General features: G+C 43.0%; 360 protein-coding genes, 7 tRNA genes and 4 pseudogenes (2 of these 371 only partly in view). 186 read left to right on the forward strand and 185 right to left on the reverse strand.

What is annotated here, in order from left to right:
• The 3 genes from ACGHVY_RS05060 to ACGHVY_RS05070 all read right to left on the reverse strand — a co-directional run.
• Positions 1-3,348, reverse strand: partial view of a hypothetical protein gene (locus ACGHVY_RS05060; RefSeq protein WP_390597571.1) — the 5' portion only. It extends 594 nt beyond the left edge of the window; the window shows 3,348 of its 3,942 coding nt (coding positions 1-3,348); it begins with the start codon at positions 3,346-3,348; the stop codon falls past the left edge of the window.
• 80 nt (positions 3,349-3,428) lie between these two features.
• A complete protein-coding gene (locus ACGHVY_RS05065; protein ID WP_336617131.1) occupies positions 3,429-3,845 on the reverse strand; it encodes a hypothetical protein in 417 nt (138 codons plus the stop codon).
• A 6-nt stretch (positions 3,846-3,851) separates the two neighbouring features.
• Positions 3,852-8,693, reverse strand: coding sequence for a tape measure protein (locus ACGHVY_RS05070; RefSeq protein WP_390597573.1), 4,842 nt, complete (start codon positions 8,691-8,693; stop codon positions 3,852-3,854).
• A gap of 413 nt (positions 8,694-9,106) precedes the next feature.
• Between ACGHVY_RS05070 and ACGHVY_RS05075 the strand changes: the two genes are divergently transcribed.
• Entirely contained in the window at positions 9,107-9,958 is an 852-nt protein-coding gene (locus ACGHVY_RS05075) for a hypothetical protein (RefSeq protein ID WP_390597575.1), read from the forward strand.
• A 279-nt stretch (positions 9,959-10,237) separates the two neighbouring features.
• Here ACGHVY_RS05075 and ACGHVY_RS05080 read toward each other — a convergent pair whose 3' ends face one another.
• The 28 genes from ACGHVY_RS05080 to ACGHVY_RS05215 all read right to left on the reverse strand — a co-directional run bounded on the left by ACGHVY_RS05080 (position 10,238) and on the right by ACGHVY_RS05215 (position 24,417).
• Positions 10,238-10,624 carry a hypothetical protein gene (locus tag ACGHVY_RS05080; protein ID WP_390597576.1) on the reverse strand — a complete coding sequence of 129 codons (387 nt, stop codon included), beginning with the start codon at positions 10,622-10,624 and terminating at the stop codon, positions 10,238-10,240.
• Between the two features lie 77 nt (positions 10,625-10,701).
• Positions 10,702-11,262 carry a hypothetical protein gene (locus ACGHVY_RS05085; protein ID WP_195662509.1) on the reverse strand — a complete coding sequence of 187 codons (561 nt, stop codon included), beginning with the start codon at positions 11,260-11,262 and terminating at the stop codon, positions 10,702-10,704.
• A gap of 2 nt (positions 11,263-11,264) precedes the next feature.
• Positions 11,265-11,660 carry a hypothetical protein gene (locus ACGHVY_RS05090; protein ID WP_390597578.1) on the reverse strand — a complete coding sequence of 132 codons (396 nt, stop codon included), beginning with the start codon at positions 11,658-11,660 and terminating at the stop codon, positions 11,265-11,267.
• Complete coding sequence (locus ACGHVY_RS05095; RefSeq protein ID WP_390597580.1) at positions 11,657-11,956, reverse strand: hypothetical protein; 300 nt, start codon at positions 11,954-11,956, stop codon at positions 11,657-11,659. The genes ACGHVY_RS05090 and ACGHVY_RS05095 overlap by 4 nt, the downstream gene beginning before the upstream one ends.
• On the reverse strand, positions 11,947-12,270 hold the full coding sequence (locus ACGHVY_RS05100; protein ID WP_390597582.1) for a hypothetical protein: 324 nt from the start codon (positions 12,268-12,270) through the stop codon (positions 11,947-11,949). The genes ACGHVY_RS05095 and ACGHVY_RS05100 overlap by 10 nt, the downstream gene beginning before the upstream one ends.
• On the reverse strand, positions 12,267-12,581 hold the full coding sequence (locus ACGHVY_RS05105; RefSeq protein WP_390597584.1) for a DUF6706 family protein: 315 nt from the start codon (positions 12,579-12,581) through the stop codon (positions 12,267-12,269). Before ACGHVY_RS05105 ends, ACGHVY_RS05100 begins: the two co-directional genes overlap by 4 nt.
• 1 nt (position 12,582) lies before the next feature.
• Complete coding sequence (locus ACGHVY_RS05110) at positions 12,583-12,942, reverse strand: hypothetical protein (protein WP_390597586.1); 360 nt, start codon at positions 12,940-12,942, stop codon at positions 12,583-12,585.
• 53 nt (positions 12,943-12,995) lie between these two features.
• The gene (locus ACGHVY_RS05115; RefSeq protein ID WP_390597588.1) at positions 12,996-13,331 is read right to left on the reverse strand and encodes a hypothetical protein; all 336 of its coding nucleotides are present in this window, start codon (positions 13,329-13,331) and stop codon (positions 12,996-12,998) included.
• A gap of 10 nt (positions 13,332-13,341) precedes the next feature.
• A complete protein-coding gene (locus ACGHVY_RS05120; protein WP_390597590.1) occupies positions 13,342-14,463 on the reverse strand; it encodes a hypothetical protein in 1,122 nt (373 codons plus the stop codon).
• Between the two features lie 11 nt (positions 14,464-14,474).
• The gene (locus ACGHVY_RS05125) at positions 14,475-15,062 is read right to left on the reverse strand and encodes a head fiber protein (protein ID WP_390597592.1); all 588 of its coding nucleotides are present in this window, start codon (positions 15,060-15,062) and stop codon (positions 14,475-14,477) included.
• A gap of 2 nt (positions 15,063-15,064) precedes the next feature.
• Positions 15,065-15,709, reverse strand: a complete 645-nt coding sequence (locus ACGHVY_RS05130) for a hypothetical protein (protein WP_390597594.1) — start codon at positions 15,707-15,709, stop codon at positions 15,065-15,067.
• A 174-nt stretch (positions 15,710-15,883) separates the two neighbouring features.
• Positions 15,884-16,225, reverse strand: coding sequence for a type II toxin-antitoxin system HicB family antitoxin (locus ACGHVY_RS05135; protein ID WP_390597596.1), 342 nt, complete (start codon positions 16,223-16,225; stop codon positions 15,884-15,886).
• Between the two features lie 11 nt (positions 16,226-16,236).
• Positions 16,237-16,497: a type II toxin-antitoxin system HicA family toxin gene (locus ACGHVY_RS05140; protein ID WP_390597598.1), complete on the reverse strand. Its 261-nt coding sequence runs from the start codon at positions 16,495-16,497 to the stop codon at positions 16,237-16,239.
• A 161-nt stretch (positions 16,498-16,658) separates the two neighbouring features.
• A complete protein-coding gene (locus ACGHVY_RS05145) occupies positions 16,659-18,152 on the reverse strand; it encodes a phage portal protein (protein ID WP_390597600.1) in 1,494 nt (497 codons plus the stop codon).
• Positions 18,153-18,163: 11 nt separating this feature from the next.
• A complete protein-coding gene (locus ACGHVY_RS05150) occupies positions 18,164-19,432 on the reverse strand; it encodes a PBSX family phage terminase large subunit (RefSeq protein ID WP_390597602.1) in 1,269 nt (422 codons plus the stop codon).
• Positions 19,429-19,944: a hypothetical protein gene (locus ACGHVY_RS05155; protein WP_390597604.1), complete on the reverse strand. Its 516-nt coding sequence runs from the start codon at positions 19,942-19,944 to the stop codon at positions 19,429-19,431. Before ACGHVY_RS05155 ends, ACGHVY_RS05150 begins: the two co-directional genes overlap by 4 nt.
• Position 19,945: 1 nt before the next feature.
• Positions 19,946-20,686, reverse strand: a complete 741-nt coding sequence (locus tag ACGHVY_RS05160) for a ParB N-terminal domain-containing protein (protein WP_390597605.1) — start codon at positions 20,684-20,686, stop codon at positions 19,946-19,948.
• Between the two features lie 448 nt (positions 20,687-21,134).
• Positions 21,135-21,347 (reverse strand): hypothetical protein, encoded by a 213-nt coding sequence (locus ACGHVY_RS05165; protein ID WP_390597607.1) that lies wholly within the window; start codon positions 21,345-21,347, stop codon positions 21,135-21,137.
• A gap of 39 nt (positions 21,348-21,386) precedes the next feature.
• Positions 21,387-22,061, reverse strand: a complete 675-nt coding sequence (locus ACGHVY_RS05170) for a phosphoadenosine phosphosulfate reductase family protein (protein ID WP_390597609.1) — start codon at positions 22,059-22,061, stop codon at positions 21,387-21,389.
• 2 nt (positions 22,062-22,063) lie between these two features.
• A complete protein-coding gene (locus ACGHVY_RS05175) occupies positions 22,064-22,192 on the reverse strand; it encodes a hypothetical protein (RefSeq protein WP_255421080.1) in 129 nt (42 codons plus the stop codon).
• A 72-nt stretch (positions 22,193-22,264) separates the two neighbouring features.
• Entirely contained in the window at positions 22,265-22,654 is a 390-nt protein-coding gene (locus ACGHVY_RS05180) for an ASCH domain-containing protein (protein ID WP_175629666.1), read from the reverse strand.
• A 31-nt stretch (positions 22,655-22,685) separates the two neighbouring features.
• Positions 22,686-22,758 (reverse strand) — tRNA-Val (locus tag ACGHVY_RS05185).
• 81 nt (positions 22,759-22,839) lie between these two features.
• Positions 22,840-23,046 carry a DUF3873 family protein gene (locus ACGHVY_RS05190; RefSeq protein WP_175629665.1) on the reverse strand — a complete coding sequence of 69 codons (207 nt, stop codon included), beginning with the start codon at positions 23,044-23,046 and terminating at the stop codon, positions 22,840-22,842.
• Positions 23,047-23,095: 49 nt separating this feature from the next.
• Positions 23,096-23,389, reverse strand: coding sequence for a hypothetical protein (locus ACGHVY_RS05195; RefSeq protein WP_390597611.1), 294 nt, complete (start codon positions 23,387-23,389; stop codon positions 23,096-23,098).
• Positions 23,390-23,550: 161 nt separating this feature from the next.
• A complete protein-coding gene (locus ACGHVY_RS05200) occupies positions 23,551-23,760 on the reverse strand; it encodes a hypothetical protein (protein WP_390597613.1) in 210 nt (69 codons plus the stop codon).
• Positions 23,761-23,770: 10 nt separating this feature from the next.
• On the reverse strand, positions 23,771-23,953 hold the full coding sequence (locus ACGHVY_RS05205) for a hypothetical protein (protein WP_390597614.1): 183 nt from the start codon (positions 23,951-23,953) through the stop codon (positions 23,771-23,773).
• A 41-nt stretch (positions 23,954-23,994) separates the two neighbouring features.
• Positions 23,995-24,195: a hypothetical protein gene (locus ACGHVY_RS05210; RefSeq protein WP_390597616.1), complete on the reverse strand. Its 201-nt coding sequence runs from the start codon at positions 24,193-24,195 to the stop codon at positions 23,995-23,997.
• A 45-nt stretch (positions 24,196-24,240) separates the two neighbouring features.
• Entirely contained in the window at positions 24,241-24,417 is a 177-nt protein-coding gene (locus ACGHVY_RS05215; protein ID WP_007759483.1) for a hypothetical protein, read from the reverse strand.
• A gap of 170 nt (positions 24,418-24,587) precedes the next feature.
• On the opposite strand from ACGHVY_RS05215, the gene ACGHVY_RS05220 reads away from it, so the two are divergent.
• Positions 24,588-24,836 (forward strand): helix-turn-helix domain-containing protein, encoded by a 249-nt coding sequence (locus ACGHVY_RS05220; RefSeq protein WP_390597618.1) that lies wholly within the window; start codon positions 24,588-24,590, stop codon positions 24,834-24,836.
• Between the two features lie 86 nt (positions 24,837-24,922).
• Positions 24,923-25,483, forward strand: coding sequence for a hypothetical protein (locus ACGHVY_RS05225; RefSeq protein WP_390597620.1), 561 nt, complete (start codon positions 24,923-24,925; stop codon positions 25,481-25,483).
• A 23-nt stretch (positions 25,484-25,506) separates the two neighbouring features.
• Here the strand turns inward: ACGHVY_RS05225 and ACGHVY_RS05230 are convergent, their stop codons facing one another.
• From ACGHVY_RS05230 to ACGHVY_RS05360, 27 genes are all read right to left on the reverse strand, one after another.
• Positions 25,507-25,944, reverse strand: coding sequence for a hypothetical protein (locus ACGHVY_RS05230; protein WP_336617110.1), 438 nt, complete (start codon positions 25,942-25,944; stop codon positions 25,507-25,509).
• Positions 25,945-26,071: 127 nt separating this feature from the next.
• Positions 26,072-26,788 carry a DNA methyltransferase gene (locus ACGHVY_RS05235; RefSeq protein WP_390597623.1) on the reverse strand — a complete coding sequence of 239 codons (717 nt, stop codon included), beginning with the start codon at positions 26,786-26,788 and terminating at the stop codon, positions 26,072-26,074.
• A 263-nt stretch (positions 26,789-27,051) separates the two neighbouring features.
• Positions 27,052-27,609 carry an ASCH domain-containing protein gene (locus ACGHVY_RS05240; RefSeq protein WP_390597625.1) on the reverse strand — a complete coding sequence of 186 codons (558 nt, stop codon included), beginning with the start codon at positions 27,607-27,609 and terminating at the stop codon, positions 27,052-27,054.
• 291 nt (positions 27,610-27,900) lie between these two features.
• The gene (locus tag ACGHVY_RS05245; protein ID WP_390597627.1) at positions 27,901-28,248 is read right to left on the reverse strand and encodes a hypothetical protein; all 348 of its coding nucleotides are present in this window, start codon (positions 28,246-28,248) and stop codon (positions 27,901-27,903) included.
• A 276-nt stretch (positions 28,249-28,524) separates the two neighbouring features.
• A complete protein-coding gene (locus ACGHVY_RS05250) occupies positions 28,525-28,920 on the reverse strand; it encodes a hypothetical protein (RefSeq protein ID WP_195422970.1) in 396 nt (131 codons plus the stop codon).
• A gap of 348 nt (positions 28,921-29,268) precedes the next feature.
• Positions 29,269-29,673, reverse strand: coding sequence for a hypothetical protein (locus tag ACGHVY_RS05255; protein WP_390597629.1), 405 nt, complete (start codon positions 29,671-29,673; stop codon positions 29,269-29,271).
• A gap of 4 nt (positions 29,674-29,677) precedes the next feature.
• A complete protein-coding gene (locus ACGHVY_RS05260) occupies positions 29,678-29,860 on the reverse strand; it encodes a hypothetical protein (RefSeq protein ID WP_390597631.1) in 183 nt (60 codons plus the stop codon).
• Entirely contained in the window at positions 29,857-30,438 is a 582-nt protein-coding gene (locus ACGHVY_RS05265) for a hypothetical protein (protein WP_390597633.1), read from the reverse strand. The genes ACGHVY_RS05260 and ACGHVY_RS05265 overlap by 4 nt, the downstream gene beginning before the upstream one ends.
• The gene (locus ACGHVY_RS05270) at positions 30,426-31,274 is read right to left on the reverse strand and encodes a hypothetical protein (RefSeq protein ID WP_390597635.1); all 849 of its coding nucleotides are present in this window, start codon (positions 31,272-31,274) and stop codon (positions 30,426-30,428) included. The genes ACGHVY_RS05265 and ACGHVY_RS05270 overlap by 13 nt, the downstream gene beginning before the upstream one ends.
• A 2-nt stretch (positions 31,275-31,276) precedes the next feature.
• A complete protein-coding gene (locus tag ACGHVY_RS05275) occupies positions 31,277-32,449 on the reverse strand; it encodes a DEAD/DEAH box helicase (protein WP_390597637.1) in 1,173 nt (390 codons plus the stop codon).
• Entirely contained in the window at positions 32,446-32,925 is a 480-nt protein-coding gene (locus ACGHVY_RS05280) for a recombination protein NinG (RefSeq protein ID WP_390597638.1), read from the reverse strand. Before ACGHVY_RS05280 ends, ACGHVY_RS05275 begins: the two co-directional genes overlap by 4 nt.
• Before the next feature lies 1 nt (position 32,926).
• Positions 32,927-33,250 (reverse strand): hypothetical protein, encoded by a 324-nt coding sequence (locus ACGHVY_RS05285; RefSeq protein ID WP_390597640.1) that lies wholly within the window; start codon positions 33,248-33,250, stop codon positions 32,927-32,929.
• A 114-nt stretch (positions 33,251-33,364) separates the two neighbouring features.
• Positions 33,365-33,438: transfer RNA gene (locus tag ACGHVY_RS05290), tRNA-OTHER, on the reverse strand.
• Between the two features lie 48 nt (positions 33,439-33,486).
• Positions 33,487-34,224 carry a hypothetical protein gene (locus ACGHVY_RS05295; RefSeq protein ID WP_390597642.1) on the reverse strand — a complete coding sequence of 246 codons (738 nt, stop codon included), beginning with the start codon at positions 34,222-34,224 and terminating at the stop codon, positions 33,487-33,489.
• Positions 34,221-34,652 carry a hypothetical protein gene (locus ACGHVY_RS05300; RefSeq protein WP_390597643.1) on the reverse strand — a complete coding sequence of 144 codons (432 nt, stop codon included), beginning with the start codon at positions 34,650-34,652 and terminating at the stop codon, positions 34,221-34,223. Before ACGHVY_RS05300 ends, ACGHVY_RS05295 begins: the two co-directional genes overlap by 4 nt.
• Before the next feature lie 12 nt (positions 34,653-34,664).
• Positions 34,665-35,102 (reverse strand): hypothetical protein, encoded by a 438-nt coding sequence (locus ACGHVY_RS05305; protein ID WP_390597645.1) that lies wholly within the window; start codon positions 35,100-35,102, stop codon positions 34,665-34,667.
• A 3-nt stretch (positions 35,103-35,105) separates the two neighbouring features.
• On the reverse strand, positions 35,106-35,555 hold the full coding sequence (locus ACGHVY_RS05310; RefSeq protein WP_390597647.1) for a DUF3127 domain-containing protein: 450 nt from the start codon (positions 35,553-35,555) through the stop codon (positions 35,106-35,108).
• Complete coding sequence (locus ACGHVY_RS05315; RefSeq protein WP_175629648.1) at positions 35,555-36,319, reverse strand: HNH endonuclease; 765 nt, start codon at positions 36,317-36,319, stop codon at positions 35,555-35,557. Before ACGHVY_RS05315 ends, ACGHVY_RS05310 begins: the two co-directional genes overlap by 1 nt.
• On the reverse strand, positions 36,300-37,235 hold the full coding sequence (locus ACGHVY_RS05320) for an ATP-binding protein (protein ID WP_390597649.1): 936 nt from the start codon (positions 37,233-37,235) through the stop codon (positions 36,300-36,302). The genes ACGHVY_RS05315 and ACGHVY_RS05320 overlap by 20 nt, the downstream gene beginning before the upstream one ends.
• Positions 37,236-37,258: 23 nt before the next feature.
• A complete protein-coding gene (locus tag ACGHVY_RS05325; protein ID WP_175629646.1) occupies positions 37,259-37,486 on the reverse strand; it encodes a hypothetical protein in 228 nt (75 codons plus the stop codon).
• Positions 37,483-37,845, reverse strand: coding sequence for a DNA-binding response regulator (locus ACGHVY_RS05330; RefSeq protein WP_195662464.1), 363 nt, complete (start codon positions 37,843-37,845; stop codon positions 37,483-37,485). The genes ACGHVY_RS05325 and ACGHVY_RS05330 overlap by 4 nt, the downstream gene beginning before the upstream one ends.
• 19 nt (positions 37,846-37,864) lie before the next feature.
• Positions 37,865-38,086 carry a hypothetical protein gene (locus tag ACGHVY_RS05335; protein WP_195662463.1) on the reverse strand — a complete coding sequence of 74 codons (222 nt, stop codon included), beginning with the start codon at positions 38,084-38,086 and terminating at the stop codon, positions 37,865-37,867.
• A gap of 24 nt (positions 38,087-38,110) precedes the next feature.
• A tRNA-OTHER gene (locus tag ACGHVY_RS05340) sits at positions 38,111-38,195 on the reverse strand.
• A gap of 156 nt (positions 38,196-38,351) precedes the next feature.
• A complete protein-coding gene (locus ACGHVY_RS05345) occupies positions 38,352-38,510 on the reverse strand; it encodes a hypothetical protein (protein ID WP_175629644.1) in 159 nt (52 codons plus the stop codon).
• A 209-nt stretch (positions 38,511-38,719) separates the two neighbouring features.
• Positions 38,720-38,914, reverse strand: coding sequence for a hypothetical protein (locus ACGHVY_RS05350; RefSeq protein WP_175629643.1), 195 nt, complete (start codon positions 38,912-38,914; stop codon positions 38,720-38,722).
• A gap of 319 nt (positions 38,915-39,233) precedes the next feature.
• Positions 39,234-39,479 (reverse strand): hypothetical protein, encoded by a 246-nt coding sequence (locus tag ACGHVY_RS05355; protein ID WP_390597652.1) that lies wholly within the window; start codon positions 39,477-39,479, stop codon positions 39,234-39,236.
• 2 nt (positions 39,480-39,481) lie between these two features.
• Complete coding sequence (locus tag ACGHVY_RS05360; RefSeq protein WP_390597654.1) at positions 39,482-39,814, reverse strand: SH3 beta-barrel fold-containing protein; 333 nt, start codon at positions 39,812-39,814, stop codon at positions 39,482-39,484.
• Positions 39,815-39,983: 169 nt separating this feature from the next.
• Here ACGHVY_RS05360 and ACGHVY_RS05365 point away from each other — a divergent pair, with 169 nt between their 5' ends.
• From ACGHVY_RS05365 to ACGHVY_RS05380, 4 genes are all read left to right on the forward strand, one after another.
• Positions 39,984-40,655 (forward strand): helix-turn-helix domain-containing protein, encoded by a 672-nt coding sequence (locus tag ACGHVY_RS05365; RefSeq protein WP_390597656.1) that lies wholly within the window; start codon positions 39,984-39,986, stop codon positions 40,653-40,655.
• 1 nt (position 40,656) lies between these two features.
• Positions 40,657-42,135, forward strand: a complete 1,479-nt coding sequence (locus ACGHVY_RS05370) for a type I restriction endonuclease subunit R (protein ID WP_390597657.1) — start codon at positions 40,657-40,659, stop codon at positions 42,133-42,135.
• Positions 42,132-42,626 (forward strand): hypothetical protein, encoded by a 495-nt coding sequence (locus ACGHVY_RS05375; RefSeq protein ID WP_175629638.1) that lies wholly within the window; start codon positions 42,132-42,134, stop codon positions 42,624-42,626. The genes ACGHVY_RS05370 and ACGHVY_RS05375 overlap by 4 nt, the downstream gene beginning before the upstream one ends.
• A 63-nt stretch (positions 42,627-42,689) precedes the next feature.
• Positions 42,690-43,034, forward strand: a complete 345-nt coding sequence (locus ACGHVY_RS05380; protein ID WP_390597659.1) for a hypothetical protein — start codon at positions 42,690-42,692, stop codon at positions 43,032-43,034.
• Between the two features lie 416 nt (positions 43,035-43,450).
• Here ACGHVY_RS05380 and ACGHVY_RS05385 read toward each other — a convergent pair whose 3' ends face one another.
• Positions 43,451-44,659, reverse strand: coding sequence for an ROK family transcriptional regulator (locus ACGHVY_RS05385; RefSeq protein WP_390597661.1), 1,209 nt, complete (start codon positions 44,657-44,659; stop codon positions 43,451-43,453).
• A 239-nt stretch (positions 44,660-44,898) separates the two neighbouring features.
• Between ACGHVY_RS05385 and ACGHVY_RS05390 the strand changes: the two genes are divergently transcribed.
• From ACGHVY_RS05390 to ACGHVY_RS05435, 10 genes are all read left to right on the forward strand, one after another.
• Positions 44,899-45,345, forward strand: a complete 447-nt coding sequence (locus ACGHVY_RS05390; protein ID WP_308745509.1) for a YhcH/YjgK/YiaL family protein — start codon at positions 44,899-44,901, stop codon at positions 45,343-45,345.
• Positions 45,346-45,558: 213 nt separating this feature from the next.
• Positions 45,559-46,800, forward strand: coding sequence for an MFS transporter (locus tag ACGHVY_RS05395; protein WP_390597663.1), 1,242 nt, complete (start codon positions 45,559-45,561; stop codon positions 46,798-46,800).
• Between the two features lie 31 nt (positions 46,801-46,831).
• Positions 46,832-47,749 (forward strand): dihydrodipicolinate synthase family protein, encoded by a 918-nt coding sequence (locus ACGHVY_RS05400; RefSeq protein WP_308745520.1) that lies wholly within the window; start codon positions 46,832-46,834, stop codon positions 47,747-47,749.
• An 11-nt stretch (positions 47,750-47,760) separates the two neighbouring features.
• Positions 47,761-48,936, forward strand: coding sequence for an AGE family epimerase/isomerase (locus tag ACGHVY_RS05405; RefSeq protein ID WP_308745507.1), 1,176 nt, complete (start codon positions 47,761-47,763; stop codon positions 48,934-48,936).
• 36 nt (positions 48,937-48,972) lie between these two features.
• Positions 48,973-50,136 (forward strand): exo-alpha-sialidase, encoded by a 1,164-nt coding sequence (locus ACGHVY_RS05410; RefSeq protein ID WP_390597665.1) that lies wholly within the window; start codon positions 48,973-48,975, stop codon positions 50,134-50,136.
• A gap of 122 nt (positions 50,137-50,258) precedes the next feature.
• Positions 50,259-51,419 carry a sialidase family protein gene (locus ACGHVY_RS05415; protein WP_390597667.1) on the forward strand — a complete coding sequence of 387 codons (1,161 nt, stop codon included), beginning with the start codon at positions 50,259-50,261 and terminating at the stop codon, positions 51,417-51,419.
• A gap of 10 nt (positions 51,420-51,429) precedes the next feature.
• A complete protein-coding gene (locus ACGHVY_RS05420; protein ID WP_390597669.1) occupies positions 51,430-54,696 on the forward strand; it encodes a SusC/RagA family TonB-linked outer membrane protein in 3,267 nt (1,088 codons plus the stop codon).
• Positions 54,697-54,718: 22 nt separating this feature from the next.
• On the forward strand, positions 54,719-56,269 hold the full coding sequence (locus ACGHVY_RS05425) for a RagB/SusD family nutrient uptake outer membrane protein (RefSeq protein ID WP_308745503.1): 1,551 nt from the start codon (positions 54,719-54,721) through the stop codon (positions 56,267-56,269).
• 48 nt (positions 56,270-56,317) lie between these two features.
• The gene (locus tag ACGHVY_RS05430; protein WP_390597670.1) at positions 56,318-58,417 is read left to right on the forward strand and encodes a fimbrillin family protein; all 2,100 of its coding nucleotides are present in this window, start codon (positions 56,318-56,320) and stop codon (positions 58,415-58,417) included.
• A 109-nt stretch (positions 58,418-58,526) separates the two neighbouring features.
• Positions 58,527-59,774, forward strand: coding sequence for an alpha/beta hydrolase family protein (locus ACGHVY_RS05435; RefSeq protein WP_374047397.1), 1,248 nt, complete (start codon positions 58,527-58,529; stop codon positions 59,772-59,774).
• 548 nt (positions 59,775-60,322) lie between these two features.
• On the opposite strand, the gene nanU is transcribed toward ACGHVY_RS05435, so the two are convergent.
• Complete coding sequence (nanU, locus tag ACGHVY_RS05440; protein WP_308745501.1) at positions 60,323-61,840, reverse strand: SusD family outer membrane lipoprotein NanU; 1,518 nt, start codon at positions 61,838-61,840, stop codon at positions 60,323-60,325.
• A 22-nt stretch (positions 61,841-61,862) separates the two neighbouring features.
• A complete protein-coding gene (locus ACGHVY_RS05445; protein ID WP_308745500.1) occupies positions 61,863-65,138 on the reverse strand; it encodes a TonB-dependent receptor in 3,276 nt (1,091 codons plus the stop codon).
• 426 nt (positions 65,139-65,564) lie between these two features.
• Between ACGHVY_RS05445 and ACGHVY_RS05450 the strand changes: the two genes are divergently transcribed.
• The 12 genes from ACGHVY_RS05450 (at position 65,565) to ACGHVY_RS05505 (ending at position 90,934) form a co-directional block, all read left to right on the forward strand.
• Entirely contained in the window at positions 65,565-68,891 is a 3,327-nt protein-coding gene (locus ACGHVY_RS05450) for a SusC/RagA family TonB-linked outer membrane protein (RefSeq protein ID WP_390597673.1), read from the forward strand.
• Between the two features lie 19 nt (positions 68,892-68,910).
• On the forward strand, positions 68,911-70,482 hold the full coding sequence (locus ACGHVY_RS05455) for a RagB/SusD family nutrient uptake outer membrane protein (RefSeq protein WP_390597675.1): 1,572 nt from the start codon (positions 68,911-68,913) through the stop codon (positions 70,480-70,482).
• 487 nt (positions 70,483-70,969) lie between these two features.
• Positions 70,970-72,610: a BNR-repeat neuraminidase N-terminal domain-containing protein gene (locus ACGHVY_RS05460; RefSeq protein ID WP_390597677.1), complete on the forward strand. Its 1,641-nt coding sequence runs from the start codon at positions 70,970-70,972 to the stop codon at positions 72,608-72,610.
• A gap of 23 nt (positions 72,611-72,633) precedes the next feature.
• On the forward strand, positions 72,634-74,652 hold the full coding sequence (locus ACGHVY_RS05465) for a family 20 glycosylhydrolase (RefSeq protein ID WP_390597679.1): 2,019 nt from the start codon (positions 72,634-72,636) through the stop codon (positions 74,650-74,652).
• Positions 74,653-74,778: 126 nt separating this feature from the next.
• Positions 74,779-75,444, forward strand: a complete 666-nt coding sequence (locus ACGHVY_RS05470; protein ID WP_390597681.1) for an SGNH/GDSL hydrolase family protein — start codon at positions 74,779-74,781, stop codon at positions 75,442-75,444.
• 76 nt (positions 75,445-75,520) lie between these two features.
• Positions 75,521-78,676: a cyclically-permuted mutarotase family protein gene (locus ACGHVY_RS05475; protein WP_390597683.1), complete on the forward strand. Its 3,156-nt coding sequence runs from the start codon at positions 75,521-75,523 to the stop codon at positions 78,674-78,676.
• 60 nt (positions 78,677-78,736) lie between these two features.
• A complete protein-coding gene (locus ACGHVY_RS05480) occupies positions 78,737-81,385 on the forward strand; it encodes a glycosyl hydrolase 2 galactose-binding domain-containing protein (protein ID WP_390597685.1) in 2,649 nt (882 codons plus the stop codon).
• A 36-nt stretch (positions 81,386-81,421) separates the two neighbouring features.
• The gene (locus ACGHVY_RS05485) at positions 81,422-83,746 is read left to right on the forward strand and encodes a family 20 glycosylhydrolase (RefSeq protein ID WP_390597687.1); all 2,325 of its coding nucleotides are present in this window, start codon (positions 81,422-81,424) and stop codon (positions 83,744-83,746) included.
• Complete coding sequence (locus tag ACGHVY_RS05490; protein ID WP_390597689.1) at positions 83,746-85,818, forward strand: family 20 glycosylhydrolase; 2,073 nt, start codon at positions 83,746-83,748, stop codon at positions 85,816-85,818. Before ACGHVY_RS05485 ends, ACGHVY_RS05490 begins: the two co-directional genes overlap by 1 nt.
• A gap of 122 nt (positions 85,819-85,940) precedes the next feature.
• A complete protein-coding gene (locus ACGHVY_RS05495) occupies positions 85,941-88,688 on the forward strand; it encodes a SusC/RagA family TonB-linked outer membrane protein (RefSeq protein ID WP_390597691.1) in 2,748 nt (915 codons plus the stop codon).
• A gap of 14 nt (positions 88,689-88,702) precedes the next feature.
• Positions 88,703-90,445 carry a RagB/SusD family nutrient uptake outer membrane protein gene (locus tag ACGHVY_RS05500; protein WP_390597693.1) on the forward strand — a complete coding sequence of 581 codons (1,743 nt, stop codon included), beginning with the start codon at positions 88,703-88,705 and terminating at the stop codon, positions 90,443-90,445.
• Positions 90,446-90,541: 96 nt separating this feature from the next.
• On the forward strand, positions 90,542-90,934 hold the full coding sequence (locus tag ACGHVY_RS05505; RefSeq protein WP_308744865.1) for an antitoxin HicB: 393 nt from the start codon (positions 90,542-90,544) through the stop codon (positions 90,932-90,934).
• 84 nt (positions 90,935-91,018) lie between these two features.
• On the opposite strand, the gene ACGHVY_RS05510 is transcribed toward ACGHVY_RS05505, so the two are convergent.
• The 5 genes from ACGHVY_RS05510 to ACGHVY_RS05530 all read right to left on the reverse strand — a co-directional run bounded on the left by ACGHVY_RS05510 (position 91,019) and on the right by ACGHVY_RS05530 (position 94,725).
• Positions 91,019-91,291: a Txe/YoeB family addiction module toxin gene (locus ACGHVY_RS05510; RefSeq protein ID WP_167964482.1), complete on the reverse strand. Its 273-nt coding sequence runs from the start codon at positions 91,289-91,291 to the stop codon at positions 91,019-91,021.
• Entirely contained in the window at positions 91,282-91,542 is a 261-nt protein-coding gene (locus tag ACGHVY_RS05515; RefSeq protein ID WP_022139717.1) for a type II toxin-antitoxin system Phd/YefM family antitoxin, read from the reverse strand. Before ACGHVY_RS05515 ends, ACGHVY_RS05510 begins: the two co-directional genes overlap by 10 nt.
• Positions 91,543-91,651: 109 nt before the next feature.
• Positions 91,652-92,791, reverse strand: coding sequence for a DNA alkylation repair protein (locus ACGHVY_RS05520; protein ID WP_390597696.1), 1,140 nt, complete (start codon positions 92,789-92,791; stop codon positions 91,652-91,654).
• 135 nt (positions 92,792-92,926) lie between these two features.
• Entirely contained in the window at positions 92,927-94,114 is a 1,188-nt protein-coding gene (gene dnaJ, locus ACGHVY_RS05525) for a molecular chaperone DnaJ (RefSeq protein WP_308744863.1), read from the reverse strand.
• Between the two features lie 26 nt (positions 94,115-94,140).
• The gene (locus ACGHVY_RS05530; RefSeq protein WP_308744862.1) at positions 94,141-94,725 is read right to left on the reverse strand and encodes a nucleotide exchange factor GrpE; all 585 of its coding nucleotides are present in this window, start codon (positions 94,723-94,725) and stop codon (positions 94,141-94,143) included.
• Between the two features lie 294 nt (positions 94,726-95,019).
• Between ACGHVY_RS05530 and ACGHVY_RS05535 the strand changes: the two genes are divergently transcribed.
• A complete protein-coding gene (locus ACGHVY_RS05535) occupies positions 95,020-96,639 on the forward strand; it encodes an ABC-F family ATP-binding cassette domain-containing protein (protein ID WP_175629614.1) in 1,620 nt (539 codons plus the stop codon).
• A 212-nt stretch (positions 96,640-96,851) separates the two neighbouring features.
• Here the strand turns inward: ACGHVY_RS05535 and ACGHVY_RS05540 are convergent, their stop codons facing one another.
• From ACGHVY_RS05540 to ACGHVY_RS05555, 4 genes are all read right to left on the reverse strand, one after another.
• The gene (locus ACGHVY_RS05540; RefSeq protein ID WP_390597698.1) at positions 96,852-98,606 is read right to left on the reverse strand and encodes an AAA family ATPase; all 1,755 of its coding nucleotides are present in this window, start codon (positions 98,604-98,606) and stop codon (positions 96,852-96,854) included.
• 135 nt (positions 98,607-98,741) lie between these two features.
• The gene (locus tag ACGHVY_RS05545) at positions 98,742-100,949 is read right to left on the reverse strand and encodes a VapE domain-containing protein (RefSeq protein WP_390597700.1); all 2,208 of its coding nucleotides are present in this window, start codon (positions 100,947-100,949) and stop codon (positions 98,742-98,744) included.
• Between the two features lie 208 nt (positions 100,950-101,157).
• A complete protein-coding gene (locus ACGHVY_RS05550) occupies positions 101,158-101,499 on the reverse strand; it encodes a hypothetical protein (RefSeq protein WP_390597702.1) in 342 nt (113 codons plus the stop codon).
• A gap of 464 nt (positions 101,500-101,963) precedes the next feature.
• Positions 101,964-102,209: a DUF4248 domain-containing protein gene (locus tag ACGHVY_RS05555; protein WP_308744859.1), complete on the reverse strand. Its 246-nt coding sequence runs from the start codon at positions 102,207-102,209 to the stop codon at positions 101,964-101,966.
• A gap of 304 nt (positions 102,210-102,513) precedes the next feature.
• On the opposite strand from ACGHVY_RS05555, the gene ACGHVY_RS05560 reads away from it, so the two are divergent.
• The 7 genes from ACGHVY_RS05560 (at position 102,514) to ACGHVY_RS05590 (ending at position 112,933) form a co-directional block, all read left to right on the forward strand.
• A complete protein-coding gene (locus ACGHVY_RS05560; RefSeq protein WP_308744858.1) occupies positions 102,514-103,032 on the forward strand; it encodes an HU family DNA-binding protein in 519 nt (172 codons plus the stop codon).
• A gap of 43 nt (positions 103,033-103,075) precedes the next feature.
• Entirely contained in the window at positions 103,076-103,528 is a 453-nt protein-coding gene (locus tag ACGHVY_RS05565; RefSeq protein ID WP_390599651.1) for an N-acetylmuramoyl-L-alanine amidase, read from the forward strand.
• Positions 103,529-103,638: 110 nt separating this feature from the next.
• Positions 103,639-103,734 carry a smalltalk protein gene (locus ACGHVY_RS05570; protein ID WP_308744871.1) on the forward strand — a complete coding sequence of 32 codons (96 nt, stop codon included), beginning with the start codon at positions 103,639-103,641 and terminating at the stop codon, positions 103,732-103,734.
• A gap of 116 nt (positions 103,735-103,850) precedes the next feature.
• A complete protein-coding gene (locus ACGHVY_RS05575; protein ID WP_390597704.1) occupies positions 103,851-106,964 on the forward strand; it encodes a hypothetical protein in 3,114 nt (1,037 codons plus the stop codon).
• Positions 106,961-110,872 (forward strand): DUF6443 domain-containing protein, encoded by a 3,912-nt coding sequence (locus tag ACGHVY_RS05580; RefSeq protein WP_390597706.1) that lies wholly within the window; start codon positions 106,961-106,963, stop codon positions 110,870-110,872. The genes ACGHVY_RS05575 and ACGHVY_RS05580 overlap by 4 nt, the downstream gene beginning before the upstream one ends.
• The gene (locus ACGHVY_RS05585) at positions 110,832-111,401 is read left to right on the forward strand and encodes a hypothetical protein (RefSeq protein ID WP_390597708.1); all 570 of its coding nucleotides are present in this window, start codon (positions 110,832-110,834) and stop codon (positions 111,399-111,401) included. Before ACGHVY_RS05580 ends, ACGHVY_RS05585 begins: the two co-directional genes overlap by 41 nt.
• 182 nt (positions 111,402-111,583) lie before the next feature.
• Complete coding sequence (locus ACGHVY_RS05590) at positions 111,584-112,933, forward strand: ATP-binding protein (protein ID WP_390597710.1); 1,350 nt, start codon at positions 111,584-111,586, stop codon at positions 112,931-112,933.
• Between the two features lie 64 nt (positions 112,934-112,997).
• Here the strand turns inward: ACGHVY_RS05590 and ACGHVY_RS05595 are convergent, their stop codons facing one another.
• On the reverse strand, positions 112,998-114,047 hold the full coding sequence (locus ACGHVY_RS05595) for a leucine-rich repeat domain-containing protein (RefSeq protein ID WP_195407077.1): 1,050 nt from the start codon (positions 114,045-114,047) through the stop codon (positions 112,998-113,000).
• 103 nt (positions 114,048-114,150) lie between these two features.
• On the opposite strand from ACGHVY_RS05595, the gene ACGHVY_RS05600 reads away from it, so the two are divergent.
• Complete coding sequence (locus ACGHVY_RS05600) at positions 114,151-115,047, forward strand: CPBP family intramembrane glutamic endopeptidase (RefSeq protein ID WP_390597713.1); 897 nt, start codon at positions 114,151-114,153, stop codon at positions 115,045-115,047.
• Here ACGHVY_RS05600 and ACGHVY_RS05605 read toward each other — a convergent pair.
• Entirely contained in the window at positions 115,019-117,151 is a 2,133-nt protein-coding gene (locus tag ACGHVY_RS05605; protein ID WP_390597715.1) for a Tex family protein, read from the reverse strand. The two genes, ACGHVY_RS05600 and ACGHVY_RS05605, sit on opposite strands and share 29 nt — an antisense overlap.
• Before the next feature lie 117 nt (positions 117,152-117,268).
• Between ACGHVY_RS05605 and ACGHVY_RS05610 the strand changes: the two genes are divergently transcribed.
• From ACGHVY_RS05610 to ACGHVY_RS05620, 3 genes are all read left to right on the forward strand, one after another.
• On the forward strand, positions 117,269-119,197 hold the full coding sequence (locus ACGHVY_RS05610) for a HAMP domain-containing sensor histidine kinase (RefSeq protein WP_308744849.1): 1,929 nt from the start codon (positions 117,269-117,271) through the stop codon (positions 119,195-119,197).
• Positions 119,194-120,939: a bifunctional metallophosphatase/5'-nucleotidase gene (locus tag ACGHVY_RS05615; RefSeq protein ID WP_390597717.1), complete on the forward strand. Its 1,746-nt coding sequence runs from the start codon at positions 119,194-119,196 to the stop codon at positions 120,937-120,939. The genes ACGHVY_RS05610 and ACGHVY_RS05615 overlap by 4 nt, the downstream gene beginning before the upstream one ends.
• 89 nt (positions 120,940-121,028) lie before the next feature.
• Positions 121,029-121,931 carry a helix-turn-helix domain-containing protein gene (locus ACGHVY_RS05620; protein ID WP_390597719.1) on the forward strand — a complete coding sequence of 301 codons (903 nt, stop codon included), beginning with the start codon at positions 121,029-121,031 and terminating at the stop codon, positions 121,929-121,931.
• A gap of 34 nt (positions 121,932-121,965) precedes the next feature.
• Here ACGHVY_RS05620 and ACGHVY_RS05625 read toward each other — a convergent pair whose 3' ends face one another.
• Positions 121,966-122,550 carry a cyclic nucleotide-binding domain-containing protein gene (locus tag ACGHVY_RS05625; RefSeq protein WP_308744846.1) on the reverse strand — a complete coding sequence of 195 codons (585 nt, stop codon included), beginning with the start codon at positions 122,548-122,550 and terminating at the stop codon, positions 121,966-121,968.
• A gap of 15 nt (positions 122,551-122,565) precedes the next feature.
• Between ACGHVY_RS05625 and ACGHVY_RS05630 the strand changes: the two genes are divergently transcribed.
• A complete protein-coding gene (locus ACGHVY_RS05630) occupies positions 122,566-123,390 on the forward strand; it encodes a DUF3845 domain-containing protein (RefSeq protein WP_390597722.1) in 825 nt (274 codons plus the stop codon).
• 130 nt (positions 123,391-123,520) lie between these two features.
• Here the strand turns inward: ACGHVY_RS05630 and ACGHVY_RS05635 are convergent.
• The 4 genes from ACGHVY_RS05635 to ACGHVY_RS05650 form a co-directional block, all read right to left on the reverse strand.
• Positions 123,521-123,592, reverse strand: a tRNA-Glu gene (locus ACGHVY_RS05635).
• A gap of 66 nt (positions 123,593-123,658) precedes the next feature.
• Positions 123,659-123,745 (reverse strand) — tRNA-Ser (locus tag ACGHVY_RS05640).
• 431 nt (positions 123,746-124,176) lie between these two features.
• A complete protein-coding gene (locus tag ACGHVY_RS05645; RefSeq protein WP_390597724.1) occupies positions 124,177-125,604 on the reverse strand; it encodes a VWA domain-containing protein in 1,428 nt (475 codons plus the stop codon).
• The gene (locus ACGHVY_RS05650) at positions 125,573-127,153 is read right to left on the reverse strand and encodes an AAA family ATPase (RefSeq protein ID WP_390597726.1); all 1,581 of its coding nucleotides are present in this window, start codon (positions 127,151-127,153) and stop codon (positions 125,573-125,575) included. The genes ACGHVY_RS05645 and ACGHVY_RS05650 overlap by 32 nt, the downstream gene beginning before the upstream one ends.
• A 199-nt stretch (positions 127,154-127,352) precedes the next feature.
• Between ACGHVY_RS05650 and ACGHVY_RS05655 the strand changes: the two genes are divergently transcribed.
• From ACGHVY_RS05655 to ACGHVY_RS05665, 3 genes are all read left to right on the forward strand, one after another.
• A complete protein-coding gene (locus ACGHVY_RS05655) occupies positions 127,353-127,799 on the forward strand; it encodes a hypothetical protein (RefSeq protein WP_308746444.1) in 447 nt (148 codons plus the stop codon).
• A 242-nt stretch (positions 127,800-128,041) separates the two neighbouring features.
• Complete coding sequence (locus tag ACGHVY_RS05660) at positions 128,042-129,706, forward strand: putative transporter (RefSeq protein ID WP_390597728.1); 1,665 nt, start codon at positions 128,042-128,044, stop codon at positions 129,704-129,706.
• A gap of 137 nt (positions 129,707-129,843) precedes the next feature.
• On the forward strand, positions 129,844-131,838 hold the full coding sequence (locus ACGHVY_RS05665) for a fructose-1,6-bisphosphatase (protein WP_390597730.1): 1,995 nt from the start codon (positions 129,844-129,846) through the stop codon (positions 131,836-131,838).
• A 60-nt stretch (positions 131,839-131,898) separates the two neighbouring features.
• On the opposite strand, the gene ACGHVY_RS05670 is transcribed toward ACGHVY_RS05665, so the two are convergent.
• The 6 genes from ACGHVY_RS05670 to ACGHVY_RS05695 all read right to left on the reverse strand — a co-directional run bounded on the left by ACGHVY_RS05670 (position 131,899) and on the right by ACGHVY_RS05695 (position 138,948).
• Positions 131,899-132,342, reverse strand: a complete 444-nt coding sequence (locus ACGHVY_RS05670; RefSeq protein WP_390597731.1) for a GNAT family N-acetyltransferase — start codon at positions 132,340-132,342, stop codon at positions 131,899-131,901.
• Between the two features lie 24 nt (positions 132,343-132,366).
• On the reverse strand, positions 132,367-133,515 hold the full coding sequence (locus ACGHVY_RS05675; protein WP_390597733.1) for an LA_2272 family surface repeat-containing protein: 1,149 nt from the start codon (positions 133,513-133,515) through the stop codon (positions 132,367-132,369).
• A gap of 56 nt (positions 133,516-133,571) precedes the next feature.
• Positions 133,572-135,230, reverse strand: coding sequence for an AMP-binding protein (locus ACGHVY_RS05680; RefSeq protein WP_390597735.1), 1,659 nt, complete (start codon positions 135,228-135,230; stop codon positions 133,572-133,574).
• 296 nt (positions 135,231-135,526) lie between these two features.
• Complete coding sequence (locus ACGHVY_RS05685; RefSeq protein ID WP_390597737.1) at positions 135,527-136,597, reverse strand: GDP-L-fucose synthase family protein; 1,071 nt, start codon at positions 136,595-136,597, stop codon at positions 135,527-135,529.
• A gap of 18 nt (positions 136,598-136,615) precedes the next feature.
• Positions 136,616-137,686 carry a GDP-mannose 4,6-dehydratase gene (gmd, locus tag ACGHVY_RS05690; RefSeq protein WP_308746451.1) on the reverse strand — a complete coding sequence of 357 codons (1,071 nt, stop codon included), beginning with the start codon at positions 137,684-137,686 and terminating at the stop codon, positions 136,616-136,618.
• Positions 137,687-137,769: 83 nt separating this feature from the next.
• The gene (locus tag ACGHVY_RS05695) at positions 137,770-138,948 is read right to left on the reverse strand and encodes a dicarboxylate/amino acid:cation symporter (protein ID WP_390597739.1); all 1,179 of its coding nucleotides are present in this window, start codon (positions 138,946-138,948) and stop codon (positions 137,770-137,772) included.
• A gap of 109 nt (positions 138,949-139,057) precedes the next feature.
• Here ACGHVY_RS05695 and gnd point away from each other — a divergent pair, with 109 nt between their 5' ends.
• The 3 genes from gnd to pgl are packed head-to-tail and all read left to right on the forward strand — an operon-like array spanning position 139,058 to position 142,803.
• Complete coding sequence (gene gnd / locus ACGHVY_RS05700) at positions 139,058-140,533, forward strand: decarboxylating NADP(+)-dependent phosphogluconate dehydrogenase (RefSeq protein WP_390597741.1); 1,476 nt, start codon at positions 139,058-139,060, stop codon at positions 140,531-140,533.
• A gap of 54 nt (positions 140,534-140,587) precedes the next feature.
• Positions 140,588-142,084: a glucose-6-phosphate dehydrogenase gene (gene zwf / locus ACGHVY_RS05705; RefSeq protein ID WP_390597743.1), complete on the forward strand. Its 1,497-nt coding sequence runs from the start codon at positions 140,588-140,590 to the stop codon at positions 142,082-142,084.
• The gene (pgl, locus tag ACGHVY_RS05710; RefSeq protein ID WP_390597745.1) at positions 142,081-142,803 is read left to right on the forward strand and encodes a 6-phosphogluconolactonase; all 723 of its coding nucleotides are present in this window, start codon (positions 142,081-142,083) and stop codon (positions 142,801-142,803) included. The genes zwf and pgl overlap by 4 nt, the downstream gene beginning before the upstream one ends.
• 28 nt (positions 142,804-142,831) lie before the next feature.
• On the opposite strand, the gene ACGHVY_RS05715 is transcribed toward pgl, so the two are convergent.
• A complete protein-coding gene (locus tag ACGHVY_RS05715) occupies positions 142,832-143,044 on the reverse strand; it encodes a hypothetical protein (RefSeq protein WP_308746456.1) in 213 nt (70 codons plus the stop codon).
• Between the two features lie 256 nt (positions 143,045-143,300).
• Between ACGHVY_RS05715 and ACGHVY_RS05720 the strand changes: the two genes are divergently transcribed.
• The 9 genes from ACGHVY_RS05720 (at position 143,301) to cydB (ending at position 153,152) form a co-directional block, all read left to right on the forward strand.
• Positions 143,301-144,698, forward strand: coding sequence for a TolC family protein (locus ACGHVY_RS05720; RefSeq protein WP_390597747.1), 1,398 nt, complete (start codon positions 143,301-143,303; stop codon positions 144,696-144,698).
• 26 nt (positions 144,699-144,724) lie between these two features.
• Complete coding sequence (locus ACGHVY_RS05725) at positions 144,725-145,957, forward strand: efflux RND transporter periplasmic adaptor subunit (RefSeq protein WP_308746458.1); 1,233 nt, start codon at positions 144,725-144,727, stop codon at positions 145,955-145,957.
• A 5-nt stretch (positions 145,958-145,962) separates the two neighbouring features.
• Positions 145,963-146,706: an ABC transporter ATP-binding protein gene (locus ACGHVY_RS05730; RefSeq protein WP_308746459.1), complete on the forward strand. Its 744-nt coding sequence runs from the start codon at positions 145,963-145,965 to the stop codon at positions 146,704-146,706.
• An 85-nt stretch (positions 146,707-146,791) separates the two neighbouring features.
• Entirely contained in the window at positions 146,792-148,012 is a 1,221-nt protein-coding gene (locus ACGHVY_RS05735; protein ID WP_308746460.1) for an ABC transporter permease, read from the forward strand.
• Between the two features lie 18 nt (positions 148,013-148,030).
• Positions 148,031-149,092, forward strand: a complete 1,062-nt coding sequence (locus ACGHVY_RS05740) for a sensor histidine kinase (RefSeq protein ID WP_390597750.1) — start codon at positions 148,031-148,033, stop codon at positions 149,090-149,092.
• A 41-nt stretch (positions 149,093-149,133) separates the two neighbouring features.
• Positions 149,134-149,832 carry a LytTR family DNA-binding domain-containing protein gene (locus ACGHVY_RS05745; protein ID WP_308746462.1) on the forward strand — a complete coding sequence of 233 codons (699 nt, stop codon included), beginning with the start codon at positions 149,134-149,136 and terminating at the stop codon, positions 149,830-149,832.
• Between the two features lie 343 nt (positions 149,833-150,175).
• Positions 150,176-150,412 (forward strand): DUF4492 domain-containing protein, encoded by a 237-nt coding sequence (locus ACGHVY_RS05750; protein WP_390597752.1) that lies wholly within the window; start codon positions 150,176-150,178, stop codon positions 150,410-150,412.
• A gap of 20 nt (positions 150,413-150,432) precedes the next feature.
• Positions 150,433-151,998 carry a cytochrome ubiquinol oxidase subunit I gene (locus tag ACGHVY_RS05755; RefSeq protein WP_390597753.1) on the forward strand — a complete coding sequence of 522 codons (1,566 nt, stop codon included), beginning with the start codon at positions 150,433-150,435 and terminating at the stop codon, positions 151,996-151,998.
• An 11-nt stretch (positions 151,999-152,009) separates the two neighbouring features.
• Positions 152,010-153,152: a cytochrome d ubiquinol oxidase subunit II gene (cydB, locus tag ACGHVY_RS05760; protein WP_308746465.1), complete on the forward strand. Its 1,143-nt coding sequence runs from the start codon at positions 152,010-152,012 to the stop codon at positions 153,150-153,152.
• Between the two features lie 108 nt (positions 153,153-153,260).
• Here the strand turns inward: cydB and ACGHVY_RS05765 are convergent, their stop codons facing one another.
• The 4 genes from ACGHVY_RS05765 to ACGHVY_RS05780 form a co-directional block, all read right to left on the reverse strand.
• Positions 153,261-154,217, reverse strand: a complete 957-nt coding sequence (locus ACGHVY_RS05765) for a D-2-hydroxyacid dehydrogenase (protein WP_390597755.1) — start codon at positions 154,215-154,217, stop codon at positions 153,261-153,263.
• Between the two features lie 130 nt (positions 154,218-154,347).
• A complete protein-coding gene (locus ACGHVY_RS05770; protein ID WP_390597757.1) occupies positions 154,348-155,619 on the reverse strand; it encodes a replication-associated recombination protein A in 1,272 nt (423 codons plus the stop codon).
• 5 nt (positions 155,620-155,624) lie between these two features.
• Positions 155,625-158,201 carry a DUF5686 family protein gene (locus tag ACGHVY_RS05775; protein WP_308744924.1) on the reverse strand — a complete coding sequence of 859 codons (2,577 nt, stop codon included), beginning with the start codon at positions 158,199-158,201 and terminating at the stop codon, positions 155,625-155,627.
• A 357-nt stretch (positions 158,202-158,558) separates the two neighbouring features.
• Entirely contained in the window at positions 158,559-159,644 is a 1,086-nt protein-coding gene (locus ACGHVY_RS05780; protein ID WP_308744925.1) for a UDP-N-acetyl glucosamine 2-epimerase, read from the reverse strand.
• Positions 159,645-159,736: 92 nt separating this feature from the next.
• On the opposite strand from ACGHVY_RS05780, the gene ACGHVY_RS05785 reads away from it, so the two are divergent.
• Complete coding sequence (locus ACGHVY_RS05785) at positions 159,737-160,363, forward strand: trimeric intracellular cation channel family protein (protein WP_308744926.1); 627 nt, start codon at positions 159,737-159,739, stop codon at positions 160,361-160,363.
• 7 nt (positions 160,364-160,370) lie between these two features.
• On the opposite strand, the gene ACGHVY_RS05790 is transcribed toward ACGHVY_RS05785, so the two are convergent.
• The 3 genes from ACGHVY_RS05790 to ACGHVY_RS05800 all read right to left on the reverse strand — a co-directional run bounded on the left by ACGHVY_RS05790 (position 160,371) and on the right by ACGHVY_RS05800 (position 162,559).
• Positions 160,371-160,865 (reverse strand): DUF4251 domain-containing protein, encoded by a 495-nt coding sequence (locus tag ACGHVY_RS05790; protein WP_308744927.1) that lies wholly within the window; start codon positions 160,863-160,865, stop codon positions 160,371-160,373.
• A 129-nt stretch (positions 160,866-160,994) separates the two neighbouring features.
• On the reverse strand, positions 160,995-161,957 hold the full coding sequence (locus ACGHVY_RS05795; protein WP_390597760.1) for a M48 family metallopeptidase: 963 nt from the start codon (positions 161,955-161,957) through the stop codon (positions 160,995-160,997).
• Between the two features lie 41 nt (positions 161,958-161,998).
• Positions 161,999-162,559 carry a LemA family protein gene (locus ACGHVY_RS05800; RefSeq protein WP_308744929.1) on the reverse strand — a complete coding sequence of 187 codons (561 nt, stop codon included), beginning with the start codon at positions 162,557-162,559 and terminating at the stop codon, positions 161,999-162,001.
• Positions 162,560-162,799: 240 nt separating this feature from the next.
• On the opposite strand from ACGHVY_RS05800, the gene ACGHVY_RS05805 reads away from it, so the two are divergent.
• The gene (locus ACGHVY_RS05805; RefSeq protein ID WP_308744930.1) at positions 162,800-163,303 is read left to right on the forward strand and encodes an RNA polymerase sigma factor; all 504 of its coding nucleotides are present in this window, start codon (positions 162,800-162,802) and stop codon (positions 163,301-163,303) included.
• Between the two features lie 119 nt (positions 163,304-163,422).
• Here the strand turns inward: ACGHVY_RS05805 and mtgA are convergent, their stop codons facing one another.
• The 3 genes from mtgA to ACGHVY_RS05820 form a co-directional block, all read right to left on the reverse strand.
• Positions 163,423-164,166 (reverse strand): monofunctional biosynthetic peptidoglycan transglycosylase, encoded by a 744-nt coding sequence (mtgA, locus tag ACGHVY_RS05810; protein ID WP_390597762.1) that lies wholly within the window; start codon positions 164,164-164,166, stop codon positions 163,423-163,425.
• Complete coding sequence (locus ACGHVY_RS05815; protein ID WP_308744932.1) at positions 164,144-164,860, reverse strand: OmpA family protein; 717 nt, start codon at positions 164,858-164,860, stop codon at positions 164,144-164,146. Before ACGHVY_RS05815 ends, mtgA begins: the two co-directional genes overlap by 23 nt.
• 167 nt (positions 164,861-165,027) lie before the next feature.
• The gene (locus tag ACGHVY_RS05820; protein ID WP_390597763.1) at positions 165,028-166,380 is read right to left on the reverse strand and encodes an MATE family efflux transporter; all 1,353 of its coding nucleotides are present in this window, start codon (positions 166,378-166,380) and stop codon (positions 165,028-165,030) included.
• A gap of 91 nt (positions 166,381-166,471) precedes the next feature.
• Between ACGHVY_RS05820 and ACGHVY_RS05825 the strand changes: the two genes are divergently transcribed.
• Together ACGHVY_RS05825 and ACGHVY_RS05830 are read left to right on the forward strand one after the other, a co-directional pair.
• Positions 166,472-167,857 carry a GDSL-type esterase/lipase family protein gene (locus tag ACGHVY_RS05825; RefSeq protein WP_390597765.1) on the forward strand — a complete coding sequence of 462 codons (1,386 nt, stop codon included), beginning with the start codon at positions 166,472-166,474 and terminating at the stop codon, positions 167,855-167,857.
• Between the two features lie 194 nt (positions 167,858-168,051).
• Positions 168,052-169,533: an ATP-binding protein gene (locus ACGHVY_RS05830; protein WP_390597767.1), complete on the forward strand. Its 1,482-nt coding sequence runs from the start codon at positions 168,052-168,054 to the stop codon at positions 169,531-169,533.
• A 326-nt stretch (positions 169,534-169,859) separates the two neighbouring features.
• Here ACGHVY_RS05830 and ACGHVY_RS05835 read toward each other — a convergent pair.
• Positions 169,860-170,156, reverse strand: a pseudogene (locus ACGHVY_RS05835) (helix-turn-helix domain-containing protein).
• A gap of 7 nt (positions 170,157-170,163) precedes the next feature.
• Positions 170,164-170,352: a helix-turn-helix domain-containing protein gene (locus ACGHVY_RS05840; RefSeq protein ID WP_154029881.1), complete on the reverse strand. Its 189-nt coding sequence runs from the start codon at positions 170,350-170,352 to the stop codon at positions 170,164-170,166.
• Between the two features lie 368 nt (positions 170,353-170,720).
• Between ACGHVY_RS05840 and ACGHVY_RS05845 the strand changes: the two genes are divergently transcribed.
• The 6 genes from ACGHVY_RS05845 (at position 170,721) to ACGHVY_RS05870 (ending at position 177,380) form a co-directional block, all read left to right on the forward strand.
• A complete protein-coding gene (locus ACGHVY_RS05845) occupies positions 170,721-171,908 on the forward strand; it encodes an ATP/GTP-binding protein (protein WP_390597769.1) in 1,188 nt (395 codons plus the stop codon).
• 9 nt (positions 171,909-171,917) lie between these two features.
• The gene (locus tag ACGHVY_RS05850; protein ID WP_390597771.1) at positions 171,918-172,544 is read left to right on the forward strand and encodes an RloB family protein; all 627 of its coding nucleotides are present in this window, start codon (positions 171,918-171,920) and stop codon (positions 172,542-172,544) included.
• Between the two features lie 207 nt (positions 172,545-172,751).
• A complete protein-coding gene (locus ACGHVY_RS05855) occupies positions 172,752-174,566 on the forward strand; it encodes a P-loop NTPase fold protein (RefSeq protein WP_390597773.1) in 1,815 nt (604 codons plus the stop codon).
• A 3-nt stretch (positions 174,567-174,569) separates the two neighbouring features.
• Positions 174,570-175,313 carry a hypothetical protein gene (locus ACGHVY_RS05860; RefSeq protein WP_390597775.1) on the forward strand — a complete coding sequence of 248 codons (744 nt, stop codon included), beginning with the start codon at positions 174,570-174,572 and terminating at the stop codon, positions 175,311-175,313.
• Positions 175,304-176,695: a Qat anti-phage system QueC-like protein QatC gene (qatC, locus tag ACGHVY_RS05865; protein WP_390597777.1), complete on the forward strand. Its 1,392-nt coding sequence runs from the start codon at positions 175,304-175,306 to the stop codon at positions 176,693-176,695. Before ACGHVY_RS05860 ends, qatC begins: the two co-directional genes overlap by 10 nt.
• On the forward strand, positions 176,670-177,380 hold the full coding sequence (locus tag ACGHVY_RS05870) for a TatD family hydrolase (RefSeq protein ID WP_390597779.1): 711 nt from the start codon (positions 176,670-176,672) through the stop codon (positions 177,378-177,380). Before qatC ends, ACGHVY_RS05870 begins: the two co-directional genes overlap by 26 nt.
• 266 nt (positions 177,381-177,646) lie before the next feature.
• On the opposite strand, the gene tnpC is transcribed toward ACGHVY_RS05870, so the two are convergent.
• From tnpC to ACGHVY_RS05895, 5 genes are all read right to left on the reverse strand, one after another.
• Positions 177,647-179,236: an IS66 family transposase gene (gene tnpC / locus ACGHVY_RS05875; protein ID WP_195473342.1), complete on the reverse strand. Its 1,590-nt coding sequence runs from the start codon at positions 179,234-179,236 to the stop codon at positions 177,647-177,649.
• A gap of 73 nt (positions 179,237-179,309) precedes the next feature.
• Positions 179,310-179,678, reverse strand: coding sequence for an IS66 family insertion sequence element accessory protein TnpB (gene tnpB, locus ACGHVY_RS05880; RefSeq protein ID WP_167511782.1), 369 nt, complete (start codon positions 179,676-179,678; stop codon positions 179,310-179,312).
• Entirely contained in the window at positions 179,662-179,994 is a 333-nt protein-coding gene (tnpA, locus tag ACGHVY_RS05885) for an IS66 family insertion sequence element accessory protein TnpA (RefSeq protein WP_390597428.1), read from the reverse strand. Before tnpA ends, tnpB begins: the two co-directional genes overlap by 17 nt.
• 286 nt (positions 179,995-180,280) lie before the next feature.
• Positions 180,281-181,048 (reverse strand): DUF3732 domain-containing protein, encoded by a 768-nt coding sequence (locus tag ACGHVY_RS05890; protein WP_390597781.1) that lies wholly within the window; start codon positions 181,046-181,048, stop codon positions 180,281-180,283.
• A gap of 660 nt (positions 181,049-181,708) precedes the next feature.
• Positions 181,709-182,263 (reverse strand): hypothetical protein, encoded by a 555-nt coding sequence (locus tag ACGHVY_RS05895; RefSeq protein ID WP_390597783.1) that lies wholly within the window; start codon positions 182,261-182,263, stop codon positions 181,709-181,711.
• A 409-nt stretch (positions 182,264-182,672) separates the two neighbouring features.
• Between ACGHVY_RS05895 and ACGHVY_RS05900 the strand changes: the two genes are divergently transcribed.
• Complete coding sequence (locus ACGHVY_RS05900) at positions 182,673-183,143, forward strand: Panacea domain-containing protein (RefSeq protein WP_390597785.1); 471 nt, start codon at positions 182,673-182,675, stop codon at positions 183,141-183,143.
• A 2-nt stretch (positions 183,144-183,145) separates the two neighbouring features.
• Positions 183,146-183,532, forward strand: a complete 387-nt coding sequence (locus ACGHVY_RS05905; protein WP_390597786.1) for a hypothetical protein — start codon at positions 183,146-183,148, stop codon at positions 183,530-183,532.
• Here ACGHVY_RS05905 and ACGHVY_RS05910 read toward each other — a convergent pair whose 3' ends face one another.
• From ACGHVY_RS05910 to ACGHVY_RS05990, 17 genes are all read right to left on the reverse strand, one after another.
• Positions 183,533-183,691: a hypothetical protein gene (locus ACGHVY_RS05910; protein WP_390597788.1), complete on the reverse strand. Its 159-nt coding sequence runs from the start codon at positions 183,689-183,691 to the stop codon at positions 183,533-183,535.
• A 5-nt stretch (positions 183,692-183,696) separates the two neighbouring features.
• Entirely contained in the window at positions 183,697-184,611 is a 915-nt protein-coding gene (locus ACGHVY_RS05915) for an IS1595 family transposase (RefSeq protein ID WP_390597790.1), read from the reverse strand.
• A gap of 182 nt (positions 184,612-184,793) precedes the next feature.
• Entirely contained in the window at positions 184,794-185,660 is an 867-nt protein-coding gene (locus ACGHVY_RS05920) for an AAA family ATPase (protein WP_390597792.1), read from the reverse strand.
• A gap of 1 nt (position 185,661) precedes the next feature.
• On the reverse strand, positions 185,662-186,156 hold the full coding sequence (locus ACGHVY_RS05925; protein WP_390597793.1) for a three component ABC system middle component: 495 nt from the start codon (positions 186,154-186,156) through the stop codon (positions 185,662-185,664).
• Positions 186,157-186,159: 3 nt separating this feature from the next.
• Complete coding sequence (locus ACGHVY_RS05930) at positions 186,160-187,347, reverse strand: ABC-three component system protein (protein ID WP_390597795.1); 1,188 nt, start codon at positions 187,345-187,347, stop codon at positions 186,160-186,162.
• A gap of 608 nt (positions 187,348-187,955) precedes the next feature.
• On the reverse strand, positions 187,956-191,918 hold the full coding sequence (locus tag ACGHVY_RS05935) for a two-component regulator propeller domain-containing protein (RefSeq protein WP_390597797.1): 3,963 nt from the start codon (positions 191,916-191,918) through the stop codon (positions 187,956-187,958).
• Between the two features lie 174 nt (positions 191,919-192,092).
• Complete coding sequence (locus tag ACGHVY_RS05940; protein WP_390597799.1) at positions 192,093-194,600, reverse strand: family 20 glycosylhydrolase; 2,508 nt, start codon at positions 194,598-194,600, stop codon at positions 192,093-192,095.
• A gap of 137 nt (positions 194,601-194,737) precedes the next feature.
• Entirely contained in the window at positions 194,738-196,849 is a 2,112-nt protein-coding gene (locus ACGHVY_RS05945) for a fimbrillin family protein (protein ID WP_135999803.1), read from the reverse strand.
• Positions 196,850-196,874: 25 nt separating this feature from the next.
• Positions 196,875-197,762, reverse strand: a complete 888-nt coding sequence (locus ACGHVY_RS05950) for a fimbrillin family protein (RefSeq protein ID WP_390597801.1) — start codon at positions 197,760-197,762, stop codon at positions 196,875-196,877.
• A 144-nt stretch (positions 197,763-197,906) separates the two neighbouring features.
• Positions 197,907-199,571, reverse strand: a complete 1,665-nt coding sequence (locus ACGHVY_RS05955; RefSeq protein ID WP_390597803.1) for a BACON domain-containing protein — start codon at positions 199,569-199,571, stop codon at positions 197,907-197,909.
• 30 nt (positions 199,572-199,601) lie between these two features.
• Entirely contained in the window at positions 199,602-200,762 is a 1,161-nt protein-coding gene (locus ACGHVY_RS05960; RefSeq protein WP_120467848.1) for a glycerophosphodiester phosphodiesterase family protein, read from the reverse strand.
• A gap of 11 nt (positions 200,763-200,773) precedes the next feature.
• A complete protein-coding gene (locus tag ACGHVY_RS05965) occupies positions 200,774-202,555 on the reverse strand; it encodes a RagB/SusD family nutrient uptake outer membrane protein (RefSeq protein ID WP_390597805.1) in 1,782 nt (593 codons plus the stop codon).
• Positions 202,556-202,568: 13 nt separating this feature from the next.
• Complete coding sequence (locus ACGHVY_RS05970) at positions 202,569-205,793, reverse strand: SusC/RagA family TonB-linked outer membrane protein (RefSeq protein WP_390597807.1); 3,225 nt, start codon at positions 205,791-205,793, stop codon at positions 202,569-202,571.
• 179 nt (positions 205,794-205,972) lie between these two features.
• Positions 205,973-206,917, reverse strand: coding sequence for a FecR family protein (locus ACGHVY_RS05975; RefSeq protein WP_065539527.1), 945 nt, complete (start codon positions 206,915-206,917; stop codon positions 205,973-205,975).
• A gap of 179 nt (positions 206,918-207,096) precedes the next feature.
• Positions 207,097-207,645: an RNA polymerase sigma-70 factor gene (locus tag ACGHVY_RS05980; RefSeq protein ID WP_065539526.1), complete on the reverse strand. Its 549-nt coding sequence runs from the start codon at positions 207,643-207,645 to the stop codon at positions 207,097-207,099.
• 229 nt (positions 207,646-207,874) lie between these two features.
• A complete protein-coding gene (locus tag ACGHVY_RS05985; RefSeq protein WP_390597809.1) occupies positions 207,875-210,721 on the reverse strand; it encodes an alpha-galactosidase in 2,847 nt (948 codons plus the stop codon).
• A 30-nt stretch (positions 210,722-210,751) separates the two neighbouring features.
• Positions 210,752-212,560, reverse strand: coding sequence for a glycoside hydrolase family 2 protein (locus ACGHVY_RS05990; RefSeq protein WP_390599652.1), 1,809 nt, complete (start codon positions 212,558-212,560; stop codon positions 210,752-210,754).
• Positions 212,561-212,819: 259 nt separating this feature from the next.
• On the opposite strand from ACGHVY_RS05990, the gene ACGHVY_RS05995 reads away from it, so the two are divergent.
• Positions 212,820-213,920, forward strand: coding sequence for a glycoside hydrolase family 43 protein (locus ACGHVY_RS05995; protein ID WP_390597811.1), 1,101 nt, complete (start codon positions 212,820-212,822; stop codon positions 213,918-213,920).
• 262 nt (positions 213,921-214,182) lie between these two features.
• Here the strand turns inward: ACGHVY_RS05995 and ACGHVY_RS06000 are convergent, their stop codons facing one another.
• Genes ACGHVY_RS06000 through ACGHVY_RS06015 form a run of 4 tightly spaced genes read right to left on the reverse strand, consistent with a single transcriptional unit; the run spans position 214,183 to position 221,354 of the window.
• The gene (locus tag ACGHVY_RS06000; protein ID WP_390597812.1) at positions 214,183-216,483 is read right to left on the reverse strand and encodes a glycoside hydrolase family 3 protein; all 2,301 of its coding nucleotides are present in this window, start codon (positions 216,481-216,483) and stop codon (positions 214,183-214,185) included.
• A gap of 16 nt (positions 216,484-216,499) precedes the next feature.
• Positions 216,500-218,023, reverse strand: a complete 1,524-nt coding sequence (locus ACGHVY_RS06005) for an alpha/beta hydrolase fold domain-containing protein (RefSeq protein WP_390597814.1) — start codon at positions 218,021-218,023, stop codon at positions 216,500-216,502.
• A 33-nt stretch (positions 218,024-218,056) separates the two neighbouring features.
• Positions 218,057-220,117 carry a glycoside hydrolase family 97 catalytic domain-containing protein gene (locus ACGHVY_RS06010; protein ID WP_390597816.1) on the reverse strand — a complete coding sequence of 687 codons (2,061 nt, stop codon included), beginning with the start codon at positions 220,115-220,117 and terminating at the stop codon, positions 218,057-218,059.
• A gap of 13 nt (positions 220,118-220,130) precedes the next feature.
• A complete protein-coding gene (locus tag ACGHVY_RS06015; RefSeq protein ID WP_390597818.1) occupies positions 220,131-221,354 on the reverse strand; it encodes a glycoside hydrolase family 99-like domain-containing protein in 1,224 nt (407 codons plus the stop codon).
• A gap of 270 nt (positions 221,355-221,624) precedes the next feature.
• Between ACGHVY_RS06015 and ACGHVY_RS06020 the strand changes: the two genes are divergently transcribed.
• The 13 genes from ACGHVY_RS06020 to ACGHVY_RS06080 all read left to right on the forward strand — a co-directional run bounded on the left by ACGHVY_RS06020 (position 221,625) and on the right by ACGHVY_RS06080 (position 240,816).
• Positions 221,625-223,580, forward strand: a complete 1,956-nt coding sequence (locus ACGHVY_RS06020; RefSeq protein WP_390597820.1) for a glycoside hydrolase family 97 protein — start codon at positions 221,625-221,627, stop codon at positions 223,578-223,580.
• A 112-nt stretch (positions 223,581-223,692) separates the two neighbouring features.
• Complete coding sequence (locus tag ACGHVY_RS06025) at positions 223,693-226,881, forward strand: TonB-dependent receptor (RefSeq protein WP_175628381.1); 3,189 nt, start codon at positions 223,693-223,695, stop codon at positions 226,879-226,881.
• A gap of 30 nt (positions 226,882-226,911) precedes the next feature.
• The gene (locus ACGHVY_RS06030; protein ID WP_175628382.1) at positions 226,912-228,912 is read left to right on the forward strand and encodes a RagB/SusD family nutrient uptake outer membrane protein; all 2,001 of its coding nucleotides are present in this window, start codon (positions 226,912-226,914) and stop codon (positions 228,910-228,912) included.
• An 18-nt stretch (positions 228,913-228,930) separates the two neighbouring features.
• Positions 228,931-230,355, forward strand: coding sequence for a DUF1735 domain-containing protein (locus ACGHVY_RS06035; RefSeq protein WP_390597822.1), 1,425 nt, complete (start codon positions 228,931-228,933; stop codon positions 230,353-230,355).
• 147 nt (positions 230,356-230,502) lie between these two features.
• Entirely contained in the window at positions 230,503-231,336 is an 834-nt protein-coding gene (locus ACGHVY_RS06040; RefSeq protein ID WP_303875810.1) for a fimbrillin family protein, read from the forward strand.
• A gap of 39 nt (positions 231,337-231,375) precedes the next feature.
• Entirely contained in the window at positions 231,376-232,812 is a 1,437-nt protein-coding gene (locus ACGHVY_RS06045; protein ID WP_390597824.1) for a fimbrillin family protein, read from the forward strand.
• Between the two features lie 135 nt (positions 232,813-232,947).
• Positions 232,948-233,790, forward strand: coding sequence for an SGNH/GDSL hydrolase family protein (locus ACGHVY_RS06050; RefSeq protein WP_390597825.1), 843 nt, complete (start codon positions 232,948-232,950; stop codon positions 233,788-233,790).
• A 465-nt stretch (positions 233,791-234,255) separates the two neighbouring features.
• Positions 234,256-236,265: a transglutaminase domain-containing protein gene (locus tag ACGHVY_RS06055; protein ID WP_390597827.1), complete on the forward strand. Its 2,010-nt coding sequence runs from the start codon at positions 234,256-234,258 to the stop codon at positions 236,263-236,265.
• Positions 236,256-238,076, forward strand: a complete 1,821-nt coding sequence (locus ACGHVY_RS06060; RefSeq protein ID WP_390597829.1) for a glutaminase domain-containing protein — start codon at positions 236,256-236,258, stop codon at positions 238,074-238,076. The genes ACGHVY_RS06055 and ACGHVY_RS06060 overlap by 10 nt, the downstream gene beginning before the upstream one ends.
• Positions 238,077-238,236: 160 nt before the next feature.
• Complete coding sequence (locus ACGHVY_RS06065) at positions 238,237-238,785, forward strand: hypothetical protein (RefSeq protein ID WP_390597831.1); 549 nt, start codon at positions 238,237-238,239, stop codon at positions 238,783-238,785.
• A 1-nt stretch (position 238,786) separates the two neighbouring features.
• Entirely contained in the window at positions 238,787-239,071 is a 285-nt protein-coding gene (locus ACGHVY_RS06070) for a hypothetical protein (protein ID WP_390597833.1), read from the forward strand.
• Between the two features lie 109 nt (positions 239,072-239,180).
• On the forward strand, positions 239,181-240,275 hold the full coding sequence (locus tag ACGHVY_RS06075; protein WP_390597835.1) for a 6-bladed beta-propeller: 1,095 nt from the start codon (positions 239,181-239,183) through the stop codon (positions 240,273-240,275).
• A gap of 31 nt (positions 240,276-240,306) precedes the next feature.
• Positions 240,307-240,816, forward strand: coding sequence for a 6-bladed beta-propeller (locus ACGHVY_RS06080; protein ID WP_390597836.1), 510 nt, complete (start codon positions 240,307-240,309; stop codon positions 240,814-240,816).
• On the opposite strand, the gene ACGHVY_RS06085 is transcribed toward ACGHVY_RS06080, so the two are convergent.
• Positions 240,813-241,976 (reverse strand): IS4 family transposase, encoded by a 1,164-nt coding sequence (locus ACGHVY_RS06085; RefSeq protein ID WP_002561845.1) that lies wholly within the window; start codon positions 241,974-241,976, stop codon positions 240,813-240,815. The two genes, ACGHVY_RS06080 and ACGHVY_RS06085, sit on opposite strands and share 4 nt — an antisense overlap.
• Positions 241,977-242,147: 171 nt before the next feature.
• On the opposite strand from ACGHVY_RS06085, the gene ACGHVY_RS06090 reads away from it, so the two are divergent.
• From ACGHVY_RS06090 to ACGHVY_RS06170, 17 genes and pseudogenes are all read left to right on the forward strand, one after another.
• Entirely contained in the window at positions 242,148-242,732 is a 585-nt protein-coding gene (locus tag ACGHVY_RS06090; RefSeq protein ID WP_390597838.1) for a hypothetical protein, read from the forward strand.
• 5 nt (positions 242,733-242,737) lie between these two features.
• Positions 242,738-244,390: an O-antigen ligase family protein gene (locus ACGHVY_RS06095; RefSeq protein WP_390597839.1), complete on the forward strand. Its 1,653-nt coding sequence runs from the start codon at positions 242,738-242,740 to the stop codon at positions 244,388-244,390.
• Between the two features lie 25 nt (positions 244,391-244,415).
• Positions 244,416-245,300: a signal peptidase I gene (gene lepB, locus ACGHVY_RS06100; protein WP_390597841.1), complete on the forward strand. Its 885-nt coding sequence runs from the start codon at positions 244,416-244,418 to the stop codon at positions 245,298-245,300.
• A 691-nt stretch (positions 245,301-245,991) separates the two neighbouring features.
• Positions 245,992-247,083 (forward strand): efflux RND transporter periplasmic adaptor subunit, encoded by a 1,092-nt coding sequence (locus ACGHVY_RS06105; RefSeq protein ID WP_390597843.1) that lies wholly within the window; start codon positions 245,992-245,994, stop codon positions 247,081-247,083.
• 91 nt (positions 247,084-247,174) lie between these two features.
• A complete protein-coding gene (locus tag ACGHVY_RS06110; protein ID WP_390597844.1) occupies positions 247,175-250,261 on the forward strand; it encodes an efflux RND transporter permease subunit in 3,087 nt (1,028 codons plus the stop codon).
• Positions 250,262-250,429: 168 nt separating this feature from the next.
• On the forward strand, positions 250,430-251,944 hold the full coding sequence (locus tag ACGHVY_RS06115) for a TolC family protein (RefSeq protein ID WP_390597847.1): 1,515 nt from the start codon (positions 250,430-250,432) through the stop codon (positions 251,942-251,944).
• A 136-nt stretch (positions 251,945-252,080) separates the two neighbouring features.
• On the forward strand, positions 252,081-255,323 hold the full coding sequence (locus tag ACGHVY_RS06120; protein WP_390599653.1) for an efflux RND transporter permease subunit: 3,243 nt from the start codon (positions 252,081-252,083) through the stop codon (positions 255,321-255,323).
• 283 nt (positions 255,324-255,606) lie between these two features.
• Positions 255,607-257,838: a glycoside hydrolase family 3 C-terminal domain-containing protein gene (locus ACGHVY_RS06125; protein WP_390599654.1), complete on the forward strand. Its 2,232-nt coding sequence runs from the start codon at positions 255,607-255,609 to the stop codon at positions 257,836-257,838.
• A 365-nt stretch (positions 257,839-258,203) separates the two neighbouring features.
• Positions 258,204-260,599, forward strand: a pseudogene (locus tag ACGHVY_RS06130) (ATP-binding protein).
• Positions 260,596-261,903 carry a sigma-54-dependent transcriptional regulator gene (locus ACGHVY_RS06135; protein WP_390597849.1) on the forward strand — a complete coding sequence of 436 codons (1,308 nt, stop codon included), beginning with the start codon at positions 260,596-260,598 and terminating at the stop codon, positions 261,901-261,903. Before ACGHVY_RS06130 ends, ACGHVY_RS06135 begins: the two are co-directional and overlap by 4 nt.
• A 95-nt stretch (positions 261,904-261,998) precedes the next feature.
• Entirely contained in the window at positions 261,999-262,394 is a 396-nt protein-coding gene (locus ACGHVY_RS06140) for a hypothetical protein (protein ID WP_390597851.1), read from the forward strand.
• 228 nt (positions 262,395-262,622) lie between these two features.
• Positions 262,623-263,249 (forward strand): RteC domain-containing protein, encoded by a 627-nt coding sequence (locus tag ACGHVY_RS06145; protein ID WP_390597853.1) that lies wholly within the window; start codon positions 262,623-262,625, stop codon positions 263,247-263,249.
• Between the two features lie 242 nt (positions 263,250-263,491).
• A complete protein-coding gene (locus ACGHVY_RS06150; RefSeq protein WP_249222556.1) occupies positions 263,492-263,836 on the forward strand; it encodes a hypothetical protein in 345 nt (114 codons plus the stop codon).
• Between the two features lie 89 nt (positions 263,837-263,925).
• Positions 263,926-265,047 carry a conjugal transfer protein MobB gene (mobB, locus tag ACGHVY_RS06155; protein ID WP_390597854.1) on the forward strand — a complete coding sequence of 374 codons (1,122 nt, stop codon included), beginning with the start codon at positions 263,926-263,928 and terminating at the stop codon, positions 265,045-265,047.
• Between the two features lie 33 nt (positions 265,048-265,080).
• Positions 265,081-267,093: pseudogene (mobC, locus tag ACGHVY_RS06160) on the forward strand (conjugal transfer protein MobC).
• Between the two features lie 38 nt (positions 267,094-267,131).
• Positions 267,132-267,878, forward strand: a pseudogene (locus tag ACGHVY_RS06165) (DNA adenine methylase).
• Positions 267,879-268,040: a hypothetical protein gene (locus ACGHVY_RS06170; protein WP_162832120.1), complete on the forward strand. Its 162-nt coding sequence runs from the start codon at positions 267,879-267,881 to the stop codon at positions 268,038-268,040.
• A 113-nt stretch (positions 268,041-268,153) separates the two neighbouring features.
• Here ACGHVY_RS06170 and ACGHVY_RS06175 read toward each other — a convergent pair whose 3' ends face one another.
• From ACGHVY_RS06175 to ACGHVY_RS06195, 5 genes are all read right to left on the reverse strand, one after another.
• Positions 268,154-268,879 carry a toprim domain-containing protein gene (locus ACGHVY_RS06175; RefSeq protein ID WP_008777107.1) on the reverse strand — a complete coding sequence of 242 codons (726 nt, stop codon included), beginning with the start codon at positions 268,877-268,879 and terminating at the stop codon, positions 268,154-268,156.
• 148 nt (positions 268,880-269,027) lie between these two features.
• Positions 269,028-270,836: a reverse transcriptase domain-containing protein gene (locus tag ACGHVY_RS06180; protein ID WP_390597856.1), complete on the reverse strand. Its 1,809-nt coding sequence runs from the start codon at positions 270,834-270,836 to the stop codon at positions 269,028-269,030.
• 571 nt (positions 270,837-271,407) lie between these two features.
• On the reverse strand, positions 271,408-271,566 hold the full coding sequence (locus ACGHVY_RS06185; protein WP_008777106.1) for a hypothetical protein: 159 nt from the start codon (positions 271,564-271,566) through the stop codon (positions 271,408-271,410).
• Between the two features lie 16 nt (positions 271,567-271,582).
• Positions 271,583-271,942: a M23 family metallopeptidase gene (locus tag ACGHVY_RS06190; RefSeq protein WP_287816410.1), complete on the reverse strand. Its 360-nt coding sequence runs from the start codon at positions 271,940-271,942 to the stop codon at positions 271,583-271,585.
• Between the two features lie 117 nt (positions 271,943-272,059).
• A complete protein-coding gene (locus ACGHVY_RS06195) occupies positions 272,060-272,191 on the reverse strand; it encodes a hypothetical protein (RefSeq protein WP_262887391.1) in 132 nt (43 codons plus the stop codon).
• A gap of 74 nt (positions 272,192-272,265) precedes the next feature.
• On the opposite strand from ACGHVY_RS06195, the gene ACGHVY_RS06200 reads away from it, so the two are divergent.
• The 10 genes from ACGHVY_RS06200 to ACGHVY_RS06245 all read left to right on the forward strand — a co-directional run bounded on the left by ACGHVY_RS06200 (position 272,266) and on the right by ACGHVY_RS06245 (position 284,539).
• Positions 272,266-273,408 (forward strand): DUF4099 domain-containing protein, encoded by a 1,143-nt coding sequence (locus ACGHVY_RS06200; protein WP_347020537.1) that lies wholly within the window; start codon positions 272,266-272,268, stop codon positions 273,406-273,408.
• A 4-nt stretch (positions 273,409-273,412) separates the two neighbouring features.
• Complete coding sequence (locus ACGHVY_RS06205) at positions 273,413-274,837, forward strand: DUF6047 family protein (RefSeq protein ID WP_390597859.1); 1,425 nt, start codon at positions 273,413-273,415, stop codon at positions 274,835-274,837.
• Between the two features lie 4 nt (positions 274,838-274,841).
• Positions 274,842-275,657, forward strand: coding sequence for a DUF6047 family protein (locus ACGHVY_RS06210; RefSeq protein WP_390597861.1), 816 nt, complete (start codon positions 274,842-274,844; stop codon positions 275,655-275,657).
• A gap of 4 nt (positions 275,658-275,661) precedes the next feature.
• Entirely contained in the window at positions 275,662-277,125 is a 1,464-nt protein-coding gene (locus ACGHVY_RS06215) for a DUF6047 family protein (RefSeq protein WP_390597863.1), read from the forward strand.
• A gap of 11 nt (positions 277,126-277,136) precedes the next feature.
• On the forward strand, positions 277,137-277,355 hold the full coding sequence (locus tag ACGHVY_RS06220) for a hypothetical protein (protein ID WP_390597865.1): 219 nt from the start codon (positions 277,137-277,139) through the stop codon (positions 277,353-277,355).
• 116 nt (positions 277,356-277,471) lie between these two features.
• Positions 277,472-278,566 carry a DUF6047 family protein gene (locus ACGHVY_RS06225; RefSeq protein WP_390597867.1) on the forward strand — a complete coding sequence of 365 codons (1,095 nt, stop codon included), beginning with the start codon at positions 277,472-277,474 and terminating at the stop codon, positions 278,564-278,566.
• Between the two features lie 21 nt (positions 278,567-278,587).
• Positions 278,588-280,354, forward strand: coding sequence for a DUF6047 family protein (locus ACGHVY_RS06230; protein ID WP_250701626.1), 1,767 nt, complete (start codon positions 278,588-278,590; stop codon positions 280,352-280,354).
• A gap of 11 nt (positions 280,355-280,365) precedes the next feature.
• Positions 280,366-281,571 (forward strand): DUF6047 family protein, encoded by a 1,206-nt coding sequence (locus ACGHVY_RS06235; protein ID WP_390597869.1) that lies wholly within the window; start codon positions 280,366-280,368, stop codon positions 281,569-281,571.
• Positions 281,571-282,440, forward strand: a complete 870-nt coding sequence (locus ACGHVY_RS06240) for a hypothetical protein (RefSeq protein ID WP_390597870.1) — start codon at positions 281,571-281,573, stop codon at positions 282,438-282,440. The genes ACGHVY_RS06235 and ACGHVY_RS06240 overlap by 1 nt, the downstream gene beginning before the upstream one ends.
• Positions 282,441-282,649: 209 nt before the next feature.
• A complete protein-coding gene (locus tag ACGHVY_RS06245) occupies positions 282,650-284,539 on the forward strand; it encodes a DNA topoisomerase (RefSeq protein WP_390597872.1) in 1,890 nt (629 codons plus the stop codon).
• Positions 284,540-284,696: 157 nt separating this feature from the next.
• Here the strand turns inward: ACGHVY_RS06245 and ACGHVY_RS06250 are convergent, their stop codons facing one another.
• Both ACGHVY_RS06250 and ACGHVY_RS06255 read right to left on the reverse strand, forming a co-directional pair.
• The gene (locus ACGHVY_RS06250; protein ID WP_390597874.1) at positions 284,697-285,917 is read right to left on the reverse strand and encodes a site-specific integrase; all 1,221 of its coding nucleotides are present in this window, start codon (positions 285,915-285,917) and stop codon (positions 284,697-284,699) included.
• Positions 285,918-286,158: 241 nt separating this feature from the next.
• Positions 286,159-286,231: transfer RNA gene (locus ACGHVY_RS06255), tRNA-Lys, on the reverse strand.
• A 121-nt stretch (positions 286,232-286,352) separates the two neighbouring features.
• On the opposite strand from ACGHVY_RS06255, the gene ettA reads away from it, so the two are divergent.
• From ettA to ACGHVY_RS06275, 4 genes are all read left to right on the forward strand, one after another.
• Positions 286,353-288,044, forward strand: coding sequence for an energy-dependent translational throttle protein EttA (ettA, locus tag ACGHVY_RS06260; RefSeq protein ID WP_303875390.1), 1,692 nt, complete (start codon positions 286,353-286,355; stop codon positions 288,042-288,044).
• Positions 288,045-288,268: 224 nt separating this feature from the next.
• Complete coding sequence (locus ACGHVY_RS06265) at positions 288,269-290,968, forward strand: TonB-dependent receptor (protein ID WP_390597876.1); 2,700 nt, start codon at positions 288,269-288,271, stop codon at positions 290,966-290,968.
• A gap of 13 nt (positions 290,969-290,981) precedes the next feature.
• Positions 290,982-293,576 carry a choice-of-anchor J domain-containing protein gene (locus tag ACGHVY_RS06270; RefSeq protein WP_390597878.1) on the forward strand — a complete coding sequence of 865 codons (2,595 nt, stop codon included), beginning with the start codon at positions 290,982-290,984 and terminating at the stop codon, positions 293,574-293,576.
• Between the two features lie 252 nt (positions 293,577-293,828).
• The gene (locus ACGHVY_RS06275) at positions 293,829-297,125 is read left to right on the forward strand and encodes a TonB-dependent receptor domain-containing protein (protein WP_390597879.1); all 3,297 of its coding nucleotides are present in this window, start codon (positions 293,829-293,831) and stop codon (positions 297,123-297,125) included.
• A gap of 130 nt (positions 297,126-297,255) precedes the next feature.
• Here ACGHVY_RS06275 and ACGHVY_RS06280 read toward each other — a convergent pair whose 3' ends face one another.
• From ACGHVY_RS06280 to ACGHVY_RS06325, 10 genes are all read right to left on the reverse strand, one after another.
• A complete protein-coding gene (locus ACGHVY_RS06280; RefSeq protein WP_390597881.1) occupies positions 297,256-298,356 on the reverse strand; it encodes an endonuclease/exonuclease/phosphatase family protein in 1,101 nt (366 codons plus the stop codon).
• Positions 298,357-298,478: 122 nt separating this feature from the next.
• Positions 298,479-301,199, reverse strand: coding sequence for an ATP-binding protein (locus ACGHVY_RS06285; protein ID WP_390597883.1), 2,721 nt, complete (start codon positions 301,197-301,199; stop codon positions 298,479-298,481).
• Positions 301,200-301,229: 30 nt separating this feature from the next.
• A complete protein-coding gene (locus ACGHVY_RS06290; protein WP_390597884.1) occupies positions 301,230-302,444 on the reverse strand; it encodes a glycosyltransferase family 2 protein in 1,215 nt (404 codons plus the stop codon).
• A 14-nt stretch (positions 302,445-302,458) separates the two neighbouring features.
• Complete coding sequence (locus ACGHVY_RS06295; RefSeq protein WP_390597886.1) at positions 302,459-303,235, reverse strand: class I SAM-dependent methyltransferase; 777 nt, start codon at positions 303,233-303,235, stop codon at positions 302,459-302,461.
• A 16-nt stretch (positions 303,236-303,251) separates the two neighbouring features.
• Positions 303,252-304,121, reverse strand: coding sequence for a glycosyltransferase family 2 protein (locus tag ACGHVY_RS06300; protein ID WP_308744952.1), 870 nt, complete (start codon positions 304,119-304,121; stop codon positions 303,252-303,254).
• Positions 304,122-304,155: 34 nt separating this feature from the next.
• Positions 304,156-305,304: a glycosyltransferase family 4 protein gene (locus tag ACGHVY_RS06305; RefSeq protein WP_308744953.1), complete on the reverse strand. Its 1,149-nt coding sequence runs from the start codon at positions 305,302-305,304 to the stop codon at positions 304,156-304,158.
• Positions 305,305-305,346: 42 nt separating this feature from the next.
• Entirely contained in the window at positions 305,347-306,468 is a 1,122-nt protein-coding gene (locus ACGHVY_RS06310; RefSeq protein ID WP_390597888.1) for a glycosyltransferase family 1 protein, read from the reverse strand.
• A gap of 27 nt (positions 306,469-306,495) precedes the next feature.
• Positions 306,496-307,962, reverse strand: a complete 1,467-nt coding sequence (locus ACGHVY_RS06315; protein WP_390597889.1) for a lipopolysaccharide biosynthesis protein — start codon at positions 307,960-307,962, stop codon at positions 306,496-306,498.
• Complete coding sequence (locus tag ACGHVY_RS06320) at positions 307,955-309,070, reverse strand: glycosyltransferase family 1 protein (protein ID WP_390597891.1); 1,116 nt, start codon at positions 309,068-309,070, stop codon at positions 307,955-307,957. Before ACGHVY_RS06320 ends, ACGHVY_RS06315 begins: the two co-directional genes overlap by 8 nt.
• A 61-nt stretch (positions 309,071-309,131) precedes the next feature.
• Positions 309,132-309,647, reverse strand: coding sequence for a hypothetical protein (locus tag ACGHVY_RS06325; RefSeq protein WP_308744958.1), 516 nt, complete (start codon positions 309,645-309,647; stop codon positions 309,132-309,134).
• Between the two features lie 174 nt (positions 309,648-309,821).
• Here ACGHVY_RS06325 and ACGHVY_RS06330 point away from each other — a divergent pair, with 174 nt between their 5' ends.
• Positions 309,822-310,826, forward strand: coding sequence for a Lin1244/Lin1753 domain-containing protein (locus ACGHVY_RS06330; protein ID WP_390597893.1), 1,005 nt, complete (start codon positions 309,822-309,824; stop codon positions 310,824-310,826).
• 238 nt (positions 310,827-311,064) lie between these two features.
• Positions 311,065-312,861: a bifunctional DNA primase/helicase gene (locus tag ACGHVY_RS06335; protein ID WP_390597895.1), complete on the forward strand. Its 1,797-nt coding sequence runs from the start codon at positions 311,065-311,067 to the stop codon at positions 312,859-312,861.
• 47 nt (positions 312,862-312,908) lie between these two features.
• Here ACGHVY_RS06335 and ACGHVY_RS06340 read toward each other — a convergent pair whose 3' ends face one another.
• On the reverse strand, positions 312,909-313,166 hold the full coding sequence (locus ACGHVY_RS06340; RefSeq protein WP_308744961.1) for a DUF4248 domain-containing protein: 258 nt from the start codon (positions 313,164-313,166) through the stop codon (positions 312,909-312,911).
• A gap of 226 nt (positions 313,167-313,392) precedes the next feature.
• Here ACGHVY_RS06340 and ACGHVY_RS06345 point away from each other — a divergent pair, with 226 nt between their 5' ends.
• The 3 genes from ACGHVY_RS06345 to ACGHVY_RS06355 all read left to right on the forward strand — a co-directional run bounded on the left by ACGHVY_RS06345 (position 313,393) and on the right by ACGHVY_RS06355 (position 315,653).
• Positions 313,393-314,265: an Rpn family recombination-promoting nuclease/putative transposase gene (locus ACGHVY_RS06345; protein WP_390597897.1), complete on the forward strand. Its 873-nt coding sequence runs from the start codon at positions 313,393-313,395 to the stop codon at positions 314,263-314,265.
• A gap of 225 nt (positions 314,266-314,490) precedes the next feature.
• Positions 314,491-315,021 carry a DNA-binding protein gene (locus ACGHVY_RS06350; protein WP_308744963.1) on the forward strand — a complete coding sequence of 177 codons (531 nt, stop codon included), beginning with the start codon at positions 314,491-314,493 and terminating at the stop codon, positions 315,019-315,021.
• A gap of 182 nt (positions 315,022-315,203) precedes the next feature.
• Entirely contained in the window at positions 315,204-315,653 is a 450-nt protein-coding gene (locus ACGHVY_RS06355; protein ID WP_390597899.1) for an N-acetylmuramoyl-L-alanine amidase, read from the forward strand.
• Between the two features lie 153 nt (positions 315,654-315,806).
• On the opposite strand, the gene ACGHVY_RS06360 is transcribed toward ACGHVY_RS06355, so the two are convergent.
• The 7 genes from ACGHVY_RS06360 to ACGHVY_RS06390 all read right to left on the reverse strand — a co-directional run bounded on the left by ACGHVY_RS06360 (position 315,807) and on the right by ACGHVY_RS06390 (position 324,824).
• Positions 315,807-316,925: a glycosyltransferase family 4 protein gene (locus ACGHVY_RS06360; protein WP_390597901.1), complete on the reverse strand. Its 1,119-nt coding sequence runs from the start codon at positions 316,923-316,925 to the stop codon at positions 315,807-315,809.
• 32 nt (positions 316,926-316,957) lie between these two features.
• Positions 316,958-318,145, reverse strand: coding sequence for a glycosyltransferase (locus tag ACGHVY_RS06365; RefSeq protein WP_390597902.1), 1,188 nt, complete (start codon positions 318,143-318,145; stop codon positions 316,958-316,960).
• A gap of 12 nt (positions 318,146-318,157) precedes the next feature.
• Positions 318,158-319,075, reverse strand: a complete 918-nt coding sequence (locus ACGHVY_RS06370) for a glycosyltransferase family 2 protein (RefSeq protein ID WP_390597904.1) — start codon at positions 319,073-319,075, stop codon at positions 318,158-318,160.
• Positions 319,072-320,361 carry an O-antigen ligase family protein gene (locus ACGHVY_RS06375; RefSeq protein ID WP_390597905.1) on the reverse strand — a complete coding sequence of 430 codons (1,290 nt, stop codon included), beginning with the start codon at positions 320,359-320,361 and terminating at the stop codon, positions 319,072-319,074. Before ACGHVY_RS06375 ends, ACGHVY_RS06370 begins: the two co-directional genes overlap by 4 nt.
• On the reverse strand, positions 320,351-322,576 hold the full coding sequence (locus ACGHVY_RS06380; protein WP_390597907.1) for a GumC family protein: 2,226 nt from the start codon (positions 322,574-322,576) through the stop codon (positions 320,351-320,353). Before ACGHVY_RS06380 ends, ACGHVY_RS06375 begins: the two co-directional genes overlap by 11 nt.
• An 11-nt stretch (positions 322,577-322,587) precedes the next feature.
• The gene (locus ACGHVY_RS06385) at positions 322,588-323,334 is read right to left on the reverse strand and encodes a TolC family protein (protein ID WP_390597909.1); all 747 of its coding nucleotides are present in this window, start codon (positions 323,332-323,334) and stop codon (positions 322,588-322,590) included.
• Between the two features lie 218 nt (positions 323,335-323,552).
• Positions 323,553-324,824, reverse strand: a complete 1,272-nt coding sequence (locus ACGHVY_RS06390; RefSeq protein WP_308744971.1) for a BamA/TamA family outer membrane protein — start codon at positions 324,822-324,824, stop codon at positions 323,553-323,555.
• Positions 324,825-324,976: 152 nt separating this feature from the next.
• On the opposite strand from ACGHVY_RS06390, the gene ACGHVY_RS06395 reads away from it, so the two are divergent.
• From ACGHVY_RS06395 to ACGHVY_RS06470, 16 genes are all read left to right on the forward strand, one after another.
• Positions 324,977-326,377, forward strand: coding sequence for a C1 family peptidase (locus ACGHVY_RS06395; RefSeq protein ID WP_390597912.1), 1,401 nt, complete (start codon positions 324,977-324,979; stop codon positions 326,375-326,377).
• A gap of 172 nt (positions 326,378-326,549) precedes the next feature.
• Positions 326,550-327,899 (forward strand): Na(+)-translocating NADH-quinone reductase subunit A, encoded by a 1,350-nt coding sequence (locus ACGHVY_RS06400; RefSeq protein ID WP_308744972.1) that lies wholly within the window; start codon positions 326,550-326,552, stop codon positions 327,897-327,899.
• Positions 327,900-327,952: 53 nt separating this feature from the next.
• Positions 327,953-329,125 carry an NADH:ubiquinone reductase (Na(+)-transporting) subunit B gene (locus ACGHVY_RS06405; protein WP_390597913.1) on the forward strand — a complete coding sequence of 391 codons (1,173 nt, stop codon included), beginning with the start codon at positions 327,953-327,955 and terminating at the stop codon, positions 329,123-329,125.
• Between the two features lie 13 nt (positions 329,126-329,138).
• The gene (locus ACGHVY_RS06410) at positions 329,139-329,813 is read left to right on the forward strand and encodes a Na(+)-translocating NADH-quinone reductase subunit C (RefSeq protein ID WP_308744974.1); all 675 of its coding nucleotides are present in this window, start codon (positions 329,139-329,141) and stop codon (positions 329,811-329,813) included.
• A 19-nt stretch (positions 329,814-329,832) separates the two neighbouring features.
• Complete coding sequence (locus ACGHVY_RS06415; protein ID WP_308744975.1) at positions 329,833-330,474, forward strand: NADH:ubiquinone reductase (Na(+)-transporting) subunit D; 642 nt, start codon at positions 329,833-329,835, stop codon at positions 330,472-330,474.
• A gap of 42 nt (positions 330,475-330,516) precedes the next feature.
• Positions 330,517-331,143 carry an NADH:ubiquinone reductase (Na(+)-transporting) subunit E gene (nqrE, locus tag ACGHVY_RS06420; protein WP_308744976.1) on the forward strand — a complete coding sequence of 209 codons (627 nt, stop codon included), beginning with the start codon at positions 330,517-330,519 and terminating at the stop codon, positions 331,141-331,143.
• 18 nt (positions 331,144-331,161) lie between these two features.
• Entirely contained in the window at positions 331,162-332,436 is a 1,275-nt protein-coding gene (gene nqrF, locus ACGHVY_RS06425; RefSeq protein WP_390597914.1) for an NADH:ubiquinone reductase (Na(+)-transporting) subunit F, read from the forward strand.
• 257 nt (positions 332,437-332,693) lie between these two features.
• Positions 332,694-332,873 (forward strand): hypothetical protein, encoded by a 180-nt coding sequence (locus ACGHVY_RS06430; protein ID WP_291595343.1) that lies wholly within the window; start codon positions 332,694-332,696, stop codon positions 332,871-332,873.
• A 45-nt stretch (positions 332,874-332,918) separates the two neighbouring features.
• The gene (locus tag ACGHVY_RS06435) at positions 332,919-334,253 is read left to right on the forward strand and encodes a DEAD/DEAH box helicase (protein WP_308747360.1); all 1,335 of its coding nucleotides are present in this window, start codon (positions 332,919-332,921) and stop codon (positions 334,251-334,253) included.
• 262 nt (positions 334,254-334,515) lie between these two features.
• Positions 334,516-335,583, forward strand: a complete 1,068-nt coding sequence (gene serC / locus ACGHVY_RS06440) for a 3-phosphoserine/phosphohydroxythreonine transaminase (protein WP_390597915.1) — start codon at positions 334,516-334,518, stop codon at positions 335,581-335,583.
• Positions 335,584-335,593: 10 nt separating this feature from the next.
• On the forward strand, positions 335,594-336,514 hold the full coding sequence (locus ACGHVY_RS06445; RefSeq protein ID WP_308747358.1) for an NAD(P)-dependent oxidoreductase: 921 nt from the start codon (positions 335,594-335,596) through the stop codon (positions 336,512-336,514).
• 85 nt (positions 336,515-336,599) lie between these two features.
• A complete protein-coding gene (locus ACGHVY_RS06450) occupies positions 336,600-337,847 on the forward strand; it encodes a DUF1015 domain-containing protein (protein ID WP_390597918.1) in 1,248 nt (415 codons plus the stop codon).
• Positions 337,848-338,086: 239 nt separating this feature from the next.
• On the forward strand, positions 338,087-338,701 hold the full coding sequence (locus tag ACGHVY_RS06455) for an IMPACT family protein (RefSeq protein ID WP_390597920.1): 615 nt from the start codon (positions 338,087-338,089) through the stop codon (positions 338,699-338,701).
• 49 nt (positions 338,702-338,750) lie between these two features.
• Entirely contained in the window at positions 338,751-339,620 is an 870-nt protein-coding gene (locus tag ACGHVY_RS06460) for a C39 family peptidase (RefSeq protein WP_390597922.1), read from the forward strand.
• A gap of 52 nt (positions 339,621-339,672) precedes the next feature.
• Positions 339,673-340,758, forward strand: coding sequence for an HpaII family restriction endonuclease (locus tag ACGHVY_RS06465; RefSeq protein WP_390597924.1), 1,086 nt, complete (start codon positions 339,673-339,675; stop codon positions 340,756-340,758).
• Positions 340,759-340,823: 65 nt separating this feature from the next.
• A complete protein-coding gene (locus ACGHVY_RS06470) occupies positions 340,824-341,393 on the forward strand; it encodes a nitroreductase family protein (protein WP_390597926.1) in 570 nt (189 codons plus the stop codon).
• Between the two features lie 196 nt (positions 341,394-341,589).
• On the opposite strand, the gene gcvP is transcribed toward ACGHVY_RS06470, so the two are convergent.
• From gcvP to ACGHVY_RS06495, 5 genes are all read right to left on the reverse strand, one after another.
• Positions 341,590-344,439, reverse strand: coding sequence for an aminomethyl-transferring glycine dehydrogenase (gcvP, locus tag ACGHVY_RS06475; protein WP_390597928.1), 2,850 nt, complete (start codon positions 344,437-344,439; stop codon positions 341,590-341,592).
• A 23-nt stretch (positions 344,440-344,462) separates the two neighbouring features.
• Complete coding sequence (locus tag ACGHVY_RS06480; protein ID WP_044655322.1) at positions 344,463-345,101, reverse strand: MBL fold metallo-hydrolase; 639 nt, start codon at positions 345,099-345,101, stop codon at positions 344,463-344,465.
• A gap of 44 nt (positions 345,102-345,145) precedes the next feature.
• Entirely contained in the window at positions 345,146-345,766 is a 621-nt protein-coding gene (rsmG, locus tag ACGHVY_RS06485; protein WP_390599655.1) for a 16S rRNA (guanine(527)-N(7))-methyltransferase RsmG, read from the reverse strand.
• A gap of 111 nt (positions 345,767-345,877) precedes the next feature.
• Positions 345,878-346,729 (reverse strand): DUF3298 domain-containing protein, encoded by an 852-nt coding sequence (locus tag ACGHVY_RS06490; RefSeq protein ID WP_390597930.1) that lies wholly within the window; start codon positions 346,727-346,729, stop codon positions 345,878-345,880.
• Between the two features lie 187 nt (positions 346,730-346,916).
• Positions 346,917-347,150 carry a YecH family metal-binding protein gene (locus ACGHVY_RS06495; RefSeq protein ID WP_308747257.1) on the reverse strand — a complete coding sequence of 78 codons (234 nt, stop codon included), beginning with the start codon at positions 347,148-347,150 and terminating at the stop codon, positions 346,917-346,919.
• 135 nt (positions 347,151-347,285) lie between these two features.
• Here ACGHVY_RS06495 and ACGHVY_RS06500 point away from each other — a divergent pair, with 135 nt between their 5' ends.
• The 4 genes from ACGHVY_RS06500 to ACGHVY_RS06515 all read left to right on the forward strand — a co-directional run bounded on the left by ACGHVY_RS06500 (position 347,286) and on the right by ACGHVY_RS06515 (position 352,716).
• Positions 347,286-347,684, forward strand: a complete 399-nt coding sequence (locus tag ACGHVY_RS06500; protein WP_308747256.1) for a hypothetical protein — start codon at positions 347,286-347,288, stop codon at positions 347,682-347,684.
• Positions 347,685-347,816: 132 nt separating this feature from the next.
• Positions 347,817-350,039, forward strand: coding sequence for a TonB-dependent receptor domain-containing protein (locus tag ACGHVY_RS06505; RefSeq protein ID WP_390597932.1), 2,223 nt, complete (start codon positions 347,817-347,819; stop codon positions 350,037-350,039).
• Between the two features lie 35 nt (positions 350,040-350,074).
• Positions 350,075-350,398, forward strand: coding sequence for a heavy-metal-associated domain-containing protein (locus ACGHVY_RS06510; RefSeq protein ID WP_390597934.1), 324 nt, complete (start codon positions 350,075-350,077; stop codon positions 350,396-350,398).
• Positions 350,399-350,499: 101 nt separating this feature from the next.
• A complete protein-coding gene (locus tag ACGHVY_RS06515; RefSeq protein ID WP_390597935.1) occupies positions 350,500-352,716 on the forward strand; it encodes a heavy metal translocating P-type ATPase in 2,217 nt (738 codons plus the stop codon).
• 126 nt (positions 352,717-352,842) lie between these two features.
• Here ACGHVY_RS06515 and ACGHVY_RS06520 read toward each other — a convergent pair whose 3' ends face one another.
• Positions 352,843-353,682, reverse strand: coding sequence for a helix-turn-helix domain-containing protein (locus ACGHVY_RS06520; RefSeq protein WP_308747252.1), 840 nt, complete (start codon positions 353,680-353,682; stop codon positions 352,843-352,845).
• Between the two features lie 66 nt (positions 353,683-353,748).
• On the opposite strand from ACGHVY_RS06520, the gene lipB reads away from it, so the two are divergent.
• Positions 353,749-354,432, forward strand: a complete 684-nt coding sequence (lipB, locus tag ACGHVY_RS06525; protein ID WP_308743844.1) for a lipoyl(octanoyl) transferase LipB — start codon at positions 353,749-353,751, stop codon at positions 354,430-354,432.
• On the opposite strand, the gene ACGHVY_RS06530 is transcribed toward lipB, so the two are convergent.
• From ACGHVY_RS06530 to ACGHVY_RS06560, 7 genes are all read right to left on the reverse strand, one after another.
• The gene (locus tag ACGHVY_RS06530; protein ID WP_390597937.1) at positions 354,389-355,354 is read right to left on the reverse strand and encodes a PorV/PorQ family protein; all 966 of its coding nucleotides are present in this window, start codon (positions 355,352-355,354) and stop codon (positions 354,389-354,391) included. The genes lipB and ACGHVY_RS06530 overlap by 44 nt on opposite strands.
• Positions 355,355-355,356: 2 nt before the next feature.
• Complete coding sequence (locus ACGHVY_RS06535) at positions 355,357-356,097, reverse strand: DUF1460 domain-containing protein (protein WP_308743848.1); 741 nt, start codon at positions 356,095-356,097, stop codon at positions 355,357-355,359.
• Positions 356,098-356,144: 47 nt separating this feature from the next.
• Complete coding sequence (locus ACGHVY_RS06540; RefSeq protein ID WP_390597939.1) at positions 356,145-358,133, reverse strand: OPT family oligopeptide transporter; 1,989 nt, start codon at positions 358,131-358,133, stop codon at positions 356,145-356,147.
• Positions 358,134-358,237: 104 nt separating this feature from the next.
• Positions 358,238-358,633, reverse strand: coding sequence for a DUF1573 domain-containing protein (locus ACGHVY_RS06545; protein WP_308743841.1), 396 nt, complete (start codon positions 358,631-358,633; stop codon positions 358,238-358,240).
• 99 nt (positions 358,634-358,732) lie between these two features.
• A complete protein-coding gene (locus ACGHVY_RS06550) occupies positions 358,733-359,338 on the reverse strand; it encodes a DUF4923 family protein (RefSeq protein ID WP_374047347.1) in 606 nt (201 codons plus the stop codon).
• Positions 359,338-359,940 (reverse strand): ribosome biogenesis GTP-binding protein YihA/YsxC, encoded by a 603-nt coding sequence (gene yihA, locus ACGHVY_RS06555; RefSeq protein ID WP_308743839.1) that lies wholly within the window; start codon positions 359,938-359,940, stop codon positions 359,338-359,340. The genes ACGHVY_RS06550 and yihA overlap by 1 nt, the downstream gene beginning before the upstream one ends.
• 58 nt (positions 359,941-359,998) lie before the next feature.
• Positions 359,999-361,453: a sodium:solute symporter gene (locus ACGHVY_RS06560; protein WP_390597942.1), complete on the reverse strand. Its 1,455-nt coding sequence runs from the start codon at positions 361,451-361,453 to the stop codon at positions 359,999-360,001.
• 90 nt (positions 361,454-361,543) lie between these two features.
• Between ACGHVY_RS06560 and recR the strand changes: the two genes are divergently transcribed.
• From recR to ACGHVY_RS06575, 3 genes are read left to right on the forward strand one after another with little or no spacing between them, the layout of a single operon-like run.
• Positions 361,544-362,161: a recombination mediator RecR gene (gene recR / locus ACGHVY_RS06565; RefSeq protein WP_308743837.1), complete on the forward strand. Its 618-nt coding sequence runs from the start codon at positions 361,544-361,546 to the stop codon at positions 362,159-362,161.
• Between the two features lie 31 nt (positions 362,162-362,192).
• Positions 362,193-362,651, forward strand: a complete 459-nt coding sequence (locus tag ACGHVY_RS06570; RefSeq protein WP_308743836.1) for a hypothetical protein — start codon at positions 362,193-362,195, stop codon at positions 362,649-362,651.
• Positions 362,648-363,190, forward strand: coding sequence for a GNAT family N-acetyltransferase (locus ACGHVY_RS06575; RefSeq protein WP_308743835.1), 543 nt, complete (start codon positions 362,648-362,650; stop codon positions 363,188-363,190). Before ACGHVY_RS06570 ends, ACGHVY_RS06575 begins: the two co-directional genes overlap by 4 nt.
• A gap of 4 nt (positions 363,191-363,194) precedes the next feature.
• Here ACGHVY_RS06575 and ACGHVY_RS06580 read toward each other — a convergent pair whose 3' ends face one another.
• Positions 363,195-363,785 carry a YqgE/AlgH family protein gene (locus ACGHVY_RS06580; protein WP_308743834.1) on the reverse strand — a complete coding sequence of 197 codons (591 nt, stop codon included), beginning with the start codon at positions 363,783-363,785 and terminating at the stop codon, positions 363,195-363,197.
• A 94-nt stretch (positions 363,786-363,879) separates the two neighbouring features.
• A complete protein-coding gene (locus tag ACGHVY_RS06585; protein WP_308743833.1) occupies positions 363,880-365,196 on the reverse strand; it encodes a pyridoxal phosphate-dependent aminotransferase in 1,317 nt (438 codons plus the stop codon).
• Between the two features lie 156 nt (positions 365,197-365,352).
• Between ACGHVY_RS06585 and ACGHVY_RS06590 the strand changes: the two genes are divergently transcribed.
• Positions 365,353-365,426, forward strand: a tRNA-Asp gene (locus ACGHVY_RS06590).
• A 155-nt stretch (positions 365,427-365,581) separates the two neighbouring features.
• Here ACGHVY_RS06590 and ACGHVY_RS06595 read toward each other — a convergent pair.
• From ACGHVY_RS06595 to ACGHVY_RS06610, 4 genes are all read right to left on the reverse strand, one after another.
• Entirely contained in the window at positions 365,582-366,589 is a 1,008-nt protein-coding gene (locus ACGHVY_RS06595) for a beta-ketoacyl-ACP synthase III (RefSeq protein ID WP_390597945.1), read from the reverse strand.
• Between the two features lie 350 nt (positions 366,590-366,939).
• Positions 366,940-367,398 (reverse strand): N-acetylmuramoyl-L-alanine amidase, encoded by a 459-nt coding sequence (locus tag ACGHVY_RS06600; RefSeq protein ID WP_390597947.1) that lies wholly within the window; start codon positions 367,396-367,398, stop codon positions 366,940-366,942.
• A gap of 13 nt (positions 367,399-367,411) precedes the next feature.
• Positions 367,412-367,513 (reverse strand): smalltalk protein, encoded by a 102-nt coding sequence (locus ACGHVY_RS06605; RefSeq protein WP_308743830.1) that lies wholly within the window; start codon positions 367,511-367,513, stop codon positions 367,412-367,414.
• A gap of 40 nt (positions 367,514-367,553) precedes the next feature.
• Entirely contained in the window at positions 367,554-368,039 is a 486-nt protein-coding gene (locus ACGHVY_RS06610) for an HU family DNA-binding protein (protein ID WP_308743829.1), read from the reverse strand.
• Between the two features lie 217 nt (positions 368,040-368,256).
• On the opposite strand from ACGHVY_RS06610, the gene ACGHVY_RS06615 reads away from it, so the two are divergent.
• Positions 368,257-368,520 (forward strand): DUF4248 domain-containing protein, encoded by a 264-nt coding sequence (locus tag ACGHVY_RS06615; protein WP_308743828.1) that lies wholly within the window; start codon positions 368,257-368,259, stop codon positions 368,518-368,520.
• Positions 368,521-368,718: 198 nt separating this feature from the next.
• Here the strand turns inward: ACGHVY_RS06615 and dnaB are convergent, their stop codons facing one another.
• On the reverse strand, positions 368,719-370,098 hold the full coding sequence (gene dnaB / locus ACGHVY_RS06620; protein ID WP_308743827.1) for a replicative DNA helicase: 1,380 nt from the start codon (positions 370,096-370,098) through the stop codon (positions 368,719-368,721).
• Positions 370,099-370,106: 8 nt separating this feature from the next.
• On the reverse strand, positions 370,107-370,724 hold the full coding sequence (locus tag ACGHVY_RS06625) for a hypothetical protein (RefSeq protein WP_308743826.1): 618 nt from the start codon (positions 370,722-370,724) through the stop codon (positions 370,107-370,109).
• A gap of 331 nt (positions 370,725-371,055) precedes the next feature.
• Between ACGHVY_RS06625 and ACGHVY_RS06630 the strand changes: the two genes are divergently transcribed.
• The 7 genes from ACGHVY_RS06630 (at position 371,056) to ACGHVY_RS06660 (ending at position 377,573) form a co-directional block, all read left to right on the forward strand.
• Complete coding sequence (locus tag ACGHVY_RS06630; RefSeq protein WP_002561845.1) at positions 371,056-372,219, forward strand: IS4 family transposase; 1,164 nt, start codon at positions 371,056-371,058, stop codon at positions 372,217-372,219.
• Positions 372,220-372,514: 295 nt separating this feature from the next.
• Positions 372,515-372,931 carry a hypothetical protein gene (locus ACGHVY_RS06635; RefSeq protein WP_308743825.1) on the forward strand — a complete coding sequence of 139 codons (417 nt, stop codon included), beginning with the start codon at positions 372,515-372,517 and terminating at the stop codon, positions 372,929-372,931.
• A gap of 105 nt (positions 372,932-373,036) precedes the next feature.
• Positions 373,037-373,444: a hypothetical protein gene (locus tag ACGHVY_RS06640; RefSeq protein ID WP_390597951.1), complete on the forward strand. Its 408-nt coding sequence runs from the start codon at positions 373,037-373,039 to the stop codon at positions 373,442-373,444.
• 3 nt (positions 373,445-373,447) lie between these two features.
• Complete coding sequence (locus ACGHVY_RS06645) at positions 373,448-374,752, forward strand: DUF3440 domain-containing protein (protein WP_390597953.1); 1,305 nt, start codon at positions 373,448-373,450, stop codon at positions 374,750-374,752.
• The gene (locus ACGHVY_RS06650) at positions 374,749-375,291 is read left to right on the forward strand and encodes a ParB/RepB/Spo0J family partition protein (protein ID WP_308743822.1); all 543 of its coding nucleotides are present in this window, start codon (positions 374,749-374,751) and stop codon (positions 375,289-375,291) included. Before ACGHVY_RS06645 ends, ACGHVY_RS06650 begins: the two co-directional genes overlap by 4 nt.
• 188 nt (positions 375,292-375,479) lie before the next feature.
• Positions 375,480-376,409 (forward strand): SDR family oxidoreductase, encoded by a 930-nt coding sequence (locus ACGHVY_RS06655; RefSeq protein ID WP_308743821.1) that lies wholly within the window; start codon positions 375,480-375,482, stop codon positions 376,407-376,409.
• Positions 376,410-376,439: 30 nt separating this feature from the next.
• On the forward strand, positions 376,440-377,573 hold the full coding sequence (locus tag ACGHVY_RS06660) for a hybrid sensor histidine kinase/response regulator (RefSeq protein WP_308743820.1): 1,134 nt from the start codon (positions 376,440-376,442) through the stop codon (positions 377,571-377,573).
• A gap of 157 nt (positions 377,574-377,730) precedes the next feature.
• On the opposite strand, the gene ACGHVY_RS06665 is transcribed toward ACGHVY_RS06660, so the two are convergent.
• Genes ACGHVY_RS06665 through ACGHVY_RS06675 form a run of 3 tightly spaced genes read right to left on the reverse strand, consistent with a single transcriptional unit; the run spans position 377,731 to position 384,434 of the window.
• A complete protein-coding gene (locus ACGHVY_RS06665; RefSeq protein ID WP_390597956.1) occupies positions 377,731-380,598 on the reverse strand; it encodes a PD-(D/E)XK nuclease family protein in 2,868 nt (955 codons plus the stop codon).
• Between the two features lie 34 nt (positions 380,599-380,632).
• Positions 380,633-383,803 (reverse strand): UvrD-helicase domain-containing protein, encoded by a 3,171-nt coding sequence (locus tag ACGHVY_RS06670; protein WP_390597958.1) that lies wholly within the window; start codon positions 383,801-383,803, stop codon positions 380,633-380,635.
• 19 nt (positions 383,804-383,822) lie between these two features.
• Positions 383,823-384,434: an RNA polymerase sigma-70 factor gene (locus tag ACGHVY_RS06675; protein WP_390597960.1), complete on the reverse strand. Its 612-nt coding sequence runs from the start codon at positions 384,432-384,434 to the stop codon at positions 383,823-383,825.
• A 161-nt stretch (positions 384,435-384,595) separates the two neighbouring features.
• Between ACGHVY_RS06675 and ACGHVY_RS06680 the strand changes: the two genes are divergently transcribed.
• Positions 384,596-385,591, forward strand: a complete 996-nt coding sequence (locus ACGHVY_RS06680; RefSeq protein ID WP_390597962.1) for a FecR family protein — start codon at positions 384,596-384,598, stop codon at positions 385,589-385,591.
• Positions 385,592-385,787: 196 nt separating this feature from the next.
• Here ACGHVY_RS06680 and ACGHVY_RS06685 read toward each other — a convergent pair whose 3' ends face one another.
• Genes ACGHVY_RS06685 through ACGHVY_RS06700 form a run of 4 tightly spaced genes read right to left on the reverse strand, consistent with a single transcriptional unit; the run spans position 385,788 to position 393,099 of the window.
• Positions 385,788-386,975: a BT_3987 domain-containing protein gene (locus tag ACGHVY_RS06685; protein ID WP_390597964.1), complete on the reverse strand. Its 1,188-nt coding sequence runs from the start codon at positions 386,973-386,975 to the stop codon at positions 385,788-385,790.
• A gap of 21 nt (positions 386,976-386,996) precedes the next feature.
• A complete protein-coding gene (locus ACGHVY_RS06690; RefSeq protein ID WP_390597966.1) occupies positions 386,997-388,094 on the reverse strand; it encodes an endo-beta-N-acetylglucosaminidase family protein in 1,098 nt (365 codons plus the stop codon).
• A 46-nt stretch (positions 388,095-388,140) separates the two neighbouring features.
• Positions 388,141-389,778: a SusD/RagB family nutrient-binding outer membrane lipoprotein gene (locus tag ACGHVY_RS06695; RefSeq protein ID WP_308743813.1), complete on the reverse strand. Its 1,638-nt coding sequence runs from the start codon at positions 389,776-389,778 to the stop codon at positions 388,141-388,143.
• An 18-nt stretch (positions 389,779-389,796) separates the two neighbouring features.
• Positions 389,797-393,099: a SusC/RagA family TonB-linked outer membrane protein gene (locus tag ACGHVY_RS06700; RefSeq protein ID WP_390597969.1), complete on the reverse strand. Its 3,303-nt coding sequence runs from the start codon at positions 393,097-393,099 to the stop codon at positions 389,797-389,799.
• A 375-nt stretch (positions 393,100-393,474) separates the two neighbouring features.
• Here ACGHVY_RS06700 and ACGHVY_RS06705 point away from each other — a divergent pair, with 375 nt between their 5' ends.
• The 6 genes from ACGHVY_RS06705 to ACGHVY_RS06730 all read left to right on the forward strand — a co-directional run bounded on the left by ACGHVY_RS06705 (position 393,475) and on the right by ACGHVY_RS06730 (position 402,725).
• On the forward strand, positions 393,475-394,710 hold the full coding sequence (locus ACGHVY_RS06705; protein ID WP_390597971.1) for a phage integrase SAM-like domain-containing protein: 1,236 nt from the start codon (positions 393,475-393,477) through the stop codon (positions 394,708-394,710).
• Between the two features lie 281 nt (positions 394,711-394,991).
• Entirely contained in the window at positions 394,992-397,829 is a 2,838-nt protein-coding gene (locus tag ACGHVY_RS06710) for a SusC/RagA family TonB-linked outer membrane protein (RefSeq protein ID WP_407936195.1), read from the forward strand.
• Positions 397,830-397,850: 21 nt separating this feature from the next.
• Positions 397,851-399,410 carry a SusD/RagB family nutrient-binding outer membrane lipoprotein gene (locus ACGHVY_RS06715; RefSeq protein WP_390597973.1) on the forward strand — a complete coding sequence of 520 codons (1,560 nt, stop codon included), beginning with the start codon at positions 397,851-397,853 and terminating at the stop codon, positions 399,408-399,410.
• 31 nt (positions 399,411-399,441) lie between these two features.
• A complete protein-coding gene (locus ACGHVY_RS06720; RefSeq protein WP_390597975.1) occupies positions 399,442-400,521 on the forward strand; it encodes a glycoside hydrolase family 18 in 1,080 nt (359 codons plus the stop codon).
• Positions 400,522-400,537: 16 nt separating this feature from the next.
• Entirely contained in the window at positions 400,538-401,593 is a 1,056-nt protein-coding gene (locus ACGHVY_RS06725) for a BT_3987 domain-containing protein (protein WP_390597977.1), read from the forward strand.
• A 202-nt stretch (positions 401,594-401,795) separates the two neighbouring features.
• Positions 401,796-402,725, forward strand: a complete 930-nt coding sequence (locus ACGHVY_RS06730; protein WP_390597979.1) for a BT_3987 domain-containing protein — start codon at positions 401,796-401,798, stop codon at positions 402,723-402,725.
• A 308-nt stretch (positions 402,726-403,033) separates the two neighbouring features.
• Here the strand turns inward: ACGHVY_RS06730 and ACGHVY_RS06735 are convergent, their stop codons facing one another.
• Positions 403,034-403,588: a hypothetical protein gene (locus tag ACGHVY_RS06735; protein WP_390597783.1), complete on the reverse strand. Its 555-nt coding sequence runs from the start codon at positions 403,586-403,588 to the stop codon at positions 403,034-403,036.
• 409 nt (positions 403,589-403,997) lie between these two features.
• Here ACGHVY_RS06735 and ACGHVY_RS06740 point away from each other — a divergent pair, with 409 nt between their 5' ends.
• Both ACGHVY_RS06740 and ACGHVY_RS06745 read left to right on the forward strand, forming a co-directional pair.
• Positions 403,998-404,468, forward strand: coding sequence for a Panacea domain-containing protein (locus tag ACGHVY_RS06740; RefSeq protein WP_390597785.1), 471 nt, complete (start codon positions 403,998-404,000; stop codon positions 404,466-404,468).
• Positions 404,469-404,470: 2 nt separating this feature from the next.
• Entirely contained in the window at positions 404,471-404,857 is a 387-nt protein-coding gene (locus ACGHVY_RS06745; protein WP_390597786.1) for a hypothetical protein, read from the forward strand.
• Here ACGHVY_RS06745 and ACGHVY_RS06750 read toward each other — a convergent pair whose 3' ends face one another.
• Positions 404,858-405,016 (reverse strand): hypothetical protein, encoded by a 159-nt coding sequence (locus ACGHVY_RS06750; RefSeq protein WP_390597788.1) that lies wholly within the window; start codon positions 405,014-405,016, stop codon positions 404,858-404,860. It abuts the gene before it with no gap.
• 5 nt (positions 405,017-405,021) lie between these two features.
• Positions 405,022-405,936 (reverse strand): IS1595 family transposase, encoded by a 915-nt coding sequence (locus ACGHVY_RS06755; RefSeq protein ID WP_390597790.1) that lies wholly within the window; start codon positions 405,934-405,936, stop codon positions 405,022-405,024.
• A 522-nt stretch (positions 405,937-406,458) separates the two neighbouring features.
• Between ACGHVY_RS06755 and ACGHVY_RS06760 the strand changes: the two genes are divergently transcribed.
• The 19 genes from ACGHVY_RS06760 to ACGHVY_RS06850 all read left to right on the forward strand — a co-directional run bounded on the left by ACGHVY_RS06760 (position 406,459) and on the right by ACGHVY_RS06850 (position 442,347).
• The gene (locus ACGHVY_RS06760) at positions 406,459-409,239 is read left to right on the forward strand and encodes a SusC/RagA family TonB-linked outer membrane protein (RefSeq protein ID WP_390599657.1); all 2,781 of its coding nucleotides are present in this window, start codon (positions 406,459-406,461) and stop codon (positions 409,237-409,239) included.
• Between the two features lie 17 nt (positions 409,240-409,256).
• Entirely contained in the window at positions 409,257-410,807 is a 1,551-nt protein-coding gene (locus ACGHVY_RS06765; RefSeq protein WP_390597981.1) for a SusD/RagB family nutrient-binding outer membrane lipoprotein, read from the forward strand.
• Between the two features lie 28 nt (positions 410,808-410,835).
• A complete protein-coding gene (locus ACGHVY_RS06770) occupies positions 410,836-411,969 on the forward strand; it encodes a glycoside hydrolase family 18 (protein WP_390597983.1) in 1,134 nt (377 codons plus the stop codon).
• Positions 411,970-411,978: 9 nt separating this feature from the next.
• Positions 411,979-413,169 (forward strand): BT_3987 domain-containing protein, encoded by a 1,191-nt coding sequence (locus ACGHVY_RS06775; protein ID WP_390597985.1) that lies wholly within the window; start codon positions 411,979-411,981, stop codon positions 413,167-413,169.
• 23 nt (positions 413,170-413,192) lie between these two features.
• Positions 413,193-414,140 carry a DUF4999 domain-containing protein gene (locus ACGHVY_RS06780; RefSeq protein ID WP_390597986.1) on the forward strand — a complete coding sequence of 316 codons (948 nt, stop codon included), beginning with the start codon at positions 413,193-413,195 and terminating at the stop codon, positions 414,138-414,140.
• Positions 414,141-414,494: 354 nt separating this feature from the next.
• Complete coding sequence (locus ACGHVY_RS06785) at positions 414,495-416,612, forward strand: DUF4838 domain-containing protein (RefSeq protein WP_390597988.1); 2,118 nt, start codon at positions 414,495-414,497, stop codon at positions 416,610-416,612.
• A 97-nt stretch (positions 416,613-416,709) separates the two neighbouring features.
• Positions 416,710-418,041, forward strand: coding sequence for an MFS transporter (locus tag ACGHVY_RS06790; protein WP_308743806.1), 1,332 nt, complete (start codon positions 416,710-416,712; stop codon positions 418,039-418,041).
• 17 nt (positions 418,042-418,058) lie between these two features.
• Positions 418,059-419,027, forward strand: coding sequence for a 1,4-beta-mannosyl-N-acetylglucosamine phosphorylase (locus ACGHVY_RS06795; RefSeq protein WP_308743805.1), 969 nt, complete (start codon positions 418,059-418,061; stop codon positions 419,025-419,027).
• 7 nt (positions 419,028-419,034) lie between these two features.
• Positions 419,035-421,299: a GH92 family glycosyl hydrolase gene (locus ACGHVY_RS06800; RefSeq protein WP_308743804.1), complete on the forward strand. Its 2,265-nt coding sequence runs from the start codon at positions 419,035-419,037 to the stop codon at positions 421,297-421,299.
• Positions 421,300-421,599: 300 nt separating this feature from the next.
• The gene (locus ACGHVY_RS06805; protein WP_390597990.1) at positions 421,600-422,487 is read left to right on the forward strand and encodes a sugar phosphate isomerase/epimerase family protein; all 888 of its coding nucleotides are present in this window, start codon (positions 421,600-421,602) and stop codon (positions 422,485-422,487) included.
• A gap of 894 nt (positions 422,488-423,381) precedes the next feature.
• Positions 423,382-426,822, forward strand: a complete 3,441-nt coding sequence (locus ACGHVY_RS06810; protein ID WP_390597992.1) for a SusC/RagA family TonB-linked outer membrane protein — start codon at positions 423,382-423,384, stop codon at positions 426,820-426,822.
• 23 nt (positions 426,823-426,845) lie between these two features.
• The gene (locus ACGHVY_RS06815) at positions 426,846-428,813 is read left to right on the forward strand and encodes a RagB/SusD family nutrient uptake outer membrane protein (RefSeq protein ID WP_390597994.1); all 1,968 of its coding nucleotides are present in this window, start codon (positions 426,846-426,848) and stop codon (positions 428,811-428,813) included.
• 281 nt (positions 428,814-429,094) lie between these two features.
• Positions 429,095-430,834 carry a thrombospondin type 3 repeat-containing protein gene (locus tag ACGHVY_RS06820; protein ID WP_308743797.1) on the forward strand — a complete coding sequence of 580 codons (1,740 nt, stop codon included), beginning with the start codon at positions 429,095-429,097 and terminating at the stop codon, positions 430,832-430,834.
• Between the two features lie 10 nt (positions 430,835-430,844).
• The gene (locus ACGHVY_RS06825) at positions 430,845-431,513 is read left to right on the forward strand and encodes a DUF3826 domain-containing protein (protein WP_308743796.1); all 669 of its coding nucleotides are present in this window, start codon (positions 430,845-430,847) and stop codon (positions 431,511-431,513) included.
• Between the two features lie 179 nt (positions 431,514-431,692).
• Entirely contained in the window at positions 431,693-432,622 is a 930-nt protein-coding gene (locus ACGHVY_RS06830) for a glycoside hydrolase family 43 protein (protein ID WP_308743795.1), read from the forward strand.
• A gap of 20 nt (positions 432,623-432,642) precedes the next feature.
• Entirely contained in the window at positions 432,643-435,963 is a 3,321-nt protein-coding gene (locus tag ACGHVY_RS06835) for an MGH1-like glycoside hydrolase domain-containing protein (RefSeq protein ID WP_390597996.1), read from the forward strand.
• A 120-nt stretch (positions 435,964-436,083) separates the two neighbouring features.
• Positions 436,084-438,933 carry a glycoside hydrolase family 78 protein gene (locus tag ACGHVY_RS06840; protein ID WP_390597998.1) on the forward strand — a complete coding sequence of 950 codons (2,850 nt, stop codon included), beginning with the start codon at positions 436,084-436,086 and terminating at the stop codon, positions 438,931-438,933.
• A gap of 85 nt (positions 438,934-439,018) precedes the next feature.
• Positions 439,019-440,356 (forward strand): glycoside hydrolase family 28 protein, encoded by a 1,338-nt coding sequence (locus ACGHVY_RS06845; RefSeq protein WP_308743792.1) that lies wholly within the window; start codon positions 439,019-439,021, stop codon positions 440,354-440,356.
• 23 nt (positions 440,357-440,379) lie between these two features.
• A complete protein-coding gene (locus ACGHVY_RS06850) occupies positions 440,380-442,347 on the forward strand; it encodes a DUF3826 domain-containing protein (protein WP_390598000.1) in 1,968 nt (655 codons plus the stop codon).
• 306 nt (positions 442,348-442,653) lie between these two features.
• Here the strand turns inward: ACGHVY_RS06850 and ACGHVY_RS06855 are convergent, their stop codons facing one another.
• From ACGHVY_RS06855 to ACGHVY_RS06875, 5 genes are all read right to left on the reverse strand, one after another.
• Positions 442,654-442,800 carry a hypothetical protein gene (locus tag ACGHVY_RS06855; RefSeq protein WP_308743849.1) on the reverse strand — a complete coding sequence of 49 codons (147 nt, stop codon included), beginning with the start codon at positions 442,798-442,800 and terminating at the stop codon, positions 442,654-442,656.
• A 180-nt stretch (positions 442,801-442,980) separates the two neighbouring features.
• Positions 442,981-446,847, reverse strand: a complete 3,867-nt coding sequence (locus tag ACGHVY_RS06860; protein WP_390598001.1) for a family 78 glycoside hydrolase catalytic domain — start codon at positions 446,845-446,847, stop codon at positions 442,981-442,983.
• A gap of 5 nt (positions 446,848-446,852) precedes the next feature.
• Positions 446,853-448,310 carry a glycoside hydrolase family 140 protein gene (locus ACGHVY_RS06865; protein ID WP_390598003.1) on the reverse strand — a complete coding sequence of 486 codons (1,458 nt, stop codon included), beginning with the start codon at positions 448,308-448,310 and terminating at the stop codon, positions 446,853-446,855.
• 138 nt (positions 448,311-448,448) lie between these two features.
• The gene (locus tag ACGHVY_RS06870; protein ID WP_390598005.1) at positions 448,449-449,654 is read right to left on the reverse strand and encodes a glycoside hydrolase family 105 protein; all 1,206 of its coding nucleotides are present in this window, start codon (positions 449,652-449,654) and stop codon (positions 448,449-448,451) included.
• A gap of 13 nt (positions 449,655-449,667) precedes the next feature.
• Entirely contained in the window at positions 449,668-452,136 is a 2,469-nt protein-coding gene (locus ACGHVY_RS06875) for a glycosyl hydrolase family 95 catalytic domain-containing protein (RefSeq protein WP_390598007.1), read from the reverse strand.
• Between the two features lie 295 nt (positions 452,137-452,431).
• Here ACGHVY_RS06875 and ACGHVY_RS06880 point away from each other — a divergent pair, with 295 nt between their 5' ends.
• The 3 genes from ACGHVY_RS06880 (at position 452,432) to ACGHVY_RS06890 (ending at position 456,729) form a co-directional block, all read left to right on the forward strand.
• Positions 452,432-453,160, forward strand: a complete 729-nt coding sequence (locus ACGHVY_RS06880; RefSeq protein ID WP_390598008.1) for a nitroreductase family protein — start codon at positions 452,432-452,434, stop codon at positions 453,158-453,160.
• Positions 453,161-453,645: 485 nt separating this feature from the next.
• Entirely contained in the window at positions 453,646-455,403 is a 1,758-nt protein-coding gene (locus ACGHVY_RS06885; RefSeq protein ID WP_390598009.1) for a helix-turn-helix domain-containing protein, read from the forward strand.
• A 105-nt stretch (positions 455,404-455,508) separates the two neighbouring features.
• The gene (locus ACGHVY_RS06890; RefSeq protein ID WP_390598010.1) at positions 455,509-456,729 is read left to right on the forward strand and encodes a phage integrase SAM-like domain-containing protein; all 1,221 of its coding nucleotides are present in this window, start codon (positions 455,509-455,511) and stop codon (positions 456,727-456,729) included.
• Between the two features lie 185 nt (positions 456,730-456,914).
• Here ACGHVY_RS06890 and ACGHVY_RS06895 read toward each other — a convergent pair whose 3' ends face one another.
• Positions 456,915-457,817 (reverse strand): helix-turn-helix transcriptional regulator, encoded by a 903-nt coding sequence (locus tag ACGHVY_RS06895; protein ID WP_390598012.1) that lies wholly within the window; start codon positions 457,815-457,817, stop codon positions 456,915-456,917.
• A gap of 266 nt (positions 457,818-458,083) precedes the next feature.
• Between ACGHVY_RS06895 and ACGHVY_RS06900 the strand changes: the two genes are divergently transcribed.
• The 3 genes in view from ACGHVY_RS06900 to ACGHVY_RS06910 are tightly spaced (at most 47 nt apart) and all read left to right on the forward strand, a layout consistent with a single transcriptional unit that may run on beyond the window.
• The gene (locus ACGHVY_RS06900) at positions 458,084-458,677 is read left to right on the forward strand and encodes a DUF3575 domain-containing protein (RefSeq protein WP_390598014.1); all 594 of its coding nucleotides are present in this window, start codon (positions 458,084-458,086) and stop codon (positions 458,675-458,677) included.
• Positions 458,678-458,684: 7 nt separating this feature from the next.
• Positions 458,685-459,830 carry a hypothetical protein gene (locus ACGHVY_RS06905; protein WP_390598016.1) on the forward strand — a complete coding sequence of 382 codons (1,146 nt, stop codon included), beginning with the start codon at positions 458,685-458,687 and terminating at the stop codon, positions 459,828-459,830.
• 47 nt (positions 459,831-459,877) lie between these two features.
• A protein-coding gene (locus ACGHVY_RS06910; RefSeq protein ID WP_390598017.1) for an Mfa1 family fimbria major subunit crosses the window boundary here: on the forward strand, positions 459,878-461,373 show its 5' portion. It continues 214 nt past the right edge of the window; only the first 1,496 of its 1,710 coding nucleotides appear in the window; its start codon is at positions 459,878-459,880; its stop codon lies off the right edge, out of view.

Here is a 461,373-nt window from a genome sequence, read left to right on the forward strand (position 1 = left end):
ATTTATAGTAAAATTATCGGTTGAAACGTCTATTTCGGCACCGTGTATTTTCAAACCTGTTATAGGGTCAAACTGAATAAACGATTTTTTATCCCGTGTGCCTGTATAGCTACGTCCGTACGTTTTTGAATAGAACTGCTGCGTCTCCTGGTCAAATCCTTCTTCCTTTACCGCCTTGCCATCCAGCGAATAAGAATCAATTCCTTGCAACATCTGTATGGTAGGAGCCGTAAGTCCGTAAGCAGATAGAAGTATTGCATTCTGGCGTGCCGGGTCAGTACGATGCCCCAATTGGATTATCTTGTCTCCAACCTGCGGGATATCGCTGCCTTCCGCACAGTCATCTACAGATAAGTCTATATAATTGTCTCCTATAGCAACAACATATCTCCAATAATAGCGGTTAGAGACACCAGTATAAACCCCTTCCTTGATATTGAACTGTCTGCACTGCGCAAGGTCACCGACTACAAACTGGTTAATGATGGCTTTTTCTCCATCATCAGCCGTGAAATAGCAACGATAGACACCATTTTCAACTTTCGGGACAAACAACGCCTTTCCGTCTACATCGTAAAGACAGGCGTTCTCAGAATCATAAGCTGGAACAGCCGAACTGTCTTCAACCTTAGTACATTCAATACTGGCTAGTGTAAGAAGTATCTCACCGCCTACCGACTGAAGTTCCTTGATTGTAAGAGATTCGAAGACCGCTTTCAGGCGGACGTAGATTTCGTCAAACTCTGCATACGAGCGTCCGGTTTTTGGGTCACGTTTGACCAAGAATCCTGTACCAAGCGTACCGCTTATGAAGTTCTGGGATTCAATCTTGTCGGTTATGACACCACCAAGAAGCTTGATAAGATAATCCATTGTTTCTTCTTGTGTCTTATTCAGGAAGGTAGCAAGGGATTTTTGTGATGAGAACACGTTACGGTCAGACGGTAGCGTCTTATCATTTACCCCTATCACATAGATACTTGCCCCACCGCCACCGACTACGGAACCGGAGTAAGTTTGTCCCTTGTAGGTGAGAGAATCAAGTTTACTTTCTATCTCTCCGATACGGGAATATGAAGCAGTTTCACCTACTGTATAGATGGGATGGTCGTAAGGAATATCCAGTGGCCATTCAAAACCGATGATACGGGATTGCCGTCCTTCGGGGAAAAACGCTTTGTTAATCAGGTTGACTTTAGCTCCTACCTCATAGGTACGAATATTGCCATTATTGTAAATGAAATCCGCGTCCATCTCACAATCATAGGTGGATGGGTCTATCATGGATTTCTTTACGTATTCCTTTGCCTTCTTTAATAGTCCCTGCTCTGCGTCCGGTAACATCTGCTCAGAGATGAATGCCGTATCGAAGCCGTAAAGGACATATGTGTCTTCGGGGACCTCTTCACCGTCTTCCATATGTGTGGCTTGTGGGAATAGCACATCATCAGGAAGTGCACGCCCGTAGTCCTCATTTCGGACGATTTCAAAGGTTGTACCGGTGTTATCGCTCTCTTTGAGATTAAGGGCGAAATCCAGTCCGGCAAGCTTTCCGGTTTGGAAAATTAGGTGTAACTCTTCCAGAAGAAAGTCTTTCGTAAAGTTCTTCAGTCCGTTATCCTTGAAGGTATAGATAGGATACTTGTTTCCGGTTGGTTGCTTTGTCTCTTCGTCTATTTCTTCCTTTTCTTCATGTGAGATACTGGATACAGAGCCGATATACTTGGGATATTCATCCTCAAATATAACTATCTCTTCAATTGCCTCCTCTTCCGGCATTTGCACGTTGTCGGGGTTGTCGTAACGTTCATCTCCTATGTCGATACGTTCACCGGTTGGGCTGTATCTATAAGCGTCCACATAAGGAACACCTTCCGGGAGCATAAGACGTTTTTGGACAACACCGTTCAAGGTGAGTTCTTTATCGTCCTTGCTGAAATAGTTGTCGGGAACTTTGCCTTTGATGATGTTGTTAATCGTATATTGGTCACCCAAAGAAGCTGTTACACCTTCGGGTAGTCGGATAACGTTCGAATTGCCCCCTGTGAGTAAATCCGGGTTATAGCCAGCATCAAATGTCCGTCCGGCATTGGAGCCGGAAAGGAACGTTACAGAAGTATTTGCTCCTACATTATCACAATGTAATAAAAGAGTACCATTGTTTTCAACATATATTCCACCATTGTTGGAATATTCCATTTTTATAGAAAGTCGACAGCTTTGAACATCATTTTCTAGAACAAAAGCCATGTCTTTCAGTTTAAGTACCGGCCAACTATCTATAGCTTTCATTACTACCTCGCCCAATTTTATCTCTTCACTTTTATCAAACGAATTATACTCTAATGTGAAAATAGCTTTTATATTAGAATTAGCGTGGGGCGTAGTTTGATAGTAGACATTTATGGAAGCACCGTTGGCTTTGAATGAATAGTTTCCCGCTTTTAAACTATCAGCGACATCTACAGTATATTTTCTTGGATATTCTGGGTAATACATATCCGTATGCTTTATGCTAACATTAATATCCGCTCCTTTTATTTGAGAACTGATGGGAAAGTACTCATTCTTTAAGATTCTTTCCGTATCGGATATATCCCGTCCTTTGACCTTTTTCACGTCAAATATCAAACTCTTCCGGTAGCTGGCAGGGATGTTACGGGTGGAACCGAAAGCGTAGACGCGGGTCGCATATGTGGTCTGGCTGTCGCTTCTTTGCATGGCATTGACATTCACGTTCTCCGTGTCCGTTAAATCGCCAGCTTTGAAGTCTACTGGGGAGCTGTATTCACAACGCCCGAAATGAATAGTCTTGTTCTCTATCCACCATTCACACTCCCAAGTCTCCGCCATCTGTGTGAGTGCGTCTATTAGGTTCACATTGTCGTAAGAAACGAGCTTGGAAGTGTTTTCTACTGTACTGTCAATCTCGTATGTAAACTCTTCTTCTCTGAACTTGTATCCGAGTGCTTTCAGGTTGTCAAGAAAGACTTTCAAGTGTGTGTCAATGGTGGCGGTAAGATTCCATCCTGCTTCACGTCCGGTTGTCTCCGGTGTGTAAAAGAACTTTTTATTCTTCCATTTCCAGTAGTAGGCATCAAGGCGGAGTTCGTAGTCATATGCACCTGTAGTCGTATTGTAGGTGGGCTTATACAGGTCTACTAACTCGAACATGCCGAGTTCGTTGTCTATATAGTCACCCAGTTTGAAATACACCGGTTCAACAGAAGAGAACCTCAGTGTGATATAGTCCTCCTTCATCAATAGAAAGTGTCTTTTCGAACCCTCATTGATTGGTGTCGAGAAGCGGAGATTGCCGGATATGTCTTTGATGTCTACTGATTCCATGACACCAAAGTTCGGAGATAAAAAAAAGAGTGCCCAATTTTGAGCACTCGCATATACAACAATTACCCTATTGTTGGAATTTAGGTTCTTAAACTAGGGTTTGGTTCACAAAACTTCATTGAGCATTTACCAAAGGTTCTGTCTAAACTTTGTGCATAGGTAATACTTTTACCTAAATAAATCAAGTGATAGATATCATTGTTGATAGCCGGAATCTGAATATCAATTACACCTTTGTATAGTTCTTCAAAAAAGGCTATTTTCTTTGTCTGATAATCAGATTGGGAATTGCCCTCTATGGTGAAAGCTAAAGTGATTTCTCTCTCATCCAATTTGGGGGTGGTGGCTATTATCCGTTTTCCATGTTCCAAACGAGATTTATTTTCAATGAATTCTTTCATAGGAACTGATGCTCCAAGCGAATTAAGAAAATTATCTCCCATTCTGACTCCCCATACTTGAAAAGCATCTCTGCCATTTATTAATAAATCTGCCATAACTAACTATTTTGTTGATAATCCTTTGGTATTGTTTTTAACTTCTGAAATATCCTTCTGTATTTGTTGGATTGGTTTTATTATTGCTCCGGTATTCTCGGAGATTTGAACCAGTTCGAGATATGAACTTGCTATCAAATCACGTGTGTCATCAGCAATATTTCTCGTTTCCGTATTTATGGAAATAAGTGTATCCGTTTTCATCGTTAGAATATTTAATGATTGGGATTGAGTTACACTTTGATTCTTTATCTCTTCTCCAGCTATTTGCAAAGCTGTGAAACGTCCGTTAAGTTCGTCTATTGAATCTTGCGAAGCAGCGGCAAAACCTTTCTTTGAAGCTTCTTGGGAAGAGGAAGAAGAGCTCCCTGTGTATCCGGTAATTTCCGAAATTTTATCCCTTTCATTCATTGCTTTTTGAACCATCGAATCGTAATCTTTCCTTGCATCTTCTATCTGCTGTTTGGTTAGTTTTCCACCTTGTTCCTTCATCAACTCTGCAATTCCATTGTACCATTCTTTCAATTCATCATCAAACAACTCTCCCATAGAGAAATTGAGTAAAGCACGCTGCATATATTCTGAAAAATCCTCTGAAAAGCTTTTAGCATCTTTGTCCATATCCATCAAGGAATCCAAGAAACTATCGCGCAGACTATCAAAAGAAACCTGCATGAGTGATTCGTTTATCTTCTCGGTAAGTTCATCCAATTTGCCGGCTTGGTCGGCATATGCCTCCAATTTCTCCAAGACACGACCGCCATATCCACCCTTTCCTTCATTTTTGATTTGTTCGTATATGTCAGCATTGCTAAGTAACATTTTCATTTGTTCAGGGCTTAACCCCCATAAGGAACCGGTACCGGAGAAAGTCTTATCCACATTTTCACGAGCCCAACGGAGTTGTTCGTCAGTCCATTCCATATAATGTTGCCAGCTCTTATGGGAACCATGATACCTTGCTTGTTCACGTGCAATGTTAAGAGTATTACCAATCTGTTCTTTTTGATATTTATACGCCTGCTCATATGCTGATATGGATTTAGAGCCTGCCGCCTTGTCCATTACTTCAGTAAGCCTATCAATGGACTTTCCTAAGATTTCATTTCGGTCTGTTAGCTTATCAATAGCTTCCTGTACTTCTTTGGCATTACTACCGCTAATCTTATTCATTAGAGAATCCCAACCACCAAAGGAGATTGAATTTAATATATTACCTACACCATCTCGTATGGATTTACCTAGTGTCACAAATAAGTCCCCTGACAAAACATCACTTAGAATTCCGCTAACAGCGTTGAATACGGCATCAAGTAATCCTCCGACAACATCGCTTAATCCATCTTTGAATACATCAATGATAGCTACTATCCAACCAATAATAGGAACATCTTTTAAGTTCTTTGTTACTTCGCCAATAGCCCCTTTCATAGCTGAACCGGCTTGTAACAACCCCTGATAAGCACTACTTATTCCACCGGATGCAAGTTTAGACAACCCCTCAACAACATTGTTCATATTGGTTCTGAGATTTGTAGCAGTATTAGTTAAATTCTGCTGACTTTCGTTGGCAATATCCGTCTGCGTCCGGACGTTTGCAGATGCTGTGTCTGCATTTTGTTGCGCAATGTCAAGTGCATCTTTGGCGGCTCGTTTTTCTTCTTCTGTACCATTCTTTAAAGCCTTTTCATAATCTTCCTGCGCTTTAATAAGTTTATCTTGGGCTGTTTTTTCATCTTCAATAGCGATAAGACGGTCTTGTTCAGCCATTTGGTATGTTTTTATGTCCTGACCAAGTTTCTTGAAATTCAAACCACCGGCTCCACCCAAGGATTTTTCCATTTGGTTTATGGCATCAATCAGTGCTTTTTGGCTTGCTTGGTCGGAGTTTTTGAACTTGTCGGTACGGACATATTTTTTTGCTTCTTCCAAAGCGGGTTTCACCATATCATTAAACATTCCGCCAAACTCACCAAATACAGTAACCCAATCAATGTTTGCCTTTATTGCTTCTGTCTCCTTGTTTTGTATGGCAACATCCCGTTGTTTCTCTAGTAATTTAACTTGGGCACTATTTACCCCGCTCTCTTCTTGTACTTTTTTTATCTTTTCTGCATATTCTTGGGCTATCGCAAGCTTCTGTTGTTGGAATGTACCATATTCTTTCAGATAATCATTTAAAGCCTGCTGTTCAGCTTTAAGTTGCTCTTTAGTTACATCGGCAATATCTTTTTCCTTTCTATTTTCAGCATTAGTATAACGGGTTGAAATCTCATTAGCTTGTTCTTGTGTCAGTTTACCACCTTGCCTTTCACTCAAATCTTTTTCTTGCTTTTTGATAGCATCAAGTTCTTTTTGATAATCTAGGTCAATCTGTTTCAGCTTTTTCTCTGTGTTTTCCTTCATAAGGTCTACTTCTGCCTGTTGGTTTTGGCGACGGAGAGACAGAAGTTCTTCGGATGTCTTTTGTTGTTCTTTTTTTTGCTTTTTAGCAGCTTTTTCTTGTTTAGATAAAGCATTGCCAGTGATTCCTCCTAAGTTTTTGTATGCTTTTTCGGCAGTTTCTTCCCGTTTCTTAGCTTCTTCATATTGCTTTGAGGTAAACTTAGATTTGTCCTTCTCTATTTCAGATAGTTTCTTTTTGGCATCTTCCCAGTCCTTCTTAGCTTTTTCGTAATCTTTTTTGTAGGTGGTAGAAGGTTTCTTTTCTGCCAATGCACTATTTATTGAAGAAACAATGCCCTCCAAGTCTCCACCTTTTACCATCATTCCATTTATGGCAAAACCGTTGCGTTTGGAAACTGATGATTGAGCAAGTTTCAATTCTGCTTCAAGTTTTTCTTTGGAATAGTTTTTAAGGTTAGCTTTGTAAGAAGCTATGTTATCTTCTAATACATCTTTCTGATACTTTTTCAAAAGCTCAGAATTTTTCTCCATCTGCTCACGCACCTGTACATAGGACTGTTTGCCGGAAAACATTTTCCATATCTCCCTGTCAGCATCAGACATATTTTTTCGTAAATCAGGATTGTCAAACAATTGCAAATATCTCTGTTGGTTGGTAACTGTTTGCTTTAGAGCGTTATAATTTTCTTTTTTACTTTGAACGGAACGTCTTGAATCTTCCTCGTTTATTTGTTGCTTTAGCTTTAAAATACCTTCTAACTTCAGTTTATCAGTATCGTATTTTTCAAAAATTTTCGGGTATTCTTTACGTAGTTCTTCTAAAGATTTTTGCCGGGTAAGAGTGGCCAAACTCTCATCCCGTGCCGCTATTAGAAGTTCTTCTATTTTCTGTTTGTGTTCTTGCTCCCTCTTTGAAGCAGCTTCTTTTATATCATTGTATTCCTTTTGTGCACGTGCGGCAGCGGTTGTACTATCAGACATCGTCCACATTGCTACACTCAACCCAACAACTACCGTAGCTAATGCCACATAAGGATTAGTTAGCATTGCTGCATTTAAGGCTAATTGTGCTTTTCGTGCTAATACACGGGCGTTGGTAAGTCCTATTTCCACGAGAGTGTGTTTACTTTCTGCAGCGGTAACCAACATTACAGCAGTACGGTAAGTTCCATAAGTAGCAATCAATCCAACCAACACTTTACCCACTGTCTCATAATTCTCAATCAGTGAAGTTGTTATCCGAATGCCATTTATGATTGTTCCTTCCGATTTCTGCCCCAACTCATTAAAGACAGTATCCATCGTATCCTGCATCATAGAAAGTTGTCCATTAATAGTTTTTGAAGCATTCTCGGACATCTGATAGAACTTACCACCTGCCGAAGTTGCATCTATGAATGCCTGCTGAACCATTTCAGTCGAAATAGCTCCCTTAGACATTTCATCTTTAAGTGTGGCAATGGATTTTCCAGTCTTGTCCGCTATGATTTGCAGTGGGTTGAATCCGGCATTAATCATCTGATTCAAATCCTGTCCCATTAACTTACCTGCAGCAGACATCTGTGAAAAAGCAAGTGTAAGGGAATTGAATCTTTGTGTATTCCCCATAGATACATCACCGATAGCGGAAAGAAAACGTGGTACTTTCTCGGCTTCGATATTGAAACCTAACATCATTTGTGCTGCTTGGGTGACATCGGAGAACTCTAGTGGAGAAACCTTAGCATATTCGCGAACTTGCGCCATTAGTGTATCGGCTCTCTGTTTGTTTCCTAATAGGGTTTGAATAGCTGTGTCAGCAGCTTGAAACTCTCCACGAATACGAATTATTTCAGAGCCTAATGCTTTCAGCACACCAACACCACCAATAACCGCCAACGCCTTCTTCCAAGAAATTGCAATGCCATTGTTTTTTTCTACAACTTCTTTGGCATTATCGTTGTAAAGGGTGTATTCATCACGGAGTTTTTTCACAGAAAGACGCGCTTCGGCTTGTTGTTGAGTAAGATTGAACAATACATCTTTTTCTTCTGCAATGATATTCTTCATTCGATGTATAGAATCAAGCGCACCTTGATTCTTACCGCCATTCATAGTTATTTTCCGGTACTTTTCCTGTAAAGCCCTTAAATCTTGTTCAAAGCCTTTAATAGTATTCTTTTGAGAAATAATCTTCTCTGTGAATCCGTTAACAGACTGAGAGGCATCAAAGATTTTCTTCTTAAATCCCATTTCCATTTCGGCGCCGGCTTTAGCAGCATTAGTCACCAACTCATCTAATTTTTGATTAGATGCAGCAAGCTGAGTATTTAGAGCCTTGAAAGCTGCAGGGGACTGAGTAGCGTCTATGTTCTTCAACTCGTTCTTTAGTTTTACAATTTCTTCACGGAGTTTGATAACCTTATCAAAATCTGCACCGACACGAAAGTAAAGCTTTGCCATTTTATTATAGGTTTTAATTATTTACTATTCGAATTTAGGGTATATCCAAATGTTATTAGAATTTTCTTTTGTCGAATTTGCAACAATAAACATAAGATTGGATATTTCTTGTTGTTCTTGGTAATTTTGCGACATATACAAGATTTACAGGTACTTTTTATCTGCGAAAAATCTGTAATCGGTCAGTTGTGAAAAAATAGTAATAAAAGTAGAAACTGGTACTTTATTGGGCTATTTACAAGACTACAAAAGCACGATAATGGAAGAATTGTAGTGAAATAATTGGAAATCACAAACCTTCTTAATACTTTTGCTTAAAGTAATAGGAACAGGCCGAAAAAAAGTCCTTGTCTATTAATGCAAGGCAAATGCTAAGAAGCTAACAACGAATTTTGAATCATCAAATAATTACTATGGAAACTACATTAAATGTCTCAGATATTATATCCATAATCAACATGGTGATATCTATAGGAATAATAAAAGTATTAAGAGAGAAAGAATCTTTTTTTAAAAGCCAAATTGACAGCCTTAAAGATATACATAGCATATCCGAAGAAATATCAAAAAAACAAATTGCTGAATTGAAAGAAAGTAAACTACAACTTGAGAAAAAGTTAGTAGAATCTAATGTAAACTCTTATTCTTATATAAATAGTATAAAGAGTGAGATAGATAAAAATATCTTGATAGAAATAAAAAAATTATTCAAAGATTATGAAAGATTGAAGCAAAATCTATCACAGCCTCCAATGAATGATGTTGAACTTCATTTATCAATGGCCAAAGCCTTTTCAGCAAATGAAGAATGGCTAAAAGCAGCTAAGCAATTTGAATATGTAACAAAAAACAATAATAACTGGGAGCTATTTTTTTCTCAAGGAATAGCATTTGCTAATTCAAGAAATAAGAAATATTATTTAAAGGCAATTGAATCATATAGTTTAGCTATAACATATATTCCCGAAAATAAAAATACTAATTTAAAGGCTAGAATCTATATATATAAAGGAAGCCTATTAAAGCGTTTACATAGATTAGATGAAGCTAGGAATGATATTGAATTAGGACTCTTTTTCGCGAATGAAGATTACGAAGTGTCAGATGGATTATACAATTTAGCATGTATATATGCTATGCAACAAAATAGTAATAAATTTTATGAGATTATTACAAAACTAGAAGAAATAGAGGATAACCAAACATTAAACCGCCTAAAGTATAGACTTAAAGAGTATGCTCCACATTTTAGTGATAAGATTTAGACTCCCTTAAGTTCAATCATGGGTAAAAAACAAGGTAGCCTGTTTAAGAATAACTAAAGCCGGATTTTTCCGGCTTTGCCCCTTTTTATTTCTTTTTTCTACGATTTGCTAATTCTTTGCCACTAATTTTCTTTACCTTTTGACCGCCATACACCGTGTGTAATTTATCCCGTTGCATCATCAACAGATTTCTATAAGGGATAACCTCAAACACTTCTGTATAACTTAAACGAAGGGTATCAATCAAATGGGCTATTTGCCCAAAGAACGTTGTGTTTCCTACTGTTTCGGTTTTGCTGCCAGCATCGACACGTTCTTCATCAAGCTGACACACTGAAAAGCCGATATATCCATCATAGAGAAACACATCTCCAAAGCGACTTTGATTTCATCAAAGGTTCCGTTTTCCAAAGCCTTAGCCATATTCTCATTACCGCAAATAAAACAGGAGATGCCTTTCAGCATATCATCGGTGGCTCGGGGAAGTTCCTTGATAGCTTCCATGATGTTGTCACCTGCCATACCAATATTGGAAAAATAACGAATAGCACTACATATAACCTTGATAGTGGGCGGCTTGATTGTATAAACAACTCCACCTATTTCGACATTCTTAAAATCAAGCCCTAAAAGGGCATCAGAAACTATTTTTGCTGCTTGATTCATGATTCTAAATTGAAACAAGGGTGAAGCGAATACCACCACCTCACCCTTGTTGTTTACAATCGTTTTACCTCAAAATATTACGCTACTGGCACCAATGCTTTGATAGCTTCCTCTTCGTAATTGTATTCAGAAGAAACACCTTCGATTCCTGGTTCCTGAACCATTCCACGTACTGCAATGGCAATAGCCTTATCCGTATTAGCTTCACGGGAAATGATACGGCATTTGGGGAAGATAAACCAGACATCATCATCAGTCAGACAAAATAAAGCCTTATTAACGATAACTTTGTCTAAGGCACGTTTCCAACCGACATCTGTAGAATCTGCCTGGACGATATCACCACCCATAAAAGCTTTTTTTGTTTTCCAGTCATATTGCCCGATAGAGAAAGAAGGGGAGACTTCACCTGGTACGTCATCGTAACGGTAATTCTTTCCTGTTAGCTGATTCTTATATCCAGTGACGGAGGCTTCCGTTTCTTCGATCTGCCACGTTTCCCCATGTACATTCAACACTTCGTTCTTAGCTTTAATAGCGGCTTGAATCAAAGTCTTTGCGATTTCTGGGGTAATGTCTGCCGTTACCTTATCAGTGTCGGCAAACAAGATTCTTTTAATTCCTACTGCTGAAATCATAATTATCGTTTTACATTCAATACTTCAAATAAAATTCTTACATTCACATAATGACACTTCAAAGCTGTGTCCGCTTCTGTACCGATTGAATCGATAGAGTAACGATAGCGGGTACTATCATAGGTGTTAACTACATCATTAAACAGTTTGTTGGCTTTTCTTTCGAGTTCATTCAGTCGAATGGTATTTGCTTCTCCTTCTTTTAAGTCAGGTACACAAAGATTCACTTCTACGAAAGACTTCTTCCAATATTTGTCCGTCTGTTGCTTCTTGACGTGAATGACAATCCTTTCAGACTTCAATTTCCCCGTAAGTGTTTCACCATCGGGTACAGTATCTATTCTGAAAGCCTTGCAATCTCGGTAGAGAATGTTTCCTATGTCGGTAGTTACTATCATCGTTCAAATCTATCTTTCAATCTTTTTTCAGTCCTTACAGCAGCACTACCTGCAACTTCATATCCTTTAGATTCAACAAATGAGGCATATTCAGCTTCATTTTTCAGTGTCAAGCCCGATTTATCAACTTCGTAACCATTGGATGCTCTCAAATGCCCTGTACGGTCTTGATAGCTTCCTGTCCTCTTGGCATCTTCTACGAAAGCCTTGCCTTCTGTTTCCATGCCTGCAAGAACTTCGGAGTCTCCTTCATCGAAGAAATCATCAACATCGGAGAAATCGAAATCTACATCCATAATTCCGAGTAGTTAAAATAGCTCGTACTCTTCACCATATAAACCTCGCCTTGACTTCTTACGTTATCGCCATCCATACAACGAACTTCATCTCCTGCCTTGATAGCGGTTCTCTTCTCGCATACCACATGATAGTTCGGGCGATATACTTCGCCATTGTCTGACTTAAACTCTTTGGTAGTGTTATCGTCACAACGGCACTTGCATACCTCCTGCCAGCTTTCACCACCGGTTCCTGGGATGGGTCTACCGAACTCATCCTTATCCATCGGGATGATAACCTTTGCTTGCAATATGTGTGGAGAGAATATCATAAGAAAGTCACTTTGGGTTTGTTACTCAACTCGTCTTTCAAACCGTACTGCTTGCAGAGAAAAGAATAGTAGTCTTTGATACCTTGTATATTCCAAGACATAGAGAAACCACTTTCACTGATTGATGTAGCACGGAGTAGGAGAGAAGGGATGAACTTCGCAATTGCAACGAAGACACGTCCACGGCAATCCTCGTTCATCTCATCCTCTCCGTTTACATCTGCGTTCAGACACATATCAAAAAGGTCGGCTTTCGATAAATTAATGCCGAAAGACTGAAACTTCTGTGATATGTATTCATTTACCGTCATTTTAATATGGTGTAATCAGTCTGCTATATGCAGTATAAGAGTAATGCGTACAATACTTCGATTTGTAGATATATCGGAACGGACACTTAGGAACTGAAATTTGTTTTCCTTGCATTGCCGTAATAGTTGTTGGTTGCTTTACCGGACTATCTGCAATCATAAAGATTGGTTGCGGAACTGACATTACAATGTAATCGGCCGGAACAGCTTCAAAAGTGATACACTGGATATCCGGCAGAGCAACATTAACGGATGGGGCTACGTATTTACACTCGAAAGGTTCAACACTCGATGCCTGTACGTTCAAGGAGACTAAAGACATCATTAAAAAGCCACACATGGCAAAAATAAAATTCTTCATTTCTTTTTTGAATTATAAGTTACACAATGGAAGGGTAGGAGTACTACCCTTTTTTACTTAATATCTAATATTTCTTTAAGTTTGGTAGTTGACTCTTCGTCCAACTCGGCAATCTTGGCTAAAAGAGTCTCTTCTTTCATGTTCCCGGTCGCTTGGACACTGATAGACTTCAAAGCGTCAACCAAAGCCTTTTTCTCAAATTCCTTTTCAAAGAGGGATATTTTGAGTTCCCTCTTTTCTTCAGGAACTTTCACTTCAACCCGTTCGCCAAGTCTGCGGTTTTCCATATCCAATACACGGGATTCCTCACTGACTTCAATCACTTCCCCCGGATTATAATATTGTCCGGTGAATTTGTCGCGGAAAACAGATATAACCTTTACTTTCATATTCTCCTCCTTATGCTGACTGGATTGATGCAATTTCGCTCAAGTCAAAATTGGTAATCAAATCCGGGTTGGTAATTTGTGGAATCCATTCTGCTGTATATTCCATATAACGGCCGTTCTTGTCACGGTAGTTGGATATAAGCATCTGTCCCTCTGATGGAACATAAGTACGTCCTGATACCGGGTCTGTCGCTTCATACGGGGTATGATGGCGCATATAACCGACCTCGTCACTGTTGAGCAAGGTGATGCGGTTGTCCGCATAAATCTGTACGTTCTTTCCTGTCTGGTCTTTCACGTAATCCTCTTTGATTTCGATACGTGGCAGACCGATACCGGTGAATACTTCAGAAGCCAACGAAGAAGAAATCAAGCCAGTACTCAATTTCATTTCGTTAGTGCCGAGAATCATCTTGTACTGTTCGCCAAATTCAGAAGAGCCAAGTACATTCTTGTTGAAGGTTGTACGTGTCATAATCATCTTGGCATAAGCACCAAAGTCTGGAGCTAGTGAATGCAGTTTTTCTCTCAGATAAGAGATAAACATATTCTTTCCATCAACAATTATATCTCCGGCTGTAGGCTTAACAAAGTTGAACGGAAGGGAAATCTCCAACAGTTTGTTGTCGGTTTGACCGGAAGTGATAGCAGCATCCTTATTGTAAACGGTGGCTTCACCAGTCATCAGTAATGCACCGACAATAATATCCATACGCTTGTGAGCTGCAAGGGTAATCTGACGGTAGTCGTCTGCCAGGAAGTTTACGATTTCTTCCAGTGCCGTATTTTGGTCTGCTGGTTTAGCCTGATTGAACTTGTCAATCAAATCCTGCAATTCAGACAGACGGTCAATAGACATTTGATATGCATCGCCCAGATAGGCTATTTCACCATATCCAGAACCGATATTTCTACGTTCACGGATGGGCTTTTCACCGAAACGTGAGTTGATAGAACCGGCCATCACTCCAGTTACAGAGCCGATGTAGTCTTTGAATAGACGGGTAGTTACTCTGCGGAAAGTAAGATACTGCTGCCAATAGATTGTATCTTTACGCGTTTGGTTCACACGTCTGATGATAGCGGACATAATGTTCGCATCATCGAATAATGTTTGAATCGTTAAAAACATATCCTACCTCCTTACTCGTTAAATTCAAACCATCCCTTCATATTGGCTTTATCGTTCTCGGAGAACGGCATAACCAATTTTGAAGGCTCAATCTCTGCGGCTGTACGGAGCAGCGCAACTAACACGATACCATCTTCCACCTTTGTTCTTTCATACAACGCGGAGTTTGAAACATACTTTTGTTTCAGCCCGTCGACTGCGGTTGCTTGGAAGAGAACTGCATCTTTGGCGATATTCTCACCAAAAGCAGCCTTGATAGTCAAGACATCGTAATCTTTATTAGCCTTGTCGATGGCTGTCACTTCCGCGCCTTTAGTACCATTACCAATGAACATTCCCACATAAGCCAAAGAGTTCTTGGCAATTTTGATACTTGTACCAGAAGTGTATGCTTCGATAACTCTCACATTGATAACCGCATAAGCAAACTTGTTTTTCAAGTCTGCATAAATTGGTGTAAATCCGGGAAGGAAACTTCCCACTACAAGGTTCTGCGTGTCGAGCTTGAATGGGCCACGTCTACGGATGCCTGTCTGGACATCGTAGCGTTCCTCTTGCTCAACAGGCGGAACCAAGTCATACTTAAATCCTGCTGACATAATTAATTCTTGTTTTGTTCAACAATAGTTTTCGTTCCCTCGTCAATCATCTTAGCGATAGATTCAGATTCTTTCTCAATCTTCTCTTCCGCTGATTCGGGAGGTGTAACACCTTTGAAGCCGTCATTTGCGAACTCTTGCTTCAAGTCCTTGAAATAAGCATCCAAATCCTCATCGTCCTTGATGGCGCACCTCTTGGCGTAGTTTTCGGGAATACCATACTCCTTTGCTTTGGCAAGAATCTGCTCCTGACGGGTAGCTTGCAGCTTTTCTTGCTTCAAGGTGGAAACCTCCGTCAAAAGGCTCTTGTTGGAATCAATCAGAGCCTGCGCCCATGCAGGCACATCGTCTTTATTTTCTTCCGTTTTGATGGTTGTGGTAGTAGTGGTAGTTTCGACTGGCTTACCGTCTTTAAGGTTATGCTTCTTCTCGTAGTTAGTAACTGCCGTTTTTGAAGCATCCCCGGCACGGAAGTCACCGTAGGAATTAAGCACGTCCGAAAAGCTGATACCCTCTACGATGGAGTTTACTTTTGTCTCGTCCGTTACACCCTCTGCCTTTTTAGTGGCGATTCGGGTTAAGATAGCAGTGTCCACCCCAGTGAATTTTTGTTGCAGTCCTGCTAAGATAAGTTCTTGAATATTCATACCGTATGAATTAAATTGTTATTTAAAATTCGTGGTATAAAAGTAAGGAGGATAAAAGAGGAGAGAAAATAATTGAATGGATGAAAAACAACAATTGGGTTATTGTTGGAAAATGGTATAAAAAAGGCGTGAAACCGAATGGAATCACGCCTAAATAAGTTTCCAAGAGACTGATTAGTGTGTTAATTGCAATTGCTTCTCCAAAGCCTGTTTTATATATCCATTGATAGTTGTTCCAGCTTCTTGTGCTAGCATAGCAATCTTACTATGAATCTCTGGTGAGATACGAATATTCAATGTTCCGCTATATGGTTTGCGAGGTTCTACACCATCGGCCAAGCATCCAGCAAGATAATTTTCAATTCCGGCCTCAAAATCAGCACGGAGTTCATCAATGGTACTGCCTTCATAAAGAATCAAATCCTTACTCATTCCAAGCACCTTTCCAAAAAGGCAGTTATCAGCTTTGCTGTATTCTACTGAACCTTTATATCCTTTATATTCCAAGTAGTCCATATTCAATTCTTTTATTTAATTAAACCATTACTTTTCAAATGCTGATATATTGTTTTCATCATCCAAGCTTTCATTATGCTGCCTGGATGTGGTTTGTGAATATCAATATATTGTCCCGTCTGTTCATTCTTGAATCTTATACGAGAGCCGGATGTTGCACCTTTGTTGTGTTCACTGTATCCAAAAACAGACAGCAACTTTAAAGTTTCTTCATAAGTGAAGTCTTTAGGCAGTTTACAAAAACGGTTTATCAGTTTTTCTTTAGTACCCATATTAGTTCGTTCTTTCTGCAAATGTAACTAATTTTAGTTACAAAACAAAATAAATAGAGAAAAGTTTCAATCAAACAAAAAAATAGCGGCAATTCTATCGAATCACCGCTAAATGTTCTGTTTTTCTTGTATTGGTATTATAATCCTCGTAATTTTTTTGGCTACAAAGCATTTTTCTGTCCTGTTTTTTCTATTTGATTATTTTTTGCCGCCTGTTCTTCCTTGATTTCTTTAAGTTCTTCTTCCACTCGATCGGCATTCCCGGCAAACATAATTCCCTCACGTGTTGACCAAATGCCACCACTGACAGCAGAAACGGCAGTATTTACCTTGTCGTTCAAATCATCAATCATATATGGAACCAGTTCTGTTTCTATGTCGATGGTCTGTGATGCCTTGCTAAACTCGGTTGGATTGATAGAGCCTAAAGCGGAGACAATGAAATTTACTCTTCGTTGTAAGAACTCACCGATAACCTCACCGTGATTTTCTACCGCCATGTGTGCACCCATAAACATGAAACGGAAAGCGGTGCCTGATGCTTTGCCAACACCTTTTAATGTTTCAAAGGATATTCTTGGAGTGTTTGACATATCATAAGCCATGTTAGTAAGTGTTTCAGCTTCAAATTTAACCGTATCAGGGACTTGGTTCCATGTCAGATACTGGGCATCCGCACCTTCGCCTGTGAGTTTTACCATTCTATCCTTAACCTTACCCATGAACCCTTCCACATCACCAATCAACTTTAATAAAGGGAAGAAATGATAGTCTATACAATCGGCATAATTGGATAAAAGTTTCTCCAACCGGACGCGGAAGGTCTTTATCTTCTTGCAATAAGGTTCAGGACGGTAGGCATAGAGAACCGGCAGTTTGGGGAATCCGTGAACGAAAGAAGTCCTTTCCTCATACCCTTTAGATAAATCCCACTGATAGACTGCTTTATCCGTGATAGTCATAAAACAAGTTACCTCCGAATCATCCATGAGCTTTTTCTTGTACTCACGGGAGAAAGCAATCATCTTACCTTCATCGTTGAAGAACGGATATAGCTTATCGCCTCTGAATGGAGACCATAACACGCTTTTCAGTTTCTTGGTAGGTTTAACCTTGCCACCAAATGTGGTCTTAACTTTCTTCCAGAACTTCGCCCAGAATGAATCATCATCGGTAACATACCAATACTCGGCTACTTCCTGTTCGGAAAGCCAAGCACGGACAATCTTCTTGTTCTGGTATTTGATTTTATTGGACTTGAATACAGCCTTGACAGCATCCAACAGTTTTTTTTCATCATCATCGGTTGGAGTGCAATCCATTGAAGGTTCGGTGCTGACAGTAAAAGCCGTTTGAATGTTCACTATATCTTGTTCCAAAGGAATAGATATACGGTTTACCGGTTCGGTCTTGTATTGTGCTTCAATCTCGTAGGTCTTGCCAGTCTTTTCATCGAAAACTTTTTCCGCTTCCTTTTCAAGAACCTTTCTGTTCGGGTACTTTTCTTTATCCACTATAATTTCATGGCGTTCCGGATTCCAGTCGTCCCAAAGTTTACAACGGTCGGGAAGCTCGGTTTTTCTACCTTTCTTTAAGTAGCTTATTTTCTGCCCGATGTCAGGCAATGCTAATATTTCTTCAAGCGTTAATGACATAATCTATATTTTTAGTGTGTGAATATTCCAGTTAAGTCTTTTGGCTTCAAAATACGTCCTAAAATATGCCCTAATATATAATATCTAATAGGGTCGATACAGTGATTCCAAGCGTCTATCGGCTCATTGATATAATGACCGTCCTTGTCTTTATCCCAAACATATTTACGGAGTTCCTCAATGATATGGTATGAACGTTCAGTAACGAATAGTTCCATCTCATGTATTTTATCAATGCCGGCTTTGATTGAACCGGGGAACTTATCTACTGGGTAGATATTTACACCTCGGTTCTTTATCTCTTGAATCAAACGAGGGTCGGCACTATCTCCGTAGACTTTCAGCCCCCACGGCTTCAATTTTTCGGCAATGGCATTTGTGAGCATTCCAGTTTCATAGAATAACTCATCAACATACAATCGGTTATCTACGATGCCACAACGAATACCTGTTGACGGGTCGTTGGTATAACCCCAGTCGGAAGCAAGAGCTACTTTCTTAGCATAAGCCGGGAACTCTTTCACGATGCCCCATTTCTTGAACACAGCACCTTCCGCAACATCAGCCCAACGACCGATAACCACATGAGCATACTTTTCGGGGTTATTCAACTTCATGTCCTCTACCTCTTTTAGGAACTCAGGAGAAAGATTTTCCAAGTTGTCAAAGTAGGTTGTATGGATATGTAGCACGTTCGGATGAGTGGAGATTTGAACTTGTACACCGTTAATCTCTACGAGTTTATGGGTATTTTCAATGTATTTTTTGTAGATGAAGTGATTAGAGTCACAAGGGTTCATTATGATGATAATCCGGTTCTGGATACCCTTCTTACGGATGGAGAGCATTATTTTATCGAACTCTTCTTCATTCGTCCACTCTTCCGCTTCATCGCAGACGAAAGTAGTGATACCTTGGATAGATTTTAGTTTCGCTGTTTGGTTTCCTGATGAAGTTTTGATACCTCGGAACATGATACGGCTCTTAGTCATTTTGTTGACTATATCCGTCTTAGTAGTTTTAAAGTATTTGGTCGTTCCGTCCAAGTCTATCTTCTCCATCATTTCGGGGATGATAGATATGCCGGCAGAAACCATCGTATAACGGGTGTAAAGAATCTGATGAACTATCTTCTCTACTGGAGTCATTTCAAAAGTCAATCGCTCAATGAAAGTGGAAGCATTGAAAGACTTCCCGCTACCACGCCCACCGGTGATAAGAATTATAAATTTTTCCTTATCCTCGTATAATGGATGGTAAATTTCTTGAGGTACTATCATTTCAGCTTGTCTTTAATCCAAGAATCAATGTTGATACCGTGGTCAATATCAGTAGGGATATCTGCATCTTCATCCTGCTTGCGTTCAACCTTTCTCCAATCTTTATCGTAATGGTATAGCCAAGTCATTTGAGCACTCAAATTGGGAGCTAGCTCACCTTCTACAACTTGCACTTCTTCTTCGCCTGTCAGATTGCCATCTCTATCCCGTAACTTCCGAACTGTGGTATTTTTAGTTTTTATGCCACCAAGAGCCATTGCAAGAAATTTGGCGCGCACAAGGGAATTTATCGCACAACGCGCACGTGAGAGGACATCACTTAATTCACTGTATGCACTTTTCTTTTCGCTAAATTTTTGTGGCGATAATCCAATAGCATGGGCAATCTCCTTATCTGTGAATCCCTTTTTGGCATATGATTCCACGAGAGAAAGAAAGTCCTCGTTTGTATAGTCAAACTTGGGCTTTCTTCCTCCTTTTCTTTTCTTTTTTTGAGATTCACTGTTACTCATGTCAATCTATCCTTTCAATTTGTTCATCGAACACTTCTCCCTTTATGAACTTCATATCCGGGTCATACCCGAACCTCTCACAGAAAGCTGCTTTAGCTTCATAGGTATCAAAGGAAAGCATCACGTAGGCATCCATATCTTGAGCCTGTTTCTGTGCATTCTCTTTTACCTGTTGCTTGACCTCTTTCATGTGGGCAATCTTTTCGGCACGTTCCAACTGTTTAGCGGCTTTATCAGCTTCTTTCTGCTCGGCAACTGGTGCCATCATATCAGACAGAGCGTCCGCAATGGAGTTTTCTTCTTCGGTCTGTAATAGGTAGTCAACTCCAATCATGTTCAAGTCAGCATCGGTCAGACCGGCATCTTTCCAATCAATGTCGGGAACAATCCTTGCAAGAGCATCGAAATTCCATGTTCCCTGAGCATTCGGGTTATTCATCAGAATATTGAGTTCCTTTTCCTGCTTTTCGTCCACGTCTATGACATCAACACGAATACGGTAGTCATTATCTGGAAACTTCTGTAATTCGTCCATAACGGTTAAACGTTGATGTCCGCTGACTACTGTAAGACCTGTACGCTTATTAACGACAATTCCACCAACCAATCCGAATTTTTTGATACCACGTTTCAATGTCTTACGTGATTCATCGGATAGTTTTCGAGGATTATAATCAGCGAAGTGAATGGCAGAACGATTAAGTTCTACCGATTCACTCTTTATGTATTTACTTAGTTCCATATTAACCATTGTTTAATCCTTGCGCACGTCTTTGCGATATTTGACGGCGAGCCAATTTATTCATGGTGCTATTGTAAGCATCTACAATCCGCAAATTTCTACTGGTAAATCTTGTACCGTATCTATTTTCGGCTTCACGTTGCAATCTTCCTGCTTGCAGACGTATCTGTTCAACTGTTTTGTTTCTTTTTCTGACTCAAGAACTCCTTTCCCTATCCATTACTTAACCCACGCGAAGAACTTAGCATATTGTTTCTAGCACGAATAATACGATTATAATTTCTCATAAAGTTGCTATTTCCCTGATTTTGCAAATTTGCACGAATCATGTTGGCTGCTCTGTTTCCAACAGCATACTGCCTTCCGGCTTCACTGGTATTGGGAAACATTGTAGTATTATATCTAGCAGTTCTTTTAGATATTCTTTTGACTCAATACCTCCTTTTATTTATCCGTTACTCAATCCAAGACTATTACGTCCTTGACGGGCGGCTCTTGAATACTGTTGGTATACGCTTCCGTTTCTTGTATAATTCAAACGGCTAAGGTTACGATACATGGCACCGCCAATACTGTTAATCCTTGCTTGTCTTGTAGGATTACCATCTGCTGCACGGCTCAAACGGTTTGTCTGTACTCCAATATCAGCAGCGCTTTTCATTCTACCTTTTCTTCTGTTTTTGACTCAGTTGTTCTCCTATCAATCTTGTTTATTATGGTGTTCCCAAATCACTCTTTCAGCCATTGGAAACACTTTGTAAATTCTCTGTAAGTCCTGTGGGTAATTTTTTTCCATCCAAAGCATACAATCAAGATTAAAACCAACTCCAGAACTGGCTTTTAGTGAGTATCTCACTGGTTCTGGAAGATTATGTTGTCTCATGTAAGCGAGAATGTCTTTCTGATTCCAATCAGCCAAAGGGTAAACCATGCCGTTATTCTCATATCCATTTTCTTCATAACCCTTCAGCATAAGTCTGCGATTCATACCATCGGCTTTCTTCATGCCTAAGAAGGTATAATAGACATCGTATTTGAGCTGCATAGCTTTTACTACATCTGTCAACTTCAACAGTTTAACTTTTGGATTAGGGACACAATACAATCCGCCACGGAGAATGTATGTAAGGTTCCAGTGTGGCACTTGAATGAACACTATCTTAGGATATTTGGCTTTAGTCCAGTTTATCCAACGGTTTATGTGTTCCAAGTCCTTGACAAAGTACATAAACACACAAACAATCCGGTCAAACTTCGGATAGATTAAATCAAGCAGAACAAGCGAGTCTTTACCGAGTGATAAAAACAGTAAAGCCTCATTCGATTTTACCCGAATGAGGTCTATATACCGGTTCGCTTGCTCTACCTTATTCATGGTTAACCTCCGGACATACCCAATGACACACGTAAATCAGCATAACGTTGTCTACGTGAACCTAACTGTGTGGCACTAGCCGTACCTCTACGGTTGGCAACCAATCTACCGCCTGCACCTGCTCCATTCATGTTTCTGCGCGGTCCGGCTACTCTGTTAATTCTTCTTGCGACTCAGCAAATCAAATTTTAGGTTTAAACAATTCAATCTATATGTTTCTCTAGTATTTCGCCTAAAGTATAATCCATTTGAGCGGCAAGATATTCTTCACCCTTATAGGTGTAAACAACATCGTTACCTTCATCATCTGTGAGAATTGATGCTTCTGCGCCTTTCACCTCAACTATAATATACGGACGTTTACCCCTATATTCACCAGTTAGCAGTTTTATGGCATCGTACTGGATAGGTTTTAATTCTATCTCACCCTCTTCAGGTAATTCTTCATCAGCCTTATATTCTTTACCACCACATAAGTAGGTTATGTACTTTTTTGCATTGGTAGGTCTAATTTCGCGGTATTCATGAGTTTTTTTACCTGCTAAAATTTCATCGAAATACTTTTGCTTAATACTAAGCGTTAGAATGTTCATAATCGTGTCTTTTAAATTAATAATTAAGTAGTTGCGGGTAACGGATTCGAACCGCTGACCTTCACCAAGTCAAAGTGACGAGCTGCCCACTGCTCTAACCCGCGATAGTACTTCAAAGATACTATGTAAACCAAAGATAATGAAAAATCTTCAACCTATAAAACCAACAATAGGTGAAATGTTGGTTATTTCTTGCTCTGTAACCATTTATCACGCTTTTCTCTACACGCCTCTAAGGTAGGCGCACAACAAGAAAACAACTCACTACTTTCAGTACGAAAGTCGTATTGGTACATCTTTACTCTTTTGCCTTTCAGTTTGGTGTTATAGGTAGTGTAATTCTCTTTACCTGGTTGGCATACGCTGCAACCGTTTTTGTTTATTGAGTTCATAACTAATATATATATTTAAAATTTTACATTCAATCTTTCTTCTCTTATATTAAAAATCACAAGCGTGCGTATATTGTTTTTTTAGGCTCTCTAAGGCTTTTTCTGTAACTAGATATGCGTAGCGCTCATTGCTGCCAATACGCTTGATAGAACGTGTTTCTTTGAGAACGACAGGATTGTTGAAGATGACTTCATACTTGTTGCCGCAACTCGTTATCAGAAAATCAACGCTACGTTTATATTCGTCCAGTTCTGTTGCTTTGTATTCACCTTTAGGGATGAAATTGGGATTGGGTACTAAGTAACCTTCTGCTACTAATACGCTAGAGTTATATACTTTCATAATCGTGTATGCTAATAAAAAAACATCTTACAGTGGTTATCGTACAATCTTGACCTCAACGGGCTAGGGTTGGCGAGCCAAGCAAAATGAAAACTTAGGCTGATTTCACACATTACGTTCTTATGGTGAATCCATTGTTCTTTTGTCATAATCGTGTATTATTAAAGGTTCATATATAAACAAGTCAGATCACATTCTTCATCGTAGTCGTATTCAAGCGATACAGGTGCAAAGTATTGTTGTATCTTCTTTGCTGCTGTTTCATTCTTACCCTCAAAAGAGAAAGTAAAAGAGCGCTTGCCTCTGACTGTTATTTCAACCGGCACGCCGGCTACTTTAGTCATATTACTTTCAAGTTCTTGCTTTGTCATAATCGTATATTTAAGCGTTAATACCAATTGCATTTCTCATAAAGTCACTCGCTTGCTCTACTGACATATCCAACTTCTTTTGAATCAGAAGAAGCATACAGCTTACTTGCTCTTTTGTATTTAAGTTGCCTTGTACAAATTCTGACATGATGAACTTTTCTATTGTTCTTTGTTTAATTACTGATACTGCCATAATCGTGTGTATTGTGGTAGCCCGAAGGCTACCGGTTAAACTTAGAACTTCTCAATTTTGAGATTATCATTGATAATAAATCTACGACCGCACTCGCAAATAATATGGGTTTCTGTAATTCTTTTGATTACCCTTACTACATCTTCATGTATTATACATGGTGTATCATCTGCATAGTGACCGTTAGCTAAATCACCTGACACTCTGTATCTCAAACCAACTTCTATCTCTTTTGTATTCATAATCTTTTATATTGTGCAGGGCGAAAGCCCTGCTGGTTTATACTATTATTTAATACCGCAAAGTTTTGAAACTTTCAGTAACTCTTTATCGCTCATAAATATGAGGTCGAAGAAAACACCTTCATCAAAAGGTTTGTTTTGTAATATAGCTGCTGATTTCATTTCACTCATAATTTGAGCTATCAAACTACCTTTTACCTTATCACTCATTTTTGTTGCCATAATCATATATCTTTTAATTGTTATTACTTCGTTTTTGATGATGCAAATGTAAATGATATATTTGACATTGTAAATAAAATAAGAAATAAAATTCTTTCTTTTAACTTTATTTTGTAAATGATATGTTTGACACTGTCATAATAAACGTATCTTTGCAAAAAAATAATAGTATGAATAGAATAGAATTACTTATTAAAGAAAAAGGGTATAATATGACATCTTTTGCCGGAAAGATGAATACTACAAGGCAGAACTTATACGCCATATTAAAAAGCCCATCCTACCCAACGCTTGAAAAAGTAGCAGAAGCTTTGGACGTTCCTATGTGGCAGCTCTTTGCATCACCAGAAGAAGTAAAAGATGATGCTAATACCATAACCTGCCCCCACTGCGGAGGTAAAATACATTTCGATAAATAACTGAGTATGCCAGATTATGAAAACATACAAAGAAAAGAGTACTGCAAATCATAATAACGTAGTTTCATATTTAGATTGGCAGAACAATGGAAGACATCAATAAAACATTTACAATTCAATGGGTAGGGCCATTTAAAAATCTCGAAGAAATAAAAGAGTATGAAAAAGATGAAAATACGGCTGATAAAAGTCTGTTCAGCTTCTACTTTTTTAGTGGTCATAAATATAATCAACAGAAAAATAAGATTTTTAGATATTTTGGCATACACAAGAGAGTTGACAAAATAACCAAAAGGCTAAATGTAAGACATTCGCACTTCTCCGAGTTTAACAATGATGATGATTTGAATATTTGGATTGGAACATTTGCTTGTTCAAATGATCAAGAAGACGAACGCAATATTGAAGATGTTGAAACTCTATTCATTTCAACTTACAATGAATATCTTACGGAAAATATAGTCAAATCTAAAAATCCTCCTTCACAATCTATATGTGTGATAAATCGTTGGTATGATAAAAATGATTACGAATGGATTTACCGGAAAAAAGATACAGCATTCATAGATGATGTTATTGTTTATGAAAAAGAATATAAAAAGGTATTCACATCTAAACTTAAATGTAGAAATGTGTATAATGAATAGCCGGAGCACTAAACTCCGGCTCACTAATTGATTAGCCCTTTGGTTTTTAAGCGATTAATAATCTCAGTGTAAAGATACTCTATATCTTTCTTGAAGTACTTATCGTTTTGAGATAGAAAAGCAACAGTTTCAATATTGTTGGAAATGAATGTGACATCGTGTAATCCGATAGCTTTTGCAATCGCATCCCTCAATCCCTTTGGAGAGTGGTATCCGGCTAGTGTCTTGGGAGAATATAAGAAAAGTATAACGAACACAAATTTCTTTCTCTGATGGGGACTTTCTGGCATCGGTGCGAAATCCTGTTCAGAAAGAATCTCCTTGAACATCTCATAAATGACTGGGATGAGTGATTTATCCGTCAAGGTGGGAGTTGACATATTCTGTTCTATTCTTGAAAGTTCCTCTTTTCTTTTTTTTACAGATTTTATTTGCTCAATAATTGAAAAATCATTCATCATAACACGATTATTTAAAAAGTAAATAGTATATTTGCATCATAATCGTGTAAGATTTGGGGGAGAATTAAGCTTGGTCGTGCTCGCTGGTTCTCCCCTTTCTATTTTAAAGGATAATTTTTTATGAATATTAAATACCAAACAGGCTTGTTTGTATTAGAGTTCCTTTTTCCGTTTTTATTTCACCGAAACATTCTTGTCGGAATCTTTTTTCCTGTGATTTAAAATACTCCACGTCTATCTCGGTAGCATAGAAATCAAATCCCATTTTGAACGCAACAATCCGGTTACTGCCACTTCCCAAATGAGTATCGAGTACTTTATCTCCTGGGTTGGCATATTTCTTGTAAATCCAGTGATACAATGCTTTGGGTTTTTGTGTCGGATGGATTTTTGTTTCTTTGTTGGCACCGCCAGTATTGGATAACCGGATCATTGCTGCAGGTTTGTCAAAAGAAGTCCATGCCAGTTCGAACTGGGAAAAATTTTCCCACGGTTGCATTTTGTCCCAAAAAATAATTCCACGGGTCGGGGGTAACCGGAAATAATTTCCACCCCATATAATTTGATTTTTGCTTACCCTGAACAATTCCTGAAAGTATTCATCAGTAGGCGGGGTGAAATCCCAATCGCAAGACATTGTATTCAATGCCCTGTTTTTCAACTTCCCAGCACCTTGGTTTAATCTTCCTTTTTTCAACCGTTGTGCAACACTCTCACCATTATACCCACCATGTTTACGCTTCATGTTGCTTCCCATTGTCATGTTGGGAGCGTTAATTCCGTATGGCGGGTCAACAATAGCCAAGTCGAAGAAGTTGTCAGAAATACGTTTTATGTACTCCATACAGTCCATATTATAAACTTCACTTATTGGCATTATTTGATTCCTTTCTAATTTGTTTTATGTTGCTCACCTTATAAATTAGGTGAGCAAAAAGTTTATTGTTTTCTTATGTGGTTACTTTCTTGAAAAACGTCCTATCAGGTTCTTCTGAAAACTCATATATTTGTCCGACACGGAATAACTGTTTTGGTATGAGTGATTGCTTATCTAATGCGTAGCACTCCTTGATACAGATATATTTCATTTTTTTTGATGATTTGAATTTACTTGTACCAACGTCCACCACAATATTTACATACGAAATATTTTCCCATACTCATCACCTGAACTTTTTCATCAACACATATACGACACATGCAAACATTGTGGTCGCCATCTGACACGGGTTCCTGAATTTTATCGTATTCCCAAAAAGATAGTTTACCTTTAGCTGGTATTGGTTCTGGAAATAATATGGGATTAGCTAATATCCAGTTATAAATAGGATTTTCATAATAGCCTTTACTAGCATCTGTTTTCTCTGCCCATTTAGAAGGATGATTGATTGAGCATCCAATTATTTCCACACTTCCAATGATAGCAGAATTGACAATGCCCTCTGCACATATTATTTTTCGTTGAAATTCAACAGGCAGACTATCCCATTGAGTTTTTGTAAATACACTAGTGGGATTTCTCATTTCTACAGGTTTTCCACTTGCATGGATTAACACTCTATGCCCTATGTATTTCTCTGGACACGCCCAAGTACGGTTCTCGATGTTTTTAAAACCGTGGACTATCAAAGAGGCCCACGGTTGTTTTATTGTTATTGCTTTCACTTCTTAATTTATTAGAATTATTTAGTTACTATTGTTCTATCACTCCTTACTACTTTCATCTTAGGCTTCTTAAACTGTTTGTCGCACGATGTATAAGGAAGCCAATACGACCTATCTTCATATAAATATTGATCTATTGGAACTAAATGAAACAATTCATTGTCAAAATCAACACCAATCAGCATACACTCTATATCAACTTCAGGATGCTTTTGGTGGTAAATGATAATTTCACTGTGTCGATATGCGTAATGGATGAATTGGTTGCGAGTCATAATTTATTCCTTGCTATCATGTTTTAAATTCTTCCAATACTTTCTTCGCTATCTCATAATGAGACAACTGCCAATCAGAACAGACGTCATCCGCTTCATCATCGTAATGATTGGCGTATACGTATGAATCCAAGTCTTCGCGAAAAGATTCACCGTCTAAACCTTCATCATCACAATCATCGTACATTCTCAATTTACGAGCTACTTCCTTACATTCTTGATGTGTGATGAAGTCGTACTTAGTCCCATCATAGACATTTTTCTGACGAATATACTTTTGTCCTATATGTATCTTGCAGGCGCAAAATTCGCATATATGCTCTTTCTTTGCTGTTGGGTAAGTTTCTTTTAGTATTGTTGACATATTAATTCTTCTTTATACATCGGTTAATAACTCGGATTAATCACATCTATATCGCACTCATGGCATAAATTGCAAACCTTTGTTTTATCTTTAAGGCACATGCTCTTAGCCTTTTCCGGATAATTCCAGTTGATGGAGCTGCGAATAATTGCTTTAATATGATCTAATTCCAAGCTCTCCGGACAATGTTCATTGAGAAAGTCTAAATCTTCTTTGATTAGTTTCTCGTACGCTTCCCTACTTATCTTAATGCTCATTTCTGTTATAATTTGAAGGTTAACGATTGACTAAATCGAAACGAGGAAGCCTTTCAACCACTTTAGAATACAGTTCCTCGACAGGAATGATTTTACGTCCGCTTCCATCTTGTCTATGGCACGCATCTTTTAATATTTGGTCTGAAATAAAGCCCAATTGATTAGCTCTAAGAACTGCAATCATTTTAGAAGTATTCCTATAACAGATGTCATTCCATAACACATATATATCTGTTCCATAGATTTCCAGTGTATCTAAAGCAAGGATTTTCCCAAGTCCTCCCATAAAGTCATCAGGGTCGACCTGTTCACCACATTTAATAATCTCAATGAGAGCTGTTATAGCTCCCGGATTACCTTCACACATTTTGATTACTGCTGACTTTGCATCATCAGCCAAAGTTATTTTGCTCATATTTAAATTGTTATTCGTTAAACTTTTCCTCTTAGCAGTTTTAGGGCTGCTAGTGGATTTTTGTTAGATAACTGTACGATTGCTTTAAATCGTTCGTCTTTTGCTGAATAGTATCGACACATACGATTATTTGCCATGTCTACTCGACCGCTCCCATATATCCAGATCATGCCTTTGTATAACCGGACATTGTTCATTATCTTTTTTGCTTGTCTTAGTCTCATATTTACTCTTTCTTGTTCTTTTAATTAATATTATCCATTAGGTAGTCTGCTATCGCATAGACTACCAGGTAAAATAAGATGTTCACTCCTAGGAGAAGGAGGATGTTTAGGAGTATTCTCATAACTAATCCAGCTTCTCATCACCTTCGAAAATATGCGCGAACACACTCTTTTCATCAGATAGTGTTAAGTCAAGTTGTGAAGGGTGACGTTTGATATAATTATAGAATGCGAACATCTTTTTGTCATCATCTCCGCACCGGTCTACCAATAGACGGATGAAAGCTAGGAGACAATCGGAGTCATTACCGAAGTTCTCTTGTGTTGAGAACTGTGTCTTATCCACGTCTTGTTTCAATTTACGGATGGCGGCTATCGCAGTATTGAAATTACGTTTCGCATCGTGGCGCAGCTCATAGCCTTGCTTTCCCATTTCACTTCTCAAATCATAGAGAAGAGTTTCTACGACATCTGTCAACACGTATGCTAGGTTGAGGGTCGTATTAAGATTTGTTGTTCCTACTAACATGATTTTACTTATTTCTTATTTGGATAAATCCACGTTTTTCTGTCTCTTTAAGGAGTTCCATGTCTTCTTCCTTGATATTACAAGGTGTTTCTCTGTTGACACTCATATAAGATGATATGCCGAACTTCTTTCGTATCTTTTCTATGACTTTCCATTCTTTGGTAGTCCAGCATATTGTAACATTCATTTTCTTAAGCTTTTTCCTATGAATTTCACTCGTGTAGTAATGGAAACTAATCTATCCATAGTACGTTCCCCGTACTTTTGGGAGATTTCATCAAGCGATAGATTAGTGGTTATTATCAGGAGTTTTCCCCGCTTTTCCGCTTCGTCAACAATTTCACAGAATGCAAGTCTTTTTTCTCCGAATTTCACGCTAAGATTCTCTGTACCGACATCATCAATGTAGATGATATGTTTTGTCTTCACTGCGTCTATATCAGCGTTCATCTGTTGTGCATCATAACATGCTACAATCTTCCGGCAATAGTGATTGAGAAGCAAAGGGATAATTTTCCAGCATATAAGTGATTTTCCCCGCCCACAATTGCCGTGGCATAAAAGCCCACGTCCGTTATTTCCGGAAAGCCATGTGGCTATTTCCTCGTATTCCGGCAACCATTCGGCATTTCCCGTGAAATAATTCAACCCTCGCCAAAGGACATTCTTTGCATCTGGTATCGCTATATTCACAAGATTAGGGATAGGGTTAAATCCGGTCTTTCTGAGACTGTCGATTGTTTTCTTGAAATCTATTTGTTCCATCTTTCCTCCCATTTTCTTTCCTGTGGCGAATCGTATTTGTCAGGAGAGTTATCTTTGAGAACCACACCAATGTCAGTAGTTGGCTTGGTGGACATTCTTTCTCGGTTTGCCCATGTTACTAACCTTTTAGGAAGCTCCCAGGTCTTTTCAAGTTCATAGCGCATCTTAGTCTCTGATTTGTTCAGTTCAGACCAATAATCAAAGAAGGAGCGAATCATTTCCTTTTGATACTTGCCGACAAAAGGTACAAGAGATTGATAAAAAGACTCTTTTCGAGAGAGAGTAGCGGCTTTAGCCGCGTCTTTCTTATCTCCGTTAGGAGATTCTTTAGTATTATCTTCTTTATCTTTCTTCTTATTATCGCCCTTAGCTTGCCCCATTTTTTCAACAACTGCCCTTAACTCTGCCCTTAGCTCGCCCAAAGCAATGTTTAATTCGCTGATTTCTTTATTGTTATCTATGACCCTGTCTACGTCCTTGGGTATGCCCTTGTATGGGTTGTATTCATCATAGTTGCATAAAGTTATCACAGTCATGCCTTGTTTGTTACAAGTCGTTATCATACCTTTTCTTTTAAGTTTTGAAAGGAAATAGCGCACTTTCTTTTCAGACCATTGCCAACGCTTCATCAAAAACGATATAGATGCTGGATATTGACCTCTTGTATAAGAGATTTCCCGACCTCCGATGAGTTCGCTGTACGCCTTGTCGGTTGCCTCAAATCGTGCTGACTGAATTAAGTCAAGCCACGCTTCGCACTCCGAAAACTCACGGGCTACCTTCCACATTTCATTCGAGAAAAACCTGCGGCTTAGCCTCAAAAATCCTTCGTCCATAGTTAGAATCTCACGTTAGTTAATTGTCTTCCTTTGGAACAAACTACCCATTTACCATTACCGCTATCAAACAACCGTAAATCAGAGACTTCGCCAAAACGTTTGATGTTACCACAGAGGTCTACGACCCAGCCACATTCTTTGGAAGGGTGGGGGCGAATAGCCCGACCGACTATCTGATACCACATAGCAAGTGACATTGTAGGACGTGCCATAACAACAGTGTCAAGTTCCGGGTAGTCAAAACCTGTAGTCAATACCCCGACATTTGCCACTACCGGAATTTCACCGGACTTAAACGCTTCGAGTATTCTTTCACGCTCACCTTTCGGAGTATCACCGGAAACAATAGCGCAACCAGGTATAGACCAAGTTAAACGTTCGGCTTCTTTCAAGAACCGTGTAAACACTAAAATACCTTTCCGTTTTCCTCCCATTTTCGGATTCATCAGCCTTTGGACAATATGAACTAGATAACCATAGAAGTCTATCCGTTCATATTCTCTCTGAACTGATTTGTCCGTATAGTCGGCACCAGTGGTATTTACTTTCAAATTGAGTTCGTTCCATCCGATAGGATTCATAGGGTAATAGTTCAGTTTAGCCAAATATCCCATATCAAGCAAAGTAGATACCTGTACATGGTAAATGACCTCTGAAAAAACATGCGGCTTTGTCCGGGTGATGAATTTCAGCATAGAACCGAAATCACGACTGGAACTTAAACGGTATGGCGTAGCTGTCAGTCCGAGTACCTTACATTTCACTGCCTCAAAGAAATCCTTATACATTCCTTCTTTAGGGTTCACAAGATGACATTCATCCACGATGATATTTTTGAAGTGCGTAAAGAGTTCGGGATGGTTCTTTACACTTCCGATGGTAGCAAATGTTATTCGGTTTATCTCCTTTGAGTTGAAAGAAGCTGAATAGATTGAGCAGTCAAGTACACCGTAAGAACAAAGCTTCTTGAAATTTTGTTCCAAAATCTCTTTTGAAGGCTGGAACACTAAAGTATGTCCATCAAGCCTTGCCGCTATATCCGCTATGATAAGCGACTTTCCGCTGCCCGTAGGCAAAACCATGATGGCGTTAGTTTTCTTTGCCTTGTTGTTGAAAAAAGAAACGGCTGAATCAGATGCTTTCTGTTGGTAATCACGCAATACATAACTCATAACCCTTTCTCCTTTCGTAATTTATTATTAAGTGCTTTGTAATACTTGATAAGCTGCTCATAATCAAAATCAGACTTCTTAGAAGTATCGGCAGCTTTCACTTTCAGCAAGTCGAATTTCTGTTGACCGATTTTAGTAATTAGATTCACCCGATAATCTTCCAAATGGTCAGCTTTGAACCTGTTGCAGTGACGGCACTCAGCATGGCAGTTATTTTCATCGAAACGTGTAGCCAAATGCGTGCGACTGAAATAGTGGCCGCAATCAGCTTGTTCGAACGGTTTTATCTGTCCGCATGAGATACATTTGAAATAACCGTTTGGCATACAATCACGAAGCCGGATAAAAAGAGAAAACTCTTTGTCGAGCTTAGCTTTCAAATCCGGCTTCTTCTTTACTGTTACCCCTGCTTTATCAAACAGAGGTAGAGGCTTGTCTTTCTTCTTAGCCTTTGTTCGCTTTATATAGTACGGCATCTTACCTATATTTTACAGTATCATTTTCAATCCAAACCTCAGAAGCATTTCGTCTTTGCATTACGCTATCATGGTAAACTTTATGCTCTTTGGATATTTTCGCCAATTCGTATTTAGTTTTATTTAATTCACGTTCTAAGCTCAACACCTTTTGAAAATCCGATTCACCGTTACCTTTCATAAATGATGTCATTTCCATATCTCGCATTACATCCAAATGGTCAATAAAATCACTTGCAACCTTTTCAATTATATCGGTTGATACAGAAATACCATATTCTTGAAATATGTCTGCCATAGCTTCGATGTCTATATCTCTAACCATAATTATTTATCTTTAAAACGTTTCACATACAACTAAAGCCCCGAAGCGCATTCTCCGGGGCAAAACAACCATTATTCACTAACCCTTGCCATTTATGTGTGGCTCACATTTATGAGGGGCGTGGAAGAATCGAACTTCCCTCCTCTACAATGCTGCGCATCACATTAGTCACACCAGCCAAACGCCCCATATTTTCCTGCCCCATTTTCACAGACGGAGCAGGCAGGTTAACTAAGTTACACTTCGATGATTACAATATCAGGTGCAATCTGTCTGATAGCATCCAACTGTTCATCAATCACCTTGTTTTTGTATTCCTCTATGGCTTCATTTGCGCCAGCGGACACAAGGGAAAGGGAAACATCTCTACCATCCACATCAGCGTAAATCTCAACCTCAATTTCTTCATTGACAAAACCTTTGAAAAGAGGAATGTTCAGTTTGAACGATTTCGGCAAATTAGAATCAACCACTTGCGAGTAGTTATCTACCTTACTGCCATTTTCCTCCTTACTGCGTTCGATGTCTTGGTTTACTTTTGCCTTGAAGTTCTTTAAAGTAGAAACAAGCATCATATTTTGCGATTTATCGGTAAAGAAAGCACGGTGCATCTTGATAAACTTAGATAGCTTGATGGGTTCCCATTTCTTTTCGGTATTGATGCCGAACTCCATCATTTCTTTGGAGGTTTTCAGTTCACCTCTGATGTCCGATTGGTAATAGTTCGTTTCGTCAACCGTCAATGCTATCCCCATCACATCACGGTTTACAATGATGTTCGACGCTTTCTGGTTGATTAATTCAATGCGCTTTTCCAGCCATCTAAAAGGAGTGTCGATAATCCCACTTATCACAACCCTTTCAGGTTCTTTTATTTCCAAAAGTTCTGGTGCTTCACCCTCTCTCAATACTACTTCAATAGGCGTACCATTATAATCTTTCGGTACAACCACGTTTAATTTGTTTTCGCTCATGATTCTGTTCCTGTTTTACGATTAATATTAAAAATAGTTCTTTGCATTTCCTGCGGCATTATAGGACGGGAATAAACCAGCTCACCAAGCTTGTTGTAATACCCAGCCATCTTTTCTTCATGATAGAGAATTTTCACACACTCTTCATTTTCAACATATTCAGAGCCTTTCTTTATATTTTCAAGAAGTTCTTGTTTTCTTTCATTTAAAGGCTTTAATTCAGCCTTAAATGCTTCCATAGCTTCTTTTTTCTCTATCTCAATATCATTAATCTGAATTGAGGTTTCAGCAAGATATTCTTTCTTTTGCGCTAATTCATCCGGTGTAAAACGGTGAGTATAGCCAATTTCTTCTACAGCATCGGCATTGTCTTGTAAGAACTGCCATCTATTCTTTTCGGGGATTTCTTGACCTAAAAATTTGTCCATAAAATAAAATGATTAAATAAATTCTTGATTTCTTTGTATTTCCTGCTGGGCGTATATCAGCATTTGATGTTCATTCGCAGCCGGCAGATAGATACCTGCCACTGATGCGCTCCAATTACGAAAGCGGTCAATCGAAAGTGTCATTTCACCTGTTGTCAGTTCGGCAGAACTGCGTAAGTAAGTTACTTCTTGACCTTTCTTATTGGTTATCTTACGTTCAAATAAATCACGGTTGCAAGTTCTCTTATAGAAGTCTATTTTTGCTTCATCAAGGCTGCAACCGTATTCACTACCGAAATACCCTAAAAGAAGGTGTAAGTAGCTGTTCTGAGCAAGCGTGCGGTTAGGGAGTTTCTTTTTCACTTCCACCACCGCACGTTCACTAAACAATTTGTTTACATACTCTTTAAACTTGGGTATTTGATATTCATTCTTCAAGTCGAATAGCATACACTAAAAAGGCAAATCGTCCTTTGCATTACCATTTGCATCAACCGGAGGCGGAAAATCCTGCGGCTGATGATAAGTCGGCTGTGGTGCCAGTTGTTGCACTGGTGCACTCTGTGGGGATTGTGATACACCGCTACGTCCTTCTATTTTGTAGCACCGAATAGATGCCATGCGTTTAAGCTCTCCATCCTGATTCGTCCAAGAACGTCCCTGTAAGACAAATGATACGGTAACGACATCACCCTGATTAAAGCGGTCAAGTTCTGTACACTTGTCACCCGAAAACTCTAAGGGAATAACATTCTCATACTCGCTACGCTCTCCCGTATAAGGGTCGTAAGTGGTAGCATCTAAAATAAATTCCCGTTTTGTAAATGAGGAACCACCGTTTTTGGATGCTATTTGAACGGTTTGCCCGATTTCGATTATCCGTCCGGTTATTTGATTTGCCATTAATTTTCTCCTCCAAATATCTTTTTATCAGTGATTAAACTTCTGTTCTCTTCCAAGAATCTGATAAACTCTTCACAATGATTAGTGAGAATAGGAATATCACGTTCGGGGTTGAAAACGTATGTCTCTGTATAAGTATCTACCACATAACCGCCCTTGTTGAACTCTACGATGTTGTATTCAAACGTCCGTACATCCGATCCATTCTGCATAAGAGCGTATGGATAAACCAGATGTTGGTGATGGTCTTTGAACTTTCCTACAGTATAACTGCCAGTTGTCTTGATGTCATGAACACTGGTAGGCATCAATTCATCAATTACTCCATAAACCAAAGCATTTCCGTATGCGGTGGGCAGAATGGCTTCTACACGCTGTTGGGTCAATGCGCCTTTGAAGTAACCGGCAAACTCACGGCAAAGAGAAATAGGGAAAACAAATGTACGGTTGTTATAAACAACTGTATAACAAGTATTTTCTGTATTCCTTTCTACATCCATCCCGTTTGGTTTTCGATTTTCGATTAGAGCATCTACCAATTCATTAAAGGCTGTGCCCTTGTCAGCCGCTTCACTATCAAAAGGCTTTCGATTGATACGGTCTATCAGTTCTTGAAACTGCAATTCGTGAAATTCTTCGGGAGTATGGGGAGGATTTTCGCTCCATCCCCAATACTTTTCCCAAATTACATCACTATTCAGATATCCCCAATAGGCATCCAATAATGTTGCATATATACAGTAATTAAGCTGCTGGTTTTTCATAAGTCTTTGTCTCTTTATTGGGAACAAGTCCTAATGCTTTTGCTTTATTATTAATAAGCACTTTTGCCGCAACCACCGAACTACCTATATGTTGAAATTCACCAAGCCTTGATAACAAGTCATTGATGGATTCTGCGTCTGTCACCAGCTCAACCTGCTCTTTGATTTCCTCCATCACCTTATCGTATTTCTCCTGTGCTTCTTTCTTGGCGGCGAGCATCCCAAGGTAAGAGTTAATAATCTTCGAGGCGATAAAGTCGTTCTTGGCAGTTGGATTACCGTTCCTGTCAAGGATAGTCGGCACTTCCATTACTGAAGGAAGATTGCAGGTATTCTTTCCGTCATTCCTTGATGTCGGATCGAAAGTGATAGTACGTCTTTGAACGCCTCTTTCGCTTTTCATTTCAAGATAACCGAGCAAATCCAATTCGGTAACGATGGAGTTGTAGGATTTTTCACGTAAGGCAGGAATGAACACCGTATCATCACCTTCTTTTCTTGTGTCACGATGGGCAACGAAAATGATGTGCTTGTTCAGACTTGAGAGTGTTCTTGTCATCCAAGAAAATTCAGCATTGATACCACTCCAATCCCGGATAGACGGTTGGCGGTTACCACATTTATAAGTAATGATGAAATCCATCATCTTACCGATGGTATCAACTACGATTGTCTGATAAGCTGACAAATCTTCCTGCAAGACCTGTTGAACATCACTCCAAGAAGTGACCTGTACTGTGTCTATGTTTTCCAAATGTGCCATATTCATACGTTTCACCCCGTTATCGAAATCCAATAACAAAGGTTTCGGAGCACTCAGTGCTACCGTACTCTTTCCCATACCGGCTTGACCGTAAATCATCATCTTTACTGTGGTAGGGATTACTAATTCATTACTTTTTTTGATAAGACTCATAATCGTAAAATTTAAAGGGTTAATTATATTCTTTGTTCTTTAGAATCGATGGCATAAAGAAATACATCACAGGCGTTTACATCATAAGGAGACATCTTTGTCGGACCTGTCTTTGTTGCTCGTATCTTCTTTTCGGCTATTAATTTCTCAAGACGATACCGTCCGCCAACAAATCCTGCAGCTTGTGACTTGTTTAAAGGTATTCTGTTGCCAATCCGGTAGAGGGTGTTTAATTTCGTTTCCGCATTCATTCTGACCTCCTTATCCTGTCAACGGTTTCTATTTTCGTTCTTCTGGCTCTTTTCATATCGTTCTGTTCGTGGTAGAGCGATAATCCGAAAACACATAGAAGGAAGCAAGCAAAAGCAGAACGTATAGCCGGTGAAAAATCAAACGTATATTCAACACCTGATAAACGTTCATAAAACTTTTTGCATAGCTGCCTGCCATTTTTTACATTAAGGATTTGAAAAGCTTTCTGCAGTTGGTTGTTTATTGTACTGAATGCCCTGCATTTGGCTTCTGCAATCTCTTCCTTTTCCATACCGGAAATAAACATCTGTGCTGTTACTTCACACTCAGGTGTCAGTTCGGTTAGTACTCTTTTCATAATCGCGTAAGATTAGATACTATTCCTGCATATTATTGATAATATACATTGAACCGGTGTACTTGTTTTTAGAGATTGTATATGCCGGCTTGCCGCCTGGAATAACAATACCTTTATCTCTTAATTCTTTGCTAATTACATGGGCTTGCTGTCTGTAGCCTGTAACATCAACTTCTGATAGCGGGATAATTTTCTGTTTGCCCGGCTTTACTTTTAAAATCGTTTCTCTGATTGTTGCCATAAGATTAAAAATTAAATTTATGATTGGTGGGTGGTAGAGGAATCGAACCTCCCTCAATTATGATAATTGGTTGCGCAACACAAAGCTCTAACCGATGAGCTAACCACCCATATAAGAAAGGTGCACTATCTTCACAGACGGCACACCTAGTACAAACACAAAATAAAACACGACAAAAACTACTATATTTTTCAGAATCCGCCCGGCTGGTTTCCCTTACTCACAGTACTGGTTTATTGCAGGAACCTTATGCCGGATTATCGGTCTACCTTTTTGCGGATTTCTGTTTGGATTTTAGTTGTTTCAATTCTTCAATCATCCTTTCAAGGCGATTGTATTCTTCTCTTCCGGCATCGTAATCAAGTACGATACAGTCACGGCAAAACTCTAACCGCTTAATTTGTAGTTCTAATGTTTCATTCATTTCTTTATTTGTTATGAAGTGTTTTAAAGGTTATTCACGTAATTCTGTGTAGGCGATTCTAACAAAAGCAAAACAACCAACACATATAATACCCATGATAATAATAGAGATCGTTTTTATTGGGCTGTAGGTTGTGATTGCCCCATAAAACATAATTATAGCGCATAAGGTTAAAAGTATGGATAAAATCAACTGGATTATTTTCATAATCAATCCTCCTTTTCTACTTTAAAACCCTTATCTTCGAGATAACTAATTATGGTATCTTCACTGACTTGGTTTAGAACCTCTGTTTCATCCATTTCAGAAACAAGACTGGATACATCAAAATAATCCACACAGTCGGATGCGCTTACAAGTGATAATAAACTATCAGCACCCACTTTTGAATAATAATGTGACATAATCGTATGATTTAGAAATTTGCGCCCGCCATACCTTCTACGGATTGTACCCAGAATCGAGACTGGACGGGCAATATATCGTTGAATTTCTACTGAAAGAAAATTTAAAAGTCATACTTACAACTTGAATCTTTCGTTTAGAACCTTGTGAACGTGTCGGTGGTTACTGCCTGTAGCCGATTAACTTCGCTGTCTGCTATGTGCCCGAAGGCTTGCCATTATGCGCACGGACGAAAAATCCGTTATATATTGCGCCCGCCATACCTTCTACGGATTGTACCCGGTATCGAGACCGGACGGGCATTGTATAATCGTGTATTTATGCGTATCTGCTTAGACCTTGAATCAGACAGAGGGCATCATAATCCATGTCGTTATCTTCACCTGTATCTGGCCCTGAAAGGATGGCTTCATAGGTATCAATTTCTTCTTCGATAACTTCTATGAAGTCAGCTTTGCAATCTACATTGTAAACTCTGCGGGCTGTTTCTTCATCCATATTCTGAACATTGTCCAGGTCTCTGTATAAGGCGTTCAAGCCTTGTTCAATCTCGTAACGTGTCATAATCATGCAATTTTTAAAAGGTTAGCTTTCTTGAAACATCTGAACTCACCGCGTTCTGTATCGAAATAGGTTTGAACTGTATCGTTCTTTGCTCTTTTGTCATTACCGGTCACTGCCGGCATGTATTTTTCGCAAAGCGTGCCGTAAGCTTCTCTCATTGTGCCATCTACTTTCTGAAAGTAGAACTTCACAATCTTGCTTTTCATTTGAGCTTTCAACTTCATATTTGCCCATGCGCATTTCAGTGCTTCGCTCATAGAAAAACCGTTTCTCTTTACAAAAGACCATGCTAAACTCATGACCTCTTTCATCTGATTTTTTAAATTCGTGCTCATAATCGTGTATTTTAATATGTTTATACTATTGCGTAAAAGATTTTAAATTCGTTTCTTTGCAAAAGTGATTAGGTTATCACTGTTTGATGATGCAAATATACTATGTTATCGCAATATATCGCTATTTATCGCAATAAAATATCGCTATATTGACAATATTTAACAATATATGAATAGACTAAATATTGCAAAACTGCGTAAGTCTCTGAAAATGAATCAAGAGACGTTTAGAAAGGAAGTAGGTATTTCTCAATCGTATCTGTCTGAACTTGAGACTGGAAAGAAAAGTCTTACAGAAGAACTATATAATAGCATAGTTGAAAGATTTGGACAGAATATTATTATACCTTTTGTGGAATTTGATTGCGATAATATCGCTTTGGATACACCGCATTTGGATTGCAATAACAAAAATGCTATCCCTTTATTTGAGTTGGAAGCTGCTTCTTGCGGAATGCCTTCAGGGTTTGAAATAGCGATAGAAGCTAATAAATGCGATAGATACATTATACCCGATTTAGCTGGGTGTGATTTTACTATGAGAACACGTGGGCGTAGTATGATAAATAGAAAATATCCAGAAAGAAGTATTCCTGAACGTTCTATTGTAGGATGCAGAATTTGGAAAAGTAGATCTCATGTAAGGTGGGGGGAAGTGTATGCTTTGGCAACCCCAGATGGAGTGGTTATAAAAAAAGTAATGCCTTCAGAAAAGGAAGGATATATAAAATGTGTATCTTTTAATGAAGAAGAGGGTTTTATACCATATGATCTTCCTGCCAGTGAAATTCAAGACTGGGCAATAGTAGTAGGAGTGGTCAATGTAATGAACTGGGTATAAGATGAAGTTCAATCAATATATATGGAATCTATATAAGAACTCCCCGGAAGGAGAAACTGTCATATCCAGCTTTTCAGACAGAAAGGAATGGATAGACGAGGAGCAACTTTTAGAACGTTATAACCCAAGTATCAAAGACAATTTCAACAAGGAAATTATATGCAAAATACTGGAAGATTTTTGGTGCTATAAAGTTTCCGATTTTGAAGGTATAGAATATCCGTCACTTGATGAAGCTGGTAATATATATGAAGATATTATCTCTACAGGATTACGGATAGAAAATGAAGAAGTATTGAAGATAGGAGATTTCGACTTGATGCTTGAATACATTCCATTTCTATCAATGGAGTTAAATTGCCTGCTTGGTGAATATTTCTTTCCATATTTGTACATTGACAGATTCTATGAACTCAAAAGGTTAGCCGACTATTTCGAGATAGAATTGCCATCTATTCCCAAAAAGCCAGATTACAAAAGCAGATGTATGTATTACTGGGAGTTATGTAAGGTATTCTATCTGTTCAGGACGAAAAACAACCTGACACCCGATGAATTGAGTGCATTCATGTACGATTATGCACCAAATCTCCTACACACGGAGAAAAAGAGTGAAATCCCCCAACCATCACAAGCATGGTTCATTGGTGGATTGATAAGAGGATATGGCGAGCAATGGACTACCGGATTTTGGCAGTCAAATCAAGAAACGAAGAAGGGAGACATTCTGATTCATTACGAAACAGCACCAATTAGTGCAATTACCTGTTTATGGATAGCCCAAGTAGATGGAGTTATTGACCCATTTACACATTATTACAGCAACACTTATGTAAGTAACAGAATAGACATTCCTCATATTACACTAAAAGAGCTTCGGGAAGATGAATACTTCTCCGGGCACCCACTCATAAGAAAGAACTTTCAAGGAGTAAACGGATGGGCAGTTAATAGTGAGGATTATTTGGAGCTATTGCGTATCATAAAAACAAAAGGGTTTGATATAGAGACTTTACCAAAGCTGTATGCTCCAACCTTACCCAAAGATGTAATTGTAGAGTACGAGCATGATGTAGAACAACAATTGTTGGAACCCTTACTTAATTCTATGGGGTGGTACGAAAACAAAGACTTCATCCGGCAGTTACCAATCCAAGCGGGGAGAGGTCATAGGGTATTTCCTGATTATGCACTCCATTATGATAACAAGCCCAATGAGGAAAGGGCAAAAGTTCTGATTGAAGCCAAGCTGCACATGAAGAACAACCAGGCGATAGAGGATGCTTTCTTGCAAGCTAAATCTTATGCTCAGTTGTTGGAGTCATCTGTTATTGTTTTGTGTGACAAATATTATCTATTTGTATATGAAAAGCAGCAGTCTTTTGATCGGAATAGTTATAAAAGATATACATGGTTGGATATGGAAAATCCTGACATTTTCAACGAATTAAAGAACAAACTAAATATTAAAGCACAATGAAGAAGATTTTATTTTTAATGATGGTTGCATTTTTGTGTATGCCATCTAAAGCCCAGAAGCAAAGTGATGTAGTTATAAAAGCTGGTACAATAGTGTCTTTAGAAGCGATTAATAATGTAAAAGCATCTCAAGTCCATGAAGGGCAAACCATCGACTTTAAAGTTTCAAGAGATATTATTATTGACAAGAAAATAGCTATTCCAGCAGGTACAATAGCAAAAGGAACGGTTTATGAGGCGAAAAGATCCGCATGGTTCGGAACAAAAGGGCGTTTAGGGATTAAGGTTCGATATATGACCTTGCCTTCTGGAGATGTTGTCAATTTTGCTTCTTCTGAAGTTTATATTACTGGTAAAAACCGTACTCCTTTATCGGTAGTTATATTCTGTTGTACTTGCATTCCTCTTCCTTGTGGGTCTAAGGCGGAAATGAAAATAGGATATGAATTTGATGCAACTGTTGCAAATAACACAACTGTATCCATTGAATAAATATTATGAAACGATGGAACATATCAATTTTCTTGATGATTTAAAACAAACTAAATAAGCGTTATGAAAAAGATTTTATTTTTAATGGCAATACTGCCAATGATGTTATTAGCAGCATGTTCATCAGATGATGATGGCAAAGAAACTTATACAATAAAAAATCTAACTGGTGTAAATTGGCATGATGTAGATGTATGTATTATGAGTTCTGGAGATGATGATGCGGAACTGCTAGAAATGATTGATACCAAAGATGTTGCCGTAGGCGAAACATGTACAATATCTACTGAGCATTCTTATTTCTATATAAGTGCAAAAAATAATAGAGGTAAATTGTTTATGAGCAAAGTTAAGTATTTATCGAAAGATACTTCAGTATCCTCTTATGATATATTAGTAAATCTATAGTAGATATGTGTTCTGTTAATTATTTCAAAACTCAATATTAACATCTCAGTTCTATCTTAAAAACAGCAATTGTATAGTAGATTGTTTTTTGAAAAGGTAAGAAAAGAGCATTTAATAAATTAGTAATCAGTATAATAATAGAGCCGTTGTACGGGACTTCGTAACGCGTAGGTCGCCAGTTCAAGTCTGGCTAGCGGCTCTCAAATAAAACGCTGATTATTAAGTTAATAATCAGCGTTTTATTTTTTACAGAATTCTTTTAGTATGACTAGGAATGTCTCTTTGTTTGGATTTTATGTGAAATATAAAAATACATCTATGTTAAGTCGTATTATTGTTTTAGTTGTTGCCGGGGTTGCCGTAGTCTACATTGTTCGTTTTATAGATAACTTTCTCTCCCGGCGCTGAAGATAGAGTCAACTCTCGAACATTCTGCTGCGTGCCAGCATGCAAGCCCCTACAATACCAGCTTTGTCCTTCAACTTGGAAGTCATGATGGCTGAATCTTTATTGACCAAATTTAGAGAATACTTGCGCACTGCTGTTTTGATGGGTTGGGTGATATAATCACCGGTTAATGACAGAGTTCCGCCTATGATAACCAGTTCGGGATTAAAGATATTTATTAATCCTGCGATCTGTTTCCCAAGTTTCTGTCCAATCTCTTCTACTATCTCAATGCAGAGTAAGTCCTCTTTATTCACGGCAGCGATAATTTCATCAAGAGTTAATGCATTGTTTTTTGATAAAATTCTGTTTGATAAAATAGAACTCTCTCCGTTTTGAATACGTTCGATTAATATTCGATGAAGGGCAGAACCGGACGCTTCGGTTTCCAGGCATCCTTTTTTTCCGCAATGGCAAATTATTTCGTTGTCGAAGACATTTGTATGTCCAAATTCTCCGGAAAAGCCTGATTTTCCGGTATATATTTTCCCATCAATAATAATGCCGATACCTAACCCCCAACTAACATTTACAAAGATAATATCTTTTTCTCCTTTTACGCATCCCTTCATGTATTCTCCATAGGTCATAGCGCGTGTATCATTATCTATTGTTACCCGAAATCCAATTTTTTCAGTTAGCACCTCTGCTAAGGGTCTTTCTTCAAAATTAAATAGACTGAAACTATACCCGGATTCAGGATTTACCCTACCGGAAACATTTATATTGATATTTAATATTTTATCATTGTCAACATCTGCATTCTTTATAAATTGGAGAATAAGTCTGCATAGCTCATCAAGTGCTTCTGAAGTGTTTTCTGATTTAAAAGGGATATTCATTTTTAATTCTACCATATCACCTTTGAAATTGATTAAACCTATATTAATCGCAAATTTCTTGATGTCTACCCCAATGAAGTATCCGGATTCGGGGTTAAGCCCGTATAAGCTGGGATAACGTCCACCACTTGTCTCCAGTTTGCCATAATCATTAATATAGCCTTCTTCACACATTTCGCTAATGAATTTTGTGACAGTTGGGACGCTAAGATCTAGTTCTTTTGCTAAATCTGTAATAGTAGAACTACCACTATATATATAATGCGTAATAATCTTCTTCTTGAGAAGAGCGTTTTTGGTTCCTGCTTCTATTTCTTTCAGTAAATGTTGTTTCATCTTAGTTCTTCTTTATTCTTTTCCACAAAGATAATAAATTTATTTATTAATAGGTGTTTGATGAATTTGAATTTGTTGTAATGCCCGTTTCTGTATTCTTCTTTGGCACAAATGACTAATGCAAAATATCAGGTTTTGTAAATTGATATAATAAATAATTTTATTAATATAAACGTGTATATTAAATATTAGTCCTATATTTGTGCAGATATTGTTTAACTATAAATAAAAGGAGAAATATGATTGTATCTAATCTGCAAAATAGTCAGCGCATTGAAGGGCTCCACCCTATGTTTGGACGTTTATTTGACTATGTGAAAACGCATGATTTACTTCACGCGGAATTGGGGCGTATTGAGATTGATGGTGAGCGTCTATTTATTAATAATGTAAATCCAGAGTGTGTAGCTCCTGATAAGCAGGTTTTAGAGTTGCATCACGATTACATTGATGTGCATATTCTGTTAGAGGGCGCAGAAACGATTGGCTGGAAAGCTTTAGAGGATTTGGAAAATGAGGTTAAGGCATATTCTAAAGAGGAAGAATGTGCTTTATATTCGGATCGTCCTACTACTTATGTTAATCTGCTACCGGGACAATTTGTGATTGTATATCCGGAGGATCCTCATGCGCCGGTTATCGGTCATGGTAAAATTCGTAAATTAATAGCTAAAGTAAAGCTTTGATTTACTATTGGTTTGCTTTTCGATGCAAAAAAAGGTGGCGTTATTTATTGTAGTAGCGCTGCCTTTTTTAGTCGTATAGACTATTGTTGTGTATTGCTTATTAATTAATTACCGTGATATAATAAAATATTTAATTAAATATTTGGATAATAATAAAAATGTCTATATGTTTGCAATGATTTAATACGAGTGAAACATAAAAATTTACTTTATATGAAAAACAAGAATATTTATCCCTGGGTGGTAGTTGGTTTATTGTGGATAGTGGCGCTTCTTAATTATATGGATCGCCAGATGCTTTCTACTATGCAAGAAGCTATGAAAGTTGATATTGTGGAGTTGAATAAAGCAGAGGCTTTTGGAGCTTTGATGGCTATTTTTTTGTGGATATATGGTTTTATGAGTCCCGTTGCCGGAATAATAGCAGATAGGGTAAATCGTAAATGGTTGGTGGTTGGCAGTCTTTTTGTTTGGTCTGCTGTTACTTTCTTGATGGGGTATGCTCAAGATTTTCACGAACTTTATTGGTTACGTGCTATAATGGGAATCAGTGAAGCGTTGTATATTCCGTCGGCTTTGTCGTTGATTGCTGACTGGCATGAGGGGAAATCACGTTCTTTAGCGGTAGGAGTACATATGACGGGATTGTATGTAGGCCAGGCTATCGGTGGTTTTGGGGCTACGGCTGCTGCAGTTTTTTCATGGCAGAGCACTTTTCATTGGTTTGGTATTGTTGGTATTGCCTATTCTTTGGTACTTATATTATTTTTGAAAGAAAATCCTATTCATAATATTGCTGTTAAGGAAATAGACAATACTCCTAAAGAGAAGAAACCTTCTGTCATAAGTGGGCTTTCCTTGCTGTTTACTAACTGGGCATTTTGGATAATTCTTATCTATTTTGCTGCTCCCAGCCTTCCGGGATGGGCTACAAAGAATTGGCTTCCGACGTTATTTGCAGATAGTCTGAATATTCCTATGGCTGAGGCAGGTCCGATCTCTACCATAACAATTGCAGTATCGTCTTTTATCGGTGTTATTCTAGGTGGAATATTGTCCGACCGTTGGGTGCAAAAAAATATTCGTGGACGTATTTATACAGGAGCTATTGGTTTGGGAATGACCATACCGGCGTTGCTTTTGCTTGGTTTTGGTCATAGCTTTATCAGTGTGATTGGTGCGGGTCTGCTCTTTGGTATTGGTTTTGGAATATTTGATGCAAATAATATGCCTATTCTGTGTCAGTTCGTATCGGCAAAACATCGTGCAACCGCTTATGGCATAATGAATATGACCGGAGTATTTGCCGGAGCTGCCGTGACCGAGGTTCTTGGCAAATGGACAGATGGTGGAAGCTTGGGACAAGGATTTGCAATGTTAAGCATTGTAGTAGCTGTGGCATTGGTACTTCAAATCTATTTCTTAAGGCCGAAGACAGATAATATGGTAGATTGAGAATAATACTAACTTTATAAAAAATAAAATGATGGAACGAATTAAAGGACTTATTGATGCACCGTTTACTCCTTTTTATGAAAATGGTGAAATAAATTTAGAACCAATTGAAGCATACGCTAAAATGCTGGTAAAGAATGGGCTGCAAGGAGTTTTTATCAATGGCTCTTCCGGTGAAGGCTATATGCTGACAGAAGAAGAACGTATGCAACTGGCTGAACGTTGGGTATCTGTTGCTCCTGACGGTTTTAAAGTGATTGTACATGTTGGCAGTTGCTGTGTGAAAGCGAGCCGTATGCTGGCCGAACATGCACAAAAGATCGGCGCATGGGGTATTGGTGCTATGGCTCCACCCTTTCCGAAGATTGGACGTATTGAAGAATTAGTTAAGTACATCGAAGAGATTGCATCCGGTGCACCCGAACTGCCTTTCTATTATTATCATATTCCGGCATTTAATGGCGCTTTTTTGCCGATGGTTAAATTGTTGGAAGCAGTAGATGGACGTATTTCTAATTTTGCAGGTATCAAATATACTTTTGAAAGTATGTATGAGTACAATCAGTGTCGTTTATATAAGAATGGTAAGTTCGATATGCTGCATGGTCAGGATGAAACGATTCTTCCTTGTCTGGCTATGGGCGGTGCTCAAGGTGGCATTGGGGGAACTACCAATTATAACGGAAAAGAGTTAGTCGGTATTATCGATGCATGGAAAGCGGGTGATTTGGAAACAGCTCGCGAACGGCAGAATTTCTCACAAGAAGTGATTAATGTTATCTGTCATTTCCGTGGAAATATAGTCGGCGGAAAACGCATTATGAAATTGATAGGTCTTGATTTAGGTAAGAACCGTACTCCGTTTCAGAATATGACAGATGCAGAAGAGGCACAGATGAAAGCAGAATTGGAAGCAATCCATTTCTTCGAACGTTGTAATAAATTCTAATAGTACGAGACATGAACGAAACAGAATATATAAATCAATGGGCTGCATCCTATAAGGATGACATAATGAACAACATTATGCCGTTTTGGATGAAGTATGGCTTGGACCGTAAACATGGCGGTGTCTATACTTGCGTCAATCGCGATGGTAATATAATAGATACCACAAAGTCTGTGTGGTTTCAGGGACGTTTTGGTTTCATAGCAGCATTTGCATATAATAATATAGAGAAAAATCCCGAATGGCTTTCCGCTTCGAAAAGTTGTATTGACTTTATTGAGTCCCATTGTTTTGATACGGACGGACATATGTTTTTTGAAGTGACGGAAGAAGGTACTCCCTTGCGTAAACGTCGTTATGTGTTCTCCGAAGGGTTTGCTGCTATTGCAATGGCAGAATATGCTTTGGCAACTGGTGATAAAAAATATGCAGAGAGAGCTTTGGAGATTTTCAAGAGCATACAGCATTTTCTTGAAACTCCCGGTTTGTTGGAACCGAAATATCTGCCTGCATTGGAAGCACGGGGGCATTCAATAACGATGATCTTGATCAATACAGCTTCTCGAATTCGTATGGTTGTTGACGACCCAGTGCTGACAGAGCAAATAGACCGTTCAATTGCAGCATTACGTCAATACTTCATCCATCCTGAATTCAAAGCTTTGCTTGAGATGGTAGGACCCAATGGTGAGTTTATTGATACTTGTAACGGACGTCTCATAAATCCGGGACATTGTATTGAAACGGCCTGGTTCATCATGGAAGAAGCTAAATATCGCAACTGGGATAAAGATTTACTCCAATTGGCTCTTCAAATTCTCGATTGGTCCTGGGAATGGGGATGGGACAAGGAGTTCGGTGGAATCATCAACTTCCGTGACTGCCGTAATCTTCCGGTTCAAGATTATTCTCAGGATATGAAATTCTGGTGGCCGCAAACAGAAGCTATTATTGCTACTTTATATGCGTATCAGGCTACCGGAGATGAGAAATATCTTCAGATGCATAAGCAGATCAGTGATTGGACGTACGCTCACTTCCCCGATAAGGAGTACGGAGAGTGGTATGGTTATCTTCACCGTGACGGTACCGTAGCCCAACCTGCCAAAGGGAATCTCTTTAAAGGTCCTTTCCATATACCTCGTATGATGATTCGCAGTTATATGCTTTGTAAGGAACTTCTTTGAAGTATTATGTAGCTTTTAAAGATTAAATCTAAAACTATGTGTATATCGAAAAGCATACTATTAGCAGGACTTATGCTTCTCTTTTCTTATATGAAAGGAGAAGCGCAGTCAAATACTAAAAACACTTTTTCTGAGTTTCCTAAATACACCGTGTTTTCTGCAGGGGATGATAATGTGAATAGTTATCGTATTCCTTCATTATTGACAGCTAAAGATGGTTCTTTGCTTGTGTTTTGTGAAGCGCGTAGAGAAAGTTGGCAAGATAAAAGTCGTACAGATATAGTAGTGAAGCGTAGCACAGATAATGGTCAGACATGGTCGGTCATGCAAGATTTAACAAAAGGAACTACCGGGGCTTATATGGATCCAACCCCTATTTTAGATTCAAGCACTGGCAAGGTTTTTCTTTTTACGACTTTCTGGCCGACAGATGACCATTCAGGAGCTAATAATCGTGCCATTCTTATTACTTCGGATGATAATGGTCAGTCTTGGTCTGCTCCAGCTGATGTTACTGCATCTTTGATACCTGATGGACGCTATATATATGGTTTTGGTCCGGGAGCAGGATTACAGATGGTAGGTGAGAAGTACAGTGGACGTTTAATTTTGCCGGCCCGTATTTCTGATACAGAAAGAAAAATAGCACATGATGTTGCTATTTTCTCAGACAATCATGGTGAAACGTGGACAGTAGGAGGGAATGGAGATACAGATAATGAGTTTCAGATTGCAGAATCTCCTAATGGAGTTTTAGTGTATAATGCTCGGGTATCAGGTGCACGTATGGTAGCATATAGCAAAGACGGAGGCATGACTTGGAGTAAAGCAGTGAAAGATCCGACTCTGCCTGGCGTGTCTAAAGGCTGCCAAGCTAGTGTGCTAGGGAAAGGTGCACATCTTTATTTCTCTGGAATAAAGGGAATTCCGGAAACTCCAGAATATGACGAAAGAGCTGGGTTGACTTTATATAAAAGTTGTAATGGCGGAAAAACTTGGAATGATAGTCTGCTTTTGTATGACAAAGCTTCCGGATACAGCTGTATGGCTTTGTTACCGGACGAACGAATGGCTATAATCTTTGAAACAGCAGATACACAATCGTTTACTCGTAAATCGTTACCTAATATAAAACCTCTTAAACGACCGGATGACTGGCTAAAGCTAGATTTAATTTTAGTGCCTATTATTAATCTTTAATTTTTTTATTTATGAAATATTTATTTAATGCTTTAATTCTAAATATCGGATTATGCCTTCTTTATGCCTGTTCGGATGATAACGTTAATGATTTCAGTCCGGTACCTTATCCGGATGAGGTTGTGGATCCAAATCCTGACCCTGAGCCTGGCTCTGAACCGGTATGGGAGGTAACTTCTCCAACAATTACCGTATTCAATTCAAAAACAAGTAATGACATTTCATATCGTGTTCCTGCCATAGCGGTTACAAAGAAAGGTAGCATACTTGTTTTTTGTGAAGCTCGTTATGGAACTTGGCAAGACAAAGCGGGGCGAACGGATATTCTGATGAAACGTAGTACTGATAAGGGGGTAACATGGACTGAAAAGAACTTAACCAGTCAAACTACTTCATCAAAGTTGTCATATATGGATCCGACTGTTGTTGTCGACCAAGTTACAGGGAAAATCTTTTTGTTTACCTCTTTATGGGATGCCGTAGGTAAAGAGTCGGGCAAGCAAGGTTATAACAATAGAGCTATAATGTATACTTCGGAAGATGATGGATTAAATTGGACAAAAAAAGATCTTACAGACGAAGTGACAATTGGAATTTTTAGTGGTGCGACAAGAATGATTGGTAGCTTTGGTCCTGGTTCAGGAGTGCAAATGACATCAAGTGAACAATATAAGAACCGTCTGATTGTTCCTATACGTACTTTTAAGGTGAATGAAGCTGCTGGCACCGTTTCAAATGGCGGAAATACAGCTATGTGGTCAGATGATAACGGAGTGACGTGGGAAACCGGGCAACCTAATAAGTCCGGTGAATGGACAGTAACGGAAGCGCCTGACGGTGCATTGATTGGCAATATCCGTTATAACGGATACCGTCAGAACTATGTAAGTACAGATGGTGGAGCCAAATGGCCTTCTTTTTCAGATTATGCTCCGACAGCACTACCTACTCCAGCCAAAGGCTGTGCAGGAAGTGTTATAGTAAAGGATGAATGGTTGTATTACTGTGGTTCGAAAGGGATTGCTGAGACAGCAGCTCATGACGATCGTGGTATATTATATTTGGCTAAAGCTAAATTCTTTGGAGGTCATTCGCATACATTCGACCCGGCAGACCAAATGGTACTTTATGACAAAGCTGCAGGATATACATGTATGGCTCTTTTGCCTGATGGTGACATGGCTGTTGTTGCCGAACTCGGTGATGAGCCTGGATTCCAAAAACTATCAACTCGTCCGGCTGGATGGATGAGATTGGAACTGTTTATATTATCTACTAAATAACTTCTTTAATATGAGAAAAATACATTTAAAGTACTACCGTGAAGTAATTTTCATGGTAGGGGCCATGCTTTGTTCCATTGTCAGCATATATGCACAAGTTGGGCAAATGGTAAGTGGTGTTGTGAAAGATGTTGCAGGAGAGCCTTTGATTGGTGTCTCTGTATTGGAAGTGGGCACATCAAATGGTGCTATTACAGATTTGGATGGAAAATATACGTTAACATTAACGAAGAACAAATCGGTTCTTGTTTTTTCATACATAGGTTATGTTCAACAGAATGTTTCGGTGGATGGACGCAAGAATATTATGGTAGTGATGAAAGATGATGCCATAGGTTTGCAGGAAGTTATTGTCACAGGTTATGGTAAAACCGTTACTAAAGATAAACTGACGGCAGCTATATCCAAAGTATCTTCTGAAGTTTTGGAGAAAGGTGTACGTTCCAATCCATTGACAGCTTTGGCTGGTACGGTTACTGGTGTACGTGTTACACAAACTTCCGGTCAACCAGGAGCAGGCCCTTCTATCCAGGTACGTGCAGGTGCTTCTTTGAACGGTTCAGGTAGTCCGTTGTATATTATCGACGGTGTGCAGAAAGATGATATGAATGATATCAACAGCAACGATATTGAGTCTATTGAAGTCTTGAAAGATGCTGCTGCGACAGCATTATATGGTGCACGTGCCAACAATGGTGTAGTATTGGTGACTACCAAGAGCGGTCATGTGGGAAAAACAACAGTAACTTTGAACGTAAATATCGGTAAAGGTTTTGCCCGCGACAACTATGATTTTATGAATGCCCGTGATTATCTCTATTGGGAGCGTATGGCGGCAAAGCGTAGTGGAGACGATATGAATTTGGTGAATGGATGGGGTACAGGAAATGACATTACTGCCGACGGAAATAAAAGCAGCAACGGCATCTATAGTACATCTATTCTGACGGATAAAAATAAGTATCTCCTGGACTACGGTTGGCAGTCGATGAAAGATCCTGCCTCAGACAATTATCTATTGTTCAAGGAAACTGATTTTATGAAGTTGAACACGCAGGATGCCTGGACGCAGGATTATAATGTTTCGTTCTCCGGTGGAAACGATAAAGGTAAGTATTATTCAAGTATCGGATATTATGATGAAACGGGTTTTCCGTTGGAGTCGGGATACCAGCGTTTGTCTTTTAACTTAAATGGTGAATATAAAATTAAAAGTTGGTTGAAAGCTTCCGGTTTCGTAAACTTTTCACGTTCGGAAACCAACCCTAACTACATGAGTGACGCTAATTTCTGGAGCGTAGTGGCTGCGGCCCCGCCTACTTTCAAAGGGGCTAATCTGGATGGAACAGTTATTACACTACTCAATAATACCCAGAATGCCAACTGGAATGAGATGAAGAACTACTATTATCGTAGAAATACAGCTTATAAGACCACATTGGGAACTTCTTTTCAAGTGGATTTGATGAAAGGACTTAGTCTGAAACTGAGTGGTATGTGGTATCTTTGGATGAAAGAAACAGAATCTTTTGATAAAGAATTGCCTACTGCTCCCGGCAAGCTGAATTCTAACCGCAAAGCTTCTGCTACTTATGCGCGCAAACTGGATCAGACTTACAACGCCATTCTTAATTACAATGCCTCATTCGGTGACCATAACGTCAGTGCAGTCGGAGGTTTTGAAATTATAGACAAATATAACTACGGACTCTCGGCATCAGGTCAGGGAGCTACTTCCGATGATTTTATCGGGTTACAGTTTACTGCCCCGTTGGATGCTAATGGGAAATCTACCCGTAACATGTCTACCACTCACACACAGGAGCGTATCATGTCCGGTTTTGTAAATGCGACCTATGACTATAAAAGCAGGTATCTTTTCTCTTTTTCCGGACGTTACGACGGTTATTCCAAGCTGGTAGACAACCGTTGGGGATTTTTCCCTGGTGTCAGTGCCGCATGGAATGTGTATCGTGAAGAATTCATGGAGAAATATCTGGATATATTTTCCAACATAAAGGTTCGTATGGGATACGGGCAGAATGGTAACGTGAACGGTATCGGGTTGTACGAACTACAAGGCAGTTATGGAAATGCCGGTAACTACAACGGTATCTACGGTCTGTTGATTAACGATATTGCTTATCCCGGATTGCGTTGGGAGAAGACGACTTCTTTTGATACTGCGATAGAATTAGGATTGTTTAATAAGGTAGACTTGGCCGTAGGTTACTTCAACAAAAAGACTACCGACTTGATTGCTAATGTACCTTTAGCTTCCTCATCCGGTGTAGGCTCGATGACGACAAATAACGGCGCTGTGCGTAGTCAGGGTATGGAGCTTGAAGTCAATTACCGCATTTTTGTTCGTAAGGACTTTAAATGGAATGTAGGTGCCAACATCACTTTTGTGAAATCCAAAATTCTGCAATTGCCCGATAACGGTAATGAGAACAACCGCCAGGGCGGAACGGAAGTTTACAAAGGCAAAGGTAGTAATGAAACCGTATGGAAGGGGGGAATGCAGGAAGGACAGTCTTATGGTGATATCTACGGATTTAAGATGATGCACGTTGTACGTGACGAAGCCGATTTGGCAAATTATGCTTATTACGTAGACAAGATTCCTTCTAAACCGGTATATGGTCCGGCGGCTTATGCGCAGTTGACAGTTGAACAGCAGAAAAATGCACAGCAGTTAGCTCCAGGGGATGCAGTATGGTACGATGTGAATGGTGATGGAATTATTGATACGTACGATCAGGTGAAGCTTGGCAATGAGATTCCAAAGTGGATGGGTGGTTTCAATACGTCCGTTACATGGAAAGGTCTGACATTATTTGCACGGTTCGACTATGCGTTGGGATACAAGAAGTGGAATAGCGGTTATCAATATTTCATGGGTATCACTTCCGGTCACTTCAATGTTCCGGATTTGGCTAAAAAGACATGGACGGAAGATAATCCGGGTGCAGAACTTCCGGTATTGATGACTAACGACACTAACTTTAAAAAGAACTATACCCGCAATACTTCATTGTTCTGGGAAGATGCTTCTTACCTGTGTGCCCGTGAGATTTCCTTGAGCTACGATTTACCTTCGCAGTGGACTAAAAAAGCCCTCATGGATAAAGTGACGGTGACGCTTACCGGACAGAATTTGTTCTACATAACGGACAATCGTCTCTACACTCCTGAATATGGGACCACCAGTAGCAACAAGGGCGGATATGCTTTGCCTAAGACAGTTCTGATGGGATTAAAGGTTGTGTTCTAAAATCATAAAGAAAGATAGCATTATGAAAAAAATAAAATATACATTATTAGTGTTGTTGATAGGAGCCATGCAGTCTTGCGATTATTTGGACTTGAGTCCGGTAGACTCCTACGGTATCAGTAATTACTGGAGTACCAAAGATCAGGCGGAACGTTTTGTGCGTGGTTTGCATTATCGTGTTCGCGAACGTCAGGAAGTGTTGTTCAAAATGGGTGAACTTAGAGGTGGAACCTTTTACGGCTCAAACTCTTCCTTGTTCAATCAGACTATTAGCGATGTGCCGGCTGTGACAAACAACCTCACCGAAGCTAATTCTGTAATAAGTAACTGGGGTAACTTCTATATGGACATCATGCAGATTAACCATGCCATCCAGTCCGTACCCGGCAGTTCTGCCTTGAATGAAACAGAAAAGAACTATTATATGGGTGTGTTGCACGGATTGAGAAGCTTTTATTACTTTCATCTGTTCCGTACCTATGGCGGAGTTCCTCTAGTTGAAACCGCACGTGTGATGGACGGTAGTTTTACCCCTTCCGACTTGAATCAGCCGCGGGCTACGGAAGAAGAAGTCTACAATTTCCTTGTAAAAGACATCAAGGCATCAGAAGATTATTTTGCAGATGATGCATTTACCATCAATTCTACAGACAAGAGTTCTTATTGGAGCAAGGCAGCAACAAAGATGTTGAGAGCTGAAATCCTGTTGTGGGGATGTAAGGTAAAACCCATTGGCGGTGGAAGCGTCTACTCGAAAAATATACCGGCCGACTTGGCGGCAGCAAAGCAAGCGTTGCAGGATATTATAGATTGCGGCAAATACGACTTTGCTTCCAAGACCAGCTTTGAAGAGGTTTTTGACGTAAAGAAGAAAGATAATAAAGAAATGATATTCGTAATTCGCTACATGCTGAATGAGAAAGAGAATTTCTTTAGCAAATTCATGTATCCTACGAATACCAATCTGGTAGGTTTCGAGAATGCAGATGGTGTAGAGTACAAAGGTAATAATGTGAATCCTTTGAAACTGAATGGTACGGCATCCAACTATCAGTATACAAAAGAATTCTTTGATACATTCAGTGAAAGCGATATTCGTCGTAGCGCCACTTTCTTTGATGTATATAAGGTAGACGGCGGAGCGGCAGCCATACTCTTGAATAAATATAAAGGAGAACTGGACAATGATATACGTAAGTTTACGAATGACTGGCCAGTCTATCGCTATGCGGATTTGCAGTTGATGCTAGCTGAAATCGTGGCATTGCAGGGAGGTGATCCTGCTGCATACATCAATAGTGTCCGTGAACGTGCATACGGTTCCGCATATGCCGCCAATAAATACCCCCGTGGTAGTGAGACTGCAGAAGAAGCGATTCTGGAAGAACGCTCCAAAGAGTTTGTTGGTGAAGGTAAGCGTTGGTATGACATCCGCCGTATGAAGGATGGAGAATTGGCTAAAGCTCTTCAGATTAGCGTTACGGGCGACCTTGTCGAGAAACATTTGTTATGGCCTGTCGATGCTACGGTAATGTCGAAGGACCCATTGGTACAGCAGACGCCGGGTTATTAGTCTGCCTGTCAGATTCATATCATTCATTAAAATTTAAATCATACAAAGATGAAAAAACAATCTATATTTTCAGTCTTAGGACTCTGTGCAGTGTTACTTGCTACTGCATGCAGTGACGATGACTATACTCAGACTGATTTTACACGTCCGGCGGGAGGAAATCAGATTTTCTTTAATTGCCAGTCACAGTTGGGTGATAACAAGACGACTTGGGCGGCTGATAGTAAAATAGGCTTCTTCTGCGAGCAGACAAAAACAAACAACCTTGTTGTGGGCGTTGCAGCTCCTTTTGTGGGACAGACCGAGGGGATGTTCTACACACAGGTAGCGTGGGGGAGTGGTGAACATACATTCTATGTTTATTCACCTTATAGTAAAACTAACACTGCGGCAACATCCATAGCGGGGATTTTGAATAGTACGCAATTGCAGTCGGGGACGTCCAATGCTCACTTGGCAAGCACTGCTTTGACATATGCAGCAATAAACACGTCAGAAGTGGAAAACGCCGTTCCAGTGACATTTAAGCATGCATTGGGGTATTTGGATGTCGCTTATACTACAGTAGCCAAGTATTCGGGATGGAAAGTGAAGTCGATAGAACTTTCTGCACCAGAGGGAACACCTTTGGTTGGGAATTATAAGTTCAATTTGACCACGGGCTCATTTAGTATTTCTGAAGGTTCTTCCGATGTCTTGTTGAAAATAGATAATGCACCGGAATTGGTCGCAAATAAAGAATTTCATGGATATATTTCAGTAAATCCATTGGCTTTATCTTCAGCAAAATGCCCTGTTAAACTCATATTGGAGAAAACTGGTGTTGAAGATATTGCTTTGACTGGTGAGATTGATTGGATGAATATAATTGCCGGAGAATTTACTACCTTGACTTTGGATTTAGATCAATTGACTAGTGGTTCTGTAGTGGATACCTCTATCGATTTGAGCGAGAACGAAACGGCAAACTGTTACATAGCTGGCAAAGCCGGACAGGAATATCGTTTCAAAGCTACGGTGATGGGAAATGGTGCTACTACTCAGCCTGTTGCTGATTATGACCCGCTATCGGGAACAGCTCCTGGGATTACTCCGAAAACATTAGCACCGGCATCGGCTAATATACTTTGGCAGACTGCGCCAGGATTGATTTATGGAGTCCAACTGAAAAATGGATATATTTACTTTACCTTGAACGGTTCCGAGAATACGTCTTTGGATGCAGGAAACGCTGTTATTGCAGCTTATGCAGCAGATGGCACTACAATTCTTTGGAGTTGGCATATTTGGGTGACGGATGCTGATTTGGATTCCAAAGTGGAAACATATACTATTCATTCGGACTACAATGACTATAATAAGTTGGTCAATCCTGTAATGATGGATAGAAACTTAGGTGCTCTTTCTGACGGATATTGGGCAGTAAATAAAAACAATAAAGCTCAAGGAATGCGTTATCAATGGGGACGTAAAGATCCATTCCCGGAAAGAGATGATGCTGGTGCTGGGTCAGTAACAGTTTTGACGACTTATGACAAGGATGGTAACGCATTTGATGCTATTAAATCACTGACTGTTGCTACTGATAATACTTGGGGATGGATTACTACACCGATAGAAGCTAATGATATTGCCCGATATCCAATGTGCTACATAGCATCTGGTGCAAAAAGTTGGCTCGTAGATGGTGGTAATGATTTGTGGGGAAACGCCAATATTGTGACAGCAACCAGTCCGGTAGTGAATGAGTCTGGTAGTAAGACTATCTATGATCCATGTCCACCGGGATATCGTGTACCTCATGCATATGTTTGGACAGGATTTGTAAATATTGCGGCTGGAGGTAAATATAGTACTGGTGCGGTTACTGTAAATGTTAATGGTACGATGGCTGATTTTATTTCAAATGCCGGAGGTACTTTCACTGTCGGGGCAACTCCTAGTTATGCAACTTCGGGATATGTGAATAATGCTACATTTGTAATAAAGAACCCGGCTAATAGAGGGCAATCTTGGAGTAACAGTCCGGTAACTGCTGCAAATGCTTGTTGTTTGATGTATGATACTGCTAATTTCTTCCCTCTGAGAAGTCAGGCTAGAGCATATGGCTATCCAGTTCGTTGTATGAAAGACAATACCGCAAACTAAATAATAACTTTTCATTTAATAAATCCTTGGCGTGCTTTATCTAAATCATGCCAAGGATTCTTTTCATCATAGGACGATAGGAGTGACCTTTTCATTATATAACATTACAATGAGAAAAAGTATAATAGTTGGTTTATTAATGCTGACAGTTTACAGTAGCATTATTTCCGCCCAAACTATGGAAGTAATAGGACGGGAACATAATATCATTCAATCAGAACGACAGGATGGACGATTCCTGAGTACTTACGGAGTTGTTCACGCAATGCTTTCACATGTGAAACCAGAATGTGCATTTCAGCAAAATATGACTGGGGAAGAATTTTGTGAATGGCAACATAAAGTACGGAAGTCAATGCAGGAGATTATGAACTTTCCCGAAATTAAGGACATACCATCACCTAAACGGCTATACAGTAAGCAACGTGATGGTTACAAACTGGAAAAGTGGGAATTTTATCCTTTGCCCGAATGTGTATCTACTTTTTTAGTGCTGATACCGGATTCTTTACGGCAGTCGGTTCCTGCTGTTTTATGTATTCCCGGTTCTGGTGGTAGTAAAGAAGGATTGGCAGGCGAGCCGGGCGTCTCCTCGAAGCTGAATGATGATTATCAGAATCCCAAGGTAACAATGGCACGAAATTTTGTGAAAGCTGGTTATGTGGCAGTGGCCGTTGATAATCCGGCAGCCGGTGAGTCCTCGGATTTGGAATGTTATGCACGTGGGAGAAATTATAATTACGATTTGGTGTCGCGAATTCTGTTAGAGTTGGGATGGAGTTATCTGGGATATACTTCTTATCTTGATATGCAAGTTCTTCAATGGATGAAAACACAGCCCTATATCCGTAAAGACCGGATTATCGTAAGTGGCTTTTCACTGGGGACAGAACCGTTAATGGTACTGGGAACACTCGATACGTCTATTTATGCTTTTGTTTACAATGATTTTCTGTGTCAAACACAAGAACGTGCATTGGTAATGACCGTGCCTGATAAGGACGGCACGCGACCTTTCCCCAACTCTATCCGCCATCTGATACCTGACTTTTGGCACAAGTTCAACTTTCCCGATATTGTTGCTGCTTTGGCTCCCCGTCCTATGATATTGACGGAAGGGGGACTGGATCGTGACTTGAATCTTGTACGTGCTGCATATAAAATTGCCGGACATCCGGAGAATATCGAGATACATCATTATCCTAAATATGCCGATCCGCATAATCGGACGGACTTTGACGCATTGCCGGAAGGACTCGATAGAGATGAGTTTTATAGATTGGTGAACGTAGACGGCTCTAATCATTATTTTAAATCGGAATTAGTTCTTCCTTGGTTAAAGAAGCTTTTAGAATAGATTGTATATTTGTTACTGTCTATTTGGAGTGATAGTCTTTTTATATCCCACGTATGCAGGCTATATATCCCCACATATGTAGGATATAAATTTAGAGCCATTCAAGTTGGGACATTAAACCATGGTAGCTGGGTTTATACGGATTTATTGCAATAAAAAAAGCCGTCTTATGCTTGTGGAACCTTTATCTGGTTGTTTTATATATGATAGATGTCTTGTTTTTGTAGCAAAAGTATGATAGATACGTTTTAAATAAATCATTTGTTATATGTAATGTATTGATAATGAGAAATATGTAGGATGTGATAGCATGATGGATATTTTATGTACTATTTAGTTCAAATTCGTGTGCAAATGAGTTTATAGAGTACTTCTTTCTACTACAATTGGCAATACAAAAAAGGCAACTAACTCTCAATGAATTAGTCGCCTTACATTTTAGAACTTACTGAATATCTTTCGTTAAAATGATGTGTCAAGAGTCAGTAACCTGTAAGGGAATGGAGATTATTACTGGCTTTTGACACACTTTAGTTTTACAGTTGATATTAATAATCTTTTGTTTGATTCAACGCAGGATTGTCAGTCATTGTATTGCTGTCGATAGGCCAAAGCAGACGTCCTGGTAAATTCTTGTCAGCAGTAGTATATTTGTATACATAGTCATTGCCGAAGCGGCGCAAATCATACCAACGTTTTCCTTCGAACATGAACTCTTTGAATCTTTCTCTGAGTAGAACTTCTTTGATACCGTCGTTGTCTCCTGCAAGGTTGGGATATCCTATCGTTGCATCGTCATATTTATTTCCATAAGCGCGGGCGCGGATTAAGTTAATCTCGTTAGTCGGATCTTCAGACAAAAGAGATTTTGCTTCAGCCAGCATTAACAATAAATCCGCGTATCTATATATAGGATAATCGTCAGCCATAAGCCTTTCGGAAGCGCCACTGGGGGTTGTGCCTTGATATTTGTAGGCAAAACAACCTTTGTAATCATGTGGGGCGCTGGCTTCATATACAGCTTTCAAAGTTGCTTTTTTCCTAATGTCGTTATTGTCATATTGATTGTAGATATTGATATCCAGCGGATAATGGATTGTTCCGTTCATATTCAATCTGAAATTTGCGCCAGTTTCCATATCATAATAAGAATTTAATATGATTTGCTGAGGAACCATGTTGTCGCGCCATTTTCCGCCAAACAAGTTTGTTTCGTTTTGCTTGTTATGAATAGTGAAGATAATCTCATTGTTTCCCTTATGGCCATAATCAAAAACCTCACTATAATTACTCAATAAATCAAGTTTGCTACGATCAATTTTAGTCTGAATTTCGGTCAGGGCATTTTTGGCGGTTGTCGCATCTCCTGTTCCCCCATTCATTTGTTGGCTTGCCCACAGGTAAACTTCTGCTTTCAGCATCAAAGTCGCAGCTTTGGACCAAAATGCCCTTCCTTCACGGAAACTGTAGTCTTCTCCGTAACTTTGTTCCGAGAGATTAATGTCATCTTTGATATGTTGCATGATTTCAGTTGCCGGCGAGGCTGCTTTTTCCAGCTTTCCTACTTCAAACCCCATGCTGGGCTGGTCGTTCCATACGACATCTCCCCAAGAGCGGAGCAAGTGGAAGTAATAGAAGGCTCTTAAACCATACATTTGTCCCAAATAATAGTTTTTATCGTTCTGGGTGACAACATCACTGTTTTTAGCTTTCTCAATAAACAGATTTATCTGGTTGATATTTGAATATAGCCCGGCGAAATTGCTCAGTCCGGTTCTTTCTTTTGTCAGTAGGTTTGCACTGTATATTTGTGCGTCGTTACTTTCGCCTGACCATCCGTTGTTTTCTATGCTGTAGATGTCGGCTCTTAATTCTCCTAATATAAATAGGTTGAATGTGTTGTCCCGCAGGCGGGAGTGCACTCCGTATACAAACGAGGTGAACTGTCCCTCATTTTGCCACATATTTTCATCCGTGGTACTGCTCACTGGTTCTATATCGAGGCATCCTGTCATAGAGAATAGGGAGGATGCTAAAATTGCTAGTGATAATATTTTATTTTTCATAATCAGAATCTTTTTGATGATATTAGAATGAGATAGATGCGCCTACCAAAACTGTTCTCGGAGTCGGGTAACGTCCTGTGTCAACGCCTGGGTATACTAGTGGCGCTTCTGGTGAACTGCCCGAATAACCTGTGATGTAGAACAGGTTTTGTCCTGTGATGTATAAAGAAGCGTTTGTCATTCTTGCTTTTGCAATCCATTTTGCCGGAATCTTCCAACTTAAAGTTAACTCCCTTAGTGCCAGATAATCACCTTTCTCATATAAGATAGAGTTTCTGTTGTTAACAGATGTAATATCACCGCCTGAAGTAGAGCGATAGAAATTCTTCTTGTTGGAAGAATCGTCATAGTATGATTTTGGAAGAGACGCGTTAGGATTATCTTCTGTCCAGCAGTTCAGACCTTCCTTGATAATATTCTTGAATCCTACGGATTGTCCTAATGAACGCATCTTGACCATGTTCAGAATTGTATGTCCGACAGCAAAGTCAAAACGTCCGTACAATGAGACATTCTTATAAGAAAGTGTAGTAGAGAATCCGCCTGTCCATTTTGGATAGATATTACCTACTTTTACGCGGTCATATTGGGTGATATGATTATCACCGTTGATGTCTCCCCATAATACGTCACCCGGTTCGATAGGTTTGGTCAATTTGTATTTACTCTTGTCGGCATCGCTTACGTTGGGCCCGTACAGACCTGCTACCTCGTCAATATAATTTCCTGCAAGTTGTTTTACCTCATCCCAATTGCTTAGAACTTTTACTTGTTTGTATGCGTAGATATCGCCCATTGTCTGACCTTCCTGATATCCGCCTACCCATATTAGTTCGTCCTCGCCACTTGCAGTTTTACGACCTGAATATATTTGTGAACCACCTCTACGGTTGTTTTCGTTTCCGTTATAAGGGAGTTTTAAGATTTTGTTGTGCACATACGATGCGTTGAATGAGAAATCCCAGTTGAAGCCTTTCGGGTTTGTGATTAAATTTAGGTTAGCTTCTACTTCAAATCCGGAGTTGCGTAATGAACCGTAGTTGGTTTTGAAAGAATCGAACCCTGTATATCCCGGCAAATCAATGTTAGTCAGCAGGTCGGTAGTCGTACGGTTATAATAGTCGAGTACCAGATTGTAGCGGTTGTTCATGAATCCCAAATCTAAACCTAACTCAAAAGATTTACTCTTTTCCCATTTCAGTTGTGAATTGATAACTTTCGTATTTAATATACCTGTTGTACCATTGTAGGCTGTTTGTTTTTCGTATTGTCCGTATACGTCATAGTTGCCGATGCCGTTTACATTACCATTGACACCATAGGAGATACGTGGTTTGATGGTAGAAACGATTTCTGCCAGTTTGCTGTCTTTGTAGAAAGCCTCTTCGTGCAGGTTCCATCCGGCAGAAACTCCGGGGAAGAATCCCCAACGGTTGTCGGACAATTTGGAGATACCGTCATAGCGAAGGACTGCGGTAAACAAATAACGGTGTTCATAATCGTAAGTCGCACGACCGAAGAAGGATGAAATCCGGTATCCTTCACGATAAGAATAAGCAGATGCATTGTCTTTGGATGCAACATTTAAAGTCGGTATGTCATCGAAAGGAGCTCCTTGTCCTGTACCTTTGTATTGCGTATATTTGTATTCAAAATACTCACCGCCTAACAATGCGGAGAAATTATGTTTTTCTTTGAAAGTGTCCGAGTATTCTAATTGTACACTATGTTGCTGTTGTATTTTGCGTGTATATTCATATCCGGCTTTACGCTCTGTATTCTTGTTCCAGAAATCACGGTAAGCCTTGTCGAAATATTCACGTGTATAATCATCGTAGTAGATAGAACTGTTTTCTTTCAGGAACAGTTTGTTCTTGATTAATTCCAGGTCTGCACCGATATTCATAGTAGTACGTCTGGTGTTATTCTGATTCGTCAGTTTGTCCAGCCAATACATCGGGTTACCATCTCTTTTTCCATATCCGTAGTTTGGCGAACCGTCTTCCAGGAAGGGGCGCCAAGTCGGTTCGATACTCTGCATACGTTCGAACAAGTCGGCCATATCATCATAGTACAGTTGCGGTGATTCCGAAGTTGAGAAATTAAGTCCGGCACGAATATTCAGAATAGGGAGCACTTTGTAGTTACCGTTCAGTGTCCCGCTGAACCGGCGGTATTGTGTTCCTTTTACAGTGCCGTCTTCGGAATAATATCCCAGCGATGCGGCAAATGTTCCGTTCTCGTTTCCACCGGTGAAGCTTAAAAAGTGGTCTTGGGTAAATGCGGGATCTTTGTATACTTCGTCTCTGAGAGTAGTTCCATAGTCGTGGAAGGCAATTTCTTTGCCTGAAATGGGATCGGTCATTTTCTTCCATCCTTCATTCAATAACTGTTCGTTTCCTTCCAGATATCTGATATCATACATTCCTGGATTATTTTGGCCATACACGGCACCATAACCTCTGGTGTTGTCGATGTCGCTAAGAGATCTTCCTGAATAATGAGAGCCTAGACGAGCATATTTAATGTATTCTTCGGCATTCATATATTCGTATCCTTTGCGGGCGAAGTTCATACCGCCCTTGAATTTGTAGGATATTTGCGCGGAACCGGCTTTTCCTTTCTTAGTCTGCACCAATATAACACCGCTATTGGCGCGTGCACCATAAATAGCGGTAGAAGCGGCATCTTTCAGTACTTGGATAGATTCAATATCAGAAGGGTTGATGTCATCCATCGAGCGGATTACTCCATCTACGACTACTAAAGGACTGCTGGAAGATTCAATACCTGCTCCACCACGTAAGACAATGGTTGGCGCACTACCCGGAGAACCGGAAGTATTAATGACCCGTAGTCCACTGACTGAGCCTTGTAATGCCGTTGCTGCATTGGCAACTGCTGCATTCTCTAGCGTTTTGTTATCAAGTTTGGAGATTGAAGTTGTCAATGTAGACCGTTTTTGTTTAACTCCATAACCAACAACTACTACTTCGTCCAATACTTCTGTGTCTTCTTTTAAGATAACATTATAGTGGTTCTCTGCCCCGACTGTAAATGTCTGTGGAGTGTAACCAATATAAGTAACCGTAATTTTCGCACCTTGAGAAACCTTTAAGGTGAATTTCCCATCGAAATCTGTAATTGTACCATTTGTGGTACCTACTTCTACAACACTTGCACCAATGACTGTTTCACCAGCGCCATCCGTTACCGTCCCGGTGATTGACTTTGTTTGTGCCATCATTCCTATGGAACTGAAAAAGCACAAGAACAACAAAAGGATGCTTTTTTTCATAAGTATTACTTTTAAATTAATATATGTGGATTTATAAAGAATGTCTAAGTTCAATTAGAACTTAGTAATATCTTTATTAATATTCTTTTAATTTTATAGATGACTCATCCTTTGATAATAAAATGCATGATTAAAAACCGCTGCAAATATATGTATATTATTAATAACTACAAATTATTTAATAAATTATTTTTCTATATATGCTTTTAAATATAAAAAAACGAATTATGAAATGAACAATTAGAGGGTAAATGGAACTATTCGAGATAGTAGAAAAAGAAGAGAGTAAAAAGTGTGGTTTTTGTTTTAATTGAAATTCTAAAAGCGAATCTGGCATAAGGAAACAAGTATTACTGGAAAATAAGTTCTAATTGGACTTGGATAAGCATTTAAAAATTTCTTATTTATTAACTAAAAGTAATACTAATGAAAAAAGACATCTTTTTGCTTGTGTTGTGTCTTTTCTGCTCCATAGGAGCTGTGGCACAGACAAAAACAATTACTGGTGTGGTGAGCGATGCTACTGGTGAGCCAATCATCGGAGCGAGTGTTGTCGAAGTGGGTACGACAAATGGTACTATTACCGACATTGATGGTAAATTTGTATTAAACATGAATCCGGACGGGAAAATTAGAGTTTCGTACATCGGGTATCAGGTGCAAACGATTGACCTTAAGGGAAAGACTTCTTTCCGGATACAAATGAAAGAAGATTCCGAGATGTTGGAAGAAGTGGTCGTAACAGGTTATGGTGGCAAACAGTTACGTACTAAAGTCACTAACTCAATTTCCAAAGTAAAGGAAGAAACACTGAAACAGGGATTATATTCAAATCCCGGTCAGGCATTATCCGGTGCTGTCGCAGGTCTGTCCGTGAGCCAGACTTCCGGTAATCCTGGCAGCACCCCGACTTTGGTGCTTCGTGGTGGTACGAACTTTGACGGTTCGGGTTCTCCTCTTATCTTGATTGACGGGCAGGTGCGTTCTTCTTTGAGTGATATCAATCCTGATGATATCGAATCAATGGAGGTCCTGAAAGATGCCGGAGCAACAGCTATTTACGGAGCCCGTGCTAATGATGGTGTGATTCTTGTTACCACCAAACGCGGAAAGAGCGGTAGGGCGGAAGTCAACCTGAAAGCTAAATTCGGCTTGAACTATTTCAAGAATTCTTATGAGTTCCTTGATGCCGGAGACTATATTTATTGGATGCGCATGGGATATAAGAACGCTTATACAGGCGATATGAAACATCCGGACGGAAGTGCTGTCAAAGCATGGTCTTCTCTCAGTGGATTGACTAGCGCTACTCCTTACGGTACAGGTAATGCTTATTTTGCAAGTGATGGAGTGACTCCTTTGGATGGAAATAAAACAACTTCTGCTATTTGGAGTACAATGAAGTATGCTGATAACCTGGCATTTTTGCTCAATCAGGGTTGGCAAACGATGATTGACCCTATATACGGCGATAAACTTATTTACAAGAACACCAATATTGCGGATTTCAACGTGCAGACTCCTGCGTTTTCACAAGATTACAATTTGAGTGTAAGCGGTGGTAATGAGAAGGGAAGCTATTATGCCGGACTAGGTTATAATAAGAGTGACGGTACTGCATATGGTAACTGGTACAAGCGTATCACTTTCACCTTCAATGCTGATTATAAGTTGAAAGAATGGTTGACTTCCAGTTCCAGTTTTAACTTTGCAGACGCTACGTGGAATGGTCTGCCTGCCACTCAGACAGCCGAGGCCAATTACTTCTCGCGTTGTTTGTCCTTGCCGCCTACTTTCCGCGGCTATAATGCAGATGGGGAAATGTTGCTGGGCCCTAACTCGGGAGACGGTAACCAACAATATAATTTTGATAAATTTGTTCGTGACCAAAACACAGACAAATTTACAATGAACCAGTCCTTTACTATTGATTTTATGAAAGGGCTGTCACTAAAGTTAGGCGCAATTTGGTATTATCAGGAAGAGAAAGTTGAAAGTTTTAATAAAGACTATTTGAGTTCTCCGGGTAACAAGGTTACATCGCGCGGCACTTCCGCCTCTTATGACCGCACGTTGGATCAGACTTATAACGCTGTATTGAATTATAATTATCAGATTAACAAAGATCATTATTTGGATGCAATGGCCGGTTTTGAGTATTATGATTCTTACAACAAAGGTTTCAATGCATCTGGTTCGGGCGCTCCGACAGACGACTTTATGGATTTACAATATACTACAAAAGAAGAAGGAAAACGCTCCATTGACTCTTGGCATTCCCGCCAGCGTATCATGTCTTTCTTCGGGCGTGTGAACTACGATTATCAATCAAAATATTTGCTGTCATTAGTTCTCAGAAAAGACGGATATTCAAAATTAGCTAAAGAAAACCGTTGGGGGGTATTTCCCGGTGTATCTGCCGGTTGGGTTTTTAGCAAGGAAAAATTTATGGCAAACACAAGCGATATACTTTCATTTGGTAAATTACGTGCAAGTTTCGGTCTGAACGGTAATGTCAACAAGAACTTTGTAGGCAATTATACTGTACAAGGCTCATATGGCAGTAACACATATAATGGTGTTACAGGATTCCTTTTGGGGAGCATTCCTAATCCATACTTGATGTGGGAGAAATCCAGAACTTTTGAGGTCGGACTTGACTTGGGATTCCTCGAAAATCGTATTAATGCCAATTTGACTTATTATAATCGTCTGACTAGTGATAAATATGCCAATATCACTGTACCTTCCACATCGGGAGTTGGTTCTGTGGTTTCCAATAATGGAAAGTTCCAGAATCAAGGCTTCGAGTTTGAACTGGCTTTCCGTATTGTTGACCGGAAAGACTGGAAATGGAATTTGAACTGGAATGGTGCACTCAACAAGAACAAGGTAGTAGCTTTACCGGACAACAGCTTGGAGCGTAACCGGCAGGATGCATATCAGGTATATACCGGTAATGGTAACGAGAAAATGTGGGTAGGAGGTTATCAGGAAGGACAACGCCCAGGCGATTTGTATATGTTTGTTGCCGAAGGTATCTATAAATCGCAGGATGAGATACCGGCAGGATTGATTGATATTACTTCTGGTAATAATGGTTCGACCGGCCGACCTTTGTATGGAGGAGCGGAAGGCTATAATAAATTATCGGATAGTCAAAAGGAGAATGCATTGCCTATTCAGCCGGGTGATGTGAAATGGAAAGATGTCAACGGAGATGGAGTGATTGACAATTATGATATGGTGAAAGTCGGTAATACGGTGCCGAAATGGACAGGAGGTTTCAATACTGCTGTGAGCTGGAAAGACTTGACATTATCAGCACGTTTTGATTATGCTTTGGGCTTTAAGGCTGTAGACTGGAAATCAATGTGGATTATGGCTTGTGCACAAGGTACATACAATACTATTCAAGAAACTAAGGACACTTGGACGCCGGATAATCCGAACGCAAAATATCCTACTTACGTTTGGGCGGATCAACTGGGGAAGAGAAATTATTGTCGTAGTTCTTCCATGTTTGTATATAATGGTAATTATCTGGCACTTCGTGAATTATCGCTTACCTACCGTTTACCGTCCATTTGGGTGCAAAAGGCTAAACTAAGTAACGTGGAATTGTCTGTGACGGGACAAAACTTAGGCTATCTGACAGAAGCGAAGCACCTGTTTTCACCTGAGAAGGCAGACAACAACGGGGGATATCCGTTGCCGCGTACTGTGATTTTTGGAATCAACGTTTCTTTCTAACATATAAAAAAGACAGATTATGAAAAAAATAATATACATCATTTCTTTATTTATATCTACTGTCCTTTATACATCGTGTGATGCTTTGGATCTGGCTCCCGAAGATTATTTCGGAAGTGGGAACTATTGGAATAATGAAGCACAGGTAGATGGATATATGACAGGTATGCATTCTCAACTGAGGAGTTATTATGATATGTTCTATGTTTTGGGAGAAGTCCGTGGCGGAACACAACGTGTGGGAACTTCATCCGAGAATACGAGTTTGAATTATGCCAACTTGCGTTCAAATGTAATTGACCAGGATAGGCCGGGCATTAGTAACTGGTACGGTCTTTATTCTCCAATCATGCAAGTCAACCATTTTATTCAGAAAGTAGAGAATGAATGTAGTTTTTTGGATGACACAAACAGGAAACATTATCTGGCTCAGGCTTATGGATTAAGGGCGTTGTACTATTTTATGCTATATAAAACGTATGGTGGGGTACCCGTTGTAACTGAAGTTGAATTGCTGAACGGCAAGGTCACGGCTGATAAGTTCTATGTGGAACGTGCGACAGCAGAGGCAACACTTGAATTTATAAAAGGGGATATCCGGAAGTCAGAGGATAATTATGCTGATGTGACAGTGGCGAATGATTATGATAAGACGATATGGTCTAAAGCGGCTACTTTGATGCTGAAAGCTGAAATATATATGTGGGCTGCTAAAGTGACTATTGACGGACATACAGCTACCGGAACAACAGATTTGAAAGTGGCCCAGTCTGCTTTGAATCAGATTATAGGTAAATTCGAATTACTGTCTGACTTTGAGAATGTATTTAATACTTCCAATCGTAATAATAAGGAAGTTATTTTCACTTTGCATTTTGCAGATGGCGAAGCAACTAACTGGGGTGGACAATTCCTTTATCAGGATGCGGTATTTATCGGACAAGTATATGGACGTGACAGCAAACGGATAGATACGGATACATTAAATTTAAAGGGAACTGGTGGTGTATTCCGGCACGAATATACTCATGCTTTCTGGTCGGCTTATGATGAAAAAGATAGTCGTCGTGATGCTACATTCCTGGAGTATTATACCCAAGAAGATAAAGACCCTTCAAGTTTCGGATGTGTGTTGAAGAAATGTATCGGTTCGATTAATTCTAATAATAACCGTATTTATGATACGGATGTCATCGTATATCGTTATGCGGACGCTTTACTTATGATGGCTGAAGTTGCGAACGGATTGGGTGAATCATGTAGCACTTATATAAATGATGTACGTCAACGTGCTTATGGTGATGACTATGCCGGATATGAATACACTGATGGTAGTTTTGAGGAAAACGAATTGGCTATATTGCACGAACGTGATAAAGAATTTGTATGGGAAGGTAAACGATGGTTTGATGTTGTACGTATGCAGGATGTATCTCACAATTCGTTAGCATTTTCCGCATCAGCCAACTATCCTGCTACTTCTCCTTTGATTAGTGTGAGTGAAAAACATAAACTCTTATGGCCGTTGGATATTAGTACAATGAATATCAATCCATTGCTGGAACAAACTCCGGGATATGAACAGGAATAGGTATTAAGATTGTCGTTTTTTTACAGTTAACAACCTTTGAGTCTACTTTAAAAAGTTAGGAGTAATTTTATGAAAGGACTAACTTTTTAAGGTAGACTCAAATATTTAAATCAATATTTACGATATAATATTACTCCTCTCTTTTTTATTGTTTTTACCGGATGTGGTAAAGATGAAAGGGGGTGATTACGAAGAGAGATATGAATATGTAGTGAAAATAAAAGTACATGAAGAACCTGTTTACCTTACGTTGTCAGATTAGGGACTAACTTCTTATTCGTTGCATAGAATGACAAAGGAAAAGAAAAATTCGGAGAGTTTACCGGAAGATAATTTACTTTAAATATCGGAAAGTAAAAACTAGATAAATGTACTTCTCTTTATCTTCTTGATGATTTATTATGTGATATGTATATAATAAAATATTTAATTATTTGCTGGTAATATGATAAATTTATATCTTTGCACCAAAACAATTAATAATACCATGAAAAGAAACCTGCTTTTATTATCGTCCATCCTTTTTTTGTGTGTCTGCGGAACCTTGCAGGCTATCGCATCGGATACTGTATTTGTACGTGAAACTCAGATTCCTATTTTGATTGAACGACAGGATAATGTGTTGTTTATGCTGCGTTTGAATGCCAAAGAGAGTCGTAGTCTGGATGAAGTAGTTTTGAATTTTGGCAAAGATGTAAATCTGGCGGACATACAGTCCGTTAAGTTATATTATAGTGGTACGGAAGCCAGACAGAACTACGGTAAGAATTTCTTTGCTCCTGTATCTTATATTTCCAGCCATACGCCGGGAAAGACACTGGCTGCGAATCCTTCTTATTCGATTAATAAGTCGCAAGTGGATAATCCGAAACAGAAAGTTACATTAAAAGCTAATCAGAAACTTTTCCCCGGAGTAAACTATTTCTGGATTAGTTTGCAGATGAAGCCGGATGCTTCTTTGCTGGATAAGGTTTCGGCTAAGATTGCTGCGATTAAAGTTGATAACAAAGAAGCCCTTATGCATACAGTTTCTCCGGAGAATATAGCTCATAGGGTAGGAGTGGGCGTACGCCATGCCGGTGATGACGGTTCGGCAGCTTTCCGTATTCCGGGATTGGTGACCACCAATAATGGCACATTGCTGGGAGTATATGATGTACGTTATAATAGCAGTGTCGATTTGCAGGAGCATGTGGATATAGGTTTGAGCCGCAGTGTAGACGGTGGCAAAACTTGGGAGAAGATGCGTTTGCCTTTGGCTTTCGGCGAAACGGGTGATTTGCCTGCTGCACAGAACGGTGTCGGCGACCCTTCGATTCTGGTGGATACCAAGACCAACACAGTATGGGTAGTGGCAGCCTGGACACACGGAATGGGTAATCAGCGTGCCTGGTGGAGCTCATATCCGGGAATGGATATGAATCATACAGCCCAGTTGGTGTTGTCAAAGAGTACGGACGACGGTAAAACGTGGTCTAAGCCCATCAATATAACAGAACAAGTGAAAGACCCTTCATGGTATTTCCTTCTGCAAGGACCTGGACGCGGTATCACCATGCAGGACGGCACACTGGTATTCCCGATTCAGTTTATCGACTCTACCCGTATTCCGAATGCAGGAATCATGTATAGCAAAGACCGTGGCGAGACATGGAAAATCCATAACTACGCACGTACCAATACAACAGAAGCCCAAGTGGCGGAAGTAGAGCCGGGCGTGTTGATGCTGAACATGAGAGATAACCGTGGCGGTAGCCGTGCAGTTTCCACTACAAAGGATTTCGGCAAGACTTGGACAGAACACCCCTCTTCCCGCAAAGCTTTGCAGGAACCGGTTTGTATGGCAAGTTTGATTAGTGTAAAAGCGAAAGACAATGCATTAAACAAGGATATTCTTTTATTCTCCAACCCGAATACGGTTAAAGGTCGCCATCATATCACCATCAAGGCAAGTCTGGACGGAGGTGTCACCTGGCTGCCCGAACATCAGGTGATGTTGGATGAGGGTGAAGGATGGGGATATTCTTGTCTGACTATGATTGATAAAGAGACGGTTGGCATACTGTATGAAAGTAGTGTAGCTCACATGACTTTCCAGGCTGTCCGGCTAAGGGATATAATAAAATAGAGATACACACACGACCTGTAATCATGAAAAACAAATTAATACTATTAATATATTTTACAATTAACTTATACACAGTTTCAGTGGTAAAAGCAGGTGGTAGTCACCTGCTCCCCCAGCCACAAAAGTTTACCCCCTCTCATACCAGCTTTCAAGTGAATAATGTACAGCTTTCCACTCCTGTGCTTCAACAGGAGTGGGAGGCTTTTATTGCAGAAATGGGAGGAACCGTCTCGCCAAAGGCAACTACCGTCATTGATGTGAAACTACTGCCTTCTCTCCCCGAAATACCGATAAACCAGGATGAAGCTTACCGCCTGAATGTAACCAGGAAACGGATAACCGTTGAGGCTGTGACCGAAAGCGGCGTTTATTGGGCTATGCAGACTTTAAGGCAACTGGCAGAGAAAAGAAACTCAAAAACACAGATTCAAGGAGCTGAAATTGTTGACTGGCCTGCCTTCCGTATCCGTGGATTCATGCAGGACGTAGGACGGAGCTACATGTCGCTGGAAGAACTCAAACGTGAAATCACCGCACTCGCTAAATTCAAAATCAACGTCTTCCATTGGCATCTTACCGAGAATCAATCCTGGCGGCTGGAAAGCAAGATATTCCCAATGTTGAATGATAGTGTAAACACCACCCGGATGCCCGGAAAATATTACACGCTGGAAGAAGCTAAGGAACTGGTCGCATTCTGTAAGGCACACCACATGATGTTAATCCCCGAAATAGATATCCCCGGCCACAGTGCCGCATTCATGCGCACCTTCCGCCACGATATGCAAAGCCCCGAAGGGATGAAGATATTAAAACTCCTGTTGGATGAAGTCTGCGAAACGTTTGATGTGCCTTATTTACATATCGGTACGGACGAAGTCCAGTTTACCAATCCCCGGTTTGTGCCGGAAATGGTGTCTTATGTACGTTCCAAAGGCAAGAAAGTAATCTCATGGAATCCGGGCTGGCACTATAAAAAAGGAGAAATAGACATGACCCAGCTCTGGAGTTATCGCGGAAAGGCACAGGAAGGTATTCCTGCCATTGACTCGCGTTTCCATTATCTGAACCATTTCGATACCTTCGGTGACATCATCGCATTGTACAACAGCCGTATCTATAATAAGGAACAAGGAAGCGACGACCTCGCCGGCACGATTCTGGCTGTTTGGAATGACCGGTTAGTCAGTACCGAACGGGGGATGATTATTGAAAATAATTTCTATCCCAATATGCTGGCTATGGCAGAACGTGCCTGGAAAGGTGGCGGAACAGAATACTTCGATAAGAACGGCACAATACTTCCCACCGACGAACAGTCGGAACTATTTAAGAACTTTGTCGATTTTGAACGTCGCCTGTTGTGGCATAAAGAACATACCTTCGCTGGCTATCCATTTGCGTACGTCCGTCAGACAAATGTGAAATGGAACATAACAGACCCTTTCCCGAATGAAGGGGATTTGGCAAAGGCTTTCCCGCCGGAAGAAACTTTGCAGGATAGTTACAGCTACGCAGGAAAGACATACAAAGTACGCCCCGCCATTGGTGCGGGAATCTATCTCCGTCATGTGTGGGGCACACTTATTCCCGGATTCTACAAAGAACCGAAAGAGAACCATACAGCTTATGCCTACACCTATGTCTATTCACCGAAAGAACAAACCGTCGGTCTATGGGCTGAATTTCAGAATTACGGACGTTCCGAAGCAGACTTGCCGCCCTTGCCGGGAAAATGGGATTATAAAGAAAGCCGTATCTGGATAAATGGACAGGAAATAATCCCCCCTGTCTGGACAGCCACCCACCGGACTAAAAGTAACGAAATAGCATTGGGCAACGAAAACTGTGTAGCACGCCCCCCTTTGGAAGTTCGTCTGCAAAAAGGATGGAACAAAGTATTACTGAAATTGCCGGTAGGGAAGTTTACTACCCCCGAAGTCCGGTTAGTAAAATGGATGTTCACCACCGTTTTTGTCACTCCCGACGGACAGAAGGCTGTAGACGGACTTGTCTATTCACCGGACAAAACACTAAAGTGACATACCAATCATAAGGGGAAGGGCATTAACGAATATGCCATGAGCTAATTCGGATATGCTATAATGAAAAAGAAATATGCTATAATGAAAAACGGATATACTAATTAGTAAATAAAAAGAATAGCCATGAAGAAGAACTTGTTTTTAGTGGTCATATTGACCCTGGCTTTGGCATGCCATGCTCAGGAACGCAAATATTCTACGTTTTATTACCAGCGTGCTACGTTGTTTGAGGAACTGCCTGTTACTTCCAGCGACATTATTTTCCTGGGAAACAGTATCACGAACGGTGCCGAATGGGCGGAGCTGTTTCATAACAAACATGTGAAAAACCGTGGAATCAGCGGTGATATTTGTATGGGAGTATATGACCGTCTGGACGCTATCTTGAAAGGAAAACCTGCTAAAATATTTCTGCTGATTGGTATCAATGATGTGAGCCGTGGAACGTCCGCCGATACGATTGTATCCCGTATCGGAATGATTGCTCAAAAGATAAAGGCTGATTCACCGAAAACAAAGCTATATTTGCAAAGTGTTCTTCCCGTCACCGACCATTACAATATGTTCAAGGGGCATACTTCCCGTTGGCAGGTTATCCCCGAAATCAATAAAGGATTAGTCCGCCTGGCAGAGAAGGAAGGATTGACTTATATAGACTTGTACTCTCACTTTATAGACGAGCAAACCGGAAAGATGAACACTGCCTACACAAATGACGGTTTGCATCTTCTTGGAAAAGGTTATCTGAAATGGGTGGAGATTGTGAAACCTTACATTGGAAAGAAGTAAATATTAGGGCTAAATATCTGAAATAGTTAAATATCTGAAAGAACTAAATATCGGAGAAAGATAAATACCGGAAAAAATGAAAAAGATTCTGATACTATCCGTCTGTCTGTTCGTTTGCTGCGCACTGTCTGCCCAACAACGGATGAAAGTTGCATGCGTAGGAAACAGCATCACCTACGGAACCGGATTATCCGACCGTGCAACGCAATCTTATCCCGTACAGTTGCAGAAACTGCTGGGTGAGCGTTATGAAGTCGGGAACTTCGGGAAGCCCGGTGCAACCTTGCTCAATCAGGGACACCGCCCCTATACCTGTCAGGAAGAATATAAGAAAGCATTGGATTTTGCAGGAGACATCGTTGTCATTCATTTGGGAATCAATGATACCGACCCTCGTGACTGGCCCAATTACCGCGATTTTTTCGTGAAAGACTATTTAAGTCTGATTGACACATTCCGCAAAACTAATCCCGATGCACGGATTATCATAGCCCGAATGACTCCGATTGCCGACCGCCATGCCCGTTTCCTGTCGGGAACCCGTGACTGGCACGGCGAGATACAAACGGCTATCGAAACGGTAGCTCGTTATGCCGGTGTGCAGTTGATAGATTTCCACGAACCGCTTTATCCTTATCCTTTCTTGTTGCCGGATGCCGTTCATCCTACTGTTGAAGGGGCAGCGATAATGGCAAAAACTGTTTATTCGGCTATCACCGGAGATTATGGCGGCTTGAAATTATCCCCGCTTTACACGGATAATATGGTTCTCCAACGTGATACCCCTTTGTTGATTCACGGGACAGCCAATGCGGGAGAACAAGTCACAGTTCGCATAGACCATCAGAGGTGGATTACCAAAACTACACCGGACGGGAAGTGGTCAGTGAAATTATCCCCGTTGAAAGCGGGTGGTCCCTATACGCTGACAATCTCCACCCCCCAAAGAACCTTGAAATATTCAAATGTTCTGGCAGGAGAAGTCTGGCTATGTTCCGGTCAGTCGAACATGGAGTTTATGTTGAGCCAAGCCACTACCGGCAAAAAAGACATACCCCAAGCTGCCGACGAACAGTTGCGCTTGTATGACATGAAAGCCCGTTGGCGCACGGACGCGGTGCAATGGGATGCTTCCGTCCTCGACTCCCTGAATCATCTTCAATATTATAAAGACACAGAATGGCAAACCTGTACTCCCGACAATGCCGCCCGTTTTTCGGCGATAGCATCCTATTTCGGTCGGATGTTGCGGGATAGCTTGAAAGTTCCGGTAGGGCTGATATGCAATGCAATCGGCGGTTCACCTACCGAATCATGGATAGACCGGAATACGTTGGAATACCACTTCCCGGCTATCTTAAAAGACTGGACACACAATGACTTTATACAAGACTGGGTACGCGGACGTGCTGCATTAAACATCAAACAGTCGAAAGAGAAATTCCAACGCCACCCTTACGAACCTTGTTATTTGTACGAGTCGGGGATTCGTCCGTTAGCGCAATATCCGGTCAAAGGTGTGATTTGGTATCAGGGAGAATCGAACGCCCATAATTACGAGGCTCACGAGAAACTCTTCAAGCTCTTAATCAGCAGTTGGCGTAAGAACTGGGGGAATGAGGAACTGCCGTTCTATTATGTCCAGCTCTCCGGTATAGCCCGTCCTTCATGGCCGTGGTTCCGTGACAGCCAGCGCAGGATGATGAACGAAATATCGAATACGGGAATGGCGGTGTCGAGTGATTATGGTGATTCACTGGACGTACATCCCAGAAATAAGAAACCCATTGGCGAACGACTGGCGCGCTGGGCTTTGCATAAGACGTATGGTATGTCGGGCGTGTTGCCGTCCGGTCCGTTGTTCCGTCATGCAGATTTCCGTGAGGATGCGGTATTTGTGACGTTCGACTATGGCAAAGGCTTAAAGAGTTCGGATGGCGGTGCTTTGCGCACGTTTGAAGTAGCCGAAACGGACGGCGTCTATTACCCTGCAGTTGCCGAGATAATAAACGGTCAGATAAAAGTATATAGTGAACAGGTAAAACATCCGCGATACGTCCGCTATGGCTGGCAGCCTTTCACACGGGCGAACCTGGTGAATGAAGCAGGCTTGCCGGCATCAACCTTTCGGGCGGAAGCACCCGAACGGTTCATTACTGATATCCGCTTGCAGAAAATGGAAGGATTCCCGAAATCAGAGAAAGGCATCAAATCGGGCGTTTCTGCCTGTTATTCGGGAATCCTGAATGGAAAACTATTCATAGCCGGCGGCTGCAACTTTCCCGGAACACCTGCTAGTGAAGGAGGAAAAAAGAAATACTACCAAGGTATCTATGCGGCAGAAATAAATCCCGACACTCTGCTTCTTTGGAATAAAGTGGGAGAGCTTCCCGTTCCTGCCGCTTACGGGGTTTCCGTATCTTGTCCGGACGGCATCATCTGCATAGGAGGAAACAACGGACAGGGGGCGCTGAATTCTGTTTATAAAATCCGGTGGGATGGGCGGAATGGAAATGTGAAGAATGAAAAGAAAGGGAAAGTCGTGATAGAAACATTACCGGCTTTACCTTATACATTGGATAATATGTGTGGAACATTGATTGGAGAACAGCTATTTGTTGCCGGAGGAAATAGAAACGGCCAACCTTCAAACTCATTCCTTTGTCTCGATTTGGCTAATCTTCCGGCAGGGTGGCAGGAGTTACCGGAATTTCCCGGAGACGCACGGACGCAAGCCGTCTGTGCCGGACAGCGTAGGGGAGACGAAGCCCGTTTTTACCTATGGGGTGGATTTGCTCCTTCCACTGAGGGGAGGCCCGCCACACTTTCTACAAATGGTTACTGTTATTCTTCCGTATCCCGGCAGTGGACTCCGGTAGCTACCCCGGAAGGAAGTGACGGAGACATTATATCCTTAGGGGGAGCGGCGGCTGTTGTGTTAAACGACAGTCTGGTGCTTTGCACAGGAGGGGTAAATAAAGACATCTTTCTGGCAGCTCTTCAACGTCCGGAGAAAGATTATCTCCTTCATCCGGTAGAATGGTATAAATTTAATGACCGTGTATTGGTCTACAATATGAATCAGAATATCTGGCAGGAAATCACCCGTACACCGAGAGTGGCACGCGCCGGAGCTTCGTTGGCAGGAGGGGACAAAACATATTATAATATCAATGGAGAGTTGAAGCCCGGCATTCGTACTTCCGAAATTATAAAAATAACGATTGAATAATGGGGGAAAATTGACAAAAATGTAATATCTTTGACTCCGTTAATATCTAATACCCCCACTATGATATTTAGTTTGACAGGAAAAAAGGCTCAGATTGCGTGCGGACTACTATGTTGTTGCAGCATGGCGTATGCACAGAGCAATGACAATTCAGAAGTTGTAATCCTACATTCCGGCTGGGAATTTGCTCAGGCAGGAACAGAACTATGGCGGACGGCGGAAGTGCCCGGCACAGTACATCAAGACCTCATTCACCACAAACTCCTTCCTTCTCCTTTTTATGGAACGAACGAACAGAAAATCCAATGGGTGGAAAACGAAGACTGGGAATACCGTACCTCTTTTGCCGTCACGGCGGAACAACTGAAGAGGGACGACGCACAACTCATCTTTGAAGGTCTGGATACTTATGCGGATGTCTATCTTAACGGCTCGTTGCTGTTGAAAGCTGATAATATGTTTGTCGGCTATTCGTTACCCGTAAAGCCGCAACTTCGTCCGGGGGAAAACTTACTCCATATATATTTTCATTCGCCTATCCGGCAGACCCTTCCTCAATATGCATCCAACGGATTTAATTATCCTGCGGATAACGACCACCACGAGAAACATTTAAGTGTATTCTCCCGTAAGGCTCCTTATAGCTACGGCTGGGATTGGGGAATCCGCATGGTGACCAGCGGTATCTGGCGTCCGGTGAAACTCCGTTTCTATGACGCCGCTTCCATTAACGATTACCATGTCAGGCAACTGTCGTTGACGGAACAATCGGCCAAGCTGTCTAATGAACTGCAAATAACCAATATACTTTCTCATCCGCTTCAGGCAGAAGTGCGCATCAGCTATTCCTTTGAAAAAGGGGAAGAAAGCGTAGTCAACCGACCCGTCACCCTGCAACCCGGAATCAACTTTGTCCGTATCCCTTCCGAAGTCGTCTCTCCGGTACGTTGGATGCCGAACGGTTGGGGCAAACCGGCATTGTATGACTTCTCTGCCCAGGTGGTTTCTGACGGCAAAGTTGTGGCCGAACAATCTCATCGCATAGGACTCCGCACCGTCCGTCTGGTGAACGAGAAAGATGCGGACGGAGAATCCTTCTATTTTGAAGTAAACGGTATCCCGATGTTTGCCAAAGGAGCCAACTACATACCGCAGGACGCCCTTCTGACGAATGTGACGACCGAACGCTACCAGACATTGTTCCGTGACATCAAGGAAGCGAACATGAACGTCATCCGCGTATGGGGCGGCGGAACGTACGAGGACGACCGTTTCTACGATTTGGCAGATGAGAACGGAATTTTGGTTTGGCAGGACTTTATGTTTGCCTGCACCCCATATCCGTCCGACCCCACTTTTCTGAAACGGGTAGAGGCGGAAGCCTGCTACAACATCCGCCGTCTCCGCAATCACCCTTCGCTAGCCATGTGGTGCGGCAACAACGAGATACTTGAAGCCCTGAAATACTGGGGGTATCAGAAGAAATACACCCCGGAAATTTATCAGGAGATGATGACCGGCTATGACAAACTTTTCCGTGAGTTACTTCCCGCCAAAGTGAAAGAACTTGACGCTGACCGCTTTTACGTCCATAGCTCTCCTTACCTTGCCAACTGGGGACGTCCCGAGTCATGGGGGATAGGGGATAGCCACAACTGGGGTGTCTGGTACGGAAAGAAACCTTTTGAATCATTGGATACCGATTTGCCGCGTTTCATGAGTGAATTCGGTTTCCAGTCTTTCCCCGAAATGAAAACCATTGCCACATTCGCATCCCCCGAAGATTACCAAATCGAATCGGAAGTGATGAATGCTCATCAGAAGAGCAGCATCGGCAATGACTTGATTCGTACCTATATGGAACGTGATTATATCGTACCCGATAAATTTGAGGATTTCGTCTATGTCGGACTTGTATTGCAGGGACAAGGTATACGTCACGGCTTGGAAGCTCACCGCCGCAACCGTCCTTACTGCATGGGTACGCTATACTGGCAGTTGAACGACAGTTGGCCCGTTGTCTCCTGGTCGGGCATCGACTATTACGGCAACTGGAAAGCCCTGCATTATCAGGCGAAGCGTGCGTTCGCACCTATCCATATCAACCCCGTTCAGCAGAATGACAGTCTGTGCGTTTATATTCTTTCCGACTGTCTCGATACGATGGAGAAGATGACATTGGAGATGAAAATAACAGACTTTGAAGGGAAAAAGGCTGGGAAACCGGTACTGCTGAAATCTTTTTCGGTTCCGGCAAATACTTCCAAATGCGTGTACCGGGCGAAGCAGGACGATTTGCTCTCATTTGCAGAACGTAAATCTACGGGAACCTCTCAATCTTCAACGGATACCCGGCTTTCGGAAATGTTCCGCCATTGCTTCATGCAACTGACCCTGAAAGACGAGTCCGGACGTATCATTGATGAAACAGTCTACTTCTTCGAGAAGACCAAAGACCTACTCCTGCCCGAAACGACCATCACCTGCAAGATGAAGCAGACAGACGGCAAATGCGAACTGACGCTTCTTTCTCCAGCCTTGGCAAAAGATGTCTTTATTGAAGTTCCTTTGCAGGGCGCCCGTTTTAGTGATAACTTCTTCGACCTCTTGCCCGGAGAACGTAAAACGGTTATCATTACTTCTCCCCGAATCAAGAAAGGAGAGGAGTTGCCTTTGAGACTCAGACATATTCGTGAAACCTATAATTAAATATCTATTAGTAACTTAACACTTAATTTTTAGTTTATGAAACAATTCTTAAAACTAACCGGATGCCTGGCAGTGGCGGGACTTTTTGCCTCGTGCCAGTCTGCGCAACAAGAAGCTGATTACCAGATCATCCCCTTGCCGCAGGAAATTGTTACAGCTCAGGGAAGTCCCTTCATCCTGAAGAGCGGAGTGAAAATCCTTTATCCGGAAGGTAACGAAAAGATGCAACGCAACGCAAAGTTCCTGGCAGACTATCTGAAAACAGCTACCGGAAAAGACTTTGCCATCGAAGCCGGAACAGAAGGCAAGAATGCCATTGTACTGGCATTGGGAGCGGAAGCCGAAAATCCCGAATCTTATCAGTTGAAAGTTGCCGGTGACGGAATAACCATTACCGGTCCTACGGAAGCCGGCGTATTCTACGGAATCCAGTCTTTGCGCAAATCCCTGCCTGTTGCAGTGGGTGCGGATATAGCTTTGCCGGCGGTAGAAATCAAGGATGCTCCCCGTTTCTCTTATCGTGGTGCACACTTCGACACCAGCCGCCATTTCTTTACCGTAGATGAAGTGAAGACATATATCGACATGATGGCTTTGCACAATATGAACCGTTTCCACTGGCATATTACTGAAGACCAAGGCTGGCGTCTGGAAATCAAGAAATATCCGAAACTGACGGAAGTCGGTTCCAAGAGAACAGAGACAGTCATCGGACGTAACTCCGGCGAGTATGACGGCAAGCCTTACGGCGGTTTCTACACTCAGGAACAGGCAAAAGACATCGTAGCCTATGCTGCAGAACGTTACATCACCGTTATTCCCGAAATCGACCTTCCGGGACATATGCAGGCAGCCCTTGCCGCTTATCCGGAACTCGGCTGTACTGGTGGCCCGTACGAAGTATGGAGACAATGGGGTGTATCCGAAGACGTGCTCTGTGCCGGAAACGACCAGGTATTGAAATTCCTCGAAGACGTATATGCCGAACTGATTGAAATCTTCCCGTCGGAATATATCCATGTAGGCGGTGACGAATGTCCGAAAGTGCGTTGGGAGAAATGTCCGAAATGTCAGGCACGTATCAAGGCGCTGGGCTTGAAGTCCGACGATAAGCATAGTAAGGAAGAACGTTTGCAGAGCTTTGTTATCAACCATATCGAAAAATTCCTGAACGACCACGGACGTCAGATTATCGGTTGGGATGAAATCCTCGAAGGCGGACTTGCACCGAATGCGACTGTCATGTCATGGCGTGGTGAGAAGGGTGGTATCGAAGCTGCCAAGCAGAAACACGATGTGATTATGACACCGAACACTTACTTGTATTTCGACTACTATCAGACAAAAGATACAGAGAACGAACCTCTCGGTATCGGTGGTTATCTGCCTCTTGAAAGAGTGTATAGCTACGAGCCGATGCCGGCTTCCCTCACTCCGGAAGAACAGAAATATATCAAGGGCGTACAGGCTAACCTCTGGACTGAATACATTCCTACTTTCTCTCATGCCCAGTATATGGTATTGCCGCGTTGGGCTGCCTTGTCCGAAATCCAGTGGTCGGCTCCCGACAAGAAGAATTATGAAGACTTCCTGTCCCGTCTGCCGCGCCTGATTAAGTGGTACGATGCGGAAGGATACAATTATGGTAAACATGTATTTAACGTAACTGCCGAATACACTCCGAATCCGGCAGACGGTACACTGGACATCACTTTGTCTACCATCGACGGTGCGCCTATCCATTACACCTTGGACGGCACAGAACCTACCGCCGCTTCTCCGCTTTATGAAAGCCCGCTGAAAATCAAGGAGAATGTAACCTTCTCTGCCATTGCTGTCCGTCCTACCGGAAACAGCCGTGTGGTTTCTGAAAAGGTGAATTTCAGCAAATCCAGCATGAAGCCGATTGTAGCCAACCAACCTGTCAATAAGCAATACATGTTCAAAGGCGAATCTACACTGGTAGACGGCTTGAAAGGAAACGGCAATTACAAGACCGGACGTTGGATTGCATTCTACAAGAACGATATGGATATGACCATCGACCTTCAGCAGCCCACCGAGATTTCGAGCGTTGCTATTTCTACTTGCGTGGAGAAGGGCGACTGGGTGTTTGACGCGAGAGGACTCTCCGTAGAAGTTTCGGACGACGGCAAGAACTTTACCAAAGTTGCTTCCGAAGAGTATCCTGCTATGAAAGAAAGCGATAAGAATGGTATCTACGAACATAAACTGTCATTCAGCCCGGTAAAAACTCAATACGTGAAAGTAGTTGCCCTGTCTGAAAGTAAAATACCGGCATGGCATGGTGGCAAAGACAGTCCGGCATTCTTGTTTGTAGACGAAATCACGATAGATTAATGAATATAAGAAACAGATGCACTAAAGTTTGTCTTTTCTTATGGGTATTGGGAATGTGCTTGACCGCACATTCCCTTAAAGCACAGTCCGTCATTCCTGTCCCGTTGAAGATGGAGCAGGGGACGGGCTCTTTTTTACTCTCGGAGAAAACAAAACTTTATACAAACCTACAAGGTGGAGAAGCGCAGCTTCTGGAGAATTGCCTGCAAGCATTGCCGGTTCATCTCAAGAAAGGGAAAAAGAAAGATACGCAGAATGTACTTTCCCTATTGATAACGGAAAAGAGTGAGCAGTTGCCCACTTCTGAAAGCTATACGCTGTCCGTCACTCCGGAACGGATATTGATTCAGGCAACTTCAGGAGCCGGGCTCTTCTACGGGATTCAGACGCTCTTGCAGCTATCGGCTTCTTCGGGCGCGGGCACCACTGTTCCTGCGGTTGAAGTGCAAGATACGCCCCGTTTCGCTTATCGCGGATTGATGCTCGACGTATCCCGCCATTTCTTTACCAAGGAATTTGTGAAGAAACAGATAGACGCACTGGCATTTTATAAAATCAACCGTCTGCACCTGCACCTCACGGATGCCGCAGGCTGGCGGATTGAAATCAAGAAATACCCTCTGCTGACAGAATTTGCAGCCTGGCGTACCGATGCCAACTGGAAGAAATGGTGGAATGGCGACCGCAAATACCTTCGTTACGACGAACCCGGAGCTTCCGGCGGCTACTACACCCAGGATGATATCCGTGAAATCGTAGAATATGCCCGTCAGCATTTTATCACGGTTATTCCGGAGATTGAAATGCCTGCCCACTCGGAAGAAGTGCTGGCAGCTTATCCGCAACTCTCTTGTGCGGGCGAACCTTATAAGAACGCGGACTTCTGTGTCGGAAACGAAGAGACATTCACTTTCCTTGAGAATGTACTGACCGAAGTCATCGAACTTTTCCCTTCCGAATACATTCATATAGGCGGTGACGAAGCCGGCATGGCAGCATGGAAAACCTGCCCGAAGTGCCAGAAGAGAATGAAGGACGAACACCTCTCTCATGTAGACGAACTGCAAAGCTACCTGATTCACCGGATAGAAAAATTTCTGAATGCCCGCGGCCGTCGTTTGCTGGGTTGGGACGAGATACTTAAAGGCGGTCTGGCTCCTAATGCGACAGTCATGTCATGGCGCGGCGAAGAAGGCGGCATTGCCGCTGTAACTTCCGGTCACCGGGCTGTTATGACACCGGGAAGCCACTGTTATCTGGACAGTTATCAGGATGCTCCGTACTCCCAGCCGGAAGCCATCGGCGGATACCTGCCGTTGGAAAAAGTTTATTCTTACAATCCGGTCGCCGCTTCATTGTCGGCGGAGCAGGCAAAACTCGTGTATGGTGCGCAAGTTAATCTTTTTACCGAATATATCCCGACTCCCGAACACGTGGAATATATGCTGTATCCCCGTACATTGGCGTTGGCGGAAGTGGCATGGTCGGCTCCCGAACGTAAATCATGGCCGGACTTCCATGCCCGTGCGCTGAAAGCGGTGGCAGACTTGCAGGCGAAAGGCTATAACCCTTTCGATTTGAAGAAAGAAATCGGAAGCCGTCCTGAATCCGCTCAACCCGTTACGCATTTGGCTCGGGGAAAGAAAGTGATTTACAACACTCCCTACAATTCTTCTTATGCGGCGAAAGGTGACGTCACATTGACGGACGGCATACGTGGCGACTGGACTTACGGTGACGGTGCATGGCAAGGGTTTATCTCTAAGAACCGCCTGGACGTAACCATTGACATGGAAGCTGCTACTTCCATCCATTCCGTTACCGCCGCCTTTATGCAAGTGATAGGCGCAGAAGTATTCCTGCCCGCATCTGTCACGATTTCTATCTCCGACGACGGAACCAACTTCACCGAGTTGAAACATCAGACCTTTGAAGTGACCAAGGAAGTCCCTATTAAATTTACGGACATCTCTTGGGAAGGAAACGCGCAAGGAAGATATGTACGCTATCAGGCACAAGCCGGAAAAGAGTTCGGCGGTTGGATATTTACTGACGAGATAATCGTGAAATAGATATTCAGGCACGGATTTCTCTTCATGTCCATACCATTTCTGAATAAAAGAGGGAGTCTACTCAACCAGATTCCCTCTTTTATTGTTATATATTATAATATTACCTTAAAAAACTAATCAGTATGGTACGACGACACGGTAAACTAACTTTTCTCGGTCTTCTTCTGATAACCTCTTGCAGCAGCCTGTTTGCGCAGAAGATTCCTGTAACTGTTCCCATAGATTCCCTAATCACGGTAGGATACGCCACCGGAAGTCTGAAAACCATCTCCGGCTCCGTAGAGAAAATCACGGAAAGGCAGATGAACAAAGACCAGATAACGAATCCCTTGGAAGCGATTCGCGGTCGTGTCCCCGGTCTGACCATCCAGCGGGCAACGAACGGACCCGCCGCCCTCGATGCCGTGCGCCTACGGGGAACCACCTCTCTCACCAGTGGCAACGACCCGCTGATTATCGTCGACGGAGTATTCGGCGACCTCAGTATGCTGACCTCTATTTACCCCACCGACATCGAGAGCTTCACCATCTTGAAAGATGCTTCCGAAACCGCCCAATACGGTTCGCGCGGTGCATCCGGTGTGATAGAAGTCACCACGAAAAAAGGGATGCAAGGCAAGACGCAAGTAGCCTACAACGGCAGCTTCGGCATCTCCACCGTCTACAAAAATCTGAAAATGCTCTCCGGCAACGAATTCCGCCAGGTGGCCTCGGAACGTGGCATCTCCATCCTCGACAAAGGATACAACACCAACTTCCAAAAAGAAATCGAACAAACCGGCATACAGCAGAACCACCACGTCGCCTTCTACGGTGGTTCCAGTGAGTCCAACTATCGTGTTTCCCTCGGTTTCATGGATCGTCAGGGAGTCATCCTGAATGAAGACATGAAGAACTTCACCTCAAGCATGAACATGAACCAGCGGATGTTCGACGGTTTCCTGAACTGCGAACTGGGAATGTTCGGCTCCATCCTCAAGAACCATAACCTGGTGGATTATCAAAAAACATTCTACTCGGCAGCCACCTTCAACCCCACCTATCCCAACCATAAAGACCCCGTCACCAACTCCTGGGACGGCATCACTACTGCCAGTCAAATCACCAATCCACTGGCATGGATGGAAGTGCAGGACGATGACGCCACCTCGCATATCAGCACCCACGCCCGCTTGACGTTCAATCTGATGAAGGAACTGAAATTCACACTCTTCGGCGCCTATAGCTACAATATCGTCGAAAACTCCCAATATCTCCCCACTTCTGTCTGGGCAAACGGGCAGGCCTACAAAGGAACCAAAAAACGTGAATCCCTGTTAGGCAATATGATGCTGACCTACAAGAAGCACCGGAAAAAACATTTCTTCGACGCCCTCGCCCTTGCCGAACTCCAGAAAGAAACTTACACCGGATACTATACCACAGTAAGCAACTTCAGCACCGACAAATTCGGCTACAACAACCTGCAAGCAGGCGCGCTCCGCCTATGGGAAGGTACAAACTCCTACTACGAGCAACCCCGCCTTGCTTCCTTCATGGGACGCTTCAACTACACCTACGCCGACCGCTATATACTCACCCTCAACGCCCGTACCGACGCATCCTCAAAATTCGGCGCTAATCATAAATGGGGATTTTTCCCTTCCGCATCCGCTGCCTGGGTGATTAGTGAGGAGAAATTCATGAAACAACTCCCCGTGGTCGACAATCTGAAATTCCGTATCGGCTATGGCCTTGCAGGTAATCAAAGCGGAATTGATTCCTACACCACGCTGAACCTCGTCAAGCCGAACGGCGTCGTTCCCGTAGGAAACTCCGCCATCGTCTCCCTGGGCGACTTGCGAAACACCAACCCCGACCTGAAATGGGAAGTAAAGCATACCTTCAACACCGGCATCGACGTAGCCCTGTTCGGCAACCGCCTATTGCTTTCCGCCAACTATTACAACTCCCGCACCACCGATATGCTCTACCTCTACAATGTCAGCGTGCCGCCATTCACCTACAACACCCTGTTGGCGAACATCGGCTCCATGCGCAACTGGGGTACTGAAATCGCCATCGGCATCACCCCTCTGAAAACCCGGGACATGGAACTGAACATCAACGCCAACATCACCTTCCAACGCAACAAACTGCTCTCTCTGAGCGGTATGTACAACGGCGAAATGATTTCCGCCCCCGAATACAAAAGCCTTGCCAGTCTTGACGGCGCCGGCTTCCACGGTGGCTACAACCACATTGTCTACCAAATGGTAGGCCAACCGTTAGGTGTCTTCTACCTGCCACACAGCACAGGACTGGAATCCGACGGCAACGGCGGATATACCTACGGCATCGCCGACCTGAACGGTGGTGGTGTCAGCCTTGAAGACGGCGAAGACCGTTACGTAGCCGGGCAAGCCGTCCCGAAAACGATTCTCGGCTCCAACATCAGCTTCCGCTACAAACGCTTCGACCTCTCCGTCCAGATAAACGGAGCCTTCGGTCATAAAATCTACAACGGAACTTCCCTGACTTACATGAACATGAATATCTTCCCCGACTACAACGTCATGAAAGCAGCCCCGAAGCAGAACATTAAAGACCAGACCGCCACGGACTATTGGTTGGAAAAGGGAGATTACGTCAACTTCGACTACGTGACCCTGGGTTGGAACGTCCCCATAGAGAAAGTGCAGAAACTCAAAAAGTACGTTCGTTCCCTGCGCCTGGCGTTCACCGTCAACAACCTGGCGACCATCTCCGGCTATTCGGGACTCTCGCCCATGATTAACAGCTCCACCGTAAACTCAACTTTAGGCGTGGACGACAAACGCGGCTACCCGTTAGCCCGCACCTACATACTGGGACTAAGTATTAACTTCTAAAAACAGAGGACGACATGATGAAAAAACAGTTGAAAAATATAGAGCAATTCTCCGAAGTAACGGAACAACGCTCAAAAAAGATAGAACAATGTTCAAAGAAAATTAAACAGCCGTCAATAATAAGAATTACAGGACTTACAAGAATAACAGGACTTATTCTTATTATGTGTATGACTCTCTTTTCATGCGATAAATTCCTGGAAGAAAATCCAAAGGACAAACTTCCCGCCGGTGACGTTTACAACAAACTGTCCGACGTATATCTCAACGCCGTAGCCTCACTCTACACCTATGTCGGCGGTTACAGCGACAGCCAGGGTCTGCAAGGAACGGGTAGGGGAGTCTACGACCTGAACACCTTCACCACCGACGAAGCCATCATCCCTACACGTGGCGGCGACTGGTACGACGGTGGCTTCTGGCAAGGGCTCTACCTGCACGACTGGGGAATCGAAAATGACGCCATCCAAGCCACCTGGGAATACCTCTACAAAGTCGTAATGCTCAGCAACAAATCTTTAGAAATAATAGATAAATTCAGCGAAACCCACTCCGACGCGGAACTCCCCGCCTATCGTGCCGAAGTGCAAGCCATGCGTGCCATGTACTATTACTACCTGATGGACTTATTCGCCCGCATCCCCTTGGTGCAATCTTCCTCTGTCGCCATGAAAGACGTACTCCAAAGCGACCGCAAAACCGTCTTTGAATTTATCTTCCACGAATTGCAGGAAGCCGAGCCTTTACTCAGTGACGTGCACAGCAACCAATCCGGCCCTTATTACGGTCGTATCACCCGTCCCGTAGTCACTTTCCTGCTAGCCAAACTAGCCCTGAACGCCGAAGTCTACACCGACAACGACTGGACGGACACCCAACGCCCGGACGGAAAGAACATCAAATTCACCGTAAACGGCAACGAACTCAACGCCTGGGAAACAACCGTCTACTACTGCGACCAACTAAAATCCCTCGGCTATAAACTGGAACCGAAATACGAAACAAACTTCTCCGTCTTCAACGAACCGTCGATAGAGAACATCTTCACCATCCCGATGAACAAAACCTTATACACCAATCAAATGCAATACCTTTTCCGTTCCCGCCACTATAACCACGCCAAAGCCTACGGCTTAAGCGGCGAGAACGGCCCCAGCGCAACGATTGAAGCTCTCGAAACCTTCGGCTACGAAACGACAACCCAAGACCCCCGCTTCGACATCTGTTACTTCGCCGGTATCGTGCGTGACCTCAAAGGCAACATCATAAAACTAGACAACGGTACTGTCCTGGAATATCTCCCCTGGAACGTAGCCCTGGACATCACCGACACCCCTTACGAACAAACAGCAGGCGCCCGCATGAAAAAGTACGAAGTAGACCCGACCGCCACCAAAGACGGTAAACTGATGGAAAACGACATCGTTCTCTTCCGCTACGCCGATGCCTTACTGATGAAAAGCGAAGCCAAAGTACGAAACGGCGAAAACGGCGATAATGAACTGAACGAAGTTCGCAATCGTGTAAACGCCGCTCCCCGTTCCGCCACTTTAGAAAACATACTTGCCGAACGCCAACTTGAATTGGCCTGGGAAGGTTGGAGACGTCAAGACCTGATTCGCTTCGGAAAGTTTACAAGAGCGTACAGCAGCCGTCCGCAATTACCGGATGAAGCAAGCGGCTATACAACCGTGTTCCCTATCCCAGAGAAGATACGGGTGATGAATACGAATTTGAACCAGAATCCGGGATACTAAGTGAAATTCATAGTGAAATAATGAATACTTCTTTTGATAGTATTCATATTATTACTATATTTGTGAGTTCTCTGTAATTTAATATAGGAGATTGATATGAAAACAGTAGAAGTAATTGTGGAACACGCAGGAAAGAACTTGAGTGCTTATATTGAAGGTGCTCCGGTTATCACTGTTGGCAATGACATGAGAGAGATTGAGGAGAATATGAAAGAAGCGATTGAATTGTATTTGGAAGATAATTCTAATCCTTGCGAAGTATTGTCCGGAGAATTCGAATTAAAATTCAAAATTGATGCTGCTACTTTTATAAACTATTATAGCAACATCTTTACCAAAGCTGCATTAAGCCGGATTACGGGAATCAATGAACGTCAGTTGTGGCATTACGCTGCCGGAGTACATAAACCCCGCAGGCAACAACTGGAGAAAATCCAAAAAGGTATTCAGGCTTTATCTAAAGAACTGTCAGCTATCAACTTATTGTAATAAGTGAAATTTATAGTAAACGCCCCATGTGTTACCAAACATTCATGGAGCGTTTTATTATTTATAGGGGAGAGTCACTCTCTTTTATTTCTTCATATAGTGATATCTCATAGAAAATACATATATTTCAATCGTATCTTCATGTACGGAATAGATGATTCGATGTTCTGAGTTAATACGTCTTGACCATTTGCCCGCAAGTTCATATTTTAACGGTTCCGGTTTACCTATACCGGTATATGGATGCTCTGAAATATCTCTGAGCAAAGCCGTTATTTTATTCATAATGACTTTGTTCCCAGTCTTTTTCCAGTACTCAAGGTCTATTCTAGCCTGTTCAAGAAGTTTTATTTCCATAGATTTTCAATATCAACCGAAGTGCCGCCGCCATTTTTTATTTCATCGTCTCCCTTTCTGATGATATCCATCATGGCGGGGGATTTCATGATGTATTCAGTCTCTTTGATAGAATTGTATTCTTCCAAAGAAATAACGACTACACTTTCGTTTCCTGAACGATGAACGATTAATGGTTCACTGTCATTGATAACCGCATCGAGATAACTCTTGAGGTTATTTCTTAGTTCTGAATAATTGGTTGTTCTCATAATCTTCCTTTTGATAAGTACAAATATAAGTACTTAATATTGTATCTGCAAATGAATTGAGAATTATTTATGATACCTTTAAAGAATCATTATACCTCATCTGATTCCTTTAATCCACCAACTCGAAACTATACTTTTCAAATTCATTTCCGTTGATTATTACAGCAATTTGGTGCAGTCCGAGGTGTAATTTCCTCGTTGTAACTACCCGAAAAGAGTGTTTTCTAGTTATTTGTGTAACAGAATCTGCGGCATATTCTTTTTCGCTGATTTTATGCACTTTTTTCGTCAACGTTCCATTCGCTTTTTGGTAATAGATGCCATATTCAAGTCGTATCCTGACTTTTTTATCGTTATGATTCAGCAGCTTAAAACTAAACTCCAACGAATCTCCGACTTTCACTTTGGGCGTTGGGATTTGGAAATTATCAATACTGATATTTTCTATAACAGAGTCAAAGCCAAACAATTCCATCATTTCCGGATTACCTTGTTTCAAGAGAGTCCGACAGCCGTGTTTAATAATCCAGTCTACCTCTTTCGACTCTCCCCGCCATTTTTTTACCAAATCAATCACCGTTTCGGGATTATCTTTCGCAATATCATTCAGATTATTGGCAACGCTCAATCGTACAAACCTTGACGGGTCATTTTTGAGATTTTCCAGAATAGGAATGATTGGCGCAGGATTCTCTTTCAAGTTCGGCAACGCCATTGCCCAGGGAAGGCGCGGGCGGCAACCCTCTGACGCAAGCCGTCTCACTCCCCAATGTTCGTGCTTGGACCAGAGCAGCATTTGCTTCATCATCTCGTCCGGATATTTAATAATAAAAGGATGGACAGCAAATTCGCAACTGGTGAACTGAGTGATTTTCTCTATCGCTCTGACAGAAGTCTCGTAGTCGTCCAACCCATATTGTTCGACATAATTATCCAGAATCGCCCCATATTCCAGTGTCAACCCGAACTTCTCATCGTCTATGACCGAAAAGTCAGGATACGTACTTTTTACATAATCCAACAGTTCGAGTATTTTGGCGATTGCATCTTTGTAATCAACGGGCAAAAACTCTTTCAGAACAGTCGTAATATGTCTGCAACGTTGTTTTAATTCTCTGTTTTCCCATTCATCATCCATTATCCGGGACACAAACTCGCGGGCATCAAAATCGTTGATAACGAGTTTCAAGTCTTTCGTAAATCTATCGAAAAACTGCTCGTTGTACATGTTCTTAAAAGGTTCCGCCATTTTTTTTAATTATTTAATTCATCCAATCATTTCATCTTACCTTATAATTAAAGTATAAATGAATATAAAGTATAAGTGAGCCGCAAAAAAGATTACAGCTCACTTATACCTTCTATATAATATAACAGCAAAAAATCAATCGAAGAAACTCTTGAACTTCTTGAAAATCTTCTCCTTCACCGAAGTGTTCGGCTTGAAGTTGTCCGAAGCATCCATCTTCTCCAGCGTAGCCTTCTCCTCCTTGTTGAGAGCTTCCGGCACATAAATACTGATATTCACGAGCAAGTCCCCCGTTCCATATCCATTTACGTTCGGCAACCCCTTTCCGCGAAGGCGAAGCACTTTACCCGGCTGAGTACCCGCATCAATCTTCACTTTCACCTTGCCGTCAATCGTCGGAATCTCCACAGCGCCGCCCAATGCAGCCGTCGGGAAACTCAACAGCAAGTTGTAAATCAAGTCATTCTCGTCGCGGATTAAGTCCTGATGCGGTTCTTCCTCTACAAGAATCAGCAAATCGCCCGACACACCATTGTGTTTTCCGGCATTACCCTTGCCGCCCATCGAGAGCTGCATACCCTCTGCCACACCGGCAGGAATCTTCACCGTCACCACTTCTTCACCGTAAATGATTCCGTCGCCACCGCACTTCTTACACTTGTTCTTGATAATCTTACCTTCACCATTACAAGTAGAGCAAGTGACACGCGTCTGCATGGTGCCCAGAATCGTCTGCTGGTTGCGAATCACCGAGCCGCTGCCCTTACAGGTAGGACACGTCTCCGAACCGCCGTCCCCTTCGGCACCCGAACCATGGCAATGATCGCACGGCACATATTTCTTGAGCTTGAACTTCTTTTCCACCCCTTCGGAGATTTCCTTCAAAGTCAGCTTCACTTTCACGCGAAGGTCACTGCCGCGATACCGGCGCTGCTGCGAGCCGCCACCGCCGCCGAATCCGCCAAAACCGCTGAATCCGCCACCGAATCCGCCGCCACGGCCACCGAAAATATCGCCGAACATAGAGAAAATATCATCCATCGACATACCTTCGCCACCGAAACCGCCGAACGGCCCGCCATTGCCTGCCGCACCGCTCACACCCGCATGACCGAACTGGTCATACCGCGAACGCTTATCCGGATTGCTCAATACATCATAAGCCTCGGCTGCCTCTTTAAACTTCTCTTCCGCCTCTTTATCTCCCGGATTCTTGTCAGGGTGATACTGGATCGCCTTCTTGCGGTAAGCCTTCTTTATCTCTTCTACTGTGGCAGTCTTCGCCACTTCCAGTACTTCGTAATAATCTCTTTTTTCTGCCATGCTTCTTTGCCAATTACAAATTAATCTTATTCCCCTACCACTACTTTAGCGTGCCGCAGCACCTTGTCGTTCAATGTATATCCCGTCTGCACACAATCCAGAATCTTGCCTTTCTGTGCTTCCGACGGTGCAGGGATTACTGCGATGGCTTCGTGAAAATCCGTATCCAACGGCTGGTCTTTCGTCTCGATGACCTTCACTCCGTTTTGTGCCAGCACAGCCAGGAATTTATTGTAAATCAGCTCGATACCCTCTTTTACGGCATTCACGTCCGTTGCCGTCTCCATCGTCTTGATGGCACGTTCGAAGTCGTCCACTACCGGAAGAATACTGCTCAGGCTCTTTTCGCCACCGTTCAGAATCAGCTCGGCTTTCTCCTTCAAGGTACGCTTGCGGTAATTGTCAAACTCGGCAGACAGGCGCAGATACTTGTCCTTCTGCTCCTCAATCGTCTCCTGAGCCTTTTCCAACTCCTGCTCAAGCTCTTCCTCATGCGTCAGCGGAGCCGCGTCTTCAGCCTGTTCGTTCTGCGGCTGGTCTTCCGCACCATTATTCAGAATGTCTTCCACATTCATCTCTTCTTCCTTCACCTTTTTTTCTTTCGGATTCATCTTGGTATTTACTATTTTACAAGTTACTATTTACTATTTAAAAACATACGTTATCTGGGTAAGATACCGTCTATAAACATACCGGACTGACCGGATGTCATTGATTTTGCCTGCAAAAACTTTGCCAAGTTGGCATTTTTGCCAAAAACGCTGCAAAGGTAACACTTTTATGTCAGATTGGCACATACCGGATAGCTCATAATTCATATAAATTGCCTACCTTTGCACGCTAAAACAGTAAATAGTAACTTGTAAAATAGTAAATAGTAACTTGCAAAATAGTAAATAAAGAAGATGATTACAGTTTCAAACGTATCGGTTCAGTTTGGTAAAAGAGTGTTGTTTAATGACGTAAACCTGAAGTTTACGAGTGGTAATTGCTATGGTATTATCGGTGCGAACGGTGCGGGAAAATCTACATTCCTCCGTACGATATACGGGGACTTGGACCCCACTACCGGTTCGATTGCCCTGGGACCGGGCGAACGTCTCTCCGTATTGAGCCAGGACCACTTCAAGTGGGACGCTTTTACCGTAATGGATACCGTAATGATGGGGCATACCGTGTTGTGGGACATTATGAAGCAACGCGAAGTATTGTATGCCAAAGAAGATTTCACAGACGAAGACGGACTGAAAGTATCCGAACTCGAAGAAAGATTTGCCGAGCTGGACGGATGGAATGCGGAAAGTGACGCAGCCATGCTGCTGAGCGGACTGGGCATTAAGGAAGACAAGCATTATACATTGATGGGCGAACTGAGCGGTAAGGAAAAAGTGCGCGTGATGTTGGCGCAAGCCCTGTACGGAAACCCGGACAACCTGTTGCTGGACGAGCCTACCAATGACCTCGATATGGAAACAGTGACCTGGCTGGAAGAATATCTCTCCAACTTCGAGCACACCGTGCTCGTGGTGAGCCACGACCGTCACTTCCTCGACTCCGTGTGTACGCATACCGTAGACATCGACTATGGAAAAATCAACATGTTTGCCGGCAACTACAGCTTCTGGTACGAATCAAGCCAGTTGGCTCTCCGCCAGCAGCAGAACCAGAAGGCGAAGGCTGAAGAGAAGAAGAAAGAACTGGAAGAGTTCATCCGCCGATTCAGCGCCAACGTAGCGAAGAGCAAGCAGACCACCAGCCGCAAGAAGATGTTGGAGAAACTGAACGTGGAAGAAATCAAACCCTCCTCACGCAAATATCCGGGCATCATCTTCACCCCCGAACGCGAACCGGGCAACCAGATTCTGGAAGTTTCCGGACTGAGCAAGAAGACGGAAGAAGGCGTAGTGCTCTTCAACGACGTCAACTTCAACGTAGAGAAAGGCGACAAAATCGTATTCCTCTCACGCAACCCGCGTGCCATGACCGCCTTCTTCGAAATCATCAACGGAAACATGAAGCCGGATGCCGGAACCTTCAACTGGGGTGTGACCATCACCACCGCTTATCTTCCCTTGGACAACACCGACTTCTTCAACACCGACCTCAACCTCGTAGACTGGCTCAGCCAGTTCGGCGAAGGCAACGAAGTGTATATGAAAGGCTTCCTCGGCCGTATGCTGTTCTCCGGCGAAGAAGTGCTGAAGAAAGTAAGCGTGCTCTCCGGTGGCGAGAAGATGCGTTGTATGATTGCCCGCATGCAGCTCCGCAACGCCAACTGTCTGATTCTGGATACTCCTACCAACCACTTGGACTTGGAATCTATCCAGGCATTCAACAACAACCTGAAGACGTACAAGGGGAATATCCTTTTCTCTTCCCATGACCACGAATTTATCCAGACTGTTGCCAACCGCATCATCGAACTGACTCCAAACGGCATCATCGACAAAATGATGGAATATGACGAATATATCACGTCAGACCACATCAAGGAACTGAGAGCGAAAATGTACGGTGATAAATAATCACGCCAGCGCTTAGCCATAGCCATAAAACTAAGGCGCGGATTACGTGGATAACACGGCTTTTGTCAATCACAAATGATTGGCTGCCGTGAAATCCGCGTAATCCGCGCCTGATTTTTTATTTAGCAATCCGTGCCTGATTTTTATTGATAAGCCCCACTCACACATTTCGTGTGATAAGTCTCCCTATACCTCTCGTGTGATAAGTCTCCTTATACATCTACTTCTTCCGTCAGCGCCAGTTCCCAACTGCGCCACACAACAGTTATCAGTTTCAGTCCCCCTTTCTCCCGAGCTTCCGCCACACATTCATCCCCACTGTAACGAACCAACTGCTCCTGCGCATCATCGGCAAGCATCCTAATCTCCTTATCCGACGCACCGGCTTTCGCATACTTCACTTCCAGCAGATAAGTGTACGGCGGCATTACGGGTACTACCGGACTGGGTTTAAAGAAGAAATCGGCAAACCCTTTGTTCATCTCATATTCCGGATACAGTTGATAATAGCGGAACATACTCAGATAGGCGAGAAGAAAGCCCTTGATATGTGCTTCTCCTTCTATATACTCGCGGATGCGGCTCTGCTCGCGGATAGCTCCGGCAACAAATTCGAACAACGGCTTCCAATCTCCCTTGAAAGACATATTCTCAAACAAGGTGAACAGACGGTTCACGTCGAGCTTGAAGACATCATGGCGGGCATATCCCTGAATCAGAAAATTGAATAGCTGTTCGCGAACCACCAGATTGGGAACGTGCAGGATGGGTCGTCCCATCATATCCACGCCTTTGATAGAAAGCAGTCCGAAATAGAACAGCAGAGATTTGAAGTTGCTCACGTCCGTCATTTCCAATGCAGAGAAATGAGTGACGATATCAGTCACTATCTCTCCCTTTTCCGCAATCTCCTTGATGACGGAGAAATTTTCTCCCAGTCCGTGGTCAAGGCGGACAAGGTAGGACAGTTTATTAAAGTCCGTACGGATGTTGGGGTCTACAATCGTGTCCGGTTTAACTCCGTGCAATATCAACGACTTCATACAGTAAAGCACCATGTCCGAGTTGAACATGCAATCCGCTAATTTATTTTCACTAAAGCAATAATTGTAATAATTGGGTTTCATCATAGTCACCGCGTCGTCTACCGACAAAGGCAAAGCCCCTTGCTCTGTGTAATACGTCAGCATCTCGCGTAGTTCCTTCTCGCTGAAACCAACAAGGTCGTTAAACCAAGGATCGGTAGTGATATTCGTGCCGATGTTGAATCCGCTTGTCACGTCGTCCATCGTCACCGGGCTTACTCCCGTGATGAACAAACGGTTGACGGCAGAACCCATTCCCGTCGTGGCAGCTTTTATTACATTAAAGAATCTTCGGATATATCCTTCGCCATGCGTCGCTTTCCGGTAAAGGTCCGTGCCGTAAGTTGAAAGAATAGTATTCGTAAAATTATCATATTCATCAATCAGGAGATAAATCTTGATGTCTCCCTTACGGGTAGCGTAAGTATTGATTGAGGATAAAAAAGCGCCGGGGTCTGTTTGTGTCTTTTCATCTAGAACCTTCCAGATGTCTTTTCCCAGCAGATGCTCATATCTGTAAACAAAATCGGACAGTTTCCCGCAGCAATGCAACCGGAAAGATTCTTCCACCTCATTGATATTCGAGCTCACCTCAGAGAAATTGAATCTCATGATGAGAAACTGGTTATGTATCGGCGTAGGATGCTGCCCGATATACAGATTGCCGAACAATTCGTCGAACTGGTCGGCATACCGGACATCATAATAGGCTTCCAGCATAGCCAGCGTGAGACTTTTCCCGAAACGTCGGGGACGAATCAGAAACAGGTAAGACGGTTGCATTTCTATCTTTTCGATAAACATCGTCTTATCCACATAATAATAGTTTTCTTTCTGGATGCGTCCGAAGTCCGTCAATCCGTATGGTATTTGCTTCAGCATATTGCGATACCTTTCTTTATTCATCGTTCATATCGAAGCAAATATACGGAAAAACGGATGAGTGTGATTGTTTTTACGTCACCTATTTATCCGTTCATCCGCCATTTCGTAAAAAACTGCCGTCTTATGCGAAAATTACAGTTCCAACCCCTTCTGAACCGGCAGTTGCGGGCGTATTGAATTTTCCGTGCGTTCTTCCTGTGAATATTCCACTACCCAATATTCCGTCACTCCGTCTTTGGTTTGTCTTGTCCGGAATTTATTGCCGTTTAGTACGGCGACGAGCATTTGCTGTGTTTGCCGGTTTGACTGGATGCGTCCGTTCAGGCTTATTATTGATAGTAGAGAGGATGCGGAATACCATTTAGCGTTAATATCCTTCCCTTTCGCCGCACGGAAATAGAAGAACAGATTCTCTTCAACCGGTTCTTTCAGACGGAAATTCTCGTTTCTGCTATTCAGGCTCGTAATCTCGTCCCCTTCGTACCAGTATTGGAAACCTTGCCGGTAAAGGGCCAAAGCCTGTGAATAAATCCCCTGGTGATTGACCGGACTGCTATAGTCGATACTGTTGACGATACTCAGCAGGATACGGCGGCTTTCGCCAAACTCCTGCACACAGTACGGATTGTTGGTACTTGCCACGAACGACGCGTGGCGGATAAACGTACTCGATTGTAAATCGTACACTTTGCGCTCGGTTATCTTGTCCTGCACGATGATACGTTTCAAGTCTGCCAATTGGTTGGCGAGTATTCCGTCAAACTCTTCCAGGTTGATAATAAGGCAAGTGGACAACATCAGCATATGGTCTTTGTTGTCCGGATTGATTCTACCGTTGCGGTAATACGTGCGCAGCTCGGGCGGCAACAAATTACGGATGAAAGTACTTTTTCCTACCCCTTGCTTACTGTGAAATACCAGCATTTCCTGATTCTGCACTTCATCATCCAGCGCACATGCCACCAGCCCCACCAGCCATCGGCGGAAGCTGCTTTCCCAGAACGGCTGGTCTTCGGCTTGCACCCTGGCGGCGAGTTGCCCGATGTAATCCGTCACACCGTCCCAAGGGGGCAGGGAAGAGAAGTAGTCGGCAAACGGATTGACATCAGGCGTGAGGCTTGAGTCAATCACAGCTTTCAGCATCGGCAACGAGCAGTAGACAGACGACAATTGCAGATGCGTGTAGATGGAGTTGAAGTCCTTGCCACGCATCGCCACGAAGGGAAGGGGAGCGGCTGAGCCGGCAAAAGGACGGAATTCCACACTGTCCAGAATCGTGTTGCGACGGAATTCGTAATGTTCCCGCAGGAAATCGACCACTTTCTGCACGAGCGGCTTCTTTTGTTCCTCTTCGTTGGCGTCAGTCTTGCTGGTGTAGAGATAAGAGTTGCGCAGCGGAGATTCGGCGTCAAAATCCGGCTCACTGCCGAAATCGTGCAGCGTCATGCGTACGGCATCTTCTTCGGCGATGTGGCGGGTGTAGCATTGGTTGCCCAGGCAGTAGATGAAACAGTCACGGCTGTTGCGTTCAAAGTGGAACTTCCGTTTCGTATATTCCACCGCTTTCCGGAATTCCATTTGTGACACGGGGTCAATGTCGGAAATATCCGGGCGGTTTGCGTCGTTCGTGTCGGGGAGGCTTGCGTCTTCCTGAGTTTTCCGCAGCGCCTTTTTCCGCTTTGAGGGGGTTGATTCTTCCGGCAATGGCAGTTGGACAGTGACGTTTAGCGCGGTGACGCCTGCCAACCGTTCATCGGAAAAGAACACATCCGGGTCATAAGTGGCATACATGCCTCGGCTCAGGTCGCTGCCGCTGGGGTCTACTTTGCTGTCCAGCAGCCGGGCGTAATAGCGGGAAGTCAGTTCAAACATTCGTTTGTGATAATGTTCCAGTTCGGCATATGTCACTGTATCCTTTGCCTCAAGTTCCGCACGCAGGCGCACCGCCTCTTCTGTTTTCAGGTAGACGAGCAGTTTCAGCCCGTGGCGGCGCGGACTAAGCGCGCAGCCTATCGTGTCAGGATCGTTCTCGGCAAGAAGGCGTAGGCGGGGAATGTCTTCCGCCGGCATTTCGTCGAAGTCCAGTACCGGCAGGTCGTTATAGGTCGAAAGGCTGTGGGGCAGACGGCAGGCAGAGTAATTGGCAGTCAGGGTGAAGTAAGGTAATTGGCGTTTTATGCTGTCGGCTTTCGCCAAATTGCCTTCGCTGAGAGCTGTCTCTATTTGTTCGATTTTATGATGATACATACTACTGCCTATCTGTTCAAAGAATTTGCAGAGTTCAACCTGTCCGATAACTTTGGAATACCCGCGATAGCAGGTTACATAAAATTGATTCATGATGATAATTAATGAGTTATAAAATTATTTTTTTTATTAACATGTGTCTGTTGCAGAAAAAAGGAAAGTACGTCGTGTGACTTTGGATTTTAGATGTAGCAGCATTTGTTTTCGCCGGTAAAGATACAGCCTCTTTTTGGAACGGAAAAAAACATTTTTCATCCCGAAAAGAGGCTATAAATTGTAGTGTGGAGTAAATAGAGTTTTCTTATTCTCCATAAAGAGTTATGCGCAGTTTCTGTACACATCTACTAAGCTGAGATTCTGACAAATACCCCTCTTTGACATTTGATATGCGGAAGTCAGCCATCTGCATAGCCATTTGGGCGATGGTGCGCGGGTGAGTTTTTTCCGACAGGAGTGTGTTGTCGTCGAAGAACTTCACGAATGGTGTAAGATATTCGTTTCGTTCGTTCGGGAAAACTTCTTTTTTGTGCTTTCTGAAGTACTTCAGCAGTCTTATGCCGGCTTTTTCCGACTCGGGCAAATCGCTCTTGTTGTAGAGATCCAACTGCTGGACGTGTTCGTTTGTTACTTGAAATTCAAACACAAAAATGTTTCTTTTTCCATAATTTGAATTGTTTTTATGAATTAATAATTATTTATAAAAAGACGCAAATATAGTACTTCCTCTCTGTTGAATAAAGATTTTTTAGGAAAAAACTTATTGAAGCCGTGTTTCCCGATATTTTTCTGTATTTTTCTTCTTATTATATATGTTCTTCATACAAAGCGCACGCACACTAAAACTAGAGGTGGTATCACCACCACCAGATTCTAATGTATGCGTGCGCTAATAAAAAAAGAACATATTCCGTACGCGTGCGGATGCGTACATTATTATATAAGAAAAGCTATAGTCAGCTTATTTTAGATTGCCATGTATGGGCTGGAATATCATTATAGCAAATCTTTTTTTCATTATAGCTAATCTGGATTTCATTATAGCTAATTTCATTTTCATTATAGCCGATTTTTTTCATTATGGTCCATCGAAATCCACTATAAAGAGATTCACGGCTCATCCAGATACTTCACGATGAGCCGCACTTGCCTTGCGCTGTAAGCGTGGTCATTCTTACCTTCGCCGCCGCTATACATTGCGTCATACAGTTCCTTGTTATTTCTGATCCACTCCCTCATTTTCCGCATGGCATACACCAACGGTACATAAGGATTGTATAGATGTGCCAGTTCCGACTTCAAATACGGTCGTATGACAAACGGCTCTTCTGCCGGTTCTTCCTTTTCTGCTTTCATATCTTCGGAAAATTGATTTTATCGTATTCCAAATATACGAAAAATCCCCCGGACAGCCAACAGTATAAGTAAAATAAAATCAATCCGAATTAAAGTAAATACACTCTAAATGAAACTGAATCAAAGTAAGACAAACGGAGACAAAGTACGTCATTTCACCCCACTGTGATATAGTACCTTTGAGGTATCGAAAGAGAAAGAAACAGAGCTCGTTCATCTCTCCCGATACCCATTGCGACAACCGCAATCTGTAACATTTATTTTTCAATTTTTAATTCTCAATTTTTAATTTAAAAAATTTATCATGGCAATACCATTTAAAAGAATGGGTCGTAAAGACCCGAGAAAGGTTGACGGGGTGGTGAAGTTTCACCCGCAACTTGTGACGCAGGGACAGAGTGTAGACCTGGATAAACTCGCTTACACTATGAAGGACAAAAGTTCCTTGTCGCTGGGCGATATCCAGAGTGTGCTGACCAATCTCGTAGAAGCGATGCGTGCGGCACTGTTCGACGGCAAGTCCGTCAATATTCGTGATTTCGGTGTATTCAGCCTTTCCGCCACCACATTGGGAGCGGACACGAAGGACAAGTGCACGATGAAGAATATCAAGGCCGTGAATATCAACTTCCGTCCTTCGAGCAGTGTCCGTCCCAACCTGGCATCTACCCGTGCCGATGAGAAAATCGAGTTTCTAGACCTCGACGCGCCCAAGAAAAAGAAAACCGAGGGTGAGGGCAACCCCGACGACGGTGGCAGTGAGAATCCCGGTGGCGGCGGAGACGATGGCGGTGAAACTCCCGATCCGGATCCGGCAGCATAAGTAATTGCCGACTGGCAGTAGACAATTAACATTTAGTTATGCTATGAGAAAGATTGATTTGATTGTGATTCACTGTTCCGCCACGCGCGAGGACCGTTCGCTTACCCCGGATGACTTGGAAACGATGCACCGCCGCCGCGGATTCAACGGCACGGGCTATCACTACTACATCCGCAAGGACGGGACAGTCCACCTCACCCGTCCGGTAGACCGCATCGGGGCACACGCCCGAGGTTTCAATGCTCACTCGATAGGCATCTGTTACGAAGGTGGCCTGGACTGCCGGGGATGTCCGGCGGACACGCGGACACCGGAACAGAGGGCATCGCTCAAACTTTTGGCGCATCAGTTGGGAGAACGTTTTCCCGCCTGCCGCGTGTGCGGCCATCGCGACCTCTCGCCCGACCGCAACGGAAACGGGGAAATCGAACCGGAAGAGTGGATCAAGGCGTGCCCGTGCTTTGAGGTGAAAGACGAGTTTTCAGGAAAAGAGTAACTAAGGAAAAAAGTAACCAAAGAAAAAAGTAACCAAAGAAAAAGGGTAACAAAGAACAAGAGTAACTAATCATTTAAAGAGTCGGAAAGGAGGTGTGTAAAATTATGGCAATGAAAAGTTCCCTTTGGGATACTATTTTGAAGGTAGTCATCGCGGTGGCTTCGGCAGTGCTCGGTGCGCTGGGCGGTAATGCGATGAATCTGTAAAAAGAAAAGATGTAACAGATTAATAAAAGTGATATTCTCACCGTATGGATATGCGCGCTATCCTTAATGGTGGGAATATTATCAGTTCATTTAAAATTCAAATACTATTTAACTGTATGAATAAAAGACTTCTTTTAGCTTTCGTTCTTTTGGTAAGTATGAATCTGAGCAGCATGGCACAGCTATTACCTATTAAGAATGTTCCCAGTCCGGAAATTACGAGTTTGGGCGAATATGGGACAGTTCCGGTCAGTCTATATACTGGTATTCCTGACATATCAATACCGCTTTATGAGTTGAAGGCAGGTGCCTTTACACTGCCTCTCTCGACCAGTTACCACTTGGCATCCGTGAAGCCGAATGTACAGCCGGGATGTTTGGGCTTAGGGTGGAGCCTGCAAGCGGGTGGATATATCACTCGTGCCGTTCACGGACTCTACGATGAAAAATGTGAATCTAACGGATACGCTTCCGGTTACTATGTTCATGCTTCCCAACTTCAAAACATGAATAATGCGCAATTCGTGGAGGCTACAAAACATATTGAGGGTGAAAGTGGCGATTATTATGAATTGTCCGCCGATGAATTCTCATTTAGTTTTTGCGGTTACTCCGGCAACTTTTATTACAAAGGAAACGGGCAGTGGTATGTCGTTTCGGATCAGGATATTAAAGTGGAGTTTAATCCGGCTAATGGCGAGGGGTTTATAAATTCTGAGCAGTTGAACAGCAGGATTCCGCTTAGTGGATGGGGAGTTCGATCGTACAACAATCGTTTTTTCAACAAGTTTACTTTAGTAACACCTGATGGGTGTAGATATGAGTTCGGTGGTTTGCAAGCGACCGAATATAGTGTGCCCTATTACTCTCGAAAGGATGGCGAATTGATTCCTACTTCCTGGAAGTTGTCTAAAATAACGACTGTAGACAAACGGGTTGTGGAGTTCAGCTATGATACTTCCCAGGTGATGTGTGACTTAAAATATGTCCCTCAGTGTAAAACGGTGACAGGTATACCCTGTACTCCACAAAATCCTCAAACCGGTCAGGCGGGGATGACGGGGTATTTGATTTTTCCGGCAACTATCAAGACTATAAAAACCTCCGATGAGACTTTAGAGTTTAATTACTACAATGACTATGGCTATTCTAGTTCTTTTGTCGACACCTATCTGGCATGGGGACGAAAAAACGCCTATGGACGGAAAGATATATACTCTTTCATGGAAGATCCTGCTGAGCAGTTTCATGTGTTTTTGGGTAACGGCATCGACACGTCTTCCGATTATATGTTGCGGGAAACGATTAAATCGAAACTGAGAAATCTGGTATTGCACTCTATCTACATAAAAGGAAACGCGAACCATCCTTTGAAGACTATTTATTTTGATTATGTCTACAACGAGAGAAGAAAATTGTCATTGATAACCGAACGTCCCGGCAATCCGGCAATTATTCCCATATATATACATCATCCGCATGGATATTTCTTCCTGTCGCACTATGAGGTGCCTCAATCTCCTACGGAAGGAAGTATTCAGGAATATCACTTCAATTATAATAAATCGCACCCTATGCCTTCTGATTTTGTGAGGGCGAAAACGGATTCATGGGGGTATTTTTCCGGAGGAACGGTGAGTTTCTCGTCCACACCTTCGTTTAAGGTGAAGCAGCCTTCGTTGACGTATACTCAAGCCGAAGTGCTGGAGGAGATTATCTACCCCACTGGTGGCAAAAGTCGGTTTGAGTATGAGCTGAACCGTTATTCTAAAGTTGTAAATCCATCACATACTGCCCTGGACGTGCGGAGCGGAGATTCGGGCGGTTTGCGAATAAAGAAAATGAGCTTTCTCAATCAGGCAGACAGCCTGCTAGGAATAAAACGCTATTATTATTCGGAACAGAGAAAGACGACGGAAAAGAGCAGCGGGATTGCGAAAACAAAGCCATTGCACGAAATCATTTATTACGCGGATGGCGGCATGAATCTTATATTGAAATCCGAAGGAGGATTTTTTGCAGAAGTCACCAACCTGAATTCTCCTGATGTGGGATATTCGTGCGTGATTGAGGAGGATATTGACGGGCACGGGCAGTCGCAAGGATATGTCAAACATCACTTTTCCAACTATGGCGAGGATATATACGGAATGACTCATTATGATGAACCGGCTGTTTATTCCATGCTGGTGGGGGAAGGGAGTACAAAACCATTCACAAGTCGCTCAATGGAAAGGGGGAAGCTTCTTTCTAAGGAATATTATGATGAAGACAATCAGTTGAAGAAAAAGGTGAATTATAAATATAAGGAAGTGGCGCCGGGAGCATTTGTCACCGCACATCAGAACCTTCTTATTTTCTGTTCAGACTTTAATGATTACACATGCGCGAAAGTGGGAACGCTTACCAAGACGTATACTCATGCCTGTCTGGTGGATTCGACAACAGAAGTTGCGTATGTAGCTCCTGCCGGCAAGAAAATCGTACAATATCAGGCGCATGAGTACGGCAGCCATAAATTATTGAGCAGAGTTTTGAGCCGAACCAGTGACGGGAAGGATGTCAGTACTGATTATTCTTATGCCGCTGATGAGCCGGGGAATAGCTGGATGAAGATGAGTAATGTCCTGACACCTGTTTCGCGAAAAATGGTGAGAACGGGGACACAGTTGCAAGGAGAGGAGTATATATACGGACAATCGGACGGTGTTCCCTATGTACAAATGATGTACAAAACGAATAATAATCATAAACAAAGGATGTATTTGGTTTCCCGCGTTGATAAATATGGCAATCCGATACAAATAGAAGAACAGGGTGTGCCGGTCGTATTGATTTGGGGAGCTGAGGGGCAACGAATCATAGCACGCATAGAGAACGCTACTTATCGTGACGTGGCGGACAGAATGTCTGTTTCACCCGAAAGTTTCTCTTCGACCCGATTGGATAAAATCAATTATGAAGTATTGGAAGGTATCAGACACTTGCTACCGGAATCTCATTTCTATATTTATAAGTATACATCAGACATGAGCCTCGAATCCGACACTTCTCCGAACGGATTGACCACTTTTTATAAATATGACTATTTGGGTAAACTCAGAGAGAGCTATTTAATGGAGAATAATATAAAAAAGATATTGAATATATACGATTATCACTTTTACAACAGTGATAAGGAGACTAGTAGTGATGGAGGTGAAACGATAATAAATGGAGATGCATTATGAAAAGAAACAGATTATTTGCTATTTTATTTCTGATAGTGGGAGTTGCTTTGAATCTTTCTGCCCAATCAATTCATCCGAACGACGATAAACCGTCAATGATGTTTATAATTCCGCTTTCTGACAATGAACCCAGGCATGCAAAATTGTCTGATATAGACGGTCAGTCTAATCCTGCATTCGAACCTCACGAAGGACTTTATTTTCGGATAAGTGAATCAATGAACGTTTCTATGAGATTTTCAAATATGACGCTCAAAGGTACAGGAGGAATGTATTATCCATATTTTAGAATAAACATATCGCTGATTTCGTGGGATCCTGATTCGTTTGCACTGCGGGATATATGCACGGAAAAGGTTGCTATAGGTTCATTGTCTTCTTTTTCGTATAATGACAGTGTTCTCCTTTCACCCGGAATATACAAACTCCAGCTATCTGTCGTCGGAACGCCTGTGGAGTCGGATTCTACTTCAACTTCGTGTCCCGTTCTTCCGGGAGACGCAATAGGCGTGTACCCTCCGGTGAAAGCTAGCTCGGCTGTGGCATTATTACCCGATGGAGTTACACCTGCCGTCCATCAACACACATTGTCCGTTGATTTGTGTGCGCATAAACTTGTGTTTGAGGGAGAAAAAGAACCCGATATTCCTCATCCTGACTCTCAACCTTTGCATTCCTTGAATTTCTTTCCGGGGAAAAATATGGTGAGTGTTTTTAAAAGTCGTGATGGAAGTAAATCTAATGGTTCGTTAAGTATAAGCTATTATGATGATATGGGTCGTTTGGATCAGACAGTGCGACAGAAATTTACCCCTCAGATGAAAGACCTCGTCACATGGCAGGAGTATGATTCATGGGGGCGTAAGAGTAACACGTGGCTGCCGGTTCCTGTTATGCAAGGCAGCGGGATGTCTGTCTTGAGCAGTGTGTATAAAGAACAGGCTCTGAAAACTTATGGAGGAGATACGCACACGTATACATCATACAGGTATGAAGCTTCTCCTTTGGAGAAGGTAGTCGGACAGTGCGGCCCCGGTCACGCATGGCATGAACATGGACGAATGGTGAAGACTGCGGATTTTACAAATGTGGCGGGCGATGATGTGTTGGATTGTTATAGTTTTCAAATTTTGGAAGGAGCAGGAGATTCTTTGTCGATTTTGGTGGGCAGAAGTTATCCGGATGGTAGTTTGTCGGTCGCCCGGACAGAAGATGAAGGCGGTAAAATCGTGTTTGAGTTTAAGGATAAATCCGGCAAGGTGGTATTGTTGCGGCAAGTGGATTCCGTTACAGGCAGTAAACTGGTGCTCGATACTTATTGCGTATATGATGATTTGGGTCAACTTAGGGCTGTTCTTCCGCCTGCATTGTCCGCGCATCTTTCTGTGGGCGCGGTTGAGCCCCATTTACTCGAACAATATGCTTATGTGTATAAATATGATGCTGCGGGCAATCTTTCCGCCAAGAAGTTACCGGGTATTGATTGGAACTATTACGCTTATGACCGGGATAACAGAATGATTCTCAGTCAGACCGGCATGGAAAGGGCAAAAGGGGAATGTGAGTTTTATATTTCCGACTCTTTCGGGCGTGTGTGTCTGCAAGGTGTTTGTAGAAATAAAGTATATCCATTTGAGGGGAAGTATCTGGGTAGTAGGATTACCGGCAAGTACTCGGGGGGACCGGAGTATGCAGGTTATACATTGGTTCATAGTGGTCCGGCACAACTGATTCTTGACAATCCGGAAATTCGAACGGTGAATTATTATGATAATTATAATTTTATGGATGATGAACGGTTCAGACCGGATTCCCTGTTCGCCTATACTCCAAGAACAGGCTTTCGCGAAAAGTGTACTAATCCCAAAGGATTTCTGACCGGAACGTTGACCTTGCATCTTCCCTCATCCGGTGAAACTTCCTTTCCCGATTATCAGAGGTCAGTGATGTATTATGATGAGCACGGTCGGAAGATTCAAACCGTATCGGATCATCATTTGAATGGAAGCGACCGTGATTTTTATAATTATAATTCTTTTACCGGAAGCCTGATAAGCCATTTGCACGAACATACACGTTTCGCCGCTCCTGTTTTGAGTGAATTGTATACGTATACCTATGATTCCGGCGAACGACTGACAGAAGTATTTCATAAGCTGAATAACAAACCGGAAGTTTTATTATCGAGCAATGAGTATAATGAATTGGGGCAGCTATGTACACAATCCCTTCATAATAGCTTGCTTCACACTGCTTATGAATATAATGTACGGGGTTGGTTGTCTCAAATTGAAAATCCTTTGTTTCATCAGAACATTCATTATACGGACGGTGTGGGAGTTCCTTGCTATGACGGTAATATCAGCAGTATGACGTGGTCTGCCGATTCTTTGTTTTTGCGTGGTTATCGCTTCGGCTACGATGGATTTTCACGCTTGACAGATGCTGCCTACGGTGAGGGAAGTTTTTTGAATGAGAACCCGAATCGTTTTAGCGAGCGTGTGACATCGTATGACAAGATGGGAAATATTCTAGCCCTGAAACGATACGGGCAGACTGCCTCTTCTGTATATGGCTTGATTGACGACTTGTCTTTGTCTTATGATGGTAATCAATTGAAGGCAGTAAATGACAACTCTATAAACTCGGTTTATGCTGATGGTTTCGAATTCAAGGACGGAGCAAAACAGGATACAGAGTACTTTTATGACACAAATGGAAATTTAATTAAAGATTCGAACAAGAATATTGCCGATATTCAATATAATTACCTAAATTTACCGAACCGTATAGAGTTCGAAGATGGCAGCTCTATTTCTTACCTTTATGATGCGACAGGCACCAAACTGCATGTTGTTCATAGTATCGCAGGAAATACAACTACTACCGATTATTGCGGTAATGTGATCTATGAAAATGGAATCCCCAAGACTTTATTGACAGATGCCGGATTTGTATCTTTGAGTGATAGTAAGTATCATTATTATTTGCAGGATCATCAAGGTAATAATCGTGTGGTTGTGTCCCAGAATGGGACAGTTGAGGAAGTGAATCATTATTATCCGTTTGGCGGTACGTTTGCTTCGACTTCGTCTGTTCAGGATTATAAGTATAACGGGAAGGAACTGGATAGAAAAGGCGGTCTGGATTGGTATGATTACGGGGCTAGACGTTATGATGCGGCATTGGGCAGATGGAATGCGGTGGATCCGATGGCGGAAAAGTATTATGGAGTAAGTCCTTATAACTATTGCGCGAATAGTCCGGTGAAGAATATAGATCCGGATGGGCGGACAATCGTAATTTGGTACAATGATAATCGTTCATCGTATACGTATAGCGGCGGTAATGTTACTCATCCTAATTCTTTTGTCCGGTCAGTTGTCACTGCATATCAGTATAATAAAGCCAATGGCATTAAAGCGGGCAATGGAGGCGGAGCTTCAACAGTGGCAATTGTGGAAAATACCGATATAAAAGTAAATGTGATGGAAGCGACCTATGAAGATTCATATAATCCGGATGTTGCACGTGGTGCAGGAAGTATTTATTGGAATAGTGAATGGGGAAGACAGAATGATAATGGAACAGTTAATTCTCCTGCTACCATATTTGAACATGAAGCTAGCCATGCTTTAGAGCATAAAACAAACGAACAAGCGTATGATAAAAATAGAGTGCGTGGTAGTGATTCACAATATAGGACAAAAGAAGAAAGACGGGTGATAACCGGTTCTGAACAGAAAACTTCAAGGGCTAATGGAGAAACTCGTCCCGGGCAGGTTACTAGAAGAAACCACAATGGAAGAACTGTAATAACGAAAGGAGTTACTTCAAATGTAATTGATAAAGAAAAAACACAAGTATATGAAAAAAGGAAGAAACCTACATGGAGTTCAGAATTGTAAAAGAATATATTATTATGGTTCGTTAGTTTTATTGTTTCTATTTATGACTTCATGCAAAAGTAATCGTTTTATGATTGATAGTAATGAAGTCGAAAATGTAAACTTTTGGTTTATCGGAGATGTAGATACAGACATTCCTATCACCGATTGTTTGCACATTGTGTTTGGAAACGATAGCCATAAAGTGATTATTCGTGATAGAAAGATTGTTGAGCGTTTTGTGGCTTTGGTTAATCAATTGAAACCAGCTACTCCTGATTCTTATATTGATCTTAGAGTAAGTGCACTTATAAGATTAAAAACGATAAACGGTGAAAGGCGGCCTGATATAAAAGTCTGCATTGGTGCTGGTGGATATGGAGTACTTTTAAACGATGTACTGATGAAAGGAAATCCAAAAGAACTCCAGAAGTTTGTTCAGGAAGAATTATATGATCCTCTTACTCCGTATGAATGGTTACCTGATGTTATAAAAGGATATTTAGAAGATCATCCTGAAGAAAGGAGCAAGTATTTGCCTGACGAATAAATAATTGATGAATATTTTACCCTGACATAAGTTACAAACTCTATGTCAGGGTAATTCTTTTCTATAATAAACCGAAAAGTATGCAGAAATAGTTATATTTATATGAAAAGTGTATTTTATCAGTCTTAATATTATTCGAAAAGTGTATATTTGTGGCCTGATAAATTATAGAAAAGTGTAATATGCTATATCGTAAGATTGAAAGTTATATCGAGAACTATTTGCAGACGGACTCTAACAAAGTATTGATCGTCGATGGGGCACGGCAGATAGGTAAGTCTTTTATTATCCGTCATGCCGGACAGAAACTCTATAAGAACTATATAGAGGTAAACATGGAAGAGGATAAATTGGGAGATAGAATCTTTGCGGATGCCAAGACTGTGAATGATTTCTACCTGGCATTGAGTGTAGTGGCGGGTGACAGGATGAAAGAGCGTATGGATACGCTTGTTTTTATTGATGAGATTCAGGCTTATGACCATCTGCTCACCTTGTTGAAGTTCTTGAAGGCGGACAACCGATTTACCTATATAGCGAGTGGTTCATTATTAGGTGTAACATTGAAAAATACATCTTCTATTCCTTTAGGAAGTATTGAGATTAAACACATGTATCCTATGGATTTTGAGGAGTTTATCATTGCCAATGGTATAGGTGAACTTGCTATTTCTACTATGAGGACTCAGTTTCTGCAATGCCAGTCCTTACCTGATTCTCTACATGCTAAAATGCTCGACTTATTCAAGAAATATTTGATTGTAGGCGGATTGCCTGATGCTGTGAAGACATTTGTTGAAGAGAAGAATGTGATGGCTATCCGTAAAATACAGGAAGATATTCTCACCCTTTATGGCGTAGATGCTTCAAAGTATGAAAAAGACCATGCAAAATTGAAGATACAGCGTGTGTATAGCTTGGTTCCATCCAATTTGGAGAACAAGAAAAAACGTATGGTGGCGAAGGATATTGAAGGGAAGAAAGGTAAGCGAATGGCAGATTATGAGGAAGAATTTGATTATCTCATCTCTGCCGGAGTAGTTCTGGAAGTGAAAGCTATCAGTGCTCCCAGTTATCCCTTAGTGGAGAACTGTGGCAAGAACTTGCTCAAACTCTATTTGAATGATGTGGGGTTACTCACGGGTTTGTTCTTTAAGAATAATATACAGGCTATTATGCAGGACGTACAAAGCATAAATCTAGGTTCGGTTTATGAAACGGTTGTTGCTCAAGAGTTGCGTGCACATGGATTTAATTTGTATTACTATGATAATAAAAATAATGGAGAAGTCGATTTCTTGATAGATGATGCTGATAATCTTAGTGTGATACCTTTGGAAATCAAATCAGGCAAAGACTACACTGTTCATAGTGCGCTCACTAAGTTCTTGAAAGTAGAAACATATAATATTCACCAGGCGTTTGTCCTGTCTAATGAGCAGAAGGTTTATCAGAAAAGCGGAGTTACTTATATTCCTATTTATTATATTATGTTTTTTGAGCCTGATGATGCGGTAATTGGAACGTTTTAAAGAGATTATTTGCCCTGATATAGGCTGATTAAACTCAACCGATATCAGGGCAATTCTTTTCTTCTTATTTCTTATAAACCAACTTGCTCGGCACACCGTCTCCAAACAAACTATCGCCCAGCGTTGTAATCTTGTCTCCCGTAGCCAACACATAACGCAGATTATCGCATCCCATAAATGCCCCGAACTCGATAGCTGTCACACTAGCCGGCAGTTCCAAAGTACCGCACAGGCGACCGCAGTTGCTGAACACGCGCTGTCCGATAGACTTCAGATTATGAGGCAATTTCATATTCAGCAGATACTTCTTTTGCGCGAAAGTAAAATCGGGGATAGCCGTTGCATTTGTTTTGGAAATATCGACCGATACCAGATTCGGCATATAATCGCGGATTAGTTTGAAATCGGCATTGTCCAGTTTACCTTCAACGGTCAGGAAGTTGATGTCGCGGGGTTGAAGACCTGCTTTCAGAATCTCTTCTTCCAGTTTGCCCATAAGTCCTACTTGCAAAGTAGCTTCTACCGGTTCACCTTCAATGAAAGCAAAATTCTGCCATCTGTCTTTGTAGCGGTATGAGTCGCTGCTGCCCAGCGGGACGAAGATAGCGGTAACGCTGTCTGCTAATGCTTCCGGCAACAGGTTGGGAGCTGTCTTTTTGCGAATCTGGCATATTTTCAGATTCTCGCAGCCTTTGAAAGCGGCGTCTTCGATATTCTTGGTCTTTTCGGAGAGGATTACTTTTTCTAAAGTTTGTTTGCCTTTGGTCACTCCGTCCACTACGTTGGAGAAGGCATAGGCAGGGATAAAGTTCGGCATATAAATGTAGAACTTGCCGTTGGGATAGGTTCCCGATTTCCCGCTGTACATCTTTATTTCGGCATTCGAAATATCCAGCACTTTCAGGTTATCGAACTCATCACGCAGGTGTCTGAAGTCTTCGGCGTTCAATTTTCCGGTCAGGGTGAGGTGGGTGACGGCGTTTGCTTCGTCCTCAGTCATCATGGAAATCAGTGTTCCCGGTTTGCTCACATAATACGTTTTACTCACTTGCGCTGTGGCTCCTAATGAGTTGGCAGCCAATAAGAAGCTTATCAATAGTAGTTTAAATTTCATAGTTTTGCGGATTTGTTCTGACAAATATAGGAAAAATAGAGATTACATGATGTTTTTTTATGTTTTATATCTAATTTTGTAGCCGGATTAACAAATTGTAAAAATGACGGCAGACAACATCGTAGAGAAGAAAGAGCCTAAGAGACTCCCTGTATGGGTATGCATCCCACTGTTTATTGTGGTGTTTTTGGTATTTATGGGATTGTATGGTATATTGGCTCAAGGGTTCTTGTCGTTGGTGCTTGGTGTGGAAGCACGTCATCCGGGGATGGTGGGATATATTCTGCTGGAAGGCAGTATGCTGCTGGCTGTTCTTACTGCTGCTGTCATTATGCTCCGGTTGGAGCGGCGTCCGTTCTCCGATTTGGGATTGTCCGTCAAGGGGCACGCCAAAGGGTTGTGGTATGGATTTCTGATAGCTGCTTTGCTGTATCTGGTAGGCTTCGGGTTGTCTCTGGTCATGGGAGAAGTGGAAGTGACCGGGTTTCAGTTCAAACCGTTGGATTTACTGGGGGCGTTGCTGTTTTTTCTGTTAGTCGCGCTGTTTGAAGAGATTCTGATGCGCGGGTATATCCTGGGGCATCTGCTGCATACCCGTTTAAATAAATTCCTGTCGCTGTTCATTTCGGCGGCGTTGTTCGCATTCCTGCATATCTTTAATCCGGAGATAGACTTCCTGCCGATGATAAATCTTGTGTTGGCAGGTATGTTGTTGGGGGCATCCTATTTATATACCCGGAATCTTTGTTTCCCCATTTCACTGCATCTTTTCTGGAACTGGATACAAGGCCCGATTTTGGGCTACCAGGTGAGCGGAAACGATTTCATGTCTACGATGCTGAAACTGCATATGCCCGAAGAAAATGTGCTGAATGGCGGAGCCTTCGGGTTTGAAGGCTCGCTCATTTGCACAGTACTTATGATTGTATTAACGATTCTGATAGTCTGGTGGGGAGAGAAGAGAGAGGCAATCAGTCTTGCGGTACCCCGATCATGCTGAGTTGGATACGTTTCCGGTCGGTATCTACGTTCATCACTCTCACCATGACTTGCTGATGGATGGATACAACGTCCGTCGGGTCGGAGATGAACCGTTCGGCTAGTTGGGAGAGATGTACGAGCCCGTTCTCCTTGATTCCTATATCGACGAAAGCGCCGAAATTGGTGATATTGCCGACAATGCCCGGAAGAATCATGCCTTCGCGCAAATCGGCTATGGTGCGCACGTTCTTGTCAAATTCGAATACCTTGATAGCTTTACGCGGGTCACGTCCCGGTTTGTCAAGCTCTTGCAGGATATCCTGTAAGGTGGGCAGACCGACGGTGGGAGTGATATAGTCGGAGATGTTAATCTTCTGGCGAAGTTCCTTGCCGGCTATCAGTTCGTCGACGGTACATTTCAGGTCTTTTGCCATCTGCTCTACGATGTGGTAGCTTTCGGGATGCACGGCTGTGTTGTCCAGCGGGTTCTTTGCTCCGGGGATACGTAAGAATCCTGCACACTGCTCGAAGGCTTTTGCGCCCATGCGCGGGACTTTCATCAATTCTTTACGTGAGCCGAAGGCGCCGTTTTCTGCCCGGTAGTTGACGATGTTTTGCGCCAGTTGCGGGCCTAAACCGGAAATATAGGTCAGCAGATGGCTGCTTGCCGTGTTCAGGTTGACTCCGACGAGGTTCACGCAGTTCTCTACGGTCTGGTCGAGCGCTTTCTTCAGTTTCGCCTGGTCTACATCGTGCTGGTACTGACCGACTCCGATGGATTTTGGGTCTATCTTGACTAATTCCGCCAACGGGTCCATCAGCCGGCGTCCGATGGAAACGGCTCCTCTGACTGTCACGTCATATTCGGGAAATTCGTCGCGGGCGATTTTGGAAGCCGAATAGATGGAAGCTCCCTGCTCGCTGACTACAAATACGGGAATCTGGCGGTCGAAACTTTGGCGGCTGATGAAGTCTTCCGTTTCGCGGCTTGCCGTTCCGTTGCCAATAGAGATGGCTTCTATCTGATAGGCTTCGACCATCTTACGGAGTTTTGATGCCGCCTCACTGGTTTTGTTGACCGGCGGATGCGGGTAGATATTTTCGTTATGCAGCAGGTTTCCTTGTGCGTCGAGACAGACGACCTTGCATCCGGTACGGAATCCGGGGTCGATGGCGAGCACCCGTTTTTGTCCCAAGGGAGCTGCGAGAAGTAGTTGGCGAAGGTTCTCGGTGAATACGCGGATGGCTTCATCGTCCGCCTTCTCTTTCGATTGGGCGGCAAATTCTGTTTCGATGGAAGGTTTGAGCAGGCGTTTGTAAGCATCAATGGTGGCTTCGTTCACTTGCCGGCTGCATTCGTTGTTGCCGCGTACGAACTGGCGTTCCAGGCGTTCGATGCACGCTTCGTCGTCCGGGGTGATGGAGACTTTCAGCAGTCCTTCCGATTCTGCCCGGCGGATGGCCAGCAGGCGGTGCGAAGTGCAGCGTTTCAGCGGTTCGGAGAAGTCGAAGTAATCACGGTACTTGGCGGCTTCTTCCTCTTTGCCTTTCACTACTTTGGCGCTGATTTCGGCCTGTCGGGCGAATTGGTTACGTACGGCATTACGGGCACGTTCGTCTTCGTTTACTTGTTCGGCGATGATGTCACGGGCTCCTTTCAGAGCGTCTTCCACGTCTTTCACTTCACCTTTCACGAAAGATGCGGCACGGGCGTCGAGGTTGTTTTCTCTTTGTAACATCAGGATAGTGGCAAGCGGTTCCAGTCCTTTTTGGCGGGCTGCTTCGGCACGTGTCTTCCGTTTGGGTTTGTAGGGGAGATAGATGTCTTCCAGTTCCGTCGGATTCCAGGTGTCGTTGATACGCTTTTCCAGTTCGGCGGTCAGCTTCCCCTGTTCGGTGATGGTGCTGAGAATCGTCTCTTTCCGTTTGGATATGTCGCACAACTTATCGTGTTGCTCCTTGATTTGCTCTATCTGGACTTCATCCAGCCCGCCCGTAACTTCTTTACGGTAGCGGCTGATAAAAGGAATCGTAGCACCTTCACCCAAAAGGCGGAGTGTGCTGTTTATTTGTTTTTCCGGTATTCCCAGTAGTCCGGAAATCATTTTGTGAAATAATTCCATAAACAATTTTTTGAAAATGAATGAGCGACAAAAATACATATAAATCTCATAAACCCGACAAGTTTTATTATATTTGCGGTTTAAATAAATGAATTGACACATCAAAACTGCATTATTATGCTAAGATATTCCGGGCATCTTTTTATCTTTTTCATTTGGCTTCTACAGTCAATGGAAGTTTTTGCTGTCTCTAAAGATAAGAATCCGATTCTGATTATCTGTTCTTATAATCCGGCTGCGCACCAGACTTCGGTGACGATTTCAGATTATATGGAAGAGTATAAGAAGTTGGATGGAAAGCGGGATATTATCATCGAGAACATGAACTGCAAAAGTTTCTCCGAGTCTCCTTTGTGGAGCGATATGATGACGCAGATTCTTTCTAAATATAAGGGGGAGAGCCGTCCGGCTCAGATTATTTTGTTGGGACAGGAAGCATGGGCGGCTTATTTGTCGCAGAGGGATTCGATGCAGGTGAAAGTGCCTGTGATGTGTAGCCTGGTCAGCAGCAATGTGGTGATATTGCCGAAGGATGCGATGGCGGACCTCGATAGCTGGATGCCCGAATCTGTCGATATCTTTGACGACCATCTGAATATCCCCGAACTGAAATCGGGCTTTATCAACCATTATAATATAGAGGATAATATCCGCATGATTCAGGCGTTTTATCCGAAGACGAAGCATATCGCTTTTATCTCGGACAATACCTACGGCGGAGTGACCATGCAGGCATTGGTGCGAAGGGAGATGAAGAAATTCCCCGATCTGGACTTGATTCTGATGGACGGGCGGAAACATACGATTTATACTATTGTCGAGGAACTGAGGCATCTGCCGGAAAATACGGTGATTATGGTGGGAACTTGGCGGGTGGATATGAACGAGGGATATTTCATGCGGAACGCCACGTATGCGATGATGGAAGCGACTCCCACTATTCCGGCGTTTACGCCTTCATCGGTGAGTCTGGGGTATTGGGCTATCGGCGGCGTGTTGCCGGATTATCGGAAGGTGGGCAGAGAAATGGCGATGGAATCTGTCCGGCTGGATAATCAGGCGGGCGATGTGGAGAAACATCTGGAGATTATCGGTAGTAAGGCGGTGCTGGACAGCCGAAAGGTCAAAGAGTGGGGAGTGAATCCGAACGGGTTGCCTTTCGATGTGCAGCTTGTCAATCAGCCGGTTTCGTTCTATCAGCAATATATGTATCAGATATGGTCGGCGTGTGCTTTGTTTGTGATAGTGACGTTGGGGCTGTTTATTTCTCTTTTCTTTTATTTCCGCACCAAGCGTCTGAAAGATGAACTGTTGAAGTCGGAAAAGGATTTGCGCACAGCGAAGGACAGGGCGGAAGAGTCCAATCGCCTGAAGAGTGCTTTCCTGGCTAATATGAGCCATGAGATACGGACGCCGTTGAATTCGATTGTCGGATTCTCGGATGTGCTTGCCGTAGGCGACTGTACGGAAGAGGAGCAGCAGTCTTATTATCAGATTATCAAAACGAACTCGGACTTGCTGCTTCGTCTGATTAATGATATTCTCGACCTTTCACGCCTGGAAGCCAACCGGGTGACTTTGACTTGGGAAGAGTGCGACGTGGTGCAGTTGTGCAGGCAGGTTGTCGCTTCGGTCAGTTTCTCGCGGCAGTCGTCGGACAACCGTTTCCTGTTTACTTCGGAGGTTGAGACTTACCGAATGGTGACGGACGTGCAGCGTATGCAGCAGGTGATAATCAACCTGATGTCCAATGCTGATAAGTTCACGAAAAAAGGAAAGATTACGTTGGACTTTTCGATAGATGAGGAGAAGCAAATGGCTGTTTTCTCAGTGACGGACACGGGATGCGGCATCCCGAAAGAGAAGCAGGGACTTGTGTTCGAGCGTTTTGAGAAACTGAATGAGTATGCCCAGGGAACAGGTCTGGGGTTGTCTATCTGCAAATTGATTGTTTATAAATGGAAGGGTGCTATATGGATTGATTCCGACTATACCGGTGGGGCTCGCTTCGTATTCTCGCATCCGCTAAAAATAGAAAAAGAATGAAACGGATTACATTGATTTATTTCTGGCTTCTATGCCTGGTGTTGTCGGTGGCAGCGCAGGAAAAAGTAGTGAAGCTGAAGATTGTAGAAACAAGCGACGTGCACGGCAATTATTATCCTTACAATTTTATCACCCGCCAGGAGTGGAAAGGCAGTCTGGCGCGCATCTACTCGTTTGTGCAGAAAGAGCGGCAGCAGTATAAGGACAACTTGATATTGTTGGATAACGGGGATATTCTGCAAGGGCAGCCTACCGCTTATTATTATAATTACATTGATACCGTGTCTCCGCATCTTTGCGCGGAAATGATGAATTATATGAAGTATGATGCCGGCAACATGGGTAACCATGATGTGGAAACGGGACGCGCGGTATTCGACCGTTGGATTGGTACTTGTGACTTTCCTGTATTGGGTGCCAATATCATGGATACTTCTACGGGAAAGACGCATCTTCCGCCTTATAAGGTGTTGGAACGTGACGGTGTGAAGATTGTTGTTCTTGGAATGATTACGCCCGCTATCCCGGCATGGCTTTCTGAAAATCTGTGGAAGGGGTTGCGTTTCGACGATATGGAAGAGACGGCACGCAAGTGGATGAAGATTATCCGTGAAACGGAAAAGCCGGACTTGGTAATCGGACTGTTCCATGCGGGACAGGAAGCATTCAAGATGTCGGGAAAATATAATGAGAATGCATCTTTGAATGTGGCGAAGAATGTACCAGGTTTTGATATGGTGTTGATGGGACACGACCATGCCCGTGAATGTAAGAAAGTGGTGAATGTTGCCGGAGATTCGGTGGTGGTTATCGACCCGGCAAGCAATGGGGTTGTTTTGTCCAATATTGACGTAACTGTAAGGATGAAAGACGGCAAGGTAGTGGGTAAGGATATTCAGGGAGTACTGACGGCTACGAAGGATTATGGTGTCAGCGAGGACTTTATGAAGCGTTTCGCTCCGCAGTATGAGGCGGTGCAGAAGTTCGTTTCCAAGAAGATTGGCACGTTTACCGAGGATATTTCTACGCATCCTTCGTTTTTCGGTCCTTCTGCTTTTATCGACTTGATTCATACGTTGCAGCTCGACATCACGGGGGCTGAGATTTCCTTTGCTGCTCCGCTTTCGTTCGACGCGGAGATAAAGAAGGGGGATGTGTACGTCAGCGATATGTTCAACTTATATAAGTATGAGAATATGTTGTATGTGATGACATTGTCGGGAAAGGAAATCAAGGACTTCCTGGAAATGTCGTATTATATGTGGACTAACCAAATGAAATCGCCGGACGACCATCTGCTCTGGTTCAAGGAGAAACGTCGTGAGGGTGCAGAGGACAGGGCTTCTTTCCAGAATTTCAGCTTCAATTTCGATTCGGCTTCGGGCATTATTTATACGGTAGATGTCACGAAACCGCAAGGGGAGAAGGTGACGATTGTCAGTATGGCGGATGGTTCTCCTTTCCATTTGGATAAGATTTACAGGGTAGCGCTGAACTCTTACCGGGGCAACGGCGGCGGAGAATTGTTGACGAAAGGGTCGGGGATTCCTCAGGAGAAGTTGAAGGAGCGCATCGTTTTTTCTACGGATAAGGACCTTCGTTTCTATCTGATGAATTACATCGAGAAAAAGGGAGTGATGGACCCGAAAGCGTTGAATCAGTGGAAATTTGTTCCGGAAGAGTGGACGGTGCCTGCTGCCAAACGTGATTCGGGGTATTTATTCGGGGTGGTCAATAAGTAGCCAAAAATGGTCGTTTTGTCCTGTAATATCCTATCTTGACTTGTATGTCTGATTTATTGCTGGTATATTTGTCGTAAAAAAGAGAGAGTATGGATATTCAAAGTGTTCCGAAGATTGGTATTTCTTCGGTGGTTCAATCTAAGCATCTGGATTCAAACTGCATTGATGTTATTGATAATGATATAGCGCTCTTCGATACGGAGAGCGTTGTTTCCTTATATGATGGTCCCGGTAAAATGGAAGTGTTGACGGTGGGGCTTTGTCTGGAAGGAGAAGGGGCTTTAAATATCAGTTTGCGCGAGTATCAACTGTCTCCGGGGGTGATGATGGTGGCGTTGCCGAATCAGATTATTGAACGGCGATACTTCAGCTCTAATTATAGAGGCATATTCTTTGCTGTGTCGAAGAATATATTGGAGACATTGCCCAAAGCGGGGAATATGCTTTCGCTGTTTTTTTATTTGAAGGATTACCCGTGTTTTAGTCTTACTCCGCATGAGCAGGAAGTGGTGAAAGAGTATCATGCATTTGTGAGGAAACGGCTGAGGGACAAAGAGGGTGCATATCGCAAGGAAGCCGTGATGGGATTGATGCAGGGCTTTTTCTTCGAACTTTGTAATATCTTTAACAGTCACGCTCCTGCTGCGGCTGCTGCGTCGAAAACTAAGAGCAGAAAGGAGTATATCTTCGAACGTTTTTATGAGTCTTTGGTTGAGTCTTACCAGTCTGAGCGTAGTGTGAGGTTTTATGCGGATCAGCTTTGTCTGACACCGAAGCATCTGTCGGGTGTGGTGAAAGAGGTCAGTGGAAAAACCGTGGGAGAGTGGATTGACGAATTTGTAGTTCTGGAAGCGAAAGCGTTGCTGAATTCTTCAAGTATGAATATACAGGAGATTGCGGACCGGTTGAACTTTGCGAACCAGTCGTTCTTCGGGAAGTATTTCAAGCATTATACAGGTATGTCTCCCAAGGAATACCGCAAAAGCCGATAACGGGCAGTTCTGTTATCGTTATTGAGGGCAGTTTTTATAAAACGCCGGAGCGTACGCGGCTTAATGTTTCGGGTGTCATCAGCAGGTATGAGGCTATGTATGCCAAAGGAGCCCGTTTGATGATTTCAGGGTGTGTCTCGAGCAAGAGGTTGTAGCGTTCGCGGGCGGATTCGAAGCGCCAGGAGTCTGCTTTTACCTGTGATACGATGAGGGAGTATTCCAATATTTTCTGATAGAACATATTGATTTCCCAGTTCTCTCTTGCCAGTTTCTGTATCATGTCCCGGGGGAAGAGGTAGATTATGGAAGGTTCCAGAGTTTCTACTATCAGCCGTGTAGGCACTTGCTTCAGAAAGCTCTCGATGCACATGACGATGCAACCTTCATAGGAGAAATGTTCGGTGACGTCTTTCCCATTTTTATAGTAGTATTGTCTGAGCATTCCTTTGCCGACAAATACGATTTCATGAGCTACTTCTCCTTCATTCAGCGCGATGGCGCCTTTAGGGAATTCTTCACGAATCAGTATACTTTCTATCTGCCGCCTTCCTTCTATACTCATCTCGGGGAAACGGGAGTTTACAACGGCATTTACGGTATCTCTTAATAGTGTATCCATGTCTTTTCTGTCTTGATGTGTGCAAAAATACTAAAAACGGTTGACATAAATCAAGTGTGCTGCAAAAAAGATGTATATTTGTTCTCTAAATCAAGATGTAAGACGATAATGAATAAGATTATAGGATTGGCAGTGTTACTGCTGTGTTTTTGTGGTTGTACGAGGGATAATGATGCTATATATTATCCGGTAGGCAATGTGGATGTTGAGAATGGCGGTCCGGCTATGGAAGACGGAAAGGGTGAATTGGTTGCCCGGAGTTATAATACTGAAGATTATGTGCTGGATACGGTAGCGCAATATCCGGGGGATCCTACCCTCGGCAAACTGACGTTTATGGTGAATCTGAAAAATCAGTTGGCTGATGGTCAGGTAGCCGACGGGTTTAATGGAATCGGTAAGTCGGGATTGACGATGAGTCTCGGCTATAAGGATGGCAATTATCCGGAAGAAAGCCAGGTTCCTATCTATACCTCGCCAAATGTGACTACGGCTTATGCGGTCAAACTTCGCTTGAAAGGCGAATTGGCCTTGTCGGGGGATGAATGGATGATCGACTTTGTTTATGCCCAACTGGCGAGCTTATTCCAACCGTATCCACCTACATCTTTCCCGGAAGTCTTCATGTGTAAAGGCGGGGAGCAATCTTTTGCCTATTTCGACTCTTTCCGCAGAATCTGGACGTTCGATATAGAATATGATCGTTCCAACCTTTCTTTCAGCCAGCTATATTTCAACTTATTCGTGAATCTGGCAGGGCAGAAACGGGAAGATAGAATTCGGCTAAGGATTGATAAGGAGTCTTTCTTTGAGATATATAAATTAGAAGAGGGAATGTAGTTAGAACTACAATTGACATTTTTTCTTTTGAAGATACCCGTTTATAATGTCTAAAAAACGATACTTTGATATAGATATAGGGCAATAAAAAAGCCTCTTACTTATTGGTAAGAGGCTGATATTCATATAGTAGTGGGTACGAGAATCGAACTCGTATTACATGCGTGAGAGGCATGTGTCCTAACCGTTAGACGAACCCACCGGAGTTTTTATTGATTTAAAAAGAGCTAAGTCTTGAAACTTAGCTCTTTTTTATTTTTAGATTTTGCGGAAGCTGGGGGATTCGAACCCCCGGTACCCTTACGAGTACGTCAGTTTAGCAAACTGGTGGTTTCAGCCACTCACCCAAACTTCCTTGAACCCGCATTCTCTCTCAAATGCGGTGCAAAGATAGGGGGAAGTTTTCGACTATGCAAATCTTTTAGCAAGATTTTTTTTACCGTTTTTTCGATAAATGAGGTAACCTGCTATGTTTCAAATGTTAAACAATAGATTTTTTTTTCATTGTCTTTGTTTTTTTTGTTGGCAGGGAAAGAAACTGAAACATATTGACGCTATCCGCTCACGATAGTGACGGCATCTTTATAAAATAGGGTAACTATGTTGACTGGATATTGACGCTATATGGACGAAGAAAAAAGAGCATAAAAAAAGGCTATCTATCCCAGACAGCCAATCTTTTTTGTTAACCTTAAATCTAATACTATGAAAAACACATTGCAAATATACGGACTTCTGTGAAATTAGCAAGTAAAACAAGGAAAACCGCATGCTTTATAACATTGATTAAATATTTGATTCTTCAATTCTATTTTTATTAAGTTTTTCGGCGCTTTGAACGTTATATTCCCAATATTTATCACATAATTTCAGATAACTGGTTTCAGCACTTTTTCCACCTAAGGAAATGGCATACATCTTAGTCTGTCTGGCTTTTGCCCGTTCTATGCTTTGGGCTAACATATTATCAACGGGACGCATTTCAAAATCGGATACTGTGATAATGTCTGCTTCCATATATCCTTCTTCGCTGATTTTCCGCAAAGCATGAGTGATGACAGGTTCCATATCTGTGCCGCCATGAAAAGACTGGCTCAGGAAATCGACAAGACGGTCGAAGCTACTTCCCAAATCAGTAATTTCGATACATTCAATATCATCCGAGAAAAGGATGATATAGCATTTCCGATGTTGCACTTCTGTCAGTTCGGCAATGGCAAGTAATGTTGACTTGGCGATTCTTTCCCGTTCTCCCGCCATGGAGCCGGAAGTGTCCAGGCAAACGATGAAAGGACCTTCGGCTTCTTCGGAGATTTCATTTCCTGCTGTTTGCTTGTCATTGATTGCTTGCTTTTCGTGCGATTGGTAATCGATTACTTGAAGCCTCTTTTCTATAAAACGTTCGAAGAATACGGTTTGCAGGCTTTTTTCTGCAAGGTAACAATATTCGAGAGGGAGAAGGCTGTTCAAATCGTTTCCTTCACAAATGCCTGTAATATCACTGCGTGTGGCATGAGATACGATTTGCTCCCGATGGATTCCCGCAGTCATTTTGAAACGTTTCCGTTTGCTTTGATGCTTCTTTCCCAATATCTCCACCAATTCGCGGATTGCCGGATTCCGTTTGATGGTTTCTTCGTATTCCAGGATTTGCTCCGCTATCTGTTTGTGGTTACGGAGCAGCCAGACGAGGCGTGAACCGCCACGTACCGGAAGGTTTTTGGAAAGCGATAGCTGAAGACGATGAAAGTCATCACAGAGTTGCTCTATATGCTCCATTTGGTAGTTGAATTCGTTGTTCGAGAGCAACGTATGCCATTTGTCGAAAAAGAGAGTTCGCAGAGCTTTCCATTCCTTGGAGCGCGGGCTGATTACAGCGAAACGCTGGAGATAATATTTCACGTTCAGGTCTACCAGGTGGTATTTCATGGAAAAGGGATAAGCACTGTTTTTCAGAAATTGAAGAAATTTGGCATCGGACGCTTCATCCATTTCGTGAAAATATTCCCATTGCGATGCATAACGGGAGTAGAAATCCTGTAAAGAGGGCTGTGTGTGACGAAAATACTGATGAATATCCGCGTCCAGTTCTTCGGGGCGGATAATCAAGTTGTGCAGTTGTTCATCGTACACATCATAGGCTATTCTTTGCAATTTCTCGTAATAAATATCCTGCAGGTACTTAAGCCTGATACTCTCTGTTCTCTTGTTCATGGGCATGGGCGATGATGCGGAGCTCGTTCCGATAGTTTTCGATGATATGTGCGGTTTCTCCTAAAATCCGTCTTATCTTGCTTTTCTGTGATGGACTTAGGAAAAGATGTTCTTTGGTGTATGCAGTCTCCCGTTCCGAAATAGTCTTATATTCGACTTCCATTTGTTGGAGCAGGTCGATGACTTCCTGCAGGGTGAATTCGAACGGAGTGCTGTCATCTTGCTGTGCCGGCAGAGGGTCACAGTTATCGTAGCATAAGAGTGGATACTCCTGATTATTGACAAAAACAGAGCGTCTTCCTTTTCGGAGAGAATAGATATTCTTTTGTGCAATATTCCTGTTTTTTACAAAGTCGTAAGCTTTCAAGATTTTGTTGACAGGGCGGAACTTGTCTTGCTGGATGTAGAATAACCGGTTACTGTCTTTCTTCAACGATTGATAGTCTGAAGCAAAGATGAGCAGATTGCCGGCGATATGATAGCCTTCGATACGATGATAGAATGTATCCACTATCTGAATTCCCGGGTCGCTGAGTTCCCGCAGACTATGTTCGGATTTCATATTCTCCTTCAGGGCATCCAGTTTTTGCTCCAGTTTTTTTTCGCCGAGCAGATAAGTGTTGATACCCCGTGCGATGGACTGCTCCACCATTTCTTCGACAATGGGCAATTGGGAGACTTCATCCCACAGGCAGGTGCTCATCAGGAGGCAATCGGAGAAGTGTATTCCCGGTGACTCGTTCAGATAGGCGGAAGTGCGGAGCAGGTTTACTATTTTCTTCCAGCGACGGTCGGATATATAGATGGACGGGGTATTTTCATCGCGTCCTGTGTTGTACTGCTCTATTTCTCGTTTGATATTGTGAATCAGTTCGAAGATTGTATAGTGGATTCCTACTTTCTCGCTTTCGGTTTGTATCTTGGAGTATAACTCGTCATCTATCTGAAGTTTCTCCGGAATTTCGGGTTCAATCTCTCTCGTGGAAGAAATCATCTGGTCGAAAGCGTATTCCTGCTCGATGCATCCTACAAACTGGCGGACCAGAAAACGATCGTACAATGCTTCCAAGCCCTCACCTTTGGCGGGTAGTTCGTTGGAAGCGGCAATCAGGGCTCTCAGAGGTACGCGTACCGTGAACTGTCCGTTGCGATATATCTTTTCATTGATAACCGTCAGGAGTGAATTCTGAATGGCAGGTCCGGCTTTCCATATTTCATCCAAAAAGACAATCGCTGCTGTGGGCAAATATCCTTTTGTGATACGCTCGTACGTATCTTCGTCTTTCAACTTGGATATGGAGACAGGACCGAATATCTCGTCCGGTGTACTGAAGCGGGACATCAGATACTCGAAAGCGTCCGCATCCTTGAAAGCAAGTTTGAGCCTGCGTGCCACCAGACTCTTGGCTACCCCCGGAGGGCCTAACAGGAAGATGCTCTCACCTGCCATGGCCGACAGCAGGGAAAGCGCGATGGTGTGTTCCTTTTCAAATACTCCCTCATTGAGAGACTTCAGTAATTGGGTGATATGCGATTTGATAGACTTCATGCGACAGATGCTTTTATGTGTTGTCAGTGGGGGACAAAGATACAAGAATTCCTTGAAACGGACTTCATCGGCTCCGGAAGCTTTAGGGAATTTCCTCCCGACAAGTAGGAATTTTCAGTTTTATGGGGAAAATTCATTCTATACTTTTGTCATATCGAAAGATAAATGATAGATAATAAACCATTAAAAATAAAGGAATATGAAAACGAACACATTCAAATATGCAGGCTTGGCCTTGATGGCTGTATTGATGATAAGCCTTACTTCTTGCGAAGTGGAAATTGACAGTTTTTATGATGATGATAATATTAGCGGAGGCTATTACAATCGTTCCGTCGATTTATGTAGCCGTACGTGGGTAAGTTCTTATTGGGATATAGATGGTAACTATTGCCGTCAGGAACTCGATTTCTTCTTGGACCGTACAGGCATTGACTATTTACGGGTGAAATATCCCAATGGATACGTAGAGGAGTTTGAATATAAATTTCGTTGGAGCTGGGATAATTACGCACAGACCTCTATCCGTATGTCTTATAGACCGAACGATGTTTCATATTTGGATGATGTATATATCGGTGGTAACAGGCTGAGCGGTTATCTGGACGGGCGGAATAATTATGTGGAATATCAGGGAAAAAGGTAGAAGAAACATTCGTTGAAAAGTCGGTAAGTATCAATATGCGGGTAAAAAGGGAGAGGATAATAATGTGAAGACAGGAGTAACGTTAGGATTAAAAACAAAATAATAGGTAAGGCGGTAAAAGGGTTGCCAATAAGATTTCAGGATATAAGAACCGGACCATGTATGGGGCGCGAAATGAAAGCTAAAAGTTTTGAATGGGACTAAATAGTTTTTATCTTTGCGCCCTATTAGTTTGAATATACATGGAGTGGTTATATAGCTTATTTATCGAACATTCTGCCTTACAGGCTGTTGTAGTACTTTCGTTGATTTCAGCGATAGGCTTGGGTTTGGGAAGAGTGCATTTCTGGGGAGTCTCCCTGGGAGTCACTTTTGTTTTTTTTGCGGGTATTCTTGCCGGACATTTCGGGCTTTCGGTGGATGCGCAGATGTTGAATTATGCAGAAAGTTTCGGGCTCGTCATTTTTGTTTATTCCCTCGGTCTGCAAGTTGGTCCCGGTTTTTTCAGCTCTTTCCGAAAAGGGGGAGTGACGCTGAATATGCTGGCGTTGGGAGTCGTTCTTTTGGGAACATTGTTGACGGTGGTGACCAGTTATGTTACAGGTATATCACTTCCCGATATGGTTGGTATCCTTTGTGGAGCGACAACGAACACCCCGGCGTTGGGAGCTGCGCAGCAAACCTTGAAACAGATGGGAATGGAGAGCAGTACGCCTGCCTTGGGGTGTGCCGTAGCCTATCCGATGGGGGTAGTCGGCGTAATTCTTGCCGTTTTATTAATTCGCAAAGCACTAGTCCGTAAAGAAGATTTAGAGATAAAAGAGAAAGATGACGCGAACAAAACTTACATTGCAGCGTTTCAAGTACACAATCCTGCTATTTTCAATAAGAGCATCAAAGATATAGCTCATATGAGCTATCCGAAGTTTGTCATCTCCCGTTTGTGGCGGGACGGGCACGTCAGCATCCCGACTTCCGATAAAGTATTGAAAGAAGGAGACCGTTTGCTGGTGATAACAGCGGAGAAAGATGCCTTAGCTTTGACCGTACTTTTCGGTGAGCAGGAAAATACGGATTGGAACAATGAGGACATTGACTGGAATGCGATTGACAGCGAACTGGTTTCCCAGCGTATCGTCGTCACCCGCCCTGAATTGAATGGTAAGAAACTGGGCTCACTCCGCTTGCGAAATCACTATGGGATTAATATCAGCCGTGTTTACCGTTCGGGCGTGCAGTTGCTTGCTACTCCGGGACTGATACTTCAGTTGGGCGACCGGCTGACGGTAGTAGGAGAGAAGGCAGCCATTCAGAATGTGGAAAAAGTATTGGGTAATGCTGTCAAAAGTTTGAAAGAGCCCAATCTGGTGGTTATATTTATCGGTATCGTGCTGGGTCTGGCGTTGGGAGCTATTCCTTTTTCCATTCCAGGTATCAGTACTCCAGTGAAGTTGGGCTTGGCGGGCGGACCGATTATCGTAGGTATTCTTTTGGGAACGTTCGGGCCGCGGATACACATGATTACCTATACCACCCGCAGTGCAAATCTGATGTTGCGTGCATTGGGGCTGTCTATGTATCTTGCTTGTTTGGGGCTGGATGCCGGAGCACATTTCTTTGATACTATCTTCCGTCCGGAAGGTCTGTTATGGATTGCTCTAGGAGCCGGATTGACAATTATTCCGACAGTTTTGGTAGGCGTCATAGCCTTCAAGATGATGAAGATAGATTTTGGTACGGTATCCGGCATGCTGTGCGGAAGTATGGCTAATCCGATGGCGCTGAATTATGCCAATGATACAATTCCCGGTGACAATCCGTCCGTGGCTTATGCGACAGTATATCCGTTGTGTATGTTTCTGCGGGTGATTATCGCACAAGTGCTGTTGATGTTCTTACTCGGTTGAATATAATTTTATATGAAAATTATGAACGGATAAATAAAAAAACGCTATATTTATCACAAATAACCGAATCGTATGATTCCAAACAAAGAACATAAGAAGCAAAATAATTGGTAATTAGTGAATTGTAATAAAATAAAATGACTGCTCAAAGTAATATAACTCCTGAAAGTATTGTGAGCGACCTTCGCTATCTGCAATTGCTTTCCCGAAGTTTCCCTACGATTGCTGATGCAAGTACGGAAATAATCAACCTGGAAGCTATCTTGAATCTACCTAAGGGGACGGAACATTTCTTGACAGATATACATGGCGAATACGAAGCCTTTCAACATGTGCTGAAAAATGCATCGGGTGCGGTAAAACGGAAAGTGAATGAAATATTCGGTAATACTCTCCGTGAGGCCGAAAAGAAAGAACTCTGCACCTTGATTTACTATCCCGAAGAAAAGCTCCAACTGGTGAAAGACCGTGAAAAGGATTTGGATGACTGGTATCTGATAACGTTGAACCAACTGGTGAAAGTCTGTCAGAATGTATCGTCCAAGTATACCCGCTCCAAAGTACGTAAATCCCTGCCTGCCGAATTTTCTTATATCATACAGGAACTGTTGCACGAATCTTCCATCGAGCCGAATAAACATGCTTATATCAATGTGATTATCAGTACGATTATTACTACAAAGCGTGCGGATGATTTTATCATTGCCATGTGCAACCTGATTCAGCGTCTGACTATCGACTCTCTTCATATTGTAGGTGATATCTACGACCGTGGTCCGGGTGCTCACATTATTATGGATACTTTGTGCAACTACCATAACTTTGATATTCAATGGGGCAACCATGATATTCTTTGGATGGGAGCTGCTTCCGGTAACGACAGTTGCATAGCCAACGTCATCCGTATGTCTCTGCGCTATGGCAATCTGGCTACACTTGAAGATGGTTATGGAATCAATCTGCTTCCATTGGCTACCTTCGCCATGGATACTTATGCCGATGACCCTTGCTCCATCTTCATGCCGAAAATGAACTTTGCAGATACTCATTATAATGAGAAGACCCTGCGTCTGCTTACCCAGATGCACAAAGCTATCACTATTATCCAGTTTAAACTGGAAGCCGAGATTATCGACCGTCGTCCTGAGTTCGGGATGGCAAACCGCAAACTGCTGGACAAGATAGATTTTGAACGTGGTGTCTTTATTTATGAAGGGAAAGAATATGCGCTCCGCGATACGAACTTCCCGACCATAGACCCTGCCGACCCTTATCGTTTGACGGATGAGGAACGCGAGTTGGTAGAGAAGATTCATTATTCATTTATGAATAGTGAGAAGCTGAAGAAACATATGCGCTGCCTGTTTACATATGGTGGAATGTATCTGGTTTCCAATTCTAACCTTCTCTATCATGCTTCCGTGCCTTTGAATGAAGACGGCAGCTTCAAGCATGTCAAGATACGGGATAAGGAATACTGGGGACGCAAATTGCTGGATAAAGCCGACCAGTTGATTCGTACCGCTTATTTCGATGAAGACGGGGAAGAGGACAAGGAATTTGCGATGGATTACATCTGGTATATGTGGTGCGGCCCGGAAGCTCCTTTATTCGATAAGGATAAGATGGCTACTTTCGAACGTTACTTTGTGGACGATAAAGAGTTGCATAAAGAGAAGAAAGGTCATTATTATACACTGCGTAACCGGGAAGATATTTGTGACCAGATACTGGCTGAGTTTGGAGCTTTAGGACCTCATTCGCATATTATCAATGGTCATGTACCTGTGAAAACGATTCAAGGAGAGCAACCGATGAAAGCGAACGGTAAACTTTTTGTTATTGACGGCGGCTTCTCCAAAGCTTATCAGCCGGAGACAGGCATTGCAGGATATACACTTGTTTACCATTCCCATGGCATGCAGCTTGTGCAGCATGAGCCGTTCCAGTCCCGTCAGAAAGCTATTGAAGAGGGGTTGGATATTAAATCGACTAATTTCGTTTTAGAGTTTAACTCCCAGCGGATGATGGTGAAGGATACCGATAAAGGGAAAGAACTTGTGACGCAGATTCAGGATTTGAAAAAGTTGCTTGTTGCTTATCGTACGGGATTGATAAAGGAAAAAGTATGATAACTTGATACATAAGATAAAAGTGCAATTCATTATATTTTTTGAATTGCACTTTTATTATTAAAGATTATTATATTCCATACTATACATATCATAGCCTTTTGCCCAATAGTCTTTTTTTATTTCTTTCAGTATAAACCCTTTCTTTTCGTAGAATTTATAAGCTAATTGTGAAGTCCTGACGGTTAGATTTTGAATACCATCAATAGTCCTTAATTTTTCAATTCTATATTTTAGCAATCGAGTTCCCAGTGATTTGCCTTGATGTTGGGGATGTATGATATCCCAACTTATTTTTCCGATATTTTTGTCTTTTGTGAAGTTTATTCCGCCACATCCGACAATCTCCTTGTGAAGCAAAAGAACATAGTAAAGTTCACGTTCGTTATCCAGATAGTAACTTAAATCTGCTTCTTCCTTCGGTGCAAAATATTCGGGCGTGTTCTGCCTAATTAAATCTATTACGGCATTTTTATCTGTTTGTTGGTATTCTCTAATAACCATAAGTTCTCAACTTTATTTTTAGTTTTAGAAAAGAACAATACCCGCTTCTACAATCGCTCCTTTATCGTAATTACTAGATTTATTATAGAATCGGGTCAAGCCGTAGCCGCCTGTCGCGAAAATACCGAATTTTTTAGTGAACTGATATTCCAAGTTAGCACGTGCCTGTAATGCGTACAGGCGTCTTGGAATTACTTCATCCTTATTATCACAAGCTTCTATATGCTGGTATCCGAGGTCGCCACTGATGGAGAGTCCCTTATAAATAGGAAAGGACAGACCGGCACGATAGGACGCACTCATAGAAAACTTGTCATTCAATCCCTGGTACATGGAGCCCACTCCCAGAATCGTATAGAATAATTGGTTCTTGAAGCGTACTCCTATATTAGCAGGAGTCGCATTCCCACCATATACCATCATCTGTATTCTTGTATTAGGATTTGCGTTGACCAATCCTAATTGAAGTCCTTTCATATCTTCCCTGTAATAGTTGACCAACCCAATCTGGAGTCCACGGGCTTTTGTTGCGTAATTGCACAATGCTATCTGTAGACCATTCAACTTTGTAGCCGTAATATTGGCAATGCCGGCTATTTGTAAACCATTCATTTTTTCGCCTACCACATTCAAGAGTCCGGAAGTCATCATACCGTTGAAACTCTGTCCCGTGATATTCGCTGCGCCGGAGAAGTGGACACCCGAAGCCATGTTCCCCGTTACATTCATAAAACCGCTTATCATTACTCCCGAAGAGTTATCTCCACCGATACCGGTAAGTCCGGCAATGGTTACTCCACGTGTACCGTCACCGGTTATATTAACCAGTCCGGCAGTGGAAAATCCCACCGTATTGTCTCCGCTGATATTGCTGATGCCTGCTATTTGAACGCCCCGCATTGTCCCGCCTGCCAGATTCGCCAATCCTGTAATCTGAACGCCGTTCATATCACCGTGGATTACGCTTCCCAATGCATTAATTCCGACACCGTTCAGACGGTTCATGGTAGACAACAGACCGATATTCACATAAGTGGTCTGCGTACTGTCATGCGGTTGCGTACAAATATCTTTCCAGATGGAAATATTAATACCTGCACTCTTGTTCTGTGCCGGCAAACAAACGGCAGCCATTAGGATAGCTGCCGTGATTATTGTTTTTTTAATCTTCATTCTATATCTCTTTATCTTCGGTTTAAGTTATACTCTTCTCTGCTAAGGTAGTTGTCTTAACCTTTAGCTTCCTGGTACAAATACCGTTTGATACTTTTCTTCGGTGTCTTTTCAAATTCTTCGGGATAAATCTTCATCTTGGAAATCTGACTGTATGCCGGCAACATTGTATTCAATGTTACCCGATTTTCTTCCATCGCCTGTTCTATATCTTCGTTCTTCAGACCGTGGGCGAAAGCGTCGTCAAAATCCGGATAAACAAGACCGACGAGCTTTTCGTTCTGCTGAACGATGATACTTTCGGCTACGTACGGCATATTATTCAGTTTGTCTTCTATTTCTTCAGGATAGATGTTCTGCCCGCTTGCACTGAGAAGCAGGTTTTTGCTGCGTCCCTTGATACTTACGTTACCTTCGGCATCCATCAATGCGAGGTCGCCTGTATGCAGCCAGCTGTCTTTATCAATAACTTCCTGTGTAGCTTCTTCATTCTTGTAATATCCCAACATTACATTCGGGCCTTTACAAACAATTTCTCCAACGATATTTTCCGGGTCGGACGACAAAACCCGTACATCCATACGAGGTGCTGCCTTTCCGCAAGAGCCCAGTTTGAATTTTTTCCAGTCTTCGTAGCAGATAATCGGACCACATTCCGTCATTCCGTATCCTACCGTATAGGGGAAATCAATCATTTTCAGGAATTGTTCCACTTCCTGGTTAAATGCAGCTCCACCGACGATAATTTCTTTGAAGTTCCCACCGAACGCTTTTATCATTTCCTCGCGTACCGTTGCTTTGATTTTATCATTGATGATAGGTACTTTCAACAATATCTTCATAGCGGGAGTCTCCAGTTTCGGAAGTACGCTCTTCTTTATGATTTTCTCGATGATAAGCGGTACGGCTATAATCAGACTGGGTTTAACTTCTTCAAATGCCTGGAAGATAATCTTCGGACTCGGCATACGGGTAAGGAAATAGATATGGCAACCTACGGAAAATTCATAAAGAAATTCGAACGCCAGCCCGTACATATGTGCCATAGGAAGCATGGATACGATTTTATCTCCGGCTTCCAAATCCAACACATCGAATGCAAATTGGGTGTTCGACCACAAACTGCGATAGGGGAGCATCACTCCTTTTGAATAGCTGGTGGTTCCGGAAGTATAATTGATAACGGCCAATTCTTCGGGTTCGTCTTTATGATATGCGACGTGTTCTTTGCGGAAGTTCTTGGGATATTTCTTGCCGAACATCTCATTCAGATGTTCGCGTGCGTAAGTCAGGCGTTCGCTGCGTGATACCAGCAGGCTGAAATCGTTCATCATCAGGATACCTTCCAGCAATGGCATTGCCGATTCGTTCAGGTTCTCCCATACCATATCTCCTACAAAGAGTAATTTGGCTTCGGAGTGGTTGACGATGTTGTGCACATTGTCTGCTTTAAACTCATGGAGAATAGGTACGATAACCGCTCCATACGTCAGCGTAGCCAGGAAAGTTACTCCCCAATGCGAACTGTTTCTTCCGCATACGGCAATCTTGTCTCCCTTGCGGATTCCACTTTCCTCAAAAATGATATGGAGTTTTTCGATTTTACGGGCTACGTCTTTATACTGTAGGGTGGCACCCTTATAATCGGTCAGGGCATCCAAGTCCCAATTATTCTTGATACTATTTTCAATGTAAGCTATAAAACTTTGTTCCATTGTTTTTTGCACATTTGGTATTAAATTGTGCAAATATAGCAATTAAATTAAGAATGAAGAATTATGAGTGAAGAATTTTTGGAAATGGGGTGGGAGAGGGAGTAAATCTGTGATATGCTATGAGCTGATTCTTATATGCTATAATGATAATCAGATATGCTATAATGATAATTAATTATGCTATAATGATAATCAGATATGCTATAATGATAATTAATTATGCTATAATGAAAATCAATTATGCTATAAGCTAAAATAATGATGCTGATAGCATATCAACAGATTGTTTTTACTTCTTATTTCAAGTACCATTCGTACATTTTCTGTACGCCTTCCTCGATTTCGATTTTATGATGCCATCCGAGAGCATGCAGCTTTGAAGGGTCGGTCAGTTTCCGCATAGTGCCGTCCGGTTTGCTGCTGTCGAAAGTCAGTTTGCCTTGATAACCTACGGTTTCTACGATACGTTCCGCGAGTTGGCGGATGGTGATTTCCTTGCCGGTTCCGATGTTAATGTGGCAGTTACGGATGTCCTTGTCACCTTCTTTGTAGGTATCCTTGAAGTCTACATGCTCCATGACGAATACACTGGCGTCTGCCATTTCTTCGCTCCAAAGGAATTCACGAAGCGGAGTACCAGTGCCCCAAAGAGTCACTTCCGTGTCGCTGATACCATACTTCTTCAGGACAGCGAGGATTTCTTCTTTTGGACTGTCCCCATTGACGCCTTCTACCGGACGCAGGTTCATATCCTTGCGTACAGCTTCCCAGTCGCCCTCTTTCAGACAGTGAGCCAGATGAATCTTGCGAATCATGGCAGGCAATACATGGCTGCGTTCCAAATCGAAATTATCATTCGGGCCATAAAGATTGGTCGGCATCACAGCGATATAGTTTGTACCATATTGCAGGTTGAAGCTCTCGCACATCTTTAATCCGGCAATTTTAGAAATGGCATACGGTTCGTTGGTATATTCCAGCGGAGAAGTGAGCAGCACATCTTCTTTCATGGGCTGTTCGGCATCACGCGGGTAAATACACGTACTACCCAGGAAAAGCAGCTTCTTCACATTGTGACGGAAACTTTCTCCAATCACGTTCTGCTGAATTTGCAGGTTCTTGTAGATAAAGTCGGCACGGTAGATGCTGTTTGCCATGATGCCGCCTACAAAAGCGGCGGCAAGGAATACATATTCCGGCTTTTCTTCATCAAAGAACTCGCGAACAGCTACACCATCCAGTAAGTCCAACTCCTTGTGGGAGCGGCCTACCAGATTGGTATATCCTTTATCCTGCAAATTTTTCCAGATAGCAGAGCCTACGAGTCCGCGGTGTCCTGCTACGTATATCTTTGCATTCTTTTCCATATTCAAAGATTGATTTGATTAGTGTTTGTTGGCAATCATGCGTTTCACCTTCTCCATATCGTGGCGGACCATGATACTTACCAGTTCTTCGAATGAAGTCTTGCACGGATTCCATCCCAGCAAAGTTTTTGCTTTTGTCGGGTCACCCAGCAACTGTTCCACTTCCGACGGACGGAAATATTTGGGGTCAACTTCTACCAAAGTCTTTCCGGTAGCTACGTCGATACCCTTTTCATTTACGCCTTCACCTTCCCAACGAAGTTCGATTCCCGCTTCTTTGAAAGCCAGTGCCGCAAATTCGCGTACAGTGTGCATTTCTCCCGTAGCAATCACGAAATCTTCGGGAACGTCATGTTGCAGAATCAGCCACATACATTCCACGTAATCCTTGGCATATCCCCAGTCGCGGCGTGCGTCCAGATTACCTAAATACAGCTTGTCCTGTTCGCCCTGCGCGATACGTGCGGCAGCCAGAGAAATCTTGCGGGTAACGAAAGTTTCACCGCGGCGTTCGCTCTCATGATTGAACAAGATACCGTTTACGGCAAACATTCCGTAACTTTCACGGTAATTCTTAGTAATCCAGAAACCATATTGTTTGGCTACCCCGTACGGAGAGCGGGGATAGAACGGAGTTGTCTCTTTTTGTGGAACTTCCTGCACCTTTCCGAACAATTCGGAAGTAGAAGCCTGGTAGATGCGGGTTTTCTTTTCCAGTCCCAGGATGCGTACAGCTTCGAGCATACGCAGTGTGCCGACAGCATCCGCTTCGGCAGTGTACTCGGGCACGTCGAACGAAACCTTTACGTGGCTTTGTGCAGCCAGATTGTAGATTTCATCCGGTTGCACCTGTTGGATAATACGGATTAACGAACTAGAATCTGTCATATCCCCATAATGCAGATTAATAGTACGTTTTTGTTTCATGTCGCGCACCCACTCGTCAAAATACAAATGTTCAATACGTCCTGTATTGAACGAAGAAGAACGACGGAGAATACCGTGTACTTCGTAACCTTTTTGCAATAGAAACTCGGCAAGATAAGAACCATCCTGCCCGGTGATGCCTGAAATTAGGGCTTTTTTCATACGCTATGTATTTAATAATTGAAAATGTGGCTGCAAATGTCGGCATTTTTTGCTGTATATGCAAACCACTTTCCATTTATTTTTCAGCACAGTCGTTCAGCACGGTTTTTCCCCATCATTTTGTCGATAATCAGCGCGATAGCTCCGTCGCCGGTAACGTTGCAGGCTGTTCCGAAACTATCCATCGCAATGTAAAGAGCAATCATCAAAGCCTGAGCCGATTCATCGAAGCCGAGCATGGATTGCAGGATTCCCAAAGCAGCCATGATAGCCCCGCCCGGAACGCCCGGTGCGGCCACCATCGTGATTCCCAGCATAAAGATAAAACCGGCAAAGAGAGGGAAGTCGAACGGCATTCCCTGCATCATCATCAACGCCAGCGCGCAAGCTACGATTTTCAGCGTACTGCCCGACAGATGAATCGTGGCACACAGCGGAATCACGAATCCTGCAATATCTGCCGAAACTCCGTTTTTCTTCGTCTGTTCCAGCGTTACGGGAATGGTAGCTGCCGAGGATTGCGTACCCAACGCCGTGAAATAAGCCGGCATCATCTTGCCGAGCAATTTAAACGGATTCTTGCGCACAAACAGCGCCGCAATGGAATATTGGAAGACCAACAGGAATATATGCAAGATAAAGATTACCCCGATGATTTTGATAAATACCATCAGGATAGAATATACTTGTCCCGAATGTGTCATATTCAGGAAAATGCCGAAGATGTAAAGCGGCAATAAAGGCAGAATCACCGTACTAATCATGCGGACGATAATTTCCTGAAAATCCCGTGCCACATTCTTCAATGTATCGCTGTTCAGCGAAGCTAGCCCCAACCCGAGCGTGAAAGCGAGAATCAAAGCCGTCATCACATTCATCAACGGGGGGATGGATACGGAGAAGTAGGGGAGAATCCCTTGTGCCTCGCTCACCTCTTCGAGTGGCACACCCGGTTCGATAAGCGACGGAAATATCGTGACCCCGGTAAAATAGGAGAGGAAACCCGAAAACAGAGTAGCCCCGTAAGCAATCAGAGCAGTGATGAGCAACATCTTTCCCGCGCCTTTGCCAATGTCGGCAATAGCCACAGTGACCAGTCCGAGGATAATCAACGGAATGGAGAAATTCAGAAATTCACTGAAAATGCCGTTGAAAGTGACGAATATCCGTACCAGCGGAGCCGGAAAAAAGGTGCCGATGGCAATGCCTAGAATGATAGCGATAACAATACGGGCTAATAAACCGATTCTGATTTTCTTCATTTCTGTTTCTATTTGTTGCCCACAAAAATAATATTTTAATCTAAATATATCGAACAAATGTTCATTTCAATTGTTACTATGGTAAACATTATTACAAAATATACAAGTTATGACAAATCAGAATAAAACAGATATCGGACTTATCGGCTTGGCTGTGATGGGCGAGAATCTTGCTTTAAACATGGAGAGTAAGGGATGGCATGTATCGGTTTATAACCGTACCGTTCCCGGAGTGGAAGAAGGAGTAGTAGACCGCTTTATGAACGGCCGGGCAAAAGGTAAAAATATCGAAGGATTCACAGATATAAAAGCTTTTGTAGACTCAATAGCCGCCCCCCGGAAAATAATGATGATGGTTCGTGCCGGAAGTCCGGTAGACGAACTGATGGAGCAGCTTTTCCCGTTGCTCTCACCCGGTGATATTCTTATCGACGGTGGTAATTCCAATTACGAAGATACCAACCGCCGTGTCGAGCTTGCCGAATCGAAAGGTTTTCTTTTCGTCGGCAGTGGCGTGTCCGGTGGTGAAGAAGGGGCTTTGAACGGTGCTTCCATCATGCCCGGCGGTTCGGAACAAGCATGGCCGGAAGTGAAACCGATTCTTCAAAGCATTGCGGCAAAAGCATCGGACGGTACTCCTTGCTGCCAATGGGTAGGCCCGGCAGGTTCCGGTCACTTCGTGAAGATGATTCACAACGGTATCGAATATGGCGACATGCAACTGATTGCCGAAGCCTATTGGGTAATGAAGAAACTGCTCGATTTGAACAACGAGGAAATGGCAGACGTTTTCGCCCGTTGGAATGAAGGTAAACTTCGCAGTTACCTTATCGAAATTACTGCCAACATCTTACGTCATAAAGACAAAGCCGGCGGTTATCTCATTGATAAGATTCTGGACGCTGCCGGACAGAAAGGAACGGGCAAATGGTCGGTCATCAACGCCATGGAACTCGGCATGCCGTTAGGACTGATTGCCACGGCCGTGTTTGAGCGCAGTCTCTCCGCCCAGAAAGATTTGCGCCGCCTGGCTTCCAAACAATTCCAGTGCCAACATACACAACCTATATATAATAAGGTGGAACTTGTCAAGGACATATTCTCCGCCCTTTATGCTTCCAAGCTCGTCTCCTATGCCCAGGGATTCGCCGTGTTGCAACGCGCTTCCGACGCTTTCGCTTGGCATCTCGACCTGGCTTCCATCGCCCGTATGTGGCGTGGTGGATGCATCATCCGCAGTATATTCCTGAACGACATTGCAGCCGCCTTCGAAGCCACCGACAAGCCTAAACACTTGTTGTTGGCTCCTTATTTCAAGGAAGAGATGAAGACGTTGCTCCCCGGTTGGAAGAGCCTCGTGGCCGAAGCTATGAAAGAAGAACTTCCCGTTCCCGCTTTCTCTTCTGCCTTGAACTACTTCTATTCGCTCACTTCCGCCGACTTGCCCGCCAACCTCGTACAGGCACAGCGTGACTACTTCGGTGCGCATACTTTCGAACGTAGAGACGAGTTGCGCGGACAGTTCTTCCACGAAAACTGGACGGGACACGGTGGCGACACGAAGTCGGGTACGTATAACGTCTGACAGGATATGATGAGTAACAAGATTGTTTTATAAGTAAGAAATAAAAAAACGACAATGGATAAATTTGCAATGATTATTTTCGGTGCGTCCGGCGACCTTACCAAGCGTAAGTTGATGCCTGCCCTCTATTCCCTCTTCCGTGAAAAGCGGTTGACCGGAGATTATAGTATCGTGGGTATCGGGCGTACAATCTACTCTGACGAGGACTACCGTTCATATATATTAGGTGAACTTCAGACTTTTGTGAAGTCCGAAGAACAGGACGCGGCACTGATGGATGCCTTTATTTCCCATTTGTATTACCTGCCGATGGACCCGGCAAAAGAAGAAGGTTACCCGGCACTCCGCCAACGACTGGTAGAGTTGACCAACGAGGTAGACCCTGATAACCTGCTGTTCTATCTTGCCACTCCACCATCTCTTTACGGCGTAGTGCCTTTACATCTGAAAGCAGCCGGACTGAATACTCCCCATTCGCGTATCATTGTAGAGAAGCCTTTCGGCTACGACCTCGAATCGGCACGTGAACTGAACAAAATCTATGCTTCGGTCTTCAACGAACAGCAGATTTACCGTATCGACCATTTCCTTGGTAAAGAGACTGCCCAGAACGTGCTGGCTTTCCGTTTTGCCAACGGCATCTTCGAACCGCTCTGGAACCGGAACTATATCGACTACGTGGAAATCACCGCCGTCGAAAATCTCGGTATCGAGCAGCGCGGCGGATTCTACGAAACGGCGGGTGCCTTGCGTGATATGGTGCAGAACCATCTTATCCAGCTTGTAGCCCTCACGGCTATGGAACCGCCTGCTATCTTCAACGCTGATAACTTCCGTAACGAGGTCGTGAAAGTCTACGAATCTCTTACCCCCTTGAATGAAGAAGATCTGAACGAACATATCGTTCGCGGACAATATACGTCTTCCGGCAACAAGAAAGGATACCGTGAAGAGAAAGGCGTATCTCCCGACTCGCGCACGGAGACTTATATTGCCATGAAACTGGGCATCAGCAACTGGCGTTGGAGCGGCGTCCCGTTCTATATCCGCACAGGCAAACAGATGCCGACAAAAGTGACCGAAATCGTTGTTCATTTCCGCGAAACACCTCATCAGATGTTTCATTGTGCCGGTGGCAACTGTCCACGGGCAAATAAATTGATTCTTCGTTTGCAGCCAAACGAAGGAATAGTTCTCAAGATCGGAATGAAAGTCCCCGGTGCGGGCTTCGAAGTCCGCCAGGTGACGATGGACTTCAGTTATGCCCAGTTGGGTGGAGTGCCGAGCGGCGACGCTTATGCACGTCTGATAGACGACTGTATCCAGGGCGACCCGACCTTATTTACTCGAAGCGATGCAGTGGAAGCCTCATGGAAATTCTTCGACCCGGTACTCCGTTACTGGACAGAGAATCCTGACGCACCTCTTTACGGCTATCCCGCAGGTACGTGGGGGCCTTTGGAAAGTGAAGCTATGATGCACGAACATGGAGCTGACTGGACTAACCCTTGTAAGAATTTGACAAACACAGATCAATATTGTGAATTATGAAACTAGAAATTTTTCCTTCGTCCATAGAGACGTCTCGTGAGTTGATACTCCGTCTGGTGGAGATTATGAAAGAGGAACCTGACAAGGTGTTCAATATAGCGGTGAGCGGTGGAAGCACCCCCGCCCTGATGTTTGATTTATGGGCGAACGAGTATATGGATATTACTCCCTGGCATCGTATGAATGTTTATTGGGTGGACGAGCGTTGTGTGCCGCCCGATGATTCGGACAGCAATTACGGGATGATGCGTAATCTTCTATTAGGGTTGGCTCCTATCCCTTACGAAAATGTCTACCGTATTCGTGGCGAAGCGAAACCGGTGAAAGAAGCTGCCCGCTATTCGGAATTAGTGAAACAGCAGGTGCCGCTCAAGCAGGGCTGGCCGGAATTTGACATTATATTGCTGGGTGCGGGTGACGACGGACATACCTCTTCCATTTTCCCCGGACAAGAGAGTCTGTTGACTTCCGATTCCATCTATGTAGTCAGCAGCCATCCCCGCAACGGGCAGAAACGTATTGCGATGACCGGCTATCCGATTCTGAATGCCCGCCATGTCATTTTCCTGATAACGGGGAAAAGTAAGGCGGATGTAGTGGAAGAAATCTGTAATTCCGGTGATACGGGTCCGGCGGCTTACATTGCCCACCACGCACAGAATGTAGAACTGTTTATGGATAAAGGAGCTGCTTTGTATATCGACGGTCAGGATAAATGAACTGAAATAGAAAAAGACCAGAGGAGAGTTACACTTTCGTAATCTCCTCTACTATATAATTATCATTCACTTTTCTGCAAGTACATACAAAATATTCAGGATGTTGCAAAGCACCTTGTAAAGTATCAGGAAGAATGATCTCTTTCGTACGACGGTCTACCGCAACCATTGCATACAATATTCCTTCACTTTCGCATAGCTCGACCAATGCGCTTTTCAACTCTTCTACAGCATATTCCATTTGTGTGAGATTTTTGTCGCTGCAAAGTTATGGAAAATATGTATATTTTGTGCAACAATATTCTCGTAATATATAAAAATAGCTTCTTGGTTACTTCAAATGAAGGGCTTCGGCTAAGTGTAGCCGAGGCTTTTTCGGAAAAATCTGCCTATCGACAGAAAAAAAACATTTAACGGTAAAATTCCGTGTTCCGTCTATCGCTTTTGTTGCTGATATAATATGTACGTACCTTCGTTACCAGTAAATCAATAGAAATATGAATATGGTAAATGTAAGAAGATTGACAGTGATGGCATTTCTTGGTGCAGGTATGCTTTCGGGCATATCTGCTCAGGAATCTCCGCTGCAAGCCGATATGCTGAACGAAGCAAAGCTCCCTGTCCGGTGGGATTTGCAATCGTGCATCGACTATGCCTTGGAACAGAATATTACTATTCGCAAAAACCGTGTGGCTGCGGAAAGTACACAGATTGACGTAAAGACAGCTAAAGCTGCCTTGTTTCCCAGCCTTTCATTCTCTACCAGTCAGCAAGTGGTGAATCGTCCGTATCAGGAGACGAGCAGCCGGGTGAGCGGTAGCGAGATAATCAGTAGCAACAGCAAAACCAGTTATAACGGTAATTATGGTCTGAATGCTTCGTGGACATTGTATAATGGCAGCAAACGCCTGAAGACTATCAAGCAGGAGCAACTGAACAATCAGGTAGCCGAACTTGACGTGGCAACTTCCGAGAATGATATCCGGGAATCCATTGCTCAGGTTTACATTCAGATTCTTTATGCAGCCGAGTCTGTCAGAGTAAACGAGAATACGTTGCAGGTTTCCATTGCGCAGCGTGACCGCGGGCAGCAGTTGCTGGATGCAGGAAGTATAGCCAAAAGTGACTTTGCGCAACTGGAAGCTCAGGTCAGCACCGATCGTTATCAACTTGTCACAGCGCAAGCCACCTTGCAAGATTACAAATTACAACTGAAACAACTGCTCGAACTGGACGGGGAGAATGAAATGGACGTCTATCTCCCCGCTTTGGCCGACGATAATGTGCTTGCCCCGTTGCCCGCTAAAAGGGACGTGTATGTAAGCGCTCTCGCTCTTCGTCCTGAAATTGAAGCAAGCAAACTCAATGTGGAAGCTTCCGAATTGGGGATTGACATTGCAAAATCCGGTTATTTCCCTACTATCAGCCTTAGTGCAGGTATCGGGACGAATCATACGAGCGGCAGCGATTTCACTTTCGGCGAGCAGGTGAAGAATGGGTGGAACAATTCTATCGGTTTGTCCGTCAGTGTGCCTATCTTCAATAACCGCCAGACGAAGAGCGCCATACAGAAGGCTAAGTTGCAGCGCGAAACGAGTATGCTGTCGTTGCTTGACGAGCAGAAGGCTTTGTACAAGACGATTGAAGGTCTTTGGCTGGATGCCAGCAGTGCACAGCAGCGTTATGCGGCAGCCAACGAGAAGCTGAGAAGTACACAAATCAGCTACGACCTGATCAGCGAACAATTCAACTTGGGAATGAAGAATACCGTGGAACTTCTTACCGAAAAGAATAACCTGCTGCAAGCTCAGCAAGAACAACTTCAGGCTAAATATATGGCAATACTGAACACTCAGTTGCTGAAGTTCTATCAGGGGGATAAATTAGCATTATAATAAATAAGTAAAAGCATAATAAACGGATGAAAACGAAAAAGATTATCTTAATCGCCGTGGCAGTCGTTGTGGTGGCAGGTGCGGGAATATGGTTCTTCGCAGGTGCGCCCGCCAAACACAAAGTCACGTACGCCACTGTCGCTGTCGGCAAAGGCGATATTTCAAATTCGGTGACTGCTACCGGAACAATCGAACCGGTGACGGAAGTAGAAGTCGGTACGCAGGTATCAGGTATCATCGACAAGATTTACGTAGACTATAATTCGACAGTCACCAAAGGACAGTTGATTGCAGAAATGGATCGTGTTACTTTACAAAGCGAACTGGCTTCCCAACAGGCAACTTATGACGGGGCTAAAGCCGAATATGAATATCAGAAGAAGAATTACGAGCGCAGCAAAGGATTGCATGAGAAATCTCTGATTAGCGATACGGATTTCGAGCTGGCTCTTTATAATTATCAGAAGGCGAAGAGCAGTTATGACAGCAGTAAGGCGTCTCTTGCAAAAGCGGAACGCAACTTGTCTTATGCAACGATTACTTCACCGATTGACGGCGTCGTTATCAGCCGTGATGTGGAAGCCGGACAGACGGTTGCTTCCGGATTCGAAACCCCGACACTTTTCACCATTGCCGCGGATTTAACTCAAATGCAAGTGGTGGCCGATGTGGATGAGGCTGATATAGGTGGGGTGGAAGAAGGCCAGCGTGCCAGCTTTACGGTAGATGCTTATCCGAATGATACTTTTGAAGGTGTAGTGACACAGATTCGCTTGGGGGACGCAAGCAGTACGAGCAGCACAAGCAGCAGTACAAGTACCGTGGTGACTTACGAAGTGGTAATCTCGGCGCCTAATCCCGACCTGAAACTGAAACCGCGCCTGACGGCCAACGTCACGATTTATATTCTTGATAAGAAAAATGTATTGTCTGTTCCGAACAAGGCTTTGCGTTTCGTTCCGGAGAAACCTCTCATCGGTGCTAATGACATCGTGAAAGATTGCGAGGGTGAACATAAACTCTGGACACGTGAAGGGACGACATTCACAGCTCATCCGGTAGAAATCGGAATCAGCAACGGCATATCTACGGAAATTGTCAGCGGCATCACCGAAGGGACGAGGGTTGTGTCCGAAGCTATCATAGGCGCGATGCCGGGCGAAAATGTCGGAGCCGCTCCCAATAAAGAGAGTGGGGGAGAAAGAAGCCCGTTCATGCCGAGCCGTCCGGGAGACAATAAAAAGAGGAACAACAAGTGACAATCATGAAGAGAGTAATTGAAATACAGAATATCAAACGGGACTTTCAGGTGGGGGACGAAACCGTTCATGCGTTGCGGGGCGTTTCGTTTACTATCAATGAAGGGGAGTTTGTCACCATCATGGGTACTTCCGGTTCGGGAAAGTCTACGCTCCTTAATATATTGGGCTGTCTGGACACCCCGACAAGCGGAGAGTATCTGCTCGATGATATTCCCGTCCGCACGATGAGCAAACCTCAACGTGCGGTGTTGAGGAATCGTAAGATCGGGTTCGTGTTCCAAAGTTACAATCTGCTGCCCAAAACGACCGCTGTGGAGAATGTCGAACTGCCGCTTATGTACAACTCGTCCGTGAGTGCTTCCGAACGTCGCCGCCGTGCTATCGAATCTTTGCAGGCTGTGGGGTTGGGCGACCGTCTGGAACACAAATCCAATCAGATGTCCGGAGGACAGATGCAGCGCGTTGCCATCGCACGCGCACTGGTAAACAATCCCGCCGTGATTCTCGCGGACGAAGCAACCGGAAACCTCGACACCCGTACCTCTTTCGAGATACTTGTCCTGTTTCAGAAACTGCATAAGGAAGGACGTACACTCATCTTTGTGACACATAATCCCGAAATCGCGCAATATAGCAGCCGGAATATCCGACTGCGCGATGGTCATGTCATAGAGGACACTGTCAACTCAAATATTCTGTCCGCTGCCGAAGCACTGGCTGCATTGCCGAAGAATGACGAGGATTAAACAGTGGTTAGCGGGATAGTGATTAGTGATAAATTCATTGCTGTTCATTATCGCGCTAATCAGTAAATTATTAATTACTAATAACATGAATGGAACTAATTTATTCAAGATAGCTCTCCGGGCGTTGGCGAACAATAAGCTGCGTGCTTTTCTCACCATGCTTGGTATCATTATCGGTGTTGCTTCCGTTATCACGATGCTTGCTATCGGGCAGGGTTCGAAGAAAAGCATCCAGCAGCAAATCTCCGAAATGGGCTCGAACATGATTATGATTCATCCGGGAGCCGATATGCGTGGCGGTGTCCGGCAAGATCCGTCTGCTATGCAGACCTTGAAACTTGCCGATTACGAAGCCTTGCGCGATGAGACAAGTTTCTTGTCTGCCATCAGTCCCAATGTTTCTTCATCGGGACAGCTTATTGCCGGCAACAATAACTATCCGGCATCCGTGAATGGTGTAGGAACGGAATATCTCGATATCCGCCAGTTGACGGTTGAGAATGGGGAGATGTTTACGGAAGCTGATATCCAAAGCTCCGCAAAAGTATGTGTGATAGGAAAGACGATAGTGGACAATCTTTTCCCGGACGGAAGTGATCCGGTAGGCAAGATTATCCGTTTCAGCAAGATACCCTTCCGGGTGGTAGGCGTGCTCAAGGCCAAGGGGTACAACTCTATGGGACAAGACCAGGATGCCGTAGTGCTTGCCCCTTATACCACTGTCATGAAACGTCTGCTCGCTGTAACGTATCTGCAAGGTGTGTTTGCTTCTGCCCTCACCGAAGATATGACGGAATATGCTACGGATGAAATCAGTACGATTCTCCGCCGTAATCATAAACTGAAAGCATCGGACAATGATGATTTCACTATCCGTACACAACAGGAACTGAGTACGATGCTCAACTCTACTACCGATTTGATGACAACTTTGCTCGCTTGCATCGCAGGAATCTCACTGGTGGTGGGCGGCATTGGAATTATGAATATCATGTATGTATCCGTAACGGAACGTACACGCGAGATTGGTCTGCGTATGTCCGTCGGTGCACGGGGGGTTGATATTCTGAGCCAGTTTCTTATTGAAGCCATCATGATTAGTATCACGGGTGGTATCATCGGAGTGATTATAGGCTGCGGAGCCAGTTGGGTCGTTAAAAGTGCGGCACATTGGCCTATCTATATCCAACCGTGGAGTGTATTCCTTTCTTTTGCGGTATGTACCGTCACCGGAGTCTTCTTCGGATGGTATCCTGCCAAAAAAGCAGCAGATTTAGACCCGATAGAGGCTATCAGATACGAATAAAAAGCTATCTTTGTCTCCATGAAACAAACCTTTACATCCGCACGTCGTCCCCTGGAAATACTGATACATATTATCAGTTGGGGGATTATGTTCGGTTTCCCGTTCTTTTTCGTTGAGCGTGGGAACGGGAACATCAACTGGATGGCTTATATACGTCATCTTGCCGTACCGCTTTCGTTTATGATTGTGTTCTACGTCAACTATTTCTTTTTGGTTCCCCGCTATCTTTTCCAGAGTCAGTCCAAAAGATATGTCATCTATAACATCATCTTTTTATGTATCATCGGAGTCTTGCTTCACTTTTGGCAGAACCTGACGTTCGATCCTTCGTTTACGCCCAAACACAAACGCCCGGGTATGCCGCCGGGATGGTTGTTCTTCCTCAGGGATATGCTGAGCCTGGTCTTCACTATCGGGCTGAGTGCCGCCATCCGTATGAGTGCGCGATGGGCTCAGAACGAAGCCGCCCGTAAGGAAGCGGAACGGAATCGTGCGGAAGCCGAACTGAAGAATCTGCGTAACCAACTGAATCCGCACTTTCTGCTGAATACTCTGAATAATATTTATGCTTTGATTGCATTTGATTCGGACAAGGCGCAGGAAGCGGTGCAGGAGTTGAGCAAACTTCTTCGATACGTATTGTATGATAATCAGCAGATGTACGTCCCTCTCTGTAAGGAAGTGGATTTTATCCGCAATTATATTGAGTTGATGCGTATCCGCCTGTCCGCCAATGTGCAGATGACTACCCGGTTCGACATTCAGCCGGATAGTCAGACGCTTATTGCTCCGCTTATCTTTATTTCGTTGATAGAGAATGCTTTCAAGCATGGCATTTCTCCTACCGAACCGAGTTTTATCAGTATTCATCTTTCGGAGAATGACAAGGAAGTGGTTTGCGAAATCCGCAACAGCAATCATCCCAAGACAGTGGAGGATAAGAGTGGTTCGGGTGTGGGGTTGGAGCAGGTGAGCCGGCGGCTGGAGATTCTTTATCCCGGGGCTTACACTTGGTCGAAAGGCAGCTCAAGGGATGGTTCTGTCTATGAATCGAGATTGAGTATTAGAATCAGGGAATAGGTGGAAAACGTTAAGTATAAAACATTAGATATAGAATAGTTATGGTGTTACGTTGTGCAATAGTTGATGATGAGCCTTTGGCTCTCAGCCTGTTAGAGAGTTACGTGAATAAGACTCCGTTCCTGCAACTCGTGGGAAAGTATTCCAGCGCGGTTCAGGCGATGAAAGAGTTGCCGGACGAAGAGGTCGACCTTCTGTTTCTGGACATTCAGATGCCGGAGCTTAACGGACTGGAGTTCTCGAAGATGGTAGATTCCCGCACCCGCATCGTATTTACCACTGCTTTCGGTCAGTATGCCATCGACGGTTATCGTGTCAACGCACTCGATTATCTCTTGAAGCCAATTTCCTACGTTGACTTTTTGCAAGCGGCCAATAAAGCATTGCAATGGTTCGAACTGGTGCAGAAGCCGGAGGAGATAGACAGTATTTTCGTGAAGAGTGACTATAAGCTGGTACAAATAGACTTGAAGAAAATTACATATATCGAAGGTCTGAAGGATTATATTAAAATCTATACAGAAGACGCTCCCAAACCCATCCTCTCACTTATGAGTATGAAAGCCATGGAAGAGCTTTTGCCTTCCACTCGTTTCATACGTGTACATCGTTCTTTCATTGTTCAGAAAGATAAGATACGTGTGATTGACCGCGGGCGTATTGTTTTTGACAAGACATATATTCCTATCAGTGATAGTTACAAGCAAGTTTTCCAGGCTTTTCTTGATGAAAGGAGCTAATGTTGGTTATTTTATCGGTGAAATTAAGATTTTTGTCGATAATTATTTGTCGAAACCCGTTTTATCCCTACCTTTGCAAAGAACAGAAAGGGATTGTGAAATTCCGAGAATAGAATAGTTTAGTTAAGTCTAGTTTAGTTTTTGTGTTGAACAGCTCCCTCGTCGGCGGACGAACAAGGGAGCTGTTTTTTTTATTGATAATGTGTCTTTTCGGTTGCGCGAGACAAGAAAAATGTCTTTTTATTATAAAAACACAACAAGTCCTGCAACAATCCGGGGTATTTGTTTGTTTTAATTATAAAAAATGTATATTTGTACTCATTACAAACTATAACGCTGACATATGAAGAATGCACTGCTTTCTATTTGGAAATTCTATCTGGAAGGTTTCCGTAGTATGACACTCGGTCGTACTCTGTGGGTTATTATCCTGCTGAAATTATTCGTTATGTTCTTCATCCTCAAATTGTTCTTTTTTCCTGACTTTCTCGGCGACCATCCTACGGATGCTGACAAGGGAACCTATGTGGGCAACGAACTGATACAACGTGCCATTTCCGAGAAACCGGTTGATTTTTAACTCTTAAACTACATAAGATTATGATTGAAAGTATTGACACTTCACTTATCGATTGGTCGAGAGCCCAATTTGCGATGACAGCTATGTACCACTGGATTTTTGTTCCCCTCACACTCGGACTGGCAGTGGTGATGGGCATCATGGAGACGCTGTATTATAAAACAGGCAAAGAATTCTGGAAAAAAACTGCAATGTTCTGGATGAAGCTTTTCGGTATCAACTTCGCCATTGGTGTGGCAACCGGCTTGATTCTTGAGTTTGAGTTTGGTACGAACTGGAGCAATTATTCATGGTTTGTAGGAGATATTTTCGGTGCGCCGTTGGCTATTGAAGGGATTTTGGCATTCTTTATGGAAGCCACATTTATCGCTGTGATGTTCTTCGGTTGGGGAAAAGTCAGCAAACGTTTCCATTTGGCTTCTACCTGGCTGACGGGTCTGGGGGCAACGATTTCTGCCTGGTGGATTCTCGTTGCTAACGCATGGATGCAGCATCCGGTAGGTATGGAGTTCAATCCCGATACGGTTCGTAATGAGATGGTCGATTTTTGGGCAGTAGCCACTTCGCCTGTGGCTGTGAATAAATTCTTTCATACAGTGCTGTCCGGCTGGGTGCTTGGTGCGGTCTTTGTAGTCGGCGTTAGTTGCTGGTACTTGCTGAAGAAACGCAACCGTGAGTTTGCGCTTGCCAGCATTAAGATTGGCGCTATCTTCGGATTGGCGGCATCGTTGTTGGCTGCTTGGACGGGCGACGGTTCCGGCTATCAGATTGCGCAGACACAGCCCATGAAACTGGCTGCTGTGGAAGGCTTGTACGAAGGCGGCACGAATGTCGGACTGGTGGGAATCGGTATGCTGAATCCCGAAAAAAAGACGTATAATGATGGAAAGGAGCCGTTCCTTTTCCGTATTGAGATACCGAGTATGCTTTCTTTCCTTGCCGAACGTGATGTGAATGGTTACGTTCCGGGCATTGCAAATATCATCGAGGGCGGTTATGAGATGAAAGACGGAACGAAAGCTCTTTCGGCTGCCGAGAAGATAGAACGGGGAAAGACGGCTATCGGTGCTTTGGCTGCCTATCGTGCGGCAAAGAGTGCAGGACACGAAGAAGACGCGCAAGTAGCTTACAAAGTATTACAAGAAAACATCCCTTATTTCGGCTACGGATATATTAAGGATGTGAACCAGTTGGTTCCGAATGTCCCTCTGAACTTCTACGCATTCCGTGTTATGGTAATTCTGGGCGGATATTTCATTCTATTCTTTATCGTAGTCCTTTTCTTCGTTTATAAGAAGGATTTAAGCAAAATGCGCTGGATGCATTGGATTGCCTTGCTGACTATTCCTTTGGGTTATATTGCCGGACAGGCCGGATGGGTGGTTGCCGAATGTGGCCGTCAGCCGTGGGCTATCCGTGATATGCTGCCTACATCGGCTGCTATCTCCAAACTGGATGTGGGGGCTGTGCAGACCACTTTCTTTATCTTTCTGCTCTTGTTCACAGTAATGCTCATTGCAGGTGCCGGAATTATGGTAAAGGCCATCAGGAAAGGACCGGAAACGGGTGATAATATTAACCATTAATCGTAAAGACTATGTATATATTTCTACAACAATATTGGTGGCTTGTCGTTTCCTTGCTGGGAGCTATCCTTGTGTTTTTATTGTTTGTGCAAGGCGGTAATTCATTGCTGTTCTGTCTCGGTAAGACGGAAGAACAGCGTAAGATGATGGTGAACTCTACGGGACGTAAATGGGAGTTTACATTTACTACACTGGTCACTTTCGGTGGTGCTTTCTTTGCTTCTTTTCCGTTATTTTATAGTACTAGCTTCGGCGGTGCTTATTGGCTGTGGATGATTATTCTTTTCAGCTTTGTGTTGCAGGCTGTCAGTTATGAGTTTCAGAGTAAAGCGGGAAATCTGTTGGGTAAAAAGACATATCAGACTTTTCTGGTGATAAATGGGGTAGTAGGGCCGTTGTTGCTTGGTGGAGCGGTGGCTACATTCTTCACTGGTTCTGATTTTTATATCAATAAGGCAAATATGACAGATACCATTATGCCCGTCATCAGCCATTGGGGAAACGGTTGGCACGGATTGGATGCGCTGACTGATATCTGGAATGTGATTTTAGGATTGGCTGTTTTCTTCCTTGCCCGTGTGTTGGGAGCGCTTTACTTTATCAATAATATAGCAGATAAGGAACTGACCGGAAAATGTCGCCATGCTGTACGGAATAATACAATTCTGTTCCTTGTGTTTTTCCTGTCATTCGTCATTCGTACATTGGTCTCTGACGGTTTTGCAGTGAATCCGGATACGCAGGAGATTTATATGCAGCCTTTCAAATACTTTACTAACTTTATCGAAATGCCGGTAGTTCTTATCCTGTTCCTTATAGGGGTTGTATTAGTTCTTTTCGGTATCGGCAAGACATTGCTCAAAAAGACCTTCGATAAAGGTATTTGGTTTACGGGAATCGGTACGGTGCTGACTGTCTTGTCTTTATTGTTGGTGGCAGGATATAATAACACTGCTTATTACCCGTCTTATACAGATTTGCAAAGTTCATTGACTTTAGCCAATAGCTGCTCTAGTGAGTTTACTTTGAAGACAATGGCTTACGTTTCCATTCTCGTTCCGTTTGTGATTGCTTATATTTTCTACGCTTGGCGCAGCATCGACCGTCACAAGATTACGGAGAAAGAGATGGATGAAGGTGGTCATTCATATTAAGAAGAGTCTGATAAACAGGAGATAATAGAAATAAACGAAGGGTGTCAAAAGGAATATAGTTTTACCTTTTTGACACCCTTCTGCTTTATAGCCGCTTTCCGTACTTTCTTACTTGTTTACTACATTTTCCGGTGTTCCGGCGATATATGCCTGTATGTTGCTGATTGCGATATTCATCAGGCGTTCGCGAGCTTCCAGCGTAGCCCATGCGATATGCGGAGTGATATAGCAGTTCTTTGCTGTCAGCAACGGATTGTCAGCGTGAGGGGGCTCGGTAGAAAGAACATCTACTCCCGCTGCATAAATCTTGCCACTATTAAGTGCATCCGCCAAGTCCTGTTCATTAACTAGCGGACCACGGCCGGTATTGATTAAAATAGCTGTCGGCTTCATCATCGCAAGACGACGGGCATTCACCATCTCACGTGTGTCGGGGGTAAGCGGGCAGTGCAGGCTGATAATATCACACTCGCTGAATAGCTGGTCTAAATCCATTTTCTTGATTTCCGGCGGTAACTGGAAATGTGATTTTGAAGTGAATGCATATACTTGCATACCAAAACCGATAGCAACACGTGCAGTCGTATATCCGGTATTTCCCAGTCCGACCAGACCGATTTTCTTTTCTCTCAGTTCCATCAATGGGGTATCCCAAAAACAGAAATCTTTGCTGTTTGTCCAGCGGCCTTTGTGCACTTCTTCCGAGTGATGCTGTACTTGCTGGCTGATATTCAGGATGTGTGCGAATACCATCTGAGCAACAGAGGCTGTGCTGTATGAGGGGATATTAGTAACGGTGATTCCCCGCTCTTTGGCAGCGGCAGTATCAACGACATTGTATCCGGTAGCCAGTACGCCGATATATTTCAGTTCGGGCAGTGCGGCCATATGGTCTGCGTTGATGATTACTTTATTAGTCAGAAGCATTTCTGCTCCGGCTGCACGTTCTAATACTTCTTCGGGAGCAGTGCGGTCATATATCGTACATTCTCCGAGAGCTTTAATACCTTCCCAGGACAAATCTCCGGGATTGGCGGCAAAGCCGTCTAAAACTACAATCTTCATTTCAATTTTGATATTAATAATATGTTATACGTCTTTCTTTAAATAGCAGCTCAAAATAAAAAACTCCTCCTTCCGGAAGGAGGAGCAGGTAATATTATTGCTTGTATAATGGAAATTCCCATTTGAATTATCATTTCTTGAACTTGTCTCCCCACAACTGCATCATCCGTTCGGCATGCTTCTGTTCCGCCGGATTGTTTTGTGGTTGCCATATCCGTTTATCTTTCAGTTCGTCCGGGAGGAATTGCTGTTTGACGAAGTTACCTTCGTAGCTATGCGCATATTTATATTCCTGCCCGTAGCCCAGTTGCTTCATCAGTTTTGTCGGAGCATTTCGCAAATGCAAGGGGACAGGCAGATTTCCGGTTGAACGGACCAGTTCCAGCGCATCGTTAATAGCACTGTATGCTGAATTACTTTTAGGACTGGTTGCCAGATAAATTGTTGTTTCAGCCAAAGGAATCCGTCCTTCCGGCCAGCCGATTTTCATCAACGTATCGAAACAGGCGTTTGCCAGAAGCAATGCGTTCGGATTGGCCAGTCCGATATCTTCCGAAGCCGAAATGACAAGCCGGCGGGCAATGAAAGCAGGGTCTTCACCACCTTCCACCATACGGGCGAGCCAATAGATAGCCCCGTCCGGGTCGCTTCCGCGAATAGACTTGATGAAAGCAGAGATGATGTCATAATGCATCTCCCCATCTTTATCGTATGCCAGCGGATTCTGTTGCAGCCGTTCGGTCACCATTTCATCGGTGATAACAACCGTTTCTTCCGTTTCCGATTGCACAACAAGTTCCAATATATTAAGCAGCTTGCGGGCATCTCCACCGGAGAAGCGCAACATGGCTGTTGTCTCTTTCAATTCGATTTTCCGTTCCTTCAATACGGTATCCGTAGTGATGGCGCGTTGCAGCAGTTCCAGCAGGTCTTCCTTTTCCAAAGATTTGAGCACATAAAGCTGGCAACGGGACAGGAGAGGGCGGATGACCTCGAACGACGGGTTTTCCGTTGTTGCGCCAATCAGCGTGACTGTTCCGTTTTCTACTGCTCCCAACAGAGAATCTTGTTGCGACTTGCTGAACCGATGGATTTCATCAATAAACAGTATCGGGCTGGACTGTGAAAAGAAGCGGTTGCTCTTGGCACGGTCTATCACTTCGCGCACGTCCTTCACACCGGAAGTTACAGCACTCAATGTATAAAAAGGAGTTTCCAGTTTGTTGGCTATGATTTGCGCAAGAGTCGTTTTGCCTACTCCGGGCGGGCCCCAAAGGATAAAAGAAGAGATGCGTCCTGCATCAATCATCTTGCGTAAAATAGCACCCGGCCCCACTAAATGTTTTTGGCCGATATATTCGTCTAAAGTCTTGGGCCGTAGCCGCTCTGCTAGAGGTTGCATAATTCTTAGAATACCATTAATACCATGAAACGGATACCATTCTTATTAATACCCGGATTGTCACGGTAGGTGAAACGATGTACATATTCAATGTGCAGCAACTTGAATATGTTGTAAATACCGACACTTGCTTCGACATACGGCACTTTCGGGTCCATCACGAAACTGGTAAACTTTCCGTCGCGCGTCGGGAAACGGAACAAGTCGGGATTGCTGCTCTTGAACGGATTATTCTTGTCCGTCAGTGTTCCCCACAATGCGCGGACACGAAACATCTCTCTCCATTTCAGGTTCTTGATGAGCGGAATACGGTTGAATAGTTTTCCATTCATGTCGTAAGACAAAGACAGGGAGGCGAAACGGTCGTTCAAGAATTCCATGTTATTGATGAGGTTGAACGTTTCCCGTTGGGTGATGTAGGACAAGTTGGCTTCCGGCAGAATCAACAGCGGGAAAGGCACGGTATTCCATTCTGCACCTGCTTTTACGCTACAGTCTATCTTTCCCCAGGAAGCGGGAAGCCAGAAACGTTTCCACACACTTGCTTCTGTACGGTTGAAGTTATATTCTCCGCCTAATACACCTTTGAATCCCATGGCATGAGTCAGCGTGAAAATAGGGGCATCCAGTGATACCGGCACGCGGCGTTGCTTGGAATTGACGAATGATTCGCCCGGAGCATAGCGCAATGTCAGGCTTGCTTCGGTAGTCGTGACGTCATGTACACGTGTTTGTGCGGCGTCGTTACGCAGATATTCCAGTTTTCCGGTAGGCTCGTCATTACGGTGGCGGAGCATCGCTTTCACTCCGAAACCGGTAAGCGTTTCGAGTTCGTAATTGACAGTCGCATCGCGCATATAGGACATTTGGTCTACCGTTGTTGTTTTCAGCGACAGGAAGATATTGTCCTTATCCGTAAACAGGAACTTATCCATCGGCGACATTACATCGTAACTGTAAGTTGCCGAAATATAATGTTTCGGAAATTCCCAAACCACATAATCGCGTTTGTTGAACGAATAGGTCAGCGTACCGCTATATTTCCACCGCTCGTCTTTCAGGCCGTAAGCGCCATATCCGCTCAAGAACCAGTGCTTGTCGAAATGCGCCGTAGTCATGCCGCTCAACCGGAAACGGGTTCCATCGATGTAGTTGCTCGAAATCATCGTATTGATAGGGCCTATATCCACTTTACTCGGATGCCCTTTACTTCCTGTCTCTACAAAGTTCTCAATCAAGGCTTTCGCTCCGAAGATGATATATTTGAATCCCGGAATCTGTTCAAGACGGTTGACAAATATGTCCATCGTACTTTCCTTTTTCGTCAACGGAACCTGGCGGACGCTCGCCCAGTACTCGTCGCTTTTCGAAAGCATATCAGCTTCCTTTATCACGCTTCCTTTCAACCGGAAGAGCCGTTGTTCGATAGGGTCGAACTTGTAATCACTGTATTTTGTGATTCGTTCTACCTGCAATCCGCCTGCCGTTTTGTTGGAACTCCAGGAAAGGTCTACGGTCATATTGTCATCGGACAATACCCAGTTGCCGTTGGGAAGTTGTTCGTACTGCTGCACGATGTCCATGCGGTTGACGAAGTTGACTCCGGTCTTTTTGGGTAGATTCATCGTACATTTCTGTACGGCATACGTAGAATCATTCAGTACGTACAGATGCCCGGTGAACCCGAAGTCCTGCGAATTTTGCGGAACGAAAGTCAGATGTACGCATTCGCGCCTGTCCACCATCAATGTGTCCATCAGATAATATTTATAAAAAGAAATGGCGTTACTGCCGATAGGACTTACGAAGCGCTGTTGCAGCAGACGGATGTCGTCATCGTAGATGTTGATATCGGCAAAGACATCTTTCAATACAGTGCCGAGCATATCTCCTGTGGAGAAGAACTCTTCGATACCGTTGGAGTTTTTTCCTTTGATAATGGTTTTCTTGCTTTCGGGGTCTTTCCGGTAGATGGTTTGCGAAGCTGTCTCCTGTACGGAAATCGGGAGAATCAACTTATTCGTAGTTTCCGACACCTCCACTTGGTCTTTGAGGAAAGAATATTTCTTGTAGATACCTTTCTCCAGTTTTTCCGGCGTGAGGTCGTTGATAGACATTTTCATCTTCTCGTACTTTTCATACTGGTAGTAGTCGTTCACTTCGAGGACTTGCGCCTTTTTGTGCTCGATCACCTTTTTCATGAATTCGACTGCCGGATTGTTCTTGCGGGAGTATTTTTCTTTCTTGGGCTTTACAACGACTTCGCTCAGAAGTACATTGTCCGGGGCTAATTGCACGTTAACCGTCTGGCTTCCATAGCTGACTTTAACCGTTTTGCTGATATAGCCGACGGCGGAGAAAACAAGTGTTCCACCGTTCCTGCGGGCATCGAGACTATATTCTCCGTCAATATTGGTGATGGTACCCATATCCTTCTTTTCCTGATAGTAGACGGAGATATACATCAATGGCTCATGTGTCACTGAATCAGTAACTACCCCTTTTATTTGCTGTGCAAAAGCATTTGAAGCTGCCAATACAAGTAAGAGCAGTATAAGTATTTTGCTATATCGTTGTTTCATAACGTTCGTAGTAGGGCTGCAAAGTTAACAAATAACTCTAAGGATAAGAGAATATATAACTTTTTTTACCCATCGTTTTTGGTTGTTTACAAGCATATATCGCCCAATGCTCAAATAAGTCAGGCTTGGGCATATATATTTAACAACTGGTTTCAGATTTAGTTTCATTTGTTGAAACTATTTGTATCATTCGGTGAAACATTTTGTTTCTCGGTGTGAAACTGTTTGTTTCTCGGTGTGAAACTGTTTGTTTCTCGGTGTGAAACACTTCGTTTCCCGGTGTGAAACACTTTGTTTCAAGGCAGGTTGAAACTGCTTGCCCTACACTTTGACAGAATAGGGCAAGGAAGGTGATTGTTATTTGCTTGATAGAATCTGTACGATACGCTCTGCAGTGCGTCCGTCCCAACGTTCGGGGAGTTCGCCGTGCTTCCATTCGCCTTTCATCAGCGTGTCCATTGCTTTAGCGAGCAGGAACGGGTCTTCTCCGACAAGCTCGTTGGTTCCCATGCGCCATGTTTCCGGATGTTCGGCATATGTATTGAGGGTGATGCAGGGAATACCCATGAAGGTCGCTTCTTCGGCCACGTTGCCGGAGTCGGTGATGATTCCTTTTGCTTTGTTTATCAGATAACCGAAGAAAAGGTAATTCTGTGGCGGCATGATGTGTAGGTTCGGGGCTTCGATGCCCAGTTCTTTAATCGCATTGCGCACATACGTGTGCAAGGGTGCTACGATAGGCATGCCGGCAGACTTCTCAATCAATGTCTCCATCAGTTGTCGCAGATTCTCTTTGTCATTGAGCAATACGCGGCGGTTGAGGGTGAGCAGGAGGTAATTGCCTTCCTGTAATCCCAGTACGGAAAACCATATCGGTTTAAGTAACCGGTTGCGGTTGTATCGGATAGTATCTATCAGGATATTGCCTACATAATATACGTTTTCGCTTTCCGTGCCCGTCTGGTTCAGGTTGCGGTTGGCAACCATGCCGGCTGTAAACAGATAGTCGGACAGCCCGTCGGTAATCATACGGTTCACTTCCTTCGGCATCTTCATGTCGAAAGAGCGGGTTCCGGCTACGAGGTGCGCCACCTTGATTCCTTGTTTTTTGGCTACGATGGCGCAACTCATGGTTGCGGTCAGGTCGTCCACTACAAGAACGACGTGTGCCGGGTTTTCGGTCAGCTCCTGTTCGAAGGCTACCATGATTCCTGCTGTCAAACTCGTTGGATTACTGCTTTCCACTCCTAGATACACATCGGGAGCTTTCATGTCAAGATCCGAAAAGAGAGAAGCGTCCAGACTTGTATCGTCTTTCCTTCCTGTGTAAACCAGCCGGTAAGAGATACTTTTACCCAGCGCCCGTGCGGCTTCAATAGCGCGTGTGATGGGAGCTATCTTCATAAAATTGGGGCGTGCCCCCGCGACAATTGTTATTTTCATATTGTTTCTACCTTATTCGGTTTAATTCGTGAAGCAAAAGTACATTTTCTTACGGAATTTATTCGTTACTTTGCAGACAAAATAACAAATATATGCCCACATTCGTTCAAATTCTTGATTTTATAGGCACATTTGCCTTTGCTATTAGTGGTATCCGGCTGGCTTCGGCGAAGCGTTTCGACTGGTTCGGAGCCTATGTTGTCGGACTTGCTACGGCTATCGGGGGTGGTACCATCCGTGATGTCCTGCTTGATGTTACCCCCGGGTGGATGACAGACCCCATTTACCTGATTTGTACAGGGCTGGCTTTGCTGTGGGTTATCTGCTTCGGGCGTTGGCTTATCCGGCTCAACAATACTTTCTTTATTTTCGACAGCATCGGGCTGGCGCTGTTCACTGTGGTAGGTGTGGGCAAGAGCATAGCCTTGGGATATCCTTTTTGGGTGGCAATCATTATGGGTAGTATCACGGGAGCAGCCGGTGGCGTGATTCGTGATGTCTTTATCAACGAAATTCCCTTGATATTCCGGAAAGAAATTTATGCAATGGCTTGTGTGGTAGGCGGTATTGCTTACTGGCTTTGCGATGTGGCGGGACTTGAGTCATACGGATGCCAGCTAATCGGCGGGTCGGCCGTATTCCTGACCCGCATCCTGGCTGTAAAATATCACATCTGTCTGCCTATATTAAAAGGTGGCGATGAGATAAGGGAAGAGTAGCAAAAACTTATTCGTCCTTCATTTCCAATTCTCCCTGGAAACTGATGGATTGCCGGTTCTGCATACTGACATCAATGTTTGCCGAACCGTTAGGGTATACTTTTGCTCTGAATTCATATCTGTCTTCAGGATTCCGGGCTATGAATTTGATGACAGCATTTCCTTTCTTATCCATTTCCATGGTATATTCCTTGAGGGGTGCTTTGAAGTTCAGCCCGTCACCGCCGCCATAAGGAATACTGTAAGCCCGTCCGAAATAAGGCAGGTAGGAGATGACCGAGTCATTTCTGATTTCCAGTGAGTAGGGAGATGTTAGCGGGATGGAACGTCCGCGCATCGGCAGAGCGGTCCGGGCATCTATCTTGTAATTTTCGGATGCGATGAGTTTCGTCACAGCTTCTTTTTTCTGTTCCTTCTTCTCTTTTTTACTTTGAGCCGAAAGGGTGGGGAACTCTGCCAGCAAGACCAGCACCAACATTAAGATTTGTTTCTTCATTTTCATATCAGTTGCATTTAGGTTGATATACATATGTATAACAACCAAATATACGAAAAAGTCGGGAGCTCTTCCCTTTCCTTTAATGAAAATTAAACAGAAATCCTGACCTTTACCTTAATATATAAGAAGAACTTAGAACTGTTCCAGTATCTCAATCCGCTTTTCAATGGGGGGATGAGTGGCAAACAGACTGCTGAGCTTGCTATATAAGCCTTTTGTTTTCTTTTTGGGATTCTGAATAAATAATTGCGCTATATCTTTCCGTTGCACAGCTTCTATCGCCGGGTCGGCAGATATTTTGCGCAAAGCATTGGCGAGTGCCAGCGGGTTCTTTGTCATCTCCGCCGCTCCTGCATCTGCCATATATTCACGTTTGCGTGAAATGGCAAAACGCATCAGGCTGGCGAAAAGGAAACCGATAGCGGCTATCAACAAAGCGACAAGCATGAAAAGGAAAATTCCTCCGCTGCCTTTACTGTTGCTGCGTACACGTATATGTGTAATAGCATAGAATGTGATTTCCGTCAGCATGGAGAAGATTCCGACAAATACGATGGAGATAATCAGCAGGCGTACATCCCGATTGCGGATATGAGTTAGCTCATGTCCGATTACGGCTTCCAGTTCTTCATCATTCAGTTTCTTGATGATACCACTCGAAAGGGTAATCGTGTATGTACGGTCATTGATGCCGCTTGCGAATGCATTCAGCGAATCGTCATAAATGATATTTATCTTCGGCATACTCATGCCCTGGGACATACAGAGGTTTTCCACTAGATTATAAACGCGTTTGTTCTCTTTGCGCTCCAGCGGCTTGGAACCCGTGGCGGAATTAATGATTTTCGTATTGGCCCAATAGGCGATAAGAAACCAAATCGCCACCACTCCTAAAGTGTAGGGCAGGGAAGAGAGGAAAAAATGATTGACCATAGGCATCATCTCAACTTCCATGCTCTTTCCGTATCCGAAAAGAATCAGCAGATAGCAGGACAGGTAAAGGAGTGCTGTTACCAGACAAGGAAAGAGCAGCAATAGAAACACGGAACGTAGGTTGTTCCGGCTCTGCTGTGTTTGGATTCCGACGTATTGCATTGCGTGTTTGATTTATGCAGTGAGTGAACGGTGACTGGGTATTAGAAATTGATTTTGGGAGCTTGTTCCAGATTAGCGCGTTCGTTCTTTCCCAAATCGAACATAATTTCTCTTTGGAATCCGGTCATGCCTGCTATGATATTTGACGGGAATGTCTGAACGGCGTTATTATATTCTTTGGTTGCCGAGTTGAAATAACGGCGGACGGCAGCCAGCTTATTCTCCACATCGGCTATTTCTTCCTGTAATTGCAGGAAGTTCTGATTCGCTTTCAGGTCGGGATAAGCTTCCAGTGTGATTTTCAATCCTGCGAGGGCAGAGCTCAACTGGTTTTCAGCGGCTATCTTATCATCGATAGTCTTGGCGCTGACTGCGCCGTTGCGTGCCTGAATCACCCGGTCGAGTGTTTCCTTTTCGTGTGCGGCATATCCTTTCACGGTATCTACCAATTGAGGTATCAGGTCATGGCGCTGCTTCAACTGTACGTCAATGTCGGCAAAAGCGTTTTCACGGTTGTTTCTCAGTCTCACTAACGAATTGTACATAGATGCAAAAATAATGCCCAATAATACAATAATTCCTACAATAATAAGTATAGTCATCGTCTCTTCATTTATTTGATAATATTAATCAAAAGTAATCTATTTGGTTCTGTTAAGCAAATAAACGGGGACTTTTTTCTCCGAATACCACCTGAAATCTATCAGAAAGCACCTGAAAACTATCATTTGACAGAAATACCCCCTAAAAATTGATTAAAATCCCCCTGTATGAGACGTAAAATACCCTTAAACTTGCAACCGACGAGAAAAACGAAATATTAACCATAAAACCCTTAAAGTATGAAAAGTTTAAGTTTCAGAAAAGATTTAATTGGAGTTCAGGAGGAGTTGCTTCGTTTCGCTTATAAACTGACGGCCAATCGTGAAGAAGCGAATGATTTGTTGCAGGAAACATCTTTAAAAGCCTTGGATAACGAGGAAAAATTTGCTCCAGACACAAATTTCAAGGGATGGATGTATACTATCATGCGTAACATCTTTATTAATAACTACCGGAAAATAGTACGTGACCAGACTTTCGTAGACCCCACCGATAATTATTACCACTTGAACCTGCCGCAGGATTCAGGGTTCGAAAGCACGGAAGGTTCTTATGATTTGAAAGAAATGCACCGCATTGTCAATGCATTGCCCAAGGAGTATAAAGTGCCTTTTTCCATGCACGTATCAGGCTTCAAATATCGCGAAATTGCAGAAAAATTAGGTTTGCCATTAGGAACTGTGAAGAGTCGCATCTTCTTCACGCGTCAACGTTTGCAACAAGAACTGAAGGACTTCATTTAAAAGAGGATAATACATACAAACAAACTTAATGATATAAAGAGAGCAACGGAGATGGATTCCCGTTGCTCTTTCTTTTTTCTTATATGCTTAGGCATATGATGAATAACTGTGGTATCTGTCTACCGCTTTTTCTTTTTCCTGCTTTTGCTTTCTTTCTTTTCTGTCGTTTTTTCTTCCGGCGGAAACTTGGGAACGAGGTTCATCAACCGTAATATTTGTTTTTGGCGTTTTAGTATATAAGGCGAAGGATTGGCCGAGTCAAACCGTATCGGATTGGGAAGAGTAGCGGCTATGAGGGCGCATTGGCTTCTTGTCAGTTTGGCGGCCGTTGTGCCGAATTTATTTTCAGCGGCAGCTTGTGCACCGTAGATGCTGTTACCCATTTCAATAGAGTTGAGATAGACTTCCATAATTCGTTCTTTCGACCAGAACGTTTCGATGAGGAACGTGAAATAAACTTCGAGTCCTTTCCGTACCCACGAAGATTGCGGCCATAAGAAGACATTCTTGGCTGTCTGCTGACTGATGGTGCTTGCACCCCGTTTCCGTGTTTCATTCTCTTTCACCGCTTTCTTGATTTCTATGAAATCAAAGCCGTTGTGTTCGGCAAAGCGGTTGTCTTCGGATGCAATGACTGCCATCGGCATACTGGGAGATATCTTATCAAAAGAAACCCACGTGTGTTTCCACGTGGGTTTATCTCCTGAAAAAATCTGCTGAACGCTTCGGATAACCATCAACGGAGTAATATAAACCGGCATAAACCGATAGATAATGACCGTCAGTAAAGTTGAAGCAAAGAAGAATATCAGCAGGTTTCGCGTGTAACGCAGTAATTTTTTAATTAGCGGCTGCCTGTGCATCTCTAATCATCTGTTCACTAGCGTACATGTACACTTCTACACGGCGGTTCTGTTCGCGTCCGGCTGCAGTGTCATTGCTTGCAACAGGGTCGCTTTCGCCCATTCCTTGTACACTTTTAATCTGATTGGTAGAAACACCACAACTCAACAGGTAGCTGGATACACTCTGTGCACGTTCCTGTGACAAGTTCAGGTTTTTCTGGCGGCTTTGTTCGGCAGTACTGTTTTTCCAGCCCTGGTTATCGGTATATCCATAAATAGATACGTCCATGTCACGGTTCTGGTTAAGTACGTTGTTGGCGAATTTGCTGAGAGCAGATTTAGCGGCAGCACTCAGACTGGCATTACCTGTAGTGAAAAGAATACCCGAATCGAATGTTACTTTCACGGCTTGCAATCCGTTGTTGTCTGTTATCTGTTCTACTTGTGCGCCTTCAATTTGTTTTGCTTCTGCTGCTGCCTTATCCATCTTCTTGCCGATAAGAGCACCGGTTCCCGCACCTACTGCCGTACCAATGGCAGCACCGATGGCGGCACCTTTACCTTTACCGATAACACCACCCAGGATTGCACCCAGTGCAGCACCCGAACCACCACCGATAGCAGCACCTTTACCAGTGTTGTTCATACTTCCACAACTACCAAATATCATGGCAATACTCATAAAGAGAACCATAAATTTCATCTTGTTCATAATGTTGATGTCTTTTTAATTGGTTTATAAAATAATATAGTTTTATACGAATCACATCGTATAATAAATAACACTGCAAAGATATATATTATTTGGCAAGCGTGTACTTTTTAAGTTAAAATAACTCGGCCAATTCTTTTCGCATGTTAATGAAAAGCTATGAAAAACTATCCTCTAGCTAGAGTAGGGATGCTCAGGCACTTCTTTTTGATTATGACAAACCAGCTTAAAAGAACCAGCCCCTTGGCAACAGTTGTGACACAGACAGCCCACCAGATGCCTTCTACTCCCATACCCATCCGGACAAACAAGATGGCGAGCGGGATACGCATATAATTGCAGACGATACTGATAACGGCAGGAGGTATCGTGCGCCCGATTCCGTAGAATACTCCCTGCATCGTGATTTCGAGCATCATGAAGAGTTGTGAATATCCGTCGATACGTAAGAACACACCACCGGCTTCATAGGCAGCCTGTTCGGGGACGAAGATAGAGAATACCTCGTTTCCGAAGAATACGAAAAGCAGTGTACAGAACGTTCCGAAAATTCCCGTCATCCATAAAGTTGTGTGCCAGGCTTTGAGTACTCGTTCGGTTCGTCCGGCCGCATAGTTTTGGGCGATGAAGGCGCTTAGTGCGGTGGAGAACCCCTGTGAAGTATTCCAAGTGATAGCTTCTATCTGTCCGCCGGTAGTGAAAGTCATCAGTCCGATATGCCCTCCCTGCTCTGAGGCCGTGCGGCAAAGGAACATATTGACGAAAGCAAACAAGGTATTTAAAGTAGCTACGGGCAGTCCCAGCTTTAAGATTCTCCGTGTGTATTTTTTCTTTAGGCGGGTGAAGAATGGAAAACCGCCCAATAACGCATCCCTGTGTCGCAACTGATAGACGAAAATCAGAAAGATGCTTGCTTCCGCAATCCAGGTTGCATAAGCCGCGCCGTTTGTCCCCAGTCCGAATCCGAAGATAAACAGAGGGTCGAGGATAATATTCAGTATCAATCCTGTCCCGCTTATGAAAAAAGGAATTTTGCTACGTCCTGCCGCATTGTAGATTCCGGTGAAGGCGGCGGAAAGGAATATGAACGGCAATCCGGTAGAAACAATTCGCAAGTACTGGACGGCATTGGCGGTAATGTGCTCTTCGAGTTCATAGATACGTATGATAGGGTCTGCGAAAACAAAAAGCAATCCACCCCAGCACAAAGAAAGAATCAATGCAATTGTAATATTGTGGGATGCAAAGTTTCGTGCATCTTCCTGACTCTGTGCACCGATGGACTGTCCGACACTAACCTCGGAACCTACTTTGTTTAATAAGGAGATAGAACCGGACATCCATGTCAGAATCCCGACAGAACCGATAGCGGCTACAGCTTCACTTCCCAGTCGTCCCACCCATGCCATATCCGTAAGACTATACGCCATTTGGATGAATGAGGTTGCCATGATAGGCATTGCCAGATTGAACAGTTGGCGGTTGATAGGACCTTGTGTGAGATTCTTTATTCCTTGCATATAATTTTTATAATCAAAATGAGGTGCAAAGATACACAAAATTACTATCTTCGCGCATCCAATAATTCATTAATCAAAGTATATATATACTATGAAACAGAAATTTTCTACTATTTTCTTCCTGTTGCTTCTTTTGCTGGCAGGTTTTCGGGTGGTAGCCCAAAATGCTCCGAAACCTTTTGATATTGAACAGCCTTCACTACGTGTATTCCTTCCGGCGCCGGAACTGGCGACAGGTCGTGCTGTGGTGGCATGTCCCGGTGGCGGATATTCGCATCTGGCTGTCAATCATGAAGGTTATGACTGGGCACCGTATTTCAACAAACAAGGTATTGCGCTGATTGTTCTCAAATACCGTATGCCGAAAGGTGACCGCACACTTCCTATTTCGGATGCCGAAGCTGCCATGAAAATTGTGCGCGACAGCGCGGATGTGTGGAATCTGAATCCCAATGATATCGGTATTATGGGGTCTTCCGCCGGCGGTCATCTGGCTTCAACCGTTGCCACTCATGCCAAACCCGAACTTCGTCCGAACTTTCAGATTCTCTTTTATCCGGTGATTACGATGGATAAGTCTTATACTCATATGGGTTCACGCAATAACCTTTTGGGTAAGGACGCTTCTGCCGAATTGGAAACTGAGTATTCCAATGAAAAGCAAGTGACGAAAGACACGCCGCGTGCTTTTATCGTTTATAGTGATGATGACAAGGCAGTGCCGCCCGCTAACGGTGTGAATTATTATCTGGCTCTGAATAAGCATAAAGTCCCTGCCGTTCTCCATATCTATCCTTCCGGAGGACATGGCTGGGGGATTCGCGAGAGTTTCCTTTATAAAAACGAAATGCTGGACGAGCTGACTTCCTGGCTGCGTAGTTTCAAGGTTCCTCATAAAGATGCTATCCGTGTTGCCTGTATCGGCAATAGCATTACATATGGAGCACGCATCAAGAATCGCGACCGTGACAGCTATCCTGCTGTATTGGGCCGCATGATGGGGGATGCTTATTGGGTAAAGAATTTCGGAGTAAGTGCCCGCACATTATTAAATAAAGGTGACCGTCCTTATATGAACGAAAAAACTTATCAGGATGCATTGGCTTTCAATCCCAATATCGTAGTTATCAAACTAGGAACGAACGATAGCAAATCATTCAACTGGAAGTATAAAGCAGACTTCACAAAAGACTTGCAGACGATGGTGGATGCTTTCAAAGCTCTGCCCGCACAACCCGAAATTTATCTCTGCTATCCTTCCAAAGCTTATCAGACCGGTGATAACATCAACGATGATATTATCGCTAAAGAAATAATTCCGATGATAAAGAAGGTTGCCAAGAAAAATAATTTGCCGGTTATCGATCTTCATACGGCAATGGACGGAATCCCCCAGCTTTTTCCGGACAAGATTCATCCGAACGAAGCGGGAGCTGAAATAATGGCAAAAGCTGTTTATAAGGCATTGAAGAAGTAAAACAAAATATAGAAATCACACCCTGCGCCCGACTGGAAATCTCTCTTTTCGAGAGAATTACAGTCGGGCGCTTTTTAGTTTAATGACGCATAATCTTCTTATAATATGCTAAAAAGAGTCTTTGTAGAAAGTCCTGGTTAAGTGGAATATTTATTTTTGTGCGCTTAACTATGTTAAAATGATTAGTGGATGTTATGAATAAACAGAAAGATTTCAAATTTTTCTCGAAGTTGATGAATCACGCTAACATGGGGTGGTGGAAGGCCGATTTAACAACTGCGAGCTATGAATGTTCTGGATATATATCAGAACTTTTGGGTTTGGATGAAACAGGAGTTATCAGTTTTGAGGATTTCAATAAACGTATACTGAAAGAGGAAGAGCATCCTACGACAGCTCATTCTTTTGGTGTACTTCAGATGTCGGAAACTGTATATTTGTTCGACACGGTGAAAGGCCCTGTCTGGATACGTAGCAAAGTCAGCTTTCAGGAAACGGACGAAGAGGGAAATAAAAAAGTCTATGGCATAGCCGAAGTTCAGGACGGTCCTGATATGGCAACAGCTTATCAGGCTTTGCGGTATAGTGAACGTCTTCTGGATTATATCTTCAAGCATTTACCTGTCGGTCTCGAACTGTATAATAAGGATGGAATCCTAGTTGGTCTGAATGACAAGGAACTGGAGATTTTTCATATAGATAGGAAAGAAGACTTGTTGGGGATTAATATCTTCGAGAATCCTATTTTCCCGGAGGAAATGAAAGAAAAGTTGAGGAATAACGAAGATACCGATTTTACTTTCCGCTATGATTTCTCGAAAGTGGGGCAGTATTATCAGAATTCAAAGAAAGAAGGGGTGATTGATTTAGCGACAAAAGCAACCATTCTGTATGATGACAATCATAATCCTATAGGTTATCTGTTGATAAATTCGGATAAAACGGAGCCAACTGTTGTCTATAATAAGTCTCAAGACAAGGCCCGTCGTGAAGTCGAAGTGTCGGACTGCCTGAAGTCTGCTTTTTTGGCTAATATAAGTCATGAGATTCGTACTCCTCTGAATGCTATCGTCGGTTTTTCAAGTCTGTTGGCAAGCACGGAAAATATGGCGGAGAAAGAATTTTATAATTCGCAAATCACTCACAACAGCCAGCTTTTGCTCAATCTGATAAACGATGTTCTTGACCTTTCCAAGATAGAATCCGGGTATCTGGAGTTGCATCCTGATTGGTTTAATCTGGCAGACCTTTTTGATGAGAGCGTTTCGGAATATGCTTGTCAGATACCTTCCGGCATCGAACTTCGGGCTAATTATCCTCAGCGGGATTTCTTGGTGAATTTAGACAGGACACGAATCAAACAGGTACTGGATAACTTCCTTTCGAATGCTCTCAAGAATACGACTTGCGGGCATATAGAGATATTCTATGAAGTAGATTCCCGCTATGTGCGTATCGGTGTCAGGGATACCGGATGTGGTATTCCGCAGGATATGAAAGACAAGATATTCGAAAGATTCGAGAAGATAGATTCTTTTATTCAAGGTGCGGGGTTGGGTTTGTCTATTTGTAAATCTATTGTTGACAAAATGAACGGACGTATATTGATCGATTCCCAATTGGGGATAGGCAGTACTTTTTTAATGGAATTGCCTTACCAATCTGTTCCGGTATAAGACAAAAAATCTCTTGATAACATCTGATTATCAAGAGATTAATTTGTTTTTAGTGATCCGCCTGGGGCTCGAACGCTTTATATTATGCTTCTGTAACCGTTTGATTATCAGTATTTCTAAGACATCAGGTTTGTGAAGTCCTCCGATTTCACCCTGTATTACCTGCTGCATTTTACAGTGGTATTCATCCTTCTATCATATTACAAAGTTACGAAATTTCTATTTGATATGCTAATTTGTGAGCCATTAATTGAACGTAGTACTATTATAATCAGATGAATATTATACATAATACCTTTGATAATATTTCAGACCAGATAGAGAATCTACTCTTGAAAAGCCTTACGATAATTATCTTCCAATAACTTTTCCACATCTGATTCTTTATACAAGATCTTCCCTCCTAACTGATAATAAGGAAGCATTCCATTGTTACGATACTCCTGCAAAGTTCTTCTGCTAATTTTTAATCATTGGGCTAACTCCTTATCTGTAATATATCGCTCTCCATTCAATGGAGGACGGCTATTATCTATGATCTTGTTCATTTTCACAAGCATACTGTCCAATGCCTTGAAAAAAGCAACAACCTGTTTGTTGTCTTTCATTATAATACCTTTCATGACCTATTTATATTTTTGATTTTAAAATTTTCTCTTTCCGTTGAAGCCCTACAAAAGTCAATAATGCCTCTACATCCTCCGGTTTATAGAAAATCTTGTGCTGAATTTGTGAATAAGGTAATTTACCGTTATCTCTTAGGGTTTGTAATGTCCGGGGAGAAATATTCAATCTCAAACATACATCTTGGCTATCCATTCATGCACTAAGATTTTTGACATTGACTTTTTGACAAAGCGAATCTACTTGTTTTGTAAAAGCGTTGAATTGATTCATCATTTTTTCAAACAGTTTGGTTTCAATGTAAATGACTTCCATAATAATGATATTTTTTTAGTTGCACCATATTTTTGATGCAAGATAGGGCGTATTTGCATGATTTAGATTATAGTGTCATTTATTGTCACGGAAAGTCAGCTCTTTTCATAAAGAATGGAATTGATCAACTGGTGATGATACGAAATTACCCCAAAAGATAAAAAAGTAAAATAATAGCAAGAAAAGTGTATTTTGCGCAGATTATTTGTTATTTTTGTAGGAAAATTACGAAATGAAAGGATGAATGTATGATTAGAGAACTTGGTATAGAAAATTTCATGTCAATACGAAAAGAGCAGGTGTTATCTTTCGAGGCTACCAAAGACAAGACCTCTCATGAGTTATTGACTATCGAAATCAAACCAGGGATGCGGTTAAATCGTATGCTTATACTTTATGGGGCTAATGCTTCCGGAAAAAGTAATATTCTCTATGCCTATGAAACAATATGGAGAATGTTGGTGTCTCCCTATACTAATAAGCTGCAGGCTATACCTTTTTATCCGTTTGCTTTGGATAAGGATAAAAATACCCGATTGTCCGTGTCCTTTTATATAGGGCAAGTACGATACGACTATTCAGTGGAGTATAATAACCGCTATATCATTTCTGAGAAAATGGAATATGCTCCTAATGGAGTATTATCTTTATTTTATAGTCGGAAGTTTGTTCATGAAGATGTAGTACCGGATATTGAATTTGGTCGTACAGTCGGTTTGCATTTGAAAAGTAAGAAAACAATTGTAGACAATACTTTGAATAACCATACTGTACTGTCTACTTTCGCAAAAGTATCTCTAAATGAAGATGCAAAGATATTCCGTGATACCTATAACTGGATTGTTCGGTATGTGCATGGTATGAAGGGAAATACTCTTTTGGATATTGCCCAGCAGTTGATTGATAATAAAGAGAAGAAAGATTATTTTATATCGGCTATGCGAAAGGCTGATTTTAATATTTCTAATATAAGTATTGACAATGAAGCAAGAATGCAAAGTGGCAAAGATGTGTTTTTTACTCATCACACCATAGACGGATCTGATTTTACTTTATCTTCTATTGACCAATCATTGGGGACATTACGCTATTTTCAGCTACAGGAATGTATGTTTAATATGTTACGTGAAGATCATATATATAGTTTTGATGAAATAGAAAGTAATTTGCATTATGATCTTTTGCTCTATTTTCTGACGACTTTTATGATGAATACAGCCAATTCGCAAATACTGTTCACGACACAAGACCAGCAGTTATTGGATGAAGAATTTATACGTCGAGATATGGTTTGGTTTACTGAGAAATCAAAGGAAGATGCCTCTACTGAACTTTATTGTGCTTCTGAATTTGGATTGCACAAAAATCTATCTCTTTATAAGGCATATAGAACAGGAAAACTTGGTGCAAAACCGGAATTAGGTCCCATTTTTTAAGGAAGTGATATGAAAATGCGGAAAACAAAAACTACAATAGCTGTTATTGGTGAAGGGCCGACTGAAAAGTATTATTTGAAGTCATTAGAAGGTGTTATTCATGCACAAGTGAAACCAGTTGTTCCAAACCATGCCACTAGCATGGCTGAATTGGAACGTCGAATAGAACAATGCATCGATGACGGATATAATATGATATTCTGTCTAATTGATATGGATAATAAGAAAGAAGGGCGTAATCGAGAGAACTATTTAAGACTAAAAACAAAATATCATCAAAAAACGATCATCAAGAAGCGGCAAGGAACAGAAAGTCTAATACGTTTTTTTGAGAACGAGCGCTGTTTGGAAATATGGTTCTTATATCATTTCAAATATACGACTCAACAATTCAATAACTCAAATGAATTAGCAAAGGAATTGGAGCGAATTTGTAGTTATGAAAAGACCGAGGATTTTTTGAGCAGAAAATGCAGAGGATTACATAATTTCTTGCTTGCTAATGGAGGAGATTTTGATAAAGCGATTGAGAATTCCGAGAAATCTATATTATCTAAATCAAAGGAAGGACGTGAACATACTTATAGCGAAATGGCAGATTTCTTTCATGAGGTAATGAAAAATAATCAAACTTAGTCTTGTAAAAGACTATAGTTCATAATAAAAGCAAGTGTTTGATTTGATTATTCGGCCTTATCCACATGTCTTTGTAATACGTGGAAATCTTACATAAATTATGAACTAGGATGAGATAGAGTAACTTGCTGTTATCTGTCACTGTTTTTTTGATTGGTGAAATTGGTCAAACATATATAAAGGTATCTAGAGTAAATAAAGCAGACTATGTGGAAAGATTTAGAGACAAATGAAGATTTACTTGGTTATAAGGTTCATTCCATGTTATTAAAAAATGTGGTTCTTAAAGATGAAATGCTCCCTTTGTCTATAGGGGTGTTTGGAAATTGGGGAAGTGGAAAGAGCAGTCTTATGCTTTTACTTCAAAAGGATTTAGATGAATGGATTGTTAAGAAAAATAGTGAGAACCATCAGAAAACCGATAAAATACTTCAAATTACGTTTAATAGCTGGCAATTTGAAAATTATGAGAATACTAAATTGACTTTGATGGAAAATATTCTTTTTGAAATAGTCAACGATATAAAAAAGGATAAAGACTTTTTTGAAAAAGCAGATGAGTTAATTGGAAAAATCAATAAGCTTTCAGTTGGGGTATTAATTTTGAAAAAGATAGCAGGTGTTATACTACCAGATAAAGTAAAGGAGTTACTTCCGACAAAAGATGACTTAAAAGGCTTGATAGAAGAAGATGACTACAATGAACTTCTAAAGGAAGTATCTGTCTATAATACTTCAAAAATAATTTCAAGATTTAGACAGGACTTTGAAAAAATAGTAGTAGAAGCAAATTACAAGGCCATAATCGTATATATTGATGATTTAGATCGTTGTGCTCCAGAAAGGGTAATAGAATGTTTGGAGGCAGTAAAACTATTTTTAAATGTTAGTAGAACGGCATTCATTATTGGTGCAGATGAAAGAATAATTGAGTATGCAATCGAAAAACATTATCCTGTAGATCGAACAAAGGAAAAAGCTTATAGCCCATTCTCTGACTATTTGGAGAAGTTGATACAATTACCTTATAAACTACCCAAATTATCACGGTCCGAACAGGAAACATATATACTTCTGCTACTATGTAAACAGAAACTAACTGCATTGGAATACTCTCAGGTATATAAGATGTATTTAAAATTTAGAGAAAATGATAAGCATACAAGATATGATTTAGCTATGATGAAAGCTGATAATCCTACTGCAAATTTTGTCTCTGTAGAACGAATGGTCTGTATTATACCTTTAATGCTGAATTTTTTGAATGGTAATCCTCGTCAATTGAAACGTTTCTTAAACACTCTAGATATACGTTTAGAATTGGCTAACGTGGCTAATTTCAATGATATAAAGTCAGAAATTTTAGTGAAATTAATGACACTAGAGTATAATCCTATTTATAGGGCACGCTTTGAAGAATTGTATGAAAAACAAATAATTGACGGATATATTTGTGATATTAAAGAAATAGAAGAGCAAGCAAATGCTGGAACTATTATTGCCACTGGATGGAAAGACAAATGGGACTCAGATATTTTGAAAGGATGGTTGAAGGCAACACCGAGTTTAGTAAACATTAATCTTCGGAATTATTTTTGGATATCAAGAGAATCATTGAAAGATGCAGTTCCTGTAGAAAGTCTTATTAGTTCCCATGTTAATGCTGTGTTTGGAAGGTTAAGCAAACATGTTGCAGTTCGTACTCTCAAACCAGAGTTGGAAAGAGAACTGTCAAAGTTTGCTGATGAAGAGAAAGATCAATTTGCCATGCTACTGAATATGGGATTAAAGAAAAATCCTACAGAAGAACATATCTGGAGAATTGTGAATAGTGATGAGAATAATAGGTTATTAGGTGTTTCTTTAGATAGGTGTAAATTAATTTTTGAAGGTGTTTCAATCAATGAGATTGATGCACAAGCTGGAATCTTTTTCAAACGTGCTAAAATAATCAATGAGTTGAAAGACTATATCCAAAGTCTTCCAATAAACAAACGATTGGATAGAGCAATAAAACAATAGATTATGGGAACATCACAATCATTCAAACTGAAAACTACTCCTAATTGGAGCTCAGCTAAGAAAGCTATGACGGAAGTGACCACAGAAGCTACTCCGGAAAGTATAAAAAAGTTTTTAATAGCTTTTTCAAATGCAGTTAGTGACACTGTTTATAGAGGTAAAAGAAATGAAACTGGAAAACAAAGTGGTAGAGGACGTGGAAAAAGTTATTCTTTTGGTAAGGCTGGTTCGCGGATAGCTCAAAATTTTCTAGGATTAGTTAGTGGAATTAAAGATTTAGGAGTTGTTGACTTTTTAGGTTTATCTCCAGATGCATTACAAGAATTAACAGCTCAAAAACTATTATATCAACTTTATGACAAATTGGCTGAAAAAGATGATGCTAATCCTGATGATGAGGCAGCAAAGGCTGCACTGGATGAGTTATTAGCTGAAGTTTTCAATGAGTGTGAAGAGATAGAAGATTTTAATGGTATTATTCAAAACGCCAACCAAGATATGATAGATGGTTGGCTTATTTCATATAATGTAAGCTATATCATAGAATATAATGCAGAGCTTTTCCAAACACATATTTTTTCTAAAGAAGCCAATCCCGAAAGAGTGTTTGGCGAAATTAAAAGATTTTTAAAGAATGAAGTGTCTATTTATTTAGGAGAGGAAATGCATAATATAAATATATTCTCTCTGGAAGGTAGACAATTTGTTGATGAAATGACAGGTAAAATTTTAGATATATGGCAATAGTTGTAAACATACAGTATAGTCAAAATCGTGATAATAGACGATTGGGGACATTTTCCTTATCTTTTATTGATGAGCAGAATATTATTCATTCTGTAGATATGAAATTTGGCTTTGAAGATTTGTGGACATTTGCCCATGATATGGAGTCAACGGCATTTGACTTCTTAATATTATCCTTAGTTGTCTATAATGTCGATAGAGCAATAAATAGGTTGAAATTTTCTTTGGATGGATGGCATAGAAGCTTGATTATTAATTGTATACCAGTTAAAAATGTAGTAAAAATGCAGCATGCAGTGACACTTTTCGAATCTGCTGTAAATTTTTTGACTGGAGACACGTGGTATTTCAATTTTGTACAAGCTCCTGAATACGACTACCGACCGACTATACAGAAGAACTTTGAACGAGGCGAGTTTGATAAAGTATGCTTATTTTCTGGGGGATTAGATTCTTTAATCGGATTTATTGATGAAGCCAGTTCTTTGTTAGAAAATAGAAAAATATTATTGGTTTCGCATAAAGAATTAGGAAAAGAAGGTGGTGATCAAAAGCGAATATTAGATATTTGCCGAGAGAAGGGATTTTATAATAATCAATATGAACGTGTTTTGGTAAATGCTGGATTAAAGCCTAAGACGTGGGTGAATAAATCAGGTGCAGAAGGTACATTTAGATCACGCTCGTTACTTTTCTTTGCAGCTGGTATATATGTTGCTCATTCCATTTCTGATAAAACAAGCCTTATAGTACCAGAGAATGGTACTATATCCATAAATATTCCTCTTGATAAAGGACGTAGAGGTGCTTGTAGCACAAGGACAACACATCCAACATTTATCAAACGTATTCAGAATGCTTTGACAAAAATCGGGATTAATAATACAATCATAAATCCCTATCAATTGAAATCAAAAGCTGATATGATGATAGACTGTTATATGAATGATGACAAAAAGAGAATATTGTCTACTATATATTCAGAGTCATGTTCTTGTGCAAAACGTTCACATAATAGATGGTGGGATAGACGTGGTGGGAATATAAGACATTGTGGACATTGTCTTCCATGCATATATCGTCGCGTTGCTTTAGATATAGTTGGTGCTGACAACATAATGGATATTGGAACGGATATGTTTGATAGTAGACATTTTAAAATTAGTGATACAAAACAAGAAAGTAGTAATGATATTCGTTCGTTAATCTATTTCTTGAAATTTAGATGTAACAGAAAAAATATTGAGCACGAATTGAGGCTTAATGGTATAACAAATGAAGATGAACTATTACAATATACAGAGTTAGCTTTACATTCATATGAACAAGTCAAAACGTGGTTAATTAAAGAGAATCATGGTCGATACCCATTGTCATTTTGATATGATGCCTGCCCCCGAAGCTTATATTGCAAAGATGGAAGCAGAGGGAAATCTGGTCATTGGTGTTACTAATTGTCCAGAGCATTTTAATATTGGATACAACGCAGTTTGTAAATATAGACATATACGGTTGGCTTTAGGTTTTCACCCTCTTTTGGCTAAAGAGATTGAAGATCAATTGAATTTATTTCAACTGTATGTAGATAAGACTTCATATATAGGTGAAATAGGTTTGGATTTTTCACGAGAAGGTATATTATCAAAACACACACAGTTGGATTGTCTGCATTCAATACTGACATGTTTAAAGGATAAAAATAAAATTATCAGTGTTCATTCTCGAAATGCCGAAAGAGAATTACTCGACATATTGGTGGAATACAATATTAAAAACGTTATATTCCATTGGTATACAGGTAAATTAAGCGTAATGCCAGAAATAATACAGAAGGGTTATTACTTTTCTGTAAATGAAGCTATGACTCGGAGTGTCAGTGGAAAAAAAATAATAGAACACATTCCATTAGACAGAATACTCACAGAAACTGATGCTCCATTCAATAGAAAATGTGATTTGTTAAAGACTTATCAATACCTCGCAGGTATTGGATGTAGCAAACAGAAGATTTATTCTAATTTTACAGATATATTGAAAAGATTAGATACTTCACTTAAAAGAGGGTAGTTCGTTTTAATCTTTTATAAATCAGCGATTAAAAACGCTTTTTTAAATGGGCAGGTAACGATATAGTAGTGGAAGTCCAGCTACACATTGCATTTCTGTAAGCATCCGATAAAATACCCGTTTTCTCTATCATATTTTCATAGCACCTTTGCCTGTGCAATATTGCATGAACTTCTAACATATTTTGTAAGCATCCGATAAAGTACACTATAAAAAATGGCTATATCTCCTTTCCAGGTAAGCAGCCATCTATCGTTGTATCTCCATCATTCTTTATTCTTTTCCTTCCATTTGTGTGGCAACATTTGTAGCAGTTCCTCATAATTTGCCTTCTGCATATATGGCATTCTTGCTATAACGTCATTCAGATAAGTGCGCGGATTTACTTTATGCGCTTTGCACGTAGCCAGTAACGAACAGACGACACTCATGCTGACGGCCGCCTGATGGTCTCCACAGAACAAGTAGTTCTTTCTACCCAATGTGATTGGTCGGATGGCATTTTCCGCCAGATTGTTATCAATATGGATACGTCCATCCTGCAGATACCTCATCATATTCTCCCAGCGGGTATAGGCATAGGTTATCGCCTTTCCGGTCAGGCTGTTTGGGCTGTATTTTATCCCTTCTGTTTCCATCCATAGCTTCAAGGCATCCATAATAGGTCCAGCAAGTTCCTGACGTTTTCCCATTCGTTCATTTTCTGTAAGCTGCTTCTGGTCACAGTCATGTTCTATGCGATATAGAAGCTGTATTTCTTTTAAGGCATGTTCCGCCATCTGCCTGTTTTCAGCAAGTGCCTGCTCAAAATACCTGCGTATATGAGCCATGCAGTTAACAAGGCGCACATTCGGGTTGACCTTGAAAGCCGATTCGTAACCCTCAAAGCCGTCACATTGAAAATAACCCTTGAAGTTTTTAGCCAGTTGCCCTATCACCGTACCTGACCGTGATCCTTTGTCATAATGGAAAAGCACCAGTCGTTCGACTACTGCCCTGACCATCCACAAGTATTCCTTGTTGGTCTGATGTCCTGCCTTGTCCAGTACAGGTACGGTCGTTTCATCCCCCTGTATGTAGTCGGATTTCATGATTTCCTGCCTGAGTACCTCGTAAAGTGGCTTGAGAAGTTCAACCGCAGGCTTGAACCATCCGTCTATGGTACTTTCACTAGCTTTGAAGCCCAGGTGATGCAACTGTTTCACCTGGCGGTAGAAGGGAAGATGATACTCATATTTCTGCAGGAGTATCTCCGCCAAAAGTGTAGGTCCCGCTATTCCTTTGTATATAGGCAACAGCGGCATGGCGGCTATCTCCACTCCTTTTCTGCCGACCGGTGGAAGTGAAGTGTTGTCTTTAAGGGCATATTTGGGCCGTACAATCTCCTTTATATAAAGTTGTCCGGGCTTATGTTCCACCACACGGGTCACTTCCTCACCAATCTTCCTGTACAGTTCCAGGTCAATGTCTTCCGGCTCGATGATTACCCTTTCAAGTACGGGAAGACCTTCCATTATCCTGCGGTTATTCCGTTCCCGTTTCTTGCTCTCCACCGTTTCTTTTGTGATTGTCTGCACCGCTACTTCACGCGCTTTTTCCAGTTCAGCCGCGTTATCAGGAAGAAAGTCACCGAACAGGTCAGGCTGGTTGGAATCAAGAGACGGGAGTTTCTCTGACTTGTGACCGAAAAGCTGGCGGTTCAGCCATGCGACTTGAGCCGTCAGCTCATTGAGACGGTTCTGTAAGGATTCATTCTGCCGGGTAAGCCTGATAATGGTCTCAGCCTGGGATGCGTTCACCTGCTGCAGGGACTGCAGCATTGAGTTCATCTGTGAAAGCATCTCTTCCTGAGTCATAATCCGTTTCTTTTAATTACACTATAAATGTACAAAATATATCCCGGACAGACAAGGAATACGACATCTATTTTTATACAGTATATACATTTCGTTCCGCCCTCAGACGTCTCAAACGCTGCCCGGGAGATTCACGGATTCCTTCCACCATAATGACAAGATCGCGCCATTCCATCGGATAGCTGCGCGATTTCTCGTCATATTCGGGAATCTTGAAATGACCGGCTTCAAGGCGCTTGACATACATCACCAGACCGCCATCCTCGGCATGGAGAAGCTTCATCAATTTACGGCTGCTGCCAATGAAGATGAATACATCACCGTTCCTGACACTGCAGCCCATACGCTCGTGTACCACACCGCAGAGAGAACTGATACCCTTGCGCATATCAGTCCTGCCGGGGCAGAGAAAATACCGCATCGTATCATTCAGGCAGAACATGGCAACAGGCGTATTGGTTAATCAAACGGGAAGCGGCCTCTTCCATACCGGCACCCAAATGGGCACGGACACCATTAGGAAACAACAGGGTCATTCCGGAAACAGAAGAGGAGGAAGCAATACAGGGGGACTTCAGGCTGATGGGGGTTAAGACTGATTGGGGAGCAGATGTCTCGTGATCGGGAACACTGGAAGATTTACGTTTCCAATAATTGTACGTGGAGTAACTGACATGTTCACGTTGCAGAAATTTCAGAAGATTCAGACCGCTTAAACGATGCAGTTCCTGTAAAGAGGTAAATTGTTCTTTTGTCATAATGAAAATATGTTAGAAGTTCATGCAATATTGCACAGGCAAAGGTGCTATGAAAATATGATAGAGAAAACGGGTATTTTATCGGATGCTTACTGAAAACTTATATTACTTATATTGTCTTTATGTGCATCTTTCAGGCGCATGTTGATGTTTAACCATAAAAACTCTTACTAAAACTTTCATTTTTGGATATAAGATTTTTTATAATCAGTAATGAAGACCCTCGAATTCTATTTAAGAACACGGGAATAAGCGTAAGTTGAAAATAATACTATTCTAAGCCTCTTTATTTCACATCCTCATTATCTGGTTTATACCATTCTTTTGGAATTAATTTTTCTCCATTCCGCCAAACTTCTCGTACATGATTTTTAAAATTATCTTCATTTAGATATGCATGATCTGTTATTATTACTTGAAAGTTTGAATTTAAACTATTAGTTCGATTTATTATAAAATCAAACATTTTTTTTACTGCTATTTCATCTGAATTCTCTTGTATTATGCCGTCATTATTGATATCTTTTTCTGGAGGAAAATACACTTGTGTAGGTTGGTCAATAATAAGAAAATGGGGTATTGGTCTATTTGTTTGAATAAAATGTTGATGTAAAGCAAAATGTATTAATAGATGATAGCTAACCCAGTTCGCACCACTACCCATTTGAGATAAAGGAATAGATTTATCATCCAAATCTGCTATAAGTGTCAACTTAGGCAAATCAAATCGAATTAATGCGTTTTCATATTCTACATCCAAATCTTTTACCCAGTTACTCATAAACAGATTTATTTTATTAATAATTGAATGCAATTTATCTTCTTTACTTTCTTTATCAATGAACTGCGACAAATCGTTAATTTCGTCACTGATGGCAATCATTTGATTATCAATTGTTTTATCCTCAGAAAAGTCTACACTTTCTAAAAACAGACTGATACGCCCAATAACCTTACCTCTTCGTAAATTCAGATCTCTTAACAATCTTGCTTCTTCTTGTTCTTTATATAAAGCATTAATGGCAGTTTCTGTTTTTATAATGCCATCTTTCATTGAATCTCTTTTTAGACAAAGATCTTGTAGATATTTGGTCAATCGAGGCTTTTCTCTAACTGTCTCTTCTAAACTTTTATTTAAATTATTTAGAGACGAATGAATTGCTTTTATTGAAGGAATTGGTGTTTCAAGTTTATTACAACATAAAGGGCATCTGGTATTATCGGCTTCAGTATCATTGAATAGACCTACGCTTTCAAGTCTTATTTTTTGTTGGATAACCTCTTCTGCATAATAAAAGTTATTTTGAAGAAATGTTTTAGTTGCCGAGATAGTGTCTTCACAATGTCCAAGCTCTATTTTTTGTTCATTTCTTTGTTCTATTAATTTTTTTGGCAGTGAACACTAAAGTTACACCACGTTGTTTGTTATAACTAAAAGTTATACCGGAGCAAAACGCTCCGGTATTAATTGGTTGCTAAGATAGTCACTATTTTTTAATTTTCCAACTTATTTTTTCGTAAAGTGAAATAAAGAATAATCCTATCAAGCACATAGATACTATATCTGCTATTTGAAATATAAATGATGATATATCTGTGATTAGACAAATAAATGTCATGATTGCTTTTAATAGGCATCCTATAAATGCTATTAAAGATGCTGTTTTCAAACTTGTTATTCTCATTTTATTACGTTATTAATTTGTTTATAGAGTTATTTCCATTTATCAAGATTTCCTTTCTGTATTTCTTTCTCAAATAAACGATAGGCTTCCCTTGCTTTTTCTGCTGCACTCTTTCTGATTTTGTAGTCATAATATCCATCAGTAGTATATATTCTAACAGCAGTCATTATATGGTTCTTAAAAACAGACAAATCACCTAATAGTAATATACGAAGTCCCCATAAGTCCATTCCTAATGCTCCTACTGTTCCTTCTCCTCTTCCCGATGCATAGTCTGATACTGTAAATTCATGTGTATTATCTTCTTCATCAAGAAATACCACCTTGGAATTTACACTTACTAATCGCGCATCTGCTGTTAGCCATTTCATCAATATCATATTTAAGCCATTTTCACGACCAAAACATATTGCAATATTTTTTCCTGTTTGAGTACCGATAAATGCTTCTGATGAAATCTTTTCATAAGACGTGTACACAACTTTGTCTTTTGTGAATTTATCAGTTTTACTGACTTTAATACTTTGCGCTTGGATACTGAGACTAAGCATCAATAATAACAGAAGTAAAAGATTCTTTTTCATACATTTTGTGTTTTATTGGTTAATACTAAAAGAAGTCAGTTTATTCAGCAATAACCATACGCAAAGTCACAAAAAAAAGACGTAGTGCTACTGCCATACGTCATCAAGGCTCACCACAAGCCCACTTACTCAATGGCAGCGCACCACGTCAGTATATGACGAAGTACACTTTACCCAACGAGTAAGTTCATTTATAGCCAAGTTCTGTTATCCGAGGTGGTGATTCTGATGACGATTAGGCTACACTATTTCTTCCAAAAAATTGGATTTCTCCCCAATTTTTCGTATCTTTAGTGCAAAGATAGTTGTTTATGGCTAATTGTCAACTAACAATATTCAATTTTTACTAATAAAAAATACATTATCTGGATTAAATGTTTTATTTTGCAAAATAATAAGGAGTAAATATATGAAATCTATTGTTATTACTATCGCTAATTATTTTATAGAATTGGCAAAAAAAGAAGGATTTAAGCTAAAACAATTTGGCTTAATGAAGCGTGTATATATAACATATGGTTTTTATTTAGCCCTATATAATGAATCGCTATTAATAGACAATGAATGTGTTGAGGCATGGGAAAATGGTCCTGTTATACCTTCTGTATATTATGCATTTAGACATAATAAGGGCGGAAACATATGCTGTAAGTCAACTTTGGGAGACGATACTATTCAAGATGAAAAACTAAAAAAAATTGCTGATATGGTATGGAAAAGATACCATAACTTATCTGATGATGAACTAATTAAACTATTACATCGTGATGGTACTCCTTGGTCTTATAGCTATAAATATCTAATGAATAATAAAATAAGTGATATATACACCAAAGCCTATTATAGGAAGGTTATTAATGACATTTTATCTAATAAATAGCAATGAGTGAAGAACAAATACAAGACGATGTTCTTATTTCAGAAATTGGAAATTCTCCTATTAGTGAAACTCCTATGTCTAATAGAGATGTAGAACAAGAAATAAAAATAGCAGAACTTGATATAAAAAAAGAAGAATTAGAAAGTAAAAGACAGGATAGGCTGCAAAGAAAAGCTTACGCTGATAATATATTCAAATTCTTATGCGTTTATATGATAGCCATTTTTATTATCCTTTTTAGACATGGGGAAATCTTAAATGGATTTGAGTTGGCAGATTCTGTTGTTATTACTTTAATAACGACTACCACAGCTAATATTATAGGTATATTTATTCTTGTCGTTAGATATTTGTTTAATCCGTCAAATGGGAATAATAAAGGAAAATAGCTACTCTTTTTCAGGATTTGGTTTGCTCATTTCTAGCAGTGCTTCTTTTAGCTTGTCTTTGGGTATAGTGAGAACAAAACCCTCTACTTCATAGATAGGCTTCCTTTTTTTCTTCTCCTTCTTAGGCTTTTCTGTCTTTATGTCTTTGTTATTTGCCATAATTTTTAAGCTGCTGCATATTGCAAAAGTAATTCAATTCTCTCAAATTTGCTAATTTTTCGGGTGTTAAATCTGAAAACAAACTCGTCAACATATCTCTGCATATATTTCTTGCTGACATGAATGTATGTTCCTTTAATAGTTCTTTTGAATACCGACCAAGCGTTTTCAATCCTATTTGTTGTAACTTCGATGATTTCTCCGTCATCGGTAACTAGAATCATTCCATAGAAATTCTTTCCGTGGTCTACAGACATTTGGGTATATTTCTTCTCTAGTCCTTTGTAGCTCCAACCATCGGTATAAACTGAACTTCCTACTTCAACGTTCTTTTTTACAATTGGAACAAGTGTTTCAGCTTGGGTGTTAGGAACGACCCTTGCAAAAATTTTCCCTCTTCTTTCTATAGCACCAAATACAGGAACTTTATCCTTGTAACTACGTCCTTGACACTTTTCTACTTTCTTATCTTTATGACGATTTCCATTCTTTCCGCCCACGAATGTTTCGTCTATCTCAACTTCGCCTGATAACTTTTGATTGTTTTCTTTAGCCATTGCAGTTCTTATTCTGTGAAGCATATACCACGCTGTTTTCTGTGGAATATCCAAATCGTCAGCTAATTGATATGAAGATATAGCGTTCTTGTGATTGCTAATCATAATAATTGCGTACAACCAATCTCGCATTTCTAATTTTGAGTTGGCAAAGAATGTTTTAGTTCTATAAGTGAAGTATTTCCCAGTATTCTTGCACTTATATTTACCGTTCTTACATTTGTACACCTTAGATGTCGGGTCAAAAGGTGAAACCACTCCATCTTTCCACCTTATTTCCTCGTAGAATCTGATTGCGCTTTCTTCGTCCGGGAAGGAAGCCCTGAACTCCATGATGCTTTGTCTTTTCCTTCTCTTTTTCATAACGCTTATCTTTTTAATCTGTTACAATATAGTGAAAATAAATGAGATATGCAAATAAAAAGACAAATATTTTTGATAATGAATAGAAAATGTTATCTTTGTATCGAGAACAAAAAAAGGACGCCAAATAGCGCCCTTATAACAAAAAGTTATGATAAATCAGTGTGGTGTAACTTTAGTGTTCACTGCCATTTTTTTAATGTAGAATTTTCGCCATTTACGGATATTTCAGAAGAATTGTATTCCCAGTCTTTTATGGTATTTAATACAGCTAAAGCTTCCGAGATACTACTAACCTCAAGTCCTTTTTGAAGAAGACCATATTCTTTAGCTTCTTCAATAAGAGCAAAAGCCATACTTATGCCATCACTGTAAATCTTTTCTGCCTCATTTTTTGTCCTAACTAATCTATTAAGAATTCTTTTCTTTTGTGCTATTTCTTGCTCTATTTTTAGACTATCTTCTCTAATTGCACCTAAAAAATATGGCAAAGAATCCTTTATAGCTTGAGGAACAAAGGGCTCTGTTTGTTTGTAAAAAAGATAATCTTGTTGGGCTATCAAAGTTTGAGGTTGAAAGCAAAATAAACGAGCATGTTTAAAATTTACCTCCAAAGAGTCTCGTGTATTATTTTCTGCTACCTGCAAATTTTCAGCTATTCCTATTTTCTTTGATAAGAAATCCTTCAGTGCAATTATATTGCTGTTTGCATGCAAAGATTTAAATTCTGGGATTACTCCTTTATCTACATTTTCTATATAGATCTCGGTTATTGTGTTGGCATTTCTAACATTGGGATTAAGTCTGGCTATCACATATTGTTCATCATTATTAAAAACTACAGTAATTGCAAACCACTGAACATTATCTCTAATAACACCATCCGCAATCTTACAATCTTTACTTCCTAAGCAATAATCGACTATATTTATTATTGCAGTTTTACCAGATTTAGATTCCCCTGTAATAATATTCACTTTCCCAATTTCAAATGTCAGAACTCTATTATGTTCTGCATCTTTGTATAAAATTATATTTTGAATCTGCATATTAAGGTCGTATTTTTAAAAACATATATATTGTCTGTTCATTACCTGTCAAACGTAACCATTTACCTAATAACTCAGCTTTTTTGAAAATAGATTGAACTTCATCTGTATTTTCACCTCTGAGATTTCTTTTTCTATAATTCTGTATTTCAATTTTACCGTCATTTGTGATACTTACGCACCTGTGTAACAATAAAAACATTAATGCTTCTTTTGAATATGGCAATAGTTCTTTTACACGATCTGCAAAATTCAGAAATAATGGTTCATTTTCATCTACCCAATGATGAAAATAGGTACTTGACCTCATTGGCATTTTATCTCTGGTTTTCTTGTGTAAAAGGATTGGCAAAACTAATGGCATCAATGAATATGAGAATAGTAACTTTTCATCATTATCATTGTATGCTGTAATTGTTCTTCTGATAATCTCCCCACAAAAAGCAGGATTCAATAAATTAGCTGCTATAGGAGATCTATTTTCCCATTGTTTCATTTATTAATCTTTAAGTAGTTCTTGAAAATTTGGATGCCATCCGATTTTTTTCTCATCCGCAAGCATATGACAACTTCCAGTTGTCATATATTGAGGCTGAAAATTATTCCTTATTTTATAAGTAGGCGTACTCTTTACATAATAAGTCTCATAAAAAGATTTCCCCGCTTTTATCAATTCATCATCTGTAAGTCCTTCACAATCATCTTTCATCAAAGAAAAAACACGATCCCAATGATCATATAACAATTTGTCGAACCTATTGTACTCTTCTATTCCAGTAAGATTATCTCTTAACCATTTAGAACGTTGTTCGTAGGCTCTTCTAAAGTCACTTATGGCTCTACGCAAACTATTATTTTTGGTTGATATTAATTTTAGTTGTTTTATAAATATTTTTTCTTCATAGTTGTTAATTTCTTCTTCATCAATAGTTAATGGGTTAGGAAAATCATCTGGTAAATTCTCTTCCGAGAACATTTCGCGTATATCCGATATTTCTAATTGCAATTCTTTAATTGTAATGCAATCTTTTCTATTCGTCAAAAGTAAAATACACTGTCCAAACCACCATCCTTCAATTTTTTCTATAAAGGAATCCAGCTTACCAACTGGAGCGGAGAACTTCAATTCTTGTTTTATTGCCAAAAATGTATCTTCAATTGATAAAGATGCATCAATTACGAAAATGTTTTGAACTAACTTCTCTCTTTGTTCATTTGTTAAAGCGCGAAATGCATTGTAGCCATTTTGGTTAGTTACATTAGTTATTTCTTCTGCTATTAATAACATGCTCTCTAAAACCCCAATCCTTAACTCGTCAGATTTAATAGACAGTTTATGGATAAATGATCCATCACTAATTGTAGCAGTTGTGATTAGTGTAAAGAATGTATTTTCGATATCAGTAATTATTCCAGTAGTAATAGCTTCACTCCAGACTCTAATTGTTTTCCAAAAATCAGGACTTCTATCACTTAAGTTAGCTTTTGAATTAACATGGAGTTTCGTTTGAAATAAATTTTTAGTGTTGACATCATCAATAACAATATCATCCAAATCTTCAAGTCTTATGCAAGGATTCTCTTTTTTACGTTCATGCAGAAGAAGATATAAACTATATCTAATCTGATAATAATATCCCAAAGATGGTTCTTTAGCTGAAAAATCGGTTTCAAATGATGGTCCCATATTAAAACTATTTATCTATATTATCAGCTATAGACACTTTTAATTATTTCATGGTATCATACTGATAATGTTATTAATATACAAATTTAGCTTAAAATACAACATCTTCAAAACATTATCACAAAATAACGAACTGCTTCATGGCATAAAATAAGCACTTTCTAATGGTTACAAGTTTAACAAGGCATTTTTAAAGAACGACCGACAATTAGTGGACAATACTTTTTAGCTTATATAACCCTCATCTTTCTGATCCCTAATTTATCTATTTTGAAAGAGGGCTGCAATGATTTGGAACTTGACTAAAAATATGTAAAAAATGAGTTCGATATATTTCAAGCACAACTGTTTTTATGAGGGTTTTATATTTGAACATATAATTAGGTAGTTGGATTTCGTTTAAAGGAGACTGGGTCTTTTAACAGTAATTGTACTAATTTCAAAATTCAAATTATGGAGTTGGCACGTTTCGTTATTTGAGGTTTATTGCGTGTGTGCTTTAAATAGAACTTGCTATGTGTGGTAAGTAAATTACACTATATTAACTAGCGCTTCATCTTATTGATTTTCAGTGCTATATTAAGTTTATAGAGATTTCTACAGAATCTTTATGAGATCATACTTTTTTTATTTTTTGTGTAATCTTTTGGTAATACACCGAATTTCTGTTTAAAACATTTGGCGAAGTAGGAAGAACTGGTAAAACCTAATTGTAAGTAAACTTCATTTATGCGCATTCCTTCGGATAGATATTGGGCAGCCATGTTCAGACGATAATTCAACACATAAGTATTGGGTGTCATACCAGTGACAGCCTTGACTTTTCTATGAAAATTACTACGGCTCATATTGATTTTTTCTGCCAGATTATTTACTGAATAATCTATGTCGTCCACTTGTTCTGCCAATATCTCATCCAGAATTTTAATAAATTCCATATCCTTCGAAGAAAATGCATACTTTTCCGGCTCGGACATGCTGTCGTTTGTTTTGGGAAAATCACTTAGCAATTGATGGAAAGCCAATCGTAATGCCATCAGATTCTCAACTTGTTTATGTAGCTGTTTGATTGAGAATGGCTTTTCCATGTATACGTCTGCTCCGTTTTCCAATCCTTCTATTTTGGCAGACAATGTAGTCTTGGCTGTAAGCAGGATGACCGGTATGTGAGAATATTCAATGTTTGATTTTATTTGATGGCATAATTCTATACCGTCCATTTCTGGCATCATGACGTCACTGATAATAATGTCGATGTTCTCTTCCGTCAATAATTCCAAGGCTTTCCGACCATTTTCGGCACATCTTACATGATACCATTGTTGTAAGGAATTACGTGTTATACTCAGCAAATCCGGATTGTCTTCCACTAATAAGAGTGTAGTCTTTTCTTTTTCTGTATTTACTTCCTTGTTTGTTTCCATTTCGCAAATATCTTCCTTATGTGCTGAGTTTTCATTCACAGTATCGGTCATGTTTACTTTTGGAAGAGATAGGATAAAAGATGAACCACCGGAAGGAATGTCTCGTAGTGACAATGTTCCTTTATGGGCTTCAGCTAATATTTTGGAGAAAGCCAACCCGATACCTGTTCCTTTGTTGGAAGGAGCATCCGGTACTTGATAGAACAATTGGAAGATTTTCTCCTGCTGGTCTTTGGGTACACCACATCCGTCATCGTTTACCTGAATCGTGATTGTATCCTCTGTAGTCTCTAATTTTAATTCTATGTGCGATTGGGCATATTTTATTGCATTGCCTAATAAATTGACTATGACGGTTCTTATTTTGTCAATATCAATGGAAGTATATATATCTTCTGTCGGGAGAACGATTGACAACTCGATATCCTTCAATGCTGCAATATTATGGAATTGCTCATAGATGGAAACAAGTTGGAGATTCAAATGGCAAGGTTTGGGATTTAATAGCACTCCATTACTTTCTATTTTTTGAAAGTCGAGGAGCTGGTTAGTGATATTCAACAGATAATTTACATTCTTATCAATCATCGACACATATTCATCCTCCCTCTTGTTTTCTCGTAACTTCTCCAATGGCAGGCAAATCAGACTGAGCGGTGTACGTATTTCATGTACAAGGTTGACGAAAAAGTTTACTTTTAGTTTATAAGTCTCTTTTTCTTTGGCAAGGTTGAATTCCTCCATCCGCCGTTTGTATTTGCGTTTGACATATAGATTCCAGCGATATCCTACATAGATAATGATACTTGTCAGGAGTAATGAATAGGCTATGTATGCCCAAGCACTCTGCCACCATGGTGGTGTGATTATAATCTTCAGCATTGTAGTTTCCCGGTTCCACTCTCCATCGTTATTCGAACCGTTTAGCATAAATGTGTATTCACCGGGAGGTAGATGATTGTAAGATACAGAGTTGGTAGTTGTATTTCGAATCCATGTCGGGTCTATTCCTTTCAGCATATAGTTGTATTGGTTTCTTTGTGATTCTCCATAACTCAGAGCTGCAAAGTCAAGGGTGAAACTATTCTTTTGGTAGGGCAATCTGATTTCTTTTTTTAGGTAGAGAAGTTCTTCATGGGTGTTTGCCGCTTCCCGAGATGTATTCTCGTCATTGGAATAGGGGAAATGGATGTCAGTCACATATACTTGCGGAACATACGTGTTTTTTATTATTTGTTCGGGGACAAAAGCATTGAAACCATTGCTGCCACCAAAATACAACCTGCCGTCTGATGTTAATAAAGAAGCGCCGGCAATGAATTGATTGCTCAGCAGACCGTCATTGATGGTAAATAAGCGTGCATCGTTTGTTTTCCGGTCGATTTTATACAATCCCTTGTCTGTCGAAATCCAAAAGTTACCGTTCCGGTCTTCCTCGATGGAATAGATGGTCACATTTTGTAATTGCGTATTTTCGGAGCAGTTGTTGACAAAACGTTTCTGTTCGGGAGAGAAATAACATAGTCCGTTTCCATTGGTTCCCAGCCACATCACCCCTTTGCTGTCTTCAAACAAAGTAGTGATTGTATTGTCGGGAATTATCGAAGAGTTACTTCTTTGTCCATAGTGTTTCCATTGTCCGTTTGGATAATAGCAGAAAGCTCCCAGGTTGGAAGTGGCAATCCATAGATTTCTGTTGGAATCTTCATATATATCGGTGACGGGAGTCATTGCTCCTACGTATATATTCACAAAGAAATTGTCCTGTTCCTCATTGTAGGTACAAAGTCCCATACTGGTTCCTATGTAAATGTTCCCTTTGTGGTCTTTGCCGATTGACATAACATTGTTGCTTGACAATGTTTTAATCATACGGTCGGAATGGGTGTAATTTTTGCTAACACCGGTTTTCAGGTCATATCTGAACAGTCCGTTTTCATGTGTGCCAATCCAAAGCCGCTCACCATCCAAATGTAAAGCACTGATGTTGTATTTCCTTTCAGTATGCGGCGATAACACACATTCCGTCAAGCTTTGTGTCCGCGGCTGGTAGAGCCATAATCCGTGTTGGGTGCCTATATACACCTCTCCATTCTCTTTTTCGCAAAAAGTGTTGACGCCTTGGGCGATTTTCTGTCCCATGGGGATGATATGATGTTCAAACCTTCGTAATTGCCTCGGCATGTAATTCACCCCTCCGTTTGTTGCCAGCCAAAGAGTTCCTTCGGCATCCAGCATCATTGCATTTACTACCGGATTACTCATGGCATATTCGCCTGTAGTTTCTACTTTCTTCCATTCTTTGTTTTGTCTACCGAAGAGGAAAAGTCCCGAATTCGTGCCTATTAATAGTTGCTCGCTGTCATATTCTATCATGCAGAGGATAGAGATGGAGGAAGGAAGCGGATAACTGTTCACCATTTTTTCTTTTTCGGAATAACACTCTAGTGTATTTTCAGTACTGAACCAGATACCTTCAGAGGTACTTAACAGACCATTTACTTTTTTCTTTTCTTCTGCTTCGTCCGTAAGTGTGGAAAGGGTAGATAGAAAATAGCCCATCCGGTCGAATACAAATATTCCTTTGTTGATAGAGGATATATAAATACGTCCATCTACCCCTTGACAGATATCTCTAGCAAATGAATTCTGTAGGATATTTTGTCGTAGAACGCCTGTTTGCGGGTTGTATACAAATATCCCTTGTCCCAAGGTGGTAATCCAAATCAGTCCGTTGTCCGCTTTCCATATTTCGGTTACTTCACAACTGACGAATACATCGTATCGTGTTTTCTTGTCGAAAAAAGAGAAATCATCTGTAGAACGGTGATAGATATATACACCATTATTGGTGCCTATCCATATATCTTGGTTATCTTCCATCAGAGAAGATACAAAGTTATTCCCCAATGAGCGGGAAACTCCTTCCACATGTCGATACACCCGGTTTGTATATCCGTCATAGCAATTCAGACCGTTGCTTGTCCCTGTCCAGATAAAACCGTAAGAATCCTGAAGAATAGACCATACCGTGTTGTGTGATAGGCCATCGGATACTTGGTACTTTTTGAAAGGAAAAGTGACGGAAGCTGACAGAGGTCCTGCAAAAAGAATGATATAAAAGAAAAAAATAAATATGCTTTTCATGATATTTCCAATTCTACATTGTTTCGGATATTCTCTGAAACGAAATCATCATGGAACAAAGATATATATTTTCCGGTAACATGCAATAATGTGGCTTTTAAAAATAAAGGCGGTGACAAGATGCACTTGTCACCTTCCTGCTATTTGTTATCCTTAATCTTGTTTTACCGAAAACTATTGTTCTAACACAGCTGTCATACTTTCTTTGCCCAAATAAAAAAGCTTGGCTTTGACCACTTCTGTCTGGCAATCTATGGGAGTTTCCCATAATGGAGAATCTTCCATTGGTTCCGTTCCGTCCATAGTGTACCGTATCTGTCCTTCACGAATGGAAGTGTTGGCATATAGCTTTCCATCTTTCAGGCACAACCCTGGATATGGCAAACGGAAGTGAATACCGTTTTGAACCCAGTGGGGCATCTCTTTCTGGCTGATTTTCCGATAGAATTGTACCAAATCCTGTTCATATGCCTGTGTTTCTGTGTTTCCTGATAAGTTCTCCCAAATCGGATGTGCATTCCAGCCACGTTCTGCCAATCCCATTATTTTAGGAAATGTATAATATTCTACTTGTTGATAATTCCGGATGGTTTCTGCAAATAGTTGTGCTTGTACGCCTGTGATTCGTTGTTTTCCCAATGCAGTCAGGGCGGTTTTGCCGATTTCCATGGAATCGGGCAATACCGGATGCCCTGCCATTGTAGTGCGTGAGGAACGGTATACCCGATATGGCAACATGGAGAAGGATTTGGATTCGTCTACATATCCTGCCCAAAAGTGGCCCGGTTCGTCAGTATGCGCATCGTAAGCCAAATCCAGATAGAAGTTGTTCACGTTGCAAAGAATCACCGGATAGCCGTTGTTGGCTATTTGATAAGAAATTTCGTCTGTTCCCCATTCGGCAACCGTGCTCCAGCAATAGATACCACCGGCTCGTGGAGCAAGAGCAGCATGCGTTTCCGTGCGATGCCCTAACGCTGCTTCCTGCCAACCGCCGAATGAAATGCCCTGTTGTTGCAGGCATTCGGATACACGGGTGATAAAATATTCCGCCAAGTCGTGCATCTGTGTCATTCCTTTCTCTTTCATCAGTTGCATGCATAGGGGAGAACCGCTCCAGGCTCCTTCTGCAACTTCGTCGCCACCGACATGAATCGTTGTCAGAGGGACACCTGCTTCGCGATACATTTCCTTGATTTCCCGTACCACCTTTTCTATAAAACGATAGGTGGAAGGCATTGCCACGTTCATAACATTGTCCGTATACCATTGTGCGGAGATATATTGGGAACTGTCCTGCGGGTCATGCAGCATATATTCGGTAGCCTTTTCCGGGTTCGAACCGATGTATTTCTCATACCGTGCCTTCATGGCTGTGATGGCCGCCCGTGCGTGTCCCGGTGACTCTATTTCCGGAATCACTTGTACATGTCGTTCGGCGGCATAACGCAACAGATCGATGAATTCGGTACGGCTGTAGAAACCATTTCCCGATGTAGGGGCATTCGGATCGTATCCGTTTTCATAAGCAGGGTACAGGCATTCGGCTTCGTCCGTGGTATGTCCGCGGCGTGCTCCTACCGAAGTAAGTTCTTCCAGTCCGGGTATTTCCAGCCGCCAGCCTTCGTCGTCCGAGAAATGGAAATGAAATGTGTTAAGTTTATAAGATGCAGTGATGTCTATCAACTTTTTCAGATTCTCTGCCGTGGTGAAGTTCCGGACGATGTCGAGCATTTGTCCGCGGTACAAGAGGTCGGGATAGTCGCGGACAGAGACTGCTTGCAGTCGCAATGTCTCTCCTTGTCCTTTCAGCATTGCCAGCAGGGTCTGTGTTCCGTTGAAGATGCCATGCGATGTCTTCCCTTTCACGATAGCCTGTCGGTTGTTGATGTCCAGTTCGTAATACTCGTCGTTTGGTACTTCCTGGTCTTCGGGAAGATATTCCAATAGGATGCTTTCCTCTGCTTCCGTTGCTACTTCCAGTCCGTATGTCTTTTCCAGTTTTTCTTTCAGTAATTTTCCTTCATTGGCAAAATCTTTGTGGAATGACAGGGCAATCTTGTTTTCGATAAGCATCTCACCTTCGGCAGGTATGGCTTGTTTCACTGTTGGCAAGATGTCAACAGGACGTAATTCCTGTAAAGGATGCTGTTGCAAACGTGCATTTGTTTCATAAAGCCGATGCAGGAAGGCGGTTTGTGCCTTGGTTGGAGCCAGCGGTATGATGCGCATCTCCACTGGTAGCGGCTGTCCCTTTCCCGCACCTGACCGGCTTACCCAATAGCTACCTTCGGGAGCGTGTGAGGTTTTGGGCACTTCACCATCACACTTGAATGTTACCCGTATCGAATCACCTGGAGCCAGCGAAGCAAATTCTGCTGTCGGATATATCTTGTGATAGGTACCACTAATCCATTCTACTTTCACCTTTGACGATGATGTTTCTTGTTGTATATGGTGGGGGAGTTGTGCATAATAAATCACCCAGTCTTTGCCAACCGGAGCATCTGAAAAATTTTTCAATATAAAGGAGTTTTCATACGTTCCTTCTTCGGGATGGATTTTGCCCATTTCCCAAGTCAGCGATAAAGGAGCGTTTATCTCCTTAGTGGGCTTGCATCCGCTTGTCCATACTAGCAAAAGGAGCAAGAGTCCTGCTGCATAAAGTTTTTGTTTCTTCATATATCGTTTAATAATGTTGCTGCAAAGTGATAAAATTTTAAATTAAAAGAACGATAAAATTTTGCCTAAAAACGACAAAATCCTACCATTTATTCCAAATGGCAGGATTTTAGTGGAAATATAATGTAAATTACGGATTACAGTCCTGGATCATAAGCTCCGGGCAGCATCTTGTTTGGGTTACGTATGTTTCCGTTTTGGTCTTTTCCAAGATCATCGCCCAGCCAGTTGGCGAAGTCTTGTCCCATAGTTGGGAAGTTGTCGGTCTTGTATGCTCTTACGACACTGGTAACGGCTGATTTAGTTGCGAAATGCATGTCACTAGGTGCATTCCATTCGCAGACGCCATTGTTATAATTGAAACTCCATGGTCCGTTTATCAGATTGTCGTTCTCGTTTGTTGCAAATCCTGTTGTGTTTTGAGAGACATTGTATCCTTTGGAAGTACATTGTCCGTTCTCTTGTTTAAAGGTGGGCACAGTAGCATTGGAGGATACGATAATGCTGTTCATGAACTGAAGGTTGTTGGTACCTTCATATCGGTAAATACCCATTTCCTTCGAAATTAGTTCTTTATTGTGATAGATGGTGGAGTTCACGAACAATACATTGCCGCTACCGTTGATAGTGGCACATTGACCTGTTGTGTTTTCACTCTTATTGTTGTAGATGGTAGTGTTGTTGATGCAAGCATTTCCATTGGATTGGATAGCAACTCCCCAATACAGTCTGATGATATTGCCTTTGAACAGGCAGTTATTAAAGAAAGAATAGCCATTATCACCGCAATTCAAATTAATTGTTCCTCTAGATGGTCCGACATTATCTATAATCTCTACTTTGTTCAGTTTAATAAAGCCTGCATTCAGCCGGAGAGCTGACCCCTGACCGTCACCGTTATCTACCGCTCCTGTGTTGAAGTTCTTGATAACACAATTGTTCATGTTCAGTGTGCAGCCTTCTACTTGGATACCGCGAAGGTGACCATTCTGGTCTTTCTTATACTTACCGTCTAGCGTAATACCATTGAATGTAATGTCTAAATCAGTGCCTAATTTGAACATTCTAGTGATTGCGTTCAAAGATGCGGTGTTGGTAAATGACGTGACGTATGCTTGAATATTACGGTCGGTTACACTTTTTCCTTCACTTTGCGGATTGTAACCACCTTGAAGGGTGATAACCATCTTGCCTCCCAACTCTATTCCTGTGGTGAGTTCATTGGTTACAAGAGGATACTCACCGCCTGCCAGGTAGATTGTTTTTCCGTCCAGTTCTTCTGCTGACTGTCGTTTTAGCAAGTCACGTAGTTCATTCGCTCCCATAGCATTCTCCCAGTCTGTACCGGAAGCATTACCTGTCGCTGTCGGTTTTACGTAATAGCCGGGGGCAATCGGTTTCTCGATTTCCTGTAAATCACCGGGCAGAGTGGAACCTTCTTCCCAATCCGTAACAATGGGTTCAGACAGTTCGATAGAATTTTCTCCTACATAGATATTGTATGCGTAACTTTTACCGGCTGTGGTAGCTCTGATACCTGTGACCGTTTTTTTCGTACCGTTGGCGGTTGTTAATTCAAGGAATACTTGATTATCGCTGCCTTCACCCGGCACTACCAAAGCGGCATACGTATGACCGGATACATAAGATGCAATGGTTGTTGCAGTACCGCTTGCAGGGATAGATGCATATTGCGAATAAATCTTCATGGAAGACAGGGAGCCACCCAAAGATGCATCCACTCCGCTCACGTTCACAATAACGCGTGCCGTTTGCCGTGCCATGTCCAGTATCAGTTTTCCTTCTCCCGGCATGGCATCGATTTTGCGGGTGGAAGTCATATAGTCTGCTAAAGCAATCTTTTCGGCACTTGCCTGGTCGGCAGGCAATGTAAACGATTGGAAGGAGACACCTTCCGCAGCCGGATAATAGGCTTGAAATGTGGTCGGGAATTCTTCCCACTTCAGACCTTCGCCCGTTGCCGTCCATCCGTCGTCTCCCATTGTATAGACTACATGGGTGCGACCATTGTTGACTGACAGCTTGTCTCCTTTGTTGAACTCACTTTGTTTGGCTGTTTCCCCCATCGGATTACTGCGCGTAAACAATGAACTTCTACCCACCATCGCGTCAATTTTGACGTGAGTGAAATCTGTCTCCGGAACTTGAATTTGCGTTTCCTCATCATCGCCACATGCCGAAAAGGTCATCAAAGCGGTGAGTAAATAAAAATATCTAAATGTTTTCATGGAATAATCTATTTTTAGTGAATGATTACTTGTCTATAGTTAAAACTTCATTTTCAGCTGTGACATCCCACGCACGTGCTTTTACGCTTTTCTTAAGTGAAAGGCTTGCGCCTGCCACTTCCAAAGGCAACGCATAGGAGTGGTTCTCTTCGAATGTGATTGCTTGGTTTGAGGTCCAGCTGAAGTTGCGTCCGCCGGTAGTGAAGGTGACGTTCAGCTTACCCGATTCCACCGTTTGTGGCATCAGGATGCATTGATATGTGCCGTCGCTTTCTTTGAAAGGCGTGATGCTGCCGTCTGTGCCATTGGCGGTTACTACAGGATTTTCTGTTGATAGGTTGCAACTACCGCTCAACACTGTTCCGTTTACTTTCAAGTCGGTAATTTCACTTGCACCGGTGAAACTGATTGTCAGTTTGCATAATTTATGTTTCAGATTGATGCGGAGGCTGCCGTCTTCCGTTAAGTCGCTCTGAGGGTTCACTTGGGCTTTCATCAGCAGAAAATCCGCAGCTTTTACTTCATTGGCATCCGCATAACTTACGGGTACTCCTATGGGTAGATTTCCGTCCATGGTTACATCCTTTTGGTAGGGAGCAAAGGCGCATACGTTTATTGGGGAACGTTTTTCATCCCATGTCAGTGGCGTACCGTCGGCAGCTTCCCACGCATTGCCTGTCTTTAGCATCTCTACATTGTAGTTGCAAGTGGCATCCACGGTGTTGTTTATAATCAGACCGAAACGGTCTAAATTCGTATTGTCATATCCGGCACGTGTTTGCAGGTTGTTCACACCTACATGAATACGTATCTGCTGGTTGTCTGCCATCGAATCTTTGGCAGGTATCTCGTCTGTCTGTGAGCAGGCGGTCAATAATCCGATGACCGTTGCAGTCCAAAAAAATTTTCTCATACTATTCAATAATTAAGATAATTAGATATTTAACGTCAGTTTGCTTTAACGATTGTCGGTACGTTTTCTCCTCTCATTAGAAAAGAGGAGAAAACGTAGGGAAGTTATAGCCGGCTGATATTAAGATTGTTCTTCGTTAAACGGTTATTGCAATCCGGTATCATAAGCTCCGGGCAGCATCCTGTTCGGGTTGCGTGGGTTACCTTTGCCGTCAAGACCGAAGGCTTCTTCACCCATCCAGTTCACAAAGTCTTGTCCCAAAGTCGGGATGGAAGCCGGTGTGAATTCTTTGGCTGCTTTCAGAATATCGGCATATTTAGCAAACTGAAGCGTATTTATTGCTGTAGGGTTCCATTGGAAAGCACCGTCTTCATACTTGCCGAGTTTGGCTATCGCTTGGTCAGTATAGGAAGTATCAGTAGTAGCTTGCTGGCTAACTAACCAATTTTGTGTTTTTCCATACAGACACCAACCGCCGGATTTGAAAGAAGCTCCGCTTCCGCTATCTGTCATAGTCAGTCCATCATCCGTATCATTTCCGAATATGGAATTGATAATTACAGCCGATTCGCCACTGGAGACATTAGTTTCGCAACGGAATGCACCGAAATTAGTCCATGTGGTTTCTACCGTTGGATTTTGGGCTATCACGGTAGTGTTGGCAATGAAGAAACTACCACTTCCATTGATTGTTGCATGGTTGCCGTTGCCTTCATTAGTATTATTGCAGATGGTGACATTGTTCATGCAAAGGGCTTTTTTAGCATGAATGGCTACTCCCCACCAGCTTTCGCTTATGTTGTCCGCTATCAATACATTGTTCATAAAGCCGTAGCCGTATCGGTCGCCGTCTACATTTAAATAAATTACTCCGCGCTGGTGGACTACATTATGAGTGATATTTACTTTGTTCAGCCTGAATGCTCCTTCCGTGACAAAGATAGCTGCACCGGAATGGTCGCCCGAGTCTGTACCTCTCACACTGAAATGCTGGATATCGCATTCGGTAAGTTGCAGCAAGGCTGTTTTATGCCTTATCTCGAAAGCACGGCCATATCCTTTTTCGGTTTCATTGTAACCGCCATCGAATATACAGTTTTTGAATGTTACTTCTGCATTCTCATTCATTCTGAACATAGAAGTCAGTGCCGAAGGTTTCGTTCCGAAAGTCAGTATGGTCGGGTTGGAAGAGGGTTCCCCTTCCGGAGTGTAGCCGCCTTCGATAGATTTGACTTTCTTGGTGATATTTGTTCCTGCAGTGATATTGAACGTACCTTCACTTAGATAGATGCTGATTTCGGACAAGTCGGTGGCATCTGACAACAGAGTTTCCAGTTCCTTTGCTCCCATGGCGTTTTCCCATGTCCAGCCGTCGCCCGTACCTTTCTTTTCAGGTGTGATAAATAACTTTTCTACTTTGTGTGGTGCGGCAGATTGGTGGAATACGATAGTGTGGACGGGAAGTTTCGGATTTTCGGAACGTATGGTGATTGTTCCCGTACGTTCTTCTTCCACTGTATTTTCCTTTATGATAATTTTGCCTTGCACACAGCCCAGACGCTTGTCGGGAGTGGCATAGAGCCATTCCGCATCAGAAGTGACTTCCCAATTGATATTGGTATATACGTTCATGACATATTCGTGAGCACCGAAGTCTACTTCGTTCAACGAAGGGAATACTACACCATTCGAATTGGTGAACCGGAACCAAGGTGCCAGTTCGCCTTCGTCTTCGTCTTTACAGGCATTCACGCAGAACAATAACATGACGGCTGTCAAGACACTCATATATTTTTTGAATAAATGCATAATCTTTATTTTTAATTGTGTATTCTATGTTTAACGGCGACCGCGTTTCTTTAAAGCGGGTATCATCAGGTCGGGCACGTCGCACTGAATGAAGGCAAGCGACGGATATTCGGCAAGGATAGCATCCAGGTGAGCCTCATTCAGGCTATTCTCCGTAGTGGCCTCATCGTGTACACCCAGATAGTTGATCCAAGGAAAGATTCCTTCCGCGATGTCCGGATGCAAGTTGGTATCAAAGCCCTGCGAAGGCAAGTAGTCGCCCTGTGAGTAGAAGATACCGTCGGGATAGTTGCGGAACGGAACAATATTGCCCGACCATACGCCTACATGTGCATGCGGATTTGTTTCCAGAATAGTAGTAATGGTCTGAGGATTGCCGCCGGCATAGAAATAAACGCTTTCTATCATGCCCAGACGTTCCACTTCCTTTACAATATAACTGACAGACGGATTATATTCAATCTTGTCGAGACTGTAGAACACTCGTCCGCGGCCGGCATTCAGGAATTCTTCGAGTGTAGGCAATACATCTGCAGGATTCTCACTGAACTTGCCTGTGTGGCGGTCTATCAGGCGCGTACCTTTGATACGTTCGTATTTCACTTTGCGAATATCCACCTTCTCGCCGTCATTGCATAAAATATCATAATCATGGTTAACAACGATTACCCCGTCCGTAGTGCACCAGACATCCGTTTCGATAAAGTCCGTACCGGCTGCAATGGCAGCTTCGACGGCACGCAGGCTGTTGTCGGGAATGGACGTGTCGCTTGTATGAGAACGGTGTGCCGCTACAAACACTTTTTTGTTATCGGGGTCTTTGAGGCATTTCAGTTCTTCGCTTATGCCGGGTTTGGAGCCTACTTCAATATCCTTGGTAGATGTGATGTATCCGTCGGCTTCCATTGTAATGGTGTAGTGTCCGGGGCGGGTATAGGTATGGGAAATCTCCATGCCGCTCTTTCCTTCCACTACGGTGCCTTCGCCAAAGTTGACGGTGACTGTGGTTCCCGAAGCCACATTGGTCGTATTAACATGTACGGTTTCGTACAACATGGCATAGTTGCTTACTTTGATGTTTACGGCTTCTGGCGCAGGTTCCAGATTTTTATCATCGCTGCAACTGGGGTTCAAAGCTAGCGCCAGTCCTAAAAGTAGAAAAGAAAACATATTGTATTTGTTTTTATTCATAATCTTAAAAATTAACGTGTGATATCGGGATAACCCGGATTTTGTTTCAGATAAAGATTTTGCTCCAACTGGTCTTGTGAAAGCGGGAAAAGTTCATAATGCGTGTCAGCATCCGCTTTTTTGTCCCACCATGCTTCCTGGAAGCGCCCGAAGCGAATCAAGTCGGTGCGTCGGCGGCTTTCGGCAAGGAATTCGCGTCCCCATTCGTCAAGCATTTCGTCCATATCCAGTTTTACGCGACCTTCGGGTGCGTAGGCGATATTGTCTCCAAAACTGGAGTAATTGCGTTCCCGTACCTTGTTCAGCAGCGAGCCTGCCGTACGCGCATCTCCTTTACGTAAATAACATTCGGCTTCGGTGTAATACACTTCCGCCAGACGGATTACCGCATGGTCTGATTCTTTATATGCACCGCCTTCGTAGGGATAGAACGGATATTTCACCACGAACAGACCTGAATTGAAATCACCGTTCTCGCATTTCGATTCGCTGTCGCCTGTGATTTGTCCGCTTTCACCGCCTGTAAAGAATTGTCCGACCTGGTCGCGCAGGTAGATGGTATAGCCTTGCGGTGATTTTCCGAATCCCTCGCTTTGTGTGTTGTTGGGAATCTTTCCTTCGAGGAACATCATACCTTCGCGTGTGTTGTTGCTTGTATTCTTATATTGTTTCCAACGCAAGTCACTAGGGTATTTCAGGAATTTCTGCGATACTTGTCCCAACTTGTAATCGAAGAGTTGACGATTGGGGTAAGAGTTGTCGTAACTGGGAGTGATGCAGTAACGCGGGTTGCGTTCACCGTCTTTCTCGATACCCAGATATGGACCACACTGATAGGGAAGCATACGGCCATAGACTGTCTGGCGTGAGTTGGTCATGTGATGGCAAGTCGTGGCAAACGAAGCGGTAAATGCAAAAATTACTTCACTGCATGTTTCGTTGTTCCAGTCGAACGGGGCATCCCAACGTTCGGCAAGCTCATAATGGCCGAATTCACCTTTGCGGATACGTTCGCAGATTCTGATACAGTCGTCCCAACGGGCTTCGCCAATCCACTTCTCAGCATTCAGATAGAGACGTGCCAACAGTGCGGCGGCAGCTCCCTGAGTGAATTGTCCCTGCATGGGGCCGTCGTAGTTTCCGCTACGCGGCGGCAAGTTGGTCAGACAGAAATCTTTCAGTTCGCTTTCGATGAACTCGAACAGCACCCGTGGTTCCACTTGCTTGCGGTTTTCGGGTTGCATACTTACGCTGGCATCACTTGTGGTGACAAGCAGACAGTTGCGGTAGCAATTGATGAGCCGCAGGTAGCAGAAAGCGCGCATGCAGCGTAACTGAGCTATATAAGAAGCCCATTCGGTATCGGTAATCTTGAATGTGGCGGGATTGAGTTCGGCAAGGTCGTCAAGAACGAGGTTGCATTGGCCGATGGCCTGATACATCAGCTCCCATTCCGATGTCCATTCGCCGGAACCCGGGTTGTTGTATTGGATGCCGTCATATTGGTGGCGGTGGTACATAATCCATTTGCCGCCATCCCACCACCAGTCGCCGCGTACGACGGTAACCAACTGGTCGGCAGGCAGTTCTTCATGTTCGTGCACCTGCCACATGGAATAATAAGTGTGCTCAAAAGGACGAAAAACAGCGTGAATCACATCATCTTTCGTTTGATAATAGTTTTGGCTTGTCACCTGGTCATAAACCTTCTCTTCAAGGTCGGTGCACGATGAAAGTCCGCCACCGGCGGTTGCCAGCAAGCCTATGCCTAGAAATATATGTTTGATTTTCATAATCTTTTTTCAATTAAAAATTAATTTGCAAACCGAAGTTGAACTGGAATGCCGACGGATAATAGGTATAATCACCACCACCGGAGCCGGGAGTCAGGCCGTTCACTTCGAAGTTGGACGGGTCTATACCGCTGAATTCGGTAAATGTATAAAGGTTCTGTGCGGTACCATACACACGGACGCTATCCAGAAACCGTGTCTTCAACGGGAAGGTATAGCCAAGTGTGATATTGTCGATTTTCACATAGTCACCGTTCTCGATGAAGTAGTCTGTCAGCACATTCATACCAGTAGTGATGTGTGCGTTTTTGCCGTACGCCTCTTTTATCAGGTTGCTCTGCATGGATTGCAGCCCGAAGTAAAATTCGTGCACATTGAAGAGCTGGAAGCCGAATGCGCCACGCAACGAGATGGATGCATCCAGATTTTTCCATTTGAAAGAATGGGTAGTAGAAGCTGTGAATTTGGGCAGGCCGTTGCCTGTAATGGCTTTGTCATCTTCCTTGGCTTCACCGACAGGGATTACTTCGTTGTTTTTGTTATAAACCAACCAGTTGCCGTCATCGCTGACACCTGCATAACGCCAAGTGAAAAAGTTACCTACGCGTTCGCCTTCTTCGATGCGTTGCAGATATCCCGGATTATTGGGGCTGACCATTTGACAGGTTGAATAGTATTTCTGTCCTTTGAATACATCATTGGAGAAGCTGGCAAATTTATTATTGTTTGTGGCTCCTACGAGTGTGAAACTGTAATTGAAATCTTTGGAGCGTACGGCGTTCACTGTCACGTCGAACTCAAAACCGGTATTCTTCATGGTTCCCACATTGGTGAAGATGGTGGCGAACAGACTGGGGGGAACCGAAGTCTGGTAGTCGCCCAGCAAATCTTCCTGTTTGCGGATGAAATAGTTGAACGAACCCGTCACGCGGTTGTTGAACAAACTGAAATCAAGACCGATGTTCTGGTTTTTGGCTTTCTCCCAACGCAGGTCGGGGTTCGTGTTTTTGCCTGGTCCCCATACATGGAAAGCTGTATTATTATAGGAGTAGTAACCGAAAGAGGAATAGGTGGAAAGTGACTTGTAACTATCAAAATCTTGATTACCGGTTACACCAAAGTCATAACGTAACTTCAAGTCGTCGATCCATTTTACATTCTTCATGAAACTCTCATCGGAAATACGCCATCCTGCCGAGATAGAAGGGAAGTTTCCCCATTTATGGTTTTTACCGAAACGTGTTGAACCTTCGTGACGAATAGCTGCCGACATCATATAACGACCTTTCCAGTCATAGTTCACACGACCGAAAAAAGAGATAAGTTTAGAATCGTTTTTGTACGAACCCATCTCCGTTTTACCAGCTTCGGCGGCATACGTACCTTGTGCGAGATTGTGGTAGAGCAAGGCGTCAGTGGCAAAATCTTTGTTGGCTGCATTGAATCCTTCGGCTACGACGTAATTGTAAGAGTAGCCTACCATGCCACGCACATTGTGGTGCTTGGCGAAAGTGGCGGAGAAATTCGTAACCCATTCAAAATTGTTGGTCATAGCTTTATAATATGCCCGCGATGCTTCACCTTTCCGATTGTTCTGTATCATCCACGTGTAGGTGGACGGCGAGTAACTACCATGTATTTCGTCATCATGTCGTTGGGCGAAAGTGACCTGCGATTTCAGCAGAAGGTTGTTTTGGTTGTTGGGCAGGAAAAGCGGCAGAAGGTTGATGCCGGCGGTGGCATTCCATTCGATGCGGCGTGTAGTCTGGTCGCGGGAAACGACACGCAGATCTTCTACGATATTCTCCGTGCTTGTGCCTAATGGCAAGTGAAAATAGCCGTTGGTTGTGGTTTCGTCATATACAGGTACGGTAGGATTGTTTCTCAATGCCACTTGATAGTTGTAATATTTTCCCTTTTTGAGGTCGATGATGCGGGGAGCTACGGTGCTTGAAAAGTAGAACAGACCGTCTTTAGTGGTTAGGTTGGCAGTGGCACGCATTCCGTATTCCCTGCGTTTTTGGTTGATGAGGATACCTTCAGCATCCCGGTAGTCTGCCGTTACGCGGTAATTGTTTTGCGCTCCGCCGCCCGAGAAAGTAAGCGAGTGCATGTGGGTAATACCTGTATGGGTGATGGCATCGAGCCAATTGGTGTTTCCACCGTAGTCGTTGCCCGGATTTTGTTCGCAACGGTATTTACGATATTCGTCGGCACTAAGTGGTTCCAATTCCCACGGCTTTGCTTCCGTGATGGTAAGCGAACCGTTGTAGGTGACGTGTACTTGATTGTCACGTGCTCCTTTTTTCAGGTTGATGAGGATTACACCGTTTGAGCCGCGTGTACCATATATGGCAGATGCCGCACCGTCTTTCAGTACATCCATGGATTCGATATCATTGGGGTTGATATTCGCCAGGTCGCCGCCCGGTATACCGTCTACTACGATGAGCGGACCCAGTCCTGCGCTACGGGATGATACACCACGAATCTGAATACTACCGTGCTGGTCGGGGTCGGCGGAATTTATATTTGATACGGACACACTGGATACTTTTCCTTGCAATAACATAGATGCATCCATTGTAGGCATCTGATTCAGATCTTTGGCACCGATGTGCGAGATGGCAGAAGTCATCTCTTTCCGTTTAATAGTACCGTAACCTACTACAATCACCTCTTCCAATACTGCATTTTCTTCTTCCAACACAATTTTCAGTGTGTTTTTTTCTCCTACCGCAATTTCCTGCTTCTTGTATCCGATATAGGATACTTGCAGTTGCGTGTTCTTCGGAACGTCCATAGTGAATTTACCATCCATATCGGTAATTGTTCCCTTGCCGGTTGCCGTTGATGTCACTGTGGCGCCAATAACAGGTTCACCGTTTGCATCGGTGATTACGCCTCTTACGGTTTTCGTCGGTTGTTTACTGCTTTTTTTTACGGTCAGTACGATGTTGTTTCCGTTCTGGGTGTAAGAAACCTGTGTGCCTGCAAATAATGTATTCAGTACTTGCGAAACCGGTTTGTTGTTTACTTTCAACGTAACTTTACGCTTTACGTCGATTTGCGCTTTGTCATAGACGAACAGGTATTTCGTCTGTTTCTCAATCTTTGAAAGGATTGTTTGAATGGAACTTTGTTCTTCATGAAGTGTAACTGTCTTATTTTGTGCAAAAACAGTCATATTTAATATAAAAAACATTATTCCACACAAAAGAGTTATTTTTTTATTCATAACTTTGTATGTTTTAATAAGTTGTGTAATATAACGAGTTCATTCTCCGTTGGGTAACGAGGGAAGTATGCACGACTTTTACGGTCGGATAGTGTTGGAGCACTTCCGGCCGTTTTTTAGTTAAATAAACGGGATCTTTGTTTTTCATAATGAATAGGGTTAACTGAAAGAGTAATAATTTATCGGATAATGACGGTCTGTTCATCGTCACTCCATTCGTATTCAAACCGGTGGATTCGTTGCAGGATTTCCAGAATATGTTTCAAACCGTCTTCCTGCCGGAATTTACAGGTACATTTATATTGTAGTATTTGGGGGTTACGGACATCAAAGTCTACCTTATAATATTCTTTCATTTGCCGGAAGATGGAAGCATAGTCCGTGTCTTCGAAGTAATAAATACCTTCAATCCATAACAGCGATTCTGCTTTGTCGAAGGGAACTTTTATCAATTGTCCGCCGTCGGATATCTTCGCTTCTTCGTCGGGAGAGAGACGGAGAGTGGTGGCGTTTTGCTTGTCACTCACGTCGACCGCTCCTTCATACAGTTTGACGGAAAAATCGTTCCGGTCTTTATAGGCAAATATGCTGAACTTTGTTCCTAACACTTGCACTTCATGAGAACCTGTCTGTACTACGAACGGCAGGTGCTTGTTCGGCGTTACTTCAAAGTAAGCCTCACCATTCAGGCGGACACGGCGCAGGTCTTTTCCTTTTTGGCTTTCTATGTGCAGGGTTGTATTGGAGTTGAGCCATATTCTTGTTCCATCGTTTAGGGTGATTTCCGTACGTTGTCCTACAGGGACGTGGATATCGCGTGCAGCTAACAATTCTGCCTGGTTTTCGGAAAGATGCTGTGTGTATAGCCATGTTCCGCCTGCAAAAAGACAGATAAACGCTACGGCTGCCGCTATTTGCATCCATATTCTCCGGTTGGTGGAGCGTGACGAATGAATAGATAGGGGTATATTCTCTTCGTTGCATAAGGTTGCATCAAAAATCCGGCGCAGATATTTGTATTCTTCCAAATGTGCCGGGTCTTCTTCCAACCATCGGAGCATTTTGATACGTTCTTCGGGAGAGGTTTCTCCCCGTAGATATTTAAGAATTACATTTCGTTCCATAGCATTATTTTATTGCTGTTCTATATAATAGTCGCATAAAAAAGCAATAACCCTAGCGGAATAATGAATTTTTTTCAAAAAAGATTAAGAAATTTATTGGGGCTGTATAGTAGTTAAGAAGAAAAAGCAATGAATATACGTATTTTGCAAGGGAGAGTGGGAGAGACAGGAAACAGGGATTAAAGCAGTACGTCCAGAAGAGGATAGAAATCTTTGAGGTCTATCCGTAGCTTTTTCAGTGCTTTTGTAATGTGGTATTCCACTCCTTTTACTCCAATGCCCAGTTCCCGGGCAATCTCTTCATTGGTTTTATGAGCGAAACGACTGAGCATGAAGACAGTTTGGGTTTGGCTGTGCATTGTTTTCAATGATTCTTTTAATATACTCTGTATGTCCATGCTGTATAGCTCCTGGGGATTGCACTCTTCCAAAGTAGATATGCGCATTTCCAATTCGCGCATGCTGTCTTTTTCGAGAACGGAGTGGATTTTAAGCTTGAAGGTTTCCCTACGGAAATATTGTAGTATTTTATTGCGGATAGTGCCTATCAGAAAGGGTAATGTCGCACCTATTTCTTCCGCATTACAGAGTTTTTCCCATAACACAATCATGGCTTCGGCAACGATGTCTTCAGCTTGTACTATATCATGGGTATAAGACCGGGCGAACAGTAAACACTTTCGGTAATATAGTTTATATGCTTCGTCAAATATTTGTTCTTCGCTCATGTTACAATTTTATGTTTTTCTGTACAAAATAAAGGATTAATGGACTAAATTCCAAAGATATTATCCGTAAAATAATGACATGAAAGAATATTTATACGATAAATATTGATTGCTGATTCAATTGTGTTTGGTGGGTTTAAACTGAAATTTTCTATTCATATACCTGTAGTTTCTCATTGTGTGGAAACTACAGGTATAAATAATGGAAGGGCGAAGAGTCGGGGAGCCATTAGAGAACTCTATATATTGCTTCCGCTATCTTCTTCATGCCTTCGTCATCGGGATGGGCGATGATGAAATCTTTGGTTACAGTATATGGCTTTCCGTGTATGTCATAAAGAGTGTCTCCGACTTTCGGGCGTGAATCATACAAGCGGTCTATCCAGTCAATCGGAATATAAGTGAGTCCATGCATATGCGCAGCGTTAATGATGGCACGCTCTTTTTCATCATCCTTCCAGAAACAACCGGTGATGACTATTTTGTTTGCTTTCCGCTTGCAATATTCCACCAGTTGGAGGATACCTGATTTGAATGCTTCTTTATCTTGTACGTTTTCTCCCAAGCGGACAACGATCACATCCTTGTCTGTAGCATGAGCACCAATCAGCGAGTCGATACTGCAATTCAAGTTGCGTTCCCAATAGGCGATGTTCAGTGGGGTAACCACTGTGCCAGGACGGTTTTGCGAGAGCATCTTCTCCAATTGGTGGCAATAGTCGTTTTCTTCTTTGGATGCTGCCATGCCCCATTCGGAGAACCATTCGATGTCTGCTTTATATTCGTGGCGGGTGATAGAGTTGCCTAAGCAAAGAACACGCAACGGAGGGCATTGTGCTATCCGGTTGTCGGAAGACGAGGGAGTTACTTCTTCCAGATAAAGCACGCGGCTGGCATATTCGTTTTGTTTCGAAGGTTCCACTCTGTGGGTAGAGGGAATTTCCAGTCCGTTGTCATTCAGATATGCACCGCTGAAACTTTTACCTTCAAATTTCAAAGGTTCAGTGTCGATGCGGTTCAGCTCATGCACTTTATAATATTTGTTTGGAGCAAGTCCTGCCATCTTCACCCGTGGCAAGTGCTGGTTGCAGAAATGTTCTGTTTTCCACCAGTAGAATACGGCTTTGTCCTTTTCCGGCGATACATACATCAGCGAAGCTGCGCCCTGTTTGTCATACGGAGAAAGTAAACGGTAAATATCTCCGAACTGTACGACGGGGCGTATCGTCTTGTATTCGGTAATGGCGTTTCTGCACAATGCCTTTTCCTCTTCCGTCATATCCTTGGGCTGTATTTCCATACCTAAGCGTCCGCTCATCGCTACATCAATACGGAACTTCAATGGAACGGAACGCGATGTCTGATGGTTAGGGCTTGCGCTGATATGCGCCCCCATGCCGATGGCGGGGAAGAAATAGGAAGTGCCCCATTGGATGTAGATACGTTGAAGTGCATCCGTATTGTCGCTTGTCCAAAATTCGTCGAAGTAGGGTAGTACGCCGTAGTTGACACGTCCGCCGCCGCTGGCGCATGCCTGTATCGTCAGTTGCGGATAGCTGGCGCGAATGTGTTGGCACACGTTCTCAAAGCCCCGGTGGTATTCGATGTTCAAGTGGCTTTGATTGTCTTTGGTCAGGTATTGCGAACCTTGGGTGATGATGGACATATTGGCGTCCCACTTGATATAATCAATGTCGGGATAGGAATTCATCAATTCGTCCACTGTCTGTACGATAAAATCCTGCACTTGCGGGTTGGAGAGGTCGAGCACGACTTGTGTGCCGCCGCGGGCGCATACCACTTCCCGTTCGGGTGCCTTGATAATCCATTCGGGGTGCTTTTCATACAGTTCGCTTTTGGTATTAGCCATTTCCGGTTCCAGCCAGATGCCGAACCGTATGCCGTGTTTCCGGGCGTTGTCAAGTAATGATTGCAGTCCGCCAGGGAGTTTGGTCTTGTCTACGGTCCAGTCGCCCAAAGCATAAGAGTCGTTTTTGCGCGGATATTTGTCGCCAAACCAACCGTCGTCCATTACAAACAGTTCGCCTCCCATGGCAGCGATGTCACCCATCATCTGGTCCATGCCCTGTTCGTTGATGTTGAAATAGACGCCTTCCCAACTGTTCAGCAGAATTTTGCGGGGAGTGTTCCCGTTGGCAAGTTTATGCAAACGTGCCCATTGATGGAATTTCCTGCTGCATCCGCTCATTCCTTCGTCGCTGTAGGTCAGTGCTAATGCGGGGGTGCGGAATACTTCTTCTTTTTTCAGGTTGTACCAGGAGTTTTCTTCGTTGATGCCGGCGAGGAAATGGTGCCAGTCGTCTTCTTGCGTGTCAATGCGCAGTTTGTAGTTGCCGCTGTAGCAAAGTGCTGCACCGATGACGCGTCCCGTGTTCTCCTGCGGTTTGCCATCGAGCGAGAACATCACTTCTGCATGTGCCGATTGGGAGTTGCGTACCCCGTCCGTGTTTTTGATAACTTTCATACCCGGTTGCAATGCTTCCTGGCAGAGTTGTCCTTCGTTTGCCCAGGCACCGGAAAGATGTGCCAGCCAGACATTGCCACGGCGGACAGGCAAGTAGGCGGAAGCGAACTGCTGAAGTTGGACGGGCTTCTTCTCTTCGTGACGGATTTCAGTCCATGTCTCGATGACATCCGCATCCTGCCATGCTTTGTAGCAGATGTTGACGAAGAAAGGATACACTTTGTCTTTCAGTTCTATCACCGTCAAAGTGGCATTTTCTTCTGTAAGGCGTGTTTCTTTTACGCCTATGACTGCCATTTGAAGTGTCAGGTTACCGTCGGCATGGCGGACGGACAATGCCGTTTCGCATGGATACCCCATTCCGTAAACGGGATAAGCATTTCTCCCGCGTGCTGTTTCGCAAATGCTTCGGATATCCGCATCGGAGGTGCGTGAACCGTAATACAGTTGTTCCGGTGTACCGCCGTTTGGTGCCGAGAGGAGCAACTGTGTACGGGGAGTGGATATGGTGACATTCTGCGCCGGCAGAAGTGTAGACAACAGCCAGACGGAAATTAGGAAAAACAGATTTCTTTTATTTATAATTGTCATAATAGCAAATTACGTGTTTTTTAATGTCTACTAACGGGAATTTTTTGCAGGAAGCGGATTATCCAGGCAATGGCAAACTTCACTGTTGACTTTCTGTAATGCATTCGCGTTCATTTTCACTACTTTGCGGTCGTAGGTCATCAGTCCGTTGATTTCCGATTCTACATCGGTTGTTTGGGTATATACGGCACCGCATAGTCCCAATGCCGACAGTTCCTTGAGGCGGTTGGCATACTTCAGGTACTCTTCCGTTGCTTCTTCTTTGTCTTTCAGGTCACCGTATCCCCAGTTGCGGTCTTCGTTCCACAGATGTCCTTTCAGCGCCATGCCGATTCCGCCGAACTCACCGATTACATTCACCCGGTCGGCATCGAAGAGGAACATGACGGGTTCCGGATAACTGTGCAGGTCGAGAATATCCCCGCAAGGGAAATAATTGCCTCCACTGGCGGGATTTACCGGGCGCGTCGGGTCATATTTTTGGGTCCAATCAGCTATTTCTACGGATTTGAATTGTCCCATCGCTTCGTTGAACGGTGTCCATACGCCAATGCACGGATAAGAATAGAGACAGTCCATCACCTCTTTCCACTCTTTCCGGTAGATAGCTTCCGATTCCGAAGTACGTACCATCTCCGGACCATAGTAAAACTGCTTATATTGCCAGTCCTGATTCTTGTCGCCGTTGGGCATATCCTGCCATACCATCATTCCCAGACGGTCGCAATGTGCATACCAACGTGCCGGTTCCACTTTCAGGTGCTTGCGTATCATGTTGAATCCGAGTTCTTTGGTCTTTTCGATGTCGTAGCACAAGGCTTCGTCCGTTGGTGCGGTATACAGACCGTCGGGCCACCAGCCCTGGTCGAGCGGACCGAAGTGGAAGATGTCTTTGTTATTCAGTTGCAGGCGCATGTACCCTTTTTCGTCTCTTCGCGTGGAGAATTTTCGCATGGCGGTATAGCTTTTCACTTTGTCCTGCAATTTGCCGTTGGCATAAAATGAGATTTCCAAGTCATAAAGCGAAGGGGAGTCTGGAGACCATAATTTGCAATCTGCCGGCATCGGTATTTCTACGGAAGTATGGTTCAATGCACTGCCGGAGGCGATGACTTTGTTGCCGTCAAGCACTTTCACTTCTATCCGGTCGTTGGCTTTGGGGTTGTTCACTGTTGTTTCCACCGTCAGTTTGCCACCATCTATGTCGGGAGTCGTCCGGATGTTTTCTATGGCACGTTCGGGGACAGGTTCCAGCCATACGGTCTGCCAGATGCCGCTCACCGGTGTATACCAGATATGTCCGGGGTTGCTTACCTGCTTGCCGCGTGCCTGTTTGCCTTTGTCCGTCGGGTCCCATACCCGCACCACTACTTCATTGTCTCCTTTTTGCAGCGCTTGTGTGATGTCGAATGCAAAAGGAGTGAATCCGCCGCAGTGTTCACCGAGTTTGGTTCCGTTCACCCATACAGTGGTTTTCCAGTCTACCGCTCCGAAATTCAGCAATACCCGTTGCCCTTTCCAGCGGGAAGGCACGGAAAAGGCGCGCCGATACCATAACTCGTTGTTCTCTCCCAATTCTTTTCCTACACCAGAAAGTGCGGATTCTACGGCGAAGGGTACCAGAATCTCACCGTCATACGTCTTCGGCATTGCTTTGCCCGACGGAAGAATGGCATACTGCCAAAGTCCGTTCAGGTTTACCCACTCCGTACGTTCCATCAAAGGACGCGGGTATTCGGGTAATACATTACTTACGTCTACTTGTGCTGCCCATTCTGTAACGATTCTGTTACCGGCAGGTTTCCATTGGGCATAAGAGCCGGTGCAACACACCCACATGATTAACACCCCATAGATGTACGAATACTTCGCCATCTCTTTCATTACTATTTTCATATAGAACAATATTTATATGTTTCTTAAATTGTTTTTCATGTTCACTTTGCAAAAGTGTTAAATCTCCGGATGAATAAAGGCTAAAATTTTGCCTATTAAGGCTAAAATTCTGCCTGCAAGGAATAAAATCCTGTTAGAATGCGGATATTTGCTTTTTTTATATTTCCTTTGTCGCAGTTTTTAGCCTTAAAGTTCATTTCTTATGATACGTCTTATACATATTGTGGGGATATTGGCTTGTTTGTTCAGTAACTTCTCCTGCCAGTATAAAGCAACAACATCTCACGCATCGGGAACCATAGATTCCGCTTCCTGTTATACGAATCCGCTTTTGTCGATTGGCGGTCCGGCTTTTGGTGCCCTGTTCCATAACGGTATGTATTATTACATTCGCGGAGTGGATGATAAAATCTGTTTGTGGGCATTGAAAGACATTACTGAAATAACGCATGAACCTACCAAAACGATATGGCCGGTGGACGACAGTCAATCTTATTCTCATATTTGGGACCCACAGATACATTATATCAATGGAAAATGGTATGTGTATTTTAGCATGGACGACGGCGATTCGGACAACCGCCAGTTGCATGTACTGGAAAATGCTTCCCCCGACCCGTTGGAAGGAGAATTTGTATTGAAAGGCAAAATTTCTACCGATCCTCACAATAATCTTGCTATTTACGGGCATCCGTTTGTACATAAAGGCAAACTGTATTTGCTTTGGAGCGGCTGGAAAAACAAGCGTATCTTTGAGGAAATGCAATGCTTGTATATTGCCGAAATGTCCGATCCGTGGACGTTGGCATCCGAACGTGTCCTGATATCTGAACCCAAGTATGAATGGGAATGCCAATGGGTGGGAACTGATGGGAATAAAGCTGCCTATCCGGTCTACGTCAACGAGATGCCTTTTCTTTTTCATTCCCGTAACAAAGACAAACTTCTTGTTTATTATTCCGCTAGTGCCAACTGGACTCCCTATCACTGCATAGGATTATTAGTTGCCAGTGCCGACAGCGACCCACTTTCTCCGGCTTCATGGACTAAATTGTCTGAACCGGTTTTCAGGCAATCGCCCGAAAATAACGCATACGCTCCCGGCAATATATGTTTTGTTCCTTCGCCGGATTATAAAGAGTGGTATATGCTTTATTTGGTGCGTAATTCACTTCATGATATGCTTATGGTGGATAGCCGTTCTTTACGGATGCAACCCATCGGTTGGGATGAAGAAGGTCTGCCTTTGTTGGGCAAACTGGCAAAAGAAGGAGAAGTGTTTCGTAAGCCTTCCGGACTTTAATGTACATATACCCCATTGTCTTCTATAGGAACAATCATTGTGCCACTTAATAGGAAACGACTGTGTCAAGCAATGGAAACGACTGTGCCAAGCAATGGAAACAGTTGTGCCAAGCAATGAGAACAGTCGTACCAAGCAATGGATAGCAACCGTGGCATGCGGAACCATTACTTTTAGAATAAAAAAGAAGTTCTGCACGTGTCCAGCGAGTGAATCAGCCGATATACGTGCAGAACTTTTATTGAAAACTGAAAAACGGATATTACTTGTATTTCTTCACCCGTTCGTCGTCTATCACACCCTTCCAGTTCAGTCCGTACGTATAATCGTACACATGACCGTCGGCATCGTGATAACAACGCATATCATGTGGAGTATCCTCCGCCTGCTCCTCTACTGTGCGCATGTCTGCCGGCATTTGGAAAGGCAGCAGGGCGGAAGGTTCCGCTTTTCCTGCCATCAGGTCGAGAACCGTCTGACGCTGTACGTCGAACAACAGAAACAATGCATCGGCGTAAGGCTCTATCTCACTCAACACAGGAGGATTCAGTACATTGATGGCTACAATCACCGGCTTTTCTCCCATGCTCTTCTTTGTTTGGATGACCAGGTCCATGTCGCCCTTGTTGACTGTCTTCACGCTTTTGCCTCGATAGCTGCGGTTGGTGAAGTCCTCGTACGGGTCGCCACCGGACAGACTCTGTGCACGGGCATGAGTGGCGGTATAGTCGCTGTATTGCAGGCTGATAGGGCGATAACCCGTATCTTTTCCTGTGCGTGCAGCTTCTTCGTCGAAACCGTAACCACTGTTGGGGGATTCGATGAATACGATAGCTGCGTCAGCTTCTTGCGGAGTGGAAACCAGCTCGAAGTATCTTTCCACCAGTTCCTTGCTCAGCGGAGTGATGTGCTGTTCCTCAATACGTCCACCCCAGAAGTCAATGTAGGAGGGGACATAACGCTCAGGGATATACACTTTCTTCTTTCCTTCCAACGGCAGTACGCTTGCATGGTTCTTTAGCATGACAACGCTTTTCAACTGGGCGTCGTATCCTTCCTGCATGAATTCGGGACAGCCTACCACTTCGCTTGTGTGTGCCGGATCGAGATAAGGGTTCTCGAACAAACCGGTACGGAAGATATTGGTCAATAAACGGCGGGCGGAAGTCCGCATACGTTGCTGCATCCATTCTTCCCCCTGTTTTTCCACTCCTATATGGTAAGCATCGAGCACAGGTCCCCGGTCGTTATTTCCACCGAATTGGTCGACTCCTGCCATCAGAACTTTGTAATGGCGTTCTGCCACGCTTTTGGTTTCCATGCCCCATGGTTTTCCTTTGCAGGCGTATACTCCTACTTCGTCATGCGTGATTCCCCAGTCGGAGCAAATCACTCCGTCATAGTTTTGTTGTTCGCGCAGCATATCCTGAATAAACTTTCGGCTGAATCCACTGCCTACACCGTCCGGTTCGAAACCTACGCAAGCGGAGTAGTCGGGCATCAGGGCAGCCGATACCTTGGTTTTGCCTTCCAACTTGAAAGCACCCTCCGTGAAAGGCAACGTATGCAGTTCGAAATTGCCGTTGGGGAAAACAGCGTATTTTCCATACCCCTGATGACCGTCGCGTCCGCCTTCGTTGCATGCTCCGGTGCCCGGCCAGTGTTTCACCATTGTGTTTACACTGTGCCAGCCCCATCCGTCACAGATTTCCGCATCGCCTTCCGATGTCTGGAAACCGTCGCAATAGGCACGTGCCATATCGGTAGCAAGTTTGGTACCTTCTCCCATTGTATAGCAAAAGCGCATCCATCGCGGGTCGGTTCCTACGTCCACCATCGGGAAAAGGGAAGTGGCGAACCCCAGTGCCCTGTATTCGATGGAGCCTATTTCCGCAAAACGTTTCATGATTTCGGGCGAGAAAGTGGCGCACATGCCCAAACTGCCCGGCCACATGGAGATTTTGCCACCTCCGCCGGCGTTGAATTCCGCATCTGCCCGCGATGAGTGGCGGGGGTCGGAAGAGTTATTGCACGGAATGCCGAATCCTAGACCTTCTACATAACCTTGTGCCGCATTGTTCCAACGGGCAGCCGTTTCCGGGCTTTCCACAGAGGTGATAAGCACGTGGCGTACTCCGTCTTTCTCGAGAAACGTCTTTTGTTCGTCGGTCAGTTCCCAGGCAGGCATACCGCTTTCGGTATGTGTTTTGCCGTTATAGACGTTTCTGTTCACGGGGATGGTCTGATGGCTGCTGTACAGCATAAGCCCTGCGATGTCTTCCATGCTGAGTTGGGCGGTCAAGTCCGCCACACGTGCATCTATCGGTTGTCGCCAGTCTTCATACACGTCTAGTCGGCCGTTGCGGTTCAAGTCTTTGAATGCGTAGCCGTCCTGTTGGATAATAGTGATTCCTGACGTTGGACTGTATCCCAATGTGGCGCCGTCTTTTTGCGTTATCAGATGATATCCGTCTGCTACGGATTCCGTCCATCGCTGTCCGTTGCAACTGCATAGCACGCAGCCGGACAATAAGACAGACAAATATAAATTGTTCCTTTTCATATATTATTTTTATATTTTAAAATGACTTCAACCAGTCTGAAAGTTGAGACATTAATTCCTCATGATGTACAAAAGAACCCAAATTTCCCCATCCATGTCCGGCGCCCCATCCGTTGCTGCTTTGCCAGCTGACTAATTTTGCAGGTATTCCTTTATTTATCAATGCCTGATAGTAGGCTTTGCCGTTTACGGTGGGAGGAACTTCCGTGTCATCTTCGGTGAATGTAATGAAAGCACGTGGCGTATCTGTTTTTACCTGTTTCTCGTTAGAATAAAGTTCCATTTGTGCCGTTGAAGGGTTTTTACCCAAGAAGTTTTCACGTGACCATGCATGTCCTTGGGCTCCCATTGTAATAACCGGATAGAACAGGATCTGGAAGTTGGGATGTGCATCTCCTGTGGAGTGAGTGGCAATAGTTGAAGCTAAGTGTCCCCCTGCGGAGAATCCCATAATTCCCACATCATCTTTGTTGACATACCATTCCTTTGCATGTTCGCGAACACGTTTGATGGTTGTTTCTGCGTCAGCGATCGGCAATTGGCAGTTACCTTCGGGAAGTGTATATTTTACCACAATCAAGGCGATTCCCCGTTCGTTGAAGAATGGAGCCCAGCCATTCCCTTCATAATTGTCTTCCGGTTTGCAATACCCGTATCCACCACCGGGGCATACCACAACGGCCCGTCCCGTAGCAGTGTGGGAGGCAGGTAGAAAAACAAAAGTTTGAGGATTATCTAATGTGAACGAACGTGCGGCATAGCTGGGGGCTGTTTCGTTGTCTTTGATATGAAGTAAGAACGCTTTCATAATTTCCTCCGCTATTCTTTTCATTCCTTTATCATTGGGATGGGCTATAATGAAATCTTTCGTTATCGTATAAGGTTTTCCGTCTAAATCATACAGAATATCTCCTGTAGAAGGGCGAGTGACACCCACTTGGTCGATTCCTCTAAGGTCTACATAAGGAATTCCGTAAGCTGTTGCCGCTTGTTTGATAGCCGCCTCTTTCTCGTCGTCCTTCCAGAAACAGCCGGTAATAAACACATGCTTCGCTTGTTTTTTGCAATAACTCACCAACCGGCCTATTGCCGTTTTAAAAGCCGTCTTATCTTCTACATTTTCTCCCAAACGAATGACTATGACATCTTTGTCTTTACAATGCTGGTCCAGCAATGTATTCAGGTTCATGGACAGATTTCGCTCCCAATCGGCTATGTTTAGTGGAGTCACTTTTGAGCCGGGACGCTGTTGGCACAACATTCTCTCCAGTTGATGGCAATAGTCGTTCTCTTCTTTCGAAGCTGCCATTCCCCAGGCAGAGAACCATTCGATACTTGGGGCGTATTCATGCCGTGTGATGGAATTTCCCAAGCATAATACTTTTAATCCATTGGAGGTATCCTCTTTGTCATCGTCATCGTCTTTATTGTCTGTGCCTGGAGTCTCCTTTGGCGGTTCGTTTATCAGCGAATCGTTTTTACTGCAACTTTCAGTTAATAAACCGCACAATATAAAAAACAGAAAAATAAATCTCTTCATATACCTTATTTAATTTGTTATTTAAAGTTCAACTTATTTCTTGTAGATACGGGCTGCAAATCCGCCGCCATTCTTCATCTCTATTGATAACTGACGGCTGTCGGAGATAGTGATGAGCTCTCGTTTGTAGCTTGTAGCATCCGTGTTGGCGTTATCGCCGTCTTTGAATATTTCAGCTTCGTATGTGCCTGAATCAAGGAAAGAAAGGTCAAGTGTCAGACTGCGCGAATCTGTCCGATTATTCAGTGCACCTACAAACCAGTCTTTACCGTTTTGTCGTGCAATGGATATATACTCTCCTAATTTGCTGGTCAGTACCTTTGTCTCATCCCATACGGTGGGGATGGAAGCTAAGAATCGGGCACATTCTTTCTCTTTCTCGTACGTTGTGATGTTATCCGCCAGCGTACCCAATCCGGAGAAGAATACGATGTAGTCTGCTATTTGTCGGCATCGGGTACCTTTGCTTATTGGACGGTCGTGGTTTACTGTCCACTTGCTCTGAGAAGCGTTACGCATCAGCCCCGCAGTGTAGTCGGTGGGGCCTGCCATACCGCGCAGGAAGGGGAAAGTGACGTCATAAGTTATCCAGTCGCCATTTCTGCCGCCCTCATATTTCAGATGTTCCTGTCCTTTTACTGCTTCGTATGCAAGTATGTTCGGATAGGCACGGTGCAGTCCGTGGGGAACAGGAGAACTGTGCAGGTTGAGCAGGAGTTTGTATTTAGCTGCCATTTCCGCTATTTTCCATTGCAGGTCAATATATTCTTGGTCGCTACGTTCAAAGAAGTCTATTTTTATACCTTTGATACCGTCATTGCTCAGCCTTCTGAATATGTATTCAAACGTGCTGTTATCTGCCTTCTCCAATACATCGGAGAAGAAAGCCGCTTCCATCCACACCCATACACCTATGTTACTCTTTCTAGCTTGTTCGATGACATCTTTTAAGCAAGAATCATAAGAAAAATCGGTTCCCCACATATTGACACTTCCTGCATCGATAGTGATGTAAGGGATACCCATTTCTTTGGCAAAGTTGATGTGGTATATGTAATTTTCTAAATGGATACCCGGGGTACCTACTCCATCAAGAGAATAGGCTGTCATCCAGTCCCATGTGCTCATGCCGGGTTTAATCCACGACGTGTCGAACAATTTGCTGCGTGCTGGTGCCAATTTGTATATCATGTCGTTGTCCAGCAACTGCGACTCCTTGTCCATCACCATGAGGATGCGCCAGGGGAATGTCATGGAACCTTCGCAACTGGCAATATATTTATACCATTCGGAAGGCCATTTGTATGAACCGTCACGATAGGCACTTCTGACACGTTCCTGTTGATAACCTGCCAAGTGGTTGCCCGGCATTTTGCGGATGAACATACTTGGGTAGTTTTTAACATTCGCTTCAGCGATACACAAGATTTTCCCTTCGCATTTCACCATCAACGGCAACATAGCTAACTGGCATCCGCCGGAGATTTCCTTGATATCATACTGATAGAAATTCTCATAGCTGTTGTTTGCGTTTCTCTGCCACGTATCTGTAGCTCCCGGACTAAGAGCGGCCGTCATCGTGAAGCTGGAGGGGAAACTGAAATCCACTTCTTCCGATAGAACCTTGAAATTTTTTTTCCGCTCTGATTCGAAGTGGTAAGCCATTCCTTCGTTGTAAGCTCTGAACACGATGCGGAACTCTTCGGAGAAGTGCAATGTCAGTTCATTGTAGATATCATTCACCGATTTGCGGATATAAAACGGCGAATCAATGGTTGTATTGACTGATTCTTTGGTAGAACCGATGAAAGTAGAACCTTTTCCCCAGGTTTGTCCGTCGTCCAGTGTCATGGAGACGGGGGATGCGTTTACCACTGTTACACCATTGTGTGAGACGGTATACGTGATATTTCCTTCAGTCGAAATTTCCACTTTCAGCCCTCCATCGGGTGACTCTAATGTCGTGTCCTTACCCATAGCTACAGGTGGCTGTGGTTCAGGTTCAATGATTTCATCCTCACTGCTATCTTGGCATCCACCGAAAGTTAGCGACAGGAACAGGAACCCTAACATCCCAAATTTTCGTTTCATCATAATATAGTACTGATTAGTTTTTATTTCCAAAATTCTCATATTCACCGTTCATCACTCGTTTTACGGCGTTCAGATAACCGAAACCGTTCTTCATATCGGGCAGGAGATAGCTGCCTTCCACCCATTCGTTCCAAGAGTTGATTGTAATCAGTTTGGGACGTCCGGGACGTTGGTCTACGTATTCTTTCGTCTTTTGCAGGAAAGCGGCAAAACTTTCGGGCGAATCGTTATAATGCACGATTTCATCGGCTTTTTTGTTCGGGAACCGGGGGGAATCATCCCAACCGATAGATACATTCGGGAAGAAAGGAACTCCGAGCGAATCCAGTGCTTGCGTCCATTGTTCCCGGCGCTGCATGGCTTTTGTTCCCCATGATACATAGTCTTCTTCGAAAGGCCATCCCCAGTTGTATTTCGTTACACTGTTGACACCTACCGTAGTCACCATTTCCATAAATTCAGGGAAGGGGAAGCCGTCACCGATAAGCTGGAGATGTAAATCCGGGAACCCGGCTTTTTTCACCTCTTCTCTGAAGTAATCCATCGCCTTCTTCACTCCTTTGGCATCACCGAAGTTCTCGCGCAACTCGTAGTAGCCGAAAATGGAAAATACCGGGCAACCGTCTATCTTGAAATAGTTTGGCTTGTGGAAATATTGGCGTATCACCCGTTCTACGATGATTTTGAAGTTATCCCAGTCTACCGTTCCGTTCCATAAACGCGATTTGTCATCCTTGTACCGATGTACATTCCAATAGTTGTGTGCTACGTGGTGGTTTGCCCACATTAAGTAGAATTTCATTTTTTCGTTGTTCTTGGCTTTCAGGAATCCGTTGTTGACGGTGCTTTCCAGAAAAGGCTGTCCGTCATACCAGTACCAGTCGAAGATAAACATATTGATGCCATGGGCGGTTGCCACATCAATCCATTTCTCCATGACTTGCGTGTCATCATCCATTTCATATCCCCACAAAGGTACCTTCGGCTGGTAGTGTCCTTCGAAACGAGGATTACCTTTTTTGATGACTTCCCATTCACCGATGCCTTCTCCCCATAGAGTGTCTTGTCCCATCGGGTCGTTGTGGCATGACGGCCAGATATAAGCTGCCACATAATAGTCATCTTGTTTCTCAGTTTGTCCGTCTACTTTTTGAGTGGACAGGGTACATGAGCAAATTGCTGTCATAGCTGTCGCCATACAGAAACTTCTCCATGCGTTTTTTGTGATTGTTCTCATAAGAAATTTGCAATTTTAATAAATGTAATAATGTGCAAATGTATGAATTGCCAAAGATTATAAAGGCTAAAATTTTACCTATAAAGGCTAAAATTCTGCCAAACGGATTTGTAGACAGGGATAGAGGTAGAAGGTTTGTGAAAGGAGTTCTGAATATACAAAAGGCAGAATTTTGTCTTTTTTAGGTAAAATAATCGCCTGTCTTGTAGATTTAAATATTGTACTTTGCAAACACTAAAATTAAGTTATGTTGATGAAAATTTCGATAAAATGAAAAAGGTGTTTATTGGAGCGATAGGGTTGCTCATTCAACTTGCAGTCAGTGGTGCTGTCTACGGGAAAGTACTGAACGTACATTCTCCCAATGGTACTATAAAAGTCAGCATCGAGCTGAAAGATAAGATTTATTATTCAGTCTTTACCGGTGATGATATATTATTAGATAGGTGTACGATGGGGATGACCCTTTCCGATGGTACATTGGGAGTAAAACCTGTGCTGAGAAAAGTGCGGAAAGGCACGGTGGATGAGAGCAGGAAGCGGGAGATTCCCCTGAAAAATGAAACGGTTCGCAATCATTATAATTATTTGCGCATGAATATGGCAGGAGATTATACTGTAGAATTTCGTGTTTTTGATGACGGTGTAGCCTATCGTTTCATTACTGATAGAAAAAGTCCGATAGAGGTAGTCGGAGAAGATTTCAATATCAACTTTCCTACCGATTATCGTACCTGTTTGGGCGAAGCACATGCTTTCTCCACCTCTTATGAGTCTGTATATACCTGTATGCAGACGGAAAGTTACCGGACGGATGATATCATGGCTTATTTGCCAGCATTGCTTGAAACGCCCGGTGGTTGTAAGATTCTGATATCGGAAGCCGACCTTACCGATTATCCCTGTATGTTTCTGAAAAGTACGGGTAACAATGGAATGTATGCTTTGTTTCCCAAATGTCCCGTCCGTTTTGAGGACGATAATGATTACAAATTCAAAATTTTGGAAGAAGCCTCGTATATTGCCCGGACGTCAGGAAAAAGAAGTTTCCCTTGGCGTTTCTTTGTGATAACGAAAAACGAAAAGGTATTGGTTGAGAATGAAATGGTATATAAACTCTCAGCACCCTGCGAACTTGCCGATTATAGTTGGGTAAAACCAGGTAAATCAAGTTGGGAATGGTGGAATCCCCGTATTTATGATGTAGATTTCAGAGTGGGTGCCAATACGCAGACTTATAAATATTATATAGACTTTGCAGCGGAGTTGGGGTTGGAATATACATTGATGGACGGTGCTTGGATGGCAGCCGCCAGTGATCCTTGGACTCCTCATCCGGAAATCGATCTGCCGGAGGTTATCCGCTATGCCAAAGAGCATAATGTGAAGATTCTGCTTTGGCTGAGTTGGCTTACAGTAGAAAAACATTTTGACCAATTGTTCGCCAAGTATGCCGAATGGGGAGTAGCAGGATTAAAGATAGATTTTATGGAACGCAGCGACCAGTGGATGGTGAATTTCTATGAGCGTGTAGCTAAAGAAGCAGCCAAACACAAACTCGTAATCGATTTCCATGGTTCTTTCAAGCCTGCCGGACTGGAGTGCCGTTACCCCAATGTGCTTTCGTACGAAGGAGTGGTAGGTATGGAGATGGGCAAGCGTTGCGATCCTGCGAACAGCATTTGGCTGCCTTTCATCCGTAACACTGTAGGACCGATGGATTTTACTCCGGGAGCCATGAATAATGTTCATCCAGAAGAAAACCATTTTGATATATGGACGCATGGAAATCCTGCCGCTTCGGGGACACGTGCCTATCAGATGGCACTGTATGTAGTATTTGAAAGCGGGCTGCAAATGTTGGCGGACAGTCCTACGTTGTATTATCGCGAACGTCCCTGTACGGATTTCATAGCCAGTGTTCCTGTGGTATGGGATGAGACGAGAGTTTTGGATGCCAAGTTGGGCGAATATATAGTTATTGCCCGTCGGAGTGGAGATAAGTGGTTCGTGGGGGCTATTACGAATGGTGAGCCGCGTACTGTCACGGTCAACCTCGATTTCCTTTCTCCCAATAGGGATTTTCATCTGACCGGCTTTGCCGACGGCATGAATGCCGACCGTTCGGCGATGGATTACATAAGGCGGGAGTCAGAGATTCGCTCTACTTCTACATTGACGTTGAAGATGGTTCGCAACGGAGGATATGTGGGAGTGATTGAGTAAATTAATTATTTATCAAAATATTTTTTCGATCAGATTAAATGACGTGAACCGGACAGGTTTCACATGAAATAAAATGATCAAAAAACTATTGTTAACTTTAATAATTTTCAGTATGGATTTAAATTCATTGAAAAAGAAGCAAAGAATGGTGGTTGCCTTGCCATTGTTTGCTTGTATTCTCGGCAGTTATCCGTTGGATGCCGTGGCTGAGAATAGTGGTATTCCTGTGCAAGAGGTTTTGCAAAACAAAGCTCCATTGAAACGCACTTTATATGGAACTGTGATTGATGCTACCAGTGGCGAGTCACTGGTAGGGGTTAATATCCGCGTTAAAGGTAGTGACCGAGGTACTATTACCGACCTTGATGGTAAATTCAAATTAGAGGTGACTAACAAAACGGAATTGGAATGTTCTTATATCGGTTATAAGAGCCAGACGGTAATAGTAGGTGATTTGGGCGTTATCCAGATTAAAATGGTGTCGGATAATGAAGTATTGGATGAAGTTGTGATTATCGGTGCCGGTACGCAGAAGAAAGTCTCAGTGACAGGTTCTATTGCCAGCGTGAAAGGTACTGTCCTGAAAGCTCCGTCTTCTTCATTGACCAACAACCTTGCCGGTAAATTGTCTGGTGTGGTTGCAAAAACGAATAGTGGTGAACCGGGAGCAGCTTCCGATTTCTATATTCGTGGTATCAATACGTTCGGTGGCGTAGCCACACCTTTGATTTTGCTCAATGGAGTGGAAATCTCATCCGGTGACTTGAACACGATTCCGGCAGAAACAATTGAAAGTTTCACCATACTGAAAGATGCATCTGCAACGGCTATTTATGGTAACCGGGGTGCGAATGGTGTCATGTTGGTGACAACGAAAAGCGGTTCTGAAAATACGAAAGCAACCGTGAACGTGTCGTTGGAAGCTTCTTATTTCCAGCCAATGAATCGTATTGAGTTTGCAGACGGTCCTACTTACATGCGCAAGTTTAACGAAGCCCGTCAGGCACGTGATTATGATGACGTTTATAATGCCGACCAAATTCAATACACTGCAGATGGAATCAATCCGTACGCATATCCAAACGTGGACTGGTATGATACTATATTTAAAAAAGGAAATTTTAACCAACGTGCTAATGTTAATGTACAGGGGGGTGGTTCAAGAGTTACCTACTTCCTAAGCTTGCAGGCCAACCACGATACAGGTTTGATGAATACGCCAAAGAACTATTTCTATGACACTAACTTCAACACGTGGGAATATAATTTTCAGAACAATATCTCCTACAAATTATCCAATACAACAACAGTAGACCTGCGTATCATGACACAAATGGGACATCGTAATGGTCCGGAGTATTCTACTGCTGATATGTATAAAAGTGTGATGGCCACCAATCCCGTATCGTTTCCTGCTGCTTTTCCGGCACAAGAGGGGGACAAAGGTCATATTCGTTTCGGTAATGTAGTATTAATCCCGGGAGTATATGGTGAGAACCCATATGCCAATATGTTGAAGTCGTTTCAAGAAGTCAATTATAATACAATGAACACTTCTTTGAATGTGGCCCAGAAATTAGATTTCATCACTGAAGGACTGAGCGCGAAGGTATTGGTTAACTTTAAAAATTATTCATACTCCAAATATAAACGTTCTATCGACCCTTTCTATTATCAGATGAAAGCGAACTCTTTCGATCCGGAAACAAATGAGTATGATTTGGAAACATTGAAAACCGGAAAATATTTTATTGAAGAGTCCGATCACAAAAAAGAACAGGATCAGACTTTCTATTTGGATGCACGGTTGGACTGGAAACGTAGTTTCGGATATCATAACTTTACCGCCATGGCAATGTACATGATGCGTGAATATCGCAATTCCATACTTCCTAATCGTAACCAAGGTTATTCAGGCCGTATCACTTATGACTATGCCAATAAATATCTTGTAGAGTTCAACTTCGGATATAACGGTTCCGAACGTCTGGCTTCGGGTACACGTTTCGAGTTTTTCCCTGCCGTGTCTCTCGGATGGGTGGTAAGTAACGAAGATTTCTGGGAACCGGTTTCAAAGACTATCAATCATTTGAAAGTCAGAGGTTCTTACGGTTTGGTTGGTAGCGACCAGTTTCACAAGGATGCTCCTCACTTCCTCTATTACAATCAGATTAATTTCTCTCCTAATGCTGATGCAAAAGAGTTTCACGACAAGAAATTAATATACTCTACCGGTATGCCGGGTAGTACGATTGTCCGTGAAGGACCTGAATTCAAAACTCTTGCCATACAGAATGCGGGTTGGGAGCGTGTGAAGAAACTAAATGTCGGAGTTGACATTTCATTTTTCGATCAAGTGAATCTTACGTTTGATTATTTTTATGACCACCGTGACCGAATTCTGATGAAGCGTGCTTCTTTCCCCAGCTTATTGGGATATGGAGGGTATGCGCCTTGGAGTAATATCGGTGAAGTAATCAACAAAGGTGTGGAAATAAGCCTGAATTGGAATAAACAATTCGGTAAGAACTGGTTTGTTGATTTCCGCGGAAACTTTACTTTCAACCGTAATAAATATGAATATGCCGACGAACCGGACTATCCGTATGTATGGCAGACGAAAACTGGCAAACCGTTGAATACACTAACCGGATATTTAGCCGACGGTTTATTCAGCAGTCAGGAAGAGATAGACAACTGGGCTGACCAGTCACAATTGGGAGGTAACAACCTGCGTCCGGGTGATATCAAGTATCGGGATATTAACGGTGACGGACAAATCACGGAACAAGACCAAGTAATGCTTTCTCCCTATGCAGACATTCCCAATATTCAATACGGTTTTGGCTTAAATCTAACTTATAAGAAGTTTGATTTTGGCGTATTCTTCAATGGTTCTGCCAAACGTAAGATTATGATTAATGAGGGATATGCTCCTTTCCAAAGCGGAGGAGGTGACGGACATTCGGGGCAAACTCTGCCGACCAACTTGATGCAATGGATTGCCGATGGGCACTGGTCGGTAGATAATCCGAATCCAAATGCGGTTTATCCCCGCTTGGGAACAACCATCAGTGACATTCAGAATAATATTGTGAAGAGTTCCTTCTGGATGCGCAATGCTAATTTCTTACGGTTCAAGACACTGGAATTCGGTTATAGATTCCCTCATTGCCGTGTTTATTTCAATGGGGACAATCTTGCAGTGTTCAGCCCGTTCAAATTGTGGGATCCGGAGCTTGCATGGAATGCCTACCCATTGCAACGTACTTTCAATCTTGGAGTACAACTTACATTCTAACACTGTACAATTCATAAAAATAATTCAGATATGAACATTTTAAAGTATACCAATCGATTTATAAAATCAGGTTTTGTCGGTATAACCTGCCTGGCCTGTTTTTCCTCATGCAATTACTTGGATGTCATTCCGCCAGCACAACCGGATATGGAAGATACGATGACAGACAAAGCTGCAACACTGGGATTTTTATTTTCCTGCTATGCTCCAATACTGGAGTTTCATACATATAATATCAATTATCTTGAAAATGGTTCGGACGAGACACTTTATCCACTGACGTGGTCAGGGCAATGCCAGAAAATTCAGTTTGGTACGGCTAATACAACAGATGGTATCGGAATGTGGTATACATGGTATTCTGCATTAGGGCAAGTACATCGTTTTCTACAACAGATTGATATCTTAAATCCGGTCGGAGTGACAGAAGATGATAAAGACGAATACAAAGGCGAGTGTTACTTTTTGGATGCATATTACCATTTCCGATTGCTGAATACTTACGGCCCCATTCCTATCGTTTCGGAAATGATGGACCCTAACATAACTAAGAATGAGATGCCGGGACGTTCGCACTATGATGCTTGTGTGGAATACATTGCTAAAAAGCTTGACCAGGCTGCCAATCTGCTTCCCGATAAACGGGAACTTAGTGATGCAGGACGTGCTGATGCCACTATTTGCAAGTGCATTAAAGCCCGTATATTACTCTATGCCGCTTCTCCTTTATGGAATGGCTCGTTCTACGATAAGAGCTGGAAAAACAGCAAATACGAGACTCCGGGATATGGAAATGAACTGGTAAGTTCGCAATATGAACGAAAAAAATGGGAAACTGCGTTGACTGCATGTCAGGAGGCTTTCGCAGCTGCCGATAAGGCGGGTTATAAATTGTTTGATATAGAAACCGCCAATTCGATAGCTGAAAAACAAAAAGTTTCATTGCCTTTTATACCCGGCAAAGAAGAAGATACACCGGAGAATGAGTTATTTAAAGAACGTGTTCGTATGTTCCAGTATTTGGTTGCTTCGAACGAAAGCGACGGAAACAACGAACTTATTTGGGGAGTGAACACGAAGCGTATGGGACCGACGGACTATTGGCCTGTAATTTCGCAAGCCCCCAGAAAGATTATCAAGACGAACGGAACTACATGGCATTCAATGAGTGGTTGGTCTTTCAATGCGCCGACGTTGAACACTGTACAGCGTTTTTATACGGAAAATGGGAAATTGCCTGCTGATGATAATGATTTCTATCATAAAAGCGAGTGGTATACCCGCTTTTATGAGGGTACTTCAAGTCCGGCTTTAGAGAGAGATGATATTGATAAGGAAGACGTAAAGAATGACATTATCAAGTTTAATGCCGGTCGGGAAGCTCGTTATTATGCGTGGATTGCTTTTGATGGCTGTCAGTATGCTACGAATATACGTGATGGAGAACCACTTTGGCTTAATCTGAAGAATAGTGCTACGAATGGATATGTGCTTAATGACCGTAACTATACCGGAACAGGATTTATGACGAAGAAGTTTATGACACCCGATATCAAGTATGACAAGACGAACAAAGTGACGGGAACTCCTACCCGGTTGCCGTTTGTCCGTATGGCGGAACTATATTTGAATCTTGCCGAATGTTATGCTGCATTAGGGAATAATAAGGAGGCCTTGAAACAACTCAATTTCGTACGCAGACGTGCCGGTTTTGATGATTTGGAAGAGGCGGATATGCCAAGGATGAATATGAGTGTAGTTGATTTGATTCGTAACGAACGTTTTGTTGAATTGTTTAAGGAAGGACATCGTTACTACGATATGCGTCGCTGGACAATCGCTCCTCAAGTATCAGGTGCCGGTAAAATTTATGTTTTGAACAACAACAAGGTAGATCCTACTTTTGAGGAATTTAATAAACCGATATTAGCGGAACAACCATTGAGATGGTATAATCGTTTGTATTTACTTCCATCGGATGACACGGAAATATACAGTAATCCGCAGTTAGTGCAGTCACCCGGTTATTAATAAATAAAAGAATACATTATGAAAACTAAGTTTATAGGAATTGCAAGTATGCTCGCCTTGCTGGCGGCTTGCGAGCAAGATAAATATGAATTGGACAATTTGGTTCCTGAGGAGTATAATAAAGTGTTGTATATAAAAGAATACGGAACCCCTGAAATCACTTTATACAATGCTGATGAGAAGAGTACATATTCTTTCTCTGTCAATCTTGGTGGTAAGGACTTTATGGCGCAGCCGGCTGCTTGCGACATCCATACGCTGACACAGGCAGAGGTAGACCAAAAATACAGCATTCCCGAAGGGACCAATTACAAGGTACTTACCAAAGGCTATTCCATTGACAACTCGCATTTGGATTTTGCAACGGAAGAGTTCTACAAACAGGTTACTGTGTCTATGACACCCAAAGTCATTGAGGATGAAATAAACACTGCCCCCAATTCTACATGGGTATTACCCATATGTTTACGTAGTGAGAGCGACCTGGTGAATGCTGCAAAAAATGAGATATTCATGAAAATCAACGTCGTTAGTCCGTCTGTAGGTTTCAATAGTGCTGTCGAACGGATTGTACAGTATGAGAATGGCACTCCTCGCGTCAACTCGGTTGAGTTTGGTATTGATGCGGAAAACCAGTGGGGGCTTACATGTACATTCGCGGTTGATGAAACATATGCGACTGCAATGTATCCTACGTATAAGCTATTGCCGGCAGAATGTTATGAGTTCTCCGAAAATATACAGTTGCGCAAGGGAGAAAAGACCGCAGACTTGTTTATAACCTTTACCGGTGAGAAATTGGAATGGGGAGATTATGTACTTCCGATTCGTATGAGTAGTGATCCTGTTGCTTCTTCACCGGAGAAAAATATGCACGTACTGGTCATTCATCATAGTAGTAACTGGGAGGTTACAGGTAAATATGAAGAAAGACGATATAATTCGGGTGGTAAATTCAAACATCTTTTGGATGGTGATCCTGAAACATATTGGGCAAGCCATTGGGATGGGCCTAATGCAAGAGATCTTCCTCCTGTCTTGGTTATAGATACGAAAGAAGAGCATTCTTTCGGTAAAATCGGATTTATGCATATAAATAATGATGATCAAAAGGATAAGCATAATTACCAACTTGAGTTTTATGTTAGTTCCGATTCCAAGACCTGGTGGAATTTTGACCATGAGAAATTTTGGGAAGGAAAAGAAAGTGGAGATGTTGACTGGACTGAATATGGATGGAAGACAGATACCAACTGGGAGAATCAAGCCAACTGGGTGCCTGTGGGCAAGGTGACAGAGATGAAGAGTCTGCATCACCCCGAATATGAATATTTTGATTTGGACAGTAGCGTGAAAGGTCGGTACTTCATTATCAAAGTGACATATAGTGGTACTCGGGATATGGTTGAGTTTGCAGAAATCGATCTTCAGACGGTAGATTGAATGACAACTCTTAATTGAAAGAAGCAGCTTTGGGACCGTTCATATATGGTCGGTCCCGAAGTGATTCTTTGGAGCGAAGTCTGAACAGATTATTATTTCGCGAATGGACTTTAATTGATTTTTAAACTTCTTAATCTTTTAGATAATATGAAAAAGATTTTTTTGTCGGCAGCGGTTATTGGACTACTTGCAAGCTGCTCACAGACAGAAGGACTGTCTGTCGATAATTCTACGGCAGATAGCCGTCGGATACAACTTTCGGTGGGGGTAGGCGACTTGCAGACGCGTGCCGGTTATAACAGTGAAAACTTAGAACAGTTCCAGTTGATTATCGACAACCCCGGAAATGTGGAGTATAACTACAACATTCTGATGCAAAAGGGCGATGATGGGTGGAATACTTCCAGTGGCGAGGCATTGATGTGGGACTCCAATAATCCGAATATAACAGTATGTGCCTTTGCGCCTGCTAAAGACAACGTGCAATTGACAAACGGAAGTCTTGAAGTAAAAGTCCCCTCTAATCAGAGCACGGAAGATGCTTTGAAGACGGCAGACTTCCTGTTGGCGAAGAGAGCGGTCAATCTTCAAAATGAGGATGGCAGACTTGATATCAAATTGAAACATAAATTGTGCAAACTGATTATCAAACCCGTTAGCGGTGGAGTTGCAGCACCGGTGGACAACCTGAAGGCGAATGGCGTAATTTTAAGCGGAACTTGCGATTTGACGACGGCAACACCGGCCGTAGTAGCCGTTTCTGCTGCCGGCACGGCAAGCATCACGCCTTTCAAGAATGCGGAGGGAGCTTACGAGTGTATTTTGCTGCCGCAAAATGCCGGAACGTTAACCGTTACTTTCAATATAGGTGATACGGATTATGAATGGAAATCTGATGAAGCTCAACTCACGGAGGGTACTTGCTATACTCTGACGATGGATGTGGTTACTTCTGAATCGAATCTGGAGGCAATCAAATAGGCAGATAACAATTAGTCACTCAATTAAGTAGAATATACAATGAAAACATTCAGATATTTTTATTTGCTTGCAGCTCTTACTACATTTTCAGCTTGCGGCAACGATGACGATGAAGTGCAAGGACAAAGCTCGGCGACAAATGCCGACAAGGTTCTGATAAACGCAGTGGTGGATGGCAATTCGCTGTTTACGCGTAGCAACCCTATGGGGGCGAATGATGCCAGCCAACAGACATTTAATCAAGGTGACAAACTGGCGGTTGGATGTGGCGATGAGCTCCCTGTGGTATATACGATGGGCGCGGACAAGAACTGGGCAACCGAAGGGGAAAACGGTCTGGTATGGGCGGAATCTTATCCGGAAGCGGTAGCTTATCATGCGTATTATCCCGCAGTGGCGAGTGTCTCTTTCAACACTTTCATTCTGCCTGCCGACCAATCATCGAACGAATACATCACCAATGCGGACTACATGACTGGTACGACGGAAATATCCGAAAAGCCTGCCGATGGTGTATTGAAACTGAATATGAACCGTCGGATGGCACGTGTTATCATCAAAATAGCCGGTGTAGAAGAAGGGCTGGGCAGTGTGGCGTCACTGACCGTCAGCTCTCAGTATGCCGCCATTTCTCCGGTGAACGTGGAAGGCCCCGTGAAATCCATCACACCCTATGCAATGGGCAATGATACGTATGCCGCTTTGGTAATACCGGGCGAGGGTAGCAATACGGAAACGTTTGTTGAAGTAGGAACGACGACTGGCGGTACAAGAAAGATTACAGGCATCAAACCAGCCGAAGCCGGTAGAAGTTATACTTACGACCTTTACGTAGGTGAACGTGGCGCCACACTGTCCGATCCGATTGTGGAAGACTGGACCGATGGTACGTTGCAGGGAACCTTGACTGTAACGGCAGCAAAAAGATTGGAACGTACAGGTTGGAGAGTAACCGGTAAATTTGAAGAGAATGAGGATGAATCATTTATGAAGCTTATAGATGGTGATACGAATACATTCTGGCGTAGCGATTGGTGTTATCGGGGATGTGACAAACCTTATTATGTGGTTATTGATCTTGGTGAGAATGCCAACTATGTGTTTACGGGAGTGGAAATTATGGAACATAGAGACATCACAGGTCCGTATAAATGTAATTTCTATGTTACAGACCAATGGGAATGGAGAGAACCATTGAGAGATTTAGGAGGAACAGAAGGCTATGAAGGTGATTGGCATTGGAATACTCATGGTGGAAATGGTACTCTTGATACAACAAAATGGAGTGAGGGATGGACAAAGGTGAATAATGCGGATATAACATTAGAAAGCAGTGCGAATTTCCAAAAAATATCAATCAATAATGAAAATGCAAAAGGGCGTTATTTCATGATAGAAGTTACAGAAATGGAAGGAAATCCCAATAGTTGGATAGGTTTTGCTGAAATTTATCTGTGGGGTAAAGACGCCAAATAGCGTTTATTTATCACCTATCTTAATCAAGAAAGGAAGAACTCTTTCTTTGGGAAAAAATCCCGAAGAAAGAGTTTTCTCTATGGTCACTCTAATAAGTTGTAGATAATATAGTTTACTAATTGATTTGTATTGTATATGAAAAGAAAATTTGTGACTTGTTTGTTGTCTGTCCTGTTTTTAGCGGCAGATACATATCCATTTGGCGAATGCAAAGGAACCGTTACGCCAAGTGTCGTTATAACGGAAAGTCAATGGAAAGGAAAGAGGGTTGCTTTCTTGGGTGATTCCATTACGGATGAACAACGAGTGGGTACCACAAAGTGTTATTGGGAGTATTTGGCAGAGTGGCTCGGCTTGTGTCCCTTGGTATATGGCATCAATGGAAACGAATGGAACGGAGTTCTGCAGCAGGCGCATAAATTGTGGGAAGAGCAGAAGGATACAGTAGACGCTATTGTCATCTTTGCCGGTACCAACGACTTTTTTGCAAATGTGCCGTTAGGAGAGTGGTATACGGACCCTATACGTAAAAAAACGAAAGTAGCGGATACACAATTGGAATATTCCCGCAAATATCGTATGCCATTGCTGAAAAACGATACGTTCAAAGGGCGAATCAATAGGGTGCTTCACTTTCTGAAGACGAACTATCCGGACAAGCAAGTGATTCTGCTGACTCCGCTTCATCGTGCGCAAGCCCGCTTCAGCAGTGAAAATGTACAGCCCGACGAAGGATTCGCCAATCAAATAGGCGTTTATATAGATGAATACGTCCAAGCTGTTAAAGAAGCCGGCAATGTATGGGCAGTACCCGTCATCGATCTTCATAGCCTTAGCGGATTATACCCGCTGAACGATTCGTGCTCCATTTATTTTCATGATGCGGATACCGACAGGCTGCATCCTAATGCGACAGGCCATCGCAGGATGGCAAAAACTTTGCTGTATCAGTTGTTGGCACTTCCGGCAACGTTCTGATGCCGGTATAAACGAACTGGCATGGCTATTATTCAGAGATATATGATAAGAAGGCAAAGAAGTGGAAACTTGCCATTCTTATCATATATTTTATTTCTAATTACTAACCGCCGACGGTAGTTGTCTATTCAGCCGACAGAGGTCGGCCAATAGGACAACCGCTGTCGGCCGATTGGACAACTTAAGTCGTCCTCTTATATGTAAGCTGTTTTAATTTGATAGGACTGACATATCCGATGCGAAAGTTGCTAAACCGGAATCCACGGCTGAGCGACAAGGAGAACGGAAAAATCCGTAGGAAGAGGATTCTGAAAAAGTCAGATAAAGGAAGAGATGTAGGAAATAGGCGATATGACAGAATTTTGTCTTTTTTAGGCAAAATATTAGCTTGGATTTCGTACTGAAACCACTTGTTTTGCAGCGTGCTTGGAAATCGAAACTAATACTTATAATAAAAAAACACAGATGGTAAAGGTATATTTAAAATACATGTACGGGTTTCTGATTCTGGTGTTTATGATAACTGGGACAGATATTCTGAATAAAATGCTTCCTCAGGAATCTGTTACTGCTTTGGAGTTTGCCTTACGTGCGGCGGGCAACAATCGTGTAGAATTGGAGAAAGTGCTCCGGCGTTACCATGCGAATGCTGTCGACAGTCTGAAATATGCCGCTGCCTGCTTTTTGATAGAGAATATGCCTTTTTATACGTATCCCGAGAGCGAGCAATTGGAGAATTACAAATCCTATTATATATGGTTGAAAGAGACTCGTTCAAGGTCGTTTGAACAGTTGGCGGATTCTGTGCGACAACTGTTCGGACCGATAGACAGGATGCAACAGAAAAGAGATATACTTGAAGTCGATTCCGCTTACTTGTGCCACAATATTGACTGGGCTTTTAAAGTCTGGCATGAACAGCCTTGGGGAAAGAACGTCTCTTTTGAAACCTTTTGCGAGTATCTGCTTCCTTACCGTATCGGAGACGAACCGTTGACCTACTGGCGGGAGATGTACTATGAGAAGTACAATTCGATGCTTGATTCTTTGCGGTCGTCCGACTCACTGGATTGTGAAGACCCGTTTGTGGTAGCCGAATATCTGAGAGATCGGCTGCAGGACAACAGTTCTTTTTATACATCTGTTTCGCCTTTTCCTTTCGGGCATATCGGCCCTCATTACGTGCAATATCAGGTGGGGCGTTGCCAAGACCTGACCGACTTTGAGATTTATCTGTTTCGTGCGTTGGGCATTCCTTGCGCCACCGATTTCCTGCCTCTTCGCGGACATACAAATGCAGGACACTTTTGGGTGGTCACTTGGGATAAAAATGGAGAGGAATATACATCCGATTTTATGGGGAAACTGGAAAAAATACATAAGAGTGCATTGTATAATGATGATTTCAGCCCTAAAATATATAGGTATACTTTCAGTGTGAACAGAGAGCTGCACAAGCAGATGACAGCATATGGGGAGGAGGTGTATCCTTTCTGGAATTTTCCTAAGTTCATCGACGTTACTTCCACTTATGGACATTCTTTTAGTAAAGAATTGTCTATCCCTCTCGAAAGGCAGTATCACGACAAACGTAAGGGGCGAATAGCCTATCTGTGTGCGAGTAGAAGAGACAACTGGGTGCCTGTGGACTGGGCAGAGTATGATGCCCGCCATCTGATTTTCCGGAATGTGCGCAATGGTGCAGTGATGAGAGTGGCTACCATAGAGAATGGTTTACTCACCTTCCTGACCGATCCCTTTTATATCGACAGGCAGAGTGGTAAAGTGCATTATTGTACTGCCGGCACAGGCAAGCAGAAGGTCGTGTTGTATGCAAAATGCGATTTGGGGGGAGAAGATTTATTCTGTGAACGTATGTTGGGAGGTATTTTCGAAGGAAGTAACCGTCCGGATTTTGTGGATGCGGATACATTATACATAATAACGGATGTGCCTGCCCGGCTAAATACCGTAGCGGGAAGTTACTCGGACAAAGCGTATCGTTATCTTAGATATAAGGGACCTGCCGACTCTCATTGCAACGTGGCGGAAATCGCTTTTTATGAGAAAGGCGATACGGCTTCCGTCAAAGGGAAGTCAATAGGCACTCCAGGATGTTTCTACAATGACGGTACGCACGAATATATGAACGCGTTTGACGGTAAAACCTGGACATCCTTTGATTATTCTCATCCTTCCGGTGGCTGGGCAGGTCTTGACTTGGGTAGAAAGGTATGCATAGACCACATTGTGTATACTCCCCGCAACCGGGACAATTATATCCGTCCCGGAGATGTGTATGAACTGTTTTATTGCGACTGCCATTGGAAATCGGCAGGCACTGTAAAGGCTGCTTCCGATTCGTTGGTGTTTTGTGGGATTCCCGAAAATGCATTGTTGTTTTTACGCAATCATACACGTGGAGTCGATGAACGGATTTTTAGTTACGAAAACGGAATTCAATTATGGAAATAAGAATGAATGGCAGATTGACAACAATTGTCAAGAGAATCATTGAGGGAGTAAGTTGTGTTTCACTGATTTGCATCTGCTCCTGTTCCTGTTCGGACAGTCGGAATATTCCTTTTTCCGGTGTTTCTTCCGTCGGGCATGTGGATTGGACGGTGTCGCCCGGACTTTCAACTTTTCCGTTGACGGGAATCGTGAGGGTGGATGGCAAGACGTACCGCTTTTGTGGCGGAGATTCCTTGCGTATGTTTCCTTTGGCTTCGTTTTCGGAAGATGATATTTCCGGTTGGGAGTGTAAGTATACTTTTTTATTTCCGGGAAAAGGCTGGGAACAACCGGGATGTGATGAATCTTCGTGGCAGTCGGGCAGAGGAGGATTTGGTTTCGGGTATGAAGACTATCCGGTGCATACAGCATGGGTGGCGGACAATCTGTATGTTCGCCGGCAATTCGAGGTGACGGACAAAGAAGCCTTGAGAGGACATAAAATGTACGTCCGATATGTCTGCGATGACCAACTGACCATTTATTGCAACGGACAATATTGGTTTAAAAAGGAATGCTTTACTCCCTCTGCCGAATGCCATGTTTTGACGGACGAGGACATGGAGGCTATTCGGACAGGAGATAACCTTCTGGCAGTTTACGGACGCAACACGGGTGGCCCTGCCTTAATGGATTTCGGACTGTATGTAGAGAATAAGACCTATGCTGATGCCGACACTGCTCTGTTGCAATATGTGGATATACAAGCCACGCAGGCACACTATGTGTTTCAATGCGGTGACCTGCATCTTCGGCTTGATTTTGTATCCTCGTCCATGTCCGAACAATGGAATATGACAGGGTGGCCTGTAGGCTTTGTATCCTATCGGATAGAAGGAGACGATGACGGTACCCACGAGGTGGAAATATTGTTCGATATGGATGTGAAATGTATGTTCGGTAAAGCCAAGGCAGAGAGCCGGGTAGACGGTGGATGGCGGCTTGTCCGGTGTGAGGGGTTGCATTTGGCTATGAAAGAGGGTGCTGCGTTTACGAGCGAAGAAGGACATATCGTTCTTTCTCAAAAGTTGGGTGTGGAAAATGGGTATGAGGAGATACTGGTGGTTGGATATGAGGAAGGAGAACACTTGTTGTTTGCTGGCGAAAGCTTGTATCCTTTTTGGAATGGGAATGGTGAACGAACGATGAACAGACTGATGCAATCGGTCGGTAATCACTATCAGGAGATAAAAGCGGACTGCGACAGGCTCGATTGCAAATGGAACAGTAAAGCCTTTGGCAAACGTGATACCGTGTTCGCACGGCAGATGTTGCCTGCATATCGTGATTTTGTAGCGTCGCACCGTTTTTTCCTTTCATCGGACAACAAGCTTTTCTGCTTTGCTGATACGTTGGGCAATGTAAGAGATGCCTACGAGAGTTTTCCCGTATTGAGTTTTTTCCACCGCATTGATTGGATGAAGGCTTTGCTCGAACCGGTATTTGAGTATTGTGGGAGTTCCTGTTGGCAGCGAAAGCATCCACCTTATGACATGGGGTTGTATCCCGTGGCTTCCCGGCAAGTGAAAGAAGGGAATAGTGTGGTAGAGACCACTGCCGATATGCTGGAGATGGTTCTTGCCATTGTGGAGGAGGAACAGGACTTTGCTTTTGTGGGTATGCATTGGGCGGTTCTATGTCAATGGGCGGATTTCTTGGAGAATTATACCATCAGGAATGTGGCATCTTCGGGTGCTTCTTTAGAATGTACTAAAAAAGAACAGGGATTGTCCGCATATCGTGAGCTTGTCCGTTGGAAAGAGAAAGGGTGAAAGAAAAAAGTATAACATATTAAAAAAGGAGGTGAAACGATAGTAGAACAGTTGTGTTTTCTGTAAGTGTCCGGCTACTTCTCGCTGAAATGATAAAAGCGAGCTAACGAGAAAAATGTATCATAAGTGGGAAGGATTTTTCCCAATAACAGTTTATTTGATGAAGATAAAGTTTGTAAAGACAATATCCATACTATTGGTATTGTCGGCTTTAGGATTTTTAGTTTTGAGAAGCGAGTTTTTTGTGCAAGATGAGGTTCGTTATGTCAAGGAATGGTACGGTAAAAAACTGATTTTTCCGGAGCAGATGACTTTTCGCTTGTATGGCAAAGAGTCGGTAGACTACGATTACTCTACAGCAGACTATAAGATATTGGCACTCATGGATTCTGTATCCTGCATAGAGTGTCAATTGAGGATAGACGACTGGAAACGTTTTATTACGGATGTGGATTCATTGACAAATGCCAACATAAGATATTTGTTTGTAATGAAGCCTGTTTCTGAGCGAAATCTGTACGATATATTGAAGGATGAAGATTTTCAGATTCCGGTATGTACGGATGGTGCCGAGTTTAGAAAAATCAATAAAATGGAATTTCCGGGCACTCATGTATTCTTGTTAGACCAAAACAATCAAATAATATGTGTGGGTAATCCTTTGCTCCGTAAAAGGATACGCGAGTTGTATTTTAATTTAATGAACTAACATGAAAGTAAAGTATTTTATTTATTTGTTCGCAGTTGTTCTTGTAACAATAGCGGTGAACCTGAAAGACAGAAGAAATCAGGATTTAAATCTAGTGGCGAATATTGAGGCTTTTTCTGCGGCATGTGATCCGGAAATAGATGCGACATTGGAGCCATATTTTGAATTAAAATTTTATAGTTATTGGATTGGAGAATTAGGTAAACCAACCCAAATTCCTTGCTGTATGCGGAATGATAGCCAATACAGTGGGTGTGCAAGAGGGTTAGATAGATGTAAGAAATAGTAATATTATTCGGTAAAAATTCTTTGGTATCTCTCGTTAAATGTCATCGTCGAGATTTTAGCGTTTTGAAGTACTAAAGTCTTTTTACCGAATATAAAATAGCTGTGTTATGAGAATAATAAATTTGTTTCTTTTTGTATTGCTATTTTGTGTTTCATGTACTTCTACTCATGACGACACTTGTGAAATAGTAAAGTATGATCATACCAATATCAAAGAAAGTTATCCATTATCAACTTTTATTGATACGGTGAAGTTCATTCGTTTGGAATTACCGGAATCCTGCTTTTTTGGAAGGGTGGGAGATATTTTGTTTGATGACTCCGGCATTTATGCAGTCGATTCAAAACAAGACATTGTTTATCGTTTCAATTCGGATGGAATGTTTCTGAATACGATTGGCAAACGAGGTGAAGGTCCGGGAGAGTATGCCGAACTTACATCCTGCTTTTTAGGAAAGAATTCGATTTACATAGCCGATATTTACATAAGCAGGATTTATGAATATTCTTTTGATGGAGACTATATAGGTACAATTTCACATCCTTTTGAATTAGTATACGATTATATACGGGAATTGCCAAATGGTAATTTTTTGTGTCATACAGTAGATGGTGGTAATGAAAATACCCATGGAGTTTGGATTATGGACAGACAAGGAAAACTTTCTAAAAGAGTTTTAGCGATTTCAGAGATATATCCTTTTAGTAGTTCCGGGTGGGATACAATGACTTTGCAGGAAGATGGAACTATTCAAATTTACGATCCTCCTGTTGGCATATTCTATTCGTTCAATCCTCAAGATGAATCGATACATAAGATTTTCCAGCATAAATCGAACTATAAAATGACCGGTGATTTTATAGGCGTTAAAAGTAACTATTATATAAAAGAGGAACATGCGAATTGTGATATAATTGTAAATACAGACAGGTATCTTTTGTCTATTTGGTCTTTGCCTGATATGACTGCTTCTTTTACTTTATTGGATAAAAATACTCAGAAAGTAGAGAACTGCTCTTATCCCGAAATGGATATTCCTGGTTTGATCAATCTCGGCAATTGGATGCCGTCCAATCTCTCCAATACTTGGGTTACTTGTTTTAATGATGAATTTATAGACGAGTATTTTCCGGAAAAATATGATGAATTGCGTATGAGTGAAAATGTGTTGATTGTAAACAAACTGATTTTTAAACGATAAAAAACATATGAACTTAATGCCATAAAGTACCATGCGAATAATAAATCTGTTTTTATGTGTATTGTTATTTTGTGTTTCATGTACTTCTACTTATGACGACACTTGTGAAATAGTAAAGTATGATCATACCAATATCAAAGAAAGTTATCCATTATCAACTTTTATTGATACGGTGAAGTTCACTCGTTTGGAATTGCCGGAATCCTGCTTTTTTGGAAGAGTAAAAGACATTTTATTTGATGACTCCGGCATTTATGTAGTCGATTCAAAACAAGACATTGTTTATCGTTTCAATTCGGATGGAACGTTTCTGAATACGATTGGCAAACGAGGTGAAGGTCCGGGAGAGTATGCCGAACTTACATCCTGCTTTTTAGGAAAGAATTCGATTTACATAGCCGATATTGGTCCGTGCCGAATTTATGAATATTCTTTTGATGGAGCCTATATAGGGACAATATCACATCCATTTAAGTTGGTATACAATTATATGCGGGAATTCACTAGTGTCCCGTTAAAATCGGGACGAGTTATTAATTAATCAAATAATCCCGGAATAAGGGGATTAAATTGTTCTTTGACATCATTGAAATTAGTCTTATTAAACAGCTCTTGTAAAGGCGTTTTATCTGTTAATGAGATGCTAAGAATCTGCAAGACCTCATAAGTTGAACGATTCAGTTGCATATCATATTGGACAATAGCTACTAAACAATAGGTGATGATAGCAACACTAATCTGTATTCGAACCGCATTCTCGGTAGTACCCCAGAACCTTTTTATCTTAAGGTGTTGTTTCAGCCATTTGAAGAAAAGTTCCACGAACCATCTTTTCTTATAAAGATTGGCAACATCAAGTGCAGATATGTGTTTGGCATTCGTCAGGAATGTGAATTCACGATCATCCTCTTCATCATAGAAACGGATGACTCTGAATGATTCAGGATACTTCTTTTCAGAAGTGTACCCTATCAGTTTCACTTCCGCATCTGAAAGGATATTCTTCGGCATTCTACGCTTCCATTTACAGAACTTGCATTTCAGATTAGACTTCGCTCTGACTACAAAGAAAGAACCTGTAAGATGAATCCGATAAAGTTCTTTAAACGAGTCATACGCTCTGTCAAATATATAATAAGCATTTGGCTCATAATTAATTGCGGACATTTCTGTTGAATCATGCCTGGATGCTGTAGTTACTGTATAAAAGGCTGGAAGTTGTGCTTCTATGTCATAAAGGACATGAGCCTTAACTCCACCTTTTTTCTTACGGAACTTCGCCCAAGGGAATGTAGCCAAACATAAAGGAATCGTAGTGGAATCAAACGCATACTTCCTTCCTGGAATATCCAAGATGTGAGTCGATCGTTTTTCACATGCTTCCTTCATCATATAGAAAGCAAAATCTTCGAAGATTCTGTAATCCCGATTCTGATTGGCAGATGCAAGCGTAGTTTTGGCAATGGGCTCACGACCCAATCCCAAATGATAACGCTTTCCTTGATGTGCTTCCAAAGCTACAATCAAGTCACGAAGACTTTCACGATTACTGAGTTGACCGAACATCATTGCAAGTAACTGACTCCAGCAAGTGAAATGTTTCACATAACGATTGCCATCATACTTGTCTACAAGTCTTCTGAACTTATCATTGTTCAAGAATTCTACTAACTGAGCGAAAACATATTTATCTTGGTTCATTTGAGGTCACCTTAATTGACCTCAAAGGTATGATTTCAAATCGTCGCGCCTAAAAAGTAGTATCTAATAGACTATATTTCAATTATTTCAAAGAACTATTTATCCACTTTTACGGGACAGTAATGGCGGGAATTATCCAATGGTAATTTCCTTTGTCATACAGTGAGTGGAATGAACAAAATGCATGGAGTATGGATTATGGACAGACAGGGAGAACTTTCTAAAAGAGTTTTAGCCATTTCAGAGATATATCCTTTTAGTAGTTCCGGATGGAATACAATGACTTTGCAGGAAGATGGGACTATTCAAATTTACGATCCTCCTGTTGGCATATTCTATTCGTTCAATCCTCAGGACGAATCGATACATAAGATTTTTCAGCATAAATCGAACTATAAAATGACCGGCGATTTTATAGGCGTTGAAAGTAGCTATTATATAAAAGAAGAACATGCGAATTGTGATATAGTTTTAAATACAGACAGGTATCTTTTGTCTATTTGGGCTTTGCCTGATATGACTACCTCTTTTACTTTATTGGATAAGAATACTCAGAAAGTAGAGAGTTGCTCTTTTCCCGAAATGGATATTTCAGGTTTGTTCAATTTTGGTCGTTGGGTATCTTCCAATCTCTCCAATACTTGGGTTACTTACCTTAATGACGAATTTATAGGCGAGTATTATCCGGAAAAATATGAGGAATTGCGTATGAGTGAAAATGTGTTGATTGTAAACAAACTGATTTTTAAACATTGAAGTGTATGTGTTTGACTAAAAAAGAATCTGTTGCATATTTTTGGGGAGGGTTAGGAATTGTTTCCATGTTGAGTGTTGTTCTTCTGAGGTTTGAAGATATACCTGTAGGAGCAACTGAGGGACATTGGTTATGGATTGGCCGGGCTTTTATAAGTTTGTCAATAAGTTTGGTATTGATGGCATTGCTGTTAAGCCCCTCTATAAAAGCAGACAAACTTGGTTCTCTTTTTAGTTGGACATTGATATTTTTAAGTTCTATAGAAGCTGTATGGGGGCTGTTGCAACTGGCTGGTTGCGCAATGCCTGGCAATCTGTTGTTTACACTTACAGGAACATTCAATAATCCCGGACCATATATTGGGTATGTGGCTGTAGGATATATGCTTTGCTTCAATGAATGGCTACGGTTGAAAGAAAAGGGCGGGCGTACGCCTGTTTACTTTGTTGTGGAGATTGTGCTTGTTCTTTTATTGTGTGTGCTGATTGCCGCCATGAGCCGTGCAGCGTGGTTGGCTGTAGTTGTGTCAAGTGTTTGGTTGTGTTTTGTCCGATACTCATGGCACAGGAGATTATCGCATTATCTGCATGAGAACAAATGGAAAGTAATATCCGGTGGAGTGATGTTGCTATCGGTGTGCGTGGGATTATTGTGTATCTTGGGATTTGTCATAAAGGGAAATTCTGCATTAGGAAGGCTGTTTATCTGGAAATTATGTATACAGGCTATTGCCGGGCAACCACTCACCGGATATGGGGATGGCAGTTTTATGCATGTCTGCGGAGTGTTGCAGGAAAAGCATTTTGCCAGTGGAGATTATGAAGCTTGGGAAGAATATGTGGCGGGAATACCGGAATATGCTTTTAATGATTATTTGCAGATAGCTGTCGAAAAGGGGCTGTTGGTCTTAATTCTCTTTTTGGCTATTATTTGTCTGGCATGGTATAGGGCGTATAGGAGAAAAAAGTATGGATTTTGTGCGGTGTTGATGTCGTTGTCTGTATTTGCTTTTTTCTCTTATCCATTGCAGATTCCAGTGCTGCAAGTTACTTTTTATGCTATTATTGGCATGTGTTTTTGGGAGGATATTCTGCGCAGTAGGTTCTGGCTTGTTCTAATTGTATTGTTTTTGGGAGGAACAGGATGGGCTATTTGTACCGATAATTCATATTCTGCTTACGTAAATTGGAAAAAAGATAGTAGATGGTATTATAATGGGAAATACGAGATAGCGGAAGAGAAATATGTCCGGTTGTATCCGTTATTGAAAGGCAATCATAATTTCTTATATGAATATGGGCACATTTTGTATGAGTTGGGGAAATATGAACAGTCGGTCGATATCGTGGAAGAGGCGTTGGAATTATGTAATACACAAGTCGTTTGGTATCTGCAGGGGATGAATTATTGGAAGCTGAACAGATATGAAGAAGCGGAAAAATGTCTGATTCGTTCCCACAATGTCCTGCCTATACGTATATATTCTTATTATGTACTGACGAAGTTTTATGCAGACCCTGTATGTTTTCAGCCTGAGAAGATGAAGGAAAATGCCCGTATCGTATTGACTAAGGAGCCGAAGGTGATGTCGAAGGCGATAGAAGATATGAGGGAAAAGGTACGAGCATTGCTGGAGGAGAGGGAGAGAGCCGTAAAGTAATCATTGGATAATAAAGAAGTGCGATATGGATAGATTTCTTGCTGTTATAAAGAAGTTGCTGACATTGTTTGTGAAACTGTTTACAGGAGTGTGCTATTTGGTGTTATTATTCTTTTTTGTACAGGTGTTTTGTTATACTTCATTTCGAATTCCTTCCGAGTCGATGGAGCCGGTATTGGTAAATGGCGATTACATTCTGGTTAATAAGATGATAAAGGGGGCCCGGCTGTTTGATGTATTTGCGGCTGTCGAGGGTAAAGACGTAGATATCTATCGGATACCCGGTTTTGGTGATTTTAAGAGGAATGATGTGCTGGTATTCAATTTTCCTTATCCGGAGAATCGTTGGGACAGTATCAGCATGGATGTTATGCGATATTACGTGAAACGGTGTATTGCTTTGCCGGGAGATACGTTGGAGATTCGGGGAGGGCGATATAAGGTACGTGGCTGTGGCGAGAGGTTGGGGAATCAAGACGAACGGTATATTGAGAAGTTGGAACATGCGGAACAATACGGCATTGCAGTGGATGCATTTCCTTACGATGAACAGCAAGGATGGACTGTCTGTGAATTCGGACCTTTGGCAATTCCCGAAAAGGGGCGGAAGGTAGTGATGAACCGTACGAGTTTCTTTCTGTATAGGCAGCTGATAGACTGGGAACAGAAGAAAAAACTCTCTTTGAAAGACGGACGGATTCTGTTGGGGGATAGTGCGATTACACAATATCGTTTTGAAAAAGACTATTATTTTGTTGCTGGTGACAATATGGCAAATTCGCAAGATTCGCGCTATTGGGGGATGCTACCGGAAGAGTATATTGTAGGTAAAGTAGTCCGTATCTGGTATTCGGAAGATAAATATTCAGGAAAAATCCGTTGGGAGCGGATTCTGAAAAAAGTCAGATAAAGGAGGAAATGTAGAAAATAGGAGATATGACAGAATTTTGTCTTTTTTAGACAGAATATTGTTCTCAAGTCTCTCTGTTAATGCTTTTCTTTGGGGGTTAGAAAGAAATTGAAATGATTATAATTAAATAAAGGAAGTGGCGTTTGATGTAGGATAAAATGAAGGATAAAAACACTTTATTAATTTGAGAACAGAATGTGTAATTATGTATAAATTGTATCATTTTATGGAATAGAAAATTTTAAATATTATTGTGCTTGTTGCAATATATTTATTTGTAATTCAGTATTCAAATTCTAAGAAGAATGAGGATATATTGACTTTGTTAGATATAGAGAAACTTGGCTGGGCAGAAAATGTTCCTATTGATTATTATGTCCCTGATCAATCTAATAATCCGAAAGAATGTACTATGGAAATATGGGTTGACGGAAGCGTTAGTGGTTCTGATGGAATAATAACTTTTATCTCGTCCAGTCCACTTATTCTTTTAGAAAGTCTTGGGAGGTAATTTATTTAAGTAAATCTTTTGCGAATAATAAAGATAGACAAGCGTTTAAAAGTCTTTATGATGAACTTAATGATGATGATAATCCTGTCATCTTTAAGTTGCGGATAAAATAAAAAACAGAGAGGATTATGAAATGAGAGAGGAAGTAAAGAAATTATTGAAATAAAAGAACCAATAAATATGAAGAAACACGAATGTATATGGTTACTGTTATGTTTGGCATTAGGAGTAAACACCTCTTGCTCTGACAAGAAAAATAGTGCTGATGAACAGGAGAAAGGAGTGACCACCGTTCTTCCTGCCGCAAAGAATGAAGTTACTACCCAAATTCTGAAGAAGCGGAATTTTGACCATGAACTGGTAAGCAACGGCAAGGTGAATGCCCGCAGTAAAGCCGATTTGCGTTTTGAAACGGGTGAAGTCATTGCCCGTATTTATGTGAAGAATGGCGACCGTGTACATAAAGGACAGAAACTGGCGGAATTGGATAAATTCCGTCTGGAGCAGAAACTCTCCCAGGCGGAAGACGCTTTGTTGAAAGCTGAACTCGAATTGAAAGATGTGCTTATCGGGCAGGGATATACGCCGGATGATTTCAGTAAGGTTCCAGTGGAGACAATGAAACTTGCGAAAGTGAAGAGCGGTTATGAGCAGTCGAAATCCCAGTACGAATTGACAAAAAGGGAGACGGAACATGCAACGCTTACCGCGCCTTTTGACGGGGTGGTGGCTAATCTTTTTTCGAAGCCTTATAACCCGGCCAATACCTCGGAAGTATTCTGTACTATTCTTGATACCAAAAGGCTGGAAGCTGAATTTACCGTATTGGAGAATGAGCTTGCCTTTATTAAAAAAGGAGATAAGGTGACGGTTATTCCTTATGCCGGAGAAAGTTCTTTTGAAGGTAGTGTATCCGAAATCAATCCGTTGGTGGATACCAATGGAATGGTAAAGGTAAAGGCTGACGTAAACGGTGAAGGCAAGCTGTTCAGCGGTATGAATGTGCGGGTCAGTGTCAGGCGGAACTTGGGTGAACAGTTGGTGATTCCCAAGACGGCTGTGGTATTGCGTTCCGGCAAGCAAGTGGTGTTTACATTGGAAAAAGGCAAGGCCATGTGGAACTATGTGCATACGGGACTGGAGAATGCAACGGAATACATTGTTTCTGATAAATCCCGGAAAGGAGTTGAAGACGGTCTGTTGGAAGGAGACACGGTTATTGTAACCGGGAATCTGAATCTGGCGCATGAAGCGGAAGTAAATGTAAGATAATCAAAAAGGCACGGATTACACGGTTTTAGAATTGTGATAGTATAAAGCAACAGCGTAATCCGTGTAATCCGTGCCTAAAACTAAAGTAAGCATGATAAAATTTTTAATCCAGCGTCCTATCGCCGTGTTGATGGCTTTCACCGCCTGTTTTATAATCGGCCTGGTTACCTATTCCACACTGCCGATATCGCTGCTTCCGAATATCGCCATTCCGGAGATTACCGTACAGGTTTCTGCCGCCAATACATCCGCCCGTGAACTGGAAAACACGATTGTGAAACCTTTGCGCAGCCAACTGATTCAAGTTTCCACCTTGAAGGATATTCATAGCGAATCGAGGGACGGGGCGGGTATCATCCGCCTGTCTTTTGAGTTCGGCACTAATACGGACCTTGCTTTTATCGAGGTCAATGAGAAGATAGACGCCGCAATGAACTATCTCCCCAAAGAAACGGAACGTCCGAAAGTCATCAAGGCGAGCGCAACGGATATTCCCGTGTTCTACCTGAACCTGACCTTGAAGAATGACAATGCTTATAGCACTACCACGGGACAGCAATCCTTTCTTGACTTGTGTGAATTTGCCGAATCGGTTATCAAGCGCAGGATAGAGCAGCTCGAAGAAGTGGCTATGGTGGACGTGACCGGACTGGTGGAACGTCAGGTACAGATTGTGCCTGACGAGGACAAGCTTGCCATGATGGGACTTGCCATCGGGGATATTGAGTCCGCCCTGTCGTCCAACAATGTAGAACCGGGCAGTATGACGGTACGTGACGGGTACTACGAATATAATATCAAATTCTCGACATTGCTGCGTACGGCGGAAGATGTGGAGAATATCTATCTGCGTAAGGGCGACCGCATTGTGCAGTTAAAGGATTTCTGCAAGGTAAATATCGTGCCAGTGAAGGAAAAGGGCGTGTCCTTGTCGAACGGAAAGCGTGCGGTGACACTGGCTGTCATCAAGCAGGCGGATGAGAATATGGACAAGATGAAGAACTCCCTGGTAGGAACGATGGAGTATTTCCAGCGGGTATATCCGGATATTGATTTCAGTATCAGCCGTAATCAGACGGAACTGCTGGACTTCACGATTTCCAATCTGCAGCAGAACCTTTCTTTAGGATTCCTCTTTATCTGCCTGGTAGCAGTCCTGTTCCTGGGTGACGTGAAATCCCCGTTGGTCATCGGGCTCAGCATGGTGGTTTCCATCGTAATCAGTTTCGTATTCTTCTACCTTTGTAATATGTCACTGAATATCATTTCCCTTGCCGGATTGATTCTGGCTTTGGGAATGATGATTGACAGTTCGATTATCGTGACCGAGAATATTTCGCAATACCGCGAACGGGGATATTCACTGCGACGTGCCTGTATCACAGGGACAAGTGAAGTAGTGACGCCCATGCTGAGCTCTTCGCTGACCACCATCGCCGTATTCGCTCCCCTGATTTTTATGAGCGGCATTGCCGGAGCTATCTTCTACGACCAGGCTTTTTCCGTCACGGTAGGGCTGATGGTGTCTTATTTTACAGGTATCATGCTGCTTCCCGTCCTTTATCTGCTGGTCTACCGTACAGGTATCCATACCCGTAAATGGAAATGGCTCTCCTTTAAATTCAATAACCCGGTAAAAGACCATACACTGGACCGTTTCTATGATGCCGGAGTAGACTGGGTGTTCCGTCATAAAACGTCCAGCGTATTGTTTTGCGTCATTTCCATTCCGCTCTGTGTATTCTTCTTTTTCTTTATAGACAAGGAGCGGATGCCCGATATCGAAGAAAACGAACTGATTGTCCGCATAGAATGGAATGAGAATATCCACGTGGATGAAAACAGGAAGCGTGTGGACGAACTTTTTAAGGAACTGGACGGCTGCTCCCTGGAACAGACGGCTTCTGTCGGCAGGCAGGATTTTATCCTGAACCGGGAAAGGGAGCTTTCATCTTCCGAAGCGGAACTTTATTTCCGGACGGAGACTTCCGGCGGGATTGCTCCTTTGGAACAGGAGATATACCGACGGCTGAAAGAACGTTATCCGCTCTCCGTCATTTCTTTCTCTCCGCCGGAGACGGTATTCGAGAAACTTTTTGTAACGGGCGAGCCGGATATCGTAGCCGAATTTTATGCCCGCAACAGGGCGCAGGCTCCTGTCGCGGAAACGATTCGCAAACTGGAACATGAACTGACAGTAGAAACCGGAATCAATCCTACGGGCATCGCTTTTGAGAACCAGTTGAACCTGAGCATCAGCAAGGAAAAACTGTTGCTTTACCGTGTCTCCTATAATGAACTTTACCGTGTCCTGAAAACGGCTTTCCGCGAGAACAGCGTGACTATGCTGCATTCCTACCAGCAGTATCTTCCGATTACTATTGCGGGGAATGAGAAAACCGTGAACAGGGTCTTGCAGGAGACATTGGTACAGACACAGCCGGATAACCGGGGCAATATAGAATATATCCCGCTCCGGGAACTGGTAAAGGTAACTCCTGCCGAAGACCTGAAAAGTATTACTGCCGGGCGTAACGGGGAATTTGTGCCTTTCGATTTTTATGGAGTGCGCGATGCGGACAGGCTGATAAAAGACGTGAAGCAGGTAGCCGGAAATACAGGGGAGTGGGATACCGGGTTTTCCGGCAGCTTCTTCTCGAACCGGGAAATGCTGGACGAACTGGTGGTGATACTCCTGATTTCCCTGTTGCTGATGTATTTCATCCTTTCGGCACAGTTCGAGAGCTTTTTGCAACCCCTGCTTGTCCTGGCGGAAATTCCGATAGACGTTGCATTCGCGCTTCTGCTGCTTTGGATTTGCGGGCATACGTTGAACCTGATGTCAGCCATCGGGCTTATCGTCACCTGCGGTATCGTCATCAATGACTCTATCCTGAAACTGGACGCAATCAATGAACTGCGTAAAGCAGGTGTCCCTTTGCTGGAAGCCATCCATGAAGCCGGACGCAGGCGCCTGCGTCCCATTATCATGACCTCGCTGACTACGGTTTTCGCCATGGTGCCGCTCTTGTTCTCTTCGGATATGGGTTCGGAACTGCAAAAGCCGTTGTCCATTGCCATGATAGGGACGATGTCGGTAGGCACGGCAGTGAGCCTGTTTATCATACCGTTGCTTTACTGGTTCATTTACCGCCGTAAGGCAGTGCCTCCGGCTTGACACTCTGGTTCGTATAGCTTGGCACAACAGTTTCCATAGCTTGGCACGGTTGTTTCATATAGTTTGGCACAACAGTTCCCATAGCTTGGCACTATCGTATTCATTACCTGGCACAACCATGCCTCTTGTTTGTAACATTGATAACTCTTATATAAAAAGATGATAACCATGACCCATCCATTCCGTCTCATTCATAACAGCCTGCTTGCCGGGTTGTTTTTCTCCTGCACCGGCTTGCAAGGGCTGCATGCGCAGCAGCGCCTTGTGCTCGACTTGGAGCGTACGATCGCTCTTGCCAACGACAGCTCCCTGGAGTCGTTCCGCACGCAGAACATGTACCTCTCCGGCTATTGGGAATACCGGACATACAAGGCAAACCGCCTTCCCAGCCTGACGCTGGACCTGACCCCGGCACAATATAACCGGGATATAACGAAACGTTATGATTCGGGCTCCAACCTCGACGTGTACCGCACGCAGCAGTCTTTTTACGCCTACGGCGGTCTGAGCGTACGTCAGAACCTCGACCTGACCGGGGGTACATTCTACCTGGAATCGAACCTTGCCTATATGCGCAGCTTCGGGAATAACAGCGCGACACAACTCACCAGTGTCCCTATAAGGCTCGGATATTCGCAGAGCCTGGTAGGATACAACCCTTTCAAGTGGGAGCGGAAAATCGAACCGTTGAAATACGAGCGCGTGAAGAAGGAGTTTCTTTATAATGTGGAGAAAGTCTCGGAAACGGCCACGAACTATTTCTTTTCCCTCGCCATGGTGCAGGCTGAATATAAACTGGCAAAGGACAACCTGGCTTCCACCGATACGCTTTACCGCATCGGGCAGCAGCGCCACCGGATAGCCGCCATCTCACAAGCCGACCTACTGACATTGAAACTGGACCGTGTCAACGCGCAGAACACTCTTCAGAACAAGGCAAGCGACCTGAAACGGGCGATGTTCTCCTTAGCGTCTTTTCTTAATCTGGATAAGAATACGCAAATCGAACTGAAACTCCCTTCCCGTCCGGGCATGATAAAGATTCCGGTGGATGAGGCTTTGAGCTGGGGGAGAAGCAACAACCCCCAATTGCTGGAATTGAAGCAGAATATACTGGAAGCGCAGCGGAATGTGGACAAGACAAAGAAAGAATCCCGTTTCAACGCAAGTGTGAATGCGAGCGTCGGTTTCAATCAGGTGGCGGATAATTTCGGGGATGTGTATCATAAACCGATGCAGCAGGACCTGGTGGCGGTCAGTGTTTCTATCCCGTTACTGGATTGGGGTGTCCGCAAAGGCAAGTATAATATGGCGCGCAATAATCTGAACGTGGTGAAGATTTCGGCACGCCAGGATGAGATTAGTATCGAAGAGGAAGTGATTATGACAGTGAGCGATTTCAATATCCAGCAGCAGTTGATAGCAAGCGCGGAAGAGGCGCTGGATTTGTCTGTACTTGCTTATAATGAGACGAAACAGCGTTTTATCATCGGCAAGGCGGATATAAACAGCCTGACACTTTCACTCAATAGGCAGCAGCAGGCACAGCGGAATTATATTTCAGCCTTGCAGAACTACTGGCTGAATTATTACAAGATACGCCGGCTTACCCTGTTCGATTTTGCTGCGAAGCTTTCTCTTTCGGACAGGTTCGATTTCAATGGGGGGAAGTTGGTTAAATGATAAATAAAAGAGTTCACCACAGATTTACACAGATAAAAAATATTCATTAAGAAGCATATTCATGATTGAGTATTACAGATAGAATAGGTGAAAATACTCTGTGAGAATCTGTGTAATCCGTGGTGCAATAACGATGATGCAAATTATGGAATCTGAAATAAATAAATCCCCGAAGGCTTCTGCCTTTACGCTGATTGTGGCTTTTGTCTGTGTGGCGTTGGTCGGGCTGGCGCTTGTTCCCCTGTTGCCTGTCAAACTGAACCCGTCACGGACGCTGCCCGGCTTCACGGTACGTTTCAGCATGCCGGGCACTTCGGCGCGTGTGGTGGAGATGACGGCTACCAGTAAACTGGAGGCGATGCTTGCCCGCGTGAAAGGGATTCGGGGAATTTACTCCACTTCGGGAAACGGGTGGGGAAGTATCAGCGTGAATTTGGATAAACATGTGGATGCGGCAGTCGCCCGCTTTGAGGCTTCTACCATTATCCGTCAGACGTGGCCGGAACTGCCGGACGGGGTGAGCTACCCGTATATTCAGATGCAGAGCCCGGGACAGAACAGCCAGTCTCCTTTCATGACGTTTACAATTAATGCGCCCGCTACGCCTGTATTGATTCAGCAGTACGCGGAAGAACATATAAAAACACGCCTGGCACAGCTTTCGGGGATTTATAAGATTAACCTTAGTGGTGCTACCCCGATGGAGTGGCGGTTGGAGTATGATTCCGAACAGTTGCGTACACTCGGGATAAGTACGGATGATATCCGCGAGGCGGTCCGGTTGCATTATCAGAAAGAGTTCATGGGTACTTATGATGTGGAACAGGGCGCTTCGGACAGGCAGTGGATACGTCTGGCACTGGTTCCCGAATCTGAAAACAAAGACTTCGAACCGGAAAGTTGGGATTTTGATGCGGGACGCATACAGGTAAAGATGAAAGACGGGAGAATTATCGGCCTGAATGAGCTGGTGAAGGTGTCCCGTGTGGAAGAGCAGCCGCAGAGCTATTACCGGATTAACGGGCTGAACTCGATTTACCTGTCTGTCGTGGCGGAAGAAACGGCTAACCAGTTGGCATTGAGCAAGGAAGTGAAAGCGTATATGGATGGTATCCGGTCGCTGCTTCCGGTGGGGTATGAGATTCACACCAGTTATGACGCGACGGAGTTTATTCAGGAAGAACTGAACAAGATTTATCTGCGTACGGGAGTGACGGTAGCCATTCTGCTGCTGTTTGTGTTGCTGATTACTTTCAGTCCCAAATATCTGTTTTTGATTGTAGTCAGCCTGTCCGTCAATATGGCGATAGCCGTTATTTTTTATTATGCGTTCGGATTGGAAATGCAGTTGTACTCTTTGGCAGGCATCACCGTCTCTTTGAATCTTGTGATTGACAATACCATTGTGATGAGCGACCACTATCTGAGGCGCGGGAACCGGAAGGCGTTCATGTCCGTGCTGGCAGCTACGTTGACAACGATAGGGGCACTGGCTATCATCTTCTTCCTGGATGAGAAGATACGTCTTAATTTGCAGGATTTTGCCGCTGTGGTGATTATCAATCTGGGAGTTTCATTATTGGTCGCCCTGTTGTTTGTCCCTTCCCTGATTGACAAAATCGGACTGGAACGGCGGAAGAAAACATCTCTTTCAAAACTCGGAAGACGGATGGGCAGCGTGCGTCCCTTTGTGTGGATACGTTCGAAAATGCGGCGTGTTCCGGTTTATTTCAGCCGTTTTTACGGGTGGCTGATACGGATTCTCTGTCGTTGGCGGGTGGCGGTCTGCATACTGTTATTGCTGGCTTTCGGATTGCCGGTATTCCTGTTGCCGGAAAAGATGAAAGGGGATGACAAGTGGGCGGAAGTTTATAATAAGACGCTGGGTACTTCCATTTATAAGGAAAAGGTGAAACCGGTAGTGGACAAGGTACTGGGCGGAACGTTAAGGCTGTTTGTGCAAAAGGTATATGAGGGGAGTTACTTTACCCGCAATGAAGAGGTGGTGCTTCATGCCAATGCTAATCTGCCGAATGGCAGCACACTGGAACAGATGAACACACTGGTTAAGAAGATGGAGGTCTATCTGAGCGGATTTAAGGAAATCAGGCAGTTCCAGACGTCTGTGGAGAGTGCCCGCAGGGCATCCATTCATATTTATTTCACGAAAGAACATCAGAAAAGCGGTTTCCCCTATACGCTGAAAGCCAATATGATCGGCAAGGTGCTCCAATTGGGTGGCGGCGACTGGAGCATCTACGGATTGCAGGATCAGGGATTCAGCAATAACGTGCGTGAGAATGCGGGCTCCTTCCGGGTGAAGATGTACGGGTACAATTATGACGAGTTGTATGCCCGTGCCGAGCAACTGAAAGAAAAGCTTTTGTCCCACCGCCGTATCCGGGAAGTGACCATCGGTTCCGATTTCTCCTGGTGGAAGGATGATTATATGGAATTCTATTTCAATCTGGACAAACGGCGGATGGCGGAGGAAGGGATTGGAGCCGGGAGACTGTTTTCCGCCATTCGTCCGGTATATGGGCGGAATATGGAAATCGGTTCGGTGGTGACGGAAGAGGGCACGGAAAAGATAAAGCTATCTTCGCGGCAGTCGGAAGAGAGGGATGTATGGGCGATGCAGTATTACCCTTTCGAGGCGGGCGGTAAGGAGTATAAGCTTTCGGAATTGGCAACCGTAGAAAAAGGACAGATGCCGCAGGAAGTGGCGAAGGAGAACCAGCAGTATCGATTATGCCTGCAATATGAGTATATCGGCTCTTCGGAACAGGGAAACAAACTGTTGAAGAAAGACCTGGAAGAGTTTAACGAACTTCTTCCGATGGGATATACCGCCAAATCGGAAGAAAACAACTGGTCATGGGGTGGAAAGGGCAACCAGCAGTATCGCCTGCTCCTGATAGTGATTGCCATCATCTTCTTTATTACAAGTATTCTGTTCAATTCTCTGAAACAGCCGTTGGCGATTATCTTTGTGATTCCGGTATCCTATATCGGCGTATTCCTGACGTTCTACTGGTTCAAACTGAACTTCGATCAGGGCGGTTTTGCCTCCTTTGTCCTGCTTTGCGGCATTACGGTAAATGCGAGTATTTATATCCTGAATGAATATAATTCTATCCGCAAGCGTTTTCCGCGTCTTTCACCGCTCCGGGCTTACGTGAAAGCCTGGAACACGAAAGTGATTCCTATTTTCCTGACGGTGGCTTCCACTATCCTGGGCTTTATCCCTTTCATGGTGGGAGTGGAAAAAGAAGGGTTCTGGTTCCCATTGGCGGCAGGCACTATCGGTGGATTGATAATGTCCGTAATCGGGGTATTTATTTTCTTACCGGTGCTGACGTTGAAGAGAAGCAAATGATTGGGATATTTTATATGAATTAAGCGATAAACTGGATATCGAAAAGAAGGACAAACAGATTTTAGGATATATAGCGACTAATAAAATAGTTAGATAAGTGGTGAAATGGTTAAAAAGTAAAATATTGTCTTTTTTAGACAAAATATTCGCTTTTTATTTATTAATAAGTGTGTTTATTTGTAGGCATGATACATATTGGTATGAAGGTCACACATCATTTACAATAGATATGAAAAGAAAAATGACAATTTTAGGGATACTTTGTATGAGTATGCCAATCGTAATGGGACAACAAAACTCATTTAGCGATCAAGAACGAAAAACATCCGATATTGCCGTTTATTTGGATACGAATAGACCAATCGAAGAGCGAGTGAAAGATGCATTGAACCAGATGACTCTTGAAGAAAAGGTGAAGATGATTCATGCACAGTCTAAATTTAGTTCGGCAGGCGTTCCCCGCCTCGGAATTCCCGAAGTATGGGCTACCGACGGTCCTCACGGTATCCGTCCGGAAGTGTTGTGGGATGAATGGGATCAGGCAGGATGGACAAACGATTCCTGTATTGCCTATCCGGCACTGACGTGCCTTGCTGCTACATGGAATCCCGAAATGTCGCATCTTTATGGGAAAAGTATCGGTGAAGAGGCGCGTTATCGCAAGAAAGACATCTTGTTGGGGCCCGGTATGAATATCTACCGTACTCCCTTGAACGGACGTAACTTCGAGTATATGGGAGAAGACCCGTATCTATCCGCCACTATGGTGGTTCCTTACATCAAAGGTGTACAAGAGAACGGGGTAGCTGCCTGTGTGAAGCATTATGCATTGAACAATCAGGAGTTCAACCGTCATACCACCAATGTGCAATTGAGTGATCGTGCTCTTTATGAAATATACCTGCCTGCTTTTAAAGCGGCTGTTCAGGAAGGTGGAACATGGTCGATTATGGGCTCTTATAATCTTTATCAGGGACAGCACGCTTGTCACAACAAACGTCTGCTTAAAGATATTCTTCGTGATGAATGGGGATTTGATGGCGTTGTAGTGTCCGACTGGGGAGGTGTGCACAACACCGAACAGGCTATTCACAATGGTATGGACTTGGAATTTGGTTCCTGGACGAACGGACTGTCTGCCGGAACGAGAAATGCGTATGATAATTATTACCTTGCTTTCCCTTACCTGAAACTGATAAAAGAGGGTAAAGTAGGAACAAAGGAACTGGACGAAAAGGTTAGTAATGTCCTTCGTCTGATATTCCGTACTTCAATGGATCCGCACAAACCGTTCGGCTCTTTAGGTTCTCCCGAGCACGGACAAGCCGGACGTCAGATTGGAGAAGAAGGCATTGTATTGTTGCAGAACAACGGTAACGTATTGCCTATCGATTTGAATAAAACGAAGAAAATAGCAGTAATCGGTGAAAATGCGATAAAGATGATGACTGTGGGTGGTGGTAGTTCTTCTTTGAAAGTGAAATATGAGATTTCTCCGTTAGATGGACTGAAAAGCCGTGTGGGCTCAAAAGCGGAAGTGGTATATGCCCGTGGGTATGTAGGCGATCCGACAGGAGAGTATAACGGTGTGAAAACCGGTCAGGATTTGAAGGACAACCGTTCGGAAGATGAACTGCTCGCAGAGGCTTTGCAAGTGGCTAAAGATGCCGACTATGTTATCTTCTTCGGTGGCTTGAACAAGAGCAATCATCAGGATTGTGAAGATTCGGACCGTGCCTCTTTGGGTTTGCCATACGCGCAGGATAGAGTGATAAGCGAACTGGCAAAGGTGAATAAAAACCTGATTGTTGTCAATATCTCCGGCAATGCTGTGGCCATGCCTTGGGTGAATGAAGTGCCTGCTATTGTTCAAGGTTGGTTCTTGGGGTCGGAAGCCGGAACAGCTCTTGCTTCCGTATTGGTGGGAGACGCTAATCCTTCAGGAAAACTTCCTTTCACTTTCCCTGCAAAACTGGAAGATGTAGGTGCTCATAAACTGGGCGAATATCCGGGTAATAAAGAAGAACTGGCACAGTCTAAACATAGAGGAGACACCATTAATGAAATCTATCGGGAAGATATTTTCGTAGGTTATCGCTGGGCGGATAAAGAGAAAATCAAACCGCTGTTCCCGTTCGGACACGGATTGAGCTACACTACTTTCGCCTATGGAAAACCCTCGGCCGACAAGAAAACAATGACTGTAGATGATACCATTTCTTTCACAGTCAATGTGAAGAATACAGGCACTCGTGAAGGTCAGGAGGTTGTTCAGCTTTATATCAGTGATAAGAAATCCTCTCTCCCTCGTCCGGTAAAAGAGTTGAAAGGTTTCCAAAAAGTGAAATTGGCTCCGGGAGAAGAGAAAGCGGTAACGCTGACGATTGATAAGAAAGCATTGAGCTTCTTTGATGATGCCAAACACGAATGGGTGGCCGAACCGGGCAAGTTTGAAGCGGTTATTGGAAGTTCATCAAGAGATATTAAGGGAATTGTTCTGTTTGAATTAAAATAAGATCTGAATTTTAATATAACTCGTAAGATGTAAATATTTATTAGGCTTTCTCGTAGGAAAGCAATTGAATTGTTTGAAATAAGAGTAAGGAACAGAATAGGGATGGAAATTTCAACTATACTGGGCGATTGTCGGAAAATAAAAAAATGTGTAGTTATATTTTTTATTGAAAAGGCTGTTTTGTATATAATAATATTCTGTTGAGCCAAAGCCTAGTACTATTATGGACTTCAAATGGAAAACGAATCTAATACGACTAGACCTAGATATTGAAAAATATATTATATGGCTGATTAGGGAATTTTTTCTCACTACTTATTTTGGGGGTAGTCAAGCAGGAATGAAGGATGTAAGTATAGATTATTATGTGTTTAAAAATTAAAATATTCTCGGGATATATTATCTTGATATTCCTGCTTGTCTTGACTATTTGTCTTTTTCGTAAGGAACAGATGAAGCGAAACTATTTGCAACAGGATGAACAGGAACTGCTTCATTTCTGGCATCTGACCGGAGAAGCCTACGCCGGCCTGCTGGATCTGGCCACTTATGGAGAGACGGTCAGTGTGTGGGACGAGAACGATCGGGGTACTTATCAGAAAAGGAGAAACGAGGTATGTGGCACATTACAGTCCTTGAAGCAATATGTGCATACATCCGGACAACGGGTGCGTATAGATTCGCTGTGCCTGCTTCTGGAGAGAAAGGAACAGTTGCTTGACACGGTAATGCATACATTCAGCCGTTTTCGTGAAGCCGGTGAAATCATAAACCGGAAAATCCCAGTGATTGCATCCCATATCCGCAATGAGAAAGCGCCTGTTGGAGTCAAAGAGGAAGTTCCGAAGAAAAGTTTCTGGTCCTTCCTCAAACGCAAGAAGAGAAAATCCGTTTATTCGGAACAGAAGGAAAAACGGGAACGGCTGCAACCTGCGGAAAAAGACCGGAAAGTCTCAACTGCAAGTATGCTTCATTCTTTAAACAGGGAACTGACCGGCCGGCAGGAGACTGAGCGTGAACGTCTGCTGGTACAAATGGAGTATCTGTACAATAACAATATGGCATTAAACTGTAGGTTGTATGGTATTATCAAGGATTTTGAATTGGAGACCGACCGGCGCCTTGAGGAACGTTACATGCAGTTCCTTTGGGCACGAGACCGGTCCTTTTATACGGTTTCCACTCTTGCCGTCTTTATTTCATTGCTGACTATTTTACTTTATATCATCATACATCGGGAGTTGAACCGGCGGAACCGATACCGGCGTCAGCTGGAAGCTTCCAACTTGGAAAACACGGAACTCCTCCAATCCAGGAAGCGTATGATGCTGACTATCGCCCATGACCTGCGCTCTCCCCTTGCCACTATCAGAGCAACGGCGGAACTGCTGCCCGGTGAAAAGGAAAGGGCTATGCAGGAGGAATACGCCGGAAATATCCGACATGCGTCAGACTATATGCTTTCGCTGGTGGACACGCTAATGAACTTCTATCTGCTGGATACCGGACAGGCCTGGGAGAACGTCTCCATCTTTCACTTGGAATCCCTGTTTCGGGAGATTGCAGACAGCTACTTGCCATCAGCTAAAAAAAAGAATTGCAGCTGTTGACCAGATTTTCCGGCATGAACGCGATTGTCAGTTGTGACAAGGGGCATCTGCAGCAGATCGTAAACAATCTGCTCTCCAATGCCTTGAAATTTACCGGAAAGGGACATGTCCTACTGGAAGCAATGTTCCATAAGGGAGAACTTTGTATCAAGGTGCAGGATACAGGAACGGGAATGGACAATAATGAGCAGAAACGAATATTTGACGCATTCGAACGGCTGGACAACGCCCGCAATATTCCCGGGTTCGGGCTCGGCCTTGCTATTACTTCCCGGTTGGTTTCGCAAACAGGAGGCTCCATTCGGGTGGAGAGCAGACCGGGTGAAGGCAGCTGTTTCATTGTGTTGCTGCCCCTTATCCTTGCCGATAGCAAGTCACTGAAAGATGAACAGCGGCTACCGATTGACTGCCGGATTGAGGGAGCCCGCATTCTTTTGCTCGATGATGACTTGAGGCAGCTTTCCCTCACACGTGAGATGTTCAGGCGTAACCGGGTCGAATGTGACTGCTGTACCGACTGCCGGAAAGTGGTGGAAAAACTCCGGGAAAATGATTATGATGTCCTGCTTACCGACATCCGGATGCCCGACATGGACGGGTTCGAACTGTTGGGACTGTTGCGCTCGTCCAATATAGAAAGGGCGAGGAGGATTCCGGTCATAGCCCTGACAGCCGGCGTGGAGCCGGAAGCTGAATACCTTTCTGGAGGATTTGCCGGATATGTCCGCAAGCCTTTCCGGATGGAGGAATTGATGGCGGTCGTCTCCCGGAGTGTCGGCAGGGACAGGCAGAGAGCATGGCAGCCGGACTTCTCCCTGATCCTCTCGGGAGAGGATGACAGGGAGGGGATGCTTGATGTCTTCATCTCGGAAAGCCGCAAGGACCTTGACCGGCTACGCAAGGCACTGGAAAAGAATGACCGACCGGCGGTTCGGGAGATCTTGCACAAGAATCTTCCCCTATGGACAAGCGTTCGCCTTGATTATCCGGTGGAGAAACTGCGCGCCATCGTACTGTCCGATTCGGAACTCTGGACGGAAGAACGGATAAAATGCATCCGTGAAATATGGGAAGCCGCTGAAAGACTGATTGCTTGTGCGGAAAACATGAAGAGGAACATAAGACAGGAAAATGAAATGAGACACTCATGAAAACCATATTGATTATAGAGGATGACGTTGTCTTCGGCCGTAGTATCGGCAACTGGCTGAGGAAGAAAGGAATGGACACCACCCATGTGGGTACGCTTTCGGCGGCCCGCAAGGAACTCCAGGCAAAGGAGTTCGATCTCGTCCTGGCCGACTTGCGCCTGCCTGACGGTAACAGTACGGAGTTGCTGGAATGGATGAACGGGAAATACTGTTCTGCCCCGTTCTTTATCATGACCAATTACGGCCAGGTGGAGAATGCGGTGGAAGCCATGCAACTGGGGGCCGTCAATTACCTCTGCAAGCCGGTACAACCGGAAAGGCTGTTTGAAGCCATTGAAAAAGTATTCAACCATCCGAGGCATGACGTAACGGAGTTCTATCGTGGTGAAAGTGAAAAGGCGCGTGAGATGTACCGGCAGATAGGTCCGGTGGCCCGTTCCGACATGTCCGTACTGCTCCGTGGCGCATCGGGCACGGGCAAGGAACATATCGCCGCCGAGATTCATGAACAGAGCCTGCGCAGGAACAAGCCTTTCATAGCCGTGGATTGTGGGGCCGTAACTGACGGACTTGGCGGGAGCGAGTTTTTCGGGCACCGTAAGGGTTCGTTCACCGGAGCGGACAGTGACAGGGTGGGACTTTTCCATGCGGCGGAAGGCGGCACGCTGTTTCTGGATGAAATCGGGAACCTTACTCCCGTAAACCAGATGAAACTGCTGCGTGCCCTACAGGAGAAGCGTTATCTGCCGGTCGGAACAGTAAAGGAACGTCCTTTCGACGTCCGTCTTGTCGCCGCCACCAACGCGGATCTGGAGGGGGCCATAGCGGAAGGGCGGTTCCGTGAAGACCTGTACTACCGGCTGAACGAGTATACCATCCGGGTACCGTTACTCTCGGAATGCAGGGAGGACATCCTTCCACTCGCCGGATTCTTCCTGAAACATTTTTCCGTAAAGTACCGTAAGGAGGTCCACGGCTTCGAGAGGCTGGCGACCGCCGCATTGCAACAATACGCCTGGCCGGGGAATATCCGGGAACTGAAGAATACGGTCCAACGCGCGGTCGTGTTTGCCAAGGGGGGATGGATATCCGTAGAGTCTCTGAAACTGGACCTGAGTATGAGACAGGATAAGGTGGCGGTCCTGTCGGAAGAGGAGAAGGAAAAGCAGCTGATTCTTGCCACGCTTGAGAGGACCGGCGGGAATCGTGCCCGTGCGGCCCGGATACTCGGTATTAGCCGGACATCCTTGTATGACAAGCTGAAAAAGTACGATATCCTTCGTCGCGAAACCGGATATTATTAACATCCGTTATTTGCATTTCCGCCCGCTTCGGGATATGTTTGCCGGGAGATATGAATGGCATTTTAGTCTATAACAGCTTTTAATTCAATCTGAATATGAATATACGACCCTTATGCGGCAGACTCGGTTTTGAGGTCTGCGATTTTGAACGCCGGAGAAGAATGTGGCGGACCGGCTTTCTCCTTCCCGGTGATTTCCGTCCGGTGCACGGAAGCATGTCACAAATCATAGAAGAGCAGCTGGTCATCCCCATAACGGCTGAAATTGAAAGAAGCACCCTTAAAAGGATCAGTTACCGGAAATGGTACAGAGAGGGGAATTTTCGCCTGACAACCGGCGGAAAGCCGTTCGCTCTTGTCGAGATGCCCAACCCGGGCACAGGACGTGTGTTCTTCAGGAAGCTCTCCCCAAATAGAAGCCCTTGTTCCATGAGCACTCCGCTGTATGATACGGACCAATTGTGTATCCTGCTGACGGAAACCGTACCCTGAGAACGGCATGTTCGGGCACATCCCTTACAAAAGGTGTACGCTTGCCGTACAATTTTGTAAAGCGGTGTACGCCTTTTGTGTTTACACTCTACGGCCGAGATTTTGTTTTATCTGACTGGTATTCATTCTGTTAACCGACAATATACCCCAAACGGTTATCTCCGGCATCATATTCGCCCCTGCATCTTCGCCGGAAGGCACCATTGTCAAACCAAGAAAATGAACAGCATGAGAACACTGACGACACACCGCCTGTTGGACTGCTTCCGGGAAGCGGTCCAGGAAAGAAACACCGTTTCGGAAAACATATTGTCATCCGCCTATGATGAGTTTCTTGATTACCTGTTACGACTTGCAAAGGATGAAATGCCCCTTCTTGAAAGACTCAGACACCTATACTATCTGGAGCTGGAACTGGATACCTGCCTGAACATGGCAAAGGAGATACCCGGAAAGTATCTGCATATCTGTCTGGCGAAAGCTGCGGCTCTTGTCAAGACGGAAATCGGACTACTTCACTTTTCCGTGGAACATCCCGAATACCACACAGTCCCTTCCCTTACGAAAGGGAAGGGGCCGGATCTGCCCCCGCTTTACTGGAAGGGTTCCCTTGTCAATCTGATGGAACTGATCGCCTCACTGGATTATTCCGGATTGGTTACGGACGGTACAGGAAACCGACAGTCATTCGCTTCACTGGTGACGGCATTCGAGTCGTTCTTCCATGTCAACCTCCCCAAACCTTACGACCTGCGTGCGGATCTTGCCCGACGTAAGAAAAGCCTCTCGGTGCTGCTTCCAAAACTCCGGGAAACCTTTGAAAAGAATATCGTGAACTGCGGAATCGGGAAGTGAACAGAGAGTAAAAATCCCCCTGTCACAAATAGTCATCTCCTGTCAGTTGTAGTCACTTCCCGATTTTAGGTTCGTATGAATATTATCACTTATTTTGCTGCCGAATAAATGAAACACTTAAAAGTATGGCAAAGATCAGTAATACGCGCAAGCCTGTGCAGGCTGACAAATCAGGCAAATGAAGAGGCGGACGGACTCCCAAGGAGGAATCCCAGCTTCATTCCTACTATTATGGTTTCCGCCTGGACGAATTCCAGAACATCGAGTTCGAAAGGCTTTTCGAGAACTCGGGAGCCAAAAACAAATCCCAGTTCATCCTTTCCGCCCTTTTTGACAAACCGATGAAAGTCGTAAAGATCGACAAGGTGGCAACGGACTACTACATCAAGCTGACCAACCTGCAAAGCGAATACCGCCGCATAGGTGTGAACTATAACCAGGCGGTCAAGACCTTGCATACCGGACTCTCTGAGAAGAAAGCCCTCGCCATGCTCTATAAATTGGAGCAACTGACTATTGAACTAATATCCCTGAACCGGGAGATTATCCGTCTCACCCAAGAATTCGAACAATGGTTGCAAAAATAACATCAGGAGCCTCTGTTTACGGGGCATTATATTATAATCACGAAAAAGTGGACAAGCAGCAGGCACGGCCACTGTCATGAAACCGGATCATGGAACCGGCAGACGGTCATCCGTCCATCCAGCATTGCATGCGTTCCTTTGAACCGTACCTGGCTGCTAACCGTCGCACCGAGAAACCGGTTATCCATGTCTCACTCAATCCGCACCTGGACGATATACTGGCTGATGAGCAGCTGGCAGCCATCGGGCAGGAATACATGGAAATGATGGGGTATGGTGACCAGCCCTATATCATCTACCGGCACGAGGATATCGGCAGGCCCCATATCCATATCGTCTCCCTGCGTATCGACGGGCAAGGAAAGAAAATCAATGATTATAAAGAGTGGCAACGCTCTACCACCGTTTGCCGGGAGCTGGAAAGAAAATACCACTTGTTGCCTGCCGAGAAACAGGAACGTCGTGAATCTTTGCCGCTGGCTGTCGTTGATTACTATAAAGGGGATATCAAGCACCAGATAGCAGGTGTGGTCAAGCCCGTCATGCAAGGGTACAAATTCCAATCCATTAAGGAATTTAAAGCCCTGCTCGGGCTTTTCCATGTGACGGTGGAAGAAACCCGTAAAACGATAGAGGGGAAGACCTGCCATGGACTGGTTTATGCGGCTACCGATGAGAAGGGTGACCGGGTGGGCGTAGCCATCAAATCCAGCAAGATCGGCAAGAGTGTAGGATATGCGGCACTTCAAAAGAAATTTTTCAAAAGTAAGCAATGGATGGCAAAACATCCGATACCCGAGGGGACGAAAGAAGCGATTGCCACGGCTCTGAAACAGGATACCCGTCAGGAATTCCTGCAGGCTTTAAGTAAGAAAGGCATCACCGCCATGCTTTATGAGAACGCTGCGGGAGTGATTTATGGAGTTACTTATATTGACCATACCTCCCGAACCGTATTCAAAGGTTCGGCATTGGGAAAGGAATACTCGGCATCGGTCGTCAACCGGCAGTATGGCGTGGTTCTATTGGGAAAGGAAGAAGAAGTGCCTGTCTTGCATCCGACTGGACTGGAAACAAAAGAACCGGGACTGGTGGAAGGAATGCTGGACATCTTCTCACCGGAATCCTATCCTTATCCGGCAGAAGACCTGCCCCAAAGCCCTTACGGAAAAAAGAAAAAGAGAAAGCGCAAAGGTCCGCATCTCGGCTAATACAATGTATCACTATTAATCCATTATGATAATATGTCACAGGACGAAACCAGAGGACTTAATAAGAACCTCGACTTTATGAGGGCTGTCAGCATCATCTTTTTAGTAATGAATGTTTATTATTTCTGTTATCCCTACTTTCTTTCCATGAATCTGACCATCGGTGTAGTGGATAAGATACTGCTCAACTTCCAACGGGATACGGGACTGTTTTCCCACTCGTTGGTCAGCAAATCCTTCAGCCTGCTCTTCCTCTTCTTCTCCTGTATGGGAGCCAAAGGACGGAAGGATGTGGAGATGTCATGAAAGCATATCGGCTGTTATCTTACAGCCGGAGTGTTGCTCTTTTTCGGTAGTGAGTTCTTATTGACAACCCGTTTCTCCGTTACGCTTCTTACCTTATCATATGTATCTACCGTAGCCGCCGGATATATCTGCCTGCTTACCGCCGGAGTCTGGATTACCCGCTTGCTGAAGAACCAGCTCATGGATGACGTCTTTAACGATGAGAACGAGAGCTTCATGCAGGAAACCCGTCTGATTGCCAATGAATACTCGGTGAACCTGCCGACACGTTTCTATTACAAGAAAAGATGGTACAACGGCTGGATCAATGTCGTATCCCCGCAGAGGGGGTGCATCGTGCTGGGATGTCCCGGTAGCGGGAAATCCTACTGTGTCATCAACCAGTTCATCAAGCAGCAAATAGAGAAAGGCTATGCACTCTACTGCTATGACTTCAAGTTTCCGGATTTAAGCCTGATCGCTTATAACCAGCTGCTTAAGAACCGGGATAAATATGCCCGTCCGGTCGGGTTCTATGTCATCAATTTCGATGATCCGCGCCACAGCCACCGGTGCAACCCGCTCAACCCGGCATTCCTGTCCGACATTGCGGATGCTTATGAGTCCGCGTATGTAATTATGCTTAACTTGAACAAGAGTTGGATTCAAAAACAGGGGGACTTCTTTGTGGAAAGCCCGATTATCCTGCTTGCAGCCCTGATCTGGTATCTCAAAATTTATGAAAACGGGCGGTATTGTACGTTCCCGCATGCGATCGAACTTTTGAACAAACCATACTCCGACCTCTTTACCATACTCACTTCTTACCGGGAGCTGGAGAATTATCTGTCACCGTTTATGGATGCTTGGAAAGGAGGCGCGATGGAGCAGCTCCAAGGCCAGATAGCTTCCGCCAAGATTCCGCTCTCCAGGCTGATATCGCCTGCCTTGTACTGGATTATGACCGGCGATGACTTCACACTGGATATCAACAATCCGGATGCCCCCAAAGTACTGTGCGTAGGCAATAACCCTGACCGCCAGAACATTTATTCGGCGGCATTGGGGTTGTACAATGCCCGTATCGTCAAGATGGTGAACCGGAAAGGCAAGCTCAAATGTTCCATCCTGGTGGACGAGGTTCCAACTATTTATTTTAAAGGGCTTGACACGTTGATAGCCACCGCCCGGAGCAACAAGGTGGCTGTCATGCTCGGTGCCCAAGACTACAGCCAACTCGTTAGGGATTACGGCGATAAGGAGGCGCGTGTGATCCAAAATACAATCGGTAATATTTTTGCCGGGCAAGTAGTGGGTGAAACCGCAAAGAATCTCTCGGAAAGGTTCGGAAAAGTACTCCAGCAGCGCAAGTCCATCAATATAACCAGGGAGGACACCTCGACCAATATCTCTACCCAGCTCGACTCGCTCATCCCCGCCTCCAAGATATCCAACCTCTCGCAGGGGGAGTTTGTCGGTTCGGTCTGCGACAGTTTCGATGAAAAGATAAATCAGAAGATATTCCATGCCGAAATCATAGTGGATAACGAACAGGTAGCCGCGGAAACGAAAGCCTACCGGAAAATCCCGGTGATCACGGACTTTACCGGTGCGGACGGTAAGGACCACATGGAAGAGGAAATCGAAAGGAACTACTATCAAATCAAAGAAGATGTGGCGCAGATTATTGAAAAAGAACTGCTCCGCATTGAGAATGATCCCAACCTGAAACACCTGCTGGAAACGGCAGAAGATGAATAATCCCTATATAATTTATTAATCATTTAAATGTTGTAAACATGGAAAAAGTAAAGAAAAGTTCTCCGGCTGGTCTGCCGGGAAAACCCTGCTTCCCTTGGGTGGGAGGCAAAAGAAGACTGCTCCCCGTACTGATCGAATCGCTTCCGAAAGACTTCGGGCAGATGGATACATACGTAGAACCGTTTGTCGGCGGCGGTGCCCTGTTCTTCTGAATAAGACAAACCTATTCTGAAATCCGCTGCGTCATCAATGATTCCAACGAGAGCCTGATCAATGTCTACCGCGTCATCAAGGAGTCCCCGGAAGAGTTGATCGGGGTACTTTCCCGGATACAGGAGGAATACATCGCATTGGAAGAACATGCCCGAAGAAAAGCCTACTTCATGGAGAAACGTACCTATTACAATGAAGGTACCCCGGATAACATCACCCGTGCAGCCCTGTTTATCTTCTTTATGCGCACTTGCTATAACGGCATCTACTCCGTGAACCGTAAGGGAAAGCTGTCCGTCACTTTCGGTTTCGGGGGAAGGGTGAAACTGCTGGAAGAGGAACTGATCCGTTTTAACCATAAGCTGTTGCAGGATGTCATTATTCTGGACGGTGACTACCGGCAGACGGGAGAATACATCGGAAGCAAGTCGTTCTTCTATTTTGACCCGCCTTACAAGCCGGTCAATGAGAGCAATGCCTGCACCTCGTATATGCCGCAGGACTTCGGGGACGAAGAGCAGGTCACCCTGGCAGATTTCTGTAAGGAAATAGACGACGCGGGTGGCAAATGAATGCTTTCCAACTCCGATCCCCGGCAGAAGAATCCGGAGAATACCTTCTTCGACGACCTCTATGCCGGTTTCCATATCCAGCGGATCAGTATCTTCCGTTCCATTTGCTCCATTGCCGAGAAGAGGGAAACGGTCAACGAGCTGCTGATTAGAAATTACTAAAAACAGCTATCCGGAAGTTAACCGGAGGCTGAAATAATAAAGAGAGCCAAATCTGTTTAACCGGATTTGGCCCTCTTTTTATGCTTTAAGCGGTGACAGCTTTGTTATAATTTTCAACCGTGCTGTTTCGTTTGCGACCTTTCCTTGGTGGAAGTGTTTCCGGCATGGCGTTGCCGGTTCTCCGGAACCATCTTCTTTCCCAGCAGGTAATCATTCAGGTCATTATATTCCGCATAACAGTCCGACTTGTCCTTAACCGGACATCCGGCTTCTGTCATTTGGCAGAATGCTTGCTTTCCTGCAGGATCATTATCCAGTAGACAGAAAGCACTCTTATATTCTTTTAATATCGGGATAGCCTTGTCTACATTGCTGACCGAATTTAATACGATATAATCGGCAGGCTGCCCGCTGCCGGGGCGCATTGATTTGAGTGTGAGGTATGACAGGTAGTCCATGAAACCTTCGACTACGATACAATGGTCGCCGCCGTTTTTAATATGTGTAATCTCCTTGGGAGAGATGCTCCCTTTCAGGTATTTGTTGCGGATCTCATACCCGCCGCTCCGGTTGGCAAAGGCCACGGCAAAATACCATTTGCCCTTGTTCTCGAAATGCACTTCCTTGCAAGTCTTCCGGGCAATTTCGGCTAAAATACCTCTTTCCTTGAGATAATCCAGCAAGACCGGGTTCGTCAGCGGATCAACGCGTACCTGCCGGTAACCGGCAGCCTGCGGCTCCGGCTTCCTGACAGAGGCGGCAGGCCGGAAAGCAGCCGGGAAATGTCCCTCTATCGCTTTTAATGCATAAGAGATATTCTTCGTCTTTTGTAGCTCCATCGTCAGGGTGATGATGTCCCCTCCTTGTCCGATACGTAGGCTCGGTACAGAACGCCTTACTGCCTTTCGGCAGTAGGTTTTCCCGTACCTGCCCCCAAACCGTACTTGCATGTCTCCACGCATACGGCTCTCCGTTGATAACATGACTTTATTTAGCATGGCTGTGTATTTTGGCATAACACTTTTCACAGACAACCAATGTCTTCCTATGCTTTTCAAGCATCAGCCTGTCGCATTCAGTTTTTCCTTTAAGCTGATTTAGCTTTCTGACATGACGCATGACTACAGGCCCGACTTTTCCACATAATTCACATGTTCTCGCATCCAATCGCTCAGTAAGCGTCGGCTGTGGAATTGCGATTGTGTAGGATAAGTCGTTTACCTCCGTATAGTACATTGGTGGTTTACGTTTGAATCCCTCATTATAGAATTTCCTGTACCGTAATTTACCTTTTGCATCCTGATATGGCACTATAATGTCATTCCCAACCTTATATTTGTCAATGACTTTGCTTACAGTGCTATTGGTTTTTCCTGCAATGGTATGGTACATACTGTACTCCATGATGTATCCAAACTTTGAGAGCGCGTATGCCACGTTGTTGGCAATGCAGTAGTAGTTGTAGAACCCTCTGATTTCAGAGTTATATGCCGCCACTATGTCCTCGATTTTCTTCTTCATAAGATTGCCTCTGAACTTTGCAAACCAAACTTGTCGGCCATTTTCTACCTTGTATCTGATGGCGCTGTATTCTTCCAGTTTGTTCCGCACCGTTTCTATGGCGACCTTTAGGACTATCTTACCGTTGTAATAACGGGCTGGCACATTGTTCTTGTCCCGCTTGACAGCATCAGACTTACGGACTGAAACATCGAAGCCAAGAAATTTCGCGGGCTTTTGTGCGTTTGTTATCAATGTCTTTTCCTGTGACAGTTCCAACTTGAGGTTTTCTTCCATATACTTGGTAATGTCCGACTTGATTTTAACGCACTCTGCCTTGCTTCCGATAACACCTATGAGGAAATCATCTGCGTATCTTACGTATCGAAGCCTTCTGTATGTTTCATCCATACTGTCTCTGCTCTCAATCTTTTGCCTTTCACGTCTCAGTTTCTCATACTCATCCCTAAGCTGTAATCTGACATCTGCATCCTGTATGTTCTTGATGCTTTTAAGGATGCGTTGCATCTTATCGCTGAGTTGCTTGTATTCTTTGGTGATGTGTCTTTCTTTTCCCTTATTGAAGCGTAGGGCGTATTCTTCCATATACTTGTCAAAATTATCAAGATAAATGTTTGCCAGTATAGGACTGATATTACCGCCTTGTGGAGTTCCCTTGTTTGTATTATGAAACTTCCAGTCTTCAATATATCCCGCATTCAACAACTTGCGGATGAGCCTTAGAAATCTATCATCGGCAATCCGTTTCCGCAAAGTTGCAATCAATACATTGTGGTCTATGTTGTCGAAGAATCCTTTAATGTCTCCTTCCACAAACCATTTTGTACCTGTGAATGTCTTTTGGATATGGGTCAATGCGGTATGGCAGCTTCTGTTTGGTCTGAATCCATGTGAGGTGTTTGCAAACACCTCTTCATAGACGGCTTCAAGAATCATGCGCACCACCTCCTGTACAAGTTTGTCCTCAAAGGAAGGAATTCCAAGCGGTCTTTTCTTACCGTTTTTCTTGGGTATGTATATCCTTTTTGCCGGATTAGGCTTGTAAGACTCATCTCTCAAAGATGCAATGACTTTGTTTATTCTTTGAAGACTCATCCGATTGATGGTTTTCCCATCCGTACCGGGTGTCATATTGCCTGGTTTGGCGTAAATACGCTGGTAAGCAACATGAAACATCTCCTCATTGAATAAGATACGGTACAGCCTTTCGAACTTGTAATCCGAAACTTTACCATGCTTGTTTAAAGCTTTTAATACTTGCTCAGGACTTCTCATAATGTCTCGCACATTTTCCATTGTTTGTATTAAGTTATCTAACTGCTTCCCTTCGCCATGTACAAGGCTTTCCCTTGCTCGGACTACTACGGAAGCTCCGTTCCCATGTCAGATATTCAGGGTCCTATGCCCATAGCCTTACGGCATTCTGATTTAGGGAATCCCCATTTGCTTTCACAATAACTGTTTGGCTCGGCAGACTGTCGGATGCGACTTACGTTCCTATTCCACTTATTGTGGTTGCTCTGAAGCCAGTTCCTGCCCCATTGTAATTTCGGTTTACATGGGGTGCTTCAGCCCGACGTGAATCAAATACCTTTCGTCGGGGCTGGTACGTGTGCAGCAGAACTATCGTTCAACCAATCAGGCTTCATCCTTGTGTCTGTCTTTTCCTCTCGCCATGCAGTCGCAGCTTGGTATTTAGCTGACTAATGACTTTACCGAAATGCTTTTGTCACCTTTGGATTTCTCCTCCAGCTAAGTCGTTGAGGATAGGTCTGTTGAACTCTAACCTAATCTCTTGCCATAGAGATATTTATTGTGTAGCCTATATGGGCGCATCGAAATCATATCATAGGTTGCGGGATGTGCTCACCTTGAAAGAAGGTGTCTTCTCCTCACGGAAAGGAGAACAATACCAGATACTGTCCCCGTGTTGTCTGACCGGGGAAAATCCCATGCGCCGGAGATAATCCTCCAACGGAATGCGTTTAGCTTCTTCAATATTCATTGTATAACGAATTGGATTAATGGCTCTTTTTATAACGTGAATCCCTCAGTATCACCCATTGCAGGGGATTCTGCGGCTTCCCGTTTTTTCTCAGTTCAAAATGCAGGTGATTGCCGGTCGCGATACCGGTATGCCCGACATTGCCGATACGCCGCCCCATGTGGACAACGTTTCCCTTTTTCACGTACAATTTACTTAAGTGCGCATACAGCGTGGAAAAGCCACCCGCATGCCTGATTTCGACGTACCAGCCGTAACTGCTGCTGTACCGGGCTTCAACGACCTTCCCGTTTCCCGAAGCATAGACCGGCGTGCCATAAGGTGCGGCTATATCCACTCCGGCATGGAGTACCCTTTTCTTTCTCACCGGATGCATCCTTATTCCGAAACCGGAAGAGAGGGCAAACCTCCTCCGGCTCTCATTCAAGGGGAATATAATAGGATAATCAGCCAGTACGGTTACCGGCAACCGGCTGTTTCATACGAAAGATTTTCACTGCCGGGCGGAATGGATACGGCAGATGATTGAACTGAGTCCGCTTCTGAACTCCTTCGACGGGGATTGTGTAAAAGCCGGACATGACAATAAGTGACAGAACATGACAATCAATGACAACTTCTTCATAATCAATTTATTTAATGGCAAAGATAGTAATTTTACCCTTGCAAATGATTCATTAATCTTTAAAATTAACGTATATGGACAATGTAAACTTAGCCCCTGAAAACAACGGAGCAACTCAGGAACACGGGTATCTGATGGCATATGACAAGAAAGAGCAGAAAGCCAAAGGAGTAAAAGGAATCGCAGCGAATGGCGAACTGGAAACGCTCGAAGCCAATGAAGCGGACAAAGGCCAGTTCATCAAGGTGGACCAGAGAGGTAACTTCTTCACCAACTTCGGAAAGAACTTTCTCTACCATTACAACAATCCGGGACGTTACTCCTTGTACAACATCCCGAAAGAAACACCTGTAGAGCAGGCCAAAGAAAAAATAGAGGCAGCGCAGCTACCACAGAACGAAGCGGTAAGAAAAGAGCTGGCTTCGACCAGGGTGTATAACAACCACCGTTATAATGAACGGGAAATCAATTGGGAACAGGCTGCCAGATATGGCATTACCCCGGATGTCCTGAAAAATTCGAAGGACAGTCTTGAAAGGATGTTGCAAGGGAAATCTTCCGCTGTAGCCTTCCATATAGCCAAACCTTCCGAGCTGGGTCGTGAAAGTGGTGATGCTAAACTCTCCCTGTTCCGTGATGAGAACGGTGTGGTCAAGTTTGACATCCATTATATCCGTCAGGCTCCCAAAGTGGGTGAAGATTACAGGGGATACACATTGACGGAGGACGATCTCAAGACATTAAACCAGACCGGCAACCTGGGTAAAACAGTCGACATGGTCATTGATTACCGCACCAAGGAAACCAGGCCCTGCTACCTTTCCAAAGACCCGGTAACGAATGAATTGTTTCACATGCCCGTAGAGCAGGTACGCGTTCCCCGCAAGGTAAAAGATTATACGCTTTCCCCATCAGAATATGAAGCCGCCTTACGTGGAGAGGAAGTGCCTATCCGTTTCAAGTCCAATAACGGGAACTATTATACCACATCCATTCAGATGAGTGCCGCCGAGCGGGGTGTTGAATTCCTCTGGGAAAGAAGCACCAAGAAGCTGGAAGAGGGGCAGAAACAGATACAACAGCAGGTCAGCAACGGTGAGCAGCAGACAAACGGGCCGGTACAAATAGCCGGGAAGCCTTTGAAAAAGGAAGAAGCCTCCCGGCAAGCGGAAAAGAAAACACGTACCCGCAAGCCGTCCATAATCCCTAAAATGTAATAATATGGCAGCCTATCTTTCTGATGACCCCAAGCAGCTGGACGAGCTTTTCAAGAAAGACGGTGAAGGCTATCTTCTTGTCGGTTATGAAACCGGCAAGGAGAAACCTCATGCGGAATCCTCCTATATACTCTATTCTGCCGATCCCGACAGGCAAGACCCTGTTTATACATTCATGGCTCTGTTCAGCCGGGAAACGATAAAAGCCAAATATGCCGCTTTTGTACCGGATACCCGTCTGGAAATCTATTCATTCCCGAAAATGACGGATGTGCCTGTCCTTACAGGGGATATTGCCAAGAAAGAATATATCAACCGGTTCTTTCTGCCCTATGTCCGTGAGAAGGGACTGGTTCCCCTGATAAGCACCAATCTGAGGAATGTACTGTTTGCACAGTCACGCAGCGACATCCTCATGGAATCCGGCGAGCTACCCAAGTTGACGGCAGAGCAATTGGATGGGCTGCTCCAGTTTCACAGGAAGCAGGATGAACGGGCTGTCCGATATGACTATAACCCGGTTTATAAATTACCCTTGCATGCTGTGAAAACTTCCAAAGGAATCCTGTTCTTCAGTGATACCCAAACTGGACGGGATGGATTAAAAAATTTTTATCAGCAACTATCCGACAACTATTTCCGGGTCCATAGTGAACCCGGTCCCGTCAGGCAATACCAGGTCAACAGGCTGTCCGATGATATCTGTCCCTTGGTGGATGCCTGTTACCGGAAGAACCCTCAAAACGGGAAAGGGGAATATGACTTTGATGAAACCATCTTCTCAAAAGATGCTTTCCGTGACCGGAACCGGTGGAGGCAGACATTTGAAACGAATATGGAGCCGACCGCTTCTGAATTCCTTCGCCTGACAGAATTTGCCGGATGCCCTGCAAACCGTAACAATGCGGATATCAGCAAACTGCTGTATTTGATAGAAAACGGATTCAAGCGTGACCTTGTGGCTGATCCGGCTTTCGGATGCTGGAATGTATTTCAAGAGTATGTCACCCGGATAGACAACTGCATCAACGGACAATCCTCCGGTCTGAATTTGGCCGATGTGCTGGATGAAATGCGCCAAAAAGCGGAGAATATTCTCCAAACGGAATTCGATGTAAGGGGACACCGTACATTGGAAAGGGCACTGAATGACAAAAGCGTTCCGTTTCTCATTGGGGGAGCCGATGCCAGCCAGGCCATGAGACAAGCCCTTCTGGAAGGCAAATGGATCTACTCTTCCAAAATCTCCGAATCAATGCCCGGTTTGCACTTTCTCCATGCCGACAAGAAATGTAACCGGGTAATGGCATACTCCAAATCTCCGGCAGGTAAAGCTGTGTATCAGGAGAAAAACGGCAGAATCATCCCATATACCGCCGCTTTGAAAAAAGAAACAAAAACGAAAAAGAACAATTCCCCTAAATTATAAAATTATGAAGCAACCCGAACAATCCTATACAGCCATAGAAACCGCTGACGGCTTTTTGTTCTTCACCCATACGGCGGAAGGGCAGGCAAACATGCGGAAATTCCTGCAGCTTGTGGCGGACCATTACTTTGATCCCCATTTCAACCTCGGTCCCGTTCATGTTTACAGGGCAGAAAGCATCCTCCGACAGGGGCCGTCTGTCAATCCGGGCGGGAACCTGTTCACTGAATATCCTTACCTGAAGATGGACAGACTCCCAAAGATGGAGCTGGCATACCGTAATGAGATGAAGCCTACCCCGGAAGATTTCCGCAGTTTCTGCCACACTGCGCACTGTGACATCAGCCACCGCAACTGTAATATTATTGATGCGCTGGATGCGATGGCGGACAAGGAACGCACAGTTACCGAACTCTCCCGTCGACCCGCGACACCGGAAATACGTGAACAGATAGAGGAAAACAGCCGTGATAAGGACGAGCTGGATAAACTCCTCAAGCGGTTCTACGACGTACGCGGACACCGGACGGTCGAAAGGATTCTCAGTGACCCGATGGACAGTGTCATGGTAGACGGTGTTCGCCTCTTTACCCCTCACCGGCAGGTATTGCAGGCGGGACATGTGCTCTTTCTGCCCGCAGAGGCAAGGGACAACCCGTCCCATTCCTATGCATGGGTGAATGGGGATTTCTCCCGGATCGTATTCTCTAAAGAACCGCCTGCAAACAAGCAGGTATTCAAGGTGAAAGCAGTTATCGAAAAGGCTTTGGATAAAAAGCGGGACGTGAAAAAGAAAAAAAGCACCCACCCTAAACTGTAGAAACATGGACAAGAGAGACCAAATGGAAAATTCATTTTTCGATCCCGAAAGACCGGGCAGCATATTCATTGCGATAGACCGGTATCACCATTATACACCGTTACCGGGCAACTCACTCAGGTTCGTCGAAGGAAACCAAAGGGAGGTAACGGATGCCGCCTTTCATAAGTTCCTGTCGGACAATGTCAACGAAGTCAAAAGCTGTACGTATGTGCCGGATGTGGAGATGGTACGGTATGACCTGAATTGGATGAGGGATGTGCCGTCACCGGATACACACATGCCTTTGGACAAGTATATCCGGCAGGAGCTGTTGCCTTACTTGCAGCGGAGCTTCCAGTACCCTTCCCGTCAGATCTCACTCTCGGACGCTGTCTACTGCTTCAGATATAAAGGAGATACCGATTGCAGCATCCTGAAAAAGTCTTTCGTGCAGGAAGCCGATTATATGAGTTTCCGCAGATCCCAGGACGAAAGGCAGAAAATCTACCGGGGAGAGGCGAATTTCCGGACACCGCTGAAAGTGGTGGAGAATGACTTCGGGTATCTGATATTCTCCGGCAATGAAATCGGAAAAGAAGGATTCAGGGAATGTTTGCAGCATATCATCGACCATTACTTCGATCCGCATTACGACATCGGCCATCTGGGTGTCTATGAATATCCGTATGTAACGGAAGAGCTGGCAGCCCATATTGACGCATCCTACCGGATCGACCATGCCCGGCAGCTGAATAATTCTTTTGAATTCCAGCGTGAGAACCACGTGCCCCAATCCAAATTGCCGGACAAGTTTATTAATGGGCTGACTCCTCTATTTTACAGCCCGATGGAAACGACGGCTGACGGATTTATGGAACTGGCTGACAAATTCCATTTCGATCCGGACGTACGTGCGCAAATCATCCCTTCCAACCGGGATATTTACCGGCTGCTGACCGTGATGAAGAACGGTTATATGAATATTCATGAGCAGCCGTTCACCTACTTTAAGGAGCTACTGCCAGTTGCCCGGAAACTCGAAAGGATAACGCAGGTACGATCAGCGGCTGATTTCGATAGGAAGGAATTCAAACAAGCCTCCATGGAAATCCGGGAGGCCGCCGACAGCATTCTGAAAAGGGATTTCGATGTGAGGGGGCACCGTTCCCTCAAGAACATGCTGGATGATCCGATGGTGGAATTTACTGTGGGGAACCGGAGGCTGAATGACGTGCAGAAATCAGTATTGTCTTCCGGTTATGCGCTTTATATCCCGGAGAACAACCGGGAAGCGGTCAGACACCTGCAATACTGCATGGCGGACTTCGGTCAGAACCGGATGAAGAACTCATCCGAGCCTTTTCCCGTCAAGACCTATACCTTGAAAGAGGGACTTCTCCATCCGCTACCCACGGATATAAATAAAAAGCCGAGGGCCGTCAAAAAGCCGGAGAACCAAAAACGAAAGACCAACCGTTTAAAATAATAACAGGAAATATGATACCCAAAAGTCAGATTTATATCGGGGCATGGATTGTAGAGAACGATCCGGAAGAACAGGCCCCCATTCCCTATAAAGGGAAAGTCATCACCAGCAAGGAAACTGGAAAAGGAGAGATGGACTATTTTGTCTGCATCCGGCTGGATGACGAATCCATGAAGCAAAAAAGAATCTCCCTTTGCTGCCCGGAAAAGATCATGGTCTGTTTTCCATGAGCCATAGACTTGGAGGAAAAGCAGGAGGTGGAGCATAAGATAAAAAATGAAAAAGCTACCGGCCCGTCGAAAGGGCGTAAACTCTCTTCATCATTCACTTTATAAATCAGAAGAATATGAATACAAACGATACCATTCTTTTTAATGTAAACGACGGACTGGGCAAAGTGGTTGATTACAGCCATATATCCGGAGAGAACCAGGATATGCTGTGCGGCAATTACCTGAGGGAGCAGGCGGAACTCGCACTGGGCGGGACCTATATCCCGGAAGAAACCATCTATTGTCTCCAAATGGACAAAGACATCGATATGGATATTCCTTCCGTCATACATGAAGTCATGTATAACGGGGAATTGGAGGAACTCCCTTCCATTTCGCTCAGAAGTCTTGTTTTCGCCCATGAAATCTCTGCAGGGGGATTACCCATACACATGTTTGATACGGTTGCTCTGCTGGAAAGGATAAATGACAGTGCCGACACAGCAAAAGTACTGGAGGCATACATACACTATCATTCGGAAAAGATGGACAATACCCGGGAGAGAACCGTTACCGCCATACAAAGCGGGAACGGTGTGCTTTTATTCGATGATACCGGAAGGGGAATCCACTGCATGGAACGGTATCTGCAATATCTGGCAGACAATTATTTCTCATCAGCATTGAGAGGTGTTGACTCCCTTGATATCTATTATTTCAGCACCGCCAACAATATCATAGTGGAAGATTCCAGACAATGCGCCGCCATGTTCACACCGGAGATGCCACACTGTTTCATCCCCTCGGAAGCTGTCTATTATCCAAAGGATCTCATGAAAGACCATTCTCCATCCGTCCGGTGTTTCATGAAACCCGACAAAAGCGATTATGATAATTTCTTAAGCAGGTTCAATCTGGATAGAAGCGAACTCATGACGGATATTGCCCGTCTGGATGAAATCTACAAGAATGGCATTGACATCTCCAAACTCGGCTACGGGTTTATCCATGAAAACAGCTTTGAGAAAATACTGGATAAACTGACGCACTCCTACTTGAAAAAATCGGAGCATTCACCACTTTCCGAGGCCCTCCAAAAAACGGCAAAGGATGTGGCCGGAAGAATCTTGCAAACAGAATACAATGTCCGGGGATACGAACCTTCCAAACCGGAAAAGAAGGAGGCGAAAAAAGAAGCAAGAAAGAAATCCGGATTAATCAAATTATAATCATTAATAAAAAGAAAAAACATGAAACAGAAAAATACCGAACTCATCCTTCATTTTTTTGTTGCTCAGGACTCCAAAGGAAAACCCCGGCAACTGGAAATACACCTGATACCGGAGAAAGAAGTATCGATGGCAAATCAAAGATTTACCGAATATTTACGGCGGCAAAGGGAAATGTACAAACTATCTCTCGTTCAAAGCCACCTGCCTGATCTTGATTTGTGTCGTTATCAGTTTCCCTCAGGAGTAATCTGCCCGGATATCCGTCCCTTTGACAAGGATAACAGCCTGGTACCTAAATTTATCAGTGAGAACGGAGGAAGCATGCAGAACAATGTCCCACTCAGAGGATTGGAATACCTTTATTCACGCGATGCAGAAAAAAGCCTGCCCATGCTGGTATCCAGCGGGCTTGCGGACCATCTACTTGTACAACCGGAGGCCAAACGTTTCGCATTGGCACAGAATACCCTCCATGATGATCCGTCGGAAACCCTGACCGCTGTAGAAACCGCAAAAGGAGTGCTTTTGTTTGAATATTCCGGTTACGGAAAGATGTGCTGCCATTCCTATATGCAACATCTGGCCGACCATTTTTTTATTACGGACGAAGATAAACCGGAGTTTGTCAACCTGTACAAACTGGCTAATCAGAATGTAGAGGCTATAAAGGCGTTTCAGACATCCACCAATCCCTTCTCATTATATACAAACGATTTTATACAGGATAAAGCGCAATATCTGGATGCGACTATCTTGAGAAATGCACGACTGGACAGGAGCCATCGCATAGAACCGACATTTGACGCTTATGACAAATTCGCGTCCTCCTATGGAATAGTCACAAGTATCGCAAATGCCCAGATACTCCGGCTGCTGTCTTTACAAGAAACAGCCGGAATTTATGGAATAGATTATATAACCGGACAAATTCCGTTCATGCATAAGAACTCTTTTAACTCACAGTTTAATGCGTTACAGAATATTCCGGCAGAAAACAAGGGTGAACAGGAGAAGGTAAAAGCATTGATCCGTGATCAGGCAGCCTACATTTTAAAACGTGATTATGGAATTTCACCGGATAACCGGCAGAATAGAGAGATAGAGCCCGTCATCTCCATACAGACTCCCAAAGGTGCCGTTTACCTGCCTGCCACGGATGAAGGAGCTGTCTACAAACAATGCTATTTGCAATATCTGGCTGACCGGTTCTTCACTCCGGAAGTACAGGCTCTGGAACGGATCAGGGAATTCTACATTTCCAATCCGAACCATAGCACGGAACATTATATGCAGAAGCATCTGAGCTTTTTCCAATCCAATCCTTTCTATGGGGAATTGGCGAAAATGCCATTGTATCCCATAGAGCAATCCGAACTGCTGAAAAAAGGCGGCTATCCCATAGAACCGACTTATCATGCCTTCAAACAATTCACGGAAGATTACCATTTATCGATAACGTCGAAGAATGCAGAGATATTCAATCTGCTCTTCATACGGGAATACGGTCTGCCGGCAGATTTCAATTCCAATGAGAGTTATAGAGAATTCGCCTACAAAGGTGATTTCAAACCGCTGGATCAGGAAATGTCCGAACTTCAATCCCAAAAAGGATATAGTGAAAAAGCATTCTATAATATCCAAAACAGACAGCAGCAACTTGCTGACAAGATACTTGGTCTGGCATATAAACTGACTTGTCCGCCATTGCAACTGACCGGACCGGCGACATCGGAAAAGAAAAAGGCTGTTCCCCGTCGTAACAAGTCACATAATCCCCGTATCTAAAACTGATTGTCATGCCTGTATGGATGGAAAAAATAAAAGACAGATTAACCGAAAAAGAAGATTTGAAAAGCCTGTTTATCGAGTTGCTGCCAGATAACCGGGTATCGACTGTCATGGTCGTATCGTATGTCCCGACGGATAAAGACTCTTTTCCGGTATTTATGGATCTTGTCGCCCGGATAGCCATGGATCAGAAAACGGTGCCGGATAACCTTTTGCTGCATTTTGAGGGAATACCTGCCAAGGACATTCCTTTCACCAGCAAACTGCCGGTAAAAGACAGTGAAAAAGCCCTTCGTTTCATCGTTTCTCACGGAGGTATCACAGAAAACAATTCTGTTCCTCTGCGGAAAGCGGCCTACCTGAGAGCATGCCAAAAGGAACTGACGGTAGCAAATTTCCAGGCACTGGACCACTCACTGGGCTATAAGCGTTTTGTTGTGTATGAGGATGCAATGGAAAAGGTCGTATCAGGGAAACAGGCCAAACAATTCTATACCATCGTTGAAACGGAACAAGGTATCTGGGTATTCAATGACGGACTATCAGGAACAGTAGGGTTTAGGGATTACCTGCAATCAATAGCGGACAACTTCTACTCCAATTCTCTGCAGGATGTGGAATCGTTGAATATCTACCGGATAGAAACTGTATCACGCCGGATGCTGGAACTCTCCAACGGGAATCAAACCTCCATGCCGCAAGCGGCAATGGAAATTTTGGCGAATTACAAGCCGTCCGTCACTTTCGACATGCATCCTACAGGGAAAAACCTCGACCGGTTTATTACGGCTAACGCACTGGAACTCTCCGCCCGAAACTGGAATATCATGACTCTTCAGGATATAGCTGACAGAGGATATGCCCATTTACCGGCGGACGAATCGTTTGCCTATAAAAAGGATTTCTTACCCGTGGAGAAAAGTATCCGTGAGATTATCCGGCAAAAGGATCTGCGCCGGGATTATCCTTTTCAACAGAAGATGGATGAACTGCAAAACGCAGCCAAGTCATTGGCCGGGACACTGTTAAACCGGGATGGGGTCCGGAAGGATTATCAACGGACAATCCAGTCTGTTGGAGTTTCGAAGGATACTATACAGGTCCAAACAGCCGTGAAACTACATAACAAACCCGAATCTCCACGTGACAATGAAAAGAAAAAAGTCAAGACAAAAAACGCTTCTCCCCAAAAGCAGGCGAAGCCAAAATTATAGTGCTTATGGAATTGATAAATAACACATTCATTCCCGAAAACGAGATACCACGCAGCCGTAGGGATGCCGGAAGAAAAGCATTCCTGAAGACTTTCAGGAACCTGTTCACAAACCGGAACCCTTTCAGGAAATTCATGGACGCCTATCGTTTCAATACGATCCGCTGGAGTGCATCCAACCTTCACGAACCCTCATGGGGAAAACGGATCGGATTGTTCCTCCAGACGAGGAATCCGGTTGCCATCCTCCGGGATGAGTACCTGAACAACCGCAGTAGCCTGTTGAATAAATGGGAAGTATCCAACCTGAACCGCATCCAGACGGAGCTGGTTCGGATTGGCAGGATACCTCTTCAGGATAGGGACAGGAATACTTTCAAGAGCCTTGGCAGTATTGCAAAGAAGATAAAGCAACTGCAGGGATACGAAGGATGCCCCGATATGAGCCACGAAAAACAGCTCCTGGCGACATACAGATATATCCTATCTTCTCCCTTTGACCGGAAGTTCGGGGGATTGCCGCCCGATGAGATTTGTGGGATGCTCCGTCAGAACGGCCTGTCCGAATCGAACCTCCCTTACCAGAATTATGAAGGAATCCTGCAAGGGCGTGAAACGGTCATGTATGAGCTGGCAGCCAGAAAAAACGGGGAGAAATACCTCCAACCGGCAGACCTGGTAAAACTGGATGCCGGGATGACCGGATTCTCTATGGATTTAATCAGCCGTTTCCCGGCAAGGGAGACCTCCGTACCGAATCTGACGGAAGGCATACAGGTATCGGAGAAAAAAGAGAAACTCTCCGTACCCAAAGAACCGAAGAAGGTGAGGAAGGGAAAGACAAAGACCAAGAGTGTAAAAATAAAATAGTCATTCAACATTAAAAGATAACCAAGATGAAAACGATTTGCATCTGTGAAAAGCCGTCCGTGGCACGTAGCATCGCCCGAGTTCTGGGCGCAACGGAGAAACAGGAAGGATATTTGAGTGGAAACGGGTATGCCGTTACATGAACTTACGGCCACCTGCTGGCATTGGCCCTGCCTTCTGATTACGGTATCATCCATGCGGAAAAGGAGATGTTACCGATTATTCCCGATCCGTTCAAACTGGTTGTTCGCCAGGTAAAAACAGAAGAGGGCTATAAGGCTGATCCGTCGGCATTGAAACAATTGGATGTGATCCGTAAATTATTGAATCAGACCGATAGTGTGATCATTTGTACGGATGCAGCGCGTGAAGGGGAACTTATAGCCAGATATGTCCTTGAATATCTGGGGTACACCCAAGAAACCAAACGCCTGTGGATATCCTCACTCACGGAAAAATCAATACGGGAAGGGTTTAACAACCTTAAATCAAGCGGGGAGTTTGACAACTTGTATCGTTCCGCTAAAGCTCGGAGAGAAGCAGATTTCGTGATAGGTATTAATGCGAGCCTCGCGTTAAGCATGGCTGCCGGAAAGAGCAATTACTCCCTGGGCAGGGTGCAGACCCCGACACTTGCCATGATTTGCCGCCGCTATCTAGCCAACAGGGATTTTGTAGCCAAACCTTATTACCAACTGCAACTACGGACTACAAAGGCGGGGGAAGAACTTGTAATGACCTGTGCCGAAAAGTATGATACACCCCAGAAACTTGACATGGCTCGTAAAAAGGTCTATGAAGAGAAAACAGCCAAAGTGGTGCAGGTAGAAAAGAAGCAAGTATCGGAAGAAGCTCCACTACTTTACGATTTAACTGCCCTGCAGCAGAGTGCCAACACCAAACTGGGACTGACCGCGGAACAAACGCTGAACATTGCCCAGAAGTTGTATGAATTCGGCTACATTTCGTATCCACGTACCGGATCCGGTTATATTACAGAGGACATCTTTGAACAGGTTCCTTCTCTCATCGCTTTGCTGAAGCAACATCCCCATTTTGCACGTCATGCGGAGAATCTCTGTAACCGGACTTTGAACCACCACTGTGTGAACGATAGTAAAATGACAGACCACCACGGATTAATCATTACGGAGAACTTTCCTCAGAATCTCTCCCTCGACGAGCAGAATATCTATTCCATGATTGCCGGACGTATGCTGGAGGCATTCTCCGATAAATGCCTGAAAGAAACGGTTTCCATACAAGTGGACTGCAACAGTGTGCTGTTCGGCATAAAGGGATGCCAAATCAAGATTCCGGGATGGAGAGACATCTGCAATGGACCGGATGAAAAAGAAGAAGACCTTCTGCCGGAATTTCAGGAAGGAGAATCATTGCTTATTCTTGGCAGCGATACGTTGGTCAGAAAAACCAAGCCGCAACCGATATTCACCGAGGCAAGCCTGCTTGCGGCAATGGAAGGATGTGGCAGGGAGTTGAACGATGAGAAAGAAAGGGAGGCGATGAAGGACTCCGGGCTGGGCACACCGGCTACACGGGCTGGAATTATCGAACTGCTCATTGCCAGACATTATGTGGAAAGAAGCGGACGCTCACTGATACCCACTCCTAAAGGACTGGAAGTATATGGTATCGTAAAAGAGAAGATGATTGCCAATGTGAGCATGACCGGAAAGTGGGAATGTGCCTTGCATGAAATCGAAACCGGAGAAGTATCCACTAAAACATTCACGGAAAATATCAACTCCTACGCCCGGCAAATCACGTCCGAACTGCTTGCCATGAAACTCAAGTGTCCGGACTTGCCGCACTGCAGATGCCCCAAGTGTGGGGCAGAAACGATTACCGTTTTCAATAAGGTTGCCAAATGTGGCGATCCCGATTGCGCTTTTCTTTTGTTCCGGACCTTCAACGGCAGGGAACTGACGGACAACCAGATGCTCCTGTTGTTACAGGGAAAGCGCACCGGATATCTCAAGTTTATCAGCAAGAAGGGGAAAAAATATGAAGCTTCGCTGGAATTGGATGACAACTACAAGATTGATATTACATTCAAGGATAATAAACCAAAGAAATAGTCCATTGGCTTATGAAAAAAGAAATAGATGAGATACTAGATGAACTGAACTAGGAGCTAACACTCAATAAAGAGACGTGTGTTTGTTTAGATTCAGAGGGATATAACTTTCGAACAAGGGGAGGTCGCAAAAAACGACATCCCCTTTGATATCTTATTTATATGGCAAATTTATGCTTCATCACTTCCATTTCTTTGGAAACAGTAGTGTCTAAAACTTTTGCATAAATTTTTGTGGTTCGTATGTCTGAGTGTCCTAACATTCTAGCGATTGTTTCCATTGACACTTTATTTGCTAGAGCTATGCATGCAAACGTATGGCGTGCCACATGGGTTGTCAACTTTTTAGTAATTCCACACAGATCGGCAATTTCTTTCAAATAACTGTTCATCCGTTGGTTACAAGGTACAGGAAGCACCATGTTCTTTTGTACACAGATCGGATTGTTCTTATATTTTTCAACTATTAATGCGGGAATGTCAAGCAGCGGTATGTGACACATGTTATTTGTCTTTTCACGAGGCTTTCGAATCCAATTTTCCCCATTAGGACCTTTTGTAATATGCTCGGGACGTAAATGTTTTATATCTGTGAATGCTAATCCGGACAGGCAGCAAAAAACAAATATGTCGCGTACTATTTCTAAACGAGGTATCTTAAATTTTTTTTCCATAATAATATGTAGTTCCTCTTCGCTGAGAAACTCCCGATTAGATTGGGTTTGTTTGAACCTGATTCCGGAGAATGGATTATCCGTCATCCATTTATTTGTAAGTGCCAATATGATAATTTTCTTTAGGTTCTTTAAATATTTAACAGTTGCATTCTGTGCGCAATTTTTTTCTGTTTTGATAAAGAATTCGAAATTGGATATGAACTCATGGTTGATATTGTAAAGAGGAATATCGTTTAATTGATATTCTTTTTTCAAGAACTCCTCAAGATATCGTACGGTTCTCTCATAACGGAGCACTGTAGCTTTCACCACATCTTTCCCTATTAACTCACGATACTTTGTGTTGTGTTCTTTGAAAACTTCCAATAACATCTTGGGAGTTTGGCTCTCACCATAGAATAAATTCTTCAGAATTTCAGCAGTGATAGGTTTATCATCCTGCTCTAACTCACGATGAATACGAAGTACGCGGGTACGTACTGTTTCCAGATAGTGATTAAGTTCCAGATGCTTTCTGTCCTTACCAATCGCACATTCCCTTTGGGCATTCCACTTACCAATCTCCACACTACGCTTGATTTGAATTTCCGCGCGTTTCCCATTTACGGTTATTCTCAGACAGATAGGAGCCTCTCCGTTTTTCAATAATTTGGCCTTCTTGATGTAGAAAAGGACCGAAAAATAATTTCTTTTCATACTCATACACTTTAAAAGTTTAATGGTTCAAAGTTACTTTTAGAAGCGATGAATAGTATCACGTAAAATGCAGACAATCAGCGAATAAAACACCAATTCGGAGGACTAAAATTTGGAGGAATTTAAGTCCTCCGATTTCACCTGTATTAGGTGTTCCAATTTGCGGTAAAATGCAGGTTTGATATAAAATAAAAAGCTCTGATAAGTTTGATTATCAGAGCTTTATGCATTTTTGCTGTTTTAAAAGTGATCCGCCTGGGGCTCGAACCCAGGACCCCAACATTAAAAGTGTTGTGCTCTACCTGCTGAGCTAGCGAATCAATCCTTGTTTGCTTTCTTTCGAATGCGGGTGCAAAGGTAGAACATTTTTTTATAACTCCAAAAGATTTCAAACATTTTTCTTATCTTTGTGCCATTATCAACAATATACATTATTAATATATGGCTGCTGACGATAAAAAAATTATCTTCTCAATGGTGGGAGTGAGCAAAGCTTTCACTCCGAATAAGAATGTGCTGAAAGACATTTACCTGTCCTTCTTCTATGGAGCAAAAATCGGGATTATCGGTTTGAACGGTTCCGGTAAGTCTACTTTATTGAAGATTATCGCAGGTTTGGAGAAATCTTATCAGGGCGAAGTGGTATTCTCTCCCGGATACTCTGTAGGTTACTTGGCACAGGAACCTCATCTGGATGACACAAAAACAGTAAAAGAAGTAGTAATGGAAGGCGTGCAACCTATTGTTGACGCACTTACAGAATACGAAGAAATCAACCAAAAATTCGGCCTGCCCGAGTATTATGAGGATCAGGATAAAATGGATGCCCTCTTTACCCGTCAAGGCGAATTGCAGGATATTATTGACGCGACAGACGCATGGAATCTCGATAGTAAACTGGAACGTGCGATGGATGCCCTTCGCTGTCCGCCCGAAGACCAACCGGTAGTCAATCTTTCCGGTGGCGAACGTCGCCGTGTGGCTCTCTGCCGTCTACTCTTGCAGAAACCCGATATTCTGTTGCTCGATGAGCCTACCAACCACCTGGACGCAGAGTCTATTGACTGGCTGGAGCAACACTTGCAACAATACGAAGGAACAGTTATTGCCGTAACCCACGACCGTTATTTCCTCGACCACGTTGCCGGATGGATTCTCGAACTCGACCGTGGCGAAGGTATTCCCTGGAAAGGCAACTACTCTTCCTGGCTGGAACAGAAAACCAAACGTATGGAAATGGAAGAGAAAACAGTCAGCAAACGTCGCAAGACGTTGGAACGCGAGCTTGAATGGGTTCGTATGGCTCCGAAAGCCCGTCAGGCAAAAGGTAAAGCCCGTCTTAACTCTTACGATAAATTGCTGAATGAAGACGTAAAAGAGAAAGAGGAGAAACTCGAAATATTTATCCCGAACGGTCCTCGTCTGGGTAACAAAGTAATCGAAGCCAAACATGTAGCCAAAGCCTATGGTGACAAACTTCTCTTCGACGACTTGAACTTCATGCTTCCCCCTAACGGTATTGTCGGTGTAATCGGTCCCAATGGTGCAGGAAAAACTACTTTGTTCCGCCTGATTATGGGCTTGGATACAGTAGACAAAGGCGAATTTGAAGTAGGAGAGACTGTGAAAGTAGCTTATGTAGACCAGCAACACCGTGATATCGACCCGAACAAGAGCGTTTATCAAGTCATCTCCGGTGGTAATGAATTGATTCGTATGGGTGGACGTGATGTAAATGCCCGTGCCTACCTTTCCCGCTTCAACTTCTCCGGTGGCGACCAGGAAAAACTTTGCGGCGTCCTTTCCGGTGGTGAAAGAAACCGTCTGCATCTGGCGATGGCTTTGAAAGAAGAAGGTAACGTACTATTGCTCGATGAGCCTACCAATGACATCGACGTAAATACATTGCGTGCACTGGAAGAAGGTTTGGAAGACTTCGCAGGTTGTGCGGTAGTTATCTCCCACGACCGTTGGTTCCTCGACCGTATCTGTACACACATCCTTGCTTTTGAAGGAGACTCCAACGTATTCTACTTTGAAGGCTCTTATTCAGAGTACGAAGAAAATAAATTGAAACGTTTAGGAAATGAAGAGCCGAAACGTGTTCGTTATAGAAAGCTAATGACTGACTAGAATTCGGTTTTATATTGAAAGTAAATTTCTCACATTTGTAATAGAAAGAAAGCTCCGCAATTATATGTGGAGCTTTTTGCTTTAACAAAAAACAACAATGCTTTAGTTCCTTGAAAAAATGTAGCACAATTGTAATGATTATCTTGTTTAATAGTACTATATTTGCATCTTAACAACACATTTTAAAGGTTGATTAACATTATCTATTAACTAAAAGCAGAATTATGAGAAGATTTCTAATTCAAGTCCTGTTAGTTGCTGTGCTGTCAGTATTTTGTACTGCCGCATCGGCCCAAACTACAGTGCGCGGTCAGCTGGTCGATTCTGAGACTGGTGAGCCGCTGGTAGGAGCTGCCGTAATGGTAGAAGGTACTACACAAGGGTCTACAACCGACATTGACGGTTATTTTAAGCAAAGTGTTGCTTCGAATGCCACATTATTATTTAAGTATGTGGGTTACAAGGACCAAAAAAAGAAAATTACGCAGAAAGGTACTTCTGTGGAATTGGGCATTATCAAGATGCGGCCGGACGCAGTGATGTTGGCAGATGTCACGATTACTTCATCTGTTGCCGTTGCACGTAAAACTCCGGTAGCAGTGTCTACAATCGATCCGGTATTCATAGAAGAAAAGTTAGGCTCACAGGAGTTTCCTGAAATTCTGAAATCTACTCCGGGTATATATACCACGAAAGACGGTGGTGGCTACGGTGACTCTAAAACCAATGTACGTGGTTTCAAGAGCGAAAATGTAGCGATGATGATTAACGGTGTGCCTATGAATGGTATGGAGAATCAAAAAGTATATTGGTCTAACTGGGCAGGTTTGTCCGATGTGACTCGCAGTATGCAGGTACAACGTGGTTTGGGTGCATCTAAAGTCTCATCTCCGGCTGTCGGTGGTTCTATCAATATCATAACCAAGAGTACAGACGCCCAAAAAGGAGGCTTTGTATCTTATGGTATGGGTAATGATGGTTATAACAAGATTTTGTTCAGTGTATCTTCCGGTCTTTCCAAAGACGGATGGGCGTTTACTTTGTTAGGTGGTAAGACATGGGGTGACGGATACATTCAAGGTACAGAATTTGAAGGCTACACTTGGTTTGCCAGTATCGCTAAACGTTTCAATGATAACCATCAGTTGACTTTTACGGCTTTTGGTGCTCCCCAGTGGCACAATCAACGTAGTAACCAAAACGGTCTTAGCATTAAGGAATGGCAGCGTGTGAAACAATATATGGGCGATGATAGTCCTTATAAGTATAATTCGACTTTTGGTTACAGAAACGGTCAAGTTTACAATTCTGCGAGAAACTCCTATCACAAACCGCAGATATCATTAAACCACTTGTGGCAAATCGACCAGAAATCCAGTCTGAGTACTGCTGCTTACGTATCAATCGGTCGTGGTGACGGTTATAGAGGTACAGGAGATAGTGATTACAGTAACAAATGGTATGGTTCTACAAACGGATTGGTGAACAATGATTTCCGCAGACCTGACGGAACCTTTGATTACGATGCCGTTGAGACGATGAATGCTCAAAGTACCACAGGTTCAAAGATGGTGATGAGTAAGATGATGAACAATCATATGTGGTATGGATTACTTTCTACCTATACTACAAAGTTTGGTGAAAACTTCGACTTCTATGGCGGTATCGACCTTCGTTACTACAAAGGTTTGCACCAGGATATTCTTACCGACTTGTTTGGCGGCAAATACTTTGTCGATTCATACAACCGTAAAAATGTGTCTGCTGAGAATAACCCTATCGCTGCCGACCCTAATTTTAAAAATGCCAAGTTAGGTATAGGGGATGTTTTAAGACGCGACTATGATGGTCTGGTATTGCAGGAAGGTGTTTTCGCGCAGTTGGAATACAATCAGGACAAACTCAGCGCTTTTGTTTCCGGTGGACTTTCAAACACAGGTTATTGGCGTTACGATCGTCTTTATTATAGCAAAGATAAGGCTAAATCATCCACTAAAAATTATCTGGGTGGAAATATCAAAGGTGGTATCAACTATAATCTCAATGAGCGTAATAACATATTCGCTAATGCAGGTTATATCAGCCGCGCCCCAATGTTCGATACATCATTTCTAAACTCACAAACTTCTCACGCGCGCAATAATGATGCTAAAAACGAAAAAATCATGTCTTTTGAAATGGGGTATGGCTTCCGTAGTGGCTTCTTTACTGCTAATCTGAACGCGTATTACACACGTTGGATGGACAAGGCTATGTATGACTCTGGTGATATGAGAGACAGCGACCGTTATACTTTGAATATGACTGGTGCTAATGCAGACCACTGGGGGATTGAATTAGACTTTATGGCTAAACCATTCTCTTGGATGGAGGTCAATGGTATGTTCTCATGGGGAGATTGGCGTTGGAATGGTAATGCTACCGGTTACTATTTCAATTCATCCGGTCAGATGCTGTCAGACCCTAGCGAAGGTACTGTTGTGGTAGATATGTCAAATGCTGAACAGTATAAAGCTAACATCAAGATGGATAATGTCCATGTTGGTGGCTCTGCCCAGACCACAGCAGCTTTGGGCGTTACTTTCCGTCCGATGAAAGGTGTACGTCTCGCGGCAGACTGGAACTTCTTTGCACGCAACTATGCCGATTATGACATTGACGCGGGAAGTGCAAAGATGGGTAAGGAAATTCTGATAAGCAATCCATGGCAGATACCGTCATACAGTACATTTGATTTGAGCGCGGGCTACACCTTCGATTTTGGCAAGGTGCGTGCTACTCTGAGCGGTAATGTCAATAACCTCTTCGATCAGGAATATATCGCTGACGCCCGTGACGGTAATAGTCACGATTGGGAATCGGCTACACGCGTACTCTATGGTTTCGGTCGTACCTATTCTGTAAGATTGAAGTTCAATTTCTAAACCAAGACAGATTATGAAGAAAAATATATTATTTAGTATGTGTGCTGGCTTGCTGCTTTTGGCAAGTTGCGACTACAACGAAGACAATTTTCCGGGGTATGATGACCTCACTAATGCCATGGATGTACAGAACGTTACGTTAACGCTCGAAGATGCTGAATACAAAACCATTGCTGGCATAGCTGCAAATAAAGAACTGGCGTTATCCAAAGATCCGGAAGGAGAAACTTATGCAAATGCTTTGGAAGCGGTAGGTAAGAATAAATTTTTCACAGAAGATGCACCTGCAGCATGGTATCTCCCAGCATACATTAACGATAAGTATCCTTATTTGAGTGATGGTTCAAAAGTAACTATCAATTATAATAACTTTGAAGAACTTCCCGAATATCTGAAAGACTTTAATAGTGTTTCAAAATACGATTTGACATCTGACGATTACAAGGCAGTATGGGGTGAAACAGTATCTGCTTCCTATCTGTCTCCGTCTACGGTGAGACAAATTCCTAACATTCTCGAAGAGGCAGTGAAGAATCCTGCTGACGGTGCTATGCGTCTGGTCAATTATGCTTATTCTGAAACAGAACCGAGTACAGGCGGTGGTGGTGAAGAGCCGGAACCTACCTATACAAATATTGCCGATGCTATCAATTCAGGTGCCGGTACTTATGATGTAAAAGGTGAGGTTGTAGCAGCCAATGCCAAAAGTCTTCTGGTAAAAGATGAAACAGGTATTATAATGGTGTATCTGAATGCATTGCCAACATATTCTTTAGGGGATGTAGTGACAGTTTCAGGTGCTATCAGTTCGTATAAAGGTGCTCCGTTTCAGTTCTCTAAAGATGCGGAGATAGCAGTTGTAGAGCGTAAAACGACCTTTGCGTATCCTACGACACCGAAAAATATGAGTGCATCGGACATGGATGCGTATCTCACTACTCAACCGGTAGAATACATTACTTATGAAGGAACATTAACCATCTCGGATAATAAATACTTTAATGTTGCAGTTGAAGGTACTACTACGGCTATTGGTAGTATTCAGTATCCGATAGCGATCGACAGTGAGTTGAATGGTAAAAAAGTGAAAGTGACCGGATATGCTGTTGGTACAAGTAGCGGTAAATTTGTGAATACCATTGCTACATCAGTAGCTCTTGCTGATGGTTCGGGAACTACTACTGCACCGGTAGGGCTGATAGCTTTGTCGGCCGACGGTACATATACCACAAGAGGTGTGGTAGCAGCTATCTATACAAAAGGTTTTATGCTGACTGACGGTACAGGTAATATTTTGGTATATGAAAATAAAGTTCCGACCTCTAAGATAGGTGATATTGTTTCTGTAACTGGAACAACTTCCAAGTATAATGGTTTGATGCAATTTGCAGCTGATGGTTTGCAAGTTGAAAAAGAATCAGAAGGCAATACATCAGTAGACGGTTTGATTGCTCAAAATATGGATGGTGCGGATATGGATGCCTATGTTAATGCCCCCCGTGCTGTTTATGCTACCTATACAGGCACATTGACTATTAAGGATAGCGGTAAAGGATATAATTATTATGACATAGAAATTGATGGAGCTACTACAGCAAAAGGTTCTTTCTCTTACGTAGATGAAAGTACGATAGATGCAAGTCTTAATGGTAAACAAGTCATAGTGAAAGGATACCTCATAGGTGCGAAGAGTGGTTCTGTCAATACAATGGTAACTTCCGTTGCAGAAGTAACAGCGGCTAATCTCAGAGCCTTCGGCATGACTCGTGCCATTGCTTCCAAACCTAATACATCCGCAGTTTATCGTTACGATGCAACTACTGCCAAATGGAAAGCATATACATCAGAAGCTGCAAGTATTGCAGTGCTTCAACCTGCCGATTACACAGCAATAGGCAGTACTTATGTATCCAAACCGGCTGAAACATTGCCAATCTATTTGAAGCAGAATTATCCATATGCTAAGAAAGACGATGTTATAGCAGTAGTTTATTATTCAGATTCAGACTTGGCTGTTGCAGCTACCGAATTTGTTTATGATGGTGCAACTTGGATTCAGACTACAGTTTCTACACCGAGTGTCATTGTATTCTTGAAGTCGCAAAGCGAATGGATGGAAGCTAAAGTTTACTATTCCTCTTCATTCCTGAATGGTGATGATGGTGGCTTCATTGCCCAAGATATTGAATTGAGTGACTTGAAGAGTGTTTGGAAGCTGGACAACACCTATGGTTGGAAAGGTTCCGGTTACTCTGGTGGCAATAAGGTAACCGACAGTTGGCTTGTTTCACCGGAAATTAGTCTGAAGAAATCGGTAGTACCGGTATTGAAGTTTGATATTGCTATCAATTACTTGAAAGGTGGCGAGATGGCCAATTACTTCAATGTGATGATATCAACCGACTATGACGGTGATGTACTTGAAGCCACTTGGACTGAATTGACAGTAGAAGGTATGCCGGCAGGAGACTCTTGGGACTTCTCGACTGTGACACCTGTTGACTTGAGTGCATATAAGGATCAGAATATCCGTATTGCATTCCGTTACAGAAGTGACGCTGCGGCTGCCACTACAACAGAAATCAAGAATATGTCCATCCAGGAATAAACTGGATATAAAAGCAGAATATAGATAAACAAATAGAGAATACATATTCATTCTGTTGGTAGATAATTATAGCATCGGAGAGGATAAAGACCTCTCCGATGTTTTTTAGGTTTAGACTTAAGTCTAAACCTTTTTTTATCTTATTCTTAAAAAATGTAATACGGTTATAATATGTATCTGTCTTATTTTCCATATATTTGTCGCTGATTTAGAGATCTATAATATTATAAAGGACGAATTTTAAAAGTGATTATGTTAAAAAGATTAAGATTTATTCTTACGGTTATTATCCTTTTGGTAGCTATGGGTATCAGTGCCCAGGTCACTACCGCTACAATGAGCGGTAAAGTAACTGCACAAGACGAACCGATTATCGGTGCTACGATTGTAGCCATTCATGAGCCGTCAGGTACTCGTTATGGTACTGTAACCAATGTCAGCGGACAATTCACCCTGCAAGGTATGCGTACCGGTGGGCCATACAAGGTTGAAGTCTCCTATGTCGGTTATCAAACGGCAGTTTACAAAGGCATCAATCTTTTGTTGGGAGAGAACTATGTTTTAAACGTGTCTTTAAAAGAAAGTTCGGAACTATTGGACGAAGTAGTAGTGACAGCTTCGAAAGAAAGCAATATGAAGTCCGACAGGGCAGGAGCGGTGACCAACCTGACCAGCGCAAAAATCGCCTCCATCCCTACGGTGAGCCGTAGCATGAACGATATAATGCGTTTGTCTCCGCAATCCAACACAACGTCCAACGGTTTTGCTGCCGGTGGCGGTAACTATCGTCAGTCCTTTGTGACCGTAGACGGTGCTTCGTTCAACAACGCTTTCGGCATCGGTTCCAACTTGCCAGCGGGTGGTGCTCCTATTTCTTTGGATGCATTGGAGCAGCTCTCTGTCTCAATCACTCCGTATGACGTTCGTCAAAGCGGTTTCACCGGTGCGGCTATCAATGCAGTAACCAAATCCGGAACAAACGAGCTGACAGGTTCTGCTTATACATTCCTTACGAACAATAATCTGATTGGCGACAAAGTGGGTGATAACTCCATTGAACTCGAGAAGTCACATCAATATACTTATGGAGCCACTTTAGGCGGAGCCATTATAAAAAATAAGTTATTCTTCTTCGTGAACGGAGAATATGAGGATGACTTGACGGCAGGCCCTGTCGCACGTGCCCGTAATGATGAAAGTGAGAAATACGGGGTCAATGGTATCCATCGTCCTGTTGCTTCCAAGATGGATGAAATCCGTGATTACCTGATTAATACATATGATTACGATCCGGGCGCTTATCAAGGATATAATGTAAAAGTGCCTTCCTATAAGTTTCTGGCACGTTTGGACTGGAACATCAATGAAAACAATAAGGTGAATGTTCGTTTCTCCAAGACCAATAATAGATATGACGCTTCTCCTTCTACATCAGTTTCTCCGATGACGGCGGCTATCATTTTCCCCGGTGATGATAAAAAAGGAATCTCTTCGGGAAAAGGAGCCAGCAATGATGAAGGCTTATATTTCAGGAACACCCGTTATCGTCAAGAGCAGAGATTCACGTCTGTTGCAGCCGAATGGAATTCAAAATGGGGCGTGTTGAATAATACTTTGCGCGGAACCTACTCCTATCAAGATGAGCCACGCTCTTATGATGGTGGGGCTTTCCCGACTACTTACATCTTGGAAGATGGCGCGGTATATGCCATGTTCGGTACAGAGCTGTTTACAGAAGGAAACATCCGTCAAGTAAAGTCATTTACCATAACAGACGAGGCTACCTGGACATGGGGTAAGCATAACTTTATGGCCGGTCTGCAGTTCGAACATAACAAAGCGGTGAATGGCTATATGCAAGGTGCAAACGGTGCTTATGTCTTTAAATCCTGGAATGACTTCGTAACAGGTGAAAAACCTTCTTCCTTCTTGATTACCCACTCCAATTCTGCGGATTTATCACAGTTTACTTCTCAGATGAGACAAATGCAGTATTCAGCATACGTTCAAGACCAGTGGAATATCAATGAAAATTTCAAATTAACTGCCGGTCTGCGTTTTGAATTACCAGTGTATCCTTCGTTGAAAGACAACTATAATGCTGAGTATGCAAAACTAGAGTTTGGTGATCGTAAATTCTCTACAGACCAGAAACCGGGTAATTCATTATCAGTTTCTCCGCGTATTGGCTTTAATTGGGACATTACCGGAGAACGCAAGTATGTGTTGCGTGGTGGTACGGGGTATTTTGTTGGACGCCTGCCATTTGTCTGGCTGGTTTCGGCAGTCGGAAATTCGGGAGTAGGTCAGACACAATATGGTTATAATATAAGTAAAAATTCTACTGCCGGTGCAGTTGCCCCTAATTTCCATACGAATGTAAATGATATTCTGGAAGATGTTTACAAGGGTAATTTTACTCCGCAGGTTAGTATTCCCGGCAGTCCTACTATCATAGACAAAGACTTGAAGATGCCCGCCACTTGGAAAACTTCACTAGCTTTTGACACCAAGTTGCCTGGTGATATTGACTTTACACTGGAAGGCATTTACAACCGTGACTTCAATCCGGCTGTAATCTCCAATGCTAATATTTATGCTGACGGAACAAAAACAATCAGTAAAAATGACACACGTACTGTCTATAAGAGCTACAATAACAATACAGGTGCTTATTTGATTGAAAATGGCGGTTCGAAAGCATATTATTTGTCATTGACAGCACAGTTGCATAAATCATTCAATTTTGGCTTGGATGCTTCATTTGCTTATACTTACTCTCGTGCGCGTTCTTATGGAGACGGCATTGGCGACCAGGTTACTTCTGCATATAAAACCAATACATATTCTATCAACGGCATCAATGACCATGAATTGGGTTATGGCACTTATGTAGCCCCTCACCGTATTATCGCTTCATTAGGTTACTCAAAAGCTTATGCCAAGCATTTCAGGTCAAGCGTTTCATTCATTTATGAAGGTGCTCCGTTGGGCTATGCGGGCGGAAGCTATTCTTATTCCCGTTATTCATATACTTACACTACCAACATTGTGGGTGATGGCGGCGCTAATAATCTGATATATGTACCTGCTACCAAAGATGAGTTGACATTCAAAGATGTGACTTCAGAGAAGACAGGCGAAGTGACATACTCTGCTGCCCAGCAGCAAGAAGATTTCTGGAACTTTATTCAGCAAGACAAATACCTGAAAAAACATCTGGGTAAATATGCCGAACGTGGTGGTGCAGTGATGCCTTGGCATCATCAGTTAGATTTCAAGTTCAATCAAGATTTCTATATGATGATAGGCGGTAAGAAGAACTTGTTGCAATTTGGTGTGGATATTCAAAATCTCGCTAATCTTCTTAACAAAAACTGGGGATTATACAAAACTGTAAATTCGACTATTCCACTGAAAGACAATGGCGACGGAACATTTACCATGCAGAAAGCCAGCGGTCAAGTCTTGAATTCTACCTATAAGAATTACGAAAACACGGCTTCTACTTACCGTGTAATGTTCAGCCTTCGTTATATTTTCAATTGATAGTTGCAGGGAAGAACATTTCTGAGACATAAAAAAGGAGAGAGGATGTATCCGCAAATCGTGATACATCCTCTCTTCTTTTTTATGTCTATTATTCTTTTTGTATTTATTATATCAGTAGACGTTTTTTTTACATCTTCACCCTCATCACCACCGGATTATGGTCGCTATAATTCAAATCCGGTGAAAAGTAATCCGTGCTCTTCAATTCCGGTGAATGGAGAATATAGTCGATTCTCAGCAAATGTTTGAAATACTTGAAAGTGTACATATACCCATGTCCGCTTGTCTTGAATCCATCCTGCAACTTATCACCTTTCACCGTGTGATACACATAAGACGAAGGCAGGGAGTTAAAGTCACCGCAGACTAGAGTAGGATAGGGGGAATCGGAAATCAACAGGTTAAGAATATTAGCTTGGACGGCACGTTTTTCAAAGTTCTCGTACAGTCCGTCCATTAGAGTAAGAGCCGCACGTTCTGCCCGTTGCGTATCATCCGTGCGGAGTTCCTTTTCCAGCTTGCGCTTGTTACGGCTCACTTCTGTAGTCTGGAGATGATTATTAAACAAACGAATCATTCGCCCGTTGACCTCAATATCACACCAAAGACTGCAATTCTTGGAATCAGGATAGATGATAAGATGCTCCTCTTTGATAGGATAGCGGCTGAATACAGCCAGTTGTAACAACTGCTCCCCTTCGGGAGAAGAAGGTATGTAATGGTAAGACCAGTCGGAGAGAGCCACGCAAAGACTGTCAATACCAAATTCGCTATTAATGCCAAACTCCTGAAAACAAAGAATATCCGCTTGCTGGCTCTTCATGTAAGCAGCGATTTCTTTGCATGAATAGCCCGTATGCTCGTGGTTGAAGGCATCGACATTATAGGTCGCCACGGTCAATACTCCCGGAGTATATGCCCCCATTTTGACCATCGGCTTCGAAGCCGGGCTGAAAAGAGGAAACTGGAGCACACTACTGATATATCCCCAGTTGCAAAATATAGCAATCAAAGGAATGAAAACCCAGCACCGCCAACGGGCAGTCCAATAAATGGCAATAGCCAGGTTTGCCAATAAAAGCACAGGCAGACCTAAACCGATGAAAGGCATAAATTTGAAACTGTCCGGTGTGGCGCTGCCTGCAAAAGCACCGGCTATTGTTACGCCTGCCAAGACGCCGGTCAGCAGGATAGATATGTAGTAAAATAGTCTGTAAAAGGCTTTCATCTAATCTTATGAGTTGTTTATTGAATAGTATATCGCAATTAGTTATTAATATATTATTTGTCTGTCGTACAGTCTCTCATGCAGGCTGCATATTAGAGGGGCATATTAGATACACTACACTCTTATGATGTCGACAGCCATTTCTTAATCATCGCCTTTAGCTTGTCCTGCGCTATCGGTTTAGCTATAAAATCATTGCATCCGGCTTCTTGTGCCGCTTTCCGATCCTGTTCGTAAGCAAAAGCACTTTGAGCAATAATAGGAACAGTTGCAGATAGTTCGCGAATGATTTTCGTAGCTTCCAGACCATCCAGATTCGGCATTTTTATATCCATCAGAATAAGGTCAGGCTTCACCTCGTCATACATAATAACCGCTTCCATTCCATCATGCGCACGTATAAGGCGATGTTTCTTTCCGAGAATAGCTTCAAGCAAGTCGAAGTTACTGTCCGTATCTTCGGCAACCAGGATACAAGCCGGTTTGACATTATCCAAATCTTGTGTTGCTTCGCTAGAAGAAGAATCACCATTTATTGAGGAAGCATCACCGTCTGACGAAGAAGAATTCCCACTCATTGAAGCCGTTTCTCCATCCATTGACGCTACCGCGCCACTTTCACTTTCCAAATTCACTTCCTCTTTCCCTGTACCCGTCCCCTTGTCCTTGTACGGCAAAGTAAACATAAACGTAGTCCCCACTCCAAACTCCGAACTGACAGAAATCTGTCCGCCGAGCCGTTCAACGATTGACTTACAGATAGACAACCCCAATCCCGTTCCCTGCGCATGCTGATTCAGCTTGGCGAAACGTTCAAACACACGTCCCACCTTTTCCGGTTCAATGCCCGTACCCGTATCCGTCACATGGAAAACAATCTGATTGTCTACCAATTCATAACCATAACTGATACTCCCTTCCTTCGTAAACTTCACCGCATTTCCAATCAGATTCGAAATCACCTGAAACACCCGGTTCTTATCCGTTTCAATCATCAGACTCTCGTCCGAAGGCTCGTAAACGAGACTCACTCCCTGTAGAGTACGGAAAATATGCGCATCATGCACCTCCTTGCATAAACAATGCAGATTGACAGGCCCGAAAGAAAACTCAACGATTCCCGATTCAATCTTCGACAAATCGAGAATCTCGTTAATCAATTGCAGAAGACGCTCATTATTAGCATTGACAATATTATAATACGTCTTTCTCTCCTCCGCATCGTCACTTTCAGCGATAAGATGCGAGAAGCCGACAATCGCATTCAGCGGAGTGCGTATCTCATGGCTCATATTGGCAAGAAAGGCCGACTTCAGGTTATCGGACATTTCCGCCTTCTCTTTAGACGACATCAGCTCCCGCTTCATCATTTCCAGTTCTGTGACGTCCCATTCGATGCTGACGATGATAGGCGAGGAGAGTTCGTCTCCATCCACCCTTATCTTCCGTTTGTCGAGGATAATCTGGTTTCCGTTCCTGTCCTTGCCTTCCACCGTCCAGTGCATTCCCTTTCCGGTGCTGGCCACCTGGATATCCTCCTGCCGCTTCTTCTCCGCCACGATGGACGGATAATAATCGAAGTCGTTCATACCAATCGAAGTACCGTTGAACGAGTCACGGTTGTACGATTCCCGATTCCGGTAGATATACCGGAAATCGTTGTTCACTTCCTTCACCACAATTCCCGCAGGAAGATTGTTGATGGTAGTATCCATAATTAGGTTCAGCCGTTTGATTTGTGCCTCATACCGCATACGTTCGGAAATATCATGTGCGAACGACCAGTAGCTGTCCTCACCCGAATCATTGGTGACGTTGTACATTGTACCCTCGTATGCCAATATATCCCTGTTAATCTTTGAAGGATGATGCGCGATGAAATTGCTGCTTCCGCTATGCAGGGCATTCCTGCAACGCTCATTCCAAGCATCTTGCGTAGGCATGTCGGCGGCAATATCATAAATCTTCAGTTTGCGGATATCCACATTCTCACAAAGTCCGTGGTTGTGAAGGAAGCGCCGGTTGGCAAAAATAAGCGTGCCGTCCTCTTTGGCGGCAAAGATGCTCTCTTTCGCATTGTTGATGGCGTGCGTCAGCGTATTAATATCATTTCTGCTATGTTGTATATCCGTGATATTCTGGATATACCCCTCGATATTGAGACTGCCGTCCGGAAGCTCCTCACGTAGGTAAGTCTGGATACGCATATAATAAATTTCCCCGTCCACCTTCACCCGGTAACTGATACTGTCCGTATTGAACTTTTCCACATTCCTGAGATGCCAGTTGATGAATGTCTCTTGATCTTCTTCGACGATATACTCCCTGTATTTCTCAAAAGAAATCGTCCGCACCGCTTCTTCGCACAACACTCCGGTATATCCCAGATAATGAAAAACATTCTCATTGGTGTTATATCCCCATTGCCCTATTTGCGCCACCTTCTGAATCTCCCGCAACGTGCGGTTCGCCTGTTCCAGTTGGCGTTTCACGTTGCTTCTTTGCGTGATGTCCCGATATTGGCAAAGCACCATCCCGTCATAAGGATGCATGAGACACTTGAAATAATACGTCTCGCCCCTCACTGCCAACTTGAAATTTTTGCTGATACTCCTTTGTTCCCTAAGTACCGTCTGAAAGACAGGCATCATCCTCTCCCTGGTATATTCCGGCAGAAGTTCGAATATATTTTTGCCTAAAAGTATATCTTCTTGCAGAAACCATGTGTCACAATACGGCGCGATATCCACGCAGACTCCGTTCCGGTCGACCAGCAACATCGTATCCGCCGTCAGTTTCAGTATCCTCTGTGCATTATTTGCATCATGTAATGTTCTGTCCATGTCTGTTTTCTTTTTTTAGATGATTTGTCTTTACTTCTCCGCCCGCTTCGCCTTTTCCCAAGCCCCGTTACCTTTCTTCTTTTTCAGGTAACGTATCCCTTTCAACACATTGACATTCATAAAAAGAAAATAATACGGAATAAAGAGCAGCTTGTTCTTTATCTGCTTGGTAGACAGATAATAACCCCAATATCCCAATCCGTAGAAAAGCACCTGCAACACCAGCAGAATACCATAGAACACAGGCGCACCGCCTGCCAGCAAAATCGCGGCATTAAGCGGCAGCAGCGCAAACAACAGAAACGGCGTAACAGACCACCGCAGCACTCGGTGCGACGTATATTGAAAACTCAACACCCCGTACCGGAAAGGATTCAGCAACGGGCGCAACCGCCAGATAGACTTCCAACCGCCCGCAGCAATACGTACCTTCCGCTTCTCTTCCTCCCGCATATCCGCCGATCCGCTTTCGATAGCATAAGCATTGGTACAATAAGCAATGATATACCCCTTCATCGTAATCCTCAACGAAAGGATGAAATCATCCAGCAACGTATCCGGCTCCATCGCCTCGAACAACTCCCGGCGTACGGCAAACAGCTCTCCTGCAGCCCCCACAGCCGAGTACAACCGTGCGTCCAACGCCTTCAACGTCGACTCATACTTCCAGTAAATCCCTTCGCCACCGGCAGCCGCCCCGTCCTTGGTCTGCACAGCAATCCGTTTCTCACCGGCCACACAACCCACCTTCGGATTCTGAAAAGCAAGCACAATCTCCCGCACCGCTTCCCGGTTCACCATCGTGTTGGCATCCGTAAAGACCACGAGCGGAGTGTCTGTAAGCGTCATTCCGCGCGTCATCGCCGCGGTTTTTCCTTGCCGCAACGGCTGGAAGTGCACCGTCGCCTTTCCTGCCCAGCGAGTCTGCAAACGTTCGTTCGTCCCGTCGTCACTGCCGTCCGTCACCCAGACGATGTGCAGCTTATCCGCCGGATAATCCAGCTCAAGACTGTTCTCCATCTTCTCGTCCACCACGTCTTCCTCGTTGAAAGCAGTGATGAAAAGCGTCACTTCCGGTAGTTCCTCGTTCGCCGATGGCAGCGAGCGCTTCACCGGCTTCACGAAAAGCTCTTTCAGCTTGACGAGAATATAAAGTACGATTCCGTAGCCCAGATACGTGTAGAACACTACAAACAGGGCAAACCAAAAAATAAATTCGAGACAGAGAGTAAGAGTATCGTTCATAGTATCTATCTTTATTATTTCCGTTTTTTAATCCTCATGTACTCTTCCAGACTGATAGGAGAGTGTCTATGAGTTTTAGTTTTTACTTTGTTCTTTATCATATAATAAAAGGCGCCTATTACTTTCTTGAACTCTTTCGACGCGCTTCTGCGCGGATACATCTGTTCCACCATTTGGCGGCTCCACGGTTTAGTGAAGAAAGCAGTATATTTCTCGTCCGTCGGATTGACGATAAATTCCAAGTCATCCTTCCATTCGCACCGGTTCAGCATCAAGTCTCCTTCGGTGAGCCATAACAGTTTGTAGGTTAGCGACTGATAGGGCAGATAATTGAGAAACAGTTCGCCATAATTATTCTCATAATTCCCCGGCATTTTCGATTTCTCGAAAAGAATCAGTTTGCCGTCCAGATAGAGAATAATCCATTTGTGCGATTTCTTGGGAAAGAGAAATTCCCCCAGCAGGCTGGGAGTTTCCATATACCCCCTCTTGGCGACCCTGCACTGCTCGCGGATAAAATTCTCCGGATTTTCCGCGTGTTCGAGCACCTGGTTACAAATGACGTAATCAAACTCTTTATCCTTGAAAGGCAGAGCCTCACCGTCGGCATTGATAAACTCCTGATGCGGATAAATCTTCAGATTTCCGCAGCGGTGATAATTCGTGTCTACAAATAAATCCACAAGCACATCCGAGCGGAATGTAGGGCTGTGTCCGGGGCCCACTTCCAGTACTCTGTCTTTCTTGCCTATCTTCAGGTCGTTTCTGTCATAAGGATTACGTGTTATCATAACGGTATTTGTTTTTTTAGTGTGTATCTTGTTTGTTTTTTATCAGATTGCTGTCCTCATCCTTATATTCGCTTTTCTTGGTAAAAATGCCGCCCAGCCCTTTGATAGCCTTCACCAGCCTCACTTTGAAACTATTGAAAAGAGAACCGTCATTATTCAGCGTCCCGTATCCTGTCATCACCCTCGCTTTTCCGGAGCGGATAAAAACGAGTTTGCCGAAAGGCTTCATGGCTAAGGCGAGCGAACCGTCCTCACCGCGGATGATGTCCGTCCGGAACCCGAACCGTCTGCCCAGCTCGGTATTGAACCCGAACGTCATGCCACGTACGCAAAGCTCCGGACGCTGTATAGCCTGGATGCGCAGATGCATATCCCTCAAAGCCTCATACCACCATAGCCCTATGCCGGAATGGCGTTCATCGGGAATAAAACTCCACAGGCTGAACGTACAAGCCACCCCCGGCTTCATCAGTTGCCCGACGTGTGTCGCTACGTAACGGGGCGGATATATCGTATCGGTGTCAATGCAGATATGATACTTCCCTTTTGCCCGGTCGAGTCCGCATTGGCGGGCGTGTCCGGGCCCTTTCTTCGTCTCGTTGAAATACGTGACGCCCAGTTGCCGCATCACCTCTTCCGTGCGGTCTGTCGAATTATTGTTGACAGCCAGTATTTCTATCGGAAAATCACATTCATTGTCGCAAAGCGACCACAGGCAACTCAGCAGACGCGTCTCCTCATTATGACAAATGAGAATGACCGAAGCCAATGGCTGACTGTTTTCCGTTAACTGCCGCAACTTCTCCTTCACGCCGCTTACTACTTCCGCCGGTGCCGAAGCGAACGGCTTCTCGTAAACCTGTAAATATTTGGCATACCATTTCATAAGCAATTCCTTTTAAATAAGACTTCCCGACAGCCTAAACGAGACTCTCAAATAACTCCTTCCATTGTCCGGCGATTTGTTCAATCTTGAAGCGCTCCACGTCGATGCGTGCCTGCTGCCCCATCTTCCGGCGTATTTCATCATTTTCTATCAGATAACATATCTTGCCGGCCAACATCTCAATATTCCCGTTTTCCACCAACAGACCGTTTTTCCCATCGTCGATAATATCCCGCGGACCGCACGGACAAGCAAAAGAAACGGGTGGTATGCCGCACGCCATCGCTTCGATAATCACCATGCCAAACCCTTCGTAGCGTGATGAAAGGGCAAATATGGAACTTTCGCAATATTTCTCGTCAATATCAGGCGTACTGTGTTCCAGAATACAACTGGAAGCGATTCCCAACCTGTCGATTTGCTGTTGCAGTTGCTGTCGCATACCGTCGCCGTAGATACGCAGAACCCAGTCCGGATGCTGCATGTTGACGATGCTCCAGGCGTCAATCAGCCGGTCGAACCCTTTTTGCGGCATATACCTTCCTGCGGCAATCACCTGCTTGGACGACCCGTCGGACTGCCGTTCGGGGAAAAAAGGAAGCGGGTTGTATATCACCGCTACATTTTTCAGTTTCGTCCATTCCGCGGCGTCTTCATAGCTCAATACCACGAAGCGTTTCAGTTGCCGCACCTGTCGGATAAGCTGCCACATCCAGTACTTCTTCACGCAGTGCTGTACGAAAGCCGGGAGACGGTTATCGCTGAACTCACGGTAATTGGACTTGTTGAAGTGGATTTCCCCGAGTTTGATGCTGCCGTCCTTCATCTTATTGATAAAGTTGATGTCCCGCCGGAGAAGTGAGATGGTGATGTCCGGACGGATTTCGCACAAACAGTCGTTCAGCCGTTTCATGAATAATTGCTGCTTGTTCCAGTAGCCGGAGATTCGCTTCCACAGGCTGCGGCCGTACATCTCGTCATAATTGATATCGAGTTGGTGGAGAGTAATGGACGGATATAATTTGTAATACGGTTCCTTGTCTTTTCCGTCAGTCAGGATAATATGTATCTCGTAGCCGAAATGTTCCGCAAAATAATTTGCTTTCAACGTCAATACCCTCTCCATGCCGCTGGGGTAATAGAGTGAGGGGATGCAGTAGGCTATTTTTATCTTCTTGTTCATCAGCTATTGTTTGTAATTTGTTTCAGAATGACAGGGTGTTTGTTACCCGAATCCGATTTCATTAATCACTTTCTGCATTTGCGCTTTCCATGATAGCGGGCGGGCTGATTCGCGAATCTCGGCCGGAGTCATGGAAAGCGAGCGTTGAAACTCAATCAGCTTCGGGATGTCTATCGGCGATTCGTCCGCAGGGGCTTTCCATACATACGCCATAGCGTCGAAATCCTCATCCGTTTCCGAATACGTGAAGGCAAATCCGCGGGCGGCATATTCGCGGTTTTTCAGTGTCTTGATATGCGTGATACCGCTTCGGTGGCGTCCCAGGCTACCGATGGCAAAGTCAGCCTTTTCAAATTGCGCGTCCAGTTCCTCGCTGTGCAGAGGTCCGTGCAGAATGACATAAGGCTCCAGATGATTGTCACGGATGACAGGCAGGATTGCTTCTCGTTCGCGTTCACCGGCCATGGGCCCTACAATGTGGAAATACACTTTATAGTCGGGATTTGTACGGTAATACTTCGCCAGTCCGTTCACCAGCCGGTCAAATCCATGCCAGTAATGCACTTCCGCTACACCGATAAGATGCAGCTCATCGGTCGTCGCATTTTGGCTGTGCTTCATCGGGATGGCGTCGAAGTCTATTCCGTTGGAAATTCGTATAGTCCGTCCGCCGAAAATCGTTTCAGCGTTGGAGAAGGTGACGATGCCGTCCAGTCTCTTGGCGAGCCGGTGGCGGAAACAGCGGTCGATAAACAGGGAAAACTTCATGGAACGCGTGATATATTCCTGGTCGTACGGATAAGTCGGTATTTCCATTACTACTTTGGCTCCGGTCTTTTTCAGGCGTTTCACCATCTTCAGGGTGAACGGGTTGGCGTTGTGGTGCGAACGTATATATACCAGTTCTATTTTTTCGTGGCGCGCATACTCAATGATAGGGGCGTAGTAGATACGCTTCCACATCTTTGCCGTAGTTCCTGTCCCAAAATCGGCAATGACCTCGTCGTCCACCATCAGACGGTGTTCGCCATGGGGAGTAATATCGTAATAACACAGGCGTGCGTCCACTCCACATTCTCTGAGGGCTTTCACCTGGTAGTGTATTTTCTTACTGATTCCATTGGCTTTGTCGAAGCCGTGGAAAATAAGGAACAAGGCTTTCATCGGTTTTTTCTGTTTCTATAATATCGTTTATTCTGTTCTTTTATTTCTCTGTTTTACCATGCTCCGTACTTTTTCGATGATATCAAATTCGTGCGTAGCTTGTATATATCCACCAAAGATAATAAAACTAATTGTACCTTTGGCAATAATTGTCACAAAAAAGTTCATACCTTCCATCGTGCATTGCATGGGCACGAGTGCCATCGCTATCAAACCGCTGACCGCGAACGGAGAAATAAGCTGACGTATGAGCAGCCGGAAGCTCCGCCGGAAGGTCACTCGGTACATCTGCCGGTAGCATTGCACGAAGTTGACGGTGAACGTCACCACGATGCAGCTTGCCACTGCCGTGAGCGTGCCGAAATAGAAAATGCCGAGCAACATTCCCGCCACGTTGAGCGTAGACGAAAACAACCCGCAGACGAACAGGCTCCGCGTGTCGCCTGCCGCCTGGAAGATGGAGCCCGACGAAGAAAGGATAATCTGTATGCCCACCGAAAGCGCCAGTATCCGGAATACGGGTACGGACGGCAGCCATTGACTGCCGAAGATAATCAGCGTCACTTCTTCCGCTGTAAAGAAAAGAAGCACGCTCAGCGGCAGTCCGATAAAGGCGAGGAAGCGGACGATACGTTCGTAGGAAGTAGCCAGCTTTTCTTTATCATCTTGTAAATCACTGAAGATGGGATGCATCACCGGGGTGATGACCTGCGTGATGTTTTGCAGGGGAAGCATCATCAGGCGGTAGGATTTTTCGTAATATCCGAGGTCGGACATGCTCATATACTTGCCAATCAGGAGTTTGTCAAGGTTGCGGCTGAAATAATTGATGACGTTGAACAGGAACTGGTAGGCGGAATAGGAAAAAATCTTCCGTAGCGGCGTCAGTCCCAGCGTGAAGCGCAGGCGTTGCGGATAGCGCTGGAAGGAGATGACGAATATCAGTATGCTGGATAGTATCGGGGTGATAATCAGCGCGTACAGTCCCGCTCCGCAGAGGGCGGCGGTCACGGCGGCGGCACCGCCGGATATTTGTATGACGAAGCTGCGGACAGCGATAAATTTGAACTCCTTGTTGCGGTAGAACAGCGCTCCGGGCACGATGGTGGCGGAAGCGAAAAACAGGTTGACGGAGAGCAGTTGGCACAATGTCCGCAAGATGTCGCTCTCGTAATAGTGGGCGATGGGCCAGGACGCGGCGAAGAACAGCGCGCTGATGCCGATGCCCGTCCACACGGTAAATGAGAAAATGTCCGACAGTTCGCCTTTGGTCAGCGACTTGTTCTGTATGATGGCGGGCGATACGCCCATGTCCGTGAGCAGGTTGAAAAAAGCGATGATGACAGAGGCGATAGCTACTACTCCGAAGTCGTCCGGCGAGAGCAGGCGTGCCAGTATTCCCGCTACTACGAGGGAGATGACGACACCGCTGTATTTGGCAAGCGCGGTGTAGAAGACGCCCGAAAATAGCTGCCGCTTGATGTTGTTAGCCATTTACTGCGTCTTTATAAGTTTGCGCGTATTCCTTTCCCACTTTCCGGACATTCATGTTCTCCATGGCGTAGTCATAATTTGCTTCTCCCTTCTCTTGTAATGCAAGCCGGCGGGCGGATTTGAGTGCCCGGACAATGTCCGTTTTATCATCGGGGTCGAATGTCGGGTTACCGGTTTCGGAGAGTATCTCGCCGATATTTCCCACAGCGGGCCCCACCACTACTTTGTGGTAAAAGAAGGCAAGAGGGACATTACCTGAGTTTAATATATCTTTTCGTTGGATGAATATCACATCCGAGGCAGCCATATAATAAGGTAGGTCGCAACTGTCCACCAGTTCATCGTTGGCTCCGGCTTCCAGCTTCATCCAGCGGTTGAGCAGCGGCATGAGCAGATAATATCCGGCACGTGAAGTCCATCGTTTGAGGAAATTGCCACCATAGTCGTTGCGTCTTGAGAAAGGATAAAGCCTGGGGGCGAGCAGTAACTTGTCCGGCTGGTCCCACGCGCGGAATGCTCCGAGCATCATGCGTATTTCTTCACGGTTGCGGAATTTGCCGAAAGCGGTGACGATGAACGCTTCCTGCGGAATCTTGAGATACTGGCGTGCACGCTCTACGCTGATATTCTCCTGATAGGTATATTGGTAAATATGGTGCGGAATCACGACATTCCGGCTGCCGGGATGCCTGGCGGCAAATTCGTCGCGGCTGAAACGCCCCATATGCACCACGACATCGCTTTGCGACTCGATGATGTCATACGCCCGGCTGATGACGTCGTTGGCATAGTGCGGGCGTACATTGTGGCGTGTATAAATGAAATGTGTCCCTCGCGAGCGGAAGAAACGAATCCGTTCTTCCAGCCGGCAGATGATGTCGGGATTGTCACAAGTCCAGCCCACTACTTCTTCGGGCCACTGGAAATGGATGATGTCATACGCCGTATCCGACTCCCAAAACTCTTGTGTGGAACATCGCACGTTGATACCCGTCATCCTGATGGCATCGCACAAGATGGGGACGAACAGATTGTCTGTGTCCCCATCTTCTCTGAATACAATAAGTGCTTTTATCGTCGAACTGTTTGTTTCTTCGCTGTCATTCATTTCTATACATTTGTTGTTCAGCTTAGCTGTGCCACAAAGGTAATAAAACTTATGAGAAACTTTATCTTTTTTTTATCTTCTTTTTGTCGGCAGGTTTCTTCTCTGTCTTGTTATTCTTTTTGTTCTTACCAAATTTCGCATTTCTCTTTAGTAGGGCTTTTCTGGCTTTCCGGCGTCTTTCCAGTTCTTCGTCGGTGGGCGCCTGTGCGAAAAGAATGGCATTCTTGTCGTAATTATTTATCTCGTCCTTGTCTATGACGGATATGACAAGGCATTTTCCTTCTTCCAATGCCTGCGTGGTTGCCCGGCGGAGGTTTTGGATATGAAACTCGCATTTCAGTGCTCTGAGATGTACGTAGAATGCCTGTGCATACGATAGAATCTTGTAGTTGCGCGATTTTTCCATCCGCCATGCCGTGCCGGAAGTGATGGAGCTTAGTTCTTGCATTTCCTCGTGAGACAGTGGAGAGATAGTACGTACGTAGCAAATAAAACGGCCGAAAGTGGCATGGATGCATTTTTCTAGTTTCTGTCGCATTACTTCGTCCTCATTGAGGAGTTTTGGTTGTTTATTCATCTTTTTTTTTGGGTTATTAAATTGTTGATGCAAAGGTCTTTAAAAGTTTTTATAGCACTCTATTCATTTCTGAAGAAGTGTATGTCATACATTTAAAAGACCTTTGTGCTCACGAAGTTACCCCACCGGAACAGGTGAGATTTTGTCGAATATTTTTTTAAACGGGAAAAAAGAATGAAGAAAGACCAGTATTTTAACTTGGAAGTGAATTTATTGAACGACGACAATATCGCCGGCATGATGTTGGAGCTGGATGCTGCGGAAGCTATCGGGATTTACGTGATGTTACTGCTGCATCTGCGCACGAAGGACAATTATGAGGCGTCTTGCAAGCCGCTTCAACTGAAAGCTTTTGCCCGTCGCTACGATTTGGATTTGGAAATGACAGAGCATGTGCTCCGTGGTTACAATCTTTTTGAGGTGGACGAGGAGCGGCAGACGTTCCGCGCTCCCTATCTGGACAGGGTGATGCATAGGCTTGAGGAGAAGTGGCGGGCGGACACCGAAAACGGCAAAAAAGGCGGTCGTCCGCGGAAGCCTGTCAAAAGCGCTGAAACGCCCGCCAGCAAGGGGCAAAAACCCAACGAAACCCAAGAGAAGAGAGTAGAGGAGAAGAGAAGTATTCCTTCTGTTGAAAACAACAGCAGGAATACCGGCGCACCGGAAGCGGTGGCGGTTGCTGCCGTTGCCGCTGCTGTTCCGGTTGCGGTGACGGGCGGGGTGCGGATTCGTTCGGTGGACGAAGAGGGGCAACGCCCGTTGCAGCCTGTGGTGTCATGGGAAGTGCTGGTGGACAGTCTTGCCGATTCGCGGCTCTATATGGAGCTGGCAGGGCAGCGTTCCGGACTGGGGCGGCTCTTCCTCGACCGCCAGAAGCAGATTCTCAAGCTGTTCAAAGCTCATATACGGCTTTACGGGAAGGAGAAAGAGCTGCTTTTCTTTGATGATGTGAAACGGTATTTTTCCAATTATATCGCTGCAGGTTCACCCACTTGCGTCAAGTTGCGCGAAGCGTTGCTACAGGAACTCAGAGAACGGGACATCGGGAGCGCGAACCGTTTTGAGAGCATAGTCGGCAAGCGGCGGACGTATCTGGGACATCTCATCCCGGACGATGCGCCACCGCGACCGGACGGTTCGGCAGTGTGGGACGACGTGGGCAGGAGATGGCTGCATTGAGTCCGGCTTTCATCAATCGCCGGACGGGGGACTGATGGCTTTCAGCCCACGTCCGGAGATTGCTCTGCCCACGTCCGGCAGGTACTCATCCCGCGCTTGAATGGAAACCGGTCCGGCGCTTACGAACGCTCGTTCCGATGCCCGTCTGTTGCTTGTACCGGATGGAATTTGCTTTTATACCGTGTGGAAAATGAAATAATCTGAAAAATGAGATAATCTGAAAAACAAAATAGAAATTATGAGAAATTTTGCCAGTTACCAAGTCGATGTACGTCATCGCACGAGTGGAGTTATCAAAACAATCTGTAACCAATGTCTCCCGACGAGGCATAACAAGCGCGACCGTTCGCTGCGTGTCAATATCGACACCGGGCATTGCCACTGTTATCATTGCGGAGCCGATTTCTACGTCCCCGACGATAATGAGGAGCGTGAGAAGGCGGAGCGTCGTGCAGCCCGCCAGCGTCGTGCGGCAGCCGTTCCGCAGCATTTTCAGCGTCCGGTGTTCGACGCTTCGAAGACAACGCTTTCCGAAGCCACGGAACGTTGGCTGGTCGAGACGCGCTGCATCCCGCAGTCCGTCATTGCCGCGCTGCGCATCACGGAGCAGGAAGAATTTATGCCGCAGTCCAGCACGAAAGAGCGTTGCGTCTGCTTCAACTACTTCGATGGCGGGCAACTCGTAAACACGAAATTCCGCAGTGGCAAGAAGCATTTCAAAATGGTGCAGGGAGCCGAACTGATTCCTTACAATATCGACTCCGTCGTAGGACAAACGTCCTGCATCATCCACGAAGGCGAACTGGATGCCGCTTCTTCCATCGCCGCCGGATTTGAAAGTGTCATCTCCGTCCCCGCCGGCGCCAACTCCAATCTCTCGTGGCTCGACCGTTTCATGGAAACTCACTTCGAGGACTTGAAAGAAATCATCATTGCCGTAGACACCGATTCCCCCGGAATCCGCCTGCGCGACGAGCTTGTCAACCGCATGGGAGCCGAACGTTGCCGTATCGTCACTTACGGTCCGGAGTGCAAGGATGCCAACGAGCATCTCTGTAAATATGGTATTGAAAGTCTCCGCATCGCCATCGAGCAAGCGGCGGAAGTCCCGCTGGAAGGCATTTTTACCGCTGCCGACCTGCATAGCGACTTGCGTGCCTTGTTCGACAACGGTTTCGGTCCCGGTACGGAGACCGGTTGGGAAGAAATGGATAAAATTTGTACTTACGAGCGCCGCCGCATCGTCATTGTGACCGGCATCCCTGGTGCGGGAAAATCAGAATGGGTGGACGAACTGGTGCTGCGCCTCTGCCTGCGGCATCAATGGAAGATTGGGTTTTTCAGTCCGGAGAATGTCCCCATCGTCTATCATCTCCGCAAACTGATTGAAAAACTTACCGGTCATCGCTTTCAGAACGGCTGCGGCATGACGGACGCTCTTCTGGCACGTTCCGAAGAGTTTCTGGCGGAAAACGTATCGCACATTTCCCTCAAAGGTGACGTCAGCCCCGACCGCGTGCTTGCCAAAGCTCGTGAACTCGTCGTCCGCCGTGGCTGCCGCATCTTCGTCTTTGACCCTCTCAACCGCTTCGACCATGACCCCAAACCGGGACAGTCGGAAACGCAGTATCTCTCCAACTTATTGAATAAATTCACGGAATTTGCCACTCAATATAATTGCCTGCTGATAGTTGTCGCCCACCCGCGCAAGATGAACCGCAATCCTGTGACGAATGCCACCCCGCGTGTGGAAATGTACGACATTAACGGCTCCGCAGATTTTTACAACAAGGCTGATTACGGAATTGTGGTAGAGCGTGACAAGGAAATCGGTATCACCCGCGTATATGTGGATAAAGTGAAATTCAAACATCTCGGCGTAGGTGGTGTGGCTACTTTCGTCTACGACCCCGTCAGTGGGCGGTATCTCCCCTGTGAAGAATCCCACGATCCTGCCGTGCCCATCGACCAGCGTACCCGGAATACCGTCTTCGACACTTCCTGCTGGCTACCGGAAAAAGAACTGTTTGATTAGTGATTAACGGAGGAGTGATCACTAATCGCTACCCCGTTAATCACTATCTACGGTTCTTCGAGCACTTCCACGATGAGCCGTACCTGTGCGGGAGTGTAGCGTCTGCTTCGGGGATTCATGCCGGTGGCGAGCAGACGCTCTTTCAGTCCTGGTGCAGCGTCTATCCATTCGTTGAACCGGGCTACTGCGCTCTGTTGCTTGATGTAGGGGAGATATAATGCGGCAAGCTCGCCTTTTCCGTAGCTGCGGTATTGGAATGCTTTTTCTTCTTCCTGTTCGGGAAGATTGTCGGATTTTGCTTTCATTGATAGGGTGGTTGAGTTTGTTTTTACTAGCTATAAAGTTACGCATTTTTACTGAGTTGTGCAAGTTTTGGGTAATCTCATTTGAGGGAAATTGAAAACATTAGGGAAGATTGAAAAGGAATGGGGGGACGTTAAAAAAAGGAAAAGAAACCGCTCACTATGAAAAATATAGTATCTTTGTATAGACCGGATACATCTCGGTCTATACAAACGTAAAACAAAGAAAATGGGAAAATTTATCAATCCGTTTACGGACGTAGGTTTTAAAAAGATATTCGGGCAGGAAATTACGAAAGACTTGCTGATTGATTTCTTGAACGGCCTGCTTGTAAACGAGAAGAGTATCACGGATATCACTTTTTTGGATAAGGAGTTACTTCCTGAATACATGGGCGACCGCGGAGTTATTTACGATATTTATTGTACGACAGAGAGTGGTGAACAGTTTATTGTGGAGATGCAGAACAAGCAGCAGACGAATTTTAAGGAGCGGGCTCTTTTTTATTTATCGCATACTGTTGCCCGGCAAGGAGAGCGGGGCGCTCATTGGCAGTTTGACTTGAAAGCGGTGTATGGCGTGTTTTTCCTGAACTTCTGTCTGGCAGACGCTCCGCACAAACTTCGGACGGACGTGGTGTTGGCCGACCGTGATACGCATGAAACATTTTCGGATAAGTTACGTTTTATCTTTATCGAGCTTCCTTCTTTTCACAAAGAGGAATCGGAATGTGAAACTGATTTTGAACGTTGGATTTATGTATTGAAGAATATGGACACATTGAAAAGAATGCCTTTCAAGGCACGAAAATCTGTCTTCGAGAAGTTGGAGAAGATTGTGGACATTGCTTCCCTGACTAAAGAAGAGCGCATGAAATACGATGAGAGTATCAAAGTGTTTCGTGACCAACTGGCTACCATCTCGTTCGCGGAAGAAAAAGGCTGGCGAAAAGGACTGGAGAGAGGGATGGAAGAAGGTATGGAGAAAGGTATGAAGGAAAAGAGCTGGGAAATTGCCCGTAACCTTAAGAAATTAGGAGTTTCCACCGATACTATCTCTCAGGCTTCCGGACTTTCCGTAGAAGAAATTGAAAATATCTGATGATAAGCACTTACAGGAATGGCGGCATGAGATTCGGAATCATGCTGCCATTTTTGTATCTTGGGCATTCACAAAGATAGCAATGCTTGTTTTTATTCCTCTTTATTCCCTCTTAATCCTGCGTAGCCCGATGTAACCCGTCAGGCTGTCGGTGTGTTGCCGTATCTTTGTTTCACCATCAGAAAGGGAGAATGTCCTTCCTTTCGTAGAAACAATCTTTTAAGTATGGCAACAGTTACAGTAGTGCGCTACAAGCGCAGAAAACGAATCGGTGATGACGAGTCGCCGATGGTGTACGCTCTCAAACCCAAGTCCGGGGAAGCGAAAATCTATTCCATTGAATCTTTGGCGCGTGAAATCGAGTCTATCGGAGCACTTTCGGTAGAAGACGTGTCGCACGTCATGAAATCCTTTGTCCGTGCGATGAAGAAAGTCCTTGTGGCGGGCAATAAGGTGAAAGTCGAAGGGCTGGGTATCTTTTATACTACGCTGACTTGTCCCGGTGTAGAGGTGGAAAAGGATTGCACCGTGAAGAATATCACCCGTGTCAACCTTCGTTTCAAAGTCGATAATTCCTTGCGTCTTGCCAACGACAGCACGGCGACCACTCGTGGCGGGGAGAATAATATGACCTTTGAGCTGCTCTCGGATAAGAAGTCCGCGTCCGGCGGAAACGGAAGTGGCGGTTCCGGTGGTTCCGGCGAAGGAGAAGGCGGTGACGGCGGAGAGACTCCCGACCCGGACCCGGCAGCCTAGTCGTATTTCCGGCTTACGGCTATTTCCCGACGGAAGGCTAGTGCACGGCTTTCCGTCTTCATATCAATAAAATAAACTATAAAATGCAAAGAAATGATTGACAGAATCTTAGACATTGTATTGGAAGTCCTGTTCTTCTTTCGCAGAAAGAGAAAGGGCAAAAAGAGTGAAAGGACGGGTCGATGAGGAAGATTGACCTGATTGTAATCCACTGTTCCGCCACCAGGGCGGACAGGGATTTCACGGAAGATGATTTGGAAGTGTGCCACCGGCGGCGTGGTTTCAACGGGACGGGGTATCATTTCTATATTCGCAAAAATGGGGACATAAAAACGACTCGTGCCATCGAACGGGTTGGTGCGCATGCAAAGGGACACAACTTGAACAGTATAGGTATCTGCTATGAGGGCGGACTCGATTGCCACGGTCGTCCTGCCGATACCCGCACGGAGTGGCAGATTCATTCAATGCACGTGCTTATCCTCACGCTGCTGCGTGATTATCCCGGTTGCCGCATTTGCGGGCATCGTGACTTGAGTCCGGATTTGAACGGAAACGGAGAAATCGAGCCGGAAGAGTGGGTGAAGGCTTGCCCGTGCTTTGAGGTGAAGGCGGTTTATTCGGAAATGTAATAGTATCAAAGGAAAGACTTGCGACAAGTATATGTACTTGGTTGCAAGTCTTTTTTATATGTAGGCGCGGATTATGTGGACTATGCGGCTTATTAATTATCTTAACCGTGTAATCTGCGTAATCCGTGCCTAAATAATAATATAAAATTAGCTCTATTTGGAGAACTCTTTGTATATCTTTAGCAACGATTCCGCCGTATTCCGCCAAGAGAACATCCGGCTGCGGTTGAGCCCGTATTCCACTTGCTGCTGATAGAACGCTTCGTCTTCTTCGAGTTGCAGTATCTTGTCTGTAATATCTTCCACGTTGAAAGGGTCTGCCAGCAAAGCGCCTTCGCCTGCTATTTCGGGCATGGCGGAAGTATTCCCTGCGATGATGGGCGTTCCGCAAGCCATCGCCTCGAGCATCGGGATGCCGAAACTTTCGCGAAGCGAAGGATACAGAAACGCGAATGCCCCACCATAAAGTGCCGCAAGGTCAGTATTCGCAATATATCCGGGGAAGCGGAGCGAACTTTTTATTTCCGTGATTTTCTCGTCTTCCAGTATCCGGTCGATAGCGTCTTCTTTGAGGTCGGCGATAAGTAACGGCAATTTCTTAGTTGATTTTTTCAGATAATCGCTGTATGCTTTCAGCACTCTCGGAGTGTTCTTTTTGGGGTCTGTGTTTCCCAGGAAGAACAGGTAATTGTCTGCGTCGATATACTTCCGCGTAATCTCCGGAGCTTTGGGTTGCAGGTGGAAGTGACTGTTGAATCCGTTGTACACGGCTACCAGTTGTTCGTCGGGCAGGTGCAGGGCTTCGAGAATACGCTTCCGCTCGAACTGGGAGACGGTGATAATCTTTTCGCATTTCGGCAGGATGCGCGGAACGACGAGACGGCGATAATGCCACCCCATTTCCTGATACCATGACAGGCTGGACGATTGGCGTTTCTCCAGATAGATTATGTCATGCAATGTCAGTACCAGGGGCACGGGGCAGTGCAGGGGGGCGGTGTTGCTTGTGCAATGTAGCAAATCGGGCTTGACGCGTTTTACCGCACGGGGGAGCGCCACTTGTTCCCAAAGCGGATAGGTGGGGCATTTCAATTCGATGATATGCACGTTGTCCGAACTTTTAAGGCATCTGTCTTCGCCGGGACTGACAAAGATGAAGTATTCGTTCTCATGGTCCATTTTCTGTAACTCCCGAATCGTTTCAAGAGCGACGAAATCCATCCCATGCTTGTTGGGGCGGAAGATACGCTGGGCTTCGATGGCTATTCTCATATTCTTTTCGTTTAAGGAATTGTTCTTCTGATTTATTCTCCGTGCTCTGTATGGATAAACTTTTTATAGGCTCCCTTCAGTTTGAACAGATTGCCGATGGTGGTTAATGCCAGCATGGGGATTCGTAATACGGCTTTGCCCAGTTGCTTGTTGAACAAATGTCCCGGTATGGGGAGTGTCATTGCTGCTATTTGGGCGGCGGAGAGTATCCACCATTTGACTGCTATCGTCCATTCGTGTCCGGTAGCAGTGCCTTGCAGGCTTAGCCATATGCCGATAATCGTGATGACAAGTGTCAGACCGAAGACACCCGCCAGTTGTATCAGTCGCGGGGGAAGCATCCATTGGAGTATCTTGTCGCAATAGTCCAGGTTGCCTTGGCCTATCGCTTTGGGCAGGCTGAAGAGCGAGCTGCGGAGAATACCGAACTGTGCGGCTATCCAGCGTTTCCGTTGGTTGCTGATGGCTTCCTCTTTCTGTGTCTTTTCGTCGTATATGGGAATTTGCGGCAGGTAGACGGTGTGGATGCGCTGTTGCAGAAGCAGCACTTCGAGTTCCTTGTCTTCGCCTGCTGTTTCGAGAAGCCGCACGTTTTGTCGGAACCAGTCGGCTTCAAAAGCCATTCCCGAACCGGACAGGGCGGCGGAAAGTCCGAGGGCGTTGTGTCCGCTGCGGAAAATCCCGTTATTGATTTCTTCGCTGATACCGTCGAGAATAGAGATATCAGTGTTCAGGTTTTTGCCGGTGCGATGAGCCTGTACGGATTTTATTCCACTGTCGAAAGCACGGTTCACTTCGGCGAGAAAATCCGGGGAAGTCAGGTTGTCGGCATCCATGATGACCACTATGTCATAGTGCTCGTCGCTGATGGAATCTACTGCCATTGTCAATGCTTTGGCTTTGGAACTGTCCTTGTAGTTGGCTGTCAATAGGCGGATGGGCAGGGAACGCAAGTCTTCGTTGGTGGCAGGCTGCATCTGGTCGGAGATGACGATGATGTCGAACAGTTCCCGCGGATAGTCCTGTTGCAGGAAGCTGCGTACGGAAGAGGCAATCACCCGGTCTTCCTTGTAAGCGGGGAAGAACACGATGAAGCGCCGGAGTGTGCGGGCTTCCGGGAAGCGGGGAGTCCGGTAGAACTTCGATGCGATGGCATACAGCAACAGGTAGCAGACGCAAAGCGCAAGGAGTGCAAAGAGAATCCAGTCGATGATAATCATAGTATTCGGATTTTAGGGAGTTACTGTGTTTTTCTCGGACGAGGGGGAGAGCAGCCCGGTATTTACTCCGTAGAATACGGCTGCGGCGAGGTCGAAACGTCCTTTGAATGTATGGGTCAGGATGTTCTTGGTGGCAGCTATGGTGCTTTGGTAGAGGACGGCGGCGATGCGGTCGAATCCTCTCAGGTTGCGGCGGGCGTAGAACAGGCGGTTGCGTGTCAGGTAGTAGGTGCGCAGTTTGCTGAGTTGCCCGGTGCTCTGGCTTTCTTTATGGAAGACGGTGCAGCGAGGGTCGTACCACAGCTCGTAGCCGGCACGTGTCATGCTGGTGCTCCAGTCCAGTTCTTCGTAATAGAGGAAGAATATTTCCGGCATCATTCCCACTTTTTCTATCACTTCCCGCTTGAGCATCATGGCTGCGCCGTGCAGGTAGGGCGTGGGGTGGGGGGTGTCGAATGTGCCGTCGTCCGGGCAATCGAAACCGAGCATATGGTTGCGTAACGTGATGCGTGACAATGGGGTGAATCCGGCAAACTGTATGTGTTGCGGTGGAAAGGCGAAACGTATCTTAGGCGATACGCCGCCTATTTCGGGACGGCTTTCGAGGCGTTCTATCAGGCAGGCGATGTGGTCTGACTCGATGTAGGTGTCGTTGTTGATGAAGAAGAGGTATTTCCCTTTTGCCGCGCGGATGCCGATGTTGTTGCCGCCGGAGAAACCGCGGTTCTCGTTGCTGCGGATGGCGACGACGGAAGGGTATAGTTGGCCTATCCGGGCTGCTTCATCTTCGTGTGAGGCGTTGTCTACCACAATGATTTCGTAGCTTACGGAGTGTATCTTGTCTTGCAAGGATTCTATCAGTTCGCAGGTGTCCTTGCACCCGTTGTAGCAGATAGTGATAAAGGATATGTCCGGTGTGTTGTTTGTCATTGTTGTTCGTTGTTTTCTTGGATGGATACTAGTAATTGCTTGTCGATATGCGGGGCGGCAAAGCAGAGGGCAAAGCCTATATATACGGTCAATGGGTTGGGATACTGCATTACGTCGTTGACATAGGCGGCTATGAAGTAGCCTGCGTCCATGCAGAGCCATGCCGCTACGAGCCCTCGCAGATTTTTGTTGCGTACCTTGAACATCAATATCCATGAGCACCAGGCGAAAAGGATGCCGTGTATGCCGAGATAGAGAATCAGCCCGACGATTCCCGTTTCCACCCATACGCTGACCAGCCATGAGTCAGGCGGGTAGGGCATTTGTTCTTTGGAGTTGAAGTTGCCTGCCTTGGAGAGTCCGATGCCGTAGCCGATGGGTTTCTTAGCCATCAGCTCCTTCATTCTTTGCCGGTTTTCGACGCGCACCATGTAAGAGGCGTCTTCGGTAGGGTGGAAGGAAGAGCGCATCTTGTGGATATATTGGTTGCCGCTTCCGATATTGGTGTAATAGAAAAAGACAAAGACTCCGATGGATATGCATATGCCGGCCAGGAGTGCTTTCCAGTTCTTGGCTATGATGGTAATCATCAGCATGCCGCCCATGAGGACTCCCATGGCGGAGCGTGTCCCGGAGATTCCCATTCCGTAGATGCCGCAGAAGGCGACGGAGAGGAAGTAGATACGCTTCCATTTTGAGTCGACAAAGAAGCCGGCAATGGCAAAGGTGACGCCTGCCATGGCAGAGTGCACGCCATAGTTTGCCGCGTCCGAGAAACAGGAGAAGTAGCGGATGCCCGACCAGATAATGTGTGTCCGGGCGCCGCCCAGGACATGAAGGAAGTAGAGGTCTTTGGAACTGAAACCGTGGTTTTTCTGCCAGTAGCCTTTAAGGGTGAAGATGATGACGAATACAGACCATATTATCAGCAGCAGTTCGACATCTTTCTTGGTACGTATCACTATCGGTATGACGAAGGCGCATATCAGAGGGGTGAGGGCATAGGGAGTGAGGTTGATGTTCCATGCTTCCATCACATTGTTGGGATTCATTATTTCCAATAGGTAGAACAGCAGCCAGGCGGTAAAGAGCCAGGTCATTGTGTTCTGGCCGGACCGCCAGTCGGTACGTTCGTCATTGCTGAGCTGTACAAGGCAAATGGTGGTGGACAGCAAGATGAGTGCCATTGAGAACAAGCCTATCTTGACATTTACAACCATGCTTGCCGCGACCAGGGCGAACTGCGCGGCAAGCAGAATGTGGAAAGTTATTATCCTATTCGTCATCGTCCTCGTCTTTTGCTTCTTTTGCTTTTCTCCTGAGGTTGAATTTGATTTTTTCCGTTAGTGATAGCTGACTGAGGCGATAGCCGATTCTGCGCAACAGCGTGTGTGGCGGAAGTTGTCCGGTGAAGTCTTCGGCTGCTTCCCGGCTGGCATTTGTCAGGCAGATGCGGAAAGGTACGTCCGTTTTGCCCAGTTGCAGCATGAGTTGTTCGCAAAGCTGCTTGTCGATGGTTTTCCATCCCCGGTCTGCCGGAGCCACCAGGATATTGGCGTTGGCATCTTGCAGTAAGGCAGTCGGAATGTTGCTTTCGGACAAGGGCGGATAAGCGACAATCAGTATGTCTTCTCCTTGCGGGGTGTAAAAGTCTGTAATGCTTTTTGCCAGCAGGTATTGGGTGGAGTTAGTGTTGAAATCTTCTTTGTAGGTGATAAACTTCGTATTCAGCATGCGGCTCTGCATATATCCGCAAATCAGGTTCCCTATCACTTCCTCACCGGAATCTTCGCTGGTACTGAACAGGTTGATGATGAACACGCCGGGAGATTTCCGATTGGTCAGGAAACGGAGCAGGGAGTTGGTCAGTTCTCTGACGGAAGATTGTACGTAGGTCTTGGTCAGCCCACCGTAGCGGGAGAGTGTAAGACTGGGGACAGCGCCTGTCACTTTATAGCCTGTCACGCGCTTGGTGCGGCTGGCATCGCGCAATGTCCTGTCGAGCATCTCTATCAACAGCAGCAAAGCTACGATAATCAGAAAACTGCCTACGCATGCGGCGATGACGATTTGCTTCCGGTTGGTCGAGTTGGAAGAAATCGGGTAGGTGGGCTCGTTCAGCACTTTTAGTGTGGCAGAGGTCATTTCCAGATTTTTCTTTCTCAACAGGGCTTCGTTATAGCTTTGTAATACAGTCAGATAGTTGCGCTCGGTGAAGTTTATCATACGCTCTTTCTGCTTGATGGTCGTACCGACGGGGGCGAAGAATACATAACGCTCGTTCAGTTCCCGACGGGCGTCTTGCACGATTTTCAGTTCGGCTTTGGCTTTTTCGTATAGCAGAGTCTGCTCCAACCACTGGTCGATGATGTTGATTCGCGAAGCGCCTTCTTTGGTATATTTATGACCTATGTATGAAGAGGTCAAGTCATTCAGTTCCTGTTTTACCTCGGCCAGTCTTTTTTTGTCGCTTTCAAGGGATTGCGAGTCTTGTTTTTTTGTATCGGTCATCGCCTCGGCTTCCGATATTTTGCCGGTGATGCTGGAGGCTTCCCGCAGTTTATCGACAAACTCCATGTTTTTGACCACTTGTTTGGCATTGCTGTCCATGTGTTTCTCCAGTTCGTCGAGCATGGACTTGGTGCTGTTGAAGGCGAACAACGCGTCTTGTTCTCTCAACTCGTACTCTTTGCTGATGGCGGCTATTTCTTTGGTTTCGTCAATATAGTTGATGATACGTTTTTCTACGTTATATTTGGTCAGGTCTTCTTCTTCCGTATTCAGCTTTTTCCCTATTCTTTTCAATTCTTCTTCAAAGTACTTGATTACTTTATCCGTCTCCCCGTAGCGGATGCGGCGGTATTCTTCGACGAACTCATCCATCAGGATACTTACCGTGTTGTATACGATACCCGGGTCGCCGGACGAATAGCTGATATCCAGCAAGTCACTGGTCAGACGACGTTGCACTTTGATGTTTTTCAGGGTGTTGTAGCTATAAAAAGGGTGATTGTAATAGAACAGGCCGTAGATGTAGTTGTCTCTGTGCGGACGCATATATGATTCGAAATTGGAGACGGTCTTGTCTTCACTCGATTTGTCTATTAGTTTCAGTATCTCATTTCCGTTCGGACTGTTTTTCAGATGGTTGTAAGTGTAATTGTAGCTGGCAGCAGTGATGCCATTGTTCTCTTTGTCCGGATTTCCTTGGATAAGGACTCTGGCGAATAGCCGTAAGCATACTCTTTTCAGCGTACTTTCAGCCTGCATGATGCTTATCAGATTGTCCATAGAATTCTGTACCGTTGCCCAGTCTGTCCGCTTGTCGCTCTCCAGGTTGTAGCCTGAGGCTACTCCCGTGTAAAGCGTAGCTTTCACGTCATAGCCGCCTTGCATATGGCGGGTGTAATAGATGACGAATAATGTGAAGAGGGCGGTTCCTATCAGTATCAGCCAGCGATGGCGGAATAGGGTCCGTATGGTAGAAATGATAAAATTCATATCTTAGATTTTTATTTTCGTATAATGGGTGTACGTGAAATAACTTCGAGTATCATCAGGCTCTTGGTCAATTCAAACTTACTCTTCTCGTATGATTCACGGGCCTGCGACTGTCTTTCCTTATCTATTGCCAAATCTGACGATTCTATGGTCCCGTTGGCAAAATTCTTCTCGGATATTTCGTATTGTACATTGGCAAGCACCAGACTTTCACTTCTCGTCTGGAGAACCTGCATCTGTGAAGTGGCCATGGCGTACATCTCAATAATATTCTTCTTGATTTCATCGTACTTTACTTCCCGCTCCAGTTCGGCGGTTTTCAGTGTAAGCCTTTGCCGGCTGACGCGCCCTTTGAGGTCGAATAAGTCATTTAATGGAATGTTGATGCCCGCCCCCAAGGTATAACCGTTTTGGGCTTGGGTAGAATAGGTGAGGTAGGGGGCAATCGCCACGTCCGTATATGTGGACTCATTGCCGAACATTCCGTACTGGTAGCTTCCTCTTAAACTGAAGAAACCGAGAAATGCCCATTTTTCTTTTTGCAGTAACTTGCGCTCTATTGCCGCCTTTACGTCTGCCAGTTCGTAGATGGGACTGTTTTTGGCATTCTCGAATAATGTAGACAATGGTGGCAGGGCAATTTTAGTATAATCATCTTCACTTAATTGGGAATAGTCACCGTTTTCCTGTGCAACCACATGAGTAGCGGAAGTGAATAAAAGTAGTAACCCCGAAAAAACAGATATAAATTGCTTCATAAAAAAATCCTATTATTTGCTCTTGCTGTGTTATAGCTTGCGCAAATATAAGGATTAATTTCATTTATGAGCAGTCTTTTATTATCAATTTTACATTCTTCCTCGTTAATTGTACGCGAATACTTATTTATAATACTTTTATTGTCCCTAAGCGGAATGTATATATACCCAATCGGAATGTCTTTCTTCTTGAACTGAAAGTCTTCCATCGTCTTGTGTCAGAACGCCTCCGTCATATTAAAGTAGAACAAATTCTGCTTGTTCACCATGTCTCTTCCGAGGTCGAGACGTATATTCATACGGGGTTGTACCTCAATGCGCAGGCCTACGCCGAGATTGGGGAGAACGCCCTCTATCTTGCCCGGAGTAGGGCCCATGAATCCGCATCCGCCCCAGGCCACATATCCTATATGATTGAGCATTTTCTTCACCCATGTATTCTTGTCCGTATTTATCATCTGACGGTATTCAGCCATCATTACATGTGATGACTTGTCGCGAAACTGTCCCATATAATATCCGCGAAGGTCGAAAGGCGTTCCGCTAAGCGCATATTTCGTCAACGGCACATCTCCGAATACGTTTTTGGTCTGCACCGTCCAAGCTATCACCTTCCGTCTTCCGACTGTTTTGTATTGACGGTAATCAATCTCCAAACGGTAAAAATTATCATCACCGCCGAAGGCCTTGCTATACATCATCCCGCGAAAATCAAGATACATTCCACGATAAGCATTGGCGGGAATATCACGTGTGTCATAAGTCAGCAGGAAGCCGAGTCCCGAACTGAAATTCTTATATCCATGTTCTGTTCCGCCCGCCGCAATGTAGGATGGCTGATGAACCATTCCTTCTGCCGGCTTGGTGATTTTGTCGTAATTGAAATCTACCTGTGGCCCTGCGAAGAAGTCGCTTTCTCCCAAACGGAAGAGGAACCACGGGTTCACCTGGATGCCGCTATAACGGTATTCGCTCGTGTCTTCCCCGCGAGGATAGTCTTTATTGGTACTGTATCCGATTCCGTAAAAATTCTCAATCGTGTTCTTATAAGAGAATGTGCCGAAAATACGGAAACGGTCGCCTTTGAAGAACAGTTGCGGCTTCGTCATCAGATTCAATCCGCCTTTGAACATCAGCGCAATAGACATCGGCACCACCGAACGCCGCTGAGTGGTGTCACTCGGATTCATCCGGAACGTCATCAACGCGCTACCGCCCACCAGCAGGCCGAAGTCCGGCGTATAGCTGGGACCACCTAATATATTATAATGCAAATTTCGCTTTGCCACACGTTGGCGGCGTAACTCACGTTTGGAGAGGGTGGGAATGGTGTCTGACAAAGTGCCGTCAATATCTGTCGGGGTATCATCACTGATAGATATTGTAGACATTGGCAGTTCGTCGCTTTTTACTGCTGTGCTGTCAGCCGTAGCCGACATAATATTGATGGATGCAAACATCATCAATACACCTATTATATATTTCTTCATAATTTCTTTCTGAGGAATTCGACTGCAAAGAAAACTCTTTTATTTTAATTAGTTTTGATACTCTTAGATAATAATTCTAAAAAAGAATCGTAAATTTGCAATTTCCTATTACTATATCTGAAGTGTAATTGATTAATAAACTATTTATACTAATGAATAAACGAATTTTATCAGTTTTTGTTTTCTGTGCTTTCTGTTATTCGGCACAAGCTCAAAACGCAAAAGGCGGCATCAGCGACGACATGATGCAACAAATTAAACAGAGTTATCAAAACACCCCGGCTGACAAGGCTATCCGCAACGCCATCGGCAACAACGACATCCGCAAACTGGCTCTCAACCAGGAAAACCTGAAAGGTATGGATACGCACTTCTCCGTCAAAGTGAACTCCAAAGGCGTCACCGACCAGAAATCTTCCGGCCGCTGCTGGCTCTTCACCGGTCTGAACGTGATGCGTGCCAAGGCCATCGCCCGCCACAATCTCAGCTCGTTCGAGTTTTCGCAAACCTATCCTTTCTTCTTCGACCAACTGGAGAAAGCGAATCTTTTCCTGCAAGGCATCATCGACACCAGCGACAAACCGATGAACGACAAAATGGTAGAGTGGCTGTTCCACCACCCTTTGAGTGACGGCGGTACTTTCACCGGTGTGGCCGACATCGTAAGCAAATACGGTCTTGTCCCCAAAGACGTAATGCCCGAAACGAACAGTAGCGAGAACACCTCCCGCATGGCGAACTTGATTACCTTGAAACTCCGTGAACAGGGCCTTCAACTCCGCGACCTCGCCGCCAAAGGCACGAAACCGGCACTCCTCGAGAAAACGAAAACCGAAATGCTCGGCACCATCTACCGCATGCTGGTCTTGAACCTGGGCGTTCCCCCCACCGAATTTACCTGGACGGAATACAACGCCCAAGGCAAACCCGTATCTACGGAAACCTACACCCCGCTTTCTTTCCTGAAGAAGTACGGTGACGAAAACCTGATCGGCAACTACGTCATGCTCATGAACGACCCCAGCCGTGACTATTACAAATGTTACGAGATAGACTATGACCGCCACCGCTACGACGGCAAAAACTGGACTTATGTCAATCTCCCCATAGAGGACATCAAAGAGATGGCGATAACCTCCCTCAAAGACAGCACTATGATGTACTTCTCCTGCGATGTAGGCAAATTCCTCAACTCTGACCGTGGTCTGCTGGATGTTAAAAACTACGACTACGAATCTCTCATGGGCACAACCTTCGGCATGAACAAGAAGCAGCGCATTCAAAGCTTTGCCAGCGGCTCAAGCCATGCCATGACGCTCATGGCAGTAGACCTCGACAAAAACGGAAACCCGACCAAATGGATGGTTGAAAATAGTTGGGGGGCCGGCTCCGGTTATCAAGGTCATCTCATCATGACTGATGAGTGGTTCAACGAATATATGTTCCGCCTGGTGATAGAAACCAAATACGCCACGAAAAAAGTATCGGAAATCCTCAAACAGAAACCCATTCGTCTTCCCGCCTGGGATCCCATGTTTGCCGAAGAAGAATAGAAGAACAGATGTTTTTATTTAAATGAATCCCAACCGGCAACGAACACACTGTGTGCGACCACGAAAGGAATTACGGATATTTTTCCGTAATTCCTTTCTTTTTTCCTCTTTAATCACATTATTATTTATTACTTTTGCGGCAAATTTATGAAACCATTATTTTATTTATAGCATGGCAAATGTAATAAAGTTACGCAAAGGCCTTGACATAAACCTGAAAGGTACAGCTGCAGAGACGTACACGACAGTGAAAGAGCCGGGATTTTACGCACTCGTACCCGATGATTTTCCTGGAGTGACGCCGAAGGTAGTCGTAAAAGAGCAGGAGTATGTGATGGCTGGTGGACCCTTGTTTATTGACAAGTATCATCCTGAAGTAAAATTTGTTTCGCCCGTGAGCGGCGTAGTGACGAGTGTAGAGCGTGGAGCCCGTCGTAAAGTCTTGAACATTGTAGTGGAAGCTGCTGCAGAGCAGGACTACGAAGAGTTCGGTAAGAAGAATGTAGCGTCGATGGATGCGGAAGCTGTAAAAACCGCTTTGTTGGAAGCCGGTCTTTTCGCGTTTATCAGACAACGTCCTTATGACATCATCGCAGACCCGACAGTGACGCCAAAAGGCATTTTCGTATCCGCTTTCGACAGCAATCCGCTGGCACCCGACTTCCAATTCGCGTTGAAAGGTGAAGAAGCAAATTTCCAGACAGGACTTGATGCCCTTGCCAAAATGGCAAAAACATACCTGAACATAAGCGTGAAGCAGAACGCTGCCGCATTGACTCAGGCAAAGAACGTCACAATCACCGCATTCGACGGACCGAACCCTGCAGGTAACGTAGGTGTTCAGATCAACCACCTTGCCCCTATATCCAAAGGCGAGACAGTATGGACAATTGATCCGCAAGCCGTCATCTTCATCGGCCGTCTTTTCAATACGGGACATGTGGATTTCACCCGTACTGTAGCCGTGACAGGTTCTGAAGTGTTGAAACCCGCTTACTGCAAACTTCAGGTAGGCGCACTGCTGACTAACGTATTCGCAGGCAACGTAACGACAGGCAAAGACCTGCGCTACATCAGCGGCAACGTGCTGACAGGAAAGCAAGTATCCCCGAACGGATTCTTAGGCGCATTCCACAGCCAACTGACCGTTATCCCCGAAGGAGACGACATTCACGAAATGCTCGGATGGATCATGCCGCGTTTCAACCAGTTCAGTACCAACCGTTCCTATTTCAGTTGGCTGATGGGAAAGAAGGAATACACACTGGATGCACGTGTCAAAGGTGGCGAACGTCATATGATCATGTCCGGTGAGTACGACAAAGTGCTTCCAATGGACATTTTGCCTGAATTTTTGATTAAAGCCATCATCGCCGGCGACATCGACCGCATGGAAGCGCTCGGCATCTATGAAGTAGCTCCCGAAGACTTCGCCCTCTGCGAGTTTGTCTGCTCTTCAAAGATGGAACTGCAACGCATCGTCCGTGCCGGACTTGACATGCTTCGTTCGGAAATGGCATAATCTACCCGCATGGCAAATCGTAAATAGTAAATCGTAAAATAGTAAATATATTAATGAAAGCGTTAAGAAATTATCTCGATAAGATAAAGCCGAACTTTGAAGAAGGCGGCAAATTCCACGCATTCCAGTCGGTGTTCGACGGCTTCGAAACATTCTTGTTCGTGCCCAGCAAGACTGCGAAAACGGGAACGCATATACACGACGCGATTGACAGCAAACGCATCATGTCGATTGTGGTTATTTCGTTAGTACCGGCACTGCTGTTCGGTATGTACAATGTAGGTTACCAGCATTTTACCCACACGGGTACCGCAGGCAGCTTTTTCGAAATGTTTGTCTACGGATTTCTGGCAGTACTGCCCAAAATTATCGTATCTTATGTAGTAGGTCTTGGCATCGAGTTCGTCGTAGCCCAATGGAAGAAAGAAGAGATTCAGGAAGGATTTCTCGTTTCGGGTATCCTGATCCCGATGATTGTTCCGGTGGACTGTCCGCTGTGGATTCTTGCCGTAGCTACTGCATTCTCTGTAATCTTCGCTAAAGAAGTATTCGGTGGTACAGGTATGAACGTATTCAACGTAGCGTTGATTACACGTGCATTCCTGTTCTTCGCATATCCGACCAAGATGTCCGGTGATGCCGTTTGGGTATCGGGCGACAGCATCTTCGGGCTGGGACAGTCGGTAGACGGGCTGACCGTTGCCACTCCGCTGGGAGAAGCTGCTACGACCGGCGCGGCTCCTGCATTCAGCATGGATATGGTGACGGGACTTATTCCGGGTTCTATCGGTGAGACAAGTGTGATTGCCATCCTGATTGGTGCCGCTATCCTTTTGTGGACAGGCATCGCAAGCTGGAAGACAATGATTTCCGTATTTGTCGGCGGTGCGTTCATGGCTTGGGTATTCAACTCAATCGGCATGGAAAGCAACGCTATGGCTAATATGCCGTGGTATGAACACCTCGTTCTCGGTGGTTTCTGCTTCGGTGCCGTATTCATGGCTACCGACCCTGTCACTTCCGCACGTACGGAAAGGGGTAAATACATCTTCGGATTCCTGATTGGTGTGATGGCTATCGTCATCCGCGTACTGAACCCGGGTTATCCTGAAGGTATGATGCTCGCCATCCTGCTGATGAATATCTTCGCTCCGCTGATTGACTACTGTGTAGTACAGGGCAATATCAGCCGCCGCGAGAAACGCGCTATCAAGTCTAACCAATAAATACCGGATGAAAATGAATACAAATAGTAATAGTTATACTATCATTTATGCTTCGGTAATGGTTATTATCGTAGCATTCCTGCTGGCATTCGTTAGTTCTTCGCTGAAAACTACACAGGACAAGAATGTGCAGTTGGATACTAAAAAGCAGATTCTTGCTGCGTTGAACATCAAGAACGTAGAAGATGCGGATGCTGAATATAAGAAATATGTAAAGGGCGATATGCTGATGAACGTAGACGGTACGCTGACTGAGAACACAGGCGAATTTGCTACCAACTACGAGAAAGAAGCGAAAGAGCAACAACGTCTTCACGTATTCGTATGCGAAGTGGACGGTCAGACTAAATATGTAGTTCCTGTTTACGGTGCCGGTCTTTGGGGCGCTATCTGGGGATATGTCGCTCTGAACGAAGACAAGGATACCGTTTACGGCACTTACTTCTCTCATGCAAGTGAGACTCCGGGGCTGGGTGCTGAAATCGCAACCGATCATTTCCAGAATGAGTTTGTCGGTAAGAAGACTTTGGAGAACGGTTCTATCGCTTTGGGAGTTGTGAAGAACGGCAAGGTAGAGAATCCTGAATATCAGGTGGACGGCATTTCCGGTGGTACAATCACTTCTGTAGGTGTGGATGCCATGCTGAAAGCTTGCTTGGGTAGTTACATGAGTTTTTTAACTAAATAATAAGGAGAAGAAAAAGAATATGGGACAACTGTTTTCAAAGAAGAATAAAGAAGTATTCTCTGCTCCGTTGGGAATAGACAATCCGGTGACCGTACAGGTGCTCGGTATCTGTTCTGCACTTGCTGTTACCGCAAAACTGGAGCCTGCTATCGTGATGGGACTTTCAGTGACGGTCATTACAGCGTTTGCCAATGTGGTTATCTCACTGCTGCGCAAGACCATCCCTAACCGTATACGTATCATCGTTCAGTTGGTTGTGGTAGCTGCACTGGTAACTATCGTGAGTGAAGTTCTGAAAGCGTTTGCTTATGATGTAAGTGTTCAGCTTTCTGTATATGTAGGTTTGATTATTACCAACTGTATTCTTATGGGACGTTTGGAAGCATTTGCCATGCAGAACGGTCCTTGGGAATCTTTCCTTGACGGTGTTGGTAATGGTTTGGGTTATGCCAAGATTTTGGTAATCGTGGCTTTTTTCCGCGAATTGCTTGGTTCGGGAACTCTGCTCGGTTTCAATATCTTGAACTATGAGCCTCTCCGGAACATAGGATATGTGAACAACGGCTTGATGCTGATGCCACCGATGGCGTTGATTATCGTAGCTTGCATCATCTGGTATCAACGTGCACGTCACAAAGAACTGCAAGAAGAAAGTAATTAATAAAGATGAAGGACTCTTCATTCTTAATTCTTAATTGAAGATATGGAACATTTATTAAGTTTATTCGTCCGCTCTATCTTTGTGGACAACATGATATTCGCATTCTTCTTGGGTATGTGCTCATACCTGGCTGTATCGAAGAATGTGAAGACTGCCGTAGGACTGGGTATCGCCGTAACTTTCGTGTTGCTGGTGACGCTGCCGGTCAACTATCTGTTGCAGACCAAGGTGCTGGCTGCCAACGCTATCATTGAAGGCGTCGACCTCAGCTTCTTGAGTTTTATTCTTTTCATTGCCGTTATTGCCGGTATCGTGCAATTGGTGGAGATGGTGGTAGAACGTTTCAGCCCGGCGCTGTACGCTTCACTGGGTATCTTCCTGCCGTTGATTGCCGTTAACTGTGCTATCATGGGTGCTTCCCTGTTTATGCAGCAACGTATCAACCTCGGTCCGAGCGACCCGAAGTATATCGGTGACATCTGGGACGCGCTTTCTTACGCGCTGGGTTCCGGTATCGGCTGGTTGCTGGCTATCGTCGGCTTGGCTGCTATCCGTGAGAAAATGGCTTACTCTGACGTGCCCGCTCCGTTGAAGGGCTTGGGTATCACGTTTATCATCGTAGGTCTGATGGCAATCGCATTTATGTGTTTCTCTGGTTTGAACATCTAAAAAGAAAGGAATAAGACAATGGATATGAATTTAATATTAGCGAGCATTGGGGTATTCCTTGTGGTTATTCTGTTGCTTGTTGTCATCCTGTTGGTTGCCAAGAATTTCCTGGTACCGTCAGGTGACGTGAAACTGACAATCAACGGCGAAAAGGAATTGGAAGTGGCTTCCGGTTCTACTTTGCTGAATACGCTGTCTGTAAACGGAGTATTCCTGTCATCCGCTTGCGGTGGTAAGGGTTCTTGCGGACAGTGCAAATGCCAGGTGCTTGAAGGGGGCGGCGAAATCCTGCCTTCCGAGGTTCCTCACTTCAGCCGCAAACAGCAGCAGGATCACTGGCGTCTGGGCTGCCAGGTAAAAGTGAAAAGTGACATGGCTATCAAGATTGACGAGTCTATACTCGGCGTGAAAGAGTGGGAGTGTGAGGTTATCTCCAACAAGAACGTGGCTACGTTTATCAAGGAGTTTATCGTGGCTCTGCCTAAAGGCGAACACATGGACTTTATCCCCGGTTCTTATGCGCAGATTAAGATTCCTAAATTCTCAATGGACTATGACAAGGATATTGACAAGAGCCTGATTGGCGACGAGTACCTGCCTGCATGGGAGAAATTCGGCTTGATGGGCTTGAAATGTAAGAACGATGAGGAAACCATCCGTGCTTACTCTATGGCCAACTATCCTGCTGAAGGTGACCGTATCATGCTGACAGTACGTATCGCTACTCCACCGTTCAAACCGAAAGACCAAGGTCCCGGATTTATGGATGTAATGCCAGGTATCGCTTCTTCTTATATCTTCACTCTGAAACCGGGTGACAAGGTGATTATGAGCGGCCCCTACGGAGATTTCCACCCGATTTTGGATTCTAATAAGGAAATGATGTGGATTGGCGGTGGTGCCGGTATGGCTCCGTTGCGTGCACAAATCATGCACTTGACGAAGACGCTGCATATTACCGACCGTAAGATGTCTTACTTCTACGGTGCCCGTGCACTGAACGAGGTATTCTATCTGGAAGACTTCCTGCAAATCGAAAAGGACTTCCCGAACTTCACATTCCATCTGGCGCTTGACCGTCCGGATCCTGCTGCCGATGCTGCAGGTGTGAAGTACACTCCGGGCTTCGTTCACAACGTGATTTATGAAACTTACTTGAAGAACCACGAAGCTCCTGAAGATATCGAATACTACATGTGTGGTCCCGGCCCGATGTCGAAAGCCGTTGAGAAGATGCTCGACGACCTTGGCGTACCGGCTCAGAATTTGATGTTCGATAACTTCGGCGGATAATTCAATTCGTCGGAAGTTAACTCCCGGTCAGTGAAATGACTGGAAAGATAACATAACAAACAGAGCGGGAAACTTGAAAAAGCTGATATGCTTTTCAGGTTTCCCGCTTCTTTTTTGTGCTTTCCCTGTGTGTCTTTCCGCTATACCATTCGGCTATTTTACGTCCGTTATGAAGATATTTTCCTATTTTCGCTATACGTATCTATTATATTCGTATATTTGACTACCCAATAGAATTTAAATACATAAAACAGGTTATGGAATACCATCGTATATCTTTTATTCACAACGATACGGAGTACACGTTTGTCAAAGCTATGAGTTCGGAACTGACCGGATATGCCTTAATATCGGCTTGCCGGGCGGAAGTTACCATTTATATGAGAGAGAATAATCTAAAAGGACGTTATATCTTGACCGGTATGGCTAAAGTTTAACTGCGTATTCGTCCTCATACTCTTCCTTTTATTATCTTTGTCACCATGTTAGAGAAAAATGAAATTATACAGTCGGCTCTCCGCAATTTGAAGATTGAAGAGCTGAATCCGATGCAGGAAGCGTCACTTGAACAAGCTACCGGAAAGAAAGACGTCATATTATTGTCACCGACAGGGTCGGGCAAGACACTGGCTTATCTGTTGCCTTTATTACTCACCTTGAAGCCGGACAACGGTAATGTACAGGTCTTGATTCTGGTTCCTTCGCGTGAGTTGGCTTTGCAGATCGACAGTGTGTTTAAAGCCATGGGGACTTCCTGGAAAACCTGTTGTTGCTACGGCGGACACCCCATTGCGGAAGAAAAGAAGAGCATTCAAGGAAATCATCCCGCTATCATTATCGGTACTCCGGGACGTATTACCGACCATTTGTCTAAGGGAAATTTCAACCCCGAAACCATTGAGACTTTAATCATTGATGAATTTGACAAGTCTTTGGAGTTCGGTTTCCATGATGAAATGGCGGAGATTATCACGCAGCTTCCGGGACTGAAAAAGCGTATGTTGCTTTCGGCTACGGATGCTGAAGAGATTCCCGAATTTACAGGACTGAACCGTACAGTCAGGCTGAATTTCCTGCCGGACGCTTCCGAAGAACAGGAATCCCGTCTGACGCTGATGAAAGTGCTTTCTCCGGCGAAAGATAAGATTGATACTTTGTATAATCTGCTTTGCACATTGGGAAGCAGCTCGAGTATCGTCTTTTGTAATCACCGGGATGCGGTGGATCGTGTGCAGAAACTATTGGCAGATAAGAAACTGTCTGCCGAACGCTTTCATGGCGGCATGGAACAGCCGGACCGTGAGCGTGCGTTGTATAAGTTCCGTAACGGCAGTTGCCATGTATTGATTTCTACCGATTTGGCTGCCCGTGGACTGGATATTCCGGAGATTGGGCATATCATCCATTATCACCTTCCGGTGAATGAGGAAGCCTTTACACACCGGAACGGGCGTACGGCGCGTTGGGACGCTACGGGAACGTCTTATCTGATTCTTCATGAGGAAGAAAAGCTACCCGCTTATATTCCTGAAGATATGGAAACGGTTGCGTTGCCTGAAAATCCCCCCCGTCCGCCAAAGTCAATTTGGGCTACTATATATATAGGTAAAGGAAAGAAGGAAAAACTGAGCCGGATGGATATTGCCGGATTCCTGTATAAGAAAGGGAATCTGACCCGTGAAGATGTGGGGGCGATTGACGTGAAGGAACATTATGCTTTTGTTGCTGTGCGCCGGGCGAAGGTCAAGCAACTCTTGAACCTGATTCAAGGCGAAAAAATCAAAGGAATGAAGACTATTATTGAAGAAGCTAAATAAATATACGTTTTTATTGCATTTTGCTTTCACTTTATTAGTAACTTCCCCATGCTTTGTTCGTTTTTCGACTTTTATTCCTTACTTGTTATCTGTAGATAACAATATGGTGTATATATCCTGTATAAACCAATAAAAAGAAAGGAAAATCTGCTTTAAAACAGTATTTTTATAAGGAAAGATTTGTGTACCGGAAATAAATTCGTAAATTCGCAAAGTCAAAGGACAAAAGTAACGAAATTGTTAAACCAAAAACAAACTTCAAATGAAAAAGCATAATTTCAATGCAGGACCTTCCATTCTTCCGCGTGAAGTGATAGAAGACACAGCGAAGGCTATTTTAGATTTCAACGGCTCTGGTCTTTCTATTATGGAAATCAGTCACCGTGCCAAAGACTTCCAACCTGTGGTTGACGAAGCAGTGGCATTATTCAAGGAATTACTCAATATCCCCGAAGGTTATTCGGTACTGTTCCTGGGTGGTGGTGCTAGTATGGAGTTCTGCATGGTGCCCTATAACTTCCTTGAAAAAAAGGCTGCTTACCTGAATACCGGTGTATGGGCAAAAAAAGCAATGAAAGAAGCTAAGGGGTTTGGTGAAGTTGTAGAAGTCGCTTCTTCTGCCGAAGCTACATATACTTATATCCCCAAAGATTATACAATCCCGACAGATGCAGATTATTTCCATATCACTACCAATAACACGATTTATGGTACGGAATTGAAGCATGACCTTGAGTCTCCGGTTCCGATGATTGCCGATATGTCTTCTGATATTTTCTCACGTCCGATTGACGTTTCCAAATATATCTGTATCTATGGTGGTGCTCAGAAAAACCTGGCTCCTGCGGGCGTTACGTTCGTTATCGTGAAGAATGATGCAGTAGGTAAGGTGTCACGTTACATCCCGTCAATGCTGAATTATCAGACTCACATTGATGGCGGTTCAATGTTCAATACTCCGCCGGTATTACCTATCTATTCTGCCATGTTGAACCTTCGTTGGATCAAAGCTCAGGGTGGTGTGAAAGAAATGGAACGCCGTGCCATCGAAAAGGCTGATATGCTGTATGCGGAAATCGACCGCAACAAATTGTTCGTAGGTACTGCTGCCAAGGAAGACCGCTCACGCATGAATATTTGTTTCGTTATGGCTCCCGAATACAAAGACCTCGAGGCTGACTTCATGAAGTTTGCTACTGAAAGAGGTATGGTAGGTATCAAGGGACACCGTTCGGTAGGTGGTTTCCGCGCATCTTGCTACAACGCTATGCCGAAAGAAAGCGTACAGGCTTTGATTGATTGTATGCAGGAATTTGAAAAACTTCATTAATGAAAGAATTATGAAAGTACTTGTAGCTACAGAAAAGCCGTTTGCTAAAGTTGCGGTAGACGGTATTCGTAAAGAAATAGAAGCAGCCGGATATGAGCTTGCTTTACTCGAAAAATATACAGATAAGGCTCAGTTGCTGGATGCAGTGAAAGACGCCGACGCTATCATTATCCGTAGTGATATTATTGATGCTGAAGTGCTGGATGCTGCAAAGGAATTGAAGATTGTGGTTCGTGCGGGTGCAGGATACGATAACGTAGACTTGGCTGCTGCCACTGCTCACAATGTTTGTGTGATGAACACTCCGGGACAGAACTCCAATGCGGTTGCCGAACTGGCTTTGGGTATGATGGTATATGCTGTCCGTAATTTCTATAACGGAACTTCCGGTACGGAACTGATGGGCAAGAAGCTGGGTATCCACGCTTACGGAAACGTTGGCCGTAATGTGGCCCGTGTTGCCAAAGGCTTTGGAATGGAAGTGTATGCTTACGATGCATTCTGCCCGAAAGAAGTAATCGAAAAAGACGGTGTGAAAGCACTTGATTCGGCAGAAGAGTTGTATAAGACTTGCCAGGTGGTGTCTCTGCATATTCCTGCTACTGCCGAGACTAAGAATTCTATCAATTATGCGCTGCTGAAAGATATGCCGAAGGGTGCCATGTTGGTAAACACTGCCCGCAAGGAAGTTATCAATGAAGCCGAACTGATTAAGCTGATGGAAGACCGTGCCGACTTCAAATATATCACGGACATCATGCCTGCCGCTAACGCTGAATTTGCTGAGAAGTTTGCAGGACGCTATTTCTCAACTCCGAAGAAGATGGGTGCACAGACTGCTGAAGCAAATATCAATGCAGGTATTGCCGCTGCCAAACAAATCGTTGGTTTCTTGAAAGACGGTTGCGAAAAATTCCGCGTGAATAAATAATATTCGTAGAAATAGTAGTATATTTGAGCCACAGATTTTCAATAAGTCTGTGGCTTTTATTTTTTACATATTAAATACTAATATCATGGCAATAATTAAACCTTTCAAGGGCATTCGTCCACCGCAAGATTTGGTGGAACAGGTTGCTTCCCGTCCTTACGATGTCTTGAATTCTGAAGAAGCCCGCATTGAAGCGGAAGGTAACGAGAAGTCTCTTTATCATATCATCAAACCTGAGATAGATTTTCCCGCAGGCACGGACGAGCATGCCGAGCCGGTGTATGCCAAGGCTGCCGAGAACTTCCAGGCGTTTCAGGATAAAGGATGGCTGGTGCAGGATGCGAAGGAAAACTATTATATCTATGCCCAGACTATGAATGGGAAGACACAGTACGGACTGGTTGTCGGTGCTTATGTTCCCGATTATATGAACGGAGTTATCAAGAAGCATGAACTTACCCGTCGCGACAAGGAAGAAGACCGAATGAAGCATGTCCGTGTGAACAATGCGAATATCGAGCCTGTTTTCTTCGCTTATCCTGATAATGAGAGGTTGGATGCTATCATCAAGAAATATACGGTCGGAAAGCCGGTTTATGACTTCATCGCTCCGGGCGACGGCTTCGGTCATACGTTCTGGATTGTTGACCAGGACGAGGATATTGCGGCCATCACTGCCGAATTTGCGAAGATGCCGGCACTGTATATCGCTGACGGCCATCACCGTTCTGCCGCTGCTGCATTAGTTGGGGCTGAGAAAGCCAAACAGAATCCGAATCATCGTGGTGATGAGGAGTATAATTACTTTATGGCAGTCTGCTTCCCTGCCAACCAACTGACTATTATTGATTATAACCGCGTAGTGAAAGACCTCAACGGACTGACTCCCGAGCAGTTCATTGCTGCATTGGAAAAGAACTTTGCCGTAGAAGAAAAGGGTGAGGATATATACAAGCCGTCCGGTCTGCATAACTTCTCTCTTTATCTCGGTAACAAGTGGTATAGCCTGACTGCCAAACCCGGTACATACAATGATAATGACCCTATCGGTGTACTTGATGTGACCATTTCGTCTAATCTGATTTTAGATGAAATCCTGGGGATAAAAGACCTGCGTTCGGATAAGCGTATCGACTTTGTCGGCGGTATCCGTGGATTGGGCGAACTCAAGAAACGTGTGGATAGCGGTGAAATGAAAGTAGCTCTGGCACTTTATCCTGTGTCTATGAAGCAATTGATGGATATTGCGGATACCGGTAATATCATGCCGCCCAAGACCACTTGGTTCGAGCCTAAACTCCGCTCAGGATTGGTTATTCATAAGTTGGATTAAAGCATAAGTCTTATTTAATAAAATCAAGCGGTCGAACCGTTACAATCATACAGTCGATTGTAGCAGTTCGACCGTCCGTTTATAATAGAATAACCGTTTGTTTGTAGTAAAACAATCGCTCATTTGTACTGAAACGACCGCTTGTTTGCATCAATTCGAACATATATTGATGAACGAACATCACTTAATATTTCCAAATGATAGATTGAATTTTCTCAATAAAGCCGTATCTTTGTGCCATGACTGCTGAAGATACTTATAAAACCATCACTGAACCTTCCGAAGGTATTTATACAGAAAAGCGAAGCAAGTTCATTGCTATCGCACTTCCTGTGCGTACAATTGACGAGATAAAGGTACATCTTGAAACGTATCAAAAGAAGTATTATGATGCCCGGCATGTCTGTTATGCTTATATGTTGGGTGCGGCACGCAAGGATTTTCGTGCCAATGACAACGGGGAACCTTCCGGTACGGCAGGCAAGCCTATTCTCGGGCAGATTAACTCCAATGAACTGACGGATATTCTGATTGTCGTAGTCCGTTATTTCGGAGGAATCAAGCTGGGTACCAGCGGATTGATTGTGGCTTACAAAGCTGCCGCTGCCGAAGCTATCGCTGCCGCTACGATTATAGAGAAAACGGTGGATGATGATGTGACGGTCATGTTCGAATATCCTTTTATGAATGATGTGATGCGCATTGTGAAAGAAGAGGAGCCTGAGATTCTCAACCAGTCGTATGATATGGATTGTAGTATGACGTTGCGGATTCGCCGCTCGATGATGCCGAAACTGCGAGCACGACTGGAAAAGGTGGAGACTGCACGGATTATTGATAATGGAGAGAATTGATGTGCTGAAAGTCGTTGTTGTTGAGACCGGTCGATTAGATTGAAATTGAATGAGAAAGAAAAACTACATATTTTTTATTCTGCTTTCGGGCTTTTCTGCATGGGGGAATACCTGGGTTTGTGCACAGGAGACTCAGAAAATTCAGGAGGCTCGGAAACCCCAGGAGGCCCGGAATACTCAGGGAACTCGGAAGGCTCAAGAGATTCTGAAGTTAGCCCCCAATAATATTCCTGTTCCCTGGTATTCGCAGAAAATCACGGGATGCCCTTATTCGCATTGTTCCCTGGCTTCCTCATTAATGGTATTCGACTATTTCAAGGGGATGACGACTGACAAACAACGGTCGGCTCAGGATGCTGAAAAGAAACTGGTGGAATATCAACGGAATTACTTCCTGAAAAAGCATGCTCCTTTCCGTCGGCGTACTTCGATAGGGCAGGGTGGTTATTATGCTTTTGAGATAGATTCACTGGCCCGTTATTACGAAAATATGGTAAGTGCCGAGCATTTCCAGCAGAAAGATTACCGGATATTAAAGGATTATATCGACCGTGGTATTCCTGTATTGGTGAATGTGAGATATACAGGTGCGGTGCGTGGCTTGCGTCCTGGGGCGAGAGGACATTGGATGGTACTTCGTGGGATTGATGATAAACACGTGTGGGTGAATGATCCCGGTCGTTCGCCGGAGATGCGGAGCAAAGGAGAAAATATCTGTTATCCCATAAAGAAACAGCCGGGCAATCCTTCTTATTTTGACGGATGCTGGACAGGACGTTTTATTGTGGTTACCCCTAAGGAATGGATACGCAATTCACTCTTTGCACAGGTAGGAAAATTGCCGCCATTAGAGGAAGTGATGTATGTGGTTCCGCCTTTTGTCTCGTCTGTGGAACTACCGCGGGTTATCAGTCAATAAAAGCATAACTCAATTATAAAACATAATTAGTAAAATAAAGAAGAACAAGATAATGGCATTTGAAGCAACTAAAAAAGAATGGTGTGAACTTTATACTTTCTTCCGCTTGTTAGCAGATGGGAAAGTGGTACTAGGTACGGCAGAGGCGAAGGCGGGAGAAGTGTCCTGGCCTGTTGCAATGATTCAACGGGAAGAACATGACGGAACGCGTCGTTACTATATTGGAGAAGAGACAATCCGCATTGAAGGAGCAACAGGCGTAAAATCCATGCCTCGTGAAGATTTTGGTATTGTTGCCGGACTGATCTTACAAGCTGTCAAGTCTTCTTCGGAGAATGATGTGACTTCGCCGGACGGAGTGGAAGAATTTCTCGATGAAGCGGGTATTTTTGACTTGGAGGCGAAGACGGAAGACCGGACAGACTTCTCCGTTGCCTTTTGGCATCCGGAAGCACCGGTGAGAGGTTTTAATGTCCGTTCACGGTTGAGTGCTATGAATCCGTTGCTGGACGGTGGACGTGCGGCGAATCTGAAACTGGAGCAGAGTGGAATTAAATTTGCCACTCCCACGGTGAACAAGATTAATGCTTTGCCCGAATCTCCTAATGAAGTGTCCGAGCGGATGATGATGATTGAACGTTTGGGCGGTGTACTCAAATATTCGGATGTGGCCGATAAAGTATTTCGTAGCAACCTCTTGATGATTGACTTGCATTTCCCGCGTGTATTGGCGGAAATGGTGCGTATCATGCATTTGGATGGCATATCCCGTATCAGTGAGCTGACGGAGATTATCAAACAGGTGAATCCGTTGAAGATTAAGGATGAGTTGATTAACAAGCATAAGTTCTATGAGTTTAAGGTGAAGCAGTTCTTGATGGCATTGGCGTTGGGCATGCGTCCTGCGAAGATTTATAATGGACTGGATTCGGCTGTGGAAGGTATTCTCTTGGTAGATGGGAGCGGGGATGTACTCTGTTATCATAAATCGGAAAAGCAGGTTATGGAAGATTTTCTGTTCCTGAATACACGTTTGGAGAAAGGTTCTTTGGAAAAGGACAAATACGGGTTCCTGGAAAGGGAGAACGGGGTTTATTATTTCAAGTTGAATGCAAAGATTGGTCTGGTTAAAAGATAGGCCTTGAACAGGCAGGCTTAAATAGGATAAGCTTAAAACGAGATAGGTTCTAAACATAGGATAGTATGAAAACAAATGAGATTTTAGAAAACATCAAAGCACGTCGTAGTGTACGGGCATATACGAATCAGCAAGTTTCAGAAGAGGATTTGCAAACGGTTCTGGAAGCGGCAACTTATGCTCCGAGTGGGATGCATTTGGAGACGTGGCATTTCACGGCTATTCAAAATATGGATAAATTGACGGAACTGAATGAACGCATTAAAGGAGCTTTCGCAAAAAGTGAGGATACCCGTTTGCAGGAACGTGGTCATAGTAAGACTTATTGCTGCTATTATCATGCTCCGACTTTAGTCATTGTCTCTAATGAGCCTGCCCAATGGTGGGCAGGGATGGACTGTGCCTGTGCGATAGAGAATATGTTCCTTGCCGCCCAGTCTTTGGGAATCGGTTCTTGTTGGATTAACCAACTCGGAACGACTTGCGATGACCCCGAAGTGCGTGAGTTCATTACTTCATTGGGAGTGCCCGAAAATCATAAGGTGTATGGCTGTGTGGCATTGGGATATGCTGACCCAAAAACTCCGATGAAAGAGAAAAAAGTGAAAGCGGGTACGGTAACGATTGTCAGATAGAGAATATCCGGTTGCTTACCATTCCCGGGGACGACACCTCAACGCTTCTGAACCCACGTTTCATTTTCCTGAGTCGGCGTTTTATGGTTCTTAAAGCGGCGGTTTACAACATTTAAAGCGGCGCTTTAGGACTCCTAAAACGCCGCTTTAGCTTTTATAAAACGCCATGCTCTCCGAGATGCCTCAGAGGTGCATATCAATCGAATGTTCCGTAACGGGTCGGCAACAATTTGCGGTCTCCTAACGTATTATCTACACGTGCCACGTTTATCCAGAATTTATTCTCACGTACACTCTCTATCGGATAAGCAGCTTTCTCGCGTGTGTATGAATGTTCCCAAAGGTCATTGACCACTTCATATTCGGGGTGCGGAGCATTAATCAATACATTGTCATTCTTGTCTGCTTCACCATTCTTCACTTCCTGAATTTCTTTCCAGATATTCAGCATGACATCTACGAAGTTGTCCAGTTCGGCAAGGCTTTCGCTTTCCGTAGGCTCAATCATCAATGTACCGTGAACGGGGAAAGAAAGGGTAGGGGCATGGTAGCCGTAATCCATCAGACGTTTTGCGATGTCATTCTCCGAAATACCTGTCTCTTCGTGTACTTTGCGACATTCCAGAATCATTTCGTGTCCCACAAAACCGTTTGCTCCGCAATAGACGATACCATAAGTGTCTTTCAGGCAAGCAGCCAGATAATTCGCATTCAGAATCGCTATTTTGGTAGCCTGTGTCAGACCGTCCGTACCCATCATGCGGATATATCCGTATGTGATAGGCAGAATGCCTGCACTTCCGAACGGAGCCGAAGAAACCTGGTTTTGTGCATTTCCGAAGATGCCATGTCCGGGCAGGAAAGGAACCAGATGTTCTGCTACGCAGATGGGACCTACTCCCGGGCCGCCACCGCCATGAGGAGAAGCGAATGTCTTGTGAAGATTCAGATGGCAGACATCAGCGCCAATAAATCCCGGATTGGTCAGTCCTACTTGTGCGTTCATGTTAGCGCCATCCATGTATACTTGTGCGCCACACGCATGGATAATATTGCAAATCTCCTTTATCTCCGTTTCAAAAATACCATGAGTAGAGGGATAGGTAATCATTAATGCGGCTAATTCATCCTTATTCTCTTCTGCTTTGGCACGCAAATCGTTCATATCCACATTTCCTAACTCATCGCAGGCACAAGTAACGGTCGTAAATCCTGCCTGAATAGCCGATGCGGGATTTGTCCCGTGAGCCGATGCCGGAATCAGAACTTTGTTCCGATGTCCCTGGCCGATACTCTCAAGGTAAGCTCGAATCACGCGAAGGCCGGTATATTCGCCCGCAGCACCCGAATTCGGTTGTAGGCTGACTCCTGCAAAACCGGTGATAATCTTCAAATCCTCACTCAGGTTCTTTATCAGTTCGCGGTATCCTTCTGCCTGGTCTTCGGGAACCAACGGGTGCATACCCATGAACTCTGAACAACTTAAAGGCAGCATCTCCGAAGCAGCGTTCAATTTCATCGTGCATGAGCCGAGGGAAATCATAGAGTGAGCCAGTGAAATATCCTTGCGGTCCAAACGTTTGATATAACGCATCATCTCCGTTTCCGTATGATATTTGCTGAATACTTCGTGAGTAAGGAAAGGACTCGTCCGTCTCAAAGCCTTGTCGATGATGCTTTTCTCGGGAATATCATCTACTTTCTGATAATCTTTTCCGGCAGCGATGGCAAAGATGGAAAGCAACACATTAGCGGCTGCAATATCCGTAGTTTCGTCAATGCTGAAACCTACATCCCCATTCTCATAATAGCGCAGATTTACCTCTTTGCTAAGTGCAATCGTACGAATCTGCTGTGCCGAAACGTGTTCGGGCAGTTCAAAACGCAATGTGTCGAAATATTGTGCGTTTACTTGGGTATATCCGAATTTCTTCAACTGCTTGTCGAGGAATACGGTGATGCTGTGGATGCGCGAAGCAATGGTTGAAATACCTTCCTGCCCGTGGTAAACGGCATAAAAGCCTGCCATTGTAGCCAACAGGGCTTGTGCCGTACAGATATTCGATGTCGCTTTTTCCCGCTTGATGTGCTGTTCGCGTGTCTGCAAAGCCATGCGGTAACAGAGTTTGCCGTATTTATCTTTCGACCATCCGATGATACGTCCCGGCATATTCCGTTTGTATTCGTCCCTTGTGGCGAAGTAAGCGGCAGACGGGCCGCCATAGAACATCGGTGTGCCCAGGCGCTGGGTCGTTCCGAATACGATGTCCGCTCCCCATTCTCCCGGTGGAGTCAGCAGGGCAAGACTCAGAATATCGGCTGCGACAGCTACTTTGCATTCGGCTGCATGCGCTTTTTCTGTAAATGCGGTATAATCTTCTACGTTTCCGTTGGAATTAGGGTATTGCAGGATGCAGGCGAAGACTTCCGGTGAGGGTTCAAAATCTTTATATTTGCCTACGCGCAGTTCGATACCTTGTGGTACGGCACGTGTAGTCATGACAGCCAGTGTTTGCGGGAAAATATTTTCGTCCACAAAGACAACGTTTGCACCCGATTTCTGTTGGGCACGGGAACGCAGGGCATACATCATGCTGACAGCTTCGGCAGCGGCAGTTCCTTCGTCTAGTAGCGAACAGTTGGCAAGCGGCATGGCGGTAAGGTCACATATGGCTGTCTGGAAATTCATCAATGCTTCCAGGCGTCCTTGCGACACTTCAGTCTGATAAGGAGTGTAGGAAGTGTACCACACCGGATTCTCGAATACATTCCGTTGGATAACGGCAGGTGTAATCGTATTGTACCAGCCTAGACCGATATAGGTGGTGTATAGTTTGTTTTTACTTGCCAGTGCGGCGATGTGTTTTCCAAATTCGTATTCCGTCAGCGGACTCGCCAATGCTAACGGCTCTTTCAGCCGGATATTGGCAGGAATTGTTTTATCAATAAGTTCGTCCAGTGATTCTACTCCAATTTTGCGGAGCATTACGGCTGTGTCTTGTTCATTGATGCCGATGTGACGGCTAGCTAACAAATCGGTTTTCATATTAATAGGGGGATTTTATTGTTTTATCTGAAAAATGGGTTCTCTGCTTTTTCCATCCCGATGGTCGTGGGGGCACCGTGTCCCGGATATACGACTGTCTCGTTGGGAAGGACGAAAAGACGGCTGCAAATATGCTCTATCAGTTCGTCGAAGTTGCCACCTGTAAGGTCGGCGCGACCGATACTGCCTTGAAACAGAACATCGCCGGAAAACATACAGTTGTCTTCTTTGCAATAATACACCAGGCTGCCGGGCGAGTGTCCGGGCACGTGGATTGCTTCCAGTTGGGTGTGTCCGAAAGTGATAATATCACCGTCGTGCAGATATTTTCCCAGCGGCACTGGGGCTTCCTGCAACTGAAAACCAAACATGCGGCTTTGTTTCGGCGCTTCGTCAATCCAGTACTCATCCGCTTTGTTCGCTTCTGCCGACAAGCCGAATTCTTTCAGCATGAACGGATTTCCGAAGATATGATCCAAATGTAAGTGAGTATTCAGAAGATGCTTTACGGTCAGTCCGTTCGTGAGAATGAACTTCTTTAGTGCTTGTTTCTCTTCTTCGTAGAAACAGCCCGGATCAATGACGACTGCTTCTTTTGTTTCGTCCCATAACACATAGCAATTTACGGGAAACATATTAAATTCAAACCTTTTTATTTTCATGGTTCTTTTCTATGATTAATCTTATTCAGAACAACTAATAGTCTTTAAACAGGAACGTATACCACTTTTTTGGTTTCAAAGAACTCTTCTTCGAAGTTGTCGCTCAGGCTGTGAACCATTGTCTTATGTTTGAACGGCATCGTTTCGTGTTCCAGTTCACCGCCTTTGAGACAGATCAGTCCGTTGGGCAATGCATTCTGCTGTTTGGAAGAAATATTCTTTTTGATAATCTTAACCAAATCCGCCAGGGGCATTACGGCTCGGCTGACAACGAAGTCGAACGTACGTTTCTCCTCTTCCGCGCGCGCATGGCGGAAAGTAACGTTTTTCAGTCCGATGGCATTAGCCACTTCCGTTGCTACGCGTACTTTTTTACCGATACTGTCTACGAGATGGAACTTTGTTTCGGGGAATAATATCGCCAAAGGAATGCCTGGGAAACCGCCGCCTGTACCCAAGTCCATGACGCTGGTTCCGGGACGGAACTGGATTACTTTGGCAATACCTAACGAATGGAGCACATGGTGCTCATACAAATTCTCGATGTCCTTGCGTGAGATAACGTTGATTTTCGAATTCCAGTCGATGTAGAGGTCATATAGAGCAGCAAATTGTTTGCGTTGCTCTTCTGTCAACTCAGGGAAGTATTTCTCTATGATTTCCACTTTTATCAATTACAAATTACTAATTAGAAATTATATAAATGAATATCCGCCTATATTACCATCTGTATAGTAACGACAGGATATTCATTGGTTTTCGTTCTTTTATGAAGTTTAATCTTTCAGTTCTCCCAGAATCGGGTTGCTGCCGAGAAGATGCTCCAACATAGGGAATGGAATTGTCACCTTTACGGGGCCCATAGAATAGGGAGTAATGTCATATACATTATAATAGAAGGTAATGCCTTCTTTGCTCAGATAGAAATTCTCGGTCGGAGTGATGTCGCCGGTCGAAGCATATCCCATATCTTCTAAGGCTTCGTGAGTCGTCACTTTGTTGTCGGCCATGAGCTGGTTCCAAATCAGGTCGGTCAATGGGTCTTTGTAATCTCCGACGAAAATGTCATCAAGACGAAGTGGACGCATCAGTGTAAGATCCATATTCAGGTAAGTCGTCATATAGATGCCGTGTGCACCACCGGTATATTCATTGTAGTCGATGCGATATACAAGCAGGTCTTTCTCGTACAGTTGCACGTGGCTTTCGATGCCTTTATAATATGAATACCAGGCACCGATGGAAGCTTCGTCTTCTTTGTCTTTCTCGTCCTCTGTGTACATCGGCTCCAAGTCGCGGCGATATTCACTGATATAATTTTCAGTATATTGCTTTATAACCTCTTCCGGTTTCTCTCCTATATACTTATCACCGAAACAAGCGGATATGAAATAAGTATTCAGACTGTCTTTCAGCATATCATCCGATGACTTGACGGGATAGGCGAAATTGATAATAATATTACAAGCCGGTTTGGCTGTATCGTTGAACAGGTGTGCCGTCTTATTCACCTGGATACTGTCGAATTGTAACGCACCTGTATTTTTGTTCATCTTGTCATGGCAAGAAAACAAAAAGCCGCTTACCGAAAGTATAATAGCAAGCAGGCTGACATATTGTTTTTTCATACTCGTTTTTTCTATAAATTACACATTTGCTGTCTCATTCACTATTGACAAATATAGATGAAATTCACGAATCGGACTAATAAATACAGAAAAATATTCAGCTATTTTAAAAAGAAGAAAGCCATACACTCACTGTTTGTCATACATGAGTGCATAGCTTTCTCTTTTTGAATTGCAGAAATCGGAATCAGTGTTTGCAAACCTTCGTTATATCTACGGTAAATCCATCTTCGGCAGGCATGAACTTACCTTTCATTTTAAGAAACTCTATCAGGGTATCCACATCCATATCTTCTGCCGAGCAAGCATAGAAATGTTGCTGTTCGCCAAACTTCTTAATAATTGCTTCCCGCAATGATGATTCCGAGTAGCTATTTCCTTCCATCATATGAAGGACTTCATGAGCATGTAATTGTTCCATAATCTATAATCTATCTTTTTTCTGCAAAGATAGGGAAGAGGTGGATTCTGAATTGTAACATATGTGACATTATGCTTATTTTTTCTATAAATTATAATATTTAATTTGTTTTTATTCTTATCTTTGTCCCTTGATATGAAAAGGTTAGCTTACATAACAGCATTGATCCTTTCCCTCTTGATTATCTATTCAGGGGCGGGAGTATCTATTGTGCACTATTGTTGCGCCCGTTGTGAGACGGTGAAAAGCTGTTGTGACACAGGTTGTCCGAAGTGTAAGAAAACCCATACTTGCGACTCAAAGAAGGATTGCAAAACAAAAGGCTGTACGGCTACTATTTATAAGCTGGACTTGATGAAACATACTACTGAGTTGAATGTTTCACCTCAAGCAGTCGACCTTTTCTGTGCGCAGTTCTGCTATTTACTGACTTTTACCTATTCAGATAAATCGGTAGAGTACGATATTCCTACCTCGCCGCCACCTCTCTGTTCTCGACAGAAGCTGGCACTATATTCCACCTATATTATTTAGCCACTATTTCTTTCTTTTTTTAGGACTTTGCTTTCTGCTGAACTAAAGCCGGAAAGTGAGGTGAGACTGAATGCAACCAAGTTGCATGAGAAATGAACTAATTTTGTATCTCGAAAGAAAGTTTAGAAAAAAATGAAATATATGATAATAGGACTGTTCCTGTTGTTTGCAGGCAATATGCATGCGCAAGTACATGGGACGGTAAAAGATAGTTCCGGGGAAGCAATTCCGGGAGCAAACGTATTTTGGATGAATACAGGACAAGGCGTGACTACTAAGGAAGATGGAAGTTTTTCTATCACCAAACCTTCCAAAAGCCATATGCTGATAGTCAGTTTTATCGGTTTTCAGAACGATACGATTCATGTGAACAGCAGGAATCAGAAGCTGGATGTCGTGCTTCGTGATGGAGTGGAACTGAATGAAGTAAATGTAGTCAGTCGAAGACTGGGAACAATGAAACTACGCAGTAGTGTGATGAATGAAGATATGATAAGCAGTGCCGAGTTGAGCAGAGCCGCTTGTTGTAACTTGGGAGAGAGTTTCGTGACGAATCCTTCGGTCGATGTGAGTTATTCCGATGCGGCAACGGGAGCCAAGCAAATCAAATTGTTGGGACTGTCCGGCACTTATGTGCAGATGCTGACGGAAAATATTCCGAACTATCGCGGGGCTGCTGCTCCTTATGGCTTGGGCTATGTCCCCGGCCCATGGATGCAGAGCATACAAGTATCCAAAGGAACCTCTTCCGTGAAGAACGGCTATGAAGCCATTACAGGGCAGATTAACGTTGAGTTCAAGAAACCCCAATTGCCGGAAGCTGACTGGGTATCCGCTAATCTTTTCGCAAGCACCACCAATCGTTATGAAGCCAATGCGGATGCTACGCTGAAAATCTCCAAACGTTGGAGCACCTCTTTGCTGGCACATTATGAAAACGAGACAAAAGCTCACGATGGTAATGACGATGGATTTGTAGATATTCCGCAGGTAGAGCAATACAACGTGTGGAACCGGTGGGCGTATATGGGCGACCATTATGTCTTTCAGGCAGGTATCAAAGCCCTTTCCGAAACACGTACCAGCGGACAAGCCAATCACGGCGGAATGCATTTCGATAACCCTTATAAAGTGAACATTGACACGGAACGTTATGAGTTCTTCACCAAGAACGCTTATATATTTAATAAGGAAAAGAATACAAATCTGGCTTTGATTCTTTCTGCCTCTTTGCATAATCAGGACGCTAATTACGGACTGAAGCTCTATAACGTAGACCAAACCAATGTTTATGCTTCATTGATGTTCGAAACGGAGTTTAATAAGCAGAACAGCCTCTCTGCCGGACTAAGTTTCAATTACGATGCTTATGACCAGCATTACCGTCTGGAGAATAATGCGGACAACACTCCTCTCAAAGCCTTTGAGAAAGAAGCCGTTCCCGGAGCTTACGTACAGTACACCTTGAATTTGAACGACCAATGGATGCTGATGGCAGGTCTTCGCGGAGATTACAGTAACGAACATGGCTTCTTTGTAACTCCCCGTGCGCATCTCAAATACAATCCGAATGAGTATGTAAATTTCCGTCTCTCTGCCGGAAAAGGGTATCGGACGAATCATGTACTGGCAGAAAACAACTACCTGCTTTCCAGCAGTCGTAAAGTAGAGATTGCGAAGAATCTGGATATGGAAGAAGCATGGAACTATGGCGCGAGTGTATCCACTTACATTCCGATATTCGGTAAAACACTGAATATAAACGCCGAATACTACTATACGAACTTTCTGAAACAAGTCGTTGTAGATATGGACAGTCATCCTCATGGAGTGTCTTTCTACAACTTGGACGGGCGTTCGTACTCGCACGTATTCCAAGTGGAAGCGAGTTATCCGTTCTTCAAAGGATTTACTCTGACAGGTGCTTACCGGTTGACGGATGCGCAAACCACTTACAAAGGCGAGCGGATGGAAAGACCTTTGACCAGCAAATACAAAGGACTGCTGACTGCATCTTATCAGACCCCACTGGGTATCTGGCAATTTGATGCAACGTTACAGTTGAATGGTGGTGGCAGAATGCCTGCTCCTTATGAACTCGGAGACGGACAACTGTCGTGGAACCGCCGTTATGGCAGCTTTGAACAACTTAGTTTGCAAGTGACCCGCTATTTCCGCCGCTGGTCTATATACGTAGGTGGCGAGAACCTGACAAACTTCAAGCAGAAGAACCCGATTATCGACGCGGCAAATCCGTGGGGGGATAATTTTGATTCTACCATGATATGGGGGCCGATGCACGGTGCGAAGGCATATATCGGACTGCGTTTCAACTTGGCTAGAAACAGTGAATAAAAAGAAAATAAGTAACATTTAAACTGATAAGAAAAATGAAAACAAAAAGATGGATGGTCACTTGCGTGGTGGCTCTTTTGAGTGTAGTTGCCGTAATGGCAAAGGATATTCGTGTGGTAGTGTTCAAAGTGACTCAGATGCACTGCGAAAACTGTGAAAAGAAAGTGAAGGACAATATGCGTTTTGAGAAAGGGCTGAAAGATATCTCCACTGTTGTGAAAGACCGGACTGTCACCATCACATACGATGCTGAAAAGACAAATGTAAAGAACTTGCAAGCGGGATTTAACAAGTTTAATTATGAAGCCGAATTTGTAAAAGAAACAAAGAAAGACAATAAGAAAGCGGATAAGAAGTAATTGAACAAATACCCGTATTACCTTGTTTCTATACATGAATGATGGTCTTTCTTCAATCCTTTTCTGAGGAGAGGAGAAAGACCGAAAAATAATAATTATATATGGGTAATATAGTAAAAAAGGCATTTCCCGTGCTCAATATGCATTGTGCGGGATGTGCTAATAATGTAGAGAAAACAGTGAAGAAATTGCCGGGAGTTGCTGAGGCTTCCGTCAATTTCGCTACCAATACATTGGCTGTTTCTTATGAGAAAGACAAACTGACTCCCGGGGAAATCCGTGCGGCAGTGCTTGCCGCAGGCTACGATCTGATTGTGGAAGAAGCCCATAAAGAAGAACGTCAGGAAGAGGAGCAGCATAAACGTTATGTTCGTTTGAAACGTAAAGTGATTGGTGCGTGGATTTTGGTCGTGCCATTGCTGGTATTCTCCATGATATTGATGCATATGCCATATTCGAATGAGATTCAGATGGTACTTGCTATCCCTGTCATGGTCTTTTTCGGCGGTGGCTTCTTTACCGGAGCGTGGAAACAGGCAAAGATAGGACGGAGCAATATGGATACTTTGGTTGCACTCAGTACTTCCATTGCGTTTCTGTTCAGTCTTTTTAATACCTTCTTTCCCGGATTCTGGTATGCCCGCGGACTGGAACCGCATGTTTATTATGAAGCTTCTGCGGTGATTATAGCTTTCGTTCTAACCGGCAAGCTGATGGAGGAGCGTGCGAAAGGAAATACTTCCACCGCTATTCGTAAACTGATGGGGATGCAGCCTAAAGTAGCCCGTGTACTGCGCAATGGAGTAGAAGAGGAGATTCTGATTGAACAATTGCAAGTCGGTGATTTGGTAGTCGTTCGTCCGGGAGAGCAGATTCCTGTGGATGGTAAACTTGCCGAAGGCGATTCGTATGTCGATGAAAGTATGATTAGCGGTGAGCCTATTCCGGTAGAAAAGAAGAAAGGCGATAAAGTGTTGGCGGGAACTATCAATCAGCGCGGTTCGTTCATTATCAGTGCGGCACAGGTCGGCAGTGAGACGGTATTGGCGCGTATCATCCATATGGTACAGGAGGCACAGGGCAGTAAAGCACCCGTACAGCGTATCGTCGACCGTATAACAGGGATTTTTGTACCTGTCGTGCTGGGTATTGCTATCCTGACATTTATCTTATGGATTGTCATTGGCGGTAGCGAATACATATCTTATGGAGTTCTGTCCGCCGTATCTGTTCTCGTGATTGCCTGTCCGTGTGCTTTAGGACTTGCCACGCCAACCGCATTGATGGTAGGAATAGGCAAGGCTGCCAGTCAGCATATCCTGATTAAGGATGCTGTTGCATTGGAGCAGATGCGTAAAGTAGACGTCGTTGTGCTGGATAAGACCGGAACACTGACCGAAGGGCATCCCACAGCCACCGGATGGTTATGGGCGCAATCTCAGGAGCCGCATTATAAAGATGTGCTTCTGGCTGCGGAAATGAAATCGGAGCATCCCCTTGCCGGTGCGATAGTCGCTGCACTTCAAGACGGGGAAAAGGTAAATCCTGCCAAACTGGACAGCTTTGAAAGTATCACAGGAAAAGGTATAAAAGTTTCCTATCAGGGGAAAGTGTATTGGGTAGGCAGCCATAAACTGCTAAGGGATTTCAGCGCCACGATGACTGATATAATGGCTGATATGCTGGTTCGTTATGAATCGGACGGCAACGGAATCATCTACTTTGGTTGTGAGAATGAATTATTGGCTGTTATTGCCGTCTCCGACCCGATAAAGGCGACCTCTGCCGAAGCGGTGAAAGAACTGAAACGGCAGGGCATTGATATCTGTATGCTGACCGGCGACGGACAACGGACGGCTCTGGCTGTCGCTTCCCATTTGGGAATCGAACGTTTCGTAGCCGATGCACTGCCGGGTGATAAAGCCGATTTTGTGCAGGAGTTGCAATTGCAGGGAAAGAAAGTAGCTATGGTGGGTGATGGCATCAATGACTCGCAAGCACTGGCATTGGCAGATGTCAGTATTGCTATGGGGAAGGGGACGGATATTGCCATGGATGTTGCCATGGTGACTTTAATGACATCCGACTTGTTGCTGCTTCCCAAAGCATTCCAACTATCGAAGCAGACGGTCAAATTGATTCACCAAAACCTCTTTTGGGCATTTATCTATAATCTGATAGGTATCCCTATCGCTGCCGGTATCCTGTTCCCTTTGAATGGTTTATTATTGAATCCGATGCTGGCAAGTGCCGCTATGGCTTTCTCCAGTGTGAGTGTAGTGCTCAATTCACTGAGTTTGGGAAGAAGAAGAATTTAGTGATTAACGGGATAGTGATTAGTGATTAACAGGCTGTGCATTATATGAATGATATTTATTTTCATCATTAGCGACTCATTCTTCATCATTCATCATTAATCACTATTCCGTTAATCGTTATAAACATTATCTATTTCTAAATTCCAATGGTGTCATTCCTACATATCGTCTGAAATACTTTCCGAAGAAAGAAGCAGTGGGGAAATTCAGTGAATAAGCTATTTCCTGGATAGTCATATTCGTACCCTTTAGTTTGGCTTTGGCATCCATGATAACGATGTAAGCAATCGTATCCAGTACGCTTTTCCCTGTCACTTGTCTCACTGTGGTACTCAGATGCTGAAGGGATATTCCCAGTTTGTCCGCGTAGAATTGTGCGCGCCGTTCGTTTCTGTAATTCTCGGTGATAGATTGGATCAGTTCCCGGCATATTTCCTTTTTACGGTTCGAACTGTTGTTTTCTCCCGGATAATTATGATATATCAACCGTATACTTGTCAAAATAGTCTGAAGAGCCAATTCTACCAGTTCCGGAGCCATTTCAAAGTTTTCATTGCAACTGGCACGTGCCAGCAGGGCAAAATAATCCTTCAGGTAACCGGCTATATCTTCGGTAAGCGGCACTACCGGTTGCTCGATAAGTTTTGGGTAGGCATTTCCGATACTTTTCATCAGATTGATTCGTCCGGCACAATGAGCGGAAAAGCCGGCGAAGCAGAGACATACTTTTTCTGTTTTTTCCCTGAATTGAATGATGGTTCCCGGTAATAACGTTATCAAGTCATTGGGGCGGATTTCATAATCAAGCAGATTGATGGAGGCTTTCATCGAGCCTTCGGTACAAATGGCGACAATGCAGGCCTGCAGTCGGCAAGATTGCTTATAAATGTTCAGAATATCTTCCGTGACATTCGTCCATGCTAATACTTCAGTAGGTAAATCTACCTGTGGAAAGTCCATTTTCATAATTGTGTTTGTTATATTCGACCAACAAATGTACACATTTTCTTTTTATTTCTTACCTTTGTTTTTATGAAAACAGTTTTTATAGATTGGAATTTGATACCGTATGCCGAGGCATGGCAGCGGCAGACGGAATGGTTTGACGGCGTTGTCCGGGCGAAAGCTCAGGGTGAGGCCTATGAGAACCGTATAATCATGTGCGAGCATCCCCACGTCTATACTTTGGGACGTAGCGGGAAAGAAAATAATATGCTGCTGAGTGAAGAACAGTTGAAAGCGATTGATGCGACTCTTTATCATATTGACAGAGGGGGAGACATCACTTATCACGGTCCCGGACAGTTGGTATGCTATCCGATATTGAACCTTGAGGAGTTCGGGCTGGGACTGAAAGAATACGTTCATCTGTTGGAAGAAGCAGTGATACGCGTGTGTGCGTCTTATGGCATCGAAGCAGGAAGGTTGGAGAAGGCGACAGGCGTCTGGCTGGAAGGTGATACTTCCCGTGCCCGTAAGATTTGTGCGATAGGGGTCAGGAGCAGCCGCTATGTCACTATGCACGGACTGGCTTTGAACGTTAATACGGATTTACGATATTTCAGCTATATTCATCCTTGTGGATTTATAGATAAAGGCGTCACTTCTCTTCGTCAAGAGTTGAAGCACGATGTGCCTATGGACGAAGTGAAGCAACGCCTCGAAGGGGAGCTTAGAAAACTATTCCGACTCCCAGTTGCCAAGTATGGTGCATAAAGGAATCCTTATCCGCCAGTGCATAAGAGAAATCGGCGCGTATGGGCCAGAAGTTGATTCCGCATCCTAGGGTGCCATAGTTGCCTATGCCCTTGTCTTTATCTCCGAAATGATATCCGGCACGGACTACTCCGTATTTCAGGAAATTGTATTCGGCTCCTACGCCCGCTTGCAAATGACGGATTTCGCTAGGAAGCAGATAGTTGAAATCAAGTGCTACCTGCAAACGGTTCTCCATGCTGAATGGCAGGTCGATTGCTCCCCCTAATCCCAACTTGGCGGGAAGTTTATATCCGTCCAACTTTTTCCCTATATTAGCAGCTTGGAAACCGATGCTCCATGATGCCATTTCGTCGAGAAGAGCCATGTTGCGGTGGTATGTAGCCCCAAAATCCAGACAAACGGAACTCTTGCTGTCTGCACTTTGCCAGGATTTTGATTGCAAATATCTGAGTGTTAAGGAGAGAGACAGGTTTTTTGCTACATTTCTAAAATATCCGGCTTCCAAATCCCATATATAAGGACGGAAACCGGTATTAGGTCCCCCGTCTACTTCCTGCTTTGGACTTCTGAAATGGCGGAAGCCTACCATAAAGCCATGCTTTCCTTCTCTTCCGATTTTATAAAAGATAGACGCGCTGTGCAACGCATAATCTTTATTCATGTCAGCATATGAATAACTTGTCCCCATTGTTTCCATAGAAAAGGCGAGGGTAGAAGCATTATGAAAGATTGCTGTACTTCCGTTGTCGGTGATAGCTAATCCTGTACCTGCCATACCTGCCGATTGGGCATCCGGAGTAAGTTCCAAAAAATAGGCACTTGGAGTTAATTCCAAGAGGTAAGTGCTTGCCCTATCTTGTGCTCCCGCTAAGACTGGGAATAGGCACGAGGCGAGAAGGAAATGTTTTACTCGTTTCATAATCAGTTATTTTTTAAGTGCGACGTCCGGACGACACGTATGCCTGTCCACGATTTATTATTATTGAGCATATGGCTGAGAGGCGTATCGCTGACAACCACTTTCCCTAATGTGGAGGAAGCGTGCAGCAGATGCAACTTTCCGTTTCTATATTCTGCTATTCCTACGTGAGCAATGTCCAAACCGGGCAATTTCGTTGTGATAGCAATAATATCTCCATCCATAATCCATGGCAATCCGTTTTCCGGCAATTCGCTTTTCGGCAGCCAATGTACTGTTTTTTTTGATAATGCTTTCTCATATTCAGCCATCCGTAACACATTTTCCGGTGAATCGGCCAATTTCCTGTATTGCTTGGGATGGGTGGACATATATGAGAGAGACAATTTCATTGTAGGCGCATTATTCTCAGCGGTAACATCCGTAAGGAAACCGTTCCGGATACCGTTATCAATCCAGTCGGACGTATAATGCAATCGCGAAGGATAACCGTCGATGATACCATCACGGTACCGTATTCTTTGCAGATTCTCAGCAAAAGATGGACCAAGAGCCTGTGCCAATGTGTATTCTACGAAGGTAAGACAATCTACCGCATCCGTTCGGACAACCAGCTTCTCTTCTCCGTCGCAGTCTAAGGTATTGGCTACATATTTTGTCCCTAGATAAGACTTCCCGATTCGTAACATCGCTGCGGAGTCCTGCGGAGCAAGCTCCGCAGACTGTTCCTGTGCAAAGGTCATTACACTGACCAGCGATACTATGACGGATAGAAGTCTCCTCATACTATTTATTTAACTTTCATTGAAGCCTTGATAAAATAAAGAATCAGCAGGGCATATGCTCCTAATGCTAACACTTCCGACCAGGTATTGTTCAGCCAGGCTTCATTCACAAGGTTGACTCCGCCAAAACGCATAGCGGCACTGACAACACCCATCAACGCGCCACCTGCAATGAAACCGGAAGCCAGCAACGTTCCTTTTTCTCCTCTTTCCGTATTCAATGTTGCATCCTTGCTGCGGGATGTAACAAACCAGTTGACAGCTCCGCCCACTACCAGCGGCACATTCAGTTCTAATGGAATAAACATACCCAATGCGAAAGCTAATGCAGGAATTTTACAAAGAGTCAGAATAATAGCTAAGACAGCACCGATACCATATAGCAACCACGGGGCACCTACACCACTCATCAACGGTTCGATAACGGCTGCCATCGCATTAGCTTGCGGAGCAGCTAGTGCGCCGCTTGTAAATCCGTATGTCTTGTTCAGGATAATCATCACACCGCCTACGGTTGCAGCCGATACGATTGTTCCCAGGAACTTCCATGTTTCCTGTTTGGCAGGAGTGCTTCCCAACCAATAACCAATCTTCAAGTCGGTAATGAAACCACCCGCCATCGAAAGTGCAGTACATACCACGCCACCCATTACCAGTGCGGCAACCATGCCCGAAGGTCCTTTCAGACCGACAGCTACCATCACTACGGAAGCTAGAATCAGCGTCATCAACGTCATTCCCGATACAGGATTAGTACCTACGATTGCGATTGCATTGGCGGCTACCGTAGTGAACAGGAAAGAAATGCCGGCTACCAGAACAATAGCTACCAATGTATGTAGCAGATTACCCTGCATTACATCAAAGTAGAAGAACAGTACAATCAGTATCAGCGTAATGATAGAACCTATTGCGATAATCTTCATCGAGAGGTCCCGTTGAGTACGCATGATGCTTTTTTCTACATTGCCCTTACCGCCCATTTCTTTGGCAGCCAGTCCGACGGCGCTTTTGATGATTCCCCAGGAACGGATAATGCCAATCACACCCGCCATGGCGATACCGCCTATACCGATGCTTTTCGCGTAATATTTGAATATTTCTTCCGGACTCATCATCCCTACAGTAGCCGTAATTTCAGGATTCCATGCATTCAGCACACTATCTCCCCAGATAGCGGACATTCCCGGAATGATAATCCACCATACTGCCAGTGAACCGGCACAAATGATAGAAGCGTATTTCAATCCGACAATATATCCCAGCCCCAGTACGGCAGCACCTGTATTAACTTTAAATACCAGTTTGGCTTTTTCTGCCAACATCTCTCCGGCACTGCATACACGGGTCGTGAAATTCTCGTTCCACCATCCAAATGTAGCTACGATGAAGTCATACAATCCACCGATCATGCCCGCCATCAATAACGGTTTGGCCTGGCTTCCGCCTTTCTCGCCGGAGATTAACACCTGTGTGGTAGCAGTTGCTTCCGGGAAAGGATACTTGCCATGCATATCGCTGACGAAATATTTCCGGAAAGGAATCAGGAACAGGATACCCAATACGCCACCCAGCAAGGAACTGATGAATACCTGCATGAAGGTGACTGTCATTTCAGGATATTTGGCCTGAAGAATATAAAGAGCAGGCAGGGTAAAGATAGCTCCGGCTACGATTACTCCCGAACAGGCTCCGATAGACTGGATAATTACGTTTTCTCCCAACGCATTTTTTCTTTTGGCTGCTCCTGAAACTCCTACCGCGATAATCGCAATCGGAATAGCGGCCTCAAATACTTGTCCCACCTTTAAGCCCAGATAGGCAGAGGCAGCCGAGAAAAGGATTGCCATGGCGATACCCCATGCTACTGACCAGAAATTAACTTCCGGATAATTTTTCGAGGGACTCATCAACGGGTTGTAGACTTCCCCCGGTTTTAACTCTCTGAACGCATTCTCGGGTAACCCGGTGAATTTGTCTTCTTCTTGTTTCATAGTTTTATAATTTGCTAATGTGTCAATTTACATTTCCGTCCTCAAAGTAAACAAAAAAAAAGGAGAACCGAAAGATTCTCCTTTATGTAATAGCCTGTTTTTTCTTATTTGGCATCTTTTGGTGTCATATCACCTTCGATATATAGCCTTACCATCTCTGTTTTGGCATTGGTACGCAAGGTTATCGACTTCTTGAAGTGTCCCGGATATTTACCAGTTCCGTTGTAAGTCACCTTAATCGTGCCTTTTTTGCCCGGCATGATAGGCTCTTTTGTATATTCGGGTACGGTACATCCGCAAGAGGCTACTGCCTGATGAATGACCAAAGGAGCATCACCGATATTAGTGAAGGTAAACGTACAACTTACCACCGGGCTGTTTTCTGAAAACTTGCCGAAATCATGAGTTGTTTTGTCAAACTTGATGTCTGCATTTGTTTGTGCAAATGCAAAACTTACACCCATAACTAATAAGGTCATTAAAAAAAGTATCTTTTTCATTTTTCCTTCTCTTTTTTGATTACAGGTGTCAAAGGTAATGCTTTTTCCCCTAAAATATACTCTATGGAGTGCGAAATAGTATTAAACGATTTGCTTTTGCTATTTGGCAAGCTGGAATCCCAGCATCATTCCGTCATAATTCTCAGCCAGCGAACTCACTGTTTTCAGTGCTGTACTATTGCTCTTGCTGCCGATGAAAGACATCAGTTTCAACAACTTGTCCGAGTTGAACAGTAATTCCAGCGAGCTTGAGGTACAGTTTACTTTTGCATGCAGATTCAGTAATTTCAGGTATTTCAGGTCTACCTGTTTGGTAGAGGCATTGTAAGAGTAAGTTCCGCTCAGTTTCTTCTTTCCTACTGTGCTGGTGAAAGTGCTGTCGGCGTTAAAAGTGAAACTCATCTGTCCTTCCTTGATGCCTACTTTGCTCAGTTGCTCGTTCAACTTGTTTTCTGCCATAGTAGCCGCGGCGGCCCCGCCTGCTTTCATCAACAGGTTGTCCGATTCGAACTCGACGGCCGAGCCTTTATAACTCCATGTTCCTGTCATGTCGATAGATTCGGCATTTCCGGTAATGGCATTCACTACTTTTGAAATGTTGTCCTTATTAAATAAGTCCGACCATGATTGTGCCTGGCTATTAGTAGCCATCAACATAAATGCTGCCATGAAGGCAAATGATAAAAAACTCTTTTTCATTTTCATTAAATCTTGAGATTCTTGTTTATGTTTTCTATGTAATCAAGTATTTCTGTACGTCCCGTACGGTCTTCTGCGGAAGAAATAAAGTAAGGTGGGAGTTCTTCCCATTGTTTACCTAACTCGCGCAGATATGAGTTGATATTCATTTTCAGGCGTCCGCCTTTGAGCTTATCGGCCTTAGTGAAGATGATGGCGAAAGGAATACCGTTTTCACCCAGCCATTCCATAAACTCCAGGTCTATCTTCTGCGGTTCCAGACGGCTGTCTATCAGGACGAAGAGATTTGTCATCTGCTCCCGTTCCAATATATAATCTTCGATTATGGTACGTATCTGGTCTTTTCCTTTTTGTCCGCGACGTGCATAGCCATATCCCGGAAGATCAACCAAATACCAGTTCTTGTTAATCAGGAAGTGATTGATTAGCATCGTCTTGCCCGGAGTAGCGGAAGTCATGGCTAGTCCTTTACGGTTGGTCAGCATATTGATAAGGCTTGACTTTCCTACATTGGAACGACCGATAAAGGCATATTCAGGGTAAATACCTGCCGGACATTTCTTCACGTCCGTGTTACTAATCACAAATTCTGCACTTGTTATTTCCATATTCTTGTCATTTATTTCTTCATTATATTGTTTATAATAAACGTTGGGGTACTTGTTTTCATGATATTTCCAGCGTTTTCGCTTTTCCGGACATAAACATCAACCCTGCAAAGGTAAGCGTTCCATTTAACATGAGCAATTCATAACCGAATTTATATCCGGTTTCTTTGGCTATCCACCAGTTCAGCGCATAACAGAGCAGTGGAGAGGCGATGGCAATGAAAGGAACGAGGCGGTCGTCGGTCAGTCTCCGGGTGAACAGTCCGAAGGCGAACATACCTAGCAGGGGGCCGTATGTATAGGAAGCGATGATGTATATCGCATCAATTACACTCTTATTATCCAGCATCTCTACCAGGCAAATGAAGAAAGCCAATAGGATTGAAAGAGATATATGCACTTTATTTCTTTTGCGGCGTGCCGTTTCTTCGCTATCCTTTCCTGTATCCAGCAAGTCGATGCATACACTGGTTGTCATGGCTGTCAAGGCAGAATCCGAGTTGCTGAAAGCGGCTGCAATGATTCCGATAGTAAAGAGTATCAGTACGGATTGTCCTAAGTAACCTTGTGTGGCGAACATCGGCAGAATATCATCGTTCATGGCAGGTAGTTCCAGTTGCATTTGTCCGGCCAGTGTTATCAGTAGAATTCCCAGGCACAGGAAAAGAAAGTTCAGCGGGATGAATGAGAATCCGTAGCAATATATATTCTTTTGTGCTTCGCGCAGATTGCGGCAGGAAAGATTCTTTTGCATCATGTCCTGGTCGAGTCCGGTCATAACAATCACAATGAAGATGCCGCTGAAAAATTGCTTGAAAAAGTTCTGCCGTGACATCCAGTCATCGAGGACGAATATCCGGCTGTGTCCGCTGTTTTGAATGGTCTGGACAATGCCGCTGAAATTCAAGTCCAACTTTTGAATTGTGAAATAAATGATGAAAACCAGTGTTGTAATCAGGCAGAAAGTTTGCAGGGTATCTGTCCACACAATTGTTTTTATCCCGCTTTTATAAGTGTATATCCATACTAATGCCACTGAACCGACGGCAATGGTCCAGAAAGGAGCATTCATCTCCTGAAATACATAGGTGTGTAGAATCAAGCAGACCAGATAGAGTTTCGCAGCCGTTCCCAGCATACGCGACAGCAGAAAGAAAAAGGAACCGGTGCGATAGGCGCGTGCTCCGATGCGTGTGCCGAGATAGCCGTATATGCTTGTCAGGTTGAGCTTATAATATAAAGGAAGCAGAATATGTGCCACTACCATATATCCGAAAAAGAATCCGAATACCGTTTGCAGGTAGGTCATATCCATTCCGCGTACCATGCCCGGCACAGAGACGAAAGTAACTCCGGATATAGAGGCGCCGATCATTCCGAAAGAGACTACATACCAGGGCGATTTGTTCTCTCCCTTGAAGAACGCTGCATTCGAACTGCCTTTGCGTCCGGTGATACGGGCTATTAATAATAATACCGCAAAGTAGCATATAATAGTAATAAGTATCATCATAACGGTTGCAAAGGTAGTATTTTTTGCAGGTATTAAAACAATATTCTGTATCTTTGCGCCAAATTATCGACGGAATAGTAATTATTATCTATGAATCAACAATATCCTTCCGTACTGCTTGAAAAGGCAGTCGGCGAATTTTCCAAACTTCCGGGCATCGGGCGCAAGACGGCTATGAGGCTTGTCCTGCATCTGCTCCGTCAGGATACGGCTACGGTGGAAGCGTTCGGAAGTTCCATTATAACACTGAAACGCGAGGTGAAATATTGCAAGGTCTGCCATAATATATCCGATACCGAAACTTGCCAGATTTGTGCTAATCCGCAGCGGGATGCATCCATTATTTGTGTGGTGGAGAATATCCGTGACGTGATGGCGGTAGAAGCAACCCAGCAATACAGGGGATTGTATCATGTTCTGGGTGGTGTCATTTCTCCGATGGATGGGGTAGGGCCGAGCGATTTGCAAATAGAGAGTCTGGTGCAACGGGTAGCCGAAGGGGGAATCAAAGAAGTTATCCTGGCTTTGAGCACTACAATGGAAGGAGATACCACGAACTTTTATATCTACCGCAAATTAGATAAGCTGGGAGTCAGGCTCAGTGTGATTGCGCGCGGCATATCCGTTGGAGACGAACTGGAATATGCCGACGAAGTCACTTTGGGGCGTAGCATTGTGAACCGGACGGTTTTCACCGGAACTATATAATCAAAATCATCTTTAGAATTTTAGAACGGACATGGAAGAACAGATAAAACGCGCTGTCAGAAATTTGAATATCAGTTATATTATCTTTTGGGTACTCCCGGCATTCCTGCTTGGGGCAGGGGAGTTTGAACTCATTCCCGTAGGAAGCATTGAGGGGAATGTGCAAGCTACTTATTACTTTGAAACTATCGGCATCTTACTGACCGCCTTGTGTGTGCCTCTTTCTCTGAAACTATTTAGTCTTGTACTTAAAAAGAAGATAGATAATATGACGATTCTGCTTGCATTGAAACGTTATGTGCAGTGGAGTATCGTCCGGTTGGGAATACTCGAAATCGCTATTGTTGTCAATCTTCTATGCTATTATTTGACATTGAGCAGCACAGGTAATCTTTGTATGCTGATTGGCTTGACGGCTTCTCTGTTTTGTCTGCCTGGCGAGAAGAAATTGCGTAATGAACTTCACATCTCAAAAGACAAGGACGAATGAGACAATCTTTTTTAATGAACGACCGCATCTATCTTCGTGCAGTAGAACCGGAAGATATGGATGTTATGTACGAAATGGAAAATGATCCTTCCATGTGGGATATCAGTAACTTCACAGTTCCTTATTCCCGTTACGTGTTACGTCAGTATATCGAAGGCTCACAATGTGATGTCTTTGCGGATAAACAACTGCGTCTGATGATTGTGGGCAAGTCCGACCATTGCATACTTGGCACGATTGATATTACGGATTTTGTACCTCTCCATTCGCGCGGAGAGGTAGGAATCGCTGTTCATAAGGATTACCGTCAACAAGGATATGCCACCGACGCATTAAAGTTGCTTTGCGAGTATGCTTTTGACTTCCTTTCTTTAAGCCAGCTTTATGCGCACGTAGCAGTAGACAATGAAGTCTGTATGAAGCTATTTACATCTTGTGGCTTCGTCCAATGCGGGTTATTAAAGAATTGGCTGCAGGTGGGAGGTTGTTACAAAGATGCAGTGCTCTTTCAGTATTTGAATCCCAAGAAACAAAAATGATGAATCAGTTGAAAGTAGGCACTTGTGGGAAACGTGACCACGTTTCATACTTGCTGCCTAACTTCTCTAGGGCTTTCCGCCACATATCCTTAGTGTCATCCTTCATCAGATAAGACTTTTCTTCTTCAGAAACCAGCCATGTGTTTTCTTTAATTTCATTGTGCAACTGATTGCTTTCCCAACCGGAATATCCCAGGAAAAAGCGGATGTGTTCACTTATTTTATTCCCCTGTAAAATGTATTTCTTTATTTCGTTAAAATCTCCGTTCAGATAAAGACCTTTGCTGATAGAAATAGACCCGGAAACCTCTGCTAATGTATGAAGATAAAACAAGGTATCGGTGGCAACAGGCCCGCCTTTATACAGCGGAATCTCATCGAGATATTTGAATTCCATGATAATATCATTGAGAAGGAGTGGCAATGGTTTGTTGACAACCAGCCCCATACTCCCTTCCTCTGTGTGGTCGACCAATAATATTACGGATCTGCCAAACGTTGCATCACGTAAAAAAGGTTCGGATATTAAAATCTTTCCTCTTGACGGAAGCACATTATTTGATTGAATCTTAAATATGTCCTGGTTTATATTCATGCCACTAAAGTAATAAAAAAAACGGAATAACAATCGTTCTTTCCGTTTTTTTTCATTTTAGGAGTAGCTTTTATGAATATCTTCCAACGAACGGTCAGGCTACCGGATGGTTTTCTGCAAATAGCTTCATCCTTTCGTCAAGTTGTGCGTATTGATGGTCTTTGATGAAGGATGTACATGCCCGCAGACCTTCCTGATGGCTTCCCGTTGTGACTAATGATATTGCGCTTACGCCATAATACATAAGTTCTTTAGCCAATTCGCCGCTGGTCATTCCCGGATATCCGATTGTAAAATAGAATCCGTCTGCAATCGGGTCGCCCAAATCGTTGTCATATACCAGGTGGAACCCGTGACGAAGGAAGATTTCCTTTAACTTCTTCGCTCTTTCACCGTATATTTTCACTTCGTCGAGGAAGTTGTATTGTCCCTCATTGGCAGCTTTTAGCATCGCAGCCATGGCAAACTGTGCCGAATGGCTCGTTCCCGAAGAAAGCGCATAAAGCACCCGGTGGATAAAGACAGTACCGAAAGTACCACCCCCGTAACGTTTGGTCAGCCCCGGATAGCTGCGATGATATAATTTGTCGGAGATACAGCTTACGCCAATGCGTTGTCCGGCATAGCTGAATGCTTTGGAGCCTGAAATCAGCAATACATAATTATCTGTATAATGAGCAACCGACGGCTGGAATGGTGCCTGGTATGGATTACTCAGGTTCTGACGGAAATCCATTGCGAAATAGGCCAAATCTTCCAGAACGATGACATCGTATTGCGTGGCCAACTCACCGATGATTTTCAATTCTTCATCTTTCAGGCAAATCCAACTGGGGTTATTGGGATTTGAATAGATTATCGCCGAGATATTTCCTCTTTTCAGATAACTTTCCAGTTTCTCTCTTAGCTTTTCGCCCCGATAGTCATATACATCGAACGTTTCATATTTTTGTCCCATCACTACCAACTGCTGTTTCTGTACGGGAAAGCCCGGATCAATAAACAGGATTGTATCTTTCTTCTCATCACATTGGCTGCAAGTGAGGAAGGAAGCGAATGTGCCTTGCATGGAACCGGTCACGGGTACGCATCCTTCCGGACTTAAATCAATATTTATAAATGCTTTGATAAAGTTGGAAGCTTCTTTCTTCAATTCCGGCAATCCGTTGATGTCAGGATATAGGCTGGCAATGCCTTTCTGCAAGGCTTCAATTTCCGCTTTCACTCCTACCGCGGAAGGCGGAAGTCCCGGAACACCCATTTCCATCTTAATGAATTCCACTCCCGATGCTGTTTCAGCCTTTGAAGCAATAGCTTTCACTTCCCGGATTGTAGCTTTAGAAAAATCGACAATTTGAAACTCATTTATGGTTTCGTCAATCAGATGTCGTTCAATTGGTGTATTTTTCATTCTATTTTTATTTTACGTAATAGTTGCAAATGTACAGGATAATTCTCAATAAACCCACTTTTTTAGAAAAAAAGATATGAAAGCTATTGCAGGTTTCAAAAAAATATCTACCTTTGCAACCGCAATCGAGAGAGATGCGATTTAAAATGAAATTCTGGTGCGTTAGTTCAGTTGGTTAGAATACATGCCTGTCACGCATGGGGTCACGGGTTCGAGTCCCGTACGCACCGCCTCTTCAAGAAAGCAAATAAAGAAAAAAGCTCTGAAATTCAAGGATTTCAGAGCTTTTTCTTTATGCGGCAGAATATAACCGCCTCAATAAAATGGAGAAGCATGGTTCATCCCCGCCTGTTGAATATGCTTCATGCTTTGGTATGGATATTTTTTATGGGTGTATTTTCCCGCCATATCCCCACTTCAAATAAATAGCTCCCCAGGCAAATCCGGCTCCGAAGGCTGTAAGAATCACATTATCTCCTTTTTTGAACTTATCTTCAAAATCCCAGATGCAGAGTGGGAGTGTGCCGGCACTTGTGTTGCCGTAGCGTTCTATATTAACCATGACTTTCTCAGGTGATATTTCTAAACGCTGAGTCACGGCGGTGATAATACGTTGGTTAGCCTGATGGGGAATTACCCAGTCAATATCTTCTTTGCTTAAATGATTTCTTTCGATAACAGATTCGCAGGCGGCAGCCATATTGGCCACGGCATACTTGAAAACAGTACGCCCTTCCTGATAGATATAGTGCATTTGATTGTCTAATGTATAATAAGAAGGGGCGCATACGGAACCACCGGCTTTTATATGCAGGAAAGGTAATCCCTTGCCATCCGTTCTTAATACGGAATCCATAATTCCTACATCTTCGGTGGTAGGCTCCAACATGACGGCTGCTCCACCATCGCCGAAAATAGGGCAAGTCGCGCGATCTGTATAATTTATGATTGACGACATCTTTTCAGCACCTACAACCACGACCTTTTTGTAATTTCCCGAGCGAATGAAATTTGCTCCTGTTTCCAATGCATACAAGAAACCGCTGCACACAGCTTGCATATCAAAGGCGAAAGCATTTTTTAATTTTAGCCTTTCGCATAAGATGGAAGCTGTCGAAGGAAAGCGGTAATCAGGCGTGGTAGTAGCAACGATTATCAGGTCAATATCATCCGGATTTGTTTTTGTACGCTGAATCAATTGCTTCACAGCTTTGCGTGCTATATATGAAGTACCGAGTCCTTCTTCTTTCAGAATATGCCTTTCCTTAATTCCGATACGTCCCATAATCCATTCGTCGGTGGTTTCTACCATCTTAGAAATTTCATCATTAGTCAAGATGTAATCGGGAACATATCCCCCAACTCCTGTAATTACTGCGTTAATTTTATCCATCGGTTCTATTTTATTTAGCTGTTTTATTTGAATAAGACGGTTTTTATAGCAAATAATAAATGTGGGCGCAAATATAGAGAAAAGAGAATGGATTCCAACAACCGCCTGAAAAACAGCTTTCTTTTTAATTAATAAAAAGGAATATTAGACCAAATTTCGGTAAAGTATTTGGCTTTGTTTTTTGCCCGGCCGAAAGATTTACGCCGGATAGTGCATTGCATCTTGATGTCTTTTTCCGGAAGATTCTAAATAAATAATTTGAGGGATTCTTTATAGGGTAATATCGTACAATAAGTAAAGGCGGTCATTTTAAACGGCCGCCTTTACTATTAAATCCTCCTCGAAACCTTTTACAAATCCGAATACTCTTTTCTTGCGTCAAAGCAAGGACAAGCCTTATGTACATCCGCACTCAACTGGTAATGCCCTACAATCCTTGCTTCGGGATAGAGTCCTTTCAACTCACTCAATACCCGCCGAAGCGTCTCTTTCTGCAAAGCAGTCCTTGTGTCAGCCGGCTTTCCCGATTCATCCAGTCCGCCTTCATAGCAAATTCCTAAACTATGTAAGTTGAATCCCAGTGCATGCGCTCCGATTTCACTCATCGGACGGGTATGATGGAGAACCCCGTCTTTCGTCACATAAAAATGATAACCGATGCATTTGAATCCCCGCTTTAAATGACATTTGAGCAATTGCTCTTCCGTGAAGGGAATATTTGCCCGTGTAGCACTGCAATGTACGACAATGTACTGGATGCTCCGTGGCACATATTCCTCTTTCAGAGAAAATTCTTTCAAGTCTTTCATCTCATTCGTGCGTTTAGATGTGAGCTGCACAAGACGTTACGCCCAGGGCGGACACGATTGAAGTGGCTACGGTGATAAAGATTTGCAAGATTTGTTTCCAAATAGATTTTTTCATGACTTTTTACTTTTAAATGGTGAATATATAACTGCTAAGATTATGCTGCCGGATCCGGATCGGGAGTTTCTCCGTCGTTTCCATCGTCCGGATTCGGATCGGGAACGGTGACATCATCATCGCCTTCCTCTTTACCCGGCTTGATCAAGGTGTACTTCATCGCCTTACACATATCCACGAGCATACTTCCCGGATGAAAACGGACGTGCGATATCTTGATACAGGTGGCTGCCTTGAACTTCTCTGCTGTTTCCGTCGCATTGCCGGTGGAAATCGTTATACGGAAGCTCCCCATATCCCCCAAAAGAACAATATTACCCAGCGCCAACTGATTCTTCATTTCCAACAAAAACTCCGTGATGCAACCTTTCAGCTCACCGATGGAAAAGGAAGAACGCTCTGAGATACGACTGATTATCTCGTCTGTATCCACTCTGCGGTTGCTACGTGCCATCGCATAAAACTTAGCCGGTTCCTGTGGCTTCAATGGGTTCTTTCGTTCCACTACTACATACTTCTGTGCCATAATTTTTTCTTTTAAGATTAATACTTGAAACTTACTGTTTACTTCTTGGAAAACATATTCCTGTAATCGATTACACTGCAAAGATACCATATCGGAGCAGGGGAGTGAACGTTAGTGAACGACACTGAACGGTAGTTATTATTTTTGACTAAATACTTGCCGGTATACGGAAAAAACACTACCTTTATACCATTAATATTAGAATAATCCGGATAAAATGGAAGAAGTTAGATTTTGCGTGAGATGCTATGATAAGTTAGAACTGGCAAGGATGTATTTCCCATATTTGAGTGACCCTGTATCCGTAGCCAAACTCCGTCGCTGGATGCGTAATTGTATGCCTTTGATGGAGGAATTGACGGCGGGGGATTTTCACCCGAAACTGAAAATGTTCAGCGCGCGGGAGGTTCGCTTAATCGTACGTTATTTGGGAGAACCGGATGGCTATATTCTTATGCATGAACATGCTGATGTAAGATGACCGTGTTTTTGAGTTGAAACGACTGTACCTTTGGGTTGAAACGACTGTATCTTTGAATTAGAACGACCGCTCCTTTGAATAGAAAAGAGTGGTCGTTTTAATTCAAAGATACGCTTGTTCTCCAAATACCGACCGCCCGCTTGTCTCCAATCAAGCGGGCGGTTAAAATAAATAAATCGAATGTTTGATAAAAAACGGCTAAGCGGTTGTATTCTTTTTCATCCAATCTATTCCGGGCACGTAGTCTTCCAGCTTTGTCATGCTCGGGTCATGTCTGAAGTAAAGTTCCTTGGTCGTTCCGTTACGGTGTTTGACAACATCTATCACACCCAGCCCTTCGGTAGGATATGAACTCTTGCGGTCTGTCTCACGTCCTGAAAGGGCGGGGCGTGAAAGCATCAGTACCAAGTCCGCGTCTTGTTCGATAGCTCCACTTTCGCGAAGGTCGCTCAGGCTGGGGCGATTGTCGGGACGTCCTTCCACATTACGGTTCAACTGGCTGAGAAGTATCACGGGGATATTCAGATCTTTTGCCAGCATCTTGGCTTTACGGCTGGCCTGGGCTACCTCTTGCTCGCGGTTGCGGTTGTTCTGGTCGCTTTTCATGTCGCACAGTTGCAGGTAGTCGATGATGATACCGTCACATTGCCCTTTGCTATGCAACAGTTTTGCCGAAGAGCGGACATAATCCATGCTTACTGACGGATTATCATCGATGTGAATGGGCAGGCGTGACAGTTCCGTTGACGCTTCGTGTATCTGCTGTAACTCGTTGGGAGTAAGCTGTCCGCTGCGGAGATGGTCAGGGTTGACCCTCGGAGCGGCAGCCAGTAACCAGCGATCTCCCAGACGTTCGCCTTGCATTTCGAGACTATATACAGCGATATGGTATCCGGCAATAGCGGCAGCCCGTGCCAGGTGCAGGGCAAAGGCGGTTTTGCCTACTGCGGGACGGGCGGCGATAACTACCTCGTCACCGGGTTGCCAGCCGCACGTCAGGCGGTCGAGGTCGGCAAATCCGGTGGGCAGCCCCGTGACACCATTCTTGTTAGAGGCAATGCGGACTTCTATCTGCTTGATAGTATCATCCATAAGTTGCAACATGGAACGAAGATGTTCGGAGTTGCCACGCTCTTTCTCCAGCCGGTCGAAAAGGGTATGGGCATCAGCCAGTGTATCATCTATGTCGGTTGTTTCATCGGCCGCCAGTGCCAGGAGTTTGTGGAACGCCAGAATCGCTTCGCGGCGGATATATTTCTGTTTCAGAATCCGGGCATGGTATTCGAGATGGGCACTGGACACTACACGGGCGCTGATGCGTACTATTGTGTAAGGCCCGCCTATGAATTCGAGCTTGCCGCGTCGGGCAAGTTCCTCTTTTGCCGTCATGATGTCTATTGCCTGTCCGGCACGGTACATGCTCTGCAAGGCGGAATAAATCTCACGGTTTGTTTCAGTGTAAAAAACTTCCGGTCGCAATATGTCTGCAACCAGTGTGATAGCTTTGCTTTCCAGCAGGCAGGCGCCGAGTACGATTTCCTCGAGCTCGGCATCCTGCGGGTTTAAAATTTCACTCATTCTCTTTTCTAATAATCATATTCATTCATGAATGCCTTGTACGACAGATACGTGCTTGCCTGCATACAGTATTTCGTATCTGCTAGGTTGTCATAATATTCATCAATATTCTTCAGGCTGAGATTTCGCTCATGAGGAGAAAGTTTTTTCCATTCCCGGCGCGCGCGCCCGATATTGAGCTTGGGCGTTTGGGTTACTTCATGATATTTCTCCCAGAATGTTTCGAAGGTGACTCCGTTCGTTTCTTCACGAGCATTCTCGCGACGCTTCTGTCCAACGAACATATCGTAGGCGGGGATACGTATGTGAGTGGTATACGGGTTGGCAACTCTCTGGATAATACCCTCTTCATACATCTTATTGAAGAAATACCGTGTACGGCTGCGTTTCCATCCGAACAATTCAGCCCAGCGAGCGATGGACATCACGGACTCGCCACGGCGACACTCGAACGTGTGATTATGGGTACAACACTCTGTGGTGCTGTAATTGACGTGGGTTAATACCAGGATAAAGGCATCGAAGTATCCTCTTGCGCCTTTAGTCGCTTTAATCTGCTCCTCAAATAACACTTTAGGGAAGAGAAGATATCCCTTTTTTAGCATTTCTGCTGTTGGTTTATTCATTTTCATATAGTTTTGGTGAATATATTATGAAAGTATTCCGGCTGTTTGGTATCTCTGTTTTTTTGAACCACCCGAACCGACCTCTTTCGTCTTTCTCAAATGCCTTGTTTGAATGGGGAACCGCGTATGTCGTAATCGCGCTTCGACCACCCCTCAATCCCCATAATATATATAGTAAAGAAAGAATGTATTAAAATACATTGTATCATTACTGTCCCGTAAAAGTGGATAAATAGTTCTTTGAAATAATTGAAATATAGTCTATTAGATACTACTTTTTAGGCGCGACGATTTGAAATCATACCTTTGAGGTCAATTAAGGTGACCTCAAATGAACCAAGATAAATATGTTTTCGCTCAGTTAGTAGAATTCTTGAACAATGATAAGTTCAGAAGACTTGTAGACAAGTATGATGGCAATCGTTATGTGAAACATTTCACTTGCTGGAGTCAGTTACTTGCAATGATGTTCGGTCAACTCAGTAATCGTGAAAGTCTTCGTGACTTGATTGTAGCTTTGGAAGCACATCAAGGAAAGCGTTATCATTTGGGATTGGGTCGTGAGCCCATTGCCAAAACTACGCTTGCATCTGCCAATCAGAATCGGGATTACAGAATCTTCGAAGATTTTGCTTTCTATATGATGAAGGAAGCATGTGAAAAACGATCGACTCACATCTTGGATATTCCAGGAAGGAAGTATGCGTTTGATTCCACTACGATTCCTTTATGTTTGGCTACATTCCCTTGGGCGAAGTTCCGTAAGAAAAAAGGTGGAGTTAAGGCTCATGTCCTTTATGACATAGAAGCACAACTTCCAGCCTTTTATACAGTAACTACAGCATCCAGGCATGATTCAACAGAAATGTCCGCAATTAATTATGAGCCAAATGCTTATTATATATTTGACAGAGCGTATGACTCGTTTAAAGAACTTTATCGGATTCATCTTACAGGTTCTTTCTTTGTAGTCAGAGCGAAGTCTAATCTGAAATGCAAGTTCTGTAAATGGAAGCGTAGAATGCCGAAGAATATCCTTTCAGATGCGGAAGTGAAACTGATAGGGTACACTTCTGAAAAGAAGTATCCTGAATCATTCAGAGTCATCCGTTTCTATGATGAAGAGGATGATCGTGAATTCACATTCCTGACGAATGCCAAACACATATCTGCACTTGATGTTGCCAATCTTTATAAGAAAAGATGGTTCGTGGAACTTTTCTTCAAATGGCTGAAACAACACCTTAAGATAAAAAGGTTCTGGGGTACTACCGAGAATGCGGTTCGAATACAGATTAGTGTTGCTATCATCACCTATTGTTTAGTAGCTATTGTCCAATATGATATGCAACTGAATCGTTCAACTTATGAGGTCTTGCAGATTCTTAGCATCTCATTAACAGATAAAACGCCTTTACAAGAGCTGTTTAATAAGACTAATTTCAATGATGTCAAAGAACAATTTAATCCCCTTATTCCGGGATTATTTGATTAATTAATAACTCGTCCCGATTTTAACGGGACACTAGTGACATTGTATCTTTTTCTCCTTTTCCATTATCTACAAAGTTTGATTACGCCACAAAAGTACTACTTGCCTCACAGGCTGAAAAAACAAACTTTTTAATGCCGGTAATTTAAATATCTCATTTCCGTGAAAAAATTTTTAATTAAAAATCTAATTATTTAAACAATCTTCTCTATATTTGCATGCGAAAAGAGATTTTATATGGCATTTTAAATGGCTATCCGGAAGCAGTGCCAGAGTATTCATGTATAACTAAAAAATTATGGAATTAAAAGGAACAGAAGCAATAAAGGAACGTTTACAACATAAGCGCGAACAATACATGCACCAGAAAGAGAAGTCGGAACAAATGAAGTGTACAATGCAAAAGACGGAAGAGGAAATAGAACAATTGGAATATATACTTAATGAGATGGAGCATATAGAAGATACGAACCGTGCGCCACAAATTATTCCCAATGATAAAGTAGGGGAGACTTTTGCACACCTCTGCCAGATATTTGATTATCTACAGCATCGTTATAAACTGTTTTTTAAGTATAGGCTGGCATGTGAAGTGGTGTGTGCACGTTATAAATTCCGGAGTCGGTCGCACATTCCCGGACGTGAATATCTCAGTTCTGCTACCGTGCTGACTTACTTTAAACGTGAAAGAGGAATGGTGAATGCCAGACATTAATAATATTAAATATAAAGATAATAATATGAAAAACAAATGTTTTAGGAACAGAAATGACTGAATTGATATTTTTTCCTTATTTTTGTATGTCCATTTTTGAATGATATGATACAGATAATACAATTAAAAGGAAAAGACAAACACTTGTATCGGCTCTTGGCACCGATGGTTATGGATCCTGAAGTCATACGCGCCAATAATAATTACCCTTTCAAAACAAGCGAGGAGTATGTGTGGTTTATTGCACTGAAAGATAAAGAGGTGGTAGGTTTCATTCCGGTAGAGCAAAAAAGCCGGAAGAAGGCTGTAATCAATAATTATTATGTGAATGCAGAAGATGCTGAACGGGAGGAAATTCTGTCGCATCTGTTACCTGCCATCATTAAGGAGTTCGCCCCCGAGAACTGGCTGCTTAATTCTGTCACATTGATACAAGACAAAGAAATATTCGAGAAGTTTGAATTTATATCCATGGATAAAAAGTGGACAAGATATGTTAAAATGTATAGATGATATATGGGGAAAAAGAAGATAACAGGAACAAAAAATGTATATGAACTGGCACAAGAACGACTAAAGGTTATATTTAACGAGTTTGATAATATCTATGTATCTTTTTCCGGTGGCAAGGACAGCGGGGTACTGTTGAACATGTGTATAGACTATATCCGGAAGAATAATTTGAAAATACGTCTCGGAGTCTTTCATATGGATTACGAGATTCAATATAAGATGACCATTGATTATGTAGACCGGATTCTGGAAGCTAATAAGGATATTTTGGATGTGTACCGGGTGTGTGTGCCTTTCCGCGTGTCTACGTGTACATCTATGTATCAATCATTCTGGCGCCCCTGGGAAGACAGTAAGAAGAATATATGGGTGCGCTCCATGCCCAAGAAGGCAATGACCAAGGACGACTTTCCATTTTATAACACAACGATGTGGGATTATGAGTTCCAGATGCGTTTTGCGCAATGGATACATAATAAAAATGACGCAGTGCGGACTTGCTGCCTGATCGGAATCCGCACGCAGGAAAGTTTCAACCGGTGGCGGTGTATCTACATGAGCCGCAAATTCCAGATGTATCATAAGTACAAGTGGACATCGAAAGTGGGGAACGATATTTATAATGCCTATCCTATCTTCGACTGGAAAACGACGGATGTATGGACTGCCAACGGAAAGTTCCAGTGGGATTATAATACGTTGTATGACCTTTATTATCGTGCAGGTGTCAACCTGGAACGGCAGCGTGTGGCAAGTCCCTTTATCAATGAAGCGCAGGAGAGTCTCCAGCTCTATCGGGTGCTCGATCCCAATACATGGGGCAAGATGATAGGGCGGGTGAACGGTGTCAACTTTACCGGAATGTATGGCGGTACTCATGCCATGGGGTGGCAATCGGTGAAACTGCCCGAAGGATATACGTGGCGTGAGTTTATGTACTTCCTGCTGTCCACTTTGCCGGAGCGGGCACGGAAGAATTATCTTCGGAAGTTGTCGGTGAGCGTAAACTTCTGGCGGACGAAGGGGGGCTGCCTGAGTGAGGCCACTATCAAGAAACTGATTGATGCCAAAGTGCCGATTATCGTCATGGACAACAGCAATTATAAAACGCTGAAGAAACCGGTACGTATGGAATATCAGGATGATATTGATATACCGGAGTTTAGGGAGATACCTACATACAAGCGGATGTGCATCTGTATCATCAAGAACGACCATGCCTGCAAGTATATGGGATTCTCGCCGACGAAGGAAGAGATGAGTAAGAGAAGTCAAATTATGGAACAATATAGAATCATAGTGTCATGAGTGTAGATAAAAGCCCTGTTTACGATGTAAAAGCGGTACCCGTAGAGAAGGTATATGCAAACGATTATAATCCGAATGTCGTAGCACCGCCCGAAATGAAGTTGCTGGAACTTTCTATCTGGGAAGATGGCTTTACGATGCCATGCGTGTGTTATTATAATAAAGAAGAAGATAACTATATCCTGGTGGACGGTTATCACCGCTATACGGTGCTGAAGACTTCGAAGCGTATTTATAACCGGGAGAACGGACTGCTTCCGATTGTAGTGATAGATAAAGACTTGTCGAACCGTATGAGTTCGACGATACGGCACAACCGTGCCCGTGGGATGCATAACATTGAATTGATGTGCAACATCGTAGCGGAACTCGACAAAGCGGGTATGTCCGACCAGTGGATTATGAAAAATATCGGTATGGACCGTGACGAATTGTTACGTCTGAAACAAATTTCCGGTTTGGCGGATCTCTTTGCCAACCGGGAGTTCAGTATTCCTGACGAGATTGCCCCTACTGAAACAGAACGTAAGGTGTTATAACCTAATTGTTTTTATAGTACCGGACTCCGCCACTTTGTCATTTAGACATAGACCATACAAGGTATAGCGTTTTTTTTCGAAAATATCCTTTCCGAAAATTGTATATATAAAGCAAATCGGTTACATTTGTGACCATAAACAAAACGGAGGGACGGTGTCTCTTTAGTAAACAATAGAAAAAACGCATAATGAAAAGAATACTGGTAAGTGGGGGAGCCGGATTTATAGGCTCGCATCTTTGTACACGGCTTATAAATGACGGACACGAAGTGATATGCCTCGATAATTTTTTTACGGGATCGAAAGATAACATTGCTCATTTAATGAATAATCATCATTTTGAGGTAGTAAGACATGATGTCACTTACCCTTATTCTGCTGAGGTGGATGAGATATACAATTTGGCTTGTCCTGCATCTCCTATTCATTATCAGCACGACCCTATCCAGACGGCAAAAACATCTGTGATGGGGGCTATTAATATGTTGGGATTAGCTATGAGACTGAATGCCAAAATATTACAGGCTTCAACAAGTGAAGTGTACGGAGATCCCATTATTCATCCACAACCGGAAAGTTATTGGGGAAACGTGAATCCGGTGGGCTACCGTTCTTGTTATGATGAGGGAAAACGCTGTGCGGAAACCTTGTTTATGGATTATCACCGTCAGAATGATGTGCGTGTGAAGATTATCCGTATCTTTAATACGTATGGTGCGCGAATGTTGCCGAATGACGGACGTGTGGTTTCCAATTTTGTTCTGCAAGCATTGAATAATGAAGATATTACCATATATGGTGACGGCAAACAGACACGCAGTTTCCAGTATATTGATGATTTGATTGAGGGGATGATACGGATGATGGATACGGAAGATGATTTCACCGGACCTGTGAATTTGGGGAACCCGAATGAGTTTCCGGTGCTTGATCTGGCAAAAAGGATAATCAGCCTGACCGGTTCGTCTTCGAAAATTGTATTCAAGCCTTTGCCGGACGATGACCCGAAACAACGTCAGCCGGACATTACGCTGGCTAAGGAGAAACTTAATTGGGAGCCTGCTATTGAATTGGAAGATGGATTGAAGCGTATGATTGAGTATTTTAAAAAAGTTTGATGTGTAAAAAACTATTATAACGCGATTATTATGAATATGGAAATAAATCCTTCTGAATATAAAGTGCTCATTGTGGATGATGTAATCTCAAACGTGCTTTTGCTGAAGGTACTTTTGACCAATGAGAAATTCAATATTGTGACAGCCGGCAATGGTACACAAGCATTGGAACAGGTAAAGAAGGAAAAACCGGATCTTGTACTACTAGACGTCATGATGCCCGATATCAGTGGATTTGAAGTGGCACAGCAGATGAAGGCAGATCCGGAAATGGCTGAAATTCCGATTATTTTCCTGACGGCACTAAATAGCACTGCGGATATCGTGAAAGGATTTCAGGTAGGTGGAAATGACTTTATATCGAAGCCGTTCAACAAGGAGGAACTGATTATCCGTGTGACGCATCAGATTTCTCTGGTTGCGGCAAAACGAATCATCGTGGCGCAGACGGAAGAGTTGCGTAAGACAATCATGGGACGTGACAAACTCTATTCTGTGATTGCACATGACTTGCGCTCACCGATGGGCTCTATCAAGATGGTGCTGAATATGCTGATTCTGAATTTGCCGAGTGATACTATCGGTGACGAGATGTATGAAATGCTGACGATGGCGAATCAGACGACTGAAGATGTGTTCTCATTGCTTGATAATTTGCTGAAATGGACGAAGAGCCAGATTGGCAAGTTGAAGGTGGTTTATCAGGATATTAATATGGCGGAGGTCGTAGAGGGGGTAAGTGAAATCTTCACGATGGTGGCCAGCTTGAAGAATATCAAGATTGTACAGGATGTGCCTGTGACGAGTGTGGCTGTGCGCGCTGATATCGACATGATTAAGACGGTGATCCGTAACTTGATCAGTAATGCTATCAAGTTCAGCAATGAAGGAACGGAAGTTGTGGTGTCATTGGCTGAGGAAGATGGTATGGCAATTGTTAGTGTGAAAGACAGTGGTTGTGGTATTGACGAAGAAAATCAGAAGAAGTTGTTGCATACGGATACTCATTTCAGTACTTTCGGTACAAATAATGAGGAAGGTTCGGGACTCGGACTGTTGCTGTGCCAGGACTTTGTTGTCAAGAATGGCGGTAAACTTTGGTTTACTTCGAAGAAGGGGGAAGGGTCTACATTTAGCTTCTCTATTCCGTTGCTCGAAAAATAATAGTTTCAACGTATTTCTCTGTTGAGAGATGATGCTTTAAGACTTCTTTATATATTATAATTCAAGCACAGATTACACGAATTACACGGTTTATAAGATAATTGGAAAAACCGTGAAATACGTGTAATCCGTGCCCAAATTATATTCTGAAAATAATCTATCGTTTACAGATTGCCTTAAAGTCACAGTACGAACATTTCTTTATATCCTCCGTTTGCGTAAAAGCTTCTTTCTCATCGAAAATCTCTTCTAATAGTGCTTGCAGGCGTTCGCGGAATTCGTCTTCAAAGAAAGCGAAATTATTTACCGGCATTTTAGGCTTGCGGGGTTCTCCCATTTCAATAACGGGCGAATAACTTTCCGATGCTGCGCGGTGGATATAGAGTAGGGCCGGAGCTACCATCAGCGATTGTTTCCGGCTCATAATGGCAGCATAGAGAAATGTCTGGAAGATATAATTCGGGCGTGTTTCCGAAGGGGTAAATAACTGCTCTATATTGGCTGGTGTTTTGGGGCTTCCGCCGGTTTTGTAATCAACGATTCTTAAAGTTCCTTCCTTAGCGTCCATGCGGTCTATCGTTCCACCCAAACGGAGAGTGAACGGGCCTTGTCCGGTGCGGATAGTTATTTCTTCTGAAACTTTCTCTTCCATGGCGATCATTTCAAAAGGAGTATATTGAAGGTCATTGCGCAGCAACTGTTTCAGATAAGAGACAATGACTTTGGAGTTGATGAGTTGTACGCCATTGTATTCGGGTTTTTCTTCAGGAGCTACCTTGAATAGTTCTTTCTTGAACGCCCGGTCAACATAGCTTTGCAGTTTGACCTCATCACGGAGTAAGCGTTCCAAGTCTTCTTTTTGTATCATATTTCCGTTGGCTGTCAGCTCGGTATAAGCCAGTTGGGCAGAGAGATGGAAAATCGTTCCAAACAGGGCGGAGTCAATTTCCGCACTGACTTCATCCGGAGTTTTCAGTCCTGCCACATACCGGTAGTAAAACCTCAGCCGACAGTCGAGGTATGCGTTAAGGGCAGAGGGGGAAAGAATCACAGATTTGGGGTTGGTACTATCGTAAGCACGGTAGATTCGTCTTAGTACTTCCGGTGTCTTCTCGATTTGTATTTCTTGGTTGTTTTGAGGAGATTGTCCGGCTTCCAGATATTCACGAGTGATTTCATGAGGGCCTTCTACTAATAGTTGCAGCATGAAGCGGGATTCTTCTCCACGATTCAGTCCGTCTGAAGAGGTGTTGTAGAGTAGGGTGATGTTTTCTGCCCGTTGTATCAGACGGTAGAAGTAGTAGGCGTACACCGCATTTTTGTGTTCGATGGTCGTCATGCCGAAAGCCTTTCGGAGATTGTATGGGATAAATGAAGATTCTCCACCGGATTTTGGCAATTGTCCTTCGTTGAGGGACAGCATCATGAGATTGCGGAAGTCGAGGTTACGTGTTTCCAATACTCCCATCACTTGCATTCCGATGGCGGGTTCACCATGGAAAGGGATATTGGAGGCAGTCAGAACTTTGCTAATCAGTCTTTTTAATGTGTCGGTGCGAACGTTCAGTTCTCCACTCTCAATCAGGCTATAGAGACGGTTGATTTTAAGATGACTCTGGAACAGGGACTCTCTGTAAAGTTGATTGAAAATATCGTTATATTCTCCTTCTTTGCGGTATAGGATGGAGATATCTTTGATTAGTCCGATAAGGTAGTCGCATAAATTTTTAATACCGCTGCGGGGAGTGAAGAGATTGGCCAGGAAATCATCTGATTTTAGTTCCGAAGGGAGCGGATAAAAGCGGTTTGTCTTTGTCAGTTCGCCTTCCAGTTTATCGGCATGCTCTGACAATTGTTGGGTGTAGGGATGCTTCAATATAGCTGATACTGCTTCGTAAGTGAACCGCCCGGTATCAGTACGATATCCATTGGTCTGCAACTCCATTGCCGCGTTGATAAAGCTGTAAACGGGAGTTTGCGCCAAAGGGAATCCCATGGTGATATTGACGTTCTTCACTTCTTGCGGAATAGAGTGGAGTACGGGAAGCAACAGTGCTTCGTTGCAGAGTACTACGGCATTTTCTTTTTCTTCACATTCATTGTTAGAGAAGGTGGTACGTACCCATTCGGGAAGGAAGCGCGCCTGCGCATTTTCGGTAGATGCGGAGATGTAGCGTATCTTCTTCGGTGTTTTGAAAGAGTTGAAATAACTTTCCGGAAGCTCGTTCGGGAAATCCTTCAGATTGCGGTTGAGAAATTCTCCGGCTTCATGTTTCTTGATTTGTCGGGTATAGAATATATCATAATCCCAGTAGAACATGGCTTTATCTGCGTCTTGCAGCAGTTTGAAGAATTGGTGTTCCACTTTATTCAGTACATTAAAACCGACGAATATATATTTGTCATACTTGAGCCGGTCAGTATCGAGCTGCTCGATGACATTCCGGTAGAGCATACCTTCGTAGGCAATGCCTAGCTCTGTCAACTTCTCCTGATAGCGGTGATAGATGGAGCCTAACTTGTCCCAAAGGGAAATAAATTTCTCTTTAAGTTCCGTTCGGCGTTCGATAGAGAAATTCTGGAAAAATTGTTGAATTGCTTCTTCCTGTTCTTCGTCGAGGAAGTCATAGTCATCCATCAGCTTCTTCAAGTCTTGCAGATTGCTGAATAGTTTGTCTGCATCCACCATATTTTTATCTACATCATCGAAGTCGCTGATAAGCAACTCTCCCCAAAAGTAGAAATCATCCAGTGTTTCCTGGCTTTGTGTTTCTTCCTTGAACACTTTGTAAAGTTCACAAACCAATCGAATCGGGTCACCGGTTTTCAGTGCGGACTGTTTCTGAAACAGGTCGCTGATACTCATTGCAGCGGGCGACCAAATAGGCTGGTCGGATTCTCCTGCCAGATATTCATTGAAAAACAGATTGGCACGTTTGTTCGGGAAAACGAGTACCGTGCGCGACAGGTCGTTTCCTATTTTGGAATATAAATCGTGAGCGACTAGTTGGAGAAATGTTTGCATATTGATTTTTTATATGGTCAGTTTCTAGGTTGCTTTATACTTTTTCTATTTTTTCTTCATCTACATACCACAAATATCCGGTGATATTCTTATATCCCATTTTGGTGAGCAGTTGCATATATCCTTTCACCTGCTTGTTATATTTGGGATTCTCTTTACCGAACTTGAAATCGACTACAACTACTTGGTCGCCTTTCATCATCACACGGTCAGGACGGCGGGTTTGTAATACTCCTTTTTCCTTATAAATGATGGCACATTCGTTGAACAGTGTCCATTCTCCTGAATACCAGTCTTGTATTTCGGGAGATGAAAAGGCTTTCTGCACCACTTCACGTGCCGTTTCTTCTTTTTCTTCGTTTCTGATTACTCCTTCAAATATAAGCCGGTCAATGGCAGGTTCAATATCTTCTGCCGTTTCGATGACGGAGAATAAGGTATGCAACATACGTCCGCGATTGATAAAACGGTCATCGGATTCTTCTTCCTCAATTCCTTGTATGAAGTCCGCTGAGCGGTTGGACTGGCGGAATTCAATATCATGGCGCATGGACTCCATTTGAACAGGTAGCTTTTCCGGTTTCTGAGTAAGCTTATTGGTAGAGGTCTTTGCTTTCTCTTCTTCCGAAGGGCAAAGTTTACCTTGCTCATAACAGTCTTCTTCCCAATCAATCCCCTCTTTGAGGGCTACAACGGGGAGTGCGTTTGCCAGTAGTTCCGACATTGTACCTTTTTGGGCCTTTTTGCTCCAGATGATAAGATTCTTTCCTGCCCGGGTGAAAGCGACGTATAGCAAATTCAGGTTATCCACCCAAAGTTGCAAGCGTTCATGCAGATAGTCGTTTCCATATATGGATTCCGCCATCTGCGTGGAGTAGTTGATAGGAAGAATATCCAAAGCGTTGAAGGGGGCTGCCTGAGGGGCACACCATACTAATTGGTTATTCGTTTCATTCTCTAATTTCCAGTCACAGAAAGGAAGAAGCACTGTGTGGAATTCCAATCCTTTGGATTTGTGTATGGAGAAGATACGGATACCTTCTATTTCTCCACTTGGAATCGTTTTGCTGCATAGTGTTTCGTCCCAATAACGGATGAATGCGTCAAGCTCGGAAGAATTGTTTTGCAGGTAATCCGTTACTGCGTCGAAAAAGGCAAACAGGTAAGCATCCTGGTCTTTGATGTTTTTCATTTCGAAGATGCTGAAAAGCTCCTCTAACAACTCATAGAGCGGCATTAGCTTCAGTTCTTTTATCCTTTCAAGGAATGCGGCAGGGAGATAATTCTCGGCAGGAAGAAGCAGGAGGGTATTCCAGTCCAGCCCTTTCTGTAAAACTTCGTTCTGATAGGCAACTGCCAGTTGGGCACGGGCTATCTTATTGTTTTCGTCCGAGAGATAGCGCAAAGCATCCATCATCATACAAATAGCCAGGGAAGCGTTCAGGCGGAATGCTTCGTCCGATACTATTTTGTAATGTAGCTCTTTATCGAAATAATCGGCGATGCGGGGAATACTTTTGTTCTTTCGTACAAGGATGGCTATATCATTTAACCGTACACCGTTGGCAAGCAGGTGTTCTACTTCTGTCCCTAAACTGATTAGAGTCTGTTCGGTATAGTCGTGTTCTTCGTCAGGTTCGAGAAAAGAGACTTTTACATATCCCTTTTCTGTGCTTCGGGGAGATTCCTGTACAACATCTGCATAGGCTTTTTGTAAGTCTTCACAATCTTTGCCGAGCTGCTGTTTGTAGACTCCGTTCAGATAGTCGGCAGCGGCCGTGAAGATATGGTTGTTGAACCGGATGATATTGGTTTCACTGCGTCTGTTGGTAGCCAATGTCTTGACACGGATAGGGAAGTGTTCGATACGGTCGTTCAAAGCATTGAGGATTCCCCAATCACCGTTTCTCCAACGGTAAATGGATTGCTTTACGTCTCCGACAATCAAACTGTTTGCCCCTTGGGATAATCCTTCCAGTAAAAGCAGTTTGAAGTTACCCCATTGCATCCGGCTGGTGTCCTGGAACTCGTCTATCATGACATTGCGGATATTCGTCCCTATTTTTTCGAATACAAAAGAAGAATCACCGTCTTTCACTAATTGGTGGAGCAGCGCATTGGTGTCTGACAGTAGGAACCGGTTGTTGTCATAGTTCAACTGGCGTACTTCTTCGTCAATATTGGCGAGAAGTTGTACTTTATTGAGATGTTGCAGGGACAGTCGGCAACTGTTCAGCAGCAGATTGTTTTTTGAACGTAACTTTTCGGCATCTTCCAAAATCTGCATGAGACTGGAACTTGCCAAGTTAATGATATCCGCATGGCGGGGGGAAGTCTTGGCTGCCCAGTTCTTGGCATCTTCCAGACATTTCTCTACTGTGGCATTACGTATATCGTTACCTAAAACCCCATTGTTGAGTTTACGGAAGTAGCTGCCGATTCCTCGTGAGCCACCTTTTAGGTCATCGGCAGTCAATGCGTGTCCGTCCAGTTCTCCTTCGAATTGGTCGTAGAAGCCTTTCATTTGTTCCAAAACCTCAGTCTCCAGGGCTTTCAGGTGTTTACGGTATTCTTTGATAGTATCCGGATTGCGCAGTCGCTCCCGAAGTTTTTCTCCTTTTTCAATGTAGCCTTCATCAAAGATATTGCGTCCGAAACTCTTGACCTCATCCGATACATTCCAACGCTTATCATCGGCAATCCGTTCGTTGATATAGTCTAACAGCCAGGCGAGGACGGGAGAAGTAGGTCCCAACTTTTCAATCATGCTGTCTACTGCATCACTAAGTACTTCGGTGTTGTTCAGTTCTATATTCAGGTTCGGGCTGAGTTCCAGTTCCCGTGCCAGATTACGCATGACGGATTGGAAGAATGAGTCGATGGTCTCTACCCGGAAACGGCTGTAGTCATGTAACATATAGCTGAGGGCAACACCGGCTGCTTCACGTATTTCCTGTTCTGTTTTACCGGTCTCTTCCTTGATACGGTTGAGATAGGCTTCTGAATCCTTATCACTCGTCTGGATACCATAAAGTTGGCTGAGAATGCGTTCTTTCATCTCTGCCGTGGCTTTATTCGTGAAAGTTACAGCCAGAATCTGCCGATAAGCACGCGGATTAAGAATAAGTAACTTAATATATTCTACAGCCAGAGTAAATGTCTTTCCTGAACCTGCAGAGGCTTTATAAACAAGGAGTTCGCTCATTATTTAATAATTGGATGAATTAATAAAACTTTTTCAGAAAATCAGTTCCGAAACAAAGTATGAATAGAGGCAGATAGTCTTTTAAGGCTACTCGCAGTAACTTCAAAGCCTGTCCGATTCTGTAATTGACCGTTTGGGGGGAAACCTTGAGCCTTTCGGCTATTTCCTTATGAGTCAACCGTTGGTTACGGTTCATTTCATATGCTTCCCGGTATTCTTTAGGAAGTTGTTTTAACGCTTCTTCGTAAAGTCGCAAGAGTTCATTTTCTAAATAGAAATCCGGATTACTGAATTCGCCTTCGTATTTTTCTACTATTTCCTGATGTACTTTCCGCTTAATCTCAAAATGGGAGATACGGTTCAGGGCTTTGTTCTTGACTATCGTAAAAAGAAGGGTTTTCAATGTCAGTTCCGGCATGAGGCTGGAACGGTTTTCCCATAACCACATCATTGTTTCCTGCACAATCTCTTCAATCTCTTCCTGCTCGGCAACATACTGTGAACAGAAGGCACATAATCGCCGAAAATAATGACGGTAAACTGCGTCAAATACTTTTTCTTCGCCTGCTTTCAGGGCGTTGATGACAGATTTATTATTGTTAATATCTAGAAATATTGGAGATTGTGACATTCTCTTATAATTTTGTAAGACAAAAATAATGAAAGAAGTAGAGAAAAGAAATAAAAACAGGAGAAAAATATTTTTTTCTTTTTGAGTTTAGTATATTTGTGCTGCCGACTGTATTACTACAAAGGTATTGTATTTTTTTTATTGTAAAAGATTGAATAGACATGGATGAAATATTCTTGTTGAGTTATCTACGGGGTGAATGTAATGACGAGGAAGCCGGACGGGTGGAAGCTTGGTGTAAGGAGGCACCGGAAAACCGGAAAGTTCTGGAACAGCTTTATTATACTCTTTTTGTAGGTGACCGGGTAGCGATGATGAATGCTGTAGATACAGAGGCATCATTAGATAAATTTAAATCGGCTGTTCGGGAGAAAGAAAAGAAGGCCAGGCGAAGGGACATATCACTCCGTTGGGGACGTTATAGTACTGTGGCTGCTGCTTTTCTTGCCGGACTTGTTTTTGCAGACGGAGTTACCTGGGGACTGTTATCCAATAAACTTTCGGACTATGAGGTGCTGACTGTTGCGGGACAAAGAGCGCAGACTGTACTTCCGGATGGTAGTAAGGTATGGCTGAATGCGTCCTCTAAATTGGTTTATCATAATTCTTTCTGGAGTTCAGACCGTCAGGTCGACTTGTCCGGCGAAGCTTATTTTGAGGTGGCTCATGATAAGCATGCTCCGTTTATAGTAAACAGTAAGCAAATCAAGACATGCGTGTTGGGTACTAAATTTAATGTGCGTGCACGCGAAGAAGAGAATAGGGTAGTGACTACCTTGCTTCAAGGATTGGTGCGGGTGGATTCTCCACGAACAGAAGAAAATGGTTATTTGCTGAAACCAGGACAGACATTGAACGTGAATACGGATACTTATCAGGCTGAACTGATTGAGTATAATCAGCCTACGGATGTTCTTTTGTGGATTAACGGCAAACTGATGTTCAAGCAACATTCTTTATTGGAGATTACCAATGTGATGGAAAAGTTGTATGATATTAAATTTGTTTATGAAGATGATACTTTGAAGGCAGAACGATTCACAGGTGAGTTCTCAACTGATAGTACACCGGATGAGATTCTTAATGTTTTGATGCATACTAATCATTTTGATTATAAGAAAAACGGACGTGTGATCCGGTTGATAAAGAAGAGATAAAATAGAGATATTTATAGAGGAAAAGAATGTTTGAGATAGAAGGCATGCCGGTTAGCTGGTATGCCTTTGTTTTGTATATGTGACTAATAAGAGGTATATGGCTTCCTGAAAAAAAGATAAGCACATCGTTCTTTCTGTTATTGATTGAACGATGTGCTTTAAGATTCTAGTTTTCTATCTTGATCTTATTATTCTATTATTCGGCAGGGAATACGAACATTTTGCCATCATTATCATCAAATTTTCCATTTCTAGGGAAAGGAAGATCTAGCTTACTCTTGTCTCCATTATAGTAAGTAGCCCAGTTCCACACCTTGTTTTCATCATTGGTAATTGCGCCTGTCTCATGATCACGTTTTTGTCCATTGCAAGGATAGTAAAGCAGCAATCCTTTTTCGTCCGGATTTACCATCTTCCAAGTGTATGCCTTGATTTGCTGTGCTGTGCGGGCGATATCCCAGAAGCGGACTTCACGAACATATTCATTACTACCGCCTATCCAGAAGCCGGTCAGACCATATTCTCCATCTCTGATCTCGCTTTCCGCCACCAAATCGCCATTCATATATACTAAAGTGGCTTTACCGTCATAAACAAATGCAAGCATATACCATTCGTTGGGTTGGGCTGCAAATTTATTCTTCGGTATGTCGATTTGTGCACCACCCGTTTTTATTTGTAACTGGTTATTGTCAATCGTCACATCTCCGAAACGAGTGAAAATCTCATCAAGCGGACTTGAGTTAGGGGCATTCTTTGTTCCACCGATAGATTTGTTAGGAGCATTGTATGCGGAACGTCTGACCATTACTTCCATAGTCCACTGCTTGACTTTAAAGTCTTGCGGGAACATCTGGTCGCTTTCACTTCCATAGTTATTCATAAGAAGTGCTTTGGTACGTGTACGTTTTTCCAGAATAATCAGCGCCTCTTCTTCACCCGGAATAGGAGCGATGCTTCCCTTGGATAAACGGATAGGCAATGCATAATCTCCTTTCATAGAGAATTTTAAATCCTTCAATGAAACCGGAATGGACTGCATGGCTAAATTAGGTTTAAAAGTCATGGCAGCCGGCATTTCGTACATTTCGGGTGGTAACATCAGATAGGATGTGTTATTCTTTCTGTTATATTCGTCGAGCTGTGCTTGATCACCGGCGATTAAAGGTATGTCGTATGATTTATCTTCTTTCACCGTTAAGCCGACTTTTATGTCCTTGATGAAATATTCCTTTCCCTCTTCCACGAAAATCTGGATGGGGCCTTTAGCGGCAATATATGCACCTTGGTCGCTTCCGTAGTCCTTTTGGGGATCTGTATACAATTCGTTCTGGCAGCCTGCTAGAAGCAACGTACCGAACAGAGTCATAACTATTTTTTTCATTGTTCTTTCTATTTAAAAGGTTTATTCAAATTTACCCGGATATACCTGGTTCCCATAATAAAGGGCGGTTCTAAGCCACTTGTATGAGGGTTCGTTGGCAAAGTCGTATTCCATATGGTAAGTACCTATGCCGCCGATTCGTTTACCGCTAGGTAAGTCCATAGTTGCATAATCAAAGATTTGAGCACCGTTGATGTATCTGAACTCAGGATGTACTGAACTATAATAGCCGGTAATGCCACCGGTTCTCCAACCTTGTTCAAATTCAACTGTGATAATTGTTTTGCGTTCCCAGTCATCCAGATGTGGATTATTGATTTTGCTGATTACCGAGCTTGTATAACTTTCCCAATAGGCCTGATAAATATATTGGTCTATCATTTTGGAGGTTTCAGTAGATAGAAGATCCGGTTCACCATCCATTACGAGCATTCTTCCTGCGGGACGCAAACGGGCACTCAGCGTTTCAATAAAGGCTTGCATCTTTTTATTACCTTTGGGACTGATTTCCTGACTGGTTGCTATTGTTCCATCGTGCCCATATCCCGGTTCATAGTCAATATCAAACCCGTCTATGTTATATTTCTCAATGGTGTCGCAGATAGCATTTGCATATGCAATACTTCCTTTTACTTCATCTCCGCCACCTAGTTCTTCTACCCAATATTGATGCATATCTTTTCCTATCGGAGTGATGCCGGAGCCGATATCCTGTACAATCCAGCAAAGTAGTGCCTTTCCGCCTTTCACATCCTGAAAGAATTTCAAATCAGCTTTTTGCTCTGCCGAAAGGCTTCCTCTTATTCCCCACAATGAAACGAAGTCTACACTGTCGGGTAACATTTTCAGATAGTTTTGGGCGTTTGTACCTTTACCGGTCCAGTTACCATACCATCCGAATCCTTTTACGTGAGGAGTTTTACGATACTCTCTGAGTTCCTTGTAAAATTCACGTTGCGAAGGCATTAAATCCTCTTCGCTTTGAGCTTCAATAAAGGGTATAAAACGTGTTATTTCCTCTTGTTCCGGGAACATCTCACGTTCCGTTTCTGTCCAGTCGGAACATGCTGCAAATCCCAGAGCTGCAATGCCAATGTATAAATAATTACGTAATCTCATAATATTAATTGTTGTTCATTGATTATTAAAACAATTGATTGCTTATTTAATTCTGGACAGGTCTGTCAGGACGTACCCACCAAAGCTTAGTGCCACCCTTATCCGGACCGTTCAACAAAGTAGAGATGGATGACATATTAGGGTTACCATCATATTCCTTTGTGGAGAAGCTGAAGCGTTCGGGAGTTCTGGCTTTTGCATCTGCACCGATCTTATTTGGCAAATTGTCGTCGAAGAGATCTGCCAGATAAGGAAAACCTGTTCTGCGATACTCTGTCCAAGCTTCTACTCCATTGGGATAAAGAGCCAGATATTTTTGTGTGATAATTTGCTGTAGTTTGCCTTCTTCAGAAGCTGTATCATCCCACTTAGGAGAAACATTTCCAGTGGTGATGTCAAAACTGTAGGAATAATAACCGGCATAGTGATAATTGCTCGTTGTCAGTATCGCTGGTTTTACATTACTCTTGTTTAAATAGTTAGTGGCAACGGCATCTGTAATACCCCATTCGTCCATAGACATTTTTACACCTGCTTCGTACAAGCTTTTCACATCTCCTGTTGTTAATTCGTACAATACAGCTTCTGCTTTTAAGAAGTATGTTTCTGAAGCTCTGAACCAATATAATGGATCTGCATTCTCTACTTTCGGACAAGACGCGAACTCTGCACTATTCTCTTTTGTTCCTTGTCCCTGGGTGTTACCCGGAGCAATGCAATAGTATCCATCTGTTTTGTTATATGTACCCTGTGTATAGTACATTTCCAGACGCGGGTCGCTATAACCTGTCAGATAAGACCATGCCGTGGCACCCATACGGTTTTCTTTGTAATCAATTGTTGCGATTAACGAATTAAGCAATGGATATTTGCTTGTGTTACCGATTTTAGCTTCATCGGCTTTGCTTTCAATTACGCCCCCGTTCTTTGGATTCAACGCTTTTTCAATATATTCTATTGATAAGTCCTTGTTGACAAAGTGAACGCGAACTGCCATTCTTAACATTAATGAATTGGCTAGTTTTGTCCATTTTGCGGGATCTCCATCGTAAATTAAATCGTATTTCGGCATGATCTTAGAAGTCGCCTTGTTCAGGATATCTGCACAAGTCTCCAAATCTTTTAGCATAGCTTTATATACATCCTCTTGTTTATCCAATGCCGGAGCGATGTCGCCATTGCCTGCGTTGGAGTAAACGATAGGACCGAAGCAGTCAGTAGCTCTTAACCAGCCGACAGCCTTTACGACATTGAATATAGCCATAATTTCTTGTTTCTCGGGCTCTTCGCTAGTTCCAATCTTTTGAAATATTTGCACCCAAGGCTGATATACTTTCATATAAAGCTGTTCGTATGCATAGTTCATTCGATTATCGGCAAAGTCCCAAGTAGCCTCTGTGCCAAACTTCCAGTTATTATTCATTCCAAAATAACCGATGTAATTTCCGGAAGACATGATATCCGTTACTGCAAGGTCGTTACCCGGTCCGGTAGTCTTACTCGGCGAACCGATAGGAATAACACGCTGTTGCATATCCATTAGTTGGGTACCATAAATCAATCCGCCTGCTTCCAGATCTTCGTCCGTCACACCGGTGGTACTTTTATTTATATCCATGTAATCTTCACAAGAGGTTAATAAACTTAGCGAGAAGATTAATAATAAGTATTTCTTAATTTTCATAATTTCAATTATCAATAATTAGAATCCAAATTTCAAACTAAACCCGTAAGTGCGGCTACTAGGCAACATAAAGTAGTCATAACCTTGACCGAATGTACCTGTTGAAGCTGTTAATTCAGGATCATAAGGAGCTTTATTGTAGATCATCCATAAATTAGTTCCATATACTGAAACGTTTACATTCTTCACGACATTACCAAACCATTTGTTGGGTAGGGTATAGCCGATGCTGGCTTCTTGTAGACGAATGTTCGTGGCAGAGTACACATAATATGAATCCAAATCGTAGATGGTTCCATAATAATCTTCCGGTTGCATCTTAATGTTACCCAACATTACGTAACCTGCATCGCGGGCATCAGCGGATGCTTTTGATACGCCAAAGCGGTCCAGTGTAGCTTGGGTTTTGGAAATAACGTTGCCACCGATTCTTGCGGTAAACATGACATTGGCATTAATTCCTTTGTAACTGAAACCATGTCTCCAACCCAGATTCCATTTTGGATTGACTGAACCGATCTTAAACGGTGTGGTGTTTTCTGTGGCTATTGTTTGTCCGGGATTGTAGGGAATGTATCCTTCTTCGTTTTTCTCTACTCGACGATCAGCATACAAAGCACCTACCTCGCCACCTTCACGAAGACGGAAACGACCTAGTTTGATATCACTTAAATCCATCAATTCGCCACTGACAGGATTCTTCACATTGGAAGCCAGTTTCTTAATCTTATTTTTATTGGAAGTAGCGGTGAAAGTCGTATTGTAGTTAAAGTCACCGAATGTCTGGTCGTAACCTAATGTCAATTCGATACCTCTATTCTGTACATTACCGGCTTGAACATACATATATTTATATCCGCTGGTTCCCGGCATATCGGCTTTCAATAACTGGTTGTAGGTGTTAGACTGGTATATTGTCACTCCTAAAGTAATGGTATTGTTGAACCATCTGGAGTCGACACCTAGTTCGTATGAACGGGTACGTTCTGCTTTCAGGTCATTCAAAGGATAATATTCGAAAGGAGCTACAGTTCCATCTTCAAATTTATGGGTGATAGTTCCCGGTGTTAAGCCTGTGAATGGAATCGGAGAACCTACTTCGGTATAAGAACCTCTGATTTTGAGATAGCCTAATACAGGTTGGATACTTTCACGAAGGCTGTTTGGCAAAAGCTCGGTAACGATAGCAGACAGACCTACCGACGGATAGAAAATCCACTCTTCTTTGCTATTCACCAATTGTGACGGTTTATCCGCACGACCGGTCAATGTCAGATATAAGGCTGAGTTCCATGACAATTCTGCAGAAGCGAAAGCTGCGAAGTTTTGTGTGCGTGAATCACCACCGGTTTCGAAAACATTGGCTACGGATGAGTTTACATTTCCATAGGTAAACTTATTGGGTACCAGTAATAAGTCACCGCCATATCCATGACCTTTTGTATCGTATTCTTCGAAAGATACACCGGCATTTACTGTAGCATGATAAATTTGGGCAAATTGCTTGTCGAAGTTTACCATAATATCGGCGTATTTTTGTTTGTAGAACTCATTTGAGTACTTATAGCGACCATTTTCTCCGGCAAAAGTGCTGATAGTGGATGCGTAGCGTTTGTCTTCCGATTCGGAGTATGTGTTGTCCATGCGGAGACGACCGGCAACGTTCAGATAGTCTGTGATGTCATATTTCAGACTTCCATATAACATATAACGGTCTTTTGCTTCAGGGCGCAGGTTACGATAGGCAATCCAATACGGGTTTTGTACATCCATACCCATACCACCCGGTTGCCAGTTCTGTGCATTATATCCCAGTTCGTTATTGTAACGTTCGAAATACTTTTCACTTTCAAAGTTCATTCCTCTCGGATATAGATAAGCTCCTACGATAGGGTTGAAATATGTACCGAAAGATACCATATTGTTGTAGAATTCGCGAATATAGCTGGCAGATACATCTAAAGTCAATTTGTCATTCAGGAACTTGGCTGTATTGCGGAATGTTACGTTATAACGATGGTATTTGTTATTCTCAACCATACCTGTAGAGTTAACAGCAGAGGCAGAAATGTATGTCTGGTTCTTCGCTGTTCCCATTGAAAGGTTGAATGAATTATTAAATGTAGCTCCTGTATTGAAGAAATCTCTGGGTTCCCATGAAGACGGATGTTCCATTTTATTTCCCCAAGAGAAGTAATCGTCTGAAATATTTCCGTAGGTATTCTGGAATTCCGGCATTACAAACGGATTGGCGAACTCGACAGAAGAGGATACATTCAAACGCATTGTACCTTCTGCACCTTTTTTAGTGTTGATAAGGATAACGCCATTAGCAGCATTGGCACCATACAACGCAGCAGCCGACGGTCCTGTCAATACTGATAGGCTTTCTATATCGTCAGGATTGAAGTTGGCGATACCTTCTCCGGAAGTTGCTCCACCAAACCCAGTACCATCTCCGGAGCGATCGGCTTTATTTCCGATAGGAACACCATCTACTACATATAATACATTGTTCTGACCTGCGATGGACTTGTTACCACGCATCACAACACGAGTACCACCACCTACACCGGATGCACTACGCTGAATGTTTACACCGGCAACTTTACCATTCAAACTGTTCATAAAGTTGGCATCTTTAACTGTAGTCAGTTCGTCACCTTTTACTTGTTGCACATTATAGCTTAATGCTTTCTCTGAACGCTTGATACCCAATGCAGTAACAACTACTTCATCCAATGCTTGGGTGTCTTCTCCCATTACAATTTTCAAGGGTTGCGCATTGGCTAGCGTGATTGCTTGGGAGGCATAACCGATATAGGATACTTCAAGTACATCACCTTTTGCAGCTTGTATTTTGAAATTTCCATCCATATCAGTAATAGTACCATTTGAAGTTCCTTTCACTAAGACACTAACTCCGATCAACGGTTCACCTTTTGCGTCTGTTATAGTACCACTTGCGGCAATCGGTGTTTTTTTCTGTTGGTCTACTTTATTATTTTTAGCAGAAAGTACAATATGGTTATCAACTACTGAAAAACTGGTATTGACACCTTTGAATAATTGATTCATTACATTATTCAAAGACTCTTTTGATACTTTAATAGATATAATGCGATTAATATCGACATCATTTGTGTTATATACTACTGACATTGAAGTTTGCTTCTCAATTTCTTTCAATGCAGTGTTTAAGGGTACTTTTGATAGATTAAGAGTGATCGTCCGTTCTTGCCCATAAACTGAAGCAAAACACGAAAACAACAAAAGGAAGAATAACAAGTATGGAAACTTGTGTTTTATAATTTCTTTCATCTTATTCTTATTAATTAGAAATAGTTTTTAGGTAAAAATCAATAAGCGATAAAGTATTATCGCTTCTTACACGAAGGTTTCATGTATCTCTGTCTCTCATACTCACTAAATTTAAAGGTTACACTTAAAACATTTTTTCAATAAGCGCTTATTCAATAGTAGTACATTTTATATTGTAACCTTACTAAACGAAGATAAGACTTTTTTTAAAAAAAATGAGAAATTCAAATAACTAATAAAAGAATGACACATAAATATTTGATAAATAGAAAATTATGCATTCATTATAATCGAACTGATTTATTACCTTTGCATACATTTTGCATGCAATTTCTATATGCTTAAATTAATGTATAAGATATAAACATTCATTTTATGTTCAAATATTCAAGAGATGGAGTTTCAGTGTTAACCATATTAGATGCTAGAAGAGCCAAAAAGAGTGGGTTATTTCCTGTTAAGGTTCAAGTAGTGTTCAGGAGAAAACAAAAATATTACTCGACCGGAAAGGAACTTTCAAAAGAAGAATGGGAAAGATTACTTAAAGCAAAAAGCAGGCTATTAACCGAAATACGAGCAGATATTGAATGTAGTTTTTCCACAGTTAAACAACAAGTTAACGAACTGATTCAGAAAGGGGAATTTAGCATAGAAGCTTTAAATATAAGGCTAGGAAGACAGATGAAAGATATAAATCTGCATAGTGCTTTTAATCTAAAAATGAAAGAGTTAAAAGATAATGAGCAAGCAAGTACTTACTTAAACTATCAAAGTGCCTTAAAAAGTTTAGAGAATTTTGGCGGAACATACATTCCGTTGGAAAGGGTAACAGTTGATTGGCTCAAGCGCTGCGAGCGTTATTGGCTTTTGGAAGGCAAGAGTTATTCAAGTATTAGTATTTATTTTCGAGCTTTGAAATGTATATTAAACCGTGCAGTACGCGATGGACTTTTAAAAGAATCATCCTTTCCTTTCGGGAAAGACAGATATGAGATTCCTGAAGGATGCGGACGCAAATTAGCACTTACCCTTCCGGAAATAAAGAAAATCATGTCTTATCAAGATGGAGCAAAAGATATAGAAGAGTTCCGTGACTTATGGGTATTTTCTTATTTATGTAATGGAATTAATTTTATGGATTTACTATTCCTTCGGTATTCAAATATTGTAGATGGAGAAATATGTTTTGTGCGTTCTAAAACATCTAGGACAGCAAAACATACTAAAGAGATACATGCTACCATAACTCCAGAAATGTGGAATATCATTCATAAATGGGGTAATCCACAGTTGAGCCCGCAGACATATATTTTTAAATATGCCAAAGGTAACGAAAATGCATTTGAAAGAATCAGGTTGGTACGACGTATTGTTACTAAATGTAATCGAAGACTTAGGAAAATAGCTGAAAATATAGGTATTGCTCAACTGACAACTTATACAGCACGCCATTCATTTGCCACTGTGTTAAAACGTGCCGGTGCTAAAACATCTTATATCTCTGAAAGCTTGGGACATTCTAATTTAGCTGTTACAGAAAACTATTTAGCTTACTTCGAGAAGGAAGAAAGAATTAGAAATGCTCAATTATTGACCAACTTCAATCTATAAGCTAAGATAATGCATGCAAATTGTATGTACAACTCTTATTTTTCCATATAAATCAACAAAACAATTTGTGAAGAAAACAAGAGTGATAGATATCTTTCATTATATTTATTATTAGTTACAAAAGGAGTAGGTCAGATATCTACTTGATTAATCTCATGTCAAGTATTATCAATAAGGTCACAAAAACATAAGCAAAAAGATTATTTTGATATATAATGGACTTTAGAGTATAAAATAAGTTAGTATGAATTGGAACGGATAGAATCATATTTATTTAGAATATATATTCTGATAAGGTACATTTCTCCCAAGCAATCACGCTAGCTAATGCGCAACCCCTGAAAATTGTAATGGGTGAAGATACAAAGGTACTGGATGAAGTAGTAGTTACAGCTCTTGGCATCAAACGATCACAAAAAGCATTGAGTTACAATGTACAAGAAGTAAAGGGGGATGAATTGACTACGGTCAAGGATGCTAACTTTATGAATTCACTTGCAGGGAAAGTAGCAGGCGTGAATATAAATGCTTCCTCTTCCGGCATTGGTGGAGCAACACGCGTGGTAATGCGTGGTACAAAATCTATTTCAGCTAATAATAATGCATTGTATGTAATCGATGGAGTACCTATATTCAATACAAATAACGGAGAGACCAATGGTCAATACTCTACTCAACCAAAGGGAGAAGGTATTTCCGATATCAATCCGGAAGATATTGAAAGTATGTCTGTATTAAGTGGACCGGCAGCGGCAGCTTTATATGGCTCTAATGCAGCACAAGGCGTTATTTTGATAACTACCAAAAAAGGGAAAGAAGGAAAAGCAAGAGTTACCATCTCCAATAATTCCACTTTTTCTCGGCCATTTATAATGCCCGAATTTCAGAATAGCTATATAAATAAAGCAGGCTCTTTCCAAACTTGGGGTGAAAAAGGGATTTCACCATTTGGAGAATATGATCCAAAAGACTTTTTTAATACCGGAACAAATATCCAAAATACCATTTCATTGTCAGTAGGAAATAAAAATAATCAAACCTACTTTTCTGCCGGAACTACTAATTCTCAAGGCATCATTCCTAACAGTAAATATGACCGCTATAACTTCACAGTTAGAAATACAACTTCTTTTCTGAATGATAAAATGACATTGGATGTAGGTTTCAGTTACATAATACAAGAGGACCGCAATTTGATTGCCCAAGGTGAATATTTCAATCCGCTACCTGCAGTTTATCTCTTTCCGAGAGGAGAAAATTTCGATACCGTGCGTATGTATCAGGAATATGATAACACCAGGAAAATAAATGTTCAAAACTGGGCATGGGGAGATCCGGGATATAGTATGCAGAATAATCCATATTGGGTAGTCAACAATATGAACCATGGGACAAAAAAACAACGCTATATGGCTAATGCCAGCTTGAAGTATCAAATATTAGATTGGTTAGATATTATTGCCCGTGTGCGAATTGATAATGCTAATAGTGACTTCACAGATAAACGTAATGCATCCACAGATTCGAAATTTACTGCTAGTTCTATTTATGGTTTCTACAAATATTCGAAAACAGATGATCGTCAAGCATATGCAGATGCTATATTGAATATCAATAAACGATTTGGTGATTTTTCAATCGCAGCCAATATCGGTGGTAGTTTTACGCAGACCTACAATAATGAAAGGGGATTCCAAGGCCCTCTGAAAGATATGTCAAATGTATTCTCTTTGTATAATATGGATACAACATTGGGTAATGACACTTATCCGATAGAGAATGGATGGAAACAACGTACAAATTCGGTCTTTGTAAGTGCAGAATTTGGATGGAAAAGTATGCTTTATCTTACTGCAACCGGACGAAATGATTGGGATTCAGCTTTAAGAAATACTGAACAATTATCATTCTTCTATCCTTCTATCGGACTTTCTGGCGTTATTTCTGAAATGATTAAGTTGCCAAAGTTTGTATCATATCTGAAAATTCGTGGTTCTTTTGCATCTGTCGGTTCAGCTATCCCACGCAACTTGACTTCTACCTGGAAATACGAAAAAGATCCGGCTACCAGTAAATGGGTAACTACTACTTACCACCCTCTCCCCAAACTTTATCCTGAACAGACGAACTCGTGGGAGGCTGGCCTAAGCGCAAAGTTATTTAATAATTCATTAAGCTTGGAAGTCACTTGGTATAAATCAAATACAAAGAAGCAGACTTTAAAAATTCCATTGTCAGCTAGTGCCGGATATGCCTATATGTATGCACAATCAGGTAATGTACAGAACACCGGTATGGAATTCTCTTTAGGATACAATAAGAAGTGGGGTGATTTTGGATGGAATTCAAACGTGACTTTTAGTTTCAACAATAATAAGATTGTTGAATTGCTGGAAAACTATGTAGATGAAGATGGAACTCATTACTCTCTGTCGGAAAGCGACCAGGGAGGAATAGGACCTATTAAGTATCTTTTGAGAAAAGGTGGAACAATGGGTGATATATATACTACTAATCGTTTGAAAAGAGATGCAGAGGGCAATATACTCGTAGATGCAGTTACACATAATGTAAAGAAAGAGGATATAAAATCCTCTAGCGATTACGTGAAGTTAGGTTCTGTATTACCTAAAAGTAATCTTGGATTTCGTAATGATTTTAGTTATAGGGGATTCAATATAGGTTTTATGCTTGCTGCTCGCTTTGGCGGGGTTGTTATATCACCAACTCAAGCTGTGATGGATGCTTTTGGCGTATCGAAGGAATCAGCAACGGCACGTGACAATGGAGGTATCGGTGTCAATTATGGGAAAGTAGATGTACAAACGTATTATACAGAAACCGGAGGTATTAGTGGTCTGCTATCCAATTATGTATATAGCGCGACAAATGTACGTCTGCAAGAAGCGAGTGTGGGATACTCATTCCCCACTAAATGGTTCAACAATAAGTTAAATCTGAGTTTGTCTGTTGTAGGGCATAATTTGTGGATGATCTATAACAAGGCTCCGTTCGATCCGGAGTTGACCGCTTCTACTGGAACTTATTTCCAAGGAGTAGACTACTTCATGCAACTTAGCCAACGCAACATTGGCTTCAATGTAAAAATACAATTCTAAATATTCAAATATACAGGAATTATGAAGATAAATAAATATATTATTCACTTGTCAATTGCAGGCTCATTATTGCTTGGCACGTCCATATTTCAATCTTGTATGGATGATGAATTGAACCGACCGGATGGTAAAATATCGGAGGAAGAACTAAACCGTGACGGATATGCAGCAAATGCGTTCTTCCCGACGATGTGTGACTATGCCTATCCGGTAGCTACAGAAAATATATATAACACGATGGAATCCCTTATCGGTGACTGTTATGGGCGTTATCAGGTACTTGCCACCGATAAATTCAAAGGAGCTAATTTTATTAGTTACAATGCTCCTGGCGATTGGCTAGACCAACCTTTCAAAGATGGAAATGTCATGGTAAAGATTTCCACAGCTTGGAACAAGATTAAAGAAGTCACAGGAGGAACAGGAGTTAATTTTGCTTGGGCACAGATTTTGAGAATAACTGCCATGCAGCGGTTGGTGGACCTTTATGGAGCAATCCCTTACAGTAAGATGGAATCAGGCAATCTAAATTCTCCCTACGATACTCAAGAAGAAGCTTATCGTGCAATGTTCAAAGATCTGACAAATGCGATTAATGATATGACTTTATTTGTCAATCAACACCCAGAGGAAAGGCCCATGAAGAAATTCGATAATATCTATGAAGGAGATTTCAGAAAATGGGTAAAATACGCCAACTCGTTAAAGCTTAGAATGGCTGTCCGAGTTCGTTTTGCTGCCCCTGATTTGGCAGAACAAATGGGCACTGAAGCAGTCAATCATCCTATCGGAGTTATTGTAAACAATGAAGATAATGCTGCTGCTTCCGGAAACAAAAATCAACTTTGGACTGTACTAGTCGACTGGTCCGACCACTGTGTTTGTGCTGACATCACATCTTACATGAATGGATATCAAGATCCACGTCGTTCTAAGTATTTCACAAAGAAAACAATGAGTACAGGTAGTGAAGAATACATAGGAATGCGTTCAGGTATCTCATATAACAGATCCGACCGGTTGGGATTTTCATTGATTAATGTACAGAGAGAAGACCGTACACTGTGGATGAGTGCAGCCGAGACAGCTTTCAACAAAGCAGAAGGTGCAATGTTGCATTGGGATATGAAAGGAAAAGAAAAAGACTTGTACGAGGAAGGAATTCGGCTTTCATTTCAACAATGGGGAGTTAATGGTATTGAAAGTTATCTAGAAGGTGCTACCCCTCAAAGTTCTTACACAGACCCATTAGGAAGTGGAAGTACAGGAGCTGTCAGCACTATTACTGTTAAATGGAATGACGGAGATAGCGAAGAAATCAGATTGGAACGTATTATCACTCAGAAATGGATTGCTTTATGGCCGCTTGGTCAGGAAGCATGGAGTGAATACCGACGTACCGGTTACCCTAAGTTATTTCCGATAGCTCCGGGAATCAGTCCGAATATTCCGGTGGCCAACCGCATTCCCTTCCCTACCACTGAATTTACTCGAAATACAGAAAATGTGAATGAAGCTGTGCAGAAGTTAGGAGGTAATGGGTACGATACTAAGATATGGTGGCAACGCACTGATAAATAAAACCAGATTCACAGATTTTAATCTTAAAAATATGAAGAAGATATTCTATTACATTTTATCATTGTTAGGTTTTTGCCTGATTATTTCCGCTTGTGAAGATTGGACGGAAACTGAATCTTTGAATCCCGAAAAATTAGTAGGGACGAATAAATCTGACGAATATTATGCTCGTCTGCGTGCATACAAAGCTTCCGATCATCCTGTTTCTTTCGGATGGTTCGGTAATTGGACAGGTAAAGGTGCAAGTCTGGAAAACTGTATGACCGGATTGCCGGACAGCGTAGATTTCATCTCAATGTGGGGTGGTTGGAAAGCACCGACAGAGGCTATGCTGCAAGACCTTCGTTATGTGCAAGAAAAGAAAGGAACTAAAGCGTTAGTTGTATTCCTCGTATTAGAAATGGGAGATCAAATTACCCCTGATGAATACAATGCCACTCGTGAAGACAGGCATAAGTTCTGGGGATGGATAGATGGTGATGAAGAAGCTATTGAGAAATCAATTGTTAAATTCGCTAACGCTATCTGTGATACCATTGATAAATACAACTATGATGGATTCGATCTCGATTGGGAAAACGGAGTTCCTCAACCATTCCCGACAAATTATGAAATGGGAGTGGGAAATAGAATCTCTGTATTCATTGAAACAATGGCAAAACGCATAGGGCCTAAATCCGGAACCGGACGTTATTTTGTTATTGATGGAGTATACGACGGAGTACCTGCTAAATATGGTCCTTATTTTAATTATTTTATCACACAAGCTTATGGAGCCAGTAGTGAAGCTACTTTGAATAGCCGCATGGATGATATGATCAAACACTATGCCGATGTAATGTCAGCAGAAGAATGTGCAAAGAAATTTATCGTTACAGAGTCATTTGAAATGTATACTTCAGGTGGAGCCGATTTTACTACCCCAGACGGAAAGAAAATTAAGTCATTAGAGGGAATGGCTCGCTGGAATCCGGTTGTTAATGGCAGGAAAGTACGAAAAGGTGGTGTTGGCACCTATCATATGGAATATGAATTTTCAGAGGACGGATATGATGTCAGTTATCCATATCTCCGAAAAGCCACACAAATAATGAATCCGGCAGTTAAATAATTAAATGTATTACTTTATGAAACGAATATCAACAATTACAAGTATGGGCACGGTAGCATTACTTCTTGTTATAGTAAGCATAACAAGTTGTAACGATGCAAAATATGATACAATTGATAGCCGTATCTATATTCAAGAAACTGGAATCAAATCATATTCATCCAGCAAAGTGACAATTAGTGACGAGAACGTAACAGTTATGGTAACGCCTCGCACTGGACAAAACGTTGTTCAAGATACAGAAGTAAAATTCAAGATTGATGCTGAAGCATTAAAAGACTTTAATCAAAGGAATGGAACTAGTTATGAAGTTTTGCCTGAAGATAATTACATTTTTGATAGTCCTATAGCTACTATTCAAAATGGGACAAGTGCCGGCACGAGTGTTGCAGCTACTATTATGCCTCTATCGGAAGAGTTATCGACTTCAGGGAAACAATATGCCTTACCTTTGGCCATTGAGTCTGCTTCCGGAATTGAAGTTATGAAAGGAGCCGATGTTATGATTTACATTGTAGATCCGCTTATTATTACATCAGTGCCAGTCATTAACTACAAACACCATCTATTCATGCATATGAGACAAAATTATGCGCTGAGTGAGTGGGCTGTGGAATTCCGTTTGAGTATCGATGAATTAGGTACAGAAAAAGGGCAGAAAAACAATCAGGCATTGTTTGCTGCAAATGCTCCAGCAGGAATGGACGGTGAAATCTATACTCGTTTTGGTGATGCAATGGTAGAAGGTAATTTACTTCAGATTAAAAATCAGGGTTCACAATTTAACAGTACGATGAAGTTTGACATCAATACATGGTATCATGTTGCATTGGTTAATAACGGAGCTACCATAACCATGTACATCAATGGAGTAAAGGATAGCGAAATGACCTCGCCAGGAAAATTAACAAATGTCGGAGGTGATTTTTCGTTTGGTGCCGGAGATATGTTATTAGCTAATGTTAAAGTTAGCGAGATACGTTTCTGGACTAAGGCGATTACTCCTATACAAATTGCTAATAATATGTTTAATGTTGATCCTCAGAGTGAAGGTCTTGAAGGATATTGGTAATTAAATGAAGGCGAAGGACGTGAATGTAAAGATTATACAGGTCATGGCAACAAAGCCGGATTTTACAAAAAGGTTCAGACTGGATGGGCTGGCGAAGAGGTCTGGGTAGAACAGGAAACGACTCCGGCATGGATTCACAATGTCAAAGGGGAAAATGGTCCGGATAGTAAAGTAGAAGGAAATAATTAAAAATAGACTGATTATGAAATATCTGAATTATATAAGTTTCAACATAATCGTGATCGTTCTGTTTTCTAGCATAGCATGTACATCTTGTAGCGATAAAGATGAGAAAATAGAAAACGAGTATGTATATTTGGTAAATTTCAGAGGTACCTCTGAAAATACAACGCAATGGACAGTAGCTCAAACTTCTGTAGGCGGAATTTGTGAGCAAAATGAATTTAAATTTCCTGTTATGCTTACTTTGCCATTACAAACAGACATAGAAATCTCTGTTGAATTGGCTATGAATGAGATTGATGTATATAACACCAATAATAACACATCATACGCATCCCCTTCGAGTGACTCATATAGTTTCACCAATAAAAGTGTAACGATAAAGGCAGGAGAACTAGAGTCTTCCGATTCTATATGTCTCACAATTAATGATTTTAATTTATTAAATGCTGAAGAAGGATATATATTTCCCTTTCGTTTATCTGAAGTATCCACAGGAAATGCTAGTATAAGTTCTAATCTGAATATGTTGTATCTTATTTTGAATAACACCTTTAGTAATATTGATACGAAAGCAGTTTCGATTGAGGGTGAAGTTTGTGACCGTTCAAGATGGATCTGTACATCTCCAGATAGCTATTATACAGACCCACAAGATGTTCTTGATGGAAATCCATATTCTCAATGGGAGGGATTTACATACGGTAATCAAATTAGTTTTAAGATTAATATGGGTACTCAAAATTCAATTAAAGGATTAACTTTCTCTCCCAATTATGTACCTGATGGTCAAATATGCCCCAATAATATGAAAACGACAAACGTATCTACAAGTAATGATGGCTATGAATGGACAGATCAAGGAAGTATCGTAATGCCGGCAGTTAGTGCCAATGCATCTTATAATAATCCGGTACTCAATATTATTAAGTTTGGCAGTGAACACTAAAGTTACACCACGTTGTTTGTTATAACTAAAAGTTATACCGGAGCAAAACGCTCCGGTATTAATTGGTTGCTAAGATAGTCACTATTTTTTAATTTTCCAACTTATTTTTTCGTAAAGTGAAATAAAGAATAATCCTATCAAGCACATAGATACTATATCTGCTATTTGAAATATAAATGATGATATATCTGTGATTAGACAAATAAATGTCATGATTGCTTTTAATAGGCATCCTATAAATGCTATTAAAGATGCTGTTTTCAAACTTGTTATTCTCATTTTATTACGTTATTAATTTGTTTATAGAGTTATTTCCATTTATCAAGATTTCCTTTCTGTATTTCTTTCTCAAATAAACGATAGGCTTCCCTTGCTTTTTCTGCTGCACTCTTTCTGATTTTGTAGTCATAATATCCATCAGTAGTATATATTCTAACAGCAGTCATTATATGGTTCTTAAAAACAGACAAATCACCTAATAGTAATATACGAAGTCCCCATAAGTCCATTCCTAATGCTCCTACTGTTCCTTCTCCTCTTCCCGATGCATAGTCTGATACTGTAAATTCATGTGTATTATCTTCTTCATCAAGAAATACCACCTTGGAATTTACACTTACTAATCGCGCATCTGCTGTTAGCCATTTCATCAATATCATATTTAAGCCATTTTCACGACCAAAACATATTGCAATATTTTTTCCTGTTTGAGTACCGATAAATGCTTCTGATGAAATCTTTTCATAAGACGTGTACACAACTTTGTCTTTTGTGAATTTATCAGTTTTACTGACTTTAATACTTTGCGCTTGGATACTGAGACTAAGCATCAATAATAACAGAAGTAAAAGATTCTTTTTCATACATTTTGTGTTTTATTGGTTAATACTAAAAGAAGTCAGTTTATTCAGCAATAACCATACGCAAAGTCACAAAAAAAAGACGTAGTGCTACTGCCATACGTCATCAAGGCTCACCACAAGCCCACTTACTCAATGGCAGCGCACCACGTCAGTATATGACGAAGTACACTTTACCCAACGAGTAAGTTCATTTATAGCCAAGTTCTGTTATCCGAGGTGGTGATTCTGATGACGATTAGGCTACACTATTTCTTCCAAAAAATTGGATTTCTCCCCAATTTTTCGTATCTTTAGTGCAAAGATAGTTGTTTATGGCTAATTGTCAACTAACAATATTCAATTTTTACTAATAAAAAATACATTATCTGGATTAAATGTTTTATTTTGCAAAATAATAAGGAGTAAATATATGAAATCTATTGTTATTACTATCGCTAATTATTTTATAGAATTGGCAAAAAAAGAAGGATTTAAGCTAAAACAATTTGGCTTAATGAAGCGTGTATATATAACATATGGTTTTTATTTAGCCCTATATAATGAATCGCTATTAATAGACAATGAATGTGTTGAGGCATGGGAAAATGGTCCTGTTATACCTTCTGTATATTATGCATTTAGACATAATAAGGGCGGAAACATATGCTGTAAGTCAACTTTGGGAGACGATACTATTCAAGATGAAAAACTAAAAAAAATTGCTGATATGGTATGGAAAAGATACCATAACTTATCTGATGATGAACTAATTAAACTATTACATCGTGATGGTACTCCTTGGTCTTATAGCTATAAATATCTAATGAATAATAAAATAAGTGATATATACACCAAAGCCTATTATAGGAAGGTTATTAATGACATTTTATCTAATAAATAGCAATGAGTGAAGAACAAATACAAGACGATGTTCTTATTTCAGAAATTGGAAATTCTCCTATTAGTGAAACTCCTATGTCTAATAGAGATGTAGAACAAGAAATAAAAATAGCAGAACTTGATATAAAAAAAGAAGAATTAGAAAGTAAAAGACAGGATAGGCTGCAAAGAAAAGCTTACGCTGATAATATATTCAAATTCTTATGCGTTTATATGATAGCCATTTTTATTATCCTTTTTAGACATGGGGAAATCTTAAATGGATTTGAGTTGGCAGATTCTGTTGTTATTACTTTAATAACGACTACCACAGCTAATATTATAGGTATATTTATTCTTGTCGTTAGATATTTGTTTAATCCGTCAAATGGGAATAATAAAGGAAAATAGCTACTCTTTTTCAGGATTTGGTTTGCTCATTTCTAGCAGTGCTTCTTTTAGCTTGTCTTTGGGTATAGTGAGAACAAAACCCTCTACTTCATAGATAGGCTTCCTTTTTTTCTTCTCCTTCTTAGGCTTTTCTGTCTTTATGTCTTTGTTATTTGCCATAATTTTTAAGCTGCTGCATATTGCAAAAGTAATTCAATTCTCTCAAATTTGCTAATTTTTCGGGTGTTAAATCTGAAAACAAACTCGTCAACATATCTCTGCATATATTTCTTGCTGACATGAATGTATGTTCCTTTAATAGTTCTTTTGAATACCGACCAAGCGTTTTCAATCCTATTTGTTGTAACTTCGATGATTTCTCCGTCATCGGTAACTAGAATCATTCCATAGAAATTCTTTCCGTGGTCTACAGACATTTGGGTATATTTCTTCTCTAGTCCTTTGTAGCTCCAACCATCGGTATAAACTGAACTTCCTACTTCAACGTTCTTTTTTACAATTGGAACAAGTGTTTCAGCTTGGGTGTTAGGAACGACCCTTGCAAAAATTTTCCCTCTTCTTTCTATAGCACCAAATACAGGAACTTTATCCTTGTAACTACGTCCTTGACACTTTTCTACTTTCTTATCTTTATGACGATTTCCATTCTTTCCGCCCACGAATGTTTCGTCTATCTCAACTTCGCCTGATAACTTTTGATTGTTTTCTTTAGCCATTGCAGTTCTTATTCTGTGAAGCATATACCACGCTGTTTTCTGTGGAATATCCAAATCGTCAGCTAATTGATATGAAGATATAGCGTTCTTGTGATTGCTAATCATAATAATTGCGTACAACCAATCTCGCATTTCTAATTTTGAGTTGGCAAAGAATGTTTTAGTTCTATAAGTGAAGTATTTCCCAGTATTCTTGCACTTATATTTACCGTTCTTACATTTGTACACCTTAGATGTCGGGTCAAAAGGTGAAACCACTCCATCTTTCCACCTTATTTCCTCGTAGAATCTGATTGCGCTTTCTTCGTCCGGGAAGGAAGCCCTGAACTCCATGATGCTTTGTCTTTTCCTTCTCTTTTTCATAACGCTTATCTTTTTAATCTGTTACAATATAGTGAAAATAAATGAGATATGCAAATAAAAAGACAAATATTTTTGATAATGAATAGAAAATGTTATCTTTGTATCGAGAACAAAAAAAGGACGCCAAATAGCGCCCTTATAACAAAAAGTTATGATAAATCAGTGTGGTGTAACTTTAGTGTTCACTGCCTTAAGTTTTATTCACCAGTAACTACTCAATATATAAAACTGGAAATGCCGGACTCATGGAATGATAGCTATATAGATGTCTATATAGGGGAAATTAATGCAATTAAATAATATCACAATAAAGAGAGACTAACGTAATGTCAGCCTCTCTTTTCTTATTAAAAGAGAGTATAGATACGAATCATAACCAATGTAATAATTAATAAACTGAAAATGATTACAATTTATAATTGAAAGAGTTTTATTTTCATGACAGGAAAGAGTCATCTCTGTAACAATATTGAGATGACTCTTTTTTTATAAGCATCTGTATATAACAGTTTCTCCCAAGCAATCACGCTAGCTAATGCGCAACCCTTGAAAATTGTAATGGGAGAAGACACCCAAGCATTGGATGAAGTAGTTGTTACTGCATTGGGTATCAAGCGTGCAACAAAGGCATTGAGTTATAATGTACAAGAAGTGAAAGGTGATGAAATTACTGCTGTAAAGGATGCTAACTTTATGAACTCATTAGCTGGAAAAGTGGCAGGTGTTCAAATCAGTAGTGGAGCTACTGGTGCCGGTGGTGCAGCACGTGTCGTAATGCGTGGTATGAAGTCTTTGACTAAAGACAATAATGCATTGTATGTGATTGATGGTGTGCCTATCTTTAATACAGGGAAAAGTGGTGGTGAAGGATTATTTGGTGATATGGGTGGATCGGATGCTGTAGCAGATTTAAATCCGGATGATATTGCCAGTATCAGTATGATGACCGGACCTTCTGCGGCGGCACTTTATGGTTCTTCCGCTGCCAATGGTGTAGTTTTGATTACTACTAAAAAAGGACAGACTGAGAAAACTACAATTACAGTGTCCAATAGTACTACTTTCTCCAAAGCATACATTATGCCTGATATGCAAAACCGTTATGGTACAAGCTCCGGATTGTTTAGCTGGGGAGACCCGACAAACCGTCGATATGACCCGTCTAACTTTTTTGAGACAGGTACTAATGTTATCAACTCGGTAGCCTTGTCTACCGGAAATTCCAAGAATCAGACTTATCTTTCAGCCTCTACTACTAATTCTGGTGGTATTCTTCCGAATAACTCTTATAATCGTTATAATTTTACAGCACGTAATACTACGAATTTCCTGAATGACAGACTGACTCTGGATATTGGCGCACAATATATTATTCAGAATAATAAAAACATGGTTGCTCAAGGGCAGTATTATAACCCGCTTCCTTCATTGTATTTATTTCCTCGTGGAGATAATTTTGACGAAATTCGTTTGTATGAACGTTATAACACAAACTACGGTTATATGGAACAGTATTGGCCCTATGGTGATGCTAGTTTGTCATTACAGAATCCGTATTGGGTGCAGAACCGTATAATCCGTACTTCCGATAAAAAACGTTATATGCTGAATGCTTCTTTGAAATGGAAGGTGACAGATTGGATTAATATCGTAGGGCGTGTGAATCTGGACAATTCCGATTATCGGAACAAGAATGAGAAGTCGGCTTCTACATTAACTACATTTTGTGGAGTAAGTGGTGGCTTCGAAGATGCCATGCGACAAGAACGTTCTTTGTATGCAGATGTTTTGGCTAATATAGACAAGACTTTCGGTGATTTTCATTTGACAGCCAACGTGGGGGCTTCTGTTTATCATACCTCAATGGATCAATTGTATTTTGCCGGTGATTTGGTTATTCCGAACTTTTTCCAAGTTAATAATATAAATTTCTCTTCAAATTATAAACCGGATCCTACCGGATATAAAGATGAGATCCAAAGTGTTTTTGCCAGCGCGGAATTAAGTTGGAAGAGTCAATTGTATTTAACATTGACAGGACGTAATGACTGGGACTCTAAATTAGCTTTCTCCAAGAAAAAGTCATTCTTTTATCCGTCAGTTGGTTTGTCAGCTTTACTGTCGGAGATGGTTGCTTTGCCGGAGTTGATAACTTATGCTAAAGTACGTGGTTCCTATACAGTGGTGGCCTCTTCATTCGATCGCTTCCTTACTAACCCCGGATATGAATACAACAGCCAGACACATAACTGGGCAAATCCAACCGTTTATCCAATGGAAAACATGAAACCGGAAAAAACGAAATCATGGGAAATAGGTTTGAACCTGAAATTCTGGCAGAACCGTTTCAGCTTGGATGCTACTTATTATCGTTCCAATACATTGAATCAGACATTTAAAGTAGATATTCCGTCATCTTCCGGTTATAAGCAAGCAATTGTTCAAGCAGGTGATGTACAGAATCAAGGTGTTGAGCTAGCTTTAGGATTTAGTGATAAATGGGCAGGTTTCGGCTGGTCTTCTAATGCTACTTTCACTCTAAACCGCAACAAGGTGAAACGCCTGGCTAGTGGTAGCGTTAACCCGGTGACTGGAGAGGCTATTCAGATGGATGAAATGAATGTAGGCTGGTTAGGTAAAGAAAATGTGGCTCCTCGTGTTATTCTGACAGAGGGAGGTTCAATGACTGATATCTATGTATATAACCAATTGACCAAAGATAATAATGGTAATATAAAAGTTGACCAGAATGGAAATTTGGGTATTACTTCATCAAACACTCCGGTGAAAATCGGCAATCTGGATGCTGATTTTAATTTAGGCTGGATCAACCATTTCACTTATAAAGGTATTGACTTGGGAGTTGTGTTGTCTGCACGTGTAGGTGGACTAGCTTATTCGGCTACTCAAGGTATCTTGGATTATTATGGAGTGTCTGAAACATCCGCTTCTATCCGTGATAATGGTGGTATGCCTATCAATAATGGTAAGGTTGATGCCCAAAAGTATTATCAGGCTATCAGTACAGGTGAAGGTGGTTATGGTCGTTACTACCTATATAGCGCAACCAACGTACGTTTACAAGAATTAAGCTTGAATTATACACTTCCAAGAAGATGGTTTAAAAATGTGGCAAATGTAACTTTAGGTGTTGTAGGACGTAATCTATGGATGATTTACTGTAAAGCTCCGTTTGATCCGGAATTGTCTGCTTCTACTTCCAGTAACTATTATATGAATGTAGACTACTTTATGCAGCCTAGCTTACGTAACTTCGGTTTTAATGTGAAAGTTCAATTCTAAAAGAAAAAACTAATGTTATGAGAAAATATTTAAGAAATATCACAGTCGGTGTCGCTCTGTTGTTGCTGGCAGGAAGTTGTACCGATAAATTTGAGGAGTATAATACGAATCAATATCAGATTCATGATGCTGACCCGGCTACTCTGATGAAATCGATGATTGAAACAATCGTGAATATTCAGCAGAATGACTCTCAAATGCAAGACCAGATGGTGGGACAATTAGGTGGCTATTTATGCTGTTCTAATACATGGAGTGGCACAAATTTCAGTACATTCAATCAAAGTGATGCATGGAATGCTACTCCCTGGAACACTCCGTTTGAGAAAATATATGGAAACTTTTTCCAGATACAGGAAGCGACAAATTCTACGGGACATTATTATGCTTTTGCTTGTATGATACGCGCTATAACAATGCTCCGTGTCGCGGACTGTTACGGACCGATGCCTTACAGCCAGGTAAAAAAAGGCAATTTCTACGTTTCTTATGATACTCAGGAGCAGGTCTATGCTAATATATTAAATGATTTAGCCAATGCTGCTGACGTTCTGTATAATTATTATGTAGAGACAAATGGTAACGCGCCATTGGGAGCTAACGATCCTGTTTTCGAAGGAAATTATTCTGGTTGGGCAAAGTTGGCAAATTCAATGCGTTTACGTGTTGCAATGCGAATTAGCGGAACATGGCCCGGCATTGCTAAAGAAGCAGCCGAAGCAGCAGTAATACATAAAGCCGGGTTGATTGAAAGTAATTCGGACAATGCCATGCTTTCTTGCGGAACACAAAGCAACCCATATCAACTTGCCGCTGTCAGTTGGGGGGATTTGCGTGTGAATGCAAATATCGTAGATTATATGAATGCATATGATGACCCGCGTATGTCGAAGTTCTTTAATAAATCTACTCTTACTGGAAAAACAGATCAATATGTGGGTATGCGTACAGGAGATGCTGATTTCAAAAAGGCAGATGCAGCAGGTTTCTCTATTCCTGCCTATACGGCGACTTCCAAATTAATGGTTTTCTGTGCCGCCGAGACAGCCTTCTTGCGTGCAGAAGGAAAATTGCATGGTTGGAATGTAGGTACTAAGACAGCAAAAGCTTACTATGAGGACGGTATCAATTTGTCTATGGAGCAATATCAGGTTTCAGCTACCGAGTATTTGAAGATTGATGAAGCTCCTGTTGTATCACATGAAAGTGACGCCGTGCAGAACGCTACCGCAACGATAACCAATACTGTTAGTGTGAAGTGGGATGATAGCGAAGCTGATAATGCGAATGGGAAGAATTTCCAACGTATCATTACTCAAAAATGGATTGCCAATTATCCGCTGGGACTGGAAGCATGGGCGGAATATCGTCGTACAGGCTATCCGGAACTTTATCCTTGCATCGACAATTTATCTGATTGTGGCGTGAGCAGTCTGCGTGGTATGCGTCGTTTGAGCTTCCCCTATACAGAAGCACAGAATAATAAAGCCAATTATGAACAAGGTGTTGCAGAACTTAGCGGTGCCGATAATGAAGCCACTGACTTGAAATGGGCAAAGAAGAACTAATTTATATAATGCATAAAAAAGGACTTTTATGAAGAAAATTTATTTATTATACATTGTACTCATATCATTGGCAACAACCTCTTTGATAGGTTGCAGTGATTGGACGGAGTCGGAAGCAAAAACTTTTCCTGAATCGATCGTATCAGATGAATATTATGCAGCTTTGCGCGCTTATAAAAAAACTGATCATCAGGTTGCTTTCGGTTGGTTTGGCGGTTGGAGTGGTGAAGGTGCTTTTATGAAAAGCTCTTTAGCCGGTATTCCGGATAGTGTAGATATTGTTTCAATTTGGGATAATGGGACAAATCTTTCTGAAGCTCAACGTAAGGACATGACTTTCTGTCAAGACATGAAAGGTACAAAAATTATATACTGTTCAATTATTGGTTCTGTAGGAGATAAACTGACTCCACAAAATATACTGGATAATTGGGAAGAAATGGGATATAATAGTAAACAAGAAGCTATTAATGCATTTTGGGAATATCCGTCAGACGAGAGTAACAAACAAGCAGTAGAAGCTTCAATCCGTAAATATGCAAAGGCTATTATAGACACATTAGATTTATATGGCTATGATGGATTTGATATTGATTATGAACCGGTAGCCGGTCCATATACCGGAAATATTGTCAATACGGATGAAAACTTGTTTTTCTTTATTGATGAACTAGGCAAGTATCTAGGACCGAAATCCGGTACAGGAAGACTATTGGTAATTGATGGTGAACCTCAAAGGATTACGACCAAGCCCGAAATTGGAACTTACTTTGACTATTTCATTATTCAGGCTTATAAACCGGGACGTGATTCTAATTTGGATGGAAGACTTATTGATGGTAACGTATGGGGACCAGCATTAATAGCAACTTTTGGTGGAGTGATGAGTGAAGAGGAAATTACGAAAAGAACAATAATGACTGAGAATTTTGAAGCAACCGATGCTGCTATGGATGGTGGTTATCCTTATACTGACCGCTATGGAAACAGCATGAATTCTTTGGAAGGCATGGCACGTTGGCAGCCTAGAAATGGTTTCCGTAAAGGCGGTGTAGGTACTTATCATATGGAAGCAGAATTTGGAACTTCGCCGGAATACAAGAATATACGTCGTGCTATTCAGATCATGAATCCTTCATCACATTCATTACTTAAAAATTAATGTAAACTTATGAAACGTATGAATTATATAAAAATGTTATGCTTCTCTGCGGTTATAGCTGGATTGGGAAGTATGGTAAGTTGCGGTGATGCGAAATACGATACTTTAGATACACATGCTTATATAGAAGAAGCACTATCAAGTACAAGTCAAAAAGTGACAGTACAAGCCTCCGGAGAAACTTTTACCCCCCTAAACGTACATCTTAGTAATCTTTCTTCTACAGATAATCATTATAAGTTAGTTACAGACCAGTCGGTATTGGATACCTATAATCGCATTAATGGAACTGGGTATATAATGTTACCCGAAGAATATTATACATTACCGGAAACTATTACTGTGAAAGCCGGACAATATGCTACCGATGCTCTCTCTATCGCTTTGAAAGCTTTCAGTCAGGAAATGATGAAATCAGGAGAATCATACGCACTACCTGTTAAACTTGTATTACAGGACGGAAGTGTTTCGCCAATGGCGAATACCGGAACTTTTGTTATTTTGGCAGAAAGTATTATCGAATTTTCAGCCCCAATGTTTACTAGTTCTGCTTCTTTGACTTCTAATAAATATGCAGAATCACCTGAAAGTTATGCACAATATACGATAGAAGTTCGTTTTCAAGTAAGTAATATGAATAATCGCAATCGTGCTATTTTCAGTAATGGCAACGGTGATGCCCTGAATAATATTTTGTTGCGTTTTGAAGACCCACAGTCTGACAATGAGAATTTTAAGGCTCATTCACTGGTGCAGATAGTAGGTCGCAATAGTCTTTATTTGAATCCAAGTAATTCTTTTAAACCTAATGAATGGCAACATTTGGCTTTAGTATGTGATGGTTCTTCTTACCGTCTTTATATTAACGGAATGGATTCAGGTGTATTGAGTATTCCGTCAGGTCCCACTATTTTTGCTAATGTAAGTTGGTTTAGTGCTGATACCTGGTGGAGTGGCTGTAAAATTTTGATGAGTGAAGCACGTATCTGGTCCGTAGTCCGTACCGCTTCTCAGATTCAGAATAATATGACTCAAGTTAGTCCTAAATCTGTGGGTTTGGAAGCTTATTGGCGTTTTAATGAAGGACAGGGCAATGTGTTTGAAGATGCAACCGGTAAAGGGCATACTTTAACAACTTCTGCTAGTCCTACATGGATTGACGGTATTTTATCTACGGATAAAGCTACCGAATGGAAATAGTAAAAATTAAATTGTATGTGTATATGAAAAATATATTTCAATCATTAGCAATTGCGGCTTTGTTGGGCCTGTTTATTCCTTTCCTTTCATCTTGCAAAGATGATGATGAAACTTTCAACGAATGGAATGCCACATATGTGTCTTTGCAACGAAATGATTACTTGTCCGGTAACGTGAAAACGTTTAATCTGACTCATGATGCGGAAGGTGTCAGAGGAGATGAAATCAAGATGGTTTTTACTCTTAAAGTGCAACAACCCGCACCCGCAGATATTGTTGCTACATTAGGTGTGAAGAGCGAAAATGAAGGACTTGATGCAAACCAAATCTCTTTAAGTTTGCCGCAAGTAACTCTTAAGGCAGGACAAATTGTTTCCGAAGAAATTACTGCAACAGTTGATCCGGAAATATTTGCTGACATCATGGAAAAATCAAGTTTTTCTTTTAGTGTTTCAATCAGTAATATTACTACAACTGATGGCAATACAGTCATAAGCAGTAATTTGAGAACTTTACCTGTTATTATAAATAAGGCTGCTTTCCTCAATTTGAAAACTGGCACTCCACCTAATAGTCAACTTATCAGTGATCGTGCAAGTTGGGTAATCAAAGTAGAAGAAGGAGTAGAAGGATCAGGAAATAATTTAGTGGATGGTAATAACTCAGATCTCGCCCTTAATAATAAAGGGTTCTGGTTTACTGTTGACCTTGGTAAAAATAAGCTTCTGACAGGAATTAAAACCAATCATTATGGTTCTGCATATGCTCCCAGAAAAGTAGAAATATTGCAGTCGGAAGATGGTGTAACCTGGAAATCATTAAGTTCAGTAGCAACTTCTGGTGCAACACAGTATCTTACTTTTATTTCTCCTATTACTACGAGATTTTTGAAATACCAGATTCTAACTATTGCTTCAAGCGGACGAACAGATGTAACAGAATTTAATGTCTATGAACCTAAAAGTGAGTAGGTATAATGACTTAGACAATATTTAGGATTGACGTTATAAGTCTTTCCTTAATGGATAAAAATCTCTTTATCAACTTGATAAAGAGATTTTTTTGTGTTTGGGAGCAAAGATATATAGACATGCACAGTTCTGAGGTTGCTTTGATTACAACGAGAAGAATAGCTCCTAAATTCTTAATAAGCATTAAAAGAACAGGCTTTAGTTTAGTCCCGGAGTTCTTTTAGTTGTATTCTTTATATAACGCCATTAATTATAAACATGAAAGACATGAATCTAAAACTGATTTTGAGATCGCTAATATTCTTTTTGAGTTTATGGATATGTACATCTGCTGCATATGCTCAAATCTCCTTAATGAAAGACAGAAAAACGAAAGCCAAGGTTATTTTGGAAGAAGATAGTCAAGTGAATAGGGTAGCTGCTAATCTCTTTCAATCTTTCGTTCAAAAGATAACGGGTAAAACTTTGCCTATTGTAATAAAACAGATTCCACAAAAAGGAGATATCTTTATTGGTGGAGAAACTTCCCAAGAAGTGACAGAGGATGGATTTTCTATTTCTACTCAAGATGGCATTCTAAGAGTTTCAGGTAAGGACAATGGAGTCGTTTATGGAATTGTAACCTTATTAGAACAATATTTAGGTGTTGATTACTGGGGAGAAAATGAATATTCTTTAGTTCCTCAAAAGACGATAACTCTACCTTTGATTAATAAAATAGATAATCCGGCTTTCCGTTATCGCCAGACGCAATGCTATGCTATTCGTACAGATTCTGTCTATAAATGGTGGAATCGACTGGAAGAGCCAAATGAGGTCTTTGCTGCCGGTTATTGGGTGCACACCTTTGATAAATTATTACCTTCTTCTGTTTATGGAAAAGAACATCCCGAATACTATTCTTATTTTAAGGGAAAACGTCATCCGGGAAAGGCTAGCCAGTGGTGTCTGAGTAACCCGGAAGTCTTTGAAATTGTAGCACAACGCGTTGATTCTATTTTTAAGGCAAATCCTGATAAACAGATTATGTCTGTAAGCCAGAATGACGGTAACTATACGAATTGTACTTGTGATGCATGTAAGGCTATTGATGATAGGGAAGGGGCATTATCGGGAAGTATAATCACTTTCTTAAATAAATTGGCTGCCCGTTTTCCAGATAAGGAGTTCTCCACATTGGCTTATTTATATACGATGAATCCGCCAAAGCATGTGAAACCTTTGCCTAATGTGAATATAATGCTTTGTGATATTGATTGTGACCGCGAAGTGACATTGACAGAAAATGCTTCAGGCAAGCAGTTTGTGAAGGCAATGGAAGGCTGGTCTGCTATAACAGATAATATCTTTGTTTGGGATTATGGCATTAACTTCGATAATTATCTTGCTCCATTCCCAAATTTCCATATCTTGCAGGATAATATCCGTCTTTTCAAGAAGAATCATGCCACCATGCATTTTTCTCAGATTGCAGGAAGTAGGGGCGGAGACTTTGCAGAATTGCGTGCTTATCTGGTATCGAAGTTGATGTGGAATCCGGAAGTTAACGTCGACTCATTGATGCAACATTTTCTGCATGGTTACTATGGCGAAGCTGCTCCCTATCTCTATCAATATATAAAAGTGATGGAAGGCGCACTGATTGGTAGCGGACAAAGACTATGGATATATGATTCGCCTGTCTCCCATAAAAATGGAATGTTGAAACCGACCTTGATGCGTCGTTACAATGATTTGTTTGATTTGGCGGAAAAAGCTGTTGAAGCGGATAATACATTCTTGAAAAGAGTTCAACGTGCTCGTTTGCCACTTCAGTATTCTGAGTTGGAAATAGCACGTACGGAAACCGTGAAAGACTTAGTTGATATAGACAAGAAGTTGACACTTTTTGAAGAGAGAGTGAAAGAGTTTAATGTTCCTACATTGAATGAACGTTCCAATTCGCCGGTAGAGTACTGTGAGCTATACCGTAAACGTTATATGCCGCAGACTGAACAGAGTTTGGCATTAGGAGCCAAAGTTTCTTATATTATTCCACCTACCGGAAAATATGCAGAAATAGGAAAGACGGCATTAGTGGACGGACTGTTTGGAGGAGCTACTTTTGTAGACAGTTGGGTAGGCTGGGAAGGAACCGATGGTGCGTTCATCATAGATTTAGGAGAAGAAAAGGAGATTCATAGTGTAGAAACAGATTTCTTACATCAGATTGGAGCTTGGATTCTCTTTCCTTTAAAAGTTGCCTATTCTTATTCGGCGGATGGAGAACGATATACGCCTTGGGGTGCAACCGATTTGGCTGAAGAACGTTCCGGTAAGGTCGGATTCCGCGGAGTTAAGACAGAATCTGCAACGCCTATAAAGACACGTTATATAAAAGTAGAAGTTACGGGAACGAAAGAATGTCCGACTTGGCATTATGGTGTAGGGCATCCTTCATGGTTTTTCATAGATGAAGTGATAATAAAATAAAAAAAATAGGGGGGAGGCATTAGTAGTTTCCCCCTTTTAGTTGTATTATATATAGATGGGTTAGAAAAATGATTTTTTCATCTATATACTATGATTTATGCAACAGAATAAAACTGCTTCTCAACAGAAAACGATCACCCCGGTTTACTGGGTGCCTACTGCTTATTTTGCAATGGGACTTCCTTTTATAATTGTCAATTTGGTCTCTTCATTGATGTTCAAGAATTTGGGCGTTTCAGATACGCAAATCACATTTTGGACTTCATTACTCATATTGCCATGGACATTGAAATTCCTATGGAGTCCTTTTCTTGAAATGTATCGGACAAAGAAGTTTTTTGTATTATTTACAGAACTTCTGAGTGGTGTATTATTCGGGGTGGTTGCATTCTCTTTAATGTTTGATTACTTTTTTGCTATTAGTATTTCGACAATGGCACTTATTGCATTTAGTGGAGCCACACACGATATAGCCTGTGACGGAGTGTACATGGCAGAACTTAATCAAGTAGACCAAGCGAAATATATCGGAGTACAAGGTGCTTTTTATAATATAGCTAAACTTGTGGCTAATGGTGGGTTAGTTGCTCTGGCTGGTAGTTTGGCGGAACATTTTGGGGCTATAAAAGGAGCATCTGTCGATATGAACAAAGATGCATATTCATATGCCTGGATGATAATATTTGTTATCATAGCTATTATAATGATATTATTAGGGCTTTATCATACTAAAATGCTTCCTTCTACGCAGCATCCGGCAGTTACTAATAAAAAGTCAGTTTCGGAAGTTATGAATGAAACATATATTGTCATCAAAAACTTCTTTACTAAAAAACATATTTATTATTATATTGCTTTTATTCTCTTGTATCGACTAGCGGAGGGGTTTATTATGAAAGTCGCTCCTCTGTTCTTGCAAGCATCAAAGGCTGAGGGAGGGCTAGAACTTTCATTAACAACAATAGGAACACTGAATGGTATTTTTGGTTCTGCAGCATTTGTAATTGGTTCTTTATTATCCGGAATTTATATTGCTAAAATTGGATTGAAAAAGACACTTTTCCCATTATGCTGTGTTTTCAACCTTCCGTTTGTTGCTTATACTTTCCTTGCTGTTACGCAACCGGATAATTTTTATTTGATAGGAACATGTATCACTATGGAATATTTTGGTTACGGTTTCGGATTCGTAGGTCTGACATTGTTTATGATGCAACAGGTTGCTCCCGGGAAACATCAAATGGCACATTATGCTTTCGCATCAGCAATCATGAACTTAGGCGTAATGCTTCCGGGAATGATTAGCGGTTACATTAGTGATAAATATGGATATGAAAAGTTTTTCATATATGCTTTGATTGCTGCAATTCCGGCTCTTTTGATTACCTATTTCATACCTTTTACGTATGACGATTCAAAAAATAAATAACATAAAATTCAATTATTATGAATAAGATTCAAATTCCTTGGGAAGATCGTCCTGTCGGATGTACGGACGTAATGTGGCGTTACTCACAAAATCCGGTTATCGGACGCTACCACATTCCTTCATCCAATAGTATTTTCAATAGTGCTGTTGTTCCTTTCAAAGACGGTTTTGCTGGTGTATTCCGTTGTGATAATAAAGCTGTACAGATGAATATCTTTGCAGGATTCAGCAAAGACGGTATTCATTGGGATATTAATCACGAGCCTATCCAATTCAAGGCCGGTAACACGGAAATGATTGAATCAGAGTATAAGTATGACCCTCGTGTGACATGGATTGAAGACCGCTATTGGGTAACCTGGTGTAATGGCTATCATGGTCCTACTATTGGTATCGCTTATACTTTCGACTTTAAAGAATTCTTCCAATGTGAGAACGCTTTCTTGCCTTTCAATCGTAACGGCGTACTTTTCCCACAGAAAATAGATGGTAAATATGCTATGTTGAGCCGTCCCAGTGATAACGGACATACTCCGTTTGGAGACATATACATCAGTTATAGTCCGGATATGAAATATTGGGGCGAACATCGTTGTGTGATGAAAGTGACCCCATTCCCGGAAAGTGCCTGGCAGTGTACAAAGATAGGTGCCGGCTCAGTACCTTTCCTTACAGAAGAAGGTTGGTTGCTTTTCTATCATGGTGTTATCACTACCTGTAACGGTTTCCGTTATGCAATGGGCTCTGCCATACTTGATAAAGACCATCCGGAGAAAGTGCTTTACCGTACCCGTGAATATCTGATTGGCCCGGCTGCTCCTTACGAACTTCAAGGCGATGTGCCCAATGTAGTATTCCCCTGTGCTGCTTTGCAGGACGGCGAACGTGTAGCTGTTTATTATGGTGCTGCAGATACGGTTGTAGGCATGGCTTTCGGATATATTAAAGAGATTATCGACTTTACTAAACGAACAAGTATCATTTAATAAAGCTATGAGACGTATTTTATTAACTTACACACTTGCTTTCGCCCTTCTTCCCGTTTATGCGGGAGAAGGCGGAAGCCCTCCCACTAAAAGGAATCTTTTGATAGATTATGTAGATCCTTTTATTGGAACTACAAATTTCGGTACTACCAACCCCGGCGCAATCTGCCCGAATGGTATGATGTCCGTAGTTCCTTTCAATGTGATGGGCTCTTCTGAGAATACGTACGACAAAGATGCCCGATGGTGGTCTACTCCTTATGAACATACAAACTGTTTCTTTACCGGATATGCTCATGTGAATTTGAGCGGAGTCGGTTGTCCTGAGTTAGGCTCCTTATTATTGATGCCTACTACCGGAGAACTGAATGTAGATTATAAAGAATATGGCAGTAAATATAAGGATGAACAGGCTTCACCGGGGTATTACTCCAACTATCTGACTAAGTATAATGTAAAGACAGAAGTGTCTGCTACTCCGCGTACTAGTATTGCCCGTTTTACTTTCCCAAAAGGCAAAAGTCATATATTGTTGAATTTAGGAGAAGGATTGACGAATGAAAGCGGTGCCATGCTCCGTCGCGTAAGCGATAGCGAAGTGGAAGGCGTAAAATTGCTTGGTACATTTTGTTATAATCCCCAAGCTGTATTTCCTATTTATTTTGTGATGCGGGTTAAAAAGACTCCCGCTGCAACCGGATATTGGAAGAAACAACGTCCGATGACAGGTGTGGAAGCCGAATGGGATCCGGATCAGGGGAAGTATAAACTCTATACCCGTTATGGAAAAGAAATAGCAGGTGATGATGTCGGCACTTATTTTTCTTTCGATACGGAAGAGGGTGAACAGGTGGAAGTGCAGATGGGAGTTTCTTTTGTCAGCATAGAGAATGCCCGGTTAAATCTGGATCGTGAACAAGCGGGAAAGAGTTTTGAACAGATTCTTGCAGATGCGCGTGCAAAATGGAATGATGACTTGTCGCGTATTACAGTAGAAGGCGGAACAGACGCTCAGAAAACAGTGTTTTATACGGCACTTTATCATTTGCTGATTCATCCGAATATCCTACAGGATGTCAATGGAGAATATCCGGCAATGGAAAGCGATAAGATTATGACAACAAAAGGAGATCGCTACACGGTATTTTCTCTTTGGGACACCTATCGTAATGTCCACCAATTGCTGACTCTTGTCTATCCGGAACGTCAAATGGAAATGGTTCGCACCATGCTTGATATGTATCGGGAACACGGCTGGTTGCCTAAATGGGAATTATATGGAAGAGAGACATTGACAATGGAAGGTGATCCGAGTATTCCGGTAATTGTAGACACTTGGATGAAAGGGTTGCGTGACTTTGATGTTGATTTGGCTTACGAAGCAATGTACAAATCAGCGACCTTACCGGGAGCAGAGAATCTGATGCGTCCCGATAACGATGATTATATGTCAAAAGGATATGTACCTCTTCGTGAACAATATGATAATTCCGTATCCCATGCATTGGAATATTACATTGCAGACTTTGCCTTATCCCGCTTTGCTGAGGCTTTAGGTAAAAAGGAAGACGCGGAAATGTTTTATAAACGTTCTTTAGGCTACAAGCATTATTATAGTAAGGAGTTCGGTACATTCCGTCCGATTCTTCCTGATGGAACTTTTTATAGTCCGTTTAACCCCAGACAGGGAGAGAACTTTGAACCGAATCCCGGCTTTCATGAAGGAAATTCCTGGAACTATACATTCTATGTACCTCACGATGTATATGGGCTTGCCAAGTTGATGGGTGGAAAGAAACCTTTTATTGACAAGCTGCAAATGGTTTTTGATGAAGGTCTTTATGACCCGGCTAATGAACCGGATATTGCCTACCCTTATTTATTCTCATACTTTAAAGGTGAAGAATGGCGTACACAGAAAGAGATACAACGTTTGTTGGATAAGTATTTCACAACGAAACCGGATGGCATTCCGGGAAATGACGATACAGGAACAATGTCTTCATGGGCTATTTTCAATATGATCGGTTTCTATCCGGATTGTCCGGGACTACCCGAATATACATTGACGACTCCGGTATTTGACAAAGTGACGATTTGTCTGGATCCGAAATGGTATAAAGAAAAAGAGTTGGTGATTGAGACTAATCGTACTCAACCGGGAACTCTATATATCAATAAGGTGTTATTGAATGGCAAGAAGTTCAATAAATATCATATCACACATGATGAACTTGTTCATGGTCAACGCATATTTTTTGATTTAAAGTAACACACAGTGTTTCATAGGTATCGTTTTTGGGTTGACAGGGCTGTCGGACTTTTCAGGGTTCGGCAGCCCATTTTTTTACATTTATTCTTATCATTATATCTAATAAAAAGAGTGACGGTATATGCTTGGTATAGCGTCACTATATGGATGGAATAGCGTCACTATCCGAGTTGGATACCGTCATCATCCTGTTTTCATATTTATCAACTCTTTCCTCTTTTATTTATTCTCTGTTACATAAGCGATTACAAAACATCCCTTTATTCGTCTACTATACAAATAGCGTATAATAGAATTAAAATGAAAAAGAATTTATTTGGACATATCCTTTGGATACTGATATTGGTGGAGTGTTTTCCTTTATTGGCTGTTGCGGCGTCACAGCAAAAAGAGCAACGTTATAAGATTGCTGTATGCGACTGGATGATTTTGAAGCGTCAGAAGATAGGCTCGTTCCAGTTGGTACATGAATTGAATGGCGATGGTGTAGAACTGGATATGGGTGGTCTTGGTAAAAGGGAGATGTTTGATAACAAACTGCGCGAATCTCATTTCCAACAACTGTTTCGTGAAACTGCCCGGAAGTTCCAATTAGAAGTTCCTTCTGTTGCTATGTCCGGATTCTATGGACAGTCTTTTTTAGAGCGTGCTAATTATAAAGAACTGGTACAGGATTGTTTGAATGCAATGAAAGTGATGAACGCTAAAGTTGCTTTTCTTCCATTAGGTGGAATAAAGGTGGGTTGGGAAAAGAAGCCGGAGTTGCGTGTGGAAGTGGTAAAACGCCTGAAAGAGGTGGGAGATATGGCTGCTTCTGAAGGAGTTGTCATTGGAATTGAAACTCAATTGGATGCTAAAGGAGATGTAAAATTACTGAAAGAGATAAATTCGCCCGGTATTAAAATTTATTTTAAATTCCAAAATGCATTAGAGAATGGCAGGGATTTGTGTAAGGAACTCAAGATTTTGGGAAAGAAGAGGATCTGCCAGATTCATTGTACAGATACAGATGGAGTAACTCTGCCTTTTAATAAGAGGTTAGATATGAATAAAGTGAAAAAGACGCTCGATAAGATGGGGTGGAGCGGATGGCTGGTTGTAGAACGTTCGCGGGATAAAGAGGATGTGCGAAATGTGAAGAAGAATTATGGAACAAACATAAAGTATCTGAAAGAGGTGTTTCAATAGTAATACACATTTTCTATTAGAGTAGAATTTTTATCATATTAAAAATCTATTCACAGACATTAGCTTCGGTGATCAGTAAGGATTCAGACGCTCGACGGCTTCTTATATGGAAATACATTACGCAGAAGTGTTGTTGAACTTGGCGAAGTCTGTTTGGGGTGCCGGTGGCACGTATCATGCATAGGGAGTTTAGGCTTTGATGGTAATACGCTTAACATTGATCCTGCATTCCTGTTCAGATATTATTTCCTCAAATTGCGTCAAAGTGTACAACAGACTAATACTATATTGTATCAGACCGTTAGTTGGGGAGACCACTCTCAGGTGGCATGGGAACTTTCAACCCGCTGGTTGAATAAAAGTTCTCCTGATTTTCAGGAAAGGGTAATTTGCTAAAACTAAAAAAGCAATTTATCATAGAGGATGGTTCAAATCATTTCTCCTTTCAAAGGGAGGGTGGTTTGGACTGTTTTCTTATATATAGAGTTCTCTAAGAGAAAGTTGGTAAGTCGTTTTAGCTTTCAGTCACTACTGTAAGTTCTTGTTTATCACTGTTTCGGCTGAATACGCCTGCTTTCAGCCGGAATCCCCGTGGATAAAGGAATCATAGAAGAAACTGAATAGCTGAAAGCGGATAAATGTATTTTCTACATCTTCCTGATGAATGTAGTATTTCTTGCTTTCCGGCCTCCTATATGAGTTTCATTCTTGTAGTACAAAAAAAACTCATTTTTAATCAATTACAATGATTGAGAGAGGGTATAAAAGAAATAAAATTGTTGCAATTTTAATTTTATTCTTCAATACGTGATTACATATTTTGAGGTTATTCGTCCTGTTTATGTATGATAAAAAAAGAAATATCGTGTATTTTTGAACTAAATATGTAAACAGATGGAAAAAGAACAAGTCTTTTCTGGAAAAACACAGAGCAAATATCTAAGCGCAGCGAAGATTATCTGTCTCTCTTTTTTGTTTGCTGTTCCTGTGGAGACATTTGCTGAAAGAGTAAAAGAAATGCCTGCCGTAAATGCAGTTCAGCAACAGGGAATTGTAAAAGGAACAGTAGTGGATGCCCAAGGTGAACCTATTATTGGAGCTAGTGTGACAATAAAAGGAGGAACGGTCGGCACGATTACTGATATTGATGGTAACTTTTCATTGACAGTGCCGGCAGGAAGCCAGATTGTAGTATCCTTTATTGGATATACTCGTCAATTTGTCACTCCAAAAGCAGGGCAGACATTAAAAATTGTTTTGCAAGAGGATACCAAGACACTCGACGAAGTTGTGGTGGTCGGATACGGTACGCAAAAAGCTAAGAACATTACAGGATCAATCCAACAAATTTCGGCATCTCAAGTAGAGGATCTTCCTGTATCAAATTTGGCAGATGCTTTGGCCGGACAAATAAATGGATTGTCGGTAAATACAGGAAATCGTCCTGGGGATCAAAGCAGTTTGAGTATTCGCCAATCTTTCAATTATGCAAAAGATGGAGGTGACTCTACTCCTTTGGTTATTATTGATGATGTGATTCAAATCGATGCTAATACGGGACGTGCTACATTGGAGCAATTTAATTTATTGGATGCTTCCGAAGTGGAAAGTATTACTGTATTACGTGATGCAAGTGCGGCAATTTATGGTTCGCGTGCTTCTCAAGGAGCTATTATCGTTAAGACAAAGCGTGGAAAGAGTGGAGCACCTAGAATAAGCTACTCAGGTAAATTTGCTTTTAACGATGCCGTTAGTCATTCAAAACTTTTGAGTGCTTATGATTATGGTGTTTGGGCAAATAGTATAATCAAAGCGACAGGGAAATCATCCAAGGATCCTAATACAGGTTTGTGGGATATGAATAAGCTTTTCAATGATAACGAACTGAATGAAATGAAAAGTCTTGACTATAATTGGCTGGATGAAGCTTGGTCTTCTGCTTTTATGATGTCTCATGCTGTGAATGTGAGTGGTGGCTCTGATCGTGCGACTTATTTTGCCGGAGCTTCTTATTATGATCAAGGCGCCAATATGGGAGAGCAGGATTATAATAAATGGACATTCCGTGCAGGAGTAGATGTGAAATTAACTTCTGACTTGAAGTTTAGTGCATCTGTTTCGGGGAACCAGTCGGAAATAAGCAAATCATTTACGAAAAATGCTAGTAACCTGGATGCATTTGGTGGTAAAGCAAGTGAACAGGGTGATTATAATCTATTACACCATATGCCAAAATATATTCCTTGGGAAGTGACATTGGATGATGGGCAAACATATTATACGTCTCCTGCTTTAGGACCTCATGCAAACTCCGGAAATGCGGCATCTGCTAATCAGATTGCCAGTTGGAATTATTTTAGCTTATTGGATAATGGTTCAGGACAAGAAACGAAGGCTTTCAATTATTCTGCAAATTTTTCAATGACATATGCTATTCCTTATGTGAAAGGATTAAGCATAAAAGGTACATATGCAACGTCTCGCAGTACATCTGATTCCGAACAGCGTCAAATGCCTTTTACTTTGGCTTTTTTGGGTAATAAGTTGGTGAAAGATGGACAACATCTTTATGGTGCACATACAGGAGTAAGCGAATATACGTTTAAAGAAAATGATAAATCATCACGCGTGGCGTATAGTGATGTCATAACATCTAATCGCCAGATGAACTTCTACATTAACTATGACCGGACATTTGGCAAACATAGTGTATCTGCTATGGCTTCTGTTGAGCGTACGGATGCAGAATATACGAAGAAATTTTATCTTTACGATAACCCTGATTCCCCTTATTTGGGTACAAGTACAACAGCAGGTACACTGAATGCGGGAAATTCGTATACTCAGAAAAATGAATCGGGTACTCTTTCTTATCTAGGACGTGTACAATATAGTTATGCAGATAGATATATGCTTCAGTTCCTGTTCCGTTCGGATGCTTCTACAAAATTTGCTCCGGAAAACTATTGGGGATTCTTCCCTGGAATATCTGCAGGATGGGTTGTTTCTGAAGAATCGTGGTTTAAAAAGACTCTTCCTTGGTTTGAGTATTTGAAGACTCGTCTTTCATGGGGTAAGACAGGTAAAGATAACCTTGGTGCTTGGGCTTGGAAACAAACTTATAGCTATGGAGCAGATAAAGGTTTCCAGTTTGGAAGTAATGGGGGAACATTAGGTTCAGGATTGACTCCTGGAAAAACTCCTAATAGAGATGTACACTGGGACTCTACCACAAAATGGAATCTGGGTTTTGATACTCGTTTCCTAGATGGACGTTTAAGTGCAAGTTTTGATTTTTACTATGATCGTAATTCTGATATATTGAATCAGCATATGTCTAAAGTCGTGGGTGTGCCTATTACAGTTGGAGGCTCTTATGCGGAGGAAAACTATGGCCGTATTGATGCAAAAGGTGTTGAAATCTCATTAGGATGGCGTGATAAAGTAGGACAAGTCCGATACAACATCGGTGTTGATTTCGGATTCAATGGCAACAAAGTGAAAGAGTGGCCGGAGCTTCCGGTTGGTTATCCTTCTGATAATACAACACGTGAAGGGGCTTCAACTTATATGCCTTCATGGGGATATCGTGTATGGAGAGGTACTTCAACTGGAGATGGCATATTACGTAATCAAACGGATATTGACCATTATTGGGCATATCTGACAGAACATGCTGAAGCGGCAGGAACTACACCGAAGTTTTTTAATATTACTGATAAAAGTAAAATGAAACCGGGTATGTTGGCTTATCAGGATCTTCATGGGTCATTAGATGCTAATGGAAATTTAGGCATGCCTAACGGGCAGATTGCAGATAAAGAAGATTTAGACCAGTTATGTAAGAATAATAAAACCTATGGGTTTACTACAAAACTAGGATTAAATTGGAAGGGACTTTCTTGGAGTGCGCAAATCTCAACTTCATGGGGTGGTATTCGCACAATTGATAACTATAAGGTAAATGTAAGCAGCAATCAAATGTTGTGGTCACCGGAAGTGTATTGGACAGATATGTTTGATGCAGAAAATAATCCTACCGGACGCTATCCAAATGCGGGATATAATGGGGATGCTAATGTTATTGCACAATCCGACTTCTGGACAATTAGTACTTTCCGTTGTTATATCAGGAATATGAGCATTGGTTATTCATTGCCCAAGAAATGGTTGCAACCTGCTAAAATTGAATCTGCTAAAATTAGTTTGACAGGAAATAATCTTTGGGATTTTTATAATCCATACCCAAAGAAATATCGTAATATGTACGATTCTTCAACAAGCATGTATCCAACACTGCGTACATGGTCAATTGGAATAAATTTGTCTTTTTAACAGTTTAAAAGCAAAATAAGAATATGAAAAGATTTATATATACAGCGGCACTTGCTTTGGGATTTTTGGCTACAAGTTGTAGCGATCAGTTCCTGGAAGATAAAAAGCAATATGGTGTGTTTAATGATGATACTTTTGAAAATGAAGCCCAAACCGGTTGGTTTATAGACAGGTTATATTACGATTTTTATAGCGGATATAAAGGACCCGGACAGAATATTGTGGGTTTATGGGAAGATCGTACGGCATTGACAGAAGAAAAGGGAGGGATTTCTAATATGATTGATCCTTCTAAAGAATTTGATGAGTCGGATGATTGTTCCAATTACTATGGTACCGCTCCGGCAACAAATATCCAAAATAATCCTTATACACGTATTCGTAATTGCAATTTTATCATTAATAATATTGATGAAATAGGAGTGAATATTTCTGATTCATTTAAGAAAACGGCAAAAGGGCAAATGTATTTCTTGAGAGGAATGCAATATTTTGACTTGATGCGTATGTATGGTGGTGTACCTATTGTTTTAGAGGTAGAAAATGCAGAGGTGGAAAATCCTTCTATTAAACATCCTCGAGCTTCGGTTTCAGAGTTAGTGAAGCAAATACTTTTAGACTTTGATAATGCGGCAAATATGTTACCGGACAAATGGGGAGATGCAGATCGGGGACGCTTTACCCGGGCAGCTGCATTGGCTATGAAAAGTAGGGTGTTGTTGACGTATGCTAGTCCTTTATTTAATAAGGATTGGGATAATACGGCAAACCAACGTTGGGCAGATGCATTGAGTGCTAGTTTGACTGCTGAAACAGAGCTAACCTCAGCAGGTTACGGACTTTATGGAAATACTGCAAAAGAATGGAATGATATGTTTGTCATGGATCATGGCAAGAATTTCTGTCAGGAAGTAATTATGGTTCGATTGCTTTCTTCCGGAACAACCAATACCTCCGAGAATAATGGATGGGAGAATGGCATACGTCTTTCCAGTCAAAGTGGGGGTGGTGGATTGACGGCACCTAAAGAAATGATAGATCTTTTTCCGATGAAGGATGGCAGTCGTCCTACAGTAGCTAACGGATATGATGATTTTAAATTCTTTTTAGATAGGGATCCGCGCTTTTATCGTACATTTGCTTTCTCCGGCTGCAAATGGGGATACAAAGGAGTAGCAGATGATGTGGTGTGGGCTTATCGTTGGGAATATCAGACACAGGAAGGTACGAACTATAATTATAGTGATAATAATAATGTAGCTAGTCCTGCCTTCGTACGTAAAATGTCAGATGTATCTGTAGATAATACATTTAAATATTCAGGAACTGATATCCTGGAATATCGTTATGCAGAACTGATCCTAAATATAGCTGAATGTTATGCAGCTACAGGCAATACAACCAAATGTTTGGAATATCTTGAAAAGATTCGTAATCGTGTAGGTATTTTATCAGATAATCATTACGGACTTGGAACATTTGCAGATAAATATGCAGCTTTAGAGGCTTGCTTGTATGAACGACGGGTTGAATTAGCTTATGAAGGAAAGCGTTTCTTTGACATGCAACGCTGGATGCTTTACAATGATGATGCAGCAAACAATAATATGACTTGTGCTAAACTTGGATTGGCACCTTTGAATGGCACGCACCGTACGGGAAATTATTTACAATACAAAGGAACTTTACCTACGGATGTTGATCCCTTAACCGCAGAACGTGCAGGTATTTCTATAGATCCGGATGCTGAAACTTTTGAAGACGATTTAAATGATTTGGCAATGTTCTATGAGAATAATTTTGTTCTGGCAGACCCCGATACTCCTATGGATAATGATGGACATGGTGTAGGAGTTGATCTTTTATGGAGACAACGCTATTATATATGGGGATTGAATCGTACTGCTCTTGCTGCAAATACATGGCTTACCCAGACTAAGTTGTGGAAGGATACAAATAGTATTGACGGAACATTTGATTATCAGGAATAAATTAAAGTTAGGTTTATTTCTTTTTTAAGAATTTATCAATCTCTTGTATTGAACCTCAAATCATTACTTATAAAAAGAATGGTTTGAGGTTCATTCTTTTTGATAATATCTCAATGTATATGAGAATGCTATGTTTAGTACGGAACAACAGTAAAAAACTGCCGACTTGTTTTTTTGTACTTTATCATCCATGTTTTTTCATTATTACTGATTACAATTCTTTTCCTTCTTCGTCTTATTATTGTATTTTTGAATTAACAACTTCACAAAACCAAATAAAAATGAAGAAGAAGCATGTACTTTTAGCAGCTTTCGCTGCAACAATGTTGACTCCGACTGTTGCATGGGCGCAATACCCACAGATAACTGGCGAAGCCAAAGAAAACTATACGAAAATGATGACCGAAGAGCGGAAACGTTCTGACGAAGCATGGGCAAAAGCGTTGCCGATAGTACAAAAAGAAGCTAGAGAAGGACGCCCTTATATTCCTTGGGCTGGTCGCCCGTACGATTTGCCACAGGCTGATATCCCTTCATTCCCTGGTGCTGAAGGTGGTGGTATGTACAGTTTCGGTGGCCGTGGCGGCAAAGTGATAACTGTAACAAATTTGAATGACCGTGGACCGGGCTCTTTCCGTGAAGCATGTGAAACTGGTGGTGCGCGTATTATCGTGTTCAATGTTGCCGGCATCATCCGTTTGGAATCTCCGATTATCGTCCGTGCTCCTTACGTAACTATTGCAGGACAAACAGCTCCGGGAGACGGTGTTTGTATTGCCGGAGAATCATTCTGGGTAGATACACATGATGTAGTCGTTCGTCATATGCGTTTCCGTCGTGGAGAAACGAAAGTATGGCATCGTGATGACTCTTTCGGTGGTAACCCTGTTGGTAATATAATGATCGACCACTGCTCCTGTACTTGGGGACTGGATGAGAACATATCTTTCTATCGCCATATGTATGATCCGAGTGAAGGACAGTATGAGAGCAAAGACTTGAAGCTTCCTACTGTAAATGTAACTATTCAGAATACTATTTCTGCGAAAGCATTGGATACATACAACCACGCATTCGGTAGTACCCTGGGAGGTGAGAACTGTGCATTTGCCCGCAATCTTTGGGCTAGCAATTCCGGACGTAATCCTTCTATCGGTTGGAACGGGATATTCAATTTTGTCAACAATGTAGTATTCAATTGGGTTCACCGTTCTTCTGACGGTGGCGATTATACTGCGATGTTCAATATGATTAATAACTACTACAAACCGGGACCTGCCACTCCTAAAGACTCTAATGTAGGACATCGTATCTTGAAACCGGAAGCGGGACGTAGCAAGCTGGATCATAAACAATATGGACGGGTATATGCTGACGGAAATATCATGGATGGCTATCCTGAAATTACGAAAGATAACTGGAATGGTGGAATCCAGATTGAAGATCAACCGAATACAGACGGATATACCGAGTATATGCGAAGCTATCGCCCGTTTGAAATGCCTTATATCAATATAATGAGTGCCAGCGACGCTTATGATTATGTGCTGAAGCACGTAGGCGCTAATATCCCTTGCCGTGATATTGTTGACGAACGTGTGATTGAAGAAGTCAGAACAGGTATTCCTTATTATGAAAAGAAACTTCCTAAAGACGCCTATGGTGATTTGACAGGTTTGTCTCCTAAGTCAATGGGCGAAGACGGACAGTTCAAATATCGTCGTTTACCGAAAGATTCTTATAAGCAGGGCATTATTACCGATATCCGCCAAATGGGTGGTTATCCTGAATACAAAGGTACTCCTTATGTAGATACGGATAAAGATGGTATGCCGGACGAATGGGAAATCGCTAACGGATTGAATCCGAATGACCCAAGTGACGCCAACAAGGACTGTACAGGCGACGGATACACTAATATTGAAAAATATATCAACGGTATCAGCACAAAGCACAAAGTAGACTGGCGTGATTTGAAGAACAACTACGATACTTTGGCTGAAAAAGGAAAATTAATGTAATCGGTAATCAATGAAAAAGATATTAATAATTTCTCTACTGTTACTTTGTGGCTGGATGTCTGCTGGAGCAGTTGACTTGAACAAAGAAAACCGTGACCCCAAGTATGTGGAGTCTATCGTCAGTCGCTCACAAAAGATTGTCGATAAGCTTGGAATTACAGATGCAAAAGTGGCTGAAGATGTCCGTAATATCATTGCCAACCGTTATTTTGAGTTGAATGATATCTATGAAATACGCGATGCAAAAGTCAAAAAAGTAAAAGAATCGGGATTGGCCGGTGACGCTAAGGCTGAAGCATTGAAAGCTGCTGAAAATGAAAAAGATGCAGCGTTATACCGCTCTCATTTCGCGTTTCCTGCAAATTTGTCTCTTTTCCTTGACGAAAAACAGATAGAAGCTGTGAAAGACGGTATGACCTATGGAGTGGTGAAAGTGACTTACGATTCGCATCTTGACATGATTCCTACTTTGAAAGAAGAAGAAAAGGCACAAATTTATGCTTGGCTGGTAGAAGCCCGTGAATTTGCCTTGGATGCTGAAAATTCAAATAAGAAACACGCAGCTTTCGGAAAGTATAAAGGGCGTATCAATAATTATCTGGCTAAACGCGGATACGACTTGAAGAAAGAACGTGAAGAATGGTACAAACGTGTGAAAGCACGTGGAGGATCTTTATAAGGTTCTCTTCCATAATTTAAATGGTTAGTTTGTTTGATGACGGAAAGGGTGGCTCGGAGAGTCGCCCTTTTGTCTTATATAAATTTAGAATCTGACGAAACTTCGAATCTGTTTGAGTACAAATTAGAACTTTTATCGTCTTTTCCATATAAAGGATACAATTATAGATTATAATAGAAATGAAAAAGTTAAGAAATACATTAGCTGCAATAGGTATTTTGTTCTTGGCTTCTTGTGGGGGAAGCAAAGACTATTATATGTTCACTTCATTCCATGAACCGGCTGACGAGGGTTTAAGATATTTATATAGTGAGGACGGAATGCAATGGGACAGTATTCCGGGAGTTTGGCTGAAGCCGGAACTGGGACAGCATCGACTGATGCGCGACCCTTCCATGGTGCGCACTCCCGACGGGACTTTCCATTTGGTCTGGACTACGAGTTGGAAAGGTGATTTGGGATTCGGTTATGCAAATTCCAAAGATCTGGTTCATTGGTCGGAACAACAGATGATTCCTGTCATGGCAGATGAACCGACTACCGTTAATGTATGGGCTCCGGAAATTTTCTATGATGATGATAGTGGGCAGTTTATGGTGGTGTGGGCTTCTTGCATTCCCGGTCGTTTTGAGAAAGGGATAGAAGAAGAAAACAATAACCACCGTTTGTATTATATCACAACAAAGGATTTTAAGACAGTTTCAAAAGCGAAAGTCTTATATGATCCGGGCTTTAGCACGATTGACGCTGTTCTTGTGAAACGGGCAAAGAATGATTATGTGATGGTACTCAAAGATAATACACGTCCGGAGCGCAATCTGAAAATAGCTTTTGCAGATTCCCTGACAGGGCCTTATTCGCCCGCATCACAACCCTTCACCGAATCCTTTGTAGAAGGGCCGACCGTAGAAAAGATAGGAGAGGACTATCTCATTTATTTTGATGTTTATAAGAAGAAAATATACGGAGCTATGCGTACGAAGGACTTTCGGAATTTTACCGATATCACAAATGAAGTAAGCATACCTGCCGGACATAAACACGGAACAATTTTCAAAGCTTCTGAATCGGTGGTTAAGACACTGTTGGAAGAGAGTAAGAAGAAATAAATTAAAATCTGAAATAGATCATGAACAACTCTACAAAGATTCTCTTTGCACTGGCTGCCGGATGGCTGACAGCTACGGTTTCGGCACAAGACAGAATCCATTACACAGGGAAAGAAATCTCAAATCCGACTTATCATGACGGGCAACTGTCGCCGGTAGTAGGAGTACATAATATTCAATTGGTACGGGCAAACCGGGAACACCCCGATGTCTCTAACGGCAATGGCTGGACTTACAACCATCAACCGATGCTGGCTTATTGGAACGGTCAATTCTATTACCAATACCTGGCTGATCCTTCGGACGAACACGTCCCGCCTTCCCAAACATTCCTGATGACATCAAAAGACGGTTATCAATGGACAAATCCCGAAATTGTATTTCCACCGTATAAGGTACCGGATGGATATACCAAAGAATCCCGTCCGGGTATGCAGGCTAAAGACCTGATTGCCATCATGCACCAGCGCGTGGGCTTTTATGTCTCTAAATCCGGTCGTTTGATAACGATGGGTAATTACGGAGTTGCTCTGGATAAGAAAGACGACCCGAATGATGGAAATGGCATTGGTCGCGTAGTACGCGAAATAAGGAAAGACGGTTCGTTCGGACCTATCTATTTCATTTATTATAATCACGGATTTAACGAAAAGAATACCGACTATCCGTATTTCAAAAAAAGCAAAGACCGTGAATTTGTAAAGGCTTGCCAGGAGATTCTCGATAATCCGTTGTATATGATGCAATGGGTGGAAGAGGCCGATCGTGAAGACCCTATCATTCCATTGAAAAAAGGATATAAAGCATTCAACTGCTACACACTCCCTGACGGAAGAATCGCCAGCCTTTGGAAACACGCACTGACTTCCATCAGCGAAGATGGCGGACATACTTGGGCGGAACCTGTGCTTCGTGCAAAAGGTTTTGTTAATAGTAATGCAAAAATATGGGGGCAACGTTTGAGCGACGGTACATATGCTACAGTATATAATCCCTCGGAATTCCGTTGGCCGCTTGCTATCTCATTGAGCAAAGACGGACTGGAATATACAACACTGAACCTGATACACGGTGAAATCACACCAATGCGTTACGGTGGAAATTATAAATCATACGGTCCCCAATATCCTCGTGGCATACAAGAAGGAAACGGAGTGCCTGCGGACGGTGACTTATGGGTTTCTTATAGTGTGAATAAGGAAGATATGTGGATCTCCCGTATTCCCGTACCGGTGGAACTCAATGCCTCCGCACATGCCGATGATGACTTCTCAAAATCGAAAGCGATTGCGGAACTTACCAATTGGAATATTTATTCTCCAGTCTGGGCTCCGGTTTCTTTGGATGGACAATGGCTGAAACTGCAAGATAAAGATCCGTTTGATTATGCGAAAGTGGAACGTAAAATTCCTGCTTCTAAAGAACTGAAAGTCTCATTCGATTTACAAGCCGGACAGAATGATAAAGGTACACTCCAGATAGAATTTCTGGATGAGAACGGAGTTGCCTGTTCCCGTATGGAGCTAACCAATGATGGCATTTTCCGTATGAAAGGCGGTTCCCGGTTTGCGAATATGATGAAGTATGAAGCCGGGAAAACCTATCACGTAGAAGCAGTCCTGTCAACGGCAGACCGTAATATCCAGGTATATGTGGATGGTAAAAGGGTAGGGCTGCGTATGTTCTATGCACCGGTGGCTAGTGTCGAAAGAATTGCTTTCCGTACAGGCGTGCCACGTACATTCCCGACAGTGGATACTCCTGCCGACCAGACTTATGATTTGCCGGGTGCAGGTGAACAAGAACCTTTGGCTGAATATCGCATAGCCAATGTGAAAACATCTTCTATAGACAAGGACGCGTCTTCCGCTTTTCTGAAATATGCGGATTTCAGCCATTACGTAGATTATTTCAATGGAATGGAAGATGAGAATATTGTCCAGGCAATTCCTAACGCCAAGGCTTCTGAATGGATGGAAGAGAATATTCCTTTGTTTGAATGTCCGCAACGTAATTTTGAGGAAATGTATTATTACCGCTGGTGGTCATTGCGCAAACATATCAAGAAAACTCCCGTGGGATATGGTATGACGGAATTTCTGGTACAACGTTCCTATTCGGATAAATATAACCTGATTGCCTGTGCTATCGGACATCATATTTATGAAAGTCGTTGGTTGCGTGATTCCCAATATTTGGATCAGATTATCCATACTTGGTATCGCGGTAATGATGGCGGTCCGATGAAGAAAATGGATAAGTTCAGTTCATGGAATGCGGATGCAGTGCTGGCACGCTATATGGTAGATGGTGATAAAGACTTCATGTTGGATATGAAGAAAGATTTGGAAACCGAATATCAACGTTGGGAACGTACAAACCGTCTGAAAAACGGATTGTATTGGCAAGGTGACGTACAAGATGGTATGGAAGAGTCCATCAGCGGCGGCCGTAGGAAGAAGTATGCCCGTCCTACTATCAACAGTTATATGTATGGCAATGCGAAAGCACTTTCATTGATGGGAATCCTTTCCGGTGATGAAGGAATGGCGATGAGATATGGCATGAAAGCTGATACTCTGAGAACTTTGGTCGATACCGAATTGTGGAATACACGCCATCAGTTCTTTGAAACAATGCGTACGGATTCTTCTGCTAATGTCCGTGAAGCTATCGGTTATATTCCGTGGTACTTCAATTTGCCGGATACAGCGAAGATGTATGAGGTTGCATGGAAAGAGATTATGGACGAAAAAGGCTTTTCATCTCCTTACGGACTGACTACTGCCGAACGCCGCCATCCGGAATTCCGTACGCGTGGAGTGGGGAAGTGTGAATGGGACGGAGCTATCTGGCCGTTCGCCTCTGCACAGACATTGACGGCAATGGCTAACTTTATGAATAATTACCCGCAAACGGTATTGTCCGACAGCGTATATTTCCGCCAAATGGAATTGTATGTGGAATCACAATATCATCGTGGACGTCCGTATATCGGCGAATATTTGGATGAAGTGACAGGTTATTGGTTGAAAGGGGATCAGGAACGCAGCCGCTATTATAATCATTCTACTTTCAATGACTTGATGATTACAGGATTGATCGGATTACGTCCGCGTTTGGATAATACGATAGAGGTGAATCCGTTGATTCCGGCAGATAAATGGGATTGGTTCTGTTTGGATAATGTATTGTATCATGGGCACAATCTGACCATTCTTTGGGATAAGAATGGCGACCGCTATCATTGTGGAAAAGGATTACGCATTTTTGTCGATGGCAAAGAAGTAGGACATGCGGATACATTGACAAAAGTCGTTTGCGAGAATGCTTTAAAGTAGACACAAATCATATATTTCTGACAGAAGAACAGAAGAACAAAAGTTTTTAAAACTGTTTATTAATCCCTTAACATCCGTTCTTTTGTCCTTCTGTCTGATAAAAAATAAGGAAAACGAATAATGGCTTTAAAAAAATATCTTCTTCTTTTTCTTTGTCTACCCTGTATGGTACAGGCAAAGAATATAACAATCACCCGTCTTACCTGTGAAATGCAGGAAGGGTTGGTCGTGGTTGAAGGTGCACCCCGTTTGGGATGGGTGATGGAGTCACCGGAAAATGGGACACGACAATCTGCCTATGAGATTGATATTCGGGAAGCTTTCACGGGACGTCAAATATGGAATAGCGGCAAAGTCAATTCTTCACAGAGCCAGTTGGTTTCAACGGAAGGAGCGAATATAGGTTCTGACAATCCGTTCAATTATGTTTGGCGTGTCCGTGTTTGGGATGAAACGGATACTCCTTCCGAATGGAGTCGTGAAGCGAAGTTCCGTTCTGTCTCCTCAAGACTTTCCAACGGAAAATGGATTGGAGCTATCACCCGTCAGAATGCACATTTGCCGGAAGGGCGTAAATTTCACGGCAGCGAACTGAAGAAGCCGGAAGTGAAAGCCGCTTGGGAAGCGGTGGATACTTTGGCGAAGAAAAGCATTTATTTGCGAAGAACGTTTTTGCTGGATGACACAGAGAAAACGAAGATTCATAAGTCGCGGGATGAGTTCTGGAATAAGTCCGGTAATAAGTCCGGCAAGAAAATAGCCGAAGCGACTGCATATGTTTGCGGCTTGGGATTCTATGAATTCTATCTGAATGGAAAGAAAGTCGGTAATAGTGAGTTTGCTCCGCTTTGGAGTGATTACGATAAAAGTGTTTATTATAACACATATGATGTAACGGAACAATTGCGGTATGGTGAGAATGCTGTTGGAATCTTATTGGGGAATGGATTCTACAATGTTCAGGGGGGACGTTATCGTAAGTTGCAGATAAGTTTCGGCCCCCCCACACTTTTATTTGAACTGGTCATCAATTATGAGGATGGAACACGTACAATCGTCCGTTCTGATAATGAATGGAAATATGATTTGAGTCCGGTAACGTTCAACTGCATTTACGGTGGCGAAGATTATGATGCCCGCCGCGAACAGAAAGGATGGAATCAGACAGGATTTGATGATAGTCATTGGCGTCCGGTGGTAATGCAGGAAGCCCCTAAAGGAGTGCTTCGTCCACAGATGGCGCCACCCGTGAAAATAATGGAACGGTATGATACCCAAAAGGTGAGCAAACTGGATACCGAACAAGTGGCGGCTGCTTCCAAATCGACCAAACGGACGGTGGACCCTTCCGCTCTCGTACTGGATATGGGACAGAATCTGGCTGGTTTCCCCGAAATAACAGTACGTGGGAAGCGTGGACAAAAAATAACTTTACTGGTAGCCGAAGCATTGACAGATGAAGGCGCTTGTAACCAGCGCCAGACGGGACGTCAGCATTATTATGAATATACATTGAAAGGTGATGGCGATGAAACCTGGCATCCTCGTTTTTCCTATTACGGTTTCAGATATATCCAAGTGGAAGGTGCTGTATTGAAAGGGCAGAAGAACCCTCATAAATTGCCTGTACTAAAGAATATCCAATCCTGTTTTGTCTATAATTCGGCAAAGAAGGTATCTACGTTCGAATCATCCAACCCTATCTTTAATGCTGCCCATCGTTTGATAGAGAAAGCTGTCCGCAGCAATATGCAATCTGTATTTACCGACTGCCCGCACCGCGAAAAACTGGGATGGCTGGAACAGGTACATCTGAACGGGCCGGGACTACTCTACAATTATGATCTGACAGCCTACGCTCCGCAGATTATGCAGAATATGGCGGACGCGCAACACTCCAATGGAGCGATGCCGACGACAGCTCCGGAATACGTGGTTTTTGAAGGTCCGGGAATGGATGCTTTTGCGGAATCTCCCGAGTGGGGCGGTTCTTTGGTCATTTTCCCGTTTATGTATTATGAAACGTATGGGGATGATTCGTTGATAAAGAAGTATTATCCGAATATGCGTCGTTATGTTGACTATCTGAAGACACGGGCGGATAACGGTATCCTTTCTTTCGGACTGGGAGACTGGTATGATTATGGGGATTTCCGTGCTGGATTTTCACGGAATACACCTGTGCCACTGGTAGCGACTGCGCATTATTACATGACTGTCATGTATTTGATAGAAGCTGCAAAGATGGTGGGCAATGATTTTGATATTCGTTATTATAGCTCTTTGGCAGATGATATCAGGATTGCATTTGACAAGCGTTTCCTAAACAATGATACGGCACAGTATGGTACAGGAAGCCAGTGCAGCAACGCACTTCCTTTATTCCTGCATATGACGCAGGATAAGAAAGTGTTTATGAATCTGCTAAAAGATATAGAAGCACACGGCAATCGGCTGACTACCGGAGATGTGGGTAATCGTTACCTGATTCAGGCATTAGCCCGTAACGGCCGGCATGAGTTGATATATAAAATGTTCAACCACGAAGAAGCGCCCGGTTATGGTTTCCAACTGAAGTTTGGAGCAACAACCCTGACTGAGCAATGGAATCCGCGTCAAGGCTCTTCCTGGAATCACTTTATGATGGGGCAGATTGACGAATGGTTCTTCAATTCCTTAGCCGGCATCCGTCCTAATGCCGCATCTGGATTCGGAAATCAGCAAAACGATTCAAGGCAAGGCTATCAGAAATTTGTCATTGCTCCGAAACCTGTGGGGGATTTGAAGTTTGTCAACTCATCGTATGAGACTTTATATGGCACTATTGTTGTGGATTGGATTCGTAAGGACGGAACTTTCACTTTGAACATATCTGTTCCGGTGAATACCACCGCAGTTGTTTATCTTCCGGGAGAGAAGGAACCGAAAGAGGTACAAAGTGGTACATATAAATTTGTATGTGCAGAATAAAAGAATCTTTTGCATATATTTGTCGAATGAAAAACAATGTATTCTTTAGAAGGTAACGGAGAAATTATACTTAATAATATAAACTATGAATTTACGAATAACCCTTATTTCCTTTCTTTGCTTCTGTGCAGCAACAGTCCTTCGTGCCGAACGGGTAGATATGTTGAAAGCCGGTGCAAAAGCAAATGGCAAGACCCTTAATACAAAGTTGATCAATACCACAATCGACCGCCTCAGCCGTGGCGGCGGTGGCACGCTTTTCTTTCCTGCGGGAACTTACCTGACGGGAAGTATCCACATGAAAAGTAATATAACACTGGAACTGGAAGCCGGAGCCACTTTGCTCTTTTCCGACAACTTTGATGACTATCTTCCCTTTGTGGAAGTCCGCCACGAAGGAGTGATGATGAAGAGTTTCCAGCCTTTGATTTCTGCGGTAGATGCCGAAAATATAACTATCAAAGGAGAAGGGACATTGGACGGGCAAGGCAAGAAATGGTGGACGGAGTTTTTCCGGGTCATGATTGACTTGAAAGATAACGGTATGCGTGATATAAACAAATACCAACCCATGTGGGATGCCCAAAACGATACGACTGCCATTTATGCCGAAACGAATAAAGATTATGTGAATACTTTGCAGCGTCGTTTTTTCCGCCCTCCGTTTATACAGCCGGTTCGCTGTAAGAGAGTGAAGATTGAAGGAGTGAAAATCGTCAATTCCCCTTTCTGGACGGTAAATCCTGAATTTTGTGAGAACGTGACTATAAAAGGTATTACCATCAATAATGTTCCTTCTCCCAACACGGACGGCATTAATCCGGAATCATGCCGGAATGTACATATCAGCGACTGCCATATTTCCGTCGGTGATGATTGCATTACAATCAAATCGGGAAGGGATGCACAAGCCCGCCGTTTGGGTGTACCTTGCGAGAATATCACCATAACGAACTGTACAATGCTTTCCGGACACGGTGGCGTTGTGATAGGTAGCGAAATGAGTGGAAGTGTACGCAAAGTTACTATCTCCAACTGTGTGTTTGACGGAACAGACCGTGGGATACGTATCAAGTCTACCCGTGGAAGAGGTGGAGTCGTTGAAGACGTCCGCGTCAGCAATATTGTGATGAGCAATATCAAGCGGGAAGCTATCGTGCTGAATCTGAAATACAGTAAGATGCCGGCAGAGCCCAAAAGTGAACGTACCCCTATATTCCGCAACGTACATATCAACGGAATGACTGTAACAGATGTGAAGACACCTGTCAAAATCGTAGGTTTGGAAGAAGCTCCTATCTCTGATATTGTATTGCGTGACATTCATATCCAAGGCGGAAAGCAGAAATGTATCTTTGAGAATTGCGAACGCATCACGATGGATGATGTAATCGTCAATGGTGAAGAAATCAAACTAGATTAAGACAGAATCAAATCAATTAGAAAATGAAACGAATCCTTTTTACGATGCTTCTTGCCGCGTCCCTTTCGGCAGAAGCGCAAACACAAACATATGAGACGGAATTTGCCCGTCCCCTGAATGAAGTGCTGACGGATATTCAGAATCGTTTTGGAGTCCGTTTGAAGTATGATATTGATACGGTAGGCAAAGTTTTGCCTTATGCTGATTTCCGTATCCGCCCTTATTCGGTGGAAGAATCGCTGACAAATGTATTGGCTCCTTTTGATTATAAGTTTGTCAAGCAGAAAGGGAATATGTATAAGTTAAAAGTTTATGAGTATCCACGTCGTACGGATGCGGACGGAGAAAAGATGCTGGCTTATCTCAATACGCTATATGCGGACAAACAAGCCTTCGAACTTCGTACTGATTCTCTAAAAAAGGAAGTCCGCCAACGTTTGGGAATTGATGCTTTACTGTCCCAATGTGTGAAGTCAAAGCCTATTCTTTCAAAGATACGTAAGTTTGACGGTTACACCGTACAGAATTTTGCGCTTGAAACGTTGCCCGGATTATATGTCTGCGGTTCTATCTATGCACCTCAATCAAGAGGAAAACATGCGCTGATTATTTGTCCGAACGGACACTTTGGTGGCGGCCGTTATCGTGAAGACCAACAGCAACGTATGGGGACACTAGCCCGTATGGGAGCCATTTGCGTAGATTATGATTTGTTCGGATGGGGCGAGTCTATTCTGCAAGTGGGGAGTGCGGCACATCGCAGCAGTGCCGCACATACTATTCAGGCTATGAATGGTTTGCTGATTCTTGAATTTATGCTTGCTTCCCGCAAGGATATTGATACCAGCCGTATAGGAGCGAATGGCGGTTCGGGCGGCGGCACACATACTGTTTTGTTAAGCGTGTTGGATGACCGCTTTACAGCATCCGCACCGGTTGTAAGTCTGGCTTCTCATTTCGATGGCGGATGCCCTTGTGAAAGTGGGATGCCTATCCAACTTTCGGCAGGTGGAACTTGCAATGCGGAGTTGGCGGCGGCTTTTGCTCCCCGTCCGCAATTGGTTGTTTCGGACGGTGGCGACTGGACGGCAAGCGTCCCTGCATTGGAATTTCCTTATTTGCAACGGATATACGGCTTCTACAATGCAACGGATAAAGTAACGAATGTGCATCTTCCGAAAGAAAAGCATGATTTTGGGCCTAATAAGCGAAATGCAGTTTATGATTTCTTCGCAGATGTATTTGACTTGGATAAGAAGATGCTGGATGAGAGCAAGGTTACGATTGAGCGGGAATCTGCGATGTACAGTTTCGGAGAAAAAGGCGAGTTACTTCCTGAAAGTGCCATCCGTTCATTTGATAAAGTAGCTGCTTACTTTGACAAGAAAGCGTTTGCCAAACTAAACTCGGATACTTCTCTTGAGAAAAAGGCGATGGATTGGGTGGCTTCATTAAATCTGGAAGATGAAAAGAAAGCCGGGTTTGCCGTGACAACTATTTATAATCATCTGCGTCAAGTACGCGACTGGCATAATGACCATCCTTATACAACGATTCCTGCCGGTATCAATCCGTTGACAGGTAAGCCATTAAGCAAGCTCGACCGTGAAATGATTGCCGATTCCGCCATGCCGAAAGAAGTGCATGAAAGACTGATGAAAGGTTTGCGCAGAGTGCTGACAGAAGAACAGATAGAGCAGATACTTGATAAATATACGGTTGGCAAGGTAGCATTTACTTTGAAAGGGTATCAGGCTATTGTCCCCAATATGACCGAAGAAGAAACAGCGTTTGTCCTGGAACAATTAAAGCTGGCGCGTGAACAGGCTATTGACTATAAGAATATGAAGCAGATTTCTGCTATCTTTGAAATCTATAAAACCAAATGCGAACAGTATTTCAATGAACATGGCCGCAACTGGCGTCAGATGTTCAAAGATTATGTGAATAAGCGAAATGCAGAAAAGAAGGCTCAGGGAAAGAAGAAATAAAAGCGAGGGTAAGCTCTTTGCCACCATATATATCAGAGTCTAATCCGGGATTATTAAGAAGGATATAATAGAGCTATGCTTTGCGACTGACAAAGCATAGCTTTATCATATCTAAAGCATAGCTTTAGCCCTCAAAAAACGCTGCTATAATTTATTTCTTCACGATTACTAAACATCTTTTTCGCAGAAAATGTGTTATCGTTGTCAACGACTAACAGAATAGCACATTATAATATGCTGAAGTTTCATCATGCGGCTGCTATTGTGGAGACAGGAGTAGAGTTGCCCGACAAGCTTTGTCAAATTTCATTTAGACTCGGGCTGTTGTGGTGGTTGGATTTTCTCTGTTTTACTTTGAACGTTTTTCTTTTTGCCATATTTCTTCATTTTGAGCCACGCTGCTTTTTTAGCTTCGTATTGCTCCCGCTGTTTTTCTAAATAATTATCTGCCATCGTTTCTATCTATTTATTGGCAAATGTAAAACATAAAATGGATAAATGCAAAGAATCGACTGCTCAATTGGGTAAAAATGGCCGCTCAATTAGTAAGAAACGACCGTATTAATATAGTAAATCGACCGCTTCTTTTAACCAAAAGGAGCGGTCGATTTGCTATGAATGATTGTTCGATATTTAAAACTTAGCCGGATCTATTTCTGCATATTTGATTCGTTGGCGGCGCCAGGTATAAACAGCATGTAATTTCCCATCCTTACCCTGAATAATGCTGGGATAAGAATATTGGCTGATCGGACTATCTTCCAATGTGAGAACAGGCTTCCAGTTGATTCCATCTTCCGATACAGCTATGCAGAGCGGAGTACGAGGCCCTTTCGGAGTTCCAGGTAGCGTAGAGAAGTTGTTATAGATAAGCACATGTCTGCCATCTTTCATCGTCACAGCATCCGTGCCGGAATTATTATTCGGAACATCAAGCAATGTAACTTTGCCCCATGTATCTCCGTTATCGTTACTCCAGGCAGTCGCAATCTGTGCGTTACGTGTACGGCAAAGTACTTGCAGTCTTCCGTCCTTATGTTTCAGGATGCTGGGTTGTATGGCATAAATAGGTTTTTCGCCTTCTCCCTTGATAGCTTCTCCACCTTCCTGGTCATCTGTATTTATCCCCCCTTTTTTACGGTTTTGAGTAGGTACGGATAATTCTGCATCCAACGGGCCTACCATCTTCCAGGTCTTACCCTTATCATCGGAAATCTCAAAGTGAACACGCCAGCCATTACTGCCTTCCGTACTGGAAGGGCAGATAATACGTCCGTTGATATATTCCGGCTTATTCTTGATAGGGCCTAGAAAATCTTTCGGCAGAGGTTCACGTTTGCTCCATGTCTTTCCACCGTCACGTGAACGAACCAACCATCCTGTCCAGTCGCTTACTTTCAGACCTATTTTGTAGAACAGAATCAAATCACCACCGGGAACTTGAAAAAGTACCGGATTCCAGCAGGCTTTCCGACGGGCAATCAATTTTCCTTTTGCATCCTTTACTGGTGTACAGGTAGAATCAATTCCCGCCAAGACAGCCTGTGAATCTTTGAGTGAAAATACCCCGTCAGCAGCAAGTTGTGGGGCAGTCCACTCTTTAGCGCCTTTCGGTTTGCGGCATACCCAGATACAACAGTCGGGATTACGTTCTTTTGTCCCGCCAAAAAAAGAGGCTACAAGGTCACCGTTCTTCATCTCTACAATGGTAGCTCCATGACATTCGGGGAAAGAAGTTTTTTCGTATAGAAATTCATCACTTAGGATAGCTGTATTCTTAGTAGGTATATCTACACTGAAATGATACTTTCCCGAACCTATCTTCTCTTTTCGTCCATCCGGTAGATGTACTTCGCCCGTTGTATTGGCGGGAAGTTCAATGTCCCATTCGAGATGTGTGGGTGTTTTGCTCCATCGGCTGGTTATCTTTCCGTAGATGCTCATATAGGATGCGTCTACATTGCTTAACTCTTGTACTTCAAAAGCCGGCTGAAAGACAATATGTTTATAACCGGATTTCCAACGGTCGGCACGGATACCTGCCAGATTATTGAAGCACCAGGGCAATAAGTCGCCTAAGAGCATCACATGGTTTCCACTGTTCATTTCGGGATTTGCCGTATCACCGTTCCATAACTCCCAAATGGTAGTAGCACTCTTCTCAACCATATATCCCCAAGAAGGATATGTCTTGTTGGTGGCAAGCAAGTAAGCCACATCGGCATGACCGCGACGGCTTAATTCACGTAACAGCCATTGTACACCGATTACTCCGGTACTGATATGTCCTTTGTTGGTTGTAATAATGGAAGTTACGGCATTTTTAGCTACTTCTTTGATATAGTTTTTAGGAACCAGACCGAAAGCAAGCGGCAGGATATTGGCAGTAACTGTATTATTGCCATAGTAGATGCTGTCCGGGTATAGTGTATGCCCCGGCACAAGGGAAGTTCCTTCTTTTATATGCAGGAAGCGGGTATTGAACGCGTCTTTCATGCGATGTTCCAAGTCTTCCCATTCCTCCGCATCATTCTTCAATCCTTGCAGGCTTGCAAAACGATGCATCAGTTGCAACACTTTCAGATAATAAGCTGTGGCGATTAGTGAACCGTCCGTTTTGCGGGAAGGGTCTTTGCTGTGGATGAGTTCCAATGATTCGGGCGGAACACACCAGTCACCATATTTGTCTTTGGTGATAATGTAATCCTCTGTCATGTAGTATTCACGAATATGGGACACCCATTTCTTGATAGCCGGATAGTTCTCTTCTATCGGGCGTTTGTCTCCGAAATTGGTGAAAAGCATATCGCAAGCCATAGGCAGGGCAGTAGGCCAGGTCACATTATCCGAGTAATAGTTCCAATAAGCCGGAGCTACGTCAGGGATACAACCATCCTCACGTTGTGCTTCGCAGATGTCACGTGCCCATTTGGTGTACATGGCATGATTATCGAACAGCATACTTTCTCCCCAGCATCCCATGGTGCGATCACCTAGCCAGGGTTGGCGTTCATTGCGTTGGGGGCAATCTACCGGCATGCCTTTATAATTGCTCCGGATACTCCAAAACGCATTACGGACAATCTTGTTCAAAGTCTCGTCGGAACAACTGAAGGAACCTGTATGTTCCATTTCATCTTCCACTACTTCGGCTACAAAATCCTCAGCTTTCGCGCCCGGATAACCGTCAACTTCTACATAACGGAAACCATGATAAATAAAACGGGGTGCCCAAGTGGCATCTTTTGCTTCGTGTCCGCTTATAATATATATATCTGTAGAACGTGCATCACGCAAATTCTTGGTAAAGAGTTCCCCATTAGCTTGCAAAGTTTCCGCGAAGCGGAGACGAATACTGTCACCCGCCTGTCCCTTAATGCGGAAACGTACCCAACCTGCCATATTCTGGCCAAAGTCCAAAATGTATTTGTCACCAAACTTTTTGATAGAAGCGGGTTTCAACGTATCCATGACTTTCATTCCCGGCATCATTTGGGCGCGCAATGTTCCCGAAGGAATACTTATGCGCTGGGCAGGCATCCAATTCTTGTCATCGTATCCGTTTTGTGTCCAGTTTCCCAGTTCCTTGCGGGCATCATATTCTTCACCGTCATATTCGTTGTTGCTGCGAATGGGGCCTTCGGTAGTCAATTTCCACGAAGTATTTGTGGAAACCGTTTCTTTGCTGCCGTCCGTATATTCCACAATCAGGTTCAGCCGGAGTTTGGGATAACCGAATGTCGGTATCTTGTACGGTTTATAATTCTGCCGCATGGTATAGAAGCGTCCATTGCCCAGGGTAACGCCTATTGCGTTCTTTTTCTGAAGTTGTGAAGTGACATCGTAGGTATTGTATAAGATCATTTTCCGGTAGTCGGTGGGAGCGGGCGCCAATACCTGTTCACCAATACGCTGTCCGTTGATAAACAATTCGTAAAGTCCCATTCCGGCAATGTGTATCGTTGCGCGTTTCACTTCCTTGTTCAAAGCAAATTCTTTGCGAAGGTAACGGGCTGCCAGGCGGCTCCATTGGGTTTCACTATCACCGGGAGCGGCACGATCCAAACCAATCCACTGACCTTGCCAGTCTGCTTCGTTGAGCAATCCCATAGTCCAAAAAGCCGGAGTGCTCCAGTCTGCTTCACCTTTGTTGGTATATACTTTCACTTTCCAGTAGTAGGGGGCATTGCGTTTTAATGATTTTCCCCGGTAAGTAATCCATTGGGATGCATCCGTTTCTACTTTTCCCGAATCCCAACAATTGCCTTTTCCCTGTGCCAATAGCTCGGGGGAAGATGCGACAAGAATGTGATACGCTGTTTGTACCACATTCTGTTCATCCGATTCGATGCGCCAACCTAGTCGGGGCTGGCGCGTGTCAATACCTAATGGATTCTTCAACTGCTCTGTCCGCAGGTCGGCTACGCCAATGGCTGCATATAGCGAACCCGCAAAGAACAGGAGAGAAAATATAGATAATATAAATATTCTTTTATTCATGAGCGTTAATTATATAAAGAGAGTGGAAGCTCTGTCCAATCTTTGTTCAGATAGTCTTTATTGCTGTCTACAACAATCAGTACATGATCGTTTCCGCTGCAATAACCGCTATCGTGCTGGAATTTATGGATGCCGTTATCAAATTCACCGATATATTCCAGTTTGCCGTCTTTGGTTGTGTACCACCAGGCATTCTTTTTAGCACCGCTGATTTTGCTGAAATCAACTTCCATCGGACGTCCGGTATAATTGTATACCATCAGATAATCATTACCGCGTGTAGCGATGGCACGGTCGTAACGCTCTCCGTTCTGACCTGCGATAATGGACTGATCCGGTACGCGTTCGAAGAACGGGAAAGTCAGCATCAGGTTTTTCAGATATTTCATTTGGTTAAAGCCCGGGTCGTTCAAAGCATCATACCAGGGTTTCTTGGCTCCATAGGCACCGCCTACACCCGGCTTGATAAACTGCATGATAGAGTTATGACCGTATGTATGTCCGAAAGAACCTGCAAATACAGACCAATAAGCATAGCGGCGTACATCATAATCTTTCCATAACAGTTCATTTTCGTCATGCAGACCATGAGGGATTTCTTCATAGATAGGCTCTCCGTCGATAACTGGTTTCATCGGTTTCATGGCCATACTGCGTTCTACGAAACGCCAGTTATCTTCTTCCGTATTCTCTTCGATAGGATAGTCACCGTCACCGAAACGTTGTCCGTAACGACGGTGCCCGCTTTGGAACATATTGAAATCCAGCCACGGAGCGTTGTTGAACCAGGTTGCCGAGGTCGTTCTGCCGCGCGGGTGGAAAGTCATCAGGTGATTTTTGTCGATTGCCTTGATAGTGGTTGCCAATGCTTCCCATTCGGCTGTTTTCACATCACCGCGAATATCCCCGCCGATAAACCAGATAATGTTCGGTTCGTCTTTATAACGTTCTGCCAGGAACTTGCCATAGGCTTTCGCTTGCTCTACAGTCATTTCGCCACGGTTCACGGGGCTTCCCCATATACAGACCATACCGATATATTGTCCCTTTCTGGCTGCTGTACGAATGATGTAATCCATATGATCCCAGTAACCATATACGCCTTTCTGGTTGATATTCTTGAAGTTGTATCCGTCTATCATGGAATATTGTCCGTAGATATTCATGGATGGCACATTATTTAAAGTCTGAACCTGAATCACGTTGTATCCGCGACGTTTGCATTGTTCCAGATAATATTCGGCTTCGTCACGGTTCAATCGTTCGGGAAGCAGCCACCCTGTTTCTCCGAGCCAGAAAAAAGGAGTGCCGTTTTCGTGTTTCAGATAGCGTCCTTCTTCGGAAACGACGAGCTTGCCATTGTCCCAGGGGATATACGTCTTTTGTGTTTTCTTTTGTGCTGCGGCCGAAGTAGCCAGTGTCAATAGCAGCAACAAAAGAGGAAGAATCTTGAATTTTCTCATTGTTTTTTATCGTTTTTAGTTTATTATACTAATCTTTTCAGATTCCGGATTTCAGGCACGGATTACACGGATTTCACGGTTTCTAGAAATTTGGTTGCATATAGCAACAGCGTAATCCGTGTAATCCATGCCTGAATATTATTTTTGCTCTATCATTTTCTCATACTCGATAGCAGCCAGAATGAATGAGCCTACCGACTTCGGATCGTTCTCGATAATCGGTTCACTGATATAATATTCGAATGAGCCGTCACGGTATCTTTTAGAGTCTCCACCCAATCCGGCAACCGCGCAACAGTTGGTGATTGTGTAGCTGCCGTCTTCTTCAAGACAGGTGAATGTATTGACCATACCATTGAAGGCTTTTTGTGTGGGTTCAATATATTCTTTCCCGATGTATCCTTTATTGATAGCTTTGGCAAGTGTATAGACGAATAGTGCTGTTGCCGAAGATTCCAGATAATTGCCTTCGCGTGCTCCCTGATCGGTCACTTGATACCAGGTGCCCGATTGAGGATCTTGATATTTCACCAGTGTCTTGGTTAGTCCCTGAAGAATCTGCATCACACTGTCGCGTCCGGAAGTTTCCTCTGGAAGATAATCGAGCACATCAACAATGGCGGCTCCGTACCATCCGATACTGCGGCTCCAGAAGTTAGGAGAGCAGCCCGTTTCGGGATTTGCCCATTTCTGTTCACGGCTCTCGTCCCAACCGTGATAATAAAGTCCGGTTGCGGAATCATAAGTCTTGCGGTTTATGAGAAGAATCTGCTTCACGGCTTCGTCAAATAAGCCCGGTTCATCAAAAGTAGCGCCGTATTGAACCAAGTATGGGGAAGCCATAAAAATTCCGTCCAGCCACATTTGGTGCGGGTATCTCAGTTTGTGCCAGAATCCGCCTTCGCTTGTGCGGGGTTGTTCCGCCATTTGTTTGCGTAAGGTATCCATGGCAATCTTGTAACGTTCGTCTCCAGTCTGTGCGTAAAGGTCGAAAAGAATCTTGCCACCGTTGACATTATCAATGTTGAATGAAAGATATTTCATGGTTTTGATACGCCCGTCGGCATCAATCAGGCTGTCAGCATAGATTTTGGCATAATCATAGTAGGCGCTGTCGCCCGTATGTTTCCATTCTTCGAGCATGGATTTTACCACAAGACCGTGGGTGTATCCCCAGCGTGGTTTCTTGGCTTTCTCAATCATCCAGGGTTCGGGAAAACGTTTCATTTCGGAGCGTGCCATGCGTTCACTCCACTTTTCTGTCTCTGCTTTCTGAGGTGCCGTGCATGCGATAAAACAAGCAGCTCCGCAAGCGACAATCAGTTTTAATAAGTTTCTGTTCATATCGGTTGAGTTATTATTTACCGGTCAATATATATTCTTGTCCTGCTTTGGTGGGCAGGTCATATAAGTAGGTGTCTGCAACCACCACTTTATTCAGGTTGGCTTTTTCGTTGATTAATGGTTCGGGAATGGCAGGAACAGCGTAGAGAGGATTTGTGTTTTCTCCTTTGGCACGTTTCAGTCCTTTGCCTGTCAACGGGTGGAGCGAGCGCAGGCGACAGTTGCCGCCTTTGTGGGATCTTATGACCAAACGGCTTACTTTCCCGTTTTTCCAACTCAAGTCGAGCTCAAAACCACCACGGGCAATAATTCCTTTGATAGAACCCTCTTTCCAAAGAGTAGGAAGCGCAGGAAGCAGATAAATAAAACCATCGTAGCTTTGCATCAGCATTTCTGCGATTCCTGCGGCACAACCGAAGTTTCCGTCAATTTGGAAAGGCGGGTGCGCATCGAACAGGTTAGGGTAGGTGCCGCCTTTTTTCTTTTCGTTGCGTACAAGGGTTAGCTGGTCTGTAATCAGTTTGTAGGCATGGTTGCCGTCAAGCAGACGTGCCCAAAGACACACTTTCCATCCCATGCTCCAGCCGGTCGAAGGATCTCCGCGATGAATGAGCGAAGTGCGTGCGGCATCGAATAATTCGGGAGTGCGATAAGGGGAAATCTGATTGCTGGGGAATAGCCCGTAAAGATGGGATACATGACGGTGTACATCATTCGGATCGTCCCAATCGAACATCCATTCTTGTAACTGTCCCCAATGTCCCACTTGCATGGGGGCCATTTCCTTGAGACGTTGCGACAGGTGAGTGGCAAATTCTTTATCAGTATCCAGTATTTCGGATGCCGAAACAATAGCCGTCCAAAGATCGAAAATCAATTGATTGTCCATTGTGCATCCGGCGGCTGTCGTTGCTTTGCCATTACTGCCGGAATGTACATTCTCCGGTGAGTTACTGGGGCAGACTACCAGCCAACCGTGTACAGGCTCTTTTACCATGATTTCATCAAAGAAACGTCCCGATTCTTTAAGTATGGGATAAACAGAACGCAGGAAATCGACATCTCCTGTGTATAGATAGCGTTCCCAAAGATGGCGGCAAAGCCATGCTCCGCCACTCGGCCACATACCTGATGGCGCTTTGTCGATTGCACCTGTGACACGCCATATATCTGTGTTGTGGTGTAGTACCCAGCCGTTGGCTCCATACATGATTTTAGCTGTTTCCTTTCCTGTTTCGCTCACTTCCTTTATCAGTCGGAAAAGAGGTTCGTTCAGTTCGCTCAGGTTTGTAACTTCCGAAGGCCAGTAATTCATCTCCAAGTTGATATTGCAGGTATATTTGCTATCCCATGAAGGGAATAGTTTGTCGTTCCAGATACCTTGCAGGTTAGCCGGTTGTCCGCCCGGTTGGGAAGAACAAATCAGCAAGTAACGTCCGAACTGGAAATAAGTGGCAACCAAATGCGCATCATTCGTTTCTTTGAAATTCTCTACCCGTTTGTCGGTCGTCACATCTTTGTAGTGGTCATCACCTAAATCTAAAGTTACTCTGGTCAAGTATTTGCGGTAGAAATCAATATGGTTTTTCTTGGCTTCCGCGAATGGGTGTGCCATTGATTTAGACAAGTAAGCCTTGGCACGTTCCATTTGATTTGCGGTGATGTCGAGATAATTGTTGAAGTTGGTGGCAATAGATACATAGATAGTAGCTTCGTCAGCCCCTTCGACGGAAAGAATACCATCGGCACATGCTATTTTACCGCCTTTATTTTGTGCGGTCAGCCTTCCTTGAAACTCAACTTTCCCTTTGAGTCCTTCATGCCAGGAAGACACTCCGGAAAGTGTCACGCAATTCTCCTCTTCGGAAGCAATCATTACATCTTGGTGGGGCGAAGTAAGTTGTGTGTTGAAAGTAATTTGTCCGGGACGGTTGGCCGTCAGCCTGACCATTACCACCTGGTCGGTAAATGAAGTGATAGTTTCACGCTGATACTGCACTCCGTCCACTTCATAGCGGACGATGGCACGCGCCGAGTCCAAACTTAATTCCCGGTAATAATTGGAATAACGGGTATGTCCGGGAAAAGCGATTCGCAGGTCACCGAAACTTTGATATGGCATACCCGAATTGGTCTTTGCCATTACTTTTTCTGTAGCAAGGGTCTGCGCTTCCAGATATTTTCCGGCAAACACCAGTTCGCGCACTTTCGGGATATACTCCAGTGCGTTCGGATTGGCGTTATTGTTGGGACGCCCTGCCCAAATGGTTTCTTCGTTTAGTTGTATTTGTTCTGTGCCTGGTGTTCCATATACCATAGCTCCCAGGCGACCGTTCCCCAAGGGTAAAGCTTCAGTCCATACCTGTGCGGGACGGTCGTACCATAATTTGTATTCCTGCGTGGCTACTTTCTTTTCCTGTGCATGAATACAACTTACAGAGACCATTACAAACAGATATCCGATTAATCTCTTTTTATTCATTTCTGTCCAATTGCTTTTATATTTTTATAAAAGGACGATTAAAAGGGATTTTTGTACCCAATTAGCGGGTAAAAGAAAGCGTAATAATAAAAAGCCTCTTTTGGCTGCATTTTTACAATGGTTTTTGTTTTGAGGATAAGTATTTCTTGTAAATTGAAATATGTAAAATGAGATAATGTTAAAATATCATTGGTTAATGATACAATTTGCTTCTTATTATGTTCTAATATATATTAGGCTCATACGCATTTGTTGTAGCACATGCGAAGTATTATTCAATTAATTCAGGCAATATATGAATTTAGATGAAGTTTTAAATTACCGTCGTTCCGTGCGGGTGTATGATAAAGAAAAGCAAATAGATACAGAAAGAGTGAAACATTGTTTGGAATTGGCAACACTGGCTCCCAATAGTTCGGATATGCAACTATGGGAGTTTTACCATATAACACAACCGGAATTGATGTTAAAGGTTTCAAGAGCCTGTCTCGATCAGAAAGCAACTTCAACAGCTTCACAAATCGTTGTATTTGTTACACGTCGTGATTTGTACCGTGAACGGGCTAAATTTGTTTTGGATTTTGAGGTAGGGAATATCCAACGGAATAGCCCGCCGGAAAGACAGGAGAAGCGTATAAAAGACAGGAAATTATACTACGGGATATTAATGCCGTTTGTCTATGCCCGCTTCTTGGGGCTTTTAGGGTTTTTCAGAGTACTATTGGCTAATATTATCAGTATTTTCCGTCCCATGATGCTCGAAGTTTCAGAAAGTGATGTACGTGTAGTAGTACATAAATCCTGTGCGCTTGCTGCCCAAACATTTATGATTGCTATGGCAAATGAAGGTTATGATACTTGCCCCCTGGAAGGTTTAGACAGTCGGCGGCTCAAAAGATTATTGAAGTTACCTCATGGAGCTGAAATAAATATGGTAATCTCGTGTGGAATACGAAACGGGAATAAAGGTATTTGGGGCGAACGGTGCAGAGTTCCGTTTGAAGAGGTTTATCATAACATTTAATTTAGATGACCAACTGAATAGACAATGTTCTAATACTATGATACCCTTTGCCTATTATCATTTTACTACTCTGTTTACACGTTTTTTTATGAATCCGGCGGATAAGAGGCTGGGCTATACAGTATCCGGACGAAATATGTAGTTTTCTAAATATATACAAGATTATATAAATTAAAATATATTATTATTTTGTCTTATTTATACTCTTGTATGGTGATTTAATGACTCTATTTAATAGTAAAAAATAATATTATTTGTATACTGAATGGATAAAAATGTGTTTTCGTGTCTATATTTGCTAATATTATGGTAACAAACGGTATTATTACCATTTTGATAGAAATTACCCTTTGTTTTTGTTAGAAACCACCTCATAAGTAGGTGTTGAAAAGTTTATACTTGTATCGGATTTTAATACGTCAAAATGCCAGTAGGCGTGTTTTACTGAAAGTGTAAAATATTAATTAAATAAATCTGATGTTGGTATGAATATCTTTTTCCTGAACTTATTATTTAGTTTCCAGGTTTTGCTTCCTTTGGATGGTGAAACCAATTTAGCAAGCAACAAACAAGCTGTTGATGTAATTTTACCTAATTTATCCCTGCTTGGGTATGCAGTTCCTGTAGAGGGACTTGGTGTCGGACTATTCATCTGTCTGCTTGCGTATTTTGCAGCAGAGTATGATGTGCGGTTACAATCATCTGAAAAACTCAAGATTGCAACGAGCATGCTTCGTTCGATACATACACCGTTGATATTATTAAGAAATCAATTGGAAGATATTAAAACAAGTGGTCTTCCTGAATCGGTTTCCTTAAAAATAGAAGAAGTCTTGAGATATACTGAATGTATAATAGACTGTAATCAGAATGTTATAATGCTTGATAAAGCCGACAGTAGCATCAGACCTAAAACATCAACTGCTAATCTTGAGCTTTCTGCTTATGTCACTTCTATTGTAAACCAATGTCGGGCGTATGCAAATACTCGTCAGGTACAACTGGCAGTTAACGGATGCACGGATTGCGTCAGTTGTAGGATAAATGAGAATATCATGACGGCTGCACTTCAACATCTTCTGAATAAGATAATTCTGATTACGGATTCAGGCTGTTGTGTCTCGATTAATGTGACGCATACTGCGAATGCATGGGAGTTACATATTAGTAATAATGTGCTGCCAAAAAAGGAAAACGAGGGCCTGTTTTCTTTTATTTCCGCTCGATTATCTATATATAGTAATAGTGATTTAAGAACTGTTAGAAAAATCATTCGTTTGCATGGTGGAAAAATGATTGGTTATGGACATGGTAAAGCGATTACATGTAGAATTATTATTCCGGCAGATTGTCATTGTCAAAATAGGGAATGTCCTGCCATTAGTCATCCGGTTATGGACACAAAAGGTAGTTCAGTCAAACTTTCCCGGAATCATGATGGTGAAAAACTATATTTAAAAATGAAGGATGCACCTCATATCTTGTTAGTAATGAAGGATAAACCATTCAGCGATTATCTGAAAAAGTCTTTATCGAGATATTATAAGGTTTCCGTTCTTGAAAATCCAGATTTATTAATACCTGTCATCATTCGTCAAATTCCCGACACAATCATTATTGATGATAATGTAAATGGTACAAGTGGTGATTCACTCTGTTTTCAGATTAAGGCAGACAAGATGATAGGGGAGATACCGGTTGTTCTGCTAATAAACTCCTTTGATAATGAAAGCTATCTCTCTCATCTGGGAAGCGGAGCAGACCGGTTGAAATTGCGTACAGAAAGTATCTGCAAGCTCAGGGCAGATATCCGTATGCTTATTGAAAACCATATAGCGTTACGAGAACGGATAAAACTCTTTCTATCTGATGCCATTTTTCCTCTAGCGCCCATAAAGCAAGAGATGGAAAATGCAGATTTGCTATTTATGGACAGGGTTAATGATATGTTAGACAAGAATCTTTCAACAGAGAAATATACGATTGATAAACTTAGTGCCGATATGGGAATGAGCCGTACTGCTTTTTATGGTAAGATGAAAGATATCATCGGAAAGTCTCCGGAAGATTACATCTACTCATTCAAAATGGATAAAGCACTTAAACTGCTGGCTTCCCAGCAATTCAATATTTCAGAGATTGCAGGTATGCTGGGATATTGTGATGCCCAATATTTCAGAAAAAAATTTAAAGACTTTTATCATGTATGCCCGACGGACTATATTAAGAGTATTATAGGTTAACGGGATAAAATCCTCATAGGTTGCGTAAAGCTATTAAACTTTTCATAATGTTACTTGTTTTTGCGAGTGGACTTTGTAATTTTACTATAATAAAAAAATGAAATTATGAGAATATCAGTTAGGCTAATATTGAATAAGGGTAGGAGATTGAATAATGGTAGTTACTCTTTAGTATTTCAGGTAATACATAAGAGACGGAAAAAGTTATTGTATACAGGGTACCATATAAAAGAGGAGGCTTTTGACAAACTGGAAGAAAAGATTATTTTTGATGGTACAGATGCTGCCTTTTCCGTTACAAATGTAGCGAAGATGAATCGTGAACTACGGAAGATGAGGAATAAAATTCATGCAAGGATTCGGCAGCTTGAACAGACTACAGATTCTTTTACAGTGGAAGATATCTTATCACAGTGTATTAATGAAAATTCCAAACAGCAATTTTATTTGCTGCGATATATTGATACACAAATTGAACGAAAAAAGGTTCTGAAAAAAGACGGGATGGCTGCAGCATATAAAAGCACACGTTCATCATTAGCCAAATTTTTGGATGATACGGATATTCGGATTTCGGTGATTGATTTACATTTTATCCGGCAATATGAGGATTTCTTGTATAGCAGTGGAGTTACCGGTAATACGGTAAGCTATTACTTGCGAAATTTGAGAACTTTGTATAATCAGGCTATGATGGATGGTTTTCAACCTCGTAGAGAATACCCCTTTGTGAAGGCACAAACTCGTCCAGCTAAAACAGTGAAACGTGCTCTGACTCGGGAAAATCTTCAATCCCTCGCAAACCTTAGGTTCAAGAATGCTCCGGAGTTGAAGTTTGCCTGTGATTTGTATTTGTTCAGCTTCTATGCTCAGGGAATGGCTTTTGTAGATATTGTACTTTTGAAAAAATCGAATGTCTGTAACGGTATACTGACTTATTCCCGTCATAAGTCGAAACAATTGATCCGTATTGCTGTAACTCCTCAGATGAAGGAAATAATGAATAGGTATGAAACAGAAGGGAGATATATATTTCCTATTCTCAACAGTCAATATCAATCAGAATACAAACAGTACCGTCTGGCTTTGGGGCGTATTAATCGGCATCTTAAGAAAATAGCTACTATGATAGATATTAAAGTGCCTTTGACTACTTACACTGCCCGGCATACCTGGGCTACTCTTGCCCGTGATTGTGGTGCACCGGTTTCTGTAATTAGTGCAGCTTTAGGACATACTTCGGAAGAAATGACACGCATTTATTTGAAAGAATTCGATGTATCCTTACTTGATAAAGTAAATAGTATGGTGACCAATTTATCCTAATTGCATATTTTTTGTATTATAATTTGTGAAAAGGATGTGTAACATTAATATTTTGCTTATATTTGCAGCATCATAATCTATTTCATGATAGAGATAAATTAAAGCACTCTGTTTTATCTAGCGATTTATCTGCTGCAAAGTAAGCTCTTTTTTTTTAGATAGCACTTATCAAAAAGTACAATGATTTATTCATTTTGTACAACTCCGGTTTTCTCATTTTCAATCGTCTCATTATCAGCTTGACAGCGCTTTTTTAATTGACTTGGTGTACATCCGAAATGTTGTTTGCAATAACGACTGAAATATACTTGTGAGTCAAATCCTAATTCCTCAATAACATCCTTAATATATATATCCGGTTCTGTCATTTTTGCCAAAATCTGCTGATTCTTTTGTTTCAGCATCCACTGCTTGGCTGTCATCCCAAATGCCTCGTTGAATTTGGTAAAGAAACGACTTCTTCCCAGATTAGACAGTGAAATGAGCTGTTCAATATTGCTTACTTTTGTATAGTTGTGTATTACAAAATCTTTAAAGTCCATTTCTTTTCCGATAATAGGATGAAATAACGTAGCAATTTCTTGTCTTTTATAAAATCCTCGTAGTAAAAAAAAGAACTCCCGCTGCATTAGGTCGTGCAGATGTGAACAACTCATTCCGTTTTTGATATAACAAGTCAGCAATTCTAAAAAAGAAGTTAATGGATATCGAATTTTTACTGGTTCAAATTCATATTCCTTATTGCTACAAAACTTTAATAATGAATGAAATACTATTTTATCACAATACCATTCCGGACTATCGAAAAACATCGATAGTACACTCGCTTTCCCTGTTGTCGTTCCTTTGAAATGTGATGAACGTGGAATCAGGATCATATCTCCGGCTTGAAGGGTTCTATTATGAAATTGATTGCAACTCATCGTAAAATCACCTTTGAGAAAAAATAACAAATAATTCTTATTTGCTTTATTTTCCCCGAATTCGGTATCTTCGGAAAACTCAATATATTTAAATCCGGTATTGATAGTCGTCATGTAGTTTTGACACGAAAGATGCTCCTCAATATACAGTAGTTCGTTTTGCATAAATATCTTCTTAAAAAATGTAATTATTCAATTCGTTTGGCTTGTATGTTTCACAACCGTTTCAGTATCCATATTTCTAATGGGTTAAATATCAGAATTTTATCTTAAATTTACCTGTTTCGCATTCATAATATATTATAATGGAACAGAAACATATTACATGTGGGTATAATTGATTTATAATCAGTGGTTTATACTTGATATGTTTTGTTTGTTCTCTATCATGAAATAGAGATGCAACAAAGTCTCAAACAAAACACTGTAATATGGATAGATATATAAAAAGTAAAGTGAGCATACTTCTCTTTATGCTTTTCCTGACAAAAAGTTTCTTGGTAAACGCGCAAGATATAGCAATAAAAACAAATTTGTTGTATGGTGGTGTGATGCAGGCTCCAAATATTGGTTTGGAGTGGGGAATTTATCCCCGGTTGACAGTCGATTTATGGGGAGCCTATAATCCTTTTCCGTTGAGTAAAAATGGGTATGGGGCAAGTAACCGTAAAATGAAGCATTGGTTGGTTCAAGCTGAACTCCGGTATTGGCTATGTGAATCTTTTAATGGGCATTTTTGGGGAATACATACCTTTTATGGACAGTATAATATAGGCGATATTCATTATCTTGGGCTTAGTGATTATCGGCGTCAGGGAAATGTAGTGGGAGCCGGATTGAGCTATGGTTATCAGTGGCTTCTTTCAACACGCTGGAGTTTGGAAGCAATGCTGGGTGTAGGATATGCTCGTTTTAACTACGATGTTTATCCCTGCAAAGAATGTGGTAAACGTATCCGGAAAGAGAGCCGTAATTATTTGGGGCCTACACGTGCCGCTATATCTGTGATTTACGTAATTAAATAATATGAAAATGAATAAAAAACTTATTATACTGCTTCTTTGTCTGAATATTACCAACATTTTAGCACAGGATCAATACGAACAAGTTTCTATAGATAAAGTTGTTGCCGCCATAGACGGAAACGGACAAGTTTCATTGAAATTTACCTTGTCTGTTCCTTCAAATACTCTTGTTGCAAATGATGTATTAATGTTGACTCCAATTCTGATAGCAAAGGATGGAAGCGAACAGCATGCTCTTTCTCCTATATATGCGTGTGGGCGTGTCAGTGACTTGAGCTTTCGCCGTAAACGCGCTTTTAGCAAAAATACAAATGATACCTGCTTTTTTGTTCGCAATAAGGATGAACTGGTTTATTCCTCTACATTGGCTTATCAGCCTTGGATGCAGACTGCTACTCTTGTTATACGCAGCCGGCTTCGGAACTGTTGCAAGATGCGTGAATTGCCAATTCGTGAACTGTACACCTGCTCTTTCGCAGGAGAGTCACCTTTAGAAAAAAGACACGCTGTCATAACGCCGGAACAGCCGACGGTTGCCTTAAGTATCACTGAACGTTTGGCGCAAACCGAGGAGTTTGTGGAAACTATAGAGAATTATATCCCCCGACAGAAAATAGTAGTAGGAGAGCAGGAGAAAGCCCAAATAGTCTTCTTTAAATGGGATAAGGCAGAGATAGATTGTGACTATTTGGATAATGAAAAAGTGCTGCAGCATGTAATAGATGTGACTCGCCAAATACATAATGATCCGGAAGCGGAAATAGTGCATGTTGTATTGCTGGGGCTTTCATCTCCTGAAGGACATTATGATTACAATGTAAAATTGGCAGCGAGTCGTAGCAAGGCAATGAAACAATACATCCTCAGCCATATTTCTCTTCCGGATAGTTGTTTTAAGCTGGTGAATGGTGGAGAAGGATGGGATGAATTACGCTATTTGGTTGAAGGATCGGAAATGTCCGGAAAAGAGGAAATCCTTCAGATAATAGATAAAGTCCCGATTTTGAAAGGACGTGAACTACGTTTGATGAAGTTGGATCGAGGAGTACCATATCGATATATGAGAGAACATTTCTTTCCGAAACTCCGTCGTGCCGGATATATAAAGGTATATTACCGTAAGAGGGAAATAGAGAAATACCGAGTGAACTAGGGATATAAATAATCAGTATTAATTTAATTTTTTAACGTAACAAAAGAATGAAGAAAAACAATTTTTTAGTTGGTGTTTTTACTGTGGCAACATTGGCGTTTGCCGCATGTAGCAATGAAGAGTTACCTGTAGAATCAGCGGGTGGTAATGGAAATACCGAAGTGGTGGAAGGTGTACCTACTTACGCACGACTTACTATTAAGATGAATGGGGTGAAACGGACACGTACTAGTGAGGCGGGAACTCCTGATGAACAAGATGTGAAAAACATTCATGTGTATGTCTTTGCTAATGGGGTTTTTGAAGCATCTACTAGTCCCAATGGTGATGTTATTAGTAATAGCACTGGAGTGTTCCATAGTGAGGTAATGAAACTGACTTCCGGCTTGAAAACTATTTTGGTAGTCGCTAATACAGGCACAAATTGGTATCCGACACCAACAGCAGGAACGACACTTTCAGCATTTCAAGACCAGTTGATGGAGTTGTACACTACTCCGGGACGTCTTGCTCATGATGGTTCGTTTATTGCTCGTGTAGGTGAAGGGTATAAAAATCTGCAAGGTACGGATGATCCGGCTAATAACGGTTTTTTAATGAGTAATCTGTTGTCCAACTCCAGCTTTACCTTGAAACCGGGTATTTCTCAGGCTGATGCTGAAAGAAATGATTATGGTAATGAGGATCCTGCAGATTATAATCACTTTAAGATTTCTCTTTATCGTGCAACTGCCAAGTTGCAGACTGTTTACGAAGATGCAGATGCATTAGTTTACAAGGCAACACAGGGTGATGATTTGTCAAAGGTAGTTACAGTTGGTACGTTGACACAACCGCATTTCACTGTGCGTAATTTACCACAAAAAGTGTATCTTTTCCAACATGGAAGTGTGGATAACCCATTAATAACTCCGCTGTATAATGCCACAAACACTACTTCAAGTTGGAGTGACTTTAGAATTTTTGACGAAGTAAATGCTCCGGATATTGAAGTAGTAGCAAAAAATGCAACAGCCAGTAGCTTGTATGTACCAGAAAATGCAAATGCAATACCTGTTATCGGAAATACTTCTTATATACTTGTGAAAGGAATTTTCGAACCGAATAGAGACTTGGTGATTACAGATGTGGATAGTAATGGAGATTATGTATATGGATTTAAGGGCAATAGTGACCCGATTACTGCATTTACATATTCTCCTGCTTGGGGAGCTGAAATTTATGCTGTGCCGGCAAGTGTCACAGATGAACAAGACCGACTGAAACATGGTATGAATACTACATTGAAAACCTATTTGGTCAGAACGGGTCTGAAAGCATATCTCAATAGTAGTGCAAATGCCCCTGTTTATGATGGTATCATAGGTAAAAATGTTTATTATAGTATAACTGCCGGCACTAAAGACGGTATATACAATACATTGATTATCTCTAAGAATATTCAGAAAGAAGATAAGAGCGGTTATGATGCAACACCCGTAGAAACAGTGAAATATTTGCAATATAATGGCGGAGTGACTCATTATCGTATTAATATACAGGA

This window comes from Bacteroides sp. f07 (assembly GCF_042854785.1).
Taxonomy (GTDB): domain Bacteria; phylum Bacteroidota; class Bacteroidia; order Bacteroidales; family Bacteroidaceae; genus Bacteroides.

Excerpts from the sequence above, each read along its gene's own strand:
- ACGHVY_RS05145 (WP_390597600.1), bottom strand. The coding sequence starts at position 18,152 with ATGTCATTAACGCTTGAAGAAATATTAGCATTGCCTGACATCGGGCAG.
- ACGHVY_RS06890 (WP_390598010.1), top strand. The coding sequence starts at position 455,509 with ATGAGAATATCAGTTAGGCTAATATTGAATAAGGGTAGGAGATTGAAT.
- ACGHVY_RS05580 (WP_390597706.1), top strand. The coding sequence starts at position 106,961 with ATGAAAAGAAACAGATTATTTGCTATTTTATTTCTGATAGTGGGAGTT.
- ACGHVY_RS05265 (WP_390597633.1), bottom strand. The coding sequence starts at position 30,438 with ATGGAACAAATAGATTTCAAGAAAACAATCGACAGTCTCAGAAAGACC.
- ACGHVY_RS06390 (WP_308744971.1), bottom strand. The coding sequence starts at position 324,824 with ATGAAGAAATATATAATAGGTGTATTGATGATGTTTGCATCCATCAAT.
- cydB (WP_308746465.1), top strand. The coding sequence starts at position 152,010 with ATGTATATATTTCTACAACAATATTGGTGGCTTGTCGTTTCCTTGCTG.
- ACGHVY_RS05900 (WP_390597785.1), top strand. The coding sequence starts at position 182,673 with ATGAAATCTATTGTTATTACTATCGCTAATTATTTTATAGAATTGGCA.
- ACGHVY_RS05370 (WP_390597657.1), top strand. The coding sequence starts at position 40,657 with ATGAAGTTCAATCAATATATATGGAATCTATATAAGAACTCCCCGGAA.
- ACGHVY_RS06615 (WP_308743828.1), top strand. The coding sequence starts at position 368,257 with ATGGAAGAAGTTAGATTTTGCGTGAGATGCTATGATAAGTTAGAACTG.
- ACGHVY_RS05200 (WP_390597613.1), bottom strand. The coding sequence starts at position 23,760 with ATGACAAAGCAAGAACTTGAAAGTAATATGACTAAAGTAGCCGGCGTG.
- ACGHVY_RS05110 (WP_390597586.1), bottom strand. The coding sequence starts at position 12,942 with ATGAAGAATTTTATTTTTGCCATGTGTGGCTTTTTAATGATGTCTTTA.
- ACGHVY_RS06895 (WP_390598012.1), bottom strand. The coding sequence starts at position 457,817 with ATGCAAAACGAACTACTGTATATTGAGGAGCATCTTTCGTGTCAAAAC.
- ACGHVY_RS05990 (WP_390599652.1), bottom strand. The coding sequence starts at position 212,560 with ATGTGGGTGTGTTGCACCGGCTCTTATGCCCAATGGAAACCTGCCGGT.
- ACGHVY_RS05755 (WP_390597753.1), top strand. The coding sequence starts at position 150,433 with ATGATTGAAAGTATTGACACTTCACTTATCGATTGGTCGAGAGCCCAA.
- dnaJ (WP_308744863.1), bottom strand. The coding sequence starts at position 94,114 with ATGGCAGAAAAAAGAGATTATTACGAAGTACTGGAAGTGGCGAAGACT.
- ACGHVY_RS06785 (WP_390597988.1), top strand. The coding sequence starts at position 414,495 with ATGAAAGACAGAAAAACGAAAGCCAAGGTTATTTTGGAAGAAGATAGT.
- ACGHVY_RS06880 (WP_390598008.1), top strand. The coding sequence starts at position 452,432 with ATGAATTTAGATGAAGTTTTAAATTACCGTCGTTCCGTGCGGGTGTAT.
- ACGHVY_RS05190 (WP_175629665.1), bottom strand. The coding sequence starts at position 23,046 with ATGAACTCAATAAACAAAAACGGTTGCAGCGTATGCCAACCAGGTAAA.
- ACGHVY_RS05140 (WP_390597598.1), bottom strand. The coding sequence starts at position 16,497 with ATGGGTACTAAAGAAAAACTGATAAACCGTTTTTGTAAACTGCCTAAA.
- ACGHVY_RS06835 (WP_390597996.1), top strand. The coding sequence starts at position 432,643 with ATGAACAACTCTACAAAGATTCTCTTTGCACTGGCTGCCGGATGGCTG.
- ACGHVY_RS05115 (WP_390597588.1), bottom strand. The coding sequence starts at position 13,331 with ATGAAAGTAAAGGTTATATCTGTTTTCCGCGACAAATTCACCGGACAA.
- ACGHVY_RS05260 (WP_390597631.1), bottom strand. The coding sequence starts at position 29,860 with ATGAATGTTACAATATGCTGGACTACCAAAGAATGGAAAGTCATAGAA.
- ACGHVY_RS06650 (WP_308743822.1), top strand. The coding sequence starts at position 374,749 with ATGAGTGTAGATAAAAGCCCTGTTTACGATGTAAAAGCGGTACCCGTA.
- ACGHVY_RS05715 (WP_308746456.1), bottom strand. The coding sequence starts at position 143,044 with ATGGAATATGCTGTAGAAGAGTTGAAAAGCGCATTGGTCGAGCTATGC.
- ACGHVY_RS06725 (WP_390597977.1), top strand. The coding sequence starts at position 400,538 with ATGAAACGAATATCAACAATTACAAGTATGGGCACGGTAGCATTACTT.
- ACGHVY_RS06580 (WP_308743834.1), bottom strand. The coding sequence starts at position 363,785 with ATGAATATAAACCAGGACATATTTAAGATTCAATCAAATAATGTGCTT.
- ACGHVY_RS05665 (WP_390597730.1), top strand. The coding sequence starts at position 129,844 with ATGACTGCTCAAAGTAATATAACTCCTGAAAGTATTGTGAGCGACCTT.
- ACGHVY_RS06435 (WP_308747360.1), top strand. The coding sequence starts at position 332,919 with ATGTTAGAGAAAAATGAAATTATACAGTCGGCTCTCCGCAATTTGAAG.
- ACGHVY_RS06550 (WP_374047347.1), bottom strand. The coding sequence starts at position 359,338 with ATGAAAATGAAAAAGAGTTTTTTATCATTTGCCTTCATGGCAGCATTT.
- ACGHVY_RS05695 (WP_390597739.1), bottom strand. The coding sequence starts at position 138,948 with ATGAAGAAAATCAGAATCGGTTTATTAGCCCGTATTGTTATCGCTATC.
- ACGHVY_RS06430 (WP_291595343.1), top strand. The coding sequence starts at position 332,694 with ATGGAATACCATCGTATATCTTTTATTCACAACGATACGGAGTACACG.
- ACGHVY_RS06265 (WP_390597876.1), top strand. The coding sequence starts at position 288,269 with ATGAGAAGATTTCTAATTCAAGTCCTGTTAGTTGCTGTGCTGTCAGTA.
- ACGHVY_RS06755 (WP_390597790.1), bottom strand. The coding sequence starts at position 405,936 with ATGAAAAAGAGAAGGAAAAGACAAAGCATCATGGAGTTCAGGGCTTCC.
- ACGHVY_RS05225 (WP_390597620.1), top strand. The coding sequence starts at position 24,923 with ATGGAAGACATCAATAAAACATTTACAATTCAATGGGTAGGGCCATTT.
- ACGHVY_RS05555 (WP_308744859.1), bottom strand. The coding sequence starts at position 102,209 with ATGAAAGCAGAAAAGGAAGAACCGGCAGAAGAGCCGTTTGTCATACGA.
- ACGHVY_RS05950 (WP_390597801.1), bottom strand. The coding sequence starts at position 197,762 with ATGAGAAAATTTTTTTGGACTGCAACGGTCATCGGATTATTGACCGCC.
- ACGHVY_RS05310 (WP_390597647.1), bottom strand. The coding sequence starts at position 35,555 with ATGGCAAATCAAATAACCGGACGGATAATCGAAATCGGGCAAACCGTT.
- ACGHVY_RS05840 (WP_154029881.1), bottom strand. The coding sequence starts at position 170,352 with ATGGATAGCCAAGATGTATGTTTGAGATTGAATATTTCTCCCCGGACA.
- ACGHVY_RS06795 (WP_308743805.1), top strand. The coding sequence starts at position 418,059 with ATGAATAAGATTCAAATTCCTTGGGAAGATCGTCCTGTCGGATGTACG.
- ACGHVY_RS06290 (WP_390597884.1), bottom strand. The coding sequence starts at position 302,444 with ATGAACGATACTCTTACTCTCTGTCTCGAATTTATTTTTTGGTTTGCC.
- ACGHVY_RS05480 (WP_390597685.1), top strand. The coding sequence starts at position 78,737 with ATGATATTTAGTTTGACAGGAAAAAAGGCTCAGATTGCGTGCGGACTA.
- ACGHVY_RS05105 (WP_390597584.1), bottom strand. The coding sequence starts at position 12,581 with ATGACGGTAAATGAATACATATCACAGAAGTTTCAGTCTTTCGGCATT.
- ACGHVY_RS05085 (WP_195662509.1), bottom strand. The coding sequence starts at position 11,262 with ATGATTTCAGCAGTAGGAATTAAAAGAATCTTGTTTGCCGACACTGAT.
- ACGHVY_RS05445 (WP_308745500.1), bottom strand. The coding sequence starts at position 65,138 with ATGAAAAAAAGCATCCTTTTGTTGTTCTTGTGCTTTTTCAGTTCCATA.
- ACGHVY_RS06335 (WP_390597895.1), top strand. The coding sequence starts at position 311,065 with ATGAGAAATTTTGCCAGTTACCAAGTCGATGTACGTCATCGCACGAGT.
- ACGHVY_RS06220 (WP_390597865.1), top strand. The coding sequence starts at position 277,137 with ATGATACCCAAAAGTCAGATTTATATCGGGGCATGGATTGTAGAGAAC.
- ACGHVY_RS05280 (WP_390597638.1), bottom strand. The coding sequence starts at position 32,925 with ATGCCGTACTATATAAAGCGAACAAAGGCTAAGAAGAAAGACAAGCCT.
- ACGHVY_RS06195 (WP_262887391.1), bottom strand. The coding sequence starts at position 272,191 with ATGAAGAAGTTGTCATTGATTGTCATGTTCTGTCACTTATTGTCATGT.
- ACGHVY_RS05675 (WP_390597733.1), bottom strand. The coding sequence starts at position 133,515 with ATGAAGATTAAAAAAACAATAATCACGGCAGCTATCCTAATGGCTGCC.
- ACGHVY_RS05330 (WP_195662464.1), bottom strand. The coding sequence starts at position 37,845 with ATGAAAAGAGTACTAACCGAACTGACACCTGAGTGTGAAGTAACAGCA.
- ACGHVY_RS06855 (WP_308743849.1), bottom strand. The coding sequence starts at position 442,800 with ATGGCAGATAATTATTTAGAAAAACAGCGGGAGCAATACGAAGCTAAA.
- ACGHVY_RS06395 (WP_390597912.1), top strand. The coding sequence starts at position 324,977 with ATGAATAAACGAATTTTATCAGTTTTTGTTTTCTGTGCTTTCTGTTAT.
- nqrE (WP_308744976.1), top strand. The coding sequence starts at position 330,517 with ATGGAACATTTATTAAGTTTATTCGTCCGCTCTATCTTTGTGGACAAC.
- gmd (WP_308746451.1), bottom strand. The coding sequence starts at position 137,686 with ATGAAAAAAGCCCTAATTTCAGGCATCACCGGGCAGGATGGTTCTTAT.
- ACGHVY_RS06060 (WP_390597829.1), top strand. The coding sequence starts at position 236,256 with ATGGAAATAAGAATGAATGGCAGATTGACAACAATTGTCAAGAGAATC.
- ACGHVY_RS06600 (WP_390597947.1), bottom strand. The coding sequence starts at position 367,398 with ATGAAAGACTTGAAAGAATTTTCTCTGAAAGAGGAATATGTGCCACGG.
- ACGHVY_RS05980 (WP_065539526.1), bottom strand. The coding sequence starts at position 207,645 with ATGAGCGAAGAACAAATATTTGACGAAGCATATAAACTATATTACCGA.
- ACGHVY_RS06495 (WP_308747257.1), bottom strand. The coding sequence starts at position 347,150 with ATGGAACAATTACATGCTCATGAAGTCCTTCATATGATGGAAGGAAAT.
- ACGHVY_RS05830 (WP_390597767.1), top strand. The coding sequence starts at position 168,052 with ATGAATAAACAGAAAGATTTCAAATTTTTCTCGAAGTTGATGAATCAC.
- ACGHVY_RS05475 (WP_390597683.1), top strand. The coding sequence starts at position 75,521 with ATGAAAAAGATTCTGATACTATCCGTCTGTCTGTTCGTTTGCTGCGCA.
- ACGHVY_RS05540 (WP_390597698.1), bottom strand. The coding sequence starts at position 98,606 with ATGCTGAAGCAAATACCATACGGATTGACGGACTTCGGACGCATCCAG.
- ACGHVY_RS06305 (WP_308744953.1), bottom strand. The coding sequence starts at position 305,304 with ATGAACAAGAAGATAAAAATAGCCTACTGCATCCCCTCACTCTATTAC.
- ACGHVY_RS05345 (WP_175629644.1), bottom strand. The coding sequence starts at position 38,510 with ATGAATGAAACATTAGAACTACAAATTAAGCGGTTAGAGTTTTGCCGT.
- ACGHVY_RS05545 (WP_390597700.1), bottom strand. The coding sequence starts at position 100,949 with ATGAATCAATTTTATGTAACCTGCTATCGCGGGTATTCCAAAGTTATC.
- ACGHVY_RS05515 (WP_022139717.1), bottom strand. The coding sequence starts at position 91,542 with ATGAGAACAACCAATTATTCAGAACTAAGAAATAACCTCAAGAGTTAT.
- ACGHVY_RS05095 (WP_390597580.1), bottom strand. The coding sequence starts at position 11,956 with ATGGATGTAGATTTCGATTTCTCCGATGTTGATGATTTCTTCGATGAA.
- ACGHVY_RS06715 (WP_390597973.1), top strand. The coding sequence starts at position 397,851 with ATGAAGATAAATAAATATATTATTCACTTGTCAATTGCAGGCTCATTA.
- ACGHVY_RS05210 (WP_390597616.1), bottom strand. The coding sequence starts at position 24,195 with ATGAATACAAAAGAGATAGAAGTTGGTTTGAGATACAGAGTGTCAGGT.
- ACGHVY_RS06310 (WP_390597888.1), bottom strand. The coding sequence starts at position 306,468 with ATGAAAGCCTTGTTCCTTATTTTCCACGGCTTCGACAAAGCCAATGGA.
- ACGHVY_RS06490 (WP_390597930.1), bottom strand. The coding sequence starts at position 346,729 with ATGAAAAAACAATATGTCAGCCTGCTTGCTATTATACTTTCGGTAAGC.
- ACGHVY_RS06720 (WP_390597975.1), top strand. The coding sequence starts at position 399,442 with ATGAAGAAGATATTCTATTACATTTTATCATTGTTAGGTTTTTGCCTG.
- ACGHVY_RS05170 (WP_390597609.1), bottom strand. The coding sequence starts at position 22,061 with ATGAATAAGGTAGAGCAAGCGAACCGGTATATAGACCTCATTCGGGTA.
- ACGHVY_RS05910 (WP_390597788.1), bottom strand. The coding sequence starts at position 183,691 with ATGGCAAATAACAAAGACATAAAGACAGAAAAGCCTAAGAAGGAGAAG.
- ACGHVY_RS05245 (WP_390597627.1), bottom strand. The coding sequence starts at position 28,248 with ATGTCAACAATACTAAAAGAAACTTACCCAACAGCAAAGAAAGAGCAT.
- ACGHVY_RS06030 (WP_175628382.1), top strand. The coding sequence starts at position 226,912 with ATGAACATTTTAAAGTATACCAATCGATTTATAAAATCAGGTTTTGTC.
- ACGHVY_RS06280 (WP_390597881.1), bottom strand. The coding sequence starts at position 298,356 with ATGAAAGCCTTTTACAGACTATTTTACTACATATCTATCCTGCTGACC.
- ACGHVY_RS05750 (WP_390597752.1), top strand. The coding sequence starts at position 150,176 with ATGAAGAATGCACTGCTTTCTATTTGGAAATTCTATCTGGAAGGTTTC.
- ACGHVY_RS05135 (WP_390597596.1), bottom strand. The coding sequence starts at position 16,225 with ATGGACTACTTGGAATATAAAGGATATAAAGGTTCAGTAGAATACAGC.
- ACGHVY_RS06370 (WP_390597904.1), bottom strand. The coding sequence starts at position 319,075 with ATGACAAACAACACACCGGACATATCCTTTATCACTATCTGCTACAAC.
- ACGHVY_RS06020 (WP_390597820.1), top strand. The coding sequence starts at position 221,625 with ATGAAAAAGGTGTTTATTGGAGCGATAGGGTTGCTCATTCAACTTGCA.
- ACGHVY_RS06105 (WP_390597843.1), top strand. The coding sequence starts at position 245,992 with ATGAAGAAACACGAATGTATATGGTTACTGTTATGTTTGGCATTAGGA.
- ACGHVY_RS06905 (WP_390598016.1), top strand. The coding sequence starts at position 458,685 with ATGAATAAAAAACTTATTATACTGCTTCTTTGTCTGAATATTACCAAC.
- ACGHVY_RS06270 (WP_390597878.1), top strand. The coding sequence starts at position 290,982 with ATGAAGAAAAATATATTATTTAGTATGTGTGCTGGCTTGCTGCTTTTG.
- ACGHVY_RS05390 (WP_308745509.1), top strand. The coding sequence starts at position 44,899 with ATGATTGTATCTAATCTGCAAAATAGTCAGCGCATTGAAGGGCTCCAC.
- ettA (WP_303875390.1), top strand. The coding sequence starts at position 286,353 with ATGGCTGCTGACGATAAAAAAATTATCTTCTCAATGGTGGGAGTGAGC.
- ACGHVY_RS06205 (WP_390597859.1), top strand. The coding sequence starts at position 273,413 with ATGGCAGCCTATCTTTCTGATGACCCCAAGCAGCTGGACGAGCTTTTC.
- ACGHVY_RS05455 (WP_390597675.1), top strand. The coding sequence starts at position 68,911 with ATGAAAAAAATAATATACATCATTTCTTTATTTATATCTACTGTCCTT.
- ACGHVY_RS05870 (WP_390597779.1), top strand. The coding sequence starts at position 176,670 with ATGGTCGATACCCATTGTCATTTTGATATGATGCCTGCCCCCGAAGCT.
- ACGHVY_RS06080 (WP_390597836.1), top strand. The coding sequence starts at position 240,307 with ATGCGAATAATAAATCTGTTTTTATGTGTATTGTTATTTTGTGTTTCA.
- ACGHVY_RS05250 (WP_195422970.1), bottom strand. The coding sequence starts at position 28,920 with ATGAGCAAAATAACTTTGGCTGATGATGCAAAGTCAGCAGTAATCAAA.
- ACGHVY_RS06885 (WP_390598009.1), top strand. The coding sequence starts at position 453,646 with ATGAATATCTTTTTCCTGAACTTATTATTTAGTTTCCAGGTTTTGCTT.
- ACGHVY_RS05375 (WP_175629638.1), top strand. The coding sequence starts at position 42,132 with ATGAAGAAGATTTTATTTTTAATGATGGTTGCATTTTTGTGTATGCCA.
- ACGHVY_RS05235 (WP_390597623.1), bottom strand. The coding sequence starts at position 26,788 with ATGGAGTACATAAAACGTATTTCTGACAACTTCTTCGACTTGGCTATT.
- ACGHVY_RS05425 (WP_308745503.1), top strand. The coding sequence starts at position 54,719 with ATGAAAAAAATAAAATATACATTATTAGTGTTGTTGATAGGAGCCATG.
- ACGHVY_RS05460 (WP_390597677.1), top strand. The coding sequence starts at position 70,970 with ATGAAAAGAAACCTGCTTTTATTATCGTCCATCCTTTTTTTGTGTGTC.
- ACGHVY_RS05970 (WP_390597807.1), bottom strand. The coding sequence starts at position 205,793 with ATGAATAAAAAAATAACTCTTTTGTGTGGAATAATGTTTTTTATATTA.
- ACGHVY_RS05405 (WP_308745507.1), top strand. The coding sequence starts at position 47,761 with ATGAACGAAACAGAATATATAAATCAATGGGCTGCATCCTATAAGGAT.
- ACGHVY_RS06545 (WP_308743841.1), bottom strand. The coding sequence starts at position 358,633 with ATGAAAAAGATACTTTTTTTAATGACCTTATTAGTTATGGGTGTAAGT.
- ACGHVY_RS06385 (WP_390597909.1), bottom strand. The coding sequence starts at position 323,334 with ATGAAGCAATTTATATCTGTTTTTTCGGGGTTACTACTTTTATTCACT.
- ACGHVY_RS05720 (WP_390597747.1), top strand. The coding sequence starts at position 143,301 with ATGAATATGGTAAATGTAAGAAGATTGACAGTGATGGCATTTCTTGGT.
- ACGHVY_RS05100 (WP_390597582.1), bottom strand. The coding sequence starts at position 12,270 with ATGATATTCTCTCCACACATATTGCAAGCAAAGGTTATCATCCCGATG.
- ACGHVY_RS06415 (WP_308744975.1), top strand. The coding sequence starts at position 329,833 with ATGGGACAACTGTTTTCAAAGAAGAATAAAGAAGTATTCTCTGCTCCG.
- gcvP (WP_390597928.1), bottom strand. The coding sequence starts at position 344,439 with ATGAAAACCGATTTGTTAGCTAGCCGTCACATCGGCATCAATGAACAA.
- ACGHVY_RS05745 (WP_308746462.1), top strand. The coding sequence starts at position 149,134 with ATGGTGTTACGTTGTGCAATAGTTGATGATGAGCCTTTGGCTCTCAGC.
- yihA (WP_308743839.1), bottom strand. The coding sequence starts at position 359,940 with ATGGAAATAACAAGTGCAGAATTTGTGATTAGTAACACGGACGTGAAG.
- ACGHVY_RS06735 (WP_390597783.1), bottom strand. The coding sequence starts at position 403,588 with ATGAAAAAGAATCTTTTACTTCTGTTATTATTGATGCTTAGTCTCAGT.
- ACGHVY_RS05395 (WP_390597663.1), top strand. The coding sequence starts at position 45,559 with ATGAAAAACAAGAATATTTATCCCTGGGTGGTAGTTGGTTTATTGTGG.
- ACGHVY_RS06465 (WP_390597924.1), top strand. The coding sequence starts at position 339,673 with ATGGCATTTGAAGCAACTAAAAAAGAATGGTGTGAACTTTATACTTTC.
- ACGHVY_RS05195 (WP_390597611.1), bottom strand. The coding sequence starts at position 23,389 with ATGAAAGTATATAACTCTAGCGTATTAGTAGCAGAAGGTTACTTAGTA.
- ACGHVY_RS06840 (WP_390597998.1), top strand. The coding sequence starts at position 436,084 with ATGGCTTTAAAAAAATATCTTCTTCTTTTTCTTTGTCTACCCTGTATG.
- ACGHVY_RS05355 (WP_390597652.1), bottom strand. The coding sequence starts at position 39,479 with ATGACACGTTACGAGATTGAACAAGGCTTGAACGCCTTATACAGAGAC.
- ACGHVY_RS05895 (WP_390597783.1), bottom strand. The coding sequence starts at position 182,263 with ATGAAAAAGAATCTTTTACTTCTGTTATTATTGATGCTTAGTCTCAGT.
- ACGHVY_RS06605 (WP_308743830.1), bottom strand. The coding sequence starts at position 367,513 with ATGAAAAAATCTATTTGGAAACAAATCTTGCAAATCTTTATCACCGTA.
- ACGHVY_RS05315 (WP_175629648.1), bottom strand. The coding sequence starts at position 36,319 with ATGAAAAACCAGCAGCTTAATTACTGTATATATGCAACATTATTGGAT.
- ACGHVY_RS06330 (WP_390597893.1), top strand. The coding sequence starts at position 309,822 with ATGAAGAAAGACCAGTATTTTAACTTGGAAGTGAATTTATTGAACGAC.
- ACGHVY_RS06315 (WP_390597889.1), bottom strand. The coding sequence starts at position 307,962 with ATGGCTAACAACATCAAGCGGCAGCTATTTTCGGGCGTCTTCTACACC.
- ACGHVY_RS06350 (WP_308744963.1), top strand. The coding sequence starts at position 314,491 with ATGGCAACAGTTACAGTAGTGCGCTACAAGCGCAGAAAACGAATCGGT.
- ACGHVY_RS06670 (WP_390597958.1), bottom strand. The coding sequence starts at position 383,803 with ATGAGCGAACTCCTTGTTTATAAAGCCTCTGCAGGTTCAGGAAAGACA.
- ACGHVY_RS06180 (WP_390597856.1), bottom strand. The coding sequence starts at position 270,836 with ATGAGAAGTCCTGAGCAAGTATTAAAAGCTTTAAACAAGCATGGTAAA.
- ACGHVY_RS05205 (WP_390597614.1), bottom strand. The coding sequence starts at position 23,953 with ATGGCAGTATCAGTAATTAAACAAAGAACAATAGAAAAGTTCATCATG.
- ACGHVY_RS06510 (WP_390597934.1), top strand. The coding sequence starts at position 350,075 with ATGAAAACAAAAAGATGGATGGTCACTTGCGTGGTGGCTCTTTTGAGT.
- ACGHVY_RS06375 (WP_390597905.1), bottom strand. The coding sequence starts at position 320,361 with ATGACGAATAGGATAATAACTTTCCACATTCTGCTTGCCGCGCAGTTC.
- ACGHVY_RS06215 (WP_390597863.1), top strand. The coding sequence starts at position 275,662 with ATGGACAAGAGAGACCAAATGGAAAATTCATTTTTCGATCCCGAAAGA.
- ACGHVY_RS06675 (WP_390597960.1), bottom strand. The coding sequence starts at position 384,434 with ATGTCACAATCTCCAATATTTCTAGATATTAACAATAATAAATCTGTC.
- ACGHVY_RS05125 (WP_390597592.1), bottom strand. The coding sequence starts at position 15,062 with ATGTCAGCAGGATTTAAGTATGACTTGGTTCCGCCTGTTGAGCAAGAG.
- ACGHVY_RS05080 (WP_390597576.1), bottom strand. The coding sequence starts at position 10,624 with ATGAATCAAGCAGCAAAAATAGTTTCTGATGCCCTTTTAGGGCTTGAT.
- ACGHVY_RS06120 (WP_390599653.1), top strand. The coding sequence starts at position 252,081 with ATGCAAATTATGGAATCTGAAATAAATAAATCCCCGAAGGCTTCTGCC.
- ACGHVY_RS06560 (WP_390597942.1), bottom strand. The coding sequence starts at position 361,453 with ATGATGATACTTATTACTATTATATGCTACTTTGCGGTATTATTATTA.
- ACGHVY_RS06655 (WP_308743821.1), top strand. The coding sequence starts at position 375,480 with ATGAAAAGAATACTGGTAAGTGGGGGAGCCGGATTTATAGGCTCGCAT.
- ACGHVY_RS06010 (WP_390597816.1), bottom strand. The coding sequence starts at position 220,117 with ATGATGAAACGAAAATTTGGGATGTTAGGGTTCCTGTTCCTGTCGCTA.
- ACGHVY_RS06625 (WP_308743826.1), bottom strand. The coding sequence starts at position 370,724 with ATGAATAAACCAACAGCAGAAATGCTAAAAAAGGGATATCTTCTCTTC.
- ACGHVY_RS05860 (WP_390597775.1), top strand. The coding sequence starts at position 174,570 with ATGGGAACATCACAATCATTCAAACTGAAAACTACTCCTAATTGGAGC.
- pgl (WP_390597745.1), top strand. The coding sequence starts at position 142,081 with ATGAAACTAGAAATTTTTCCTTCGTCCATAGAGACGTCTCGTGAGTTG.
- ACGHVY_RS06515 (WP_390597935.1), top strand. The coding sequence starts at position 350,500 with ATGGGTAATATAGTAAAAAAGGCATTTCCCGTGCTCAATATGCATTGT.
- ACGHVY_RS05325 (WP_175629646.1), bottom strand. The coding sequence starts at position 37,486 with ATGAATGCGGAAACGAAATTAAACACCCTCTACCGGATTGGCAACAGA.
- ACGHVY_RS05070 (WP_390597573.1), bottom strand. The coding sequence starts at position 8,693 with ATGGCAAAGCTTTACTTTCGTGTCGGTGCAGATTTTGATAAGGTTATC.
- ACGHVY_RS05605 (WP_390597715.1), bottom strand. The coding sequence starts at position 117,151 with ATGGAATTATTTCACAAAATGATTTCCGGACTACTGGGAATACCGGAA.
- ACGHVY_RS05180 (WP_175629666.1), bottom strand. The coding sequence starts at position 22,654 with ATGAACATTCTAACGCTTAGTATTAAGCAAAAGTATTTCGATGAAATT.
- lipB (WP_308743844.1), top strand. The coding sequence starts at position 353,749 with ATGAAAACAGTTTTTATAGATTGGAATTTGATACCGTATGCCGAGGCA.
- tnpB (WP_167511782.1), bottom strand. The coding sequence starts at position 179,678 with ATGTTCTGCCTGAATGATACGATGCGGTATTTTCTCTGCCCCGGCAGG.
- ACGHVY_RS06865 (WP_390598003.1), bottom strand. The coding sequence starts at position 448,310 with ATGAGAAAATTCAAGATTCTTCCTCTTTTGTTGCTGCTATTGACACTG.
- ACGHVY_RS05800 (WP_308744929.1), bottom strand. The coding sequence starts at position 162,559 with ATGACTATACTTATTATTGTAGGAATTATTGTATTATTGGGCATTATT.
- ACGHVY_RS05090 (WP_390597578.1), bottom strand. The coding sequence starts at position 11,660 with ATGATAGTAACTACCGACATAGGAAACATTCTCTACCGAGATTGCAAG.
- ACGHVY_RS05960 (WP_120467848.1), bottom strand. The coding sequence starts at position 200,762 with ATGAATAAAAACAAATACAATATGTTTTCTTTTCTACTTTTAGGACTG.
- ACGHVY_RS06700 (WP_390597969.1), bottom strand. The coding sequence starts at position 393,099 with ATGAAAGAAATTATAAAACACAAGTTTCCATACTTGTTATTCTTCCTT.
- ACGHVY_RS05740 (WP_390597750.1), top strand. The coding sequence starts at position 148,031 with ATGAAACAAACCTTTACATCCGCACGTCGTCCCCTGGAAATACTGATA.
- ACGHVY_RS06070 (WP_390597833.1), top strand. The coding sequence starts at position 238,787 with ATGAAAGTAAAGTATTTTATTTATTTGTTCGCAGTTGTTCTTGTAACA.
- ACGHVY_RS05730 (WP_308746459.1), top strand. The coding sequence starts at position 145,963 with ATGAAGAGAGTAATTGAAATACAGAATATCAAACGGGACTTTCAGGTG.
- ACGHVY_RS05470 (WP_390597681.1), top strand. The coding sequence starts at position 74,779 with ATGAAGAAGAACTTGTTTTTAGTGGTCATATTGACCCTGGCTTTGGCA.
- ACGHVY_RS05725 (WP_308746458.1), top strand. The coding sequence starts at position 144,725 with ATGAAAACGAAAAAGATTATCTTAATCGCCGTGGCAGTCGTTGTGGTG.
- ACGHVY_RS06055 (WP_390597827.1), top strand. The coding sequence starts at position 234,256 with ATGGTAAAGGTATATTTAAAATACATGTACGGGTTTCTGATTCTGGTG.
- ACGHVY_RS06085 (WP_002561845.1), bottom strand. The coding sequence starts at position 241,976 with ATGAACCAAGATAAATATGTTTTCGCTCAGTTAGTAGAATTCTTGAAC.
- ACGHVY_RS06025 (WP_175628381.1), top strand. The coding sequence starts at position 223,693 with ATGGATTTAAATTCATTGAAAAAGAAGCAAAGAATGGTGGTTGCCTTG.
- ACGHVY_RS06170 (WP_162832120.1), top strand. The coding sequence starts at position 267,879 with ATGCTTTCCAACTCCGATCCCCGGCAGAAGAATCCGGAGAATACCTTC.
- ACGHVY_RS05820 (WP_390597763.1), bottom strand. The coding sequence starts at position 166,380 with ATGCAAGGAATAAAGAATCTCACACAAGGTCCTATCAACCGCCAACTG.
- ACGHVY_RS05815 (WP_308744932.1), bottom strand. The coding sequence starts at position 164,860 with ATGAACAAGATGAAATTTATGGTTCTCTTTATGAGTATTGCCATGATA.
- ACGHVY_RS05890 (WP_390597781.1), bottom strand. The coding sequence starts at position 181,048 with ATGAAAGATGGCATTATAAAAACAGAAACTGCCATTAATGCTTTATAT.
- ACGHVY_RS06830 (WP_308743795.1), top strand. The coding sequence starts at position 431,693 with ATGAAAAAGTTAAGAAATACATTAGCTGCAATAGGTATTTTGTTCTTG.
- ACGHVY_RS06000 (WP_390597812.1), bottom strand. The coding sequence starts at position 216,483 with ATGAAAAGGAACAATTTATATTTGTCTGTCTTATTGTCCGGCTGCGTG.
- ACGHVY_RS06690 (WP_390597966.1), bottom strand. The coding sequence starts at position 388,094 with ATGAGATTACGTAATTATTTATACATTGGCATTGCAGCTCTGGGATTT.
- ACGHVY_RS06535 (WP_308743848.1), bottom strand. The coding sequence starts at position 356,097 with ATGACCTTTGCACAGGAACAGTCTGCGGAGCTTGCTCCGCAGGACTCC.
- ACGHVY_RS06140 (WP_390597851.1), top strand. The coding sequence starts at position 261,999 with ATGAATATACGACCCTTATGCGGCAGACTCGGTTTTGAGGTCTGCGAT.
- ACGHVY_RS06380 (WP_390597907.1), bottom strand. The coding sequence starts at position 322,576 with ATGAATTTTATCATTTCTACCATACGGACCCTATTCCGCCATCGCTGG.
- ACGHVY_RS06780 (WP_390597986.1), top strand. The coding sequence starts at position 413,193 with ATGAAAAATATATTTCAATCATTAGCAATTGCGGCTTTGTTGGGCCTG.
- ACGHVY_RS05380 (WP_390597659.1), top strand. The coding sequence starts at position 42,690 with ATGAAAAAGATTTTATTTTTAATGGCAATACTGCCAATGATGTTATTA.
- ACGHVY_RS05995 (WP_390597811.1), top strand. The coding sequence starts at position 212,820 with ATGATACGTCTTATACATATTGTGGGGATATTGGCTTGTTTGTTCAGT.
- ACGHVY_RS06045 (WP_390597824.1), top strand. The coding sequence starts at position 231,376 with ATGAAAACATTCAGATATTTTTATTTGCTTGCAGCTCTTACTACATTT.
- dnaB (WP_308743827.1), bottom strand. The coding sequence starts at position 370,098 with ATGAGTGAAATTTTAAACCCGCAGGATGCCGAGCTCGAGGAAATCGTA.
- ACGHVY_RS06065 (WP_390597831.1), top strand. The coding sequence starts at position 238,237 with ATGAAGATAAAGTTTGTAAAGACAATATCCATACTATTGGTATTGTCG.
- ACGHVY_RS05965 (WP_390597805.1), bottom strand. The coding sequence starts at position 202,555 with ATGAAAATCAAACATATATTTCTAGGCATAGGCTTGCTGGCAACCGCC.
- ACGHVY_RS05930 (WP_390597795.1), bottom strand. The coding sequence starts at position 187,347 with ATGGGACCATCATTTGAAACCGATTTTTCAGCTAAAGAACCATCTTTG.
- qatC (WP_390597777.1), top strand. The coding sequence starts at position 175,304 with ATGGCAATAGTTGTAAACATACAGTATAGTCAAAATCGTGATAATAGA.
- ACGHVY_RS05560 (WP_308744858.1), top strand. The coding sequence starts at position 102,514 with ATGGCAATACCATTTAAAAGAATGGGTCGTAAAGACCCGAGAAAGGTT.
- ACGHVY_RS05275 (WP_390597637.1), bottom strand. The coding sequence starts at position 32,449 with ATGAGTTATGTATTGCGTGATTACCAACAGAAAGCATCTGATTCAGCC.
- ACGHVY_RS06790 (WP_308743806.1), top strand. The coding sequence starts at position 416,710 with ATGCAACAGAATAAAACTGCTTCTCAACAGAAAACGATCACCCCGGTT.
- ACGHVY_RS05680 (WP_390597735.1), bottom strand. The coding sequence starts at position 135,230 with ATGGAACAAAGTTTTATAGCTTACATTGAAAATAGTATCAAGAATAAT.
- ACGHVY_RS06040 (WP_303875810.1), top strand. The coding sequence starts at position 230,503 with ATGAAAAAGATTTTTTTGTCGGCAGCGGTTATTGGACTACTTGCAAGC.
- ACGHVY_RS05165 (WP_390597607.1), bottom strand. The coding sequence starts at position 21,347 with ATGAAAAGCGCTGCTGATATTGGAGTACAGACAAACCGTTTGAGCCGT.
- tnpA (WP_390597428.1), bottom strand. The coding sequence starts at position 179,994 with ATGACAAAAGAACAATTTACCTCTTTACAGGAACTGCATCGTTTAAGC.
- ACGHVY_RS05335 (WP_195662463.1), bottom strand. The coding sequence starts at position 38,086 with ATGGCAACAATCAGAGAAACGATTTTAAAAGTAAAGCCGGGCAAACAG.
- ACGHVY_RS05920 (WP_390597792.1), bottom strand. The coding sequence starts at position 185,660 with ATGCAGATTCAAAATATAATTTTATACAAAGATGCAGAACATAATAGA.
- ACGHVY_RS05845 (WP_390597769.1), top strand. The coding sequence starts at position 170,721 with ATGATTAGAGAACTTGGTATAGAAAATTTCATGTCAATACGAAAAGAG.
- ACGHVY_RS06660 (WP_308743820.1), top strand. The coding sequence starts at position 376,440 with ATGAATATGGAAATAAATCCTTCTGAATATAAAGTGCTCATTGTGGAT.
- ACGHVY_RS05350 (WP_175629643.1), bottom strand. The coding sequence starts at position 38,914 with ATGTCACATTATTATTCAAAAGTGGGTGCTGATAGTTTATTATCACTT.
- ACGHVY_RS05400 (WP_308745520.1), top strand. The coding sequence starts at position 46,832 with ATGGAACGAATTAAAGGACTTATTGATGCACCGTTTACTCCTTTTTAT.
- ACGHVY_RS05610 (WP_308744849.1), top strand. The coding sequence starts at position 117,269 with ATGCTAAGATATTCCGGGCATCTTTTTATCTTTTTCATTTGGCTTCTA.
- ACGHVY_RS05780 (WP_308744925.1), bottom strand. The coding sequence starts at position 159,644 with ATGAAAATAACAATTGTCGCGGGGGCACGCCCCAATTTTATGAAGATA.
- ACGHVY_RS05955 (WP_390597803.1), bottom strand. The coding sequence starts at position 199,571 with ATGCATTTATTCAAAAAATATATGAGTGTCTTGACAGCCGTCATGTTA.
- ACGHVY_RS06190 (WP_287816410.1), bottom strand. The coding sequence starts at position 271,942 with ATGCATCCGGTGAGAAAGAAAAGGGTACTCCATGCCGGAGTGGATATA.
- ACGHVY_RS05065 (WP_336617131.1), bottom strand. The coding sequence starts at position 3,845 with ATGGCAGATTTATTAATAAATGGCAGAGATGCTTTTCAAGTATGGGGA.
- ACGHVY_RS06745 (WP_390597786.1), top strand. The coding sequence starts at position 404,471 with ATGAGTGAAGAACAAATACAAGACGATGTTCTTATTTCAGAAATTGGA.
- ACGHVY_RS05385 (WP_390597661.1), bottom strand. The coding sequence starts at position 44,659 with ATGAAACAACATTTACTGAAAGAAATAGAAGCAGGAACCAAAAACGCT.
- ACGHVY_RS05985 (WP_390597809.1), bottom strand. The coding sequence starts at position 210,721 with ATGACAATTATAAATAAAAGAAATCTGTTTTTCCTAATTTCCGTCTGG.
- ACGHVY_RS05655 (WP_308746444.1), top strand. The coding sequence starts at position 127,353 with ATGAAAACGAACACATTCAAATATGCAGGCTTGGCCTTGATGGCTGTA.
- ACGHVY_RS06610 (WP_308743829.1), bottom strand. The coding sequence starts at position 368,039 with ATGGCACAGAAGTATGTAGTAGTGGAACGAAAGAACCCATTGAAGCCA.
- ACGHVY_RS05300 (WP_390597643.1), bottom strand. The coding sequence starts at position 34,652 with ATGGACAAATTTTTAGGTCAAGAAATCCCCGAAAAGAATAGATGGCAG.
- ACGHVY_RS05490 (WP_390597689.1), top strand. The coding sequence starts at position 83,746 with ATGAATATAAGAAACAGATGCACTAAAGTTTGTCTTTTCTTATGGGTA.
- ACGHVY_RS06645 (WP_390597953.1), top strand. The coding sequence starts at position 373,448 with ATGGGGAAAAAGAAGATAACAGGAACAAAAAATGTATATGAACTGGCA.
- ACGHVY_RS06115 (WP_390597847.1), top strand. The coding sequence starts at position 250,430 with ATGACCCATCCATTCCGTCTCATTCATAACAGCCTGCTTGCCGGGTTG.
- ACGHVY_RS06505 (WP_390597932.1), top strand. The coding sequence starts at position 347,817 with ATGAAATATATGATAATAGGACTGTTCCTGTTGTTTGCAGGCAATATG.
- ACGHVY_RS05120 (WP_390597590.1), bottom strand. The coding sequence starts at position 14,463 with ATGTTTTTAACGATTCAAACATTATTCGATGATGCGAACATTATGTCC.
- ACGHVY_RS05650 (WP_390597726.1), bottom strand. The coding sequence starts at position 127,153 with ATGAAGTCTATCAAATCGCATATCACCCAATTACTGAAGTCTCTCAAT.
- ACGHVY_RS05660 (WP_390597728.1), top strand. The coding sequence starts at position 128,042 with ATGGAGTGGTTATATAGCTTATTTATCGAACATTCTGCCTTACAGGCT.
- ACGHVY_RS05570 (WP_308744871.1), top strand. The coding sequence starts at position 103,639 with ATGAAAAGTTCCCTTTGGGATACTATTTTGAAGGTAGTCATCGCGGTG.
- ACGHVY_RS05620 (WP_390597719.1), top strand. The coding sequence starts at position 121,029 with ATGGATATTCAAAGTGTTCCGAAGATTGGTATTTCTTCGGTGGTTCAA.
- ACGHVY_RS06740 (WP_390597785.1), top strand. The coding sequence starts at position 403,998 with ATGAAATCTATTGTTATTACTATCGCTAATTATTTTATAGAATTGGCA.
- ACGHVY_RS06050 (WP_390597825.1), top strand. The coding sequence starts at position 232,948 with ATGAAAAGAAAATTTGTGACTTGTTTGTTGTCTGTCCTGTTTTTAGCG.
- ACGHVY_RS06470 (WP_390597926.1), top strand. The coding sequence starts at position 340,824 with ATGAAAACAAATGAGATTTTAGAAAACATCAAAGCACGTCGTAGTGTA.
- ACGHVY_RS06135 (WP_390597849.1), top strand. The coding sequence starts at position 260,596 with ATGAAAACCATATTGATTATAGAGGATGACGTTGTCTTCGGCCGTAGT.
- ACGHVY_RS05685 (WP_390597737.1), bottom strand. The coding sequence starts at position 136,597 with ATGGAAAAGAATGCAAAGATATACGTAGCAGGACACCGCGGACTCGTA.
- nanU (WP_308745501.1), bottom strand. The coding sequence starts at position 61,840 with ATGAAAAATAAAATATTATCACTAGCAATTTTAGCATCCTCCCTATTC.
- ACGHVY_RS06765 (WP_390597981.1), top strand. The coding sequence starts at position 409,257 with ATGAGAAAATATTTAAGAAATATCACAGTCGGTGTCGCTCTGTTGTTG.
- ACGHVY_RS05220 (WP_390597618.1), top strand. The coding sequence starts at position 24,588 with ATGAATAGAATAGAATTACTTATTAAAGAAAAAGGGTATAATATGACA.
- ACGHVY_RS06860 (WP_390598001.1), bottom strand. The coding sequence starts at position 446,847 with ATGAATAAAAGAATATTTATATTATCTATATTTTCTCTCCTGTTCTTT.
- ACGHVY_RS06295 (WP_390597886.1), bottom strand. The coding sequence starts at position 303,235 with ATGATAACACGTAATCCTTATGACAGAAACGACCTGAAGATAGGCAAG.
- ACGHVY_RS06325 (WP_308744958.1), bottom strand. The coding sequence starts at position 309,647 with ATGAATAAACAACCAAAACTCCTCAATGAGGACGAAGTAATGCGACAG.
- ACGHVY_RS05360 (WP_390597654.1), bottom strand. The coding sequence starts at position 39,814 with ATGAGCACGAATTTAAAAAATCAGATGAAAGAGGTCATGAGTTTAGCA.
- ACGHVY_RS05150 (WP_390597602.1), bottom strand. The coding sequence starts at position 19,432 with ATGATAGTACCTCAAGAAATTTACCATCCATTATACGAGGATAAGGAA.
- ACGHVY_RS06520 (WP_308747252.1), bottom strand. The coding sequence starts at position 353,682 with ATGAAAATGGACTTTCCACAGGTAGATTTACCTACTGAAGTATTAGCA.
- ACGHVY_RS06235 (WP_390597869.1), top strand. The coding sequence starts at position 280,366 with ATGCCTGTATGGATGGAAAAAATAAAAGACAGATTAACCGAAAAAGAA.
- ACGHVY_RS05365 (WP_390597656.1), top strand. The coding sequence starts at position 39,984 with ATGAATAGACTAAATATTGCAAAACTGCGTAAGTCTCTGAAAATGAAT.
- ACGHVY_RS06230 (WP_250701626.1), top strand. The coding sequence starts at position 278,588 with ATGAAACAGAAAAATACCGAACTCATCCTTCATTTTTTTGTTGCTCAG.
- ACGHVY_RS06635 (WP_308743825.1), top strand. The coding sequence starts at position 372,515 with ATGGAATTAAAAGGAACAGAAGCAATAAAGGAACGTTTACAACATAAG.
- ACGHVY_RS06810 (WP_390597992.1), top strand. The coding sequence starts at position 423,382 with ATGGAAAAAGAACAAGTCTTTTCTGGAAAAACACAGAGCAAATATCTA.
- ACGHVY_RS06665 (WP_390597956.1), bottom strand. The coding sequence starts at position 380,598 with ATGCAAACATTTCTCCAACTAGTCGCTCACGATTTATATTCCAAAATA.
- ACGHVY_RS06595 (WP_390597945.1), bottom strand. The coding sequence starts at position 366,589 with ATGGATAAAATTAACGCAGTAATTACAGGAGTTGGGGGATATGTTCCC.
- ACGHVY_RS06460 (WP_390597922.1), top strand. The coding sequence starts at position 338,751 with ATGAGAAAGAAAAACTACATATTTTTTATTCTGCTTTCGGGCTTTTCT.
- ACGHVY_RS06090 (WP_390597838.1), top strand. The coding sequence starts at position 242,148 with ATGAACAAAATGCATGGAGTATGGATTATGGACAGACAGGGAGAACTT.
- ACGHVY_RS06775 (WP_390597985.1), top strand. The coding sequence starts at position 411,979 with ATGAAACGTATGAATTATATAAAAATGTTATGCTTCTCTGCGGTTATA.
- ACGHVY_RS05435 (WP_374047397.1), top strand. The coding sequence starts at position 58,527 with ATGAGAAAAAGTATAATAGTTGGTTTATTAATGCTGACAGTTTACAGT.
- ACGHVY_RS06805 (WP_390597990.1), top strand. The coding sequence starts at position 421,600 with ATGAAAAAGAATTTATTTGGACATATCCTTTGGATACTGATATTGGTG.
- ACGHVY_RS06480 (WP_044655322.1), bottom strand. The coding sequence starts at position 345,101 with ATGAAAATAAAAAGGTTTGAATTTAATATGTTTCCCGTAAATTGCTAT.
- ACGHVY_RS06450 (WP_390597918.1), top strand. The coding sequence starts at position 336,600 with ATGGCAATAATTAAACCTTTCAAGGGCATTCGTCCACCGCAAGATTTG.
- ACGHVY_RS05595 (WP_195407077.1), bottom strand. The coding sequence starts at position 114,047 with ATGAAATTTAAACTACTATTGATAAGCTTCTTATTGGCTGCCAACTCA.
- ACGHVY_RS05420 (WP_390597669.1), top strand. The coding sequence starts at position 51,430 with ATGAGAAAAATACATTTAAAGTACTACCGTGAAGTAATTTTCATGGTA.
- ACGHVY_RS05160 (WP_390597605.1), bottom strand. The coding sequence starts at position 20,686 with ATGGAACTAAGTAAATACATAAAGAGTGAATCGGTAGAACTTAATCGT.
- ACGHVY_RS06095 (WP_390597839.1), top strand. The coding sequence starts at position 242,738 with ATGTGTTTGACTAAAAAAGAATCTGTTGCATATTTTTGGGGAGGGTTA.
- ACGHVY_RS06850 (WP_390598000.1), top strand. The coding sequence starts at position 440,380 with ATGAAACGAATCCTTTTTACGATGCTTCTTGCCGCGTCCCTTTCGGCA.
- ACGHVY_RS05500 (WP_390597693.1), top strand. The coding sequence starts at position 88,703 with ATGATGAAAAAACAGTTGAAAAATATAGAGCAATTCTCCGAAGTAACG.
- ACGHVY_RS06575 (WP_308743835.1), top strand. The coding sequence starts at position 362,648 with ATGAGACAATCTTTTTTAATGAACGACCGCATCTATCTTCGTGCAGTA.
- ACGHVY_RS05285 (WP_390597640.1), bottom strand. The coding sequence starts at position 33,250 with ATGGTTAGAGATATAGACATCGAAGCTATGGCAGACATATTTCAAGAA.
- ACGHVY_RS06870 (WP_390598005.1), bottom strand. The coding sequence starts at position 449,654 with ATGAACAGAAACTTATTAAAACTGATTGTCGCTTGCGGAGCTGCTTGT.
- ACGHVY_RS06695 (WP_308743813.1), bottom strand. The coding sequence starts at position 389,778 with ATGAAAATTAAGAAATACTTATTATTAATCTTCTCGCTAAGTTTATTA.
- ACGHVY_RS06210 (WP_390597861.1), top strand. The coding sequence starts at position 274,842 with ATGAAGCAACCCGAACAATCCTATACAGCCATAGAAACCGCTGACGGC.
- lepB (WP_390597841.1), top strand. The coding sequence starts at position 244,416 with ATGGATAGATTTCTTGCTGTTATAAAGAAGTTGCTGACATTGTTTGTG.
- ACGHVY_RS06245 (WP_390597872.1), top strand. The coding sequence starts at position 282,650 with ATGTTACCGATTATTCCCGATCCGTTCAAACTGGTTGTTCGCCAGGTA.
- ACGHVY_RS06320 (WP_390597891.1), bottom strand. The coding sequence starts at position 309,070 with ATGAATGACAGCGAAGAAACAAACAGTTCGACGATAAAAGCACTTATT.
- ACGHVY_RS05305 (WP_390597645.1), bottom strand. The coding sequence starts at position 35,102 with ATGCTATTCGACTTGAAGAATGAATATCAAATACCCAAGTTTAAAGAG.
- ACGHVY_RS06345 (WP_390597897.1), top strand. The coding sequence starts at position 313,393 with ATGGGAAAATTTATCAATCCGTTTACGGACGTAGGTTTTAAAAAGATA.
- ACGHVY_RS06340 (WP_308744961.1), bottom strand. The coding sequence starts at position 313,166 with ATGAAAGCAAAATCCGACAATCTTCCCGAACAGGAAGAAGAAAAAGCA.
- ACGHVY_RS06275 (WP_390597879.1), top strand. The coding sequence starts at position 293,829 with ATGTTAAAAAGATTAAGATTTATTCTTACGGTTATTATCCTTTTGGTA.
- ACGHVY_RS05590 (WP_390597710.1), top strand. The coding sequence starts at position 111,584 with ATGCTATATCGTAAGATTGAAAGTTATATCGAGAACTATTTGCAGACG.
- ACGHVY_RS05905 (WP_390597786.1), top strand. The coding sequence starts at position 183,146 with ATGAGTGAAGAACAAATACAAGACGATGTTCTTATTTCAGAAATTGGA.
- ACGHVY_RS05535 (WP_175629614.1), top strand. The coding sequence starts at position 95,020 with ATGATTACAGTTTCAAACGTATCGGTTCAGTTTGGTAAAAGAGTGTTG.
- ACGHVY_RS05945 (WP_135999803.1), bottom strand. The coding sequence starts at position 196,849 with ATGAAAACATTTAGATATTTTTATTTACTCACCGCTTTGATGACCTTT.
- ACGHVY_RS05615 (WP_390597717.1), top strand. The coding sequence starts at position 119,194 with ATGAAACGGATTACATTGATTTATTTCTGGCTTCTATGCCTGGTGTTG.
- ACGHVY_RS06185 (WP_008777106.1), bottom strand. The coding sequence starts at position 271,566 with ATGAATATTGAAGAAGCTAAACGCATTCCGTTGGAGGATTATCTCCGG.
- ACGHVY_RS06820 (WP_308743797.1), top strand. The coding sequence starts at position 429,095 with ATGAAGAAGAAGCATGTACTTTTAGCAGCTTTCGCTGCAACAATGTTG.
- ACGHVY_RS06410 (WP_308744974.1), top strand. The coding sequence starts at position 329,139 with ATGAATACAAATAGTAATAGTTATACTATCATTTATGCTTCGGTAATG.
- ACGHVY_RS05175 (WP_255421080.1), bottom strand. The coding sequence starts at position 22,192 with ATGAATGGAGCAGGTGCAGGCGGTAGATTGGTTGCCAACCGTAGAGGT.
- ACGHVY_RS06405 (WP_390597913.1), top strand. The coding sequence starts at position 327,953 with ATGAAAGCGTTAAGAAATTATCTCGATAAGATAAAGCCGAACTTTGAA.
- ACGHVY_RS06845 (WP_308743792.1), top strand. The coding sequence starts at position 439,019 with ATGAATTTACGAATAACCCTTATTTCCTTTCTTTGCTTCTGTGCAGCA.
- ACGHVY_RS06250 (WP_390597874.1), bottom strand. The coding sequence starts at position 285,917 with ATGAGTATGAAAAGAAATTATTTTTCGGTCCTTTTCTACATCAAGAAG.
- ACGHVY_RS06875 (WP_390598007.1), bottom strand. The coding sequence starts at position 452,136 with ATGAATAAAAAGAGATTAATCGGATATCTGTTTGTAATGGTCTCTGTA.
- ACGHVY_RS05465 (WP_390597679.1), top strand. The coding sequence starts at position 72,634 with ATGAAAAACAAATTAATACTATTAATATATTTTACAATTAACTTATAC.
- ACGHVY_RS05270 (WP_390597635.1), bottom strand. The coding sequence starts at position 31,274 with ATGGACGAAGGATTTTTGAGGCTAAGCCGCAGGTTTTTCTCGAATGAA.
- ACGHVY_RS05495 (WP_390597691.1), top strand. The coding sequence starts at position 85,941 with ATGGTACGACGACACGGTAAACTAACTTTTCTCGGTCTTCTTCTGATA.
- ACGHVY_RS05520 (WP_390597696.1), bottom strand. The coding sequence starts at position 92,791 with ATGGCGGAACCTTTTAAGAACATGTACAACGAGCAGTTTTTCGATAGA.
- ACGHVY_RS06800 (WP_308743804.1), top strand. The coding sequence starts at position 419,035 with ATGAGACGTATTTTATTAACTTACACACTTGCTTTCGCCCTTCTTCCC.
- ACGHVY_RS05255 (WP_390597629.1), bottom strand. The coding sequence starts at position 29,673 with ATGTTAGTAGGAACAACAAATCTTAATACGACCCTCAACCTAGCATAC.
- ACGHVY_RS05770 (WP_390597757.1), bottom strand. The coding sequence starts at position 155,619 with ATGCAACCTCTAGCAGAGCGGCTACGGCCCAAGACTTTAGACGAATAT.
- ACGHVY_RS05925 (WP_390597793.1), bottom strand. The coding sequence starts at position 186,156 with ATGAAACAATGGGAAAATAGATCTCCTATAGCAGCTAATTTATTGAAT.
- ACGHVY_RS06145 (WP_390597853.1), top strand. The coding sequence starts at position 262,623 with ATGAGAACACTGACGACACACCGCCTGTTGGACTGCTTCCGGGAAGCG.
- ACGHVY_RS06400 (WP_308744972.1), top strand. The coding sequence starts at position 326,550 with ATGGCAAATGTAATAAAGTTACGCAAAGGCCTTGACATAAACCTGAAA.
- ACGHVY_RS05825 (WP_390597765.1), top strand. The coding sequence starts at position 166,472 with ATGAAACAGAAATTTTCTACTATTTTCTTCCTGTTGCTTCTTTTGCTG.
- ACGHVY_RS06530 (WP_390597937.1), bottom strand. The coding sequence starts at position 355,354 with ATGAAACGAGTAAAACATTTCCTTCTCGCCTCGTGCCTATTCCCAGTC.
- ACGHVY_RS06585 (WP_308743833.1), bottom strand. The coding sequence starts at position 365,196 with ATGAAAAATACACCAATTGAACGACATCTGATTGACGAAACCATAAAT.
- ACGHVY_RS05585 (WP_390597708.1), top strand. The coding sequence starts at position 110,832 with ATGAAAAAAGGAAGAAACCTACATGGAGTTCAGAATTGTAAAAGAATA.
- ACGHVY_RS06640 (WP_390597951.1), top strand. The coding sequence starts at position 373,037 with ATGATACAGATAATACAATTAAAAGGAAAAGACAAACACTTGTATCGG.
- ACGHVY_RS06035 (WP_390597822.1), top strand. The coding sequence starts at position 228,931 with ATGAAAACTAAGTTTATAGGAATTGCAAGTATGCTCGCCTTGCTGGCG.
- ACGHVY_RS05295 (WP_390597642.1), bottom strand. The coding sequence starts at position 34,224 with ATGAGCGAAAACAAATTAAACGTGGTTGTACCGAAAGATTATAATGGT.
- ACGHVY_RS05600 (WP_390597713.1), top strand. The coding sequence starts at position 114,151 with ATGACGGCAGACAACATCGTAGAGAAGAAAGAGCCTAAGAGACTCCCT.
- ACGHVY_RS06365 (WP_390597902.1), bottom strand. The coding sequence starts at position 318,145 with ATGATTATCATCGACTGGATTCTCTTTGCACTCCTTGCGCTTTGCGTC.
- ACGHVY_RS05485 (WP_390597687.1), top strand. The coding sequence starts at position 81,422 with ATGAAACAATTCTTAAAACTAACCGGATGCCTGGCAGTGGCGGGACTT.
- ACGHVY_RS06680 (WP_390597962.1), top strand. The coding sequence starts at position 384,596 with ATGGATGAAATATTCTTGTTGAGTTATCTACGGGGTGAATGTAATGAC.
- ACGHVY_RS05785 (WP_308744926.1), top strand. The coding sequence starts at position 159,737 with ATGCCCACATTCGTTCAAATTCTTGATTTTATAGGCACATTTGCCTTT.
- ACGHVY_RS05850 (WP_390597771.1), top strand. The coding sequence starts at position 171,918 with ATGAAAATGCGGAAAACAAAAACTACAATAGCTGTTATTGGTGAAGGG.
- ACGHVY_RS06630 (WP_002561845.1), top strand. The coding sequence starts at position 371,056 with ATGAACCAAGATAAATATGTTTTCGCTCAGTTAGTAGAATTCTTGAAC.
- ACGHVY_RS06200 (WP_347020537.1), top strand. The coding sequence starts at position 272,266 with ATGGACAATGTAAACTTAGCCCCTGAAAACAACGGAGCAACTCAGGAA.
- ACGHVY_RS06500 (WP_308747256.1), top strand. The coding sequence starts at position 347,286 with ATGAAAAGGTTAGCTTACATAACAGCATTGATCCTTTCCCTCTTGATT.
- ACGHVY_RS06825 (WP_308743796.1), top strand. The coding sequence starts at position 430,845 with ATGAAAAAGATATTAATAATTTCTCTACTGTTACTTTGTGGCTGGATG.
- tnpC (WP_195473342.1), bottom strand. The coding sequence starts at position 179,236 with ATGACTCAGGAAGAGATGCTTTCACAGATGAACTCAATGCTGCAGTCC.
- ACGHVY_RS06750 (WP_390597788.1), bottom strand. The coding sequence starts at position 405,016 with ATGGCAAATAACAAAGACATAAAGACAGAAAAGCCTAAGAAGGAGAAG.
- ACGHVY_RS05430 (WP_390597670.1), top strand. The coding sequence starts at position 56,318 with ATGAAAAAACAATCTATATTTTCAGTCTTAGGACTCTGTGCAGTGTTA.
- recR (WP_308743837.1), top strand. The coding sequence starts at position 361,544 with ATGAATCAACAATATCCTTCCGTACTGCTTGAAAAGGCAGTCGGCGAA.
- ACGHVY_RS06175 (WP_008777107.1), bottom strand. The coding sequence starts at position 268,879 with ATGGAGCTACAAAAGACGAAGAATATCTCTTATGCATTAAAAGCGATA.
- ACGHVY_RS05975 (WP_065539527.1), bottom strand. The coding sequence starts at position 206,917 with ATGGAACGAAATGTAATTCTTAAATATCTACGGGGAGAAACCTCTCCC.
- ACGHVY_RS05075 (WP_390597575.1), top strand. The coding sequence starts at position 9,107 with ATGGAAACTACATTAAATGTCTCAGATATTATATCCATAATCAACATG.
- ACGHVY_RS05155 (WP_390597604.1), bottom strand. The coding sequence starts at position 19,944 with ATGAGTAACAGTGAATCTCAAAAAAAGAAAAGAAAAGGAGGAAGAAAG.
- ACGHVY_RS06075 (WP_390597835.1), top strand. The coding sequence starts at position 239,181 with ATGAGAATAATAAATTTGTTTCTTTTTGTATTGCTATTTTGTGTTTCA.
- ACGHVY_RS05510 (WP_167964482.1), bottom strand. The coding sequence starts at position 91,291 with ATGGAAATAAAACTTCTTGAACAGGCTAGAATAGACCTTGAGTACTGG.
- ACGHVY_RS06360 (WP_390597901.1), bottom strand. The coding sequence starts at position 316,925 with ATGAGAATAGCCATCGAAGCCCAGCGTATCTTCCGCCCCAACAAGCAT.
- ACGHVY_RS05230 (WP_336617110.1), bottom strand. The coding sequence starts at position 25,944 with ATGATGAATGATTTTTCAATTATTGAGCAAATAAAATCTGTAAAAAAA.
- ACGHVY_RS06445 (WP_308747358.1), top strand. The coding sequence starts at position 335,594 with ATGAAAGTACTTGTAGCTACAGAAAAGCCGTTTGCTAAAGTTGCGGTA.
- ACGHVY_RS05630 (WP_390597722.1), top strand. The coding sequence starts at position 122,566 with ATGTGTGCAAAAATACTAAAAACGGTTGACATAAATCAAGTGTGCTGC.
- ACGHVY_RS05320 (WP_390597649.1), bottom strand. The coding sequence starts at position 37,235 with ATGAGTCTTATCAAAAAAAGTAATGAATTAGTAATCCCTACCACAGTA.
- ACGHVY_RS05735 (WP_308746460.1), top strand. The coding sequence starts at position 146,792 with ATGAATGGAACTAATTTATTCAAGATAGCTCTCCGGGCGTTGGCGAAC.
- ACGHVY_RS06125 (WP_390599654.1), top strand. The coding sequence starts at position 255,607 with ATGGGACAACAAAACTCATTTAGCGATCAAGAACGAAAAACATCCGAT.
- ACGHVY_RS05450 (WP_390597673.1), top strand. The coding sequence starts at position 65,565 with ATGAAAAAAGACATCTTTTTGCTTGTGTTGTGTCTTTTCTGCTCCATA.
- ACGHVY_RS06110 (WP_390597844.1), top strand. The coding sequence starts at position 247,175 with ATGATAAAATTTTTAATCCAGCGTCCTATCGCCGTGTTGATGGCTTTC.
- ACGHVY_RS05855 (WP_390597773.1), top strand. The coding sequence starts at position 172,752 with ATGTGGAAAGATTTAGAGACAAATGAAGATTTACTTGGTTATAAGGTT.
- ACGHVY_RS05765 (WP_390597755.1), bottom strand. The coding sequence starts at position 154,217 with ATGAAGATTGTAGTTTTAGACGGCTTTGCCGCCAATCCCGGAGATTTG.
- mtgA (WP_390597762.1), bottom strand. The coding sequence starts at position 164,166 with ATGCACAGGCAGCCGCTAATTAAAAAATTACTGCGTTACACGCGAAAC.
- ACGHVY_RS05795 (WP_390597760.1), bottom strand. The coding sequence starts at position 161,957 with ATGCAATACGTCGGAATCCAAACACAGCAGAGCCGGAACAACCTACGT.
- ACGHVY_RS06285 (WP_390597883.1), bottom strand. The coding sequence starts at position 301,199 with ATGGACAGAACATTACATGATGCAAATAATGCACAGAGGATACTGAAA.
- ACGHVY_RS05215 (WP_007759483.1), bottom strand. The coding sequence starts at position 24,417 with ATGGCAACAAAAATGAGTGATAAGGTAAAAGGTAGTTTGATAGCTCAA.
- ACGHVY_RS06570 (WP_308743836.1), top strand. The coding sequence starts at position 362,193 with ATGGAAGAACAGATAAAACGCGCTGTCAGAAATTTGAATATCAGTTAT.
- ACGHVY_RS06730 (WP_390597979.1), top strand. The coding sequence starts at position 401,796 with ATGAAATATCTGAATTATATAAGTTTCAACATAATCGTGATCGTTCTG.
- ACGHVY_RS05915 (WP_390597790.1), bottom strand. The coding sequence starts at position 184,611 with ATGAAAAAGAGAAGGAAAAGACAAAGCATCATGGAGTTCAGGGCTTCC.
- ACGHVY_RS06300 (WP_308744952.1), bottom strand. The coding sequence starts at position 304,121 with ATGAAATGGTATGCCAAATATTTACAGGTTTACGAGAAGCCGTTCGCT.
- ACGHVY_RS05530 (WP_308744862.1), bottom strand. The coding sequence starts at position 94,725 with ATGAATCCGAAAGAAAAAAAGGTGAAGGAAGAAGAGATGAATGTGGAA.
- ACGHVY_RS06015 (WP_390597818.1), bottom strand. The coding sequence starts at position 221,354 with ATGAGAACAATCACAAAAAACGCATGGAGAAGTTTCTGTATGGCGACA.
- ACGHVY_RS06005 (WP_390597814.1), bottom strand. The coding sequence starts at position 218,023 with ATGAAGAGATTTATTTTTCTGTTTTTTATATTGTGCGGTTTATTAACT.
- mobB (WP_390597854.1), top strand. The coding sequence starts at position 263,926 with ATGGAACCGGCAGACGGTCATCCGTCCATCCAGCATTGCATGCGTTCC.
- ACGHVY_RS05805 (WP_308744930.1), top strand. The coding sequence starts at position 162,800 with ATGAAAAGTTTAAGTTTCAGAAAAGATTTAATTGGAGTTCAGGAGGAG.
- ACGHVY_RS06355 (WP_390597899.1), top strand. The coding sequence starts at position 315,204 with ATGAGGAAGATTGACCTGATTGTAATCCACTGTTCCGCCACCAGGGCG.
- ACGHVY_RS05645 (WP_390597724.1), bottom strand. The coding sequence starts at position 125,604 with ATGAACAAGAGAACAGAGAGTATCAGGCTTAAGTACCTGCAGGATATT.
- ACGHVY_RS06900 (WP_390598014.1), top strand. The coding sequence starts at position 458,084 with ATGGATAGATATATAAAAAGTAAAGTGAGCATACTTCTCTTTATGCTT.
- ACGHVY_RS05625 (WP_308744846.1), bottom strand. The coding sequence starts at position 122,550 with ATGGATACACTATTAAGAGATACCGTAAATGCCGTTGTAAACTCCCGT.
- serC (WP_390597915.1), top strand. The coding sequence starts at position 334,516 with ATGAAAAAGCATAATTTCAATGCAGGACCTTCCATTCTTCCGCGTGAA.
- ACGHVY_RS06770 (WP_390597983.1), top strand. The coding sequence starts at position 410,836 with ATGAAGAAAATTTATTTATTATACATTGTACTCATATCATTGGCAACA.
- ACGHVY_RS05410 (WP_390597665.1), top strand. The coding sequence starts at position 48,973 with ATGTGTATATCGAAAAGCATACTATTAGCAGGACTTATGCTTCTCTTT.
- ACGHVY_RS06685 (WP_390597964.1), bottom strand. The coding sequence starts at position 386,975 with ATGAAAAAAATAGTTATGACTCTGTTCGGTACGTTGCTTCTAGCAGGC.
- gnd (WP_390597741.1), top strand. The coding sequence starts at position 139,058 with ATGACAAATCAGAATAAAACAGATATCGGACTTATCGGCTTGGCTGTG.
- nqrF (WP_390597914.1), top strand. The coding sequence starts at position 331,162 with ATGGATATGAATTTAATATTAGCGAGCATTGGGGTATTCCTTGTGGTT.
- ACGHVY_RS06815 (WP_390597994.1), top strand. The coding sequence starts at position 426,846 with ATGAAAAGATTTATATATACAGCGGCACTTGCTTTGGGATTTTTGGCT.
- ACGHVY_RS05575 (WP_390597704.1), top strand. The coding sequence starts at position 103,851 with ATGAATAAAAGACTTCTTTTAGCTTTCGTTCTTTTGGTAAGTATGAAT.
- ACGHVY_RS06225 (WP_390597867.1), top strand. The coding sequence starts at position 277,472 with ATGAATACAAACGATACCATTCTTTTTAATGTAAACGACGGACTGGGC.
- ACGHVY_RS05940 (WP_390597799.1), bottom strand. The coding sequence starts at position 194,600 with ATGAAGAAACAAAAACTTTATGCAGCAGGACTCTTGCTCCTTTTGCTA.
- ACGHVY_RS05775 (WP_308744924.1), bottom strand. The coding sequence starts at position 158,201 with ATGAAACAACGATATAGCAAAATACTTATACTGCTCTTACTTGTATTG.
- zwf (WP_390597743.1), top strand. The coding sequence starts at position 140,588 with ATGGATAAATTTGCAATGATTATTTTCGGTGCGTCCGGCGACCTTACC.
- ACGHVY_RS05130 (WP_390597594.1), bottom strand. The coding sequence starts at position 15,709 with ATGAATATTCAAGAACTTATCTTAGCAGGACTGCAACAAAAATTCACT.
- ACGHVY_RS06540 (WP_390597939.1), bottom strand. The coding sequence starts at position 358,133 with ATGAAACAAGAAGAAGACAAATTCACCGGGTTACCCGAGAATGCGTTC.
- ACGHVY_RS06705 (WP_390597971.1), top strand. The coding sequence starts at position 393,475 with ATGTTCAAATATTCAAGAGATGGAGTTTCAGTGTTAACCATATTAGAT.
- ACGHVY_RS05565 (WP_390599651.1), top strand. The coding sequence starts at position 103,076 with ATGAGAAAGATTGATTTGATTGTGATTCACTGTTCCGCCACGCGCGAG.
- ACGHVY_RS05790 (WP_308744927.1), bottom strand. The coding sequence starts at position 160,865 with ATGAAAATGAAGAAACAAATCTTAATGTTGGTGCTGGTCTTGCTGGCA.
- ACGHVY_RS05505 (WP_308744865.1), top strand. The coding sequence starts at position 90,542 with ATGAAAACAGTAGAAGTAATTGTGGAACACGCAGGAAAGAACTTGAGT.
- ACGHVY_RS06455 (WP_390597920.1), top strand. The coding sequence starts at position 338,087 with ATGACTGCTGAAGATACTTATAAAACCATCACTGAACCTTCCGAAGGT.
- ACGHVY_RS05670 (WP_390597731.1), bottom strand. The coding sequence starts at position 132,342 with ATGGTTATTAGAGAATACCAACAAACAGATAAAAATGCCGTAATAGAT.
- ACGHVY_RS05935 (WP_390597797.1), bottom strand. The coding sequence starts at position 191,918 with ATGAAAAGCATATTTATTTTTTTCTTTTATATCATTCTTTTTGCAGGA.